At 58.1% G+C, this 455,292-nt stretch carries 450 protein-coding genes, 7 tRNA genes, 10 pseudogenes and 2 riboswitches (2 of these 469 running past the window's edge); of the genes and pseudogenes, 205 read left to right on the top strand and 262 right to left on the bottom strand.

All coding sequences use genetic code 11. The features are described from left to right. The 5 genes in view from GZH91_RS10115 to hpnC are tightly spaced (at most 9 nt apart) and all read right to left on the bottom strand, a layout consistent with a single transcriptional unit that may run on beyond the window. A protein-coding gene (locus GZH91_RS10115) for a serine/threonine-protein kinase (RefSeq protein WP_147072827.1) crosses the window boundary here: on the bottom strand, positions 1-651 show its 5' portion. It extends 681 nt beyond the left edge of the window; the window shows 651 of its 1,332 coding nt (coding positions 1-651); it begins with the start codon at positions 649-651; its stop codon lies beyond the left edge, outside the window. After that, entirely contained in the window at positions 644-1,393 is a 750-nt protein-coding gene (locus tag GZH91_RS10110) for a YciK family oxidoreductase (RefSeq protein ID WP_147072825.1), read from the bottom strand. Before GZH91_RS10110 ends, GZH91_RS10115 begins: the two co-directional genes overlap by 8 nt. Continuing rightward, a complete protein-coding gene (gene hpnE / locus GZH91_RS10105; protein WP_147072869.1) occupies positions 1,390-2,661 on the bottom strand; it encodes a hydroxysqualene dehydroxylase HpnE in 1,272 nt (423 codons plus the stop codon). The genes GZH91_RS10110 and hpnE overlap by 4 nt, the downstream gene beginning before the upstream one ends. A 2-nt stretch (positions 2,662-2,663) precedes the next feature. Further along, positions 2,664-3,497 (bottom strand): presqualene diphosphate synthase HpnD, encoded by an 834-nt coding sequence (hpnD, locus tag GZH91_RS10100; protein WP_147072823.1) that lies wholly within the window; start codon positions 3,495-3,497, stop codon positions 2,664-2,666. A 9-nt stretch (positions 3,498-3,506) separates the two neighbouring features. Further along, positions 3,507-4,319, bottom strand: coding sequence for a squalene synthase HpnC (gene hpnC / locus GZH91_RS10095; protein WP_147072822.1), 813 nt, complete (start codon positions 4,317-4,319; stop codon positions 3,507-3,509). 90 nt (positions 4,320-4,409) lie between these two features. On the opposite strand from hpnC, the gene GZH91_RS10090 reads away from it, so the two are divergent. From GZH91_RS10090 to GZH91_RS10020, 16 genes are all read left to right on the top strand, one after another. Beyond that, positions 4,410-4,494: transfer RNA gene (locus GZH91_RS10090), tRNA-Leu, on the top strand. Positions 4,495-4,530: 36 nt separating this feature from the next. Further along, the gene (gene tig / locus GZH91_RS10085) at positions 4,531-5,835 is read left to right on the top strand and encodes a trigger factor (RefSeq protein WP_147072820.1); all 1,305 of its coding nucleotides are present in this window, start codon (positions 4,531-4,533) and stop codon (positions 5,833-5,835) included. A gap of 4 nt (positions 5,836-5,839) precedes the next feature. Then, positions 5,840-6,469: an ATP-dependent Clp endopeptidase proteolytic subunit ClpP gene (clpP, locus tag GZH91_RS10080; protein ID WP_147072818.1), complete on the top strand. Its 630-nt coding sequence runs from the start codon at positions 5,840-5,842 to the stop codon at positions 6,467-6,469. Between the two features lie 30 nt (positions 6,470-6,499). Next, positions 6,500-7,759 (top strand): ATP-dependent Clp protease ATP-binding subunit ClpX, encoded by a 1,260-nt coding sequence (gene clpX / locus GZH91_RS10075; RefSeq protein WP_147072816.1) that lies wholly within the window; start codon positions 6,500-6,502, stop codon positions 7,757-7,759. Between the two features lie 159 nt (positions 7,760-7,918). Beyond that, positions 7,919-10,342, top strand: a complete 2,424-nt coding sequence (gene lon / locus GZH91_RS10070; RefSeq protein ID WP_147072814.1) for an endopeptidase La — start codon at positions 7,919-7,921, stop codon at positions 10,340-10,342. A 150-nt stretch (positions 10,343-10,492) separates the two neighbouring features. Then, positions 10,493-10,765: an HU family DNA-binding protein gene (locus GZH91_RS10065; RefSeq protein ID WP_147072812.1), complete on the top strand. Its 273-nt coding sequence runs from the start codon at positions 10,493-10,495 to the stop codon at positions 10,763-10,765. 9 nt (positions 10,766-10,774) lie between these two features. Then, positions 10,775-10,850, top strand: a tRNA-Val gene (locus tag GZH91_RS10060). 23 nt (positions 10,851-10,873) lie between these two features. Then, positions 10,874-10,950, top strand: a tRNA-Asp gene (locus GZH91_RS10055). A 61-nt stretch (positions 10,951-11,011) separates the two neighbouring features. Continuing rightward, positions 11,012-12,910 carry a SurA N-terminal domain-containing protein gene (locus GZH91_RS10050; protein ID WP_147072810.1) on the top strand — a complete coding sequence of 633 codons (1,899 nt, stop codon included), beginning with the start codon at positions 11,012-11,014 and terminating at the stop codon, positions 12,908-12,910. 244 nt (positions 12,911-13,154) lie between these two features. Next, entirely contained in the window at positions 13,155-14,303 is a 1,149-nt protein-coding gene (locus GZH91_RS10045; protein WP_223264544.1) for an NAD(P)H-dependent flavin oxidoreductase, read from the top strand. A 453-nt stretch (positions 14,304-14,756) separates the two neighbouring features. After that, positions 14,757-15,323 carry a TIGR01212 family radical SAM protein gene (locus tag GZH91_RS18075; RefSeq protein WP_307723879.1) on the top strand — a complete coding sequence of 189 codons (567 nt, stop codon included), beginning with the start codon at positions 14,757-14,759 and terminating at the stop codon, positions 15,321-15,323. Positions 15,324-15,346: 23 nt separating this feature from the next. Then, positions 15,347-15,523 (top strand): hypothetical protein, encoded by a 177-nt coding sequence (locus GZH91_RS18070; RefSeq protein ID WP_223264543.1) that lies wholly within the window; start codon positions 15,347-15,349, stop codon positions 15,521-15,523. Further along, positions 15,513-16,424, top strand: coding sequence for a ubiquinone anaerobic biosynthesis protein UbiU (ubiU, locus tag GZH91_RS10035; RefSeq protein ID WP_147072806.1), 912 nt, complete (start codon positions 15,513-15,515; stop codon positions 16,422-16,424). Before GZH91_RS18070 ends, ubiU begins: the two co-directional genes overlap by 11 nt. Before the next feature lie 20 nt (positions 16,425-16,444). After that, a complete protein-coding gene (locus GZH91_RS10030; RefSeq protein WP_147072804.1) occupies positions 16,445-17,047 on the top strand; it encodes a DUF116 domain-containing protein in 603 nt (200 codons plus the stop codon). A 21-nt stretch (positions 17,048-17,068) separates the two neighbouring features. Beyond that, entirely contained in the window at positions 17,069-17,539 is a 471-nt protein-coding gene (ubiT, locus tag GZH91_RS10025; RefSeq protein ID WP_147072802.1) for a ubiquinone anaerobic biosynthesis accessory factor UbiT, read from the top strand. After that, positions 17,536-18,243 carry a hemerythrin domain-containing protein gene (locus GZH91_RS10020; RefSeq protein ID WP_147072800.1) on the top strand — a complete coding sequence of 236 codons (708 nt, stop codon included), beginning with the start codon at positions 17,536-17,538 and terminating at the stop codon, positions 18,241-18,243. Before ubiT ends, GZH91_RS10020 begins: the two co-directional genes overlap by 4 nt. Before the next feature lie 106 nt (positions 18,244-18,349). Here GZH91_RS10020 and fabI read toward each other — a convergent pair whose 3' ends face one another. Further along, a complete protein-coding gene (gene fabI / locus GZH91_RS10015) occupies positions 18,350-19,135 on the bottom strand; it encodes an enoyl-ACP reductase FabI (RefSeq protein ID WP_147072798.1) in 786 nt (261 codons plus the stop codon). Positions 19,136-19,218: 83 nt separating this feature from the next. Here fabI and GZH91_RS10010 point away from each other — a divergent pair, with 83 nt between their 5' ends. The 4 genes from GZH91_RS10010 to GZH91_RS09995 are packed head-to-tail and all read left to right on the top strand — an operon-like array spanning position 19,219 to position 25,746. After that, the gene (locus tag GZH91_RS10010; protein ID WP_147072797.1) at positions 19,219-21,375 is read left to right on the top strand and encodes an ABC transporter substrate-binding protein; all 2,157 of its coding nucleotides are present in this window, start codon (positions 19,219-19,221) and stop codon (positions 21,373-21,375) included. Then, positions 21,372-22,349 carry an ABC transporter permease gene (locus tag GZH91_RS10005; RefSeq protein ID WP_147072795.1) on the top strand — a complete coding sequence of 326 codons (978 nt, stop codon included), beginning with the start codon at positions 21,372-21,374 and terminating at the stop codon, positions 22,347-22,349. The genes GZH91_RS10010 and GZH91_RS10005 overlap by 4 nt, the downstream gene beginning before the upstream one ends. Continuing rightward, complete coding sequence (locus GZH91_RS10000; protein WP_147072792.1) at positions 22,346-23,755, top strand: ABC transporter permease; 1,410 nt, start codon at positions 22,346-22,348, stop codon at positions 23,753-23,755. Before GZH91_RS10005 ends, GZH91_RS10000 begins: the two co-directional genes overlap by 4 nt. Further along, a complete protein-coding gene (locus GZH91_RS09995) occupies positions 23,752-25,746 on the top strand; it encodes an ABC transporter ATP-binding protein (RefSeq protein ID WP_147072790.1) in 1,995 nt (664 codons plus the stop codon). The genes GZH91_RS10000 and GZH91_RS09995 overlap by 4 nt, the downstream gene beginning before the upstream one ends. A gap of 23 nt (positions 25,747-25,769) precedes the next feature. On the opposite strand, the gene GZH91_RS09990 is transcribed toward GZH91_RS09995, so the two are convergent. Together GZH91_RS09990 and gloB are read right to left on the bottom strand one after the other, a co-directional pair. Further along, a complete protein-coding gene (locus tag GZH91_RS09990) occupies positions 25,770-27,380 on the bottom strand; it encodes a LysM peptidoglycan-binding domain-containing protein (protein WP_161984243.1) in 1,611 nt (536 codons plus the stop codon). Between the two features lie 133 nt (positions 27,381-27,513). After that, positions 27,514-28,293: a hydroxyacylglutathione hydrolase gene (gene gloB / locus GZH91_RS09985; protein WP_147072786.1), complete on the bottom strand. Its 780-nt coding sequence runs from the start codon at positions 28,291-28,293 to the stop codon at positions 27,514-27,516. Positions 28,294-28,316: 23 nt separating this feature from the next. Between gloB and GZH91_RS09980 the strand changes: the two genes are divergently transcribed. From GZH91_RS09980 to GZH91_RS09960, 5 genes are read left to right on the top strand one after another with little or no spacing between them, the layout of a single operon-like run. Continuing rightward, complete coding sequence (locus GZH91_RS09980; protein ID WP_147072784.1) at positions 28,317-29,063, top strand: class I SAM-dependent methyltransferase; 747 nt, start codon at positions 28,317-28,319, stop codon at positions 29,061-29,063. A 7-nt stretch (positions 29,064-29,070) separates the two neighbouring features. Next, positions 29,071-29,505, top strand: a complete 435-nt coding sequence (gene rnhA, locus GZH91_RS09975) for a ribonuclease HI (RefSeq protein ID WP_232522174.1) — start codon at positions 29,071-29,073, stop codon at positions 29,503-29,505. Between the two features lie 25 nt (positions 29,506-29,530). Next, complete coding sequence (gene dnaQ / locus GZH91_RS09970) at positions 29,531-30,232, top strand: DNA polymerase III subunit epsilon (protein WP_147072780.1); 702 nt, start codon at positions 29,531-29,533, stop codon at positions 30,230-30,232. A 30-nt stretch (positions 30,233-30,262) separates the two neighbouring features. Next, a complete protein-coding gene (locus tag GZH91_RS09965; RefSeq protein ID WP_147072778.1) occupies positions 30,263-30,994 on the top strand; it encodes a hypothetical protein in 732 nt (243 codons plus the stop codon). Beyond that, positions 30,991-33,102 carry an EAL domain-containing protein gene (locus tag GZH91_RS09960; RefSeq protein ID WP_147072776.1) on the top strand — a complete coding sequence of 704 codons (2,112 nt, stop codon included), beginning with the start codon at positions 30,991-30,993 and terminating at the stop codon, positions 33,100-33,102. The genes GZH91_RS09965 and GZH91_RS09960 overlap by 4 nt, the downstream gene beginning before the upstream one ends. A gap of 179 nt (positions 33,103-33,281) precedes the next feature. On the opposite strand, the gene serB is transcribed toward GZH91_RS09960, so the two are convergent. After that, entirely contained in the window at positions 33,282-34,142 is an 861-nt protein-coding gene (gene serB / locus GZH91_RS09955) for a phosphoserine phosphatase SerB (protein ID WP_147072774.1), read from the bottom strand. Positions 34,143-34,146: 4 nt separating this feature from the next. Next, positions 34,147-37,551 (bottom strand): transcription-repair coupling factor, encoded by a 3,405-nt coding sequence (mfd, locus tag GZH91_RS09950; protein ID WP_147072772.1) that lies wholly within the window; start codon positions 37,549-37,551, stop codon positions 34,147-34,149. Positions 37,552-37,651: 100 nt separating this feature from the next. Here mfd and GZH91_RS09945 point away from each other — a divergent pair, with 100 nt between their 5' ends. After that, positions 37,652-38,278, top strand: coding sequence for a phosphoribosyltransferase (locus tag GZH91_RS09945; RefSeq protein ID WP_147072770.1), 627 nt, complete (start codon positions 37,652-37,654; stop codon positions 38,276-38,278). Here GZH91_RS09945 and GZH91_RS09940 read toward each other — a convergent pair. The 4 genes from GZH91_RS09940 to amrB form a co-directional block, all read right to left on the bottom strand. Beyond that, a complete protein-coding gene (locus tag GZH91_RS09940) occupies positions 38,275-38,958 on the bottom strand; it encodes a dienelactone hydrolase family protein (RefSeq protein ID WP_147072768.1) in 684 nt (227 codons plus the stop codon). The two genes, GZH91_RS09945 and GZH91_RS09940, sit on opposite strands and share 4 nt — an antisense overlap. An 86-nt stretch (positions 38,959-39,044) precedes the next feature. Continuing rightward, positions 39,045-40,148, bottom strand: coding sequence for an AmmeMemoRadiSam system radical SAM enzyme (amrS, locus tag GZH91_RS09935; RefSeq protein WP_147072766.1), 1,104 nt, complete (start codon positions 40,146-40,148; stop codon positions 39,045-39,047). Beyond that, positions 40,145-40,696: an AmmeMemoRadiSam system protein A gene (gene amrA, locus GZH91_RS09930; RefSeq protein WP_147072764.1), complete on the bottom strand. Its 552-nt coding sequence runs from the start codon at positions 40,694-40,696 to the stop codon at positions 40,145-40,147. Before amrA ends, amrS begins: the two co-directional genes overlap by 4 nt. Next, entirely contained in the window at positions 40,686-41,498 is an 813-nt protein-coding gene (gene amrB / locus GZH91_RS09925) for an AmmeMemoRadiSam system protein B (protein WP_147072762.1), read from the bottom strand. Before amrB ends, amrA begins: the two co-directional genes overlap by 11 nt. Positions 41,499-41,651: 153 nt before the next feature. Between amrB and ispD the strand changes: the two genes are divergently transcribed. Genes ispD through thpR form a run of 3 tightly spaced genes read left to right on the top strand, consistent with a single transcriptional unit; the run spans position 41,652 to position 43,360 of the window. Beyond that, entirely contained in the window at positions 41,652-42,347 is a 696-nt protein-coding gene (gene ispD, locus GZH91_RS09920) for a 2-C-methyl-D-erythritol 4-phosphate cytidylyltransferase (protein ID WP_147072760.1), read from the top strand. Continuing rightward, positions 42,340-42,828 carry a 2-C-methyl-D-erythritol 2,4-cyclodiphosphate synthase gene (gene ispF / locus GZH91_RS09915; RefSeq protein WP_147072758.1) on the top strand — a complete coding sequence of 163 codons (489 nt, stop codon included), beginning with the start codon at positions 42,340-42,342 and terminating at the stop codon, positions 42,826-42,828. The genes ispD and ispF overlap by 8 nt, the downstream gene beginning before the upstream one ends. Then, positions 42,821-43,360: an RNA 2',3'-cyclic phosphodiesterase gene (thpR, locus tag GZH91_RS09910; RefSeq protein ID WP_147072756.1), complete on the top strand. Its 540-nt coding sequence runs from the start codon at positions 42,821-42,823 to the stop codon at positions 43,358-43,360. Before ispF ends, thpR begins: the two co-directional genes overlap by 8 nt. Before the next feature lie 33 nt (positions 43,361-43,393). Here the strand turns inward: thpR and GZH91_RS09905 are convergent, their stop codons facing one another. From GZH91_RS09905 to GZH91_RS09890, 4 genes are all read right to left on the bottom strand, one after another. Beyond that, positions 43,394-43,834: a host attachment protein gene (locus GZH91_RS09905; protein WP_147072754.1), complete on the bottom strand. Its 441-nt coding sequence runs from the start codon at positions 43,832-43,834 to the stop codon at positions 43,394-43,396. Positions 43,835-44,040: 206 nt separating this feature from the next. Further along, positions 44,041-45,090, bottom strand: a complete 1,050-nt coding sequence (gene mnmH / locus GZH91_RS09900) for a tRNA 2-selenouridine(34) synthase MnmH (protein ID WP_161984242.1) — start codon at positions 45,088-45,090, stop codon at positions 44,041-44,043. Between the two features lie 381 nt (positions 45,091-45,471). Further along, a complete protein-coding gene (locus GZH91_RS09895; protein WP_147072750.1) occupies positions 45,472-45,678 on the bottom strand; it encodes a hypothetical protein in 207 nt (68 codons plus the stop codon). Positions 45,679-45,774: 96 nt separating this feature from the next. Then, positions 45,775-46,398: an arylesterase gene (locus tag GZH91_RS09890; RefSeq protein WP_147072748.1), complete on the bottom strand. Its 624-nt coding sequence runs from the start codon at positions 46,396-46,398 to the stop codon at positions 45,775-45,777. Between GZH91_RS09890 and GZH91_RS09885 the strand changes: the two genes are divergently transcribed. Further along, the gene (locus GZH91_RS09885) at positions 46,397-47,086 is read left to right on the top strand and encodes an ABC transporter ATP-binding protein (RefSeq protein WP_147072746.1); all 690 of its coding nucleotides are present in this window, start codon (positions 46,397-46,399) and stop codon (positions 47,084-47,086) included. The genes GZH91_RS09890 and GZH91_RS09885 overlap by 2 nt on opposite strands. Further along, positions 47,083-49,572, top strand: a complete 2,490-nt coding sequence (locus GZH91_RS09880) for an ABC transporter permease (RefSeq protein WP_147072744.1) — start codon at positions 47,083-47,085, stop codon at positions 49,570-49,572. The genes GZH91_RS09885 and GZH91_RS09880 overlap by 4 nt, the downstream gene beginning before the upstream one ends. Here GZH91_RS09880 and smpB read toward each other — a convergent pair. After that, complete coding sequence (gene smpB, locus GZH91_RS09875) at positions 49,569-50,015, bottom strand: SsrA-binding protein SmpB (protein WP_147072742.1); 447 nt, start codon at positions 50,013-50,015, stop codon at positions 49,569-49,571. The genes GZH91_RS09880 and smpB overlap by 4 nt on opposite strands. Positions 50,016-50,070: 55 nt before the next feature. Here smpB and GZH91_RS09870 point away from each other — a divergent pair, with 55 nt between their 5' ends. Further along, on the top strand, positions 50,071-50,508 hold the full coding sequence (locus GZH91_RS09870) for a type II toxin-antitoxin system RatA family toxin (protein ID WP_147072740.1): 438 nt from the start codon (positions 50,071-50,073) through the stop codon (positions 50,506-50,508). Next, positions 50,505-50,834, top strand: a complete 330-nt coding sequence (locus tag GZH91_RS09865; RefSeq protein ID WP_147072739.1) for an RnfH family protein — start codon at positions 50,505-50,507, stop codon at positions 50,832-50,834. The genes GZH91_RS09870 and GZH91_RS09865 overlap by 4 nt, the downstream gene beginning before the upstream one ends. Before the next feature lie 64 nt (positions 50,835-50,898). Here GZH91_RS09865 and GZH91_RS09860 read toward each other — a convergent pair whose 3' ends face one another. Then, positions 50,899-51,243 (bottom strand): hypothetical protein, encoded by a 345-nt coding sequence (locus GZH91_RS09860; protein ID WP_147072737.1) that lies wholly within the window; start codon positions 51,241-51,243, stop codon positions 50,899-50,901. Positions 51,244-51,442: 199 nt separating this feature from the next. On the opposite strand from GZH91_RS09860, the gene guaB reads away from it, so the two are divergent. From guaB to GZH91_RS09845, 3 genes are all read left to right on the top strand, one after another. Further along, a complete protein-coding gene (gene guaB / locus GZH91_RS09855; RefSeq protein ID WP_147072735.1) occupies positions 51,443-52,909 on the top strand; it encodes an IMP dehydrogenase in 1,467 nt (488 codons plus the stop codon). Positions 52,910-52,993: 84 nt separating this feature from the next. Further along, positions 52,994-54,559, top strand: a complete 1,566-nt coding sequence (gene guaA, locus GZH91_RS09850; protein WP_147072733.1) for a glutamine-hydrolyzing GMP synthase — start codon at positions 52,994-52,996, stop codon at positions 54,557-54,559. Between the two features lie 296 nt (positions 54,560-54,855). Beyond that, the gene (locus tag GZH91_RS09845) at positions 54,856-56,112 is read left to right on the top strand and encodes a tyrosine-type recombinase/integrase (RefSeq protein ID WP_147072731.1); all 1,257 of its coding nucleotides are present in this window, start codon (positions 54,856-54,858) and stop codon (positions 56,110-56,112) included. On the opposite strand, the gene GZH91_RS09840 is transcribed toward GZH91_RS09845, so the two are convergent. From GZH91_RS09840 to GZH91_RS09775, 14 genes are all read right to left on the bottom strand, one after another. Then, entirely contained in the window at positions 56,090-56,497 is a 408-nt protein-coding gene (locus GZH91_RS09840) for a helix-turn-helix transcriptional regulator (RefSeq protein WP_223264542.1), read from the bottom strand. The genes GZH91_RS09845 and GZH91_RS09840 overlap by 23 nt on opposite strands. A 121-nt stretch (positions 56,498-56,618) precedes the next feature. Further along, on the bottom strand, positions 56,619-56,843 hold the full coding sequence (locus GZH91_RS09835; protein WP_147072729.1) for a DUF2274 domain-containing protein: 225 nt from the start codon (positions 56,841-56,843) through the stop codon (positions 56,619-56,621). Further along, the gene (locus GZH91_RS09830; protein ID WP_147072727.1) at positions 56,840-58,114 is read right to left on the bottom strand and encodes a TrbI/VirB10 family protein; all 1,275 of its coding nucleotides are present in this window, start codon (positions 58,112-58,114) and stop codon (positions 56,840-56,842) included. Before GZH91_RS09830 ends, GZH91_RS09835 begins: the two co-directional genes overlap by 4 nt. A 2-nt stretch (positions 58,115-58,116) precedes the next feature. Further along, positions 58,117-59,130 carry a P-type conjugative transfer protein TrbG gene (gene trbG, locus GZH91_RS09825; protein ID WP_147072725.1) on the bottom strand — a complete coding sequence of 338 codons (1,014 nt, stop codon included), beginning with the start codon at positions 59,128-59,130 and terminating at the stop codon, positions 58,117-58,119. After that, on the bottom strand, positions 59,127-59,834 hold the full coding sequence (gene trbF / locus GZH91_RS09820) for a conjugal transfer protein TrbF (RefSeq protein ID WP_147072723.1): 708 nt from the start codon (positions 59,832-59,834) through the stop codon (positions 59,127-59,129). Before trbF ends, trbG begins: the two co-directional genes overlap by 4 nt. A gap of 26 nt (positions 59,835-59,860) precedes the next feature. After that, positions 59,861-61,222 carry a P-type conjugative transfer protein TrbL gene (trbL, locus tag GZH91_RS09815; RefSeq protein ID WP_147072721.1) on the bottom strand — a complete coding sequence of 454 codons (1,362 nt, stop codon included), beginning with the start codon at positions 61,220-61,222 and terminating at the stop codon, positions 59,861-59,863. A 3-nt stretch (positions 61,223-61,225) separates the two neighbouring features. Continuing rightward, positions 61,226-61,486 (bottom strand): EexN family lipoprotein, encoded by a 261-nt coding sequence (locus tag GZH91_RS09810; protein ID WP_147072719.1) that lies wholly within the window; start codon positions 61,484-61,486, stop codon positions 61,226-61,228. Positions 61,487-61,498: 12 nt separating this feature from the next. Then, the gene (gene trbJ / locus GZH91_RS09805) at positions 61,499-62,227 is read right to left on the bottom strand and encodes a P-type conjugative transfer protein TrbJ (protein WP_147072717.1); all 729 of its coding nucleotides are present in this window, start codon (positions 62,225-62,227) and stop codon (positions 61,499-61,501) included. Further along, complete coding sequence (trbE, locus tag GZH91_RS09800; protein WP_147072715.1) at positions 62,224-64,653, bottom strand: conjugal transfer protein TrbE; 2,430 nt, start codon at positions 64,651-64,653, stop codon at positions 62,224-62,226. Before trbE ends, trbJ begins: the two co-directional genes overlap by 4 nt. 9 nt (positions 64,654-64,662) lie before the next feature. Then, a complete protein-coding gene (locus tag GZH91_RS09795) occupies positions 64,663-64,935 on the bottom strand; it encodes a VirB3 family type IV secretion system protein (RefSeq protein ID WP_147072713.1) in 273 nt (90 codons plus the stop codon). Then, positions 64,932-65,264 (bottom strand): TrbC/VirB2 family protein, encoded by a 333-nt coding sequence (locus tag GZH91_RS09790; protein WP_147072711.1) that lies wholly within the window; start codon positions 65,262-65,264, stop codon positions 64,932-64,934. The genes GZH91_RS09795 and GZH91_RS09790 overlap by 4 nt, the downstream gene beginning before the upstream one ends. Then, the gene (gene trbB, locus GZH91_RS09785; RefSeq protein ID WP_147072709.1) at positions 65,261-66,277 is read right to left on the bottom strand and encodes a P-type conjugative transfer ATPase TrbB; all 1,017 of its coding nucleotides are present in this window, start codon (positions 66,275-66,277) and stop codon (positions 65,261-65,263) included. The genes GZH91_RS09790 and trbB overlap by 4 nt, the downstream gene beginning before the upstream one ends. Beyond that, on the bottom strand, positions 66,274-66,756 hold the full coding sequence (locus GZH91_RS09780; RefSeq protein WP_147072707.1) for a CopG family transcriptional regulator: 483 nt from the start codon (positions 66,754-66,756) through the stop codon (positions 66,274-66,276). The genes trbB and GZH91_RS09780 overlap by 4 nt, the downstream gene beginning before the upstream one ends. Next, a complete protein-coding gene (locus tag GZH91_RS09775; RefSeq protein ID WP_147072705.1) occupies positions 66,753-68,744 on the bottom strand; it encodes a conjugal transfer protein TraG in 1,992 nt (663 codons plus the stop codon). Before GZH91_RS09775 ends, GZH91_RS09780 begins: the two co-directional genes overlap by 4 nt. Positions 68,745-68,821: 77 nt before the next feature. Between GZH91_RS09775 and GZH91_RS09770 the strand changes: the two genes are divergently transcribed. Then, on the top strand, positions 68,822-69,001 hold the full coding sequence (locus GZH91_RS09770; RefSeq protein ID WP_147072703.1) for a hypothetical protein: 180 nt from the start codon (positions 68,822-68,824) through the stop codon (positions 68,999-69,001). Positions 69,002-69,057: 56 nt separating this feature from the next. On the opposite strand, the gene GZH91_RS09765 is transcribed toward GZH91_RS09770, so the two are convergent. The 16 genes from GZH91_RS09765 to GZH91_RS09690 form a co-directional block, all read right to left on the bottom strand. Then, the gene (locus GZH91_RS09765) at positions 69,058-69,669 is read right to left on the bottom strand and encodes a DNA-3-methyladenine glycosylase I (protein ID WP_147072701.1); all 612 of its coding nucleotides are present in this window, start codon (positions 69,667-69,669) and stop codon (positions 69,058-69,060) included. Beyond that, positions 69,666-69,965: a YciI family protein gene (locus GZH91_RS09760; protein WP_147072699.1), complete on the bottom strand. Its 300-nt coding sequence runs from the start codon at positions 69,963-69,965 to the stop codon at positions 69,666-69,668. Before GZH91_RS09760 ends, GZH91_RS09765 begins: the two co-directional genes overlap by 4 nt. Positions 69,966-70,002: 37 nt before the next feature. Continuing rightward, entirely contained in the window at positions 70,003-70,629 is a 627-nt protein-coding gene (locus tag GZH91_RS09755; protein ID WP_147072865.1) for a TetR/AcrR family transcriptional regulator, read from the bottom strand. 10 nt (positions 70,630-70,639) lie between these two features. Further along, positions 70,640-71,728 (bottom strand): alkene reductase, encoded by a 1,089-nt coding sequence (locus GZH91_RS09750; protein ID WP_147072697.1) that lies wholly within the window; start codon positions 71,726-71,728, stop codon positions 70,640-70,642. Positions 71,729-72,017: 289 nt separating this feature from the next. Further along, entirely contained in the window at positions 72,018-72,266 is a 249-nt protein-coding gene (locus GZH91_RS09745) for an EexN family lipoprotein (RefSeq protein WP_147072695.1), read from the bottom strand. A 37-nt stretch (positions 72,267-72,303) separates the two neighbouring features. Next, on the bottom strand, positions 72,304-73,227 hold the full coding sequence (locus tag GZH91_RS09740; RefSeq protein ID WP_443098190.1) for a LysR family transcriptional regulator: 924 nt from the start codon (positions 73,225-73,227) through the stop codon (positions 72,304-72,306). A 404-nt stretch (positions 73,228-73,631) separates the two neighbouring features. Then, positions 73,632-75,971: a heavy metal translocating P-type ATPase gene (locus tag GZH91_RS09735; RefSeq protein WP_161984241.1), complete on the bottom strand. Its 2,340-nt coding sequence runs from the start codon at positions 75,969-75,971 to the stop codon at positions 73,632-73,634. 48 nt (positions 75,972-76,019) lie between these two features. Beyond that, positions 76,020-76,337, bottom strand: a complete 318-nt coding sequence (locus tag GZH91_RS09730; protein WP_174862143.1) for a double zinc ribbon domain-containing protein — start codon at positions 76,335-76,337, stop codon at positions 76,020-76,022. 63 nt (positions 76,338-76,400) lie between these two features. After that, entirely contained in the window at positions 76,401-76,841 is a 441-nt protein-coding gene (locus GZH91_RS09725; RefSeq protein WP_161984240.1) for an MgtC/SapB family protein, read from the bottom strand. Between the two features lie 23 nt (positions 76,842-76,864). Then, positions 76,865-77,569 carry a hypothetical protein gene (locus GZH91_RS09720; protein ID WP_161984239.1) on the bottom strand — a complete coding sequence of 235 codons (705 nt, stop codon included), beginning with the start codon at positions 77,567-77,569 and terminating at the stop codon, positions 76,865-76,867. Between the two features lie 62 nt (positions 77,570-77,631). Further along, positions 77,632-77,964: a zinc ribbon domain-containing protein gene (locus GZH91_RS09715; protein ID WP_161984144.1), complete on the bottom strand. Its 333-nt coding sequence runs from the start codon at positions 77,962-77,964 to the stop codon at positions 77,632-77,634. Positions 77,965-78,021: 57 nt separating this feature from the next. Beyond that, a complete protein-coding gene (locus tag GZH91_RS09710) occupies positions 78,022-78,366 on the bottom strand; it encodes a P-II family nitrogen regulator (RefSeq protein WP_161984145.1) in 345 nt (114 codons plus the stop codon). Between the two features lie 56 nt (positions 78,367-78,422). Next, a complete protein-coding gene (locus GZH91_RS09705) occupies positions 78,423-81,509 on the bottom strand; it encodes an efflux RND transporter permease subunit (RefSeq protein WP_147075115.1) in 3,087 nt (1,028 codons plus the stop codon). A 9-nt stretch (positions 81,510-81,518) separates the two neighbouring features. Next, positions 81,519-82,748: an efflux RND transporter periplasmic adaptor subunit gene (locus GZH91_RS09700; RefSeq protein ID WP_147075114.1), complete on the bottom strand. Its 1,230-nt coding sequence runs from the start codon at positions 82,746-82,748 to the stop codon at positions 81,519-81,521. Positions 82,749-82,777: 29 nt separating this feature from the next. After that, complete coding sequence (locus GZH91_RS09695) at positions 82,778-84,085, bottom strand: TolC family protein (RefSeq protein ID WP_223264663.1); 1,308 nt, start codon at positions 84,083-84,085, stop codon at positions 82,778-82,780. 85 nt (positions 84,086-84,170) lie between these two features. Continuing rightward, entirely contained in the window at positions 84,171-84,524 is a 354-nt protein-coding gene (locus GZH91_RS09690; protein ID WP_147075113.1) for a hypothetical protein, read from the bottom strand. A 107-nt stretch (positions 84,525-84,631) separates the two neighbouring features. Here GZH91_RS09690 and cadR point away from each other — a divergent pair, with 107 nt between their 5' ends. Together cadR and GZH91_RS09680 are read left to right on the top strand one after the other, a co-directional pair. Continuing rightward, entirely contained in the window at positions 84,632-85,096 is a 465-nt protein-coding gene (gene cadR / locus GZH91_RS09685) for a Cd(II)/Pb(II)-responsive transcriptional regulator (RefSeq protein ID WP_147075111.1), read from the top strand. Continuing rightward, the gene (locus GZH91_RS09680; RefSeq protein WP_456300570.1) at positions 85,093-85,434 is read left to right on the top strand and encodes a YnfA family protein; all 342 of its coding nucleotides are present in this window, start codon (positions 85,093-85,095) and stop codon (positions 85,432-85,434) included. The genes cadR and GZH91_RS09680 overlap by 4 nt, the downstream gene beginning before the upstream one ends. Before the next feature lie 198 nt (positions 85,435-85,632). On the opposite strand, the gene GZH91_RS09675 is transcribed toward GZH91_RS09680, so the two are convergent. The 5 genes and pseudogenes from GZH91_RS09675 to GZH91_RS09655 all read right to left on the bottom strand — a co-directional run bounded on the left by GZH91_RS09675 (position 85,633) and on the right by GZH91_RS09655 (position 89,745). After that, entirely contained in the window at positions 85,633-85,884 is a 252-nt protein-coding gene (locus GZH91_RS09675) for an SHOCT domain-containing protein (RefSeq protein ID WP_147074749.1), read from the bottom strand. Then, positions 85,868-86,290 (bottom strand): DUF302 domain-containing protein, encoded by a 423-nt coding sequence (locus tag GZH91_RS09670; RefSeq protein WP_147074748.1) that lies wholly within the window; start codon positions 86,288-86,290, stop codon positions 85,868-85,870. The genes GZH91_RS09675 and GZH91_RS09670 overlap by 17 nt, the downstream gene beginning before the upstream one ends. A gap of 34 nt (positions 86,291-86,324) precedes the next feature. After that, entirely contained in the window at positions 86,325-88,196 is a 1,872-nt protein-coding gene (locus tag GZH91_RS09665; protein WP_198415286.1) for a heavy metal translocating P-type ATPase, read from the bottom strand. Between the two features lie 38 nt (positions 88,197-88,234). Continuing rightward, positions 88,235-88,639: an ArsR/SmtB family transcription factor gene (locus GZH91_RS09660; protein WP_147074746.1), complete on the bottom strand. Its 405-nt coding sequence runs from the start codon at positions 88,637-88,639 to the stop codon at positions 88,235-88,237. A gap of 147 nt (positions 88,640-88,786) precedes the next feature. Beyond that, positions 88,787-89,745, bottom strand: a pseudogene (locus GZH91_RS09655) (IS630 family transposase). Between the two features lie 64 nt (positions 89,746-89,809). Here GZH91_RS09655 and GZH91_RS09650 point away from each other — a divergent pair. The 4 genes and pseudogenes from GZH91_RS09650 to GZH91_RS09640 all read left to right on the top strand — a co-directional run. After that, a pseudogene (locus tag GZH91_RS09650) lies at positions 89,810-90,093 on the top strand (transposase); the annotation flags it as partial. A 13-nt stretch (positions 90,094-90,106) separates the two neighbouring features. Then, positions 90,107-90,631 (top strand): annotated as a pseudogene (locus tag GZH91_RS18405) (hypothetical protein); the annotation flags it as partial. Between the two features lie 9 nt (positions 90,632-90,640). Beyond that, a complete protein-coding gene (locus GZH91_RS09645; protein ID WP_371860385.1) occupies positions 90,641-91,756 on the top strand; it encodes a hypothetical protein in 1,116 nt (371 codons plus the stop codon). Continuing rightward, positions 91,743-92,633, top strand: coding sequence for a nucleotidyltransferase domain-containing protein (locus GZH91_RS09640; RefSeq protein ID WP_147074744.1), 891 nt, complete (start codon positions 91,743-91,745; stop codon positions 92,631-92,633). The genes GZH91_RS09645 and GZH91_RS09640 overlap by 14 nt, the downstream gene beginning before the upstream one ends. 660 nt (positions 92,634-93,293) lie before the next feature. Here GZH91_RS09640 and GZH91_RS09635 read toward each other — a convergent pair. The 8 genes from GZH91_RS09635 to GZH91_RS09600 all read right to left on the bottom strand — a co-directional run bounded on the left by GZH91_RS09635 (position 93,294) and on the right by GZH91_RS09600 (position 100,630). Beyond that, the gene (locus GZH91_RS09635) at positions 93,294-94,208 is read right to left on the bottom strand and encodes a nucleotidyl transferase AbiEii/AbiGii toxin family protein (protein ID WP_147074743.1); all 915 of its coding nucleotides are present in this window, start codon (positions 94,206-94,208) and stop codon (positions 93,294-93,296) included. Continuing rightward, positions 94,205-94,942: a type IV toxin-antitoxin system AbiEi family antitoxin domain-containing protein gene (locus tag GZH91_RS09630; protein WP_147074742.1), complete on the bottom strand. Its 738-nt coding sequence runs from the start codon at positions 94,940-94,942 to the stop codon at positions 94,205-94,207. The genes GZH91_RS09635 and GZH91_RS09630 overlap by 4 nt, the downstream gene beginning before the upstream one ends. A gap of 341 nt (positions 94,943-95,283) precedes the next feature. Continuing rightward, on the bottom strand, positions 95,284-95,604 hold the full coding sequence (locus GZH91_RS09625) for a hypothetical protein (RefSeq protein WP_232522172.1): 321 nt from the start codon (positions 95,602-95,604) through the stop codon (positions 95,284-95,286). 55 nt (positions 95,605-95,659) lie between these two features. Continuing rightward, positions 95,660-96,073, bottom strand: a complete 414-nt coding sequence (locus GZH91_RS09620) for an ExbD/TolR family protein (protein WP_147074741.1) — start codon at positions 96,071-96,073, stop codon at positions 95,660-95,662. A gap of 1 nt (position 96,074) precedes the next feature. Continuing rightward, the gene (locus GZH91_RS09615) at positions 96,075-96,821 is read right to left on the bottom strand and encodes a MotA/TolQ/ExbB proton channel family protein (RefSeq protein WP_223264631.1); all 747 of its coding nucleotides are present in this window, start codon (positions 96,819-96,821) and stop codon (positions 96,075-96,077) included. Beyond that, positions 96,822-97,529, bottom strand: a complete 708-nt coding sequence (locus GZH91_RS09610; RefSeq protein ID WP_147074740.1) for an energy transducer TonB — start codon at positions 97,527-97,529, stop codon at positions 96,822-96,824. Between the two features lie 47 nt (positions 97,530-97,576). Beyond that, a complete protein-coding gene (locus tag GZH91_RS09605; RefSeq protein ID WP_147074739.1) occupies positions 97,577-99,673 on the bottom strand; it encodes a TonB-dependent receptor in 2,097 nt (698 codons plus the stop codon). 114 nt (positions 99,674-99,787) lie between these two features. Then, complete coding sequence (locus tag GZH91_RS09600) at positions 99,788-100,630, bottom strand: HoxN/HupN/NixA family nickel/cobalt transporter (RefSeq protein ID WP_223264630.1); 843 nt, start codon at positions 100,628-100,630, stop codon at positions 99,788-99,790. Positions 100,631-100,994: 364 nt separating this feature from the next. Here GZH91_RS09600 and GZH91_RS09595 point away from each other — a divergent pair, with 364 nt between their 5' ends. The 25 genes from GZH91_RS09595 (at position 100,995) to GZH91_RS09475 (ending at position 123,659) form a co-directional block, all read left to right on the top strand. Further along, positions 100,995-102,062: a hydrogenase small subunit gene (locus tag GZH91_RS09595; protein ID WP_147074738.1), complete on the top strand. Its 1,068-nt coding sequence runs from the start codon at positions 100,995-100,997 to the stop codon at positions 102,060-102,062. A 44-nt stretch (positions 102,063-102,106) separates the two neighbouring features. Continuing rightward, positions 102,107-103,963, top strand: coding sequence for a nickel-dependent hydrogenase large subunit (locus tag GZH91_RS09590; protein ID WP_147074737.1), 1,857 nt, complete (start codon positions 102,107-102,109; stop codon positions 103,961-103,963). Positions 103,964-103,983: 20 nt separating this feature from the next. Beyond that, the gene (gene cybH, locus GZH91_RS09585; RefSeq protein ID WP_147074736.1) at positions 103,984-104,685 is read left to right on the top strand and encodes a Ni/Fe-hydrogenase, b-type cytochrome subunit; all 702 of its coding nucleotides are present in this window, start codon (positions 103,984-103,986) and stop codon (positions 104,683-104,685) included. A gap of 60 nt (positions 104,686-104,745) precedes the next feature. After that, complete coding sequence (locus GZH91_RS09580) at positions 104,746-105,093, top strand: HigA family addiction module antitoxin (RefSeq protein ID WP_147074735.1); 348 nt, start codon at positions 104,746-104,748, stop codon at positions 105,091-105,093. A gap of 159 nt (positions 105,094-105,252) precedes the next feature. Next, complete coding sequence (locus tag GZH91_RS09575) at positions 105,253-105,876, top strand: HyaD/HybD family hydrogenase maturation endopeptidase (protein WP_147074734.1); 624 nt, start codon at positions 105,253-105,255, stop codon at positions 105,874-105,876. Continuing rightward, entirely contained in the window at positions 105,803-106,189 is a 387-nt protein-coding gene (locus GZH91_RS09570) for a HypC/HybG/HupF family hydrogenase formation chaperone (protein WP_307723896.1), read from the top strand. Before GZH91_RS09575 ends, GZH91_RS09570 begins: the two co-directional genes overlap by 74 nt. Then, entirely contained in the window at positions 106,186-106,677 is a 492-nt protein-coding gene (locus GZH91_RS09565; protein WP_147074732.1) for a thioredoxin domain-containing protein, read from the top strand. The genes GZH91_RS09570 and GZH91_RS09565 overlap by 4 nt, the downstream gene beginning before the upstream one ends. A 91-nt stretch (positions 106,678-106,768) precedes the next feature. After that, positions 106,769-107,545: a hydrogenase expression/formation protein gene (locus GZH91_RS09560; RefSeq protein WP_170227460.1), complete on the top strand. Its 777-nt coding sequence runs from the start codon at positions 106,769-106,771 to the stop codon at positions 107,543-107,545. A gap of 15 nt (positions 107,546-107,560) precedes the next feature. Next, positions 107,561-107,776, top strand: coding sequence for a rubredoxin (locus tag GZH91_RS18330; protein WP_147074730.1), 216 nt, complete (start codon positions 107,561-107,563; stop codon positions 107,774-107,776). A gap of 15 nt (positions 107,777-107,791) precedes the next feature. Further along, positions 107,792-108,322, top strand: a complete 531-nt coding sequence (gene hybE, locus GZH91_RS09550; RefSeq protein WP_223264634.1) for a [NiFe]-hydrogenase assembly chaperone HybE — start codon at positions 107,792-107,794, stop codon at positions 108,320-108,322. Beyond that, positions 108,322-109,425 (top strand): nickel-dependent hydrogenase large subunit, encoded by a 1,104-nt coding sequence (locus GZH91_RS09545; RefSeq protein ID WP_147074728.1) that lies wholly within the window; start codon positions 108,322-108,324, stop codon positions 109,423-109,425. Before hybE ends, GZH91_RS09545 begins: the two co-directional genes overlap by 1 nt. Continuing rightward, positions 109,418-109,759: a hydrogenase maturation nickel metallochaperone HypA gene (gene hypA, locus GZH91_RS09540; protein WP_147074727.1), complete on the top strand. Its 342-nt coding sequence runs from the start codon at positions 109,418-109,420 to the stop codon at positions 109,757-109,759. Before GZH91_RS09545 ends, hypA (GZH91_RS09540) begins: the two co-directional genes overlap by 8 nt. Before the next feature lie 60 nt (positions 109,760-109,819). After that, positions 109,820-110,854 carry a hydrogenase nickel incorporation protein HypB gene (hypB, locus tag GZH91_RS09535; protein WP_147074726.1) on the top strand — a complete coding sequence of 345 codons (1,035 nt, stop codon included), beginning with the start codon at positions 109,820-109,822 and terminating at the stop codon, positions 110,852-110,854. Positions 110,855-110,865: 11 nt separating this feature from the next. Beyond that, positions 110,866-111,801: an acylphosphatase gene (locus GZH91_RS09530; RefSeq protein ID WP_161984235.1), complete on the top strand. Its 936-nt coding sequence runs from the start codon at positions 110,866-110,868 to the stop codon at positions 111,799-111,801. A 5-nt stretch (positions 111,802-111,806) separates the two neighbouring features. Next, on the top strand, positions 111,807-113,252 hold the full coding sequence (locus GZH91_RS09525; protein ID WP_161984234.1) for a Kae1-like domain-containing protein: 1,446 nt from the start codon (positions 111,807-111,809) through the stop codon (positions 113,250-113,252). Positions 113,253-113,267: 15 nt separating this feature from the next. Continuing rightward, entirely contained in the window at positions 113,268-113,510 is a 243-nt protein-coding gene (locus tag GZH91_RS09520) for a HypC/HybG/HupF family hydrogenase formation chaperone (protein ID WP_147074724.1), read from the top strand. Further along, positions 113,507-114,646: a hydrogenase formation protein HypD gene (gene hypD / locus GZH91_RS09515; RefSeq protein ID WP_147074723.1), complete on the top strand. Its 1,140-nt coding sequence runs from the start codon at positions 113,507-113,509 to the stop codon at positions 114,644-114,646. The genes GZH91_RS09520 and hypD (GZH91_RS09515) overlap by 4 nt, the downstream gene beginning before the upstream one ends. Then, positions 114,643-115,698, top strand: a complete 1,056-nt coding sequence (hypE, locus tag GZH91_RS09510; RefSeq protein WP_147074722.1) for a hydrogenase expression/formation protein HypE — start codon at positions 114,643-114,645, stop codon at positions 115,696-115,698. Before hypD (GZH91_RS09515) ends, hypE (GZH91_RS09510) begins: the two co-directional genes overlap by 4 nt. Position 115,699: 1 nt before the next feature. Then, entirely contained in the window at positions 115,700-117,385 is a 1,686-nt protein-coding gene (locus GZH91_RS09505; RefSeq protein WP_147074721.1) for a hydrogenase maturation protein, read from the top strand. Between the two features lie 175 nt (positions 117,386-117,560). After that, entirely contained in the window at positions 117,561-117,734 is a 174-nt protein-coding gene (locus GZH91_RS09500; RefSeq protein ID WP_161984233.1) for a hypothetical protein, read from the top strand. 176 nt (positions 117,735-117,910) lie between these two features. Next, positions 117,911-119,353: a sigma-54-dependent transcriptional regulator gene (locus GZH91_RS18400; RefSeq protein WP_147074720.1), complete on the top strand. Its 1,443-nt coding sequence runs from the start codon at positions 117,911-117,913 to the stop codon at positions 119,351-119,353. Between the two features lie 22 nt (positions 119,354-119,375). After that, positions 119,376-120,374 carry an NADH-quinone oxidoreductase subunit B family protein gene (locus GZH91_RS09490; RefSeq protein ID WP_232522171.1) on the top strand — a complete coding sequence of 333 codons (999 nt, stop codon included), beginning with the start codon at positions 119,376-119,378 and terminating at the stop codon, positions 120,372-120,374. After that, positions 120,371-121,828, top strand: a complete 1,458-nt coding sequence (locus GZH91_RS09485; protein WP_147074719.1) for a nickel-dependent hydrogenase large subunit — start codon at positions 120,371-120,373, stop codon at positions 121,826-121,828. The genes GZH91_RS09490 and GZH91_RS09485 overlap by 4 nt, the downstream gene beginning before the upstream one ends. A 12-nt stretch (positions 121,829-121,840) precedes the next feature. Next, entirely contained in the window at positions 121,841-122,308 is a 468-nt protein-coding gene (gene nikR / locus GZH91_RS09480) for a nickel-responsive transcriptional regulator NikR (RefSeq protein WP_147074718.1), read from the top strand. A gap of 70 nt (positions 122,309-122,378) precedes the next feature. Then, positions 122,379-123,659, top strand: coding sequence for an ATP-binding protein (locus GZH91_RS09475; RefSeq protein WP_223264628.1), 1,281 nt, complete (start codon positions 122,379-122,381; stop codon positions 123,657-123,659). A gap of 79 nt (positions 123,660-123,738) precedes the next feature. On the opposite strand, the gene cysB is transcribed toward GZH91_RS09475, so the two are convergent. Then, the gene (cysB, locus tag GZH91_RS09470; RefSeq protein WP_147074716.1) at positions 123,739-124,695 is read right to left on the bottom strand and encodes an HTH-type transcriptional regulator CysB; all 957 of its coding nucleotides are present in this window, start codon (positions 124,693-124,695) and stop codon (positions 123,739-123,741) included. 101 nt (positions 124,696-124,796) lie between these two features. Between cysB and GZH91_RS09465 the strand changes: the two genes are divergently transcribed. The 8 genes from GZH91_RS09465 to GZH91_RS18395 all read left to right on the top strand — a co-directional run bounded on the left by GZH91_RS09465 (position 124,797) and on the right by GZH91_RS18395 (position 132,564). Next, positions 124,797-125,579: a sulfite exporter TauE/SafE family protein gene (locus GZH91_RS09465; RefSeq protein WP_147074715.1), complete on the top strand. Its 783-nt coding sequence runs from the start codon at positions 124,797-124,799 to the stop codon at positions 125,577-125,579. A gap of 23 nt (positions 125,580-125,602) precedes the next feature. Further along, the gene (locus tag GZH91_RS09460) at positions 125,603-127,900 is read left to right on the top strand and encodes a sulfurtransferase TusA family protein (protein WP_147074714.1); all 2,298 of its coding nucleotides are present in this window, start codon (positions 125,603-125,605) and stop codon (positions 127,898-127,900) included. A 25-nt stretch (positions 127,901-127,925) separates the two neighbouring features. Beyond that, positions 127,926-128,615: a phosphoadenylyl-sulfate reductase gene (locus tag GZH91_RS09455; RefSeq protein ID WP_147074713.1), complete on the top strand. Its 690-nt coding sequence runs from the start codon at positions 127,926-127,928 to the stop codon at positions 128,613-128,615. A gap of 32 nt (positions 128,616-128,647) precedes the next feature. Further along, positions 128,648-129,553 (top strand): sulfate adenylyltransferase subunit CysD, encoded by a 906-nt coding sequence (gene cysD / locus GZH91_RS09450; protein ID WP_147074712.1) that lies wholly within the window; start codon positions 128,648-128,650, stop codon positions 129,551-129,553. After that, positions 129,553-130,920: a sulfate adenylyltransferase subunit 1 gene (locus tag GZH91_RS09445; protein ID WP_147074711.1), complete on the top strand. Its 1,368-nt coding sequence runs from the start codon at positions 129,553-129,555 to the stop codon at positions 130,918-130,920. The genes cysD and GZH91_RS09445 overlap by 1 nt, the downstream gene beginning before the upstream one ends. After that, complete coding sequence (gene cobA, locus GZH91_RS09440; protein WP_147074710.1) at positions 130,917-131,690, top strand: uroporphyrinogen-III C-methyltransferase; 774 nt, start codon at positions 130,917-130,919, stop codon at positions 131,688-131,690. The genes GZH91_RS09445 and cobA overlap by 4 nt, the downstream gene beginning before the upstream one ends. A 27-nt stretch (positions 131,691-131,717) precedes the next feature. Next, positions 131,718-132,041, top strand: coding sequence for a ferredoxin FdxA (gene fdxA, locus GZH91_RS09435; RefSeq protein WP_147074709.1), 324 nt, complete (start codon positions 131,718-131,720; stop codon positions 132,039-132,041). Positions 132,042-132,327: 286 nt separating this feature from the next. After that, entirely contained in the window at positions 132,328-132,564 is a 237-nt protein-coding gene (locus GZH91_RS18395) for a sulfurtransferase TusA family protein (protein WP_147074708.1), read from the top strand. Positions 132,565-132,790: 226 nt separating this feature from the next. Here the strand turns inward: GZH91_RS18395 and GZH91_RS09425 are convergent, their stop codons facing one another. Next, a complete protein-coding gene (locus GZH91_RS09425) occupies positions 132,791-132,994 on the bottom strand; it encodes a hypothetical protein (protein WP_147074707.1) in 204 nt (67 codons plus the stop codon). A gap of 242 nt (positions 132,995-133,236) precedes the next feature. On the opposite strand from GZH91_RS09425, the gene GZH91_RS09420 reads away from it, so the two are divergent. The 7 genes and pseudogenes from GZH91_RS09420 (at position 133,237) to GZH91_RS09390 (ending at position 140,316) form a co-directional block, all read left to right on the top strand. Then, the gene (locus tag GZH91_RS09420; RefSeq protein ID WP_198415283.1) at positions 133,237-133,713 is read left to right on the top strand and encodes a MarR family winged helix-turn-helix transcriptional regulator; all 477 of its coding nucleotides are present in this window, start codon (positions 133,237-133,239) and stop codon (positions 133,711-133,713) included. Next, on the top strand, positions 133,710-135,203 hold the full coding sequence (locus GZH91_RS09415; RefSeq protein ID WP_147074706.1) for an efflux transporter outer membrane subunit: 1,494 nt from the start codon (positions 133,710-133,712) through the stop codon (positions 135,201-135,203). The genes GZH91_RS09420 and GZH91_RS09415 overlap by 4 nt, the downstream gene beginning before the upstream one ends. After that, a complete protein-coding gene (locus GZH91_RS09410; protein WP_147074705.1) occupies positions 135,200-136,447 on the top strand; it encodes an HlyD family secretion protein in 1,248 nt (415 codons plus the stop codon). The genes GZH91_RS09415 and GZH91_RS09410 overlap by 4 nt, the downstream gene beginning before the upstream one ends. A gap of 117 nt (positions 136,448-136,564) precedes the next feature. Next, entirely contained in the window at positions 136,565-138,076 is a 1,512-nt protein-coding gene (locus tag GZH91_RS09405) for a DHA2 family efflux MFS transporter permease subunit (RefSeq protein ID WP_223264627.1), read from the top strand. 120 nt (positions 138,077-138,196) lie between these two features. Continuing rightward, positions 138,197-138,735: pseudogene (locus GZH91_RS09400) on the top strand (IS5 family transposase); the annotation flags it as partial. 210 nt (positions 138,736-138,945) lie between these two features. Then, positions 138,946-139,191, top strand: a complete 246-nt coding sequence (locus GZH91_RS09395) for a hypothetical protein (RefSeq protein ID WP_147073486.1) — start codon at positions 138,946-138,948, stop codon at positions 139,189-139,191. A gap of 99 nt (positions 139,192-139,290) precedes the next feature. Continuing rightward, a complete protein-coding gene (locus GZH91_RS09390) occupies positions 139,291-140,316 on the top strand; it encodes a class I fructose-bisphosphate aldolase (protein WP_147073488.1) in 1,026 nt (341 codons plus the stop codon). A gap of 19 nt (positions 140,317-140,335) precedes the next feature. Here the strand turns inward: GZH91_RS09390 and GZH91_RS09385 are convergent, their stop codons facing one another. The 3 genes from GZH91_RS09385 to GZH91_RS09375 form a co-directional block, all read right to left on the bottom strand. Then, positions 140,336-140,782, bottom strand: coding sequence for a universal stress protein (locus GZH91_RS09385; protein ID WP_147073490.1), 447 nt, complete (start codon positions 140,780-140,782; stop codon positions 140,336-140,338). A 160-nt stretch (positions 140,783-140,942) separates the two neighbouring features. Further along, positions 140,943-141,713 (bottom strand): molybdopterin-binding protein, encoded by a 771-nt coding sequence (locus GZH91_RS09380; protein WP_147073492.1) that lies wholly within the window; start codon positions 141,711-141,713, stop codon positions 140,943-140,945. Beyond that, positions 141,700-142,554: a cytochrome b/b6 domain-containing protein gene (locus tag GZH91_RS09375; protein ID WP_147073494.1), complete on the bottom strand. Its 855-nt coding sequence runs from the start codon at positions 142,552-142,554 to the stop codon at positions 141,700-141,702. Before GZH91_RS09375 ends, GZH91_RS09380 begins: the two co-directional genes overlap by 14 nt. Positions 142,555-142,797: 243 nt before the next feature. On the opposite strand from GZH91_RS09375, the gene GZH91_RS09370 reads away from it, so the two are divergent. From GZH91_RS09370 to GZH91_RS09350, 5 genes are all read left to right on the top strand, one after another. Continuing rightward, the gene (locus GZH91_RS09370; RefSeq protein ID WP_147073496.1) at positions 142,798-144,114 is read left to right on the top strand and encodes a cation:proton antiporter; all 1,317 of its coding nucleotides are present in this window, start codon (positions 142,798-142,800) and stop codon (positions 144,112-144,114) included. A 6-nt stretch (positions 144,115-144,120) separates the two neighbouring features. Beyond that, positions 144,121-144,585 carry a tRNA adenosine(34) deaminase TadA gene (gene tadA / locus GZH91_RS09365; RefSeq protein ID WP_147073498.1) on the top strand — a complete coding sequence of 155 codons (465 nt, stop codon included), beginning with the start codon at positions 144,121-144,123 and terminating at the stop codon, positions 144,583-144,585. After that, entirely contained in the window at positions 144,582-145,079 is a 498-nt protein-coding gene (locus tag GZH91_RS09360) for a L,D-transpeptidase (RefSeq protein WP_147073500.1), read from the top strand. The genes tadA and GZH91_RS09360 overlap by 4 nt, the downstream gene beginning before the upstream one ends. 70 nt (positions 145,080-145,149) lie before the next feature. Beyond that, on the top strand, positions 145,150-149,130 hold the full coding sequence (locus GZH91_RS09355; RefSeq protein WP_147073502.1) for a Pls/PosA family non-ribosomal peptide synthetase: 3,981 nt from the start codon (positions 145,150-145,152) through the stop codon (positions 149,128-149,130). After that, entirely contained in the window at positions 149,127-149,768 is a 642-nt protein-coding gene (locus GZH91_RS09350; protein WP_147073504.1) for a 4'-phosphopantetheinyl transferase family protein, read from the top strand. The genes GZH91_RS09355 and GZH91_RS09350 overlap by 4 nt, the downstream gene beginning before the upstream one ends. A 73-nt stretch (positions 149,769-149,841) precedes the next feature. On the opposite strand, the gene GZH91_RS09345 is transcribed toward GZH91_RS09350, so the two are convergent. The 4 genes from GZH91_RS09345 to dapC all read right to left on the bottom strand — a co-directional run bounded on the left by GZH91_RS09345 (position 149,842) and on the right by dapC (position 153,089). After that, positions 149,842-150,129, bottom strand: a complete 288-nt coding sequence (locus tag GZH91_RS09345; RefSeq protein ID WP_147073506.1) for a helix-turn-helix domain-containing protein — start codon at positions 150,127-150,129, stop codon at positions 149,842-149,844. After that, positions 150,126-150,407, bottom strand: a complete 282-nt coding sequence (locus tag GZH91_RS09340; protein WP_223264572.1) for a type II toxin-antitoxin system RelE/ParE family toxin — start codon at positions 150,405-150,407, stop codon at positions 150,126-150,128. Before GZH91_RS09340 ends, GZH91_RS09345 begins: the two co-directional genes overlap by 4 nt. Positions 150,408-151,046: 639 nt before the next feature. Beyond that, positions 151,047-151,868 carry a 2,3,4,5-tetrahydropyridine-2,6-dicarboxylate N-succinyltransferase gene (gene dapD, locus GZH91_RS09335; protein ID WP_147073507.1) on the bottom strand — a complete coding sequence of 274 codons (822 nt, stop codon included), beginning with the start codon at positions 151,866-151,868 and terminating at the stop codon, positions 151,047-151,049. A 30-nt stretch (positions 151,869-151,898) separates the two neighbouring features. Then, the gene (gene dapC, locus GZH91_RS09330) at positions 151,899-153,089 is read right to left on the bottom strand and encodes a succinyldiaminopimelate transaminase (protein ID WP_147073509.1); all 1,191 of its coding nucleotides are present in this window, start codon (positions 153,087-153,089) and stop codon (positions 151,899-151,901) included. 31 nt (positions 153,090-153,120) lie between these two features. On the opposite strand from dapC, the gene GZH91_RS09325 reads away from it, so the two are divergent. The 9 genes from GZH91_RS09325 (at position 153,121) to GZH91_RS09290 (ending at position 158,252) form a co-directional block, all read left to right on the top strand. Beyond that, entirely contained in the window at positions 153,121-154,023 is a 903-nt protein-coding gene (locus GZH91_RS09325; RefSeq protein WP_147073511.1) for a DMT family transporter, read from the top strand. Beyond that, complete coding sequence (locus tag GZH91_RS09320) at positions 154,020-154,391, top strand: VOC family protein (RefSeq protein ID WP_147073513.1); 372 nt, start codon at positions 154,020-154,022, stop codon at positions 154,389-154,391. Before GZH91_RS09325 ends, GZH91_RS09320 begins: the two co-directional genes overlap by 4 nt. A gap of 157 nt (positions 154,392-154,548) precedes the next feature. Next, the gene (locus GZH91_RS09315) at positions 154,549-155,622 is read left to right on the top strand and encodes a transglutaminase-like domain-containing protein (RefSeq protein ID WP_147073515.1); all 1,074 of its coding nucleotides are present in this window, start codon (positions 154,549-154,551) and stop codon (positions 155,620-155,622) included. A gap of 136 nt (positions 155,623-155,758) precedes the next feature. Continuing rightward, positions 155,759-156,007 carry an Arm DNA-binding domain-containing protein gene (locus tag GZH91_RS17810; RefSeq protein ID WP_198415281.1) on the top strand — a complete coding sequence of 83 codons (249 nt, stop codon included), beginning with the start codon at positions 155,759-155,761 and terminating at the stop codon, positions 156,005-156,007. Between the two features lie 26 nt (positions 156,008-156,033). After that, positions 156,034-156,705, top strand: coding sequence for a tyrosine-type recombinase/integrase (locus GZH91_RS09310; protein ID WP_198415280.1), 672 nt, complete (start codon positions 156,034-156,036; stop codon positions 156,703-156,705). Between the two features lie 65 nt (positions 156,706-156,770). After that, positions 156,771-157,052 carry a type II toxin-antitoxin system RelE/ParE family toxin gene (locus tag GZH91_RS09305; protein ID WP_147073516.1) on the top strand — a complete coding sequence of 94 codons (282 nt, stop codon included), beginning with the start codon at positions 156,771-156,773 and terminating at the stop codon, positions 157,050-157,052. A 12-nt stretch (positions 157,053-157,064) separates the two neighbouring features. Continuing rightward, positions 157,065-157,412 (top strand): HigA family addiction module antitoxin, encoded by a 348-nt coding sequence (locus GZH91_RS09300; RefSeq protein WP_147073518.1) that lies wholly within the window; start codon positions 157,065-157,067, stop codon positions 157,410-157,412. Positions 157,413-157,509: 97 nt separating this feature from the next. Then, positions 157,510-157,908: a hypothetical protein gene (locus GZH91_RS09295; RefSeq protein ID WP_147073520.1), complete on the top strand. Its 399-nt coding sequence runs from the start codon at positions 157,510-157,512 to the stop codon at positions 157,906-157,908. 29 nt (positions 157,909-157,937) lie between these two features. After that, the gene (locus GZH91_RS09290) at positions 157,938-158,252 is read left to right on the top strand and encodes a hypothetical protein (RefSeq protein ID WP_147073522.1); all 315 of its coding nucleotides are present in this window, start codon (positions 157,938-157,940) and stop codon (positions 158,250-158,252) included. 65 nt (positions 158,253-158,317) lie between these two features. On the opposite strand, the gene GZH91_RS09285 is transcribed toward GZH91_RS09290, so the two are convergent. The 6 genes from GZH91_RS09285 to GZH91_RS09260 are packed head-to-tail and all read right to left on the bottom strand — an operon-like array spanning position 158,318 to position 165,385. Further along, positions 158,318-160,060 carry a BatD family protein gene (locus tag GZH91_RS09285; protein WP_147073524.1) on the bottom strand — a complete coding sequence of 581 codons (1,743 nt, stop codon included), beginning with the start codon at positions 160,058-160,060 and terminating at the stop codon, positions 158,318-158,320. Further along, positions 160,054-161,922, bottom strand: coding sequence for a VWA domain-containing protein (locus GZH91_RS09280; RefSeq protein WP_232522167.1), 1,869 nt, complete (start codon positions 161,920-161,922; stop codon positions 160,054-160,056). Before GZH91_RS09280 ends, GZH91_RS09285 begins: the two co-directional genes overlap by 7 nt. Positions 161,923-161,926: 4 nt before the next feature. Then, positions 161,927-162,913 (bottom strand): vWA domain-containing protein, encoded by a 987-nt coding sequence (locus GZH91_RS09275; protein WP_147073528.1) that lies wholly within the window; start codon positions 162,911-162,913, stop codon positions 161,927-161,929. Next, positions 162,910-163,401, bottom strand: coding sequence for a DUF4381 domain-containing protein (locus GZH91_RS09270; RefSeq protein ID WP_161984231.1), 492 nt, complete (start codon positions 163,399-163,401; stop codon positions 162,910-162,912). Before GZH91_RS09270 ends, GZH91_RS09275 begins: the two co-directional genes overlap by 4 nt. Next, the gene (locus tag GZH91_RS09265) at positions 163,401-164,393 is read right to left on the bottom strand and encodes a DUF58 domain-containing protein (protein WP_147073532.1); all 993 of its coding nucleotides are present in this window, start codon (positions 164,391-164,393) and stop codon (positions 163,401-163,403) included. Before GZH91_RS09265 ends, GZH91_RS09270 begins: the two co-directional genes overlap by 1 nt. Further along, positions 164,390-165,385 carry an AAA family ATPase gene (locus GZH91_RS09260; protein ID WP_198415279.1) on the bottom strand — a complete coding sequence of 332 codons (996 nt, stop codon included), beginning with the start codon at positions 165,383-165,385 and terminating at the stop codon, positions 164,390-164,392. The genes GZH91_RS09265 and GZH91_RS09260 overlap by 4 nt, the downstream gene beginning before the upstream one ends. 163 nt (positions 165,386-165,548) lie before the next feature. Between GZH91_RS09260 and GZH91_RS09255 the strand changes: the two genes are divergently transcribed. The 11 genes from GZH91_RS09255 (at position 165,549) to GZH91_RS09205 (ending at position 179,728) form a co-directional block, all read left to right on the top strand. After that, entirely contained in the window at positions 165,549-166,358 is an 810-nt protein-coding gene (locus GZH91_RS09255; protein WP_147073534.1) for a polyphosphate kinase 2 family protein, read from the top strand. 592 nt (positions 166,359-166,950) lie between these two features. After that, positions 166,951-169,041, top strand: coding sequence for a peptidase domain-containing ABC transporter (locus GZH91_RS09250; RefSeq protein ID WP_223264573.1), 2,091 nt, complete (start codon positions 166,951-166,953; stop codon positions 169,039-169,041). Beyond that, positions 169,038-169,529 carry a GNAT family N-acetyltransferase gene (locus tag GZH91_RS09245; RefSeq protein ID WP_147073540.1) on the top strand — a complete coding sequence of 164 codons (492 nt, stop codon included), beginning with the start codon at positions 169,038-169,040 and terminating at the stop codon, positions 169,527-169,529. Before GZH91_RS09250 ends, GZH91_RS09245 begins: the two co-directional genes overlap by 4 nt. A 351-nt stretch (positions 169,530-169,880) precedes the next feature. After that, the gene (locus GZH91_RS09240; RefSeq protein ID WP_147073542.1) at positions 169,881-170,423 is read left to right on the top strand and encodes a hypothetical protein; all 543 of its coding nucleotides are present in this window, start codon (positions 169,881-169,883) and stop codon (positions 170,421-170,423) included. Further along, entirely contained in the window at positions 170,420-171,448 is a 1,029-nt protein-coding gene (locus tag GZH91_RS09235) for a hypothetical protein (protein ID WP_147073544.1), read from the top strand. Before GZH91_RS09240 ends, GZH91_RS09235 begins: the two co-directional genes overlap by 4 nt. Positions 171,449-171,469: 21 nt before the next feature. Next, positions 171,470-175,285 (top strand): cadherin-like domain-containing protein, encoded by a 3,816-nt coding sequence (locus GZH91_RS09230; RefSeq protein WP_147073546.1) that lies wholly within the window; start codon positions 171,470-171,472, stop codon positions 175,283-175,285. Beyond that, positions 175,176-175,598 (top strand): hypothetical protein, encoded by a 423-nt coding sequence (locus tag GZH91_RS09225; RefSeq protein ID WP_147073548.1) that lies wholly within the window; start codon positions 175,176-175,178, stop codon positions 175,596-175,598. Before GZH91_RS09230 ends, GZH91_RS09225 begins: the two co-directional genes overlap by 110 nt. Before the next feature lie 52 nt (positions 175,599-175,650). After that, complete coding sequence (locus GZH91_RS09220) at positions 175,651-176,166, top strand: toxin-activating lysine-acyltransferase (protein WP_147073550.1); 516 nt, start codon at positions 175,651-175,653, stop codon at positions 176,164-176,166. 21 nt (positions 176,167-176,187) lie between these two features. Beyond that, positions 176,188-177,558, top strand: a complete 1,371-nt coding sequence (locus GZH91_RS09215) for an HlyD family type I secretion periplasmic adaptor subunit (protein WP_147073552.1) — start codon at positions 176,188-176,190, stop codon at positions 177,556-177,558. After that, positions 177,555-178,934, top strand: coding sequence for a TolC family outer membrane protein (locus GZH91_RS09210; protein ID WP_147073554.1), 1,380 nt, complete (start codon positions 177,555-177,557; stop codon positions 178,932-178,934). Before GZH91_RS09215 ends, GZH91_RS09210 begins: the two co-directional genes overlap by 4 nt. Before the next feature lie 221 nt (positions 178,935-179,155). Beyond that, entirely contained in the window at positions 179,156-179,728 is a 573-nt protein-coding gene (locus tag GZH91_RS09205) for a cytochrome b/b6 domain-containing protein (protein WP_147073556.1), read from the top strand. 18 nt (positions 179,729-179,746) lie between these two features. Here the strand turns inward: GZH91_RS09205 and GZH91_RS09200 are convergent, their stop codons facing one another. The 6 genes from GZH91_RS09200 to GZH91_RS09175 form a co-directional block, all read right to left on the bottom strand. Beyond that, on the bottom strand, positions 179,747-180,361 hold the full coding sequence (locus GZH91_RS09200; protein ID WP_198415278.1) for an SCO family protein: 615 nt from the start codon (positions 180,359-180,361) through the stop codon (positions 179,747-179,749). Next, positions 180,358-180,846, bottom strand: coding sequence for a copper chaperone PCu(A)C (locus GZH91_RS09195; protein ID WP_147073558.1), 489 nt, complete (start codon positions 180,844-180,846; stop codon positions 180,358-180,360). Before GZH91_RS09195 ends, GZH91_RS09200 begins: the two co-directional genes overlap by 4 nt. Further along, entirely contained in the window at positions 180,843-181,724 is an 882-nt protein-coding gene (locus GZH91_RS09190; RefSeq protein WP_147073560.1) for a cytochrome c oxidase assembly protein, read from the bottom strand. Before GZH91_RS09190 ends, GZH91_RS09195 begins: the two co-directional genes overlap by 4 nt. A gap of 113 nt (positions 181,725-181,837) precedes the next feature. Continuing rightward, complete coding sequence (locus GZH91_RS09185) at positions 181,838-184,294, bottom strand: DUF255 domain-containing protein (RefSeq protein ID WP_147073562.1); 2,457 nt, start codon at positions 184,292-184,294, stop codon at positions 181,838-181,840. A gap of 87 nt (positions 184,295-184,381) precedes the next feature. Next, entirely contained in the window at positions 184,382-184,807 is a 426-nt protein-coding gene (arfB, locus tag GZH91_RS09180; protein ID WP_147073564.1) for an alternative ribosome rescue aminoacyl-tRNA hydrolase ArfB, read from the bottom strand. Then, on the bottom strand, positions 184,804-186,027 hold the full coding sequence (locus GZH91_RS09175; protein WP_147073632.1) for an FGGY-family carbohydrate kinase: 1,224 nt from the start codon (positions 186,025-186,027) through the stop codon (positions 184,804-184,806). The genes arfB and GZH91_RS09175 overlap by 4 nt, the downstream gene beginning before the upstream one ends. A gap of 73 nt (positions 186,028-186,100) precedes the next feature. Between GZH91_RS09175 and smc the strand changes: the two genes are divergently transcribed. From smc to GZH91_RS09090, 17 genes are all read left to right on the top strand, one after another. Beyond that, complete coding sequence (smc, locus tag GZH91_RS09170; RefSeq protein ID WP_147073566.1) at positions 186,101-189,607, top strand: chromosome segregation protein SMC; 3,507 nt, start codon at positions 186,101-186,103, stop codon at positions 189,605-189,607. Positions 189,608-189,641: 34 nt separating this feature from the next. Further along, entirely contained in the window at positions 189,642-189,845 is a 204-nt protein-coding gene (locus GZH91_RS09165; RefSeq protein ID WP_147073568.1) for a hypothetical protein, read from the top strand. Positions 189,846-190,042: 197 nt separating this feature from the next. Further along, positions 190,043-190,333, top strand: a complete 291-nt coding sequence (locus GZH91_RS09160; protein ID WP_147073570.1) for a phosphopantetheine-binding protein — start codon at positions 190,043-190,045, stop codon at positions 190,331-190,333. Then, positions 190,333-190,971 (top strand): COG4648 family protein, encoded by a 639-nt coding sequence (locus GZH91_RS09155; RefSeq protein ID WP_147073571.1) that lies wholly within the window; start codon positions 190,333-190,335, stop codon positions 190,969-190,971. Before GZH91_RS09160 ends, GZH91_RS09155 begins: the two co-directional genes overlap by 1 nt. Before the next feature lie 18 nt (positions 190,972-190,989). Further along, positions 190,990-192,333, top strand: coding sequence for an AMP-binding protein (locus GZH91_RS09150; RefSeq protein WP_147073573.1), 1,344 nt, complete (start codon positions 190,990-190,992; stop codon positions 192,331-192,333). Beyond that, a complete protein-coding gene (locus tag GZH91_RS09145) occupies positions 192,330-192,635 on the top strand; it encodes a 3-hydroxyacyl-ACP dehydratase FabZ family protein (protein WP_147073575.1) in 306 nt (101 codons plus the stop codon). The genes GZH91_RS09150 and GZH91_RS09145 overlap by 4 nt, the downstream gene beginning before the upstream one ends. Continuing rightward, on the top strand, positions 192,632-193,570 hold the full coding sequence (locus GZH91_RS09140; RefSeq protein WP_147073577.1) for an LpxL/LpxP family acyltransferase: 939 nt from the start codon (positions 192,632-192,634) through the stop codon (positions 193,568-193,570). The genes GZH91_RS09145 and GZH91_RS09140 overlap by 4 nt, the downstream gene beginning before the upstream one ends. Beyond that, entirely contained in the window at positions 193,567-194,178 is a 612-nt protein-coding gene (locus GZH91_RS09135; RefSeq protein ID WP_147073580.1) for a LolA-related protein, read from the top strand. Before GZH91_RS09140 ends, GZH91_RS09135 begins: the two co-directional genes overlap by 4 nt. Continuing rightward, a complete protein-coding gene (locus GZH91_RS09130; RefSeq protein ID WP_170227449.1) occupies positions 194,175-196,568 on the top strand; it encodes an MMPL family transporter in 2,394 nt (797 codons plus the stop codon). Before GZH91_RS09135 ends, GZH91_RS09130 begins: the two co-directional genes overlap by 4 nt. After that, the gene (locus GZH91_RS09125; protein ID WP_147073581.1) at positions 196,561-197,364 is read left to right on the top strand and encodes a polysaccharide deacetylase family protein; all 804 of its coding nucleotides are present in this window, start codon (positions 196,561-196,563) and stop codon (positions 197,362-197,364) included. The genes GZH91_RS09130 and GZH91_RS09125 overlap by 8 nt, the downstream gene beginning before the upstream one ends. A gap of 39 nt (positions 197,365-197,403) precedes the next feature. Beyond that, positions 197,404-198,096, top strand: a complete 693-nt coding sequence (locus tag GZH91_RS09120; protein WP_147073583.1) for a phosphatase PAP2 family protein — start codon at positions 197,404-197,406, stop codon at positions 198,094-198,096. A gap of 61 nt (positions 198,097-198,157) precedes the next feature. Beyond that, positions 198,158-199,357, top strand: coding sequence for a beta-ketoacyl-[acyl-carrier-protein] synthase family protein (locus GZH91_RS09115; protein ID WP_147073585.1), 1,200 nt, complete (start codon positions 198,158-198,160; stop codon positions 199,355-199,357). Then, positions 199,354-200,148, top strand: coding sequence for a beta-ketoacyl synthase chain length factor (locus tag GZH91_RS09110; RefSeq protein WP_147073587.1), 795 nt, complete (start codon positions 199,354-199,356; stop codon positions 200,146-200,148). Before GZH91_RS09115 ends, GZH91_RS09110 begins: the two co-directional genes overlap by 4 nt. Further along, the gene (locus GZH91_RS09105) at positions 200,142-200,618 is read left to right on the top strand and encodes a hotdog family protein (RefSeq protein WP_147073589.1); all 477 of its coding nucleotides are present in this window, start codon (positions 200,142-200,144) and stop codon (positions 200,616-200,618) included. Before GZH91_RS09110 ends, GZH91_RS09105 begins: the two co-directional genes overlap by 7 nt. After that, a complete protein-coding gene (gene fabG / locus GZH91_RS09100) occupies positions 200,615-201,334 on the top strand; it encodes a 3-oxoacyl-ACP reductase FabG (RefSeq protein ID WP_147073591.1) in 720 nt (239 codons plus the stop codon). The genes GZH91_RS09105 and fabG overlap by 4 nt, the downstream gene beginning before the upstream one ends. A 14-nt stretch (positions 201,335-201,348) precedes the next feature. Further along, positions 201,349-202,122, top strand: a complete 774-nt coding sequence (locus GZH91_RS09095; protein WP_147073593.1) for a class I SAM-dependent methyltransferase — start codon at positions 201,349-201,351, stop codon at positions 202,120-202,122. A 15-nt stretch (positions 202,123-202,137) separates the two neighbouring features. Further along, positions 202,138-203,460 carry a cation:proton antiporter gene (locus GZH91_RS09090; RefSeq protein WP_147073595.1) on the top strand — a complete coding sequence of 441 codons (1,323 nt, stop codon included), beginning with the start codon at positions 202,138-202,140 and terminating at the stop codon, positions 203,458-203,460. Here the strand turns inward: GZH91_RS09090 and GZH91_RS09085 are convergent. From GZH91_RS09085 to GZH91_RS09040, 10 genes are all read right to left on the bottom strand, one after another. Continuing rightward, positions 203,419-204,183, bottom strand: coding sequence for a glycosyltransferase family 2 protein (locus GZH91_RS09085; RefSeq protein WP_147073597.1), 765 nt, complete (start codon positions 204,181-204,183; stop codon positions 203,419-203,421). The two genes, GZH91_RS09090 and GZH91_RS09085, sit on opposite strands and share 42 nt — an antisense overlap. Before the next feature lie 20 nt (positions 204,184-204,203). After that, positions 204,204-205,001: a lysophospholipid acyltransferase family protein gene (locus GZH91_RS09080; RefSeq protein WP_147073599.1), complete on the bottom strand. Its 798-nt coding sequence runs from the start codon at positions 204,999-205,001 to the stop codon at positions 204,204-204,206. A 2-nt stretch (positions 205,002-205,003) separates the two neighbouring features. After that, positions 205,004-206,065 carry a chorismate transformation enzyme, FkbO/Hyg5 family gene (locus GZH91_RS09075; protein ID WP_147073601.1) on the bottom strand — a complete coding sequence of 354 codons (1,062 nt, stop codon included), beginning with the start codon at positions 206,063-206,065 and terminating at the stop codon, positions 205,004-205,006. Continuing rightward, a complete protein-coding gene (locus GZH91_RS09070; RefSeq protein ID WP_147073603.1) occupies positions 206,065-207,408 on the bottom strand; it encodes an NAD(P)/FAD-dependent oxidoreductase in 1,344 nt (447 codons plus the stop codon). Before GZH91_RS09070 ends, GZH91_RS09075 begins: the two co-directional genes overlap by 1 nt. Before the next feature lie 127 nt (positions 207,409-207,535). Next, positions 207,536-208,330, bottom strand: a complete 795-nt coding sequence (locus GZH91_RS09065) for an autotransporter outer membrane beta-barrel domain-containing protein (protein ID WP_147073605.1) — start codon at positions 208,328-208,330, stop codon at positions 207,536-207,538. Positions 208,331-208,381: 51 nt separating this feature from the next. Then, complete coding sequence (locus GZH91_RS09060; RefSeq protein WP_147073607.1) at positions 208,382-208,606, bottom strand: hypothetical protein; 225 nt, start codon at positions 208,604-208,606, stop codon at positions 208,382-208,384. 87 nt (positions 208,607-208,693) lie between these two features. Next, positions 208,694-209,143 (bottom strand): cytochrome c biogenesis CcdA family protein, encoded by a 450-nt coding sequence (locus GZH91_RS09055; RefSeq protein ID WP_147073609.1) that lies wholly within the window; start codon positions 209,141-209,143, stop codon positions 208,694-208,696. Between the two features lie 3 nt (positions 209,144-209,146). Continuing rightward, positions 209,147-211,606 carry a heavy metal translocating P-type ATPase gene (locus tag GZH91_RS09050; protein ID WP_147073611.1) on the bottom strand — a complete coding sequence of 820 codons (2,460 nt, stop codon included), beginning with the start codon at positions 211,604-211,606 and terminating at the stop codon, positions 209,147-209,149. Positions 211,607-211,667: 61 nt separating this feature from the next. Next, positions 211,668-211,889: a heavy-metal-associated domain-containing protein gene (locus GZH91_RS09045; RefSeq protein ID WP_147073613.1), complete on the bottom strand. Its 222-nt coding sequence runs from the start codon at positions 211,887-211,889 to the stop codon at positions 211,668-211,670. A 13-nt stretch (positions 211,890-211,902) separates the two neighbouring features. Continuing rightward, on the bottom strand, positions 211,903-212,139 hold the full coding sequence (locus tag GZH91_RS09040) for a heavy-metal-associated domain-containing protein (protein ID WP_147073615.1): 237 nt from the start codon (positions 212,137-212,139) through the stop codon (positions 211,903-211,905). 614 nt (positions 212,140-212,753) lie between these two features. Here GZH91_RS09040 and GZH91_RS18270 point away from each other — a divergent pair. Next, positions 212,754-212,885, top strand: a complete 132-nt coding sequence (locus tag GZH91_RS18270) for a hypothetical protein (protein WP_262982465.1) — start codon at positions 212,754-212,756, stop codon at positions 212,883-212,885. A 147-nt stretch (positions 212,886-213,032) separates the two neighbouring features. On the opposite strand, the gene GZH91_RS09035 is transcribed toward GZH91_RS18270, so the two are convergent. The 13 genes and pseudogenes from GZH91_RS09035 to GZH91_RS08975 all read right to left on the bottom strand — a co-directional run bounded on the left by GZH91_RS09035 (position 213,033) and on the right by GZH91_RS08975 (position 228,215). Continuing rightward, on the bottom strand, positions 213,033-213,671 hold the full coding sequence (locus GZH91_RS09035) for a peroxiredoxin (RefSeq protein WP_147073620.1): 639 nt from the start codon (positions 213,669-213,671) through the stop codon (positions 213,033-213,035). 81 nt (positions 213,672-213,752) lie between these two features. Further along, positions 213,753-214,316: a hypothetical protein gene (locus GZH91_RS09030; RefSeq protein WP_147073622.1), complete on the bottom strand. Its 564-nt coding sequence runs from the start codon at positions 214,314-214,316 to the stop codon at positions 213,753-213,755. 457 nt (positions 214,317-214,773) lie between these two features. After that, a complete protein-coding gene (locus GZH91_RS09025) occupies positions 214,774-215,034 on the bottom strand; it encodes a copper-binding protein (protein ID WP_161984230.1) in 261 nt (86 codons plus the stop codon). Between the two features lie 289 nt (positions 215,035-215,323). Further along, positions 215,324-215,833: pseudogene (locus GZH91_RS09020) on the bottom strand (IS110 family RNA-guided transposase); the annotation flags it as partial. Further along, positions 215,802-215,954, bottom strand: a complete 153-nt coding sequence (locus tag GZH91_RS09015; protein WP_161984229.1) for a hypothetical protein — start codon at positions 215,952-215,954, stop codon at positions 215,802-215,804. The gene GZH91_RS09015 and the pseudogene GZH91_RS09020, both read right to left, overlap by 32 nt. 250 nt (positions 215,955-216,204) lie before the next feature. Beyond that, entirely contained in the window at positions 216,205-219,333 is a 3,129-nt protein-coding gene (locus GZH91_RS09010) for an efflux RND transporter permease subunit (RefSeq protein WP_147074698.1), read from the bottom strand. After that, positions 219,330-220,841, bottom strand: a complete 1,512-nt coding sequence (locus GZH91_RS09005; protein ID WP_223264624.1) for an efflux RND transporter periplasmic adaptor subunit — start codon at positions 220,839-220,841, stop codon at positions 219,330-219,332. The genes GZH91_RS09010 and GZH91_RS09005 overlap by 4 nt, the downstream gene beginning before the upstream one ends. Further along, complete coding sequence (locus GZH91_RS09000) at positions 220,838-222,091, bottom strand: TolC family protein (RefSeq protein WP_147074697.1); 1,254 nt, start codon at positions 222,089-222,091, stop codon at positions 220,838-220,840. Before GZH91_RS09000 ends, GZH91_RS09005 begins: the two co-directional genes overlap by 4 nt. A 78-nt stretch (positions 222,092-222,169) precedes the next feature. Beyond that, positions 222,170-222,517, bottom strand: coding sequence for a hypothetical protein (locus GZH91_RS08995; protein WP_147074696.1), 348 nt, complete (start codon positions 222,515-222,517; stop codon positions 222,170-222,172). A gap of 46 nt (positions 222,518-222,563) precedes the next feature. Next, positions 222,564-224,603: an amylo-alpha-1,6-glucosidase gene (locus GZH91_RS08990; protein ID WP_147074695.1), complete on the bottom strand. Its 2,040-nt coding sequence runs from the start codon at positions 224,601-224,603 to the stop codon at positions 222,564-222,566. 19 nt (positions 224,604-224,622) lie between these two features. Then, positions 224,623-225,018 carry a thioredoxin family protein gene (locus GZH91_RS08985; protein WP_147074694.1) on the bottom strand — a complete coding sequence of 132 codons (396 nt, stop codon included), beginning with the start codon at positions 225,016-225,018 and terminating at the stop codon, positions 224,623-224,625. An 84-nt stretch (positions 225,019-225,102) separates the two neighbouring features. Further along, complete coding sequence (locus GZH91_RS18325) at positions 225,103-226,422, bottom strand: aldose epimerase family protein (RefSeq protein WP_147074693.1); 1,320 nt, start codon at positions 226,420-226,422, stop codon at positions 225,103-225,105. Continuing rightward, positions 226,419-228,215: an ABCB family ABC transporter ATP-binding protein/permease gene (locus GZH91_RS08975; protein WP_147074692.1), complete on the bottom strand. Its 1,797-nt coding sequence runs from the start codon at positions 228,213-228,215 to the stop codon at positions 226,419-226,421. Before GZH91_RS08975 ends, GZH91_RS18325 begins: the two co-directional genes overlap by 4 nt. Positions 228,216-228,265: 50 nt before the next feature. Here GZH91_RS08975 and GZH91_RS08970 point away from each other — a divergent pair, with 50 nt between their 5' ends. The 4 genes from GZH91_RS08970 to prmB are packed head-to-tail and all read left to right on the top strand — an operon-like array spanning position 228,266 to position 231,120. After that, positions 228,266-228,613 (top strand): arsenate reductase, encoded by a 348-nt coding sequence (locus tag GZH91_RS08970; RefSeq protein ID WP_147074691.1) that lies wholly within the window; start codon positions 228,266-228,268, stop codon positions 228,611-228,613. 1 nt (position 228,614) lies between these two features. Continuing rightward, positions 228,615-229,079 (top strand): DUF302 domain-containing protein, encoded by a 465-nt coding sequence (locus GZH91_RS08965; protein ID WP_147074690.1) that lies wholly within the window; start codon positions 228,615-228,617, stop codon positions 229,077-229,079. 5 nt (positions 229,080-229,084) lie between these two features. Beyond that, on the top strand, positions 229,085-230,215 hold the full coding sequence (gene dapE / locus GZH91_RS08960; protein WP_147074689.1) for a succinyl-diaminopimelate desuccinylase: 1,131 nt from the start codon (positions 229,085-229,087) through the stop codon (positions 230,213-230,215). Then, a complete protein-coding gene (gene prmB / locus GZH91_RS08955; protein ID WP_147074688.1) occupies positions 230,212-231,120 on the top strand; it encodes a 50S ribosomal protein L3 N(5)-glutamine methyltransferase in 909 nt (302 codons plus the stop codon). The genes dapE and prmB overlap by 4 nt, the downstream gene beginning before the upstream one ends. Before the next feature lie 54 nt (positions 231,121-231,174). On the opposite strand, the gene GZH91_RS08950 is transcribed toward prmB, so the two are convergent. From GZH91_RS08950 to petA, 6 genes are all read right to left on the bottom strand, one after another. Next, positions 231,175-231,693 carry a DUF302 domain-containing protein gene (locus tag GZH91_RS08950; protein WP_147074687.1) on the bottom strand — a complete coding sequence of 173 codons (519 nt, stop codon included), beginning with the start codon at positions 231,691-231,693 and terminating at the stop codon, positions 231,175-231,177. Positions 231,694-231,824: 131 nt separating this feature from the next. Next, positions 231,825-232,211, bottom strand: coding sequence for a ClpXP protease specificity-enhancing factor (locus tag GZH91_RS08945; protein WP_147074686.1), 387 nt, complete (start codon positions 232,209-232,211; stop codon positions 231,825-231,827). After that, positions 232,211-232,810 carry a glutathione S-transferase N-terminal domain-containing protein gene (locus GZH91_RS08940; RefSeq protein ID WP_147074685.1) on the bottom strand — a complete coding sequence of 200 codons (600 nt, stop codon included), beginning with the start codon at positions 232,808-232,810 and terminating at the stop codon, positions 232,211-232,213. The genes GZH91_RS08945 and GZH91_RS08940 overlap by 1 nt, the downstream gene beginning before the upstream one ends. A 78-nt stretch (positions 232,811-232,888) precedes the next feature. After that, positions 232,889-233,611, bottom strand: coding sequence for a cytochrome c1 (locus tag GZH91_RS08935; RefSeq protein ID WP_147074684.1), 723 nt, complete (start codon positions 233,609-233,611; stop codon positions 232,889-232,891). Further along, positions 233,611-234,834 (bottom strand): cytochrome b, encoded by a 1,224-nt coding sequence (locus GZH91_RS08930; RefSeq protein ID WP_147074683.1) that lies wholly within the window; start codon positions 234,832-234,834, stop codon positions 233,611-233,613. Before GZH91_RS08930 ends, GZH91_RS08935 begins: the two co-directional genes overlap by 1 nt. 3 nt (positions 234,835-234,837) lie before the next feature. Beyond that, positions 234,838-235,431 carry a ubiquinol-cytochrome c reductase iron-sulfur subunit gene (gene petA / locus GZH91_RS08925; protein WP_147074682.1) on the bottom strand — a complete coding sequence of 198 codons (594 nt, stop codon included), beginning with the start codon at positions 235,429-235,431 and terminating at the stop codon, positions 234,838-234,840. A 182-nt stretch (positions 235,432-235,613) separates the two neighbouring features. On the opposite strand from petA, the gene GZH91_RS08920 reads away from it, so the two are divergent. Next, positions 235,614-236,780 (top strand): Do family serine endopeptidase, encoded by a 1,167-nt coding sequence (locus GZH91_RS08920; RefSeq protein ID WP_198415473.1) that lies wholly within the window; start codon positions 235,614-235,616, stop codon positions 236,778-236,780. 178 nt (positions 236,781-236,958) lie between these two features. Here GZH91_RS08920 and zwf read toward each other — a convergent pair whose 3' ends face one another. The 4 genes from zwf to GZH91_RS08900 all read right to left on the bottom strand — a co-directional run bounded on the left by zwf (position 236,959) and on the right by GZH91_RS08900 (position 240,743). Then, positions 236,959-238,440, bottom strand: a complete 1,482-nt coding sequence (gene zwf, locus GZH91_RS08915; protein WP_147074680.1) for a glucose-6-phosphate dehydrogenase — start codon at positions 238,438-238,440, stop codon at positions 236,959-236,961. After that, on the bottom strand, positions 238,437-239,357 hold the full coding sequence (gene gnd, locus GZH91_RS08910) for a phosphogluconate dehydrogenase (NAD(+)-dependent, decarboxylating) (protein WP_147074679.1): 921 nt from the start codon (positions 239,355-239,357) through the stop codon (positions 238,437-238,439). Before gnd ends, zwf begins: the two co-directional genes overlap by 4 nt. A 106-nt stretch (positions 239,358-239,463) precedes the next feature. Then, entirely contained in the window at positions 239,464-240,192 is a 729-nt protein-coding gene (locus tag GZH91_RS08905) for a hypothetical protein (protein ID WP_147074678.1), read from the bottom strand. Beyond that, positions 240,189-240,743 (bottom strand): RNA polymerase sigma factor, encoded by a 555-nt coding sequence (locus tag GZH91_RS08900; RefSeq protein ID WP_147074677.1) that lies wholly within the window; start codon positions 240,741-240,743, stop codon positions 240,189-240,191. The genes GZH91_RS08905 and GZH91_RS08900 overlap by 4 nt, the downstream gene beginning before the upstream one ends. A gap of 195 nt (positions 240,744-240,938) precedes the next feature. Between GZH91_RS08900 and GZH91_RS08895 the strand changes: the two genes are divergently transcribed. The 3 genes from GZH91_RS08895 (at position 240,939) to GZH91_RS08885 (ending at position 242,512) form a co-directional block, all read left to right on the top strand. Continuing rightward, on the top strand, positions 240,939-241,379 hold the full coding sequence (locus tag GZH91_RS08895; protein ID WP_147074676.1) for a DsrE family protein: 441 nt from the start codon (positions 240,939-240,941) through the stop codon (positions 241,377-241,379). Between the two features lie 95 nt (positions 241,380-241,474). Beyond that, entirely contained in the window at positions 241,475-241,885 is a 411-nt protein-coding gene (locus GZH91_RS08890) for a DsrE family protein (protein ID WP_161984228.1), read from the top strand. 141 nt (positions 241,886-242,026) lie between these two features. Beyond that, positions 242,027-242,512 (top strand): DsrE family protein, encoded by a 486-nt coding sequence (locus GZH91_RS08885; RefSeq protein ID WP_147074674.1) that lies wholly within the window; start codon positions 242,027-242,029, stop codon positions 242,510-242,512. Positions 242,513-242,606: 94 nt separating this feature from the next. Here the strand turns inward: GZH91_RS08885 and GZH91_RS08880 are convergent, their stop codons facing one another. After that, positions 242,607-243,215, bottom strand: a complete 609-nt coding sequence (locus GZH91_RS08880) for a glutathione S-transferase (protein ID WP_147074673.1) — start codon at positions 243,213-243,215, stop codon at positions 242,607-242,609. A 122-nt stretch (positions 243,216-243,337) separates the two neighbouring features. Between GZH91_RS08880 and GZH91_RS08875 the strand changes: the two genes are divergently transcribed. The 3 genes from GZH91_RS08875 (at position 243,338) to GZH91_RS08865 (ending at position 246,271) form a co-directional block, all read left to right on the top strand. Further along, positions 243,338-244,792 carry a PAS domain-containing sensor histidine kinase gene (locus GZH91_RS08875; RefSeq protein ID WP_232522234.1) on the top strand — a complete coding sequence of 485 codons (1,455 nt, stop codon included), beginning with the start codon at positions 243,338-243,340 and terminating at the stop codon, positions 244,790-244,792. Positions 244,793-244,862: 70 nt separating this feature from the next. Next, positions 244,863-245,510 (top strand): response regulator, encoded by a 648-nt coding sequence (locus GZH91_RS08870; RefSeq protein WP_147074672.1) that lies wholly within the window; start codon positions 244,863-244,865, stop codon positions 245,508-245,510. 92 nt (positions 245,511-245,602) lie between these two features. Continuing rightward, positions 245,603-246,271 carry a mechanosensitive ion channel family protein gene (locus GZH91_RS08865; RefSeq protein WP_147074671.1) on the top strand — a complete coding sequence of 223 codons (669 nt, stop codon included), beginning with the start codon at positions 245,603-245,605 and terminating at the stop codon, positions 246,269-246,271. Positions 246,272-246,284: 13 nt separating this feature from the next. Here GZH91_RS08865 and GZH91_RS08860 read toward each other — a convergent pair whose 3' ends face one another. From GZH91_RS08860 to fdnG, 11 genes are all read right to left on the bottom strand, one after another. Further along, positions 246,285-246,686: a hypothetical protein gene (locus tag GZH91_RS08860; RefSeq protein ID WP_147074670.1), complete on the bottom strand. Its 402-nt coding sequence runs from the start codon at positions 246,684-246,686 to the stop codon at positions 246,285-246,287. A gap of 4 nt (positions 246,687-246,690) precedes the next feature. Beyond that, a complete protein-coding gene (rluB, locus tag GZH91_RS08855) occupies positions 246,691-247,509 on the bottom strand; it encodes a 23S rRNA pseudouridine(2605) synthase RluB (RefSeq protein ID WP_332835336.1) in 819 nt (272 codons plus the stop codon). A gap of 158 nt (positions 247,510-247,667) precedes the next feature. Next, on the bottom strand, positions 247,668-248,273 hold the full coding sequence (scpB, locus tag GZH91_RS08850) for an SMC-Scp complex subunit ScpB (protein ID WP_147074668.1): 606 nt from the start codon (positions 248,271-248,273) through the stop codon (positions 247,668-247,670). Next, on the bottom strand, positions 248,260-249,057 hold the full coding sequence (locus GZH91_RS08845) for a segregation and condensation protein A (RefSeq protein ID WP_147074667.1): 798 nt from the start codon (positions 249,055-249,057) through the stop codon (positions 248,260-248,262). The genes scpB and GZH91_RS08845 overlap by 14 nt, the downstream gene beginning before the upstream one ends. Before the next feature lie 79 nt (positions 249,058-249,136). Then, positions 249,137-249,233, bottom strand: a tRNA-Sec gene (locus tag GZH91_RS08840). 43 nt (positions 249,234-249,276) lie between these two features. After that, the gene (gene selB / locus GZH91_RS08835) at positions 249,277-251,184 is read right to left on the bottom strand and encodes a selenocysteine-specific translation elongation factor (protein WP_147074666.1); all 1,908 of its coding nucleotides are present in this window, start codon (positions 251,182-251,184) and stop codon (positions 249,277-249,279) included. Further along, positions 251,181-252,623 (bottom strand): L-seryl-tRNA(Sec) selenium transferase, encoded by a 1,443-nt coding sequence (gene selA / locus GZH91_RS08830; protein ID WP_147074665.1) that lies wholly within the window; start codon positions 252,621-252,623, stop codon positions 251,181-251,183. The genes selB and selA overlap by 4 nt, the downstream gene beginning before the upstream one ends. Beyond that, positions 252,620-253,543: a formate dehydrogenase accessory protein FdhE gene (fdhE, locus tag GZH91_RS08825; RefSeq protein WP_147074664.1), complete on the bottom strand. Its 924-nt coding sequence runs from the start codon at positions 253,541-253,543 to the stop codon at positions 252,620-252,622. Before fdhE ends, selA begins: the two co-directional genes overlap by 4 nt. Further along, a complete protein-coding gene (locus GZH91_RS08820; RefSeq protein ID WP_147074663.1) occupies positions 253,524-254,174 on the bottom strand; it encodes a formate dehydrogenase subunit gamma in 651 nt (216 codons plus the stop codon). The genes fdhE and GZH91_RS08820 overlap by 20 nt, the downstream gene beginning before the upstream one ends. A 62-nt stretch (positions 254,175-254,236) precedes the next feature. Beyond that, positions 254,237-255,115 (bottom strand): formate dehydrogenase subunit beta, encoded by an 879-nt coding sequence (gene fdxH, locus GZH91_RS08815; RefSeq protein ID WP_147074662.1) that lies wholly within the window; start codon positions 255,113-255,115, stop codon positions 254,237-254,239. 11 nt (positions 255,116-255,126) lie between these two features. Then, positions 255,127-258,183: a formate dehydrogenase-N subunit alpha gene (fdnG, locus tag GZH91_RS08810; RefSeq protein ID WP_147074661.1), complete on the bottom strand. Its 3,057-nt coding sequence runs from the start codon at positions 258,181-258,183 to the stop codon at positions 255,127-255,129. 277 nt (positions 258,184-258,460) lie between these two features. Here fdnG and GZH91_RS08805 point away from each other — a divergent pair, with 277 nt between their 5' ends. The 3 genes from GZH91_RS08805 (at position 258,461) to GZH91_RS18050 (ending at position 262,378) form a co-directional block, all read left to right on the top strand. After that, positions 258,461-259,855, top strand: a complete 1,395-nt coding sequence (locus GZH91_RS08805; protein WP_198415443.1) for a sigma-54-dependent transcriptional regulator — start codon at positions 258,461-258,463, stop codon at positions 259,853-259,855. A 19-nt stretch (positions 259,856-259,874) separates the two neighbouring features. Further along, a complete protein-coding gene (locus GZH91_RS08800; protein ID WP_232522233.1) occupies positions 259,875-261,896 on the top strand; it encodes a sensor histidine kinase in 2,022 nt (673 codons plus the stop codon). Positions 261,897-262,081: 185 nt separating this feature from the next. Then, positions 262,082-262,378, top strand: coding sequence for a hypothetical protein (locus tag GZH91_RS18050; RefSeq protein ID WP_147074660.1), 297 nt, complete (start codon positions 262,082-262,084; stop codon positions 262,376-262,378). Between the two features lie 25 nt (positions 262,379-262,403). Here GZH91_RS18050 and GZH91_RS08795 read toward each other — a convergent pair whose 3' ends face one another. The 4 genes from GZH91_RS08795 to GZH91_RS08780 are packed head-to-tail and all read right to left on the bottom strand — an operon-like array spanning position 262,404 to position 265,791. Further along, positions 262,404-263,606 carry a tryptophan--tRNA ligase gene (locus GZH91_RS08795; RefSeq protein WP_147074659.1) on the bottom strand — a complete coding sequence of 401 codons (1,203 nt, stop codon included), beginning with the start codon at positions 263,604-263,606 and terminating at the stop codon, positions 262,404-262,406. An 8-nt stretch (positions 263,607-263,614) separates the two neighbouring features. Next, positions 263,615-264,316, bottom strand: coding sequence for a site-2 protease family protein (locus tag GZH91_RS08790; protein WP_147074658.1), 702 nt, complete (start codon positions 264,314-264,316; stop codon positions 263,615-263,617). Further along, complete coding sequence (locus GZH91_RS08785; RefSeq protein ID WP_147074657.1) at positions 264,316-264,942, bottom strand: L-threonylcarbamoyladenylate synthase; 627 nt, start codon at positions 264,940-264,942, stop codon at positions 264,316-264,318. The genes GZH91_RS08790 and GZH91_RS08785 overlap by 1 nt, the downstream gene beginning before the upstream one ends. A gap of 3 nt (positions 264,943-264,945) precedes the next feature. Then, positions 264,946-265,791, bottom strand: a complete 846-nt coding sequence (locus GZH91_RS08780; RefSeq protein WP_147074656.1) for a 3',5'-nucleoside bisphosphate phosphatase — start codon at positions 265,789-265,791, stop codon at positions 264,946-264,948. A 75-nt stretch (positions 265,792-265,866) separates the two neighbouring features. Between GZH91_RS08780 and GZH91_RS08775 the strand changes: the two genes are divergently transcribed. The 7 genes from GZH91_RS08775 (at position 265,867) to GZH91_RS18045 (ending at position 269,212) form a co-directional block, all read left to right on the top strand. Beyond that, the gene (locus GZH91_RS08775) at positions 265,867-266,586 is read left to right on the top strand and encodes a hypothetical protein (RefSeq protein WP_147074655.1); all 720 of its coding nucleotides are present in this window, start codon (positions 265,867-265,869) and stop codon (positions 266,584-266,586) included. 3 nt (positions 266,587-266,589) lie between these two features. Further along, on the top strand, positions 266,590-267,123 hold the full coding sequence (locus GZH91_RS08770; protein WP_147074654.1) for a septation protein A: 534 nt from the start codon (positions 266,590-266,592) through the stop codon (positions 267,121-267,123). A gap of 5 nt (positions 267,124-267,128) precedes the next feature. Beyond that, positions 267,129-267,431, top strand: coding sequence for a YciI family protein (locus GZH91_RS08765; RefSeq protein WP_147074653.1), 303 nt, complete (start codon positions 267,129-267,131; stop codon positions 267,429-267,431). Further along, the gene (locus GZH91_RS08760) at positions 267,428-267,691 is read left to right on the top strand and encodes a BolA family protein (RefSeq protein WP_147074652.1); all 264 of its coding nucleotides are present in this window, start codon (positions 267,428-267,430) and stop codon (positions 267,689-267,691) included. Before GZH91_RS08765 ends, GZH91_RS08760 begins: the two co-directional genes overlap by 4 nt. Positions 267,692-267,724: 33 nt before the next feature. Then, on the top strand, positions 267,725-268,582 hold the full coding sequence (locus GZH91_RS08755; protein WP_223264619.1) for a peptidylprolyl isomerase: 858 nt from the start codon (positions 267,725-267,727) through the stop codon (positions 268,580-268,582). Between the two features lie 164 nt (positions 268,583-268,746). Continuing rightward, entirely contained in the window at positions 268,747-268,995 is a 249-nt protein-coding gene (gene hfq, locus GZH91_RS08750; protein ID WP_147074651.1) for an RNA chaperone Hfq, read from the top strand. Between the two features lie 13 nt (positions 268,996-269,008). Continuing rightward, entirely contained in the window at positions 269,009-269,212 is a 204-nt protein-coding gene (locus tag GZH91_RS18045; RefSeq protein WP_147074650.1) for a hypothetical protein, read from the top strand. A 344-nt stretch (positions 269,213-269,556) separates the two neighbouring features. Here the strand turns inward: GZH91_RS18045 and GZH91_RS08745 are convergent, their stop codons facing one another. The 4 genes from GZH91_RS08745 to GZH91_RS08730 all read right to left on the bottom strand — a co-directional run bounded on the left by GZH91_RS08745 (position 269,557) and on the right by GZH91_RS08730 (position 272,577). Beyond that, a complete protein-coding gene (locus tag GZH91_RS08745) occupies positions 269,557-270,504 on the bottom strand; it encodes a molybdenum ABC transporter ATP-binding protein (RefSeq protein ID WP_232522232.1) in 948 nt (315 codons plus the stop codon). A gap of 23 nt (positions 270,505-270,527) precedes the next feature. Continuing rightward, positions 270,528-270,779, bottom strand: coding sequence for a hypothetical protein (locus GZH91_RS17800; protein ID WP_198415442.1), 252 nt, complete (start codon positions 270,777-270,779; stop codon positions 270,528-270,530). 211 nt (positions 270,780-270,990) lie between these two features. Further along, positions 270,991-271,755 (bottom strand): molybdate ABC transporter substrate-binding protein, encoded by a 765-nt coding sequence (modA, locus tag GZH91_RS08735; protein ID WP_147075181.1) that lies wholly within the window; start codon positions 271,753-271,755, stop codon positions 270,991-270,993. An 18-nt stretch (positions 271,756-271,773) separates the two neighbouring features. Beyond that, complete coding sequence (locus GZH91_RS08730) at positions 271,774-272,577, bottom strand: TOBE domain-containing protein (protein ID WP_161984227.1); 804 nt, start codon at positions 272,575-272,577, stop codon at positions 271,774-271,776. 154 nt (positions 272,578-272,731) lie between these two features. Here GZH91_RS08730 and GZH91_RS08725 point away from each other — a divergent pair, with 154 nt between their 5' ends. The 8 genes and pseudogenes from GZH91_RS08725 (at position 272,732) to GZH91_RS18320 (ending at position 282,123) form a co-directional block, all read left to right on the top strand. Further along, positions 272,732-272,899, top strand: coding sequence for a hypothetical protein (locus GZH91_RS08725; RefSeq protein ID WP_161984226.1), 168 nt, complete (start codon positions 272,732-272,734; stop codon positions 272,897-272,899). Between the two features lie 330 nt (positions 272,900-273,229). Further along, positions 273,230-274,669, top strand: coding sequence for a circularly permuted type 2 ATP-grasp protein (locus GZH91_RS08720; protein ID WP_174861854.1), 1,440 nt, complete (start codon positions 273,230-273,232; stop codon positions 274,667-274,669). Positions 274,670-274,672: 3 nt separating this feature from the next. After that, positions 274,673-275,662, top strand: a complete 990-nt coding sequence (locus GZH91_RS08715) for an alpha-E domain-containing protein (protein WP_147073345.1) — start codon at positions 274,673-274,675, stop codon at positions 275,660-275,662. A gap of 30 nt (positions 275,663-275,692) precedes the next feature. After that, on the top strand, positions 275,693-276,463 hold the full coding sequence (locus tag GZH91_RS08710; RefSeq protein ID WP_147073347.1) for a proteasome-type protease: 771 nt from the start codon (positions 275,693-275,695) through the stop codon (positions 276,461-276,463). Position 276,464: 1 nt separating this feature from the next. Beyond that, a complete protein-coding gene (locus GZH91_RS08705) occupies positions 276,465-279,746 on the top strand; it encodes a transglutaminase family protein (protein ID WP_147073349.1) in 3,282 nt (1,093 codons plus the stop codon). A gap of 14 nt (positions 279,747-279,760) precedes the next feature. Further along, positions 279,761-280,980: pseudogene (locus GZH91_RS08700) on the top strand (hypothetical protein). Next, the gene (locus tag GZH91_RS08695) at positions 280,980-281,915 is read left to right on the top strand and encodes a transglutaminase-like domain-containing protein (RefSeq protein ID WP_223264567.1); all 936 of its coding nucleotides are present in this window, start codon (positions 280,980-280,982) and stop codon (positions 281,913-281,915) included. Before GZH91_RS08700 ends, GZH91_RS08695 begins: the two are co-directional and overlap by 1 nt. Next, a complete protein-coding gene (locus GZH91_RS18320) occupies positions 281,890-282,123 on the top strand; it encodes a hypothetical protein (RefSeq protein WP_332835335.1) in 234 nt (77 codons plus the stop codon). The genes GZH91_RS08695 and GZH91_RS18320 overlap by 26 nt, the downstream gene beginning before the upstream one ends. 27 nt (positions 282,124-282,150) lie before the next feature. Here GZH91_RS18320 and GZH91_RS08685 read toward each other — a convergent pair whose 3' ends face one another. From GZH91_RS08685 to GZH91_RS08575, 23 genes are all read right to left on the bottom strand, one after another. After that, positions 282,151-283,335: a HoxN/HupN/NixA family nickel/cobalt transporter gene (locus GZH91_RS08685; RefSeq protein ID WP_147073351.1), complete on the bottom strand. Its 1,185-nt coding sequence runs from the start codon at positions 283,333-283,335 to the stop codon at positions 282,151-282,153. Beyond that, positions 283,332-284,213 carry a hydrogenase nickel incorporation protein HypB gene (hypB, locus tag GZH91_RS08680; protein ID WP_223264568.1) on the bottom strand — a complete coding sequence of 294 codons (882 nt, stop codon included), beginning with the start codon at positions 284,211-284,213 and terminating at the stop codon, positions 283,332-283,334. The genes GZH91_RS08685 and hypB (GZH91_RS08680) overlap by 4 nt, the downstream gene beginning before the upstream one ends. An 86-nt stretch (positions 284,214-284,299) precedes the next feature. Next, a complete protein-coding gene (gene hypA / locus GZH91_RS08675; RefSeq protein ID WP_147073355.1) occupies positions 284,300-284,653 on the bottom strand; it encodes a hydrogenase maturation nickel metallochaperone HypA in 354 nt (117 codons plus the stop codon). Next, positions 284,646-285,224 carry a hypothetical protein gene (locus GZH91_RS08670; RefSeq protein ID WP_147073357.1) on the bottom strand — a complete coding sequence of 193 codons (579 nt, stop codon included), beginning with the start codon at positions 285,222-285,224 and terminating at the stop codon, positions 284,646-284,648. Before GZH91_RS08670 ends, hypA (GZH91_RS08675) begins: the two co-directional genes overlap by 8 nt. After that, positions 285,224-286,279: a hydrogenase expression/formation protein HypE gene (gene hypE / locus GZH91_RS08665; protein WP_147073358.1), complete on the bottom strand. Its 1,056-nt coding sequence runs from the start codon at positions 286,277-286,279 to the stop codon at positions 285,224-285,226. The genes GZH91_RS08670 and hypE (GZH91_RS08665) overlap by 1 nt, the downstream gene beginning before the upstream one ends. Next, complete coding sequence (gene hypD, locus GZH91_RS08660; RefSeq protein WP_147073360.1) at positions 286,276-287,421, bottom strand: hydrogenase formation protein HypD; 1,146 nt, start codon at positions 287,419-287,421, stop codon at positions 286,276-286,278. The genes hypE (GZH91_RS08665) and hypD (GZH91_RS08660) overlap by 4 nt, the downstream gene beginning before the upstream one ends. Before the next feature lie 3 nt (positions 287,422-287,424). After that, on the bottom strand, positions 287,425-288,117 hold the full coding sequence (locus tag GZH91_RS08655; protein ID WP_147073362.1) for a D-sedoheptulose-7-phosphate isomerase: 693 nt from the start codon (positions 288,115-288,117) through the stop codon (positions 287,425-287,427). Next, positions 288,117-288,407: a HypC/HybG/HupF family hydrogenase formation chaperone gene (locus tag GZH91_RS08650; RefSeq protein ID WP_147073364.1), complete on the bottom strand. Its 291-nt coding sequence runs from the start codon at positions 288,405-288,407 to the stop codon at positions 288,117-288,119. Before GZH91_RS08650 ends, GZH91_RS08655 begins: the two co-directional genes overlap by 1 nt. Positions 288,408-288,423: 16 nt before the next feature. After that, the gene (hypF, locus tag GZH91_RS08645) at positions 288,424-290,838 is read right to left on the bottom strand and encodes a carbamoyltransferase HypF (protein ID WP_147073366.1); all 2,415 of its coding nucleotides are present in this window, start codon (positions 290,836-290,838) and stop codon (positions 288,424-288,426) included. Then, positions 290,835-292,046 (bottom strand): NHL repeat-containing protein, encoded by a 1,212-nt coding sequence (locus GZH91_RS08640; protein ID WP_147073368.1) that lies wholly within the window; start codon positions 292,044-292,046, stop codon positions 290,835-290,837. The genes hypF and GZH91_RS08640 overlap by 4 nt, the downstream gene beginning before the upstream one ends. Before the next feature lie 3 nt (positions 292,047-292,049). Further along, on the bottom strand, positions 292,050-292,961 hold the full coding sequence (locus tag GZH91_RS08635) for a NifU family protein (protein ID WP_147073370.1): 912 nt from the start codon (positions 292,959-292,961) through the stop codon (positions 292,050-292,052). A gap of 6 nt (positions 292,962-292,967) precedes the next feature. Further along, the gene (locus tag GZH91_RS08630) at positions 292,968-293,189 is read right to left on the bottom strand and encodes a hypothetical protein (RefSeq protein ID WP_147073372.1); all 222 of its coding nucleotides are present in this window, start codon (positions 293,187-293,189) and stop codon (positions 292,968-292,970) included. Between the two features lie 9 nt (positions 293,190-293,198). Continuing rightward, the gene (locus tag GZH91_RS08625; protein WP_147073374.1) at positions 293,199-293,396 is read right to left on the bottom strand and encodes a hypothetical protein; all 198 of its coding nucleotides are present in this window, start codon (positions 293,394-293,396) and stop codon (positions 293,199-293,201) included. Between the two features lie 27 nt (positions 293,397-293,423). Then, positions 293,424-294,407 carry a tetratricopeptide repeat protein gene (locus GZH91_RS08620; RefSeq protein ID WP_147073376.1) on the bottom strand — a complete coding sequence of 328 codons (984 nt, stop codon included), beginning with the start codon at positions 294,405-294,407 and terminating at the stop codon, positions 293,424-293,426. Between the two features lie 99 nt (positions 294,408-294,506). Further along, positions 294,507-294,905, bottom strand: coding sequence for a hypothetical protein (locus tag GZH91_RS08615; RefSeq protein ID WP_147073378.1), 399 nt, complete (start codon positions 294,903-294,905; stop codon positions 294,507-294,509). Beyond that, positions 294,883-295,365, bottom strand: coding sequence for a hydrogenase maturation protease (locus tag GZH91_RS08610; protein WP_147073381.1), 483 nt, complete (start codon positions 295,363-295,365; stop codon positions 294,883-294,885). Before GZH91_RS08610 ends, GZH91_RS08615 begins: the two co-directional genes overlap by 23 nt. Positions 295,366-295,396: 31 nt before the next feature. Continuing rightward, positions 295,397-295,723 (bottom strand): hypothetical protein, encoded by a 327-nt coding sequence (locus GZH91_RS08605; protein ID WP_147073383.1) that lies wholly within the window; start codon positions 295,721-295,723, stop codon positions 295,397-295,399. 79 nt (positions 295,724-295,802) lie between these two features. After that, positions 295,803-296,423 carry an OmpW/AlkL family protein gene (locus tag GZH91_RS08600; RefSeq protein ID WP_147073385.1) on the bottom strand — a complete coding sequence of 207 codons (621 nt, stop codon included), beginning with the start codon at positions 296,421-296,423 and terminating at the stop codon, positions 295,803-295,805. An 85-nt stretch (positions 296,424-296,508) separates the two neighbouring features. Next, positions 296,509-296,823 carry a hypothetical protein gene (locus GZH91_RS08595; RefSeq protein WP_147073387.1) on the bottom strand — a complete coding sequence of 105 codons (315 nt, stop codon included), beginning with the start codon at positions 296,821-296,823 and terminating at the stop codon, positions 296,509-296,511. 79 nt (positions 296,824-296,902) lie between these two features. Continuing rightward, positions 296,903-298,501 (bottom strand): nickel-dependent hydrogenase large subunit, encoded by a 1,599-nt coding sequence (locus tag GZH91_RS08590; RefSeq protein WP_147073389.1) that lies wholly within the window; start codon positions 298,499-298,501, stop codon positions 296,903-296,905. Between the two features lie 48 nt (positions 298,502-298,549). After that, complete coding sequence (locus GZH91_RS08585; protein WP_147073391.1) at positions 298,550-299,512, bottom strand: NADH-quinone oxidoreductase subunit B family protein; 963 nt, start codon at positions 299,510-299,512, stop codon at positions 298,550-298,552. A gap of 514 nt (positions 299,513-300,026) precedes the next feature. Beyond that, on the bottom strand, positions 300,027-301,682 hold the full coding sequence (locus tag GZH91_RS08580; protein ID WP_198415441.1) for a sigma-54 dependent transcriptional regulator: 1,656 nt from the start codon (positions 301,680-301,682) through the stop codon (positions 300,027-300,029). Further along, a complete protein-coding gene (locus tag GZH91_RS08575) occupies positions 301,670-302,860 on the bottom strand; it encodes an IS4 family transposase (RefSeq protein ID WP_161984224.1) in 1,191 nt (396 codons plus the stop codon). The genes GZH91_RS08580 and GZH91_RS08575 overlap by 13 nt, the downstream gene beginning before the upstream one ends. 271 nt (positions 302,861-303,131) lie before the next feature. On the opposite strand from GZH91_RS08575, the gene GZH91_RS08570 reads away from it, so the two are divergent. Further along, the gene (locus GZH91_RS08570; RefSeq protein ID WP_147073397.1) at positions 303,132-303,323 is read left to right on the top strand and encodes a hypothetical protein; all 192 of its coding nucleotides are present in this window, start codon (positions 303,132-303,134) and stop codon (positions 303,321-303,323) included. Between the two features lie 291 nt (positions 303,324-303,614). Next, entirely contained in the window at positions 303,615-304,793 is a 1,179-nt protein-coding gene (locus GZH91_RS08565; protein WP_198415440.1) for a TDT family transporter, read from the top strand. A gap of 246 nt (positions 304,794-305,039) precedes the next feature. Here the strand turns inward: GZH91_RS08565 and gorA are convergent, their stop codons facing one another. Both gorA and GZH91_RS08550 read right to left on the bottom strand, forming a co-directional pair. After that, positions 305,040-306,386, bottom strand: a complete 1,347-nt coding sequence (gorA, locus tag GZH91_RS08555; RefSeq protein ID WP_147073401.1) for a glutathione-disulfide reductase — start codon at positions 306,384-306,386, stop codon at positions 305,040-305,042. Positions 306,387-306,470: 84 nt separating this feature from the next. Continuing rightward, positions 306,471-307,223 (bottom strand): glutathione peroxidase, encoded by a 753-nt coding sequence (locus tag GZH91_RS08550; protein WP_147073403.1) that lies wholly within the window; start codon positions 307,221-307,223, stop codon positions 306,471-306,473. Positions 307,224-307,785: 562 nt separating this feature from the next. Here GZH91_RS08550 and GZH91_RS08545 point away from each other — a divergent pair. Next, positions 307,786-308,784 (top strand): tetratricopeptide repeat protein, encoded by a 999-nt coding sequence (locus GZH91_RS08545; RefSeq protein ID WP_198415439.1) that lies wholly within the window; start codon positions 307,786-307,788, stop codon positions 308,782-308,784. Between the two features lie 52 nt (positions 308,785-308,836). After that, the gene (gene egtD / locus GZH91_RS08540; protein ID WP_223264569.1) at positions 308,837-309,796 is read left to right on the top strand and encodes an L-histidine N(alpha)-methyltransferase; all 960 of its coding nucleotides are present in this window, start codon (positions 308,837-308,839) and stop codon (positions 309,794-309,796) included. Here the strand turns inward: egtD and selD are convergent. Beyond that, positions 309,793-310,851 carry a selenide, water dikinase SelD gene (gene selD / locus GZH91_RS08535; protein ID WP_147073407.1) on the bottom strand — a complete coding sequence of 353 codons (1,059 nt, stop codon included), beginning with the start codon at positions 310,849-310,851 and terminating at the stop codon, positions 309,793-309,795. The two genes, egtD and selD, sit on opposite strands and share 4 nt — an antisense overlap. Before the next feature lie 508 nt (positions 310,852-311,359). Between selD and senA the strand changes: the two genes are divergently transcribed. Further along, complete coding sequence (gene senA / locus GZH91_RS08530) at positions 311,360-312,565, top strand: selenoneine synthase SenA (protein ID WP_161984223.1); 1,206 nt, start codon at positions 311,360-311,362, stop codon at positions 312,563-312,565. A gap of 58 nt (positions 312,566-312,623) precedes the next feature. Here the strand turns inward: senA and GZH91_RS18390 are convergent, their stop codons facing one another. After that, positions 312,624-312,752: a DUF2252 family protein gene (locus tag GZH91_RS18390; protein WP_198415438.1), complete on the bottom strand. Its 129-nt coding sequence runs from the start codon at positions 312,750-312,752 to the stop codon at positions 312,624-312,626. 143 nt (positions 312,753-312,895) lie between these two features. Continuing rightward, complete coding sequence (locus GZH91_RS08520; protein WP_147073413.1) at positions 312,896-314,776, bottom strand: potassium transporter Kup; 1,881 nt, start codon at positions 314,774-314,776, stop codon at positions 312,896-312,898. Between the two features lie 430 nt (positions 314,777-315,206). Between GZH91_RS08520 and GZH91_RS08515 the strand changes: the two genes are divergently transcribed. The 6 genes from GZH91_RS08515 (at position 315,207) to GZH91_RS08490 (ending at position 321,834) form a co-directional block, all read left to right on the top strand. Then, positions 315,207-316,586 carry an APC family permease gene (locus tag GZH91_RS08515; protein WP_147073415.1) on the top strand — a complete coding sequence of 460 codons (1,380 nt, stop codon included), beginning with the start codon at positions 315,207-315,209 and terminating at the stop codon, positions 316,584-316,586. Positions 316,587-317,460: 874 nt separating this feature from the next. Beyond that, positions 317,461-317,862 carry a hypothetical protein gene (locus GZH91_RS08510; protein WP_147073417.1) on the top strand — a complete coding sequence of 134 codons (402 nt, stop codon included), beginning with the start codon at positions 317,461-317,463 and terminating at the stop codon, positions 317,860-317,862. Positions 317,863-317,882: 20 nt separating this feature from the next. After that, positions 317,883-319,208, top strand: a complete 1,326-nt coding sequence (locus tag GZH91_RS08505) for a carbohydrate porin (RefSeq protein WP_147073419.1) — start codon at positions 317,883-317,885, stop codon at positions 319,206-319,208. Positions 319,209-319,515: 307 nt separating this feature from the next. Continuing rightward, positions 319,516-320,382: an alpha/beta hydrolase gene (locus tag GZH91_RS08500; RefSeq protein WP_147073421.1), complete on the top strand. Its 867-nt coding sequence runs from the start codon at positions 319,516-319,518 to the stop codon at positions 320,380-320,382. Next, entirely contained in the window at positions 320,379-320,615 is a 237-nt protein-coding gene (locus GZH91_RS08495) for an acyl carrier protein (protein ID WP_147073423.1), read from the top strand. The genes GZH91_RS08500 and GZH91_RS08495 overlap by 4 nt, the downstream gene beginning before the upstream one ends. Continuing rightward, positions 320,608-321,834, top strand: a complete 1,227-nt coding sequence (locus tag GZH91_RS08490) for a beta-ketoacyl-[acyl-carrier-protein] synthase family protein (RefSeq protein WP_198415437.1) — start codon at positions 320,608-320,610, stop codon at positions 321,832-321,834. Before GZH91_RS08495 ends, GZH91_RS08490 begins: the two co-directional genes overlap by 8 nt. A gap of 69 nt (positions 321,835-321,903) precedes the next feature. On the opposite strand, the gene GZH91_RS08485 is transcribed toward GZH91_RS08490, so the two are convergent. From GZH91_RS08485 to GZH91_RS08465, 5 genes are all read right to left on the bottom strand, one after another. Then, a complete protein-coding gene (locus GZH91_RS08485; RefSeq protein WP_147073476.1) occupies positions 321,904-323,832 on the bottom strand; it encodes an ATP-dependent DNA helicase in 1,929 nt (642 codons plus the stop codon). Positions 323,833-323,996: 164 nt separating this feature from the next. Continuing rightward, a complete protein-coding gene (locus GZH91_RS08480; protein WP_147073425.1) occupies positions 323,997-324,728 on the bottom strand; it encodes an RNA polymerase sigma factor FliA in 732 nt (243 codons plus the stop codon). A 307-nt stretch (positions 324,729-325,035) separates the two neighbouring features. Then, positions 325,036-326,469 carry a threonine synthase gene (thrC, locus tag GZH91_RS08475; protein WP_147073478.1) on the bottom strand — a complete coding sequence of 478 codons (1,434 nt, stop codon included), beginning with the start codon at positions 326,467-326,469 and terminating at the stop codon, positions 325,036-325,038. Between the two features lie 46 nt (positions 326,470-326,515). Continuing rightward, positions 326,516-327,829, bottom strand: a complete 1,314-nt coding sequence (locus GZH91_RS08470) for a homoserine dehydrogenase (protein WP_147073427.1) — start codon at positions 327,827-327,829, stop codon at positions 326,516-326,518. A 20-nt stretch (positions 327,830-327,849) separates the two neighbouring features. Then, positions 327,850-329,085: a pyridoxal phosphate-dependent aminotransferase gene (locus tag GZH91_RS08465; RefSeq protein ID WP_147073480.1), complete on the bottom strand. Its 1,236-nt coding sequence runs from the start codon at positions 329,083-329,085 to the stop codon at positions 327,850-327,852. A gap of 143 nt (positions 329,086-329,228) precedes the next feature. Here GZH91_RS08465 and GZH91_RS08460 point away from each other — a divergent pair, with 143 nt between their 5' ends. Beyond that, the gene (locus GZH91_RS08460; protein WP_147073429.1) at positions 329,229-329,612 is read left to right on the top strand and encodes an Mth938-like domain-containing protein; all 384 of its coding nucleotides are present in this window, start codon (positions 329,229-329,231) and stop codon (positions 329,610-329,612) included. A 22-nt stretch (positions 329,613-329,634) separates the two neighbouring features. Here GZH91_RS08460 and yrfG read toward each other — a convergent pair whose 3' ends face one another. From yrfG to GZH91_RS08275, 37 genes are all read right to left on the bottom strand, one after another. Continuing rightward, on the bottom strand, positions 329,635-330,285 hold the full coding sequence (yrfG, locus tag GZH91_RS08455; protein WP_147073431.1) for a GMP/IMP nucleotidase: 651 nt from the start codon (positions 330,283-330,285) through the stop codon (positions 329,635-329,637). A gap of 6 nt (positions 330,286-330,291) precedes the next feature. Beyond that, on the bottom strand, positions 330,292-331,218 hold the full coding sequence (rpoS, locus tag GZH91_RS08450; RefSeq protein WP_147073433.1) for an RNA polymerase sigma factor RpoS: 927 nt from the start codon (positions 331,216-331,218) through the stop codon (positions 330,292-330,294). 2 nt (positions 331,219-331,220) lie between these two features. Continuing rightward, positions 331,221-332,231: a peptidoglycan DD-metalloendopeptidase family protein gene (locus GZH91_RS08445; protein WP_147073482.1), complete on the bottom strand. Its 1,011-nt coding sequence runs from the start codon at positions 332,229-332,231 to the stop codon at positions 331,221-331,223. A 4-nt stretch (positions 332,232-332,235) separates the two neighbouring features. After that, on the bottom strand, positions 332,236-332,898 hold the full coding sequence (locus tag GZH91_RS08440) for a protein-L-isoaspartate(D-aspartate) O-methyltransferase (protein WP_147073435.1): 663 nt from the start codon (positions 332,896-332,898) through the stop codon (positions 332,236-332,238). Further along, positions 332,895-333,638: a 5'/3'-nucleotidase SurE gene (surE, locus tag GZH91_RS08435; protein ID WP_147073437.1), complete on the bottom strand. Its 744-nt coding sequence runs from the start codon at positions 333,636-333,638 to the stop codon at positions 332,895-332,897. The genes GZH91_RS08440 and surE overlap by 4 nt, the downstream gene beginning before the upstream one ends. Positions 333,639-333,705: 67 nt before the next feature. After that, positions 333,706-333,782, bottom strand: a tRNA-Pro gene (locus GZH91_RS08430). A 56-nt stretch (positions 333,783-333,838) separates the two neighbouring features. Then, positions 333,839-334,213, bottom strand: coding sequence for a MerR family transcriptional regulator (locus tag GZH91_RS08425; RefSeq protein ID WP_147073439.1), 375 nt, complete (start codon positions 334,211-334,213; stop codon positions 333,839-333,841). After that, entirely contained in the window at positions 334,191-334,496 is a 306-nt protein-coding gene (locus tag GZH91_RS08420) for an integration host factor subunit alpha (RefSeq protein ID WP_147073441.1), read from the bottom strand. Before GZH91_RS08420 ends, GZH91_RS08425 begins: the two co-directional genes overlap by 23 nt. Positions 334,497-334,503: 7 nt before the next feature. Next, a complete protein-coding gene (gene pheT, locus GZH91_RS08415) occupies positions 334,504-336,861 on the bottom strand; it encodes a phenylalanine--tRNA ligase subunit beta (protein WP_147073443.1) in 2,358 nt (785 codons plus the stop codon). Positions 336,862-336,870: 9 nt separating this feature from the next. Further along, on the bottom strand, positions 336,871-337,890 hold the full coding sequence (gene pheS, locus GZH91_RS08410; RefSeq protein WP_147073445.1) for a phenylalanine--tRNA ligase subunit alpha: 1,020 nt from the start codon (positions 337,888-337,890) through the stop codon (positions 336,871-336,873). A gap of 129 nt (positions 337,891-338,019) precedes the next feature. Continuing rightward, positions 338,020-338,379, bottom strand: coding sequence for a 50S ribosomal protein L20 (gene rplT, locus GZH91_RS08405; protein ID WP_147073447.1), 360 nt, complete (start codon positions 338,377-338,379; stop codon positions 338,020-338,022). A 12-nt stretch (positions 338,380-338,391) separates the two neighbouring features. After that, positions 338,392-338,589: a 50S ribosomal protein L35 gene (gene rpmI / locus GZH91_RS08400; protein ID WP_087446232.1), complete on the bottom strand. Its 198-nt coding sequence runs from the start codon at positions 338,587-338,589 to the stop codon at positions 338,392-338,394. 171 nt (positions 338,590-338,760) lie between these two features. Next, positions 338,761-339,279: a translation initiation factor IF-3 gene (gene infC, locus GZH91_RS08395; RefSeq protein WP_147073449.1), complete on the bottom strand. Its 519-nt coding sequence runs from the start codon at positions 339,277-339,279 to the stop codon at positions 338,761-338,763. A 45-nt stretch (positions 339,280-339,324) separates the two neighbouring features. Beyond that, positions 339,325-341,244 (bottom strand): threonine--tRNA ligase, encoded by a 1,920-nt coding sequence (gene thrS / locus GZH91_RS08390; RefSeq protein WP_147073450.1) that lies wholly within the window; start codon positions 341,242-341,244, stop codon positions 339,325-339,327. A gap of 333 nt (positions 341,245-341,577) precedes the next feature. Then, positions 341,578-342,177, bottom strand: coding sequence for a hypothetical protein (locus tag GZH91_RS08385; RefSeq protein WP_161984118.1), 600 nt, complete (start codon positions 342,175-342,177; stop codon positions 341,578-341,580). Positions 342,178-342,205: 28 nt separating this feature from the next. Continuing rightward, positions 342,206-343,102 (bottom strand): lipoyl synthase, encoded by an 897-nt coding sequence (gene lipA / locus GZH91_RS08380; RefSeq protein ID WP_147073454.1) that lies wholly within the window; start codon positions 343,100-343,102, stop codon positions 342,206-342,208. A gap of 362 nt (positions 343,103-343,464) precedes the next feature. Beyond that, positions 343,465-344,049: a TlpA family protein disulfide reductase gene (locus GZH91_RS08375; protein ID WP_223264570.1), complete on the bottom strand. Its 585-nt coding sequence runs from the start codon at positions 344,047-344,049 to the stop codon at positions 343,465-343,467. After that, complete coding sequence (locus tag GZH91_RS08370) at positions 344,012-344,596, bottom strand: hypothetical protein (RefSeq protein ID WP_147073456.1); 585 nt, start codon at positions 344,594-344,596, stop codon at positions 344,012-344,014. Before GZH91_RS08370 ends, GZH91_RS08375 begins: the two co-directional genes overlap by 38 nt. Before the next feature lie 15 nt (positions 344,597-344,611). Next, on the bottom strand, positions 344,612-345,118 hold the full coding sequence (locus GZH91_RS08365) for a DsrE family protein (RefSeq protein WP_147073458.1): 507 nt from the start codon (positions 345,116-345,118) through the stop codon (positions 344,612-344,614). Between the two features lie 251 nt (positions 345,119-345,369). Then, the gene (gene lpdA / locus GZH91_RS08360; RefSeq protein ID WP_147073460.1) at positions 345,370-346,794 is read right to left on the bottom strand and encodes a dihydrolipoyl dehydrogenase; all 1,425 of its coding nucleotides are present in this window, start codon (positions 346,792-346,794) and stop codon (positions 345,370-345,372) included. Between the two features lie 7 nt (positions 346,795-346,801). Then, positions 346,802-348,658 (bottom strand): protein-disulfide reductase DsbD, encoded by a 1,857-nt coding sequence (dsbD, locus tag GZH91_RS08355; protein WP_161984329.1) that lies wholly within the window; start codon positions 348,656-348,658, stop codon positions 346,802-346,804. Between the two features lie 78 nt (positions 348,659-348,736). After that, positions 348,737-349,297: an OsmC family protein gene (locus GZH91_RS08350; RefSeq protein ID WP_161984222.1), complete on the bottom strand. Its 561-nt coding sequence runs from the start codon at positions 349,295-349,297 to the stop codon at positions 348,737-348,739. 172 nt (positions 349,298-349,469) lie between these two features. After that, positions 349,470-350,078: a response regulator transcription factor gene (locus tag GZH91_RS08345; RefSeq protein ID WP_161984221.1), complete on the bottom strand. Its 609-nt coding sequence runs from the start codon at positions 350,076-350,078 to the stop codon at positions 349,470-349,472. After that, positions 350,068-351,342 carry a PAS domain-containing sensor histidine kinase gene (locus GZH91_RS08340; protein WP_223264644.1) on the bottom strand — a complete coding sequence of 425 codons (1,275 nt, stop codon included), beginning with the start codon at positions 351,340-351,342 and terminating at the stop codon, positions 350,068-350,070. Before GZH91_RS08340 ends, GZH91_RS08345 begins: the two co-directional genes overlap by 11 nt. Positions 351,343-351,509: 167 nt before the next feature. Beyond that, positions 351,510-352,265 carry a hypothetical protein gene (locus GZH91_RS08335; RefSeq protein WP_147074989.1) on the bottom strand — a complete coding sequence of 252 codons (756 nt, stop codon included), beginning with the start codon at positions 352,263-352,265 and terminating at the stop codon, positions 351,510-351,512. 10 nt (positions 352,266-352,275) lie between these two features. Then, positions 352,276-353,412: an NAD(P)/FAD-dependent oxidoreductase gene (locus GZH91_RS08330; protein WP_147074990.1), complete on the bottom strand. Its 1,137-nt coding sequence runs from the start codon at positions 353,410-353,412 to the stop codon at positions 352,276-352,278. 54 nt (positions 353,413-353,466) lie between these two features. After that, positions 353,467-353,700 carry a sulfurtransferase TusA family protein gene (locus GZH91_RS08325; RefSeq protein WP_147074991.1) on the bottom strand — a complete coding sequence of 78 codons (234 nt, stop codon included), beginning with the start codon at positions 353,698-353,700 and terminating at the stop codon, positions 353,467-353,469. 30 nt (positions 353,701-353,730) lie between these two features. Next, positions 353,731-354,117 (bottom strand): DsrE/DsrF/DrsH-like family protein, encoded by a 387-nt coding sequence (locus tag GZH91_RS08320; RefSeq protein WP_147074992.1) that lies wholly within the window; start codon positions 354,115-354,117, stop codon positions 353,731-353,733. A gap of 59 nt (positions 354,118-354,176) precedes the next feature. Next, positions 354,177-354,749, bottom strand: a complete 573-nt coding sequence (locus GZH91_RS08315) for an SCO family protein (RefSeq protein ID WP_223264645.1) — start codon at positions 354,747-354,749, stop codon at positions 354,177-354,179. A 9-nt stretch (positions 354,750-354,758) separates the two neighbouring features. After that, positions 354,759-355,715 carry an ISL3 family transposase gene (locus GZH91_RS08310; RefSeq protein ID WP_147074993.1) on the bottom strand — a complete coding sequence of 319 codons (957 nt, stop codon included), beginning with the start codon at positions 355,713-355,715 and terminating at the stop codon, positions 354,759-354,761. Positions 355,716-355,907: 192 nt separating this feature from the next. Beyond that, a complete protein-coding gene (gene gcvH, locus GZH91_RS08305) occupies positions 355,908-356,291 on the bottom strand; it encodes a glycine cleavage system protein GcvH (protein WP_147074994.1) in 384 nt (127 codons plus the stop codon). Positions 356,292-356,331: 40 nt separating this feature from the next. Beyond that, entirely contained in the window at positions 356,332-356,739 is a 408-nt protein-coding gene (locus GZH91_RS08300) for an OsmC family protein (RefSeq protein ID WP_147074995.1), read from the bottom strand. A 67-nt stretch (positions 356,740-356,806) separates the two neighbouring features. Continuing rightward, on the bottom strand, positions 356,807-357,898 hold the full coding sequence (locus GZH91_RS08295) for an ABC transporter substrate-binding protein (RefSeq protein ID WP_147074996.1): 1,092 nt from the start codon (positions 357,896-357,898) through the stop codon (positions 356,807-356,809). Positions 357,899-357,967: 69 nt separating this feature from the next. After that, positions 357,968-358,774: an ABC transporter ATP-binding protein gene (locus GZH91_RS08290; RefSeq protein ID WP_147074997.1), complete on the bottom strand. Its 807-nt coding sequence runs from the start codon at positions 358,772-358,774 to the stop codon at positions 357,968-357,970. 14 nt (positions 358,775-358,788) lie between these two features. After that, the gene (locus GZH91_RS08285) at positions 358,789-359,613 is read right to left on the bottom strand and encodes an ABC transporter permease (RefSeq protein WP_223264646.1); all 825 of its coding nucleotides are present in this window, start codon (positions 359,611-359,613) and stop codon (positions 358,789-358,791) included. 9 nt (positions 359,614-359,622) lie between these two features. Continuing rightward, entirely contained in the window at positions 359,623-360,516 is an 894-nt protein-coding gene (locus GZH91_RS08280) for an ABC transporter ATP-binding protein (RefSeq protein ID WP_223264647.1), read from the bottom strand. Between the two features lie 2 nt (positions 360,517-360,518). Further along, entirely contained in the window at positions 360,519-361,328 is an 810-nt protein-coding gene (locus tag GZH91_RS08275) for an ABC transporter permease (protein ID WP_223264648.1), read from the bottom strand. A gap of 527 nt (positions 361,329-361,855) precedes the next feature. Between GZH91_RS08275 and GZH91_RS08270 the strand changes: the two genes are divergently transcribed. The 5 genes and pseudogenes from GZH91_RS08270 to GZH91_RS08255 form a co-directional block, all read left to right on the top strand. Continuing rightward, positions 361,856-363,055 (top strand): selenium-binding protein SBP56-related protein, encoded by a 1,200-nt coding sequence (locus GZH91_RS08270; protein WP_269778480.1) that lies wholly within the window; start codon positions 361,856-361,858, stop codon positions 363,053-363,055. A gap of 2 nt (positions 363,056-363,057) precedes the next feature. Then, positions 363,058-363,234 carry a hypothetical protein gene (locus tag GZH91_RS18315; RefSeq protein ID WP_332835334.1) on the top strand — a complete coding sequence of 59 codons (177 nt, stop codon included), beginning with the start codon at positions 363,058-363,060 and terminating at the stop codon, positions 363,232-363,234. A gap of 43 nt (positions 363,235-363,277) precedes the next feature. Then, a complete protein-coding gene (locus GZH91_RS08265) occupies positions 363,278-363,997 on the top strand; it encodes an SCO family protein (protein WP_232522230.1) in 720 nt (239 codons plus the stop codon). A gap of 50 nt (positions 363,998-364,047) precedes the next feature. Next, a complete protein-coding gene (locus GZH91_RS08260; RefSeq protein WP_147074999.1) occupies positions 364,048-365,220 on the top strand; it encodes a cytochrome-c peroxidase in 1,173 nt (390 codons plus the stop codon). Between the two features lie 94 nt (positions 365,221-365,314). Further along, positions 365,315-365,820, top strand: a pseudogene (locus GZH91_RS08255) (IS5 family transposase); the annotation flags it as partial. Here GZH91_RS08255 and istB (GZH91_RS18385) read toward each other — a convergent pair. From istB (GZH91_RS18385) to istA, 3 genes and pseudogenes are all read right to left on the bottom strand, one after another. Next, positions 365,798-366,659, bottom strand: a pseudogene (istB, locus tag GZH91_RS18385) (IS21-like element helper ATPase IstB). The pseudogenes GZH91_RS08255 and istB (GZH91_RS18385) sit on opposite strands and share 23 nt — an antisense overlap. Before the next feature lie 153 nt (positions 366,660-366,812). After that, positions 366,813-367,601 carry an IS21-like element helper ATPase IstB gene (gene istB / locus GZH91_RS08245; protein WP_147075000.1) on the bottom strand — a complete coding sequence of 263 codons (789 nt, stop codon included), beginning with the start codon at positions 367,599-367,601 and terminating at the stop codon, positions 366,813-366,815. Then, positions 367,598-368,665: an IS21 family transposase gene (gene istA / locus GZH91_RS08240; protein WP_147075001.1), complete on the bottom strand. Its 1,068-nt coding sequence runs from the start codon at positions 368,663-368,665 to the stop codon at positions 367,598-367,600. The genes istB (GZH91_RS08245) and istA overlap by 4 nt, the downstream gene beginning before the upstream one ends. A 294-nt stretch (positions 368,666-368,959) precedes the next feature. Between istA and GZH91_RS08235 the strand changes: the two are divergent. Then, positions 368,960-369,211: pseudogene (locus tag GZH91_RS08235) on the top strand (IS3 family transposase); the annotation flags it as partial. 218 nt (positions 369,212-369,429) lie between these two features. Here the strand turns inward: GZH91_RS08235 and GZH91_RS08230 are convergent. The 14 genes and pseudogenes from GZH91_RS08230 to GZH91_RS08165 form a co-directional block, all read right to left on the bottom strand. Then, positions 369,430-369,506, bottom strand: a tRNA-Val gene (locus GZH91_RS08230). Positions 369,507-369,691: 185 nt separating this feature from the next. Next, positions 369,692-370,111, bottom strand: a complete 420-nt coding sequence (locus tag GZH91_RS08225; protein ID WP_147075002.1) for a F0F1 ATP synthase subunit epsilon — start codon at positions 370,109-370,111, stop codon at positions 369,692-369,694. Positions 370,112-370,159: 48 nt separating this feature from the next. Then, positions 370,160-371,023 (bottom strand): F0F1 ATP synthase subunit gamma, encoded by an 864-nt coding sequence (atpG, locus tag GZH91_RS08220; RefSeq protein ID WP_147075003.1) that lies wholly within the window; start codon positions 371,021-371,023, stop codon positions 370,160-370,162. A gap of 185 nt (positions 371,024-371,208) precedes the next feature. Beyond that, a complete protein-coding gene (gene atpD, locus GZH91_RS08215; protein WP_147075182.1) occupies positions 371,209-372,588 on the bottom strand; it encodes a F0F1 ATP synthase subunit beta in 1,380 nt (459 codons plus the stop codon). A gap of 39 nt (positions 372,589-372,627) precedes the next feature. Next, a pseudogene (locus GZH91_RS08210) lies at positions 372,628-372,717 on the bottom strand (F0F1 ATP synthase subunit gamma); the annotation flags it as partial. Positions 372,718-372,730: 13 nt separating this feature from the next. Beyond that, entirely contained in the window at positions 372,731-374,272 is a 1,542-nt protein-coding gene (atpA, locus tag GZH91_RS08205) for a F0F1 ATP synthase subunit alpha (protein ID WP_147075170.1), read from the bottom strand. Between the two features lie 23 nt (positions 374,273-374,295). After that, entirely contained in the window at positions 374,296-374,832 is a 537-nt protein-coding gene (locus GZH91_RS08200; protein WP_147075169.1) for a F0F1 ATP synthase subunit delta, read from the bottom strand. A 2-nt stretch (positions 374,833-374,834) separates the two neighbouring features. Then, entirely contained in the window at positions 374,835-375,305 is a 471-nt protein-coding gene (locus GZH91_RS08195; RefSeq protein WP_161984328.1) for a F0F1 ATP synthase subunit B, read from the bottom strand. 42 nt (positions 375,306-375,347) lie between these two features. Next, the gene (gene atpE, locus GZH91_RS08190) at positions 375,348-375,641 is read right to left on the bottom strand and encodes a F0F1 ATP synthase subunit C (RefSeq protein WP_147074549.1); all 294 of its coding nucleotides are present in this window, start codon (positions 375,639-375,641) and stop codon (positions 375,348-375,350) included. A 318-nt stretch (positions 375,642-375,959) separates the two neighbouring features. Then, positions 375,960-376,802 (bottom strand): F0F1 ATP synthase subunit A, encoded by an 843-nt coding sequence (gene atpB, locus GZH91_RS08185; RefSeq protein WP_223264615.1) that lies wholly within the window; start codon positions 376,800-376,802, stop codon positions 375,960-375,962. An 18-nt stretch (positions 376,803-376,820) separates the two neighbouring features. Further along, entirely contained in the window at positions 376,821-377,183 is a 363-nt protein-coding gene (locus tag GZH91_RS08180) for an ATP synthase subunit I (protein ID WP_147074551.1), read from the bottom strand. Next, entirely contained in the window at positions 377,184-377,378 is a 195-nt protein-coding gene (locus GZH91_RS18380; RefSeq protein ID WP_161984219.1) for an AtpZ/AtpI family protein, read from the bottom strand. It abuts the gene before it with no gap. A gap of 260 nt (positions 377,379-377,638) precedes the next feature. Next, positions 377,639-380,023 carry a CehA/McbA family metallohydrolase domain-containing protein gene (locus GZH91_RS08170; RefSeq protein ID WP_147074553.1) on the bottom strand — a complete coding sequence of 795 codons (2,385 nt, stop codon included), beginning with the start codon at positions 380,021-380,023 and terminating at the stop codon, positions 377,639-377,641. A 75-nt stretch (positions 380,024-380,098) separates the two neighbouring features. Continuing rightward, positions 380,099-381,643, bottom strand: coding sequence for an SLC13 family permease (locus GZH91_RS08165; protein ID WP_147074554.1), 1,545 nt, complete (start codon positions 381,641-381,643; stop codon positions 380,099-380,101). A 215-nt stretch (positions 381,644-381,858) separates the two neighbouring features. Here GZH91_RS08165 and GZH91_RS08160 point away from each other — a divergent pair, with 215 nt between their 5' ends. The 4 genes from GZH91_RS08160 to GZH91_RS08145 all read left to right on the top strand — a co-directional run bounded on the left by GZH91_RS08160 (position 381,859) and on the right by GZH91_RS08145 (position 384,663). Then, positions 381,859-382,572 (top strand): Crp/Fnr family transcriptional regulator, encoded by a 714-nt coding sequence (locus tag GZH91_RS08160; RefSeq protein WP_147074555.1) that lies wholly within the window; start codon positions 381,859-381,861, stop codon positions 382,570-382,572. A 415-nt stretch (positions 382,573-382,987) separates the two neighbouring features. Next, positions 382,988-383,686 (top strand): pirin family protein, encoded by a 699-nt coding sequence (locus tag GZH91_RS08155; RefSeq protein ID WP_147074556.1) that lies wholly within the window; start codon positions 382,988-382,990, stop codon positions 383,684-383,686. A 22-nt stretch (positions 383,687-383,708) separates the two neighbouring features. Continuing rightward, entirely contained in the window at positions 383,709-384,134 is a 426-nt protein-coding gene (locus GZH91_RS08150) for a DoxX family protein (protein WP_147074557.1), read from the top strand. 148 nt (positions 384,135-384,282) lie between these two features. Next, the gene (locus GZH91_RS08145; RefSeq protein ID WP_147074558.1) at positions 384,283-384,663 is read left to right on the top strand and encodes a DsrE/DsrF/DrsH-like family protein; all 381 of its coding nucleotides are present in this window, start codon (positions 384,283-384,285) and stop codon (positions 384,661-384,663) included. 210 nt (positions 384,664-384,873) lie between these two features. Here GZH91_RS08145 and GZH91_RS08140 read toward each other — a convergent pair whose 3' ends face one another. The 7 genes from GZH91_RS08140 to GZH91_RS08110 form a co-directional block, all read right to left on the bottom strand. Further along, entirely contained in the window at positions 384,874-385,122 is a 249-nt protein-coding gene (locus GZH91_RS08140) for an RNA-binding S4 domain-containing protein (RefSeq protein ID WP_147074559.1), read from the bottom strand. A gap of 9 nt (positions 385,123-385,131) precedes the next feature. Next, positions 385,132-386,448, bottom strand: a complete 1,317-nt coding sequence (locus tag GZH91_RS08135; RefSeq protein WP_223264616.1) for an MFS transporter — start codon at positions 386,446-386,448, stop codon at positions 385,132-385,134. Beyond that, positions 386,420-388,606: a RelA/SpoT family protein gene (locus tag GZH91_RS08130; RefSeq protein ID WP_147074560.1), complete on the bottom strand. Its 2,187-nt coding sequence runs from the start codon at positions 388,604-388,606 to the stop codon at positions 386,420-386,422. Before GZH91_RS08130 ends, GZH91_RS08135 begins: the two co-directional genes overlap by 29 nt. Positions 388,607-388,614: 8 nt before the next feature. Next, positions 388,615-390,972, bottom strand: coding sequence for a DNA internalization-related competence protein ComEC/Rec2 (locus GZH91_RS08125; protein ID WP_147074561.1), 2,358 nt, complete (start codon positions 390,970-390,972; stop codon positions 388,615-388,617). Positions 390,973-391,516: 544 nt separating this feature from the next. Next, positions 391,517-392,014, bottom strand: coding sequence for a c-type cytochrome (locus tag GZH91_RS08120; RefSeq protein WP_198415435.1), 498 nt, complete (start codon positions 392,012-392,014; stop codon positions 391,517-391,519). A gap of 139 nt (positions 392,015-392,153) precedes the next feature. Beyond that, positions 392,154-392,834 (bottom strand): lipoprotein-releasing ABC transporter ATP-binding protein LolD, encoded by a 681-nt coding sequence (gene lolD / locus GZH91_RS08115; RefSeq protein WP_147074562.1) that lies wholly within the window; start codon positions 392,832-392,834, stop codon positions 392,154-392,156. Next, positions 392,827-394,071 carry a lipoprotein-releasing ABC transporter permease subunit gene (locus GZH91_RS08110; protein ID WP_147074563.1) on the bottom strand — a complete coding sequence of 415 codons (1,245 nt, stop codon included), beginning with the start codon at positions 394,069-394,071 and terminating at the stop codon, positions 392,827-392,829. Before GZH91_RS08110 ends, lolD begins: the two co-directional genes overlap by 8 nt. A 110-nt stretch (positions 394,072-394,181) precedes the next feature. On the opposite strand from GZH91_RS08110, the gene GZH91_RS08105 reads away from it, so the two are divergent. The 4 genes from GZH91_RS08105 to GZH91_RS08090 all read left to right on the top strand — a co-directional run bounded on the left by GZH91_RS08105 (position 394,182) and on the right by GZH91_RS08090 (position 396,881). Continuing rightward, on the top strand, positions 394,182-395,198 hold the full coding sequence (locus GZH91_RS08105; protein WP_147074564.1) for a hypothetical protein: 1,017 nt from the start codon (positions 394,182-394,184) through the stop codon (positions 395,196-395,198). A 51-nt stretch (positions 395,199-395,249) separates the two neighbouring features. Continuing rightward, complete coding sequence (locus GZH91_RS18375) at positions 395,250-395,501, top strand: DUF4160 domain-containing protein (protein ID WP_147074565.1); 252 nt, start codon at positions 395,250-395,252, stop codon at positions 395,499-395,501. Next, positions 395,485-395,910 (top strand): DUF2442 domain-containing protein, encoded by a 426-nt coding sequence (locus tag GZH91_RS08095; protein WP_147074566.1) that lies wholly within the window; start codon positions 395,485-395,487, stop codon positions 395,908-395,910. The genes GZH91_RS18375 and GZH91_RS08095 overlap by 17 nt, the downstream gene beginning before the upstream one ends. A gap of 122 nt (positions 395,911-396,032) precedes the next feature. Next, positions 396,033-396,881 carry a PA4780 family RIO1-like protein kinase gene (locus GZH91_RS08090; protein ID WP_147074567.1) on the top strand — a complete coding sequence of 283 codons (849 nt, stop codon included), beginning with the start codon at positions 396,033-396,035 and terminating at the stop codon, positions 396,879-396,881. A gap of 33 nt (positions 396,882-396,914) precedes the next feature. Here the strand turns inward: GZH91_RS08090 and GZH91_RS08085 are convergent, their stop codons facing one another. Further along, positions 396,915-399,887, bottom strand: coding sequence for an ankyrin repeat domain-containing protein (locus tag GZH91_RS08085; protein ID WP_147074568.1), 2,973 nt, complete (start codon positions 399,885-399,887; stop codon positions 396,915-396,917). A gap of 598 nt (positions 399,888-400,485) precedes the next feature. After that, positions 400,486-400,590, top strand: a riboswitch (guanidine-I (ykkC/yxkD leader). 53 nt (positions 400,591-400,643) lie between these two features. Here GZH91_RS08085 and GZH91_RS08080 point away from each other — a divergent pair. The 9 genes from GZH91_RS08080 (at position 400,644) to GZH91_RS08040 (ending at position 408,229) form a co-directional block, all read left to right on the top strand. Beyond that, positions 400,644-401,654, top strand: a complete 1,011-nt coding sequence (locus tag GZH91_RS08080) for an ABC transporter substrate-binding protein (RefSeq protein WP_147074569.1) — start codon at positions 400,644-400,646, stop codon at positions 401,652-401,654. Between the two features lie 72 nt (positions 401,655-401,726). Continuing rightward, the gene (locus tag GZH91_RS08075; protein ID WP_147074570.1) at positions 401,727-402,737 is read left to right on the top strand and encodes a fatty acid desaturase family protein; all 1,011 of its coding nucleotides are present in this window, start codon (positions 401,727-401,729) and stop codon (positions 402,735-402,737) included. Between the two features lies 1 nt (position 402,738). Beyond that, complete coding sequence (locus GZH91_RS08070) at positions 402,739-403,515, top strand: SDR family NAD(P)-dependent oxidoreductase (RefSeq protein WP_147074571.1); 777 nt, start codon at positions 402,739-402,741, stop codon at positions 403,513-403,515. Positions 403,516-403,531: 16 nt separating this feature from the next. Continuing rightward, on the top strand, positions 403,532-404,284 hold the full coding sequence (locus tag GZH91_RS08065) for an SDR family NAD(P)-dependent oxidoreductase (RefSeq protein WP_147074572.1): 753 nt from the start codon (positions 403,532-403,534) through the stop codon (positions 404,282-404,284). Between the two features lie 45 nt (positions 404,285-404,329). Next, positions 404,330-405,169: a DMT family transporter gene (locus GZH91_RS08060; RefSeq protein ID WP_198415434.1), complete on the top strand. Its 840-nt coding sequence runs from the start codon at positions 404,330-404,332 to the stop codon at positions 405,167-405,169. 16 nt (positions 405,170-405,185) lie between these two features. Further along, on the top strand, positions 405,186-405,953 hold the full coding sequence (locus GZH91_RS08055) for a creatininase (RefSeq protein WP_198415433.1): 768 nt from the start codon (positions 405,186-405,188) through the stop codon (positions 405,951-405,953). A 10-nt stretch (positions 405,954-405,963) separates the two neighbouring features. Then, the gene (locus GZH91_RS08050; RefSeq protein WP_198415432.1) at positions 405,964-406,653 is read left to right on the top strand and encodes a cysteine hydrolase family protein; all 690 of its coding nucleotides are present in this window, start codon (positions 405,964-405,966) and stop codon (positions 406,651-406,653) included. Then, positions 406,650-407,432 carry an N-acyl homoserine lactonase family protein gene (locus tag GZH91_RS08045; protein WP_147074575.1) on the top strand — a complete coding sequence of 261 codons (783 nt, stop codon included), beginning with the start codon at positions 406,650-406,652 and terminating at the stop codon, positions 407,430-407,432. Before GZH91_RS08050 ends, GZH91_RS08045 begins: the two co-directional genes overlap by 4 nt. After that, positions 407,429-408,229: a hypothetical protein gene (locus GZH91_RS08040; protein ID WP_147074576.1), complete on the top strand. Its 801-nt coding sequence runs from the start codon at positions 407,429-407,431 to the stop codon at positions 408,227-408,229. The genes GZH91_RS08045 and GZH91_RS08040 overlap by 4 nt, the downstream gene beginning before the upstream one ends. 71 nt (positions 408,230-408,300) lie before the next feature. Here the strand turns inward: GZH91_RS08040 and uca (GZH91_RS08035) are convergent, their stop codons facing one another. The 7 genes from uca (GZH91_RS08035) to GZH91_RS08005 form a co-directional block, all read right to left on the bottom strand. Beyond that, on the bottom strand, positions 408,301-411,912 hold the full coding sequence (gene uca / locus GZH91_RS08035) for an urea carboxylase (protein WP_147074577.1): 3,612 nt from the start codon (positions 411,910-411,912) through the stop codon (positions 408,301-408,303). 68 nt (positions 411,913-411,980) lie between these two features. Continuing rightward, positions 411,981-412,628 (bottom strand): urea amidolyase associated protein UAAP2, encoded by a 648-nt coding sequence (locus tag GZH91_RS08030; RefSeq protein ID WP_147074578.1) that lies wholly within the window; start codon positions 412,626-412,628, stop codon positions 411,981-411,983. Positions 412,629-412,639: 11 nt separating this feature from the next. Continuing rightward, positions 412,640-413,374: an urea amidolyase associated protein UAAP1 gene (locus GZH91_RS08025; RefSeq protein ID WP_147074579.1), complete on the bottom strand. Its 735-nt coding sequence runs from the start codon at positions 413,372-413,374 to the stop codon at positions 412,640-412,642. A gap of 64 nt (positions 413,375-413,438) precedes the next feature. After that, a complete protein-coding gene (locus GZH91_RS08020; protein ID WP_147074580.1) occupies positions 413,439-414,278 on the bottom strand; it encodes an ABC transporter ATP-binding protein in 840 nt (279 codons plus the stop codon). Between the two features lie 5 nt (positions 414,279-414,283). Beyond that, entirely contained in the window at positions 414,284-415,093 is an 810-nt protein-coding gene (locus tag GZH91_RS08015) for an ABC transporter permease (RefSeq protein ID WP_223264617.1), read from the bottom strand. A gap of 63 nt (positions 415,094-415,156) precedes the next feature. After that, a complete protein-coding gene (locus GZH91_RS08010) occupies positions 415,157-416,149 on the bottom strand; it encodes an ABC transporter substrate-binding protein (RefSeq protein ID WP_147074582.1) in 993 nt (330 codons plus the stop codon). A gap of 61 nt (positions 416,150-416,210) precedes the next feature. Further along, a riboswitch (guanidine-I (ykkC/yxkD leader) is annotated at positions 416,211-416,318 on the bottom strand. 253 nt (positions 416,319-416,571) lie between these two features. Next, positions 416,572-417,378: a TorF family putative porin gene (locus GZH91_RS08005; RefSeq protein ID WP_147074583.1), complete on the bottom strand. Its 807-nt coding sequence runs from the start codon at positions 417,376-417,378 to the stop codon at positions 416,572-416,574. Between the two features lie 545 nt (positions 417,379-417,923). Between GZH91_RS08005 and GZH91_RS08000 the strand changes: the two genes are divergently transcribed. Further along, positions 417,924-418,613 carry a GntR family transcriptional regulator gene (locus GZH91_RS08000; RefSeq protein ID WP_198415430.1) on the top strand — a complete coding sequence of 230 codons (690 nt, stop codon included), beginning with the start codon at positions 417,924-417,926 and terminating at the stop codon, positions 418,611-418,613. 155 nt (positions 418,614-418,768) lie between these two features. Here the strand turns inward: GZH91_RS08000 and uca (GZH91_RS07995) are convergent, their stop codons facing one another. From uca (GZH91_RS07995) to urtA, 7 genes are all read right to left on the bottom strand, one after another. Then, a complete protein-coding gene (uca, locus tag GZH91_RS07995) occupies positions 418,769-422,395 on the bottom strand; it encodes an urea carboxylase (RefSeq protein ID WP_147074585.1) in 3,627 nt (1,208 codons plus the stop codon). A 159-nt stretch (positions 422,396-422,554) separates the two neighbouring features. After that, positions 422,555-424,408, bottom strand: a complete 1,854-nt coding sequence (atzF, locus tag GZH91_RS07990; protein WP_223264618.1) for an allophanate hydrolase — start codon at positions 424,406-424,408, stop codon at positions 422,555-422,557. 41 nt (positions 424,409-424,449) lie between these two features. Next, positions 424,450-425,142, bottom strand: a complete 693-nt coding sequence (urtE, locus tag GZH91_RS07985) for an urea ABC transporter ATP-binding subunit UrtE (RefSeq protein WP_147074587.1) — start codon at positions 425,140-425,142, stop codon at positions 424,450-424,452. Further along, complete coding sequence (urtD, locus tag GZH91_RS07980) at positions 425,142-425,975, bottom strand: urea ABC transporter ATP-binding protein UrtD (protein WP_147074588.1); 834 nt, start codon at positions 425,973-425,975, stop codon at positions 425,142-425,144. Before urtD ends, urtE begins: the two co-directional genes overlap by 1 nt. Beyond that, positions 425,972-427,072, bottom strand: coding sequence for an urea ABC transporter permease subunit UrtC (gene urtC / locus GZH91_RS07975; RefSeq protein WP_147074589.1), 1,101 nt, complete (start codon positions 427,070-427,072; stop codon positions 425,972-425,974). The genes urtD and urtC overlap by 4 nt, the downstream gene beginning before the upstream one ends. Positions 427,073-427,076: 4 nt before the next feature. Beyond that, a complete protein-coding gene (urtB, locus tag GZH91_RS07970; protein WP_147074590.1) occupies positions 427,077-428,678 on the bottom strand; it encodes an urea ABC transporter permease subunit UrtB in 1,602 nt (533 codons plus the stop codon). A gap of 79 nt (positions 428,679-428,757) precedes the next feature. Continuing rightward, complete coding sequence (gene urtA / locus GZH91_RS07965; protein ID WP_174861868.1) at positions 428,758-430,014, bottom strand: urea ABC transporter substrate-binding protein; 1,257 nt, start codon at positions 430,012-430,014, stop codon at positions 428,758-428,760. A gap of 430 nt (positions 430,015-430,444) precedes the next feature. Here urtA and GZH91_RS07960 point away from each other — a divergent pair, with 430 nt between their 5' ends. From GZH91_RS07960 to GZH91_RS07945, 4 genes are all read left to right on the top strand, one after another. After that, on the top strand, positions 430,445-430,714 hold the full coding sequence (locus GZH91_RS07960; protein WP_147074591.1) for an AbrB/MazE/SpoVT family DNA-binding domain-containing protein: 270 nt from the start codon (positions 430,445-430,447) through the stop codon (positions 430,712-430,714). Then, a complete protein-coding gene (locus tag GZH91_RS07955; RefSeq protein ID WP_147074592.1) occupies positions 430,711-431,109 on the top strand; it encodes a type II toxin-antitoxin system VapC family toxin in 399 nt (132 codons plus the stop codon). Before GZH91_RS07960 ends, GZH91_RS07955 begins: the two co-directional genes overlap by 4 nt. Before the next feature lie 124 nt (positions 431,110-431,233). Continuing rightward, on the top strand, positions 431,234-432,193 hold the full coding sequence (locus tag GZH91_RS07950; protein ID WP_161984131.1) for an IS5 family transposase: 960 nt from the start codon (positions 431,234-431,236) through the stop codon (positions 432,191-432,193). A 113-nt stretch (positions 432,194-432,306) separates the two neighbouring features. Further along, positions 432,307-432,825, top strand: a complete 519-nt coding sequence (locus GZH91_RS07945) for a hypothetical protein (protein WP_161984218.1) — start codon at positions 432,307-432,309, stop codon at positions 432,823-432,825. A gap of 113 nt (positions 432,826-432,938) precedes the next feature. Here GZH91_RS07945 and sbcB read toward each other — a convergent pair whose 3' ends face one another. Together sbcB and rimO are read right to left on the bottom strand one after the other, a co-directional pair. Further along, a complete protein-coding gene (gene sbcB, locus GZH91_RS07940) occupies positions 432,939-434,366 on the bottom strand; it encodes an exodeoxyribonuclease I (RefSeq protein ID WP_147074890.1) in 1,428 nt (475 codons plus the stop codon). Positions 434,367-434,370: 4 nt separating this feature from the next. After that, positions 434,371-435,684 carry a 30S ribosomal protein S12 methylthiotransferase RimO gene (gene rimO, locus GZH91_RS07935; protein WP_147074891.1) on the bottom strand — a complete coding sequence of 438 codons (1,314 nt, stop codon included), beginning with the start codon at positions 435,682-435,684 and terminating at the stop codon, positions 434,371-434,373. A 37-nt stretch (positions 435,685-435,721) separates the two neighbouring features. Between rimO and GZH91_RS07930 the strand changes: the two genes are divergently transcribed. Continuing rightward, positions 435,722-435,895 (top strand): hypothetical protein, encoded by a 174-nt coding sequence (locus tag GZH91_RS07930; RefSeq protein ID WP_161984217.1) that lies wholly within the window; start codon positions 435,722-435,724, stop codon positions 435,893-435,895. Between the two features lie 32 nt (positions 435,896-435,927). On the opposite strand, the gene GZH91_RS07925 is transcribed toward GZH91_RS07930, so the two are convergent. Continuing rightward, positions 435,928-436,722: a ZIP family metal transporter gene (locus GZH91_RS07925; RefSeq protein WP_147074892.1), complete on the bottom strand. Its 795-nt coding sequence runs from the start codon at positions 436,720-436,722 to the stop codon at positions 435,928-435,930. Between the two features lie 221 nt (positions 436,723-436,943). Here GZH91_RS07925 and GZH91_RS07920 point away from each other — a divergent pair, with 221 nt between their 5' ends. After that, positions 436,944-438,902 carry an AsmA family protein gene (locus tag GZH91_RS07920; RefSeq protein ID WP_147074893.1) on the top strand — a complete coding sequence of 653 codons (1,959 nt, stop codon included), beginning with the start codon at positions 436,944-436,946 and terminating at the stop codon, positions 438,900-438,902. 153 nt (positions 438,903-439,055) lie between these two features. On the opposite strand, the gene GZH91_RS07915 is transcribed toward GZH91_RS07920, so the two are convergent. Next, a tRNA-Val gene (locus GZH91_RS07915) sits at positions 439,056-439,130 on the bottom strand. A 103-nt stretch (positions 439,131-439,233) separates the two neighbouring features. Here GZH91_RS07915 and GZH91_RS07910 point away from each other — a divergent pair. Beyond that, a complete protein-coding gene (locus GZH91_RS07910; protein ID WP_147074894.1) occupies positions 439,234-439,965 on the top strand; it encodes a pseudouridine synthase in 732 nt (243 codons plus the stop codon). Between the two features lie 31 nt (positions 439,966-439,996). Here GZH91_RS07910 and GZH91_RS07905 read toward each other — a convergent pair whose 3' ends face one another. Both GZH91_RS07905 and orn read right to left on the bottom strand, forming a co-directional pair. Further along, complete coding sequence (locus tag GZH91_RS07905) at positions 439,997-440,512, bottom strand: retropepsin-like aspartic protease family protein (protein ID WP_147074895.1); 516 nt, start codon at positions 440,510-440,512, stop codon at positions 439,997-439,999. A 3-nt stretch (positions 440,513-440,515) separates the two neighbouring features. Beyond that, entirely contained in the window at positions 440,516-441,064 is a 549-nt protein-coding gene (gene orn / locus GZH91_RS07900; RefSeq protein WP_147074916.1) for an oligoribonuclease, read from the bottom strand. Positions 441,065-441,110: 46 nt separating this feature from the next. Here orn and GZH91_RS07895 point away from each other — a divergent pair, with 46 nt between their 5' ends. The 5 genes from GZH91_RS07895 to GZH91_RS07875 all read left to right on the top strand — a co-directional run bounded on the left by GZH91_RS07895 (position 441,111) and on the right by GZH91_RS07875 (position 444,578). Further along, positions 441,111-442,358, top strand: coding sequence for a M48 family metallopeptidase (locus GZH91_RS07895; protein ID WP_147074896.1), 1,248 nt, complete (start codon positions 441,111-441,113; stop codon positions 442,356-442,358). A gap of 30 nt (positions 442,359-442,388) precedes the next feature. Continuing rightward, the gene (locus tag GZH91_RS07890; RefSeq protein ID WP_147074897.1) at positions 442,389-442,697 is read left to right on the top strand and encodes a cytochrome c; all 309 of its coding nucleotides are present in this window, start codon (positions 442,389-442,391) and stop codon (positions 442,695-442,697) included. A 6-nt stretch (positions 442,698-442,703) separates the two neighbouring features. Beyond that, on the top strand, positions 442,704-443,042 hold the full coding sequence (locus tag GZH91_RS07885) for a 4a-hydroxytetrahydrobiopterin dehydratase (protein ID WP_147074898.1): 339 nt from the start codon (positions 442,704-442,706) through the stop codon (positions 443,040-443,042). 105 nt (positions 443,043-443,147) lie between these two features. Further along, the gene (rsgA, locus tag GZH91_RS07880) at positions 443,148-444,026 is read left to right on the top strand and encodes a ribosome small subunit-dependent GTPase A (RefSeq protein ID WP_147074899.1); all 879 of its coding nucleotides are present in this window, start codon (positions 443,148-443,150) and stop codon (positions 444,024-444,026) included. 48 nt (positions 444,027-444,074) lie between these two features. Beyond that, positions 444,075-444,578 carry a DsrE family protein gene (locus GZH91_RS07875; protein WP_147074900.1) on the top strand — a complete coding sequence of 168 codons (504 nt, stop codon included), beginning with the start codon at positions 444,075-444,077 and terminating at the stop codon, positions 444,576-444,578. Between the two features lie 8 nt (positions 444,579-444,586). Here GZH91_RS07875 and GZH91_RS07870 read toward each other — a convergent pair whose 3' ends face one another. The 8 genes from GZH91_RS07870 to GZH91_RS07835 form a co-directional block, all read right to left on the bottom strand. Continuing rightward, a complete protein-coding gene (locus GZH91_RS07870; RefSeq protein ID WP_147074901.1) occupies positions 444,587-445,021 on the bottom strand; it encodes a CBS domain-containing protein in 435 nt (144 codons plus the stop codon). Between the two features lie 117 nt (positions 445,022-445,138). Then, positions 445,139-445,624, bottom strand: a complete 486-nt coding sequence (locus GZH91_RS07865) for a YajQ family cyclic di-GMP-binding protein (RefSeq protein WP_147074902.1) — start codon at positions 445,622-445,624, stop codon at positions 445,139-445,141. Between the two features lie 32 nt (positions 445,625-445,656). Next, the gene (gene ppnP / locus GZH91_RS07860) at positions 445,657-445,968 is read right to left on the bottom strand and encodes a pyrimidine/purine nucleoside phosphorylase (RefSeq protein ID WP_147074903.1); all 312 of its coding nucleotides are present in this window, start codon (positions 445,966-445,968) and stop codon (positions 445,657-445,659) included. 14 nt (positions 445,969-445,982) lie between these two features. Continuing rightward, positions 445,983-447,209 carry an argininosuccinate synthase gene (locus tag GZH91_RS07855; protein ID WP_147074904.1) on the bottom strand — a complete coding sequence of 409 codons (1,227 nt, stop codon included), beginning with the start codon at positions 447,207-447,209 and terminating at the stop codon, positions 445,983-445,985. After that, positions 447,202-448,125 (bottom strand): ornithine carbamoyltransferase, encoded by a 924-nt coding sequence (gene argF, locus GZH91_RS07850; RefSeq protein WP_147074905.1) that lies wholly within the window; start codon positions 448,123-448,125, stop codon positions 447,202-447,204. The genes GZH91_RS07855 and argF overlap by 8 nt, the downstream gene beginning before the upstream one ends. Next, entirely contained in the window at positions 448,125-449,303 is a 1,179-nt protein-coding gene (locus GZH91_RS07845; protein ID WP_147074917.1) for an aspartate aminotransferase family protein, read from the bottom strand. Before GZH91_RS07845 ends, argF begins: the two co-directional genes overlap by 1 nt. Positions 449,304-449,377: 74 nt before the next feature. Continuing rightward, on the bottom strand, positions 449,378-449,959 hold the full coding sequence (locus GZH91_RS07840; RefSeq protein ID WP_147074906.1) for a superoxide dismutase: 582 nt from the start codon (positions 449,957-449,959) through the stop codon (positions 449,378-449,380). 35 nt (positions 449,960-449,994) lie between these two features. Next, a complete protein-coding gene (locus GZH91_RS07835; RefSeq protein WP_147074918.1) occupies positions 449,995-450,483 on the bottom strand; it encodes a urate hydroxylase PuuD in 489 nt (162 codons plus the stop codon). 454 nt (positions 450,484-450,937) lie between these two features. On the opposite strand from GZH91_RS07835, the gene GZH91_RS07830 reads away from it, so the two are divergent. Continuing rightward, complete coding sequence (locus GZH91_RS07830; protein ID WP_147074907.1) at positions 450,938-451,234, top strand: DUF3579 domain-containing protein; 297 nt, start codon at positions 450,938-450,940, stop codon at positions 451,232-451,234. Positions 451,235-451,329: 95 nt separating this feature from the next. Here the strand turns inward: GZH91_RS07830 and rpsT are convergent, their stop codons facing one another. After that, on the bottom strand, positions 451,330-451,593 hold the full coding sequence (gene rpsT / locus GZH91_RS07825) for a 30S ribosomal protein S20 (RefSeq protein WP_147074908.1): 264 nt from the start codon (positions 451,591-451,593) through the stop codon (positions 451,330-451,332). A gap of 609 nt (positions 451,594-452,202) precedes the next feature. Here rpsT and GZH91_RS07820 point away from each other — a divergent pair. After that, a complete protein-coding gene (locus GZH91_RS07820; protein ID WP_147074909.1) occupies positions 452,203-454,062 on the top strand; it encodes a diguanylate cyclase domain-containing protein in 1,860 nt (619 codons plus the stop codon). A gap of 135 nt (positions 454,063-454,197) precedes the next feature. Here the strand turns inward: GZH91_RS07820 and aroC are convergent, their stop codons facing one another. After that, positions 454,198-455,292, bottom strand: the 3' portion of a protein-coding gene (aroC, locus tag GZH91_RS07815; protein WP_147074910.1) for a chorismate synthase. Its footprint extends 12 nt past the window's final position; the window shows 1,095 of its 1,107 coding nt (coding positions 13-1,107); its start codon lies off the right edge, out of view; it ends in the stop codon at positions 454,198-454,200.

Genomic DNA, 455,292 nt, shown 5'->3' with positions numbered 1-455,292 from the left:
GCGTCCGGTCAGCATCTCGTACAGCACCACACCCAGCGAGAACACGTCGCTGCGGCCGTCCACAATTCTGCCCTGCACCTGTTCGGGGGACATATAACGCGGCGACCCAAGCAATGCGCCGTCCCCGGTTTGCGCGCTGGTCGGGATCTGGGCAATGCCGAAATCGGTAATCTTGACTACCCTGCCACGGCGCATCAGGATGATGTTGGCGGGTTTGACGTCGCGATGAATGACGCCATGCTGGTGTGCGTAGGCCAGACCATTGGCAATCTGCAGCGTAATATGGGCAATGCGCTCAATGGGTAGGCGGATGTGGTTATCGAGCAGCGTATCGAGCGACTCCCCTTGCAGGTATTCCATGGCAATGTAAGCACTGCCGTCGGTTTCCCCTACGTCGTAGATAGTGACGATGTTGGGATGATTGAGGCGCCCAGCCGATTTGGCCTCGCGGTAGAAGCGTTCCTCGAATACCTGGTGTGCCTGATGAGACAGGTCGAGACGAATGGTCTTGAGCGCAACCGTACGTTCAATCAGAGGATCGTGTGCCTTGTAAACAGTGCCCATCGCGCCGCGTCCGATTTCGGCGGCGATTTCGTAGCGCCCCAGTTTGAGCTGCGGCATGTCGGCAAGTCTGGCACCGGTTTCAGGCATTATTCAGTTCGATGATCCGGCCCTTGACGGCTGCACTATCTGCGCCCATCAAATAGAGATAGGCTGGCATCAGGTCGGGCATCTGCGGCAGCGTGTCGGGGTCTTCGCCCGGGTGGGTCTTGCGGCGCTTGGGAGAGGCCACTGGTCCCGGGATCAGGGTATTGATGCGCATGTTGGGGTAGAGCATTTCCCATTCCTGCGTCCATATCTGCGTCAGTGGTTCCATGCCGGCTTTGGATACCGCATAGCCGCCCCAGTACGCTGCGGGGTGATGGCCGTGCGATTCGCCGGTCAGGATCACCGATGCACTGGGCGATTGTTTGAGCAGCGGCAGGCACGCGCGGGTCAGCGCAAATGGCGCAATCAGGTTGACGCGCATCAGCGTGAGCCATTGCTCCATGGTTTGCAGTTCGAGCGGGCACGCGCTGTAAAACGCGGCTGCATTGTGCAGGATGCCATCCAGGCGTTTGAGTTGCATGCCGATCGAGCCAGCCAGGCCTTCATAAGCCTGGTCATCGGCGACATTCAGATCCAGCGGAATAATGGCGGCTTGCGCGTAGCCCGCTGCTTCGATTTCGTCATAAACCTGTTCCAGCTTGGGCACGTCGCGTCCATGCAGGATTACGGTAGCGCCGTGTGCCGCGTAAGCCAGTGCGGCTTCGCGCCCCAGGCCTTGCCCGGCGCCGGTGACAAGGATGACACGGTCTTTCAATAAATCAGAGGGTGCCTGGTAGTTTTTCATGTTTGTTCCAATATCAGTTGTGCGCATTTTACGCCACTTTGTGTTGCAGCTTCGAGTGTGGCAGGGTAATCGCTGGCGGTGTAATCCCCCGCCAGGTAGAAATTTTTGAGCGCCGTGGCCTGAGCCGGGCGCTGCAACCCGGCATCGCACGAATAAGTGGCGCGTTTTTCGACAATGACTTTATGCCAGTGCGGCGCCGGCAAGGCCCCCAGCGCGCTGCGCAATTCTGCATCCACTTGCTGCGCCAGCACCGCCGCTGCAAGTTTGCGGTGATGGCCTTCGGCGCTGATGACCACGGCCAGCAGGCCGTGCTGATGGTGGGTGATTCCCCTGTCAAACACCCACTGAGCGAGTCCGCCAGCCAGGCCCAGCATGGGTTTCGCGAGCATCACCTGGGCAGGGTACTGCAAATACACCGTGGCTATCGGCTGGTAATGAAATGCATTGATAAGGGTGCGTACCTGATTGAGCTCGTCCAGTCCGGCCAGCAGGCGCGTTGCCTGATACGGTGCCACGGCACAGATCAGGTGGGTGTAGTTACCGCCATGCACAGAAAAACCCGCTGCGGTTTGGGTAATCGCTTCCACCGTTTTCCCTGTTGTCACGGCACCGCCGTGGGTGCGGACAAAATCCGCAGCGGGCTGCGGAAACAGCGCGGAGAGATCACGTACCGGAAAAACCAGGTCGCTGTCACTGCGGCGGCGCGCCAGACTGTCGCGCAGCACGTTGAGGAATACCTGCGCCGAGGCGGTGGCAATCGGCGTATTGAGCGCGGCGATACACAGCGGCGCCCACAGTTTATCCACCAATGCAGCCGTCTGGGCGTGGTGCGCCAGCAACTGCGCAACCGGCATATCCTGTCTTAATTTAAAATGCGCGCGGCGTTGCACCAGCATGAAACGAATGGCGCGAAAACGTTCGCCGGCGCTCATGCCGCGTGCGCCGAGCAGTGCCAGCAAGGTATTCAGCGGCGCGGGCAGGTATGGTGCAGAGAGCCGCAACCCGCCCAGGGTATGCAATTGTAGCGGACGCCGCAGCCATGCTGCATCAGCGGGCGCTACCAGTTTTACCAAACGCAAGGTCTCGCTATACGCTCCCAGCAGCAGGTGCTGACCGTTATCCAGGCAGATGTCGTTCAGTATCACCCGGCGCGCGCGCCCACCCAGCGTCTGGCTGGCTTCGAATAGCGCCGCTTTTATCCCGTGCTGTGCCAGGGTCACGGCAGCAGCCATGCCTGCGTAGCCGCCACCGATAATGGCGACGTGCATGGTCAAGCCTTCATCCAGGTGCGCCACGCGATCCACAGCTTGCGCAGCGGGGTGAGCGCGGTGCGCTGGGTGAGTACCTTGAATCCCTCGCTGCGGATTTCCTCCAGCAGGGTGCGGTAGATGCCCGCCATCACCAGCCCTGCGCGCTGCGCCTTGCGATCGGCACGGGGCAGGGCGGCGAAGGCTTGTTCGTAGAAGCGCTGGGCGCGCTGGTACTGGAATTCCATGAGCTGGCGGAAATTATCGGTTTCGCGTGCGTTGAGGATGTCGGCAGCACTGACGCTGAACTGTTCCAGCTCGTCCATCGGCAGATAAATACGGTTGCGGCGGGCGTCTTCGCCCACGTCGCGAATAATGTTGGTTAGCTGAAAGGCCAGGCCCAGATCCGCCGCATAACGCAAGGTGGCGCGCTCGGTGTGGCCGAAAATCACCGCCGACAGCTCGCCCACCACCCCCGCCACGCGGTGGCAATAGAGCCGCAGCGATTTGAAATCGGCATAACGGTGCTGGGTCAAATCCATTTCCATGCCGTCGATGATTTCCAGCAATTGCTCGGCGGGCAGGTCGAACTGCTTGATCACCGGTGCCAGGGCGTGGCTTACTGGATGATGCGGCTCGCCCCGGTACAGGTCGGCCACCTCGGCGCGCCACCAGGCCAGCTTGGTGCGCGCCACGTTGGTGTCGGTACACTCGTCGGCGATGTCGTCCACCTCGCGGCAGAAGGCATACAGCGCGACAATGGCACGGCGCCTGGGGGGGGGCAGGAACATGAAACTGTAGTAAAAACTGGAACCGCTGGCGGCGGCTTTGTCCTGACAGTACTGGTGGGGATCCAAGGCGGTGTCCTAGTTGGCGCGCACGGCGCGGTACAGCATGTTGAGCCAGTCGGCGCTATTCAGCAGCGGGCGCCGGGTGTAGATATCGCCGCGGGTCTTGTGCAGTTTTTCCAGAATGGTGGCGCCACCCATGATAATCATGCGTAACTCCAGCCCAATGCGTCCCTTGAGTACCTTGCCGAGCGGCGCCCCGGCCTGCAGTATTTTACGGGTACGCTCGATCTGCGCCAGCATGAATGGCTGCCACAGTCCACTGGCGTCATGGCGCGCAATCTGCGCTTCGTCCACGTGGTATTTCGCCATCTCGTCTTGCGGCAGATAAATGCGGCCTTTCTGGTAGTCGATCGCCACATCCTGCAAGAAATTGATGAGCTGCAGACTGGAACAGATGGCATCGGAATAAGCCACGCTGCGTGTATCGGTTTCGCCATACAGCGCGAGCATCAGTCGTCCCACCGGGTTGGCGGATTTTTTACAGTACGCCATCACCTCACCAAAATGAGCGTAGCGGGTTTTGACCACATCCTGCGAAAATGCATCGAGCAGATCACGGAACGGCTGCAACGGCAGTGCATGCCTGCGGATGATGGTTTCGAGCTGCACGAATAATGGTGTGAGGGGTGGCAGGCGCGCTTCGATGCGGCTTAATTCGGCGCGGTAAGCATCGAGCCCGGCCAGGCGTTGCCGTGGGGTCGCATCGCCCTCATCGGCGATATCGTCTGCGCTGCGCGCAAAACGGTAAATGACCGCGACCGGGTGGCGCAGGCGGCGCGGCAGCAGAATGGACGCAACCGGGAAATTTTCGTAATGACCAACGGACATGTAGGGTGGCGAGCAATAGTCTCGATAAACCGGCGCTATTGGGCACAGAAGCTGACAGCGAAGCAGCAATTATATTACACTTGGCGGTTTGCGAAAGTGGCGGAATTGGTAGACGCACTGGATTTAGGTTCCAGCGCCGCAAGGCGTGGGGGTTCGAGTCCCCCCTTTCGCACCAGAATTTATAACTTGTCCATCAGTAAGGATTTTCCTCATGCAAGTCAACCTCGAGCAAATCAGCACCCTGGAACGTCGTATCAACCTGGCCGTGCCGATGCAACAGATCGAAACCGAGGTCAACAATCGCCTCCGCGACATCGCCCGCAATACCAAACTGGATGGTTTCCGCCGTGGCAAGGTGCCGTTGAGCCTGGTCACCAAGCAATACGGCGGCCAGATTCATCAGGAGGTACTGGGCGATGCCGTGCAAAAGAGTTTCATGGATGCCATACAGGCACACCGGCTCAAAGTGGCAGGCTATCCGCGCATTGAACCCAGAACCGATGCGGCGGACAAGGAAGCCATCGAATTTTCCGCCACGTTCGAGGTCTACCCCGAAATTACCCTGGGGGATATCGGCTCCGCCAAAATCACGCGTCCGGTGGTCACGGTAGGCGATGCCGATGTGGACAAAACCCTGGATGTACTGCGCAAACAGCGCGTGCAGTTCAATACCGTTGACCGCGCTTCGCAGACCGGCGATCTGGTCACGCTGGATTATGTGGGGAAAATTGACGGTGCCGTATTTGCCGGCGGTGAAGCCAAGGGCTTCCGCGTGGTGCTGGGCGAAGGCCGCACGCTGGCGGAGTTTGAAACGGCGCTGGTTGACGTGAAAGCGGGCGACAACACGTCGTTTAACGTGACTTTTCCGGGCGATTATCACGCCAGGGAGCTGGCTGGCAAAACGGCTGCGTTCGAGGTATCGGTTGTGGATATAGCCGCGCCACAGCTGCCGGAAGTGGATGCCGAGTTCGCCAGGAGCCTGGGTATCACCGATGGCGACGTGCAAAAAATGCGCGCTGAAATCCAGGCCAATCTGGAACGCGAAGTTAAAAACCGCATTCATGCCAGGCTCAAAGAGCAAATCATGCAGGCGTTTTTGGACAGCACCAAAATTGATGTGCCCAGGTCGCTGCTGGAAATGGAAACCCAGCGTCTGATGCAGAATGCACGCAAAGACATGCAGGCGCGTGGCATGAATGTTAATGATGTGCCGTTACCTGCCGATATATTTGCTGAGCAGGCTATGCGCCGGGTCAGCCTGGGGCTGATTCTTGCCGAAGCGGTGCGCGTCAATGAACTGACTGCCAAACCGGAGCAGATCACTGCCCTGATTCAGGAATTTGCGCAAAGTTACGAAGATCCGCAGGAAGTGATAAAGTGGCATCATCAAACCCCCGAGCGCATGCAGGAAATCGAGTCTCTGGCGTTGGAAAACAATGTTGTGGAATGGGCGCTGGAGCGTGTTCAGGTCGAAGACCAGTCGGTCAGTTTCGACGAATTGATGGGAAAGGCGTAACAGGATGATGGATAGCCGTAGCTGGGAGCCGCAAGGCTTGGGTCTGGTACCCATGGTGGTCGAACAAAGCGGCCGGGGTGAGCGTGCCTACGATATTTATTCGCGGCTGCTCAAGGAACGTGTTGTATTTTTGGTAGGCCCCGTGAACGAAGTCACAGCCAATCTGGTGGTCGCGCAATTGCTGTTCCTGGAATCGGAAAACCCGGACAAGGATATTTATCTGTATATCAACTCCCCCGGAGGGTCGGTGTCTGCCGGGCTGTCGGTTTATGACACCATGCAGTTCATCAAGCCGGATGTGAGTACCCTGTGCATGGGGCAGGCGGCCAGCATGGGTGCATTCCTGCTTACCGCAGGCGCCAAGGGAAAACGTTTTTGCCTGCCCAATTCACGCATGATGATTCATCAACCCAGCGGTGGTTTCCAGGGTCAGGCTTCGGACATCGAAATCCACGCCAAGGAAATCATTTATCTGCGCGAGCGGCTCAATGGCATGATGGCGCATCACACCGGCCAATCCAAGGAAACCATTGAGAAAGACACGGATCGTGACAATTTCATGAGTGCGGACGAAGCCGTGAAATATGGCCTGGTAGACAAGGTGATTACCAGCCGCATGGACAACGTCGGCTAACGCCGGCCACCTCAGTCAACGGAGAGTTTTATGTCAGATAAAGGAAGCGGCGAAAAACTGCTCTATTGCTCATTCTGCGGCAAAAGTCAGCACGAAGTCCGCAAGCTGATCGCAGGGCCTTCTGTATTCATTTGCGATGAATGCGTGGAACTGTGCAACGACATCATCCGTGAAGAAGTGCAGCAGGGGCAGGGCGGCAAGTCCAGCAAATCCGACTTGCCTACTCCCCGCGAAATTCAGGAAATTCTGGGTGAATACGTGATCGGTCAGGAAACCGCCAAACGTATTCTCTCGGTCGCGGTATACAACCATTACAAGCGCTTGCGCCACCAGGGCGGCAAAGATGATGTGGAACTGTCCAAGAGCAATATCCTGCTGATCGGCCCCACCGGGTCGGGCAAGACCTTGCTGGCGCAAACCCTGGCGCGTCTATTGAACGTGCCCTTCGTCATCGCCGACGCCACAACGCTTACCGAAGCGGGCTATGTGGGCGAGGATGTGGAAAACATCATCCAGAAGCTGCTGCAAAAATGCGATTACGATGTCGAAAAAGCAAAAAACGGCATCGTCTATATTGATGAAATAGACAAGATTTCGCGCAAATCCGACAATCCCTCGATTACCCGTGACGTATCCGGCGAGGGTGTGCAGCAGGCGCTGTTGAAACTGATTGAAGGTACAATTGCCTCGATCCCCCCGCAAGGCGGGCGCAAACACCCGAACCAGGAATTTGTTCAGGTAGATACCAGCAATATTCTATTCATCTGCGGTGGCGCATTCTCCGGCCTGGAGAAAGTGGTGCAGAACCGCTCCACCAAAGGCGGGATCGGTTTTGGTGCAGAAGTGAAAAGCAAGGATAATAGCCGCAATATTTCGCAGTTGCTGCGCGATGTGGAACCGGAAGATTTGATCAAGTTCGGCCTGATTCCTGAATTCGTTGGGCGCCTGCCAGTCGTTGCCACGCTCGAAGAGCTGGACGAGGCGGCGTTGATGACCATCCTCACCGAACCTAAAAACGCACTGACCAAACAATACGCCAAGCTGTTCGAGATGGAGGGTGCAGAACTCGAGTTTCGTGACAGCGCATTGGCAGCGATCGCCAAACGCGCGCTGGAACGCAAAACCGGTGCGCGTGGACTGCGTTCCATTATTGAGCACGCGCTACTTGATACCATGTTCGAACTTCCTTCCATGGACAATGTCACTAAGGTAGTAGTGGATGAATCGGTCATCAGCGGTGACGGCAAGCCATTGCTCATTTATTCTGACCAGCCAAAAGTGGCTTCCTGAAACATCGCGGGCATATTGAAGTTCGCCCGCGAGTAAAAAAGTTTTCACCTGGATTCAATCGCTTGTGGCACATCGGTGCAGGTGCGACTTGAATTTGCATGAGCCGCCCCGCATTTGGTGTCCTGGTCTATTTTCACTGACATAAGGTTAAACACCACCATGGCCTTACTCCAAGATTCCGAAGAATTAACGCTCCCGCTTTTACCATTGCGAGATGTTGTTGTGTTCCCGCATATGGTTATTCCTTTATTTGTCGGACGGCCAAAGTCCATCAAGGCGCTGGAAACTGCGATGGAATCGGGCAAGAACATCCTGCTGGTGGCACAAAAATCTGCCGCCAAGGATGAGCCCTCGCCAGATGATTTGTACACCATCGGTACTGTTGCCACGATATTGCAGATGCTCAAATTGCCGGACGGCACGGTAAAAGTGCTGGTTGAGGGTAATCAGCGCGCCAGGGTGATCGAATATTCGGATGTGGATAGCCATTTTGTCGGGCACGCCGAACTGGTGCCTGCCGACGACACCAGTGCCGACAATGAGGCAGAGGCGATGCGCCGCGCGCTGGTTGCGCAGTTCGACCAGTATGTGAAGCTCAACAAAAAAATTCCACCCGAAATACTTACCTCGCTGGTTGGCATCGACGAAGCCGGGCGCCTCGCGGATACCATTGCAGCGCACTTGCCGCTGAAGCTGGAACAGAAACAGGAAATCCTGGAAATGTTTCCGGTGCGTGCCCGTCTCGAACATCTGATGAGCCTGATGGAAGGCGAAATTGACATTCTGCAAGTAGAAAAACGCATCCGTGGCCGCGTCAAGCGCCAGATGGAAAAAAGCCAGCGCGAGTATTACCTGAATGAGCAGGTCAAAGCGATCCAGAAAGAACTCGGCGATATGGAAGAGGGTGCCGACCTCGAAGACCTGGAGAAGCGCATCCAGGAAGCGCACATGTCCAAGGAAGGACTCGCCAAGGCCGAGGCTGAACTGAAAAAACTCAAACTGATGTCGCCCATGTCGGCGGAAGCGACGGTGGTACGCAGCTACATTGAAACCTTGGTGGGATTGCCCTGGAAGAAAAAAACCAAGATCAGCAAGGACTTGAAAAAAGCAGAGACGATACTTGATCTCGATCACTATGGTCTGGACAAGGTAAAGGAACGCATCGTCGAGTACCTTGCGGTGCAGCAGCGTGTGGACAAGCTCAAAGGCCCGATCTTGTGCCTGGTGGGCCCGCCTGGAGTGGGCAAGACCTCGCTCGGGCAGTCCATTGCCAAGGCCACTAACCGCAAGTTTATCCGCATGGCGCTGGGCGGCGTGCGCGACGAGTCCGAGATTCGCGGGCACCGGCGTACCTACATTGGTTCCATGCCAGGCAAAATCCTGCAGAGCATGAGCAAAGTCGGTGTCCGTAACCCACTGTTTCTGCTGGACGAAGTGGACAAGATGGGGCAGGATTTCCGCGGCGATCCCTCTTCAGCGCTGCTCGAAGTTCTGGATCCGGAGCAGAACCATACGTTTGCAGACCACTACGTGGAGGTGGAATTCGATCTCTCCGATGTGATGTTCGTGGCCACGGCGAACACCCTGAACATTCCTGCCGCGCTGCTGGACCGGATGGAAATCATCCGTCTGTCGGGCTATACCGAGGACGAAAAGGTTAATATCGCCGAACGTTATCTGGTGACCAAGCAGATGAAGGCGAATGGCCTCAAGCCCGAAGAATTCGTGATATCCGAGAGCGCGTTGCGCGACATCGTGCGTTACTACACGCGTGAAGCCGGGGTGCGCAACCTGGATCGCGATATCGCCAAAATCTGCCGCAAAGGCGTCAAGGCCTTGCTCATGAAACAGGGCAAAGCCAGCAAGATCAGCGTGACTGCCCGCAATCTGGACAAGTATCTGGGTGTGCGCCGCTTTAACTATGGCGTTGCCGAGAAGAACAACCAGATTGGCCAGGTGACCGGCCTGGCATGGACGGAAGTGGGCGGTGAACTGCTTACCATCGAGAGCGTACTGTTGCCTGGCAAGGGCAAAATGATCACCACCGGCCAGCTTGGCGAGGTGATGCAGGAATCCATCCAGGCCGCGATGTCGGTGGTGCGCAGTCGCTCTGCAGTATTGGGCATTCCGCAGGATTTTTACCAGAAGAATGATATCCACATCCACTTGCCCGAGGGTGCCACACCCAAAGACGGACCGAGTGCCGGTGTAGGCATCTGTACCGCGATGGTATCGGTGCTGACTGGCATTCCGGTACGCGCGGATGTGGCAATGACGGGTGAGATCACGCTGCGCGGCGAGGTGCTGCCCATTGGTGGCTTGAAAGAAAAACTGCTGGCCGCACATCGAGGCGGAATCAAGACTGTATTGATTCCTGAAGAAAACGTGCGTGACCTGGTGGAGATTCCGGAAAACATCAAGAACAGGCTCGATATCCAGCCCGTCAAGTGGATAGACCAGGTGCTGAAAATGGCGCTGGAGCGGATGCCTGAAGCATTGCCTGGGGAGCCAATTCCTGCCGTTGAGGGGACACCTGTGGCAGCAGCTGAAGCTGACGTCGCGGCTGTAGTCACCAAGCATTAGCAGTTTTTTTGCCTGATCAGGGAATTGCCGCCCGACGCGGCGGTTTTTTATGTGGAATTGCTGGAAGCCGCTTGACACAAGCTTTTCCGGCTTGCTATAAAGCGGATGCAGGGTATTCCTGTGGCTGACTCTACGAGAAAGGGGACACACGTGAACAAATCCGAATTGATAGATGCTATCGCCGAATCTGCCGATATTTCCAAGGCAGCAGCAGGCCGTGCATTGGATGCTGCTGTTGATGCAGTTAAAGTTGCCCTGAAAAAAGGTGATATGGTAACGCTGGTTGGTTTTGGTTCTTTCTATGTTGGTAAACGCGCTGCCCGCACCGGCCGCAATCCGCGTACTGGCGCAGCAATCAAGATCAAAGCGGCCAAAGTTCCCAAGTTCCGCGCTGGAAAAGCGCTGAAAGATGCAGTAAACTAGCGCCTTTCCGGGTGCTTAGCTCAGTTGGTAGAGCGTCGCCCTTACAAGGCGAATGTCGGGGGTTCGAACCCCTCAGCACCCACCACCAGTATGACAACACCGGTATCTGGAGTGGTAGTTCAGTTGGTTAGAATACCGGCCTGTCACGCCGGGGGTCGCGGGTTCGAGTCCCGTCCACTCCGCCAATACGGAAGGCGAACGCAAGTTCGCCTTTTTTCGTTTGCCTGAGCTCTATACATAACGACTATGCTTGATGCAATTCGCGAACGCGCACAAGGCTGGCTCGCCAAAGTCATTCTGGCGCTGATTACCATTCCTTTCATGCTGTGGGGAGTGGAATCTTATTTTAACAAGAGCGGCGATGGCGATGTCCTTGCCAGTGTGAATGGCGACAAGGTGACACGCCAGGAATTCGACCGTGCCATCAAGGCGCAGCAGCAGGAAATGCGCGCATCCATGGGGGCAGCATATGATCCGGCCATGTTTAATGATCCGAAAATTCGCAAATCGGTTCTGGATGGCGTCATCAACCAGCGCCTGATTATCAATGCGGCCAGCAAAGCGGGCATGGTGGTCAGCGACGCAGAAATGGCCAGGATTATTGCCAGCCTGCCCGCGTTTCAGGAAAACGGCCAGTTCTCGCAAACCCGTTATGATCAGGTGCTGCGCCAACAAGGCATGAGCATCAGCGAGTTTGAAAATCAGCTACGCCAGGAATTGTTGATTAACGATGTGCGTTCGGTTTTCCAGGCTTCAGCCATCGTGCCCTCCAATGTTGCCGCGCGTTTTTTGCAGGCGTATGAGCAGCAACGCGAAATCAGCACCATTAAGCTCACGCCCGAACAATTCCTGGGCCAGACCCGGGTGGGTGCTGCGGATGTGCAAAGCTGGTACAACGCACATAAGGCCGATTACACCTTGCCAGAACAGGCGCGCTTCCAGTATGTGGTGCTGGCGCAGGATGCGCTGGCCAGCCAGGTTAAGATCAGCGACGCCGAGGTCAAGCAGTATTACGATCAGAACAGTGCCAAATACAGCGAGCCCGAGCAGCGCCGTGCCAGCCATATCCTGATTGCGGTCAATCCCGGCGATGATGCCCAAAAACGCGCTGTGGCCAAAGCCCGTGCCGAGGCCATTTACCAGCAAGTCAAAGCTGACCCGGCCAGCTTTGCTGCAGTCGCCAAACATGAATCCAGTGATACGGGTTCAGCCTTGCAGGGCGGCGATTTGGGCTGGTTCCCGCGCAATGCAATGGTTAAACCTTTTGCAGATGCCGTGTTCGCAATGCGTAGCGGTGACATCAGCCAGCCCGTACAGAGTGAATTTGGTTACCACATCATCGAATTGACGGGCATCAGGCCTGCCCGCGCGCGCAGTCTGGATGAGGCGGATATCGTGCGCGATTTGCAGGCGCAGAAAGCCGGCAAACGCTTTGCCGATGCGGCGGAAACATTCAGTAATCAAGTTTACGAACAATCCGACAGTCTCAAGCCAGTGGCCGATGCGCTTAAATTGCAAGTGACAGACTCGGGTTGGCTAAACCGTAAGGGAGGCGACAGCAGCCTGCTGGCAAATCCAAAAATGCTGCAAGCGCTGTTTTCTGACGATGTACTGAAAAACAAACGCAATACCGAAGCCATCGAAGTTGCTCCCAACACATTGGTGTCGGCACGTCTGCTCGAATACAAACCCGCTGCGCTGCAACCTCTGGATGCGGTACGCTCTGCCATTGAGCAGCAGCTCAAACGCACCCAGGCGATAGCGCTGGCCGAAAAACAGGGCCAGCAGGATTTGGCGCAATTGCGTGCGGGCAAGGAACCCGGCGTGCAATGGAGCGCATTCCAGCTGATTACACGGCAGCAGGCCACTGCCTTACCGAGGGATTTGCTTGAGCCTGTATTTAGCGCTGATGCGCAGCATTTACCTGCGTATGTCGGTGCAGTTGGCGCAGATGGTAGCTACACCTTGGCACGCGTGACCCGGGTGATTCCTCCACCAGCAGCAGATGCCGCCAAGGTCAAGGCCGTGCAAGATCAACTTGCGCAATTGACAGCGCAAGTTGATTTTGCCGACTATCTCACCAGCCTGGAAAGCAAGGCCAAGATCGAGATCCGTCGCGCAAGCCTGGACAAACCCCCGCAATAAATCCTGTCGGGCGAAGCTCCGGCGCAGTGCCAGGTTTCGCCCGCTCGGCGCCGACTTGCCATGCTGCAAGGTGCGGAACTGGACGATCTGCAAAAGATTAAGCATGATCTGATACCCGGAGCCTTCGATGGGTATGTTGTGGTTCCGGCATAACGCGCTTTGCACAGATATGAAGATCGCCAATTCCCACCCTGTCCTGCATGGGAGGCGGTTGTCTTGAGGTGGCTATATGCTGGAGACGGATTTGCCCCCCTTATACCTTAAAGGCCGGCGTTTGCTGCCCATCGTGCAGGGCGGCATGGGCGTGGGCGTATCCGCGCACCGGCTGGCGGGCGCGGTGGCGCGGCTGGGCGCGGTCGGCACCATTGCCAGCATCGACCTGCGCCACCATCACCCCGATCTGGTGGCACAGGGAAAGCATTGCCGGGACAAGGCGGCGCTGGATAAACTCAATCTGGTGGCACTGGAACGGGAGATTAAAGCCGCTCTCGACACGGCGCGTGGCGAGGGGCTGGTGGCGGTCAACGTGATGAAGGCGGTGGCCGAGCATGCCGCACTGGTGCGCCAGGCGTGTGCGAGCGGGGCACAGGCCGTCGTGATGGGTGCCGGTCTGCCGCTGGATCTGCCCGAACTGGCCGAAGGTTTTCCCGAGGTGGCGTTGATCCCCATCCTGTCCGATGCGCGTGGAATCGGCATCGTGCTGAAGAAATGGATGCGCAAGAAGCGCCTGCCCGACGCCATCGTGATCGAGCACCCGCGCTATGCCGGTGGCCATCTTGGCGCCCCCAGGCCGGAGGACATCAACGATCCCCGTTTCGATTTCCCCGGGGTTCTGGAAAGTGTGTTCCAGTTGTTCAAGGATATGGGCATCGAACGCGAACAGATCCCGCTGATCCCGGCCGGCGGTATCAATACCTACGAAAAAATTCGCGACCTGCTCGCACTCGGCGCCGCCGCGGTGCAGCTCGGTACACCGTTCGCGGTTACCGAGGAGAGTGACGCCCATCCCAATTTCAAAAAAGTGCTGGCGGAGGCCAGGCCGGAAGACATCGTCACTTTCATGAGCGTTGCCGGCTTGCCTGCGCGCGCCGTACTGACGCCATGGCTGGCAAATTACCTGCGCCGGGAAAGCAAGCTGCAGGGGGATGCCAAAAGCCATCCGGAGCGTTGCGCGTCCGGGCTGCATTGTCTGACCCAGTGCGGACTGCGCGATGGCATCGCGAAGGCCGGACAATTCTGCATCGATTCACAGCTGGCCGCCGCCCTGCGCGGCGATATCGGCAAGGGCTTGTTCTTCAGGGGCTCGGAAAGCCTGCCGTTCGGCGCCGCCATCCGGCCAGTGCGGGAACTGCTGGAATATCTGCTTAACGGCAGCAAGCCTGCGCTTTCATAAGCGCACCAGCTGCAGCCGCGCAGCAGCATGTGTCTCGTCGGCCGGGCTTGCCATCGGCGCTTCGACTTGGAGAAATCGGGGTCGATTCTGGCCATTTTTACCATGCCAACGGACGCGGTATACGCTGGCCTTGATCCATGTCAAGGTGGCACTTCGGCGCGCTTGTCGCCACAATTTTATTGTGATAGCTTGCTCGCAGATTAACGTATCCTTATATATTAATTACCGATAGGAATGCGACGCCCAGCTTTGCAGGCTGACGATTATGGCGCTTTCGGACTACATCCACACCTTCGGACAGTTCATGCTGCGGCGCCATGGCCAGCGGGTGCACAAGATTGCTCTCGACGCCGGTTTTACCTGTCCCAACCGGGACGGCAGCAAAGGCATCGGCGGCTGCACTTTCTGCAATAATGCCTCGCGTTCAGCCCCAATGGCCGCGACGCGCCCTCCATTGCCAGCCAGCTTGCCTCCGGGCGGCGCGCAATTGCCAGGCGCACCCGCGCGCGATGCTTCATTGCCTACTTCCAGGCCTACACCAACACCTACGCCAGCGTGCAGCAGCTGGACGCACTCTATCGGGAAGCCCTGTCCGAGCCGGACGTGATCGGCCTGGCGGTGGGCACGCGCCCGGATTGCGTGCCGGATGCGGTGCTTGACCTGCTTGCCGGCTACCGCGAGGAAGGGCTGGAAGTGTGGCTGGAACTGGGGCTGCAATCCGCCTTTGACGAAACCCTCGCGCGCGTCAACCGCGGGCACGGCCTGGCGGAATGCCGGACCGCCGTGGTAGCCGCCAGACGACGCGGCATTCCGGTGTGCGCCCACCTTATCCTCGGCTTGCCCGGCGAGAGCGATGCGCACTACCACAGCAGCCTCGATACGGTACTGGCGCTGGGCGTGGACGGCCTGAAGCTGCATCCGCTGCACGTGGTGAAAGGCACGCAACTGGCGAACCAGTGGAGGCGCGGCGAATATTCGCCCCTCGGCATGGGCGACTACCTGCGATCGCCACCGATCTGATCGAGCGCACGCCGGAGTACATCGTGTTCCACCGGGTAACCGGCACGGCGGCGCAGGATATTCTGCTGGCGCCGGCCTGGTGCTCACAGAAATGGAATGTGCTGAACGGCATCGAAGCCGAACTGCGGCGGCGCAACCACCGCCAGGGCCAGTTCGCGCAGGATCAATACTATGCAAAGGAATGGGCTCATGTCGCCTGAAGCGAAGCTGGACCTGGTATGTCCGGCAGGCAGTTTGACGGCATTGAAAGCTGCGGTGGATAACGGCGCTGATTGCGTTTACATCGGCTTCCGAGACGGTACCAACGCGCGCAACTTCGCCGGTCTGAATTTCGACACCAGCGCCGCCCGCGAGGGCATACGTTTTGCCCATTCAGCCGGAGCAAAAGTCCTGGTGGCGCTGAACACTTACCCGCAAACCGGGAATTGGCAACGCTGGCAGGACGCGGTGGATCAGGCCGCCGGCCTGGGGGTGGATGCGATCATTGTGGCGGATCTGGGATTGATGCAATACGCCGCAGAGCATCATCCGCAGCTGCGCCGGCATTTGTCGGTGCAGGGTTCCGCGACCAACTACGAGGCGATCAATTTTTACCAGGAGCAGTTCGGTGTCAGCCGCGCCGTGCTGCCGCGCGTCCTTTCCATGGCGCAGGCTGAACACCTGCGCAAACATACTTCGGTGGAAATCGAGGTGTTCGGCTTCGGCAGCCTGTGCGTCATGGTGGAAGGGCGCTGCGCGCTGTCATCCTATGTCACCGGGGAATCGCCCAACACCTGCGGCGTGTGTTCTCCCGCCAAGGCGGTGCGCTGGAAACAAACCGCTCAGGGCCTGGAATCCCGGCTCAATGGCGTATTGATAGACCGTTATGCCGATACTGAAAATGCCGGTTACCCGACCTTGTGCAAGGGGCGTTTCAAGGTGGGCGGCGAAACCTATTACGCCATCGAGGAACCGGCCAGCCTCAACACGCTGGAGCTGTTGCCGGAACTGATGCGCATCGGCATTGCCGCCATCAAGATCGAGGGGCGGCAGCGCAGCCCGGCCTACATCCCGGCGATTTGTTGTGCAAATTACAACGTGCGCTGCAAGGTTTGCCGATAGCGCATACGCACCAGCGCAGCATGGATTTTTTTCGAGAGAACGGCGCGGATACGCTGGGATTTGGCGCGCAAGATGTGGCGCGGCTATTACACATCCTGCTGGACAAGCTATCCCTGCACAGTGACGTCCAGCTCAGCAGCAGGCAGCTTAACGCCCTGATGGTATACAGCCCGCAGGCAGCAAGCGCGCGGCAGATTTTGAGCCAGGCAAGTGTCATGCTGGTGCCGTACTGCGCAAAACCGGCCTGGTGCAAATGGCATTCGCGCGACGGCTGCACCGAATGCGGGCTGTGCGAGGTCGGGGAGGCTTATCGCCTGGCGCGGGAGCGTGGCATGCAGGTGACCACAGTTACCCACTATGAACATCTTGTGGAGACACTTGCCGATATGAAAGCACGCGATGTCCCGGCTTACATCGGCATGTGTTGCAGCAGCTTTTTCATCAAGCGCCACCGCGCCTTTCAACAGGCGGGCATGCCCGCGCTGCTGATGGATATCAGCGGTGCAAACTGCTACGAGTTAAAACAGGAGGAACTGGCCTATGCCGGCCAGTTTCAGGCACAGGCGCATCTGGATACGGAAGTATTGCAGCAGGTGATCAAATTCGTGCCCCGCACGGGGTGAAAGGGTGAGGCGACGGCCAACATGAAACAACAAAATTCTGTTTTACCCGCGGCGATCGCCGACGCGCTTGCGCTGCTGCCGCCTGCACCGCATTCGGTATTGCTGGCGGCGAGCCTGAATCGGATGCTGGGGCGCAGCATCCAGCCGGAGCGGCTGCTGCCGTTGCGGAACAAATCGGTGTGCATCCGGGTGACGGACGCCAGGCTGGCGTTTTTCCTCGGCACCGATCGTCGCGGCTTTGTCGCGCGGCGCTTCAGCCCGACGCCGGATTTGACCATCGGCGCGTGCGCGCGCGATTTTCTCAGGCTGGCCTTGCGTGAGGAAGACCCCGACACGCTTTTTTTCGGACGACGGCTGTACATGGAAGGCGACACCGAGCTTGGCCTGCTGATCAAAAATATCCTGGATTCGGTGGAGCCGTCGCAGCTATTTGTGATGCGTTGGTTGCCGGATAGTGTGCGGACAAGAATCAGGGCGGAACTGCTGTCATGAATACACGGGAAACCATGATCGATTTATGCACTGTGGCGGCGAGCCGGCTGCAAACCGCCGCGCTCCTTGCCGTCAAGGATCTGCAACGGGGTGAAACCATTCATTTGCTGACCCGCCAGGAACCGTTATTGATGCTGCGAAGCCTGAACCTGCAATTGCGCCATATTCTGAGCTGGCAGATCAGCGCAGAAGAAACCGGCGAGTGGCGGGTGCTGATTCGCCATCGCGAGGATGTCGCGCCCAGCGGTCTGATGGAGATACTCGCCCTTGACCACCAGCGCCTGGACGAATTGTTCGGTTTGGCGCTCCAGCTTGTGAATGCAGGCAGGATTGCCGAAGCGGCGCCGCTGATCACTGAATTCGCTTCCAGGCTGGAACGGCATATTCATGTCGAGAATGACATCCTGGCGCCCGGCTTCCAGATACCTAATACCGACCCCATTGCCACCATGCTGCACGAGCATGACGATATTCTTGCCCAGACAGCGAATATCGAATCCCTGTTTGCGGGCGAGGAACCGGTACAAGCCTGGGAAGTATCGCCATTCCTGGCGATTCTGTCCGGCGTGATGGCCAAACATGAACACCGCGAAGAGCAGAATCTGTTTCCACAATGGGACATCGCCTTGCGCATGGCGTCGCCCGGGGACAGGCAGGCGCTGCTGACACGCGTACAGCGAATGTTGTTAAACGTGCAGCAATAACCGCCATCAGTGCGTGGATACTTGCAAAAACTTTTCCGCCCGCCGCCCGCCTCGCCAGGTCACCCGGCAATTCCGGCGATTTTCCGTGCGCAGCGCTTAGCCGGGATTACCCCATATCGGCGCCGGCGGTGGTGTTGAAACCGGCGTCCACGTAGGTGATTTCACCGGTAATTCCGCTCGCCAGGTTACTCAGCAGGAAGGCGGCGGCATTGCCGACTTCCTCAATGCTCACGTTGCGCCGTAGCGGGGAATTTTTCTCGACGTGGCTGAATATTTTGCCGAAATCCGCGATGCCGCTGGCCGCCAGGGTCTTGATCGGGCCAGCCGAAATGGCATTGACGCGAATACCTTTCGGACCGAGGCTCTGGGCCATGTAATAGACGCTGGATTCCAGGCTGGCCTTGGCCAGGCCCATGACGTTGTAATGGGGCACCGAGCGAATGGCACCGAGATAGGACAAAGTAAGCAGAGCGGCGGGGCGTCCCTGCATCAGCGGCAGGCCGGCCTTGGCCAGCGCGGTAAAACTGTAGGTGCTGATGTCATGCGCGATGTGAAAATTTTCGCGCGTCACCGACTCCAGATAGTCCCCGGCCAGCGCGGCCTTGGGCACGAAGGCGACCGAGTGCACAATCCCATCCAGTCCGTCCCAATGTTGACCGAGATCGGCAAATAGCTGGGTGATTTCCTCATCGCTGGCCACATCGCACTGGAACACCAGTTCGCTGCCGAATTCCTGGGCAAATTCCGTCACCCGGTCCTTGACCTTGTCACCCTGATAGGTGAAGGCCAGCTCGGCACCTTCGCGTTTGCACGCCTGAGCCACACCGTAGGCGATGGAGCGGTTGCTGATGAGACCGGTGATCAAAATGCGTTTGTCGTTGAGAAATCCCATGGTTTTTCCTTTAGTGAAAAGCCCGAACATTATACCCGCTTGCGCCGTGACGCTTCACGCAGGCTGGGTTAAACTCACCCGATATGAATTTTTTTCGGCTATTTTCCCTGCTGATACTGCCTTTGCTATTGAGCGCGTGTGGCAATGGCACCTGGAACGACCCCTATCCGGCAGCCGAACGCGGCGGCAACATTCTCTATTCTTCATTCGAAGAGCGGCCCAAACATCTCGATCCGGCACGCTCCTATGCCAGCAATGAAGCGGAATTCACCGCGCAGATTTATGAACCACCGTTGCAGTACCACTACCTGAAACGGCCTTATACGCTCATCCCGCTGACAGCAGCGCAAATGCCTACGGTGACCTATTATGACGCCGCAGGCAGGCCCCTGCCCGCCACTGCGCCTGTTTCTGCAATTGCCGAGAGCGTATACGAAATCCATATTCGACCCGGTATTTACTACCAGCCCCATCCGGCCTTTGCGCGCGATGCCCAGGGCAGGCTGCGCTATCAGGACATGAGACCAGGCGACTGGCATGGCATCCAGACACTCAGCGATTTCCGTCACACCGGCACCCGCGAACTGGTGGCGGGAGATTATGTTTACGAGATCAAACGACTCGCCGCGCCGCAACTCAATTCCCCCATTCTGGGGGTGATGGCCGAATACATCATCGGCCTGAAAGACTATGCAGCGCGTCTGGAGAAGGCAGCGCGCAGCCTGCCGCGCGGGGCATATCCTGATCTGCGGCGTTATCCGCTGGCCGGTGCGGAGATAGTGGATCGTTACACCTACCGCATCAAACTGCGCGGCAAATACCCGCAATTCCTGTATTGGCTGGCGATGCCGTTTTTCGCGCCGGTGCCGCCCGAAGTGGAGCGCTTCTACGCGCAACCCGGCATGGCCGACCGCAACCTGAGTCTGGACTGGTACCCGGTGGGTACGGGCGCGTACATGCTGACCCGGAACAATCCCAATCGCCAGATGGTGCTGGAGAGAAACCCGAATTTCCACGCTGAGACCTATCCGCGCACGGGTGAGCCGGGAGACGCAGCCGCCGGCCTGTTAAGGGATGCCGGCAAGCCGCTGCCGTTTATTGACAAGGTGGTTTTCAGCCTGGAAAAGGAAACCATCCCCTACTGGAACAAGTTTTTGCAGGGCTACTATGATACGTCCGGCATCAGCTCGGATAGCTTTGACCAGGCCGTGCAGATCGACGCCCGGGGTGTGCCGCAGCCATCTGCAGCGATGCGCGCCAAGGGTATCCGGCTGACCACGGCGGTACGGCCATCGAGCAGCTACATGGGCTTTAACATGCTCGATTCGGTGGTGGGCGGATCCGGCGAGCGCGCCCGCAAATTACGCCAGGCGATTGCCATTGCGGTGGACTATGAGGAATACATCTCCATTTTTGCCAATGGGCGCGGTATCCCTGCGCAAGGGCCGATTCCACCGGGCATATTCGGCTACGTGGGCGGCGCGGCCGGGGTGAACCCGGTGGTGTACCGGCTGGTCAATGGTCAACCTGTGCGGCGCTCGATCGCGGAAGCGCGACGTTTGCTGGCCGAGGCCGGCTATCCGGACGGGCGCGATGCCAACAGCGGCGCCCCGCTGGTATTGTATTTCGATACTGCCGCCAGCGGCCCGGATGCCAAATCGCGCCTGGACTGGATGAGCAAACAGTTCGCCAGGCTGAATATCCAGCTGGTGGTGCGCAGTACCGACTACAACCGTTTTCAGGACAAGATGCGGCGTGGCACCGAGCAGCTCTTCGAATGGGGCTGGAATGCGGATTATCCCGATCCGGAAAACTTCCTGTTTCTGCTCTACGGACCCAACATGAAAGTGGGCAAAAACGGCGAGAACGCAGCGAATTACAGCAATCCGGAATATGACCGCCTGTTCGACCAGATGAAATACCTGGATAACGGCGCCGAGCGGCAGGCCATCATCGACCGCATGGTGAACATCGTGCGCGCGGACTCGCCCTGGCTGTTCGGGTTTTTTCCCAAGGCATTCAGCCTGAGCCATGCCTGGGTCGCACCCAGCAAGCCCAATGTGATGGCCAACAATACGCTGAAATACCGGCGCATTGACCCACAATTGCGCGAGAGATTGCGTGAGCGCTGGAATCAGCCGGTGCTGTGGCCATTGCTGCTGTTATTGCTGGCGCTGATCGCGGCGCTGGCGCCTGCGCTGTGGGCGTGGCGGCAGCGCGAACGGAGTGCGGCGCGATGATTGCCTATCTGCTGCGCCGCATTTTATACGCCATCCCGATACTGGTCGGGGTAAACCTGCTGACCTTCGCATTGTTTTTCGTTGTCAATACGCCAGATGATATGGCGCGTATGCATCTGGGCATGAAACGCGTCACACCGCAGGCAATCAGCAACTGGAAGGCGGAGCACGGCTACAATGCGCCGCTGTTCTATGACGCCAGCGCGCCGGGCATCAATAAAGTCACCCATAGCATTTTTTTCGAAAAATCCGCGCGCATGTTCGTGCTTGATTTCGGCACCTCCGACGACGGGCGCGATATTTGGCATGAGATCAAGACCCGCGCCGGCCCCAGCCTGGCGATTGCGGTGCCGGTGTTTGTCATCGGGCTGCTGGTGAACGTCACCTTTGCCTTGCTCATGGTGTTTTTCCGTGCCACCTATCTGGATTTCTGGGGGGTGGTGCTGTGCGTGGTGCTGATGTCCATTTCCGGGTTGTTCTACATCATCGCCGGTCAGTATCTCATCGCCAAATTGTGGCATCTGGTGCCGATTTCAGGCTTCAGCGGCGGGATGGACGGGCTGCGCTTCATCATTCTTCCGGTGCTGGTTTCCATCGTTGCGGGAATAGGCGGCGGCGCGCGCTGGTACCGCACTATTTTCCTCGAGGAAATCGCCAGGGACTACGTGCGTACGGCGCGTGCCAAGGGCCTGTCCGAGTGGCGCGTGCTGTTCCGCCATGTGTTGCAGAACGGCATGATCCCCATCCTCACCGGCGCGGTGGTGGTGTTGCCGCTGCTGTTCATGGGCAGCCTGATTACCGAGTCATTTTTCGGTATCCCGGGTCTGGGCAGCTACACCATTGACGCCATCCAGTCGCAGGATTTTGCCATTGTGCGCGCCATGGTGTTCATCGGTTCGGCGCTCTACATCATCGGGCTGTTGCTGACCGACATTTCCTACACCCTGGCTGACCCAAGGGTGCGCCTGCAATGATGTTCAAGCCGGTCATGCTGTGGACGGATGCGCTGATATTCCTGCTGCTGGCCGGGGCAGGCCTATTCACCTGGTATGTGCGCCGTCACGACCATCTGCGTGCGCCATGGCGGCGTGTACTGACCAACCCCACCGGCATGGCAGCGGCAGTGGTGCTGGCGGTGTTTGTGGTAATCGGGTTGCTGGATTCGCTGCATTACCGCCCCGCGTTGGCGATGAAAGCCGGGCAGCCGGTGCAATACGGGGTCGAGGTGCTCAGCGTACTCGATGCCATGCTTCCCGATCTGCGCACGCACAAGGAGAAAACCTACTCGGCACCGCTGGCGACGCATCTTTATGCCAGGGAAACCATCGCGCTGGCCAATGGCAGCACGCTGCGTATTTATCCGCGCCTGAAATATGGCGGCGCGCGGCTGGCTGATCCGTACACGCAGTGGACGCGCGACATTGTGCAGCGGATCGCATTGGGCCTGATCGAGGGGCTGGCATTGACGGCGCTTCTTGCTTTGCTGCTGGCCGCTTTGCTGGCACGCCACCAGGCTGGAGGCCTGACTGCGGCACTTGTTCGCCTGCTGCGTGGCGGCAATGCGGTTCCGTGGCGCACCCTGCTGATGACCTGCGCCATGCTGCTGGTGCTGGGTCTGGCCATTGCTCAACTGGCAGCCGGCTATCATGTATTTGGTACCGACAAAGTGGGCCAGGACGTGCTGTACAGTTCGCTGAAAAGCATACGTACCGGCCTGGTCATCGGTACGCTGACGACTTTGGTGATGCTGCCATTCGCGCTGTTATTGGGGATTGTGGCGGGCTATTTCCGCGGCTGGGCGGACGATCTGATCCAGTATCTCTACACCACGCTGAATTCCATTCCGGGTGTGCTGCTGATCGCGGCTGCGGTGCTCATTATGCAGGTATATATCGAAGCCCACCCGGACGTCTTCGACACCTCGGCTGCGCGCAGCGATGTTCGGCTGCTGTTTCTGTGCCTGATCCTCGGCGTGACCAGCTGGACCGGGCTGTGCCGTCTGCTGCGCGGGGAGACGCTGAAACTGCGCGAACAGGAATATATCCAGGCCGCCACCGCGTTTGGCGTGTCGCACTGGCGCATTATCACGCGTCATATTCTGCCCAATCTGCAGCATCTGGTGCTGATTACCGTGGTCATGGATTTTTCCGGTCTGGTACTGGCCGAGGCGGTGTTGTCTTACGTGGGAGTGGGGGTGGATCCGGCCATGTACAGCTGGGGCAACATGATCAACTCGGCGCGCCTGGAAATGGCGCGCGAACCGGTCGTGTGGTGGCAGCTCAGCGCGGCGTTTGTGTTCATGTTCGCGCTGGTGCTGGCCGCCAACCTGTTCGCCGACAGCGTGCGTGATGCGTTCGACCCGCGCGGGAGGACGCAATGAAGCCCACCCCGTTGTTGCAGATAACCGGCCTGCGCACCCGCATCGGTGCCGTGCGCGCTGTGGATGGCGTGAGTTTCAGCGTATCTGCCAATGAAACCTTTGCGCTGCTGGGCGAATCCGGGTGCGGTAAATCCATGACGGCATTGTCCATCATGCGTCTGTTGCCGGAGCATGGCAGCATTGATGCCGGGATGGTTTTTCTGGAAGGGCGCGACTTGCTGGCACTGCCCGAGGCGTCCATGCGTGCCGTGCGCGGTGGTGCGATCGGCATGATCTTCCAGGAACCGATGACCAGTCTCAACCCGGTGCTCAGCATCGGCGAGCAGGTCGGCGAATCGCTGCGCCGCCATCGCAATCTTGGCGGCGCAGCCTTGCGTGCCGAGTCCATCCACTTGCTCAATGCCGCTGGTCTGCCGGATGCCGCGCGGCGTATCAGCGAATATCCATTCCAGTTATCCGGCGGGATGAAACAGCGCGTAATGATCGCCATTGCACTGGCAGGCAATCCGCGCCTGCTCATTGCCGACGAACCCACCACCGCGCTGGATGTGACGATACAGGCGCAGGTGTTGCAATTGCTGCGCAGCATACAGCGGGAGCGCGGCATGGGCATGTTGCTCATCACCCACGATCTGGGGGTGGTGGCGGAAATGGCGGATCGCGTAGGCGTGATGTATGCCGGTGAACTGGTGGAAACCGCACCACGCGATGCGTTTTTTGCCGCGCCGTTTCACCCCTATAGCCGCAAGCTGTTTGCCGCGCTGCCGGGCAGGGGGCAGCGCGGCGGTGCGCTGGAAACCATACCGGGCATGGTACCCGCGCTCGACAGCGCGTTCGCCGGCTGCCGTTTTGCCCAGCGCTGTGATGCTGCTTTTGAGCGTTGCCAGCGCGAGGCACCGGCGTGGACGCAGCTTGCACAGGGACACGCAGTGCGCTGTCATCTGGCACCCGCCGGCAGCGGCACAGCCATGCCCATACCCGCGGCTTCAGTGACGCAAGCTGCGGTGAGCAAAGCAGCGACAGCGCTTTTGGCCGTGCGTAATTTGCAAGTGCATTTTCCGATTCGGAGCGGTCTGTTGCAACGCCAGGTCGGCGCAGTCAAGGCAGTGGATGGGTTGTCGCTGGATATCGGGGTAGGCGAAACGCTGGCGCTGGTGGGCGAATCCGGTTGCGGTAAAACCACCGTGGGCAAGGCCATTATTCAATTGGTCAAACCGACTGCGGGCAGTGTGCTGTTCAATGGCAGCGAGCTCACCCGGCTCGGTGCAGCCGGGTTGCGTGCACAGCGCAGCGGATTCCAGATGGTTTTTCAGGATCCGTACAGTTCGCTCAACCCGCGTATGCGCGTGGTGGAGATACTGGAAGAAGGCATGATGGCACTGGGCGTCGAGCCTGCCGCCGGGGCACGCAGAAAAGCGCTGGCGCGATTGCTCGACCAGGTTGGCTTGGCGCAGACTGCGCTGCACCGTTATCCGCATGAATTTTCCGGTGGCCAGCGCCAGCGCATCGCTATCGCCCGTGCGCTGGCGGTGCGTCCACGGCTGATCGTGTGCGACGAGCCCACCAGCGCGCTGGATGTGTCCGTGCAGGCGCAAATTCTCAACCTGCTGAAAGATTTGCAAAACGAGCTGGGGCTGAGTTACCTGTTCATTACCCACAATCTGCCGGTGGTGGACTATCTGGCGCAGCGCGTCGCGGTGATGTATCTGGGACGTATTGTGGAAATGGGCGACACCCAAACCGTACTGGAGCGTCCGCGCCACCCTTATACCCAGGCCTTACTCTCTGCCGCGCCGGTCATAACGGGGCCACGGCCACCGGTGATCCGGCTGCACGGGGATTTGCCGTCGCCTGCACAACCGCCGGCAGGCTGCCATTTTCATCCGCGCTGTGCGCATGCCATGGAGGTATGCGGAAGGCTATATCCGGGCCAGACCGAAATCAGTCCGCATCAGGTGGTGTGGTGCCATCTGGCGAATCAGATACCTTGAATGAATATTCCTGCTGAAAAAACCTAATTCAGTACCAGCCTGGTACCCGGTTTGATTACGGTGTGGTGCTTGATGCTATTCCAGTGCTGGATGTCTTCCACCGAAACATCGAATTTTTTCGCAATACCAGACAGAGAGTCGCCGTGTTTCACCGTGTAGTGCCTGGCTTTGGCGTGGTGCGCAGACACCTTGTGCGTAGTCTCGTTATGGTGTGCCACGCTATCCGCTTCGGCAACAATAAGCTGGCTGCCTGCCCGCAGATGCTCGCCACGCAAGCGATTCCAGCGTTTGATTTCGGCAATGCTGACACCATGATGCCTGGCCAGTGCAGCGAGCGTATCGCCACGTTTGACCTTGACTGTGCGTGTCGTATGGCGCACGGCTGCTGGCGATTTCGTGGGTGCGGCGGCCAGCGCGGTGTCCACCTTGTTCCCAAGCGGCAGCATCAGGGAATAATTGGCTGCCAACCTGCCTTTGCGGGTGAGTTTGAATTCATTATGTTGCTTGAGCCAAGCCACAGTCACGCCGAATTTTTTGGCGATGGCCACCGCGCGTTCACCCTTTTTGGCCGGGTAAAGCTGCCAGCTTACCAGCGGGCGATCGTAATTTTTAAGGTTGTCGGAGAAGGCTTCGGCCCTGTCTACAGGCAGCAGGATGGGTTGGGCTGAATCCGAGCGGACAACGGGTTTTGTGAATGCCGGGTTGAGCGATTTGAATTCCTTGACTGGCATGTCTGCCAGCTTGGCCGCCAGCTTCACGTCTATTGACTGATGCAGGCTGACTGAAACGAAGTAGGCCTGATTGGGAATGCTGTCGAGGCTGAGCCCGACCATGCCGGGATCGGAAATGATTTCTTTCACCGCCATCAACTTGGGGACATAGTGCCGGGTTTCGGCGGGCAGGCTCAGGCTGAGGTAATTGGTGGGCAAACCCTGCGCCTGGTTTTTGGCGATGGCGCGGGAAACGCAGCCCTCGCCGCAGTTATACGCGGCCAGTGCCAGGTTCCAGGTGCCAAACATGGTATGCAGCTTGTCCAGATAATCGAGTGCGGCATCCGTTGCTGCCACGATGTCGCGCCGTCCGTCGTACCAGCTGTTTTGCTTGAGACCGAAATCCTTGCCGGTGGAAGGAATGAATTGCCAGATACCCGACGCATGGCTGCGCGAATAGGCCATGGGGTTGAATGCGCTTTCCACAATCGGCAGCAATGCGATTTCTGCGGGCATGCCGCGTTTCTGTACCTCCTCCATAATGTGGAACAGATACAGCTTGCTGCGTGCTATCGTGCGGCGCAGATAATCCGGGCGCTGGGCATACCAGTCGACGTGGGTTGCAACCAGCGGACTATCCAGCTGTTTGAGCGCGAAGCCGTTGCGTATGCGTTGCCACAAGTCGCCCGTATCCAGGGAGCGGGCGTCAGTCGCATCCACTGTGTCCGGCGCGGCATAACTGGCCCGGATCAAGCCGCTGGCAGGGGCGGCATCCGGACCGTTCAGCGTGCTGTCAGTCACCGGCACCGGGCTTGGGTTTGTGGCGGCGGGTGGGGGTTGAGTATCTGGGGTGGCGGAAGTGGTTGCGATGTTCTGCGCCGTGTCTGAACCGACTGTGCCGTCGGCTTCAGCGAGTGCTGGCACGGCCAGGCTCAAAGCCAGTAAGCAAAGGTACAGTGGATGGCGAAAAATTTTCAGGCCCGGGGACTTATCCATAACTGGGACTGATGGTACCGGAGCGGGTAGAGGGGGTCAAGGCGCCCGGATTTGGTGCATGTTATGCGCGAAACCCGTTTTTCATTTCACGCAAGGCTGCGAATACGGCGAGGTCGTCCGGTAATGATTTGCCTGCCCAGGATTCAGCCGCTTCACGCAATGCAGTTGCGTGGCAGCGCAAAAAAGGGTTGGTCGCTTTTTCCAGGCCGATGCTGCTAGGCAAGGTAGGTAAACCCGCTGCACGCTTATCCTGTTCGATGCGGGCGCGCTCGATCAAGGCCGGGTTGTTGCCATCCACGCTTAATGCAAAAGCGATATTGGCGAGGGTGTATTCATGCGCACAGTAGACAGCCGTGTCGTCAGGCAGTTGTGCCAGCCGGGCAAGCGAGGCAGCCATCTGTGCGGGCGTGCCTTCAAACAGCCTGCCGCAACCCGCAGCAAATAGTGTATCGCCACACAGCAAGCTAGCTGTACCATAATAGGCGATGTGGCCGGCGGTGTGTCCAGGCACCTCGAGCACGCTCAAATCCAGCATCAGCTCCGGCAGCGACACCGTATCTCCATCGCGTAGCGGCCGGGTGATACCAGGAATATTCTCGCTGGCTGGACCGTAAACAGGCACAGGATAGTGTGCCAGCAGCGCCAGATTGCCGCCGGTGTGGTCGGCATGGTGGTGAGTGGTTAAAATGGCGACAAGCCGTAACTGCTTGTCGCGCAAAAACTGCATGACCGGACGCGCGTCGCCGGGATCAACCACGACAGCGCAGGCATCGCGATGGATTACCCATATATAGTTGTCGGCAAAGGCGCGAACCGGTGCCAGATAAATATCAGAATGCATTTGAACAGGATAGCATGGCGCAAATGTGTACTTCTCTGGATGAATGGCTGGCAACGCCACTCGGCCAGCATCTGCTGGCGCGGGAGAGTGCCTATTTTGACAGCGTGGTAGCCAATGTGTTCGGCTTTAATGCTGTGCAGATTGGTCACCCCGAGTTCGATTTGCTGCGCAACTGCCGTATTCCGCAGCGTTACCGGGTGGGGTATGACGGGACAGTGGCGCTACGCGCGGATGTGGAGTTGCTGCCGTTTGCCAGCCAGTCGATGGATCTGGTGGTGATTCCGCACACGCTGGAATTTGCGGCGCACCCACACCAGGTATTGCGCGAGGTGGAACGCATCCTGATGCCGGAAGGTCATTTGATCATCAGCGGTTTCAATCCGCGCAGCCTGTGGGGCGCCAGCCGCTGGCTGAAACAGCGTGAGGGCGGATTCCCGTGGTGTGGGCGTTTTATCACGCTACCGCGTCTCAAGGACTGGTTATCCCTGCTGGGTTTTGAAACGCAGGGCGGCAGAATGTGTTGCTACACGCCGCCCTTTAGCCAGACCAAATGGCTACAGCGGTTTGCATTTATGGAAGCGGCTGGGGATCGCTGGTGGGCAATGGGCGGTGGCGTCTATTTCATCGAGGCCGTCAAACGTGTGCAGGGAATGCGCCTGATCATGCCCAACTGGCGCGAGCCAGCCGTTAAATCTGCAGCGCTGACGCCGGCTGCGCGTAATGTGGTGAACCTGAATCAATATAGAAAGTTGAAACACCCCAATGAATGACCATGGTTTGCCCGTAATAAATATCTATTCGGATGGCGCGTGCAAGGGTAACCCCGGTGTAGGCGGATGGGGTGCATTGCTGGTCAGTGGAGAGCATCGCAAGGAACTGGTCGGCGGGGAGCGCCTGACTACCAACAACCGCATGGAATTAACCGCTGTTATCGAGGCATTACAAAGTTTGAAACGCAGCAGCCGGGTGTGCATCCATACCGATTCGCAATATGTATTAAAGGGGATCACTGAATGGCTGCCGAACTGGAAACGGCGCGGCTGGCGCACCAGCGCCAACACGCCAGTCAAAAACGTGGACTTGTGGCAGCGCCTGGATGAGCTGGTCAGCCAGCATCAGGTAGACTGGCTGTGGGTAAAAGGTCATAACGGGCATCCCGGCAACGAGCGCGCTGATGCGCTCGCCAATCAGGGTGTACTGTCAGTACAGTAACCATAAAAACAGGGGAGAACCGGCCTTGCGACAAATTTTTCTCGATACTGAAACTACCGGACTCGACCCCAGGCAAGGGCATCGTATTATCGAAGTGGCCGGAGTGGAGATGGTCAACCGGCGCCTGACTGGCAACCGTTTTCATCGGTATCTTAATCCGGAACGCGACATCGACGCGGGCGCGCAACAAGTGCACGGCCTGACCAGCGAATTCCTGCAGGACAAACCGCGCTTTGCCGATATCGTGGATGAGCTGATTGCATTTTTGCGCGGGGCCGAGTTGGTGATCCACAATGCGCCGTTCGATATGGGCTTCCTCAATGCTGAATTGCAGCGCCTCGATCGCCCGCCCCTGGTCGAATACTGCCCGGCCGTTACCGACACCCTCAAGCTGGCTAAAGACCTGCATCCTGGTCAAAAAAACAATCTTGACGCTCTGTGCAGGCGCTACGCCGTGGATAGTACCAGCCGTACCTTGCACGGCGCGTTGCTGGATGCCGAGTTGCTGGGCGCGGTATATCTCGGGATGACACGTGGCCAGGAGAGTCTGGTCATGGAAGTGGAGACCGCACCCGCCCAGTTCGGTCATCAGCACAGCAGTATGCATGCCCCGTTACGGGTTATCCTGGCCGATACCCAGGAATTGGCCGCGCACGACACCGAACTCACCCGGCTGGAACAGGAAAGCCGCAGAGCCAGCCTGTGGCGCACCACCCTGGCGGAGTAACTGCGCCAATTCAAGTAAAAGCAGAGACGCGTGCCACTTCTTTCGGCACTTGCCGGCTCCGGCGCAGCCATGCGCGTGAGCTGGCTGGTATTGTGCCGGCTCATATTATTGACGGCGCCAGGTTTGCTGCTCTGTGCACCTTCCTGGGCAACAGGCGTGCTGGTGTTGTTGAGTGATAAAAGCGCACCTTATCAGGAAGTGGCAGACAGTTTTCGCGCGCAACTGCAGCATGATCGTCCCACCGTCGACGTCGCGGCTGAAGCCTCGCTGGCGCGTGCCGAAGACGCCCTGTCTGCGGACACTCGCCTGCTGGTTAGCGTCGGGATGAAAGCCACCCAGGCAGCGCTTGCGCTGGATACACGCGTTCCCATCCTTGCTGTGCTGGTTCCCAAAGACGGCTTCGATGCGCTGGACTACCCGGTCAACGGAGAATATCGGCCGATTAGCGCCATTTATCTTGATCAGCCTTACTCACGCCAACTTGCCTTGATTCACCTGGTCCGTCCCGAGCAGGACCGGCAAGAACTGGGCGCGCTACTGGCGGCTGCCAGATTGCAGAAAATGCAGGTGATCAGCGAACTGATACCCAACAGGAGCGAAATCGTGCCAGCGCTGGAGCGCTTGCTGGCAGCCAGCGACCTGCTGCTGGTGCTGCCCGGCGCGCTGCTGTATAACAAAATTGATATTCAGGCGCTGGGTATCCGCGTGCCTGACGAGATCGGGTTGCAGGAAGCATTGCCGCGCTGGGAGCAGGAGCAATGATGAAATCAAGCATCCGTCACCGGGTTCTGTTGCTGGCACTGCTGCCTGCCACATTGCTGGCACTGTCTTTAGGCTATTTTTTCACCATGTCGCGCATCACCGACCTGGATCAGGCACTGCGCACACGCGGCATGGCAATTGCACGCCACCTGGCACCCACCTGCGCGTATGGCGTGTTTTCCGGTAATAGCCAGATACTGCAGGGGCTGGCCGATTCTGCGCTTGCCGATCCGGATGTAATCGCTGTGTACATCATGAATCGCACCGGCAAGGTGCTGGCCAGCAACGGCCTTAAACAGAGCAAATTGGCTGGCACCCAGTCCGGCGACATTCTCCTGTCCAGCCAGAAAGGGATGGCGACAGTCGCCACGCAATCCAGCTCGCTAATATTTCGCATGCCTATCAGCCAGACTGAAATTCAGGCGGATGATTACGGGTTTACTTCAACATCGCCGTCTTTAGTCAGGCAGCAAGACAATGCCCCTCCTCTGGGCTACGTCACCATAGAGCTATCCCGCGCGACCACCGTGGAGCGTCAGAATGCGGTACTGCGCAGCGCCGCCCTGCTGACTATCGCCGCGCTCATTGCTACTGCCCTGTTGGCGCTGCGCCTGGGGCGCGACATCACGGTACCGATCATGAAGCTGGCTGGTGCCGTGGAAAAAATCGGCAAGGGCAATCTGGAAGTGCGCGTGCAACTGGATGGCAATGACGATGAGTTCCGCATCCTGGAAAATGGTATCAACGACATGGTGAGCGAGCTGCATCAGGCGCATGACAACCTGCACGAGCAAGTTCTGCAGGCCACCGCCAAACTCAGCTATCAGGCCAGCCACGATATGCTCACCGGGCTGATTAACCGGCGCGAGTTCGAAGTGCGGCTGGAGCGTGCCTTGTCCAGCGCGCAGCACCAGGGTAGAGAGCATGCCCTGTGCTACATGGATCTGGACCAGTTCAAGATCGTCAATGACAGCTGCGGCCATGTGGCAGGCGATGAACTGCTGCGCCAGCTCACCTTGCATCTGCAGCAGGAAGTACGCGAGCGCGATACCCTGGCGCGCCTGGGTGGCGACGAATTCGGCCTGCTGCTGGAAAACTGTCCACAGGGCAAGGCGCTGATGCTTGCCGAAACCATGCGCAGCATGGTGCAGAATTTCCGTTTCGGCGTGGGCGAAAAAACCTTCATGGTGGGAGTCAGTATCGGTATTGTCATGATCAACCAGGAAAGCGACAGCGTTGTCAGTCTGCTCACCGCGGCGGACGCAGCCTGTTACGCCGCCAAGGATAATGGCCGCAATCGCATTCACCTGTATCAGATGCAAGACAGCGAACTGGCCAGGCGCCGCGGTGAAATGCAATGGTTCAACCGTATCCATCAGGCCATCGCAGAAAACCGGCTGCGACTGTATTTTCAGCAGATCAAACCCTTGCAGACCAATGAACCGGGATTGCACGTGGAGTTGCTGCTGCGCATGATTGACGAGACCGGTCAATGCATCCTGCCGATGGCGTTCATCCCGGCAGCCGAGCGCTACCACCTGATGCCCTTGCTGGATCGCTGGGTAATGGAAAACAGCTTCAAGCTGTGCGAAGCCTATGTCGCATCTGGCGGCAGCGGACTACAAACCTGGGCAGTAAACGTGTCGGGCGCTTCGCTGTGCGATATAGGCTTCGTGCAATATCTGAAGGCGCATCTCGCAACCCACCCGGCGCTGGCGCAAAGTTTGTGTATCGAGATTACCGAAACTGCCGCCATTACAAATCTCAGTGCAGCAAACGCGTTTATCAACGAACTCAAATTGCTCGGCTGTCGCTTTGCCCTGGATGATTTTGGCAGTGGCCTGTCATCGCTCAATTACCTGAAAAATCTGAATGTGGACTACCTGAAAATTGACGGTGCCTTCGTCAAGGAGATGGCAGACGATGCCATCGATCTGGCGATGGTCGAAGCCATTAACAAGATCGGCCACCAGATGGGCTTGTTGACTATCGCCGAATTTGTGGACAGTGAGCGCGTATTGCTGATACTGAAAGAAATCGGTGTGGATTTTGTGCAGGGTAACTGGATTCACATGCCCGAAAATGCGGAAACCTTGTGCAAAACCTGATCTGTGGCGGCACGTGTCTGATGGCTGTGATCCTGCGCGATCCGCGCTGGATTAACTCTGGAAAAGCAGTTAACCGCTGAGAACACGGAGAAATGAGAAGGCAAAAATCAAGACCGGCGAGGCGTCCTGGTTTTTGCCTTCTCATTTCTCCGTGCGCTCCGTGGTTAAATTGATCGTTTTTAGATTGAATTTTCCTGGATTCCGAGCAGGGGAATGACGGCATCCAGCCCAGTGAAATTCAATGCGTAGCTTGCCTGCGCCTGCACCACCGGCTTGGCGTGGTAAGCAATGGATACGCCTGCCTCAGCCATCATTTTCAGGTCGTTGGCGCCGTCGCCCACGGCCACGACTTGTTCGCGCTTCAGCCCCAGCCCGGTACGGATGCGATTGAGATGGTCGGCCTTGCCCTGGGCGTCAACGATCTGCCCCAGCACGCGTCCGCTAAGCTTGCCGCCGACAGCTTCCAGTGTATTGGACGCGGTGTAATCCAGCCCCAGCCGTACCTGCAGGCGCTCCGCGAAGAACGTGAAGCCGCCGGATACCAGCAGTGTCTTGATGTTGTGCTGTTGGAGCGTGCCGAGCATTTTTTCCGCGCCGGGTGAGAGTTGCAGGCGTTCGTCATACACGCGTTGCAGTGCGGCTTCGTCCAGCCCCGCCAGCAACGCCACGCGCCGGGTGAGGCTCTCGGAGAAGTCAATCTCACCGCGCATGGCGGCTTCGGTAATCTGTGCCACTTGCGGTTTGACGCCGATCATGTCGGCAATTTCATCAATGCATTCTATGGTGATGAGGGTGGAATCCATATCCATCACTACCAGGCCGAAATCACTGAGCCGCCGCGTGGCCGGAATAAACCCATAATCGAGTGCCGCAGCGCTGCACAACGCCGCCACCGCGGCCTGGCTGTCCGGATTCGCGCCCAGCAGCCGGAACGCCTGCTGCGAGATGGCCTGAATCCTGTGTGCACCGCTTAGCCTGGCGAGCTGTTTCAGGAACTCGGTGGCAATGAATTCAGCCTGAATAATTAAATTATAATTCATGATATTAAGATAGATCTTTAAACAATTTTCTAATATTGTCCACGCGGTTTGCCAAAGTCGGCGCGGCGACCGTCACGCGTAGCCTGTTCTGGCCGGCCAGCTTGAAATTGCGCCGGGTCTGGATCAGCTCAATAATCCGCGCCGGGTTGATCGGCGGGTTGGGCACGAACTGGATGCTGATCGCCTCGCTGGAGGCATCCAGCTTGGCAATCCCCAGCGGTTTGGCCAGCAGGCGCAGGCGGTGCGATTCCTGCAGTGCCTGCGCCGGTTCCGGCAGCAGGCCGAAGCGGTCCACCAGCTCGGCGTGCAGGTCGTCCAGCTCGTCGCTGCTGCTGCAGTTGGCAAAGCGTTTGTACAGCACCAGCCGCTCGTGGATGTCGCCGCAGTAGCTGTCAGGCAGCAGGGCAGGTGTGTGCAGATTGATTTCAGTGGTCACCCCGAGCGGCTGGTTCATGTCCGGTTCGATGCCTTTTTTCAGCGCTGCCACGGCGTGATTGAGCATGTCGTTGTACAGGCTGAAACCGATCTCCTGCATGCTGCCGCTTTGTGAATCGCCCAGCACCTCGCCGGCGCCGCGTATCTCCAGATCGTGCATGGCGAGATAAAAGCCCGCACCCAGGTCTTCCATCGTCTGCAAGGCTTCCAGGCGCTTTTTGGCAGCAGGGGTGAGTGCCTCTTCCTCCGGCGTGAGCAGATAGGCATAGGCCTGGTGGTGCGAGCGCCCGACGCGGCCGCGCAACTGGTGCAGCTGCGCCAGGCCGAACTTGTCGGCGCGGTTCATGATGATGGTGTTGGCGGTGGGAATATCAATCCCGGTTTCGATGATGGTGGTACACAGCAGCACATTGACGTGTTGCTGATGGAAGTCGCGCATCACGTGCTCCAGTTCGCGCTCCGGCATCTGGCCGTGGGCAACGCGGATGCGCGCTTCGGGCAGCAGTTTGGCGAGCTTGGCTTCCATGTTGAGGATGGTTTCCACCTCGTTGTGCAGGAAATACACCTGGCCGCCGCGTTTCAGCTCGCGCAGCACCGCTTCGCGGATCACGCCATCCGAGTAGCGCGACACGAAGGTCTTGATCGCCAGGCGCTTCTGCGGGGCGGTGGCGATCACCGAAAAATCGCGGATGCCTTCCAGTGACATTGCCAGCGTGCGCGGGATGGGAGTTGCGGTCAATGTCAGCACGTCCACTTCGGCGCGCAGTACCTTCATCTGCTCTTTTTGACGGACGCCGAAACGGTGTTCCTCGTCGATGATGACCAGGCCGAGGTTCTTGAACACCATATCCTTCTGCAGCAGCTTGTGAGTGCCGATGACGATGTCGATCCTGCCTTCTGCCAGCCCGGCCAGCGCCTGGCCGATTTCCTTGGCGGAGCGGAAACGTGACAGCTCGGCGATTTTTACCGGCCAGTCGGAAAAGCGGTCGGAAAAAGTCTGGAAATGTTGCTCGGCGAGCAGCGTGGTGGGTACCAGTACGGCGACCTGGCGGCCATCCATCAGCGCCACAAATGCAGCGCGCAACGCGACCTCGGTTTTGCCGAAACCCACATCACCGCACACCAGCCTATCCATCGGTTTGGCCGTGCACAAGTCAGCAATCACCGCCTGAATCGCGGCGGCCTGGTCGGGCGTTTCTTCAAAACCGAAGCCTTCGGCAAACGCCTCGTAATCATGCGGTCTGAGCGTAAACGCATGGCCCTCGCGCGCCGCGCGCCGCGCATACAGATTGAGCAGCTCGGCCGCAGTGTCGCGCGCCTGCTGCATGGCGCGGCGCTTGGCTTTTTCCCACTGGCCGCTGCCGAGCCTGGACAACGGCGCGGATTCGGGCGACGCGCCGCTGTAACGCCCGATCAGATGCAGTTGCGACACCGGCACGTAAAGCTTGTCGTTGCCTGCATATTCCAGCAACAGAAATTCGGTCTCGCCTTCACCCGGATCCATGCTGATGAGACCAAGATAACGCCCGATTCCGTGGTCGGCGTGCACCACCGGGTCGCCCACCTTGACTTCGGACAGGTCGCGCAACATGCCGTCCACCTGGCTGCGGCGTCCGTCGCGGCTGCGCGCACGCACCGTGGTGGCGTACAGTTCGGTCTCGGTGACGAAGGCGCTGGGTATATCTGCTTCAAGAATAAAGCCATGACCAAGCGGGGCAACGCCCAGCAAGAGGCGGGCAGCCTGTACCATGCAGCTCTGGTAATCCTCGCACAGCGTGGGTTTGAGTCCGTATTCGGCGAAATACTGCGCCATGGTTTCGCGCCGTCCCAGGCTCTCCGCCAGCAGCACAACCCGGCCTGAAAAGCGCCTGATGAAATCCTTGATGCGGTGCAAGGGATCGTCGGCGCGGCGTTCGACTTCCAGCTTGGGCAGCGGGCGCGTGCTACCGCCTTCGGTATCGCCCTGGCTGAGCTCAACGCGCGGATAGCCTTTCAGTCCGCCGAACAGTGCGTCTACTGAAAGAAACAGGTCGGCGGGCGGCAACAAAGGTCGCTGCGGATCGCCGCGCAGCAGCTTGTAGCGCGATTCGGTGTCGCGCCAGAAATCCTGCGCGGCGGCCTCCACATTGCCGTGCAGGCAGAGCAGGGCATTGTCCGGCAGGTAATCGAACAGGCTGGCGGTGGCCTCGAAAAACAGCGGCAGATAATACTCGATGCCCGCTGGCGCCAGACCGTTGCTCACGTCCTTGTAGAGCTGGCGCTTGGAGGCGTCGCCCTCGAAACGGTCGCGGAAATTTTCGCGGAAGCGTGCAATACCGGCCTCGTCCAGCGGAAATTCGCGCGCCGGCAACAGGCGAATTTCATTCACCGGGTAGATGCTGCGCTGGGTATCCACGTCAAAGGTGCGGATAGTCTCGATTTCATCGTCGAACAGGTCAATGCGATACGGCAGCGGGCTGCCCATCGGGAACAAATCCAGCAGGCCGCCGCGCACGCTGTATTCGCCGGGGGAAATGACCTGGCTCACGGCGGTGTAGCCGGCCAGTGTCATCTGCCCGCGCAGTGCGTTTAAATCCAGCTTCTGGCCTTGTTTGAGAAAAAACGTATAAGCACCCAGATAGGCGGGTGGCGCCAGACGGTACAGCGCCGTGGTCACCGGTACGATGGCCGCATCGCACTGGCTTTGAGAAATCTGGTAGAGCGTGGCCAGACGTTCGGAAACCAGATCCTGATGCGGTGAAAAATGGTCGTAAGGCAGGGTTTCCCAGTCCGGCAGCAGGTTTGTTTTCAGATTCGGCGCGAACCAGCGGATTTCCTCCAGCAGCCGCTGGGCGTCCAGGGCGTTGGCGGTGAGCACCACCAGCGGGCGCGCCAGCCCGGCCAGCTCGGCCAGCGCCAGTGCATCGGCAGAGCCGGTCAGCGGCGGCAGGCGGACGCGTTGTCCAGGGGAGGGGAGCGGCTGATTGAAAAGCATGTTGGATCGCAAATGAACGCATTATAACTTTTCGTGCTGGAAATAACCGCGGGCAAGGCTATCTTGAAAGCGGGACGTTTTATCTTTTAAGAGGTCTGCCATGTTATTTCGTGACCGTGACCACGCCGCACAGCAACTGGCAGCGGCGCTTTCGACCTACCAGGGCAAGCATCCGCTGGTACTGGCGGTTCCGCGCGGTGCCGTGCCAATGGGGCGCATCATCGCGGACGCACTGGGCGGCGAGCTGGATGTAGTCCTGGTGCGGAAACTGCCAGCGCCGTTCAATCCGGAATTCGCCATCGGCTCGGTGGACGAATCGGGAGATACCTATATTGCGGATTACGCGGCTTCCGCCGGTGGCACGCCGGAATATATCGAACAGGAAAAGCAGCGCCAGCTGGCAACCATCCGCCGCCGGCGTGCGGAATATACGCCGCTGCACCTGCCTATCGATCCGGCCGGGCGCATTGTCATAGTCGTGGACGACGGGCTGGCCACCGGCGCCACCATGATTTCCGCCCTGCATGGCTTGCGCTCGCGCAATCCGGCCAGACTCGTGTGCGCGGTGCCGGTGGCGCCGCAAGATACGCTGGAGCGGGTGGGACAATATGCCGATGAAGTGGTATGTCTGGAAACCCCGTACAACTTTCAGGCAGTGGGACAGTTTTACCGCGATTTCCCACAGGTGGAAGATGCGGAGGTAGTCAGGATTTTGCGTCGCGATTAATGTGGCGAGGGAATGCCGCCCTGCGGCTGATTGGATTTGAAGTAATATCCAAACCACGTTGCTGCCTGGTGAGCCACTTCCTCCAACGTGCCGGGTTCCTCGAACAGGTGGGTGGCGCCGGGAACGATGGTAAGCCGTTTTTCGCAGTTCATCCGCGCGTAAGCTTGCCTGTTGAGATCGATCACTACATCGTCGAAACCGCCCACCAGCAGCAGGGTGGGGGAAATCAGCCGACCCAGGGCGTCGGACCCGGCCAGGTCGGGGCGGCCGCCGCGCGATACCACGGCGGCAATTTTTTCGCCCAGTTCGGCGGCGCCCTGCAAGGCGGCAGCGGCGCCGGTGCTGGCACCGAAATAGCCAATCGGCAAGGTGCGGCAAGCGGCATGGTTGTTCACCCAGGCGGTGGCGGCCAGCAGGCGCCGGGTCAGCAAGGAGATGTCGAAGCGGGTTTGGTAAGCGCTGTCCTCCTCGCGCGTGAGCAAGTCCATCAGCAGCGTCCCTATCCCGGCTTCGCGCAGTACCCGCGCCACGTAGTTATTGCGCGGGCTGTGGCGGCTGCTGCCGCTGCCATGAGCGAACAGGACGACGCCCGCAGCGTCTTCCGGCAATTCCAGCATGCCCGCAATGTGGATGTCACCTTCTGGTATATGTGCGCGTTGCTCCAGTTCGGGCGTTGCCATTAGCTTTGTCTCCTTCCGAATCCCCGACGGCCTGCTCACGGGATTGCCTATTTTGGGCACTCCTGAGCTATGCTCGACGGTTTAAATCACCCCCCGCGCCGCATGTTGATGGCAATGGGAATACGCCGCCGCCCAAACTGGCTGTTAAATGTCTCGAACCGCCCGGCGAGCTGCGCACCGCAATCCGGGCAATGGCCTTGCGGGGTGAGCCGGTACTGGATGATCTGGTGCCAGTCACGCACGATCAGCGGCGCGTGGCAACTGGGACAAGAGGTGGTGCCCCCCACCAGGTCATATACGTTGCCAGTATAAACGTAGCGCAGACCGGCACGCAGGGCAATGTCGCGGGCACGGGTGAGCGTCGCAGGCGGGGTGGCGGGCAGATCTTCCATTTTGTAGTCGGGATGGAAGGCAGTGAAGTGGAGCGGTACGTCCGGCCCCAGTGCGCGCATGATCCACTGGCCCATGGCGGTGAGCTCCTCATCCGAGTCGTTTTTGCCGGGAATGAGCAGGGTGGTGATCTCGAACCACACGTCGGTGTGATGCCTGAGGTACACCAGCGTGTCCAGAACCGGCTGCAATTGCGAGCCGGTGAGTTTGAAGTAGAAATCCTCGGTGAAGGCTTTCAGGTCCACGTTGGCGGCATCCATTTTGGCGTAGAAGTCGCGCCGCGGCTGATCATGCATATATCCCGCCGTCACCGCAACGGTTTTGATCCCGCGCGCATGGCAGGCATCCGCCACGTCCATGGCGTATTCGGCAAAAACCACCGGATCGTTGTAGGTGAACGCCACGCTCTTGCAGCCGTGCTGCTCGGCCGCGTCGGCGATGGCTGCGGGCGATGCCTGATCCATCAGGCGGTCCATGTCCCTGGATTTGCTGATGTCCCAGTTCTGGCAGAACTTGCACGCCAGATTGCAGCCGGCTGTACCAAAGGACAGCACACTGCTGCCGGGATAGAAATGATTGAGCGGTTTCTTCTCGATGGGATCAATGCAAAATCCCGAGGAGCGGCCATAGGTGGTCAGGAACATCTGCGCGCCGACGCGCTGGCGTACAAAGCAGGCACCGCGCTGTCCCTCGTGCAGCTTGCAGTCGCGCGGGCACAGGTCGCACTGGATGCGGCCGTCCTCGATAAAATGCCAGTAGCGGGCAGGGTAGCCGGATGCGGCTGTCATTGGGGTGCTCATAGCGCACTCTCCCTCCATTTGCTCACGCTATAGCGCGACAGGCGTAAATCTTCAGCCCAGAAATTCTCCGGCAGACCGGCCTTGCGCTTCAAGTGGGCCATGAATAATCCCGGCTCCGGCAACTGCTCCCACACCTGGGGCAGGAAGGTGCTGCGGTAGTGGCGGTATTCGAGCACCACACCGTCCATGCCGGGGCGCAATGCCGCCAGGGCGTCCGTCTCGCCAGCGAAATCGATGGGCTGGATCGGCGAGAGCAGCGACACTTCCACCTCGGTAATACCCAGTTCACTGTGCTGCAATGGCTCGAAACGCGGGTCGCGGAATGCTGCCGCCAGTGCGTTGGATTTGATGTCTGACAGCAATGGGCGATGCGCCTCCAGCGTGCCGATGCAGCCGCGCAGCTCGCCCTGCTGGGTCAGCGTGACGAAGCTGGCGCCGGGAGCATGCAGGCACGGTGCGGATTCATCCGCCCGCGCCGGATTACCCAGGGCGTCGGCGATGGTCGCACGGGCTATGGCGAGCAGCGTTTTTCCCAGTTCAGTGGTCATGGGTTTCATCCTCGTAAAAGGCAAAAGCAGCGTAGCCTACTACCCGGCTTTTGTCGCCGGCGGTATCGCCGGAATTGCGCAAGTCGAGCAGTTCCGCTTGCAACCCGTGACCCCTGGCGGCCAGCAGCAGGCCGTTCACCGGCGTGGCGCCGCAAGCCTGGTCGTGGTTGATATCCGCATGCAGGTCGAGCACGGCCTGGGCAGTTACCGCATCCAGTTGTTGCGCGGTGGCGTAGGGCAGGTAGTGCGACAGGTCGGAACTCACCACAATCAGGGTTTCATCGTTGCCCCACAGACGCTCCAGCACTTCAGCGACTTCATTGGCGCTGGCGTCGCCTACCGCCAGCGGCACCAGTTTGAACTCGCCCAGCACGCTTTGCAAAAAAGGCAGGTGCACCTCCAGCGCGTGTTCCTGGGCGTGGCAACGATCGTTTATCACCACTTGCGGCAGATCAGCCAGTGCAGCCAAAGCTCCGGTATCCAGCAGTACTTCGCCCATGGGGCTGGCGAAAGCCTGCACGCTGGGCGCCGCCAGACCACGTACCGGCACCCGGTGTACCGGCCCCAGCAAGACTACGCGGTGTACCTTGCCGCGCAGCGGGCGCAGCCGGGCGTAGCCACTGGCGGCGATGGCGCCGGAATAGACGTAACCGGCGTGGGGCACGATCACGGCCTTGGGTGGACGCGCGGCTTCGGTGGCCTGGGCGTTCTCCAGCAAAGCCTGCACCTGGCCGGCCAGCAGGCCGGCCTCAGCCGGGTAGAACAGTCCGGCGACTGCGCACGGACGGGTGGTTGCAGACATATCAGCTTCCCCACTTAATCCCAATGGTCTCAATGATTCCAATGTGGAGGCGATTGCCGCCAAGACAATATAGTCTCTTCAGATTTTAGACCCACACCGCTTGCGCAGATTATTCATCCCGCCGGATAATCCGTATCTTTGCGCACCGCCAATATGGCTGACCATTACGCCCTGATTCCTGCAGCAGGCAACGGCTCCCGCATGGGAGGGAAGCGGCCCAAACAGTACCTCGACCTTGCCGGCAAGCCAATGATTTACCATGCCTTGCGGCGGCTTGCCGGCTCTCCGCGCATCCGCCGGGTGTATGTGGTGATCTCGCCCGCGGACGCTTACTGGGATGATTACGACTGGCGCGAATTCGCGTCCAAGTTAAGCGTATTGCGCTGCGGCGGCAGCATTCGTGCCGACAGCGTGCGCAATGGACTGGTGGCGATGGCAAGCGAGGTGGCGGAAAACGACTGGGTGCTGGTGCACGATGCCGCGCGCCCCTGCCTTTCCGCAGCCCAACTTGACCGCTTGCTGGATGAAGCGGGCAGCGACCCGGTGGGTGGATTGCTGGCGATGCCGGTAGCAGACACGCTCAAGCGCGCCGATACCAGCCGGCATGTGTGCACGACCGAGCCGCGCGAAGGGCTATGGCAGGCGCAAACTCCGCAGATGTTCCGTCATGTCATGCTGCTGCATGCCCTGCACCAGATGCGCGATACGGTGCCCACCGACGAGGCGCGCGCCATCGAGGCGCTGGGACACCGCCCCTTGCTGGTGGCGGCGGACAACAGCAATTTCAAAGTGACTTATCCGCGCGATCTCTATCTGGCGCGTCTGATCCTGGAGAATCCGGATGACTGATTTACGCATTGGGCATGGTTTTGACGTTCACGCCTTCGCAGCACAGCGCAAGCTCATCATGGGCGGCGTGGAGATTGCCCACCCGCTGGGTCTGGCCGGGCATTCCGACGCGGACGTGCTGGTGCACGCGATCTGCGATGCGCTGCTGGGCGCGGCGGGGCTGGGTGACATCGGCCGCCACTTCCCCGATACCGATGCCCGCTTCAAGGGCATAGACAGCCGCCACCTGCTGCGTGAAGTGGCGCGCCTGTTGACCGAGCGCGGTTACAGCGTGGTGAACGTGGATTCCACCATTATCGCCCAGGCCCCCAAAATGGCGCCACATATTGCGCGGATGCAGGCAAATATCGCCGGGGATTTGGGCGTGGCGCTGGATGCCGTCAACGTCAAGGCCACCACCACTGAAAAGCTCGGTTTCACCGGACGCGGCGAAGGCATCGCTGCGGAAGCGGTGTGTTTGTTGAGCCGGCACGGTGGCTGATAAGCAGCCGGCAACGCTGCGGGTATTTTTCGCGCTGTGGCCGGACCGTGCATTGCAAACCGCGCTGCATCGCCTGGGAAGCCGCCTCAGCGCAGATTGCGGCGGGCATGCCATGCGTCCGGAAACCCTCCACCTCACCCTGGCTTTCATCGGTGCGCTGCCCGTTTACCAGTTGCAACAACTGTATGCGGCTGCAGCGCAAATCAGTTCGCCAGCATTCGATTGGCAAATAGACCGGGTAGGCTACTGGTGCCGCAATCAGATACTCTGGGCAGGCACCAGCCAGCCGCCCGCGGCGCTCACCAGTCTGACCAGCCGCCTGCATGCCGCGCTCAATGATGCCGGGCTGGCTTTTGACGACAGCAAGCCGTTCGCTCCGCACATTACCCTGTTGCGAAAAGCCCGCTGCGAACAGCCTATACCGCCTCCCCGGGCATTGTATTGGCAGGTACGCGAGTTTGTCCTGGTGCAATCGGAAACCACGGCTGAGGGTACAAATTACCGCGTGATGCGGCGCTGGCCATTGATGTGAAACCCTCACCCGCAGCGGGCGAGGGAGGGCCGATCAAAGATAGATACAGTGCTCCAGATGCCCGGAGAGTTCCCTGGGCGTGGCGCGCGTGTAGTCCTTTTCGATGGTTTCACTCACCAGATTGCGTACATGGCCGGTTAGCCGCTGGTTGAGTACACCGATGAATGGCGAAGAGGCCACCATAATGAGACGTCCATAGTGGTTGGAAGCACGCCCATGCTCCAGTTCCTTCGATAATTCCTGGGCGAAACGTTCGGCTTCATGCTGTTTCGGATCAGTAGCGGGTACGAAAGACCCATGGCCGTTACCTGAACCGGGATTGTGGCCGGGGCGGTCGGAGACCAGATCCGAGGCTTTTTCGCGACTTTCTGGATGGCTGAGTTCCTTGAGGAGCTGGAGACCCTGTTTCGGGCCATTATTGATATAGAGGCGGGCTAGACTTGCGTTTGCTACAACGATCCAGGTAGTGGTCATGGTTCCTCTTTTCATCAGCAATTAAACCCGCAAAACATTGAACCGGCATGCGCCGCAACCGGTTACACCCCATTCCAGGCTGGAGCTGTCAGGAATGAGGCCGTTTCACCCAGTCGATTTCACGATTCACGCGGCCAGGACAAGTTCCTTGGGCAGGGGGTCTATGAAGGTGCTACGTTTTAAAGCTAGCATCTCAATCCAGCCCGTCAAGCTTGTTCTAGGATGCGTTGCGCTGCCGAGAGAAAACCGGTCGGGCTGATATTTTCCACCACAATCGGCGCCGTGTCGGTGTAATGAGGGTAATTTTTCAGCGTGGACTTGCCGTACGCCGGGTCGTAGTGCCTTTCCGGCAAAGCCAGCACCAGTTCGTCCCATGCGCCCTGTTCGGCCAGTGCGTTCCAGCGCGCAATGATCTCCTGGCCGTATAGGCCAAGCAGGCAATCGAGCTTTTCCTTGAGGGCGGCGGGGTTGGCTAGAAAGTGGGCGTATTCTTCCTTGAGCAGGGCCACCCGCAGCGGCGTCGCCACTTCCACGCGCACGCAGCCACCCTCACGCATGCGCGCCAGCAGCGCATCGGGCACACGCAGCAAGCCGATCTTTTTGCTTTCTGCTTCGACATACACCGGGCGGCCCGGGTTGAAGTGTTGCAGTGCCCACCACAACTGGCTGTCGAACATTTTTTGCGGCGGTTGCGACGCATCCGGCAGATTGCCCAGTACCGAGCCGCGATGCGCGGCGAGTCCCTCCAGGTCGAGCACCTGCGCGCCGGATGCCAGCAGCGCTTGCAGCAAACGGCTTTTGCCGGAACCGGTTGGTCCGCACACCACACGGAAATCAAAACGCCCAGGCAGGCTATCCAGTTCGGCTACCACCGCGCGGCGGTAGGTCTTGTAACCCCCATCCAGCTGGGCGGCGCCAAAACCAATCTGCTTCAACACATGCGCCAGCGAGCCGCTGCGGCCGCCCCCGCGCCAGCAATAGATAAGCGGTTTCCAGCCGCGCGGCTTGTCGGCGAAATAATCCTCGAGATGGCGGGCGATGTTGCGCGACACCAGCGCCGCCCCGATTTTTTTGGCATCGAAGGCGGAAACCTGCTTGTATATCGTGCCCACGCGCGCGCGTTCGGCATCATCCATGACCGGGAAATTCAGGGCGCCGGGAATATGGTCATCGGTATATTCACCGGGCGAGCGCACATCGATAATCTCGTCAAATTCGGCGAGCTGTGCTAGGTTTGCGAGCGGTACAGGTTTCATGATTGGTTGCGATCAAGCGAATCGCACAGTTTATACGAGAGCGTGACAACAATGCTCGACTCCCTGGCGCCAGCCTATCCGCCTGACCCGGTAGCTAACGGCGGCGGCTGCGGTTGCAAGATCGCGCCGGCAGTATAGACGCGCCTGAATCTATCTGCGGTCTGCTGATCCCGGCCATATGCCCAAATGCCTAACTGGGCAACACCAGCTGCTGGGCAACCCGCAAACCAGCGGCACCCTGTTGGTGGCGTGTGCGCCGGAGGCGCTAGATTGAAGTTGGGGGGTGGTTCGGAGTGAGGGTTTCGATCAGGCTTGCGTGATTGATGCCTTGCGCGCGGGGGCAGACCAAGGGACGGGTGCGCTGAGCCCCCGTCATTCAAATCAGGCGCTGCCTGGAAAATGCAGAAAATGTGCCTGGCAGGCGGCGCGATCTTCCGTGCGGCGGCCTGCGGCATCGCGGCGATCCACACCCAGATATGGCTCGCGCTGTAGCTGTGCCGTCGGACTGCGACGCTCGCACAGACGCCGCTCCAAGGGTATGAACTCCACCTCGTAACTCGCCAGTTTCATGGAAGTCTTTCGCATCATCAAGTGACCCGTTATTTGTTGCTGATATTTCAGTATCTGTCGAATCATAGCACTATCGGTCAGATAAGAAATACTATTTGACAAAGGTTCATCCATTCAGGGGTTGTGTCGTGCGACCAATAGCGTTTGCAATGGTTTCCACACATTCTCCAGAACCTGGTTTTGCGCGGATGCGATGGGATGAAAGCCGTCGGCCTGGAACAACTCGCGTTTTGCTTCGATGCCCTTGAGCAGCGACGGCAACAATGCAACATGCTGTTGCCGGGCAAGCGTTACATAAGCGTGCCGGAACTTTTCCGTATAGGCCATGCCGTAATTGGGCGGCAGACGTACGCCTACCAGCAGCACGCGTGCACCGGCCTGGTGGATGCGCTGGATCATCGCCCTGAGGTTACCCTGCATCGCCGCCAGGGGTAGCCCGCGCAGGCCGTCGTTTGCGCCCAGTTCAAGGATGACGATTGCGGGTTTGTGCTGCGCCAGCGCAATAGGCAGGCGTGCCAGGCCACCGGCACTGGTTTCGCCGCTAATGCTGGCATTGACAACGTGCCAGTGTTGTTTGTTATTGTCGAGGCGCTGCTGCAGCAGGCTGGGCCAGGCCTGACTGGTTTTGAGACCGTAGCCCGCCGACAGGCTGTCACCGAACACCAGAATGACTGGCGCAGCCTGTGCGGCGCCGGATGCGACAAGACATAACAACAGTAAAATTTTACTAAAATTCATGATCACTCCCATCCATACCCCCATTCTGCGTGCAGCCGGCGTTGCCAAGCAAGTCGCGTCGAACGGCGCGCAACTGACTATCCTGCATCCTGCCAGTTTCGACATCCGGCGCGGTGAATCAGTTGCCATTGTGGGTGCCTCCGGCTCGGGAAAATCCACCCTGCTCGGTTTATTGGCCGGGCTGGACCTGCCCAGCCAGGGTGAAGTGTGGCTGGACGGGCAAGCGCTGGGGCAGCTGGATGAGGATGGCCGCGCCCGGCTGCGCGGCGCATTGATTGGCTTTGTGTTCCAGTCGTTTCAGTTGCTGCCCATGCTTACCGCGCTGGAGAATGTGATGCTGCCGCTGGAGTTGAATGGCGCCGCCGATGCACAGGCGCGTGCCCAGCATTGGCTGGAACGGGTGGGGCTGGCCGAGCGCCAGCGCCACCGCGCCCGGCAGCTCTCCGGTGGCGAGCAACAGCGCGTGGCCATCGCCCGCGCATTTGCCGTCAGGCCGGCGCTGTTGCTGGCGGACGAGCCCACGGGCAATCTCGATGCCGAAACCGGCGCGCGCGTGATTGAATTGCTGTTCGAGTTCAACCGCGAGCAAGGCACCACGCTGGTACTGGTCACGCACGACGAAGCGCTTGCTGGGCGCTGCGCGCGCCGCCTGCAACTGCGTGCGGGCCATCTGGAAAGCGGCGCATGAATATTGCACGCCTGGCCTTGCGCATGCTGGTGCGTGAATGGCGCGCCGGCGAGTTGCGCGTACTGGCGCTGGCGGTACTGATTGCCGTGGCCGGGCTGGCCTCGGTGAATGCCTTCACGGCGCGCATGCAACTGGCTCTGAGTCAGGAAAGCAACCGCCTGCTGGGCGCGGATCTGGTGCTGGCATCAGATCACGCGCCTGCCGCCGGCTTGATTGCCGAGGCGCAACGGCGCGGGCTCGCAACGGCTCAGACCGCGCTGTTCCCGAGCATGGTGAGTACGCCGCAGGAGAGTCGCCTGGCCGAGATCAAGGCGGTGAGTAAAGGCTATCCGCTGCGCGGCTCCTTACGCATTGCCACTGCCGCATTCGGTGCGGACCATCGCGCCGATGGCATTCCCGGCCCGGGCAGCGTGTGGCTGGAAGCGCGCCTGGCGAATGAATTGCAGCTGGCGCCGGGCGCATCCATCCAGGTCGGCTACAGTCAGCTCAAAGTAGCAGCGATCCTCGCCAGTGAACCGGATCGTGGCGGTGATTTTTTCAATCTGGCGCCGCGCCTGTTGATGAATCAGGCTGATTTGCCTGCCACCGGATTAATCCAGCCAGGCAGCCGCGTGGGCTACCGGCTGCTGATTGCGGGCGAGAGCAGGGTGGTGGAAGCCTATCGAAACTGGTTGGCACCACACCTGGAACGTGGTCAGCGGGTGTTGGGTGTGCGCGACGCGCGCCCGGAAATCCGCAATGTGCTGGACAAGGCCGAACGCTATCTGGGCCTGGCGGTGCTGCTGGCAGCAATGCTGGCCGCCGTGGCGATCCTGCTGTCGGCACGGCATTTTTTGCGCCGTCATCTCGATGCCTGTGCGCTGTTGCGCTGCTTTGGCGCCAGCCAGCGCAATATCGCCGCACTCTACGCTTTGCAAATGGCCGTGCTGGGCGTGCTGGCGGCGCTGGCAGGGGTGGCGCTGGGATATGTCGGCCAGGCGGTACTGGCAGGATTGTTAGGCAAACTGGCCAAGCTGGTATTGCCGCCGGCCAACGGCTTACCCTTTTTACAGGCCGCGCTGGCGGGCCTGGTGCTGCTGGCCGGGTTCAGCCTGCCCACCTTGTTTGCACTGCGGCGCACCCCGGCGTTGCGTATTCTGCGCCGTGATGGCGTGGCACTCGATGTGCTCGGTGCGGCCAGCTATCTCGCCGGACTGGCAACACTGACGGCATTGCTGTTCTGGCAGGTACGCGATACCCGGCTCACATTGATGGCGCTGTCAGGCATGGGCGCAACCCTGCTGGTCACCATACTGCTGGCGTGGCTGCTGGTGCTCGGTGCAGGTTGGCTGGGTGCGCGCAGTCTGGGCAGTTGGCGCCAGGGCCTGCTCAACCTGCGCCGCCGTGCGGGCGGCAGTGTGATTCAGGTTTCCGCCTTCACCCTGGGAATGCTGGCATTGCTGCTGCTCACCGTGGTGCGCGGTGATTTGCTCAACAACTGGCGCGCCACCTTGCCCGCGGATGCACCCAACCACTTTGTCATCAACATCCAGCCGGACCAGGTCGTGCCATTGCAGGCGTTTTTCCGCAGTCACGGGCTGGCTGAGGTCAGCCTCTACCCGATGATACGCGGGCGACTGACGGCAATTAATGGGCACGCGGTGAACCCGGCGGCCTATGCCGATCGGCAAACCCGGCGCCTGCTGGAGCGTGAGTTCAACTTGTCTTATGCCGACCGGCTACCGCAAGACAATAACCTGGTCGCCGGCAACGGCTGGAACAGCGCCAGCGCCGCGCCGCAATTTTCAGTAGAGCAGGGTATCGCGCAAAAACTGCACCTCAAACCGGGTGGGGTCTTGCGTTTCGATGTGGGCGGCACGCCCGTATCCGCGCGCATTACCAGCCTGCGTAAAGTCAACTGGGACAGCTTTCGGGTGAATTTTTTTGTGATCGCCAACAGTGGCCTGCTGCAAAACATTCCCGCCAGCTACATCACCAGCTTTTATCTTCCCGCACAGCGGGGAGGCATGTTGAATGAAATGGTCAAGGCCTATCCCAATCTGACGGTGATCGACGTCTCCGCCATCATGAAGACGGTGCAGGACATGCTCGATCGCGTCACCGCAGCGGTGCAGTTTGTATTCATATTCAGCCTCGCATCCGGTCTGGTGGTGTTATACGCAGCGCTCGCCACGACCCGCGATGAGCGCGCGCTGGAAACCGCACTGTGGCGCGTACTCGGTGCGCGGCGCGGGCAATTGTGGGTGGCGCAGGTGACGGAGTTTGCCGCGATCGGCTTATTGGCCGGCCTGCTTGCTGCAGCCGGTGCGAGCGCGATTGGCTGGGCCTTGAGCAGTGAAGTATTCAACCTGCCGTACCACTTCAACCCGGTGCTATGGCTGGTGGCAATGGGTTCGGGCAGCGCGGGAGTGGCGCTGGCCGGGGTGGGCGGACTGTGGGGAATCAGTCGCGAGACACCGCTCGTGACCTTGCGCGCGGCGACCTAGACTTTATTGCGCATGGCACGCTGTACTTCGCGGTCGGTTTCACGCTCTTTTGCGCTCTGGCGTTTGTCGTGCTGTTTTTTGCCTTTGGCCAGGCCGATTTCCAGCTTGATGCGGCCACGCGTGTAGTGCATGTCCAGCGGCACCAGGGTATACCCGGCGCGCTCCACCTTGCCGATGAGCTTGCTGATTTCTTCGGCGTGCAGCAGCAGCTTGCGGCTGCGCGTGGCATCCGGGTGGACGTGGGTGGAAGCGGTGGCGAGCGGGCTGATATGCGCACCGATCAGGAATACTTCGCCATTTTTGATGACCACGTAGGCTTCCTTGAGCTGCACGCGTGAGGCACGGATAGCTTTCACCTCCCAGCCTGCCAACATCAGGCCGGCTTCGTATTTGTCCTCGATGAAATAATCGTGGAAGGCTTTTTTATTCTGCGCGATGCTCATTGGTTTTTCCGGCGTCAATCGTGTATTTTACCAGTTTTTGCGGGCAAGGCAGACGATGGCAGTTGTAAACAAGAGCGTGCTGGTCGGGCATTCCGCCCAGCAAATGTTTGAACTTGTGGATGGGGTGGAGCATTACCGTGAATTTTTACCCTGGTGCGGCGGTACCGAGGTGAAATTGCGTGACGGCCGCAGTACCGTGGCAACTATCCATATCGACTATATGCATATCAAGCAGCATTTCACCACCGAAAATCTCAATCAGCCGCCTCATTTCATCAAGATGAAACTGCTCGACGGGCCATTCAAAAAACTCGATGGGGAATGGCACTTTAAAGCACTGACCGAGGATGCCTGCAAGATTGAATTCATGCTGAGCTACGAGTTTTCCAACAAGTTGCTGGACACTGTGCTCGGCCCGGTTTTCAGCTATATCGCCAATAGCTTTGTCGAAGCTTTCATCCGGCGCGCAGAACAGGTATACGGAGCATCATGAGCGAACAAATAACGGTAGAAGTTGCCTATGCAAAGCCCGGCATGCAGGTGATCCTGCCCGTCAGGCTTGCCGCCGGCGCCACTGCGCTGCAGGCCGTTGAAGCCTCGGGCATTCTGGAAAAATTTCCGGAAATCGACCTCAAGCAGAACAAAATTGGGATTTTTGGCAAACTGACCAAGCCTGAAACAGCGGTGCGTGACAAGGACCGCGTGGAGATTTATCGCAAACTGATTGCCGATCCAAAGGAAGTCCGGCGCCAGCGCGCGGAAGAGGGCAAGGCGATGAAGAAAGGTAGCGCCGAAGCGGAAAAAAACGAAGCTTCTTAGGCAGCGACAGCCATAAAAAACGGGCGCTGATGCGCCGGTTTTTTATGGCTCGAACGGATATTGTTTAATTAAGCACATCGGTAGTAGGGTACTTCAACTGCCCAATACTCAGCTTGGCCAGCTCACTGGCAAACTTGGCGCTTTTCAGCACGGCATCGCTATCCCCTTTTTTGGCGGCTTCATGCGCATTTTTTAACGCAGCTGCAGCTGTTGTCCATTCATTCTTGTCTTTCTTGGAAGCAGCGACATCGTTTTCTGCCTGCTTTAGTGCAGCCTGAGCTGCAGCACTGATACCGGAGGTAGCGGACTGGGCCGAAGCCTGCGTACTGCCTGTGCCATTGGTCGTACCGGCGCAGCCGCCCAGCGTCAATAAGCCTGCACTCGCCAAAGCAATTAAAAATTTAGTCATCTTCAAATCTCCTCTGCTATCTGGTTTGTAATTAGCGAAACTAACCGAGCCCTGCGCCAGTTGATGCAAACATAGCCATTCGGGCGTCCGGCGTCAAATGCTTTTGCGGTGTTTAGTAGGTTTTTACCACTTACGCCGGGGCTTACCGCTAAATATCGAGTTGCCGTATAATAGCGCTTTGCACAGGAACAAAATAATTATGCGTGTCGCACAAAAAGCGCTTACCTTCGACGACGTTCTGCTCGTCCCCGCGCATTCCGATGTCCTGCCTCGCGATGTGAGCCTGCAAAGCCGCCTGACGCGCACCATTGCCCTGAATATTCCCCTCGTCTCTGCCGCCATGGACACCGTGACCGAGGCGCGTCTGGCGATTGCCTTGGCACAGGAGGGCGGTCTGGGTATCGTTCACAAAAACATGACTGCCGAAGCACAAGCGCTTGAAGTTTCGCGCGTCAAACGGTTTGAATCCGGGGTGGTCAAGGATCCGGTCACCATTTCGCCGAACATGAGCGTGCGCAATGTGCTGGAAATCACCCGCCGTCATCGTATTTCCGGCCTGCCGGTGGTGGATGCTGCGGGCAAGGTGGTGGGGATAGTCACCAATCGCGACTTGCGTTTCGAGACCAATCTCGACCAGACGATCAGCAACGTAATGACGCCGCGTGAGCGGCTGGTGACGGTCAAAGAAGGTGCCAGCCGTGAAGAAGCACTGGCGTTGCTGCACAAGTATCGCCTGGAACGCGTGCTGGTGGTCAACGACGCCTTCGAGCTGTGCGGCCTGATTACGGTAAAGGATATCCAGAAATCCTCCGAGCATCCCAATGCATGCAAGGACAGCCTGGGTCACCTGCGCGTGGGTGCTGCAGTCGGTGTAGGTGCAGGCACCGAAGAACGCGTTGCTGCGCTGTCCGAAGCCGGCGTGGATGTGATTGTGGTGGACACCGCCCATGGCCATTCCAAGGGCGTGCTGGATCGGGTCAAATGGGTCAAGACCCACTTTCCCCATGTGCAGGTCATCGGTGGCAATATCGCCACGGCTGCTGCCGCGCTGGCACTGGTGGATCATGGCGCGGATGCGGTCAAGGTCGGCATCGGTCCCGGCTCGATTTGTACCACACGCATCGTAGCTGGCGTGGGCGTGCCGCAGATCACCGCCATTCACAATGTGGCAGAAGCCCTGAAAGACAGCGGCGTGCCGTTGATCGCTGACGGCGGTATCCGCTATTCCGGCGATATCGCCAAGGCGCTTGCCGCCGGCGCACACACCGTGATGCTGGGCGGCTTGTTTGCCGGCACCGAAGAAGCACCGGGCGAGATCGAGCTGTTCCAGGGGCGTTCGTACAAATCCTACCGCGGCATGGGCTCGCTCGGTGCGATGCAAAAAGGCTCCAGCGACCGTTATTTCCAGGACAACGAAGCCAACGCCGACAAGTTCGTGCCGGAAGGTATCGAAGGCCGCGTGCCCTACAAAGGCAGCATGCTCGCGGTCATTCACCAGCTCATGGGCGGGGTGCGTTCCAGCATGGGCTACCTGGGCTGCGCCACCGTGGCCGATATGCACGCGCGCGCCGAATTCGTGGAAATCACTTCCGCCGGGGTGCGTGAATCGCACGTCCATGACGTGCAGATCACCAAAGAAGCGCCCAACTACCGCGTTGACTCATAATTATTTCCCCACGAAGCGCAGGGAAGAACGCGTTTCTTCTTTGAGTGTTTCTGGGACACTGTGCCTCTGTCGTAAAAATTCCATATGGCTCACCAGAAAATCCTGATTCTCGATTTCGGCTCCCAATACACCCAACTCATCGCGCGCCGGGTGCGGGAAACCAACGTTTACTGCGAACTCCACTCGTTTGACGTGGACGACGCCTTCATCCGCGCCTTCAACCCGGCGGGGATCATCCTCTCCGGCGGTCCGGCTTCGGTCACCGAAGAAGCAACCCCGCGCGCGCCGCAAGTGGTGTTCGAGCTGGGCGTGCCGGTGCTGGGCATTTGCTATGGCATGCAGACCATGGCCGCGCAACTGGGCGGGGCGGTGGAAAACGCCCTGCACCGCGAATTTGGTTACGCTGAGGTACGCGCACAAGGGCATTCGGCGCTGCTGCGCGACATCCAGGACCGCGTTAACGAAGCCCGCCACGGCCTCCTCGACGTGTGGATGAGCCATGGCGACAAGGTCACCGCGCTGCCGGAGGGCTTCAGGATCATTGCCAGCAACGCCGCTACCCCCATCGCCGGCATGGCTGACGAAACGCGCCATTTCTACGGTTTGCAGTTCCACCCGGAAGTCACCCACACCTTGCAAGGCAAGGCCATCATCGCCCGTTTCGTGCACGACATCTGCGGCGTTGGTTATGACTGGAACATGCCTGACTATGTGGAAGAAGCCATTGGCCGGGTGCGCTCAGAGGTCGGCAGCGACGAGGTGATTCTTGGCTTGTCCGGCGGCGTGGATTCCTCCGTGGTGGCGGCGCTGCTGCATCGCGCCATCGGCGGCCAGCTCACCTGCGTGTTCGTGGACAACGGCCTGCTGCGCCTGAACGAGGCCGAACAGGTGATGGAAACCTTTGCTAAAAACCTGGGGGTGAAAGTCATCCACGTGGATGCCAGCGCGGAATTCATGAAACACCTGAGCGGCGTTACCGAGCCCGAGCAGAAGCGCAAGATTATCGGCCGCGAATTCGTGGAAGTATTCCAGCGCGAATCCGCCAGGCTGCCCAATGCGAAATGGCTGGCGCAGGGCACCATCTACCCGGACGTGATTGAATCCGCCGGCGCCAAGACCAAAAAGGCCCATGCCATCAAATCCCATCACAATGTGGGCGGGCTGCCTGAAACCCTGCATCTGAAGCTGCTGGAACCCCTGCGCGAACTGTTCAAGGACGAGGTACGGGAACTTGGCCTCGCCCTCGGCCTGCCCCATGACATGGTCTATCGCCATCCCTTCCCGGGGCCCGGCCTTGGCGTGCGCATCCTTGGCGAAGTAAAGCAGGAATATACGGATTTGCTGCGCCGCGCCGATGCGATTTTTATCGAAGAACTGCGCGCCGCCGGCTGGTACGAAAAAACCTCGCAAGCCTTTGCGGTATTCCTGCCGGTCAAATCGGTGGGCGTGATGGGCGACGGACGTACCTACGATTACGTCGTCGCGCTGCGCGCGGTGCAAACGCAAGACTTCATGACCGCACACTGGGCGGAGTTGCCCTATACGCTACTCGGCAAAGTTTCAAACCGCATCATCAACGAAATTCGCGGTATCAACCGTGTGGTCTACGATATCTCCGGCAAACCGCCGGCCACGATCGAGTGGGAATAATTTTAGGTCTTTCGGCAGCTTTCGCGGACTATCGGAAATGTATATTAACTATATGAATTATATACGTTTATATGACTGCATCTATCGGCAGCTATCGACGACAAGCAAAGATTTTTGTCGGTAATCCTGTCGGTAATGAAAGCTAGAACAACCATCCAAAATTTTTTACCGTCTGACTAATTTCGGTAATGACGGTAAAAAATAGCGTGAAAAGCTAGTATTCATAGTGGTTTCAGAGCATCATGTGTTTTTCTGACCATTGACGGTAAAATTACCGTTCTCAGGAGGAAGCACCGATGTTGACCGACACCGCATTGAAGAACCTCAAGCCCAAGGAAGCGCCCTACAAGGTAACGGACAGGGACGGCATGTACGTCACGGTCTCGTCGGCGGGTACCGTCACGTTCCGCTATGACTACCGGATCAATGGCAGACGCGAGACGCTGACGATTGGCCGTTATGGACCGGGTGGTCTGTCGCTGGCTCGGGCGCGCGAAAAGTGCATCGACGCGAAGCGGGCCGTTTCGGAAGGCCAGTCCCCGGCGCAGGAAAAGCAGCGCGAGAAACGGCGCCTGTCTGAAGCCCAAACCTTCCAGGAATTTACCGACAAATGGTATGAGGAAGCCAGGATGGCCGACAGCACCCGGTCGATGCGCAAGAGCATCCTTGACCGGGACATCCTGCCGGTGTTTAAAAGCCGTCTGCTGAGCGAGATCAGCCCCGACGATCTGCGTGGCCTGTGCAATAAGGTCAAGGACAGGGGAGCGCCAGCAACGGCGATCCACGTCCGCGACATCATCAAACAAATCTACGGCTTCGCCATCCTGCACGGCGAGAAGGTGGCCAACCCTGCCGACGACGTGGGTCCATCGTCGATCGCCACCTTCGTGCCGCGCGATCGGGCGCTGTCGCCCACGGAGATACGCGTCTTGCACAAGGAGTTGGAGTACGTGGCTTCGTACCCGACCATCAAACTGGCGCTGCGGCTGATCCTGCTCACGCTGGTGCGCAAGGGCGAACTCATCCATGCGACTTGGGACGAGATCGACTTCGAAAACGCGCTGTGGACCATCCCGAAAGCGCGCATGAAAGCCGCCAAGGCCCACAACATCTACCTGTCGCAGCAGGCGCTCGACATCATGATCGCGCTGCGCACCTGCGCCGGCGGCTCGAAGTACCTGTTGCCATCGCGCTATGACGGCGACAAGTGCATGTCGAATGCCACGCTGAATCGCGTCGCGCAGATAGTCGTCGAGCGGTCGAAAGCGAAGGGCCTACCCATCGAAAGCTTTTCGGTGCACGACCTGCGCCGTACGGGTTCGACCATCCTCAACGAACTCGGTTTCAATAGCGACTGGATCGAGAAGTGCTTGGCGCACGAAGACGGCCGCTCATCACGCGGCGTCTACAACAAGGCCGAATACGCCGAGCAGCGCCGACACATGCTGCAAGAATGGGCCGACATGATTGATGCTTGGGTGGCTGGCAAGTCGCACACGCCGACGCTGCTGCCACCATCGATGAAGGTGCTCACGACGCAGGCTTTGCTTTAACTGGGCGTCGCTTGCGTTGGCGCACGTCAGGTGAGGGCGCTCGCTTCAACTGTGAACTGTCCGAGGCTTGCCGACGTGCGTCGAGCCAGGCTTCTACTTCCGTCAAGTCCCATACCACGCAGCGCGCGGTCAGATTGAACCGGCGCGGAAATTCTCCGCGGCGCTCCATGTCGTAGATCGTGGTATCGGCCAGCGGCACGATCTGTCGTAGCTCTGTACGGCGGATTGTGCGTCTGAACGGCAAAGTATTCGGTGCGACCAGTCGTGGTAGCTGCATGTCATGCAGTTCGTTTGCATCAGAGTCATCGTTTGGCCTCGCAGCCAGCGGACTTCGATCTGCTCTGTTCATGATCTGCTCCATCAGCAGGGCAGTTGCTGGTTGCATCGCAACGGCCGGTGTAAGTGCGACCCTGTGATGATGATCTTTCCGGCATCTATCGAAAACTCGCTCAGGCGTGCATGGGCGTATTCGTATTCCGATTGCGTTTGCGCGGTGTCGCTGTGAATCACATTCCCCTGGTCTTCCTGAAGCCGCGATCTCGCGCCATGAATGCTTCGAGCATGTGCGGGATCAGTTTCGCGGCATCAATCGGCTCGCCGTAGGTCTGAGCATGCAGCGCGGCGTAGCGCTCCAAATCGGCCTTCAACGCGGTGGTGAGAGCAATGGTCACTTTGACGGTCTCGGTCTTGGGCAGCGGCCCCAGCCGCAGTTTGCTGGTGGTTATGCTCATTGCGATGATCCCCTTTGGAAGAACAGCGGCTGGTATGGCCGCAGGATCAGATCCTTGTTCACCATGACTCGCATCGGGAAGCCGGGCCGGATAGTCAGCGTCGGCTGGATGCTCACGTTGCGTTTGGTGATCTCCTGACCGACCTGGTTCACCGTGTCCTGCGCGCTCTGGCGCGTGGCGATGATGACCTTGCCATCGTTGTTGCCGCGATCAGGCGCAGCCAGTTCAGCGCCCACGCCGAGCAGCGTGGACAACGCCGCACCGGCAAGGATGCGATCCCAGTGCCAATCGACGCCATCCTCCAGCCCGGCATAACCCGCCGGGTCGATACCGGGTAGTCGGTCGAGCGAAATCGACGAGGTATCAGGCAGGATCAGCCGCGTCCACACCAGCAGCACGCGCCGCTGACCGAATGACACCTGGCTGTCATAGCGCCCGATCAAGCGTGAACCTTGCGGGATCAACAGAAAGCGGCCAATAGCTGTGTCGTAGACCGCTTCCGTCACATTGGCGATGACCTGTCCAGGCAAGTCGGAGTTGATGCCCGTCACCAGCGCTGCCGGAATGATGGTGCCCGCCATCACCTGGTAGGGCGAGGCTGGCAGTTGCAGGCTGGCGGGATTGCGTGTGGCGGTGTCGCCACCATTGGTCACGAACGCTTGCTTCTGTTCCTGCCGGTTCTGCGCGGACGTTGGGTCGGCAGACTGTGCCGATACCGACGCCATCGGATTAAATGGCTGATTGCTGGATACCGGCTCCGGCATTGCAGTGTTTGATGTCGCAGTCGTTGCCACCTTAGCGGTACCGCTGCCGCGAAAGAACACTCCCGATCTCGCCGCTTCCTCGGTATCGCGAACGCTAGCCATCTGAGTCGGATTGCCATACGAACCCGTGCCGGTATTGGCATTGCGCTGCGCATGCACGATGGCCGGTCCCAGATCACCCGGCAGTGGTTCGCCCAGTGCGGGCACCACCGGTTTTGCCACTGTCGGCACTTTGGAATAGTCCTTCGGCAATTGATCCAGGTTCTCGGCCCGTGAGACGCGATCCACGTTGTACAGCTCGGTGGCCGGGTTGCGTTCGCGCTTGTGTGGCTGCAAGGACCAGAGCGTGGCGCCCAGGATGACGACGCCGAGCGCCCCTGCAAACACCGCCAGCATGCGCCGATTGAGTCGCGTGACTGGGCGCGGCGAAGCGCGCAGAGCCAAGGTGTCCGGGTCGGCCTTATCTGTCCCCGTCGGCGGCGTCTGCGGTGTGGCGGGCGTGCTCATGCTCAATACCTCCGCGCCGTGCTGCCCACGCCGTCGGTGCGCTCAATACGAACGACTGCGGCCTTGTCAGCGCCCAGCCGCAACTCGGCCGCACCGAACAACCGATCCACCACGTAATAGGGTGAGCGGAAGCGGTAGTTCACGAGCTGGCCATCACCCTGCGGCCCGATCACGAACAGCGGCGGCAGTTCGCCCTGCGCGATGCCCGCAGGGAACTGGATGTAGACCCGCTCGCCGTCATCGAACGCGCGCAGCGGTTTCCATGGTGGGCTGTCGCCGGAGATGGCGTAGCGGAACTTGATTCTCTCCAGTGACAAGCCGGAGTCCACCGGCGCTGCCGCCTGGGCCTGCTGTGCCTGCTTCTGTAGAGCGAGCATGCGGTCCTTCGGATAGTCCCACGATGCCGATGCCATCCACGCATGCGGTGTGGAAGACAGTTCGAGCAGGTAGGTGCGGCGGTTGGTGGTGATGACCAGGTTTGTCTTCAACCCGACGCGCGTGGGCTTCACGAGGATGTTCACGCGCAGACTGGCACCCGCGCCGCTGGTCGTGTCGCCCACGATCCAGCGCACGGTGTCGCCGGCGGAGACCGTCACCAGCTCCTCGCCCTGCTGCAAGGCGATGACGGTGACACGCCCCGGACTGGTGTAGAGCTGATACAGCGCGCCGTCCGTATAAGGCCAGACTTGGATCGCGTTGATATAGCCCTCGCGGCTCGGCGGCACGCGGGCTTCGGCATTGGCGCGAGTCACGCGAGCCTTCTCGTCGGGCGATTCGGCGAGTGGCTTGTCCTCTGGCGAGCTTGTCAGCGGCTTCAACTGTTCGGGCAGCGGCAGTGGTTTCGGCACTTCGACCACCTCGATGGGCTTGGGCAACTCCGGCAGCGCGTGCGCCGCGACGGGTTCGTCCAGCGTGATGTCCGGCGGCGGCTTGCCGTGTGTGGCACAACCACTGGCAGTCACCAAGGTGGCGCTCAGGATCAACGGCAAAGCGTAATTGCGGATTTGGGTTTTCATGGCTTCTTGGTTCCTTCGGTTGCGTCGAATTCACGGCTCCAGGAAAGGCCGTTGACATAAATGCCCAGCGGGTTCTTGCGCAGCCGCTCTTCGGTGCGGGGTGGCTGCAACACGATCGTGACGACGGCCGTCCAGCGCTCGGTGCCCGAGGGCGACCCGTTCACATAGTTGTGTTCGATCCAGCGCACCTGGAACGACGACGCGCTGGCGCGTACCACGCTGGTGATCTCAACCGAGGTCGAGGTCTGGCCGATGTGCGCGAACGGGTCGTGGGTGCGCGCGTAGTCGTTCAGCGTGGCCGCACCCTTGTCCGTGGTGTAGTCGTAGGCTTCGAGCCAGTTCTGCCGCACCACGATGGGATCGATCGACAGCGAGCGCACGTTGGTGAGGAAGCGCGCCAGGTGGTAGGCGATCTGCGCATCGTTGGGCTTGTACGGCGTGGCGGCCTCGCCCACCGCGCGTACCTGGCCGCCCGTGGCCACCTCGACCACATAAGGCGTGACGATGGACTGTGCCGAACGCCACACCAGACCACCCGCCATCAGCAAGGCGAGCGACAGACAGCCGAAGGCCATCAGCCGCCAGTTCTTCGCCTGCACGCGCGCACTGCCGATGCGCTGGTCCCAGACCTGCGCGGCGGCTTGGTAGGGGGTGACAGGTTCGGGCGTGTCCGAGTAACGTACCTGGGGTCGTTTAAAACGCATGAAGGGGTCTCCGGTAATGTAAATCTTTAGTGGTTTGACTCATCTTGCAGGCTCGGACTGGCACCGCTGCCGCCGTGATCGCCGGAGCGCAGGGTGTGAGCCGCCGTGGTGGCCGCATGGCTCACCTGCTGTTTGCGGCGCATTTGTTTGGCCCAGGCGGGCTCTGCCGTTGATGGCTTGGCTTCGGTCGAATCGGCCGATTCGGTGGAACTCGCGGCCGCCGCAGGCGCAGCAGCTTCCGCGACGAAGTTCGCTACGCGGTTCTTGACCGCTTTCGCACTGGCGGCGACGCGCTGGCCGACGGCCCCGGCACCGCTTTTGGTCACATTGGCAAGGCCTGCGCCAGCAGCACGAACTCCACCGCCACCCGATGCGGCGGCGCCAGCCTGGTAGGCGTTCTTCGCACCGCTTGCCATAGTGCTAGTCGCACGCCCGGCCGATGCCACTCCGCCGATGGCCGCGCGTGCAGCGCCCGGCACCATGCGCGCACCCGCCGCCACTGCTGCACCGCCGGTGGCGATAGCCGCGCCACCAGCCACCGCCAAACCAGCGGCACCCAGCGCCGTGCCGGCCGCCGCACCGGCGCCGAGCTGTGGTGCGCCTGACACCAGCCCGGTCGCAATCCCCGGCCCGAAGATCCCAAGTCCCAGCATTGCCAGTGAAGCGAGCATGATGGTCAGCGCCAGGTCGATGGAGGGCTCGGTGTTGGGCGGCACCTGGAACTGTGCAAACAATCCCGTGCCGATGCCGACGATCACCGCCAGCACCAGCACCTTGATGCCCGATGACACCACGTTGCCCAGTACACGTTCGGCCAGGAATGCGGTTTTGTTCCACAGCGCAAACGGCACCAGCACGAAGCCCGCGAGCGTGGTCAGCTTGAATTCGATCAGCGTGACGAAGAGCTGCACCGCGAGCACGAAGAAGCTGACGATCACCACCAGCCAGGCGAGAAACAGCACCGAGATGACATCGAGGTTCGCGAACACCTCGGGGAAGCCTGTCAGGTCGCTGATCTGCGCCATGATCGGTTGCGCCGCATCGACGCCGACCTTGGCAAGTTGGCCCGGCTGCAGAAACTGCGCCTGCGTCAGCGTGGAACCGGACGCCACCAGGCCGAGCCCGGCAAACGAGTGGAACAGGATGCCGGCCAGATTGTTGAAGTTGCCGATGATGAAAGCGAAGGCGCCGACATAGAGCGTCTTCTTGATCAGCCTGCCGATCACGTCCTCGCCGCCCATGGCCCAGAATAGACCCGCCAGGGTCATGTCGATCACCACCAGCGTCGCGGTGAGGAACGCCACCTCGCCATGCAGCAGCCCGAAACCCGAGTCGATGTAGTGCGAGAAGACATCGAGGAAGTGGTCGATGACCGACAGATCGTTCATGGCTCAGTCTTTCGGTGCAGAAGCGGATGCAGCCGGTGGCGCGGGCGTGTACGGCGTGCCGCTGCCCATGAAGCGCCGCCGCGTGGCTTCGGCGGCCCTGTTGCACAGGGCGTCCCCCGCCTCGGCATGGTCGGCCTTGCATTGAGCGCGGACTTCCTTCAGGCGCTCGGGATTCGCCAGCAGCGATTCAACGGTATCGGGATTGGGCTTGCTGCACGCGGCGAGCAGCACGGTGCAGGCGGCAGCGATGAGAAGGGTTTTCATGATCACGTTTTCTCAATTGCCGTAGAAGTTGACGCTGTATGGCGTATACGGTGTGCCGGTGCCATGGAAGCGGTTGCGCACCTCGGCGGCACGCGCATGCACCGCGACCTGCCGCGCCTGTTCGAGGGCGACGGCGCGGTCTTGCGTGATCTGCAGCTGCTGCGCCTGAATCGCCTGCCGGGCTTGCAAGGCGAGTAACTGGTTCGTCGCCTGCGTGGCTTGCAAAGCGCCGACCGCCGACTGGCTGCTGTTCACGAGGTCGCTCAAGGTTTGCTCGTCGGAAGTGAAGTTCTGCACGGACTGCGACTGCACCTCGGCTGCGGTGCGCAGTGCCTCCAGTGAGTTCTGCCAACGCTGGCTGGCGTCGAGCGCCATCTGGTTTGCCGGGGTCGAGGAGGTGTAGGCAGCGGGATAGAGCTGCGCGAACTGGGTCTCCATCTGCGTCAGATTCAATGATAGCCCCTGCGCCTGCTGCAGCAGCTGGTTCGTCGCGGACAGCGCAGATTGCAGTTGATTGAGCGCGCTGAAGGGGAGACTGGTCAGGTTCCTCGCCTGGTTGGTCAGCATCTGCGCTTCGTTCTGCAGTTGCTGGATCTGGTTGTTGATCTGCTGCAGAGTGCGCGCAGCGGTCAGGATGTTCTGAATCAAGTTGGCCGGATCGATGACCACCACCGTCGCCTGTACCGATGGCATTACGGTCATGAGTACGGCAGCGGCGACGGCAAGCAAGGTCTTTTTCATGGTTGCTTCTCCTTTGGAGTGAAGGGAAAGGACGGGATCAGGTCCGCGGCCCAGTCGAGACCGCGATGGCGCAGCCAGGCGGCTGCGAAGTCCGCAGGCGGCACCGACGCGGAAACGGCATCGATGGCGCGCTGGTCTTCGGGCTTGGCTGCGCCGGCGAACGCCAGCGTCACCGGCCCGAGCCCGAGGTCGAAGACGCGATTGCCGAGCCGCGACTGGTAGTAGTAATCGCGCTTGGGCTGTGCGGTTGCCACGATCTCGATCTGCCGCGCGTTGAGACCGAAGCCTTCATAGATGACGCGAATCTGTGGTTCGGTCGCCTGCGGGTTGGGCAGGAAGATGCGGCTCACGCAGCTCTCGACGATGGCCGGGGCGATGCTGGAATCTTTGATGTCCGCCAGTGACTGTGTGGCGAAGATGACAGAGACGTTCTTCTTGCGCAGCGTCTTCAGCCATTGCCGGATGCGCGCGGCGAATACCGGGTCGTCGAGGAACAGCCAGGCTTCATCGAGGATCAACAATGTTGGGGCACCGTCGAGGCGTTCCTCAAAGCGCGCGAAGAGGTAGCGCAGTACCGCGAGTGCGGCCGCCTTGCTGTGCATCAGTTCTTCCATCTCGAACGCCTGCACGTCGGCGAAACCGAGCCGGTCATGGTCGGCATCGAGCAGCTTGCCGTGCGCGCCGCCCAGCACATAAGGTTGCAGGGCCTGGCGCAGCGCGTTCGATTGCAGCAGTACCGACAAGCCGGTCAGGGTGCGCTGTTCGAGCGGCGCGCTGGCGAGACTGTTCAGCGCCGACCATACGGACTCCTTCTCGGCCGGCCCGACAACCATGCCTTCGTGAATCAACAGGCCTTGGACCCACTCGGCCGCCCAGGCGCGGTAGCCGTCCTGGTCGATGCGCGCCAGCGGCTGGAACGCGATGGCACCATCAATACCCAAGTCGTAATGCTCGCCACCGAGTCCGAGCACAGTGGCGCGAATGGAGCGTCCCATGTCGAATGCGAAGATGCGCGATCCGGCATAGCGGCGGAACTGCAATGCCAGCGTCGCGAGCAGCACCGATTTGCCCATGCCGATGGGGCCGACCACCAGCGTGTTGCCCACGTCGCCGATGTGCGTGACCAGCCGGAACGGTGTCGCGCCATCGGTGCGCGTCACGATCAGCGGTAGGCCGTCGAGATGCGCATTGCGCTCTTGTCCTGCCCACACGGCGGAGACCGGCATCATGTGGGCCAGATTCAAGGTCGAGACGATGGGCTGGCGCACGTTGGCGTAGGCGTGCCCCGGAATCGACGACAGCCACGCATCGACCGCGTTCAAAGTTTCGGGAATGGTGACGAAGCCCCGGCCCTGGATGGTTCGTTCGACTGCGCGCAGCTTCTCGTCGGCAGCGGTCGCATCGGCATCGATCACCGTCACGGTGGCCGTGACATAGCCGAATGAAACCTGATCGCTGCCCAATTCCTGGAGAGCCGCGTCGGCATCGGCCGCCTTGTTCGACGCATCGGAGTCCACCAGCGGACTCTCCTGCTGGAAGATGGTTTCGCGCAGCAGCGCGACGATGTTCTTGCGCTTGGCGAACCACTGGCGGCGCAGGCGCCCCAGCTCGCGCTCCGACTCGGCCTTGTCCAGGCACAGAAAGCGTGTGCTCCAGCGGTAGGCGAAGCCCAGGCGGTTGAGGTCGTCGAGCAAGCCGGGCCAGGTCGAAGTCGGGAAGCCGCGCACCGACACCACGCGCAGGTGCTGGCTCCCAAGCATGGGCGCAAGGCCACCGGTCAATGGCTCATCAGCCAATAACGCATCGAGGTGCATGGGAATTTCGGGCACGGCCACCGGATGCCGAAGGGTGGATACGCAGGCATGCAGGTAGCTCAGTGTCTGACCATCGTCGAGCCAGGTGATCTCCGGCATCACCCCTTCAAGCAAACCGAAGACGCGTTCAGTCTCCGACACGAAGCCCTCCAGCCGCTCGCGCCAGTCCACGCCTTCGACCTTGGTGTTCTCGTACAGCAGCTTGGCGGCGCGCGCCGTCGATTCCTCGGGCGGCAGGTACAGCAGCGTCAGGCGGTACGCGCTCTCGAAGTGACTATCGGCCTCCTCGAATGCGGCGCGGCGTTCTTCATCGACCAGCCAGGACAACGGTTCGGGAAACACCGATTCCGGATAGTCCGCTGCCTCGCGCCGTTCGGCCTCCACGAACAGCGCCCAACCCGATCCAAGCCGACGCAGCGCGTTGTTCAACCGCGCAGAGGTCGCGACCAGTTCGCCCTGTGTGGCGCTGTCCAGGTCTGGCCCGCGGAATCGCGCCGTGCGCTGGAACGAGCCGTCCTTGTTCAACACGACGCCGGGTGCGACCAACCCGGCCCAGGGCAGCCAGTCGGCCAACAGCGCGGGGCGTTTGCGGTATTCGGCGAGATGCATCATGGGTCGTCCTCACACGTCCAGAAGTTGTCGGTGCTTGATGTGCCGCGCGAAGACCGCCATGAACTGCGCATCCAGGCGCGCGCCCCACACCGCCAGCGAGTGCCCGACAATCCACAGCACCATGCCGGGCAGCCAGAGTTGCAGCCCGAGCCCCACGGCGGCGGCCAGCGTGCCGTTGGCAATTGCCACGGTGCGCGGTGCGCCACCCAGCAGAATGGGTTCGGTCAGCGAGCGGTGCAGCGGCACTTCAAAGCCAGGTGCGTCAGCAGGCAGCGCGCTCATGCCAGCACCGCTCCGCCGCTGAAACTGAAGAAGGTCAGGAAGAACGAGGACGCGGCGAACGCGATCGACAGGCCGAACACGATCTGCACCAGCTTGCGGAAGCCGCCGCTGGTGTCGCCGAACGCCAGCGTCAGGCCGGTGGTAATGATGATGATCACCGCGATGATGCGGGCCACCGGCCCCTGGATCGAATCCAGCACCGATTGCAGCGGCGCCTCCCACGGCATGTTCGACCCCGCCGCATGCGCGGGAATGGCGATGGCCAGCAGCAGCGCGGCGAGAGCCACGAATTGCAAGGCAGGTTTTACGGAAATGCGTGAAGTCGTCATGACGGTTCTCCGGGAGTCGATGAAAGTAAAGGGACGGAAGGCATCAGCTCGGCGCTGAGCCGGTAGCCGTGGCTGTCGAAGCCGGTGACGCGGGCGATTTCCTGCACGCGGCGCGCCCGGCCGCGACCGGCGATGTAGACGATGACGTTGACCGCTTCGGCGATCAGCGCGCGTGGTGGCGTCACCGCGACTTCGAGGATCAGTTGTTCCAGCCGCAGCAACGCGCCCGCCGCGGAACCGGTATGGACGGTGGCAATGCCACCCGGATGGCCCGTGCCCCAAGCCTTGAGCAGGTCGAGCGCTTCGGCGCCGCGCACCTCGCCGACGACGATGCGGTCCGGGCGTAGCCGCAGGGTCGAGCGCACCAGCTCGGCCATGGTCACGACACCGGCACGGGTGCGCAGCGGGACGTGGTCGAGCGCGGTGCATTGCAGCTCCACCGTGTCTTCGAGCACGATCACGCGATCGCCGGTGGCCGCGACCTCGTCGAGCAGGGCGTTCGCCAGCGTGGTCTTGCCGGTGCTGGTGCCGCCCGCGATCAGGATGTTCTGGCGTTCGCGCACCGCGTTACGTAGAAATTCCGCCTGGGCCTCGGTCAGGATGCCGTCGGCCACGTAGGCGTCGAGCCGGATCAAGCCGACCGCGCGCTTGCGCAGCGCGAAGACCGGCCCCGGCGTCACCGGTGGCAGCGCACCCTCGAAACGTTCGCCGGTCTCCGGCAGCTCGGCGGACAACAGCGGCTTGCCCGCATGCACCTCGGCGCGCACATGCGCCGCGACCAGACGGATGATGCGTTCGCCATCGGCTGGCGTGAGGCTGACACCCAGCGGTTCGCGCCCACTGCCCAGTCGATCCACCCAGAGCGAACCGTCGGGATTCAGCATGACTTCCACCACGTCGGGGTCGTTCAAGGCTTTCGCGATGTCCGGCCCCATCGCCGTGCGCAGCATGAGCACGCGACGCTCCAGCGCCAGCGAGGCCGACAAGCCTTGATCGTGCGGTGCGCTGCTCATGACGGTACTCCCGGTTCGTCTGTTGACGACACGGTATTGGCGTTTTCCTGCTGGCCGAAGAACTGGCTCCGATCGGGCTGGATTTCCTCGACCACATCCTTGACCAGGCTGCGCCCGCGCAGCAGATGCCGGCCGAGCTGTTCGACGAACTGCTCGAAGCGCGCGCGGCCCTGGGCGCGTGCCGCTTCCTGATGCGCTTCCGGCACCGGTGTGCTGACGGTGAGGAAGTAGCGCACGTAGAGCGCCAGCGTCTCGATGAGGATGTTCTGGTCGCGCTCCAGCTTGTCGAGCTGGCGAGACAAGCGATCCAAGCGCTTGGCGATAGCCGCTTCGCGCTGGTCGCCGGAATCGGGTGACAGGAACGAGGCCAGCGCAGCGGCGATGATCGAAGACTTGGACAAGCCCTTCATGGTCGCCAGCTCGTCGAGCCGTTTGGCGTGCTCGGGTTCGATGAATAGGTTCAGGCGGGTGCGGCTCATAGCGCGATTCCATCGTCAGGGTCGAGGGCCGCCAGCCGCGCTGTGCGTTGCAGGCGTGGATCGAGTTGGGCGGGCAAGGGTAGCGGCAGGTCGTCGTCATCGAGCAGCCCCAGATCGTCCACCGCGTGTTCGGGCTCCGGCGTGAACGCGACTTCGGCCAGTTCTGGCTGCTGCTGGCGACCGCCGTCGTCGATGGCCTCACCGTGTGCAGGCAACACCAAGCCGAGAATCGGCGCAGCGGGGATCGCCAGCGCCGTCCAGTCGTCGTGTCGCGCTGCCGGTACATCGGCGTAGTGCCCGAGCAGCAATTGCGGCGGAGCCTGCATGCGTGTCTTGAAATTCGCATCCAGGTAGTAGCGAATCTTCTGGGCCTTGATCGGTGGATGGCCGGACACCATCACCACCTCGTCGTCGGGCGGCAACTGCATGACTTCGCCGGGCGTGAGCAGCGGCCGTGCGGTTTCCTGGCGCGACACCATCAGGTGTCCGAGCCACGGCGCCAGCCGGTGGCCCGCGTAGTTGCGCTGTGCGCGTAATTCGGTGGCGGTGCCAAGGGCTTCCGAAATGCGCTTGGCGGTGCGTTCGTCATTGGTGGCGAACGTGATGCGCACGTGGCAGTTATCGAGGATGGAATGGTTCTGGCCGTAGGCCTTGTCGATCTGGTTCAGAGATTGGGCAATCAGGAAGGCGCGCAGACCGTAGCCGGCCATGAAGGCCAGCGCCGATTCGAAGAAGTCGAGCCGTCCCAGCGCCGGAAACTCGTCGAGCATCAGCAGCAATTTGTGGCGGCGAGCAATGCCGTCCGAACCATCGAGTGACTCGGTCAGGCGTCGGCCGATCTGGTTGAGAATCAGGCGGATCAACGGCTTGGTGCGACTGATATCCGAGGGCGGTACCACCAGGTACAGCGACACCGGGTGATCGGCATCAATCAAGTCGGCGATACGCCAGTCGCAGCGTGAGGTGACTTCGGCCACGGTGGGATCGCGGTATAGCCCCAAGAAACTCATCGCGGTGGACAGCACACCCGAGCGCTCGTTTTCGCTCTTGTTCAGAACCTCGCGCGCGGCGGAAGCGACCACCGGATGCGGTGTTTCTCCCAGGTGTCGCGTCGTCATCATCCGGTGCAGCGTCACCTCGAAGGGGCTGGCCGGATCGGACAGGAAGTTGGCGACGCCGCGCAGCGTCTTGTCATCTCCGGCGTAGAGCACGTGCAGGATCGCGCCGACCAGCAGGGCATGCGAGGTCTTCTCCCAGTGATTGCGCCGCTCCAGCGCGCCTTCGGGATCGACCAGGATGTCGGCGATGTTCTGCACGTCGCGTACTTCGTGCATGCCGCGCCGTACTTCGAGCAATGGGTTGTAGGCGGCTGATTTCGCATCGGTCGGGTTGAACAGCAGGCAATGCGAGAAGCGCGAGCGCCAACCGGCGGTCAGATTCCAGTTCTCGCCTTTGATGTCGTGGATCACGGCGGAGCCGGGCCACGAAAGCAGCGTTGGCACCACCAGGCCGACCCCCTTGCCGGATCGCGTCGGCGCGAAGGCCATCACATGCTCGGGACCTTCGTGGCGCAGGTAGTCGCCGTCCTTGCGGCCGAGGAAAACGCCGGCAGGGCCGGTCAGCCCGGAACGGCGGATTTCAGCGGGCAGCGCCCAGCGCGCCGAGCCGTAGGTGGTGACCAGCTTGGATTGCCGTGCGCGCCACACAGACATGGCGATGGCCACCATGGCGCCAGCGAAGCCGCTGCACGCTGCGATGGCACCGCCGCGCAGGAAAATGTCGGGCGCGTAGGCGTCGTAGAAGTACCACCACTCGAACAGCCGCCATGGGTGATAGACTGGCGTTCCCAGCAAGTCGAACCACGGCGCACCCAGGCGTAGCTGGTAGTCCAGTTGTGCCGCGGTCCATTGGGTGGCGCCCCACGTTCCCGCGATCACGATCCCGAACACCGCCAGAATCTGACCGAACAGCACACTGGTTCCCTGCATCACGACCCCCTGAATAGCACTCCCGCACAAAGTGCGGACAACGATGTGCCGCAGGCGTGAGAGTGGGGGGCGAACGAGTGCCGGTCAAAGACCGTTATCGGGATAGCGGAGACGTAGAAAACAAGATTTCTAGTTGGGGAAAAATGGAGCACGTCGCTGCAAACGACAGCGCGTTTCGGCGTGCATCGCGATTCGCCGAAAAATTATTGATGGATGCCTGCGCAACGTTTCGCATCACCGGCAGCAAAAAAGCATAGCGAGGAACGAGCGGCGCTTTTGCAGTCCGCGTGCATGCGATTTTGCGCGCCCGATGTCAGCGTCCGGGTCGTCTGAAACTCTTGCGTGCGCGCTCAACTTTGGCCCTGATCACGCAGTCCGCGACATGATCGTTGATAAGCCCCATGGCTTGCATGAAGGCATACACCGTGGTGGGGCCGATGAATTTCCAGCCTAGTTTTTTCAAATCCTTCGACAAAGCAAGCGATTCCACCGAGGTCGAGGCAGTCTGCGGTTCCGCAAGTTGCTTCGTGTCTGGTTCGTAACGCCAGACGAAGGCTGCCAGCGAGCCTTCCCGTTTGACGAGTTCCCGGGCCTGTCGCGCATTATTGACGACCGCCTCAATCTTACCTCGGTGGCGGACGATCCCTTCGTTCTTGAGCAGACGATCAATGTCGGGTTGGGTAAAGCGCGCTATCCTGTTGAAATCGAAATCATGGAAGGCGGCACGGAAATTTTCGCGCTTGACGAGGATAGTGCGCCAGCTCAGTCCGGATTGAAAACCCTCCAGACTCAATTTCTCGAATAAGCGATGATCATCGCTGACCGGAAAGCCCCATTCGCTGTCGTGGTAGGCTAGAAACTCCGGCGCGGCACCACACCAGCGACAACGTGATTTGCCGTCTGGACCGACAATCGTCGTGCTCATTTATCTATTCCGTCGAGCAAAAACTGTAGACGCTCATCTGTTTTTGATGGCGTGATTTCAAGAATTTCCGCGCTGACCACTTTTTCTGCCACAAACGGATCATCATTCACCCTGTTTTGAAGGTTCGGCAGCGATGTGTTATGCGCCAAAATTCCACCACCCATGTTGGGCTGGAGACTACCGGCCAACAGAAATACGCCATCATCAAACCCGCGTTTGATCCATTCTTTGTGGCCTTCCATGAATTGGCTGGCTTGGCCTTTGTTGCCAGAAAATTTAAGCAGTACGATAAACATCGGGTTTTTCTCCTATAAAACCTAGTGGGTCTGGTACTCAGCTTTTGCGTCTTACGCGCTCTCCCGCCCCATACTCGTCGTGTGCATTGCGCGCGGCGCTTTCAGTGCACGATCTCAGCCATTCGTCCATCTGCTTGACCTCCTGTTTGACGAATCTCTCATCGTGAAAGGCATTTGCCAGCGTGGCGACACCCTGGCTGCGGGCGAGAAGACGCATCGCCAGCTCATCAGCATCTGCCTTGCGGCCTAGCAGCGTGAATTGCCTGCGCAACCAGGTTCTAAATAGCGTAAATAACTTGTTTGCCTCGGCTTGTAAGGGATGATTTAACTTCGCGAGCTCACCGCACAGCGTGCCAACCGGGCAGCCGTAACATTTTATTTTGGCCCGGTTCATGATCAGAATATGGATAAAGCTGCGGATGCGATCCTCGGGTTTTTCCCCTTTGATCTCCCACTGCTCCAACATCTTCCGGGTATTCGCCAGACGCACATTGATCACGGCATCCAGAATTTCATCCTTGGATTTGAAGTGATGGTAAAAATTGCCGCGCGAGATCTGTACGGCATTCGCGATATCCGAGAACGAAGTGTGCTCGTAGCCTTGCTGATAAAACAACTGATCAGCCGCTTCAATAATATGATCACGGGTTGTCTTATCTCTCATGAAAACCACCTCACGCCCAAGTTTCCTCGCCACGATACAAAGGATAGTCGGTATACCCTGCCGCGCCTCCTCCGTAGAAAGTGGATGGATCGGTCGCGTTTAACGGCAGGTTCTCCCGATAACGGCGTACCAGGTCGGGATTGGCCAAGAACGGAATTCCGAAAGCAACTAGGTCTGCGGCGCCACTACGTACTGCGGTTTGGGCGCGCACCAAGTCGTACCCGTTGTTGGCGATATATGGACCTGCAAACCGCGAGCGCAAGGCACGATAATCCAGTGCGCCGGCCTTCGTCATCATGTCACCTTCGAGCACATGCATATAGGCCAGCCCACGCGGACTTAACTGCTCGGTGAAATAGCCGAAGTGCGCTTGCGGATCGGAATCCGACATCGAGTTAAAACTGTTCTCGGGGCTTAAGCGCACGCCCACACGTCGCGCCGGCCACACCGCGCACACCGCATCGAGGATTTCGTTCAATAGGCGCATGCGGTTCTGCACGCTGCCGCCATACGCGTCGGTGCGGCGGTTACTGCCGTCGCGCAGAAACTGGTCGATGATATAGCCGTTGGCGCCATGTACTTCCATGCCGTCGAAGCCTGCGCGCTTGGCCATCTCTGCGCCGCGCTGGAATTGCGCCACGATACCTGGAATTTCGCGGGTATCGAGTGCGCGCGGCGTCACGAAATCCTGCATGCCGGTGTAGGTGACTGCCTGCCCCGTCGGGCGCAACGCCGATGGACCTACGGGTGCGGCGTTGTTTGGCAGCAAGCTCGGGTGGGAAATCCGTCCGCAGTGCTGCAGCTGAACAAAGACATGGCCACCGGCCGAATGCACCGCATCGGTCACGCGGAGCCAGCTTGCCGCCTGGGCATCAGTGTAAATCCCCGGGGTGAAGGGATAGCCCACGCCCTCTGGTGAGACGGGGGCGGACTCGGTAACGATCAGACCGGCGCTGGCACGTTGTTGATAGTAGGTCACCATCATGGGAAGTACGACGCCGTTTTCATCGGCGCGATTACGCGTCATCGGCGCCATGACCATCCGGTTGGTGAGTGTCAGGTCACCCAACTGGAATGGCTCGAACAAGTCTGCGGACATGATGATTCCTTTTGCTCTGGTGCCGTCGGGGTAGGACGACCGTCCTACTGATGATGTAAAATAGGGCAGTCGTCCTATTTTGTCAAGGACCCGACAGAGTGCAGGAAAGATGCGTCATGGCAGACCATCGGAGAAACCAACGAACCTCGAGGTCCCACCATGCAACATGGACGCACTTATCTACGAGAACTACTAGTCATCGGTACGTCATGCCTTCCGATGAGCAGGCACGTATCACCACATACGACCGAGTCCACCCGATCGGTGTGTAGTGCTCCGGGTCGAGGCATCAGTTTTGCGGCGCGGGTTGCTGCGGTGTGTATTTGCCTTTGCCGTTCCCCATGAAGCGTCGGCGGCGTGCTTCGCTCGCCGCGTTGCAGAGGGTGTCACCCATCTTCGCGTGATCTGCCCTGCACAGGCGTTCCACTTCCTTGAGCCGTTCGGGATTGGCGACTAGCGATTCGACGGTGTCGGTCGGTGCAGGTTTTTCGCAGGCGGTCAGAACCAAGGCCAACAGCAGCAAACTGGTTTTCTTCATGTCGTTTCCTATTGATGTGGGCGTGCGAGCGGCTACCTCATGTCTCCGCGCTTGAATTCGAGTTCTCTGCGGCAACCACTCGGGCGGCGAAGCGGCTCAGTGGTTCGGAGGATTCCGTGTTGAGCCGCAGCAAGTAGGTGGTCAACATTAGGGGTCGCCCCGCCAGCGGGCGAGCCACGACCTCCGGGTGACGGCAGATCATCATGTGGGACTCGTTGGCAAAGCTGAGTCCGTAGCCAGCGGCAACCAGCGTCATCATCAGGTCGAAGGTCGCCGCATGTTCGGCCACGACAGGTTCTGCATCGACAGTGCGCAAGATGCGCTCGATCTGCCGGTAACAGCCTTCGCAAATTTCCGGGTGGCAAAGCACCAGCGGGTAGCGGATCAATTCCGCCAATGGAATACGTTTGTGCGCCAGCAGCGGATGACGCGCCGGAACGGCGATCACCAGCGGATCGTTCCACACGGGCTGAACGACGATGGCTTCGCCGGCCTCGGCCGCTTGGGCGAATCCAGCGTCATACAGACCGCCACGCAGGCCTTTCACCTGCTCCGCCAAGGGAACCTCGAACAGGCGGATTTCGACATCGGGTTCCTCCTCGCGACACTGTGCCAGTAGGGCAGCAAGCCGCAGTGGATCAATGCTGTCGGACAGCGCGATGCGCAGCGTGCCGCGATAGCCGGTGGCGGCCGCCTTAGTGCTGGCGATAGCCTGTTCCAGCGTGGACAGCACGCGGTGAGCTTCGTCCAGGAATACTTGTCCGGCCCAGGTCAAACGGGTGCTGCGAGTAGTGCGTTCGAACAGTTGCACGTCCAAATCGTACTCCAGATCCTTGATCGCCCGCGACAGTGGTGACTGTTCGATATGCAGCCGCTCGGCCGCGCGAGCGAAGTGCAGTTCCTCGGCCACGGCGATAAAGTAGCGAAAATGGCGCAGTTCCAATTCAGCGTCCCCCGGCATCTCTTTCACTCTGCCACACGCGTCCCCAACGTTCCGGTTCAAGCGGCAAGCGAAAAACGCAGCACAGCCATCGCTCGCTCCACCAACCTACGTGCAGCAGGACAACCGATCGCGTCATGATGTCTGTTGGTGTACCCATTGCAAAGTGGCCGCTCATCCTTTGGGGGTGGCCGACAGCATCGACCCATTAGAGACGGTCAGCACCTCCATCACTTAGATCCAACTGGCCTCAGATTGATCCGTCCGAGCAGCTCTCGATGATGCCCATCATTGGTCCACCTGATGGTCCCGTTGATGACCGCTTCGGCCAATTCGATCGAATACCGTTGCTCCTTGGCGTCCACCACATGAACTTCAGGTTTTCGGGTAAATCAACCTCACTGGTGATCCTGATAGGTTGCATTTCAGGCAGAAGCGCTTGCCTGATCCTCGTAGGCCAGCAGACGTAAGGCATTGATCACGACGACTAAGGTCGAACCCTCGTGTATCAATACTGCCACGCCGATCCCGGCCCAGCCAAACAGGGTGGCAGGAATCAACAATGCCACCACGCCCAGCGACACCCACAGGTTCTGGCGAATGATGCGCCTTGACGCACGGCTCAAGGCCACGGCAAAGGGCAGCTTGGAAAGATCGTCGGCCATCAGCGCCACGTCCGCGGTTTCCAGCGCCACATCGGTGCCGGCGCCGCCCATGGCGATCCCGACCGTGGCGCGCGCCATGGCCGGGGCGTCGTTGACCCCATCGCCGACCATGGCCACCTGCCTGTAGCGCTGCCCGAGTTCCTCCATGGCTTTGACCTTGTCTTCCGGCAACAGGCCCGCTTGCACTTCGTCTAGGCCCACCACATTTGCAATGGCACGGCCCACGCGTTCGCTGTCGCCGGTGAGCATGATGGTCTTGCGGATGCCGATCCGGCGCAGTCGTTCTAGTACCTGCTTCACGCCTTCGCGCGGGGTATCGGCCAGACCCAATACACCCAGGAATTGCCCGTCCGCCTGGACCAGCATGATGGTTTTTCCTTCCGTCTGGAGGCGTTCTGTGTGTTGCTGAACCGCTTCGGGGAGGGCTTCGCCGTCAAACAGCCTGGCGTTGCCGATGGCGACCTTTTTGCCGTCGAATTCGGCGCGCAGCCCCTTGCCGGTCACGGCTTCCACCGCCGCCGCTTCGCCCCAGGCTAAGCCGCGCCGCGTCGCCTCCGCCACCACCGCCTGCGCCAGCGGATGGGCGCTGCGGCTTTCCACGGCGGCGGCGATTTTCAGCAATTCGTCCTCGCTCCCGCTGAAGGCAACGACGTCGGTCACCTTGGGCTTGCCGACGGTCAGGGTGCCGGTCTTGTCGAAGGCGATGGCGGTGAGCACGCCGAGATTTTCCAGATGCGCGCCGCCCTTGATTAGCACGCCGCCGCGCGCGGCACGCGCAATGCCGGACAGCACCGCCGACGGGGTGGCGATGGCGAGCGCGCACGGGGAGGCCGCCACCAGCACCGCCATGGCGCGGTAAAAGGATTCGGCGAAGGGGAAGCCGAACAGCGGCGGCAGCACGATAAGCAATGTAACGCCCACCAGCACGACGGGCACGAAGATCCGCTCGAATCGGTCGGTGAAGCGTTGCGTGGGCGATTTCTGCGTCTGCGCCTCGGCCACCATCGTGACCATGCGCGCCAGCGTGCTTTCGCGCGCCAGCCGGGTGACTTCGACAATGAGCGCGCCCTCGCCGTTGACCGTGCCGGCGAATACCTTGTCGCCCGGCTGCTTGTCCACCGGCATGGATTCGCCGGTGACCGGCGACTGGTCCACCGCCGAGTTGCCGGTCGCCACCTGGCCGTCGGCGGGGATGCGGCTGCCGGGCTTGACGATCACCCGGTCGCCACGCAGCAATTCCTCCACCCGCACTTCGACTTCCGCGCCATCCCGCTGCACCAGTGCGATCTTGGGCGCCAGTTCTGCCAGCGATTCGATAGCCTTGCGCGCGCGGTCCATGGCCATGTGTTCCAGCGCATGACCCAGGCTGAACAGGAACAGCAGCAGCGCGCCTTCCTCCCAGGCGCCAAGCGCCGCCGCCCCGGCCGCCGCGACGATCATCAGGGTGTCGATGTCGAAGCTGCGGCTCTTCAAACTCTGCCAGGCGTCGCGCAGGGTATAGAAGCCACCCGCCGCGTAGGCGCCCAGCAACAGGCCGAGCGAGAGGGCGCGCGGCGTGCCGGCGAGACCCGCCAGCCAGCCCGCCAGCAACAGCAGGCCGGCCACGCCGCTGAAAATGAGCTCCCGATGCTCGGCGAACCATCCGGCCTCGCGGCCTTCCTCCAGCACGGCATAACCGAGCGCCCGGATGCGACGGACAATTGCTGGACGCTCAATTTTCTCGCTGTCGTACTCCAGGCGCAGCCGTTCTGCGGCGTAGCTCACGGAGGCTTCCAGCACGCCGTCCATGCGCGACAGCGCGTGCTCGATCACCGTGGCGCAGGTAGGGCAGTCCATGCCGTCGATACGCAGGCTCTCGTGACGATAGTGGTTGCCGAGCTTGGCCCCGGCCGCTTGCGCCAGCTCGCGCACCCGGCTCACGCTGAACTGCTGCGGGTCGTAGTGCAGGCAAAGGCGGGTGCCGCCGTCTTCGCTGACCAGGTGTACCTTTTCCAAGCCCTCGGCCTGCAGCAATCTAGTCAGCCGCCCCACGCAGGCGTCGCGCTCATCAGCGACATCCGGCAAGACCAGGGACAAGTCCAGTTTAAGTTTTTCGGCCATGATGCTGCTCCTCAAGAATCAAATGACTACAGCGGGGTATGCGCTGCGTTACTGCTGGGGTTTGCCGCACTGGCCGCAAAACTGGGTGCCCGCCGGCAGTTCCGCGCCGCAGCCGGAACATTTACCGGCCGACAGGGAAGTGCCGCATTGCTGGCAAAAGCGCGCATCGCCCGCATTGGCGCTGCCGCACTTGGGGCAGGGATTGCCGGGATTGCTACCACTTGGGTTAGTGCCCTGCGGATAGCCTGGATAAGCACCGTAGCCGCCATGTTTGGAGCCGCCGTGATGACCGCCTTGATAACCACCATGGCCGCCTCCGAATCTGCCGCCCATTAAATTGCCCAACATCCGTTCAAACAATCCCATGATTTACTCCTTTGCAATTGATTTAAAAATGACAAAAATTGTCCATGCTATTTGAGAACCTTCTTACTCGAGATGGTCCCGGTTGCCCTGTTTTTCGCTAAGCCGCTTCCAGCCGGGTAAGTGGTGAAGCGCGAGGGTTGTAAAAATCAGCCCGCCCGTGACGATCGCCAACACGTACATCCCGAAAGCGCTGGCCATGCCCACTGCGGCTGTCGCCCAAAGCGTTGCGGCGGTCGTTAGCCCTGCCACGCCCCCCTTATCCTGGAAAATGACGCCTGCCCCGATAAAGCCTATGCCGGTGACGACTTGTGCCGCGATACGGGTCGGATCATTGGCTACATGGGCGGATATCAGGCTGAATGCGCACGCTCCTATAGCGATCGCCATGTAAGTTCGAATGCCCGCGTCGCTCGCATGACGCTCTCTTTCCCAGCCGATCAAGCCGCCTATCAGCGCAGCGACCATCATGCGCGCGGCATAAAGAAGTTCAGTTTCGATATCCATTTTTTTCGTTCATCTCCTCTTGCTTATACAACGGCCACAAGGGCCAGCGCTGCGCCATACCCTGCCAAAAAACTTGCAGCCAAGGCACGCGGCTCACTGCCCTTGTCCAAACCGGCAAGCAACGGGTGGACAGCCATATATATGACCGCCCCGAATCCCGAAGCAAGGCTGGCGACAAGGCCTGTCCCGGTTAATCCTTCCGCAAGCGCCATGCCCACCATTAGGCCAAGCAACACGATAACGGCAAGCGCCAATCCCATCGTGGCGCGTGCAGCAAACTTCACGGCAGGGGTTGCAAGCGCGAAGGCGAGCCAAAAGAGCTGCACCGAGAGGCAGAGCATCACGGCCACGGACTCGGCCACCTTCGCGGAATACGCGACACCGATGCAAAAGGCGACGAGCAGCACGGCTAAAATGGTATTTGCGACGCGTTTTTCCTCGTCCCGCACCTCCCGACGACTGCCTCGCAGGTTCGCCAGATTCGGGGGCCATAAGAATTCCGTCAGCGCGTAAATGGCGATGCCTGCCACGCATCCCAAAGAAAGGCCCAGCAACAAGGCGAAAGCAGGCTTGGTCCCAGTCAGGGCAGGAAGCAGGCTCGCCGCGGTAGCAGCACAGACCGCGCCCGCGGCAAACCATCCCCCATACTGCCTGGTGCGCAGTTGCCCTACACCGATCCCTGCCAGGACAGCGCCGGCCAGGGGAACAAGCGCGAGAATCAACAACATCTTCCCCGAGGGAATCAAGGAGTATTCCTCACCCTAACACTGGGATGGCTGCGTCAAGGCTGCTAAGCTCCGGCATCGCGCGCCGGCGTTCCGCACTGGCCGCAAAACCTGGTGCCTGCCGGCAGCTCGGCGCCACAGCCGGAACATTTACCGGCCGACAGGGAAGTGCCGCATTGCTGGCAAAAGCGCGCATCGCCCGCATTGGCGCTGCCGCACTTGGGGCAGGGATTACCGGGATTGCCGCCGCCTGGGCCGCTGCCCTGCGGATAGCCTGGATAAGCACCGTAGCCGCCGTGTCTGGAACCGCTGCTATGGTGGCCGCCTTGGTAGCCGCCGTGGTGGCCGCCGAATTTGCCGCCCCTCAAATTGCCCAGCATCCGTTCAAACAATCCCATGATTTGCTCCTTTCCAAAAAACGTGGTCTCCCGCAAAAAATTGCACCTTGTTCATTCCTACAACCAGCGTATGGCTGCCGCGCTGACGATGTCGGTCACATAAATCCAGCCTGCCTCGGCTTGGCCGGTGCGGGCGGCGTGCCCGATGATGGTCACCAGCTCGTCCACCTGGTTATCCTCGCAAACCAGTTCCAGCTTCGATTCGTTGATGACTACCTCGGCCAATTCGATGGAATAGTGCTGTTCCTGGGTATCCATCGCCTTGAGCAGGATTTTTACCGGGATGACGGCAAGATTGCGGCAGCCAGGCGTTCCGTCCGTGTTGCACAGTCCTGACTCCTTCAGGGCGCGAATCACGTCGGCGATGCGGTGGTTGTGGATATAAGCCTTGATTTCTTTCATGCGGATTCTCCTGTTGGGTAATTGGGTGCGGCCCGGTCAGGCCGCACGCTGCTGGTTTATTTCGCTTGTTTGCGTTCGCGGCGGTTCTCCACCCACTCGTACATCAGCGGCAACAGCAGCAAGGTCAGCGCAGTGGAGGTGAACAATCCGCCCACCACCACGGTTGCCAACGGACGCTGGGTTTCCGCTCCTACCCCGCTGGACAGCAGCATCGGCACCAGGCCGAAGATGGCGATGGAGGCCGTCATCAGCACCGGCCGCAGGCGCAGCGCAGCGCCTTGCTTGACCGCTTCCCTGACCGACAGCCCTTGCCGTCGCTGATCATTGAGGAACGACACCAGCACGATGCCGTTCAGCATCGCCACCCCGAACACGGCGATGAAACCGATAGCCGACGGCACCGACAGGTACTGGCCGGTGACCGCGAGCCCGATTACCCCGCCGATGGTGGCGAACGGCACGTTGGCGATGATCAGCGTGGCGTAGGTGAGCGAGTTGAACGCGGTGTAGAGCAGGATGAAGATCAGCCCGATGGTCAGCGGCACGATCAGCGCCAGCTTGGCCATGGCGCGCTGCTGGTTCTCGAACGCGCCGCCCCATTCGATCCAGTAGCCGGCCGGCAGCTTCACCTGCTGCTTGATCCTTGCGCCGGCTTCCTTCACGAAGCTGTCCACGTCGCGCCCTTTCACGTCCATCTGGATCACGGCGTAACGTTGCAGCTGTTCGCGTCGGATGAAGGAATAACCTTCGTCCAGTTCCACCGTGGCGACTCTGGAAAGGGGAATCAGCGCGCCGCTCTGGGTACGGATCGGGATGTTGTTGATGGCTTCCACGCTGTTGCGGAAATCGGGTGCGAGCCAGACCTGGATGTCGAAGCGCTTGACGCCGTCGATCAGCGTACTCACCGCCTTGCCGCCGATGCCGGCCTGCACCACCTCGAGGATTTCGTCGGCGTTGATGCCGTAGCGCGCAGCCTCATCCCGGTTCACCTTGACCACCATCTGCGGCTTGCCTTTGTTCGCTTCCAGCGACAGGTCCGCGACGCCAGGCACTTTCTCCAGGGCGGACTTAAGCTCACCGGACAGGCGGTCAAGGGTGGTCAAGTCTTCGCCGTAGAGTTTTAGCGCGAGCGTGGCGCGCACCCCGGAAATCAACTCCTCGACGCGCATCTGGATCGGCTGGGTAGCCGAAATCACCGAGGTCGGCACGACCTGTTCCAGCTTATCCTGCATCGCCCTGGAGAGATCGGGGAAGGAAATGGCTTTGGGCCACTGGTCACGTGGTTTGAGATTCACCAGGATTTCCATGTAGTTCACGTCCGCGGTTTCGCCCTTTTCCGCGCGCCCGATCATGGCTATGGCCGAAGTGGTTTGCGGGAAGGTTTTCAGTGCGGTTTCGAGGCGCTCGGAGATACGGATGGATTCGTCGAGCGAGGTGGAAGGAATACTGGTCACTCGGAACATGATGCCGCCTTCCTGCAAAGTGGGCATGAATTCCTTACCAAGAAAGGGAATCACCGCGACGGACGCCACCAGCAGCACCAGCGCACCGGAAAACACTTTTTTCTTGTTCTCCAGCGCCCAGTCGAGCAAGGGCAAATAAAGTTTTTTCGCCCACTTGACGATGAAGGTGTCTTTCTCCTCCTTCGGCTTCAGGATGAGCGCCGACATGACCGGCACCAGCGTCATGGTCAGCAACAGGGAACCCACCATCGCGAAGGTGATGGTGAGCGCCATCGGCTTGAACAGCTTACCTTCCAACCCGGTGAGGGAAAATAGCGGCAGAAACACCACAATGATGATCAGGATCGCGAACGCGGTCGGATTGATCACCTCGCGCGCCGCTTCCAGGATAACGTGCGTCTTGTTCACCGCCTTGCCGGCCTGATGCGAGAGCAGGCGGAAGCCGTTCTCCACCATCACCACGGCGCCATCCACCATCATCCCGATCCCCACCGCCAGACCCGCCAGCGACATCAGGTTGGCCGACAACCCCCACTGCTGCATCAGGATGAAGCTGATCAGCATGGCGAGCGGCAGGGCGATGATGACCACCACTGCGGAACGGATCTCTCCCAGAAACAGGAACAAGATGATGACCACCAGGATGGAGCCCTCGACCAGGGCGTTTTCCGCGGTCTTGACCGCCTTCTCCACCAGTTCCGTACGGTCGTAGACCGTATTGATGGCAACGCCAGCCGGCAGCGCCTGCTGTACGGTCTTGAGCTTTGCCTTCACGGCGTCCACCACGTTCTTGGCGTTCTCGCCGATACGCTGCAACGCTATCCCCAGCACGACTTCCTTGCCGTCCTTGGTCACCGCGCCGGAGCGCAGGGACGGTGCCTCCTTGACTTCAGCCACATCGCGCACATAGACCGGCGTCCCCTCGCGGGTGGCCAACACCACATTGCCGATATCCCGCACGTTGCCGACCAAGCCAAGGCCGCGCACCAGATACTGCTCCTGCCCGATATCGAGATATTGCCCGCCGACCTGACGGTTGTTGGCGGTGAGGGTCTCCATCACGGTCTTGAAGCTCAGGCCATATTTGATCAGCTTTTGCGGATTGATCAGCACCTGATATTGCTTTTCCTGTCCGCCCCATGACATCACGTCGTCGACACCCGGTGCGGTTCTCAGCACCAGGCGAACGTTCCAGTCCTGCAGGGTGCGCAGGTCCATTTCAGATAATTTCTTGTCGGCGCTTTCGATGGTGTACCAGAACACCTGCCCCAACCCCGAACTATTGGCACCGAGCACAGGCTCCCCATAGCCTTCCGGAATGCGGCCCTTGACTTCCTGTAGCTTCTCACCCACCAGCCGGCGGGCGAAGTAGATGTCCACATTGTCCTTGAAGTACACGCTGACATAAGACAGTCCAAACAAGGAAACCGAGCGTATTTCCTCCACTCCAGGCAGGCCGGCCATGACACCTTCCACTGGAAAGGTCAGCAGCTTTTCCACATCCTCGGCCGCAAGCCCAGACGCCTCCGTATAAATGTTCACCTGTACAGGTGTCACGTCGGGGAAGGCATCCACCGGCACTTCGCGCCAGGCTTTCACGCCCAGCAACACCACCAGCAGGAACGCCACCAGCACCAGCACCTTGTAGCGCAAGGATAGATCAACAATATGATTTAACATGGCCGTCCCCTATTCCGCGCCGATTTGCGATTTGAGCAATCGGGCTTTGAGCGCGTAGGCACCGCTCACCACCACGCTCTCACCCGCTGCCACGCCGGATTTCAGCACGGCATATCCCTGTGCACGTTCGCCCACTTCCACGGCGCGCGGCTCGAATCCACCGCTTTCGGCGACAAATACCGTCGGTTGCCCCTGCAACAGCAACACGGCGTCTTCCGGCACGATCAGCGCTTTGGCGCTCGCCCCGGTGGTGTTGATCGCCGCACTAGCGAACATTTCCGGTTTCAGCCTGCCGTCGGGGTTCGGCACTTCCACCCGCGCCTTGGCCGTACGGGTTTCCTTGTTCATCGTGCTGCTGATGTAGGTGAGCCGCCCCTTGAACACCTCGCCCGGATAGGCGGATACAGTGACCGTGGCCTGGGCGCCGACGCGGACCTTGCCAAGGTCTTTCTCGAACAGATCGCTTTCGATCCACAGGGTGGACAGATCGGCCACGGTAAACAGGGATTGGTCCGGTTGGACGAGTTCCCCCAGTACCGCCTTTTTCTCGATGATGGTGCCGGCAAACGGGGCGGACAGCGGAAACACCGAGCTGGACGATTTCTCCGGGGCGACCCCCATCATGCGCAGCTTGTCACCGGCGGCACGCAGGGTGACCCGGGCCTTTTCGTGTTCGGCGCGGGCGCGCAGGTAGTCCTTCTCGGGAATGATATTGTCGGCATTCAGCCGCTGGGCACGCTCGAAATTGGCCTGGGCCAGCGCTGCTTCGCTCGCCGCTTGCAGATAAGCGGAACGTGCCTCGCCCAGATCAATGCTGTCCAACACCGCCAGCGCCTGCCCCGGTTTCACCCGGTCGCCCAGGCTGGCATTCACCTTGACGACACGCCCCGGCACACGCGGGCCTACGTGCGCCAATTTATCCTGGTTAGCCTGAATGGTCGCCGTGACCACGACCTGTTCGGCTTTTTGCTGCAATTCCAGTTTCTGCACCTTGATGCCGGCTGTTTGGGCTTCTTCGGCGCTCAGGGCGAGCAATTTCCCGGCGCCCTGTTTTTCCGGTGCGGGTGCTGTCCCGTCTTTGCCTGCCGGTTCCGTTTGCTTGGGCTGCGCTGCGTCATTTTCTGGTGTTTTGGGTTTGTCGCCGCACCCTGCCAGAAGACTTGCAGACAAACTGCCGGCCAGTAACCAAGCGGACCATCGCCCCAGGGCATTTTTTTGTTGGCTGCGTGAGTTTTTCATGTCATGAATTCCTTGATATTCGATTATGTTCAGCGTGCTTCGCGCGCAGACTGCCAGCCCGCTGCCGCTTCCAGAGTCACTTGGGTCAAGCGCAAATCGGTTCGGGCGTCGAGCAGGTCGCGCTGCCCGTCCAGTACCTGGCGGTTGACCAACAGCAATTGCAGCAGCCCGATCTCGCCGGCGCGAAAGGAAACGGAGGACAGGTGCTGGTTTTCCTGCAGGCTCGGCAGCACCGATTCGCTCAGCCGTTTGACGCGCGTTTTCAGATTCTCCCAGCGCTCCCACAGCGCCAGCACCTGAGCGCGCGCGTCGCGTTGCACGGCCTGTTGCTGCACCTGCGCCTGGGTCAACTCGGTGGTCGCGCGCCCGATTCCGGTGGCGTTACGGCGAAACAGCGGCAGCGGCAGGGTGATGCTCAAACCAGTGATCCTGTCCTGGGGATTGGCCGGACCTTCGCGCGCGCTGGAGAGGCCCAGTGTCACGTCCGGATAAACCGCCGCGCGCTCCAGATCGAGCCGGCTTCTGGCGGCTTTTTCCCGATAGTCGAACGCGCGTAGCAGCGGGCGGTTGGCGGCCGAAGCCAGCAGTTCCTGCAAGGTATACGAAGCCGATGAGGGATCGAGATATCCGCCGACTTCGGGCAAGTTATCGGCCGGCAGTTGCAGCAAGGTGGCCAGCTCGGCCCGTGCCTGGACCAGTTGCTCCCGCAACACAGACACCTGGTTTTGTGCGCGCTCCGCTTCCACTTTGGCGAGATTGCCATCGAGGCGGCTGTCTTCACCCGCCGCGACGCGTTTTCTGACCGCCGTCGCTGCCTCCTGGATGAGCTTGAGCGTCCGCTCTTCCATTTGAATGCGCAGTTGCAGGCTGAGCACTTGCACGAAGCGTTGCTCCACTTCCGCGCGCAACTGGCGCCGGGTTTCCGTGATCACCTCTTGCGTCGCGGCAAGAGACTGCTCCGCTGCGCTGCGGCGCTTGTCCTGTTGTCCGGCTATTTCGAAAGTCTGCGCCAGCCCCACTGTCCACTCGCGGTTGCTCCGGGCGGGATCTGTCGTTTGAGGAATAGTGCGCTTGCGCCACTCCGTAGCGAGTTGTGGATTGTTCCACAGCGGCGCACGGGCGTCGGTGAGCTCGCCCTGCGCCGCGGCAAGATTCGCCTGGCTTGCGCGCAGTGCGGGGTTGGCCTGTTCAGCCTGTTGCCAGGCTTGCTCCAGAGTAAGCGGAGCCGACAGGGCTGAAAGTGGATAAAGTGATGCGAGCAACAATGGCACGCCGATAAGGCGGCACATTAGCCGCATCCGGCTGCGCAGGCTGCGGTAAATAGGGACGAATTGCACGATAACTCCTTCTGATGCATGCACAGCAGCTCGCTTGAGGCGAGCGTGCACTCAAGACAAAATCACAACATGATTTGAATCAGATTTAGGAGAACAGACGCGGGGGCCGATAGCGGCCTTCGGGAAGAGCGGGAGGAACGATGCTATGCAAAAAGACGAAGTAATCCTCAGGCGTCGCCGCCTGGAGGATCGGATGCAGCGGAAAAATTCCAACAAAATGATCCACGGCGTGGCACCAGTGGTTGCACACCACGCCCTTGAGGCTGGGTTTTCCATCGCTGGACTGCTCAGTGGACGATTCATCATCGGCCAGTGCCGTTTGCGACGCCTCCATGAGGAACGCGTCGGCCACGGCTTCGCGATTGAACGTCCAGCCGCCCCCATTGATCACTAAGGTGATCAGCAGGAACTGAACAATTCGTCGGAACGCGGCAGACATAGTTGGGTATTTAACTTGATCTGTGAGTAAGATACAAGGACTTTAAACCCTGTAGCGACTTCATGGTCAAGTGATTAAAATGATCGGATTATTATGGGGAGGGATTTATGCGCATTGGTGAATTGGCAAAAATTACTGGCATCGAGGTTGAAACACTGCGCTACTACGAACGCGTGGGGCTGGTGCAGCTACCAGCCCGCCAAACCAATGGTTACAGGGCCTATGGCCAGGATGCAATTGAACGGGCAAATTTTATCCGGCATTGCCGCACGCTGGACATGGGGTTGGGAGACATCAAGCGCCTGCTCGATTTTACATCGAAACCCGACGCCGACTGCTTAGACGTAAATCACTTGCTCGATGAGCATCTTGCTCGCGTGCGCGCCAAGCTTCAATCTCTCCGAACGCTGGAAAAGCAACTCGCTCGGCTTCGTACCCAATGCGACACCGGCCACCGGGCGGCAGATTGTGGGATTTTGCAAGACTTGGTTGCAGCTGCCCATGGCGAGGCGTGCGCGTGCCACCCGTCCGACGCCAACACCGGCTTGTCTAAACGAAAGGCGCACGAGTGATCACGGAGCTAGCTAAAACGATGGCGTTGTTCATTGCCACCGCCGTCGCCGAAATCGTAGGCTGCTACTTGCCCTGGCTTTGGCTCAAGCAGGGCAAGCCCGTGTGGCTGCTATTACCGGCAGCGGTGAGCCTGGCACTGTTCGCCTGGCTGCTCACGTTGCATCCCAGCGCTGCTGGTCGCACCTATGCGGCCTACGGCGGGGTCTATACTGCCGTTGCGCTGATTTGGCTGTGGCAGGTAGAAGGCGTAACGCCTACGCGCTGGGATTTACTTGGCGCGGGGATCGCCTTGGCGGGGATGGCGATCATCGTGCTGCAACCTCCATTGCACCGCTAGCGACAAGGATTTCCCGGTTCATTTGCATGACGGGCACTAGCAGTCTGTTGAATTTCTCGTTGAAAGAGCACGCTGCAAAATGACCGCCTCTCAAAACGCTCTACAATCGATTTTCTCGATAGGGGGAGGGGTTTAAGCACCCCAAGAAATGCCAAAAATTGAGCGCATGAATCAAATTTCAACAAACTGCTAGAGCGCTTAACCTCGTTTCAGATCGTCGCGTTTCTGCAAGTACTCCTCTCGATCGATTTCTCCCCGGGCATATCGTTCCTCCAGGACGGTCCGCGCGTCGGGCTTTCTTTCACCGTCCGGGGCGCTCGAGCGGCGACCACCTATCAGGTACTTCACCGCTGCCAGCACCAGCAGTATCGGAATCAGCCAGAAAAACGCCATCCCTAGCCACCCCAACCAATGCCAGCCCATGCCGTAGCCTTCATAATTCATCCACATGCTGATCTCCTTCGTTGACAACCGCCTGCATCACCCGCTCCAGCCGTTGCCTGACCTCGCCCGCCAACGCAGTGATCTCGGGCTTGTTCACCAGTTCCAGCACGGCGTTCGGGTCCATGAATTCCACATGAACCGCGCCAGCGTCATTCTGCCGCACCACCACATTGCAGGGTAGGAGCAAACCGATGGACGGTTCGCTTTCCAGGGCGCGGTGCGCCAAGGGCGGATTGCATGCGCCAAGGATCCGGTAGGGCGGCATATCCTGGTTGAGTTTCTTCTTCATTGCGCCCGCAACGTCGATATCGGCGAGTATGCCGAAGCCCTCGTCCTGGAGTGCTTGAGTCACATGCACAATCGCATCGTCGAACGACATGTCGACGGTTTTTCCGAAGCCATACTTGGTCATTTTCGATTCCTTTCGTAAATTAAAATAAAGCGCGTCAGGTCCGCAACATGCGTAACCCACTTGCTATCACCACAAACTCGCTGATTTCGTGGGCCAGCACCGCGATGGGTAGCGTGAAATATCCGCCTACCGCGCCCACGACCAGGGTACCTATAACGATGGCGGAAAGCGCGAGATTTTGCTGGATGATGCCCCACGTGCGCTGGCTGAATCGAATGAGGTAGGGCAGGCGCGCCAGGTTGTCGCTCATGAGCGCCACATCCGCCGTCTCAAGGGCAACATCCGTCCCGGCCGCGCCCATGGCGACGCCTACGTGGGCGGCGGCAAGCGCTGGCGCGTCGTTGACACCGTCACCCACCATCATCACTTTCCCGTACTTGGCTTCCAATTCGACCACCTTGCGCGTTTTGTCCTCAGGAGACAGACCGGCATGGACTTCGTCTACTCCCACTTGCCCGGCGATGGCCTGGGCGGCCAGCAGGTTGTCGCCCGTCAGCATGACCACGCGCTTGATGCCGGCACGCTTCAACTCCGCTATGGCCTGGGCGGCATCGGGCCTCAAAGGATCCATGATGGCAATGAGTCCGTGAACTTCCACACGGCTACCCAACCCGACAACCGTTTTGCCCTCTCTCTGCAAAGCCTCGATGCGCGCCATGAGCGGGGAAAGCGAAAGGCCGAGGCCCGTGAAGAGTTTTGGACTTCCGATGAATAACTCGACGCCATCAACTACGCCCTTGGCGCCCGCCCCGGTCACGGATTGGAAATCCACTGCGGGGCTCACAGCGATACCGCCGTCGCTGGCACGTTCCAGGATGGCCTGCGCCAAGGGATGCTGGGAGCGCGACTCCAGGGCTGCGGCCAAAGCCAGCACTTCGCGTTCGGTGCGCCCAGTCAGGAGCACAATGTCCGTTACCTGAGGACGTCCCAGGGTCAGGGTGCCGGTTTTGTCGAGTGCCACAACCCGGACCTTGGCGAGGTTTTCCAAATGCACGCCGCCTTTGATGAGCAGGCCGTTGCGGCCAGCCGTGCCAAGGGCCGCGACCAAGGTGATGGGGATCGAGATTACCAACGCACAGGGCGCTGCAGAGACGATGAATACGGTGGCCCGGGTGACCCAGTCTTCCCAAGGCAGACCGAATAGCAGTGGTACCAGGCCGATAAGAAGACCTACGCCCAGAACTGCAGGGCTATAGATTTTCCCAAAGCGCTCAATGAAACGCTGGCTGCGTCCCTTGGACGCCTGTGCCTCTTCCACCAGATGAATGATGCGGGACAGCGTGTTATCGGCGAAAGTCTTGGTCGCGCGAACTACAAGTGCGCCTTCGCCATTGATTGTGGCAGCAAACACTTTTTCTCCCAATGTTTTCTCGACTGGGACGGATTCCCCGGTCACTGGAGCCTGATTCACGCTGGAGTGGCCTTCGATCACCTCCCCATCGGTGGCAACCGATTCCCCGGGCAGGACGATGAATACATCTCCTACCCGAAGCTGCTCGACCAGGATATTCGTTTCCTGGTTATCCCGGCGTACCAGTGCGATTTTCGGCGCCAGTTCCATGAGGGAACGGATCGCATGGCGGGCACGTTCCGCGGTATAACCCTCCGCAGCTTCGGAAATTGAATAGAGGAATACGAGCATCGCCGCTTCCGCCCATTGCCCCATGACTCCAGCAACGATCGCGGCGGTGAACATGAGTAACTCGATACCGATTTCCTGTTCCTTGATCAGCTCCTCGAGTGCCTCACGACCGAAGTAGTAGCCACCGACCAGTACGGCCACCATATAAATGGCGGTTTGAAGTGGGGGTGGCAAGCCTGCGTAGCCACCTACGAAACCGACGACGAGCAGCAATCCTGAAAAAACCGACGTAACGACCTTGGCATTCCGCCAGGGGCGCGGCATGGGAGCCGACGCATCGACAGTGCACGTAGAGCAGCCCATCAATCGCCCTCCGCCGCATTAAGCGAAGCAGTTTGGATGCCGACGCGGCAACGCCCATCTTCTCTCAAGCAGATTCTGTTGTGGAAGTTTTGAAGGTCGCGTGCAAATAGTCCTTCGCTGTCCGGCAAGGCACGCAACAGATCGTAGGCGATATCCAGGTAATCTACATCGCGCACGAGTCGGTGATAAACCCAACGTCCGTCTTTCTCAGCAGCCAACAACCCGGCCTGCCGCAGCACCTTAACGTGGCGCGACAGCTTGTACTGGGGTTCCAGCAGGCTGTCCACCAATTCGCAAAGACACGCTTCCTCGCCGGTCTCGGCCAAAAGTCGGATGATCCGAATCCTAGTAGGGTCGGCGAGTGCCTGAAATATTTCCTGGGGTTTTACATGAATTGTATGCATAGATGCATAATAGTGCATATATGCATACAATTCAAAACAAAATATGCCTCTGAACCATTTTCAGGCATAGGGCGAGAACATTTTCCCGCCGCCGTCGTAACAAGCGAAGCGGGTAATTGTCTATTGAGATTTACATAAATCATGACATCACCACAGTTCGGCTTGCTTCCAATATGCCATGATGATAGAGGGCACGATGCTGGGTACTCTTGAGTTTGTTGCGAGCAGTCATTTGCAACTCGTCGAGATTGTTCGGGCAGAAGTTTGCCAGCGCATGTCGCTTGAGCCACGCCCAGAGATATTCAACCGGGTTCAGGTCCGGCGCGTATAGTGGCAGGAAGGCGAGCTGAATGTGGGGCCCTTGGTACTGTCGAGATATTCGCGAACCGGTTTCAATTTGTGCGCCCTGAGGCCATCGAGCACTATCAGCAGAGGTTGCTTCAAATGCGCCTTGAGCGCCTTGAGAAACTCGACGATTTCTTCCTTCTTGATGCTGCGTTCGTGGAAGCGGAACAAATAGTTCGTTCGGGTCAGTCGAGCAATCACCGACAGATGTTTCCAGTTGAAGTGAAACTAAATAATCGGCGATTTCCCTCTCGGTGCCCGAGTGGGCACGCGCCTAGGCCGTTCACTGATTCCGGACTCATCGGTGAATACAATCAGGAGTTTCTCTCTCAAGGCTTTTTTTGAGCGCAGATCATGTCTTGCTTTTGAACTTTTGCACAGCATTTTTATTGCGCTCAATGGCTCGACGTTCCGGCTTCTGGCTGCTATATCCCAACCCCCCAAGAATCCGCCAGATGTGCACTTCGCTGAATGACACATCGAACATCCTCTCAGCAGACGCACCCGTTTATGCGTCCACAACTCGGTGCCGAACCCATGCTGGGTTGGACTATCGAGCAGGCAGCGCCGCAACTCATCCAACTGCCGCGCATCCAGTTGCGCAGGCCTGCTACGCCCACCCACAGCGCGCAATGCGTCAATGCCACTTTCATCGAGAAGAGCCTTCCATGTATACCGACCGCATGCGCCACCTCGGCACAACCTTTGCTAGCCAGCAGAAGCCGTCCCACTTTCACACGACGACGTGTTGCATCGTCCATCTGAATCGCGCCCAGTTTACTAGACACCTCTAAGCCTATAAATTTAGGTTAATTGGGAGGTGTTATGAAGAGTAAGCGGTACACGGAAGAATTCAAAATTGAAGCAGTAAAACAGATCACGGACCGTGGTCATTCAGTAGCCAGCGTGTCAGCGCGTCTTGGAGTGTCCACGCACAGCCTGTATCAATGGATCAAGACCTACAGTATGCCCGAGGGTGAGCGCAAAGCCGCCCAAGATCAGCAAGCGGAGCTTCGGCATCTAAAGGCGGAACTCAAGCGCGTAACCGAGGAGCGCGACATTTTAAAAAAGGCCGCCGCGTACTTTGCCAAGGAGTCCGGGTGAGGTACCGAACCTAAGGTACTCCTGGTTGGCGCCCGGATTCCAAAAAGCAATAATCCAAACCTCGTTTGTGTTGAACCGGAGGATGGAGAGTGGTCCCTATCGCTCTTCACCGGGCTGCTGGAGTCGATCGAGGTTCTTGTCAAAGGCCATCGTCTGCAAGGTATTTTCTATGGCGACGAAGCCAGCATGCACGATAAGCCCGAGGTCATCCGTCGAGACTCGGTAACCCAAGCGGTCCGTCAAGCGCTGTCACCATACGACGCTGAACACAAAGTGCTTTCATTTTGCGGCGGAGCTTACCCGGTAGACAACTACTACGTTGTGCCAGTTATACAGATTCCCCAGTCCGTTTTTGAGCAATTTCCACCACTGAAGGAAACCACCTCCGATGATCCTTGGACCTCGCACGGTTATCGTAGTTTTATCCACGCCTGCATAGGAACCTTGCTGACTGAGGCCACTGACGAACTCCGTCGCCCTGATCCTGGTCGATCTCACATGGGAAATATGCGGCGCGCGGACGAGATTGTCCGCAATGCCGCGACAAATTTCATGCATACACCAGGTCTCGCCATCACGAGGCGACACACCTACGCCGATCTATTCGAGCGTTTCAATGTAATTTCCTCCCTGCTATATGAAGGCGTGCAGGGAACTGGCCATTTAGTGCTTGTTGATCCGGACAATAAAGCCATCGACTATGCACTGCGTTTGAAGGAACCTGTCCCGTTTCGGCAGCCACGGTGGGCCCGCAAGATTTTGCAGATGGCGGCAGCCGACATTGCACTGATTGCAGATAGCGAACGCATCTACGGGCTGGGCCGGCTGCGAGCCGATCATGATCCTTCGGCTCAGGACGCATTCACCATTGATTTCCTGGATCACTATCACTGGGAAGTGCGTTGCGGAACTCAGGTGTTGCTGCGTAGCCGGTATGGCGAACCAAAATTGCCACAGGAACTCATCAGCCGAGAGCGCTTCATAGTCAACTACGCACGATTGTTTCCCGAGTCATCGTCCGATGATCACGAACGCTTGTGGGTTCTCTTCAACGTAGCTATCGAACAGGATCACGGCAGCATGATCGTCGTCGCGGCTGATGCTACAGACGAAGCGCTACGTTTGACCCAACAGGGAACCGGTATAGAGCCGGTACTAATGACCTCCGATCTTCTGCAGCGTGTCAGCGGCATTGATGGTACGATCCTTCTCGATCCGCATGGCGTCTGTCACGCGGTCGGCGTCATTCTGGACGGTGTGGCGACGGTCGACTGTACTCCGTCGAGAGGGTCACGCTTCAACTCGGGTTTGCGTTACATAAGTATCAACGATACCCGTCGGCTGGCTATCGTTGTCTCCGATGACCATACGGTCGATTTGATTCCGCTGTTGCCGCCACAAATTGCGCGGACAGATATGGAAACGAATGTCTCCGCTCCGGAAAGAGCGACGCTGGACAACTATCACAAGCCCAGAAACTGGCTTGAAAACCATCGTTTCTACTTGAACAGCGAGCAATGTGAAATAGTGAATTCGGCGCTTGATCGGATTGAGGCATTGCCACGGGATGTGGGCGAAATCGTAATTACAACTACCCGCTTCAAGCCCGATCCAAGGATGGATGATAGCTATCTCTTGCCGATGAGTGAGCGTGATGAGCATCCCTGAATCACAACTCGACACATGGTCCCACCAAGGATCAGTTGCCCAATCCAGCGCAACCTATGCGACCGTAAAAAATGCGCTCGAAGCCGCAGGGTCGGCGTACGCCGGCAAGAGCTACAAAGTGTTTCTGCAGGGTTCCTACGGGAATGACACAAACATCTACGCCGAAAGTGATGTCGATGTAGTCATTCAAATCGAGTCGGTCTTTTATCACGACCTCAACCGCCTTCCCCAAGAGCAGCAAGCGGCGTTCAAAGCGGTGCATTCCGATGCGACTTATACGTATGACGATTTCAAAAGAGATGTATTGGCTCAGCTGCGGGTAAAGTTTGGCGCAGATGTAAAGCCCGGCGACAAGGCAGTGAAGATTGCGGCAACCGGTGGTCGGCGCAGTACGGATGTACTGATCACTACTCAGTTCCGTCGCTATCACCGGTTTCTTGCACTTGATGATCAGCAATTCGATTCGGGTATCTGTTTCTATAACGCTTCTGGCACGCGCATCGAAAACTATCCGCGTCAGCATTCCGACAATTGCACGACCAAACACCAGATAACAAACTCCTGGTTCAAGCCTATGGTGCGCATCTTCAAGAATTTGCGCAGCAAACTGGTTGATGACGGCACTATTGTTAGTGGTGACGCACCTTCCTATTACCTTGAAGGTTTGCTCTACAACGTACCCAATGAGAAGTTCGGCGGCAGCTACACGGATTCCTTCGCCAACTGCATCAACTGGATCTGGGACGCGGACCGTTCGCAGTTCGTTTGTGCGAATGGCGAATACTATCTGTTGAGAGACGACCCAAACGTCACTTGGTCATCCGCTAAGTGCGACAAGTTTCTCAATGCGGCGGTTGATCTCTGGAAGCATTGGTAGTTCCATAGATACTAGGTACCTGTGTCCAAAATAGCACTACATTGTTCGGACAGATAAGGCGAGGAAAAAACCCGGTGAGACTCATGGTCCGGTGCCGCCGGGTGTCAACTGACGACAGTTGACGATCGGTGCTTTGGAGTAGCCGCTCGTCAAATCGAGTCCATCTCCCGTGCCAGCAGAAGAACCCAACTCATACGTAAATACCTCGGTTCTTTGTCGGTTTTTGCATACGATATGGGGATGGCAGACTGGCTCATTGATGGCAGTCGCATACACTGAAATCGCCGCAACTCATTTAGTCAACTCAGGGGGCTGCGCAGAACGCTTGCGTAGCGGTATTGCCTGCGAATGATACTTTTCGCTCAACCTGAGTCTCCACGGGAAACGGATTGCGCGAAAAATATAACAATCTGTGCCGAGTTTGCGCGATCACAACCGCAAAGTTGGCATGCGGGATTGGTTCATAAAGTGCCTAAAATATTGTGCATTATTTAAGTTTGTGCCTAACTAATTTAATGAGCAAGTTCGTGGTGCCGCTGCAAGCCCCACTGAGCAGGTCGCCGAATTGGCCCGCACGTCCGGCTTGCGCGGATTCGGCGCGTTGCTCAGTAAGGCACTCGACGCGTCTCGCCGCCCGACACCCGCCAGCAAGGCGCGAGCTTATCTCAGTCGTTGCGCAAGCGCTTCGGCCTGCTCAGCGAATTTCCCCGGACTCTTTCGTTCCAGTTGAGTCAGGTTGTGTAGTTTCCAGCGAATCCCCGGAAGATGTTCGAGGTGCGCGATTCCCAGCAGCGGCCACTTCGGGTGACCAGCGACCAGTGACAGCAAGAAGTCGCGCTCGTCCGCATCTAGACCATCTTGCAGTTCCCGTACCATCCGTTCGCGCGCAGCCAGCAAGGCAGAGAGTTCAACTGGCGCGATGGTCATTCCTTTGAAGTTGCGTTCGTATTCCTGGCCGATGTCGCGCATGGACGGGAACAGCACTTCATGCACCGGCCGGTTATGACTGGCCAGGTAGACCACGAATGCCCGCCGGATGCTGGCGGTGATGCCTTCGTGCGCGAATAACTGCATCACGTCGAACAGGTCGCGCGGATGCTGTCGATCCATGGCGGCGACGAGTTTGCCACCGTACACGTCTTCCAGCGACACCACCGGAATCTCTAGATCGGCCAGCAAGCTGTCGCGGGCGGTCGGCGTCAAGGCCGAAGTGCGCACGGGGTGGACGGTGCCGCGCATCACGAAATTGACTTCGACCTTCACCTCAATGCCCGCACGTCGCACCAGCAGCTTGGTTTCGCCGATGTCGGGCGCCGCGAGGGTGTGGGTTTGAAAACCGCGTGCTCGCAGGCGCTCCGCGGATTGCCGGATGGCCTCGTTGATGCGAGCCAGTGCCTCATCACGCGGCAGGCTGTAATCGGGGAACACCAGATCAAGATCGACAGAAAGGCGTGGCATGTCACGGATGAACAGATTGATCGCCGTGCCGCCTTTGAGGGCAAACGTGTCGTCCACAAGAACGAGCGGTGCGACTTGGGTCAGCAGGCGTGCGGTGTCAAGATACGATTGGTTCATGGCTTGAGCACCAGCAGCCCGTCGGCCGAGCGGGATACCCAAGCTCGGTCGCTGCCGGTTGGTAGTTGCGCGGCATCCAGCTTAGTGGCCCAAGGCAGGGCGAGCTCGCGCCCGAGCTGCAAGCACAGGCGCACCGTCTTTACGCTGGTGCAGCGTTGCAGCAAATCGCGCAGCACATCGGCACGCAGACTATAGGTACTCTCTGCGAGTTCGCGCGCCTCCTGCAGCGGCTGACGCACGCCCACTTCGCTGAGCATCTCCAGGAGCGCTCGCTCTGGTGTCGAGACCCGAGGCGCGCCGTCGCGCTTCTCGAATGATCCGGCATGGAGCGGATCGGCCGGCGGCTCGTCAAATAGGCGCTTGCGGTGGTACTCCGCCGGAAAGCGCTCAGTGAACCAGTCGGGGAGGCGGGCGGTTGTCCAGCCGTAAAGATGCAGAACGGAATGCTGCGACAGATACTGCCGCACACCGTACCAATCGAGGGCCGACTTGCCGCCGACATGCAGACCTTCGATGGAACGCTGCATCAGGATCAGACAGGGGTGGAGATCCAGTGTATCGTTGGGGCGGCGGTACACCCCGCGTGCCAAACGGGAAAGCCAGCCGGCGCGCGCGTAGTGGACGGCGAGGTCCGCGGAGACGCCCAATGCCGCCAGGTTCTCCGACGTCAAGGGGGTTCCCGGTGCCCACTGCCGGTAGAGATAATTTAGCTTGGTTCTTTCAGTCGTAGCCATGCTACGATATTTACCATCATTTTAAACTATTGCCAAGCTTTATTTGGATGTGATAGTCGTAGTTGTGCTACGATAACGCTAAATAATCCAAAGCTTCGGGCTGTCTGGCTCGCAGCGATAGTTGACAATAGATGAGCTAGAGTAGCTGCCGCGCAAACTGAGTCCATCTCCCGCACCAGCAAAAGCGCTCGTTTTTTGACGGTAAAAATGACGGTAAATCGTGATGATCGAGACCAATAAAGCTAGTATTTATGCGCGCTTCAAGGCCTCGGAAACAATTGAGTGGGAATGATTTTAGGTTTTTCGGCAGCTTTCGCTGACTATCGGAAAAGTAACTTAACTTATTTATATAAATTTATATTACGACATTTATCGGCATCTATCGACGACAAGCAAAGCTTTTTGTCGGTATCTCTGTCGGAAAGAGAGGCTGGCCCGGTCAGCCAAAAATCTTTACCGTCCTGTCGATTGCGGGCTTGGCGGTAAAAATTTTCCAGAAAAGCTTGGGTTGATAAGGATTTCAAGGCGAGATCACTGCTGCCAGCCGGGAGCAGGAAGCCGGCGTCGAGCAAATCAATCAGGCCATCACCGAGATGGACACCATGACGCAGCAGAATGCGGCATTGGTGGAGGAAGCCTCCGCTGCCACCGAATCGCTGCAAGACCAGGCCCAGCAGTCTGGTGCAAATCGCCACGTTTGCTGTGGCTATAGCTGATTCATATGGGTTCGGACACGAATCCGATCTTCCCGAGCCCTGCCTTCGCCGCTTCCGCCATGACTTCCGCCAGCACCTGATACCGGGTAATTCTGTCCACGCGCAGATGCAGTTCGGGCTGTGGACTGAGTCTTGCGGCTGCAATCATGCGGCGCTTCATTTCGGTCTTGTCGACAACCTCGCCGTTCCAATATACGATGCCTTGCGCATTGATGCCAAGCTGCACATTGTCCGGTTTGGTGATGTTTGGTTGACTGGTGGCCTTGGGGAGCTCGATCTTCACCGCGTGGGTAAGCAGGGGCGCGGTGATAATGAAGATGACGAGCAGCACCAGCATGACGTCGATGAGCGGGATCATGTTGATCTCCGCCATCGGCTTGGAGTTGCCGTTCTTGTCGAAGCCACCGAAGGCCATCTCAGGCCGCTCCCTGAGAGGTGGTGGGCGCTGGCTTGATCGGCACGATCGTGGTCAGATCGTTGACGTGCGAACCCGTCGTAAGGAAAGCAAACAGATCGTGCGCGAACGAGTCCAGCTTGGACAGGAGTATCCGATTGCTGCGCGTGAACGCGTTGTACGCGAGCACGGCGGGGATCGCCACAGCCAGTCCGAGCGCCGTCATGATGAGCGCCTCGCCGACCGGGCCGGCGACCTTGTCCAGGGTTCCCTGCCCGGTCATGCCAATATTGACCAGGGCGTGGTACACGCCCCAAACGGTGCCGAACAAGCCAACGAACGGAGCGGTGCTTCCCACCGACGCAAGTACGGTAAGCCCGGTTTCGATCCGTGCCGTCTCCTCGTCGAGGATACGGCGCATAGTGCGGGTCAGAAACTCCGCGGCGCTGCCCACTTCATTGAGACGGTCAGCGCCGTGCTGTGCATGGTGATGTGCCGCCACGACGGCATGGCAGGTCAGATGGGAAAACGGATCGTTCGGACGCTGTTTCCTCAGTTGCGTCGCCACGGCTTGCAGTGATGGCGCGTTCCAGAACATGTCGAGAAAGCGCTTCGATTGCTTGCGGACAGCCAGTGCCTGAATCGATTTGGTGATTATGAGATACCAGGTCGCCAGCGACATCACGAGCAGAATGAAAATGGCGCTTTTGCTAATGGCGTCGGTTTGCGCTAGAAAGTCGGCCAAACCAAATGATTGAGTATGATCCACTTAATTCTCCACAGTAAAATTGATTGGGACAATGACCCAGGCAGCCACGGCCTTGTTACCCTGCTTGGCGGGAACAAAACGCCAGGAGCGAACAGTTTCTAGCGCCACGTGATCAAGGCGCGGCCAACCGCTTGACGCATGAAGCTCGACTTTCTCGGCTGCCCCCGCCGCGTTCACATAAACCCGCAAAAGCACCTTGCCTTCCTCGTGGCGACGCTTGGACTGGGCAGGGTAAGCCGGTGGCGGATTGTCCAAATAGGCCGCGTTGAATTCCGGTAGGGTAACCGCGGGCGGAGCGGGTGGCAGCGGAACTGGTGGTGGCGGCGCCTCCACTGGCACAGCTTCCGGTTGCTTTGGCGCCGGCTCTGAGGCCCTCCGGGGTACAGACGCTTCAATCGCCTTTGTTGCCAATACAGGAGGAGCCTCTACTGTCTTCTTGATTGGCTGCGGCATCTTGGTAATGGGTTTCGATTTCGGCCTAAGTGGCTCAGCCGGCTTGGATGGCTTCGCAATCGGCGGTGGCGTGATGAAGTTCACCATGATAGGCGCCACCTCAATGAGTTGACGGCGGACCGCCCCAAATTGCAGCAGCCACCAGATGGCCACGACATGGAATGCCACCGCAATCGCCAAGCCGATGAAGCGCTGTTTCTCCTGTTGAGGAGAATGCGATCCAGCGTAGGCTTTTCTGAACCAATCGGTGCCCATTTGTCCTTCATCTACCGTGGATGGCTAACTCACCTCACGCCCATAATTTAAAAATTCGCGACCAGCGCAAGCCGGAACGATCGCGATTCGATGGGGTGAAAGTGGACGTCTGCGACACCTGCGACCGGTTCGCCAGGAAGCCGTGACGTATAATAATAATCGATTGCAGAAGCCCGCTTATTGAGCAAGTTGAAGCCTTCCAGCTCGACACGCATTTTAGGATTTATCTTGTATCCGAGGCGGCCATTCCACAGCGCCGTGCTGCTGGAGCGCACGCTGTTATCCTCGATGAGCGGGCGAGGCCCGAAATAACGATACTGCAGCGCGCCGAAACACGGCCCGAGATTGTCGACGGCAATCGCCAAGGATGCAACGCCTTCGACCGCGCCTGGGATGCGGTTGCCGATCGGATCGCTGTCGCGAAAGCGTGCCTTGGCAAACGCCAGATCGGCATCGAGCGTCAGCCAGTTGGTCGGCTTGTAGAAATTGGCGAATTCGAACCCGGTGCGACGGCTGGGCCGGCCCGCTTGCGTCGTGCCGGCATCGCCGGCAAACACGAGCTCCGAGTCAAAGTCCAGCTGGTATAGCGACAGCGAACTCTGCAGGCCTGGGATAATCGCTGTGCGCACGCCGACTTCGTAGCCTCTCGAACGCACCAGAGGCGTTACCCTGTCGGCCGGATTAGCGGTTTTGGGGTCCACGGCAATGGTGGTGCCGCGCGCATCGTTGCTGTGAAATCCGGAGCCCAGGTTCAGGTAATATTCGGTTTTCGCCCACGGGCCGAAGATCAGGCTCAGTTTAGGGCTTGCCATGCTGGCCGTCACCTTGCCGGAATTAGCGTCAATGTTGCTCTTCACATCAAAGCGGTAGATGTCTTCCCGCAACCCAGCCACTGTACGAAATTTATCCATCCACTGGGTAGAATTCTCGACATACACGGCTACACTGCTCTCGACGGTATGGTCCTGACGAGTCGTAGATAACCGTTCACGCGCCTTGGTGCTGAATAGCCCGTTGAAGATATTGTCGTTCTGAAACTGTATACCCACCGTATTTTCAGACTCTTTACCACCCCACGGTGCCTGCCACGTATGGCTCGCGTTCAGCGCCGTCGTGGTGCGCCGGTCCGGTTGATTGAATTGATCGCCATTGACCGGGTCATCCAGAAAATAAGTAAAGTTGGAAAACAGGTTCAGTCCCCACGCGATTACATAGGCATTGATTTTTGTCGAACTCGTTTCATTGGTGTTCTGCCATGCGCTAGAGAGGCTATAGCGGTGGGACTCGCCGCCGTCAGTTGGGTCAATGGCGTCGAAGCGGTTGGAAATCAGGCCCGTGTCTATAGCCCGTTGAGCAATCTGGTCGGTGGCGTTCCATTTGGCTTTGTAAGCCATCGCAGTGACGTTGAAACCATTGGCCGCATTGCCCTCGCTGTAGCGTAGCACCGCGTTGATCTTGCGGTAATCGTCGGGATGCACAAAGGGTCCATCGTTATGGTACAGCTCCAGCGCATAGAGCAGATTGCCGTTGCCTACCTTTGGCGAGTCCGCCAGGAGCGTACGCCGGAAACCATTTGTACCCAGTCCCAGTTCGGCGATGCCGTTGGGTAACTTGTTTGCATAGCCGATGCTCACGGCCCCAGCGGATGCAAAATCACCCTCTTCCGCGTAATACGGTCCCTTCTTGTACTGCAGGCCAGTCGCCAGTTCGGGGATGAGGAAGTTCAAGTCCGTCCAGCCTTGCCCGTGTGAGTGACTGCGCTGATTGACCAGCATTCCGTCAACGGTCGTGCGCAGGTCGGTCCCATGGTCAAGATTAAAGCCGCGCAGATAAAACTGGTTCGCCTTCCCCTCGCCGCTGTGCTGGCTCACGATCAGGCCTGGCGTTGCCTCCAGCAACTCGCCCGGACGATAGACCGTCCGGGCTTCAAGCTGCTGCCGGGTCACGGTGCCCACATTGGCGGAATCGGCTTCGCCGATCAGATCTAGGGCGCCTGCCTTGACCTCGACCGTGTCGAGCGTCGGAATCCCCCCTGCAAATGCTTGCTCAATTGCACTACTTATTAATATTAATACGACAGTAATCAATGTACGCCGGAAACGGGAAGGGTGTACCGGATGGCCAGAAATTTCAAGTGTTTTCATGCTAAACCTCCCGAGTGTTATGTGGTGATTTGTAAAAGTGTTAATAGATGTAAGAAATAAATATTAATCTTCATAATTTATCGCAATAGCGACGTTTTGTAAGTAAACGTCGAACTAATTGGCTTGCTGATTGACGCCTGTTTTAAGCGGATCCCCAGCTCTGCTAGTGAGCCAGAGGGAAAACAGGAAACTTGTGGTAATGATCAAGATAATGGCTAGGCTGATAACGCTCTCTCTCCCTTCGATCCAGGTGGAAGCTACTGGAATCGTTAGCTTGGCGATGCCCAAAAAAGCGACCAGCAAACTGACTCCAGCCACGGCCAGACTCATCACGCGAGATGCCACTAAAGCGATTTGATCAGTACTGTAGAGCAAACGCGATACCCAGTAACCATTGATGCCATCGGTCATCAGCATGCCCAGCATGAACCACAATCCCAGCAGCAAGGCATGTTCCCAACCCCCGAAATGACTTGCATTGAGTGCGAAAAGGGCTGCCTGGCTGATGGTGTCGAATGAAAGCGCAAATAAAGCACCGATCAGTGCTACCAGAACGGGTCTTCTCGTTTGTGTAAGCCGACCAAGAAAGCGACCTTTAAGCCCAACGGGCCTTACAACCTGGGTGGGATCGCTAACGAACACAGCCCTGAGATTTAGAAAACCCAGAAGAGCAAGAAAGATGATGGAAACCCATGCACCGAATGTTTCCAGCCATTCCTGGGTTTGCCAATGGTGAGCGAATAGCGTTACCGCCAGCGCGGTGGCGATCACAATCACACCATGGCCGAGAGAAAAATAGACCCCACAAAATCGTGCGACCTTTGGGCTGGTCTTGGAATTGAAACGGGTCAAGCCATCAATGACGGCAAGGTGGTCGGCATCAAAGCCATGCTTCATGCCGAGTAAAAATACAACCAGGCTCAGGGCCAGAAAATTTTGGGGCAGTAACGACATCATATCTACCAGAAATTAGGATGAATTATTAGCTTTTCTTAAATAATCACAGGCATTTTATATGCCAGCGTTACATATTCTTTATTTATCAATGTGTTGATGCTGCATGAATTGCAAAATATGAAAAGCTTCCAGCCAAAGTGGAAGAGTATTTGGAATGACATATTTCAATTATGTTTTTATTGTATGGCTTACCTTTGCTGCAAAGCTGATTACCATTTAATTGAATTATCTGGTAGATCGCTTGCAAGAAGGGGGGTGGCAAAGCCAATTAACACATTGATTCATATTGATAACAAATAACTGGCATGGATTTTGTTAGAAGAGGTCTGGTTTAAATAAAATTTAACAGGAGGAGTGAAGAGCCATGACCGAGACTTTTTATGACGTTCTACGTAGGCAAGGAATTACGCGCCGCAGTTTCCTGAAATTTTGCAGTCTGACTGCCACTTCATTGGGGCTGGGGTCGACATTCGCTCCGAAAATCGCGCACGCAATGGAAACCAAGCCGCGCACTCCGGTCCTGTGGCTCCATGGCCTCGAATGCACCTGCTGTTCCGAATCTTTTATCCGGTCGGCGCATCCCTTGGCGAAGGACGTAGTGCTGTCCATGATTTCGCTGGATTACGACGATACGCTCATGGCGGCTGCGGGACATCAAGCCGAGGCGATCCTCGAAGAGATCATGACCAAATATAAGGGGAATTACATTCTGGCGGTTGAAGGTAATCCGCCGCTCAACCAGGATGGGATGAGTTGCATTATTGGTGGCAAGCCTTTTGTGGATCAGCTTCGTCACGTTGCGAAAGATGCGAAGGCAATTATCTCCTGGGGCTCCTGTGCTTCATGGGGGTGTGTGCAGGCAGCCAAGCCTAACCCCACCCAGGCCACACCGATTCACAAGGTTATTACTGACAAGCCCATCATCAAGGTTCCGGGGTGTCCTCCAATCGCCGAGGTGATGACGGGCGTGATCACTTATATGCTGACGTTCGACCGGATTCCGGAACTGGATCGGCAAGGTCGTCCGAAAATGTTCTATTCCCAGCGTATTCACGATAAATGCTATCGCCGTCCGCATTTTGATGCGGGTCAGTTTGTCGAGTCCTGGGATGACGAAGGTGCGCGGCGCGGCTACTGCCTCTACAAAGTAGGCTGCAAGGGGCCAACCACCTATAACGCCTGTTCGACCACGCGCTGGAATGAGGGTACCTCGTTCCCGATTCAATCTGGCCACGGTTGCATCGGTTGTTCTGAAGATGGTTTCTGGGACAAGGGCTCATTCTATGACCGTCTGACCAATATTCATCAATTCGGGATCGAGGCGAATGCCGACCAGATAGGCGGAACAGTTGCCGGAGTGGTAGGTGCTGCCGCCACAGCCCACGCGGCTGTTTCAGCGATCGTACGTGCGCAATCCGGTGATAACAAGTAACCGTACGGATTTCAGAACAAGTGATAAATCAGGAAAGGTAGGACATGTCAGCATACGAAACTCAGGGCTATAAATTAGATAATTCGGGTAAACGGGTGGTGGTGGACCCGGTGACGCGGATCGAGGGGCACATGCGTGTAGAAGTCAACCTCGACAGCAATAATGTGATCACCAACGCTGTTTCCACGGGAACCATGTGGCGCGGGCTGGAAGTGATTCTCAAGGGACGCGACCCGCGTGACGCTTGGGCCTTCGTCGAGCGCATCTGTGGCGTGTGCACCGGCTGCCACGCGCTCGCATCCGTGCGTGCGGTGGAAGATGCATTAAGCATCCGGATACCGAAAAACGCGTATCTGATCCGCGAGATCATGGCCAAGACCCTGCAGGAACATGACCATGCGGTGCACTTCTATCACCTGCATGCGCTCGACTGGGTGGATATTGTCTCCGCGCTGAAGGCCGATCCCAAGAAAACCTCGGAACTGCAGCAGACGGTGTCCCCCTCCCACCCAATGTCGTCTCCCGGCTATTTCCGCGACATCCAGAACCGGTTGAAGAAGTTCGTCGAGAGTGGTCAACTCGGCCCCTTCATGAATGGCTACTGGGGCAACAAGGCCTATGTGCTGCCGCCCGAGGCCAATCTGATGGCGGTGACCCATTACCTCGAGGCGCTCGACCTGCAGAAGGAATGGGTGAAGGTGCATACTATTTTTGGCGGCAAAAACCCACACCCGAACTATCTGGTGGGCGGCGTGCCATGTGCCATCAATATAGATGGCAATGGTGCTGCCGGCGCACCAATTAACATGGAGCGTCTGAACTTTGTGAAAGCTCGCATTGACGAGATGATCGAATTCAACAATAACGTATATGTGCCCGACGTGCTCGCCATTGGCACGATCTACAAACAGGCCGGCTGGTTGTATGGTGGTGGCCTCTCGGCCACCAATGTCATGGACTATGGCACCTATTCCAAGGTCAACTACGACAGCAGCACCAACCAGTTGCCCGGTGGTGCCATCCTAAATGGCAACTGGAACGAGATTCACCCCGTCGATCCTCGTGATCCCGATCAGGTACAGGAATTCGTGGCGCACTCCTGGTATAAGTACGCCGACGAGTCCAAGGGCCTGCACCCCTGGGACGGCGTGACCGAGCCGAACTACGAGCTCGGTGCCAAGACCAAGGGCACCCGCACGAACATCGAGGAGCTGGACGAAAGTGCCAAGTACTCCTGGATCAAATCGCCACGCTGGCGCGGTCATGCGGTGGAGGTAGGACCACTCGCGCGCTATATCCTTGGCTACGCCCATGCGTTAAAAGGTAACAAGTACTGCCAGCGCGTAAAGGAACAGATCGAAAGCTCGGCTCAGGCTATAAACATCGACATCCCGAAGGCGCTGGGCATGCCCGGGACCGCCTATACCGCCAAACAACTGTTGCCTACTACCATTGGCCGCACGCTGGCGCGCGCACTCGAGGCGCAGTACTGCGCCGAGATGATGCGCGACGATTACAACGAGTTGATTGCCAATATCAAGGCTGGCGACACCAGTACGGCTAACGTTGAGAAATGGGATCCATCCACCTGGCCGAAGGAAGCCAAGGGTGTGGGTACCGTGGCCGCACCGCGTGGCGCGCTTGGTCACTGGATTCGTATCAAGGATGGACGTATTGAGAACTACCAATGCGTAGTGCCGACCACCTGGAATGGCAGTCCGCGTGATACCAAAGGCCAGATCGGTGCATTTGAAGCGTCTCTGATGAATACGCCCATGGCCAATGCGGATCAGCCCGTTGAGATTCTGCGAACTTTGCATTCCTTTGATCCTTGTCTGGCGTGTTCTACTCACATCATGAGTCCGGATGGGCAGGAACTAACCCAAGTGAAAGTCCGTTAATCAACCGGGAGGAGCGCAATATGGATATCGCAACTGCAGTTGAAAAACATGATCCGGAAAAAACAGTCAAGTCGGTGTATGTTTATGAGGCACCGGTCAGGTTGTGGCATTGGATAAACGCCTTTTCTATTACGGTGTTGGCAATTACCGGGTATTTTATCGGTAGCCCGCTACCGACACAGCCTGGTGAGGCGAGTGCCAATTTTCTGATGGGCTACATTCGTTTTGCCCACTTCGCGGCGGCATATGTTTTTGTCGTGGGCATGCTCGGGCGCATTTACTGGGCGGTCGTTGGGAATCACCACGCGCGTCAGTTGTTTATATTGCCGTTCTGGGATAAGCAATGGCGCAAAGGGGTATGGCACGAGATACGCTGGTATTTGTTCCTTGAGCGAACGCCTGAAAAATACGTGGGCCATAATCCCCTGGCGCAAACATTCATGTTTCTCATGTTTGTGTTGGGATCAGTGTTTATGATTTTTACCGGCTTTGCTATGTATGGAGAGGGTGAGCAAACGGGCTCATGGGCGGACCATCTGTTTGGTTGGGTTATTCCCCTGCTTGGTCAATCTCAGGATGTGCATACCTGGCATCACGTTGGCATGTGGTTCATTATCACCTTCGTTATCATGCATGTTTATGTGGCGATACGCGAAGACATTATGTCGCGTCAGAGCATGGTCAGCACCATGATCAGTGGCTGGCGGATGTTCAAGGACTGATGTTTTGTGCCGCGTGAGAAATTGGTAAATATTGCCCTAATGAGCTAAGAGCATCATTCTGTGGTGAAGACTTTCCTCCCTTCAGGATTGGGGTTTGGCGCGGGCGCTTTAGACCCGCGCTTTTTTTCATTCTCGTTACGCGCCCCGATAGCCCCGGGAAGGTTTCTGGAAAGTCGTTTTTTACACCCTTTGGGATTGTCTCAGGATCGCCTGGCCCGGGAGTTGGGAATTTCGCGTCGGCGTGTGAATGAGCTCATTCGTGGCAAGCGTGCCATAACACCAGACACGGCGATCCGTCTCGGGCTTTTTTTTGGAACCGGCCCCGTCTTGTGGCTGACCTTGCAGCAGGCCTGGGATATTCATCAGGAATGGCGCAATTTTCGCAGGCGTTCCAAAGCACATGGATAGTTTCCTTGCGCCGCCCCCGTCAATATGTATTCAATGTAACCATGGAATTGCGTTCTCATGGCTCAGATTGAGCCTAATACATTGATTATTTAAGCTGTATTAATACTGGTATTGTTTTTGCTTTGTAACGGTACGGGTTACATGGCTGGAGGAGAGGATATGGTCGAGGGTAGTCAATTTGACACGCTCATTCTTGGTATCGGGAATGTCTTGTGGGCGGATGAGGGGTTTGGGGTGCGATGCGTAGAAGCTATGAACGCCACTTATGCTTTTCCAGATAATGTGCGTGTCATGGATGGGGGAACCCAGGGGCTGTATTTGCTTCCCTACGTTGAGGCTGCGAGGCGCCTGGTTATTTTTGATGCGGTTGATTATGGTTTGGAGCCCGGGACATTAAAGCTGGTTGAAAACGCAGAGGTGCCTAAATTCATGGGTGCAAAAAAAATGAGCCTTCACCAGACCGGATTCCAGGAAGTGCTTGCTTGTGCTGACCTGGTCGATCACCTGCCTGAAGAGATGGTGTTGATTGGTGTGCAGCCTGAAGAGTTGGAGGATTACGGCGGTAGTCTGCGCCCCCGGATCAAGGCGCGCATTCCGGAAGTGCTGGAAATTGCTGTAGAACGGCTTGTGGGCTGGGGGATACCCGTGGTGGCCAGGGGGACAGGTGAAACCATGCGTACGGAATCCGGCATTCTCGATATTCAGCGCTATGAAATGGAAAGACCTACTGAGGAACAGGCGTGCCGCCTTGGGGATATCCGTTTCCTGGCTACAGGGGTTTGAGGGTATGTGTCTGGGTATCCCGATGCAGGTTATCGAAGCTGAGGAAAGTTACGCAGTATGTCGGGGGCGCGACGGAAATCTGGCCAGGATAGACACGATGCTGGTGGGCAGTGTTCAGTCCGGGCAGTGGCTTATGACTTTTTTGGGTGGGGCAAGGGAAATACTGAATGAGCAACAGGCCGAACAGGTCAATTCGGCATTGAATGCATTAGCGGCAGTGTCTCGGGGAGCTAGTGATGTCGATGTGCATTTTGCGGATTTGGTGGGACGCGAACCACAACTTCCTGATTTTTTGAGAAAGGGTGGGCAATGAGTGAAGGTGTGTTGGACTATGCATTGGTTGCGCAAGAAAAAGTGGCAACAGAACAGAATGCTTTGGGAATGCTGATTACCCGGCTCTGTGAACAACATCAGTTTGTTTTGGTTGACGAAGGAAATCTGGAAGCGCTTACCCAGGCATCGGGGGATATGGTGCTTTTGCTGACCGAAGATGTGGTTCGTTCGCCAGAGACCTGGGATGTGGCGATTGTGCTGCCTGAAATATTGAAACTGTTTGGCGGGCGCCTCAAGGCGGCGATAGCAGATACCGAAAACAGTAAAAAGCTACAGGCACGTTTTGGGACAACACGTTTTCCGGCAATGGTTTTTTTGCGCGATGGCGAATATGTCGATGTGATCCAACGCATGCTCGACTGGGACGAATTTGTCGCCGAGGTTACGGGAGTGCTGGAAAAGCCGATTGGCCGTGCGCCTACCATCGGTATCCCGGTGCGTAATGAAGTTGCTTCCAGCTGTCATTGAAAGGGCTTGTGAAATGAATGAATTTCCCATTCCGGTTGTCTCCTTTGGTCCTGGCTCGCAACCGGAAGATGAGACCCTGGATTATATGAACATGCCAAAAGGCATGGCCGTGTTCAACCCGCCGTCCGTGCCGGATGATGTGGCGCCTGAATTGCGTGACCAGGCTGCGAACCTGATCAGGCAGTTGTTGGCGCAAATGCGTGCGTATCGTTTTGGCGCGACCAGCTATCCAAAAATCGATCTGCTGAAATATGATCCTCGGGTGGTACCCCTCATCAACGATATTCTGGGTCAAGGTGAAGTGAGCATCATTGCGCATCAACCCACTGCACTGCGCGCCCAGGAGACCGTATTCGCAAGCGTCTGGCGTGTCTGTTACCCTGGAGCAGATGGCGTGCTGGAGCGGGATTACCTGGAGGTTTGCCCGATCCCGGCCGTGGTTGCCGAAATTGCGCTTGCGCCTACACTCAAACAGATTTCCCCGCCCCCGCCTCCTGCGGGTGCCATGAATTCTCCCGCCCTGCTGCACGAAATTCTGGATGTGGTGTCAACCTATCAGGCCGGAAACCCTGCGCACATCATTAACCTGACTCTGCTTCCACTTACCCCGGATGACCTGGCCTATCTTGTTCAGGCACTGGGGCCGGGTAGTGTGTCAATATTGTCCAGGGGCTATGGCAATTGTCGTATCACCAGCTCCGGGCTGGCCAACGTGTGGTGGGTGCAGTACTTCAATAGTAGCGATCAACTTATCCTGAACACCATCGAGGTTGTGGAAGTGCCAGAAGTGGCGCTGGCAGCCGAAGAGGATTTTAGTGACAGTATCGAACGCGTTGAAGAATGGCTCGGAACCATGTTGGCGGCATGAAAATCGGAGAACGGCGTGGATACTTTTGAAGGCTCTTATCTTGGCCATGACGATCGGATCGACGAGTCCGTGAGACTGGAATGTGGAATCTGCTGGTTGGTATATGACCCTGAGGTGGGTGATCCATACTGGCATATACCACCAGGCACGCCATTTTCCAGACTGCCGGAACATTGGACTTGCCCTAATTGTGACGCGCCTCGCCACAAGTTCATGGTTCTGAAAGATTAGGGTGAATTGAAATTGATGAATCCTCGTCCTTTGGAAAACCCAAGCCGAATGATTGAAAGTGTATTCGATGGCATTGCGCGCCATCGAATGGCTGGATTGCCTATCCTGAATCCGTCATTACACGTGGAGGCGGTTGGGTTCCGTTTGTGGGAAGGGCTTTGGCTGGGTATTTTGATTACGCCCTGGACCATCAATTTGATGCTTCTGCCGGCCGACAATCCGGATTATGCGGCACTTGGATTAGGTGAGACCCGGCGCTGGCGTTTTCCCTCGGGGCAGTATGATTTTATGGGGGGGGAGGAGCCAGGGCTGGGTTCCTACCAGGCATGTTCATTGTTTTCACCTGTGTTTGAGTTTGCCAGCCAGGAAGATGCCGTTGCAACAGCCAGGGCTGCGCTGGAGCAATTGCTTCTGGAAGACCTGGAAGCGGCGGTCAAGCGCGAAAAGGCGCAGTGGGATCAGGCCCGGTTTTCCGACGCCCCCCTGGCCGAGCAAGCATTGTCACGCCGCGGTTTCCTGAGAGGCGCATTCCTGCGCGATCCTTGATGAGCCTGGCTGGAAAATTGACATTCTCTGTTGGTTGGGATGGTTACCGCGTGACTTCTGTCGAGGTGCGCTCCAGCCGTCCTCAGGCCGCTTGCCTGCTGGAAGGTAAAACAGTAGAAGAGGCGATGCGTCTGGTGCCACTTTTGTTCGGAATATGTGGAAAAGCCCAGACCGTGGCAGCGCGCTCGGCTGCTCAAGCTGCACAGAATCTCTGCGGAGATAAGCAGCTGATGCTCAGGCAGCGCAGACTGGTTGCACTGGAAGCAGCTCAGGAGCACCTCTGGCGCCTGTTGGTGGACTGGCCGAACAGGCTGGGATTGCCGGCAAAACAGGGGCTGATGATGGAATGGGTCAAGCGGATCTCGATCAGTCGTGGAGATGACGATGTTCTGGCCTTGGGTGAAGCCATGCTGACCATGATTGAACAGGATGTCCTTGATGAATCGCTGGACTGCTGGGCGGCCACGTTGGAAAGGGCCGAAAGGACTCCCATGAGAGGTCTGGCCGGCGCCTCGCTGGAGATGCTCAGAGGTCTGGAGCCACTGCATTCCGGGCACCCTGTTTTCGGTCATTTTTTACCACGGCAAGCGGCTTGCCTGTGGGGCAATGAATTGCAACCCTATTTGGATGGTCACTTCGCTGTACGCCCGTTGTGGCGCAATGCACCAGCCGAGGCAGGGGCGCTTGCCTTACATCATCAAATCCCGCTGCTGGCTGAACTATTGCGAACCGGGCATGCGGCGTCGGCACGTTATTTGGCGCGGTTGGTTGATTGGGTGTCGTGTGTCCGGTTGCTGAGGGGGGAAGCATCCTCCACCGAGCTGCGTCTGGATGCGTGCAAGCTGGGTAAAAACGCTGGATTGGCCTGTGTCGATACCGCCAGGGGCTTACTACTACACTATATCGAAGTCGCCTTGGGACAGATTGTGCGTTATGTGATTGTTGCACCTACGGAATGGAACTTTCATCCTGCCGGCCCCTTTGTGCAGACGTTGCGGTCATTGCGTGCCGATGATGCAGCATCCCTGTACCAGCGCATCAACATACTGATCCTGGCTTTTGACCCCTGTGTTGAATACGAGGTGAATTTACATCATGCATGAGATGTCGCTCGCAGAAGGGGTGCTGCAAATCCTGGAAGACACGGCCACGCATCACGGGTTCCAGCAGATAAAACGTGTACGTTTGGAAATCGGCGAACTGGCCTGTGTCGAGGTTGAGTCGTTGCGATTTTGTCTGGACGTGGTTGTTCGCGGCAGTGTGGCGGAAAACACGATGCTGGATATCGTTCAAACGCCGGGGGGAGGATGGTGCATGAATTGTAGCGATACGGTGCCGATTTCTGCCCTGTTTTCAGCCTGCCCGCGCTGTGGAAGCTACCAGGTTCAGCCTACCCATGGCACTGAAATGCGGGTGCTTGAGCTGGAAGGCGTTTGATGGCTGCAACCCACGACGACATCCCGCAATCATGAATCAAGAGTAAACAGGAGAAACCATATGTGTACCACTTGTGGCTGCAGTGCAGGGGAAACCCGTATCGAGGGGCAGGCAATGGACGGGCATAGCCATGTTCATGCCGATGGTACGGTTCATGATCATCGCCATGAAGCGCCCGCCGCCGATGGCAAGATGCAATATCACGCCCACCATGACGAGAATGCCCATGGCCACCGGCACGCTGACGGGACTTGGCACAGCCACGACCATGGCCATGAAGGAGAGCATGTTCATGAACATGGGGAAGATGTCATTGACTATGGTCAGGGTCCCGCGCACGCGCATGCGCCGGGGCTGACGCAATCCCAGATGGTCAGGATCGAGCAGGATATCCTGGGCAAGAATAATGCTTATGCGGGCCGTAATCGCAACTACTTCGACGAGCACGGCATTTTTGCACTCAACCTGGTATCCAGCCCCGGATCAGGCAAGACCACCTTGCTGGTGCGCACCATAGAAACACTCAAGTCCAGAATCCAGGTTGCCGTCGTGGAGGGCGACCAGCAAACCAGCCAGGATGCGGAGCGTATCCGTTCCACCGGGGTGCGGGCCTTGCAAATCAACACCGGAAAAGGCTGCCATCTGGATGCCAATATGGTGGGACATGCGCTGGAGCGTTTGCATCCGGAGGATGATAGTGTCCTGATGATCGAAAATGTCGGCAATCTGGTCTGTCCGGCTGCATATGATCTGGGCGAGGCACACAAGGTAGTCATTCTGTCGGTGACGGAAGGGGAAGACAAACCGCTTAAATATCCGGACATGTTCCGCGCTGCCAGCCTGATGCTGCTCAATAAAACCGATTTGCTGCCATACGTGCCATTCAACGTTCAACTGGCAATTGAATATGCCAAACAGGTCAATCCGGGTTTGCACATCATTCAGACTTCTTCTACGAATGGAGATGGATACGAGGCATGGCTGGGCTGGATCGAGACCGGTCTCGCCAGACAGCGGAAAAAACGTGCGCAGACTGTGGCCGTCTTGCAGAAACGCATTCAGGAACTGGAAGCCCATCTGGCCGCCCGCGGATAATGGAGAACGTCGTGCGCCAGCGCATCCGGGTTGCCGGAATCGTTCAAGGCGTGGGATTTCGTCCCTACGTCTGGCGTCTGGCGCGAGAGTTGGACATCCGGGGCTGGGTGCGAAACGGGCCGGATGGTGTGGAAATCCAGGCGGAAGGCAGTTCCGGCCAGTTGGCGAATTTTCTGGAACGATTGCCAAAAGAGGCGCCCGAGCAGGCGCATGTGGAGAAGATGGTCTTGGCGGACTGCCCGGTAGAGGTGCCTGGCGAAAAGGAGGAGTTCGTCATACTCGACAGCGTAGCGGGAAAAATCCACACGCAAATCGGGCCGGACATGGCCGTTTGCAAAGATTGTCTGACGGAGCTTTTCGATTCCCGTGACCGCCGTTACCGCTATGCTTTCATCAATTGTACTCAATGCGGCCCTCGCTACACCCTGACCCGCAGCCTGCCCTACGACCGCTCCAATACCAGCATGGCGGCATTCCCACTGTGTCCGGATTGTCATCGTGAATATGGGGCTCCCGCAGATCGCCGCTTTCATGCCGAACCCACAGCCTGTTCAGCTTGCGGCCCCCGCCTGGAGATGCGGGATGCTGCGGGTGAACCGATTGCATGCCCAGACCCTGTCGCTGAGGCTGTAACCCGTTTGCGACGAGGGGAAATCCTCGCCGTCAAAGGATTGGGCGGCTTCCATTTGGTGTGTGATGCGCGCAATCCAGAAACGGTCATGCGTTTGCGCGTGCGCAAGGCGCGCGAGGAAAAACCTTTTGCCTTGATGCTGGCCAATGGGGCTTCACTAACTGGCTGTGCGAAATTGGACGAACAAGAGGCGGTGCTTCTGCACAGTCAGACACGTCCCATCGTCCTGTTGCGCAAGCACCCCGATTGCGATGCGCGTTTCCCCGGGGTCGCACCGGGACTGGCCTGGATAGGCGTGATGCTGCCAGCGCAATGATGAGGATGAGGTATCCAACGCAAGTCGCACCGGGACTGGCCTGGATAGGCGTGATGCTGCCTTATACGCCCATCCATTGGCTGTTGTTCCATGAAGCGGCGGGCAGACCGGAAGGGCTGGCCTGGATGAACCAATCCCAACCCTTCTCGTTGGTGATGACCAGTGCCAATCGGGGTGGTGAGCCGCTGGTGATCGGCAATGGCGAGGCTGTCGTTGAGCTGGCGGGCATCGCCGATGCTTTTCTGATGCATGATCGGGATATTCTGATCCGTTGCGACGACTCGGTGGTACGCATGAACGTTGCCGGGCCCCAGTTTATCCGTCGGGCACGGGGAGCGACCCCGCGCGCCATCCAGCTTGCCGATGCGGGGCCCAGCGTGCTGGCGCTCGGCGGCTGGTTCAAGAATAGCGTGTGTTTGACCCGCGGGGATCAGGCATTTGTTTCTCAACATATCGGCGACCTGGACAATGCGGGCACCTGCAATTTCCTGATGGAAACGGTGGCGCACCTGTGTAGCGTCCTGGAAATCGAGCCCGAACGGGTTGCCCATGACCTGCACCCCGATTTTTTCAGCTCGCAATTTGCACAGTCCTTTGCCGCAGCGCGTGGCTTGCCGATAGCAGGCGTGCAGCATCATCATGCCCATATTGCCGCCATTCTTGCCGAACACGGGGTGGCAGGGCCAGTGCTCGGTCTGGCACTGGATGGCGTGGGGCTGGGGGTGGATGGAACCGCCTGGGGCGGGGAATTGCTGCGTGTGGACGGCGCCCGCTTTGAGCGGATCGGCCGCCTGCGGCCACTATCCCTGCCCGGTGGCGACAAGGCAGCCCGTGAGCCTTGGCGCATGGCTGCAGCAGTGTTGCATGAATTGGGCAGAACCGCCGAAATTGCCAGCCGCTTTGCGTCCGAGCCTGCGGCAACCACGGTGGCGGAAATGCTAAGCCTATCCATTAATTGTCCTGCAACCTCCAGCATGGGGCGTGTATTTGACGCGGCGGCAGGCTTGCTGGGGGTGAGGGCAAAAAGCGCCTTCGAAGGCCAGGCCGCCATGCTGCTGGAAGGTCTGGCCGAGTCCCGCCCGGCTGTGCCACCGCTGCAGGCGGGTTGGCGGCTGGATAAAGACGGGAGTGAGCTCGATCTGCGCCCGCTCTGGTCCAGTCTTGTTTCAGTTCGAGCCCCGGCCTATGGCGCGCGCCTGTTCCATGACACCCTTGCCGCTGCCTTGATCGACTGGGTGGTACATGCCGCCAGAAAGCGGGGCTTGAACAATGTTGTACTGGGGGGTGGATGCTTCCTGAACCATATCCTGTCCGGGAGTTTGGCACTGGGTTTGACGGCGCATGGGTTTCAGGTCTGGATGGCTACACGGTTGCCGCCCAACGATGGCGGTATTGCCTTGGGGCAGGCGTGGGTTGCCCAGCGCACAGCGCCCACCGAGGTTGTTCTTTAATTTAAGGAGTGTGAAATGTGTTTGGCATTACCGGCACGTATTGTGGAAATGCGCAAGCAGGACATCGGCATTGTCGATCTCGGCGGCGTGCGCAAGGAGGTGTCCCTGGCGCTGGTCGATGATTTGCAAGTGGATGATTACGTCATCGTGCATGTGGGTTATGCCCTCAGCAAACTGGATCCCGAGGAGGCCGAACGCACCTTGCGGATCTTTGCGGAAATGGAATCGATGCCGGGCAATGTGGGGGTGGGGGCATGAAATATGTCGACGAGTTTCGGGATGGCGAATTAGCCAACGGCCTTGCCAGTACAATTGCACGAGCTGCGGATACCGGCCGAAATTACAGTTTCATGGAATTTTGCGGTGGTCATACCCATGCCATTTCCCGATATGGCGTTACTGATCTTTTACCAGCCAATATCCAGATGATTCATGGGCCGGGCTGCCCGGTGTGTGTGTTGCCGATTGGCCGCATAGATCTTGCCATCGGACTGGCGCTGGATCAGGGCGTGATTCTGTGCACGTACGGGGACACCTTGCGCGTACCGGCATCGGATGGGCTGTCGCTGATGAAGGCCAAGGCCAGGGGTGGCGATGTACGCATGATCTACTCCACCGCTGATGTGCTTGCCATTGCGCGCGACAATCCGGATCGTGACGTGGTGTTTCTCGCCATTGGTTTTGAAACCACAACCCCGCCCACGGCGCTGCTGATCGAGCAAGCCAAAAATGAAGGCATCGGGAATCTCAGTGTGTTGTGCAACCACGTCCTGACGCCTTCGGCGATTACCCATATTCTCGAGTCACCGGAAGTCAGGGAATATGGCACGCTCCCCCTGGATGGTTTTATCGGTCCTTCCCACGTGAGTACGGTCATTGGCACCCAGCCCTACGAACATTTTGCGCGGGAATATCGCAAGCCCGTGGTGATCTCGGGTTTTGAGCCATTGGATGTCATGCAGGGCATACTAATGCTGGTGCGACAGGTGAACGAGGGACGCGCCGAAGTGGAGAATGAATTCTTCCGGGCAGTAACGAGAGGGGGTAATCGCAAAGCCCAGACACTGGTGGCGAAGATTTTCGAATTGAGGCGCACCTTCGAATGGCGCGGGTTGGGAGAAGTACCCTATTCAGCGCTGCAAATACGGTCTGAATATGCGGCATTCGATGCCGAGCAACGCTATGGATTGCGCTATGCGCCGGTGGCTGACAACAAGGCCTGCGAGTGCGGCGCGATTCTGCGCGGGGTCAAGAAACCGACCGATTGCAAAATATTCGGCACGGTCTGCACGCCCGAGACTCCCATGGGATCCTGCATGGTTTCTTCCGAAGGTGCGTGCGCTGCGCACTATACCTATGGTCGCTTCAAAGACGTGGAGATTGTCGCAGCATGAGTACCGTTAAACCAGGGTATACACGCCCCCTTGATGTTCGCAATGGACGGATTGATCTCTCCCATGGAGGGGGAGGCCGCGCCATGGCGCAGTTGATTGAAGAGCTGTTTGCGGCCGCTTTCGACAATGAATATCTGGCCCAGGGCAATGATGGCGCGGTGCTGGCTATGCCGTCAGCGGGTGGGCGGCTGGTCATGGCTACCGATGCGCATGTGGTTTCGCCCTTGTTTTTCCCCGGCGGGGATATCGGCTGTCTTTCCGTGCATGGCACGGTGAATGACGTGGCGGTGATGGGTGCCCGCCCGCTCTGGCTTGCCGCCAGCTTTGTGCTGGAGGAGGGCTTCCCACTGAGCGATTTGAAGCGCATCGTCGAATCCATGGCCAATGCCGCGAAGTCGGCCGGGGTGAGCGTGGTGACTGGCGACACCAAAGTCGTGGAGCGGGGGAAGGGCGATGGGGTTTTCATTACCACCACCGGGGTTGGCGTGCTGCCAAAAGGTCTGGATCTGTCGGGCAACAAGGCAACGCCGGGTGATGTGATCCTGCTTTCTGGCACCATAGGGGACCACGGCATGGCCATCATGAGCAAGCGTGAAAACCTGGCATTTGATGCGCCGATTGAGTCGGATACTGCTGCGCTGCATGGCCTTGTTGCGGACATGCTGGCCAGTGGTTCCGGCATTCGTGTTCTGCGTGACCCAACCCGTGGTGGCCTGGCCACCACCTTGAACGAGATCGCCAAACAGTCGGGGGTAGGTATGCAACTGGATGAATCCAGTATTCCGGTTCGCCCTGTTGTTGATGCTGCCTGCGAATTTTTGGGGCTGGATCCGCTCTACATCGCGAACGAAGGTAAACTGGTCGCCATTTGTGCACCCGAGGATGCCGGGGGGTTGCTGGCAGTCATGCGCGCCCATCCACTCGGGCGTGAGTCGGCCATCATCGGGACAGTGCATGCGGATCCTCACCACTTCGTGCAAATGAAAACCCGTTTTGGCGGACGCCGCAATGTGGATTGGCTCTCTGGCGAACAATTGCCGCGAATTTGCTAGCATGCGCATCCTGTTCCTGACCCACAGCTTCAACAGTCTTACCCAGCGCCTGTATGTGGCGCTGACCGAACTGGGGCACGAGGTTTCCGTCGAATTCGATATCGCGGACTCGGTGACGGAAGAGGCGGTTGCGCTTTATCGGCCGGATATCATTCTGGCGCCTTTCCTCAAACGTGCCATTCCGGCAAGCGTTTGGCGTCATCATACATGTCTGGTGGTACACCCGGGCATCGTGGGCGACCGGGGGCCCTCCGCGCTGGACTGGGCTGTCCAGAATGCAGAAACCGAATGGGGAGTGACGGTTTTACAGGCCAACGCGGTTATGGACGGGGGCGATATCTGGGCAAACGAAATATTCCCCATGCGTCTGGCGAAGAAAAGCAGCCTCTACCGCAATGAAGTGACGGAAGCCGCGACACGTGCCGTCACGACAGCGATAGAACGATATGCACAGCGTGATTTTGTGCCCTGTCCGCTGGAAAAATGGTCGAACGTGGCAGGCCAGGAAAGACCCGTCATGTGGCAGGAAGACCGGCGCATAAATTGGCTACGGGACGATACGCAAACCATCTTGCGCAGGATTCACGCCGCGGATGGGTTTCCCGGTGTTCGGGATAGCCTGTTCGACCATGCATGCTTTCTTTTCGACGCCCATGCAGCACCAGATTATAGCGGCGCACCGGGCACCATCCTGGGGTGGCAAGGCACCTCGCTAGTGAGGGCAACGGTGGACGGAGCCATCCGTATCGGCCATGTGCGACGACCCGAAAGTGCGCATCCGTTCAAATTGCCGGCATTGGTGGCCTTTGCTGCAGAGCAGGCAAGTATTCCCGTGCTGTGCGAAGCTGATGGAGAGTCCATTCGTTATGAGGAGCAGGACGGGGTAGGCTATCTTTACTTTGACTTCTATAACGGCGCCATGTCCACCGCCCAATGCCGTGAGCTGTTGGCGGCTTACCGTCAGGCATGTTCACGCCCAACCCGGGTGATTGTACTAATGGGAGGCGATGACTTTTGGTCAAACGGCATCCATCTCAATTTGATCGAGGCTTCAGAACACCCGGCAGAGGAGTCCTGGGAAAATATCCAGGCCATGGACGATTTGGCGGAGGCGATCATTACTGCGACCAGTCACATCACGGTGTCGGCACTGGCGAATAATGCGGGTGCAGGCGGCGCTTTTCTGGCTTTAGCCGCGGATCATGTCTGGGCGAGACCAAGCGTCTTGCTCAATCTTCATTACAAAAACATGGGAAACCTTTATGGTTCGGAGTTCTGGACCTACACCCTGCCCAGACGGGTGGGGCTGGAAAAGACATCGCGCATCGTGGAAAACCGGCTTCCCATGTCCGCCCGGCAGGCAGCCAGACTGGGGATAGTCGATGCCTGTTTTGGTACGGACGCGGCCATGTTCCGCCGGGAAGTGAAGCAGCGGGCAACCGCCATCTCACGGAGCCCGGATTATGACGTGCTGCGCAAAACAAAAACCGAGGCACGCGATCGGGACGAATCTGAAAAACCGCTGCTTCGATACCGTGAGTCCGAACTGTCCGAAATGCATCGGAATTTTTTCGGCTTTGATCCCAGTTATCATTATGCACGCCGCTATTTTGTCCACAAGACGTTACCTGCCTGGACTCCCAGGCATTTATGTAAACATCGCGGAATGGTTCAAGGGAACCACTGATTTATTTCATGTCAGGCTTCCCTGGGATCGAGTGAAGCTGAGAGAATCCCTACTATGGGAAGCAGGTAAAGGAAGGTCATGCAGACGAGTATTTCTGAACTTGAATCTGCCGCGAAGAAGAGGACCTGGCGCCACCCCGTTGCCCAAATTCCGACGCCTGCCTGAAGGACACGAGTTGACTGCATCCATTCTCACCGCCATCAACACCCATTGGGCCGAGAAAGGCTTGCTGCTAAAGGAAGGCACGGTCGTTGACGCCCCAATCATCACTGCACCATCGTCCACCAGGAACCGGAATGGCACCCGCGATTCCGAGATGCACCAGACCAAGAAGGGTAACCAGTTATGATGGAATGGCAAAAATGACTGTCAAAACCTGCAAAATCAGTTCGAAATCCGGTCAGATGCAACCGCGGTTGCCTATAAAACAGGCAGCCCAAACCTTTAACCCACCTGCGTATGCCGTTGGGGACATTTGTACAGCGCTTCCCAAAATATACGTGATATCAGTCCAGGGCTTTAACCATGTCGCTCCCCACAGTTTTAATTGTTGATGATGAAATCCGTTCCCTGGAGGCGTTGCGGCGTACCCTGGAAGAGGATTTCACTGTGTTCACCGCGTCAAACGTTGATGCCGCGTTGGAAATATTGCGCCAGGAATTTATCCAGATAATCGTTTGTGATCAGCGCATGCCTGTCCAGTCGGGAGTAACGTTTCTCAAGCATGTACGCGCTGATTGGCCAGATGTAGTGCGGATTATGTTGTCGGGCTACACGGATACCGAAGACATCATCGCAGGTATTAACGAAGCCGGCATATTTCAATACCTGCTCAAGCCCTGGCAGCCAGAGCAGCTTATGCTGGTTCTGCGCTCCGCTGCAGATGTTTATCGATTGCAACTGGAAAACCAGCGCCTGTCCCTGGAGTTGCGTGATAGCCCGGCGCTTCTGGCAGAACGCGTAGCCAACAAACGCCAGCATGTGCGCGAGAAATTCAGTCTGGATCGGGTGGCGCGGGCACCCGATAGCCCACTCAATGCAACCTGCGAAATGATCGACCGCATCGCGCCTTATGATATTTCCGTGCTGATCACCGGGGAGTCGGGTACCGGCAAGGAGTTGCTGGCGCATGCCCTGCACTATCGCAGCGGTCGCGCAGCGCAGGCTTTTGTGACACAAAATTGCGGGGCACTGCCGGATGCATTGCTGGAAGCCGAATTATTTGGTTATAAACGCGGTGCCTTCACAGGTGCCTACTCCGATCGGGTTGGTTTATTCCAGCAGGCTGATGGCGGTACTATTTTTCTGGATGAAATTGGCGAAACCACACCGTCATTTCAGGTCAAACTGCTCCGTGTCCTGCAAGAGGGGGAAATTCGTCCTTTGGGAAGTCCCCGTTCAGTTCAAGTCAATGTAAGGGTCATTGCGGCCACTAACCGTGACCTCGAAGAGGAAGTTCGCGCCGGACGTTTAAGGCAGGATCTTTATTACCGGATTGCCAATCTGACCATGCATCTCCCGCCATTGCGGGAACGCCCCATGGACATCCCGTTGATTGCCGAGGGATTGTTGCAGCGCGCCATGCGACAATTGAACCGCAAAGTGCGCGGTTTTACACCGGAGACACTGGACTGTTTTAAGGCTTATCGCTGGCCTGGCAATGTCCGGGAACTGCAAAACGAGATCTTGCGCATATTGGCATTGACCGATAGCGAATGGCTGGAGGCACGGCTGCTTTCCCCGAAAGTGTTGCGGGCGGCGATGGAGGAATCAGAAGAGCAGCAGCTTGACCTGCTCGCCGGCTTGGACGGAAGTCTGAAAGATCGTATGGAGCAACTGGAGGCGCGCCTGATTCGAGAAACCCTGATACGTCACCGCTGGAACAAGACCCATGCCGCACAGGAACTCGGATTATCCCGGGTCGGGCTGCGTTCAAAGCTGGTACGTTATGGTATGGACAAGACATGATTGCCAGCCTGGAGGTATTTAAATGATGAATCTGATCTGGTTACAGTCTGGCGGGTGTGGTGGTTGCACCATGTCACTGCTGAGCGCTGACGTGCGTGATCTGTTCGGCATGTTGAAGGATGCTGGCATCAATATTGTTTGGCATCCCGGCTTGTCAGAGCAGACGGGTAGCGAGGCAATCGAAGTACTGGAGGCATGTGCTAGCGGCGATTTACCCCTTGATATACTTTGCGTGGAAGGCTCTTTGCTGCGCGGACCCAATGGGACTGGGAGATTTCATGTCCTGTCCGGTACCGGCAAGCCCATGATCGAATGGGTCAGGCAACTTGCAGAAAAGGCGCAATATACGATTGCGGTGGGTACCTGCGCGACTTATGGCGGCGTTACCGCAGGCGGATGCAATCCGACTGATGCTTGCGGCATGCAATACGATGGCGCATCCAGGGGCGGGCTGCTGGGTGTGGATTATTTGAGCCAATCCGGTTTGCCAGTCATCAACATCGCGGGTTGTCCGACCCACCCGGGGTGGGTGCTGGAAACACTGCTGGCGCTGGCCATGGACAGTTTTACCCAGGCGGATCTCGATGAACTCGGGCGCCCCCGTTTCTATGCTGATCATCTGGTACATCATGGCTGCGCCCGTAACGAGTATTATGAATTCAAGGCCAGTGCAGAAAAGCCTTCTGATCAGGGATGCATGATGGAAAACATGGGGTGCAAAGGCACCCAGGCTCATGCAGATTGCAATATCCGTCCCTGGAATGGTGGTGGGTCCTGCACCGATGGGGGGTACGCCTGTATCGGTTGTACCGAACCCGGTTTTGAAGAACCAGGGCACCCCTTCACCCAGACACCTAAAATAGCCGGGATACCCATAGGATTGCCAACTGACATGCCCAAGGCCTGGTTTGTGGCGCTGGCTACATTATCGAAATCGGCGACGCCAAAACGTGTCAAGGAAAACGCCACTTCGGATCATCTTGTGATTGTGCCGGGCATTCGCAAAACGGGGGTGAAATGAGCCGTTTGGTAGTTGGGCCATTCAATCGTGTTGAAGGCGATCTGGAGGTGACGCTGGACATCTCCGGGGGCCGGGTGGACAGGGCTTATGTTGATTCAACCCTGTACCGTGGATTTGAACAGATATTGCGGGGCAAAGACCCCATGGATGCGCTGGTCTTCGTCCCGCGTATTTGCGGCATATGCTCCGTCACCCAGTCGGTTGCGGCTGCGAACGCATTGCGCAATGCCATGGGAATCTCCATACCACGCAATGGCCAATTGGCAACCAACCTGATTCTGGCAAACGAAAACCTGACCGATCACTTTACCCATTTTTATCTGTTTTTCATGCCGGATTTTGCCCGCGATGGATATTCAGGCCGCCCCTGGCATGGCATGGCTGAACAGCGGTTCAAGGCTGTCACCGGCAGTGCGGCAGGGGATGCCTTGCCCGCCCGGGCAGCATTCTTGCACATGATGGGGGTGCTCGCAGGGAAATGGCCGCACACACTGACACTTCAGCCTGGCGGCTCTTCCCGGGCCGTGTCATCTACGGAAAAAATCCGACTTTATGCCATGTTGAGGGAATTCCGGGCGTATCTCGAAAAAATCATGTTCGGCGACAAGCTGGAGAACATCGTCAAGCTGGATTCCATGCGTGCGTTGGAGGCATGGCGTGACGCCAGACCCCCTGATGCAAGTGACTTCAGGTTATTCCTGGAAGTCGCCCGGGATCTGGAACTTCACCGGATAGGGAGAGCGACGGATATATTCCTGAGCTATGGCAGCTATGAAATGGCGGGGGAATATCTGTTTTCGCCTGGCGTTTGGGATGCGAGCAAAGGCACATTGTCAGCCATCGATCCATCCGATATAGTGGAAGATCTCAGTCATTCAAGGATGACAGGGGAGCGTGATGCTCGCCATCCTTACCAGGGCGAAACCCAGCCTGCTCCGGACAAACCCGATGCCTACACCTGGTGTAAGGCACCACGCTGGCGTGGTCAGGTGCTTGAATGTGGCGCGCTGGCCAGGCAGGTGGTGACTGGTCACCCGCTGATTCGGGACATGGTGGAAAAAACGGGTGGCAATGTCACCACCCGCGTGGTGGCCCGTCTGCTGGAAATTTCCCGGGTCATTCCAGCCATGGAATCCTGGATCAAATCCCTGTCGCCCGGTGAACCGTTCTGTGTTCAAGGGCGCATGCCCGATAACGCTAAGGGCGTCGGCATGGTCGAGGCAGCGAGGGGGGCGTTGGGTCACTGGCTGGTGGTGAAGGAAGGCAAAATCGCCAATTATCAGATCGTAGCCCCCACCACATGGAACTTTTCCCCACGGGATCGTGATGGCATACCGGGCGCACTGGAACAGGCACTGGTCGGTGTGCCGGTCGGGGAACACGAACGGGTTCCATTGGCGGTACAGCATGTCGTCCGTTCATTTGATCCCTGTATGGTATGTACCGTGCATTGACCTGGAGTGCGCATGGAACGCTTCACGATTTCACTGGACGAGGATTTGGCGCAGGAGTTCGATCGGTTGATTCTTGCGCGGGGCTACAGCAATCGCTCGGAGGCAGTAAGGGACATGCTCCGGGCAGAGCTCGAAAAGTCCCGCCAGGTGCGCTATGAAGGTACTCATTGCATTGCGGCACTGAGTTATGTCTATAACCACCATGAGCGCGAATTGGCTGAACGGCTCACTGCGTTGCAGCATGATCATCATGATCTGACCGTTTCCACCCTGCACGCGCACCTGGATCACGACAACTGCATCGAATGCGTCGTTCTGCGCGGGAAGACGGCCGAGGTAAGAGACTTCGCCGGCAAGCTTATAGCGGAACGCGGCGTACGCCATGGAAACCTGAGCGTGATTACAGTTTCCCAAGAGCAGCATAAACACCGCCATGGTCTTTTTGCCCGCAGCCATATTCATTACAAGCCTCATAACTGAAATGTTTTCGAAGACCGGCCTTCTTTCGCTACCGGATATGCCCATTGAAGGAGTAGGCGAGCAGTTCTGGATGGAAGTCATTCGCAAAATGGATGAGGTTTATTCAGATTTGCTCAAGTACCAGACAGCGCTCGAGGAACAGAACAACAAACTTGAAGAGTCTCAGCAGTTCATTTTTGGTGTGTTGGCCGCCATGAGCGACATTCTCGTAGTCTGCGACCAGACGGGAACCATCGAGGATGTGAATCAATCATTGATAGAACTGACCGGCAAGACCTCGGCTGAATGGAGGGGGCATCCACTCGTTGAATTATTTGCAGATGATATTTCACGTAAACAAGCAGAATTGAAATTCAATGGGTTGCAAGGTCAGGCGATACATGATTGCGAAATGCAGATACGCATGGCCAATGGCAGTTCAATGCCGGTCTCGGTGAATTGCACCGCGCGCTTCAACAAAAAGGGCAAGTCAGTCGGCATGGTGATTACAGGGCGCCCGGTCGGTGAATTACGGCGCGCCTATCATGCCCTGCAGGAAGCCCATGAAGCGCTCAAGCGAACCCAGCAGCAACTGGTGCATTCTGAAAAAATGGCGTCTTTAGGCCGCCTGGTTGCAGGTGTGGCGCATGAGCTCAACAACCCGATTAGTTTCGTCCTCGGAAACGTACATGTACTTGAGCGATACGCAGGGCGCCTGAAAGAATACCTTGATGCGGTTCATGCAGGCAGGAGCGGTATCGAGCTTGCGGAGTTGAGAGAGAAACTCAAGATCGACCGCATTCTGGGAGATATCCGACCCTTGATCGAAGGCACTATCGAAGGGGCGGAGCGTACGCGGGACATCGTTGACGGCTTAAAACGCTTCTCTGCAATCGATCGGGAGGAGGAGTGCGAATTCAACCTGGTAGAAATCATTCAACGTGCTGTTCATTGGGTTACCAATATCACATCCGAGAGTTTTCAGGTAGAGATGGATTTGCCCCATTTCATTCCGGTGCTGGGTTCCGCTGCCCAAATTCAACAAGTCATCATGAATCTGGTCCAAAATGCCGTGGATGCCACCGCTGAAGTGAAATCTCCCAGGCTTCGCATCCAGGCAAAAATAGAAAAAGACAAGGCAGTGGTCGAATTCCGTGACAATGGATCAGGCATACTCCCTGAAAACTTTCCCAAGATATTCGATCCGTTTTTCACCACCAAGCCGGTTGGGAAGGGTACCGGCCTTGGCCTCGCCATTAGCTATGGCATAGTGGAGCGGCACAATGGGGCACTGTTTGCCGCGAACGATGCGCATGACGGAGGCACTATCTTTGTTTTGAATTTGCCGCTTTATCAATCAGCCAAGAACTGAAACCCGGATAAGTCTGGGTTTGGTCCTGTACAGTTGCGCTTGACAAAGAGAGGCGCAAGTCCATCCCCCGTCCTGCAAATCAAATTTTAGGTGCCTCCTGGTGCGCAGAACGGCACGCTGCGCTTATTGCCATGTTTACTGCCTCATGGTTTAAATGTGGGGCAAACATTTGAATAAACTCAAAAGTGTAACCGCGCAAGTAAGTACCTTGGCGAATGCCTATCCTGGTGGTGCTGGGTTCGAATAGATGGCTCGCATCTATCGCCCGCAGGTTCTGATCGCGGCCAGGATCGAAAGCCATGCTGGCCATGATACCAATTCCCAGCCCGATCCCCACGTAAGTTTTTATCACGTCGGCATCGATTGCTGTAAGTACGACATTGGGGCTTAGGTTGCGCTCCATGAAGGCTTTGTTGATCTGCGAACGACCGGCGAACGCGAAGTCGTAGGTGATGATGGAGTAGTCGGCAATGCGTTCCAGTGTCAGTGTTGGTTCGCCAAGCAGCGGATGGTCCGGCTGGACAATGACGCACCGGTTCCATTGGTAGCATGGCAACGTCACCAATTCATCGTGTAGCGCGATCGCCTCGGTGGCGATGGCGATATCTGCCTCGCCGGAAAGCACCATTTCTACAATTTGAGCCGGATTGCCCTGGTGCAGCCGCAGCTGGACGCCAGGGTAACGCTCGGAGAACGTCTTGATCACTGACGGCAAGGCATAGCGGGCCTGGGTGTGGGTGGTGGCGATGGACAGGCTGCCATGGGTTTCATTGGTGAAATCCGCGCCGACCCGCTTCAGGTTTTCGGCCTCGCGAAGAATGCGTTCCGTGATCGCCAGTATTTTCTGGCCGGGTTCTGTTATCCCGGTCACCCGCTTGCCGTGACGGACAAGAATGTCCACCCCCAACTCCTCCTCCAACAGTTGTATCTGCTTGCTGACGCCTGGCTGCGACGTATGCAGCTTTTCCGCCGCCAAAGAGACGTTGAGCCCCTGCCTGGCAACTTCATGAAGGTAGCGTAATTGTTGAATTTTCATTGTATATAATAAAACATTATTAAATAATAATTATATATTCTTTCTAATTATAAAGAAACCTGATTAGGATAGTCTGCATCAACAAAAATCAGTTCAAATAAATGGAATGGCTTTATTCGTTGTCAGGATTCGGGGTGGGCTTCATCGTCGGCGTCACCGGTATGGGGGGTGGCGCCTTGATGACACCTCTGCTGGTGTTGATGTTCGGCGTGGCCCCGAGCATTGCCGTTGGAACCGACCTGCTCTATGCCTCGCTCACCAAAATGGCGGGTAGTGTTGCGCATGGGCGACGCGGCACGGTGGACTGGCGCATCGCAGGGCTCCTTGCCACGGGGAGTCTGCCTGCCGCGATCCTGTGCATTATCACGTTGCATCAACTGGCGCTGGATGAGAAGCAGTTGAAGGGGCTGATTACCGGCGTGATGAGCGTTGCGCTGCTGCTGACCGCCACTGCATTGTTGCTTAAGCCTTATGTGATGAAAATTGCCCGGCGCAAAGACGGCGCAATTTTCGAATTGCACGCGCATTACCTGAAAGGCGCGACCATTACCACAGGGGTGGTATTGGGGGTGCTGGTGACGATTTCATCTGTCGGTGCCGGGGTGTTAGGCATGGTAGTGCTGTTGTTCCTTTATCCACGCATTGCCCCGGCCAGGCTGGTGGGGACGGACATTGCCCATGCCGTGCCATTGACCCTGGTGGCCGGTCTGGGGCACGCCGCAATGGGTACAGTGAATTACGCGTTACTGGCCAGTTTGCTGGTAGGTTCGGTGCCCGGCATTTATCTCGGCAGTCACATCGGCACAAAAATTCCGGAGCGAGTGTTGCGCAACATTCTGGCGATCATGATGTTGATTCTTGGCGGCAAGTTGCTGCTGTCATGATGAATTGAACAAGGAGCATTGCAATGAACGTAAATACGACAAATTCAGTTGAAGCGGAAGAAGTCGACCGTTTTGAACAGGCGGTGCAGACTTTCTTGCAGGGTGGTATGGATGCCGACCGCTTCCAGGCAGTGCGCCTGCAACAAGGTGTCTATGGGCAGCGCCAGGACGGTGTGAACATGGTGCGCATCAAGGTGCCGGGTGGCAAGCTCACTCCGCTGCAATTGGTTGCGGTAGCGGCAGCCCTGGAGAACTACGTACCGGAAGGCAAGGCGCATATCACGACGCGCCAGGACATTCAGATTCATTATGTGCCGCTTAAGGATACCCCGACAGTGTTACGTCACCTGTCCCGGGCCGGCCTGACCACGCGGGAAGCCTGCGGCAACACAGTGCGCAACGTCACTGCCTGCCCCCTGGCCGGGGTATGCCAGCGTGAACATGTGGATGTGGCGCCATTTTTGCTGGGCGTGGTCGACCATTTCCTGCGCCATCCGCTGACCCAGAACCTGCCGCGCAAGTTCAAGATCAGCATCTCCGGCTGCGAGGCCGATTGCGCCCAGGGCATGCTGCACGACGTGGGCATAGTCGCGGCCAGATCTGACGATGGCCGCTTCGGATTCAAAGTGCTGGCGGGAGGAGGGCTGGGACACAAGCCCCACGAGGCCATCGTGGTGGAGCCATTCGTAGAGGAAAAGGATTTGCTGCCAGTGGTGGAAGCCATTGTGGTACTGCATAACCGCTATTCCGACCGCACCAAGCGCGCCAAATCACGCATCAAGTTTCTGGTCGATCGTTTTGGTGCCGCTGGTTTTGTGGCGAAGTACCGCGAAGAACTGGAGCGTACCCGGGTGGCCCTGGCTACACGCTCTTATCCAAACGGGCAATGGCACGGCGGCAAATCCGGCGATACTCCTGGCCCTGGGGCGCCGCGGCGTCTCTTTAAGCAAAAACAGCCGGGTCTGTATGTATTTCCCATGAGTGTTCCGTTGGGACAGCTCGACGCCGGGCAATTGCGGGGAATCGCCGCGCTGATGGAGGATTTGGGGCTGAGCGATGTGCGCACCACCCAGGACCAGAACCTGATGCTGGTGAACGTCCCCGAACCGCTCCTGTCGGCGGTGCATGCAAGGCTTGGCATCTTACGCCTGCATGCGCCACGGCCCGGCGATGACGTAGTGGCCTGCCCCGGTACTTCCACTTGCCGGTTGGGAATCACCTCTTCCATGACAGTTGCGCCCAAGCTCAACGGCGGCAGCCGGGATCTGCGCATTCGCGTATCCGGCTGCCATAACGGTTGCGCCCAGCCGGAAACCGGCGACATCGGCATTTTCGGCGAGGGCCGGCGCATGCATGGCAAGCTGATTCCCCATTACCAGATGTATTTCGGCGGCAACGGCTGCGGCGGTGGAGGATTTGCAATCAAAGGCCCTTCGGTACCGGCTGCCCGTATCGAGAAAGCAGTGGAAAGGGTGCGGGAGGGCTATACCGGCAGCGGCGAATCCTGGGAGTCATTCTTCGAGTGGGCGAGGAAGCGGGATGCGGGGTATTTCGAGCGGCTGCTTGCCGATCTGGTGCACGTTTCCGAGGCTGACCTTGCGCAGGTGACCAAGGACCACGGATACCGGGAGGATTTCAAGGTATTGCAGCTGGGGGGTGGCGAATGCGCTGGCGCAGTTCAGGATACGGTAGCCGCGAAATTTTCCGAGGCAGCCTATGAACGCGATTGTCGCAATGCCTTCGCCGCTCAGCGCAAGTATCAGGAGGCGCTGGAATGCACCGAGGCAATGGCGCGCCTGGTCAGTCAGGCGCTTGTGTTTCTGTCGGGACAGGACCACAAGGTGAGTGATCTGGCGGAGATCCTCAACAGGCTAAGGAGCGAGCATTCGGCATTCCAGCCACTGGCGGAAAAACTTGATGGCGTGGTCGAGCGCCTCACACAGTTGAGATCGGCGTTCGACGATAAGGCTTTTGCTGCTGTCGCGACAGAAATTGATGTCTGGATGAAAGAGGCTGAGCAAGCCTGCGCATTGGCTGATTCCCGGCTCAACCTGCCCGGCGTGTCTTCCCGGCACCAGTTGGAAGCGGGTGGGGTCGCTGCGAGTATCGACGTGACCGCACACCCATGTCCCATCAATTTTCTCAAGGCGAAGCTGGAATTGGACAAACTCGCAGGCGGCGAAGTGCTGGCCGTGAAAGTGAATTCAGGCCAAGCAGCCTGGCTGGTTCCAACGAGCCTTGAAAGCATTGGGCACAGCGTTTTATCCAAGCAAAAGAAGGGCGATATCACCCTGATACTGGTGCGCAAGGCCGGAGATTGAAATCTAACGAAAGAGGAAAAATAAAATGAGTCTGGAACAAAAAATTGAAGAAGCTGTTGTGCTTTTGCAGGGCATCGAACGCGATCACGCGCCCGCTGCCTTTGCCAACAGTCTGGGGGCGGAAGACATGGTGCTGACCGATCTTATCGTCAAGCACGCGCCCGGCATCGAGATTTTCAGTCTCGACACGGGGCGTTTGCCGGAAGAGACCCACCAGCTCATGCATGAACTCATCAGCCGCTATAAGGTACCACTGCATATTTACTTCCCGGAGGATCTGGCGGTCGAGCACTATGTCCGCCGATGCGGCTCCAACGGTTTTTACGAGAGCGTCGAGCTGCGCAAGGCCTGCTGCCAGATCCGCAAGGTGGAGCCCCTGCGGCGCGCCCTGCGGGGAAAGAAGGCCTGGCTCACCGGGTTGCGCAGGCAACAGGCCGCAACGCGCACGGAGTTGCTCCTTTCCGAATGGGATGCGGATCATCAGTTGCACAAATTCAATCCCTTGGCGGAGTGGAAGCATGCGGATGTGTGGGCCTATCTCTATCAATTTGATGTGCCCTACAACGAGTTGCACGACCAGGGGTTTCCGAGCATAGGCTGCGCCCCATGCACGCGCGCTGTCGCGATCGGGGAGGATGTTCGTGCGGGGCGCTGGTGGTGGGAAAACCCGCTGACCAAAGAGTGCGGCTTGCACTGCAAGAAAACCGCCGCTTGAAGCCAGTCAAAAATTCAGACTTAAGGAACACTATGTCGTACCACCAATTGAGTCACCTGGAATGGCTCGAAAGCGAATCGATTCACATCATGCGGGAGGTGGCGGCCGAATGCCAAAACCCGGTGCTGCTGTTTTCCGGAGGCAAGGACTCCATCGTTATGCTGCGCCTGGCAGAGAAAGCGTTCCGCCCCGGCAGATTTCCGTTCCCGCTGCTGCACATCGACACCGGGCACAATTTCCCCGAAGTGATCGAGTTTCGGGATCGTCGCGCCGCCGAACTCGGCGAGCGGCTGATGGTGCGCTCGGTGCAGGATTCCATCGACAGGGGGCAGATCAAGGTGAAAAGTATTGACCAGAGCCGCAACCCGATGCAGACCGTGACGCTGTTGGATGCCATTCGCGAGTTCGGTTTTAACGCGTGCTTCGGCGGCGCGCGCCGGGACGAGGAAAAAGCGCGCGCCAAAGAGCGTATTTTCTCGTTCCGGGACGAGTTTGGCCAGTGGGATCCAAAAAATCAGCGCCCCGAACTTTGGAGTCTCTACAACACCCGCGTCAATCCCGGCGAGCACATGCGCGTGTTTCCCATCAGCAATTGGACCGAGCTGGATGTCTGGCAATACATCGCCCGGGAGGCTCTGGAGGTCCCCAGCCTATATTTCGCCCACGAGCGCGAGGTCATCCGCCGCGGCGCCCAGTGGCTCCCCGTCTCATTCCTGGTGCAGCCGGCGCCGGGCGAAACCGTGGAGAGGCGCTCGGTGCGCTTCCGCACGGTGGGCGACATGAGTTGCACCTGCCCGGTGGAGTCGAAGGCGGTAAGCATCAAAGAGATCATTCGGGAAACTGCGGCGACCACTATCACCGAGCGCGGCGCCACCCGCCTGGATGACCGAACCTCGGAGGCTTCCATGGAATTACGTAAAAGAGAAGGGTACTTCTGATGGTAAATGAAAAGCACAGCTTGGCTCCTGCGACAGACCTGCTCCGATTCATCACCGCAGGCAGCGTGGACGATGGCAAGAGCACCCTGATCGGTCGTCTGCTGTATGACAGCAAGGCTATTTTTGCGGACCAGCTTGATGCCATCGAGCGCGTCACCCGCCGCCGAGGCATGGAAGGGGCGGACCTCGCGCTGTTGACCGATGGTCTGACGGCGGAACGCGAGCAGGGCATCACCATCGACGTGGCTTACCGTTATTTCGCCACACCCAAGCGCAAGTTCATCGTCGCCGACACGCCAGGTCATGAACAATACACCCGTAACATGGTGACGGGGGCCAGCACGGCAAGCCTGGTAGTGATCCTGATCGATGCGCGCAAAGGGGTTCGTACCCAGTCCCGCCGTCACGCCTACATTGCGAGCCTGCTGGGTATTCGTCATTTGGTCGTGGCGGTCAACAAGATGGATCTGGTGGGCTATTCCGAGGGGGTGTTTGAGCAGATCAAGAGCGAATTTATCGAGTTCTGCGCCAAGCTGGACGCGCACGATCTCCACTTCATCCCGATGTCGTCACTCCATGGCGATATGGTGGTTGAAAGGGGTGACAACATGCCCTGGTATCAGGGCAGCACCTTGCTGAATCTGCTGGAGAATATCGTGGTCGCCGATACCTTGAATCTGCGCGACTTCCGATTTCCGGTGCAGTTTGTCAGCCGGCCGCAAAGGCCGGACTTGCATGATTTCCGCGGCTACATGGGGCGCATCGAATCAGGCTGCGTCCAGGTCGGCGACGCTGTTACGGTGCTGCCCGGCGGGCATACATCGAAAGTGAAGGAGATTTACGCCTTCTCTGACCGCAAGCTCCCCGAAGCCTGCGCGCCGCAATCGGTGATGCTCACCCTCGAAGACGATATTGATGTCTGCCATGGCGACATGATCGTGCACCGGCTCGACCGGCTGTTCGAGGAAACGGCCGTATACCAGGGCCATCTCCCGCGGGTCGAGAAGGAGTTTGACGCAATTTTGTGCTGGCTGGACAACGAACCCATGGATTTGGGACGGAGCTACTTGATCAAGCACACTACTCACACCGTAAAAGCGACGATCCAGTCGATGCACTACAAAGTGGATGTCAACACCCTGGAACATTGCGCCAACATAAACGCTCTCCGGATGAACGAAATCGCCAGGGTGTCGATCAAGACGCAGCAGCCTTTGGTGTGGGATGCCTATGTGGACAACCGGGCAACCGGTGGATTTATTGTCATCGACCAGGAGACCAACGGCACGGTGGCGGCAGGTCTGATTAACAGAGACAAGGCCGGACTGGCGCGAAGCCATACAGGAAAAAAGAGGGTAAGCGCTTGACGGGCATCGTATACCTGGTCGGCGCTGGACCCGGCGCTCCGGACTTGATCACGATCCGGGGCGCTGAAGTATTGGCGCGTGCGGATATCGTTTTTTTCGACGCACTGGTTCATCCGCAAACTCTGGCGCTGGCAGGCCGCGCCAGAAAAGTGTCGGTAGGCAAGCGCTGTGGAGAAATTTCCACTGACCAGCGCTTCATCAACCGCAACCTCGTGGAGGCGAGCACACAATACTCAGTCGTAGTGCGCCTGAAAGGCGGAGACCCCATGCTATTTGGCCGCGCTCAAGAGGAAATCGCGGCGCTGGAACAGCATGGCATCCGCTATGAGATCGTTCCGGGTGTGACCGCGGCCTTGGCTGCCAGTGCGGAACTTGCCATTCCCTTGACTCAACGTGGCTTGAGCCGGAGTGTCACGTTCTCGACCGCGAGGGTAGGCGTCGGCCAGGCGGCGGCGGATTGGGCCCGGGCGGTGAGCGCTACGGATACTGCCGCGCTTTACATGTCGCGGGGTGATGCTGCGGAAATCTCCGCAACGCTTCAAGCTCATGGCATGCCTTCGTCAACGCCGGTAGCCATTGTCGCGAACGCAAGCCTGCAGCCATGCAAACATATCCGCACGACACTGGTCGACCTTTCTTCGGCAATCGACTGCGATATGAAAGGACCGGCGATATTGCTTCTGGGAGAGGTCTTCCGGGAAAGGGTCGTGTCTAAGGGTGATACGCTTCGCAAAACCCTGGAAGACTCTCCACCGGTTCGTCTTGTGTAATGGCGAGTTTTTTTATGGGAGATTCAAATGACTTATGTAGTGACCGAGGCCTGCATCCGATGCAAATACACCGATTGTGTGGACGTCTGTCCAGTGGACTGTTTTGTGGAAGGACCTGATTTTTTAGCCATAGACCCGGATGGGTGCATCGACTGCACGTTATGCGTGGCCGAATGCCCGGTGGAGGCGATATTTGCCGCAAGTGACGTGCCTGACGAGCAACAGGCGTTCATCGCCCTCAACGCCGAACTAGCCAGAAAATGGCAGCAGATCACCGAAAAGATACCCGCCTTGCCCGATGCGGACGACTGGGCAAAGATAAAAAATAAACGCCAGTTCCTTAATGTTTAAGGGTTTTTACAACATGTTAAATGTCCTGAACGGGGATCGGCTATCGAGATCAATACTGGCGTGTTTGGCATGATGTGGAATGCATCCATTTAGATCAATTTACTGCAAGGTCTGTTTCCAGTTAATTTGCGTTCTATGAAATATCATATTGATATAATTAAACAATTTCGTCCGGTATGAAACATGCATCAAGTTCATGGCTGAGATAGGGTTTTGCTTTGGTCGCAGGGGCGGCAAAAATATCGGCGATAATGGCTCACTTACTTAACTTCCAGGAGATTTTAAATTGAAATATCAACACACTCTGGATATCTGCAATACGACAGGTCCATGGACAATTCTCAATTGCAAGAAAGAATTAGAGGCAATGAATAGCGGGGAAATACTCAAGGTAATATTGCACACCGAAAGTAAAGACCTAACGGTCATTGAGACTTTTTGCAAGCAGGTAGGGCATGAAGTTATTGGACATGATGTTGAGGGTGACGGTCAAGTCTGTTATATAAAAAGGAAAAAATCCTAACAGGGCCTCAAGGACGCGATGGCAGTCACAGCCTGCAATGGAGTGTCAGTCGCTCGTGCTGCCGGATGGGCTGCTTCTGTGGGCTCTCAGCGGGGATTCGAAGCGACCCGGGGCCGGAATTCACGGGCAAGGCGCTCGACCAGTGGGCCACCGAAACGGAGTCGATCTCAAGTTCATCGTACCGGGCAAATTCTAAGGTCGGCTGGCAATCGTGGCGCCCAACAGCTTAGGCAGCGAGTTGATTTGCATAGTACTGCTGCCGGTAGGTGCGAATGAGTATCCCGATGCGACTCAGGTTGTAGCTCAGGTTCATCAGGCCCACCCCGGCTGCTGCACGCGCAGCGCCAATGCTGCGCAGGAAGATGCCCCCTTTTCTCGTCCAGCTGCGCCAATATCTTTGGGCGCGAGTCTGGACTTCGCTTGTCCCCATTCGATGGGGATTGCACCCGCCTTGGGTAGCCGGCTGCATGTGCCTAAGGTTTGGGCTCTTGTCTGGGTGAACCAAAATTACGGGGAATTTATAGAAGTGCCCTTAAGGTGAACAATCCTAGATAACATAAATAGATAGTTAATAAATTTACATAACCCAGCATGTCCAATAACATGCCTTGACAATAACTGCCTAGGCATTAATATGGATGGCATTCGAAGCCATTCAGCAAAGTGTATTCCGTGAATCAGACCGGGGAAAATTTTTATAACGAAGAAAATTACACGCCAGAGGAGTCGGTAGGTTACCTGATGCGGGGTGCCTGGCAGGCCTTGCTCAAAAATATTGACGCCGAGATGCAGATTCTTGATCTCACCGGCATGCAATGGGGGCCGCTATTGCTGGTTGCCAAGGGCTACTGTGATAGCGTGGCGACGTGCGCACGCGCGAGTTACACCGATAGTGGCGCGATGACGCGCATGCTGGATCGGCTGGAAACCAAAGGCTTGCTGCGTCGGGTGCGCAATCTGGAAGACCGCCGCGTGGTCAATCTTGAGTTGACTCAGGCAGGTCGAGAGATCACTCAGCAAATTCCGGCACGTCTGGTCAAGGTGCTCAATCAGCATCTGCATGGCTTTAATGAAGCCGAATTCCAGCAATTCAAACAGATGCTGCGTCGCTTTGCGGCGAATGGCAACGGTCCGGTCAGTGAATCATGAGCCTGGCCTATTTTTCTTGCCGTGTTGTGCCGGGAATGGGTATGGCCTTGGGGCTTGTCCTGGTGCTGTCCGGTTGCGCTGATTTTTCGGGAATCAGGACCCAGGCGCAAATGATTCAACTTCAGTCGCTGGCCGCAACAGGACGGCAGGCCAACCCAGGCACGTTTCCCCAGCAGCGTTGGTGGATAGCTTTTGGCGATGCCGGGCTGGATGCCCTGATTGCGCAGGCGATGGCCGCTAACCCCAGCCTGAAAATCGCTCAGAGCCGTGTGATCGAGGCACAGGCGTCTGCGGCCGCAACCGGCAGCCCACGCTATCCCCAGTTAAACGGCGAAGCAAAAATAACCCGGGAACGCCTGAGCGAAAACAGTATTTATCCGCCTCCGCTCGGGGGCAGCACGGTCACGATGAATTCCGCCAATTTGGCCGGGCAGTGGCAACTCGATCTGTTCGGCAAAAATCGCGCGGCTCTGGACGCTGCCATCGGACAGTCGCGTGCGGCCGAGGCAGATGCACAGGCGGCACGCATGCTGCTGGCAGCCAATGTGGCACAGCGTTACTTCAGCCTGGCGCGTTTGCTGGCGCAGCAGGATCTGGATCGTGCCTTGCTGCGGCAACGCGAGCAGATTCTGGAATTGGTCAGACAACGCGTTGCCGCCGGGCTGGATACCACGCTGGCGCAGCGCCAGGCGCAGGCGGAGGTACCGCAAATCCGCCGTGATCTGGCCGTACTGGATGAACAGGCCATGCTCGCCCGGCATGCTCTGGCGGCTTTGATCGGTGCCGGGCCCAGCGCCACGGACAAGCTGCTTGCACATTTGCCCTCTGTGGGGATACCCCAAGTACCCAGACAGATTCCTGCCGAGTTACTCGGACATCGCGCCGACGTGGTCGCGGCGCGCTGGCGTGTCGAGAGCGAACTGCAGGGTATCCGGGAGGCGCGCGCGGCGTTTTATCCCAACATCAATCTCAGCGCATTTATCGGCTTTGAATCCATCGGTCTGTCGAAGTGGTTGAGTGTGGGCAGCCGTACGTTCGGCGTCGGACCGGCGCTCAGCCTGCCGATTTTTGATGCAGGCCTGCTGCGCGCCCGGCTGCAGGGACACACTGCGCGTGCTGATGCGGCAATAGAAAGTTACAACGCTGCTGTGCTGAATGCAATTCGGGATGTGGCCGATCAGCTCTCATCGTGGCATGCGCTGCAGGCGCAATTACAGGAACAGATGGCGGCGCAGGCGGCGGTCAGCAGTGCATATGATCTGGCGTTGGCGCGTTATCAGGGCGGGCTGAGCAATTATTTGAATGTGCTCACTGCAGAAAATGCCGTATTGCAGCAGCGCCGCATCCTGATTGACCTGCAGGCACGCGTTTATGACCTCGATGTGGGGCTGGCGCGGGCCCTAGGCGGAGGATATGTTGCTGCAGGCAAAGCCGCTCCTCAATTATCGAATGGCAGTCAGACCAAGACCGTATCCGGGGAACCAGGATGAGTGAACAAATCCTGTCCGAACAGCCGCCAGCGCAAAATCCCGATGGCAAGCCGCAGCAGCGCAAAAAATGGATGCTGGTTCTGGCCGCTGTGTGTGTGCTGGCAGCGCTCGCCTACGGCGTGCACTGGTATATCCATGGGCGTCATTTTGAATATGCCGATGATGCTTATGTTGCCGCCAACATTGTGCAGATTACGCCGCAGGTTGCCGGCACCGTGGTGGCAATCGGCGCGAGCGAAACTGACTACGTCCATGCCGGGGAAACGCTGGTCAGACTGGATGGAACCAATGCCCGGCTGGCCCTGCACGAGGCAGAAGCCCAGCTCGCTCAAACCGTGCGTGAAGTACGCACGCTCTACACTGGCAACGGCAGCCTGGCGGCAGCGGTGAATCAGTACCGCGCTGAACTGGATCAGGCGCGAGCCGATCTGGTCAGCGCGCAGACCGATTTGGTGCGGCGGCAAAAGCTGGCGGGAACCGGAGCCGTATCGCAGGAGGAGCTGCAGCACGCACAAACGGCACTGGATAATGCCCGCAGCCGGGTGGCGGTAGCAAGCGCCCAGGTCAGCGCAGCGCAGGAACAGCTGCGTTCCAATCAAGTACTCACTGCCGGTACCACGGTGCGCGATCATCCCCGGGTTCAGGCAGCCGCTGCAAAAGTTCGGCAAACCTATCTTGACTTGAAACGCGATGCGATTCTGGCGCCGGTGGATGGCTATATGGGAAAACGTGGCGTGCAGCTCGGGCAGCGCGTGGCAGTTGGTGCACCGCTGATGACCCTCATTCCATTGAGCCAGGTATGGGTGGACGCGAATTTCAAGGAAACCCAGCTGCGTAAGATGCGTATCGGTCAGCCGGTGAAACTGACCGCTGATTTATACGGCAGCAGCGTGGTATATCACGGTCATGTGCTGGGCATGGGTGCCGGCACCGGCGCGGCTTTTGCGCTGTTGCCGGCACAGAATGCCACCGGCAACTGGATCAAGGTAGTGCAGCGCATCCCGGTGCGCGTTGCGCTCGACCCCAAAGAAGTGGAAGCGCACCCGCTGCGCGTCGGCTTGTCCATGGAAGCAACCGTGGATGTCTCGAACCAGGGCGGTGGCGTGCTGGCAACTACGCCATCCAGCCGGATGGTGGCGGAGACAGCGGTATATGGGGACTTTGATCACGCCGCTGATAGGCTCGTCAGCCAAATCATTTCAAGCAATCTGGGCGTAAAATCGGCACATGCGGATACGCATTGAGCCGCCCGCATCATCGAAATGACGACGTTGTCCAACTCCGGCAACCCATCCCGGACACCACCTGAGGCTGCGGCTGGGCAGGCGCCCAATGGATCTCCCGCGCCACTCAAAGGTGGCATGCTGGTTTTAGCCAGCACCGCGCTGGCGTTGGCTACCTTCATGAATGTGCTGGATACCTCGATTGCCAACGTGTCGATTCCGGCGATCTCCGGCGATTTGGCGGTGAGTTCCAGCCAAGGCACCTGGGTCATTACTTCATTTGCAGTGGCCAATGCGATCGCGGTGCCGCTGACCGGCTTTCTGACCCAGCGCTTCGGTGCGGTACGCCTTTTTATTGCCAGTATTCTGCTATTCGTTACCGCATCCTGGCTGTGTGGCATGGCCACCAGTCTGGGTATGCTGATCGTTTTCCGGGTGATTCAGGGCGCGGTGGCCGGGCCGATGATTCCGCTGTCGCAATCCCTACTGCTGGCGAGTTATCCGAAAGCAAAAGCCGGATCTGCGCTGGCAATCTGGTCCATGACGACGCTGATCGCGCCCGTTGTCGGACCGCTGCTGGGGGGCTGGATCACCGATAATATTTCCTGGCCGTGGATTTTTTATATCAACGTCCCGATCGGTCTGCTCGCCGCAAGCGTGACCTGGTGGCTTTACCGGCATCGGGAAACACCCACGCGCCAGGTGCCCATCGACTATGTTGGACTGGCTGCGCTGATAATATGGGTGGGTGCCCTGCAGATCATGCTGGACAAGGGCAATGAACTGGACTGGTTTGCATCCACCCAGATCGTGGTCCTGGCCATCGTGGCTGCACTGGGGTTCTGTTTCTTCCTGGTGTGGGAGCTGACCGAAGCTCACCCCATCGTCGATTTAAGCCTGTTGCGCCGCCGCAATTTCTGGTCTGGCACCCTGGCGCTGGCTGTGGGTTATGGCGTGTTTTTTGGCAATGTGGTGTTGATGCCGCTGTGGCTGCAGCAGGACATGGGGTATACCGCCACCATCGCCGGCGCGGTGCTGGCCCCTGTCGGCTTGCTGGCGATTCTGTTTTCGCCGTGGGTGGGCAAGAACGTCCACAAATATGACCCGCGCCTGTTCGCCACTGTCGCCTTTGGTGTTTTCTCACTGATATTGTGGATGCGCTCCCAGTTTACGGTGCAGACAGATTTTGTAACCATCATGTTCCCATCCTTGATCCAGGGCATCGCCATGGCGGCTTTTTTTATTCCGCTGATGACCCTGATTTTTTCCGGGCTTACACCGGATAAAATAGCTGCCGCTTCGGGCTTGTCGAATTTCGCGCGGATCACGGCAGGAGCCATTGGCGCATCCGTTTACACTAGCCTGTGGGAAAATCGGGCGGCCGAACACCATGCCACACTGGTCGAGCATATCAATTACGCCAGCCCAGCCAGTCAGGCCACAATCAAAACGCTGACCGACTCTGGCATGAATCAGCAGCAGGCGCTTGGCCAGATCAATAATCTCATCAACCAGCAGGCGTTTACGCTGGCGGCGGATGAACTGTTCTGGGTTTCCGCATTGCTGTTTATTGTCCTTATTGGACTCATCTGGCTGGCACGTCCAGCCAAGGCAATGCCACCATCCGCCGAAGCTGCGGCCGCGCATTAACCAGGATCGCTTCAGCAGCGGGCAATGCCGCGTTGAGTCTTGTGAAGCCGAACGCGCGCTTTAGATACTGTCGTCACAAGATGTGGCAAAATATGGTTTTCGTAAAAAACTCATAACCGAATGCCAGAAACGATCCATCGACACGACATTACGGACAAACATTGGGCCTTGCTCGAACCGCATTTACCTGGGCGCGCAGGTGTTTGGGGTGGAGTGGCACAAGATAACCGCCGATTTATCAATGCGGTGTTTTGGATTCTTCGCACGGGTGCGCCGTGGCGAGACCTGCCTGCCTCGTATGGAGGATGGAAAAACACCCATCGACGCTTTTGCCGTTGGCGCGATCAAGGCATTTGGGAGTCGTTGCTGGAAAAGCTCATTGTCGAGCCGGATTACGAATGGCTCATGATCGATGCCAGCCATTGCAAGGTTCCCCCCCATGCCGCTGGGGCACGCGGAGGCAATCAAGGCATGAGCCGTACAAAAGGGGGCTCAACACAAAGATACATCTGGCCGTGGATGCGCATGGTATGCCGCTCAGAGCAGTTATTACAGAAGGTACCCGAGCAGATTGCGCTGAGGCTGACCAATTGATTGAGGGATTTCAGATGGAGCACCTTCTTGCCGACAAAGGCTACGACAGCGATGCGATCGTGGCGCTGCCGTACAAATTCGCTGTCTTACCCTTTGGCTGACTATCTCGTGACGACAGTACCTAGTCCGCAGCGCCACCTGCAGGAACCCACCAGCTTTTGCGGATGGTTGTTTGGTTTTTCATGGCGGAAAAAGAACGGATGGTCTACATTGACTATTCGGCTAAGCGATCGCGTCCAGCCGTTCCCAATTGCCTTTACTGGAGGAATACGCAAATGGCTGCCAATCTATTTCCTGTATCCGACACCCAAATACCAGCATCACGCACCAAACACGCAGGCGAAGCATTGAAAATCATCACGGATTTCCTGAAATGGATCGAGCGGGAAAAGGGATTGGTGCTGTGCGAGCCCTATAAACCCCAATACGACTGGTTTATCCCTGTCCTGTACCGATCGAAAGACTTGGCAGCGGAGTTTTTGGGCATATCCGCAAAGGCAAGTCCGGATAATATGCAGTAAGGAAGGCGAAGCCGAATAGGACAACCCGGTACGGCCGGGAGGCTACTGACCATTGGCCCGGGATCGTCGATGTTCTGTCAGAATAATTCAGGAGACAGCGTGGACATTGAAGATGAACTGCAGGCGACCATCGCCGAAATGGTACAACCGGGAAAAGGTATTCTTGCCGCCGACGAGAGCTTGCCCACCATCACCAAACGTTTTAAGCCCATCGGCGCCGAATCCACAGAAGAGACCCGCCGTGCCTATCGTTCGCTTCTGTTCAGCACGCCCAAAATCGGCGAATTCATCAGCGGGGTAATCCTGTTCGAAGAGACGCTCGGGCAGCGTGCCGACGACGGTACGCTGCTATCCGAAGTCCTGTCGCGCCAACATATCGTGCCCGGTATCAAGGTCGACAAGGGCAAGATTCCCCTTGCTCGCGCGCCCGGGGACGAGATCACCCAGGGTCTCGACGGCCTGGCTGAACGTCTCAGAGTTTATAAAGGACAGGGGGCACGTTTCGCCAAGTGGCGCGAAGTGTATGCCATCAGCGCGCGCAATCCTTCCCGGCTTGGCATTGATGCCAACGCGGAGATGTTGGCGCGCTACGCCGCCGTTTGCCAGGAGGAAGGTTTCGTGCCCATCGTCGAGCCAGAGGTGCTCATCGACGGCGATCATAGCCTGGAGCGCTGCCTCGAGGTTACCGAAGCAGTGCTGCATGCGGTATTCCACGCCCTGTACCGGCATCGGGTGATCCTCGAATACATGGTTCTCAAGCCGAGCATGGTGCTGCCCGGCAAGCTGCACCCGTCCCAGGCGACTCCTGAGCAGGTAGCTGCGGCGACCGTCAAGGTGCTGCGGCGTACGGTCCCCGCGGCAGTCCCGAGCATAAACTTCCTGTCGGGCGGGCTGAGTCCAATGGAGGCGACAGCCAACCTGAACGCAATGAATGCCCTCTTTCCCAGGCTTCCGTGGGAGCTGTCTTTTTCCTATGGGCGCGCCCTGCAGCAGCCGGTTCTTCAAGCCTGGGCGGGCAGGGTGGAAAACAGGCCCGCCGCGCAGCAGGCGCTTTACCGGCGCGCCAGACTGAACGGTCTTGCGTGCCACGGAAAATACCGGCCGGAGATGGAAAAAGAAACATGATGCGGAAGAACTGACAGGGCTATTCGCCTCGTATCAACAGTACCGGCGTTGCCGCCATCCGCACCACATCCTCTGCCACGCTGCCTAGCAGCAGGTGCACGAAACCGCGCCGGCCGTGGGTGCCCAGCACGATCAAGTCCGCCGGCCATTCCTTCGCCGCCTCCACAATCTCCGTAGCGACCCGGGTAACGCCCAAAGTTTCCAGCAGAGCGGTTTCTACCGTGACATTAGCCTCCCGGACGCGTACTTCGGATTGCTTTAGCAGGCTTTCGCCACCTTCTCGCAACGCGGGCAAAACTTCATGCATCGACACCAGCCCGCCGTTATCCACATCCATCATGGCAGTATCCACCACGTGCACCAGCCGCAAAGTCGCCTTGTGTACCAGGGCCAGCTTGATCGCTTCTTCCAGCGCCTTGTCGGAAGTGCTGCTGTTGTCTATGGCCACCAGAATACGTTCGTACATCGTCCACCTCCTGAATTGGGACAGGATTTCAGTTTGGCGCCTGAAATGTTTTTAGCCTGAATCCATCTTCTGTGCACCAAACCGAGTGATGACAGATGTCAATGATCGGCGATAACACATTTGCGCCTTGCGTCCCAGGATAGCAGCCCTTCGAACCGTTTCAAATCCCGGCATACCATTCATAGCCCTGGTCTTCCCAGTAACCGCCTTTTCCGCCGCCAATGTTGGCGAAGCTGTCGACAAGTCGGATGCCCATAATGTATTTTGCCATTTTGTAACCGAGCTGACGCTCGATGCGTACGCGCACAGGCGCGCCGTTGGCAACCGGCAAGGGCTGATCGTTGAGCTCGTAGGCGAGTATGGTTTGCGGATGGTGGGCATCGTCCATGTCGATGCTTTCGTAATAGCGCGTACCTTGCCCGTCCATCGGGTCGGCACAGTAAAACACCACATAGCGTGCCTCCGGTTTGGGCTGAACCCGGGCGAGCACAACGCTCAACGGGGTGCCCTTCCATTTGCCTATGGCGCTCCAGCCTTCCACACAGTCGTGGCGGGTAATCTGGGTGCGGCTGGGCAGACTGCGTAATCCGGTTAACGAAAACGCGGTGGGGCGCGCCACCAGACCGCCAACTTGCAATCGATAATCGGCGAAGCTGTTTGCTGCCAGCGCCTGATACTGCGGATTTTCAGGATTCGAGGTGCCGTTGCTGCGGAACTGTGGCGACAGGTCGGCCTCGGTGAATTCCTGTGCCATGGCCTGGCGGGGTGCAATCAGGTGTTGTGTGGCCTGGGTGAGTTTTTCTGCACTATCGAGCACCTTGGGAAACCATTCGCTGCGCGACAGCCGCTCACATCCGGCCAGCAGCAATAGGCTGCCCGAGGTGAACGCGCGCAGCAGAAATGTCCGGCGGTTGAACTTATTCGTGGTCATGGCCTGGCCCCGCGGCGGTAACGCGGTAACGTCCGGTAATCATCGAACGCAGGTTGTTCCAGAACCCGGTAATGATGACTTCGATAACGTGGATGAATACAAATGCCACCAGCACCCAGGCGACTACGAAGTGGATGGTGCGTGCCGACTGTCGCCCCCCGAAAATGTCGACCCAGCCCGGGATCAGGGAGTCCAGCCACGGCGACATCGCCCAGCCCATCAAAATAATCAGCGGGAACAAGCCAAAAACCACGCCCAGATAAGTGAGTTTTTGCAGGATGTGGTAGTGCCGCGCGGTCTCGCCCTGCGGGTGGCGGAACAGCAAATGATCCTTGACGGATTGCCCGATTGAGCGCCAGTCGCGGCGGGTCGGCGCTAAATCGCGCGCCAGATGGTGACTAAACAGCGTATAGAGCAGATAAGCCGTGCCATTGATAACCAGCACCCAGGCTAAGAAGAAATGCCAGCGCCGCGCCATGGCCAGCCACTGGGTGGCCGGCAGCGTCATCCAGGCGGGAAATCCACGCCCGGTCAGCTGTCCATCTGCCCCTCTGGACCAACCCAGCACGCCGGTGGTGTTGAATTCATGGCCAAAAACCGTGGTGACGCCGATGATATTGCCTTGTGGGGTCTGCTTTGCACCCATTTCCAGTATCGGAGGATGCCCCGTATAGGAGGATTTCCCCCAGTTTAGCGCCGGATAAGCGTTAAAAATTTGCAAGCCGCTCATGAGCAGCAGGAAAAAAGCGATGACGCTGATCCAGTGCATGATGCGAACTGGTAACGTATGCCGGTAGTAAAGAACATTCGTAGCAGGAACGGTAGCATCATGCTGTGACATTATTTATCCCTCATGCGAAATAGGTTGCGCTGGATCAATACGTCCCGGCTGATTTGAAACGCCCTATGATTTAGTACCATAGGAGACAATGGAGAAAAATCAATCTTTGCCGGTTACCGGCCAGATTGAACATCTCGTGTTCCTGCTTGCCTCACCGCCAGCAACAGTAAATGTATGACAGAATCCGGGAGATTTTTCATACCACAATTATGACAGGCACCTTTGAATGCAACGATTACCACAATGACTAACGCACAATGGTTCATGCTCGTAGGCGGGCTGTTGCTCGTCATGGGCCTCACTTCTTCCATCCTCAAGCGCCTGCCGGTCACGGCCGCCATTATTTATCTGGCGGTGGGACTGCTGGTCGGGCCTACCGTCCTCAATTTGTTTCATTTCAATCCACTCAAGGAATCAGCGCTGCTGGAAGTGCTGACTGAGGTGGCTGTACTGATTTCCCTGTTTTCTGCCGGCGTCAAAATGCCGGTACCGTTCAGTTTTGTCCGCTGGCGCACGCCGATTCTGCTGGCGACGGTTTCCATGACCATTACTGTCGCGATGGTCGCTGCCTTCGCCTATTATGTGCTGGGTCTGCCGCTCGGAGCAGGCGTGCTGCTGGGCGCGATCGTTGCACCTACCGATCCGGTGCTGGCAACCGATGTGCAAATCCGCCATCCCGGAGACCGCGATCAGTTGCGCTTTACCTTAACCTGCGAGGCGGGCATGAACGATGGCAGCGCATTTCCGTTTGTGATGCTGGGGATGGGCTTGCTGGGCCTGCATGAACTCGGCGAGTTTGCCCTGAGCTGGGTACTGGTGGATGTGCTATGGGCCACACTGGGTGGCATTGCCATCGGCGTCGGCGCGGGTGTTGCGTTGGCTCGCCTGGGATGGAAACTGCGTCGTGAGCCACTCAAACATGAACTGATGGACGACTTCCTCGGCCTCGGGCTGATTGGTGTGGTATACGGTTTGACTGTGCTGGTTCACGCCTGGGGTTTCCTGGCGGTTTTTTTCGCCGCCGTCGCGCTACGCCAGACCGAGCTGAAGCTGGCCAAAGCTGCCCGGGATTCCATTGACGGGCGCACGCCCCGGAAAAACGTACGCACAGATACAAATGCATGCCCTGATCCCGAGCCACCGCCAACGGTCAGCGAAGGATCGCTGGTATTCAAGGAACATCTGGAGAGGCTTTCGGAAGTGGTCCTGATTCTCCTGATCGGTGGCACACTGTTTCTAGACTCGTGGAGCTGGGAAGCGGTGGAGCTGGCCCTGTTTTTGTTCGTGGTTGCGCGCCCGATAAGTGTCCTCGCCGGTCTGCTGGGCACGCGCACCCCGTGGCGGATACGCGGTATGACAGGCTGGTTCGGAGTGCGCGGGATCGGCTCTCTCTACTATCTGATGTACGCCATACAACACGGCTTGCCCCAAACGCTGGCGTTGGAATTGATCCAGCTGACGCTGATTGTAGTGGCGCTCTCCATTCTTCTCCACGGTATCAGCGTCAAACCGTTGATGGGTCATTTCTGGCGGCGCAGCAAGCAGATATCAACACCATAGATTGCTATGAATGATGAATTTTACATGCGCGAGGCTTTGCAACTGGCGCGTCAGGCCTGGAATGCCGGCGAGGTGCCGGTGGGTGCGGTCGTGGTGCTGGATGGCGTCATTGTCGGACATGGTTTTAACGCGCCGATTTCACGCCATGATCCCTCCGCCCATGCCGAGATGATGGCGTTGCGCGATGCGGCGCAGCGCCTTGGCAACTATCGTCTGCCAGGTGTGAGCTTGTATGTCACGCTGGAGCCCTGTGCGATGTGCGCCGGGGCGATCATGCACGCGCGCGTGGCACGCGTGGTATTCGGTGCGGCAGACCTCAAAACGGGTGCGGCTGGCAGCGTGCTGAATCTGTTTGCGGAAACCCGGCTCAATCACCACGCCGGCGTGACCGGTGGTGTGCTGGCTGCAGAATGCGGGATAATGTTGTCGGACTTTTTCGCCGAACGGCGACAGGCGGCAAAACAGGCATGAAAATCGACATATCCATCGCCGGACAAACACTCGATCTGCTGGACGACGCAGATCAACTGGTCAAGCGTTACAGGGTTTCCACAGCGGCCAAAGGGGCAGGGGAACAATCCGGCAGCTACCGGACCCCGCGCGGGCGGCACGTGGTGCGCGCCAAAATCGGCGCGCATCTGCCACCCGGCTCGGTATTCGTGGGGCGCCGCCCGACCGGAGAAGTGTGGACACCGGAACTGGCAGCGCAATTCCCCGGGCGCGACTGGATACTGACCCGGATACTCTGGCTATCCGGCAAGGAGCCGGGTTTTAACCGTCTGGGCAACGTGGACACCATGCGCCGTTATATCTACATCCATGGCACACCGGATGACCAGCCGATGGGTGTGCCGGGCTCGCATGGCTGTATCCGCATGAGCAATGCCGATGTGGCGGATTTGTTTGAACGCATACCAGTAGGGACGCCGGTATTGATACATGGCGACACACAGATCGTTATTTAACGCTGTTGTGTAAACCCCAGCGGTGCTGGCACGTTAATAGCTGTGCCAATCCAACCCCAGGTAGCGACAAATGAATTTGCAGGCTTTGCAGGCAACATCCGATGTTTCAGAAAAATTTTTTCATCCTCAAGAGCAACGCGCCGACTGCCTGCACCAGCTGTTTGAAAATACGGTCGATGCCACACCGGATCGGACAGCACTGGTATGCGAAGGGGTTGATTACACCTACCTTGAGCTGGACTGGCGCGCCAACCGCATGGCCTGGCGCCTGCACAGTGCGGGAGTAGCGGCGGGCGACAAGGTGGGCGTGCTGCTGGAGCGCTCGCTGGAAACCTATACCACAGTGATTGCCATCCTCAAGCTGGGTGCCGCTTACGTGCCGCTGGACGCAAGCTTCCCGGCCGAGCGTATTGCCTATATCGCGGAGGATGCCGCATTCAGCCTGCTGGTCAGCCACTCGCGTTACGCACAGTTATTGGCTGACCTGCCTTGCGCATATCTGCTGCTCGATAAGGAAACCGATCATCTGCGGGCGCTGCCTGCCACGCGCCCGCCCAGCAAGCTTCCGGACAATCCGGAGCGCATGCTGTGCTACATCATCTATACCTCAGGCTCCACCGGCAAACCCAAGGGGGTGGAGGTCGAGCATCGCAGCGCAGTGAATTTCATCCAGGTCGCCACCGGGATTTACGGCATCGTGCCGCAAGACCGCGTGTATCAGGGGCTGTCCATCTCCTTTGATTTTTCCATCGAGGAAATCTGGACAACTTTCAACGCCGGCGCCACGCTCATTGCCGGCCCGGCGGACAAGGAAGCGGCGCTGGGCGATCGTCTGGCGGATTTTCTCAACGCGCAGCAAGTGACGGTGCTGTGCACCGTGCCCACGCTGCTGTCCCTGATCGATAAAAATATTCCCACGCTGCGTTTCATCAACGTCGGCGGCGAGGCGTGCCCGCCGCATCTGGTCAAACGCTGGTCGCGCCCGGGCCTGCGCTTTATCAATACCTACGGCCCGACCGAGGCCACCGCGTCGGCCACCTGGGCGGAACTTTCCCCAAACAGGCCGGTGACCATCGGCCGCGCGCTGCCCACCTACACGATTTATTTGCTGGACGAAGCGATGCAGCCGGTGCCGGATGGCGCCATTGGCGAGATCTACATCGGCGGCGTGGGCGTGGCGCGCGGCTATACCAATCGCCCCCAGCTCACCGCTGAACGCTTTCTGTCCAACCCGTTAGCGCGGGAACCGGAGCGGCTCTACCGCAGCGGTGATCTGGGACGGCTCAACCAGGAAGGCGAAATCGAATACCTGGGGCGTGCCGATCTGCAGGTGAAGCTGCGCGGCTACCGTATCGAGCTGGGCGAGATCGAATCGGTGCTGCTGCGCGCATCCGACATCCAGGCCGCCGCCGTGACCGTCGCCAGGCAGGACGACGGCATCGAAGAACTGGTCGCCTACGTCGTGCCCAAAGCCAGCAGCGGGATCGACCACAAGGCCGTGGCGATGCTGTTGCGCCAGGATTTACCCGCCTACATGATCCCGGCGTATTTCGAGATCGTGGGCGATCTGCCGACGCTGCCCAGTGGCAAGATCAACCGCAGTGCGCTGCCCAGGCCCGGCTTTCACCGCCTGATTGCCAGCGGCCAGAAAGTCGCACCGCAAGGTGCGCTGGAAACCGCCATCGCCAGCGTCTGGGGCGCAGTGCTGGGTGTGGCGCAAGTGTCTGCTGTGGATGATTTCTTCCTCGACCTCGGCGGGCATTCGCTGTTTGCCGCGCTGGCCGTGTCGCAGCTGCGCAAGCAACCGGGCATGACGCATGTCAGCCTGTCCGATCTCTACGCCCATCCCACCGTGCAGCAATTGGCACACTATCTGGCCAAGGCACGTCCACAGGCCAGCGTGTTGCCGTCTGCGCACGCCGCCGCATCCAACTGGCTGCGCAATCTGCGTCATCTCCTGACCGGCACAGGGCAGGCGTTTGCGCTGTATTTGCTGTTCTTCCTGCCTGCGCTGATGCTGGCCACGGTGGGGGGCATCATCCTCACTGAAAACGGCCTGATGCAGGCGCTGGGCTTGCTGGGCACGGTGAGTCTCATCGCGCTGACTTATCCGGTACTCATCATCCTGCTGGCGGCGGCGGTGAAATGGCTGGTCATTGGCCGCTACCGCGCAGGCAGCTACCCGCTATGGGGCAGCTATTATTTCCGCTTCTGGCTGACGGGGCGGGTGGCGGCACTGGTACCCCTTCACCTCATCGCCGGTTCTCCGCTGATGCGTTTGTATCTGCGCCTGATGGGTGCCAAGGTCGGCAAACACAGCCACATCGGTACCCAGCAGATAGTTGCCTTTGACATGCTGGAAATCGGCGCGGAGGCGAGTGTCAACCACAACGCCCAGTTGCTGGGCTATGCCGTGCGCGACGGGCGCCTGGAGCTGGGGCCGATAGCCCTGGGTGCAGGCAGTCATGTCGGCAGCCAGGCCGTGGTCGGCATTCATACGCAGATCGGCGACAATGCAGCCCTGCTGGAAAAATCGCTGCTCCCCGGCGGGGTGATGATTCCCGCAAATGAGGCGTGGGAGGGCTCGCCTGCACGCCCGGTGGGCCTGTCCGCAACCTTGCTGAATGGCTCCCAGGCACGCCCAGCCAGACCCTTGCCAGGCTGGTCCATGCTTGCCGGTTACTGGATCGCCGCTTTCGCCGTGCTGCCGCTGGTGCCCGCGCTGGCGATCGTGCCGGGACTGGCACTGATCCTGTATCTGACGCATCAGGCGGGTGTTGCCGGCTATCTGGTGGCGCTACTGCCTGCAGGCCTGCTGTATGTAATCACCTTGTCTGCACTGGTGGTGGCACTAAAACGCCTGATCCTGCCCAAGCTGGAGGCGGGCGTGTACCCGGTCGAATCCGCCTTTTATTTGCGCAAATGGCTGGTGGACAAACTCGCCGAAACCAGCCTGCTGTTCAACCAGGCACTGTACGCCACGCTCTATCTGCCGCCGTTCCTGCGCATGCTGGGTGCCAAAATCGGTGCGCGCGCAGAAATTTCCACCGTCTCCAATATCACCCCCGACCTGCTCGAAATCGGTGAAGAAACCTTCCTCGCCGACCAGGTTTCGGTCGGCGCGGCACGCGTACATCATGGTCACGTCACGCTGCAACCGGTACAGGTGGGCGCGCGTGCCTTCATCGGCAATGCCGCCGCGCTGCCGGTGGGTGCGATGGTGCCGGACGGCTGCCTGATCGGCGTGCTGTCTACCCCACCGCGCCAGTCCATGCCGGCGGGCAGCGCCTGGGTCGGCTTGCCCAGTTTCTTCCTGCCGCGCCGGCAGATGGTGGAAGGCTTTAGCGAAACCGATACCTATCGCCCCAGCCGTCGCCAGGTCGCCATGCGCTATGGCTACGAACTGCTGCGGATTATCCTGCCTGCCGCGCTATCCTTTGGTGCCGTCGCCGTGGTGCTGCAGGCTCAGGCCTGGCTGGATGATGCTTACGATTTGCCGGTGGTACTGGCGCTGCTGCCGCTGGTATCCATCGCCGTCGTGGTCGCCGTCACCCTGTTTGCCGCCGCGGTCAAATGGCTCATGGTGGGAACCTACAGGCCACGCGTTGCGCCGCTGTGGAGCCACTTTGTACGCCGCTCCGAATTCGTCACCGGCCTGTATGAAAATACCGTCGCACCATTGTTGCTCGCGTCGCTGCTGGGCACCCCGTTTGCAGGCTGGATATTGAGGCTGTTCGGCGTCAAGGTCGGCAAGCGCGCCTTCATCGCCACCACTTTCTTCACCGAATTCGACCTGGTGCACATCGGCAACGACGCCGTCATTTCGCATGACGTGTCGCTGCAAACGCACCTGTTTGAAGACCGCATCATGAAAATGTCCCACGTCCGTGTGGGTGATGGCTGCGCTGTGGGAGAGAGCGGCGTCGTGCTCTACGATACCGTGATGGAGCCCGGCTCCAGCCTCGGCGCACTGTCCCTGATGATGAAAGGCGAAACCCTGCCGCAAGACACCCGCTGGGTCGGTGCCCCGGCGCAGAAAGAAGCCGCTTGACGACAGATAGTGCCGCGCTGCTCGCTCATTTCGGACTCACTCCGGAAACCCTGCCGAAGCTGACGGGCGGGGCGGAATACTGCGCAGTCCGGCTCCCGCAAGACATACCCAAAGACTGCCTTGACGCCGGTAAACGCCAGCGCGCAACGGCTTATGGCAACACCGTCGCCGCCCACCACTTCACTGCCTCGCACGTCCTGCTGCGCGCCGTGCTCAGTCACTACCTCGGCTGCGCTCCTGCCGCCATCGCCTATGCCCTGCAAGACCACGGCAAACCCATCCTCGCCCCACCTCACACCAGTCAGATGCATTTCAGCCTCGCGCGCCGCGACGGCTGGTGCGCCATCGCGCTGTGCCGCAACCGCCCGGTGGGGGTGGATATCGAGCAGGTGCGCGAATTGCCCGAGATGGACGATGTCGCCGCGCTGTATTTCAGCTCCCAAGACTGCAAGGCGCTGAAGCAATTGAGCGGATCGGCTAAACGGAAGCGGTTTTTCGAGCTATGGACGGCATTGGAAGCAATGGGTAAACGGCTTGGCCTGGGGCTGGCGGAAGCGGGGGAGGCGAGCGGAAATCGAAGTGCCCGCGTTTGGCATGATCGCCTGGAAACAGGATGGCTGGTTGCTGTGGCTGTTTAGAGTGTATTTGATTTTCGTAATTGGAGCGGATGATATTAATGGGTGGCTATAACGAGACTTTGGATGACATTGGTTAAGTCCCGCTCAGTTCGAAGCGCATCTGTTTACCCAAAGCCGCTGCCGCGCTCGCCAGTGTGGTGAGCGTGAGGCTGGTGTCCGTTTCATCCAATAAGCGATTCAGTGCAGCCCGGCTGGTGTGCATTTTTTTGGCCATCGCCGTTTTGGTCAGTTTCTGAGCGGCCATCTCCTGCTCGATTTGCCAGGCGATCACCCGCTTCACGGCGACTGCCGTCGCTTCATCAAGCATCGCCTCTTCGGCAAGGAAGTCATCAAAGGCGCTACCAACGTGTGCATTACTCATTTCTGTCTCCTTAACTGTTTCAATCGCTCTTGTGCGAGGTTCAACTCTGGCTTGGGTATTTTCTGCTGTTTTTTGATGAAGGCGTGCAGCAGGATCATCACCCCGCCTTCTGTCACGAACAGCGTTCTGGCAATTCTGCCATCCAGACGCGTTCGCACTTCCCAAATGCTACATCCACGTGGCTTACCAAAGGCATCCCCGGTGGCCAGCCAAACTGCACCGTCTTGATGTCCTCGCCAATCGCTTTTTTGTCCGTGGCTGATAGTGTCCGCAACCAATCCCGGACGGGCTCCGCACCAGCTTCAGTTCTGAAGAACCGGACGTCGAGGATAGGTTTTTGGCTCATGCGGAAAATGTACCATTTTTGATACAAAACCACAAGGGAGCGCGTAGGAGTAAAGCAACCAACCGACAGGCCGGTCGTCGGCCCGGTCAGCCCGAATGGCTACTGCGATTACTTCTCACAGAAATTCTGATTAGATTTGAACAGGCACAAAAAAATGGGCGTGAGGGCCGCAGGCGGGTGAGTATCGAAGAAAATATCCAGAGCAGTGTCCCCAGTGTCAAGCGATTGGCTTGGTATGGGCTGGGCAATAACCTCAATCATGCCTTGTCTGAAAGTAATCTTATTTTTCACGATGCCCCCCCAAACCGTTAGGTGGTGAGCGGCCGAGATAGTCGCGAGGATATTCTGAGCTTTCCGCGTTTCCCCGACCCATTGGGCTTGCGTCGAATTCACTAGACCTATTAGCAGTGGAATACCGAGTAACAGGGACCGTGCGAGGACGACCCATTTCACATTTTTTAACATATCCGATTTGTATATCCGCAATATCTGCCGTCAATGCAATGAATGGGGTCCGGCACGATCATCCCCAGCAAATATCGTCCGGGTACCCCGCCAAAATCTATCCGCCTTAAATCCCGCGCAGCAACTCATTAATCCCCACCTTGCTGCGCGTCTTTTCGTCCACCTTCTTCACAATCACCGCGCAGTAGAGACTGTAGCTGCCGTCCTTGGCGGGCAGGTTGCCGCTCACCACCACCGAGCCGGCGGGAACGCGGCCATAGATGACTTCGCCGGTTTCGCGGTCGTAGATCTTGGTGCTCTGGCCGATGTACACGCCCATGGAAATCACCACGTTGTCCTCGACGATCACGCCTTCGACCACTTCGGAGCGGGCGCCGATGAAGCAGTTGTCACCAATGATGGTGGGGCTGGCCTGCACCGGTTCGAGCACGCCGCCGATGCCGACGCCGCCGGACAGGTGGACGTTCTTGCCGATCTGGGCGCAGGAGCCGACGGTGGCCCAGGTGTCGACCATGGTGCCTTCGTCGACATACGCGCCGATGTTGACGTAGGAGGGCATCAGCACCACGTTTTTACCGATGAATGATCCACGCCGTGCGGCGGCAGGCGGCACCACGCGGAAGCCGCCGTCGCGGAAGTCGCGACTGTTGTAGTCGGCGAATTTGGACGGCACTTTGTCGAAATAGTTGGTGAAGCCGCCCTTGATGAAGTAGTTGTCTTCCAGGCGGAACGACAGCAGCACGGCTTTTTTCAGCCACTGGTGGGTGACCCATTCGCCGTTTTCCTTGCTGGCGACGCGCAGGCGGCCCTTGTCGAGTTCTTCAATCACGTGGGCGACGGCGTCCTTGAGTTTGGCATCGGCGTTGCGCGGGTTGATGTCGGCACGGCGTTCGAAGGCTGCTTCGATAAGTTGCTGTGTTTCTGTCATTTTTATTTCCTTTTAATTGGTTGAAGTGTGTTATTCAAGTAATTTATTAATTCTTTGCGCAGCGTCCACGCACTCGGCCAGCGCGGCGACCAGGGCAATGCGGATGAAACCCTTGCCCGGATTCACCCCGGCAAAATCGCGCGCCAGGTACGAGCCCGGCAGCACCGTGACATGGTAATCGCGGTACAGGTCGCGGGCGAAGGCGGTATCGTCGCCGCCCGGTACACGCGCCCACAGGTAGAATGCGGCATCGGGCATCGGGGCCTGCATCACTTGCGCCAGCAGCGGTTGCACGGCGGCGAATTTTCCCGCGTACAGGCGGCGGTTCTCGACCACGTGGGCCTCATCGTTCCACGCCGCCGCGCTGGCCATTTGTACAGTCGGCGACATCGCCGAGCCGTGGTAGGTGCGGTACAGTAGGAATTTGGCGAGCAGCGCCGCATCGCCCGCGACGAAACCGGAACGCATCCCCGGCACGTTGGAGCGCTTGGACAGGCTGGAGAACACCAGCAGATTCTTGTAGTCGCTGCGCCCCAGTTGCTGCGCGGCCTGGAGCGCGCCCAGCGGGGGCAGGGCTTCGTCAAAGTAGATTTCCGAATAGCACTCGTCGGCGGCGATGATGAAACCGTGGCGGTCGGACAATTCAAACAATGCGCGCCATTCGTCCCGGTCCATCACCCGGCCGGTGGGGTTGCCGGGCGAGCACACATAGACCAGCTGGGTGCGCGCCAGCACGGTTTCCGGCACGCTGGCAAAATCCATGCGGTAGCCGTTTTCCGGCAGCGTGGGCAGATAATGCGGCTGCGCGCCGGCCAGCAGTGCCGCGCCTTCGTAAATCTGGTAAAACGGGTTGGGCGAAATCACCACCGGGCTGGCGAAGCACGGGTTGATCACCGTCTGCGCAAACGCAAACAGCGCCTCGCGACTGCCGTTCACCGGCAATACCTGGGTGCCGGCATCGGGCGCGGGAATGCCGTAACGACGCGCAATCCAGGCGGAAATCGCATGGCGCAACGGTTCCACGCCGGCGGTCAGCGGATAATTCGCCAGTCCGTCCAGGTTGGCAATCAGCGCATCCTTGATAAACTGTGGCGTGGCATGCCTGGGCTCGCCGATGGAAAGATTGACTGGCGTATATTGCGGGTTCGGCGTGATGCCGCTAAACAGCTCGCGTAATTTCTGGAACGGATAAGGCTGGAGGCGGTCGAGGTATGGGTTCATGGCCGCAAACGATGGAAAAAGCGCAATTATAATGCAGCACACGCTACAGCACTCAAACAAAAACCCGGTTTTGCCGGTATTCGCCCTGCTTGCCAGCGCCACCCTGTGGGGGCTGATCTGGTATCCCTACCGCTTGCTGAGCGCGGCGGGGGTGTCCGGGCTGATGGCGTCGTTCATCACCTATGGGCTGGCGCTGCTGATCGGCGTGCCGTTTTATTTCAAGGCCTTGCGCACCCTGAGCGGCAGCGTGTGGCTGTGGCTGGCGATCGTGCTCAGTTCCGGCTGGACCAATATCGCCTACGTGCTGGCGGTGATCGACGGCGAGATCATGCGCGTGATGCTGCTGTTTTACCTCGCGCCATTGTGGACCATTGTGTTCTCGCGGCTGATTCTGGGCGAACGCCTGGGGCGCGTGGGTTACCTCATCATGCTGCTGTCGCTGTGCGGTGCCGTGGTCATGCTGTGGCAGCCGGACGGGCGTTTGCCGCTGCCGGCGAATTGGGCAGAATGGATGGGGCTCTCTGCCGGTTTTAGTTTTGCCCTGACCAACGTATTGTCGCGCCGCGCCCGGCACATCAGCATCGAGGCCAAATCACTCGGTGTATGGCTGGGCGCAACGCTGATTTCATTGCCGTTGCTGTTGCTCAGGCCGGGCTCTTTTGATGGCCTGGCCAGCCTTGGCCCGATGGTATGGGGCGGACTGGTTGTGGTGGCCCTGGCCATGCTGGGCGTCACCCTGTCCATTCAGTATGGGCTGATTCATGTGTCTGCCAACCGCGCCATTGTGATTCTGCTGTTTGAACTGGTGGTGGCGGCGCTGTCTGCCTATTATCTGGCTGGTGAATTGCTGCACGGCAAGGAATGGCTGGGCGCGGCGATGATTGTTGCCGCCAGCCTGTTTTCCGGCCAGATGGAACACCAGGAAGCCGTATGACGATCGTTACGCGCCTGTTGCACGCTTCTTTACTGGTTGAGGACCTTGCCCGTGCGCGGGCTTTTTACGAAGGCGTGCTGGGCCTGAGTGCCAGCCCCCAGCGTCCGGAGATGCGTTTTGCGGGAGTCTGGTATGACATCGGCGCGTGCCAGATACATTTGCTACGCCTGCCCAACCCGGAGGCCGGCCTGGCGCGTCCAGAGCATGGGGGACGCGACCGCCATATCGCGCTGGCCGTAACGGATATTGCCCAACTCAAAGCGCGCTTCGACCACGCGGGTGTGGCTTATACTTCCAGCCAGTCTGGCCGGCCCGCGCTGTTTTGCCGCGACCCGGATGGGAATGCGCTGGAGTTTGTGGAGATCTGACCGGTTGCGGCGCCGAATTTTGCCGGTGTCGGGACGATGGCATCCACTGTAAGATCAGTTTCTGCGGAGCGGCTAACAGGCAAGTAAAACTCAACGTTGAAGCTGGAACAATTATCCGCTGTATCACAGCTGCACCAACGTCCATCAGGAGAAGTTCATGAAACGCCGTGATTTCATTAAGCTGGCCACTGCCGGCTCCTCCCTAACCCTCATTTCCTCCCGCTTGAGCGTTGCTGAACCTGCCCGGAACTGGCGCACCTTCCGCCTTACCTACCAGATCAATCTGCCCACCGAGGGCACGCCTGCCAGCCTTTGGCTCCCCCTGCCAGAAACCGCGGTGGACGGATGGCAACAGGCAGGCAACGTCGAAAGCGTCGGCGAAGCTGATTCCAATCGGATCATTGTCGATACGCGTGCCGACGCCAGCTATAACCATACATTATGGCAAGACAGCAAGCCGCGACAACTCAGCGTCTCCTGCCTGGCGCGTACCGTGGATCGCAGCGTATCGGCCAAATTTTTGGCGACCGATTTCAAGGGCACCTTGCCGCCTGCTGTGCAAGCTTTCCTTAAACCCAGTCGACACATCCCGGTGGACGGCATCGTGCTCGACACTGCGCGCAAAGCCACCCAGGGTGCCTACACCCCTCTGGAAAAAGCGCGCGCCATTTACGAGTGGGTAGTGGACAACAGCTTTCGCGACCCAAAAACGCAAGGCTGTGGTCTCGGCGACCTCAAAACCATGCTGGAAACCGGCAATCTCGGCGGCAAGTGCGCTGACATCAGTTCACTGTTCGTCGGCCTGGCGCGGGCATCGGGTATTCCCGCACGGGATGTTTTCGGCATCCGTGTAGCTGAATCCAGGCAGTTCAAAAGCCTGGGTAAAACCGGCGATGTCACCCGTGCCCAGCACTGCCGGGCTGAGTTCTACCTGGCCGGGTACGGCTGGGTACCGGTAGACCCGGCAGATGTGAGAAAAGCCGTATTGGAGGAGAAACTGCCGCTTGACGATCCAAAAATCGCTGCACTGCGCGCAAAGCTGTTCGGTTACTGGGAAATGAACTGGGTAGCGTTCAATCATGCGCGAGATTTTTCCCTCCTACCCAAGGCGGCAGCCAATCCCATCAACTACCTGATGTACCCGTACGCGGAACTGGCCGGCATTCCGCGCGAGCAACTCATGCCAGACCAGTTCAGCTACCGCATCACGGCGGAGGAGTTAGCCGCTTAACCCACGTTCGCCACATTCCGCATAAATCCACAAGAAACCTTATAAACGGTAGCCTTCATAGATATTAAAAGCCGCACACGTTCGCCAAAGTTTGCTAACAATCCGGGTTAGCGGGTAAGAACAAGGGTAAGAACAAATGGCTTCAATCAAGCTTTTATCTGCGCGTCAGATTGATACCTTGGGCGACGGCAATCATGCGGACGGCGGCAATCTTTACTTGAGAGTGAAGGGCAACGCCAGATCGTGGGTGTTCAGATACAAGCAGGCAGGCAAGGTGCGCAAGATCGGCATGGCGCGACACATACCCGGACGCTGGCTGAGGCACGCGATAAGGCAGAGCAGATGCGCCGGTCAGTATCTGATGGCACCGACCCTGCTGACGTGATACGGGTTAAGCCTGACGCGACGGCGATGACGTTCAAGGACCGCCGCAACCCTGCGCGCTGGAAAGGCGTCATGGACAAGGTGCTGCCTGCACCGACAAAGGTCTATAAGCGCATCCACCACCCCGCCGCACCTTATACCGATGTACCGCGCATCATGTCCGCATTGCGTGGCAAGGCTTTCGTGTCGGCCTATGCGCTGCGCTTTACCATCCTGACGGCGGTTCGTTCGGGCGATGCACGCGGCGCAACATGGGCCGAGATAGACCTGGACGCGAAAGTCTGGACGATTCCGGCCAGCCGGATGAAGGCAGGAAAAGAACACCGTGTCCCTCTGTGTGCCGAGGCAGTTGAGATACTTACCACGATGCAACAATGGCGCATGGCAGGCACAGAGCTGGTATTTCCAGGTACGCGTGGCGGCTTATTGTCCGATGTCGCAGTCAACAAGACGCTGCGCACCGTTGCCGATGGCGTCACCGTTCACGGGTTCAGATCATCATTCCGCGACTGGGGCGCTGAGCAAACGTCTATCCCCCGCGCCGTTATGGAGGCCGCACTGGCACACAGCAATCAGGACAAGACCGAGGCCGCGTATATGCGCAGCGACCTGTTCGAGCGCCGCAGGGAGCTCATGGACACATGGGGGCGTTACTGTGCGGGCGCGGGTAACGTGGTGCGGCTGGTAAGCGCCGCATGATGCGGAAACAAAGATCAACCAATAATAACGCTTTACAATACTAACGCTGTTCAATATCATAAACCATGATTCAGACTTTCGCTGACAAGCAGACCGCCGCAATCTTCCATGGCTTTGAGGTGCGGAAGCTGCCCAAGACCATCCAGGCTACGGCCCGGAGAAAGTTGAAACTGATTGACTCGGCGGCAATGCTGGAAAGCCTGCGCGTGCCACCCGGCAACCGTCTGGAACAGCTTAAGGGCGACCGCGCAGGACAATGGAGCATTCGCATCAATGACCAGTGGCGTATCTGTTTCACATGGCGTGATGGTCATGCGTTCGAGGCGGAGATTGTTGATTATCACTGACGAGGTAACAAAATGAGTATTGATCGCAAAGATTTAGACAAAATGGACTTTCGCGCCGTGGCTACCGGAAAGCGGCTCGCGCCCGTACATCCCGGAGATGTGCTGATGAATGATTTTATTGAACCCATGGGCATTACCCGTTACAAGGTTGCAAAGCTGATCAATGTGCAGCAGCGGCGCGTCGATGAGATTTGCGCCGGCAACCGCGCAATCACGGCAGATACCGCCTTACGGTTGGCCAAACTGTTTGGCATGGATGCGCAAACCTGGATGAATCTCCAGGCTCAGTACGATCTGGAAACCGCAGAATTGGAACTCGGGGAGCGGATCGACAAGGAGGTGTCACCGCTGGCGGCATAAGAGTTTAACCGCCGCCTGACGATTTCAGGCAAAGCGGCTGGAGAGATGCGAACACATCAAACCAGCCTGGCCACAACGTAAACAGGAGCTTTACATCATGGCTGATACAGATTCTAACATTACCGCTAATCCTTATTTCACTAACATCGAACGTGCGCCTTATGAGCTTGGGCACTTGCTGCGCAAACTACCTGAACATTTTTCCGCTTTTTCAAAGCAAATACCAACAGCAGAGAGTCGGTTAATTGCAGCAGCAGCGACGCGACATGCCGGGAATGCAAACGAAACCTTGATGCGAGGATTAGACACTCTCGGCAGGATTATTTTTGCAGCCGCCGATAACGAAGCTTTGGGGGAGACCAGCTCCAGCGACATGCGGAGCCTGGGTAGCTTACTTTCGCACTTGGCAATTGAGGCTCAATTTCTACAGGAAACACAGAGCGGCCTTGAATTTACCTTGCAGGAGCTGGCTAAAAAGTCAGTGGCCGCAGCGTAACCATACCCACCACATTCGAGGAGCAAATCATGACTGCTGAGAATTTACATTCTGTCGAACAAATCAGAATTGAGAGCGCGCGGGCCTGTGTTGATGCGCTAAATAAAATGCATCTGATTTTGCACCCCGATGGTTACTGGCCGGATCAGGAGCAATACTGGAACTCATTGGATGATGCTATGGCGCTCATAAAAAAGGCCGCGGGCGATATGTCGCCAAAGGTGAAAGGGGTTTTGATGGTGCTGGCGGAATATATCCGAGACGATTTAACCTGCGGGTCTCCAAGAAGGTTTGCCGGTCGGGTACCCGAGGCCGCAATAACGCATGAGGAATTGGCCGCCTGAAGTGGCATCGCTACTGAATTGAACCTTGTTAACAGTTGGCTCAGGCCGAGGTTGGCACCCTTTTGTCATGAGCTCCTGTACAAGGGCTCCAGAGAGGAATCTTTTTCGGTTTTAATCCGGACATCCTTAGGTTTGTGATGCCTGAATAGCTGCCACAAGGGTTCTCCTTGCCAGTGCGCCTGCGTCTTCGCATAGAGGGCGCGATCCAGTTGCACCAGTGCGTCGCCCAGCGCAGGCTCGCACAGGCGTGCCAGGGCGGTGAGGCTGGCAGGGGAGGGCTGGCGCCATCGTTGTTTTGCCCATGCAAGCAGTTGCGTTTTTGCTTGGGACGCATCGTTTGCCAGGCAAGCTTTTTTGAATTGTTTTTCCAGCTGACTGAGGCTTTCTTCATGCGCGGTATTTACCCCGGTTTGCGAAGATTTTTTGCGTGCCTGCCACCACCAGGCGAGAACCGTAAGAAGCCAGCCCGTACCGAGTAAAAGCGATAGCCACGGCCACCAGCCGGGAGAAACGGTTGCGATGGCGGCGCCAGCAGCTTGGGAGGCGTGCGTGGCTAGGATTGCTGGCGCAGGCACTTCAGTTGTTGGGATGGTGGGTGGCGGTGTGGATATCTGATTCTGGCTGCCGGGGAGGATAGTGATGCTGCGGGCGGGCAAACGCGCCACTTCCCGTTTATCCGTATTGACGTTCCACCATTTGATCTCGATGGCCGGCAGGGTGACATTGCCGGGGCGTGTGGGGATGAAGGCAATCTTCTGCTCGCGGGTGCCGATGATGCCGTTGCCATCCTGGTTGTCTTTAAGCGTGGGTTGGTCCGGGTAGAGCTTGAGACCATCAATTTTGCTGCTATCGAGCGCTGGCAGTTGAGAGGCTGTCAGGCCGTTCGCCGTGATCGTCAGCGTGCGGGTGATCGGCTCGCCAACGGTGAATTTGGGCGGATTCTCCGACCATTGTTCCGCCAGTTGCAGTTTGCTGGCCGGAAGCCATTGGCTACTGTCGAAGCCAGGAGGGACCGGTTTAACCGAGAACGCGATGGTTTTGGAACGCAAACGCAGGTGACGCGTGCTCTGGTTGAAAGGGTTAAACATGAAGCCAGCGCCACCCTGACTTGCTTCCACGACACTACCGTCGAAGACGACCGGAGCACTGCTGAATTGCCCGCTCTGTTGCGGAAAAACAGCGTAGCGTCGTTCAATCACCGAATAGGCTTGCCCATTGCGGACGACCTGGAACGGATGATCGCTGCCCAGCCGTTCGACCACCGCATCCATATTCGGGAATTCGGGGTCGCTCAGACTGCTGCCGTCGCCCAGGCTGAGCGCACTATACAGACGTACGGTAAAGATGATCTGCTGCTGCACATGAACCGTCTGCGGTTCTGCGCTGACTTCGAGAAACAGATTCTTGCCCTGTTGCGCGGTGTCCGCCTGATTTGCAGCCGTCACGGTAAGACTGAGCGGTGGGCTGGACTGTCCCCCTACAGGGATTGCAGGAATCTGCAGTTGTCCGGCATGTTTCGGGGTGAGGCTGATCTGCCACTGGGTATTGTGGGTGACCTGACCATTAATGATCTGGAAACTGCTGCTTTTGCTCTGTCCGAGCACATCGAAGTCCCGCTTCAGCGCGCTCAGGTCCGGCTCCCCGCTGCTGCTGTCAGTGCTTTGCAGCGTGAGGTTGAACGATTCGTTCACGGCGACGGGGTTGCGGTCAACCTGGACCTGTAACGAGGCCGACGACTGGGTCGAGCACAGCACACCCAGCGCCGTGATCAGGAGAATCAGAAACTGATTAAAACGAGCTTTTACCATGGCTGTTTTTCACTCTTCTGGAATTGCGGCTGCTGTTTGTACTGATAGAGAAACTTGCGCCGCCACAAGCCGCCGGGATCGTCGGGAATACGCCGCAGCCATTGCTCGTCTGCCTGCTGCAATTGCTTGCGTTGCGCCTGCGCATCAACCGCCGCTTGCGTGCTGCCTGGCAGCGCTGAATGCTGATCTGCCGCTTGCGGTAGCGGCTGTGGGTGACCATGGTTTTGCTTTTGAGTTGCCTGGTCCTGAGGTTGAACCCCCGGCTGCTCAGCGGCATCGTTCTGTTGATGTCCGACATCTGGCTTCTGCTTGCCAGTATTGCCCTGGCTGTGCGTAGCTTGATCGGATTTCTGATTGGGCGGTTGATTGCCTTGCCGCGATTGCGGCGATGTCTGCTGCGATTGCCCGGCGGACTTTCCCTGTTGCCCGTTTTTTGAAGCTTGCTGCTGATTGCTGGCGTGTTGCTGCTTTTTTTGCTGCTGTTTTTTCAATAATTCTTCGACCAGAGTGCGGTTATAACGGGCATCGTCGAGCCCGGGGTCACGTTTCAATGCTTCATCATAGGCGCGCATTGCCTCGGGCAGGCGCCCCAGTTGTGCCAGCGCATTGCCGCGATTGTAATCAGTCTGGGCCGTGTCGATTCCCTTCAGGCTATCCAGCACTGCCTGGTAATTTCCAGCCCGATATTCGGCAGCAGCACGCCACTCGGGATCATGAAAAAGTCTGGCAGCCAGTTGCGGCTGTTTGGCATCCATGGCTTGCTGCCCACGCTGGTCGTCGCGCAGCCACAGGCTGCTCCATCCGGACGCATAGGCCGGATGCGTCTGCGGCAGGATGATCAGCAGCAACACAACAAGATAGCCGCGACGAAAGGCGAGGGCGCCGAGCAGCAGCAGCGGCAGCAGCAGCCAGGGTCCTTCGTCGCGCCACTGATCGCTCATCAGGCCATCGGCCTTTTCACCCTGTTGCGGGTCAAGCGTGCGCTTGAATGGCGCCAGCAGGGCGCGGAAATCGCTGTCATCGGTGCTCAGGCGCCGATAGACACCGTGACCCTGGCGTGCAAGCGCTTCGAGGCTGGCATCGTCCAGCCTGGGAATGACAATGGCACCGTCATCGCTCTCGAAAAATCCGCCATGGGGATCGGGAATGGGCGCGCCTTCAGTGGTGCCGACGCCCAATACCGATAACCGGTGCCCGGCCTTGACCAGATGGCTGATTGCAGCCTCAAGTGAGTTCGACTCACTGCCGTTGAGGCCATCTGTGATCAGCAGCACACCGCCGTGGGTGGCGCCGGCCTGGTCCAGCAGTTTCTGCGCCAGGCTGATCGCGCGATCGGGGCGTGAACCCTGCGCCGGCATCAGGCCGGTGGTAAGGCTATCGATCTGACTGACGATGGTCTTGGCATCAGTGGTCAGCGGGCTGACCACAAAGGGGGTGGCGGCGTAGACGATCAGCGCCGTTTCGCCTTCCTTTTGCTGGTTGAGGATATCGCGTAATTTCAGTTGTGCCCGTTGCAGGCGGCTGGGTTTGATATCGGTGGCATCCATCGAACGGGACAGGTCGAGCAGCACAACCAGTGCCGACTGCTGGCGAAATACCGGCTGCGCCAGTTTCTGCCATGCCGGGCCGGCCAGAGCGAGGATTGCCAGCAGGCCGCCGAGGCCGACGACGAACAGGACCCAAGGGCCTTGGCGGGCATTTTTTCCGATCAGGAGATGGGCCAGTAGCCGCGGCTCCACCACGCGCTGCCAGCTGCGACTGACCAGGCGCCGGCGCCACATCAGCCAGAGCAGTGCGGCCAGCGGGAGCAGGGCGAGCAGCCAGACGGGCCGCAAAAAGTGAAATGTCGCAATCATGCCCATGGCCTCATCTCCTTCCCGCATTCGGAAGCAGAAGCAGCCCTGCAAGAAGCAGGCTGATGGCCAACGGCCAGTAGAACAGCGTGGTGTGCGGGCGAAAGGTCTGTTTCTCCTGATCGACCGGCTGCAGTTTATCCAGGATGGTATATATCTGGTTCAACTGTTCGGTGTCACGGGCACGAAAATAGCGTCCACCGGTCGCCTTGGCGATGGCGCGCAGCGTATCTTCATCGAGGTCGCCGGAAGGGTTGACGCTTTGCATGCCGAACAGCGAAGGAATCTGCATCTCATCGGCGCCGATGCCGATGGTGTAGATGGTGACCCCCTCCTGGGCAGCCAGCTCTGCCGCCTTGAGCGGTGTCACCGCGCCGGCGTTGCTGACGCCATCGGTCAGCAATATCAGGACCTTGTTGCCATGCGGACGTTCCCGCAAGCGTTTTACCGCCAGGCCGATGGCGTCGCCGATAGCCGTTTGTTCACCGGCCAGACCGATGGCGGCCTCGTCAAGCAGCGTGTGTACGGTCTTGCGGTCGAAAGTCAGCGGGGTTTGCAAATAAGCCTGCGTGCCGAACAGGATCAATCCGATGCGATCGCCGACGCGCCGGTCTATGAAGTCGCCGGCAATCTCCTTGATGGCGTCGAGGCGGCTCACACGTTGTCCATGAATGGCAAAATCAGGGGTTTGCATACTGCCGGAGAGGTCCACCGCCAGCATCAGGTCGCGCCCGCTGACCGGCAAGTCGATGGGATCACCGAGCCAGACCGGGCGTGCCGCAGCCGTAACCAATAGCAACCATGCCAGGGCGCCGAGCCATGCCCGGCCGCGTCGCTGCGCCAGCCTGCCGGGTTTCGCAGCGCTTTCCATGGCAAAAGGATCAAGGCCGGGTACGCGCAACGCGGCCTCCCTGATTTCATCGGCACGTGGCAGCGAGAGACGCAGCAAAAGCGGCAGCGGCAAAATGAGAAAAAGCCACGGCCACTCGAAGTGGATCATTTTTTGCCTCGCGGCAGCTTCTTCAGCCAGCGTTCGCCCAGTGCCAATAAAGCACGCAGGGAACCCGGATCGATGGCCGCATCCGGACGATACGGAACGGTGGTCAACAGACGCCCGGCGTGCGACTGAAAAGCAGCGCCTTCACCCAGGCTGTGATCGAGAAAAGCAAGCCACGCGTCACCGTTGAGCGCCGCCACCTCCGCGCGGGGAAAGCGGCTGACCGCCACCCGGCGCAGCAGGATCGACAGTTCGCTGACCAGGGCGCAGGGTGCGGATTGCTGCGTCTCATGCAGTTCGCGCAGGCGGCTCAGTTCACTCAATGCAAAACGGCGCCAGTGGTTCCGGCGACGGTGGCGATGCAAGCCATACAGCGCAAGCGCTATCAGCAGGATGGCTGCAGCCAGCAGCCACCATCCCAGTGCCGGCGGCCACCAGGAGATGCGCGCAGGCAGGTGTATATCGCGCAACTGGCTCAACGCCGGATTCATCAGCGCAGCCCCAATCCCTGCTGAAGCGCAGCCAGCGGGTCTGCGGAGGTGGTCAGCGGCAGCAGGGTCATGCCATATCGGCGACATAGCTGCTGCAGCGCGGTCTGTCGCCTGATAAAACCCTGGCGATAGCGCTCGCGTAAATGCGGGTCTTCGGTCGCCAGGGTCAGGAACCGCTCGCCGTCGCTCACCCGATAATGTCCTGGCGGAGGCAGCTCGGCCTCCAGCGGGTCGTGGATGTCGGCGAGAATGAGATCGTTATGGCGGGCTAGCTGGCCCAGATGCGCGCTCCCCTGGCCATTGATGTAGGCAAAATCGCTCAGCAGGATGATCAGGCTGCCCGGCTGTGCCACCCGGCGCAGACGCACCAGCGTCTGGTTCAGCGCACTGGCTGCCGCCAGCGCATCGCTGCCGGCAGCCCGGTGCTGCCAGGCCGGGTGATCGGCGATGCGGCTCAGCACATGCAGCAAGGCCGCTTTGCCGCGCCTGGGGCGCAGCTCGATATGCGTCTCCTCGGAGAACAGCAGGGCGCCGAGCCGGTCACTCTGAGCCACGGCACGCCACCCCAGCAGGGCAGCCGCCTGGGCCGCACGCACCGCCTTGAACGCGCCCTTGGTGGCAAAAAACATGGCGTGGCGCAAGTCAACCCAGAGCAGCACGGCACGCTCGCGTTCCTCGCGAAACAGCTTGGTATGCGGACGGCCGGTACGCGCGGTCACGCGCCAATCGAGACTGCGCACATCGTCGCCCTGCATGTAGGGGCGCACCTCATCGAACTCCATGCCGCGCCCCTTGAAAGGGGAACGGTAGCCGCCGCTGACAGGCGAACGAATCCGCCCAGGTTTGAGCGGCAGCGATTCGGCGGCGTGATGCAGGGCGATCAGGGAGGACAAACTTATCCGTACCACGCCATCGTCCTGATTCGGCAGGTCTGCCGGCACGGAAGCCGGGCGGGTGTAGAAGGGCCTGCTGTGCCCGAATGGGGGAATCATGGCACCGGGATCAGGTCGACCAGTTTCTCGATAAAGTGGTCAGGGGTGTGACCTTCTGCCTCCGCCTCATAGCTCAGCAGCACGCGATGGCGCAGCACATCAAAAGCCAGGGCCTGAATATCTTCCGGTCCCACATAATTGCGCCCTGCCAGCCAGGCATGGGCGCGCGCGCAACGGTCGAGGGCAATCGTGGCGCGCGGACTGGCGCCCCATTGCACCCAGCTGCCCAGAGCGGGGTTGTAGGATGATGGGTCGCGGGTGGCAAGAATAATCTCGACCAGGTAACGCTCCAGGTTGTCGGCCATGTAGACCTCCAGCACCTCCTGGCGCGCGGCAAGCAGGATTTCCTGGCCAAGTCTGGCCACAGCCGGCGCCGTATTGCGAATCTGTTGCGACGCTTCGTCACGGGCCAGTTGCAGTATCTGCCGCTCGGCCTCGGCTTTGGGATAATCGACCTTTACGTGCAGCAGGAAACGGTCGAGCTGAGCTTCCGGAAGCGGGTAGGTTCCCTCCTGCTCAATGGGGTTCTGGGTGGCCATGACCAGAAACAGTTTCGGCAGTGGATACGTCGTGGTGCCAACGGTGATCTGTCGCTCCGCCATGGCCTCGAGCAGCGCCGACTGCACCTTGGCCGGCGCCCGGTTCACCTCGTCGGCCAGTACCAGGTTGTGGAACAGCGGGCCGCGCTGGAACTGGAAAGAACCATCCTGTGGACGAAAAATATCGGTGCCGGTAAGATCGGCGGGTAACAGATCCGGTGTGAACTGTACGCGGTGAAAATCGCCGTCGATGCCCTCGCTCAAAACCTTGATGGCGCGCGTCTTGGCAAGACCCGGCGCGCCTTCGACCAACAGGTGGCCATCGGCCAGAAGCGCTATCAGGAGCCGCTCGACAAGCACTTCCTGGCCAATGATGTGTTGCGAAATATGTTGTTTCAGCAACTGAAACGCTTGTTGCGCCGGCGAATTTCCCGTCATGGCGATGGTGTCCATTATTGATGATCGATTCCATGGATACGAGGACTCATGACGTTTTAGATAGTTCCGTAACCATCCGGTGGAATTCGATTGCCGCCAGAAATAGCGAATCATGCGCGCATTACGGCTACTATTCCTGTATTCAGGCGCGCCGTAAACTTTCAGAGGCACTCAATAAATGGACATCAAACCTTACAAAATCAAACCCGGCAGCCAGTTCAGGCTGAGCCAGTTCGAGGCCGGCGACAAATCGCTCATCAACGGCGACAAAGACAGCGCCAGGGCGAAACTGGACACGCTGCGTGCCAGACTCGAATCCCTGCAGGAATTGCTCTACGCCGAAGGCAGACACAAGCTGCTCATCGTGTTGCAGGCAATGGACACGGCAGGCAAGGATTCCACCATCCGTATGGTGTTCGATGGCGTGAATCCGCAAGGCGTCAAAGTCGCCGCTTTCAAGGCACCCACTGCGGAGGAACTGGCGCATGACTTTTTGTGGCGCGTACATGCCAAAACGCCCGCCAAGGGCGAAATCGTCATTTTCAATCGCAGCCATTATGAAGACGTGCTGATCACCCGCGTCAACGGCTGGATCGACACCGGTACCTGCAAGTCGCGCTATCGGCAGATCAATGAGTTCGAACAGTTTCTGGTGGAGAATGGCACCACGGTTCTGAAGTTCTATCTGCATATCTCCAAGGACGAGCAAAAGAAACGTCTCCTTGAACGCCGTGACACCCCCAGAAAACAGTGGAAATTCAATCCCGGCGACCTCGCCAGCCGAGCCCGGTGGGATGACTACATGGACGCCTATACCGATGCCATATCCGCCACCAGCACCAGGCAGGCACCGTGGTTTATCGTGCCTGCCAATTCAAAATTGCAGCGCAATCTGATTGTTTCCAGTGTGATTTGCGATACGCTGGAAGGTCTGAAAATGGATTACCCGAAAGCAGTGGAAGGGCTGGAGAAAATTGTAGTGGAATGAACCTTCTATTCAATCCGGCGTGCTGCGCTGGCCAGCCGGCCAAGAACCGCATCCGCCACCGTCGGATTGCCTGCGGCATTCAAGGGAGCCACCGCTGTCATATAACCGGAACCTGCGCCGCCCTGAATGAAGGAAGTGTTGGCAATATGCCAAAAGTGCCAAAATTAATGGCACAAAATCAGGTAATTACCCCTGGAAATTGTGGTGTTCAGACTATCACTTCAATGGTGAAAACCCTGGAAATGAATCCCTCTCCGGCTGTGCCATAGCTCACAGTGCACGGGACGACATAAAGGATCAATCGAAGAACTGGCATGTTGTTTGCAGAATAACCATATCATAAACATGGGTAATTCGCACCAAAACAACCAATGAGCTTAATCAACCGAAAATAAATAAATTGACAAATATTTGCAATGCGTGTAAGCAATCACCCAAATTTTGAGCTTTTGATCACTAGAAAACACATATCGGTTTCCTACTCAAGCCACCAATGCCGCGCAGACTTCTCCGCCTGGTCAGACCTGGTCGTGTCGATATCCGCCGCCACGCGCCCGGGTATTCTTTCTGTATTGAAGATGTCGTCTGGGCCATGGGCAGCTTCTGTGCCCTCAACCGCAAACCGTTTGATGCCGAACTGCTTGCCCGGCAATTTCCGCCCCCTTACAGCGCCGATTCACTGATACACGCCGCCCGGGCGCTGGGTTTCAAGATCAAGCGCCAGGAATGTGGGGCAGCAGATATTGGCAAGCTGAATCTGCCTTGCCTGGTGGTGTTACGTGAGGAAGAGTCCACCCACTGCCCGGCTATTGTTATCCAGACGGGTGAAGACAGTGTCGCCCTGTTCGATGCAGGCAGCAACACCCCCACGCATTTAACATTGCAGGAGTTTGCTGCACGCTTCACCGGAACAGTTTTTCAGCTTGCGCTGGCTGCCGCGGTGATTACCGACCCCGACCAAGCTGCCGCCGGGCGGCCAGAATTTGGCTTTCGCTGGTTTATTCCAGAACTGATGAGGCACAAGCGCGTCTGGCGCGATGTGATCATTGCCTCACTGGTGATTCAACTGCTGGCACTGGGGACGCCATTGTTTACTCAGGTGGTGATCGACAAGGTAGTCGTACATCACACCCAAAGCACACTTATCGTCATTGCCATTGGCCTGGCCGTATTCATGCTGTTCACCTCACTGCTCACCTGGGTGCGCCAGTATCTGGTGTTGCATACCGGCAACCGGGTCGATGCCGTGTTGGGTGCCGCCGTGTTCGACCACCTGTTCAAACTGCCGCCGCGTTATTTCGAGCACCGCCCTACCGGGGTGATTGCCGCCCGCCTGCACGGGGTAGAGAACATTCGCGAATTTGTCGCCAGCGCGGCGGTGACGCTGGTGCTGGATTTACCCTTCCTGCTCATCTTTGCCGGCATCATGCTGTATTACAGCGTGGCGCTTACCTTCATTGCCCTGGCCATCATTGGCCTTATCGTCGGCCTCAGTCTACTGGTTGCCCCGGTATTCCGTATCAAGTTGAACGAACAGTTTCTGCTCGGGGCCCGCAACCAGGCTTTTACTACTGAATACGTGGCCGGGCTGGAAACCGTTAAAAGCCTGCAGATGGAACCCCAACTCAGGGCGCGTTACAGTGACTATCTGGCTGATTATCTGCGCTCCGGCTTTGTCGTACGGCAACTGTCCAACACCTACAATGTTATCGCCAGCGGGCTGGAACAAACGCTCTCGCTGCTTATTCTGGTGGCCGGTGCCTACATGGTCATGACCGGCACCGACTTCACCATCGGCATGCTGGTGGCTTTTCAGATGTTTGCCAGCCGGCTGTCGCAGCCCATGTTGCGTCTGGTTGGCCTGTGGCAGCAGTTTCAGCAAGCCAATTTATCGGTGCAGCGCCTGGGCGACATCATGAATGCCCCTGCCGAGCCGTATTCCGTCCTCCCCACCCGCCTGCGCGAAGGCAAAGGACGGATGGATATTGATCATTTGAGTTTTCGCTATAACGATAACTTGCCGTTTCTCTATCAAGACTTCAGTCTTGTGGTAAAACCCGGTCAAATCGTCGCCGTTATGGGGCCGTCAGGTTCTGGTAAAAGCACCCTCACCAAATTGCTGCAGGGCTTCTACCAGCCCGCCGGGGGTAGCATCAAAATAGACGGACACGATATCCGTCACCTGGCAGCCAACGAACTGCGCCACTACTTCGGTGTGGTACCACAGGAAACCGTGCTCTTCTCCGGCAGCCTGTATGACAACCTGCTCATGGCCAACCCCCATGCCAGCTTCGAACAAGTCGTGCGCGCCTGCCGCATGGCGGAGATTCACGATGTGATCGAAGTCCTGCCGCAGGGTTACCAGACCGAAATCGGCGAACGCGGCTCAGGTCTGTCCGGCGGCCAAAAACAACGCCTGGCCATTGCCCGGGCACTGCTCAAACAGCCACGAATCCTTATTTTCGACGAAGCCACCAGCAGCCTCGATAGCGCCACGGCAGAACACTTTGCCACCACCATCAACCAGCTGCGCGGCAAGGTCAGCATGCTCTTCATCACCCATGCCCTGCCGAAGGGCTTGCAGGTGGATGAAGCAGTCAGGATTGGAGCACATGCCGTCACGGTGCCCAGCGCCCCCATCCACACCCATCAAGCCGATCAAACTCAGGAAACCCGTGCATGAAAATCCGTTTCGCCACTCCCGACGATGTAGCGGCCTTTGTCGATCTGGGTCAGCGCTTCCACGCCATGACCCGCTTTGCCTCCTATACCTACAACCCGGAGCGGGTCACCCAGCAACTGCATGCCGTCATTGGCATCGGGCAGAACAAGAATGGCACGCACTGCTTTTTCGTGGCAGAGGACAGTCAAGGCCAGCCCGTCGGCGGCATTATCGGTTGTGTGGAGCGGCATTTCTTCTCCGACCAGCTCGTCGCCAGCATCATCCATTACGACGTGCTGCCGGAAAAACGCATGGGCGGCGCGGGGCTCCGCCTGCTGGGCGCTTTCCGAAAATGGGCGGAGAACCGGGGGGCGGTAGAACTCAACGCAGGCGTAAACAGCGGCGTGGAGCTGGAAAAAATGAACCGGTTTCTACAACGGTTGGGGTTTCGGAAAACCGGCGGCAATTATTCGCTGCCGTTAGTCCCAACCACAGCATCAACACAGTGAACAAATTTTTTACCTGTTTTTTTTTACCTAAAAGGGGATTCATATGAAAAACAATCAACCCGCACTTGTCCTTATGGCCATCATCACAGGGTTTACCACATCCACCCAGGCCGCCGACACTGGTTTCTATGGTTACCTATCAGTGGGCCAAAGCCAGAGCGACCGCAAGGCCGAAAGCGACCGCGCGCTGACCGGCGCCGGAGCGACCGCGTTCACCTCCAGCTTCGATGACACCGGCACCGCTTACAAAATCCAGGCGGGCACCACTTCAACAAAAACCTTGCCATCGAAGGCGGCTACGCCAAACTCGGCGAGTTCGCCTACAGCGTCACCCAGACCTTCCGCCCGGTCATGCTCAATCTGGACAATGACGGCATCGAGACCGTGGGCAAGGATGCCTCGGGTGCTGCATTCGACGTGGACGATTCCGGCTTTCTCAAGAACACCGGCTGGATCAAAGGCGGCGATGCCTTCCTGACCCTGGACCGCGACTACAACGGCGCGACCAACAGCGGAAAAGAAATGTTCAGCAACGGCGTGGTGGACATTTCCCGCAGAGGATTGGCGGGCATGGCGTGGGTAGATGCCAACTACGACGGCAAGCTCACTGCCGCCGACCCGGTGTGGAATGAGCTGAAGGTATGGCAGGACGACGGCGACGGCGTGGACGAGGCCGGGGAAAAGCTGACCCTTGCGGCGCTGGGCATTACTGAACTCAACTACAGCATGGGCCGTTTCGTGCAGAATGGGGTGGTCAAGGAACTCGGCTCACCGGACCTGACAGCCGACACCGAAGGCACGCGCGTCGACTATCTGACCCGGATAGGGGCCAACCAGAACGGGACTGTGGCGGCGAATGAAGTACTGTACTTCTGCGAAAGGATGGCGGCATGAATTCGACGACAAAGCGGGGGCTGTCGCATGCTTGGCTTGTCTTCCTTGCGTTTTGCCTCACTGCACAAGCATGGGCGGCGCCGGAATATGTAACCGTCTGGCCCAAGCAGGTTCCTGTGGAAAAGCCTGACCCAGTTCTGGGTGATAAACCGTTCTGGGAGTTCTGGGTGTACAGCGAAGCGTTTGCCAAGCGGTTCAAGGGGTTTCCGGTGGACAAAGCTGATCCCGAACTCCGAGACGGATTGAAGGCATTGGCTCTACGAATTTACAAGATAAACCTCTGGGCAGGGGTCAACCCGAGTTACCCGGAACTATACGCATGTGAGATCGGTGCGTATTTCGATAGCTCGACGGTTTTACCTCTAGCCGAATCCGGCAAGCCGAGACACATTTTCCCGGTTTATCCGGCACGCGTCTCGGGGAGCTTTAAGCGGCTTGACCCTGTCGAGGAAAGGGACACGCAGGCGATACGTGCGTCTAAACCGGCTCCGTTCAATATGGAAGCCCAACCTCTCATCTTCGCAGACCCGTTGGATGGTCGTTTTGAGAAATTCGGGGTGCGGGAGTACCACCCTAACTTGGCGCCAGGCCTATCGTATATCGGTTTGCTCGCGTCTTTTGCCTGTGAAGTAACCGCACCTCTGAAAGACGGAGGGAGCCACTGGCTATCCCTTCAGGGAGAAAACCCATACAACAAAGAAAAACGTAGGAACGGACCGGCACATGGAACATATGAGCCAGGCATCAAGGACACGTTCGACCCTGGCCCCACCCCCAAATCCTATGGCTACTTCCGTGTGCCGGAGGCGTTCAACAAGGCGGCGTTACCGAAAGTGACGTTGGTTAAGGTAATGAACTGGTGTATCCAACAGAGGCATCGTCCATCCGATTGGCGGGTCAATGGGCAAACTATCGGTTGGCAACAGCTTATGTACCGATGTGAGGAGGCGGAGCAGCGTGGAAGGATTTTGCCTGACCCCCGCTACTACTCCGGCAAGGAAGGTCTACAGGATACCGGTTATTAAACATTTTCAAAGGGGGACAACATGGCAACGAACAATCCACTGGAAATTCTCACGTATGCAAATTTGAGCAATGCGGCCTACGGCAACGGCGCTGTACCTATGGGATGGACGCTTCTGGCGGCGACATCATCCACGAAGACTGGTTTTGCTGCGATGGCTGTCCGCAACGATACGACCGGCGAAATCGTCGTCGCGTATCGCGGTACCGACGGCATCAAGGACCTTACTGGCAGCGACCTGCAATTGGCGCTGCAAAACGATGTACCTGGGCAATATCCTGAAGCCGCAGCGTTCTACACGCAGATCAAGAACGAATATGGCTCGAACATCACCCTCACCGGACATAGCCTAGGCGGAGCACTTGTCCAGTTGGTGGCAGCTATCGAGAACAGGCCGGCTTTCACCTACAATGCTCCAGGGGTTGAAGTTCTCTACCCCGCCTTGCCTGGTGCAAATCCAAACGCGAGTGCTGCTGACTTTACCAACATCAACAACTTCAACATGGCCTTCGATGCCGTGAGTACGCGCGGCGTGCAACTGGGCAACATCGCTAACTACGATCCGAGCAGCCTCGAAGGGCTGACAATTTTCGCCAGCTTTGTGGCGACGGCCGTGAATCCCTCAATTGGCGTACTGGTCTTCGGTCACACCGTGCTCGGCCAGCACTATATCGACCGCTTGGAAGATGCTATTGCCACCCCCAAGCCAACCGACACGCTCAACGGTTACTCCTATGATGCGGCGTCTGGCACCTGGAGCATGCCAAGCCAAGATGGCACGTCCGTCACTCCCGCCGATGCCGAGACTGCGGCTGGCCTGAGTGCGCTACGGGATACGAACATCCAATACAACGAACAAGTAGGACAAGCACATACCTGGCTCACTGAGTACCGTAACTGGCAAGCAATCACCGCGCAACTTACCGCAAGATACGGTCAAGTGTGGACCGACTACGACCCGCAATATGACAGCATCGGCTGGATTCGGGACGCCAATGGCAATTTCGTGGCCCAGTTCCAGATGGTGGAAGAGAACAGCCAGAAGCTCATGAAGATGCTCGGTGAGGGCGGCCAAACCGTCAATCTCAGCGAGGGGACGATTTCCGGCATCGGGACCCTGTTCCACAGTATCGCTTCTGGTGCGACAACCCTCCTCAACAGCGTCGCCACCTACGGCCCCACCCTCATCGACTCGCTCTCCTTGATCAAAGCTATCCAGAGCGGCGAGCCGTTACCGCTGGTGGCTTCCGGCCTGCGGCTGGCGAACGATCTTTCCACGCTCAACGGCGCCTCCAATCTCAACCTCTCCGGTGTGGCCAACACCGCTTCGGGCATCCTGAGTCTGATGAGCCTGGATGCGGCATTGGAGCGAGGCGACATGCTGGGTACCGTGACAGCGGGTGCCCAAGCGATTGCATTCGGCGCGCAAGCCTTCTCTGATTCTGCCGCCTCGCAGGCCTTTGCCGCCATTAGCGAGGGCACCATAGATCTCGCCGCCGAAACCCTGGCGCTGCAAAGCCAGGCGGTCGCCAATACCGTGGGCAATGTTCTGCCTTTCCTGAGCATTGCGAACAGCCTTGCCCAAGGCGACATGACCGGCGCGGCCGTGGGGGTAGTTTCGTACTTTGTGCCGGTAGTGGGCTGGGCCTACGCCGTGTTCAGCATCATCGACAGCCTGTTCGGCGGTGACGATGAAATCCCCGACCCCTGGGGTACCGGGTCGTTCACCTGGAACGGCACCGGCATCAGCTACCAGTCCGCCGGCGAGACCGGCGGCAACGAGGCCGTTGCCAACGTCATGGGCAGTGTGCTCGCCACCCTGAACGCCCTGATCGAGCGCGAACGCAGCCAAAACCCCGGCAGCCAGCTGGGCATCATCCCCAACCGCATGCCTGGCGTCGGCTACGACATGAGCGGCTACCGCTACACCGACATCGACCCCTTAACTGGCGCCGAGAAACATCCTGCCCTCCGGTTCGATACCTCGGGTAATCCGTATAACGCCGATCCCGGCAGCCCCGAATCCTTCCAGTCCATTATCGAAGGCATGGTCTATTCAGCGCTTGGCCGCCAGGCCATCGCCCCGTTGTGGGAAGGGCTCACCGCCCGTGCGCAGACCGATGCAGGCGACCCGAAAGCGGGGCTCACCGAAGAGGAGCGCGCCGGGCGCGACGGCCAGCTCGCCGCGCCGCTCACCGGCAGCACCCAGACCTTCCGCCCGGTCATGCTGGATCTGGACGGCGACGGCATAGAAACGGTCAACAAAGCCGCCTCCAACGTGGCCTTCGACGTGGACGACTCGGGCTTCATGAAGCAGACCGGCTGGGCCGCGGGTGGCGACACCTTCCTGACCCTGGACCGCGATTACAACGGCCAGACCAATAGCGGAAAAGAAATGTTCAGCAACGGCGTGGTGGACATTTCCCGCAGAGGATTGGCGGGCATGGCGTGGGTGGACAGCAACTACGATGGCAAGCTCACTGCCGCCGACCCGGTGTGGAACGAGCTGAAGGTATGGCAGGACGACGGCGACGGCGTGGACGAGGCCGGAGAAAAGCTGACCCTGGCGGCGCTGGGCATTACCGAACTCAACTACAGCATGGGCACCTTCACCCGGAACGGCCAGGTCAGGCAACTGGCCAGCCCCGATCTGGAAGCGGACCGTGACGGCACCCGCATCAACGTGGTGCCCGAGGGCATCCTGGTGCAATCGAGCGGCAGCGACCGGATCTCGCTGCTGGTCACCCGCATCGATGACCTGACGGCGGTGGAAGCCAACCGCGACGGGGTGACCGGCTTCGAAGATGTGGAGACCATTATCAGCGCCGCCGACCTGCTGGCCAACGATACGCTGGGCGGCTTCACCGGGCGTGATCTGTCGATTACCGGTCTGACCAACTTGCGCCACGGCACGGGCTTCATCGATGCCAACGGGTTTGTGCATTTCAATCCCGAGGCCAATTATGCGGGTAGAGATGCCGGGTTTGATTACACGGTGCTGGCCTCCAATGGACAGACTGGCACAGGTGGCGTGGATATTGTGTTGCAGAATGTGAACGACGCGCCGACGCTCGATCGTGTCGACCATTCCACCCAGCCGGTGTATGGGTACACGCCGGTTCAGTATGACGAATGGGGCAGCTACCAGAGCGGCGGACAGCCGATTTATCAGCCCTATGCAATTCAGCAATCCTACGATTGGGAATCGGGCGCAGCGATCTCCACCTATATCTACAACCCGCTGCCTGGGCAACCCGGTCTGGACTATCACACCACGCCTGTGGCGAACGAAGACACCGGCGCGGGCCGGGTTGCGGGGGCGGATGTTGACGATCCGGCTTCTTCGCTCAGCTACGAGATTGTCAATCAGCCCCAGTACGGCGCGGTGAGCCTGAATGCCGACGGCACGTTCCAGTACACCAGTTGGAAAGAACCGGGTGTTCCCAGTGACCGTATGGTAGTGGATGGCCAGTACGCCGGCATCAAGGATGGCATGCTGTACACACAATTCAACCTGCCAGGTTCGGCGGTGTATCCGACATCGGATATCTTCCAGGTCAGGATCACCGACCCCGGCGGCGCCAGCACGATCCAGAATATTTCGGTAGCGCACTTCGGCCCGTATCTGCCGCCCACGCCGCCGGGAGGCGGCGGGGGCGCGCAATACCCTCTCGCTGGGGGACGTGGAGTACGACGACCTGAAGTTCAGGAAATCGGGAACCGATCTCGTGCTGGAGAACGATCCGGACAGCGGCATCACCTTCAAGGGCTGGTACGCCGATGCCGCGAACCGGAATTTCAAAACCCTGCAGGTGGTATCGGAACTGGACGACGATGACGACCACGAACAGCATGGACAGCATGATGACGATGACCAGCCGTTCGACGCCGCAGTGGAAACCTTCGACTTCCGGGCTTTGGTGACCAAATTCGACCAAGCGCGCGCGGCGAATACCAAGCTCAGCCGCTGGAGTTTGATGAACGGCTTGCTGGATGCGCACCTCGCTTCCAGCGACAGCATGGCGCTGGGCGGCGATCTGACCTTCCACTATGGTCAGGAGGGAGAGCTCAAGGGTATGGCGCTGCTCGCTGCGCAAAGCGTGCTGAAGCATCCGAACTTCGCTGTGCAGGCCCAGGCGATTCATCCCTAGTCGTCGCTGGAAGGCGGCGCCGTGAAAGTGGCTTAACGTAAGGAAGCAATACATGAGTTCAAGCAAGAAAAACAATCCGGGCGCGGACAGCGCGCAAGCCTTGGCCGGCGTGAACCTGGAGGAAGCGAAACAGGCGCTGGCCAAGCTGCCGGTGCTGGGGCCGGTGATCTGGCTGTACGCGCGCGATCCGGTGCGCAAGTTCATGTTCCTGGGCGATACGGACTGGGCGCTGATGCCGCCCATCGTGCTCGATCAGTGCCGCCTGTATACCAAGAACGGCATTCCTTTCGCCTTCGTCACCTGGGCCAAGGTCAGCGATGCGGTGGATGCGCGGCTGCGCTCCGGCCAGCCGAAAATCGCGCCGCACGAGTGGAACTCGGGCCCGCATCTTTGGCTGATCGATGTCGTGGCGCCGTTCGGGCAGATGGATGAAACCCTGAAGGAGATGCGCGAGACGCTGTTCCTCGGCGTGGCGGTCCACGCGCTGATGCCGCAAGCCGGCAAGCCCGGACAGGTTCGGCTACAGGAATGGCCGCCGGTAACCGATCCGGCCAAGATCACCCATTAAGCGGACTTGTGGGCGGCACCAATGAATAAATCGCGCGAGAAGGCCATTTCGCCTGAGGCCATCGAGTTTGCCCCCGGACTGCTGTCGATACAGGAATGCCCACCCGGTATACTGCCGCGCGGCGTGATGTACGCCGTGACGGCCTTGTTCCTTATACTGCTGATCTGGGCGATCTTCGGCAAACTGGACATCATTGCCAGTGCTGAAGGCCGCCTGGTGCCGCAGACTTACGTCAAGATCGTACAACCAGCCGATGCCGGCATTGTGCAACACATTCTGGTGAGGGAGGGCGATACCGTCAAGGCCGGGCAGGTGCTGTTGCGCATGGACGCCCAGCTGGCCGAGGCCGACCGACAAACCATTACAGCCGCCCTGGCGCTCAAATCCCTGCAATTGCGGCGTATCGATGCCGAACTCACCGGCATGCCCCTGGAGCGCACAAAGAGCGACCCGGACGATTTGTTCCGCCGGGTCGCTGCGCAATACCGCGACCACCGGCAAGCCTACACCGATGCTTTGGCCCAGGCACAGGCGGCCCTTGACAAAACCCGGCAGGAATACGCCTCTGGCAAAGAAGTGCTGACCAAGCTGAACCAGGTCACCCCCATTTTGCAACAACAGGCAAATGCTTATGCCGACATGGGTAAGGACGGCTACGTGCCGCAACTGATGGTGCGCGACAAACAGCGCGAGCTTCTGGAAAAATCCCAAGACCTGCGTGCCCAGCAATCCACTTTGGCCAGTCTTGCTGCAGCCGAAGCCGAAGCGCGCAAACACCTGGCGCAGATCACCTCCAATTACCGCAGCAATCTGCAAAACGAGCGCATCGATGCCGAAGGCGAATACCGCAAACTGCAACAGGACTGGATCAAGGTCGAACACAAAACCGGTTTGCTGGAACTCAGGGCTCCGCAAGCCGGTATTGTGAAAGACATCGCTACCCATACCATAGGCACGGTTGTTTCACCCGGAACCGTGCTTCTGTCGCTGGTACCCGAAAACGAACCGCTGATAGCTGAAATCATGGTCAGGAATGACGATGTCGGTTTCGTCTTCCCGCAGCAGACCGTCAAAGTCAAACTGGTCGCCTATCCTTTCCAGAAATACGGCATGCTCGAAGGCAAGGTGATCCATATCGGCCCCGATGCCAGCGATGCTCAAATGCCGCAAGCAGCAGGCAAAGAGCCATCCCCGGATGCGGCCACCCCCGGCCTGGCCTACAAGGCACGGGTCGCCCTGAAATCGCAAGCGTTGACTACCCAGGGAGAGCAACTCAAGCTGATGCCTGGCATGCAGGTCATCGCTGAAATCAATCAGGGCCGCCGCACCGTCATGGAGTACCTGCTCTCGCCCATACAAAAAACCCTGCACGACAGCGGGCGCGAACGATGAGTCCGAAACACATATCTTCCTCCCTCTCACGCAGAGGTGAGGCTCTGCTGGTTTTGTTCAGCCTTGCCTGGCACCCCGCGCACAGCGCCGACCTGCTCGACATCTACCGCCTGGCCTGGCACAACGACCCATCTTTCGAAGCCGCGCGCTATGTCCTGCAGGCCGCGCAGGAGAAAGTCCCGCAGGCGCGCGCCAGCCTGCTGCCTGCCGTATCGGCCAGCGGCAGCCGCAATTACACGCAATCATCCGCCGCCTACGGCGGTACACCACCGGTCGACCGCGATGTACGCGCCTGGACCTGGAATGTGCAACTCACCCAACCACTGATTCGCCTGCAAAATATTTTTGCCTATAGCGAATCGCAGGCTATTGTTAAGCAGGCCACTGCACAATTCGCCCAGGCCGAACAGGCGCTCATCCTGCGCGTAACGCAAGCCTACTTCGATGTTGTAGTGGCACAGGAAAGCATTGCCGTGGCACAGGCGCAAGTGCAAGCCATGCAGGCACAACTGGCGCAAGCCATACGTGGGTTCGAAACCGGCACCCACGCCGTCACCGATATGCATGAGGCCCGGGCACGCCACGCGCTGGCAATCGCCCAACAGGTGAGCGCGCGCAACGGGTTGTCCAACAAACAGGCTGAACTGGAAAAAATAATCGGACAAGACATCGGCGTACTGAACACCCTGCAGCCTGCCGTAGTCATACCCAAACCGCAACCCAATGACGCGCAGACCTGGATTGCGCTGGCGCGCGAACGCAATCCCGCCGTACTGGCACAGCAATCTGCTGTACAGGCGGCAGAAGCCAAAGTCAGTCGCAACCGGGCCGAACACCTGCCGACACTCGATCTGACCGCCTCGCATGGCAAGAACCACTCGTCCGGTACCACCCTTAACCCGACCAACTACGCTACCAGCGCCAGCCAGCAACAGCTTGGCGTACAGTTAACCCTACCCTTATTCTCCGGCGCGGCCACCAGTTCCCGCATCAGCGAAGCCATTGCCAGCCGCTGCAAATCCCAGGCCGAACTGGAAGCAGCAAGGCGCCAGGCTGCCACTGATGCCCGGCAAGCCTATGCCGGCATTGAAAACGGGCTGGCCCAGATTGAAGCCCTGCAATCCGCTGTCAAATCAAGTCAAAGCGCCGTCAAAGGCAATCAAGCCGGATTCGGTGTCGGTATTCGCATGAACATTGATGTGCTGAATGCTGAGCAGCAACTTTACTCCGCCCAGCGCGACCTCGCCAAGGCACGTTACGATACATTGTTGCAGGGGCTGAAACTCAAGGCTGCTGCCGGTGCATTGTCGGAAGATGATGTGTTGACTGTGAATGCATTGCTTGGGAGTGCCTTGCAGGAACAGTTGAAAAACTGACACCCGCCACACCCGATCCAATACTCCCGAAAGCACAAACCCAGCTCATTTCAAACTTACCTTAACCAGGATTGGACCCGGTGGCGGAACCCAGGTAGAACAGGCGGCAAACTTTGCATGATCTTGGGTGGCGGGTTTGAGTAGAATACGCATCCGACCTTGAATCCCGACTCAAACGATTGGGTGAGAACTGAAAATGCCGATCTATAAAAGGAGCTCCCATGGCTTATAGCCGCACAACCCGTATTCTGCATTCGCTGATTGCCCTGACCATTACCTTCCAGCTCATTGTCAGTTTGGTGATGGAACCTCCAAAGGTCGACCGGCCGATGAGCCAGGCGAGTGCATTCTGGTTCGAATGGCATGAATGGGTGGGACTGGCTGCAATGGCAGTCTTGCTGGTGAGCTGGATTTACCGGCTGGCGAATTTCAAACGCGAAGGGCAGGCCAAGTTATTTCCATGGGTGAATGCGGCTGGCCGAAAAGGACTGATGACGGAATTGCGCATGTTTCTGACACTGAAATGGAAAGCCCTCCCAGATACCGGGCCGCTGGCCGGAACGATACACGGTCTGGGTCTGTTGATTGCCACGGCAATGGCGGTCACCGGCAGCATTCTTTACATAGGGCTATGGCCCGATAATATCGTGACAGCCAATGTGAACAATATGATGGATGTGCATTCGACCCTGGCGACGGTCATGTGGGTTTATCTGTATGGCCACATCATCATAGCGTCATGGCATCAGTTCGTAGGTCATGGCAGCATTACCAAAATGTTCAGTTGGCGTTGAGTTATTTGAGGACTTTCCTTAGTCAGATGCGAGCAAGCGACGTAGATCCTGGGTAATTTCGGGTGCTTTGCTGGAACTGGAACCCAACAGCCGTGCCTTGCCGCTGTTGTCGAAGATGAAGACTGCGCTGCTGTGATTGACCGCATAGTTGCCCTGGGCATCGGGTTTGTCACGACTGTAGACCACGCGGTAGCGCCGGGTGAGGGCATCGAGCGCATCATCGTTGCCGCGTAATCCGATGAACTCCGGGCCGAACGCCGTCGCATAGCGCCTGAGCACTTGCGTGGTGTCGCGGACCGGGTCGACGGTCACGAACAGCACGCGCACCTTGTCGGCGTCAGCGCCCAGGCCGCGCACCGCCTGGGCCAGTGTGGCGAGCGTTGTCGGGCAGACATCCGGGCAATGTGTATACCCGAAGTAGAGCAGTACCAGCTTGCCGTGATAGGCGGCTGCGGTAACCGCTTGCCCGGTATCGTTGGTCAGACCAAACTCGAGCTTGGGCATCAAGCCGGTAATGTTGTCAAGTGCCCAGGGTTCCTGCTGCTGGCAGGCCGTCAGGCCGAACAGCGCGATGACTGAAGCCATCGCCATCCAGCGCCAATGTCGCCAGGCCGTCGAAATCGTCGGTATCATTCAGTCCCCGCGCTATTGACCACGAACATCACTTGCAGCGACTGGCCGCCGGTGAATTTCAGTACCACCGGCACTTTCTCGCCCACTTTCAGCGGTTTGATGGCATGCATCAGCATGAGGTGATAACCCCCGGGAGAAAAATGCAGCGCGGCACCCGGCTTGATTTCAAGGCGTTCGACCGACACCATGGTTGAGGTTCCACCGTGTTCCATGCTGCGGTGCATATGGGTCATATTGAACGCGGGGCTGGACGCGCCCAGCAAAATCAGAGCTTGGTCGCCGCGATTCATCAGGTCGAAATAGCCCGCCAGAGGAAGATCGACCGGCAACAGGCGAATGCGCGCATTGGTTACGATGGCCTGCGGCGCGGCGAGCGCCAGGGAGCAGGCGGACAAGGCGATGATTGCCGCCGTGAGCAGACCAAGGGAAGGCATGCGCCGGTTTCCCGCGAGCTTCGTGGTTAGCGTGAGTTTTGATTCTGTCATGGATACTGGCCTGCTTTCTGTGTCGTTGCGCCTGCCAGGGCGGGATGTGCCGGTGTCGTTGCCTCATCTTCGTGCAGAAGTCGGCGCAATATCACTAGCAAGGCAATGACGCACATCATGGACGGCGGGATCCAGGTGATCAATCCGCCGAGCTGCTGGTCGGTCATGGGGCTGATTGCCCAGGCGCGTCCGCAGATGCCGTAGACATCGTAGAGCACCGATTTGTGCAGAAATATATACGCACCCAGAAGCACCTGGCCAATCATCACGATAAACAAAATCAGGATGCGCTTCAGATAGCTGATATTGGCTTCGCCGTGGGTACTGCGCGGGGCCAGCATCAGCCACCAGAACAAAATTCCGTCTACCACCATACTCCAGTTCATTAAGCGGTAGCGGTCTTCGTCGAGCATCACGGTGAAATGGATCGCCGGAGATAGCCAGAAATAGATCAGACCCACGAAAAGCAGCGGTGCGATAACCGGGTTCTGCAGGAAGCTGTAGAGGCTTTGCACCCACCGATTGCGCCAGAATGGTCGCAGTACCCGCTCCCGCAGGCGCCTGGGTACACCGCGGGACATGATGCCGATGGGGGAGGCAAGGACCAGCAGAAACGGGCCGACATGATGCAGGATCAGGTGCTGCAGCCGGTGCACCCAGAACATGTGCTGCGACAGGAAATCGAAGTACGTCTGCAGCGCAATGTAGATCAGCCCAAGCCCCACAAAGAATGACAACGGCCGCCAGAATCCGGTGGCTTCGCCAGTACGTTTAGTCAGTACCAGACCGCGGGTATAGGCTGCGGCGGCCAGTGCGCAACAGACGAGTACGGTTGGTGAGAATTCCCATGGCCTGAGGTAGGAGAGGATGGGCTGCATCAATCAATGATTTGTCAATATTGTTGACATACGCAGGAATTATACAGATACCCAAGCATGGCGAAACTGGCAGCAGATCGTCGGCAACAATACAACAAATGCCTGCATGCGCATTAATTTCCCTTGACCGGCACCGCCACAGTCGCCGGGGCCAGGCAAACCTGGTCATTGCAGGCCTGTATACGCAGGCTCGCAGCGGATGGGAGTGGCATTGGCTTGTTCGGCAGATGCCCGCGTAGCGTGATACGCCCCTCGTACACTGCGATGCCTTGCGGCGCAAACGGCGCCTTGAAAATCCGCGCCGCCGGGTAGTCCACTTGCAGCTCGGCATGGCCGGAGAGCAAAAATTGCGTGGGAATCAGCTTGAGGTCGGAGGCCGGGTTGGCGTTGATGTGATAGCCAGGCTCGATCTCGATGGTGACGATCAGATCGGCGCCAGTCCTGGCAGAGACAAGATGCGCCTGGGCGCGCACGTGATCGGCGGAATTCGGCAAACCCGGCGACGTGGGCCTGGCGTCTTCTGCTGGGGGCGCTTGCTCCAGCGCTGCCAGCAGTTGCGGCCGGCTCAGCGCTGCCAGCAGGGCGCCCCAACGGGAAGGTGCGGCAGCAATCTGCGCCGACAGCGGCGTCAGTCCCCGGCGCGCGGCGGCGGCATAGCGACTCTCGCCGGTGGCAATGGACAGCTCCAGCACCAGCACGATGGCGGAAGACTGGCCTGATGGCTGCACCTGGTCGCCCTCCGCGGGTGGCGTGACCAGGAGGCCGGCCTGATCCCAGGTCTCGGCGAAACGGCCGTCGCTGCGAGAAAAGCGCTGCAGCATGACATCGGCAATCCGGCGTGCACGCGCCAGCCACACGGCGTCGCCGGTTTGCCGGTGCAGCGTCAGGAAGGCCTGGCCCAGCAGTGCATAGTCGTCAAGAAAGCCGGCGTCGCCGGGGCGGCCTGCGAAGAACTGATGCTTGAGTTCACCGGATGCCGGATCGAAGGCGTGCCGCCATACCCAATTGGCAGTGCGCAGCGCAGTCCTGGTCAGCGCCGGCTCGTGCAGCCAGTGGCCCGCCTGGGCGAAACCGGTGATCGCCAGCGCGTTGGTGGCGGTAACGATCTTTTCGTCGCGTGCCGGCTGCGGGCGTTTCTGGCGCGCGGCCAGCAGCCTGTCGCGCAAGGGCCGTAACGCCGCAATGGCAGGCGCCAGCAGGTTCCGGTTTGCCAGTTTGTTGGCGCGATCGCGATCGAGTCGCAGCACACCGCCATCCGGCTGCCGGTGCCCGGCCAGACCAGGCGGCATCGGAACCAACTGGTACAGCGCCAGGAAGCGCCGCGCATCAGCCGCCCCCAGCACCGCTTCGATCTGCTGGCGTGTCCATACGTAGCTGGCGCCTTCGCTCCCGTCCACTTCGGCATCCTGCGCGCTATAGAATCCGCCACCCGGCGCCTGCATTTCGGCTGTCAGGTAGTGTGCGGTACGCAGTGCAAGCTGCCGGAACAGCGGTTTTTTGGTGATCGCATAGGCGTGGGCGTAGAGATCGAGGAGCTGCGCGTTGTCGTAGAGCATCTTCTCGAAATGCGGAATGGACCAGCTCGGCTCGATGCTGTAGCGATGGAAGCCGCCGCCAAGCTGGTCCATGACGCCGCCTTCAGCCATGGCCTCCAGTGTCTGCGTGGCCATGCCTTGCGCCTTGGCATCGTGGCTGCGCGCGTAGGGGCTCAACAGCATCGCCAGCAGCGGCGCTTGCGGAAATTTGCTGGCACGGTCACCAAAGCCGCCGTCAAATACGTCAAAACCGCTTGCGGCTTCGGCAATCGCTTGGTCCAGCCATTGCTGCGGCGCCAGCGCTACCGGGCTGGCCGCACTGAACCCGCGCTCCGCCTGCTGCAGAGCCAGATACACTTGATCCGCGAGTGCCACAACCTTGGCGTTGTCGCCGGTCCAGGCCTGATGCATGCGTTCCAATACCGTCGGGAATCCGGGCCGATCGCCCTGATCCTGCGGCGGGAAATAGCTGCCGGCGTAGAAGGGCTTGAGATCGGGCGTGAGAAATACGTTATTGGGCCAGCCGCCGCCGCTGGTCATGATCTGCGTGGCCAGCATGTAGATGCGGTCGATGTCCGGGCGCTGCTCGCGGTCGACCTTGATGTTGATGAACCATTGATTCATCAGTTTGGCGATCGCCGGGTTGGAATATATCTCACGCTCGGCGACATGGCACCAGTAGCAGGTGGAATAGCCGATGGAGACGAAGATCGGCTTGTTCTCGCGCCTGGCCGTTTCCAGCGCCTCCGCCCCCCACGGATACCAGTCCACCGGATTGTGGGCGTGCAGCAGCAGATAGGGATCATGGCTGTGAATCAGGCGGTTGGTATAGGTCTTGCCGTCAGACCTTACAGCGGGGGTTGTGGGCAGTAACGGCGATGCAGCCAACGCATCGGGTGTGTGCATCATCCAGACGCCGCCTGCCAGAGCCAGCATACCCACCACTGCGGGCATGGCCAGCATCACGCTGCGCCGTTGCCGCGCCGGCATATTCTGGCTGTGCAACTGAACCGCATCGTGCCGGGTAAGCTTCATGTTATTGCGCCTTTTTCCTGTATCGATTCATTGGCGTCAGCTTAGCAGCGCCAATCCGGGTCATTAAATAAAATGGCAACGGGTGGGTCAGCCATCCGTTTCCGCCACTGTCCTGCGCTGTTTCTTGGTATCGCCGCGCCGCTGTTTGCTCTCCAGCCGGCGTCTTTGCGAAGCCCGCGTCGGCCTGGTTGCCCGGCGCAGCTCAGGCACTTCGGTGGCGTGGCGGATGAGTTCAACCAGGCGCACCCGTGCGTCGTCGCGGTTGCGGCCCTGGGTGCGGAAACGCTGAGCTTCGATGGTGAGTATGCCATCCTGGCTGATGCGCCGGCCGGCCAGCACGATCAGCCGGGCGCGCACTTCCTCGGGCAGGGAAGGGGAACGAACGACGTCAAAGCGCAACTGCACTGCCGAGGACACTTTGTTGACGTTCTGCCCGCCGGGGCCGGAGGCGCGGATAAATTGTTCCTGGATTTCGCTGTCTGCGATCGAGAGTGTGCGGGTAATGCGGATCATGGGAATAATTTTACGCCTGCTTGGGCCAGTCTGGCCGCGCCGAATGCGGCCTCACCCTGTTGCGCCGTTGCGACGGGCACCCCCAGCTGATTTTCGCGGATGCGGCGCCAGGCTTCATTTTTGCTGCCGCCCCCGGCGCTGATCACGCGCCGCAATGGCGTTGCACCCAGTTCGGCCAGTCTGGCATAGCCCTGGGCTTCGATGCGCGCCATGCCTTCCAGCAGCCCGTGCAGGAATCGCACGTCGTCTGTCGGGCGCGGCGCCAGGCGGGGCAACAGCGCCGGAGCGTGGATGGGAAAGCGCTCGCCGGGGCAGGGCAAGGGATAGTAGTCGAGTCCGCTCGGCTGGTCGGGATGGATTTTCATGCTCAGTCCGGCCAGGGCGGCATCGGTGAAAAATTGCCGCAACACCCCGCCGCCGCTATTGGATGCGCCGCCCGCCAGCCATAAATTGCCGAAGCGGTGGCTGTACACTCCATATTCTGCGGATTCGACCGGTGTTGTCGAGAGCAGCTTCAACACCAGGGTGGTACCCAGCGATGTCACGGCGTAGCCGGGCTGCTCAACGCCAGTGGCAACAAAGGCGGCAATGCTGTCGGTAGTGCCTGCGCGCACGCGGCAGGCAGGGTTGAGGTTGAAATGGCGTGCGGTATGGCGATTAATGCGACCTAGCTGCGTGCCGGGTGCAACCACCCGTGGCAACAGTTGCGCAATGGGTAGCGCCTGGATCCAGGCTGGCCAGCTCAGGGCGTGCGGGTCAAAGCCGGTTTTGAGCGCGTTATGGTAATCGGTCAGGCCGCCCACGCCGGTCAACAAGGCTGCCAGCCAGTCGGCCTGGTGAAGAAAATAGCGTGCATGCGCACTACCTGCCTGCCGCATCAGCCACACACCTTTGGCGAGACTGCCTGGCAATGGCACTGCGTCAGCGCCTGCACCGGCACGCATGTCGTTATAGAGCAAAGCCGGCGCAACCGGTTCCAGCCCGTCATCGGCAAGCAGCACGGTGCCGGAGGTGCCGTCCACGGCTATCGCAGCCAGTGCTGCGCGCAGCGCAGGCGGCATTTGCGCCAACAGGTCGAACAGGGCCGCGCGCCAGTCTGCTGTATCCTGTTGTTGCGGCATAACATATCCGGCGCGCGCCTCGAATACCACCTGCCCGGCCGCGTCGATGACACAGGCACGCGCACCTGATGTGCCAAAATCCAGTCCGAGGTAGAACATCAATCGTGCCCGATTCAGGTAAAATCAGAAATTATAAGAACTATTTCCTGTGTCTTGTGCCACTTGGTAAAAATTGCGTCTAACCGCCATCAAACTTGCCGGGTTCAAATCCTTTGTTGACCCCACCCACATCCCCATAGTCGGACAGATGGTCGGTGTGGTGGGGCCGAACGGCTGCGGCAAATCCAACGTGATTGATGCGGTGCGCTGGGTGCTGGGCGAATCGCAGGCCAAGCAACTGCGCGGCGCATCCATGCAGGACGTGATTTTTAACGGCTCCGCCACGCGCAAGCCGGTGTCGCGGGCATCCGTCGAGCTGGTGTTCGACAACAGCCTGGGACGCGCCGCCGGACAGTGGACGCAGTACGCCGAGATCTCGGTCAAGCGCGTGCTCAACCGCAACGGCGATTCCAGTTATTACGTCAACAACCAGCACGTGCGGCGCCGCGACCTGACCGATATTTTCCTCGGCACCGGCCTGGGTACCAAGACTTCCTACGCCATTATCGAGCAAGGCATGATTTCGCGCATCATCGAGGCCAGGCCGGATGAGTTGCGCGGCTTTCTGGAAGAAGCGGCGGGTATCTCCAAATACAAGGAACGCCGCCGCGAAACCGAATCCCGGCTGAAAGACACGCGTGAAAACCTGCTGCGCGTGGACGACATCCGCCGCGAACTCACCGAACAGATTGACCGCCTGCAAGCGCAGGCGCTGGTGGCACAGCAATACCACACGCTGCAAAGCGAGCTGAAAAATGCGCAGCAAATGCTGTGGCTGGTCAAAAAGCGTGACGCCCAGGCCGCACGCGAACGCTTTGCGCGCCAGATCGAGGACACCGGCCAGCAGATCGGAGCGCAAACCGCGCAATTGCGCCAGACCGAACTGCAAATCGAGGAAACCCGCGCCGCGCATTACGCCGCCACCGATGCACTGAACACTGCGCAGAGTGGTTTTTACACCGCGACTGCCGAAGTCTCGCGGCTGGAACAAAGCCTGCGCCATCTCGCCGACACGCGTGCGCGCCTGGCCGCGCAAATCCATAACCTCACCGAACAGCGCGACAGCCTGGAAAAACAGCACAACGACATGACTGCCAGCCTGGCGCAATGGCAGCAGCGCTTGCAGGAAACAGGCGCCGCGCTGGCAGACGCCGAAATCGTGTTTGCCGAAACCAGCGACACGCTGCCCGGGGTGGAAAGCCTGCTTGCCGATACCCAAAGGCGTGTCGCCGATTTGCAGCGTGAATTATCGCTATGCGAGCAATCGCGCCAGATCGACGAAACCCATTACCAGCATAGCGCGAAAACCCTGCAGCAACTGGAATCGCGCCAGACCCGGCTGACCCACGAGCAGCGCGGCCTGCCGCAGCCCGACCGGGCGGCACTGGGCGTGGTTGAAGCCGAACTCGAAACCCTCACCGAGACGCTGGAAACCTTGCGCGAGCAGACTGACACCGCCCAGCTCCACTTGCCCGCGCTGGAAGCGCAGCGCCAGCAACTGCGCGCGCAGCTGGAACAGGTCACGCGTCGCCTGCACCAGGCTGAAGGCCAGCTTGCCGGACTCAACAAGATCCAGGCGCATCTGGACGCCGATAAGCAACTGGATGGCTGGCTCAAGCAGCACGAGCTCGCATCGCTGCCGCGCCTGTGGCAGCAAATCGAGGTGGAAGCCGGCTGGGAAACCGCGCTGGAAGCTGTCCTGCGCGAACGCGTCAACGCCCTGGCAGAACCCGACGCGCAAATGGCGGGTGTCATCAGCCACATTCCCCCCAGCCGGGTGAGTTTTTATGATCCCAACGCCGCACGGATTGCACCAGCCAACACCACGCTGCCGCGTCTGCTGGACAAAATACGCTGGAAAACAGGGCAGGGCGGGGCGCTGGCGGACTGGATTGGCGAAGTTTACGTGGCCGATAACGCGACGGCAGCGCTGGCGTTGCGCGGGCAATTGCCCGCCAATGCTCATCTGGTATGCCCGGAAGGCCATGTATTCACGCGCCATACGCTTAGCTTCCATGCCGAACAGTCTGCCGTGCAGGGCGTGCTGACACGACAGAAAGAAATCGAACGGCTCACTGCGGAGGCCGAACAATGGGCGGTGCAAAAGGAAACGCTGGCACAGCAACTGGCCCATGGCGAAGATGCGCTGCGCCATGCTCAACAAAACCTGAGCGTGTTGCGCAACCAGCTCAACCAGATCCAGCAGCGCCAGCATCAATTGCAGATGGACATCATGCGCGCGCAACAGGCTGTGGAGCGCGTCACCCAGCGCAGCGCACAAATTACCGCCGAGCTGGCAGAAGTCGAAGCGCAGGTGGAACAGGAGCGCATTGAGCAGCAGGCCGCCAGCGAACGGCTGCGTGAACATCGCACCCAGGCGGACTTTGTGCGCGAGCATCTGGATGATGCCCGGCGCGCGCGCAGCGATGCGGAAAACCTGCTCAACCAGAAGCGCGAAGCCCAGCGTCTGAGCGAGCGGAAATTGCAGGAAATCCGCTTCACGCTGCAATCATGCGATAATAAAATCAATGATCTGAATAATGCAATTAAAGTCAATTCTGAAAACAAGGATCGGCTGAGCGAACAGCTTGCCCAGCTCAGCGCCGAGCAAGCCCGGATCGACGAATCTGACCAGCAGGCGGCCCTGCAACACGCCATTGCCGTGCGCCAGACGCAAGAACACGCACTTGCTTCACGCCGCAACGAACTGGAAGCAGCCAGCGCCCAGTTGCGCACCCTGGAAGAAGCGCGCATGCGTCTCGAGCAAGGTTTAACACCGTTGCGTAACCGTATGGAAGAACTGCGTTTAAGCGAACAGGAATCACGGCTACTTGAAGTGCAGTGTGAAGAGCAGCTGGGCGTTTTGCAGGCCGACGAAACCGCCCTGCTTGCCAGTCTGGAAAAGGGCGCCAAAGTCGGTGGGCTGGGTGCGGAAATTGCGCGGCTTGGCAGCCAGATCGAAGCCCTGGGAGCAGTCAACCTGGCGGCACTGGAAGAGCTGCAGCGTGCGCAGCAGCGTGAAACGTATCTGGAAGCGCAAGGCGGTGACCTGAATCAGGCCATTGCCACCCTGGAATCGGCCATCCAGAAAATCGATGGCGAGACCCGCGAGCTGCTCAAAACCACGTTCGATACCGTCAACCAGTCCATGTCCGAGTTGTTTACCACGCTGTTTGGCGGCGGCCAGGCGCAACTGATTTTGACGGGAGAAGAGTTGCTCGACGCCGGCGTGCAGGTATTCGCCCAGCCGCCCGGCAAGAAAAACAGCTCGATTCATCTTTTGTCGGGCGGGGAAAAAGCCCTGACCGCGCTGTCGCTGATATTCGCTCTGTTCAAGCTCACCCCGGCGCCGTTCTGCCTGCTGGATGAAGTGGACGCGCCGCTGGACGACAGCAACACCGAGCGCTATGCCCGCCTGGTCAAGCAGATGTCCGAACAGGTGCAGTTCCTGTTCATCACGCATAACCGCATCACCATGGAAGCCGCGCACCAGTTGATCGGCGTCACCATGCAGGAATCCGGCGTTTCACGGACAGTGACGGTGGATCTGGAACTGGCGGCCAGTCTGGCTGCTGTCTGACCCCTTATTAAAGTTAAAGAAATGGAACTGCAGCATGACCTATGAAGACTACCTCGACGAAGTCACCACGCTCATTACGGAAAAGTACGATCTGAGTGATACTGCCGCAATCAAGCTGGTCGTGCAGGCGCAAGCGGCAGATTTTTTTATTGCTCACGATGATGATCCATCCATGCGCACCCAAGCGCGCGCAGAGCAGGATGCACAGATCATCTATCAGCGCATGTGCAAATCCTGATCGGGAAACAGGCGACCGAAACAGGCTAAAAATCATGGCTATTGTCTGAAACGAAGCCTATATATAACTTCGCATAATGTATATTATGTTAAATAATCTAATTTATTGAAGCAATCCGGTTCCAGCGGGTAAAATGCGCCTTCGATAAACTGCTTGCCGTCCTACTGCTTCTGGCACAATACACTTCATTAAACACCATGCAAGATAATCAGAAACCTACCGTCTCAAGTGCTGCAGATCTGCAACGTGAAGTTGCCGAGCTGATGATCGAGTGTCTGAACCTCGAGATCACGGCAGATCAACTCACCCCCGATGCTCCGCTGTATGGTGATGGCCTGGGCCTGGACTCGATTGATGTGCTGGAAGTCGCGCTGATGGTATCCAAGCGTTATGGTCTGCAACTACGTGCTGACAGTGCCGACAATCAGCATATTTTCAGTTCGCTACGCAGTCTTGCAGACTATATCGCAACGCAGAGAACCCGCTAATGATGCTCCGCGTCCTGCGCTGGCTGGGTATTGCTGCGCTGGTGATCGGCTATCCGGTATTGGCTCATTACACCAATGAATCCGCAAGCAACTCTAATTTGGGCGCACTGGTAGCCATTGCTCCGCTAGTCTTGATTGCCCTGGTACTGGCCTGGCGTTCAGCTCGGCGTATCGTGATGCTGGGCATGCTGGTACTGGCGTGTGCGGCATTGTGGTTTGGCTGGTCGACGCTTGAGCACCATTTCGGCCTGGTTTACTGGCTGCAATATATGGCTATGCAGCTAATCCTGTTCATGACTTTTGCCCGCACTTTGGTCGCCGGACGTCAACCCCTGTGTACCCGCTTTGCAGAAGCCGTGCATGCGCCCTTGACGGCACGGCACGAAAATTACGCACGTCAGGTTACTGTAGCCTGGACCCTGTTTTTTGCCGCGATGGCATTGATTTCGACTTTGCTGTTTTTTCTGGCGCCGCTGGCCGTATGGTCGGTTTTTTCCAATTTTCTGACCTTCCCCCTGGTTGCGTTGATGTTCATTGCCGAATACTGGGTACGCAGGTGGCTATTACCCGACACCCAGAATATGCGCATCCTTGATGCGGTACGTGCATTCCGGAATCACTCGGCGCGCCCACGCTAGCTTGCCGTAGCCTTGATCATGTCTCAATTTCCGCTGGTATCCCACGCCCCCCCTGACAGCATCATCGCCTGGCGCGCCGAGGGTGCCGTCACGCTGCGTCAGTTCCTCGCCGAAGTCAGTCAGCTTGCTGCACAGTTTCCAGCAAGGGGGCACCTGCTTAATATGTGCAGCGACCGTTACCGCTTCAGCGTGGGTCTGGCGGCCGCTATTGTGACCGGCAAAGTCAGTCTGTTGCCGTCTACCCACACACCGGAAACCGTGCGCCAGATCAAGGTTTTTGCACCGGATGTGTTCTGTTTGACGGATAGCGACCTGTGCATGGTGGATTTGCCACAACTGCGCTATCCAACCATGACCGCGAGTCAGGCTGAAGCATTTGCCATTCCGCAAATTGACGCCAGCCAGCACATTGCGGTGGTATTCACTTCAGGCTCCACCGGTACCCCGCAACCGCATCCCAAAACCTGGGGTGCGCTGGTCAGCAGCGTGCAGGCGGAGGCATGGCGGCTGGGGCTGCTGCATGACACGCGCTGCACCCTGGTTGGCACCGTACCGCCGCAACACATGTACGGGTTTGAATCCACGGTGCTGATGGCATGGCACAGCGGCAACGCCCTCAGCCATGCGCAGCCGTTTTACCCGGCTGACATTTGCCAGGCGCTGGCGGCGGTGCCCACGCCGCGCGTGCTGGTTTCTTCGCCTGTGCATCTGCGTGCCCTGCTGGATGCGGGACTGGTATTGCCGGAGCTGGCATTGGTGGTATCCGCCACTGCCCCGCTGTCTGCCCAGCTTGCCTGTGACATCGAGGCACGTTGCAATACCTCACTCATGGAAATCTATGGCAGTACCGAAACCGGCCTGATTGCTACCCGCCGCCCCACGCAAAGCGCAGAATGGCAACTGCTTCCCGGGATAAAACTGGTCGCTGAGGGTGACGGGGTGCGCGCTTGCGGCGGCCACATCGAAACCCTGACTGCCATGAGCGACATGATTGAACCGATTACAGACGAGCATTTTTTACTGCACGGGCGCATGGCCGATCTGGTCAATATCGCAGGCAAACGGCATTCGCTGGCGAGTCTCGACCACCTCCTCAACAGCATACCCGGCGTGGTGGATGGCGCCTTTTACATGCCGGACGAAACCGGCCAGGATCACATTACACGGCTTGCCGCGTGTGTGGTGGCTCCGGGTATGGATGCGCCACATCTGCTGGCGGCGCTCCGTGAACATATTGATCCGGTTTTCCTGCCGCGCCCCCTGCTGTTTGTTGATGCGCTGCCACGCAACTGCACAGGAAAACTGCCGCGCGCAGCACTGCAAGCCCTGTTTCAGACCCGCAGCGCACGGGAATCCGCATGAATAACGCCACATACTGGAGCGTTCCGGTAGATCATCCCGCCTTTGCCGGACATTTCCCCGGCACGCCCATTCTCCCCGGGGTGGTGTTGCTGGACACAGCGCTTCAAGCAATTGCCAGCGCCAGCGGAATCGCGCTTGAGGGTTGCGAGATCAGTTCGGTCAAATTCCTGAGCCCGGCAAATCCGGGCGACGAACTGGTGATCCGGCACGTGATCTCGGCCAGCGGAACGATACGTTTCGACATCGTGGCCGGCATGCGCAAAATTGCCAGCGGCAGTATTGCGGTGCGATTGCCTGAATGACATCGCGTCCGACAGCCAGCCACGCCGCCTGGGTGCATACCCCGGAGCGCAGCAACATGCTCATGTTGCGCGTCATGACATGGATTTCACTGCATCTGGGACGGCGCACAGCGCGTGGTGTGCTGCACCTGATCGCCAGTTATTTCCTGTTGTTTGCACCAGCCAGTCGCCGCGCTTCAGGCAATTATCTCAGGCGTGCGTTAGGTCGGCCTGCCCGCTGGCGCGATCTGTACCAGCATTTTTTCACTTTTGCCGCCACCATCCATGACCGTGTCTATCTGGTCAACCGCCGCTTCGATATGTTCGATTTTGAAGTGCACGGCGAGGACATGCTGCGTCGCCTGCTTGCCGAAGGCAATGGTCTGTTCCTGATGGGTGCGCACCTGGGCAGCTTTGAAGTGATCCGCGCGCTTGGCCGGAAAGACACGGATCTGCGCGTCACCATGGTCATGCATGAGGATAATGCACAAAAAATCAACGCCATGCTGGCTGCCATTAATCCGGAGGCGGTGCAGGATATCATTGGCCTGGGGCACATTGACTCCATGCTCAAGGTGCGCGAACGCCTGGACGGCGGCTGTGTCGTCGGCATGCTGGCCGACCGTAGCCCCGGTAACGACACCCTCTATCCTGTGCAAATCCTCGGCGCTGACGCGAACTTGCCCGGTGGACCGTTACGCATGGCCGCATTGCTGCGGCGGCCGGTGGTATTCATGACCGGGCTGTATCTGGGCGGCAACCGTTACGCCATCCATTTCGATACCCTGGCGGATTTTTCTGCCGTTGCGCGCGGGCAGCGCGATGCCGCTGTGCAAGCGGCCATCACCCGTTATGCCGCGCTGCTGGATCAATACTGCCGCAAGGCGCCGTATAACTGGTTTAATTTTTTCGATTTCTGGCAGCCCGCAACTACTACAATGCCTCCCAAATCATGAAGACACCGCCCTTCTCTCCTGTTTTTTCACTGCGCGCCATACGGCGCATGCTCGCGGTGCTAGCGCTGATGCTGTTGCCTGCCGTCAGTCACGCCGCCGACTGGGATATCGATCAGCTCATGCGCGGCCTGGCGCAGACCCGTTCCGGCCACGCCAGCTTTGTCGAAAAGAAATCCATCGCCATGCTCGACAAGCCGGTGGAATCCTCCGGAGAACTGTTCTACAGCGCACCCGACCACCTGGAAAAGCGCACCCTCAAACCCAAAACCGAATCCATGACGATGGATGGGGGCACCCTGGTAATCGAGCGCGGCCGCCAGAAATATCGCCTGCAATTGCAGGATTACCCGCAACTGGCTGCCTTCATTGACAGCATCCGCGGCACCCTGGCGGGTGACCGCAAGGCACTGGAGCGCAATTACCGGTTGAGCCTGGACGGCACAGCCGAACACTGGACACTGCAACTACTGCCGGTGGATGAAAAAATGCAGGCAGTGGTGCGGCGCATCCGTATTACCGGGGTGCGCGACGCAGTGCGCAGCATCGAAATCACCCAGGCCGACGGCGACAGCTCGCTGATGCTCATCGCAAAGCTGGCCACACCGTGAGGCAAGCCCCAGGGCGGCGCGGCCGGACAGCGATAGCCCTGTGGCTGGCGTTTATCCTGACCTGCGCCATCATCATCAGCCGCAGCCAGTTCACCACAGATTTATCGGCATTTTTGCCGCGCAGCCCCACCCCCGAGCAGCAACTGCTGCTGGAGCAGATACGTGACGGCCTGGCCTCGCGCCTTATTCTGGTGGGCATCGAGGGCGCCGATGCGCCCACCCGTGCCAGGCTGTCCAAACAAATCGCCCAGCGTCTGCGCGCCGATCCTGCCTTTGTCAGCGTCAATAACGGCGAGCCCGTCAGCGCCGAGCGCGACCGTGCTTTTCTGTTCAACCACCGCTACCTGCTAAGCCCGGCAGTGACGCCTGCACGCTTCAGCGTGGATGGCCTGCATGCAGCCCTGAGCGACAGCATCGACCTGCTCGCCTCGCCAGCCGGGCTGCTGGTCAAGTCGCTGCTGCCACGCGACCCGACCGGTGAAATGGTGCAACTACTCGACCAGCTCAACAGCGGCACTCACCCGCAGCTGGTTGAGGGTGCCTGGGCATCACGCGACGGCGCGCGCGCCTTGATGCTGATGCAAACGCGCGCTTCGGGTTCCGATACCGATGCCCAGCAACGCGCCATGGCCGCCATCCGGCGCGCGTTTGACACGGCATCCAGCGCAAGCCCTGCCGCCACACTGGTGATGACCGGCCCCGGCGTGTTTTCGGTAACGTCGCGCGACACCATCAAAAGTCAGGTCAGCCGCCTGTCCATTATCAGCGTGGTGCTCATCGCGACGCTGTTATTACTGGTTTACCGCTCCTTCACCGCACTGGCATTGGGTTTTTTGCCCGTTATCAGCGGCGCGCTGGCAGGCATCGCCGCAGTCAGTCTGGGCTTTGGGGTGGTGCACGGCATCACCCTGGGGTTTGGCACCGCGCTGATCGGCGAGGCGGTGGATTATTCAATCTACCTGTTTGTGCAATCCGAACAGGGTGGTTCCGACCAGCAGGACTGGATCCGGCGCTTCTGGCCCACTATCCGCCTCGGTGTACTGACTTCGATATTCGGCTTTGCTGCGCTGCTGCTGTCCGGCTTTCCGGGTCTGGCGCAACTCGGCCTGTATGCGATTGCCGGTCTGATCGCTGCCGCAGCGGTAACCCGCTTCGTCTTGCCTCATCTGCTGCCGGTGAACTTTCGCATCCATGATGTATCGGCTATCGGCGTCGGCTTATCCCGTCTGGTACAGCGTGCTGCGGCACTGCGCGGGCCAGCCGCGATACTGCTGCTGGTGGCCTGTGCCGTTCTCTTTGCGCATCGCAACAGTTTATGGGATGACAAAATATCCTCGTTAAGCCCGGTATCGCAAGCCGATGTGGCGCTGGATGCCAGCCTGCGCGCCGACATGGGCGCACCCGATGTGCGTTATCTGGTGGTGGTGTCCGGCGCGAGCCGGGAAGCCGTATTGCGCTCCGCCGAACAGGTTTCCACAGTACTGCAAACGCAGGTCGATCAAGGCGCACTCGCCGGGTTTGAAAGCCCCAGCCGTTATCTTCCCAGCGCAGCGACGCAGCGCGCGCGCCAGGCCAGCCTGCCCTCCTCCGCCGTGCTGGAAACGCGCCTTGCCCAGGCCATTCAGGGCTTGCCGGTGCGCGCGCAACTGTTCACGCCGTTTCTTGCCGATGTCGCAGCCGCGCGCAGCCAGCCCCTGCTGCAAGCGTCCGATCTTGAACCGACCTCGATGGCCATGGCAGTAGATGCCTTGCTCATCCGCCAGGACCACCACTGGAGTGCCTTATTGCCCCTTACCGCAGCCAAAGATGTCGGCATCAACGCAGACCGGATTCGCGCTGCGCTGGGCGCCACGGGTTTGCCCAATGTGCTGTTTGTGGACATGAAAGCCGAATCCGATCGCCTGTATTCCGGTTACTTGCATGAAGCCATCCTGCTGTCGCTCGGCGGGCTGGTTGCCATTATCGGATTGCTGCTACTGGTTTTCCGCTCGCCCATGCGCGTGCTACGCATCATCGCGCCGCTGGCGGCCGCGGTCATCACCGTCACGGCGGGATTGGCCCTGTTTGGCCAGCAGCTGATTATTCTGCATCTGGTTGGCCTGCTGCTGGTGGTCGCGGTAGGCTCCAACTACGCCCTGTTTTTTGACCGGCCCGATCACCCGCTCCCAGCGGAAGAGGGTGCCTTGGCTGAATCCAAACCGATAGCCCACACCATCTCGCCGCGCACCCTGGCCTCGATGCTGTTTGCCAACCTCACTACCGTCGCAGGTTTTGGCCTGCTGGCGTTTTCCAATGTGTCGATATTGCAGGCAATGGGTGTCACCGTGGCACCGGGCGTCATTCTGGCACTGATATATGCTGCGATTTTCGCCAGAAAAGCCCATGCGTAATACACGCTGGCAACCGACGCTGTTGATCCGCGCAACCATCGTGCTGCATGTGCTGGCCTTGCTGGCAGTGATCGCCAAACCCGGGCAGTGGCGCTGGGCACTGGGCGCCGTGCTTGCCAATCACGTTCTGCTCACGCTGGTCGGGCTGTGGCCGCGCAGCCGCTGGCTGGGACCGAACTGGACACAACTGCCCGCCGCTGCCAGCGCCAGAAATGAAACCGCCCTGACCATCGACGACGGTCCCGATCCCGTCGTCACCCCGCAGGTACTGGATATACTGGATCGCTACGCGGCCCAGGCCACCTTTTTCTGCGTCGGTGAAAAAGCCGCGCGTTACCCGGACTTGTGCCGGGAAATCGTGCGCCGTGGCCATGCCGTGGAAAACCACAGCCAGCATCACCGCCATCATTTTGCGCTGCTGGGACGTTCCGGCTTCCTGCGTGAATTGCAGGCCGCCCAGGATACGCTCACCACGATTACCGGCCAGCGCCCTTTGTTTTTCCGCGCACCAGCAGGCCTGCGCAATCCTTTTCTCGACCCGGTGCTCGCTCGATTGGGGTTACAGCTTGCCAGCTGGTCAGCGCGCGGTTTCGACACCCGGATCGGCGATGTTGAACGCGTTAAAAACAAGTTGTTACGCGGCCTGCGAGCGGGCGCCATTTTGCTGGTGCACGATGGCAACGCTGCACGCACGACCGACGGCATCCCTGTTATTCTCGAAGTGCTCCCCACTGTTCTGGCCTCCGCTGCAGCAGCTAATCTGCGTTTTGTCACCCTGCGTCACGCCCTTTTGTGACTTGTGCCAATATTGCAGCACCCCCATGGAGAACAAGCCTTGAACGAAAATAGTCAGCAGACGCCATGGTACCGTCAGGCTGCAGCGGTAATACCCAGGCATGGGTATCTCAAAAGTATCGGAACGACGCTTTTCATCAGCCTGTTTTTCGGTGCTTACCTCTATTTGCTCAAAGACCCGGCATACCCGACAACGGTGATGCCCATCACCCTGCTGGACCGCCTGATCGGCTTCCAGCCTCAGGCCTTGCCCCTGTATATATCACTGTGGGTCTATGTTTCCCTGCCCCCGGCATTACTTTCGACGCGGCGCGAGCTGTATGGCTATGGCATGGCCATGGCCGGGACATGCCTCGCAGGGCTGCTCATCTTCTACTTCTGGCCTACGGCAGTACCCGCAGCCAATATCGACTGGGCCCGCTATCCCGGTGTGGATTTCCTTAAAAACATGGATGCCTCGGGCAATGCCTGCCCTTCGCTTCATGTCACCACCGCCGTTTTTTCGGGTATCTGGTTACATCACTTGCTGCGCCGTTTTGGCGCGCCGCTGTGGATACTCATCTCCAATTGGATGTGGTGTATCGGCATCATCTATTCCACACTGGCCACCCGCCAGCATGTGGCGGTGGATGTGTTGGCCGGTCTGGTGCTGGGGGTTCTGGCTGCCTATCTGTCATTGCGATTTCGCATGGACGCGGACGTAATCGGTAAACTCCAGCACCCGTCCATTTGATCCAGACCAACCACTGGAATTTGCTAGAATCCTCCTTTACTTACGATTGGCTTGCTTTGCTTTGAACCCGCTCTGGCTCTCCCATTTCACCGCGACCAGCAACATCGGTCGCGGCCTCGACCAGACCCAGGCCGCGCTGCGCCAGCGTCGCGCCGGGCTGGTGCCGTGCGCGTTTGATACGGTGGATCTGGTGACGTTCATTGGCGAGGTGGCAGGGGTGGATGCGGTGCAGCTTCCCGCGCGCCTGGCCGATTTTGATTGCCGCAACAACCGGCTCGCGTTGCTGGGATTGATGCAGGACGGCTTTGCCGAAGCGGTGCGCGCTGCCATCGCAAAATACGGTGCGCAGCGCATTGGCGTGTTTCTCGGCACCAGCACTTCCGGCATTCTGCAAACCGAGCTGGCCTACCGGCAACGCGACCCGGTGAGCGGCGCATTCCCAGCCGGTTTTATTTATGGCACCACGCACAATACTTTTTCCGTCGCGGATTTCACGCGCCATTATTTTGGCCTGAGCGGTCCGGCGGTCGTGGTGTCATCGGCGTGTTCGTCCAGCGCCAAGGTATTTGCTTCGGCGCGACGCATGATGGCGGCGGGACTGATAGACGCGGCCGTGGTGGGAGGCGTGGATTCGCTGTGTCTGACGACGCTGTATGGCTTCAACTCGCTCGGCCTGATTTCTGAACAGGCATGCCGCCCATTCGATGCACAACGCAACGGCATCTCGATTGGTGAAGCGGCTGCCTTCGCGCTGCTGGAGCGCACCCCGGAACACCTGGATGCCGATGCTGTGCTGCTGCTCGGGATAGGCGAGTCCAGCGATGCCTATCACATGTCATCGCCGCATCCGGATGGCCTGGGTGCGCGCATGGCGATGCAGGATGCGCTGAAAATGGCAGGTTTGAAGTCAGCTGAAATTGACTATATCAACCTGCACGGCACCGCTACCCAAAGCAACGATGCAGCGGAGGGAAAGGCAGTTGCTGCCGTATTCGGCTCGGGCACGCCATGCAGCTCCACCAAAGGTGCGACCGGCCACACCCTGGGTGCAGCCGGTGGCGTGGAGGCGGTGATTTGCGCGCTGGTGCTGCAACACGGCTTGCTGCCCGCCGGGCTGAACACCCGGCAACTCGACCCGGCGCTGGCTCTCGATTATCTGCTGGATAATCGAGAGCAGCCGGTGATGCGCGTGCTCAGCAACTCGTTTGGATTCGGCGGCACCAATTGCAGCCTGATTTTTGGACGGGCGGACAATTCATGATACTCACCGCTTACATCGAAGGCATCGGCTTGCTCGGCCCCGGTTTGACCGACTGGCCAAGCAGTCAGGCCGTGCTTAGCGGCCAGCAGCCCTATCAGCCGCACCAGACCATCCTGCCCCCCCCCGCTTTGCTGCCAGCGGCAGAACGCCGGCGCAGCGGCGCAATAGTCAAACTCACCCTGGCGGCAGGGCTGCAAGCCATTGCTGCAGCCGGCCTCGATGCGGCCAGCCTGCCCAGCGTGTTTTCTTCGTCTGGCGGCGATGGGGAAAACTGCCATACCATCTGCGAAATGCTTGCCTCGGATGACCGGCAAATCTCCCCGACCCGTTTCCATAATTCAGTGCATAACGCTGCTGCCGGGTATTGGAGCATCGCCACCGGTGCGATGACCACCTCATCGGTATTGAGTGCGTTTGACGCCAGCTTCGGCGCGGGACTGCTGGAAGCGCTCACCCAGGTCGCGGTGGATAACACCCGCAGCGTTTTGCTGGCGTGCGACACCGCTTACCCGGAGCCGCTATACAGCGCCCGCCCCATTCCTGATGCGTTTGGCATTGCACTGGTGCTGGCCCCGCAACGCAGCGCACATGCATTGGCGCAAATCAGCGTCAGCCTGACTGACGCCAGCGCAGACCGGCTCGACGACGCCGCACTCGAAAGCCTGCGCATCGCCATTCCCGCCGCGCGTGGGCTGCCGCTGTTACGCAGTCTCGCGCTGCGGCAAGACCAGCACGTGGTGCTGGATTACCTCGATGGCACGCGCCTCGCCGTGGCAATCGCGCTGTGCTGAATCAAACCGGACTGGACCACGCCTGGATTGCCCGTCACATCCCGCATCAGGGCAGCATGTGTCTGCTGGATTACGTTGAAGTATGGGATCAGCAGCGCATCCGGTGTCGCGCCAGCAGCCACCGCGCTGCCGACAACCCGTTGCGCGCTCACGGCCGGCTTGGTGCCGCCTGCGGTATCGAATACGCGGCACAGGCCATGGCCGTGCACGGTGCCTTGCTGGCACCGCCAGACAGCACCGGCGCACGGGTCGGCTATCTGGTCAGCGTGCGCGGTACACAGCTATACGTGCCACGACTGGACGACATCGCCGTCGATCTGCTGGTGGAAGCCAGCTGCATCACGCGCAGCGAAAACAATATTCTTTATCAGTTCAGCATCAGCGCAGCGGATCGCCTGCTGCTGGATGGCCGCGCCGCAGTCGTGCTCAATGCTGACGCACTCACACCCACTTCAGGAGACGCACCATGAAAAATGCCCTGGTTACCGGCGGCAGCGGCGCCATAGGCGCGGCCATCTGTCACCGTCTCGCTGCCGATGGCTGCCATGTCTACATTCATGCCAATCATGGACTACAAGCCGCGCAGACGCTGGCCGATGCCATTTGTGCAGGCGGTGGCAGTGCACAGGTGCTGGCATTTGATGTGACTGACAGCACCACGGTCACCGATGTGTTGACCCCCCTCGTCGAACACCAGCCGATCCAGATTCTGGTCAACAATGCCGGCATCCATGACGACGCCGTGTTCCCCGGCATGCATGCCGAGCAGTGGCACCGGGTGATCGACGTCTCCGTCAACGGTTTTTTCAACGTCACCCAGCCGCTGCTGATGCCGATGATCCGCAGCCGCTGGGGGCGCATCATCAATGTGTCTTCCATTGCCGCGCTGACCGGCAATGCAGGCCAGGTCAATTATTCCGCCGCCAAGGGGGCGCTGAATTCGGCGACCAAATCGCTGGCACGGGAAGTCGCCAGCCGCGGCATCACCGTCAACGCGGTGGCGCCCGGCATTATCGACACCCCGATGAGCGAATCCGCGTTCGACGCCCAGGACATCGCGCGCATGGTGCCGATGAAGCGCGCCGGTACCCCCGGCGAAGTTGCCGACCTGATCGGGTTTCTCGCCTCCACCCAGGCGGCCTATATCACCGCGCAGATTATCTCCATCAACGGCGGCATGATTTAACGGTGAGTGGCGACATGAATACCCCCCGACCCGCCCCGGTGCATGCACCGCACATCCCGCTGACCGATTACTACCAGACCGAGCAGGACCGGCAAGCCTATTTACGCCAGATTTTTGACAATACCGCAGCGGATTACGACCGTATCGAGTCGATGCTGGCGTGGGGTTCCGGTTCCCGCTACCGGCGCCAGGCGCTGATTCGCGGTGGTTTGAAAACGGGCATGAAGGTACTGGACATCGGCGTGGGCACCGGTCTGGTCGCAGCGCAGGCCAGCATCCTGACCGGCGACCCGGCCCTGGTCACTGGCGTCGATCCCAGCCCAGGCATGCTGGCTGCCAGCAAGCTGCCCAAGACCATGGCGTTGATGGAAGGCCGGGCCGAATCCCTGCCTTTTCCCGACAATCATTTTGATTTTCTGAGCATGGGCTATGCACTGCGCCATATCAGCGATCTGGGCATAGCATTTGCGGAGTTTGAACGGGTACTGAAGCCCGGTGGCCGTCTATGCATACTCGAAATCACTCAGGCGCAAAGCCGTTTCGGGCAATGGCTGCTCAAAAGCTACATGCGCGGCGTGATTCCGCTGCTGGCGCGATTCGTTTCCAGGCAAAAGGATACCGCGACGATCTGGCGCTATTACTGGGATAGCATCGAAGCCTGCGTCCCCCCCGAACAAGTTGTGGCCACACTAAGCGCGGCAGGGCTGACCCAGGTTAGGCGCCATCTGGAAGTCGGCGTGTTTTCCGAATATCAAGCGATCAAGGCCGATCGCGTCCAGCCTGGCTGATTGCTCACAAAACCCATGACTACAGCCGTTCACATCGCCGCCCATAAAACCGAAGCACTATTGTTCTTTACCCTGCTGCAACTGACCGTGATCGTGCTCGCCGCACGCATCGGCGGCGGGATAGCATTGAGTATCGGGCAATCAGCAGTGGTCGGTGAAATTGTGATCGGCATTCTGCTCGGACCTTCGCTGTTCGGGCTGCTTGCACCCGACGTATTTCAGTATGTATTCCACTCCGGCGCCCCCGAGCCGATGCAGATGCTGTCGCAAATCGGTCTGGTGCTGCTGATGTTTCAGATCGGCCTGGAATTCGACTTCGCGCATCTGGACGAGCGCCGCAACCGCACTGCAGTGATGTGGGTCGCGGGGGCCAGCCTGGTTGTGCCGTTTGCGCTGGGTTTTGCTGTCGGCCAGATCAGCGCGCCAGTACTGTCCCCCGGCGCACATGCGTTGGGGTCTGCGCTATTTGTAGCGACCGCTTTCTCGATCACGGCACTGCCGATACTCGGTCGCATCATGATGGAATTCGACATGACGCGCACGCCGATTGGCGTTATCGCCATCAGCGCGGCGGCGATCAACGACGTCATCGGCTGGCTGCTGCTGGCGCTCATCACCACACTCACGCTGTCCGATTTCGATGCCGCCAGCTTTGCCCTCAAAGTGGTACTGGTACTGGGATTTTTCCTGCTCAGCTGGTTTGGCGTGCGCCCGGTAATGAAGCGCATCCTGCATCACTGCGATGCGCGCTCGGGCGCGCTCTCGCACAACCTGCTCGGCATCGTGCTGGCGGCCATTTTCCTGTCCGCAATGACCACTTACCAGCTCGGCATTTTCGCCATCTTCGGCGGTTTCATGATGGGCGTGTTGCTGCATGACGAGCACGCTTTTGTGCGCACCTGGAAAGCGCGCATCAGCCCGTTTGTAATGGTATTTTTCCTGCCGATCTTTTTTACCTATACCGGCCTGCGTACCAATATCGGCAGCCTCGACAGTGCAGCGGCCTGGGGCTGGTGCGTGCTCATTGTCTTCCTCGCCACACTGGGCAAGTACGGCGGCGCCTACGTGGCGGCACGTGTAGCGGGGATGAATCACCAGGAAGGCAAAGTCATGGGCATCATGATGAACACCCGCGCGCTGATGGAATTGATCGTGATTAACGTCGGCTACGACCTCAGGGTAATCTCGCAGCAGATGTTCACCATACTGGTGATCATGGCGATTTTCAGTACCGTGATTACCAGCCCATTGTTGCGCGTGTGGCTTCCGCGCATCGGCATCCCGGTGCCATCGCGTTCAAATGCGGCCGAGCGCACGGCGCATGAGCAACACGGGTAAGCGCAGCACGAAGCCTAGAAACAGGCGCGTGTGCATCCAGGCCAACAATGCGTTGTCGCGCAGGTAGCGGAAATGTGACACGCCGCCCTCCTCCGCGCGGTAGTAGCGCACCGGGGCGGGCAGATTGACCGGCCTAACCCCGCGCCAGCACAGGCGCACCACCGCCTCGGGATCGAAGTCGAAGTGGCGCATCCACGGCTGATGGCGCATCACCTGCCGCAATGGTTCAACCGGATACACGCGAAATCCGAACAGCGAATCGCCAATGCCTGACCACAGCGTTTCCAGATTGGCCCACAAGTTCGATACGCGCCGCCCTTGCACGCGCAGGCCTGGCGCACTGGCATCGAATACCGGCATCCCCAATATCATTGCCGCCGGCTGGCGCATGGATGCCGCCATGAATGCCGGAATACGCTCGGCCGGATGCTGGCCGTCCGAGTCCATGGTCAATACGTGGCTGAAACCCGCCGCTGCCGCCTGCTCCAGGCCGTGCAGCACCGCCGCGCCCTTGCCCTGGTTGCGCGGCAAGATCATCACGCGCAGGCCATCATCTTCTGCCGCCATCGCCTGCAAACCCTCGGCGCTGCCGTCGTTGCTGCCATCCACCACCACCCACACCGGACTCCAGTATTGGCGTGCCGCGCGCACGGTTTCATAGACTTTGGCGCCAGGGTTATAACTGGGAATGAGGACGAGATGCGTGGTCGAGGCAGCAATCATGACGGCGAGTAAATAGTGAGTTAGAGCTTACGGTCAGCCTGCGTGCGCAGGGAACTGGTCGGGTAAAACGCCGAGCCTTGTACCAGCTCATGCGCAAAGTAATGTTCCAGTTCAGCCATGAAGCGCTGGCTATGCTGCGGTGGATCAAAGCGCCGTCCCAGGCGCACCCGGTAGTGGATCGGCATGGGCGGTTTGCGGAACAGCGGCCAGCCCTTGCTCAGATACTTTGAATCGGTTTCTATCAGTACCGTCTGCACCGGCACCTGTGCATGATGCGCGATCAGGCCGATACTGCCCTTGAACGGATTGACCGGACACGAGGTGGTGCGGGTACCTTCCGGGAACAGCAACAGATGGCTGCCGCAGTCAAAATCCCGCATTGCCAGCTGCACCATGCGCCGCACCGGTTCATTGCGGATGTAGCGCGCCAGCCGTGCGCCTGCACCGAGAAAAAGATTGTTCATCAGATCGGCTTTAAGCACGCAGGCGACATTCGGCAAGCGTGAAATCACCATCACCGCGTCCAGCAGGCACGGATGATTGGGCGCAATAATCAGCGACGGTTCATCGCGCAGGGCATCCAGCGCCTCCAGGTCAAAGCTGCACCGGCGCGACATGCCAAGACTGGCAAGATACAAGCGAAACCCCGCCATGATGACGTAACGCCCCAGCGCCTGCCCGCAGCGCGCAGGCAGTAACGGGTAGACAATGATCGCTAGCGGCGTCCATGCCAGGCACAGCACCCCCAGCCAGACCAGGCCGAGATACAGCACCAGGGAATCGTAGCCATTCAGCAACACACGCATTGCGGCGCGCATGATCAGTCCCGGTTGCCGGACATGAACACAAACGTATGCCCGGCAGTGGCCTCAATTTCCAGCAGCAGATCCTGGCGACATACATCAGCCTGCAGGTAGATTGCATTGGGTACGCTACCCACGATGCGCTCAAGCTCGGTACGAATCTGCGCCAGATCGGCGCAGTGGCGCACATATACCTTGTAATACAGGCTGGCCAGAGCGAACCTGGACTGGCTCGCCCGACGGTTTGCCTGCGCCAGCACGGCCTCGATATTGGCCATGGTTTCGCGGGTTTGTGCGACGACATCGGCGGGGTGCAGGGTTGCATGGCCGACAATGCTGGCGGTGCCGGATACAAACAACACCTCGGCCTGCCCCAGGCGCACCAGGCTGGCACGCGAGAATGTCGGGCTGCGCGGACCATATTGCTGAGGATATTGGTAAGCGCTGATCTGGCGTGGATTTTCAATGCTCAGCGGCGCCACGCGTCCGGCCAGAAAGGCAATGGTCAACGGCCCCTGAGCCGAACCCAGCGCACACGCGGCTGGGACATTCCCCATCACTTCGCGTCCGTGAGCCAGGAAGGCATCCTGCCGTCCCAGGTTGAACTGGCGATAGCGTTCCAGCCCGAAGCTGTGGGTGTTGATGTCAGCGATGTAATTCCAGAAGCGGAACAGATACGGGTAGCGCAGCGTGTCGAGCAGCGCAAACACCTGGCGATAGGCCGATTCGGTGGCCTGTTGCAACGGCGTTTTGCCAGCGCCGGCGGCAAACATTGTTTCAGGCAATACAATCACGCCGAACAGCACATCATCGTCATGGCGATAATGGATCGCGCCACACCGACCCTGCGTCAGCTGAGCGCTGCCGCGCCAGACTTCGCAGATGGAAGCGCCGGCATCCAGTCGCTGCATGGGCACATGCATGCAGGGCACCTCCATGTCAGCTTGCATCCGGCTCTCGACAGCATCCGCGGAAAAACAGAGCGCGCCCAGCACGCTGTTTTTCCACTGCGCCGGTTGTTTCAAAAACGCTGCAATGGACAGGTTTGCGCCATGCAGGGGTGATACCGTGTCGCGCATCAGTTCACCGCTGCGCCAGTTTCATCCAGCGCCCGGATATTGTGTTTGCGTATCCGCCATGCCTGCAATGTGCGCCTGAAATTGAGCAAGGACGCCGCGTAATACAGTCCCTTGAAGAGCAGCAGCGGGCCCTGAATCGGGGTTTTGCCAAACACGTCGCCGGCCAGCACCGATAGCAGCGCCTCTTTTACGCGAAAAATGTTGCGCGGCTCCATGAACATATTGCGCATGGTGGGATTGGTCACCCGATAAATAAACCAGGAAAACGCCTGCGGGCCAATCCGCATCGTGCGGTCGAATTTTTTCAATGCAGCGGCCGCCTGCTGCGGATGACGCAGGCAGGTATCCACAGTATCGGCCCCAGCAAAGGCGCTGTGCATGGCCAGCATCACGCCGGAAGAAAACACCGGGTCAATAAAGGTGTAGGCATCGCCCAGCAGCAGATAATTGCTGCCGTGGGTATGGTCACACACATAGGAAAAATTGCCAGTGGCTTCAACCGGCGAAGTCAGTTGCGCGTGCTGCAGCCGCTCGCTCAGCGGCGCGCACAGCGCGATGGTTTCCTGCAAAAACTGCTCGAGCGATTTTTTGTTGCGGGTTTTCAGGTAATACGGCCAGGTCACCGCACCGACGCTGGTCGTGCCGTCGACCAATGGAATCAGCCAGAACCAGCCATGATCAAACCAGAAAATGGTAATGTTGCCTTCAGCCTTGCCCGGGTTGCGCTCGGCACCTGAAAAGTGAGCGTAGATCGCGGTACTGTTGTGTTTCCTGTTGCGCTGCTTGGCTTTGAGGCGGTTGCCGAGAAAGGTATCGCGGCCCGAGGCGTCCAGCACAAACCGCGCATGCACCGTTTCGACGCTGCCGTCCTGGTGGCGTGCCTGCACCCGCGCGCCGCCATTGCCGGGCAGGAAATTGACGTCCTGTACCTGGCAGCCCTCCACCACACGGGCATTTTTGCGGCTGGCGTTGCGAATCAGGATTTCGTCAAACTCGGCGCGGCGCACCTGGTAGGCCATGGGCATGGATTTGTCCATGGCATCGGCAAATTCGAACGCCTGTTTGTGATCATGCCAGGGCGAGACAAATTCCGCGCCCCATTTTTCCATGCCGATGGCCTTCACCGCGTCAGCCACGCCCAGCTTTTCCAGCAGCGGCAAATTGGCGGGGAGCAATGATTCGCCGATGTGAAAACGCGGATGGTGGGCTTTTTCAAGCAGGGTCACGCGATGGCCGCGCTCGGCCAGCAGCGCAGCGGCTGTAGAACCTGCCGGGCCACCGCCGATTACCAGCACATCGCAGTCCGACGTACAGGCGGCGGATGCTGCGGGGGGAGTGTTCATGGTTTAACCTGGCTTGTTATTCATCTCCCCGGATTGTATCGCATCGCCATCACTGCAAAATGATTTTATACCCGGTATGTCTTGCTGACCGGCAGCAATCGTTCCCGCATCACCGATGTTTTCCTGCCTAGAACGCGTAACCCATTCCTGCCTTGATCGTTGTGCCTTTGGTGCGGCTATCCGGTTCATAATACCCGGAAGGCTGCACTGCGCTCGCGCCATATTCCCAGCTGGTATAATCAATACCCGCGTTGGCGTGGACGTTTTTTGTAAACGCATAATCAAGCGAGATTCCCGCCCTATACATGACAGAGTTTCCCAGCCCGGCCGAGAATCCAAATGGCGCCACCACGTTAATTTTGGATGCATAGGTATGTCCGATCATGGCATTTGCAGACACCACCAGTTTGCCTGCTGGCGAGTATTGCCCCAACGCGCCAATACCATAGTATCTGTGGGTGTAATGCTCCGTGTACCCCACATCGCGATCCCATCTGTGGTATCCAAATTCGGCATAGGGCGTAACCATGAACTGGTCATGGATGGCGAACCCCTTTCCGTAACGCAGGCTGAAATCGGCGATCTCCGCACCCGATTTACCGGTTAAGGAACCATATTTACCGCCGCCAAAAGGGGCACCGATATAGTCCGTCTGACCACTGAATCTGCTGTACTGCGCATCGAGGTAGTCATGCCCAAGCCATAGGTCTTTCATTACCGACGCGGACAGGCCATACCCGGTAACGTGGCCGCTTTCCGTGTCTAAAATCGACCCGTTTGCTGTTTCGGTGTAATCGACATGCCGGGACTGAATCTGTGCACCTATCTGGTTGTTGGCAGCATTGATATCCAGTATGTCTGCACAAGCTGTTGTCGAAATCAGACAGGCCAGGATGGGCAGCGCTGTTTTTTTAAAGCTCATGAAATTCTCCGTGGATTAAGAGCGCCTCGCTCATGGGCCCAGAACGAACAATCAGGATTTCCCGATATCGCCGCTTGAATACGCGGATAAGCTGCCCAGCGCAAAAGCCGTCTGCAATGCAGAGGCAAATTCCTGTTGCGGAATTTGCATGACAGCATAGTCAAGACAGTACCCTTGCGCAAATAGTTGCAGCAGACGAAAAGCGGCATCACCAGGCACGCTGAGATGGATTACATGATCTTGCCGACGCGCCTGCAATTCACGCAACGGCAGCATGGTCGAGCATGGTATCTAAACATCGCTGTGCCTTGGCTGCTTCAGCCAGCTGCCCATCAGGAATCCTCATGCGTCCGCGGCCGTGCGCTATGCCGCCAGCGCCGGAATGACATAAAAATAGGCATTGAGCATGTACAGGCCCGACAAAATAAGCAGCAGCGCCCCGATGATTTCAAATATCCGTTGTGAATGCCTGAGGGATTTCAGGCTTTCCAGCCAGCCGATCGCCCAGGCGCCGAGGATGATGGGCACGGCGCGCCCCAGCGCAAAAGCCAGCAGCAAGGTGGCGCCAAACAGCGGGGAACCGATGCCGGTCGCCACGCCCAGCAGGATGACGAGCGCGGGCGTGCAAAACGGACAGATCGCCACCGAAAACGGAATCCCCAGCGCGAACGCTCCCCAGCCGCTGGTGGCGCGTTTGGCGCGGAAGATGATGGTGATTGCGCTTCGCGTGTGCAGGAGAGGCTTCGGCCATGCTCTTGGTCCTCGGAATTTTGAAATCCTTTGCGGAGTGCATCGGATAAATCCGGCGGTCACCCTTCACGGTGAGGCAGATTCCGCCGCCCGGCCGACCGGCCGCCCCACACTCAAAATAGCGTCGATGAATAGCGTCGGCCGACCCCACAGCGAATTGAAGAAAATCACGGTGACGCTGACCGCCATCGCAGCCATCGCCCATACTGGATAAAGCAGGCCTGTCACAGCGACCGGAATGCCGACACCGTTGAAGAGAAACGCCAGTGTGATGTTCTGCAGCATCTTGCGATAGCTGCGGCGGCTGATATCGCGCGCAATGTTCAGAGTGTCGAGGCGATTCGACAGGATGATGATATCGGCCGACTCGATGGCGATATCGGTGCCACCGCCCATCGCGATCCCCACGTCGGCCTGCATGAGCGCGGGCGCGTCGTTGATGCCATCGCCCACCATTGCAACCCGACGCCCGTTCGTCTGCAGTTTTCGTACAATATCGGCCTTGCCATCCGGCAGCACACCGGCATGAACCTCATCGAGGCCGACCTCCTGAGCGACGCGGCGCGCGGCGCGCTCGTTGTCGCCGGTGAGGAGCACAGTTTTGAGTCCACTCTTCCGTAGCGTTGCAATAGCGTGGACGGCGTCAGCGCGGAGCGTATCACCGAGCGCGAGAATGCCGAGCGCGCGTCCGTCCCGGCCGACCGCGATCACCGTGCGCCCCGCATTTTCCAGGCGGCGGATACGCTCCTCAGCGTGAGAAATGTCGGTGCCCCGGCCCGCCAGAAACGCGGGGCTGCCCACGAGGACTTCACCCTTGTCGGTGCGAGCCACAACACCTTTTCCGGGTATGGCTTCGAAAGACTGCACATCCGGCGGAACAGCGCCGCGCTGGAAAGCTGCATCGACCACCGCTTGCGCGAGCGGGTGCTCGGACGACGCTTCGGCCGCAGCGGCAAGCGCGAGGAGTTCCTCTTCGGTTCCGTCGAAGACATCGATCTCGCGAACCTTCGGGCGCCCTTCTGTCAAGGTGCCCGTCTTGTCCAGAACGATGGTGCTGACCAGGCGATAAGCTTGAAACGCTTCGCCGGTGCGCATCAGAATGCCCTGCTCAGCCGCCTCGCCGGCTCCGCGCACGATCGAAAGTGGCGCCGAGATGCCGACAGCGCATGGGTAGCCCATGACAAGAACGCTTAAACCTGCAAAGATCGCACGCGCGATATTCATTTCACCCGTCACAAGCCACGATCCGATCAGCCAACCCCCGAAAGCGAGGGCCGAAATGATCAGCACGGCCGGCGTGTAGACACGCAGTACGCGGTCGACTAGGTGCAAAAGCCCGGGCTTCAATGCACGCGCGTCTTCGACCTCTCGAATGACCTTGTTCAGGAAGCTGCCTTCGCCGATTGCAGTGACCTTCACGAGCAATGTTCCGGTGCCGTTGATCGAGCCGCCGACGACGGCATCTCCTTCCGACTTTTCGACGGGAATGGCCTCGCCGGTCACAAAGGACTGATCCACCGCGGAATGGCCGCTCACGACCTGGCCGTCAACAGGCACACGCTCGCCCGGGCGGATGCGAACGAGGTCACCTACCCGTACGTCCTCAATCGGCAGCTCAAGCTCCTGATTGCCGCGCACGACACGAGCGGTCTCCGGCTGGAGGTCCAGGAGGCGCTTCACCGCCTGGGAACTCCGCGTCTTGACGATCAGCGATAACCACTCGGAGAAGATGTGATACGTGGTTACCATCACCGTAACAGCGAAAAACGGTGCAGTCGGGTAGCCGGGCAAGTCGAGGACGAAACCCATCAGCCCGCCGACGATGCCGGCGAAGGCACCGATCTCGAGCAGCACGTGCTGGTTCAGGATACCGCGACGCAAGGCCTGGAAAGCCATCCTCAAAATGTGATTCCCGACACCGAACACGAGAATGAGAGCCATCACCCCGGCTATCCACGGCGTCGCTGCTTCGAACCATGCTTGTTCTTTGAGCGGCACCAGGGCAAGCGCGATCGCCGCCAGGGCAATGGTGCCGCCGACCGCAGTTCCGAGCCCACGCGCACGCAGCACGAGGAAGACGAATGCGAGCAGACTCGCCACAACGACCGTGGGCAGCGCAATTGCTGCGATCCCTGTCGGATGAGCGATCAGAGCGATCGCGATCAGGCTGAAGGCCGTCGCGGCCAGGAAGCGCCGGCCTTCGCGCACGAGATCGCGCTCTTCCTCCTCGAAGGGCCGCACCTTGCGCGGATCCGAAACGGTGTAGCCGATGTCGCGCAGTGTCCGGAACAGCTCCTCGGGCCGCGCCACCTTCGGATCGTACTCGATGAGCGCCTGCTCGTGTGTCAGACTCACGGCGACTTTATCGACGCCGGGCTGACGGCCCAACGCCTTCTCGATCGTGCCGGTGCAGAGCGAGCAATGCAGACCGCCGATGCGGGCGCGAATGCGGACCCGATCAGGCCGGTTCGAAGGTTCTTCGTTCCAGTAGCGTGGCGTCGATTCAATCGTCGTTGCGGTACTCATGATGAGTTCCTCTTAACGCGAGCGGTTGCAATGTCAGCTCATGCGCATCGTGCCAGCAGGCTCACACAGAGCTGCGTTGCACGACGCGATAGCCGGCTTTTTCGATGACGGCCGCGAGCTCATCTTCGGTAATGCTTTTAGCCTCATACAGCACCCGGGCTTGGCCTTCCCTGAAAGACACGGCCGCTTTTTGCACTCCGGCGCTTTTTCCCAATAGCGCCTGGATGTTCGACGCGCACCCATCGCAGTGCATGCCTTCGATCTTGAATGTGGCGGTATTCATGCGGCATCTCCTGTCATCTTCTCTTCATAGCCGAGTTCTCTTCATAGCCGAGCTTTTCCCGTTTTTCACCGATCTCTCCTGCGCCGATCGTCCCCGCACCACCCAACGATACGAGGGCGTGCCGGGTCTCGGCGCTGGCGCGAACATCGAGAACGCCCGGCAGCTGCTGCAGCCCGGCAGCAATCCAGGTCTCACAACCGCTGCAGTGAATTCTCTGGTCGGCAACCAAAAATTCGATCATGCGGTCCATGCTCGGCTCCCTGGGTTATATAAACCAGTAACTATGTCCGTGACAGCGTAAGCTGAACCCGCGCCAGCCATCGCTGCTTTACCGAATCGTGACCGGCGCGTACCGCAAACAAGGTATGCGTGGCAATGGTGCAAAGCCTGATCAATCGTGTTCATACCCGCCGCTTGCCAGGTTCAGTCCACAATTTATCCGGGCTGGGCAGCGACGAAAACGCCAGCTTGCCGTCTATCGCGATCGCGGGTGACGACATCACCCCCAGCTCCAACCGCGAGGATCGGGCATTCCACCAGCGGCCTGGTCTCGTCATCGCAAACCGTGATGAGCTCGCTGAGCGCCTGCGACAGGATGTTCTCCAGGTCATTGCAATCACTATAAACCCTGGAGTTAACCCCAATGTCAAGCCGTGGCTAAAAAATTCCGGTCCGGGCAATCTGGATGCGCGCGCCACAGAAGATTTCGGCCATCGTCCGGTTATATCGGGATCGTGCCGATTCGGAAACGGCTTAGATGCCTGCAGGGCCCGTGGGGCCGGGATGGTTTCCCCACCCAGGACATCAAGCGTTGCGGGCTTGCGGCCGGTGCGGTGGCGCTGATTTACAACGGGTGGAGTTGGCGTGGCTTGCCCACCGGCGCGACCGGACGCCATCACCCGTCGTCCGCTCCTCCTCGCGGCAGTCGGGCGTGCGGTGAAACATGCCAGTCAATGCCGGGTATACCGCACCCCGATACGCGCCGCAGTGGAATGACCGCCCCTTTGCTTCCTGCCAGCCCACTTTTACCCACGCACGCTACAGGTCAGCTGCCGGATTTAGATTTAGGTTAATAGCTTGGTTTGCTAAAGCGGGTTTTCGAAGCAAAGCTGTGGGCACAAACAACATGTCCATCCCCCAGGTTTATTTGTTTGGCTGCGGCGTCATGCGTAAATACGGCTTAACTTCGCGGTAGCCTTTGGGAAATTTTTCTTTTAAAACTGCCGGGTCTTTTAAAGAAGGAACGATAACGCATTCATCACCTTGTTGCCAATTAGCCGGAGTAGCCACGCTGTAATTGTCGGTGAGTTGCAGAGAATCGATAACTCGTAATATTTCAGTGAAGTTGCGACCGGTACTTGCCGGATAAGTCAGGGTCGTGCGAATTTTTTTCTGGGGATCAATTATAAAAACCGAACGCACTGTTAAAGCATTATTTGCATTGGGATGAATCATGTCGTAGAGCATTGAAACCTTGCGATCCGGGTCCGCAAGTATCGGGAAGTTTACCCGCGTGTTTTGAGTTTCATTGATATCATCTATCCACACGCGATGCGATTCGACCGTGTCTACACTGATTGCCAATACTTTAACGTTACGTTTCTCAAATTCGTCTTTTAATTTTGCGGTCATGCCCAGTTCGGTTGTGCATACCGGTGTGAAATCGGCAGGATGAGAATACAAGACCCCCCAACTATCGCCTAGCCAATCGTAAAAATTTATCGTGCCTTCGCTGGATTCCTGCGTAAAATCAGGGGCAGTATCGCCCAATCGTAGTGCCATGGTTATCTCCTAGGACTTAGTGTAAAAAGAAATTTTTACTCAACCAGGTATTTCGTCTGTCTTCCGGCATATCAACTTTCCCTAGTTGAGCTTCTGCATCATTCCCCGCATCATCGCCGGCATGCCCTCTTTTGCGAACCGGTTGAGTTCCTGGGCGTGCGCGCGAATCACGGCAACCATCTCCGGGTCAGAAGATGTCTCTGTCACAGCTATCCCGTGCGGCAGCATTTCAAACTTGCGCTGATAGCGTGTAGGGTTGGCGAACATTTCCGGGACGCTATTGCTCATGGGGTAAGGGAATGGGCGGTTCTGGTCTAATCTTTCGTACATTTCCACCACATGCTTCTGGATGAGTGCCGCTGTGGTGGGGTCGGTGGAGGTGGTTACGTCGTACACCCCATTGGGCAGTTCGGTGACTGTGCGGTGAATGAGTTTATGCCGCTCGAAAAGCGCCATCCCGGTACGCATCGGCCCGCGCATGTTTTCCGGCGACATCATTTCTCCCATGCCCCCACCCCCCATCATACCTCCTCCCATCATCTCATTATCCTGGGCCAGAGCCGGGGTGGCACCACGCCAGAACCGATAACCTGCAATAGTTGCAAAGAAACCAAACAGTGCAGCAAAAAATGAGCGACGGCGCATAATAATCTCCCGAAATTGTCAGGTTAATAAAGCACACCAGGTGAACAAAATGATGAACTCCGGCCCAATGATGGTGGTCATGTGGCTGATCGGCTTACTGGTTTCAATCCTGGTTGTTCCCGGCACTGGCGCCATAATCAAATACCTGTCCAATGACCGGCACCCTTGAGTCCACAGGGCTGTCCAGGATCCGGAATAATCTTATTAAGACTGACGCCTTCTCTCCGAAGTTCCGGATCCGCTGGGAAAGGGGGCAGCATGTTGCTGTCGTTTGTCATCAAGCCTGCTGCGCCAGGCTTGCACCCGATCCCCACCCCAGCTTTTGCCATCAGGCAAATGCGACAGAACCGGATTGGCCATCCTGGCGCGCGAAATCTCCCTGAAACAGAGCAACTTTTGTTGGATAACGGCACGAGAAAAGCCACCATTCCCTGCAGCTTCCTCGCGTCATAGCCAGTTATTTGGCAGGCGCGATCTTCGTAACAAGATACTGCCCTTTGGCCTTCTCGGACAGCTCGAAATCGACATGCTGTCCGGGTTTTAGCATCGCCAGGTCCACGCTGTTGACAATGCCTTTGCCTTTATGCCCTTTGCCAACTGCGGTTGTAGGTGTTTCCATCTTCATGCCAGCCATGTTTGGCATATCGGCGCCACTAGCTGGCACAGTGAAAAATGCGGCCAATACAACGGGAACGAGTATGAAATGCAGCTTTTTCATGATGATCTATATGGACGCTTCCCGATTGCCAAGGGTTTTTGCTGTGTTTTGGTAAACAAGACAAGGCTGCAGTTCTATATCCGGCCTTGTTGCAGGCTATTTCCCTGCGGGCCCCGATGGAATTCGCTGACTTGCCCCTCATTCTCCTGGCGGACTATTGATGTCCAGCTCATCATTCAGGTTTAGCAAGCCACGGTCTGACCTGTTTGCCATCACACACAATTACCTATCGCAACCTTTCAGCATTCACTCCTGTGTTCGTTATTCTTTGACTGCCCAGTGCATGGCCCTATGCTGGCCTGATGCTGACCCAGTCGCCCTGGTACGCCCGGTCATGGGCCAGCATCGCCCAGATCATTCGCGCCATCTTGTTGGCCAGCGCGACCACCACCACATTGGATGGCCTGCGCTTGCCTAATTCGTCAACCCACGCCCCAGGTTGCTTGGCGTGTACCAATACCGAGCGGGCGCCGTGGATGAGCAGGGTTCGCAAATAGGTGTCACCACGCTTGCTGATGCCCAGTAGCCTCGTCTTCCCGCCCGTGCCGGTTTGCCCAGGCACCAAGCCCACCCAAGCCGCAAACTCACGGCCTGACTTGAAGGCTTTGGCATCGCCCATCGTGGCCACCGCAGCGGTGGCGGTCAACAGGCCCACACCGGGAATGTCAGCAATGGCGCGGGCCGCCTTGTCCACCTTTAACCAGCTTTTAAGCTTGAGCTCAATTCCCGCGATTTGCATATCCAGCTCCGTAATGCGCTGCCACTGATCACGCAGGGCTTCGATCACGATGCCTGGCAAAATGCTCCAGAAACTTCTCGCGTTTGAGCTGCAAACTCACGATCTCTCCCGTCTCAATATCAACCCAATGCAGTTGAAATACCCGTTTTGCAATATCAATGCCGACTACGCCATGCTTCATGATGGATCCTCGGGTTTGCCTGTGAAGAACTTCATGTTCCTCCCGATTTGGCACTTAGATGCCGTCGGCCCATGAGGATCCACCTTCGCCCCACCCCACGCCACCTCAGTAGCCCGTCGCCGGGGGCAAGCGTCCATACCATTCTCCTTTTGAGTTAATGACACAGATAAAACCTAATACCCTAATTTCCTTCTTTCCACTGGAGGTGCACCACCGGTGCGACAAACATGGACGAGCATCCCCGTCTGGATCAAGGCTTGCCGCGGCGACGGCGCATAAGGCTGTACGCCGCAGGGATGACGAACAGCGACAACAGCGGCGCGGTCACCATTCCGCCCAGCATGGGCGCGGCGATACGCCTCATCACTTCGCTACCCGTACCGCTCCCCAGAAGAATGGGCAACAGACCGGCAATGATGACGGCCACCGTCATGGCCTTGGGACGTATCCGTAATACCGCGCCTTCGCGAATAGCATCAAGCAGCCCGGCATCGTCTCCTTGTGCTGATTCGCGGCGCGCATCCCAAGCGTTCTTCAGGTAGAGCAGCATAATCACGCCGAATTCGGCGGATACGCCGGCCAGCGCAATGAAGCCCACCCCGGTTGCCACCGACAGGTTGTAACCCATCAGGTAGAGAAACCACAGACCACCAGTGAGTGCAAACGGCAAAGTGACCATGATGAGACTGGCTTCATCAAAACGCTTGAAGATGAAGTAGAGCAGCACAAAGATAATCAGCAGCGTGGCCGGCACCACCAGCTTGAGGCGCGCGTTGGCGCGTTCCAGGTACTCGAACTGGCCGCTATATGCCACACTCATGCCGGGTTCCAGCTTGACCTGGCGCGCCACCGCCTGGCGCAGATCGGCCACTGTCGAAGCCAGGTCGCGGCCATTCACGTCAATATATACCCAACCGGTCGGACGAGAATTTTCGCTCTTGAGCATGGGCGGACCGTCGCTGATGCTGACTTTGGCTACTGTGCCAAGCGTGATTTGCTCGCCGCTGGGCGTGAGTATGGGTAGCCGCGTCAGCGCCTCGGGTGAACTGCGCCAGGCGCGATCGTAACGTACGTTGATGGGGAAGCGTGCCAGCCCCTCCACTGTCTCGCCCACATTTTCGCCGCCGATCAGACTCGCCACCACCGACTGCACGTCATTCACATTTAGCCCATAGCGGGCAGCGGCGCTGCGGTCAATGTCGACATTGATATAGCGGCCGCCGGTGAGGCGTTCCGCCAACGCAGAACTGACCCCCGGCACGGTTTTGGCGACCTGTTCAATCGCCCGGGTAACCCGGTCGATCTGGTCCAGGTCGCTGCCCGCGACTTTCACCCCGATCGGACTTTTGATGCCGGTGGCGAGCATGTCGATGCGATTGCGGATGGGTTGCACCCATAAATTGGTCAGACCCGGTACCTTGACCGCCTTATCAAGCTCCTTGAGCAGCAATGCAGGTGTCATGCCGGGACGCCATTGATCGCGTGGCTTGAACTGGATGGTCGTTTCGAACATTTCCAGCGGCGCCGGGTCAGTCGCGGTTTCGGCTCGCCCCGCCTTGCCGAAGACGCTCGCGACTTCAGGTACGGTCTTGATCATGCGGTCGGTCTGCTGCAATAGTTGCGTTGCTTTTTGCACGGACAAACCGGGTAGCGCAGAAGGCATATACAGCAGGTCGCCTTCGTCCATGGCCGGCAAAAATTCGCCGCCCAGCCGGCTCACCGGCCAGGCGCTGGTGAAGAAAATCAGCAGTGCAATCAGCAAGGTGGTTTTAGGGCGGCGCAACACGGCATCCAGCAATGGCTGATAGAAGCCGATGAGGAGGCGGTTGAGCGGGTTGCTGCGCTCGTCGGGAATACGGCCGCGAATCCAGTAACCCATCAACACGGGTACCAGCGTGACCGACAGGCCGGCCGCAGCCGCCATGGCGTAGCTCTTGGTGAAGGCCAGCGGGCCGAACAGCCGCCCCTCCTGTGCCTCCAGCGTGAACACCGGAATGAACGAGAGGGTAATGACCAGCAGGCTGAAAAACAGTGCCGGGCCGACTTCGACAGCCGCCGCCGTAATCACCTGCCAGTGTGCTTCGCCCTGTAGCGTCTCACCCTGATGCGCATGCTGCCAGGCCTCGATCTTCTTGTGCGCGTTCTCGATCATCACCACGGCAGCGTCCACCATGGCCCCGATGGCGATGGCAATCCCGCCCAGCGACATGATGTTGGCATTAATCCCCTGATGGCGCATGACGATAAAGGCGATCAATACCCCCAGCGGCAGCGACACGATTGCCACCAGCGAGGAGCGCAGATGCCAGAGGAACACCACGCACACCAGCGCGACGACGATGAATTCCTCGATCAGCTTGTGGCTGAGATTCTCCACTGCGCGGTCAATGAGCTGGCTGCGGTCATAGGTGGGAACAATCTCCACACCCGGCGGCAGGCTTTTTTTCAGTTCTGCCAGCTTGGCCTTGACTGCCGCGATCGTGGTGCGCGCGTTTTTACCGGAGCGCAAGATCACCACCCCGCCGACGACTTCGCCCTGCCCGTCGAGTTCGGCGACGCCGCGCCGCATTTCCGGTCCGATCTGGACATGCGCTACTTCGCCCAAGGTGACCGGCACGCCGCCCTGCCCCACTTTCAGCGGGATTGCGCGGAAGTCATCCAGCGTTTTCAGATAACCGGAAGCCCGCACCATGAATTCGGTTTCTGACATATCCAGCACCCCACCGCCGGTTTCCTGATTCGCGTTACGGATCGCTTCGATGACCTGCTGGTGGGTCACGCCAAAGCTGGCCAGTTTTACCGGATCGAGCACCACCTGATACTGTTTGACCATGCCGCCAATGGTGGCGACTTCGGCGACGTTGGGCAGACTTTTCAGCTCGTATTTGAGAAACCAATCCTGCAGGCTGCGCAGTTGAGCGAGATCATGCCGGCCGGTACGATCCACCAGCGCATATTCGTAGATCCAGCCCACCCCGGTCGCGTCCGGACCGAGCGCCGGCCTGGCGCCAGCCGGCAGCTTGCCCTGTAACTGACTGAGATATTCGAGTACCCGCGAGCGCGCCCAGTAAAGATCGGTACCGTCCTTGAATATTACATATACGTACGAGTCGCCGAAAAAAGAGTAGCCACGTACTGTTTTTGCGCCGGGTACCGACATCATGGTGGTCGTCAGCGGATACGTCACCTGATCTTCCACGATCTGCGGCGCCTGTCCCGGGTAAGGCGTGCGGACGATCACCTGCACATCGGACAGATCCGGCAGTGCGTCGATGGGCGTGGTCGACACCGACCATATCCCCCACGCCGTGACAAACAGGGTCGCCAGCAGCACCAGGAAGCGGTTGTTGACTGACCATTCGATGATGCGCCGGATCATTTTGCGCCTCCATTTTTCTCGAGACGTTCGACCATCAGGCCACTATCGGTTTCGCGCACCCCAACGCGCACCTTGTCGCCCACCTTGAGGCCCTGGACAAGTTGTGCACGCGCCAATGGAAAGCGCATGGTCATGCCGGGCATGCCCAGCGTCCTGAACGGACCGTGGGCGATGGTGACTTCGCCTTTGCCGATGCCGACGATACGGCCTTCTGCCTCATGCAGCGCTTCCGGTGCCTTTGCCGGTGCTGGCTTGGTACCTGGGTCGGCGCTGGTGTTAGGGGCGTCGGCAGCGGCAAAAATGCCTTGCAGGCTGGCATCCGAATCGATCAGGAACTGGCCGGAGGTGACTACCTTCTGGCCTTCACTCAGGCCACTCAGCAGCGCTGTTTTATCGCCCGCCTCGGCACCGGTTTGCACTTCTACCGGCCGGTAATGGCCGCCACTCTCGGCTACCATGACCATGGCCCCCTTGCCGGTACGGATGACCGCCTCGGTGGGTACCAGCAGCACACTTTGGCCATTACTCTCCGCCAGCCGCACCTGGGCAGTGAGTCCCGGACGCAGGCGACCATGCCGGTTGGGCAGCTCTACGCGGACTTTCAGGGTGCGGGTATCGAGGTTGGCTTCCGGCAGAATATCCGTCACGCGTCCCTGGATGACTTCACCCGGCAGCGCAGGCAGGCGCGCCTGCGCGCTTTGTCCGATGCGGATCTGCTGGGCCAGCGCCTCGGGCACGGCCACGTCGAGCCAGACCGTACCCAGGCCATTCACCTTGGCCAGGGTCTGGCCGCTCGTCACGGTCATGCCGGCGCGCACATCGAGTTCGCGGATAACGCCCCCCATGGGGAAGCTCACGGTCACCACGGGATGCGGCACGCCGCTGCGCTCCACCTGCCGGATCAGTCGGGACGGCATACCCAGCAGTTGCATACGTTGCCGTGCAGCGTCTATCAGTGCCGTCTCACCACTTTTTTTCAGCGCCAGGAACTCCTGCTGCGCACCACTCCATTCCGGCACCAGCAAGTCGACCAGCGGGCTTCCCGCCGTTACCCTATCGCCAGGCGCTCGCGCGAATACCCGCTCCACAAAACCCGCCGCGCGCGCCTGCACGATGGACACGTCGCGCTCGTTGAAAGCGAGCACACCTGTCGCTTCCAGGGTGGGTGTCAAGCTACCTCGGGTCACGCTGGCGGTGCGCATGCCCAGATTTTGCATGACCCTCGGATCGATTTTGACCGACGCAGCATCACCGCCTTCATCGGCATATTTCGGCACCAGCGCCATGTCCATGAAGGGCGATTTACCCGGTTTGTCGAAATGCTGCTGGGGCACCATCGGGTCGTACCAGTACAACACCTTACGCCCGGCCGGGGCTTGCGGAACAGCGGTCGTGGCCGTGCCTGGACCCGTCTGCGCGTGGTTTGCCCACCAGTAGCCAGCCGCCGTACCTGCGGCCAAGAATGCCAGCATCAGCGCGGCCAGTTTCAAGTGTTTTGCATTCATCATTTATTCTCCCCGTAGGCATAGTGGAGCCGCGCGGCGGTCAGAGCACGCTGGCCTTCAAGGTCGATGGCCTTGAGGCGGGCATCGATCCATTCGCTGCGCGCGGCAATCACCGTCGCCAGATCGGCCTGGCCGGCACGGTAAGCGGCCAACGCCAGTTCGACCTTCTCCTGTGCCAACGGCAACAGGCTGGCGTGCTGGCGCTGCACGGCACGGTCGAGCTGCCGGTATGCAGCCAGGTCGGTCGCCAGTATCTGGGCTTGTTCGCGCAGGGTTGTCTCGCGCTCGGCGTCAATGCGTACCAGTTCTGCACGTTTGGCGGCGATTTGCGGATCCTGGCGGCGCGCGGCAAACACCGGCAAGTCAAAGCTGAACTGGATGGAGGCCATGTCGCTGAAGTCCGGGCCACGCCGCTGGTAGGCGAGTTCCACACCCCAGTCGGGTTTTTTCGTGGACTCGGCTTCGCGCACTTCGGCTTCGGCCTGACGCGTCATCGAGTTAAAAACAGTGAGTTCAGGGTGCTGATACAGCTGGTGTTCGAGCGTTTCCGGCGTAATCGGCCAGAGCGGCGCCTCACCTGCCAGCGGCTCGCCGCCGGCTGCGCCAACCCAGCGCTTGAGGGCGGCCTCGGCATCGCTGCGTTCGCGCGCCAGCTGGTCGTGGCGATCCGCCAGTGCGGCTGCTTCCTGGCGTGGCAGTATGGTGTCCATTGCCAGACCCCGTCCCGCTGTAATACGGGTACGCACCGCCTCCGCCAGCAGCCGGTTTTCACGATACAGCGCATCGAATAACGCCAGCTTGCGTTCCACCGTGTAGCGGGCGATCCAGGCCAGTGCGGTTTCGCGCCGCACCTTGAGCCGTTCGATGCGGCGCTCGGCCGCGACCCGGGCTATGGTGCTCTGCGCCACATCTACACGTGCCTGGCGCTTGTCGGCATTGGGCACTTCCTGCTTCACCCCGATGCGCTGCATAGTCATGAAATCACGGGTGAGACTGAAGCGATCCGTTCCCGAAATGGGTAAGTTGTCGATGCCAAGCACCAGCTTGGGGTCGGGTAATTCTCCGGCGGGAATGGCTGCCTGGCGGGCAGCTTCGAGCCGCGCGTTCTCCATGGCCAGCGAAGGTGCATTACGCTCGGCCAGTTGCAAGGCTTCTTCAAAACTCAGGGGTGCGGCTACGGCGGGCGCAGCAAATGCCACCACGACGATAGCCAGTACATTCTGCCGCCATGTCGGTAACGGGAATGAAATCATGCTCCAAAACTCCTAGGATGAGCGCGCCATGGGCGCACATGCCCCTCACGCTGGGTGGGGGCAAACCAGATCAGAGAATCAGAGCAGGCGCGGCGGACGCCAGACGCCGGATGCGTCGCAGGAAATGACGCGGATGGTGGATTGCAGCAAGGGCTGCCCTTGCTGCAAAGGGAAGAAAACGGATTTTGCGGCCACTGCCTGGAACGGATTGACAGTTTTGCACATCGGGTCGCATTTGCACGGTTTGCCGTGTGGGTCCCCACTGCCGCCGTGCTGACAACAACATGCCTGAGCGACCGGCATCGAAGTCATATCCTGGTCTTGCTGCATGGGGCAATAGGGGGATACGGTCGCCAGCGCCGCGTAGCCATTTACCGGCAGCGCGAGGCTAAAAAGCAGAATCAGCAGCAGACGTATCACATCCATGGCCGGATCATATAACTTTCATTGCAGTTAGTGCAAATACCTGGCATCAAGCGTGCTGTGACTCATGCCGGTTGCGCCGTTTCACCTGTTCCAGGCGATACCAGGCATCCAGCACGCACGCCACTGACCAGGCCTGCGCCGGCGCGCCGCGCGGAGTATGCGGCGCATCGCCATCGAAAATTTCACTGATGCTGCCCAGCCCAGCCTCGCACAGGTGTCCGCGTATGGCATCAAGCCGCGACTGGGCCAGCTCCGCATCCAGGCTCACGCGGTATTCCGCCAGCGCATAATGCCCCAGCAGCCATGCCCATACCGTGCCTTGGTGATAAGCCGTGTCACATGCGCTCACTCCGCCTCGGTAGTGTCCGTGATAATTCGGGTGGCCGGGAGCCAGTGTGCGCAGGCCGAACGGGGTAAGGAGCTGGCGCTGCACGACGCCCACCACCTCAGCCTGGATGGATGGCGGCAACGCAGTGTGCGCCAGGCTTACCGCAATGATCTGGTTGGGGCGCAGCGTGGCATCGTTACCGTCAATGCCATCAATCACGTCGTACAAACCTGTTCCATCGCCTTTTATAAAACGCCTGAACCCCTGCCGTGCGTGCGCCAGGCGGGCGCGGTAGAAGCGGTCGCTGCATCCGGCCAGATCACAAAAATCGGCCATTACGGCCAGTGCGTTGATCCACAATGCGTTGATCTCGACAGGCTTGCCGGCACGCGGCGTTACTGGCACACCGGCACTGCATGCATCCATCCAGGTCAATTGCACACCCGCCTCACCCGCATGCAGCAGGCCATCGTGACGATCCACGGCAATGCCATGACGCGTGCCACGCAGGTACCAGCCCAGCAGCTCGCGCAGCAGGGGCAGGTTGCGCTTGAGCGCGGAGCGGTCGTCGGTCTCTTCGATGTAAGCGCGCCAGGCTTCGAAGTACCACAGCGTGGTATCCACTGTATTGTATTCAAGCGTTTCCCCTGCATCGGGAAAAAAACTGGGCAGCAAGCCTTGTGCCGCGTATCTGGCAAACCCCTCCAGAATGCGGCGCGCGGTATCGTAGCGCCCGGTAGCCAGGCACAGTCCGGGCAAGGCAATCATGGTGTCGCGTCCCCATTCGCCGAACCACGGGTAACCAGCGATGACCGCGTCAGTATGGGTATCATCGGCAAACCGGCGTTTGATCAAAAAACTGTCTGCAGCCAGCAGCAACTGGTCAATCCAGTCCGGTGCAGCGCCGTATTCACCCAACTGCACCTTGACCCGCTGCAGCAGTTGCGTAGCGCGTATTTGCTCAGCATGCATGGCTTCAGTCAGATAAGGCGACGCATCAGCTTCCAGCGAGGCGACGAATCCCGTCCACTCGCCAACCAGCAGCGGCAATGTGACCTGCCCTACACATAAATGCCCGTCGTGATCCGGCAAGCCGCGCTCAGTTTCCTGCGTCAACGCAAAATTCTCGATCCAGCTGTATTGCGGCTTGATAATTCCGCTGCGGGTACGAAAATGCAGCGTGTGATGGCTGTCGAGCAGAACTTTCAGATCCCCTCCGCTGACGTCAAGCGCCGGATTGAATACGCTGTGCCGGGTCAGGCCATGATGGTCGCGGGCATTCACCATCAGTCGCACACACAGACGCAGCTGGTCGCACTGAGCGTGCGCAGACAATAGCCGCCAGGCCAGGCAGGTGGTGTTTTCACCCGCCACCATCCAGATTCTGGCCTCGATTTGCAGGTCGGCGATGGCGTAGCGCCATACCGGCATACGCCCGTCGAGATAAAACGAAGTGAGTTGCAGATATCCTTGCGGCTCCAGCACATTCCCCAGCCAGCGGTTGCTGAACAATGGCCAGGACTGCTTGCCCAGCATCACCGTGGCATCGGCCTTGGCAAATACCAGCGTGCGCCCTGAGGGCGGGTGGAGGGGTGCCACCAGCAGACCATGGTAACGCCGGGTGAGGGTGCCCGCGATGGTGCCGGCCGCATAGCCGCCCAGCCCGTTGCTCAGCCACCACTCGCGCCGCTCTGCCTGGGCAAGATCACGGCAGGATTGCGCGTCAAAACGGATAAAATCGGGCAGCACGCAGTGCATGATGAACCTGGAGTTGGGGTCAGATCGCCTCGCGCATGCGCCCGAGACGTTTTTCGCTCATGCCACCCGGGCGCACCTGACGAATCGTGTTGGCTTTCACCAAGACGAAACTGGGCGTCGCAGCCACACCGGACGCCCGTGCCAGCGCCAGTGATTGCACCACATCCACCCTGATCAGATGGTGATGTGCCGGCTGCAATTGCGCGACCAGCGGTGCCATCGCCCGGCACCGGCCGCAATGTTCGGCGAAAAAGTAATAAACCCGGCGGCGTTCGCCGGCTGCGCTCTTATCCACGCTGCTGGTATCCGCAGCGGCTCGCCCCAGTACGCGTCGGGCGCGCCAGCAGGCTGCCAACTGCAGCGCCAGCAAGAATCCTGCACACACCCCCAGAGCCACGACCACCCACGTTTGCATACATCGTCTCCGTTAAATTGCACCGGAATCTGTAAAGGATAGGCCAAACCGGCATTCGGTTCCTTACATTTTTGCATACGCCGATTACACGCCCGCCTCCAGACTGACCAATGCCACCAGCGTATGTGCGGCCCCTGCGGCGACAGTCACGCGCGCATCGCCCGCGTTCACCGTTTCTACACACAGCATCTCCCGGTATTCATCAGCGGCCATGTCGGCAAAGCTTTTTTCTTTTTCTATCCATGGGTTCCACACCACAGTTGAAGTGCTACCTGATTTGGCAACACGGATCTTGCGGTTCAACTCCGCGTCATCAATCACACAATCGGTTGTAGTGTCGACATAAACCCGGTCGGTTTCGCCACTGAACCTGACCGCCCCGATCTGGGTGTCACGGACAAAACCCAACACTTTGTCCAGGTACTCGGTGTTTTCCAGCCCCAATACCCGGGTGTGCCTGATATTGCCCACACGGAAATAAGTATGCAGCCCCTCGCTGATCTCAAATGCCGTGGTACCGGCATTCCGCGTCACCAGTTCCATCTTGAGTGCCGCACCCACGGTGACAATCAGCTCCAGGTCGAAAGCATAATCCCACAGCGCACGGGTGGATTCGTCGTCTTTCATGCCGAACCGAATAAATACGCTATCGGCCATGCCCTGCCCGGTTTCGCGCACTTCCCACATGCGCGTGCGCACAAAACCATGGGCCGGTTTACCTGCCTCACCCGCCCCGAACCACGGCCAGCACACTGGTACGCCACCGCGCACCCCTTTACCTGGCTGATACAGCGCAGCACGGCTCACCCACAACACCGGCTGTTGCCCGTTTGGCTGCCATTCCAGCAGCTGCGCACCCTGTACTGCAATACGTGCGCTTGCGTGCGGTGTGGTAATTTCGACCACCGGCACACCCGCTGCGGCATCCATAAATTCAAGCCGGCCGGCGATGGCAAACTGCTGGTTGAGGATATCAGTGTGGTGTTCCATAACAAGCTCCATACGTAGGTGGGGAATATCGGCGTCGGGGAATTCCGCGCCAACGGGTTGAAAACCGGAGCGGGCATAAAATCCCGCTGCGTGGGCCTGGGCATTCAGATACAGCCAGCCCAGATGCCGCTGACGCGCGGCATGCAATACCGCATTCAGCAATGCGCGCCCGGCGCCTTTGCCGCGACAGCCTGGCAGTACCGCCATGCGGCCAATATGGCCATCGGCAAGCAGTCGAGCGCAGCCGATCGCGTTGCCATCGTCCAGTGCAATGAAATGGATCGCAGCCGCGTCCAGCCCATCCCATTCCAGCGCCTCCGGCACGCCTTGTTCCTCGATAAACACGGTGCGGCGCAGGTTAGTCAGCGTGGCAAAGTGCCGTTCCCAGCTTGCAATTTCGATCTGCAGGCTCATGCGGCCTCAACCCTTTCGGCGGCTTCTTCCTGCTGCATCGCCCACAGCCGCGCATACACGCCGTTTTGCGCCAGCAACTCACGATGGCTGCCGCGCTCCACGATTCTGCCCTGCTCCATCACCAATATCTGCTCGGCGTCGACGATGGTGGAAAGACGGTGCGCAATGGTCAGCGTGGTGCGCGATTTGGCGACTTCCTTGAGCTCGGCCTGGATGATTTTTTCGGTCGTCGTGTCGAGCGCGGAGGTGGCTTCGTCCAGGATCAGGATGGCCGGATTTTTGAGCAGCGTGCGCGCAATCGCCACGCGCTGCTTTTCGCCGCCGGATAATTTCAAGCCACGCTCACCCACGGGGGTATCCCAGCCCTTGGGCAGCGTTTCGATAAAGTGCAGGATGTGTGCAGCGCGCGCGGCCTCGACGATTTCTTCTCGACTGGCCTCGGGGCGGCCGTAGGCGATATTGTAATAAATGCTGTCATTGAACAGCACGGTATCTTGCGGCACGATGCCAATCGCGGCGCGCAGGCTGTGCTGGGTGACGCTGCGGATATCCTGGCCGTCTATGCTGATGCGCCCGCCAGTCACGTCATAAAAGCGGAACAGCAGTCGCGCCAGGGTAGACTTGCCGGCCCCGCTGGTGCCGACCACCGCCACGTTGTGCCCGGCAGGGATGGAAAAACTCACGCCATGCAGTATCTTGCGATCCGTGTCGTAACCGAAACGCACCTCCTCGAAACGCACCACACTGCCCCGGAGCTGCAACGGCATTGCCTCCGCTGCGTCCTGGATTTCGCGGTTGACGTGGAGCAGCCTGAACAGCCGCTCGATATCGGTGAGGGACTGTTTGATCTCGCGGTACATCACGCCCAGGAAATTCAGCGGGATGAACATCTGGATCAGGAAGGCATTGATCATCACCAGATCGCCGATGGTGAGCCTGCCCGCGACCACACCGCTGGAAGCGCGCAGCAGCATGATCGTCACGCCGGCGGCAATAATCGTCGCCTGCGCCGCATTGAGAAAACCCAGCGAGGTCTGGCTCTTGATCGCGACTTTTTCCCAGCGTTGCAGGCTGGCGTCATAGCGCCCGGCTTCGAAATCCTCATTGCCGAAGTATTTCACCGTCTCATAGTTGAGCAGGCTGTCGATGGCCTTGGTATTGGCCTGCGAGTCGAGTTCGTTCATTTCACGGCGGATATGAGTACGCCATTCGGTGATGGTAATGGTGAGCGCGATATACACCCCCAGCACCGCCAGGGTGATGGCCGCGAATACCCAGTCGAATCTGGCAAACAATATCCCCGCCACCAGGCTGATTTCGATCAGCGTGGGCAGGATGGAAAACAGGGTGAAGTTGATCAGCGAGGAAATGCCGCGCGCGCCACGCTCAATGTCGCGTGACATCCCACCGGTCTGGCGCTCCAGGTGAAAGCGCAGCGAGAGATTGTGCAGGTGGCGAAATACCTCCAGCCCCACGCGGCGGATGGCGTGCTGGGTAACCTTGGCGAACACGATGTCGCGCAAATCGGAAAATACCGTACTGGCCAGCCGCAATGCGCCGTAGCCCAACAGCAGCGCCACCGGTACGGCCAGCATCGCCTTGGGCTGGTTGAGCGAGTCCACCACCTGCTTCAATATCAGCGGTACGCCCACCACGGCGAGCTTGGCACCGATCAAGAAACCCAGCGCAAGGGTGACGCGCCATTTGTGTTCCCACAGATAGGGCAACAGCAGGCGGATAGTGCGCCAGTCGGCGGTGCCGGGCTGGCCGCCGTCAGAAGCAAAGCGACGCATGAGCAGTTCTCGATTAAAATGGGCGAAATTATCACTATTCTATCGGCACCATGCGCATTTACGGCATTTCCAATTGCACTACGGTCAAAAAAGCCCTGGCCTGGCTGGATGAACACGGCCAGGCTTACGAATTTCATGATTTCAAGAAAACCGGTGTAAACGTCGCGCTGCTGACCCCCTGGGCGCAGCAGGTGGGCTGGGAAAAACTGCTTAACCGCCAGGGCATGACCTGGCGTCAGTTGCCAGACACGGTGAAAGCCGGCGTCACCTCCCAGGAAGCCGCGTTTGCACTGATGATGGAAAAAACCAGCGTGATTAAACGTCCGGTGCTGGAACATGCCGGACGGATACTGGTGGGATTTAGCCCGGCGGATTACGCTGCATTAACAGGAGACTGAAATGAAAAAAATCATCCTGGCCGCTGCCATGCTGTTGACCACCCTGCCAGGGTGGGCGGGTAGCCCGGGCATTTACGAAAAAACCATTCCTGGAGAACTTGAAACAACATACAATTCAATTCATAACAATCTGGAAAATAATGGTTTTTACGTTATATTTGAACCGAATATCGGCAAAAATCTGGATGGTATGGCAACAAGATTCGGCAAGGATTACAACCTGAACAAACTCGAAGATATCCGTAGCATGGTGTTCTGCAATGCCGCGTTTGCCAATCGACTGTCCAATCTGGACCCCGCCGCGCTAGCGTTATGTCCCTTGCATATCACCCTGATTCAGAAGGCCGGGCAAACCACGGTGCTGTTCGTCAAACCCAGCATGGTGGCACAAGGCAGCCCGGCACAAGCGGTAGCACGCGAAATCGAAACCGAAGTTGTCAAATCCATTGAAGCAGCAAGCAAATAAACCCTATGACTGATACCCTTTCCCTCACCCAGCAGCTCATTTCGCGCCGCTCCAGCACCCCAGACGACGCCGGTTGTCAGGCCCTGATGCAAGAACGCCTGGCACCGCTGGGCTTTCGCTTTGAAACCATCACCTCAAACGGCGTCATCAATTTGTGGGCGCGCCGAGGCGAGGCCAGCCCGGTGGTGTGCTTTGCCGGGCATACCGACGTGGTGCCAAGCGGACCGCTGGATCAATGGCATTCCGACCCGTTCACGCCAACCATACGCGACGGCATCTTGTACGGACGCGGCGCGTCGGACATGAAAGCCTCGCTGGCGGCCTTTGTGACTTCGATAGAAGATTTCGTCGCCCGGCATCCCGGCCACACAGGCTCGATTGCCTTGCTGATCACCTCGGATGAGGAAGGTAGCGCCACCGATGGCACGGTAAAAGTGGTGGAAATGCTGGCTGCGCGTGGCGAAAAAATTGATTGCTGCATCGTCGGCGAGCCTACCTGTGTGGCGCAACTGGGCGACACCATCAAGAATGGCCGGCGCGGTTCATTGTCCGGGCGCCTTACCGTCAAGGGTATCCAGGGTCATATCGCCTACCCGCACCTGGTCCGCAATCCAATTCATCAGGCCGCACCCGCCATCGCCGAGCTGGCCGCGATTGAATGGGACAGGGGCAACGCATATTTTCCGCCTACCAGCTGGCAGATTTCCAATATTCACGGCGGCACCGGGGCAACCAACGTGGTGCCGGGTACGGTGGAGATCCGCTTCAATTTCCGCCACTCTACCGCCAGCAGCAAAGACAGTTTGAAAACGCGTGTTCATGAAGTGCTGGAACGTCACGGCCTGGAATACGATCTGGAGTGGGAAGAGTCGGGCAAGCCCTACCTCACGCCGCGTGGCAGCCTGGTGGAAGCCATCAGCGCCGCGATCAAGGAAGTCACCGGGCTGGATCCCGAGCTCTCCACCACGGGCGGCACTTCGGACGGGCGTTTTATTGCCGACATCTGCGCACAGGTGGTGGAATTCGGCCCGATGAACGCCAGCATCCACAAGCTCAACGAAAATGTGCCGGTCGCTGCACTGGAACCACTGCGCGCCATCTATCTGAAAACCCTGGAAAAACTGCTGAGCCAATGAGTCACGATTATTTTCACGATACCGATGCGCTGATCACGGTGCGCGACTGGTTGCGCTTCGGGGTGAGCCGCATGAACGCAGCCGGTTTGTTTTTTGGCCACGGCACTACCAATGCCTTCGATGAAGCCGCCTACCTTATCCTGCACAGCCTGCACCTGCCGCTGGACAGGCTGGATCCGTTTCTCGATGCCTGCCTCACCGAAGTGGAACGCGTAGAGTTGAAACAGGTATTTGAGAAACGCGTGAAACAGCGTATCCCTGCGGCGTATATCACGCATCAGGCATGGCTGGGAGAGTTCGCTTTTTATGTAGATGAGCGGGTGATTATTCCGCGCTCGTTCATTGCCGAATTATTGCGTGACCAGCTGATGCCGTGGATGGGAAACCCCGAAGCTGTGCAAACCGGGCTGGACATGTGTACAGGCTCTGGCTGTCTGGCCATCCTGATGGCACATGCCTTCCCCAATGCAGCGATCGATGCAGCGGATATATCCGCTGACGCGCTGGCAGTAGCCGAGCGCAATATCGCCACCTACCAGCTGCAGGCGCAGGTGCAAGCGATTCGGTCTGACTTGTTCGACCAGCTTTCCGGTCGCACTTATGACGTAATTGTAAGCAATCCACCCTACGTCAACACGCCCAGCATGGCGGCGCTACCTGCCGAATATCGGGCAGAGCCGGAACTGGCTCTCGCCAGCGGGGCTGATGGTCTGGAACATATCCGCGCCATCCTCACAGCCGCCCCAGCCCACCTCAACCCGGACGGTATCCTGATCGCCGAGATCGGCCATAACCGCGACGCGCTGGAGGCGGCCTTCCCGGATCTGCCACTGACCTGGCTGGACACCGGCGGTAGCGATGATTATGTATTTCTGGCGACACGAGAACAATTACTTGGCCAATAAGAAACGGCGTGGCTGAATCTGCCACGCCGCTTTTCTTTTGTTAACATGATCCAGCTACAAATCGCCCTTGGCACCGGCGTTGATAATCTCGATCAAGTCATTGCGCACCTTTGAAATTTTTTGCTTCAGCGCCTTGCTCATTTTGCCTTCCCTGGCAAGCTGATCCACATTCATGTCCATCATAATCAGCCAAACCTGTCCATTTTTGTCTTCGATCAATGCAACCCGACACGGCAGGAAAATAGCGTAATCCAGATTGAGGTCGACCAGTTCTTTGGCCGTGACCGCGTCGCAGAACTGGAAAATGGTCATGCGCCGCTGTGGTTTTCCCGTCACCGCCTCGACCTGTTTGGACAGCGGCAGTTCGGATACCAGTTTAATGTTGAGCGCATTGGCACGCAGCTTCATGGAATCCGCGGCGTCGTCTGCGCTCACCCCTTTTGCCAGCTGAACCTTGTAGACCTTCGGGAGTTGCAGGTCTGAAGCCGGGGTGGAGGGTTTTGCCTGGGCTAATGGCGCTGCCAGCATGAGACTCATGCCGACTATCCCGAAAAAACGTTTGAGTGATTTCATCTGGCTACCTCGCAAGTTAAATCTCAGAAACTCCGAATGCTACGCTCATTAAGATTAAACCGAATATCGTAAAATACTACCAGACAGGATGAGCCAATCAAAAATAGCCGGCAGGCTGCTGCAAGAATCGCTTATTTGACGATTTTCAGACGTGGCTTGGTTGGCTGGGGGGGATCGGGCTCTGGCGAATGTGCTGTATCGGTCGGCGTTTCCGGTGCAAAGCCCATACCCTCGCCATTTTCGCGGGCAAAAATGCCGACCACTGCCGCAATGGGAATTTGCAGCTCGCGTGAAATCCCGCCAAAACGGGCAGAAAACTGTATCCAGTCATTGTCCATGGTGAGATTGCGGGTGGCGCTGGCAGACAGGTTAAGCACGATCTGTCCTTCCTTGACGAACTCCATGGGCACCCTCGTATTCTGGTCAACTGCAACCGAGAGATGCGGGGTAAGGCCATTGTCCACACACCATTCGTAAATGGCGCGGATCAAGTAGGGTTTGGTCGAGATCGGGGGCATTACTTGCGCATGGCTTTTTCGTTGGGAGTAAGCGCCTCGATAAATGCAGGCCGGCTGAAAATGCGCTCGGCATATTTCAGCAGGTTGGCAGCTTGTCGTGGTAACTGAATGTCATAATGATCCAGGCGCCACAGCAAGGGGGCGATTGCTACGTCAAGCATGGAAAAATCATCATTCAGCATGTATTTCTGCTTGGCGAAAATCGGGGCAATCTGGGTCAGGCTGTCGCGCACCAGCGCGCGTCCTTTTTCCGCTGCTTTCTGGCTGCCGTGCTCAATAGCATGAACATGACTGAAAAGATCCTGTTCAAAATTGAACAGGAACAAGCGCGCGCGCGCGCGCATTACCGGATCAGCCGGCATCAGTTGCGGATGCGGGAAACGTTCATCTATGTATTCGTTAATGATATTGGCTTCATACAGAATAAGATCGCGTTCGACCAATACCGGTACGCGGTTGTAGGGATTCATCAGCGCCAGATCCTCGGGCTTGTTGTGCAAGTCCACGTCGATGATTTCAAAATCCATGCCCTTTTCATACAGGACGATACGGCAGCGCTGGCTATAGGGACAGGTATTGCCGGAATACAAAGTCATCATGATGCTTTACCCTGAAAATGACATGGCCGGCGGAATACCGCCGGCCGGGACGAACAATGACGGAAAGTGTGCTGGCGCCTAGTGAATATCCTTCCAGAACTCTTTCTTCAGGTAGTAAGCCAAAACAAAGAATACGCCAAGGAACAGCAGTACAACGATCCCCAGCTCCTGACGCGTGGCCTTGGCGGGTTCGGCCATCCAGGTCAGATAGTTGACCAGGTCGCCTACCATGGCATTGTACTCAGCCGGACTCAGCTTGCCTGGCTTGACCAGTTCAAACTCTGGTCTGGCCTGTTCATCATGCGCGCCGGCTGCGCTCTTTTTGAGCACTTGCTCGCCCTGCAAAGTGTACAGAACATGCGGCATCCCCACTTTTTCGAATACCGTGTTGTTCCAGCCTGTGGGACGGGAATCATCAAGGTAGAAGCTGCGCAGGTAAGTGTACAGCCAGTCCGGGGTACGTGCCCGCGCCTCAACTGAAAGATCGGGAGGCGCCGCACCGAACCAGGCCTTGGCATTGTCAGGGCTCATGCTGATGGTCATGGTATCGCCTACATTGTCGCTCGCGAACATCAGGTTATCCTTGATCTGATCTTTGCTCAGACCAATGTCTTCCAGACGCGAATAGCGCATGGCAGCAGCACTGTGACAGCTCAGGCAATAGTTGGTGAAGATACGCGCGCCGCGTTGCAGCGACGCGTAATCTTCGAGATTGACCGGAGCCTTGTCCAAATGGACATTCCCTTCAGAGCCAAAGGCAATCAGAGGCGCAAACAGGAGCGCTAACAGAAACTTCTTCATTATCCAGTCACCCTTTCCGGTTCAGGTTTTGTCTTGTCAATCTTGGTGTACCAGGGCATCAGCAGGAAGAAGCCAAAGTAAATCACACTCAGCACCCGTGCGATGTCTGTAGTCAGTCCTGTGGGGGCTTGTGTGCCCAAATATCCAAGACCAATAAAGCTGATTACAAACAAGGTCAAAATGGTCTTGTACAAAGTGCCACGATAGCGGATTGATTTGACCTTGGAGCGGTCCAGCCAGGGCAGGAAGAACATGATCACCACAGCCGAACCCATTGCCACAACCCCCAGGAATTTGTCTGGCACGGCACGCAGAATCGCGTAGAACGGGGTGAAATACCACAGCGGCACAATATGCTCGGGCGTTTTCAGGGAGTTGGCAGGAATGAAGTTGTTTGCCTCGAGGAACCAGCCACCCATTTCCGGCGCGAAGAAAATAATCGCCGAGAACACCATCAGGAACACGACCACGCCCATGATGTCTTTCACCGTGTAATAAGGGTGGAAAGGAATGCCATCAAGCGGGATGTGAGTGACAGGATCTTTGTGTTTCTTGATTTCGATACCGTCCGGATTGTTCGAACCCACTTCGTGCAGGGCAATGATGTGCGCTGCAACCAGACCCACCAGTACGAACGGCAAGGCAATCACATGGAACGCAAAAAAGCGGTTGAGGGTTGCGTCGGAGACCACGTAGTCGCCACGAATCCACAACGTCAGATCATTGCCGATGACCGGAATTGCACCGAACAGGGAAATAATCACTTGCGCACCCCAGTACGACATCTGACCCCACGGCAGCAGATAGCCCATGAATGCTTCGGCCATCAGCGCGAGATAGAGGAACATGCCGAACACCCAGATCAGTTCACGCGGTTTGCGGTATGAGCCATACATCAGGCCACGGAACATATGCAGGTACACCACCACGAAGAACATCGAGGCGCCGGTGGAGTGCATGTAGCGGATCAGCCAGCCCCACTCCACATCGCGCATGATGTATTCGACGGACAGAAACGCCAGCGTGGCATCCGGCTTGTAGTTCATGGTAAGGAAAATGCCGGTAACAATCTGCATCACCAGCACCAACAGTGCCAGCGAGCCAAAAAAGTACCAGAAGTTGAAATTCTTCGGCGCATAGTATTCGGACAAATGCGTTTTCCAGCTGGAGGTCAACGGAAAACGTTCGTCTATCCAGCCAACAAATTTTTGCATGGTACTCATTAATTACGCTCCTTTACCATCATCGCCAACCAGAATGCGGCCGTCATTGATGTATTTGTATGGTGGGATGACCATATTCAGAGGGGCCGGCACATCTTTGAACACCCGCGCTGCAAGGTCGTATTTGGAGCCGTGGCAAGGACAGAACCAGCCGCCCGGCCAGTCTGCACCGAGGTCGGCGGCGCCCACATCCTTGCGGAAGGTAGGTGAACAACCGAGGTGGGTACAGATACCGACCACTACCAGAAATTCCGGCTTGATGGAGCGCCCCTCGTTTTTGCAGTAGACCGGCTGTTGCGGCTGGTCCGACTTGGGATCCAGCAAATGGGGGTCATTTTTCGGCAACATGGCCAGCATTTCCTTGGTGCGGTTAACCACCCACACCGGTTTGCCTTGCCATGCGATTGCCAATAACATGCCCGGCTCGATCTTGCTGATATCCACCTCGACCGGTGCTCCGGCTGCCTTGGCACGCTCGCTAGGCAGCATGCTCATGACAAAAGGCACCATCACGGCGACACCCGCCACCCCACCGACGGCAGTAGTGGCAGCGATGAGGAAGCGCCGCTTGCTACGATCCACTTGCTGATTGCTCATAAACGATCCCTGTTTAGGTGACTACAGACTTACAAAAACGGCTATTTTACCCAAAACTGACTTGAAACATAAAGCCCCTGTCCGCATTTAACGCACAATTTTAATTGCCAGCCTGAAATATTGGCATTGTCTGTCCTGTATAATTTTCGAAAATTTGTTTTATTCCATAGGCGTATTTGATGATGCGGAAGTTTTGGCTGATTTTTGCACAGAGCACGACCATCGCGCTGGGCATGCTGTTTGTAGTGGTCATTTTCAGACCGGACTGGCTAACCTGGCGCAACGTGCATACCGGTCCAGGCGTCACCATCCGGGAAGTCGTGGCGCCCGGCGGCGGCGCGCAGATCGGTTCGTTAAGCGCCGCAGCGAAAAAAGCCATTCCTTCCGTAGTGAATGTTTTCACCAGCAAGGAAGTCCGCTTACCACGCAATCCGCTCGCCGACGATCCGATCTTCAAACGTTTTTTCGGCGACCACCCCGATTCACGCTCGCAGCGGGTCAACAATCTCGGCTCGGGCGTGATTGTCAGCGCGGATGGCTACATCCTTACCAATCACCACGTAGTCGAGGCCGCTGACGAAATTCAGGTTGCATTACATGATGGGCGTACGGTGCCGGCCAGGGTGGTGGGATCCGATCCAGAAACCGATCTGGCGGTGCTCAAAGTCAACCTCACCGGTCTGCCTGCCATCAGTTTCGCCCAGCCCGACAAAGGCAATGTGGGCGATATCGTACTGGCCATTGGCGATCCGTTCGGCGTCGGGCAGACGGTCACGATGGGCATTATCAGTGCACTCGGGCGTTCCCATCTCGGCATCAATACTTTTGAAAATTTCATCCAGACTGACGCCGCCATTAATCCCGGCAATTCGGGAGGTGCGCTGGTGGATGCCAACGGCAACCTGATCGGCATCAACAGCGCCATTTATACGCGTACAGGTGGCTCGCAGGGCATCGGCTTTGCCATTCCGGTGAGTCTGGTTATCCAGGTCATGGACCAGATCATCAAGCATGGATCAGTCACGCGCGGCTGGGTCGGGGTCGAAGTGCAGGACTTGACACCAGAACTGGCTGAATCATTCAAATTGCCGAACACCAATGGTGCGCTGATTGCCGGAATTCTCAAAGGCGGGCCGGCGGACCTGGCAGGTATCCGCCCGGGAGATGTGCTGATTGATGTCAACGACAAACCCGTGAAGGATTCCACTTCCCTGCTGCAATTGATTGCCATGCAGACGCCTGGCCAGACTGTGCAATTGAAGCTGCTGCGCAAGGCAAAAGAAATGGTTGCCGTGGTCAAGATCGGCAAGCGTCCCAGGATCGAGCAGCCCGTTGATGACGAGCAATAAAATCCCGGTCCGGATTGACCGCTGATTTACGCGGACGGCACGATAATCGCCCCGCAAAATGGCGGGGGTTTATCAGGCTGAGCGCATTGCATCGGCAAAACCGCGCTTCAGTCAGACGCGTTTCCCGGCGTCCGGGCCGACTGAGCGAGGAGCAGCGCGAGCACGCAGCATGCGCAAATTAGAGCGCGTTGCGCCATTCCTGATCTTCCGAATCGAACAGCCGGTTGGCCTCCTGCGGCCCCCAGCTACCTGCACGATAGGTGTGAATGAAATCACGTTCCTGTTCCCAGTATTTGAGGATGGGGTCGACCACGCGCCATGCCCACTCCACCTCGTCAAAACGGATGAACAGGGTGCGGTCGCCTTCGATCACGTCGAGCAGCAGGGTTTCGTAGGCATCCAGTGGCGTCTCATGGGTTTGCCGATAGCTGGCATTGAGCTGCAGCATGCGCGTGTCCATATCCAGACCGGGCTGCTTGACGTGGATTTCCATGCGCATGCTTTCTTCCGGTTGGATGGAGAGCACGATCCAGTTCGGGTCAATGGTCTCCAGCGGGGTTTCGCGGAACAGTTGCTGGGGCGGATGCCGAAAACGCAGTGCGATCATGGAGGTTTGATCTGCCAGGCGTTTGCCGGTACGCAGGTAGAACGGCACACCACGCCAGCGCCAGTTATCAATGTAAAATTTGGCGGCGACAAATGTTTCGGTAATGGAATTGGGCTCCACCCCGGGCTCCTGCTGATAGCCCTGTACCACAGCCCCTCCCACGGCACCGGGCGCATATTGCGCGCGGAAAGCATGGGCGTGCACGGAACGCTTGGCGATGGGACGGATCGAGCGCAGCACCTTGACCTTTTCATCGCGTAATGCATCCGCTTCCAGTGCAGGCGGCGGCTCCATCGCCACTACGGTGAGCAGCTGCATCAGGTGGTTTTGCAGCATGTCACGCAAGGCGCCAGCCTTGTCATAATAATCGGCGCGGTTTTCGATGCCCACCGACTCCGCCACCGTGATTTGCACATGGTCGATGAAGTTGCGGTTCCATAATGGCTCGATAAGCGTGTTGGCAAAGCGGAATACCAGCAGGTTCTGTACTGTTTCCTTACCCAGATAGTGGTCAATGCGGAAAATCTGCTGTTCGTCAAAATGGCGGTGCAACAATTCGTTGAGGTACTGGGCGGATTCAATATCCTCGCCAAAAGGTTTTTCCACTACGATGCGATGCATTCCGCGCGGTTTGCTCAGGCCGGATTTATCCAGATTTTTGATGACCGAGGAAAAATCGGTGGGTTTGATGGCAAGGTAAAATATTACATTGGAACACACACCTGCCCTGGGCTTGCCCAGATCTTCTTTGAGGCGCTGGTAGGATTCCGCATCACCCAACTCGCCTTGCAAATAACTGAAACGCGCCACAAAGCGCGCGCAAACGTCCTCGGCTCCCCGATCTTTGAGCTTGTCATGCAATAAGGTCATGACATGCTCGCGCCACATCTTGTCGTTCCATTCGCGTCGCCCAAAAGCGATAAAGGTGAGGCTCGCAGGCAAGCGGTTTGCCTGTTCCAGCCGATACAGGGCGGGAATCAGCTTGTTCGACGCGAGGTTGCCGGTTGCACCAAAAATGACAAAATTACACGGATACATCATGGCATCGCTCATGCCTCACCCTCCTTTACGGCATGACCGCCAAATCCACTGCGCATCATCGCCAGCAACTTGTTGGCATAGTCGCCCTGCCCCTGGGATGCAAAGCGCATCATCAACGCCAGCGACGTCACCGGCGCGGGCGTGCCCTGCTCAACCGATTCGAGCACGGTCCAGCGCCCCTCACCCGAGTCGGCGACATAGGGTTGAATGTCATCCAGAGCTTGATCGCGTTGCAGAAACTCGGCGGCCAGATCCAGCAGCCACGAGCGCACTACACTGCCATGCCGCCACATCTCCGTAACGGCGGCAAGATCAATATCGAATTCGCGTTTGCCATTCATCAGCGCCAGCCCTTCGGCCAGCGCCTGCATCATTCCGTATTCGATACCGTTATGCACCATTTTGACGAAATGGCCGCTGCCGGCCACACCGCAATGGAGCCAGCCAGTGTCAGGTGCCGGTGCAAGGATCTTGATGAAGGGCTCAGCAGCGGCAAGCGCTCTCGCGCTGCCACCCACCATCAACGCGTACCCGTTCTGTAGCCCCCAGATGCCGCCGGACACGCCTGCATCCATGAAATGCAGACCGGCCTGCGCCAGCTGTGCCGCGCGGCGCTGGGAATCCTTGTAATAAGCGTTGGCGCCATCCAACACGGTGTCGCCGGGCGACAGCAGTGGCAACAGCGTGTGCAGGGCCTCATCGGTTGCCCGCCCAGCCGGGAGCATCAGCCAGACCAGGCGCGGCGTTGCGAGCCCGGCCACCAGTTCGGCCAGCGAGCCCCGCGCCAGCACATTGGCATGTTCTTGCGCCAGGCTCAGCGCCACGTCCGGACTGCGATTCCAGGCATGCACAACCGCCCCGCCACGCGCCAGGCGCCGCGCCATGTTGGCCCCCATTTTGCCCAACCCAAGCATCCCAATTTGCTTCATCAACTTCCCTCCGGTTCATGTCGCCACCCTACGTGCAACAAACGCATCTGGCTTCATGCTAGATGGGTGAAAGCGACAATACAACCGGGTGAAGCAAATAAGTGAGTTAAACCTTGATATACGTCCAGCCCTGTTGCAGGCGGTTGATGATTTCTCCAATGGCAGTAGGTGCGACACGTGCCTGGGGAAGCAATTCGACCTTAACACCCTCCTTGGTCAGACGGCGCACAGTCTGTCCGCAGGCTACAAAGCTGATGTTGGTATGCTGGCGCGCAAGCTCATCGATGCGCGCCGCATAAGGTGTGACGTCAGCGCGCAAGAGATCGAGGCCGTAATTATTGGCAATGACTTCAATCTGAACAGGCCGACCGGCCGTCGTTTGATGCTGAAGCAGGTAATCCACATCATCGAACAAGGTTTTTAATTTGACGGGCTGATCGGAATCCACATGCAAAACAATTTTTCGGGTGTCCGGTTTTACTCCTGCCAGGCTGATCGGGCGCAACATGGCAGCATGGTTTTGTGTGAGTTGCGCCGGTCGTGGCGGGCTGCTCCAATCGCGTCCCAGCCAGCCTATGGCCAGCCCCAATACCAGTACCATGGCGGTCGCCAAGTAGTGCGACATAGCAAATTGGCGCGGCCGGTTGTTTCGATGCGCAGGCGGGGGGTCAGCATAGCCGTGGCTGACCATTTCCTTGACGGCACGTAATGTGCACAACTGGTGCGCCAGCTCCGGATTGCCCTCAAGCGCAACAAACAGCCGGTCTTTTTCAATCAGATCCAGCTCGCCGTCAATAAATGCATTTAACTGCTCCTGGGAGATTTCCGGTTTCATTTCACGCTCCTCAGCGCCGCCGCCTTTGCCTGCGGTGCCAACTCAATCAGCCTTACTTTCAGTGACTGGCGTCCCCGGCACAAGCGGCTCATCACCGTACCCACCGGGATTTCAAGAATCTCGGCTACCTGGTTGTAACTGAACTCTTCCAGATCAATCAGCGTCAGTACCTGGCGCTGTCCCATCGGCAATAGCGCAACCGCAGTGCGTACCCGATCAACCACCTGGCTGCGCGAATGGATGTGCTCGGGAGTATCGTCATGGGCATACTGATAGTCTTCCAGTTCGTCAACATCCTGAAAGCCCTTTTGACACCGGAAGCAATCGCGCCAGCAGTTATGCAAAATCTTGAACAGCCAGCTGTCAAGCTGTGCCGGATCACGCAGTTGATGCAGCCGTGCTAATCCGCGAGCGAGAGCCTCCTGCGCCAAATCGTCGGCCAGAGCGCGGTCATGGCACCAGGAATAGGCGACACGATACAAACGCGCGCGCCGCTCCTTGAGCTGACCTCGCATATCCGCATCACCGCCCAGCAAAGATAAAAGATTCATAGCCCGGGTTGTTTGTGTATGAAGTACTGCGTGTGTGGATAGACGCTTGGATACAATTATTTATTCCATCCGCTAAATTATTTCATTTGTCATGGCATATTCTCATGATTTGATTTGTCCATAACTCGGCAAGCCTGAAATTTTGCCAGCTTGTCATTCAGGACTTTACCGCACTACATAACAGGAGATGACATCATGTTTAATAAAATTCTAAAATGCCTGGCGGCCGGATTTGCGTTAACGCGTATAGCGGTAGCCCCGGCCGCGCAGGCTGCGGAAGGCGATCAAGAAAAAGTGGTCTACCATATCAACGACAGCACCAATGCCAAAGCACTCCTTGGCAATGTGAAAAATCATTTGGTGGCTGCGCCGGGAACCAAAATCGCCGTCGTGGGGCATGGCAAGGGCATCGACTTCATGCTGGAAGGTGCCCAGGACGCCAATGGCAATCCTTATGCCGTTGCCATGGCAACCCTCGCGGCCGAAGGCGTCGACTTCAAGGTCTGCAACAACACACTCAAAAGCCGTAACCTCACCGCCGACGCGGTCGCCTATCCAGCCAGGGTGGTACCTTCAGGCGTGGCGGAAATCGGCCGGCTACAGGCCAAAGAAGCTTACGTCTATATCAAGCCATGAAATTGGCATACCATGAATTTGGCTATACAGCGAGGCACACCAGCGGTAATATCTCCGCAATCCCGGATTGTAAGGAAACGACAAGGACACTGGCGATGAAAAAAACCATTCTTGCGCTGCTGCTGATTTTTGGCTTTGCTACTACGGTATTTGCGGACGAGCACGCCGTTTCCGAAGGCGTGGTGGTTCAGGCAAACGGCAAGGATGCCGCCGATTTCAAACGCGCCCTGATACTCGCCTCCAACATGCACGAAGTTCTGACCAAGGCAAAATTCGAGGTTGTGGTCTATGGCCCCAGCGTGAAGCTACTCACCGCGTTTAGCAACGAGGTGCCGCTGATCCAGAAGGTGCAGGGCGAAGGCATCAAAATCATCGCCTGCGGACGATCGCTCAAGTCTGAACACTTGAATGACAGCAATCTGGCGCCCGACATCACCGTTGTACCGTTCGGTGCCGTCCATATCGTAAACCGGCAAAAACAGGGGTGGCAGTACATCAAGCCCTGACAGCAGGCGTGCATCTTGTTTGTTGGTCGAGACCAGCAAGATGCTGAGGAGGCTTGCATTAAGTGAAGCAGGATAGGCAAGTGATGCACGGGGATATCCCCCATTCGACAATCTTAACCAAATACAACGAAAGGTACGGCAATGATCCTGAATAAAGTAAAAATCGCCCTGTTCGCAACCACCCTGCTGTTTTCATTGGGCGCCAGCGCTAGCCAGTCACTGCTTGAGGGTTATTCCTATGATCAACTGAAACTCGTGCACGAACTGCCCTTCGCCAAACATCACGCCGTCCTGCAGGTGAGCCAGGATGATCCTGCGTTGTGGAATCTGACGCTGAACAACGCCTCGAACATGCTCCAGTACTTCGGCCAGGACAAGATACAGGTGGTGGTGGTGGCCTACGGTCCCGGACTTAAAATGCTCTTGAAGGACTCCCCGGTAGCGAAACGCCTGCAGGCCCTGGATGCGCAAGGTGTGGAGTTTGACGCCTGCAACGTCACCCTGACGGGCATGGCCAAACAGCTGGGCCATACTCCGGAACTGGCGCCGGAAGCCATGCTCGTCCCAGGCGGGATAGTACGTATCATGCAACTCGAGCAGCATGGCTACAACTATATCAAACCCTGAGATCGCCCAATAACCATCTCGACACAGCCTGAGTGCGCTGATGCCGTCGTCATTTCAAACGGCGATTTACCCTCCCCGAGCGGGGAGGGTTTCATCAAGTCTGCGGCGCTGTACTGCTAAACGAGACACGGCTGCCCAGCTTTGCTGAGAGCCGGGCCAGATTGGGATGTGCCTCACGCCATTTTATCTCGGCAAAGCGCAGATCCAGATAGCCTAAAGCACAGCCAGTGGCAATATCCGCGAGGGTAAATCCCGCTTCCATGCACCAGGGTTTCTCGCCCAAATCTTTCGCCAGAGTTTCCAGCCCACGAAAAATCTTGCGCTCCTGGCGTATTATCCATTCGGAATTTTGTTGTGTCTGCGCGCGCTTTTTTTCAATAAAAATCGCCGCAGCAGCATCGCAAATGCCATCCGCTAGCGCTTCCCAACGCTTCACCAGTATGCGGCTATGCGATTCCTTGGGGAGCATGCGCCCCACAGGTGAAGCATGATCCAGATATTCCACAATCACCCTTGAATCATAGAGTGCCGTGCCATCGTCCAGAAGCAACACGGGGATTTTGCCTAACGGATTGTAGTCCGGGACATGGCTGTCCTCGTTCCAGGGAATATCCACCTCCAGTTCGCAATCAATATGCTTTTCAGCAAGCACCACGCGAACTTTGCGGGCATAGGGGCTGGTCAGGGATGCAATCAGTTTCATGGATACCTTCTAGATAGGAATGGTTAATCGGAAAATCATGGATGGTAAGCGTTTATGCTAAAGTTTGGGCTAAGCGACGCGTAACTTTATGCCTTATGTCCCCCAAAAAAAATCCCCACAGCATGAACAAAACATCAACCGACATACTCGATCCTCGCTGGCTGCCTATTCTCATGAACGGTTCGTTCAGCGAGATTTATGTGATGGATTGTGACACGCTGTATTTGGTTCACGCAAATGAGGCCGCGTATAATAATCTTCAATACTGTGCCGCCGAATTAGCCGGCATGACATTGCTTAATGTGACACACGGCCTGTCTGCAAAAACGCTTGACCAGGCATTGCGTCCCCTGCGTACTGATGGTGCCGGGTACATTACCCTGGAATCAACACTGGTACGCCGTGACGGTACCACCTACCCAATCAGTTTTCGCCTGTTCCTCGCGCATTCGTTGATCATTGCGATTGGCAACGACCAGACCGCCTCTCTCGCCTCGGCCCGGGCGCTGGGACTGAGCGAATCGCGTTTCCATGCAATTGTGTCAAACATGCCGGGGCTGGTTTACCAGTTTCTGCGCAAACACGATGGCGATATTTCCTTTCCCTATCTCAGCGATGGCTGTCACGCGTTACTTGGCGTCACCCCGAAACAGTTGCGCGCCAATCCAGCGCTGTTTACCGAATTGATTTTGCCGGAAGACCAACCATCCTATATCGATTCAATGACAGTCTCGGCACGCACCCTCTCGGCGTGGAACTGGGAGGGCAGAATCTGGATCGAAAAATGGAAAGACACCAAATGGATCAACCTGCGTGCCACCCCTCGCGTCATTGACCAGTCAGGTGAAAGCCAAAGCATTGCATGGGATGGCGTAATGACCAATATCACCCAGAGCAGGCTGGAAAAACATGAAATCCGAAGCTCCAGGGCACAGCTCGCCGAATTGTCTGCACATATCGAACAGGTCAAGGAACAGGAGCGTGCCCGCATCGCCCGCGAAATCCATGATGATCTGGGCGGTAACCTGACCGCCATCAAGATGGCAATGGCTTTGCTCATCCGGCGCCTGCCTGATGCGCCTGAATTACTGGAAAAGGCCCATTATGTGGAGGCGCTGGCGGATCGCAGTATTGAATCGGCGCATCGTATTGCAGCAGACTTACGTCCAAGCGTGCTGGACTTCGGCATAGTAGCTGCGCTAGAGTGGCACGCCAGGGAGTTCGAGAAACAAGCAGGAATACCTTGCAAATTTTCTTCGAATCGCGAAGAAATCCAGCTCGACTCTGATCACGCTACCGCGTTGTTCCGCATTTTTCAGGAGGCCTTGACCAATGTCGCCAAGCACGCGCACGCCAGCCGCGTTACCGTCAAACTTGCCTTGAGCAAACGCTGCGTGCACCTGGAAATCGCCGATAATGGCAGAGGCATAGGCGCAGCCGACTGCATGAAACCAAAATCCTTTGGCATACGCAGCATGGTGGAGCGCGCCAATGCGCTGGGCGGCAAACTCAACATAAGCCCGATAACTGCAGGCGGCAGTCTGGTGAGCATCAAAATCCCGTTATCCACATCATGAGAGAATGCGGGATAATCGCAAAGTGAATGAATCAATACGGTTTGACTTAAAGTACTAACCGGGTAGCCTTATGACAGCAACGAGAGCAATCAGGGTGTTTATTGCAGACGACCACGCAATCGTGCGCGAGGGTTTGAAACAGATACTCGCCGACACCAAAGACATCATCGTGGCGGGCGAGGCAGAGAATGGTCTGGAGGCCATCAAATCCACCCGTAATAGCGGCTGTCATGTGCTGTTGCTGGATATCTCGATGCCGGACCGCAGCGGCATCGAAGTGTTAAAACAGATCAAAAAGGAATCGCCCAGTATCGCGGTGCTCATGCTATCCATGCACCGCGAGGATCAATACGCCATCCGCTCACTCAAAGCTGGCGCGGCGGGCTATCTCAATAAACAAAGCGCCCCTGCGGAACTGGTCAATGCCATCCGCCAGGTTGCCGCCGGAAAAAAATATATTACTGCCGAACTCGCCCAGGCCTTGGCGAATCATTTCGACGATGCCCAGGAAATAGCGCCACATGAATTACTCTCCGATCGCGAATATCAGACCCTAACGATGATCGCCTCAGGCAAGACGGTCAGTGACATTGCCAATGAGCTGATGCTATCGGTCAAAACTATCAGCATGTATCGTTCGCGTTTGTTATTAAAAATGAAACTGCACAACAATGCCGAGCTGACCCATTACGCGATCAAGAACCAGTTGGTAGAGTAAGCAGGGCACCTCTGACAATTCAAGATTTGAGTATTACAAATCGCATAAAAAACAATTTGTAATGTGCTCGATCAATTTTAAAAGGAGATTCCATGCAACAGTTTGACATTTTCCTCGCCTCCATCACTTCATTCTGGACACAGCTGGCCGGCTTCGTACCGCAGTTGATGGCGGCCCTGGTATTGTTGTTCGTCGGCTGGCTGGTGGCCAAGCTGGTGCGCGCCGGCATGGTCAAGCTGCTACGCGTACTCCAGTTTGACAAGCTGTCCGAACGCTCCGGCATTGAGGCTTTTCTCAAGCAGGGTCAGCTCGAAGTGTCGCTAGGGGGACTACTGGCGGGGTTAATGTATTGGCTGATTATCCTGATTGTCATCGTTACGGTATCCAATAGCCTGGGCCTGCACATAGTAGCGGAGTTGTTCAACCGCATCGTTCTGTATATACCCAATATTATCGTTGCCATACTGGTACTGGTGCTTGGGGCGATTCTGGCGCGTTTCATTAATCGCCTGATTTTCGCTTACCTCAGCAACATTGGCGTGCAAGGTGCGTTAACCATCAGCACCATTTCAGAATATGCCACACTGATTTTTGTGTTTTTTGTTGCCCTGGAACAACTCAATATTGGCCGTGAATTACTCACGGCTGCATTTATTATTGGCTTTGGCGCAGTGGGACTGGCATTTGCACTGGCGTTTGGTCTGGGCGGGCGGGACTGGGCGGCAGGCGTGATTGCGCGCATGACACAAAGGCGCAAATAAGCCTGGCGCACTTTCATCCCTGGCACAGAGAACTGCCGTGCGGATTCAGCGCCTGCTTTGCCACAGTTGCGAATAGCGCCTGGATTTCTTCCAGACTGAAACTGTCAAGCAGACGCGTGGCGACATCCGCTTGCAGCACAACCATGCAGGATTGCCCATCCGGCAACTCCAGCCGGAATCCGGCCTGGTGTTTTTTCAAGCCTCGCGCGGATTGATCCGCCAGGCTGGCCTGTTCCTCCTGCAGTTCCTCATAGCGGGCTTCGAGCGCGGCTGCGGTTGCATCCGGCAAGTCTTCCGGTACGGCCACGATCAGCCCCATGTTGTCGGCCTGCAGGGTACAGGCAATCCCCAATTCCTGTGCATGCTGAACAAATTTGTCGCGCAGGCAGGAATCGAAAAACATGTATTCCAGCATGGTATTAGCGCTTCTTGTCTTGGGGGCGCTTTTGCGGCAGCATTTCCGGAACGGGTAAACCTGCCCATTCCAGGATTGCAGCCACTTGTGACGATTCCAGTTCCAGCATCTGGCCGCGTTTTACCCGTGGCGGCAGATTGACCATGCCAAAGCGTACGCGGATCAGGCGGCTCACCATCATGCCCATGGCTTCAAACATGCGCCGCACTTCGCGATTGCGGCCTTCCTTGATGATCACCTGATACCAGCGGTTGGAGCCTTCTCCACCCTGTTCGGCGATACGCTCGAAATGCGCAGTACCATCGTCGAGCTGGATGCCAGCAGTCATGCTGCGCATCTGCTCCTGGCTGAGCTCACCCATGATGCGCACCGAATATTCGCGTTCCACTTCGAAACTGGGGTGCATCAGGCGGTTGGCCAGATCACCGCTGGTGGTGAAGATGAGCAGGCCTTCGGTATTGAAGTCCAGTCGGCCTATGGCTATCCATTTGCCATTACGCACGCGCGGCAACTCATCGAATACCGTGGTGCGGGCTTGCGGGTCGTCGCGGCTGACAATTTCGCCTTCGCGCTTGTGGTAAATCAGCACACGCGGCAGTTCCGCCGCGAAATTGAGCGGGATCGGCCGGTTATCTGCCAATACGCGGTCGCCCGGTGACACCCGGCGGCCTAGCGTGGCCGTGACACCGTTGACCGAAACCCGCCCAGCTTCAATCCATGTCTCCATATCCCGGCGTGACCCCAGCCCGGCACCCGCCAGCACTTTTTGCAGTTTTTGCGAGGCTGGGGCATCGTTTTCAGGTTGTGCGCTGATTTCCGGCACCGGGATTGACTTACGCGCTGGCTGTTTGGCCGGTTCTGGCGCTCGGGCGCGACGGATTGGCGAGGCGGGCGCCGCACGGGGTTTCCTGGGTGGACGAATCGGGGATGAGGGCATGAGTGTAGTCCGGAAAGGCAGTAAGAATGCAGTTAGGTGTTTAATTATACCGGCGAATCGTCGCTTGGCCGCCCTATTAGCTCAGCCAGATTGAGTTCACCGCTGTGCGGGTTCGGTTCCACCAGCGAGCCCAGTTCGACCAGCGGTGGCAATTCATCCAGCGCGCGCAGGTTGAGGTCACTCAGAAATTGCCTGGTGGTGGCATACAGTGATGGCCGTCCCGGCACGTCGCGGTGACCGACGACCCTGATCCAGTCGCGTTCTTCCAGCGTTTTGATAATCTGGGTATTCACCGTCACGCCACGGATTTCTTCGATATCGCCGCGCGTCACGGGCTGTTTGTAGGCAATGATGGCGAGCGTTTCCATCACGGCACGCGAGTATTTGGGCGGCTTTTCCGGGTTGAGACGGTTGAGAAAGCGTTGATATTCGGGACGCGTCTGAAAACGCCAGCCGGATGCCACCAGCGCCAGCTCCACGCCCCTGTCCTGCCAGTCCTCGCGCAATTCATCGAGTGCGCGGCGCAGCAATTCAATACTCAACTCCTCTTCAAAAAGACGCTGCATGTCGCTGATTAACAATGGCTCACGCGTGGCAAGCAGCGCGGTTTCCAGTACGATTTTCAGTTCGGCAATATTATTGATCGGCATGCGCTAGACGAATATAAATGGGTGAAAAGGCTGTGCTCTGGGTAATTTCGACCATGCGCTCGCGCGCCAGCTCCAGGATGGCCAGAAACGTCACCACCAGATGCGGGATGCCTTTGCCAGCATCAAACAGACACGCAAACTCGAGAAAGTCGCCAGTCTGCAATGCATCCAGTATCCGTCCCATCGCCTCACGCACCGAGAGCTCCTGGCGGCCCACTGTATGGTGGCGGTGTGCACCGGCGCGTGCCACGAGGCCGAGCCAGGCCGCGCGCAAATCGCCCGGTTCGACATGCGGCAACAGTTTGCCTGCTTCTTCATTCCATATTGCTATCACTTCGAAATCCCGGCCTTCACGTGGCTTATTTTCGACCGCTTGCGCGGCGATTTTAATCTGTTCGTATTCGAGCAAGCGACGTACCAGTTCGGCGCGCGGGTCTTCCACTTCTCCGGTTTCATCCGCGTGCAGCTGACGCGGCAGCAGCATGCGCGACTTGATCTCGATCAGCAGGGCCGCCATCAGCAGGTATTCCGCCGCCAGATCCAGCCGGTTGCTGCGCATCAGTTCCACATAATCCATGTACTGGCGCGTGATGTCGGCCATGGGGATATCCAGCACATCCAGATTGTGACGGCGGATGAGGTATAGCAGCAGATCGAGCGGGCCTTCAAACGCACTGAGATACACCGCCAGCGCATCCGGCGGGATGTACAAATCCTGCGGCAAGTCGGTGAATGGCTCGCCATTCACCCGGGCCAGTGGCCGGGTATCAAGTATTTCAGACATCTGCACATTCTGCCTTAGTCAGAGCGGTTTGGGCTACAGTCTGCTGCTGAACAAAACGCCGGGCATGTCCGATGCAAAATGGCGGAAGAGAGTGGGAGTCGAACCCACCAAGGATCGTCTGACGACCCTTACCGGATTTGAAGTCCGGCCGCCCCACCGGGGAACGAATCTCTTCCGTAAAAAGAGCCAGCTTGCGCAGCCGCAAGGGTACAGCAGCAGCTAGCTTGCAAACAAATCTGCGTGGCGCAGTTTGTGGCTATCGCGCGCACGCCGGGTAAAACCTACCCGGTCAAAGAATTCCAGAATCTGGATCGCCAGCTTGCGCCCGACACCGATACGGTCGCGGAAAGCGGCGGCTTCGAGTGCGTCGTCTTCTGCCAGTTTGCGGGCGATAGTGGCCAATGCCGCGACTGCCTCGCGGGTAAAAAAATGGTCATGCGCCACCTGGAATACCTCTCCCTGCCGCGCCAGGCGTTGCATCACCAGGCGCATGGCGCGTTCGTCCACATCCAGGGCCTTCGCTATATCCCGCACTCTGGGCGGCTGGTAGGGTACAGTATCGAGCAGCGGGCGCACTTTCGCCCAGAGTTTTTCCTCGTGCGCCAACAGGGTCACGCTATGGCCGGGCAAGTGCAGCCACAAGCCGCTGGCTCTGACGCTGTCAGTGGCCAGCAATTCATCGGTTAGCGCCAGAAAGGCTGTGCGCGACAGCGTCGGCGCAGTCATGCGGCGCAAACGTTCGCGATCTACGCCAAGCATGTCCGGCACGCGTGCATGCTCAGCCGTCAACGTATCCAGCAGGCGCTGCTTGAGCACCGCCCACACGGCCGGGGAAAATCCAATGGCTGTCTCCCCCTCCTCCACCATACGCATGGGCAGGCTGGACCACAGGGCACGCGCTTCATTTTCACGCAGATTCCAGTTCAGGGCGAAGCGGCGCAAGTCCACACCGCTGGCACTCGCTTGCAGCATGGCTTGCAGGGCACCGGCTGGCGCGCCGCTTTCCAGCGCGCGCAGCAGTTCGATTCTGGCGGAAGTACGTCGTCCACGCGCAGGCGGGAAGCTGTCCAGCACACGACCACCGCCCAGGGTGCGGCTGGCCGACTGGTCGCGCACGATGAAACGGTCGCCGTGCAGTGCGCCGATAGGTTTGTCCAGCACCAGCTGCACCAGGGCGTCCATGCCCGGTGCCACAACCTCGCCTTCCAGCACCGACACCCGCCCGGTGACATCCGTCGCACCCAGGTGGACGTGCACCGGCGTCCAGTGGCGCAGCGGCTTGTCCTCGCTTGCCAGCACACGCAACCGCACATCCAGCCGTGTTACCGGCGCGTGCAGGGGCCCGGCCAGCACCCAGTCACCACGCGCCACGGCCGCCTTGTCGAAGCCCGAGCCGACCAGGTTGAGCGCGCAACGCTGTCCGGCCACACCGGTTTGCGCCGCGCGGTCCTGGGCGTGGATGCTGCGCACCCGCACCGGGATGCCGGATGGCGACAGTACCAGCTTGTCCCCCACTGCCACCGTCCCGGAGAATACCGTGCCGGTGACCACCGTGCCAATGCCGGACAGGGTGAAGCAGCGGTCTGCCGCCAGGCGAAAATGGCCGCTGGCCGAGCGCTGGTGCAGCGTCTGCGCTTCTGCATCCAGGCGCTCACGCAATGCGGGAATGCCGGTGCCAGTCAAGGCCGAAACGGGATAAATGTCGCTGCCTTCCAGACTACTGCCCCCCAGCAGGGCCGCGATTTCGGCGCGCGCCTCCGCCAGACGCTGGGCGGATACCCGGTCTGCCTTGGTCAGCGCCACCACGCCCCGTTCCAGCCCAAGCAGATCGAGGATATGCAGATGCTCGCGCGTCTGCGGCATGGGGCCGTCGTCCGCCGCCACCACCAGCAGCACAAAATCGATGCCGGTGGCGCCTGCCAGCATGTTATGGATGAATTTTTCGTGGCCCGGTACGTCCACGAAGCCGAGCACGTCACCATTGGGCAGGGGCGTGTAGGCATAGCCCAGGTCAATGGTGATGCCGCGCGCCTTCTCTTCCTTGAGGCGGTCCGCGTCTATGCCGGTCAGGGCTTTGACCAGCGCGGTTTTGCCGTGGTCGATGTGACCTGCGCTGCCGATAATCAAGAACGCAAGGATCCGAGTTGGGATTGCAGCATGTCCGCCTGCTCCAGGCAGCGCAAATCCAGACAGAATGCGCCTTCGCTCACCCGGCCAATGACCGGGACCGGCAGGTTGCGGAAGGCTTGCTCGATTTTTTTCAGCGCGGAGCCCTCACCCTTGCCACGCAGCACGGGCGTCACCGCCAGGCAGAAGCTGGACAGGCGGTCGATGGGCAGCGAACCGCTGCCGATCTGGCTGTAGCAGGGCCGCACCGCAACCTGTGCCACGCCAGCCAGCGCTGCGCACATGGCGGGCAACAGGGTATGGGCGGTGCGTTCGATGTCGGCCACAGCGCGGGTAAGCAGACGCAGCGTGGGCAATCGCGCAGCCAGCCGATCCGGGTCGCGGTAGAGCTGCAGCACCGCTTCAAGCGCGGCCAGCGTCATCTTGTCCACGCGCAACGCCCGTTTCAGCGGATTCTTCTTGATTCTGGCGATCAGATCGCGGCGCCCGACCAGGATGCCCGCCTGCGGGCCGCCCAGCAGCTTGTCGCCGCTGAAGGTGACGAGATCGGCACCGGCGGCAAGCGAGTCCATCGGGGTGGGTTCCTGGGGCAGTCCGAAGTCGCGCAGATTGACCAGGGTGCCGCTGCCCAGATCCACCATGAAAGACAGCTTGTGGCTATGAGCAAGCTCCGCCAGCGCTCCTTCCTCGACTGCGGCGGTGAAGCCCTGAATGGCATAGTTGCTGGTGTGCACCTTCAGCAACAAGGCTGTTCTGGCGTCGATGGCCTCGGCAAAATCCTTGACATGGGTACGGTTGGTGGTGCCGACTTCCTTCAACCGGCAGCCCGCCCGTGCCATAATGTCCGGCACACGAAAGGCGCCGCCAATTTCCACCAGCTCGCCGCGCGAAACGATCACCTGCTTGCGCAGCCCCAGGCTGTTGAGGGCTAGAAACACCGCAGCGGCGTTGTTGTTGACCACGGTGGCCGCTTCCGCGCCGGTAATTTCGCGCAATAGCGGTTCGACCAGATCATCGCGGTCGCCGCGCGCACCACCTGCAAGGTCGTATTCCAGGTTGCAGGCCTGCGATGCCGCCATGACTACCGCCGCCACCGCTTCGTCAGGCAGGCGGGCGCGCCCCAGGTTGGTATGCAGCACGGTGCCGGTCAGATTGAGCACCGGGCGCAGACGCGGTTGGCGTACCGCGCACAGGCGCTGTTCCAGCACGCCAGCCAGCTGGATTTCAGCAAAGGCGTCGGCGGGCAAATCCAGGTTGCCGGCAAGTCGCTCGCGCAGTTCCGCGAGCAATTGGCGCACCGCAGCCGTAGTGGGTGCGCGGCCATAGCTTTCCGTCAAGGCTCGTACCGAGGGCAGGTTGAGTACCCGGTCCACCGATGGAATAGCGGGCAGCGGCGTGGCGTGCGCGTCTCCATCGCGGTGCGGGGAAGACAAACTCATGCGTCTTGCGCAGTGGGAAACAGCAGCAGGCTGGGACCGCTGCGCTGGTAACCCGCCTCGTCCATGAGAATGTCCAGCGCCAGGCTCGCCAGATCGTCGGCGATGGGATCGACTGCCATGTTTTTTTCCATATAAAGGATTTTCAGGTAGCTGTTGCACTCGTCACAGACTTCCGCCTTTACCGCGTCGTCGCCGCCTTCAATACTAAAATAGGCGATGCCCTTGGTGGACTCGCAATGACTGCACTTGATCCGCACCATGTTCCATTCGCTTTCGCACAGGGAACAGTGCAGATAGCGCAGCCCCTGTTCCGCACCTCCGATACGCACCACGCTGGCGGTAGGCAGAGAGCCGCATGCGGGACACAGGGTATGCACGTCGGGACGGGGGAATTCGCCCTGTTCCAGCGCCGTGGCCAGACGCACCCAATAGACCTGCAGCGCAGCACCGATCAACGGAGCTGCGGCCAGATCCAGGTCGGCATAATCGCCGCTCAGCAGGCGGTCGGCGAAGGCTTCCAGATGCGTCTCAGACAACGCCTGGATACGTGCTATTGCAGCATGCGTAGCAGCGTTTGCCTGCCCCGCTACTTGCTCCAGGATGGTGTTCAGACCTTCACGCCAACTCGAGTCGCGCTGCAGGGTCTGGGTGCCCAGGGGCGGCATGCCGTGTGCTTTGCACAGCCTGATTTGCTCGGCATCCGGCAGCACGGGCGTGGTCTGGCTATCCAGGGTGCGCTGCTGTGCCTCGGCCAGATGTCCCATAAAGCGCAGGAAGTCGGCCATGGTGTGTCCCTGAGCGAGTGCCATCAAGCGCTGTGAACGCTCACCGAATAATACTCTGCCGTTTGGCTGCCGCAGGAATGGCGGTTCAATTGAGGGTGGCTGGATGAACCCCGGTTCAATAATGGTCGTGGCCATGGCTGCCCTTATTTTTGATTTCACGATACCAGGCCAGGTGATGCTGGCGTGCCCAGGCGTCGGTCACGGTGCCGCGCGTCATGGCGCGAACCGAGCCCTTGACCCAGATGGCGGCGTAGATGTGGACCATGATCCCGGCGATGATAATAAAGGCGGCGAGAGCATGCACCAGCACTGCCAGCCGCACCGCAACAATCGGCACGTAGGGCGCGAAATACGGCTGCCAGATCAGCACACCGGTAATCAACAGCAGGCTGATGCATGCCACCATGGTCCAGAACAGGTACTTCTGGCCCGCGTTGTAACGCCCAACCGGGGGCAGATTTTCCTCGCGGTTGTTGATCACATCGCCTACCTGACTGATCCATTTGCGGTCATTTTCGGTAATCTGGTTGTCGTTCCAGAAGCGCACCATCATACCGACAAAGCCTGCGAACATGGCGATGCCGATGAAAGGATGCAGAATGCGCGTCCACGGGCCACCGCCAAGCAGACCGGTCAGAAAGAAAAACGCCGGGTGAAACAGCGCAAGGCCGCTCAGCGCCAGCAGGATGAAGGTGATCGCCACAAACCAGTGATTTAACCGGTCAGAGGCGTTGTAACGCTGTATCAGGTCAAGCCGCTTGGACATGTTGACTCCCATTCGAATAGTTGCTCAAGAGAACGCCGGAACGTGCCGGCTCCGGCCCAAGATTAAACATCCTCTTTCTCCTCTTCTTCCTCCTTGACCTCATTCGGCCCCACCGTAACGTAATGGAAGAAACCGGCCAGCGCCACCAGCCCCAGACCGAAAGACATCAGCGGTTTGGTAATGCCCTTCCACAATGACACCATGGGACTGATCTGCGGATCCTTGGGTAAACCGTGGTAGAGCTCAGGCTTGTCGGCGTGTTGCAAAACGTACATGACATGGGTGCCGCCCACGCCTTGCGGATCATAAAGGCCGGCGTTCTGATAGCCCCGCTCCTTGAGGTCGGTGATCCGTTCCTCGGCATGGTGAATCATGTCGTCCTTGCTGCCGAATACCAGCGCTCCGGTCGGACACGACTTGATGCACGCGGGCTCCATGCCTACCGCGACACGGTCGGAACAGAGTGTGCACTTGTAGGCCTTGTTGTCCTTCTTGGAAATGCGCGGGACATCGAAGGGACAACCGGTGATGCAGTAACCGCAGCCGATACAGTTCTCCTCATGAAAATCCACGATGCCGTTGGCGTACTGAATGATGGCACCGGGCGAAGGGCAAGCCTTGAGGCAACCGGGATCCGCACAGTGCATGCAGCCATCCTTGCGAATCAGCCACTCCAGCTTGCCCTGTTCCACCTCCACTTCCGAAAAACGCATTACGGTCCAGGAGTCCGCCGATAAATTGGGGGGGTTGTCATACACCCCCTCGCAAGTGCCGATCTCGTCACGTACGTCGTTCCACTCCATGCACGCCGCCTGGCAGGCCTTGCAGCCTATGCACTTCGAAATATCGATGAGCTTGGCTACTTTCATGCTCTGCCGGACATCCGGTGAAGGCGTCGTGGTGGCGGAGCGGCGTTGAATATCTAGGGATTGCAATGCCATGACTCGTCTCCTCAAGCTTTCTCGATGTCCACCAGGAACGATTTGTACTCAGGTGTCTGAGTATTCGCATCGCCCACGTAGGGCGTAAGGGTGTTCGCAAGATAGCCGTTCTTCGCCACACCCTTGAAGCCCCAGTGGATCGGGATGCCGATGGTGTGCACCGTCTTGCCGTTCACCGTGAGCGGCCTGATGCGCTTGGTGACGACCGCCACCGCCTTGATGTGACCGCGGTTGGAACGCACCGTCACCATGCTGCCATTCGCGATACCTTTCTCCTTCGCCAGCGCTTCGCCCAGTTCGACGAATTGCTGAGGCTGAAGAACGGAATTGATCACCGCATGCTTGGTCCAGAAATGGAAGTGCTCGGTGAGCCGGTAGGTGGTGCCCGCATAGGGAAAATCCTTGGCGGTACCGAACTGTTCCAGGTCGCCCTTGAACACCCGCGCCGCCGGATTGCTCACCACTTTGGGGTGCAGCGGATTGGTTCCGATGGGCGTTTCGAAGGGTTCGTAGTGTTCGGGGAACGGCCCTTCCGCCATCTTGTCGAGGGCAAACAGCCGCGCCACGCCCTCCGGCTGCATGATGAAAGGTTCCATGCCCTGGTCTGGCGCAGAATCGGGTTTGAAGTCGGGGACGTCGAACCCGACCCACTTGTTGCCGTTCCAGTGGATGAGGCTGCGCTTGGGGTCCCAGGGTTTGCCCGCAGCATCGCAGGAGGCGCGGTTATAGAGAATGCGCCGGTTGGCGGGCCAGGCAAAGGCCCAGTTCAGGGTCTCCCCCAGTCCGCTCGGATCGGCGTTGTCCCGGCGCGCCATCATGTTGCCCTTTTCGGTCCAGGCACCGGCGAAGATCCAGCAACCGCAGGCAGTCGAGCCATTGTCCTGCAACTGGGCGAAACCATCCAGCTGCTGTCCCGCCCTGACCAGCGCTTTGGTCGGATCCTTCGGGTCCGCAATGTCGGCCAGCGCCTTGCCGTTATATTCCCTGGCCAGCTCTTCCGGGTTGGGCTGATCGGGAATGGCATAATCCCAGGTCAGATTGAGGATGGGATCAGGGAAGGCGCCGCTTTCTTTCTTATACAGGTCCCGCAGGCGCATGAAGATGCCAGCCATGATCTCGGGGTCGCCTTTGGCATCCCCGGGAGGTTCGGCGCCTTTCCAGTGCCATTGCAGCCAGCGGGTGCTATTCACCAGGGCGCCGTCCTCTTCCGCGAAGCAGGTGGAGGGGAGGCGGAATACCTCAGTCTGTATGTGGCTGGAATCGACGTTGTTGTATTCTCCGAAATTCTTCCAGAATTCAGAGGTTTCCGTCGCCAGCGGGTCGATGATCACCAGGTACTTGAGCTTGGCCAGCGCCCCGCCGATTTTTGCCTTGTTGGGGAAAGAGGCCAGCGGATTGAAGCCCTGGCAGAAATACCCGTTCATTTTGCCCTGGTGCATATCCTCGAATACCTGCAGGACATCGTGCACCTTGTCCAGCTTGGGCAGGTAATCGTAGGCCCAGTTGTTTTCCTGGGTGGCGGCATCACCAAACCAGGCTTTCATCAGACTTACGTGAAACTTGGGATAATTTTGCCAGTAGTTGAGTTGGCCGGGACGCAAGGCTTTCGGGGTGCGCGTTTCGAGAAATTTCTGGTAGTCCGTTTCCTTTTCTCCAGGCAGTGTCAGATAGCCCGGCAGCAAGTTGGAAAGCAGGCCCAAATCGGTGAGACCCTGGATGTTGGAATGGCCGCGTAACGCGTTTACCCCGCCGCCAGCCATACCCACATTGCCGAGCAAGAGCTGCACCATGGCGGCGGTGCGGATCATCTGCGATCCGACGCTATGCTGGGTCCAGCCCAGGGCATACATGATGGTCATGGTTTTGTTGGGTACGCTGGTTTCCGCGATCATCTCGCATACCTTGAGGAACTGCTCCTTGGGCGTGCCGCAGATGTTGCTCACCACCTCGGGCGTATAGCGCGCATAGTGCTGCTTCATTAGGTTGAACGCGCAGCGGGGATTGGTGAGCGTTTCGTCGACCTCGGCATAGCCATCCGGCCCGATCACATAAGACCATGTGCTCTTGTCGTAGCTGCGTTTGGCGGCATCATAGCCTGAGAACAGTCCCTCATCGAACTGATAGTCGCCATTGATCAGGAAAGTGGCATTGGTATATTTCTTGACGTACTCGTGCTGGATCTTGTCGTGGGCCAGCAGATAGTTGATCAGGCCGCCCAGGAAAGCGATATCCGTGCCGGTGCGGATCGGCGCGTAATAGTCGGCCACCGCCGCGGAGCGGTTGAACCGGGGATCCACCACCACCAGCTTGGCCTTGTTGTGGGCCTTCGCTTCCGTCACCCATTTGAAACCGCAGGGGTGCGCCTCGGCGGCATTGCCGCCCATGATCAACACCAGATTTGCGTTCTTGATGTCGACCCAGTGATTGGTCATCGCGCCGCGACCGAACGTAGGGGCAAGACTTGCCACCGTAGGTCCGTGTCAGACACGCGCCTGATTATCGAATCCGAGTATGCCCAGGCTGCGCACGATCTTGTGGGTCAAGTAGCCGCTCTCGTTGGAGGAGGCAGACGCTGCGAGAAAACCCGTCGTGAGCCAGCGGTTCACGGTCGCGCCTTCGGCATTCCTGGCGATGAAGTTTCTGTCCCGGTCGTCCTTCACCAGCCGGGCGATGCGGCTGAACGCATCATCCCAGGAAATGCGCTTCCACTCGGTGGAACCCGCGGCGCGATATTCGGGAAACTGCAGCCGGTTCGGGCTGTGAACGAAGTCCAGCAGACCCGCGCCCTTTGGGCATAATGTTCCGCGATTCACCGGGTGATCGGGATCGCCCTCGATATGAATGATTTCCAATTTTGCGTTCTTGGCCTTGTCGCCCATGCTGTACATGAGCAGACCGCAGCTTACCGAGCAGTAGGGGCAGGTATTTCGGGTTTCCGTGGTACGCAATAGCTTGAATTCGCGCACCTCCGCCAGTGCGGCAGTGGGTGAAAAACCCATTACGGCAAGGCTGGAACCGCCCATGCCTGCAGCACAGATTTTAAAAAACTGTCTCCGGTTGACTTGCATCGCTTCCTCCAGTGGATGAAATGATTATTGGGATCTCAACAACAGCAAAAATTGAAAGCAAATATTATGCCGATCAAATAATTTCTTTATAAACAAAAAACTGACTATTTATTCCATTCGTGAGACAGACAAAAAGACCCATCTTCCGGACAAAATATACCAAACCGAATAAATGATTTACCTCTGCAGGCAATGCCGCGCTTGCGGCGCAAGCTCGGAAGCGCGACACTAAATAGGAATATTAGACCATAAACGAAATAATACGCCGGAGTCCGCAATGAGCACGTCGCCTTACCCCAGCCAAGCGAATGCACCCGGCATGCCGACTGCGTCGTCCGAATTCGGCTCATGGCAGCAGTACGCCGTACTGGTGATAGACGACGAAGGCGGCATGCGTAATTTCCTTGGCCGGGCGCTGGATAGCCGCTGCGGGGCGGTCAAGACAGCCGCCAGCGCAGAAGAAGGCGCGCGCCTGGTAGAAGAACAACACTTCGATCTCATCATTCTCGACGTTTCCCTGCCCGGCAAATCCGGCATCGAGTGGCTGCACGAATTGCGCCATACCGGCTTCTACGGCGACGTCATCCTGATTACTGCCTTCGCCGACATGGAAACCGCCATTGGTGCGCTGCGCGCAGGCGCCACCGATTTCATCCTGAAGCCGTTTCGTATCGACCAGCTGCTTTCCTCCATTGGCCGCTGTTTCGACCGCGCTCATCTGGCGCGGGAAAATTTTGTGCTGCGCCGCGCCATGGCAGATCTGTCCGAGGTAGTGGAACTGGTGGGAGAGTCCTCCGCCATGGCTGAAATGCGCACCATGATCAACCGCCTGGCACCACTCCCCAGCACGGTACTGATCAGTGGCGAATCCGGAACCGGCAAGGAGGTTGTGGCACGCGCTTTGCACAACCACAGCCCGCGGGCCAGTCAGCCTTTTGTGCCGGTCAACTGCGGCGCCATTGCACCGGAACTGATCGAAAGTGAGCTGTTCGGTCATGTCAAGGGTGCCTTCACCGGCTCCAGTGGCGAACGCAAAGGGCTGTTTTTCTACGCTCAGGGCGGCACTCTGTTCCTCGATGAGGTGGGTGAACTGCCACTTGCCATGCAGACCAAGCTGCTACGCGCACTGGAAGAAAAAAGGATACGGCCAGTGGGCTCAGAGCGCGAAATCCCGGTGGATGTACGCATCATCGCTGCCACCAACCGCAACCTCGGCAGTGCCGTCCACAACGGCCATTTTCGGGCGGATCTGTACTACCGGCTGGATGTGATGAGTATTATTATTCCGCCTCTCCGCGAACGGCGTGATGATGTCCTGCCACTAGCCCGGCATTTCATGGGGCAACTGTCCGCTCAGCTCGGCGTACCGCCCATCACCATCTGCGACGATATCATGCAGGCCATGCGCGTTTATGCGTGGCCCGGCAATGCGCGTGAGCTCAGAAACCTGATCGAGCGTTCGCTCATCCTGGGAAAATTTCCCCTCGGCTGCGTGAGCCCTGCCAGCGAACCCACCCCTCTCAGCCAAGCGGCTGTCACCTTGGAGGAAGTGGAAAAGCAACATATCCTGCGCGTGCTCGATAGCGTGTCCGGCAACAAGTCGGAAGCCGCACGCCTACTCGGTATTTCGCGCAAGACTCTGGAACGCAAGTGCAGCGCCTGGCAATTCTGATCCCGATAATGCCGATATCGTGCTGTTGGAGCCGCTGAAATCCCGGTTGCAGCTTTCTGTCCGCGCCAAGCTGCTGTTTCTGGTGCTGCTGCCTCTGTTGGTGGTGCTCCCTATCCTGACCGGGCTCACCCTGTACTGGGCCAATACCTATTACGACCGCCTGCTGATTTACAAGGTCAACAGCGACCTGGCCGTCGCACACCAATATTTTGGCAATGTAGCCGATCATCTCGGGCAGAATGTCGACGGTCTGGCGCGCTCCTACAGCCTGGTTAGCCTGCTCGGACAGCATACTCAGGCAAGCGAGGCCAGCTGGCTGATGTGGGCACGTGATGAACACAAGCTGGATTTTTTATATCTGCTTGACACCCACGGCCGCATCATCGCACCAAGCAGCCGCTTCGATGCTGCCACATGGCCGATCGTGAAGCAGGCGCTACAGGGCGAATCATCCACTGCCATCGACATTTTTACGTCAGCACAACTGTCTGCCATTGACCCGGCATTGGCCCGGCGCGCCCTGATCGAGATCGTCCCCACGCGCAATGCAGCAACATCATCGCAACGGATGGAAACCCGCGGCATGATGATTCACACCGCGACACCCGTATATGATGCGCACGGGCAGCTCGCGGGTGTGCTGGAAGGCGGCGTGCTGCTCAACCAGAATCTGGATTTCGTCGACACCATCAATCGGCTGGTTTACAAGGAGGGTTCGCTGCCGTTTGGTTCGAAAGGCACCGCTACGCTGTTTCTGGATGACGTACGCATTGCCACCAACGTGCACCTGTTCGAGGGAAAACGCGCACTCGGTACCCGCGTCTCGCGTGTGGTGCGTGACACAGTGCTGGGACGTGGCGCCACCTGGCTGCAACGCGCCTTTGTGGTCAGCGACTGGTATGTGTCTGGCTATGAACCCATTCAGGACAGCTTCGGCCAGCGCGTAGGCATGCTCTATGTGGGCTTTCTTGAAGCGCCTTTCAATACCGCCAAGACCGTGGCGCTGGCGGGGGTAATCCTGGTGATTGTGCTGGTGAGTGCGGCAGGTGGCTTTATCTCGCTGAAATGGGCGCGCGCCATTTTCCTGCCGCTGGAGAAAATGAATCAGACCATGAGCGCGGTGGAGGCTGGCGACCTGTCGGCGCGTACCGGCAAACTGGCAAGCCAGGATGAAATCGGCCTGTTGGCCCGACATTTCGACCAGCTGCTGGAAAAACTCCAGGCGCAAAATCACGAGCTCAAGAAATGGGCAGATGAGCTGGACAGAAAAGTCGTTGAGCGCACCGCCGAACTGGAATCTGCCAATCAACGCCTGATAGACACCCAAAAACAATTGGTGATGTCTGAAAAACTGGCAGCCATCGGCGAACTCACCGCCGGTGTGGCGCACGAGATCAACAATCCAGCCGCAGTCATTCAAGGCAACCTCGATTTGCTGGTTGAATTGATCGGTGCGCACGCCGACCCGGTACGCGAGGAAATTCGCCTCATCAACCAGCAGATACAGCGCATCCGCCTGATTGTCACCAACCTGCTGCAATTCGCGCGCCCTGCAGAATTCGCCGGTTATGTCGAGCCTCTGGATGTGAACCCGCTGCTGTCGGATTGCCTGGTGCTGGTCAGGCATCAGCTGGGCAAAACGCGTATCGTCGTCATTCAGGACTATCGCGCAACACGTCACATCACGATGAACCGCAACGAGCTGCAGCAAGTCATCGTCAATTTAATGGTCAATGCCATTCACGCCATGCCTCGGGGAGGGGTCTTAACGCTGGAAACGTGTGACTGGGAAAACATCGGCGTCAGCATTAGCGTGACAGATACTGGAGCAGGCATTGCGCCCGAGGTATTACCGCGTATTTTTGACCCTTTTTTTACTACCCGCAAACAGCACGGCAGCGGGCTGGGATTGTCCATCAGCTATGGACTGTTGGAGCGTTATGGCAATCACATCTCTGTAGTCAGTGAACCGGGCAAGGGAGCAACATTTACTGTCTGGATACGCACCGAGCCAATATATGCTGAAAGCAGCGTCAATTAGGTTCACCCTGCCCCCGGTTCCGGATTTGCCAGGGCAGCGTTACAAATCGTTACAAACTGATACCCCTGCTCGAGACTTCCGCGTTTATTCTGGAATCGTACTTGGACAGGCACGCCAACCTGGTTGTTCGGCGCTACTTTTTTAGTGAATCGCTTGTTCCAAGCCATCCAACAAGGAGTCACATCATGAACAGATCGCATCGATTGATTACAGCTTTACTGGTGAGTACAGGCCTGCTTGCTGGCATCCCAGGCCTGGCTCAGGCGCACGACAATGATGATTGGGGGCACGTTGGCATCAATTTCTCGCTGGGCGCCCCTGTTTATTATGGACCGCCGGCTTACATATATGCCCCACCGCCTCAAGTTTATTATGGGCCACCACCCCCTGTTTATTATGATCGTGGATACGGCGAATGGCATGATCAGGGACACTGGCGCGGCCGTGGGCATTGGCGCCATCACGAACACGACGACGATTAAGCCTTGATCAGGGCTGGAATCCCTGTCAGTCGTAGCCCAACCCCATCACCTCGCGCACATCACGCATCGTCTCGCGCGCGAGGTCACGGGCTTTTTCACAGCCGTCGGCGATGAGATTACGTACCAGCGACGGGCTTTCCTGATACATTTTGGCGCGTTCACGTATCGGTTCCTGCTCTTTCAGCACTGCCTCAATGACGGGCTGTTTGCATTCCAGGCAACCAATGCCCGCGCTGGTACAACCGGCACGTACCCAGGTTTGAATGTCCTCGCCGGAATACACCAAATGCAGTTGCCACACCGGGCATTTCTCCGGTGAGCCGGGATCGGTGCGCCGTACGCGTGCCGGGTCGGTGGGCATGGTACGGATTTTTTTGGTCACGCTTTGCGCGTCTTCGCGCAAAGAGAGGGTGTTGTTGTAGGACTTGGACATTTTTTGTCCGTCCAGGCCGGGCATTCTGGAGGCGACCGTGAGCAGCGCCTGCGGTTCGGCCAGGATCATTTTGCCGCCGCCCTCGAGGTAGCCGAACAGGCGCTCACGGTCGCCCAGCGACAGGTTTTGCTGTTCGTTGAGCAAAGCCTTGGCGGATTCCAGCGCTTCGTCGTCACCCTGTTCCTGATAGCGGGTGCGCAATTCTTCATATAACCGGGCTTTCTTGCTGCCCATTTTCTTGACTGCGGCTGCGGCCTTTTGCTCGAAACCAGGCTCACGTCCATACAGGTGATTGAAACGGCGTGCCATTTCACGGGTGAATTCGATGTGCGGCACCTGGTCTTCGCCCACCGGCACCTGATTAGCGCGGTAGATCAGGATGTCTGCACTTTGCAGCAGCGGGTAGCCAAGAAAGCCATAGGTGGACAGATCTTTTTCGCTCAGTTTTTCCTGCTGGTCTTTGTAAGTGGGCACACGTTCCAGCCAGCCAAGTGGCGTAATCATGGACAACAGCAGGTGCAGCTCGGCATGCTCCGGCACCTGCGACTGGATAAACAACGTGGCCTGGGACGGATCAACACCTGCAGCGAGCCAGTCAATGACCATTTCCCATACGCTGTCCTGGATGACCTCGGGTGTGTCGTAATGGGTGGTGAGGGCATGCCAGTCAGCAACGAAAAACAGGCATTCGTACTCGTGCTGGAGTTTGATCCAGTTTTTCAATACGCCGTGATAGTGGCCAAGATGCAGGCTGCCTGTAGGGCGCATGCCGGATAAAACGCGGTTTGCGTACATGATTGTGATTAGTTGGTGATGATCTGGATAAGGGTGGCGATCTCGGCATGACCCAGGCCGGAGAAAGCGCCCGTGATGACAATAATCAGTATTAATAACGGGCTGAGTATCAGCCCCAGCCAGCCAATAAACATCAGTGCAAGCAGGATGTAAAATCCGTAGGGCTCGATCTGCGCGAAGCGGTAGGCATAGCGGCCTGGCAGCAAGCTCACGGCGATGCGGCCTCCGTCCAGCGGCGGCAATGGCAGCAGATTCAGTGCCATCAGCACTGCGTTGATGAAAATGCCGGCCGCGCCCATCAGCGCCATGGGCTGGGTATAGCTATCGCCCAGGGTTACCCCAAGCTTGATGATCAGCGCCCATAATATTGCCATTAACAAATTGGCCGCCGGCCCGGCCGCCGCCACCCACAACATGTCGCGCTTGGGATGGCGCAATGCGCCAAAATTGACAGGCACCGGCTTGGCCCAGCCAAACAGAATGAAACCGCCACCCAGCACCTTGCTCAGCAACAGGATGGTCAGCGGCACCAGAATTGTGCCTACCGGATCGATATGCTTGAATGGATTGAGCGTGACGCGTCCCAGCATCCACGCAGTCGTGTCACCAAAAAGTTTGGCAATGTAACCGTGCGCGGCTTCATGCAGGGTAATGGCAAAAATGACCGGAATGATCCAGACGCTAATTTTTTGTATCAGGTTGAGTTCCATCAATTCAATCCAAAAGGTTGCAGGGCACCGCGTCCGGCGCGCACCAGCACTGGCGCAGCGCCAGTAAGGTCAATTACCGTGGTGGATTCCACATCACAGGCACCGGCATCCACAATCAGATCCAGGCGTTTTTCCAGGCGTTCGCGGATTTCTTCGGCTTCGTGCATGGGCAGTTCGTCACCGGGCAGGATCAGCGTCATGCTGATGATGGGTTCGCCCAGCTCTTCCAGCAGCGCCAGTGTAACCAAATGCTCCGGTACTCGCAGGCCAATAGTGTTGCGTTTGGGATGTTGCAGGCGTTTTGGCACTTCGCGCGTGGCCTCAAGTATAAATGTGTAACTGCCGGGAGTATTGGCCTTGAGCAGGCGAAACTGACGGTTATCCACCTGCGCATAGCGCGCAATCTCGGACAAATCACGGCACATCAGGGTGAAATGGTGTTTGTCATCCACTTCGCGAATGACACGGATGCGATCCTGCGCTGCCTTGTCACCCAGGTGGCAGCCGAGCGCATAGCTGGAGTCGGTAGGGAAAGCAATCACCCCCCCATCGCGCAAAATCGCCACGGCCTGTTTGATGAGACGCGGCTGCGGTGTATCCGGGTGCAACGTGAAATATTGCGACATCGCTTAACAGCCTACCCAGTCATGCCAGATAGGCTTGCACTGCTCGGGCAATGCGGGCAGGCGCCCGATGTCACGATAGCCTTCACCCGGTGCGTGGAAGTCCGAACCACGCGAGGACAATAGCCCGAATTTTTGCGCCAGACTGGCAAAATGCGGATATTGCTCGGGAGTATGGCTGCCGGTTACCACCTCAATACCCACACCACCCAATTTTTTGAATTCTTCAAGGAGTTCGTGCATTTTACCACTGCCCATCTGATAGCGGCCCGGGTGGGCGATGACCGCCTGACCGCCACTTGTCACAATCCAGCTCACTGCCTCCGCCAGCGTTGCCCACTGGTGGCTGACATAGCCCGGTTTGCCCTTGACCAGATATTTCTTGAACACGGTACGCACATCCTTGACGATGCCTTGTGCCACCAAATAGCGCGCAAAATGCATGCGGCCAATCAAATTCTTGTTGCCCGCGTGTTGATAAGCACCGTGCAGGCTGTCTTTGATGCCTGCTCTGTCGAGCTGCTCAGCCATTTTTTCGGCACGTTCACAGCGCCCGTGACGTATGCCTTCCAGTCCCATACGCAGTACCGGATGCGCCGGATCAATCTGCAAACCCACAATGTGCAGGGTATGACTGCTCCAGGTGACGGAAATTTCCACGCCATTCACCAGCTGGATGTTGTGCGCAAGCGCCGCCGTGCGCGCGGCTTCGAGCCCGGCGACGTCATCATGGTCGGTGAGCGACAACACCGTCACCCCCTGGGCTGCCGCGCGTGCTACCAACTCAGCCGGCGGCAACATGCCATCGGAGACGCTGGAGTGACAATGTAAATCGAAATTGTGGTCAGGCATGGCAGGTGACTTGTGAAATACAGACAAATCATAGCAAAATACGCACTCTCCCACTATCCTGATACCTCCTTATCCATGCCTATCCCTGCGGAAATCCGCACCAGTTTTGCTGAAGCCAACCATCTCGTGCAGCAATCTTTTGCCGAATCCGGCATTCAGGCCGGCAGTCAAGTGACACCCGACCAGCTGGGTGAAGCGATCGAGCAATTCCTATATGTGTTCGACAAACTGGATAACGAATATGGTGAAACCGGCCCGCTACCCTATGATGACGTCAGCCAGCTGGGCGACCACGCCATTGGGTTTTTGATGGACCTGGCCTACTGGGCGGAGCGCCTGCGCCTGCCAAAATCGAAAATGGATCTGGAAAAAACCGCGCTGGCAGTGGCACATTGGGTAATCCGCCACGATGGCGAATTACGCACCCTGGAGCCACTGGTCAACAGCCTTGCTGCCAGCGCCAACCTGACCCAGGATGTGCCCACGCTCAAAGCCATGTGTCAGGTAATCGGCGATGTAATCGAGCATGCCGCTCCAGGCATCAAGAGCGACCTGGAAAAACACGATGCGACCCGTCCCTGGCGCATCCTCAACCTCAATCACGCGATTGTCGCCACGCGTACCCAGGACAGGGCGCTGATGGAAAAAGCCTTTGATACGCTGGGACGCAATTTGCCGGAGGATTGCCCGGCTTTTTTCGAGCAGGGATTGCAACAGGCCCAAAAAGAAGTGTACGGCACCGAAGTGCGCGAACTGATGCAGGATTACTTTAAACGCTGGGCAACTAGGCATTGAACCATGAAATTCCTGTTTGATTTTTTCCCTATACTGCTTTTTTTCATCGCCTACAAATTTGGCGGTATCTATGTGGCTACGGGCGTCGCCATTGCCGCAAGTTTTGTGCAAATCGGCTGGGTTATGGCACGCGGCAAGAAAGTCGAAACCATGATGTGGGTCAGCCTTGCGATTATCGTGGTATTCGGCGGCGCAACGCTGCTGCTGCATAACGAGACCTTCATTAAATGGAAGCCAACAGTGCTCTACTGGCTGTTCGCGACGATCTTGCTGGGCGGCTCGTGGCTATTCAACAAAAACATCATCCGCTCGATGATGGCCAAGCAGGTCAGCCTGCCTGAACCGGTATGGAACAAACTTAACCTGAGCTGGGCGGGCTTTTTCATAGTCATGGGTGCCACCAATTTGTATGTGGCATACAATTTTTCCACCGATGTCTGGGTGGATTTCAAGCTGTTTGGCAGTACCGCCATGATGCTGGTGTTTGTCATTGCGCAAAGCCTGATACTAGCCAAACATATGAATAACGAGGAATAGATACCATGTGGTACGCAATCATGGGCGAAGACGTCGGCGACAGCCTGACACATCGCATGGCTGCCAGACCTGCGCATCTGGAACGTTTAAAATCACTGCACGATCAGGGGCGTTTGCTATTGGCCGGGCCCTTTCCTGCGATTGACAGCCTGGACCCGGGTTCTGCGGGTTTTTCCGGTAGCCTGATTGTGGCGGAATTTGGTTCACTTGAAGCGGCAAAAGCCTGGGCTGATGCCGATCCCTACGTGACCGCGGGGGTGTATGCCCGCGTTGTTGTCAAACCATTCAAGAAAGTGCTGCCGGTATGAATGTAATTGAACTTATGCGCGACCGGTTGGCCCTACTGCAAGTTGAACATCTTGATATTGAGGATGAAAGTGCGCAACATGCCGGGCACGCAGGGGCCAGAAGCGGGGGTGGCCATTACCGGTTGCACATTGTATCTGCAGCGTTTAAAGGAAAAACAACCCTTGCACGCCATCGCATGGTATACGATGCATTGGGTGAGTTGATGCATCATCAGATACATGCCCTGAGCATTACTGCGCACACACCGGAAGAGTTATAGTCACACTGATTAATTTAACTAAAGGAACACCAGATGCTATTGAAAAAAATCGCTGCCGCTACTGTTTGCGCTTTGGGTCTTACCGCACTGACCGGCTGCAATGCAGCTGAAACCTCCAACAAACCGGCCACACCGGCAGCTGCCTATGCAAAAGCTTCGACTGCTGCGGATGCCTCCAGACCGGTTGCAGTGGTGAACGGTGTTGCCATCCCGCAAAGCCAGTACAACCTGCTCAAACAGGATCGCATTCAGCAAGGCCAGCCAGACAACGAACAGACAGCAGCCGCGCTACGCGACAGCCTGATCAACGCCGAGATACTTGCTCAGCAAGCCACCAAGATGGGGCTGGACAAAGACCCCACCATGCAGACACGCCTGGCCCTGGTCAAAACTGAAATGCTGGCCAAGGCCTATCTGGCTGACTATGTCAAAACCCATCCCATCAGCGAGGCAGACCTGAAGGCAGAATACGACAAGGTCAAGGCGCAGATGGGTAGCAAGGAATATGAGGTCAGCCACATCCTGGTGGGTAGCGAGGCGGAAGCCAAGCAAATCATCGCTGAACTCAACAGCAAAAAGGCCAAATTTGAGGATTTGGCCAAGAAAAAATCCAAGGATTCCTCTGCAGCCAAAGGTGGTCTGGTTGGCTGGGCAGCTCCGGGCAATCTGGTGAAGGAATTTTCCGACGCCATGGTGCAGCTGAAAAAGGGTGAATACACCAAAACACCGGTGCATACAAAATTTGGCTGGCACGTTATCCGTGTAGACAACATTCGCGACCTGAAGCTGCCACCGTTTAATGAAGTAAAAGATCAGCTGCGCGGGCAAATGGAACAGGAGATGGTCAAAAAGGTGATTACAGATATGCGTGCAAGCGCCAAAATAGAATAATTTTTACACTTTGGATGAAAAAAGCGCGGCCTGTGCCGCGCTTTTTTGTTCCACGATTTGCATCGCGAAATACAGATGCAAAAACCGTTTAAACAACTATGCTGAATACACGTTGATTCAACGTGCAGAGCAGTGTCATTTGGGTAAATGATTGTGAGGCGCACATGAGTGACAAAGACCGACTAAATCTTCAGGACCAGTTCCTGAACGCACTACGCAAGGAACACATGCCGGTGTCGGTGTTTCTGGTGAACGGCATCAAGTTGGTAGGCAAGATCGAATCATTCGATCAGTACATGGTAATGCTCAAGGGGCATGACAACGTCAGCCAGGCAATCTTCAAACATGCCATTTCGACTGTATCGCCGTCCAGACAGGTCTCCATTGAAGAAAAGACCGACAAGCCAGAGTAAGCATGTCAACGCCATGGATTTTTCTGTTCATCGCTACCGCAAAGCTGAGCCCGTAACCTACGATGCCAGCATGCTCATCCTTGGCGTCCTTTTTGGTCTTGTCGATCCACACATGCGGCACATGCGGCAGCACTTCCCGTTCGAAATATTCCTCGACCGGTTCGCTCAGCGGCACATTCTCATTGTCACGCCGGGCAGGGTCCAGACACATGGGTAACATTTTAGTCCAGGGACATAGGTAACCGCTGCGTCACACTTATGGGCACGAAGGAGGTGCCCCATGACCTGGAGTGAGACATTGCTGCGCCCCAATCTCCCGTCCTCCAGCAAGCAACGCCCGTGCGCCTTCAGCGCTACTCACTGTGACCAGCGCATTCACCATACCTGTCACTTTCTCTCCGTCGGCCAACATGAAGAAGCGGCCAAGCCAGGGATTTCCGGGAATCAGGCGCAAACCGGCGAACTGCCTTTGCCGATCCGGACGGAAATCGTTCTCCAGGGCAAACAGGCCAGCAAGCCGGCGGCACTGGCAAAGCCGATCGATGGAGTCTCCAGCGTGTTTCATCCGATCAGGGCCACAGCCTTGATCTGCGCCCATACGGCCTGGCCGGGATGCAGGTCAAGGACGGCGGCTGAGCGCCGGGTGAAACGGGCAAGCAGCGGAGCGCCGCCCGCATCCAGCCGCACCAGCGTCAGGGCCGGATGGATGTCGTCGCCAAGCTGCGTCACAACGGCAGGTAGCACATTGAGAATGCTGGTGCCAGTGTGCGGCTCCAGAGCCAGACCGACATCCCGCGCCAGAATGCGGATGCACAAGCGGTGGTTCAGTGGCACACCACTGTCGCGCACCCACAGCTTGCCGCCGGCAAAGCTGACACGGACTAGGTGCCAGCCCGCATCGAACCCGCTAACCGAGCCTTCCAGCACGACACCGGCGTCCTCGTCCAGGCGGATGGGCAGGTCGAGTCGGACCAGGGTTTCAGTGAGCGGCCCGCTGGCACGTACCTGACCATTTTCCATAAGCACCAGATGCCGGCCAAGCGGGCGACTTCGTCCGGGGAGTAGCTGACATAGAGCACCGGGATATCCAGCGCGTCGTGCAGCCGCTCCAGGTAAGGCAATATCTCGCCCTTGCGCTTGGGGTCGAGCGCCGCCAGGGGTTCGTCCATGAGCAGAGAATTCGTGGACTGGTGACCAGCGCCCGGGCAATGGCCACCCGCTGCCGAGCAACGCCACCGCCTGGTCGAGCGATACCCGGCGCTGGGCCGCCGCCACCCGCTTCTGACCGTATTCCAGGTTGCGCTGGATGGAGAGATGAGGAAACAGGCCCGCTTCCTGGAACACATAGCCCAGGGGGCGTTCGTGGGTGAGCAGAAAGATCCCCTGGGCGTCGTCTCGCCAGACCTCGCCCAGGATCGACAGGAAACTGTCGGGTGCCCGCTCCAGGCCGGCCACGCAACGCAGCAGGGTGGTCTTGCCGGAGCCGGAATGGCCGAACAGGGCGGTCACCCCGCGCGCCGGCAGTTCCAGGTTTATCTCCAGCCTGAAGCCGGGTTAGGCGTGACAAAACCAGGCGACGATGCCGTCGGGACTATGCGTGTGGATAGCGTGACGGCCACCTCCAGCAGGTGATCGCCGATGGCCTCGAATGCGTTCTGTACCGGTTGCACCACGAAGGGCATGGAATAAAACACTGAACCTGCCACCAATCCCCAAAAGGTGAACGGCAGCACCCCCAGTCCCAGGGACTGCGTAAGGCTCCCCAGCGGGTCGTTGGGTCCCATGGTCACCAGCAGATAGCACCCGTGGTGGCAGCACCAGTGACAGTGCCACCACCGCTCTCACCAGGCCCTTGGGCCGGCATCGGGTGCGCGCCAGCCACCAGGCAATGGGGGTGCCGATGACGAGCAGCAGGATAGTGGTGAGCGTCGCCAGCCTGAGGGTCAGCCAGATGGCCGAGAGATCGCCATCCGTCGGCAACGTAGCGCCCTGCACCTAGAAGTCGTAGCCGTAGGATTTGATCACCGCCTTCGCCTTGCCACTCTTGAGGTACTTCATCAGGGCGGCAGCAGCGGTCTTGTCCTTGCCGTTGGTGAGGATCACCGCGTCCTGGCGGATGGGCGAATACAGATTATTTGGCAGCACCCAGGCCGAACCGCTGGCCAGCTTGCCTTCCTTGTTGAGCACCTGGGACAGGGCGACGAAGCCCAGTCCGGCATTGCCGGTGGAGATAAACTGATAAGTCTGTGCGATGTTTTCGCCCTGCACGAACTTGGCCTGCATGGCAGACAGCAGGCCGAGTCTGGTCAGCGCCTCCACGGCAGCGGCGCCATAGGGGGCGAGTTTCGGGTTGGCGATGGACACGTGCCGAAAGTCGCCCTTCTTCAGCACATCGCCCTTGTCGTCCACGAATCCAGGCCTGGCACTCCATAGCACCAGCTTGCCGATGGCGTAGGTGAAGCGGCTGCCGGACACGCCCAGCCCTTCTTTCTCCAGCCTGGCCGGGGTTTCGTCGTCGGCGGCAAGCAGAATATCGAAGGGGGCGCCGTTCCTGATCTGGGCGTAGAAGCTGCCGGTGGCGCCGAAAGACAGCACTGTCTTGTGGCCGGTGTCCTTCTCGAAATCAGCGCCGATCTTTTGCATCGGCGCAGTGAAATTGGCGGCCACCGCCACCTGCACCTCGTCCGCGCCTGCCGGGCCGGCGGCCAGGCCAAAAACAAGGAGAGGGAGCGCGAGCCGGCGAGAGAACTTGCGATTCATGATGGTTCCTTTCCGTGATCAGGTGGTTACCGCCAGGATGATATGGGAGGCCTTGATCAGGGCGCAGGCGCGCACGCCCTCCTTGAGACCGAGGCTCTGGATGCTCTCGTTGGTGATGATGGCCGCCACGTGCTTGCCGCCGTCCAGTTCGATCACCACCTCGCCGTTCACCGCGCCCTCCTGACAGCGGGTCACCACGCCGCATAACTTGTTGCGGGCGCTGGTTCTGAGCTGGCAGTCCGCCGCAGTCACGATCACCCAGGGGGCCTTGATCAGGGCATAGGCCTCCACGCCGACCTCCAGGCCGAGATTGTCCACACTCTCATTGGTGATGATGGCCACCAGCCCGGCGCCACTACCGATGTCCAGCACCACCTCGGCATTCACCGCGCCTTTCTTCACGGCCCTGACCCGGCCCAGAAACTCGTTACGCGCACTCGTCTTCATCTCGAACCTCCGCATCAATTGATAAAAACGTTCAAAATCCCCTGTCGCCCGCAGGGCGGCGAGGAACTCCCGGTACTGTCCTTCCAGCCTTCGAAACATCGACAACACCTGCAAGCCGAGGGCAGTGAGCGCCGTGCCGCCACCGTGCCTGCCCCCCGCCACCCGCTCCACCAGCGGCGCCTCGGACAGGTTGTTCATGGCTTCCACCGCTTCCCAGGCTGCCTTGTAACTCAGGCCCAGGGCTTTGGCCGCCGCTGAGATCGAGCCCAGCTCGCCGATCTTCTCCAGCAGTTCGATACGCCCCTTGCCGCGCCGGCCGTCCTGCTCCGCCACCAGGCGCAACACCGGCCGCAACTCTGTTGCCCCTGCCTTCATGCTTCACCCCCATAGGCAAAATATCGTTATTACTTTTTACTACATAACGATAGTAAAAGTAAAATGCCAATGATTGTTTCGACATGGCTCATCTCCTTGCTCCGGAAAATCAATCTTTCCCGTATAGCTTCTCCCGCATACCGCGAGGCAGCGCTTGCGTAATCGCCGCCAGCGGCAGGTCGGCCAGCCGGTACCGGCCGCTGCCAACACGCAGGTGAAATCACTCGATGACTTCACCGGACTGGACATGGCCGCCAATCGGGAATGTCCGGCCCTGTTGCGCAAGCAGCCTGATGCGGGTTCGCAATCGAAGTTTGCGTAGCGCACCGGGCGGGTGCTCGGCCCTCCGCCTGCGCACCGGGAGCGTGCACCTCGCCTCCATCCTCCACAAGCACAACACACAAACCCATTCAAAAATAGCGCATTAAAATAATTCATGTGCTGGCATGCTGCTTGCGTTGCTTAGAAAGCAAGGTAAGGGCACTTCTCTAAATTTGCAAATCCTGAGCGAGGCCAAGCGCAAAAACAGTTTAGTGCGCAGACGATGTTTGATAGGCAAGCGATGAGATTTCTTGGGCAAGGCAGTACCGCAACGAAGTTGGAATGTATACAGGTGCCCGCAGGCACCCACCGGCCTAAGCAGAGCGCGACCATGCATGAATCCACAGACATATTGTTCAAGCCGGCCATATTCGACGAAATGCACAGCCCGGAAGGGTTGGTGCGCAATCAATACCGGGATGTAGCTGCCCAGCTATTTTCCTTACCTCTGGAAGCCCTTTCCCAGAAGCAGCGTGAAGCCGAGGTGCTGTTTCGCCGCCTGGGAATTACCTTTGCCGTTTATGGGGAAGGCGCGGGCGCAGAACGCCTGATCCCGTTCGATGTTATTCCACGCATATTTGGTGCCAGCGAATGGGCGCTCCTGGGGCGCGGTCTGAAGCAGCGGGTGCAGGCGCTTAACGCTTTTTTACACGATATCTACCACGCCCGGGAGATCATCAAGGCCGGCTTGATTCCTGCCCATCAGGTGCTGGGAAACAGCCTGTACCGGCCAGAAATGCGCGGTATCGATTTGCCCAATCAAGTGTATGCCCACATTGCCGGGATTGACCTGGTGCGTGTGGCAGAAAACGACTTCTATGTGCTGGAAGACAATCTGCGCACACCATCTGGCGTGTCATACATGCTGGAAAACCGCAATACCATGATGCGGCTGTTTCCCGACCTATTTGCCAGCCATGCCGTCGCCCCGATAGACCACTACCCGCAGATGCTGCTCGACACCCTGCTCGAAGCAGCACCCCCCAATGTGGATGAACCGGTGATTGTGGTGATGACGCCAGGTGCCTACAACAGCGCCTATTTCGAACACGCCTTCCTCGCCAGCCAGATGGGCGTGGAACTGGTGGAAGGCCAGGATTTGTTTGTCCACGCCGGCAAGGTATACATGCACACCACCGAAGGCCCGCAGCAGGTACACGTCATTTATCGGCGTGTGGATGACGATTTTCTCGATCCGCTGGCTTTCCGTCCGGATTCGACACTGGGCGTCCCCGGCCTGATGAACGCCTACTGCAGCGGGGGCGTAGTGCTGGCCAACGGTATCGGCACCGGCGTGGCGGACGACAAGTCCACCTACCCGTATGTGCCGGCCATGATTGAATTTTATCTGGGCGAAAAGCCCATCCTGTCCAATGTGCCCACCTGGCGTCTGGGCAAGACAGAAGATCTCAAATACGCGCTCGCCCACCTGCCTGAACTGGTGGTGAAGGAAGTACAGGGCTCGGGTGGCTACGGCATGCTGGTGGGGCCTGCCAGCACACCCGAGGAGATCGCCGCGTACCGCGAACGGATTCTGGCCGCGCCGGCCGGCTTTATCGCCCAGCCGACCCTGGCGCTGTCCACCTGCCCAACCTTGGTGGAAGCCGGTATCGCCCCACGTCATGTGGACTTGCGCCCATTCGTATTATCCGGCAAGGAAATCCGCCTGGTGCCGGGCGGGCTCACCCGCGTGGCGTTGACCGAGGGCTCTCTGGTGGTCAATTCATCCCAGGGTGGGGGGACCAAAGACACCTGGGTATTGGAGGATTAAAGCATGTTGTCACGAACCGCGGATCACCTGTTCTGGATGGCGCGCTACATCGAGCGTGCCGAAAATACTGCACGCGTGCTGGATGTCACGCACAGCACGTCGCTGCTGCCGGATGACTCCGTTGGCGCAGAAGCCCACTTGTGGTATGCGCCACTCAACATTTCGGGCTGTGCTGCCGGCTACACTGCCAAATACGGAGCAGCAGAATCTGCGGCAGTAACGCGCTTTATCGCACTGGACCCGGATAACCCGGCCAGCATCTATACCAGCCTGATGCTGGCGCGGGAAAACGCGCGTGCCGTGCGCGGTGCAATCACCGGAGAAATGTGGGAGAGCATTAACGCCACCTGGCTGGAACTCAATCGCATGTCACCTGCCCTCAGCGGCAATCGTCTGACACCTTTTTTTGACTGGGTGAAAGAACGCTCGCACCTGTTTCGCGGGGTGACCCTGGGCACCATTCTCAAGGACGATGCACTCAACTTCATCCGCCTCGGCACATTTCTGGAGCGCGCTGACAACACCGCGCGTATTCTCGACGTCAAGTACCACATCCTGCTGCCTAGCGTGAAGGATGTCGGCGGCGCGGCAGATTATTACCAGTGGGGCGCGCTGCTGCGCTCGGTCAGCGCATTCGAGGCATATCGGAAGATATACCGCGACGTGATCTCGCCACAGCGCGTGGCGGAGCTGTTGGTGCTGCGTGCCGACATGCCGCGTTCGCTGCACGCCTGCCTGAACGAGGTGGATTCCACACTGGAAATCATCAACGGCTCGACCGGACGTGAGGCGCGCCGCTGCGCGGGTGAAATTCATGCAGCACTGCATTTCAATCTCATTGAAAATATTTTCGCCAATGGGCTGCATGAGTATCTGACCGATTTTCTCGGACGGACTGACAGCCTGGGGAAGGAAATTCGCAGCGCTTATCTGGCACGCCGTGATGAATTTGTCGCACCGTCACCCGTGCGCCAGATGGCACAAGTACAATAAAAGATGCTAAACAACTGCAGTAGACCTCTCATGACTTATTGCGTCGCGCTCAAGCTCAAGGCCGGACTGGTGTTTGCTTCGGATTCCCGTACCAACGCCGGGGTGGATCAAATCGCCTGTTTCAAAAAAATGCGCAGTTTCGTCAACAACGGCGACCGCGTCATCGTCATCCTCAGCTCGGGTAATTTGTCCATCACCCAGAGCGCGATCAATTTGCTCGAGCAACGGGGACGGCGCAATGAATTATTCAATCTGTGGAATGCCGAATCCATGTCCGACGTGGCGATGTTACTGGGAGACTGCCTGCGCGAGGTACGTGACCGCGACGGTCCATTTCTACTCGAGGGAAATGTCAGGGTAGGTACTAATTTTATCGTCGGTGGCCAAGTAAGCGGTGAGCCGCCGCGCCTGTTCCTGATGTACGACGAGGGCAATTTTATCGAGGCCACCGAAGAAACCCCCTTCTTCCAGATCGGCGAAACCAAATACGGAAAACCCATCATTGATCGCGTCATTCATGCCGAAACGCCGCTCATGGACGCCATAAAGTGCGTACTGGTATCGTTTGACTCGACCATGCGCAGCAATATCGCGGTCGGGCTGCCGATTGACCTGGCATGCTACACGCGCGACAGCTTTAGGCTGGATCGCCTGTACCATATCACCGCCAGCGACAGCTATTTTTCCCAGATCAGCCAGCGCTGGAGTGAAGGCCTGCGCGGCGTATTCGCCTCGCTACCCGACCCCGACTGGGAAACCCCGCCAGCCACCCGTGACTGCCTGCCCATCCCCCCTCCCTGATATGACCATACGCGTTGCTCTGCATCATCACAGCCGTTACCGCTTCGATCGTCCGGTCATGGTATTTCCCCATGAAATCCGGCTCAGACCCGCCGCCCACAACCGTACTCCCATTTCGGCCTATTCGCTGAAGGTGCAGCCAGCCAAACACTTCATTCACTGGCAACAGGACGCCTACGGCAATTTCGTCGCCCGCCTCACCTTCCCCGAGCCGACACGCGAACTCGAAGTGACGGTGGACCTGGTGGCGGACATGACCGTCATCAACCCGTTCGATTTTTTTGTCGAGCCGTGGGCAGAGCATTACCCATTTCAGTATCCAGCCGAGCTCAAGGCTGAACTCACGCCTTTCCTGCAGACTGACACTGCGGGCACAGCACTTGCCAAATGGCTGGTCGATTTCCGGCGTGCTTTGCCTGCCGACATCGGCATCACCAATTTTCTGGTACGCACGAATCAGCGCATACATCGCAGCGTCTCCTATCTCATCCGCATGGAGCCAGGCGTACAAAACTGCGAGGAAACGCTCACCAAAGGCTCCGGTTCATGTCGCGACAGCGCGTGGCTGCTGGTACAGGCATTACGCCACCTGGGCATTGCTGCCCGCTTTGTATCGGGTTATCTGATCCAGCTCGCCGCCGATGCAAAACCGCTCGACGGTCCCGCCGGGCCGAGCGCCGATTTCACCGACCTGCACGCCTGGTGCGAAGCCTATATCCCCGGTGCCGGCTGGGTCGGGCTGGACGCCACCTCGGGCTTGCTCGCCGGAGAAGGCCATATTCCACTGGCCGCCACCGCACAACCCGCCTCCGCCGCGCCCATCAATGGCCTCACCGGCATCTGCGAGGCGCAGCTCGACGTGACCATGACGGTCACCCGTATTCACGAAGACCCGCGCGTTACCAAACCCTACACCGACGCACAGTGGCAGGCGGCGCACACGCTCGGGCTGCAGATTGACGCCGAATTGAAACATGGCGATGTGCGCCTCACCCAGGGTGGCGAACCGACCTTTGTCTCGATCGACAACATGGACGGCGCGGAATGGAACATCGCCGCGCTGGGCGAAGAAAAATGGACACTGGCCAATGCCCTGATACGACGCCTGCAAGCGCGCTTTGCTTCCGGCAGCGTGCTGCACTTCGGCCAGGGTAAATGGTATCCCGGCGAAGCGCTGCCACGCTGGGCATTGACGGCCTACTGGCGCGCGGATGGCACCCCGCTATGGCACAACCCGGCACTGGTCGCCGAAGCCAGCGAAACCATCAGCCCCGAGGTGCTCAAGCGCTTCGCCACTCACCTTGCCCAGCAGCTTGGGCTCAACCCCGGTTATCTCATCCCGGCGTATGAAGACCCGTGGCAGGCGCTGGATAGGGAAAGCCGCCTGCCCGCCAACCTCGACCCGCACGCGGCTGACCTCACCCGGCCCGATGCGCGTCACCGTCTCGCCCAACAGTTACGCGCCGGACTGGCCGAGGTGGTCGGCTATGTGCTGCCGCTCAAAGCGGGCACCGCAGCCGCACCGCAATGGCGTTCCAGCCGCTGGCCGCTGCGCCAGGACCGACTGTATCTGGTGGCGGGCGATTCCGCGCTGGGTTACCGGCTGCCGTTGGACAGCCTGCCGTGGCTGGCGCCGGAGGATTTTGAACTCGAGTTACCGCCCGATCCGTTTGCCGAACGTGCGCCGCTGCCGGAATCTCCACCCGTCCCCAAGCCAGCTACCGCCGCTGCCATCGACGAAACCCCGAGTGCACGCGAAGTCATCCACACCGCGCTGGCGCTGCAAGTGCGCGACGGCATATTGCACGTCTGCATGCCGCCCACCACCACGCTGGAAGCCTGGCTGGCCCTGGTCAGCGCGCTGGAACATTGCGCCGCTGCGCTGGCCCGGCCGATCCGCATGGAAGGCTACGCGCCGCCGCGTGACCCGCGTCTGGTGTCGCTGTCGGTCACGCCCGACCCCGGTGTCATCGAGGTCAACATCCACCCCGCTGCCGACTGGCCGACATTGGTGGAACGTACCCGCACACTGTATGAGGACGCACGCCAGACCCGGCTGGGTAGTGAAAAATTCATGCTCGATGGTCGCCACACCGGCACCGGCGGCGGCAACCACGTCACGCTGGGGGGAGCGACCGCGGCGGACAGCCCGTTCCTGCGCCGGCCGGACCTGCTGAAAAGCCTGATTGCCTACTGGCAGCAACATCCGGCCATGTCCTACCTGTTTTCCGGGCAGTTCATCGGCCCCACCAGTCAGGCGCCGCGCGTCGACGAAGCGCGCGATGACAACCTGTACGAACTGGAAATTGCGTTCCAGCAAATGGACGCCAAGCTCACCCCCGGCAAAGAAAGCGGACAGCCCTGGCTGGTGGACAGGCTGCTGCGCAATTTATTGATTGACCTGACCGGCAACACGCACCGCGCCGAATTCTGCATAGACAAGCTGTACGCCCCGGATTCCGCGACCGGGCGGCTGGGACTGGTGGAGTTGCGCGCGTTCGAGATGCCGCCGCATTACCGCATGAGTCTGGTGCAATCGCTATTACTGCGGGCGCTGCTGGCCCGGTTCTGGAAAACGCCCTATCAAGGCAAGCTGGTGTACTGGGATACCGCGCTGCACGACCGCTTCATGCTGCCGCATTTCATCGAGCAGGACATGCGCGACATCAGCCGCGACCTGCGCGTGGCAGGCTATGCCTTCGACGATGCCTGGTTCTCGCCGTTCATCGAGTTCCGCTTTCCGCGCTATGGCAGCGTGGCCTATCAGGGCATACAGCTGGAGCTGCGCCAGGCCATCGAGCCGTGGCATGTGCTGGGCGAAGAAATGGCAACCGGCGGCATGGCGCGCTATGTGGACTCGTCGGTGGAACGGATGCAGGTCAAGGTGAGTGGCATGATCGACAGCCGCCACCAGGTGGCGTGCAATGGTCGTCCGCTGCCTCTGCATCCGACCGGCGTGCCCGGTGAATTCGTTGCTGCGGTGCGCTTCAAGGCGTGGGCGCCGCCGTCTGCATTGCACCCCGCCATTGGTATCCATGCGCCCCTGGTATTCGATGTGGTGGACAGCTGGAATGGCCGCGCCATCGGCGGCTGCACCTACCACGTCAGCCACCCCGGGGGGCGCAACTACGACACTTTTCCCGTCAACGCCAATGAGGCAGAGGCGCGCCGCCGTGCACGTTTCTGGGATCATGGCCACAGCGCGGGGACGATGGCAGTCGAACCCGAAGCACTTAATCCGCGCTTTCCCATGACCCTGGATTTGCGCTGGCAACCCAAGTAGCCGCAGGAATACGCATGCTCAACTCAAGCCACCACCCGCGCTTTGGCGACAAGCAAAACTCCCCATTCTTTGAAGCATACCTGCCGCGTCTGCTGGAAGCGCGCGACCGCAGTGGCCTGACCCCGAAATGATCGGCGGCATCGAGGCACTGATGATGACCGTGGAGCCGGGCAATGCGCTTGAATACATCGCCGAGCTGGCGTTGATGACGCCGTATCATTATCTGGTCACGCTGGACAGTCCCAGACATCTCACCCACGTGCTACGCATTGATATGGATGCGCCCGACATCCTGCTGCGCGAGGTAAAAGATCCGGGCTACAGTGATATTTTCCGCAGCCTGAACGACTTGTATCCGGTGGGGGCACGGCGTCCGCACAGCCGTTATCTGGGCGAAATCCTGCTCACGTCAAACCGCCACGAAGTCGTAGCCCAGCAACAGCAGCGCGAGTTTCGCTTCTTCCCCATCGGCCAGCTCGCCGAACTGGATTTGCCGCTCAATGTGAGTCTGTCCAAGCCCTCACCCTACACCCAGAACATGGTGGGCTACATGGAGCGTGCGGCGGACGGCATTCGTCTCTATCAGCACGGTGAATGCGTCATCCTCGGCAGCGCGCAGGCAGCCTACGAACGTGGCAAGGAGATGCAGGAACGGATCGGCATCATGGACCTGATCCTGCCCATCGACCACCTTGCCACCCGCGTGTACAGCCAGAACCGCGAGGCTGCCTTGCTCGAATACCTGGCGCTGTCGAGCTATTACTACTGGGGCAGCTACGACATCACGGATCAGAACTCCTCCACCAACGTCACCAAAAACGTGCGTGGTGTGCCTGAATCCGCAAGCCCGGCCAAGGTATTCACCGCCAACAACCATCCCTACTGCGTCAACCACCTGGACCAACTGCCCAGCCCCACCGAGACTTTCGTGCGCAACTATGGCCCGCGCCTGCACCACATGGCGCTTGCGGTTAGAGATGGCCAGCATGACGGCAAGGAATATATCGATATTGTCGTGGATGCCATCACTGCCCAGGGCAAAGGCTTTCTGCTCGACACCGTCGGCTCACGCGAAGTGGGTCTCAAGCAAATCTTCTCCTCGGCGTCGGATTTTTCCGCGCTGATTATCGAATACGTACAGCGTTTTGGCGACTTTCAAGGGTTCTTCGCACGCGACAACGTCGCGTTATTAACGGTTGCAGCGGGGCTGGAGGAAGGCGTGCAGGAGGTTTGATGCAATGGAACACAATCCGGCCATTCACTGTTTTAAATGAAAACGAGGCCAGCATGATCAGATTAGAATTTGATATAGCACTCAACTATGAAGTCACTGGCGCCCAGAGCGATTTCATATTTAACATTCATGCGGCGCAAACAGGCCATCAATCAGTCGTCAACGAGCAGCTTTATCTGAGCCAGCCGATCACGCCAGTGATCTATACTGATTCGACCTATGGCACGCGCTACATGCGATTGCAAGCCGTCCCCGGTCCGTTGACCATACGCTACGACGCGACAGTTGATATCTCCCATTATGTCGAGTCGCCTGAAAACCTCGTGGAAGTGCCGATTTCGCAACTGCCGTCGGAAGTACTGCCCTATATTTACCCGAGTCGCTACTGCCAGTCTGACCGGCTTGGAAAGCTCGTGACCTGGGAATTCGCTCATGCCCAAGCCGGCTATCGGCGGGTGCAGGCGATACAGGACTGGGTGCGCCAACGCACGTCGTTTTTGCCAGGGAGCTCGAACAGCACCACGTCGGCAACCGATACCATCATCGATCAGGCGGGGGTATGCCGTGACTTCGCCCATTTGATGATAGCGTTGTGCCGGGCGATGAACATCCCCGCGCGCTTCGTCACGGGAATCGATTATGGCGCAGACCCGAAATTAGGGCCGACCGATTTTCATGCCTATGTCGAAGTTTTTCTCAGTAACCGTTGGTATTCCTTCGATCCCAGCGGCATTTCACCACCGATGGGTCTGGTCAGACTCGGTACTGGGCGAGACGCTGCCGATGCTTCATTCGCCACGGTGTTCGGCTCGGTCAAATCATTTGTGCCGGTGATCAATATTGAGGCGATAGACGACCCGGCCAATGGCTTTACACTGCCACGGCATTGCACGGAGGCCATGTCTACGCATGCCGCACTTGTACAGTATCAGTAATTTCAGCCCGCGCAATACGATGGCGCCGGATGTGTTCCAAAAATGCTGCCGCCTCAAACAAAACCCAGCAATTCCCGTGACATTTTCGCTGCCGATGGTCGCCTGGCAGGCCAGGCGCGAACTGGAACTCACCCCGACGATGCTATCCAGCTTTTCATTTTCCGCGCGCCGGGTTTTTGACAGACTTTTGCGACCTTCTTTTACGTAAATATGGCAGGAGCCGCATTCGGGACACTTAGTCAAAGTGTTCGTGTATATGGGTGATACCGCCAGAGTGCGTATGGGGCGCGTTCGGCCGGCCATGATGCGCTTCAATCCGCTTGAATTTCCACAACGCGGCTGAGATACCCCACACCAGCAGGAAAATACCCACGATCACGTAGCCGAGCACGCCAAAATCCAGCCCACCGACATAATCGGCGAACGGGCCTTTGAGGTGCAGGAGGTTGATGAAGACCTGCAGCAGCTCAATACTACCAATGACCAGCGCCACCACAATCGACAAACACGTCGTGGTGAGGTTGTAAAAAATCTTGCGTAGCGGGTTCACAAACGCCCAGTTGTAAGCCTTGACCATCAGTACGCCGTCGGTGGTGTCCATCAGCGACATGCCGGCCGCGAACAAAATCGGCAACGACAGCACGGCGCCTATCGGCAGATTGCCGCTGGCTGCACCGGCAGTCATCGCCAGCAGGCCGATTTCAGAAGCGGTGTCAAAACCCAGGCCAAACAGCAAACCCAGTGGATACATCTGCCAGCTGCGCTGGATGATTTTTTGCAGGCGACCGCCAAACACGCGATTGAGCAGGCCACGTTTTGAGAGCAGTTCATCCAGGTGTGCGTGGCTGTGCTGGCCGGTTTTGGCCTGCCGCCAGATTTTGAGCATGTCCAGCAGCAGCAACAGATTGAGGATGCCGATCAGCCACAGAAATATCCCCGATATGCCGGCGCCTATCAGTCCCCCGAGGTGCTGCAGTTCGGGCAAACCCTGTTTCACCGTGGTGGCGGCGAATACGATGGCCAGCGCAAGCACAAACACCACGGTCGAGTGCCCTAGCGAAAAGAAGAAGCCAATACCCAGCGGCTTTTGACCTTTTTGCAGCAGGTAGCGCACGGTATCGTCAACAGCGGCAATGTGATCGGCATCAAAGGCATGGCGCAGACCGAACATATAAGCGGCAAAGCCCAGGCCAATCAGCGCCGGATAGCGCGCTGAGTAGTAAAAAAACAGACCGCAACCAAGCAAGTGCAGCAGCCCGATCACGCCGTAAAAGCCACCGAGTCGCTGCCACTCGGCAACGCTGAAATTGAGACGGCGACGCACATTGCTGGTGCGGATGCTGGCTGTGCCGGGTGCGGCAACCAGACGATAGCCGCCGCTCGCGGATCCGGCTTCAGGCGCATGCTGTGTGCATCTCATGGCATCGCGTGCATTGCATTGACGGATGCGCATGCGGAAAGTCCGGTACGCAGCCAGTCATACCAGGCATCCAGCCCTTCGCCTGTATACGCCGACACCGGGAAGATTTTGAGCTTTGGATTGACCGTGTGCGCATTGTTAATCGCCAAATCGAGCCTGAAGCGCAGGTGGGGCATCAGATCAATCTTGCTCAGCAGCATGACCTCAGCCGCGCCGAACATGTGCGGATATTTGAGCGGCTTGTCCTCGCCCTCGGTGACCGAGAAGATCACCACCTTGGCGCGCTCGCCAAGATCGAACAGCGCCGGACACACCAGGTTGCCAACGTTCTCAATCAGCAGCAGCGAGCGCGGCTCAGGTTTGAGCAGGGTCATGGCGCGTTCAAGCATGTCGGCTTCCAGGTGGCAGCCGGTGCCCGTATTCACCTGCACCGCACGCGCGCCGGTAGCCCGGATGCGCTTGGCATCATTGGCGGTTTCCTGATCGCCCTCGACCACCGCGATGGACATGGTTGCCTGCAGATCCTTGAGGGTACGTTCGAGCAGGGTGGTCTTACCCGCACCGGGGCTGCTCATCAGATTCAATGCGAGTATGCCGCGCCCGGCCAGCCAGCCGCGATTGCGTTCGGCGATGCGCTGGTTCCTGCCGAGAATTTGTGCCTCCAGTTGCAGCGTGTGCGTGTCACGACCCGGAACCTGCAAGGTGTCGTGGTGATGATGCTCGTGGGGGTGAGCGTGGTCGTGCGTGTGTACAGGCTGGTACTGCATGCCGCCACCCGGCATTTGAGCTTGCATCTGGCTCGGCTGATCCGCGTGGGCAGGGCTGCGCGCGCGCACCTGGGCAGGAGCCAACTGGTGATGGTGATGTAAATGTCTCATGCCGTCTGCGTGTACATGCTCATGCGCTTCCGCGCTTCCATCGTGCAGCGACAGTGTCGCCCCTTCGCTCTGCCCACATCCACAGGTTACGCACATGATGCTTCCTCCGTATTCATTTCGATCTCCCTGATCAGCATTTCCTCGCCGGCAGTGATCCGTAATATTCCTGTACCACAGGCCGGGCAGCGCCCCACCAGTGCGGTCAACGCCACTTCTTCACCACAGGCATCACACCGGGCACGACCAGGGGTCTCATCAATCTCCAGCTTTGCACCTTCTGCGAGTGTTCCCGCAGCACACAGATCGAAGCAAAAGCGGATGGCCTCGGGCATGATTGCCGACAGTTGCCCGATCTGCAGGCGCACCCGCGTCACCCGCTGGCCCGCAGCATGTTCACTGACGATGGCCACGATATTGCGGGTAATCGACAGTTCATGCATGGGCTTGCTCCTGCAGGCTGATCTCGAACAAGCGATCTGCTGGCAACGCCATTACCGAATCGGCAACGACGGCTTTCAGGTGAATCAGTTCGGCTTCCTGTTGCAGACTACGCGAAGGGGTCCGCGCCAGCTCGAAAAAGGCGGGCGTGACCGCGTGTTCACGCAACGCCACCCGTGCGACATGTCTGCCATCGGCAACTTCGAAACGGAATGCGTCCGCCGCCCCGCAGTTTTGCACGGCGCCGGATTCGCGCCATGTGAACCGTCCACGGGTAATGGCGCGGGTAACAAATTCGATGGCATCGCGTACTCCGGGACCGTTGTGCCAGCTGACCACGGACAGGTCTCGGCGGTCCCATGGATGTTCGGCAGAAAGGGCCGCACCGGCGGCGGCCATCGCCCTAAAACCGATTGCCGCACCTGCCAGCGCGCCCCCACCGTGATAGGCGAGCAGCGCCGGGTATTCAAGACGCAATGGCCAAGAGTGATCGAGGATAGTAATTGTCCCGTCCACTATTTGCGGTTCCATCAGAGATGCGACAGGGTCTGTGCGCAGCATCGTTACGGGCATCAGCAGATCCTCGGCAATTGTTCACCAACCAGCATATCCACCACACGATACCCGCCGAACGCAGTCGACAGGATCACGTTACCTGCGGATTCAGCTGTGATTTCGCCGACGATCGCGGCTTCAAGGCCGGCCGGATGCGCGCGCATCGCCGCCAGCACTGCGTCCGCGTGCGTGGCCGGCACCACCGCCACCAGCTTGCCCTCGTTGGCCAGGTACAGAGGATCGAGCCCCAGGATTTCGCAGGCGCCACGTACCGTCTCGTTGACCGGTAGCGCCGCCTCGCGCAGACGGATGCCGACCCGGGAACTCGTAGCAAACTCGTTGAGCACCGTGGCCACACCGCCGCGAGTGGCGTCGCGCAAGCAGTGGATGTCCTGACATGCTCCCAGCATCACCGCTACCAGACCGTGCAGCGGCTGGCAGTCGCTCATTACCGCTGCATCGAGCGCCAGCTCGTTGCGCGCCAGCAGAATGGCTATTCCATGGTCACCCAGGCTGCCGCTGACAATGACGGCGTCCCCCGGCTGTGCGCGGCTGGCACTGATCTGGATTCCTGCTGGAATGACCCCTATACCGGCAGTATTGATAAACAGTTTGTCGGCTGCGCCGCGTTCCACCACCTTGGTGTCACCGGTGACGACACTCACCCCAGCCAATCGCGCGGCATGTGCAATGCTCTCGACGATCATGGCCAGGTGGGCCATTTCCAGACCTTCTTCGATGACCAGCCCACAGCTTAAATACAGCGGGCGTGCTCCTGAAACGGCAAGGTCATTGACGGTACCGCATACCGCCAGTTTTCCAATGTCGCCTCCTGGAAAACTCATCGGTGTCACGACATAGGAGTCGGTGGTAAACGCCAGCCGGTCGCCATGTACGAGCAGCTCGGCAAGGGGTACCGTCGCCTGATCTTCGAGTGCCGCCAGCAGCGGATTGTTGAATGCGGGTAGAAGTACATTTTCGATCAGCTTGCGCATCGCACTTCCGCCGCCACCGTGCGCCAGCGTCACCACGCCGCCAGGCATGCGCTTGCCGTGAGGATCATCCATTTTCATGATGCCACCGTCTCCGTTTCAACCGGTTTGATCGCGATGCGGCCAAACCGGTAATACGCGGCACACGCACCCTCGGACGACACCATCAGCGCGCCAAGCGGTCGTTCTGGCGTGCACGAGGTGCCAAATACTTTGCATTGATGCGGTTTGATCACACCTTTCAGCACCTCGCCGCACTGACAGGATTTGGGGTCGGCGATGGATAAGCCTGGCACCCCAAATTTGCGTTCGGCATCGTAGTCAGCAAAGGCCGCGCGCATCCTGACGCCGGAGTGGTCGATAGAACCCAGTCCGCGCCACTCAAAAAACTCGCGCAGCTCGAATACTTCAGCAACCGCGGCCAGCGCCTGCGCGTTGCCGGCTTCAGGCACGATACGCTTGTACTGGTTTTCGACTTCGCAGCGGCCCTCTTTCATCTGTTTCAACAGCATCCACAGCGATTGCAGAATATCCAGTGGCTCAAAACCGGCGACAACGATCGGCCGGTGGTAGCGCTCGGCGATGAAGTCATACGGTCGGTTGCCGATCACCATGCTGACGTGGCCAGGACCAAGGAAGCCGTCCAGCGTCAGTTCCGGCGAATCAAGAATGGCCTTGATGGTGGGAATGATGGTGATGTGATTGCAGAACAGCGAAAAATTGCGGATGCCCTCGCGCCTGGCCTGCAACACCGTGAGCGCGGTGCTGGGCATGGTGGTCTCGAAGCCCAGCGCGAAGAACACCACCTCGCGCGTCGGGTTTTCGCGTGCCAGTTTCAATGCATCGAGCGGCGAATACACCATGCGTACATCGGCGCCTTCGGCCTTGGCTTGCAGCAGACTGCCCTTCGAACCCGGTACACGCATGGCGTCGCCAAAGGTGGTGAAGATGATTTTCGGATTGCACGCCAGCGCCACACAGTCATCCACCCGCCCCATGGGCAACACACACACCGGGCAGCCGGGACCGTGCACAAACTCCAGCGCCTCTGGCAGCATCGCCTTCAGGCCATAACGGAAGATGGTGTGAGTATGGCCGCCGCACACCTCCATCACCTGCAGCGGGCGGCCACGTGCCTTGGCCAGCAGTGCAGCCAGCTTGCTGATTTCTTCCACCAGGGTACGGGCCTTGGCAGGGTCACGGAATTCGTCGGCATATTGCATGGTTCAGGACTCCTTCGCGGCACTGCCGCGATCATCGGCCAGCAGGGTGTGGGTCAGATCCCACAGGATGTGATAAAGCGCGACATGACTTTCCTGCACGCGGTGGATACTGTCACTGGGGACTACCAGGCAGTGATCGAGGTCGGTAAAGCCACGCATGCGACCGCCGTCGCCGCCGGCCAGACCGATGGTGACTGCGCCACGCGCCTTGGCCGCAGTGAAAGCAGTCAGCACATTCTCGGAATTGCCGGAGGTGGAAACCCCGATCAAGGCATCGCCCGGGCGCAGTTGTGCAATCACCTGGCGCACAAACACATGCTTGAAGCCGACGTCGTTGCCCACGGCGGTGAGCATCGCCACATCATCGCCCAGGTTGCGCGCCGGCAGTGCGGGCCGTCCGGCGGTGACCGGGTGCTGGAACTCGACAGCAATGTGCGCAGCATCGCAACTGGAGCCGCCATTGCCCATCGTGTACAGGCGCCCACCATTGCAGTAGACATCGGCCAGCGCCTGAGCCGCAGCGACAATCGCCGCAGCGTTTTCATTGAAAAAACGCTGTTTGACCGCGATGCTCTCGGCGGCTTTCTGGCGTACCGACTCCAGCAGCGCAGCGTGCAACTGACCGGCATCCTGACGCTTGCCAGCGAGGAAAGGGTACAGCCCGGCGAGCGTGGGATCGTTGAGTTTTGATTCCATCAGGCAGCCCCAGTGCTCTCGGCCATGCGCATGGCCTCGATCTCGGCCTGTGCTTCACCGAGCTCGGTGAGCAGATTCAGCGTCAGCCGCGCCTCGTTTTCGTTGATGCGGCTCATGGCAAAACCGACGTGGACCAGCACCCAGTCGCCGACGCAGCTGTCCACAGGATGCTGCTCGTCGACGACGCAGGCGAGGTTGATCTGGCGGCGCACGCCGACGACGTCGACCATTCCCAGCTTATTGGCTGCGTCGGTGATTTCTACGATACGTCCGGGAATTCCAAGACACATGATGACTCTCCTTGTTCTAACTGTGCTGCAGTTGCCGCACCGCAGCAATCACTGCCTGTCCCAGCGCCAGGCCACCGTCATTGCATGGCACCTGCCGGTGGGTCAATACCGTAAACCCTTTGGATTCGAGACCGTGCAGCACGCGCTCGAACAGGATGCGGTTCTGCAACACGCCGCCGGTGAGTGCTACCTGGGGTAGCGGTGCGCCGTCTTTGCTGATGCGGCTGGCGAGCTTTTCCACCATCTTCACGACCACCTTCGCCAGCCCGCGATGGAAACGCGCCGCCATCACGCCGACCGGGGTATCCAGGATGAGATCGCCGAACAGTGCCTGCCACATCGCCAGCGGCTCGATGTAAGGCAATTTGCTGCCTGGCAGCAGGGGGATGGCAAAGGGATAGTCGAGCGTCGCGTCCTCGTTCTCGAGGCAGTCGCGATCCACCGCGGCCTCCAGCTCCACCGCGCCCTGGCCTTCGTAGTGGGCGTGATCGCGCACCAGGCCGACAGCCGCCCCCACCGCATCGAACAGGCGACCGCAGGAACTGGCCAATGGCGCATTGACCCGCTGCTTGAGCATGCCGTCGAGCAGCGCGCGCGGTTGCCGGTCGAGGAAGCGGAACAGTTCCAGCCCGGCGTAATTCATTGCAAACGCCGGCCATCCCATCTCTGCCATGAGGTGCGCATAGGTGTTGCGCCAGGGTTCGCGCGCAGCGGCATCGCCGCCGAGCAGGGCCACCGGCTTGAACGTGCCGAGGCGCTCAAAGCCATGGTAGTCGGCAAGCAGAAATTCACCGCCCCAGAGTGTGCCATCTTCCCCATAGCCGATGCCGTCCAGCGCCACCCCCAGCACCGGCGCAGTATCCAGCGCTACCCTGTTGTCCGCCAGGCAAGCGGCGATGTGCGCGTGATGGTGCTGGCTGGCATGCAGCGGCAGACCCGTTTCCTCTGACTGCGCCCTTGCCAGTCGTGTAGCCGCATAGTCCGGGTGCAGGTCGCAGGCCAGCACCTGCGGCTCGAATTCAAAGAAACGACGAAAGTCGGCGAGCGCCTGGTGATAATCGGCGCGCGTGAGCGCGTCTTCCAGGTCGCCGATGTGGGGTGAGAGCACGGCCGTTCCATCGCGTACCAGGCAAAAGGTGTTTTTCAACTCGCTGCCGTACGCCAGTATGTTGGGCGCGCGCTCGAAGCCCGGCGGCAGGCTTAACGGAGCAGGGGCATAGCCGCGTGCGCGCCGCAACACACGCGTCTGTCCAGCCACCACGCGTACTACCGAGTCATCGACTCGGCGGGCGATAGGCCGATTGTGCTCAAGGAAATAGTCGGCAATCTGCCCCAGTCGCGCACGCGCATCCGCGGCGGTAATGGCCTGCGGTTCGTCAGAGTGGTTGCCGCTAGTCATCACGATCGGACGATTCATGCGGCGCAGCATCAGGTGATGCAAGGGCGTATTGGGCAACATGAACCCCAGCGTATTCATGCCCGGCGCAACAGCCGCATCTATCGCAGGCGTGGAGGTGCCTGTCAGGCGTTGCAACAAGACAATGGGTGCTGCCGGGCTGCTCAGCAGCGCGGCCTCCGCTTCCCCAAGTTGCGCGTAGCGGTGGATGACCTCGATGTCGCGCGCCATCAGTGCAAAGGGTTTACGCTCGCGCTGTTTCCCCGCGCGCAGCCGTGCCACGGCGCTATCGCTGCTTGCGTCACAGGCCAGCTGATAGCCGCCCAGACCTTGTATCGCGAGGATATGGCCGCGTTGTAACAGACTGCATGCCGCGTCCGCATCATCCAGAAAGGTCAGCGAGTCCAGAGCGATGGCACGCCCGTCGCTGCGGCTCAAACTCAAACGTGGCCCGCACACGTGGCATGCGACCGGCTGGGCATGGAAGCGCCGGTCAGCCGGGCTGGCATATTCTGCGGCACACGCGTGGCACATCGCGAACGCCGCCATCGTGGTGTTGCTGCGGTCGTACGGGATCTGCTGAATGATGCTGAGGCGCGGCCCGCAGTGGGTACAGTTGGTAAACGGGTAGCGGAAGCGCCGTCCGAACGGGTCAAAAATTTCTGCGACGCAGGCTGGACACGTTGCCGCATCGGGCGCGACGTGGGTGAGCGCCGTGCTCGTTCTGCTGGCGACGATGCGGAAATCGGCTGGAGGCAGTCCCATGGCTTCACAGCGTTCGATACTCTCGATGCGGGCCAGCGGCGGAGCCTCCGTGTGGATGCGTTCAAGCAGGGTTTGCAGCAGCGCGGCATCGCCCCAAGCCTCGATCAGCACGCCTTCGCCGTCATTGGCAACGCTTCCGCACACACCCAAGTCTTGTGCGATGCGCCAGACGCCGGGGCGAAAACCGACCCCTTGCACAATGCCGCGCACACGGATGCGCTCGCCGATTTGAGCAGGAACTGCTGACGCGCCCTGTAGCGGCGCGTTCATGCTTCCATCTCCCGACTCCAGCGCCACAACATGACGCGGTTATTGCCCGCATCGGCGATAATGGCGTATTCGCTGCTGCTGCACAGACCGAACGGCCAGCACAGACTGTCGCGCATGGCCGCCATCCAGCGATTGTCGCCTTTGGCTTCCCAGTCGGGTTGCGCGGCGAGCAGGCGAGGCTGTGCCCCGTATCCGTTGATGTCCTGATCGTGCCATGCCAGGAGACGCGAACTGGCGGTATCCGCCACGACCAGCCAGTCACCCAGCGTGGTGACCGCATAGGGCATATTGAGCGCGGATGCAGTCGGCCAGTAGTCGCCCCGATTGTGATCGACGCCGGAAGCCGTTTGCTGGCCGAGTAAGGCGTCGCAAGCCTGGCCGTTGGCCGTGGGGAGCGTACGCCAGACCATGACGCGGTTGTTGCCGGCGTCGGCGACGCACACGCCTGTGCCCAGAAATGCCAGCCCATGTGGCCAGCGCATGCTGCTTGCATCGGGGGTGCCGCCGCCGTTCTCGTCGCGACTGTCGAAGCTGCGTTGCCCGAGCACCAGATCGGCGGGCTGGCCGTTGCGCGTGGGCAAACCGTTCCACATCAGCACACGGCGGTTGCCGGTATCGGCGACCCACAGACGTGTGCCATCCCAGGCTACGCCGAACGGCCAGAACAATGTGTCTGCGCTGGGTCTGTCGCTGCCGCGGTTGCACTCAACCGCGCCAAAGTCTGTCTGCCCCAGCACCAGGTCGGCGGGCTGGTTGTGAGTGCGCGGCGGCTCGTGCCAGATCAGCACACGATGATTCCAGCCATCAGCCACAGCAATGCCTGCGCCGCACGCCGCAATTCCGGTGGGGACGTTAAGCGTGGCACCATAGGGCGCGCCCTTGGCGTTGCGCCCTTCATGTGCAAAGTCAGGCTGGCCGATGAGTATCTGAGCGGCCGCATTGTCTTCGCCGGGCAAGCTGCGCCAGCCGAGCATACGATGATGCCCGGTATCAGCCACCCACAGGCTGCCGTTCGCGGCGAGGCATACGCCGCGCGGACCGAACAGGCTGTGCGCGCTGGGCGCAAGCGAAGTGTTGAGATCCTGCCCTGCGTTGGCGGCACCCAGGATCACTGTTGCGCCAGCGTCGGCAAGCAATGGGAGTACAGGCGCAGCAAGGGCATGGCGCTTTTGACCCGGCGAGAGCGAGACACGCAATGTTGTGTTCATGGCCTAGCGCGCGAGGCGTACTGAAATAACATCATTGGCCACCTTGACTGCGTGCATGGTGAGCTGTACTTCCGGCACGGTGAGGCATTCACCGGTTTCGAGCAGATAGGTGAAACCGTGGTAGGGGCAACGCAAGGTGCCCTCGATCAACTCGCCGCCATCCAGCGGCATACCCATATGGGCGCAGGCGTTGTTCATGCAGCTGACCACGGCACTACGGCGATAAAACAGCAACTCGTGACCCTGATGACTATGTGTAAATATGCCGCCGTCCGGAATGTCTGCCAGCGTGCAGACTGGCTCCCAGCCTTCATCCCTGCCCTTGGCAAACGGGCTGATGAAATGCACTACATGATGCGTTGTGTCGGAATGTGCCTGCTGCTGAGGCGGGCGGCTCACCTGGTGGATGTGTTGTACTTCCGGGCAGTGCTGGCGGATCGCCCGCTCCACGCCTTCGGTCAGCGTCTGGCCCGAGGCCGGGCAACCGTGACAGGCGCCGACCAGGCGTACCTCTACCGTGTCCGGTGCCCTGATTGCCACCAGTTCAACATCGCCACCGTGCTCGTGCAGATAAGGCCGCACTTCTTCCAGTGCGGCTTCGACACGATGTTCCAGCGGATCTTTGACCAGACCATGAAAGCGCAACACACCAAAGACGAAAGGATCACGCACCGCTTCACGCAAACGCACGGCACAGGCCGGGTCTTCGCGCAGAAAGCGGATCAGCCGTCGGAATGCCTCGCAGTTAAGCGCCTCGATGGTGGACTTGATCGCAGACAGTGTGCCAGCGTGATGCTCATCCCAAGTTTGGGCTATCTCATCAAGCTTCGTAATCTGGCTGGCAATGCGAGCAAGCTCCGCAGCAGAATCAGTTGCCACGCTATCGGGATCGGCATGAGGCATCGGTGCGTTCATCTGCGCTCAGTCATACTTGAGGTCTTTAAACAGATAAGGCTGGAGTGCGCCGCCAACCACGCTGGCGACGATTACACCCACCAGCGGGTTAACCAGGAAGCCAATAGCCAGCAACAGCACCAGCACAATCACGAAGCCTTTAAACCACTGCATGAATACCGCTCTGTTGTCGCGGAACAGCTTGCCCTTGAAGAACAGCTTCACCGAGTTCTTGAACATCTCCAGCATGGGTAGCTCCTATTTCAACCAAGCAAGCACGATGATGCCGAGCACCACCGCAGGTAGAACCGAGGAAGGCCCAAAAAATGCACCCATCATCGCCGCGAGCTCTTTGCCCAGGAATTCACCACCGATCTTTAAGCCCGTCACTGCCCCTCCAGCAGCGGCGAGTACAGCGGAAAGTATGAGTAATTCAATTGCAGTCAGCAGATCCATATCCATTCCTTGATGATGAGGGTTTACTTAGTGAATGACTTTGCCTTCTCCAGAATGTTCGTGTTCTTGTTCGATTTCTGCGATGCTTGCAGAGAGCAATTCACTCCGATCGTGCAGGCCAAATTGTTCGAACAGCGCGATCGCTTCGCGGTACAGTTCGACTGCCTGTTCACGGACACTCTGCCCAACACCGGTCTTGGTATCGGCGGGCAGGTTGCGCAGCACATTGGCCTTGTTGGCGATCGTGTTGGCATATTCCACCGGCGTATCGCGTGGATTGCGCACTTTCAGCGCTTCATCGTAGGCTTCGAGTGCACGCAGATTGTTTTCCAGTGCGTGGCTGCTGGAGGCATATTGCAGCGCGTTGCCAAGGTTGTTCTGGATCATCGCGTACTCGCTCGGATGATCGATCAGGTTGATGACTTTCAGCACTTCCTCGAATGATTGCACTGCCATGGCCTCACGCATTTTCCCGCGCTCATCCGTGACAGGAATCGACAGATAGGCGATCGCCAGGTTGTTATGCAACACGGCGAATTCCTGCGGATAGGCCTCTTTTGTGAAGACGCGCAAGGCGCGGTGATGGCACTGTATGGCATCCTGAATCCGTGCTGCGCCCTGGCTTGCCAGTCCCTGTGTCGCCAGGCCGAGATTCAATTCGACTTCAGCGGCCTCTTCGGGTTTGCCCTGCTGATACAGAATCGGTAACACGCTCTCGTAGCATTCACAGGCTTGTCGCAAAGCATCAGTCCCTCCGTCGGGTATGGTCTGAAGTGCTGTTCCCATACGCGCACGGATACGTGCTTTCAACAAAATCGCAGACTCGGGCAACTCAGCAAGCGCCCGTTGGTAGAGTGTGACAGCATCGCGCAACTGGGCAGGAGATTTTGGCTTGATCTGCAAACCCATGGCGATTTCCATGAGCATTTCTGCGCGTTCTTCGGGACTGGTGGCGGGATCTTCAACCGCCCGAATGGCCTCTGCGAATTGAATTTCGGCAGCCGTTTGCATCACCTTGTTTCCTCCATTAATCACTGCTGCGGGTGAGTTAATTTTTTTAATAGTGATAGAACTATAGGTGTCAGGATTTTTAAGTCAACAATATTTTCATTATGCAAACTTAGTATGCATTTTTTCCGATACAGGCTGCACTGACTGCCCGGCGGCATTCAGTCCTTCCAATAGCAAACCGGCGATATCGGGTACCCAGCGCACCCTGTAGCTGTGTTCAGGAGTGTCTGCATCAATGCCAAGCGTGCGCAGGAATTCGAGTGCATGAGCGACGCGGTCGCCATGCGCATTACGCATCTTGAGCAGCAAGCCACCTGCGGTGGCGCCATGCAGTGGCAACAAAAAGACACACCCGTCCCGATTCAGCAGGGCGATCGCGCTTATGCCAGGCAGGTACAGGTCGCAAAGCTCGCGGCTCAGATAGAGGCTGGCGCAGGCGATGCGCAGGCTGTGATGCGCCGATGTTTCTGCCGCCTCAGACAATGGCGCGGACTGCATGGCGTTCGATAATGGCTTTGATATCGTCAACGACCTGATCTGCCGCGCGCTGCACCGGCTCGCTCAATTCCAGACCCAGGCCAAGTTCGGCGGCCTCAATCAGGAATACGGTCACGTCTGTGGGAAAGTCCGCGCCAAAAATGCGTCGTCCCGCATAGAGCGCATGATCCCAGCGAAAGTCATGCAGACTGTAGCCTGGGTCATGGCCCTGTGCCAATTCGGCACCGGGCACCTGGAACACCGCACCCGCTTCCGAGCCGCTGCGGCATGCATCGATCAGGATCAACTTTTTGGCACCGCGCGCCCGGAACATGACGTCCATACCCGCGGTTCCTGCGTCAAATACGGGTACATCGCTGATGCCACGCGCGTTGATCCAATCCATCAAGCGCCGGGCCACGATCACGCCGACGCCGTCGTCGCTGCGATTGAGGTTGCCGCAACCAATGATGGTCAGCATGGCTGTCCATTGGAGCGGATGAAGATCGGAATTAAATCCGCCATAGCCGGCACGACCATTCAGGCCTGACCGGAAGCTGCAATTCCGGCAGGTCGCAGAACTGGCGATGCTTCACGTAGTACATGCAAGTCTCGCAGGCTTGCGAGATTTCTTCTTCGGTGCAATCGTAAGGCTGTAGCCTGAACCCCGCAACCCGGAGTTTGCCCTCCACATCGTCGGGACGCAGCGACTGCAACCGGGCGACGACGGCATTCACCGCCTCGCTGGTGTATGCGCGCTCCCGCCACTCGGTTTCCAAGCCGTCTTCCATCAGCCTGGCGAGGCTATCTCTGAGAAGATCGAGATCGGTCTCTTCCATTTTGGTCTCTTCATTTTGTCCATCGCAACGCTGCCATTGAATCGAATCGCTGGCATCCCGAGGCCACAACCTTCCACCATCAGAAGCGATAACCCAGCCCCACACCAAAGATGGTCGCCCTCAGGTTCAACTTGTCGTTACCCAAAGTGGTTTTAACATCCGGTCTGACATCCAGATATTTCAGATCGGCGTTCAGTGAAAGCGTCTTGCTCAGCATGTAGTCCAGGCCCAACTGCGCGACAAATCCGACCTTGTCATCGATTTTGGCGTTGACCGACTTCAACGTACCGCTGTAGTGGTAGAAATGGTTGTAGTTGAAGCCCAGGCCCGCGTAAGGCCTGATTTGGCCCTCCGGTGCAAAATGATATTGCACCGTGAAGATGGGGGGCAGCAGGTCAACCGAGCCAAGCGAGCCGAGACTTTTTGCCTTGACTTCGGTATTGAGAAATGTGGCCAGCACATTGATCCCGATATTCGGCGTGACGAAATAGGTCCCGTCCACCGCAACCGATGTGGCGTTGCCAACGTCCAATCCCAGGGTCTTGGAACTGGCGTGAGTCGATGCGGTGATCACCGTGGTTCGTATCACTATATCGCCCGTCTGGGCGAATGATGATGAAATCATCGAAAACGTCAGGGCGATTGTAGCGAGCCAAGACGCAAGGCTGGTCAATTTGTTCATGTTGTTCATGTTGTTCATGTTGGTGACCTCATTATTATTGAAGGGTTGGGAATGGGACTAAAGTTCTTTTGCGACAGCGGCAATGCCCGCGCAAACTGGATAACTAGATGCGCCACAGACGGCACCACCAGTCAGGCTCCACTGGAACAGCCAGCTCCGGCAAGTCGCACCACTTGCGATGCACCAAGTAGTACATGCACTCCTGGCAACGCATCTGATCCGGACCGTAAGGCTTGTCGACGAAACCGGATACCACCAGCCTGGCTTTCAAATCTTCCGCAGGCAAATCGCGCAATTCGGCAAGCAACTGGCCGAACTCGCGATCGGTCTCGGGAAATGGCTCGGTTTGCGTTTGCAGGCCATCGGCCATCATTTTCGCGATGCGATTCCGCAACGCGTTTTCCTGGTCGTTCTGCATGTACCCGTCTCCTCTACGCAGGCGAGGGGCGCCCCCACGCGTGCAGTGCTTGTTGGATTACATGATAGATGGGCACTGATCAGGCAGTGCGGAAGCGCGCCAACTCCTTGCCGGTCTTGCCGTCGTGCGCATGAACCGTGCACACCAGGCACGAGTCGAAAGAACGCGCCACATGGCCGACTTCCACCGGGTCGGTCGGATCGGCAATCGGCGTACCAACCAGCGCCTCCTCGATCGGCCCGCGGATATTCTGGCCATCACGCGGACCCACGTTCCAGGTGGTCGGGGCGATGATCTGGTAGTTCTTGATCTTGCCGTCCTTCACCTCGATCCAGTGGCACAGCGCGCCGCGGATCGCTTCGGTAGCACCCCAGCCACGGCCATCACGTTCCTTGGGCTTGATGTACCACGGGTCGTTCAGCCGGAACTCAGCCAGGCAGCGTTCGGCCTGACGATACAGCTTGATGGTTTCATGCATGCGTGCAATCTGGCGCAGATGCAGACTGGGGCCGCCCATCTTCTTGTACATATCGAGAATCAGGCCGTCATAATGCTGCCAGGCTTCGCCATGCTGGCCGCCAGCGACCATTTGTCGTGCGAACGGACCCGCCTCCAGACGCCCCGAATCGACATGGCTCACTGCAGTGGACCAGGAATACTTGCCGTTGAAGTCCGGGGTATTCTTGCTGACGGCCCTGGTGGTGCGATCGAACGGATGGGTGTCGTTGTCGCCTTCGTCGTACCAGGCGTGCATCACATTCTCGCGGGCGTATTTCTGGTCCATCAGCACGTGGGTATCGGTCTTGCCGTCGTAGACGCCGCCCTTCATGATGAGCGCCGCGTTGCGGCCGTCGATGGTGGGCTTCTGGTACTTGTCTTCGTGCGGCAGATAGCCCCAGGAGATATATTTGCCGACACCGCCGCCGTACTTGTCCAGACCGATGTCCAGGCCCATGCGCCAGTAGAAGCCGAGGTCAGAATTGGCGTGCGCCGGACTCTCGTCGAGCCAGGCCATGAAGTCATCGTAGGTCTTGATCTGCTCGTAGCGCTCCAGCGAGCAACCCAGCCACGCCGGTTCCAGCCAGGTGGTCTTGAAATACTCCAGGATGGACCGGGAGCGCGTGATGTCTGTCAGGGTCGGTGCGCACATCACGCCGCCGGGCACCATGTAGCTCGAATGCGGCCACTGCCCGCCGAGCAGGGCGTAGATCTCCACCGGTTTGCCAGAGATGGTGACACCCAGCTCGTACGAGGTGCCGGTGAAGGGCGCGAAGCGCTTGCAGGCTTCCTCGTAGAATTTGCTGTTGCGGTACTTCTTGTTGGTCATGTCAATGGCGTAAAGTCCATAGAAATAGCGCGGCTGGCTCTGCAGACTCTCGGCGATCTGCCCGAGGTTGCGCGCCAGGATCGCGTTGCGCGGCACCTCGGTAGCCCAGGCCGTATCAAGCGCCCAGGCTGCGCAGGTCAGGTGCGAGGCGCCGCAGATGCCGCAGGCGCGCGGTGTCACCACCAGGCCCGCTTGCGGGTCCTTGTCGCGCAGGATGATTTCGAAGCCGCGGAACAGCTCGGCCGAAGTCCATGCATTGGTGACGACGCCGTCGGTGATGTCGACGCGCACATCCAGGTCGCCTTCAACTCGACCCACCGGGGAAATATCCAGGGTTTGTACAGCACTCATTTGTAACTCCTTTTCAGCGTCTCGCGATAGGTTGATTCAAGCCAGCACTCAAACCACGAAGAGGTCTTGTTCCGCCCAGGCGGGAGCCGCATTTTTGGCTGCGCCAGTGAGGGCGATGTAACCTTTCTTGTCCACGCCCAGCGGCAGATCCTTGGGTACGCCCATCACCGTTTGCGTCTTGAATACGGTACCCGGCGCGAGATCGAAGAACGGGAATTCGGGTTCGGTACAACCCAGGCAGGGCATGCCGGCGCGCGTCTTGGATGACTGCCGGTTCCACAGGATGCGGTTGCAGGGCGAATGCGTCATCGGACCGCGACATCCGAGGTCATAGAACAGGCAGCCCTTGCGCTGGCCAAACTCGGTGGCCGACACCTTGTAGGCGAAGTGCATGTTGCGCGTGCAGCCGGTCTGGGTGAAGCTCTGGAAGAAGGTCTTGGGACGGTGGAACTCGTCCACCGCGATGTCGGCGCCGCGCCCGGTGGCAATCGCGACCACGATTTGCGTGATCCAGTCCGGGTGCGCCGGGCAACCGGGAATGTTGACCACCGGCAAACCGGATTTGGATTTGAATCCATCGCCAAGAAAACCGCCCTTCTCCCGCTTGAGGAACTGCATGCCCCTGGATTCGCTGGGATTCGGCGCGGTGGCGGGAATACCGCCCCAGGTGGCGCAGTCGCCGACGGCGACAACATAGGTGGCCGCCTTGGACAGTTCACGCACCCAATCCTGCATCGCGCGACCGGCGAAGCGGTTCCATTCCCCTGTGCCATTGGGTGCGGTGACCACCGTGCCCTCGAACACGAAGATATCGAGCGCAATCTTGCCGGATATGCAATCGAGCAGGATTTTCTTCACGTTGTCACCGAGCTCCACGCCGAGCGATGGGTGCCAGAGCACGTTGATACCGAAGTCCGTGACGAGATCACAGGCGCTCGGTTCCTCGGCGTTAAGAAAGGACATGGTGTTGCCGGAGCAAGCACCGCCTTGTAACCACAAGAGATTTGCCATGTTCTAGCCTCCTTAGTGTTTGAGTATTAGGCGGGAGTGGTAATCCAGTTGAAACACCGGCCTGTGAACACTATAAGCAATAGAGGTGCCAGATACTCTTGGAGGGAAATTTCTTAACAAGTGACTGTTTTTGCTATTGGTAATTGGATACCAAGAATTAGCTTATCAGCATGGACTGTGTATATTTAGTTTGTGCCAAAACCCAAGATGCAAACCTGCTTTACAGTTTCATGTCTTAAAAAATCGATACGCCTGACTTTGCGAATATCGCAAACTTAAATGAGCGTGCTAACCATGTCGGTTGCCGCAGCAGGGACATTCCGTTTCCAGTGTATAGCCGTACCAGATTCCCTGGCAGCGGCTGCACCAGTGGCCATTGAGTTGCCATTCTTCCAATCCCAGTTGTTGCGCCAGTGGGGTGGTGCCTAATTCACGGAAACCGCCTGGTGTGTGTTGGGGTGACACCCTTGAAAACGGAAAGGGTATCAACTCTGATACCGGTGGTTTATTGTCATCAGCCATTTTGGGTCACTCCATCCGTGGCGCGTTCGATGCCATAGCGCCTGATCTTGTTGTCCAGACCCACACGCGACAAACCCAGTTCGCGTGCGGCGCGCGAGTGGTTCCAATGATGACGATGCAAGGCCTGGCGTACGAGTTGAGCTTCGATAAATTCGACCGTTCTCTTGAGCGTAAAACCCTCGCCCTGGGGTAATTCTATCCCGCGTAAATTCTGTAACCCGGGTCGACTTTGGGCTATTTCAGGGGATAGTTGATCTACGGTAATGATGGCACCGCTTTCTGTCATCGCAACCATGCGCCGCACTTCGTTTTCAAGCTCGCGCACATTACCTGGAAAGTCATAGCACTTGAGCCTTTGCATCGCTTCGGCAGAGATACCCACCACCCTCCGGCTACTTTTCTCGGCGTATTTCTTGATCAAATAATCAGTCAGCACCTGAATATCTTCAGGCCGCTCCCGCAAGGGTGGAATTTTCAGCTCCAGGCCGCGCAGGCGGTAATAGAGATCGCGGCGGAACCGGCCTTCCTCAACCAACTGGCTTAATGGGCGATTGCTTGCGGCAATGATGCGGACATTACTGTGGTGGGTCTGGTCAGCCCCCACCGGCTTGAACTCCCCTTCTTGCAAAAAGCGCAGCAGACTGACTTGCATGACGGGAGAAATATCCGATATTTCATCCAGGAAAACGGTACCGCCATCAGCCGCCGGAAACAGACCGAGACGATTACCCACCGCGCCGGTAAACGCGCCGCGCTTGTGGCCGAACAACTCGGACTGCAACAAGCTGTCTGACAACTCACCGCAATTTTGCGCCAGAAATATCTGCTTGCTGCGCGCGCTAAACAGGTGCAACGCCCGTGCCATGAGTTCTTTGCCGGTTCCGGTTTCGCCTTCGATCAACACGGGTAGATCGGTTGCAGCGGCCTTTTTTGCCTGGTTGCAGAGTTTGGCCATGGAATTGCTGCAAAACACCAACTTGTCGAATTCGTAGGTTTCTTGCAGCGCGCGCGTCATGCTGTCATTCTGACGGTGTAGCACAGCGTCGGCGAATTTCAGCTCGTGGCTGAGATAGCGGTGCCTGCGCGCCAATTCACGACTTTCCAGGGCGCGCTTGAGCATCAGGCTGATCTGTTCGGGCTCCCACGGTGCTCCGACCACCTGATAGATCGCCGCGTCGTTGATCAGTTTGACGATCTCGTCACGCCGTACAGTTTCCATTACCAGAATACGAATGGTGTTCGGGTGGACGACCCGCATTTGCTTGAGAAAATCAACCCCACGCCCATCAGGATAATGCTGCTCCGACACCACCGCGTCGATATCACCCGCTTCCATTGCTTTAATGGCTCGAGCCAGGGTATTCGCAGAAGACAGCGCATAATCAACGGACAGCCTTTTACGCAAAGCTTTATCCGCAGCCAACGTTGGCCCCACCAACAATATTTCCCACTCACCATTCCGTCGCATGCCAACTTTCTTTGCAGAATTGTATATCCTCATGTCAGGATAGCAGATGAATGATGGAATGAATTCCCCCGCCTTTTGCGCGGTATCATCGTGCCAGCTGGCCTCATTGAGTGGGTGTCTGCACCTATTAATAAAGAGGGGTTGGGCCCTGACCCTTCCCCTCATATTTACATTTTCCAAGTCATATTTCCAAGCGCCTCCAGCGCAGTGATTACTTCCCGTTTTCGAAAATGAATCGTGCGATGTACTGGCTCTTCCAACCACCAGCGTGCCAGCGAAATGATCGACAGCGTTGCCGCCGCTCGGGCGCGTGAGCTGAAGTTCACCCGATACCCACGTGCCTGCGCTACCAGACCAATCAGCCATAACGCAAATATCGCCAGCGCCCCGATTAATAGCAGGATCGCCAAACGATCCGGGCGTGTAGTTTGACTGAGCGACAAGCCCAAGCCCCAGCGCGGATTCTTTACATCGCGGAACGACTGTTCAATCTGCATCCGCCCGCTGTATAAATCCACCACTGTACGTGCATCAAGTTCAGCCAGACTGGGTGATACAGCCAATAGCCACGGTTCGGTTTGCGTCTTCGCCTGCTTCAGGCTGTGGCCACAGCGCGCGCGTTTACCCAAGGCGGTTTTTGCCTGCCGGTGACAGTTCGGTTTCTTGTAGAGCACCAGGCGACACGCCACCGGGTTACTGCGCACGTACTCGAACTCACCCTCGTCCTGCGGCGTGGCGGCGGCCTTGGGATACAAGCTCTTGCAACCCAGCCAATCTGTCGTGCCCAGCGGGTGCACCATGTCGCGGTTGCGGATGCGCCCCATCCAGTCAAACTTCAACCGCTCGCACAACTTGAACCAGGACGCCCTGAATCCTGCATCGGTAACGAGAACTGGGCGGCAGGACTGCGGTAGCAATGCCCGCAGGCGTCGCAGAAAGCGTTCATGCACCTTGGGGGAGCCGTACTGCTTCATCGGATGCACTTCTTCGTACAACACGACGGCACGGCCTTTGACGATCAACGCAGCGCGTAATAAATGCTGGCTGCGGTCAGCCGATAGATCAGACCAGTCGATGATGATGGCAGGCCGGGTGTTGCCGATGAGAATGCGCCGCGCCATGGCGCGATACACGTCGAGTTTCTCGTGGCTGAGATGAAGATTGCCGAGCAGCCGGTCACCGCGTTTGATGCGGTGGCGCAACGCAGTGCTGCTATTGAGTCGGCGGCTGATGCCTATAAGGCTGAGATGCCCAATGCAGCTGGCCTGCACCATGAGCGCGAGCGTAATTCGGCGCTTGGCATGGATAGTGTCGCATTCAGTTTGCAACAGGTCTTGTATGATTCGCTGTGCATGCATGGTCGCACTCCTTCGCAGTTTGGTCGCTACGAATGAAGTGCTTAACCGGCCATGCATGCGCCGTTTTTACGGCTGTATACTCTGCAACCGTTTGTTTTACAAGCGATGATTGAGGGGAAGGGTCAGGGTTGGGCCCGAATTACCCAATTACCGTGATGAGCCGGGTCTACGGTGTTTCGGCCAGCGGCTACCATGCCTGAGACGGACATTCATCCTTGGCACGAGTCAGGGAAGAGGCTGGGCTGGCAGGGGGAATTCAGGGAATGAACGCATGACCCAAAACCTGGAGAACCCGTCTCTGTTCCGGGCGGTCGCACCAGAAGTGCCACCCCCAGAGGCCGGAACCCACCATCCGGACCGGCGCGATCAGTACTGCGCCAAGCGCTTCCGCAACAAGACCGGGGGTTCTTTCCCCGGTCCGCTTTTGAACGCCAGATTCTTATGCAAAAAACTGGCCGCATGAATCCGTTCATGTCCACTATTGGCGACCGCCCTCAATAATATACCCAGCAAAATATTTGATGATAACCATTGAAATGCATATGTTATTCTTTGCAGCCAGGTTTCTTGATTTCCGCAAATTATTGTGCGCTTACCGCAGTCTTCTGCCGGAATATCGGTTTGCATACTGCTGAAAAGGCATTCTGGTTCCGATTCCAGATATCGCTTGAATGCTCCCAATCGCTCAAGAGTAGTCAAATATTATGGTTTATGCAGCTTTCGTCCTTTCCGATTAGTCCAAGGACAATGATCCGTGAACACCAATTCGCACATTCCGCAACCGCTTGCAAAACTTTCGCATCCCCGAGAAGCGATTCGCCAGTTCACGCCCAACTGGTTTACCGCCACCATGGGTACCGGCGTGCTGGCGCTTGCGTTAAACCAGTTTCCCTATGGCCACTCGACGTTATATCCGATTGCGGACTTTTTCTGGCGTTTCAATATCTTTCTTTTCGTCTTGTTCAGCGTGCTGTATCTGCTGCGCTGGATGTTCTTTCCTAATGAAGCAAAAGCCATCTTTCAGCATCCGGTCGTGTCGATGTTTTTTGGCGCCATCCCGATGGGGCTGGCTACCATTTTAAACGGCTTCCTGGCCTTCGGAATCAACCGCTGGGGTCAGACCGCAGTCTCCATTGCGTATGGCCTGTGGTGGATAGACGCGCTGCTGGCCCTGCTGTGCGCGGTCGTGCTGCCTTATCTGATGTTTACCCGCCAGACGCACAGCATCGAAAACATGACGGCGGTGTGGCTATTGCCCATTGTGGCAGCCGAGGTGACGGCCGCGAGCGGTGGATTGCTGGCGCCGCATCTGACGGACGCGTCCTCGGCGGTGCTGATTTTCTTTATGAGCTATATCCTGTGGGCCATATCCGTGCCGCTGGCCATGGGTGTGCTCGTGATCCTGTTCATGCGGCTGGTACTACACAAACTGCCGCCGCGCGATATGGCCGTATCAAGCTGGCTGAGTCTGGGCCCGATTGGTACCGGCGCCTTGGGTCTGCTGCTTCTGGGTGGTGATGCCCCGACCATACTCGCACCGCAGGGTATGGCCAGCATGGGTGTGGTAGCCCAGGGATTCGGAGTGATTGCGGGAACCATCCTTTGGGGATACGGACTTTGGTGGCTGGTGATGGCGGTGCTGATAACGCTGCGCTATATCAAGGAGGGTTTGCCTTTCAATATGGGCTGGTGGGGTTTCACCTTCCCGATCGGGGTGTACTCCCTGGCCACCCTGGCGCTGGCGAGAAGCACGCATCTGCAGTTCTTTGAATGGGCGGGCGCCTTCCTGGTCGTCATGCTGACCGGTTTCTGGGTGCTGGTGTCTATTCGAACGGTGATCGGCGCGTATCAGGGCACGCTCTTTTTCTCCCCCTGTCTGTCAGTTGAAACCGGACTGGCGGACCCTGTCTGTGGTGCACCCAATGGCGAGTAATCCGTACTGGTGATGATGCAATCGTGGTGGTGCTCTGGAGGAACGGCTGCATCTTCGCCCTTCCAAAAGCGACCTGAGCATCCAGGCATGCTTTTCAGGCACCTGCATGCGCTGGCCTAGCAAACCCGCCGTTGGCGCATCGTGCGCCGTGTCGACTCCCGGGAAGATGGAGCGCATGGTCCGGAGCACGGTCCTGCCCCTCCACCATCAGGTTTAGCGCATCGCCCTGGCGTAGGGTCAGTCTATCTACCGCATGGTGACGAATTCCTCCGCACTGGTCGGATGGATAGCCACCGTGTCGTCGAAGTCTTTCTTCGTGGCCCCCATTTTGATTGCTACTGCAAAACCCTGCAGCATTTCGTCGGCGCCGTCGCCAATGACATGCAGCCCGACAATTTTCTCGTGTTCGCCGACAGTTATCAGTTTCATGGCGGTTTTGGTCGGACGCGGGGAGAAAGCATGTACCATGGGTGTAAAGCGGGTCTGATACACCTTGACCCCATCCCCATGAATTTCACGTGCCTGGGCTTCGGTCAAGCCAACCGTGCCGATCGGCGGGTGGCTGAAGACTACCGTCGGGATAGTGCTGTAATCCAGATGGCGATCTGAGATGCCGCCAAAGAGGCGGTCGCCGAGCCGGCGTCCGGCGGCAATCGCCACTGGAGTTAATGCCGGGCGCGGAGTGATATCGCCAATGGCATAGATATTCGCCACGTTTGTATTCTGGAATGCATCCGTATGGATATATCCACGCGCATCCGTTTCAACACCTGCGGTCCCCAGGTTCAATGCCCGGGTGTTCGGCTCCCGTCCAATCGCCCAGATCACGCTATCGATTCCAGACAGCTGTTCGCCATGTTCAAAAATCAGCGTCAAGGCGCCCCCTTCTCGGCGCATCTCAGCCACGCTGCGATGCGTCAGGATATTGACCCCCGCCTCGACCATATCTTCCATCAGCGTTTCCCGCAGCATGGCATCAAAGCTATCGAGGAAATGGGCGCGGCGCAATAACAGGGATACTTCGCTACCCAGCATATTGAGTACGCCTGCCAGTTCCACGGCAATGTAGCCGGCTCCCACCACAGCCACGCGTTGCGGCTGTGTTTCCAGCTCGAAAAAACCGTCGGAAGTAATTCCCCATTCAGCGCCAGGTATCTGCGGCACGACTGGGCGGCCACCCGTGGCAATCACGACATGATCCGCCGTGAATTGCGCACCATTGACTTCAACCGTATGGGCGTCCACAAAACGCGCATAGCCACGGATAAGTTCAACATTGTTATCGGCCAGCCCGACTCCATAGCGTTGATTGAGCCGCTCAATATAGGCATCGCGGGCCTGTTTCAAGACAGGCCAATGAAATTCATGCTTGCCCAGGCTAAAACCGTACTCTGCTGCCCTTTCCAGGGCATGGTTTACGGCAGCGGTATTCCACATGATTTTCTTCGGGACGCAGCCAACGTTCACACAGGTTCCCCCCAGTCTGCCACCCTCAATGACTGCGCACTTTGCGCCATAACGCGCAGCGCGATTGACCGTTGCAATGCCGCCACTGCCACCGCCGATGGCCAGCAAATCGTAATGTTTTGTCATGCTGTTTTCCCTGAGAAAAGTCAACCGGATGTCGCTCAATGTTGGCATCCGGTTGGTGTTTACATTGGCTTGGCTTACGCCCTTTTATGATAACTGGGTAATGCCGAAATGACGTTCCAGGTCTTCTCTCCCGCCAATGTGTTTGCCACCGATAAATACCTGCGGCACCGTGGAGCGGCCCGTAGTGGCACGCAGCGTGCGGGAAGAAACGCCCGTTCCCTGCCCAGTCCTGATTTCTTCGTACTTGATGCCACGCTCATTCAGGAGCTCCTTGGCCCGCATGCAATGCGGGCAGCCTTCGCGCGTGAACAGGGCAACGAAATCCGGTTCCTTGGCATTGGGGTTGATATAATGCAGCATGGTATCGGCATCGGACACTTCAAACGGATCGCCCGGCTTGTCCGGCTCGATGAACTCCTTCTGGATTACACCGTCCTTGACCAGCATGGAATAACGCCATGAGCGCTGCCCAAAACCAATGTCAGATTTGTCGACCAGAAAACCCATTTGCCCGGTAAATTCACCGTTACCGTCCGGAATGAAACGGATGTTCTCGGCATTCTGATCCTTGCCCCAGGCTTCCATCACGAATGCATCATTCACGGAAATGCAGACGATTTCGTCAACGCCGTTTTCTTTGAAGACGGGCGCCAGTTCGTTGTAGCGCGGTACATGACTGGATGAGCAGGTAGGCGTATAAGCGCCCGGCAGTGAGAATACCACGACAGTCTTGCCCTTAAAGATGTCATCCGTGGTGGCATCTTTCCACTGGCTGCCTTCACGGGTCCTGAATGTTACATTGGGTACGCGTTGACCTTCACGATTCTCGAATTGCATCTTCAACTCCTTTAGCGGTGAAATGATTCGGTGTTACAACCGATTGGATGCGACGCTGCGACATCCATGCAGCAATGATAGGGAAAAGAAATTAATAGGAATAATTGAATAATATTATTATACTGATAGTTATAAACTATCATAAGTAGCCGGTTTAATTGGGTCATGCAGGTCGCAGAGCCAATATCAAAGCAAGTGACGGCGACGGCGTCCATGATGGCGCACCAGCTTATCAGACGCTGAAGAGCCGCGGCCAGAATATCCTGGCAGTCCCTCCGCCCTGTGTGACAGCAGTGACAGGCGATTCCGCTGAACATGTCTTAACGCAGCGGGATGGTCATGTTGCTTTTCTTGCAGCCAGCGGCTGATTAGTGTGGCAGAAGCAGACCGGTTATGGCCGCGGCCGCTCGCCGAACACGCGATGGGGAGAAATGGGCTCCCATGCGGGCGACTTCAGGCGTGCGGATCCGTTGCTGCGACTTCGGGGTGCGGGTTTCGCCCGGTTATGCTCTGTCTCTGGAAACAAACCGTCCTGTATGGCAAACCAGGCTTGCGATAAACGGTGGCCGAAGGTAGAGTTCATGCCGGCGTTCCATTATGTTTCGATAACCCGATGGTGCCTGTGTACGCAGGCGGCGCCCACCCTTTTTTAACCTTCAAATCGAAGCATGATTCAGCTTCGATGAGGGGTTTGCAAGAGGCTCATACGCATGGAGTTCCAACAGGAGGCATTTCGATGTTAAGAAAAGCAATTCCCGCATTTGTATTGTTGGCCTGCGTGGCTGCTTTTGGCGGCTCTGCATGCGCCGCAGATGCGCCTACGCTCCACCAGGTCTACCAGGCGGCACAGGCCGGAAAGCTGGACGAGGCGCAAGGGATGATGGAAAAAGTCATTCAGGAGCATCCTAATAGCGGCAAAGCGCACTTTGTGGAAGCCGAGATATTGGCAAGGCAAGGGCGATTGGGCAAGGCAGAAGCGGAACTCAACACCGCAGAACGGCTGGAACCGGGACTGCCGTTTGCCAAACCCCAGGCCGTACAGGAACTCAAGGCCCGGATCGCCGCCAGCCATCGGAGTCAGTCAACGATGAATGGTGGTCCCGCGGAAACAGCTGCTGGATTCCCCTGGGGCCTGCTGCTGCTGGGCATTGGTTCCATCGTGCTGATCACCCTGCTGGTCCGGGCAATGACGGCGCGCAATAACGTGCCGATGGCTGGCACCAACCCAGCGGGAACGCCCGGCCCAACTGGACAGCCTTATATGGGGGGCGGCGTAACGCCCATGGCACCTGCAGGCGGCGGAATTGGCTCCAGTATCGTTTCCGGTCTCGCTACAGGCGCGGCCGTCGGCGCCGGCATGGTTGCTGGCGAAGCGCTTGTCCATCATTTCATGGATGGGAATAAAAGTGGAACCAACTCTGCCGTGACTGCTTCAGACTCCCCGGATTCCTCTTCTGACAATATGGGAGGCGCAGACTTTGGCATCGCCGATAACTCGTCCTGGGACGATAACTCAAACGTAGCTGACAACATGGACGGCGGCGGGGACGATTGGAGCTAGACGATCCAATGCGGACCACCCTCATGCCGTCTAATCTTGCAAACCGATAATCGTGGCTCCTCGATTTTTTCAACTATACGAAGAAAACGCGGCCGCCGTTATCGCCGAGCTGAAGCTTGGCCTGCTCGCAGGTGATGCCTGGATTGCGCCCAAGTTTTTTTATGACCTGCTCGGATCGCGTCTGTTTGCGGCGATCACGGCTTTGCCGGAGTATTATCCGCCGCGCGTCGAGGCGGAAATTTTTTCAACCTACCTCGATGAAATTGCGCACGCCCTCGGCACGCATGCAACCCTGATTGATTTGGGTGCGGGCAATTGCGAGAAAGTCGCACGGCTGTTTCCGGTACTCCAGCCGGCACAATATGTCGCCGTCGATATCTCGGTGGAATTTCTGCGCGATGCATTGGAACATCTGGGCCGGCAATACCCTGATACCGACATGCTGGGCGTGGGAGCGGATTTTTCCGCTCAACTGGATTTGCCCGCAGAAGTGGCGGATGGCCGGCGTGTGTTGTTTTATCTTGGCTCTTCCATCGGCAACTTTTCCAATGCCGAGGCTGCGATGCTGCTTGAGCGTCTGCGTCACAACATGGCTGCGGAAGATGGCCTGTTGATCGGGATGGACCTGGTCAAAAACAGCGCTACGCTGGTCACGGCCTACGATGATGCGCTGGGCGTCACTGCCGCATTCAGCCGGAATGTGCTGCTGCATGTGAACCGTATTTTGGGCAGTGATTTCAGGGTTGAGGATTGGCGGCATGTCGCGCTGTTCAATACCCAGGCGTCGCGGATTGAAATGCATCTTGAGGCGGTGCGTGACGTGCGCGTTGCCTGGCCGGGTGGTAGCCGTAGGTTTGCCGCGCACGAGCGCATCCATACCGAAAATTCCTATAAATACACGCCGGAATCGGCGTGCGCCTTACTGCAACGAGCGGGACTGGCGGTGCGGCAATTCTGGACCGATCCGATGAACTATTTTGCGCTCATCTACGCCACGCCGGTTCACGCCTAGCGCACCAGCAATTGGGCCGCCCCAGCCTGGACTTCGCCGATGACGGCGGCGCTGGCAAAACCACCGGCAGCGAAAATCGCCAACACTTCGTCTACCGCCTCCGGCGCGCACGCGACCAGCAGCCCGCCCGAGGTTTGCGGGTCCGTGAGCAGGTCCTGCTGCACTTGCCCCAGCGTCGGGGATAACCGAATTTCATGTCCATAACTGAGCCAGTTTCGCCCGGACGCCCCAGTCACGGTGCCTGCGCCAATCATCGCTTCCACGTTCGGCAGCAGCGGCACCCTGGTCCAATCAATCACCACCGTCGCTTTGCCGGCACGCGCCAGTTCCAGCGCATGTCCGCCCAGACCAAAGCCCGTGACGTCGGTCAACGCATGCACGCCGGCGAGTTCGGCCAATGCAATACCCGGCTTGTTGAGCTGGGTGGTCAGGGCCACAAATTGCGCGTAGCCCTGCGCATCCAGCTGACCTTTTTTCAACGCCGCGGAATACACGCCGACGCCCAAAGGTTTGCCCAGAATGAGTTGGTCACCCGGTTTGGCGCCTGTATTTTTCTTGACCCGGTCGGGATGCACCAAGCCCATGACCACCAGCCCGTAAATCGGTTCAACGGAGTCAATGGTGTGCCCTCCCGCAATCGGGATTCCGGCTTCGCGACAAGCGGCTTCGCCGCCTTGAATGATTTTTCCGATGATCTCGGTAGGGAGTTTATTCACGGGCATGGCCACCAGCGCCAAGGCCATGATGGGCTTGCCACCCATGGCATAAATATCGGAGATAGCGTTGGTGGCTGCAATCCGCCCAAAATCAAAAGGGTCATCCACGATCGGCATAAAGAAATCCGTGGTGGCAATCAGCGCCTGCGTGTCATTGAGCTGATAGACCGCAGCGTCGTCGGAGGTCTCAATGCCAACCAGCAACTGTTCCGGAATGAGCGTACCCTGGCTGTTCCTGAGTATTTCAGCGAGCACGGCGGGCGCGATTTTGCAGCCGCAGCCGCCCCCATGCGAAAACGCGGTGAGTTTGATTGCGGGAATTTCGACTGGGGTATTCATGGGTGGCTCACTTATCCGGCATAATTTTGATTGCCTGAGTCTAGCATCGTTGAACAATCGTCGCACTAACTGCCGTTCACGTCTCGGCTCAAACAGCGCCGAGCGTGCCGCGCATTGGGTAAACAGATGCGCGGCAAACGCCTGCTCCGATGCAAAGCGCAACATCAGCCTAGCCAGCGAAAGCGGGGGCGGCCTGGATGATGACGCGCGCCTGTTCGCACAGGCTGAGCACAAGCTCCGGCAACGCCTGATCCTGCAACACGACCAAGTGGGTTGCCGCCTCCAGAGAATGCGATGCACAGTGTATTTTTTTATCGCGGTAAAGGTTCAGTCCCGGTCAGCACGACGGTCTCGTCACCCCATGCCAGCGTTACCGAGACATCGGCATCCGCGCCAGGCAACGCTTGCCAGCGCGATGCGGTGTGCCAGCTGCCATTATTGGCGTTTGCCAATGCCGGGCTGACAATGGCACAGGTGGATTGGTTATCTGACAATGTATAGAGTGGATATGTTACAGACAAAACAGCAAGGCCTGCTTGCCAGGCACTATAACAAGGGGCAATTGGCTACGGCAATGCGCGACGCGCGCAGCAACTTGTTGGCGCGGGTGGATGATTTGTCCGATGAAGAATGGCGCGTGCCGTACCACGCCAGCTATAACCCGGTGGCGTGGGAAATCGCTCATGTCGCCTGGTTTGCGGAATGGTGGACCTTGCGCGGCCCGCATTGGATGGACGGTGATGGCCGGCTGCAGGCCCGGCTGCCTGCACGCCATGCCGGGCCTGACCAAACCTTCAATTCGAGCATCATTCCGCACGTGGAGCGCTGGAAAGTTAGCCTGCCGGAACGTCGTGCGCTGTATGACATGCTGGCGGCACAACTTGACGCCACCCTGGTGAGCCTGACGCACAGCGGCGATTCTGATGCGGATTTGTATTTTTATCGGCTAGCCCTGTTTCACGAAGACATGCACGTGGAAGCGCTCACCTATTTGCGCGACCATTTGCGTTTTCCTCCTCCTTCGGGAATGTTATTGCCCAGCGTGCCAATAGAGGCCGCGCAAGTGACAATAGCGGCCGGTCAGGCACGTGTCGGACAGGAGCCGGACGGTAACGGGTTCTACTTCGACAATGAGAAATGGGCGCATGAGGTCGCGATCCCCGCACTGCAAATGGATGCCACGCCCATCTCATGCGGCGCATTTTTGGATTTTGTGGAAGCCGGTGGTTACGATGCACCGGATTTCTGGCCCGGGCTCGCAGGACGCTGGCGCAGCAGCGTAGCGCGATCGCACCCAGAACGCTGGCGCAAGACGGCAGACGGGTGGCAATGCCGCTGGTTCGATCAATGGCTGCCCTTGCCGGCGGATATGCCGATCATGCATGTCAACGCCTATGAGGCACAGGCTTACTGCCGGTGGGCAGAACGCAGTTTGCCTACGGATGCGCTATGGGAAGCTGCTGCGCGGCAGGACGCCATTCAATGGGGCGGTCTGGTATGGGAATGGATGAACAACGCCTTCATGCCTTACCATGGATTTAGCCCAGACCCTTACCGAGATTATTCTGTTCCGTGGTTTGAGAGCCACTACTGCCTGCGGGGAGGTAGTTTCGCAACCCACCCGCGCATGCATCATCCGCAGTATCGAAATTTCTGCCTGCCCGAGCGCAGCGACATCTTTGCTGGATTCCGGAGTTGCCTTAAAACTTGCTGAGCAAAAATCCGGACTTTGCTCACCCGGCGGACTGACTGATCGGAAAATGAGCCCCGGATCACTCAGTGATGTGCAGGTCGCCGCAGATCCAGGTGACCGGCGCCCGGTCCAGAACCCGGGCACGCGGCAAGCGGTCGTAGAACGGGTGGCAGGTAGCGCGCAGGAAGACGAAATGGCCCGACCGCATGGTGCGGTACTTGAGGACAAGGCGTTCAGGTTCACGCCCTGCATTGAAATGCTGGATGTTACGAACTAAAGAGAGTCGGTGTCTGGGTCAGACTGGCACGGACGGCAAGATTCATTTCCCGGCCAGCCGGGACCGGTCATCGCCTACAGGATCACCTGCGTGCCCAGTTCCACAACACTGTTCGGCGGGATTTTAAAGAAACCGACTACGCTGCCTGCATTGCGATACATGGCGATGAAAAGTTTTTCTCTCCATACCGGCATGTCCGAGCCCATCTTCGGAATCAGTGTTTCACGCCCAATGAAAAATGAGGTTTCCATCGGGTCCAAAGGCAGACCTTGCCGTGCAGCCAGCTCAAGCGCCTTCGGAATATCAGGCTCATCCTTGAAGCCAAACCGAACGATAAGACGATGAAAATTGTTTGGCAGCGCCTGATGTTCGATCCGCTCCTCATCCAGAACATGCGGGATATCCAGCATTCGAACGCAGAGCACGACTACATGCTCATGCAGCACTTTGTTGTGCTTCATGTTATGCAGCAGTGCATGCGGCACACCATCCGGGTGTGCTGTCAAAAACACCGCCGTTCCTGCAACACGTGTGACCGAAGCAGGACCCATGGTTCCGGCAAACGGCACCAGATCCAGCGCATCGCGCTGCAGCCTTTCACGCAGCAGCTGGCGTCCGCGCTTCCAGGTAGTCATCAGCAGAAATACGCCTAACCCGAATACCAGGGGAAGCCAGCCGCCTTCCTCTATTTTGATGGCGTTGGCACTAAAAAAGGCGAGGTCGATGGTCAGCAGAAAGGTGATCAGCAACCCGCCTCTTATCCACCCCCATCCCCACAGTTTGCGCACCACGATAAAAGCAAGAATGGAGGTGATCGCCATCGTGCCCGTGACAGCGATGCCATAAGCCGCAGCCAGACTGGTTGAGGTGCGAAAGCCCAGGATCAGCACCATCACGGCAAGCATCAGCGTCCAGTTAATGCCGGGCAGATAAATCTGCCCAATTTCCTGTTCCGAGGTCTGCTGCATCTCCATGCGCGGGGAGTAGCCGAGTTGCATGGCCTGACGCGTCATCGAGAACGCACCGGAAATCACCGCTTGTGAGGCGATCACCGTGGCCACAGTCGACAATATGACCAATGGGTACAGCGCCCAACCCGGGGCCAGCAGATAAAAGGGATTGGCGATGGCTTTGGGGTTATGCATGAGCAACGCGCCCTGCCCGAAGTAGTTGAGCACCAGGGCGGGTAGCACCAGGCCAAACCAGGCAAGCTGGATCGGGTGCCGCCCAAAATGGCCCATGTCGGCATATAAGGCTTCCGCACCGGTCAAGGCCAATACCACCCCGCCCAGTGCCAGAAAGCCCATCCACGGGGAAGCCATCAGAAAAACGATACCGTGGAGCGGATTCAGGGCACCCAGAACATGCGGTTCGGCCACAATGCTCAATACACCAAGCACTGCCAATATCCCAAACCACGCGCACATGATCGGCCCAAACAGCGCCCCCACGCGGGCAGAGCCTTTGCGCTGGAAAATGAACAGCGCCCACAGAACCGCAACCGTAATAGGGATGACAAAGGTTTTGAAGGCCGGGCTGGCGATTTGCAGTCCTTCTACGGCGGACAACACGGAAATGGCCGGAGTGATAATGCCATCGCCGTAAAACAGTGCTGCACCAAAAATCCCCAGCAGCATGACGATGGCATGCGTCTTTCCATTGTCTTCAAGCTTGCGCAGGGCCAGGACCATTAATGCCATGATACCGCCTTCGCCCCGGTTATCCGCACGCATGATAAAAGCGACGTATTTGAAAGAAACGACAATCATCAAGGACCAGAAAATCAGCGACAGAATGCCCAGGATATTCTCCGGATTCAAAGGAACCGGGTGTAGCCCCCCCGTGAAAATCGTATTCAAGGTATAAAGGGGACTGGTGCCGATATCCCCGTAGACAACACCGATGGCGGCGAGAGATAGCCCAGCCAGGCGTGATTTATCGGATTTATTGTTCATACGTTTGGATAGGTGGATTGCCTGGCAGTGGAGCCCACTTAAGTTGGCAGCGAATTTCGGATTCCCGAGGTTGGACGTGCATAAAGGGCATCCGGTTTTTCAGGACGGATACGGCAAGTAAATATGCCACATATTTGAGTTTGTTGTAGGAGCTTTGTAAATGTATGCGAGAGAAATTTTCCACGGCACCGCACAAACTTCCGGTCTGTTGATGGGCAGGCCCGGGATTCGATGCGCCGCCATTTACCTGGTGCAGCCAACCCACTCCATTCGGGCCTGAATCAACAGACTCCGGATAAGGGCCTATGCTGCGATGTTGCCGACAGTTAAACTGGCAGCCTGAAATCAGCGGGATTCCACTTACTTGAATCCCGCGGTCATGTTCAAATTACTGAAACCAGTCCTAATAACAGAATGACCACACACCCGCATGCGTGAAACCACCCAACTCAAAGCCGATGCCCTCGGGGTAGGCGAGTCCGTCGTCATGGGGGTGGCCGGCACCGCGCCCGCCTTCAGCATCGCCGCCACCACCGCCACCCTGATCGCCGCAGTCGGTGCGCTGGCGCCTGCGAGTCTGCTCTACTGCGGGCTGATCATGTTCGGTGTCTCATTTGCCTATCTGCACCTCAATCGCAGCAACCCGAATGCGGGTGCGTCCTACGCCTGGGTAGGCGCGGCGTTCAATCCGGTGCTCGGTTTTTTCGCCGGCTGGGCCTTGCTGGTTGCTTCGGCGGTATTCATGGTGTCCGGCACTATCCCTGCCGCCACCGCCACACTGATCCTGATCAAACCCGCACTGGCCAACGATTCGGCCATGGTGACCTTTGTCGCCGCCGGCTGGCTGCTGGCGGTGAGCGCCGTGATCGTCAAAGGCATCAAGCCGACCAGCTATACCCAGATCATCATGACCGGCATAGAAATCGGGGTGCTGATCGCCATCATCATCGCGGCGATCATCCAGTTTGCCGCACAACCGGCGCATGCTTTCTCGCTGGCCTGGTTCTCCTTCGCACAATTCACCCCCCAGCTATTCGCAACCGGCGCGCTCACCGCGCTGTTCTTTTTCTGGGGCTGGGATGTCACCGTCAACCTCAACGAGGAAACGCGTGATGCCGCTCATGCACCCGGGCGCGGCGCGGTGATGGCAATGGTGATCGTGCTGCTGCTGTTCATGGCTTTTGCGGCCATCACGCTGCTGGTGCTGACCGATCAGGAGATTGCACAATCAAGCACCAATGTCGTATTCGCCGTTGCCGAAAAACTGTTTCCCAAACCCTGGAGCTACCTGGCCATCGTTGCCGTGATGCTGAGTTCCATCGGCACGCTGGAAACCTCGATCCTGCAATTTACCCGCACCATGTATGCCAAGGGCCGCGACGGTGTGCTCCACCCGCGTTACGCCATTCTGCACAAATCCTGGCAAACGCCGTGGGTGGCGACGGCGGTCATCACCCTGTTCGGCCTGGTGTTACTGTTCCTCTCGTCCAATTTCTCGAGCGTAAACCTGATCATCAAGGATTCAGTCAACGCCATCGGTTTCCAGGTCGCTTTCTATTACGGCCTTGCCGGTTTCGCCTGTGCCTGGCATTACCGCAGGCAGGCTCTCGACTCCGTTCACAATCTGATTTTTCTTACCCTCTGGCCGGCGGGCAGCGCTGCCTTCCTGTTCTTCATCGCCGCCTACAGCATCCCGACCTTCGATCTCACCACCAACATTGTCGGCTTGGGGGGTATTGCCATCGGCGTTGTACCCCTGTTGCTCAATCGCAAGCGCTGGCGCAGATCCAGCGCGAGGCGCAATACATGAACGGCGCCTGGCTAATCCGGATTGAGCGCCTAGCAGGTTAAAAAATTCACGAGCGACTGCTCGAAATTTCCTCGGGTTGAATGTTTGGACAAAGCGCTCTGTATCACCATGCTTGCGGCCTTGACATCGTCATTCCAACCACCCATAATGCGCCCCATCTAAACAACGGGGCTCCCCCATGAATGCTGACTCTGGTAGATCCTTGAACGCAAAACAATAGCGAGATCGTCGGTTGAGTCCATTCTCAAACCACCGTCTCGCCCAAAAGCGGGACGGTGCGCCATTAGGTAATTTCAAGTTTTATCGCCTCCTTAGAGGCGACCTATAAAGCACCTCCCTTTCGCTGGCCGGATCCGGCGCAGATCGGTTCGTTCTGGACTGAGAGCGCACGCCATTTCATTTCGATTCCCTGTCAGGTCTTTGGGCCGTAGGAAGATCGAGATGTCGGGGGCGTTCGGCCTTTCTGTCTCAACTGCTGCGGCTGATCGCCTGGCAGTTGTGGAAATGAAGAGGTATAAAAATGGCTTTGAAAATTCGCATTTCCTCCGCATTCGTCTCCCGTTTTAGCGCGCGGCATTTGAACCGGTGGCTACCCGGCCGTACCACGTCCCGGGCGGCGCAGACGACTGATCAGCATGAAACCAACGACTCCAGTGCAAACCATGTCCGCCAAGGCGTGTATGGGCTCCTCGTCGCTCCTCCGGAGCGTTATTGAAGATAGACGCAGCATGACGATGCGAATGAGCACTACTGCCCGGCAAGCGCGCCCATCCCGCCTGCAAACATCACTCCATGACGGCGGATCTGCTAGTGCGAGCCGCTAACAGATCACGCGCGTGTAACCCGTGCGAATGAAAGAAACAGGAGAACAAGCTTGAAATCAAATCGCCTGATCAAAGAGCAGTACGAGATACCGCCTAGTGCAGATATGCGTGGGAGTGGAGTTCTCGGTAGTGCATGCCTTGGTGATATCCGCGGCGCGCTTTTTCCTGACATCCAGGGCTGGCAAGTTCTAGGCGTACCCATCGGCGGGATCCGCGCCGGCCTCGCGACAACCACCGGTGCGAAGACGCGGGAAAAAGTGCGCGGCATTAAGATCGACAGTGTCGAGCGGATGGATCCCGCGCTGAAAGAAACTTGGCGGATGCCGCCACTCGATCAACCCGCGCCAGCCAACCTGACGCTCTTGAACAGGATCTGGATGATCGTTCTGCGCGCATATCTCGTCCTCGCAGCTGGACTATTGCGCTTTAAATTAGTCGAGCTGGCGTTTTAAACTGCCCCTGGTGTAGCGTTATGGCCATTCATCGCATTATCACTCCTTTGCTGCTGGTCTGTGTTGCGGCCAGCATCGGATTCCCTCTCGCCCGTGGGGCAGATGAAGAAAGCTGGAACGCCAAATTCCAGACCACCTACATCTGGCAGGGCAAGGCGCCATTCAATGCCGCCTACAGCGGACCCGACAGCCTCTCTCCGGAGCGGGCAAAAAGCTATTCCTTCACCGGGACCGCTTTCCTCGGTATGCGGCCATGGGCGGGGGGCGAACTGTATTTCAACCCGGAAGTGGCGCAAGGCGTCCCGCTCTCCAACCTCACTGGCCTGGGCGGTTTCACCAACGGAGAAATCGCCCGCACCGCCGGGCCTACGCCGACATTTTACGTGGCCAGGATCTTTCTGCGCCAAACCTGGGGACTGGGCGGTACACAAAATGCGGTTGATTCGGCAGCCAACCAACTCGCAGGAACAATAGATAGCCGCCGGATAGCGCTCACCATTGGCAAGCTTTCCGTAACGGACATATTCGACAATAACGCCTACAGCCACGATCCGCGTACCCAGTTTCTCAACTGGTCTCTCATGACGGCGGGCGCTTACGACTACGCCGCTGATTCGCGTGGCTATTCCTGGGGCGCAGCGCTGGAGTACTATCACGACGACTGGGCCTTGCGCGCCGGCCGCTTCATCCAGCCCAAGGTGCCCAACCAGCTTGCTCTCGATCAGAATATCTTCAGTCACTACGGCGACCAGATCGAAGTGGAACACGACCATACGCTAGCCGGTCAACCGGGCAAGGTGCACCTGCTGGCTTTCCGCAACCGCACTGTGATGTCCCGCTTCCAGGATGCGCTGGATTATGCCGCGCTCCACGGCGGCGTGCCGGACATCAACAATGTGCGTTACGGCAATCAGATCAAATACGGCTTTGACCTCAACCTGGAACAACAGCTCACTCCCGATGTGGGCGTGTTCGGCCGCGCCAGTTGGGCTGACGGCAAAACCGAAACCTACGCCTTCACCGAAATAGACAACTCACTGTCTGCAGGAGCAGTCGTCCAGGGCAGTGCCTGGGGTCGCACTCAGGACAGCATGGGCGTCGCGCTCGTGCAAAACGGACTGTCGCGTCAGCGGCGCGGCTATTTGGCCGCCGGCGGCATCAGTTTCTTCATCGGCGACGGCGCACTCAACTACCGTCCGGAAAGAATCCTGGAAACCTACTATAGCCTTGGGGCTGTAAAAGGCACCTGGCTTACCCTGGACTACCAATACATCCGCAATCCCGCGTATAACGCCGAGCGTGGGCCGGTTTCCATCGGTGCCGTGCGGCTGCACGGGACGTTTTAAAGGTCGAGTGATGGGCGGCTGGATGAATGCTGCGTGCACTATCCGCCAAACCACTTGACCAGGCATCTCTATACCGTCGTTTATCTTAAATTTCATCTTCGAGAGGTTATCTCAGGCAGCGGTTTGCTGGACACTGGGCATTTAAGTGAATCGTAAGGTTCAAAAGCTACAATGGCAGGGCAGGCATGCCTCAAAGCATGCTCCACGCACCTACCTCATGATGAAGCAATGCCAGGCGTGAATAGGGTCTCGACAGTTTTTTTGGGCTTTGTTGACGTTCGCAAAAACATTACAAGAAATCAATCCCATGACGAATGATATCAATCGCGCCCAGTTTCTGGCCGGTGGTGATTATGCCGTGCTCGCACTCCACGGCCTGCGCAGCACTCCGCTTGAACTGCAGCCGCTGCTCAAGGCGCTTCATCGCACCGGTTTCACGGTCGATGCGCCGCACCTGACAGGCTATGGTTTTTCCGCCAAGGCCAGCACAGGCAGTTGGCGCGATTGGCTGGATGAGGCGGTGGCTCGCTTCGACACGCTCGCCACCCGGTACAGCCAAGTCGCAATATGCGGTTTAAGCATGGGTGCCACGCTGGCGCTGGCGGTTGCCGTCGCGCGCAGCGGAGCCGTTGCGGCAGTCGGTGCACTATCCACCACCCTGTACTACGACGGCTGGAATACCCCCTGGTACCGTTTTCTGAGCCCGCTAGGCTATTTCACACCATTACGGCATCGCATGCTGATCCGCGAAACCTCACCCTTCGGCATCAAGAATGAACGTTTGCGCGAATGGATCGAACGCCAGGTAGCGGCGGGACCGATTTCCGCGGTCGGCGCTTCCGCCCTCTCACTGCCGGCACTGCACGAAGCGGAAAAACTGATGCGATACACGCGCCGCCACTTGCCGCAGGTCGTCGCACCCACGCTTATATTGCATTCCAGTGAAGACGACATCGCCAGTCTGAAAAGCGCCTATCTGGTACAACGCCGGGTACAGGCGCGCGATGTACGCCTGGTGCAGTTGCATGACAGCTACCACATGATCACACTCGACAACGAGCGCGAGCGTGTTGCAGCGCTCACCGTCGATTTTTTTCAGGCCAGCGCTGACGCCATGCAGCCCTTTGCTCCTCCGATCCACGCCCCGCTTATGCCCCAAAGAAAGAAACAGTGAACGATACCGAAAACCGCCTGTGCGACATGCTGGCTCAGCAACTTGAGATTCCCCGCGCGGGGCTTTCGCGCGAAACGACACTGGAACAAATCGGGCTCGACTCGCTGGCCACCATCGAATTCATGTTCCAGATCGAGGACAGTTTCAATATTCGTTTTGACCAAACCGGCGAGCCGCCGGTAACCGTCGGTGATGTGCTGGATCAGGTCACCGCAAAGCTCCAGCATGAGTGAACTGCGTCGCGTTGTCGTCACCGGGATGGGCATCGTCTCACCCGTCGGCAACTGGCCCGGTCCCCTGTTTGACAATGTAGCAGAAGGCCGCTCTGGGATACGGTTGCTGCCTGCGGGGGAACGCGCCTCGCCGGTACAGCTTGCCGCCTGGATCGACACACCCATCGACGATGCCAGCAAGGGGGCGCCGCCCGACCGGGTCACGCAACTGGCGCTGGCCGCGGGCCGCTATGCGCTGACCGAAGCCGGCCTGCTTGAACGTCCCGAGCTGCTGGCTGACATGGGCGTCCATCTTGGCACCGGCTCCGGCGCCAGCACCACCACCGACGAGGCGTTCTACCGTCTGTATGGGGAAAACCGCAACCGTCTCGCGCCGATGACGCTGCCACGCGGCATAAACAACGCGGCGGCTTCAGAGCTGGCTATCCGCTTCGGCCTGAGCGGCGTCAATAACACCTATTCAATTGCCTGCGCTTCCTCCAGCAGCGCCATCGGTGAAGCGCTGCGCGCCATTCGCCATGGCTATAGCGAACGCATACTGGCCGGTGGCAGCGAAGCATTGTTGACTTATGGCATCTTGCATGCCTGGCATGCGCTACGCGCCCTGGCCACTCCCGATGCCCAAGTGGAAGCATCCTGCCGCCCCTTTTCGGCTGATCGCAATGGCCTGGTATTGGGTGAGGGTGCCGCCTTTCTGGTGCTGGAAAGCCTGGCTTCGGCCCAGGCTCGCGGCGCGACCATCCTGGCTGAACTGGCCGGCTATGGGGCTTCTTGCGATGCTGCCCATATTACTCACCCTTCATCAAGCGGACAGGTCAAAGCCATTCGCCACGCGCTAACCGACGCTGGACTCGATCCAGGCGCAATCGACTATGTCAATGCGCATGGCACCGGAACGCCGGCTGGCGATGCCGTCGAAGCGGAATCATTACGTACGGTGTTTAGCGAACATCTGCACACCCTGCCGGTTAGCTCGAGCAAAGCGGTGCACGGTCACCTGATGGGTGCAGGCGGGGCAGTGGAACTGGCCATTGCCATTATCGCCATGCAAAAAAACGTGATTCCACCGACCGCCCACTGCCGGGTAACCGACCCCGGCCTCGGCATCGACGTGGTGGCGGAAGGCATGCGCCAGAAAACGCTGAGCGCAGTGCTCTCCAACTCCTTCGCATTCGGCGGCAGCAATGCCGTGCTCATTGCACGTCGGTGTGAGGAATGAACCCGTTGATTTTAGATTGTGATTTGAACAGCGTCCAACCGTCTCCGACCGCAGCCTTCCCTGGCCAGCTTATTGCGGCCGGGCAAAAAAGCTCTGCACATCTGCGAGCTCGCGGCTGCGCCGCATCGGCGGCAGGCTTTGCCAGATGCGCCGTCCGTAGGGTTTGGAAAGCAGACGCGGATCGCAGATCATCAGCACGCCGCGGTCGGCTTCGTCGCGAATCAATCGACCAGCGCCCTGCTTGAGGGTAATCACCGCATGCGGCAGTTGATATTCCATGAAAGCATTGCCGCCCGACTGATTGATATGACTGATACGCGCTGCCAGCACCGGATCGTCCGGCGGTGCAAACGGCAGTTTATCAATTACCACCAGGGACAGCGCTTCACCCTTGACGTCCACGCCCTCCCAGAAGCTCTGACTGCCAAGCAATACGGCGTTTCCGAGCTGACGAAAACGTTCGAGGAGTTCGGTGCGGGATTGCTCGCCCTGCATGAGAATGGGGTAATCAAGCGCGCTCTGCTCGAAGGCCTGTTGCAGCAGGCCATGCGCTTCTTTCATCGCACGCAGCGAGGTAAACAGCAGAAACGCCCTGCCCTGGCTGGCGGCAATCACTGGCAGCGCAGCCTCCAGCACGGCGCGAGTGTAGTTCGGCGTGTTGGGCTCGGGCATGCCAGGCGGCGCGTAGAGCATGGCCTGCCGGTCATAGTCGAATGGGCTCTCCCATGATGCGCTGGTTGCCTCCATAAGTCCGAGCTGCTTGCGGTAATGGGCAAAATCGCCTTTCACCGACAGGGTCGCCGAAGTAAAAATCCAGGCGCGGGCGCTACCCTCGATCTGCTTTGTGAATATCTCTGCGACCGACAGCGGCGTGGTGTTGAACCCCAATGCGTGGCTGAATGCTTCTACCCAGCGCACACTCTCGGCAGGTGCGGGCTCCTGCCATTTTGCATGCATGTTTGCCAGCTCGCGCCCGCGCTGCCAGCAGTTCTCCAGACCCGGTGCACGCTGCGCCTGCGTTTCCAGGTGTGCCACCAGTTCATCCAGTGCAGCACCCGCATCGACAAAAGCCGCTTCAAACCCGCTGCGGTCGCACACTTTTTCCAGCGGCCAGCGCCCGCTGTCCTCACTGAATACCAAACGCAAATCACGCGCTGCCTTATCCAGCTTTTGCGCCGCCTCGGGTAGTGCCGCGTAATCCTTGCACGACTGTATCGCCTCCAGCCGCGCGTCCCGTGCCAGTTCGACTAACTGACCGGTGGTCAGGGTTTCGCCAAAGAATAACCCGGCTGTTTCGGGCAGTTGGTGGGCTTCATCAAATATCACCGTATTGCATGCCGGCAGCAGCTCCGCCACACCTTCATCGCGCAGCCAGACATCGGCAAAAAACAGATGATGGTTGACCACCACGATATCCGCCTCCAGCGCTTTTTTGCGCGCTTCCAGCACAAAACATTTTTTATGATGCGGGCAATCGCTGCCCAGACAATTTTCCCGGCTGGAAGTGACGTAACGCCAGATATTGGCGTCTTCGGCCACGCCATGCAGTTCCGCCCTGTCGCCGCTGCGGCTGGATTCGGCAAAGCGGCTCACCTGTTCCAGGTGCGCCACATCTTCGCGCGACATGAAACGGCCTTCTTCGCGCGCACGTTCCAGATGGTAGTGGCAGACATAATTGGCACGCCCCTTGAGCAGCGCCACAATAGCGGGCACTTTAAGGGCAGCGCGCACCGTGGGCAGATCGCGCCGGTAGAGCTGGTCTTGCAAGTTTTTTGTGCCGGTAGAGATGATTACCTTGCCGCCATGCAGCAGCGCCGGGGCAAGGTAGGCGAGCGTTTTTCCGGTACCGGTGCCCGCTTCGGCGATGAGTACGCTGCGGGACTCGATGGTCTGTCCAATGGCATTGGCAAGTTCCAATTGTTGCGCGCGTACCCGGTAACCTGGAATGGCTGCTGCAAATACGCCGTCGGCGCTGAATACGGTTGCCAGGTCGTTCATCATGTATGGCTATTCGGGTGAGCGTGAATGGTAGCACGCCATGTACCCGACTTCACCTGCCAACGCACTTCTGCCGGATGCGCAAGCTCTGCCTGCATTCCGGGAACCTCTACAAATTCGAGCAAGGCCCTGCCGCGACGGAGATTGTGTTTCCGGAGTACCCTTTAAACATTCACAACCCAGGTCTGGGTACGCAGCATGGCACGGATGCGTGCTACTGCCTGGCCATGCAACTGGCATACGCGTGATTCGGAAACGCCCATCACCACACCGATTTCCTTGAGGTTCATTTCCTGCTCATAATATAGCCCCATCATCTGTTTTTCACGCTTGGGAAGACGGCCAATTGCGTCGATTACCGCGCCGCGGAAACCGTTGTCAATGAGGCTTTGCAACGGGTCGCTGGAAGTATCCATGTAGTGCCGGTCGAGGAAATTGCCATGCCCCCCTCCCTCATGAAAATCTTCGTAATACAGCAGTTGGTGCCCGCTTCCCTCGCACAGCATTAGCTGGTATTCGGCCAGGGTCAGTTTGAGATGTTTGGCAATTTCGGTCTGGCGAGGAGCGCGTCCCAGCAATTGTTGCAGGGTACTGATAGCCACTTCGATTTTGCGCATGTTCTGACGCGCGCTGCGTGGCATCCAGTCGTTGCTGCGCAGTTCATCCAGCATGGCACCGCGTATGCGCTGCACCGCGTAGGTTTCAAATTGTGCACCGTTGGTTTCTTCGTAGCGGTTAACCGCATCGAGGAGACCAATCATCCCGGCCTGCACCAGATCATCCATCTCGACACTGGGCGGCAATTTCGCTTTCAGGTGATAGGCCAGGCGTTTGACCAGCAGGGCATGTTGCACGATGTAGCTATTTTTGCTGGCGGCGTGACTGATGGCTGGCATGATTAAACCCTCCCACGTGGATTGACCGGGACGCAGGCCAGGGTGGGGGTAGCGTGGCTGGATGTCATGAGCATGCAGCAATTGACTGCTGCACGAAGCGCGTGGCGCAACGCATTGCGTATCGCGTTCAGGATCATTTTCGTCTCCCTTGTCCGTCTCGATTCGGTTTGCCAGTGGCATCACTGGTGGTACGAATATTGGCGTTTGTTCAGGGAACTGCAAATCGGCGCAGCACGGTATTTTTCGTAGGTAATGGCAGCCGCTTTCCTGTAAGCGTTTGTCTTACAAGATGAATATTTCGATCGTCTCAGCTCGTCGCGTGCAGCGCCACGAACCGTTTTACCATTTCAACATCTGCTGCCATTACATCAAACCGCTGCGGCAGGCGCTCCAGGCCTTCCATACTTGCCGGGCGCAGGGGGGCACGTCCCAGCGCCTCGTGGATGGCGTCTTCAAATTTGGCCGGCAGCGCAGTTTCCAGACACAACATGGGCGTGCCCGGTTCATGGTATTCCAGCGCAACCTTGAGGCCGTCGGCGGTGTGGGTATCAATCATCACGCCGTATTTTTCCCAGGTATCGCGGATCGTCTCCATGCGGTGGGCGTGATTGCTGGCGCCAGATAGCAGTCCGAAATCTGCCACTTTTTCAAATAAGCCTTCCTGGTTGACATCAAGCCCGCCACCCTGATCCACCGCGCTCCACCAGTTGCGCAGTTTTTTCCCGTCGCGTCCGCTCAGGTCGGCGACAAAACGCTCGAAGTTGGAAGCTTTGGAGATATCCATTGACGGGCTGCTGGTATGGTAGGTATCTGCTGCCCCGCGGGGACGATAGACGCCGGTCTTGAAGAACTCGTCGAGCACATCGTTTTCGTTGGTGGCGACAATCAGGTGTTTGATCGGCAGCCCCATCATGCGTGCAATATGCCCTGCGCAGACATTGCCAAAATTGCCCGACGGCACCGAGAAATTCACCTGCTGGTCGTTGCTGTGGGTGGCGGCAAAATAACCTTTGAAGTAGTACACAATCTGTGCGGCCACGCGTCCCCAGTTGATGGAATTGACCGCGCCGATTTTGTATTGCGCCTTGTAGGCATGGTCGTTGGATACGGCCTTGACGATGTCCTGACAATCATCGAACACGCCGTCGATGGCAATGTTGAAAATATTGGGGTCTTGCAGCGAGAACATCTGCGCGGTCTGAAAACGGCTCATCTTGCCGTGTGGCGACAACATGAACACGCGGATGCCGCGTTTGCCGCGCATCGCGTATTCGGCAGAGGAACCGGTATCGCCCGAGGTGGCGCCGAGGATATTGATGTCCTGTCCAGCCCTGTTCAGCGCGTACTCGAACAGGTTGCCCAGCAACTGCATCGCCATGTCCTTGAATGCCAGCGTGGGACCATTGGACAGGCATAGCAGGTGCAAACCCGGCTCCAGGGTATGCAGCGGCGTGATGTCTGCGGCGTTTTCGTCCGGGCGCGTGTTGCAGTACACCCCGGGGGTATAGGTTTTGTCGATAATGGCACGCAGGTCACCGGCAGGAATGTCGTCGGCATAGCGCGACAATATCTCGAACGCCAGCTCGCGGTAATTCATCCCGCGCATGCGTGCCAAATCATTGGCGGAAAACTGCGGATAGGTTTCCGGTAAATACAGTCCGCCGTCTGGCGCGAGACCGCCCAGCAAAATCTCGGTGAAAGTTTGTGCAGGCGCGTTGCCGCGCGTGCTGATATAACGCATGACCATGGTATTTACCTCAGGGGCATGTTTGCCGGCCCCGTAAAGATCACTTGCCCAGTTGTTCCAGGCGAATGCGCGCAATCTTGCCGCAAATCGCCGGCAGCGACTCGATTTTGGTCATCGCCGCGTTGATGTTCTTCTCCACGCTCTGATGCGTGAGCATGATGATGTCCACCTGTTCCTCACCCTCATGTGGCTCTTTTTGCATCATCGCGTCAATTGAAATATCCAGGTCAGCCAGGATGCGCGTCACATCGGCCAGCACCCCTGGCTTGTCTAGCGCGCGCAGGCGCAAATAGTAGGCTGTGCGGACTTCATCCATCGGCAGGATGGGTTCATCGGACAGCGCATCCGGCTGGAACGCCAGATGCGGCACGCGGTTGTGCGGATCGGCGGTGTGCATGCGCGTGATGTCCACCAGATCGGCAACCACCGAGGAAGCGGTAGGCTCGGCACCGGCTCCGGCACCGTAGTACAGGGTCGGGCCAACCGCATCGCCTTTGACCAGAATGGCATTCATTGCGCCATCCACATTGGCAATCAGGCGCCGCGCCGGGATCAGCGCGGGATGGACGCGCAACTCGATGCCCTTGGCGGTGCGTCTGGTAATGCCCAGCAGCTTGATGCGATAGCCCAGTTGTTCGGCGTACTTCACGTCAGCGCCGGTGATCTGGGTGATGCCCTCAATGTAGGCGCGCTCGAATTGCATGGGAATGCCGAACGCAATTGCCGACATGATGGTGAGCTTGTGTGCGGCGTCCACGCCTTCCACGTCAAACGTGGGATCGGCCTCGGCGTAGCCCAGACGTTGCGCTTCTTTCAGCATTTCGTCGAAACCCGCACCCTTGTCGCGCATTTCGGTCAGGATGAAATTGGTGGTGCCGTTGATAATCCCGGCAATCCATTCGATACGATTGGCGGTGAGGCCTTCGCGGATTGCCTTGATGATGGGAATGCCGCCGCCGACAGCGGCCTCGAACGCGACCATCACACCCTTCTTCTGCGCCGCCGCGAAGATTTCGGTGCCGTGGTTGGCAATCAGCGCCTTGTTGGCGGTGACTACATGTTTGCCGTTTTCAATCGCCATCAGGATCAGGTCTTTGGCGGGGCTGATCCCTCCCATCATTTCGACCACGATGTCGATATCAGGGTTGTCCACCACGGCAAACGGATTATTGGTGAGCGCCAGGCCAGCCGATGCGTATGGCCTGGCCTTGTCGAGATCGCGTACTGCCGCCATGGTCACGCGAATCTCGCGCCCGGCGCGACGGGTGATTTCTGTCGCATTGCGGCGCAACACGGTGAGTGTACCGCCCCCGACCGTGCCCAGACCCAGCAGGCCTACATTGATTGGTTTCATTACGGTTTTTTCCATTATTGTCAGTTGGCGGAGCCGTGCAGTTTGCGGTAGCGTTCGAGGTAGCGCGCAATGCGCTCGATGGCCTCGCGCAGATGATCCTCGTGCGGCAGGAATACGACGCGGAAATGGTCCGGCTGATGCCAGTTAAAACCGGTGCCCTGCACTACCAGCACACGCTCCTCCTCCAGCAGGTCCAGGATGAATTTCTGGTCATCCTGAATCGGATATACCCTGGGATCAAGGCGCGGGAACAGGTACAGCGCGGCCTGCGGCTTCACACAGCTCACCCCGGGTATGGCTGTGAGCAGCGTCCATGCCAGGTCACGCTGGCGCGTGAGGCGGCCTTCGGGTGCCACCAGGTCGTTGATGCTCTGATAGCCGCCCAGTGCGGTCTGAATCGCATATTGGCCCGGCACGTTGGAGCACAGGCGCATCGAGGCCAGCATGCCCAGCCCTTCGATGTAATCCTGGGCGTGGCGCTTGTCGCCAGAAATCACCATCCAGCCGGCACGATAACCGCAGGCGCGGTAATTTTTGGACAAGCCATTGAGCGTGACGCACAGCACATCCTCCGCCAGCGCGGCGATGGATGCATGGCTGCGGCCATCGTAGAGCACCTTGTCGTAAATTTCGTCGGCATAGATGATGAGCTGATGCTGGCGGGCGACTTCCACAATTTCCTTGAGCAACTCGGCAGGATACAGCGCTCCGGTGGGATTGTTCGGATTGATTACCACAATGGCGCGGGTGTTGGGTGTGATTTTGGCGCGAATATCCGCCAGATCCGGCATCCAGCCGGTGTCTTCGTCGCACACATAGTGGCGCGGCGTACCGCCTGCGAGGCTCACTGCCGCCGTCCACAGCGGATAATCCGGTGCCGGCACCAGCACCTCATCACCGGTGTTGAGCAGTGCCTGCATGGCCAGCACAATCAGCTCGGATGCGCCATTGCCGATGATGATGTCATCAATCTGTACTCCGGCGATATTTTTGCCCTGGGTGTAGTGCATGATCGCCTTGCGGGCCGCGAACAAGCCTTTGGAATCGCTATACCCCGAGGCATTGGGCAAGTTGACGATGACGTCCTGGATGATCTCTTCAGGCGCCTCAAAGCCGAACGGCGCCGGATTGCCGATATTCAGCTTGATGATGCGCTGCCCCTCCTCCTCCATCTGCTTGGAACGGGCGAGCACAGGCCCGCGTATGTCATAACAGACGTTTTCCAGTTTGGAAGATTTGCGTACCGGTCGCAACATGGGCGCCTCTATAATTTTCAACTTGATAATCCGTAGCAGTCTTTTTTCGGTTTGGTTCCGAAAAAAGCGGCGCATTGCTGCGCCGGCTCCAAAATGTATAATATTACCCGAGCGCAAGCCCCCGCCGCAATTGGAGAACCAGCTTGAAGTTCCATCTCGCCCAGCCCCAAGGACTAAACCTGTTCACTGGCTATGGCAACGATTACGTCATCATCAACGGTCAGCGCTATGATGCCCGCAGCCTGATCGTCACGCCCGACGAAATTATTGAAGACTGGCGTGTGGGCAATTTTTCCCAGCTCAACGAAAACCACTTCCAGGCCCTGCTCGCGCTCAAGCCGGAAATCGCGTTGCTCGGCACCGGCACGACATTATGCTTTCCCCACCCGCGTCTGTCTGCCTGCCTCACCAACGCAGGCATCGGTCTCGAAGTCATGGACACCGGCGCAGCCTGCCGCACCTACAATATCCTGGTGGCAGAAGGGCGGCATGTGGTGATGGGGTTGCTGATCGGCGTGAGTACCTGATTACGCACTGATCAGTTAATGCTCACGGCATGATGTCATTAAAGCCTTCAATCGCACGAAACCCTTCCACATCCTTGCGCCCTTCCTTGCTGTCCGGGCGGTATACCGAAAGCAAATGCGCAATGCCGTAACTTTGCGCGGCGCGCAGTACCGGCAGGCTGTCGTCCACCAGCAAGGTTCTGGCCGGGTCATAGCGTTCGGTGCTTTGCAGCTTGTGCCAGAAATCCGGATGTTCCTTGGGCAGGCCGATCTGGTGGGAAGTGATCAGCGCATCAAAATGGATGTCGAGCCGGGTGCACTGCATTTTCAAGGCGAGGCTTTTATGGTGGGCGTTGGTGACCAGGGTGACGCGCTTGCCGGCGGCACGTGCGGCTTGCAAAAATTCGGGCACCTGCGGATATACGGCAATGAGGTGTTGCACCTCGATTTTCAGCTGGGCGATGTCAAGCTGGAGTTCGCGGCTCCAGAAATCCACACAGTACCAGTTGAGCGTGCCGAGATGGCGCTGATAACGCCCGGCCAGTTCATCGTGCGCATCCGCCAGCGATATGTCGTGCAACTCGGCGTAGCGCCGGGGGACATGCTGGCGCCAGAAGAAATTGTCGAAATGGAGATCCAGTAAGGTCCCGTCCATATCGAGCAGAACGCTATCTATCGCCTGCCAGTCAAGCATGCCGCGTCACAACAGAGCGTCCTTGTTGACGCCGGTGCGTTTCAGCATGCGCCGCAAATGGTGCAGGGCTTCCATCTGGATCTGGCGCACGCGTTCACGGGTGACGTCGAGGCTTTCGGCCAGCTGTTCCAGGGTGTGCACATCCTGCCCGCCCAGCCCGAAACGCCGCTCAATTACCCAGCGCTGCTTGTCGTTGAGGTCACTCAGCCACAGGCGCACAAAGGCTTCAGTCTCGGCGTGCTCAAGCATGTCTTCAGGCAACGCGCTGTTGCCATCTGCAATGGCCTCCCCGATGGACAGACTGGGATCAATATCGAGCGGTGCGTCGAGCGATGCCACCCGGTCATTCAGGCGCAACATGCGTCGTACATCTTCTACCGGCAGCCCGACCAGATGGGCGATGTCCTCGTCACTCGGGTCGGAGGCGCCGTGATTTTCCAGATGACGGCGGGCGCGCAAAATGACGTTGAGTTCCTTGATGACGTGCACCGGCAGGCGGATGGTGCGCGACTGGTTCATGATGGCGCGCTCGATATTCTGGCGTATCCACCATGTGGCATAAGTGGAAAAACGAAATCCGCGTTCGGGCTCGAACTTTTCCAGCGCATGAATCAGTCCCAGGTTGCCCTCCTCGATCAGGTCCAGCAGTGCCAGCCCGCGATTGGCGTAATGCTTGGCGATATTCACCACCAGCCGCAGATTGTGTTCGATCATTTTTTGCCGGGCGTCAAAATCGCCCGCACGGGTGAGTTCGGCCAGGCGGCGTTCCTCAGTGGGGCTGAGCAATGCGTTGTGGCCAATTTCGTTGAGGTACATCTGCGTCACATCGGTATGCGCATCCTCGGTAAATCCCAGTTCGACCTCGGGCACTTCGGTCTGGGATTTGTCGTCCGGGATACCGGCGTAGTCTTCCTGCTCGTTGTCGTCATGCATCGCTATTTTTGTGCTCCGGGAAGATATTTCATCGGGTCCACCGGTTGGCCCATTTTCCTGATTTCGAAATGCAGCGCGACCTGATCGGCATCACTGTCACCCATTTCGGCGATTTTCTGCCCGCGCGCAACCGTCTGACCTTCTTTCACCAGCACCCGCTGATTGTGTGCGTAGGCACTCAAATAAATGGCGTTGTGCTTGATAATAACCAGCTTGCCATAGCCGCGCAAACCAGCGCCGCTATACACCACCTTGCCCGGCGCGGCTGCGAATATGGCTTGTCCGGCTTTGCCTGCTATATCCAGCCCCTTGCTGTTTTTGGCTTCGTCAAATCCGGCAATGACCCGGCCTTGCGTAGGCCAGATCCAATCAATACCCGTATCATCGGTTTCCTTGGCAGTCGCGGCCGGTCGGGATTGTTCTGCAGAGGATGCGGGCTCGGGCGCCACCCCGGACGCTGCCTCCGGTGTTGCGGGAGGCCGCGCGGCCGGCTGCGGCGTCCCGCCTTGTTCAAGCTGCGCCAATGCGGCGGCAGAGTAGGGCAATTTGACCGCCTTGGGCTGGGTTATCAACACCGCGCCGGTCGCTATCTGGGCCTGCGGTAACGGTTCGATCTTGAGGGGGATGGTCTGAACTGCTGATTCAGATGTCGTGACTTGCGCAATGCCGCTGCCTGGCTGCGGCGCACTCAGTTTCAACACCTGCCCGACACGGATCAGGTTATTGTCAGATAGTGCATTCCAGCTCGCCAGATCACGGTAGTCCAGGCCATATTCAAGCGCGATGCTGTAGAGCGTGTCGCCTTTTTGCACGGTATGGCTGTCCGGTCGCCAGTCATGCAGCTTTGCTGCGCCGGCGCGGGTAGTGGCGGACTTGATTGCCGGCTTGACAATATTGCTTGTGCCAGGCTGGGTGCCATCCACAACCGGCGCAGAATTCTGCGTGGCGCATCCTCCCAGGGCAAGGATCACAGCAACCAGATAAACCGGGCATGCAATCTTGTCGAATACCATCACGTCAGCGCACTCCGGGCAACAGTGGAACAAAATGTACCATTTCCAGCACCGTCTCCTGAAAACCTTCTGCGGTGCGCTCGATCAGCACCATTTGCTGCGTTTCACCAATACCTCGCGGCAATACCATGCGGCCGCCCTGCGCCAGTTGTTCCAGCAACGCCTGGGGGGGAGTGGGTATGGCGGCGGCAAGGATGATGCCATCGAAAGGTGCCACATCCTTTAACCCAATGCTACCATCGCCATGTTTAAGTTTGATATTGCCGATGCGTAGTTCGCGTATGGTACGACGCGCGCGCCCGAGCAGCGTGGCAATGCGCTCAACCGAGTACACTTCGCGTGCCAGCTTGGCCAGTACAGCGGCCTGGTAGCCGCAACCTGTGCCGACTTCCAGCACGCACTGCAGGTCGGCGCCGCCACGCAGCACCTCGATCATGCGCGCCACGCTATAGGGGCTGGAAATGGTCTGGCCGAAACCTATCGGCAGCGCGCTGTCCTCATAAGCCCGGATGGACAGTGCCTCATCCACAAAAATATGCCGGGGCACCATGCCCATCGCGGTGAGTACGTTGTTGTCCTTGATCCCCTGCGCACGCAGGCGCTCGACCATGCGCGCGCGGGTACGCTCGGAAGTCATGCCGATACCGCTGTGACGCGTCACGCTCATGCCTGCAACCACGCCCGCAGCGGCGCCAGTTGACTGAACTGGGTGAGATCCATCTGCAACGGCGTCACCGACACACGCCCATTCGCCACCGCATGGAAATCCGTGCCTTCGCCTGCATCCTGCGCCGCACCCGCAGCCCCCACCCAATACACCGTCTGACCGCGCGGATTGGTGGATTTGACCACCGGTTCGGCTTTGTGGCGGCGTCCGAGGCGGGTGATTGCGGTGCCTTGCAAGTCCTGATAGGGAATATCCGGCACGTTCACGTTGAGCAGTAGCGGTGCCGCAAAAGGCCGTGCCATGACACGTTGCGCGAGCTCGCTGGCAACACGCGCGGCTGTGGCATAGTTGCCCGCTGCATGGCTCGCCAGGGATATCGCCAGCGACGGCACCCCCAGTAAAAACCCTTCGGTGGCTGCCGCTATGGTGCCCGAATAAATAGTGTCGTCGCCCATGTTGGCACCGTGATTGATACCGGAGATAACCATGTCCGGCAGGTGATCGAGCATACCCGTAACCGCGAGGTGAACGCAGTCCGTGGGCGTACCATTGACGTAATAAAACCCGGAGTGCGCCTGGCGCAGCATCAGCGGACGATCGAGTGTGAGGGAATTGCTGGCGCCGCTGCGGTCGCGCTCGGGGGCAACCACCGTGATATCTGCGATGTGTGAGAGTGTATCCGCCAGGATGGCGAGACCGGGTGCAAAGTAACCGTCGTCGTTGCTCAGCAAAATGCGCATAGTGGACGGCTACTCTGAAATTCCCGTGAATTGCTTTCTAGAAAGGCATGACACCTGGGCATTGTTCTGGTCGGGGCGAGAGGATTTGAACCTCCGACCACTTGCACCCCATGCAAGTACGCTACCAGGCTGCGCTACGCCCCGAAGGCCGCGATTATAGCAGAGTCTGTAGCGCCTGGACAAAGACTGGAGCTAAAAAATCACAGGCGCAGCAACTCGACAATTTCCATCATTTCGCGACGCAGTGCTGCATAATCCGTTACCGATTCAGTCACCGTGGGTGCGGCCTCGGCGGCGTCGGATGTGGCCAGCACATCCAGACGATGGCGTGCGCCATTGATCGTGAATCCCTGCTCATAAAGCAGTTCCCGGATGCGGCGAATCAGCAGCACTTCATGATGCTGATAGTAACGACGGTTACCACGTCGCTTGACTGGTTTGAGCTGGCCGAATTCCTGTTCCCAGTAGCGCAGTACGTGCGGCTTCACCCCGCACAGTTCGCTGACCTCGCCGATAGTGAAGTAGCGCTTGGCAGGAATCGGCGGCAGTTGACTAGTTGGCTGATGTTCCGCCATGCGCGTCTTCTACCTGCGATTTGAGTTTCTGGCTGGCGTGAAAGGTCACCACGCGGCGTGCCGTGATTGGCATTTCTTCGCCGGTTTTGGGATTGCGGCCAGGACGCTGCGGTTTGTCACGCAGCTGAAAATTGCCAAAGCCGGAAAGCTTCACGGTATCGCCCGCTTCCAGTGCAATGCGTATTTCTTCGAAAAACGACTCCACCATGTCTTTGGCTTCGCGTTTATTCAGGCCAACTTTTTCGAACAGCATGTCTGCCAGTTCTGCCTTGGTCAGGGTCATGACTACCTCAGGAACGTAATTGCGCGTTGAATTGTTGTTTTAACAGATCGGTGAAGTACGCCATGGCGGTATCCACTTCAGTGTCGGTAAAGGTCTTTTGAGTATCTTGCAACAGCACCCGGAATGCAAGACTTTTTTTATCAGAATCAATGCCTTTGCCGCGATACACGTCAAACAATGTAATCTCGGCAACACCCTCTATGCGTGCTGCGTACATCGCATCAATCAAAGCCTGTACCGGCGCCGATTCATCGACTATCACGGCCAGATCACGGCGCACGCTCTGGAAACGCGAAATCTCGCCATGCCTGGGCAGCTTCCGCGTTAACAATGCCGGCAGGGCGAGTTCAAACACAACCGGCGCTGTCGCCAAATCATATTGCTGCGTCAGCCGTGGGTGTAATGTACCCAGCCAGCCGGCATGGACACCATTCAACCACATTTCAGCGCACTGGCCTGGATGCAGCGCAGGATGAGCGGATTTTTCAAAGCGTGCAGGCTGTGGCCAGCACAGCGCTTCGAGATCGGCTTTGACGTCAAAAAAGTCCACGTTGCGCGCCGCACTCCCCCACTGCTCCGGCATAGCGCTGCCGTAAGCCAGTCCAGCCAGGCGTTGCGGCTGATCGAAGCCCTCGGCCGCCGGCAGATAACAGCGTCCGCTCTCAAAAATACGCACACGCTCCTGGCGCCGGTTCAGATTGTTGCGCAGCACATCCATCAGGCCGCCCAACAAGGTGGAGCGCATCACGCCCATCTGACTGGCGATGGGATTTTTCAGCACGACGGGCTGAGCGCCGGGTGCGAAATCCGCTTCCCATGCGGCATCTACAAAGCTGTAGGTAATGACTTCCTGATAATCACGCGCGGTGAGCAGGGTGCGCAACGCATCCACCCCACGCTGTTGCTCCGGCTGCGGCAACATGGTCAGGCGGGCGACCGGGGCCTGCGCAACAATGTTGTCATAACCATGGAGCCGCGCCAGTTCTTCGATCAGGTCTTCCTCGATATTCAGGTCAAAGCGGTAGCTGGGCGGCGTCACCTGATAGGCCGCGCCATCGCGCTGAAAGTCAAAGCACAGGCGGCCCAGCAACACTTCCACCTGCGCGTCACTCAGCGCCACGCCCAACACTTTGCTGGCACGCGCGGTGCGCAGCATGACAGGCGCACGTTGTGGCAGATCGCCTGTTATTTCGGTGATTGCACTTGCCGCGCCAGCGCAAATTTCAAGTATCAATGCCGTGGCGCGTTCCAGCGCATCGCGCGTGGCTGCGTAGTCCACCCCGCGCTCAAAACGGTGCGATGAATCGGTGGACAAGCCCAGCCGGCGCGCCCGTCCGGCAATCGCGCCGGGGCTGAAATACGCTGCCTCAAGAAAAATTTCCGAGGTATTTTCATCCACTGCGGTGGCCGCCCCCCCCATGATGCCAGCGAGCGCCTGCGCGCCGTTGTCATCGGCGATCACCAGCATGTCCGCTTCCAGCGTCGCACGCTGATCATTCAGCAGCGTCAGCGTTTCACCCGGCGTGGCCATGCGCACCTGGATATCGCCAGCAAGCTTGTCCAGATCAAAGGCATGCAAGGGTTGTCCCAACTCCAGCAATACATAGTTGGTAATGTCCACTACCGGACTGATACTGCGCAGGCCACTGCGGGAAAGGCGTTCAATCATCCAGCCCGGTGTTTGAGCCGCGCGATTGAGCTGGCTGATGACGCGCCCGCAATAGCGCGGGCAGGCTTGTCCTGCAGTCACCTGCACCATGCGGGTGAGCCTGCCGGTGACCGCTGCGGGTTCAATCCGGGGCAAGTTCAATGGACTGCCGGTAAGCGCGGCCACTTCACGCGCCACGCCGGCCACGCTCAGGCAATCGCTGCGATTGGGGGTAAGTTTGAGCGTATAAAGCCTGTCATCCAGATGCAGATAATCGCGGATATTGCTACCCACCGGTGCGTCGTTCGGCAACAACAGCAGGCCATCGGCTTGTTCTGCCAGTCCCAGCTCGCGCGCGGAGCACAACATACCCTGCGATTCCACACCCCGCAACTTGGCTTTCTTGATTTCAAAGCCCGGCAAGCGGGCGCCTGCCAGGGCGCAAGGCACGCGCGCGCCTTCACTTACATTGGGTGCGCCACATACGATCTGCAACGGGCTGCCAGTGCCGGCATCTACCAGGCACACGCGCAGGCGATCGGCATCCGGATGCGGCGCTACGGACAGCACCTGCCCCACCACCACGCCGGAAAAATCCGCCGCGACCGGGTCCAGCGCTTCGACCTCCAGTCCGGCCATGGTAAGAAGATGGGACAGCGCCGCGCTGTCCAGCGCAGGATTAACAAGGGTACGCAACCAGAGCTCGGAGAATTTCATCTTGATGGTTCAGTTGAACTGTTTCAGGAAACGCAAATCATTAGCGAAAAACAGGCGCAGGTCATCCACACCGTAGCGCAGCATGGCCAGCCGTTCCACCCCCATGCCAAACGCGAAACCGAGGTATTTTTCGCTATCCACATGCACATGTCCCAGCACATTGGGATGCACCATGCCGCAGCCCAGCACTTCCAGCCAGCCGGTATGGCTGCATACGCGGCAACCGCCGCCACCGCACATCACGCAAGCGATATCCATTTCCGCCGACGGTTCGGTGAACGGGAAAAACGATGGGCGGAAGCGCACCTTCAGGTCATCGCGTTCAAAAAAACGCTGCATGAAATCCGCCAGCACGCCTTTCAATGCCGCGAAACTCACCTCTTCGTCCACCCACAATCCCTCGACTTGATGAAACATGGGTGTGTGGGTCACGTCGGAATCGCAGCGATATACCCGGCCTGGCGCGATGATCTTGAGCGGCGGCTGATTGTTCTGCAAATAATGTATCTGCACCGGCGACGTGTGGGTGCGCAGCAGGTGTTTGTCATCCACGTAGAAAGTGTCGTGCATGGCGCGCGCCGGGTGGTTTTCCGGAATATTCAGTGCGGTGAAATTGTAGAAATCGGTTTCAATCTCCGGGCCTTCCGCCACCTCGAAACCGATCGAGGCGAACAGCGCCTGGATGCGTGCCAGCGTGCGCGTCACCGGGTGCAGGCCGCCTGTGCCCAGGCCGCGTCCGGGCAGCGTCACATCCAGGGTTTCCGCCGCCAGCCTGTTATCCAGCTCAGCCCGGGACAAGGCTGCGCGGCGCGCTTCCAGCGCCTGCTGAATCCGTTCCTTGGCCTGATTGATCACGTTGCCCGCTGCCGGGCGTTCTGCGGCGGGAAGCTTGCCCAGTTGTTTCAATTGCCCGGTGAGCAAACCGGCTTTGCCGAGATAGCGGGCTTTTGCCTGCTCCAGTTCAACGGCCTGGTTGACTGCGGCGAATTCGGCTAGCGCTGCGGCAACAATAGTGTCGAGATTTTGCATGATGGTTTGTCTCAAGAGAGCGTCTCAAGAAATTCAACCGGCATCTGATACATTTGCGCCAGATTGAATTTCTGGAAGCGCCCACAAAAAAGGAGGCCGACGGCCTCCTTTTTGAAGGTATAGTCAGCTTCAGGCCGCCAATTTGGCTTTGGCCTGCTCGGCAAGCTGCGCAAACGCAGGTTTGTCGAATACTGCCAGATCGGCCAGTACCTTGCGATCCAGCACGATTTCGGCTTTTTTCAGACCGTTCATGAATACGCTGTAACGCATACCACACTCACGCGCAGCCGCGTTGATACGCGCAATCCACAGGGAGCGGAACTGACGCTTGCGCTGGCGACGGTCACGGTAGGCATACTGCCCCGCCTTCATCACCGCCTGCTTGGCGACACGGTAGACGTTCTTGCGGCGACCACGATAGCCCTTGGCCAGGTCGAGGACTTTCTTGTGACGCGCGCGCGCCGTTACACCACGCTTTACTCTTGGCATGTCATCTCTCCTTTATGCGTAGGGCAACATGGCGCGAACGGAACGCATGTTGGTCGCATCGACCATCAGCGTGCCGCGCAACTGGCGCTTGTTCTTGGTGGTTTTCTTGGTGAGAATGTGGCGCTTGAAAGCCTGACCGCGCTTTACGCCACCATTCGCCAGCGCCTTGAAGCGCTTGGCCGCACCCGATTTGGTTTTCATCTTCGGCATTGCATTAACTCCTGTTGGGCAAGACGCCGGGCAGTCTCACAACGAGACATTTAGGAACCCGGACATCCGCGATACATCCGGCGGCTGCTAGCGCCAGATGGTTTTCGCCGGATTTCAGCGAAAATACCTTAAGCAGGCAAGCCGTACCGCGACTTGCCCGCAAAATTCTGTTTACTTCTTCTTGGGCCCCAGCATCATTACCATCTGCCGGCCTTCCATCTTGGGAAACTGCTCGACCACTGCCTGTTCGGCCAGGTCCGCTTCCACACGCCTTAACTGCGCCAGACCGATTTCCTGATGCGCCATTTCACGACCCCGGAAACGCAGGGTAACTTTCGCCTTGTCACCTTCTTCCAGGAAGCGGATCAGGTTGCGCAGCTTGATCTGGTAGTCGCCTTCGTCAGTATTGGGTCGGAACTTCACTTCCTTGACCTGGATCTGCTTCTGCTTGACCTTGGCCTCGTGCTGGCGCTTGCTCTGCTGGTACTTGAACTTGCCGTAGTCCATCAGGCGACACACCGGCGGCTTGGCCTGCGGGGCGATTTCCACCAGATCCACTTCGGCTTCCTCGGCCAGTTTCAGCGCCTCGGCGGCGCTAACGATACCAAGGGGTTCCCCTTCCAGTCCCACCAAACGAATCTCCGGCCAGGTAATTTCACCGTTGACCCGTGTTTCTTTATCCTGAGCGATAGCTGCAACTCCTGTAAATCAAAAGACAAGAGGAGTGAGAAAACCTCACTCCCCGCCCGGCTTGCGCAGCGCCACGGCTTCCTTGAGTCGTGCCATAAACACTTCCAAAGGCATCTGGCCGAGATCCTGGCCGCTGCGGCTGCGCACTGCAACCACACCTGCGGCCATTTCCTTGTCGCCAACGATCAGCTGGTAAGGCAGCTTTTGCAAACTATGTTCCCGAATTTTATAGGTTATTTTCTCATTTCTCAAGTCCGCCGTGACGCGCAAACCTTCCTGACGCATCACATCGCAGACTTTTTGCGCGTATTCCGCCTGATGGTCGGTGATATTCATCACGACTGCTTGCAGCGGCGCCAGCCACAGCGGGAAGTTGCCGGCATGATGCTCGATCAGGATACCGATGAAGCGTTCCATCGAGCCGAGAATGGCGCGGTGCAGCATCACCGGCGCTTTGCGTGTATTGTCCTCGTCCACGAACTCGGCATCCAGACGCACCGGCAGATTGAAGTCGAGCTGGATGGTGCCGCATTGCCACAGGCGCCCGAGGCTGTCTTTCAGCGTGAATTCGATCTTGGGGCCGTAGAAGGCACCTTCACCCGGCTGCAGGTCGTACGCCAGGCCGTTCTGCTGCAATGCCGCCGCCAAGCCGGCTTCGGCCTTGTCCCAGGTTTCGTCCGAGCCCACCCGTTTTTCCGGGCGTGTGGAGAGCCTGACCAGCATGTCGTTGAAGCCGAAGTCTGCATAGACTTTTTGCAGCATGACAATAAAGTCCGCCACTTCGGATTCAATCTGCGCTTCGGTACAGAAAATGTGTGCGTCGTCCTGAGTAAAGCCACGTACCCGCATCAGGCCATGCAGCGCGCCGGAAGGCTCATTGCGGTGGCATGAACCGAATTCCGCCAGGCGCAGCGGCAGGTCGCGGTAGCTGTGCAGACCACGATTGAATATTTGCACATGGCCCGGGCAATTCATCGGCTTGACCGCGTATTCGCGGTTCTCCGACGCAGTGGTAAACATGTTGTCGCGATAGTTTTCCCAGTGGCCGGATTTTTCCCACATCTGCCGGTCCATTACCGTCGGCGTGCGCACTTCCTGATAACCGTATTCGCGGAATTTTTCGCGCATGTACTGCTCGATCTGCTGCCAGATCACCCAGCCGTTAGGGTGCCAGAACACCATGCCCGGCGCTTCATCCTGCATATGGAACAGGCTGAGCTGCTTGGCCAGCTTGCGGTGATCGCGCTTCTCGGCTTCTTCCAGGCGATACAGGTAAGCGTCGAGGTCTTCCTTTTTCGCCCACGCGGTGCCGTATACGCGCTGCAGCATTTCGTTGCGGTGATCGCCGCGCCAGTACGCGCCAGCCAGCTTCATCAACTTGAAATGCCTGAGCTTTCCGGTGGAGGGAACATGCGGGCCGCGGCACAGGTCGGTGAAATCGCCCTCGGTGTACAGCGACACCTCCTCATTCGCCGGGATGGAGGCAATGATTTCCGCCTTGTAGTGCTCGCCCAGCCCCTTGAAATATGCCACCGCCTCGTCGCGCGGCAGAACTTTCCGGCTGACCGGGATATCGCGCCTGGCCAGCTCGGCCATCTTTTTCTCGATAGCCTGCAAATCGTCCGGCGTGAACGGGCGCTTGTAGGAAAAATCGTAGTAGAAGCCATCCTCGATCACCGGACCGATGGTCACTTGCGCATCCGGATAGAGTTCTTTCACCGCGTAGGCCAGCAGGTGCGCGGTGGAGTGGCGGATCATGTCCAGGCCATCGGCATCACGATCGGTCACGATGGACAGTTTCGCGTCTTGCCCGATGACGAAACTGGTATCCACCAGGGTGCCGTCAACGCGTCCGGCGAGCGCGGCCTTGGCCAGCCCTGCGCCAATCGATGCGGCAACTTCAGCCACCGTGACCGGCTGGGGGAAACTGCGGACAGAACCGTCTGGCAAAGTGACATTCAACATTGATTTCTCCGGCACAAAACAAAAAAGCGCGGATAAGCCGCGCTTTTTTGACAGATACAAACCTACTCAGGGATTAACGCGACGATAGTTGTCATGTGCGGCAGCACGAGTTCGCGGTGTCATAACGCTGCCTTTCCGTGCCACATCCATCTCTCTGTATTGAATCCGTTGGTAGGCGCGATTGGACTCGAACCAACGACCCCCACCATGTCAAGGGGTTGCGAACCCATGCGCCACGTTTAACTATTTGATTTAACTATGCGCTCTGCGCTCGCCAAATCCCAAACTGGCACCCAAAAGCGCCGCAGCAACCATTTATGTGACGCCAGTGCGTCACAGTTCTGGCACAGGCACGCATTCTGCCACAAGTGGCTGCGGTGAACAACAAGACCCACTGCATGGCAGTGACCTCCTCCGCCTGAACGCCGGGGCTTCTGGGCTCTCCATCTCGGGCCGGAAATCCAGGGCACCGAAGCGATTGGGGCCGGCATTCAGCAGATAGACGGACTCCGGCACCGAGTCGGGCGGCACCTTGAGTTTGGTTTCGAGCACGCGCCGCCCCCAGAAATCCAGGGCGGCATCCCGCACCGCGCCGAACAGGGGCGGATTGACCGGCTCGTAGGTCGCCTGGTCGCCCGGAAGGCAGGTGAACGGCAGGCTCAGGGGGGCGACCGGCACGGCATTGGGCCGGGCAAGGTAACGCCGGCCGTAGCCAAAGCGGCTCGCGGTCGATTCCGGCTCCGCTTCTTCGAGGACCAGATTGCCGGCCGGCACAGCCGCAGTTTTCCCCGGGGCAGGTAGGCGTGTACGCCGAAATATCTGACGCAGGCGGTCAAAACCTAGCGAATTCCACAATTCGGTCAGTGCCCAGACATCGCCATAATCGCGCGCGGACTCGAACGTCAGCACTGGACTGGAGGGTGCTTCGAGCAACGATTTTCCTGTCACGCCCGGAAATAAATTACGACTGCTCTTCGGCGTAATACGAACTTCTCATTAATGGTCCTGCCTTCACCCACGTAAAACCCAATCTGCGCGCAACTAGCTCATAGTCTGCGAACTCGTCCGGAGGCAAATATCGCAGGACCGGCAAGTGATGCAGCGTGGGCTGCAAGTATTGCCCGAGCGAAACGCGCCTCACACCGCGCGCGCGCAGGTCAGCAAGCACTTCCACGACCTCATCTCGCGTCTCCCCCAGACCGAGCATTAACGCGGACTTGGTTTCCACAGCATCCAGGCGTGCAACCGCCTCCAACAGCGCGAGGGAGCGCTCGTATTTCGACCCTTTTCTTACTTGCCGGTAGAGTCTGGGTACGGTTTCGACGTTGTGGCCCCATACAAGGGTCCGATTCGCTCCTTCGGGCAAGCCCGCAAGCGCATCATGCACGCCCTGAATTGCCTTCTCCTGGCAGTTACGAAAGTCGGGGGTCAAAAATTCGACTCCAATCCCCGGCCAGCGTCGCCTCAGTTCACGCAACGTGTCCGCAAACACGCCAACCCCGCCGTCTGGTAGATCGTCACGGTTAACAGACGTGAGGACAACGTACTTGAGGTTCATTGCCGCCACTGCGTCAGCGACTTGGCGCGGCTCATCGGTTTCATGAAAGGTCGGACGTCCACTTTTTATCGCACAAAACCCGCATGCGCGCGTGCATATATCTCCCAACAACATAAAGGTCGCCGTGCCGCGACTCCAGCATTCACTGCGGTTGGGGCACTTCGCCTCCTCGCAAACAGTATGGAGCAGACCCCCATGTACAGCAAGGTCCGTCCGTCCGTACAGCCCTTCCCCGGCGAGTTTCGTTGTTATCCAGATCGGCTTGCGTAAAAGTATTGGCCGAGCAGTTTGGTTACCCAACGGACTTGCCTCCTAATCGACAGTTAATATGAGGAAATGGAACTGCGCACGCTGGCGGAGCCCGAACTGGTCACCTTTTCTTCTTGAATTTGCGCATAAACTGAATGATTGTTGATCATTCTAATCTCCGTATTCCTTGATCCAGCCATACAGGCGCTTAGTGGTAACGCCGAGCTATCCTCCACATCAGATTCGGAACAATCCCGATCCACCCATTACCCGGCTACTTCAATCTTGAACCCTTCGACATATTGCTTCCCACTCAAACGCACATCCATCACAGTTATCTTAATAACGCTCGGGTGCCTACAAAATTGGAGGACAGTTGCTAATGCCCATTTTTATTTTCAAAATACGGGGTATTATTTGCTCCCAATTTTACTGGCCGATAGCTCAGTTATAAAGCGAATATTCTCCGGACTATCGAAATCTCGACCACCGATTGCTCGATAAGCAATATGGCCTTTTCTGTCGATCAGGAAAGTCGTAGGCAAGCCCTTGACAGGCCAGGCGCGCAAGACAGCGCTGTCTTTGTCGAAGACGATCGGAAAAGTCGGTGAAACGTCAAGCATTCCCATAAAGCTGAGAACCGTATCCGCATCCTCTCCTACATTTACCGCCACGATTTGTAGCTTTGATTTCCCGAGTTTTAGCCAAAGCCGTTGCAGGGAAGGCATTTCACGTCGACACGGAGGACACCAGGTCGCCCAGAAGTTGACGAGCACCACTTGGCCTTTCAGTTTTTCAAGGTCTACCTGCTTACCATCCATGTTAAGCAGCTTGAGCTTCGGTGCAGCTGGGTGACCGGGAAACGGGCTGAAAACTTCTTCACCAGCGGCGCAACTGGCTTCCATGTTAAGCAGCAATCCGGATGCGATGGCAAGCGTAAACAAAAGCACTCGAAGCCGCTTAATCTGCACAGCGAATCCCTCTGATTGTGTCCACATAATTCTTGTTTCCTTTTTTCCATTTTACGGTCAAATCGAACTGACTTCCATGCGGCACTTGATAAGTGGTCATGCCCTGATTCCAGTCTTTGGGCTCCAGCGTCTGGTTAGTGGGATGTTGAGACCACTCGAATGCAATCTGCGCACTTTTCGAAACACCACGTTGCTGCCATTCACGCAACCAGTCATCCTTAAGTTTAAGTTTTCGTGTCACACTATCTGCTGTCGCGTATCGCCAATCGGCCAGGTGGTACGAAATAGTCATTGGCGATTGATTCCTTACCACAGTTGCAAAAACGCAGCTTGCCGCATAGTAATCTACATCCCCCCGATTAAAGCCACGGGCGAGGAAAAAACCGCGGGCTTGGTCAGGGCTAATCTGTATCAGCTCAACTTCGACGCCATCGTCCTGCAGCACCCATGATTCAATACTTGTTTTTGGATCGACAGCATGTTGAATTTTCACCCGGCTGTTATCAGCAACAGCCGGAACCGAGACAAAAGCCATTGCGGCAATTGTTAGCGCTAATAATTTATTCAATGCCATGTTTATATTCTCGTCTTAGTCGATTGGTATATAAGCGTATCCTCTGTTCTCGTACCCCGCCATTGAAATGAAACTGTTCCCGATCACTTTAAGTTCTGGAATAGTGTCTTCGTTCTTGATCTTTAAATAACGGTTGGCTACTGCGCACTGTTCCAGGTTGTAACTTTTATCCTTACTCATTTCCTTAAGCTTTTGTTGAATTTTTTCCATCACCTCAATATCCTCCAACTTAACCCGACTTTGATCCTTCTGTACGAGGAGGCTGGCTGGTCCTCGAAAAGCGAGAATAAAATGCGGTTTGACCCTTTGCTTGACCATTCCATCACGAGTCTCTTCAATTAATCCTAAACGCGACAAAAGTTTTTTTGCATCGCCCGTGGTTATGTCAAAAATCACTTTAACATCGGTTAATCCCATCAATGCCTCTTTGTCATCAGGAGGTTGCGCGGCATAAACGGAAAAACTGGCACTTAATACCCACAAAAACAATGACAACACCATGAAAAACGGTTTGGTTTTCATCTCGCTCTCCTTTTCGTTTGAAATAAGAAAAACTACGCATTTACAACCCGTGCAAACTCATAAAATCCATGCACCGGTCACAAACTTACGTTCAGTGAGTGATTATAATTCCCCAAGGGCTATAAAAATTCCTCCAATAAATTAACTCCACAAAAAGAGGCGAATCCAAATACGCATGGTTTCATGGGATATGTGATTATCGCCATACCGTGCCGGCCTCGCTCCCCACTCCATCAAGTGCGTTTGGTGTGCTACAAACAATTATCCAAAGGTGATACCCGGATTTTTTCTTTTTTCTGCAATATTTTATGAATCGCGTGACCGAAGACGTCTTCGGCTGCTTCCTGTATTCCTTCAGCGAGCGTGGGATGCGCGTGTATGGTGTGCTCAAGGTCTTCCACGGTTCCAGCCTGACGCAGTATGATGGCTCCCTCATGGACCAAATCCGAAGCATGGGCTCCAACTATATGAAGACCGAGCAAGCGTCCTGTTTGCACTTCTGCAACTACCTTAACCATCCCCGATAATTCACCCATGGCTTGGGCCTTGCCGAGCCCACGCAGGTTGAACGTTCCGCAGCGAACATCGATTCCCATATTCTTCGCCTCATTCTCCGTCAGACCGACGCAACCTACCTCTGGGGAAGTGAATACGGCAAGCGGGATATCCCTAGCATTGATCTTCCGCGGCGCAAGCCCGAGCATGTGATCGACTGCCACGCGCGCCTGAGCTGAAGCAGCGTGGGCAAGCAAAACGCGGCCGTTGACGTCTCCAGCAGCATAGATACTGGGAAATTGCGATCGCATGTACTCATCTACCGGGATATCACCCAATGCCCCCGTTTTTAATCCGATCGCTTCCAATCCGAGAGCAGATGTATTTGGGCGTCTTCCCACCGCAACCAGCGCGCGCTCAGCCTCCACAGTGATGTCGCCATCGCACTCTGCAGTTACGGATCCGGCATGCAAATTCAATGCGCGGACCGCACTATTACCCACGAAACGGATCTTCTTCTTGCGCATCTCGTAACCGATAAGCGCAGATATTTCATGATCGAGCGTCGAGAGCGGGCTCTTGCCCATTCCGATCACAGTGACCTCGACACCCAGGGTATTCATGATGAAGGCAAATTCGCACGCGATGACGCCGTCGCCCACAATGACGAGAGACCGAGGCAGCGTCTCCCAGCGCAGCAATTCGTCACTCGTCACGACACGTTCGTCATCGAATGGAAAAGTCGATGGGCGTATAGCATGCGATCCCGTGCAAAGCAGAATAAAATCCCCGCATATCTCTCCGTGGCCCTCGACCATCACCGACTGTGGGCCGCTCATATGCGCAAGCCCCGAGATCGAGATCACTCCGCGATCGGCGAGCAATGCCCGCACGCCGCCCGTCAAAGTATTGACGGTTTTGTTCATGCTGCTTTTCATCGCATCCCAGCGCGGAATTGCATTGCCATCGAGTTGTATCCCGACGCTTGCAGCGTGGCGTATCTTTTCCAACAAAGCGCAGGTGGCTACCAAGGTCTTGGTCGGAATGCAACCCTGGTTAAGGCAGGTACCGCCGATTTCCGCGGCTTCCACCAACGTGACCTTCGCGCCGTGCGTCGCTGCATGGATAGCGCCGACGTAGCCAGCAGGTCCTCCACCGATTATCACGATGTGTTTAATCATGGGTTACCTAGCGAAGAGCCATGTTAAGGTTATCCAAAAACTTGTCTGGGGGCAGATAACCGATAGTGCGCGCCGACTTGACTTCGTTGCCATTTTTATCAAAAAAGATAATCCCGGGTGGGCCGAACAGACTGAATTTCTTGAGCAGCGCCTTGTCCTCGGCATTGTTGGCAGTAACATCTGCCTGAAGCAGTACAACATCCTTGAGTTTGTCTCGCACCCGAGCGTCGCTGAAGGTAAAGCGCTCGAACTCCTTGCAGGAAACACACCAGTCCGCATAAAAATCCAGCATGACAAATTTGCCGCTGGCCTGCTTGATGCGCGTCTCCAAATCAGCAACACTTTTGACTCGCTCGAATTTAAGGGTAGGTTCAATTTGTGCACCGGCGCTTGTCGCCGTATTTCCATGCAAACCTGCCAAAGGCTGCAGAATGTCGCGACTGCCGCTCAAAGCGCCGATTAGCAGGGAAATACCGGTGACCAATGCAATCATGCCTACACCCTTCCAAAATTTGGAAAAGCCCCGCGCGGTCAACGGTAAAGGATCAACCGCACTAAGATAGATTGCGGAAACAATCAACAACGCAGCCCATAAAAGCATCTGCACGAGATCGGGAATCACAGGGGAAATCAGCCAGATTGCCACGCCCAGCAACAGCACGCCAAAGAAGCTCTTGACTGCGTTCATCCAGCCGCCCGCTTTAGGTAAAAGCGCACCGGCAGATACGCCCACCAGAATCAGCGGCACACCCATGCCCAATGCCATGGCAAATAACGCGGAGCCGCCGAGCCAGACGTTGTGGGTCTGTCCGATATACAACAGGGCACCCGCCAGGGGTGCTGCTACGCACGGCCCGACAATCACTGCGGACAACACGCCCATGACGAATACGCCGACCGTACTGCCGCCTTTCATTTTGTTGCTGGCATTCGAAAACTTGCTTTGAATGGCATTCGGCAGTTGCAGTTCATAGAAGCCAAACATGGAAAAAGCCAACACGACAAAGATCAGTGCAAATGCACCTAGCACCCAAGGGTTCTGCAACGCAGCCGAGAGCATGCTGCCAGACAGTCCAGCCGCAATACCGACAAGCGCATAGGTCATCGCCATGCCCAAGACGTAGGAAAGCGAAAGTGCAAAAGCACGCCTTTTGGTCAGGTGCTGGCCTTGCCCCGCGATAATGCCGGACAAGATGGGGATCATCGGGAATACACAAGGGGTCAGTGCCAGCAGCAGTCCGGCACCGAAGAAAAAGCTCACAATCAGCCAGAAACTGCCGCCTTTGAACAAATTTTCGATCCGGGAGGATTCGGATTGCGGCGCTTCGGTGGCTGCAAGAGCGGGACTCGTTGCTTCCTTGGTGCTTGGTTGGAGCGAGGGTGCAGCGGTTTGCGATTGTGCGAGTCCGGCCAAGCCACCTCCCGCCTCCAGCGTAGGCTGAGCAGCCAATTGAAGCACTGCTTCCTGTGCCTGAGGGGGGTAACATACGCCCGCATCGGCGCATCCCTGAGAGACGGCTTTTAAAGTGATGGTTTGGAGATTTGGGTTGCCACGTTTTAGAGGCAACCTGATTTTGACATCGTGGCGATAGACTACCATGTGGCCGAAAATCGCGTCCTGCTCCACTTTGCCGGGGGGGAGTTGCGGGGTTACCAGCGTGACATCGGTGGGCGATACTTCGAACTTTAATTTGTCGCGGTAGAGGTGATAGCCTTCCGCTATCTGATAGCGGACTTCGATGGTATCAGCATCCAGCACCCTTGCCGAAAACTTGAACGCTTGCTGGGGTTCCAGCAAATCCCCTTCTGCAATTGCCTGAGCGTAAATCGGGAACAGCATGAACAACATGAGCAGAAAACGCATAATCAAACTTCGGCTAGTGCGAAAAGATTCGTATTTGTTAGTCATCGTTAAGTTTCCGAAATTTGTGATTTTCATTGATCAGGTCGCGACTGCGGCTTCTTGGTGTGACTGGAGTGATTTCATGGGCCCGCCGTTGATCGATACCTTCCCCGTGACCTCGATAGCACGCACCAGCGTGTCCAGTACCGGGCAATGGCTTTCCACGGTTTCGATCAGCTTCTTGATGGTCGCTTCGTCCGCCGCGCTGTCGATGGTGGTTTCGAAAGTCACCTTCTGGAAGCCTGGCGGCACAGCGTCATCCATGGCGAAGAGGCCCCGCAAATCGAGATTACCCTTCACTCCCACCTTGACCTTGGACAACGGGACCCCCATCACGGAGGCGTATGCGCCATACATAATCTCCTGACAGGTTCCGAGCGCGACCAGCACGAGCTCAACGGGACTCATAGCCTCATCTTTACCTCCCAGCGCCGGAGGTTCGGTTACGGTGATTGACGCAAAATCCCGCACCTTCGCGCTACAACGAACGTCCTCGACCAACTCGGTGTCGGCACGGAAGACAAGGCGCGCTGCGCCAGGGTTGGCTTTGATCGATTCGATCGTGTTGAGCAGAGCTGCTTTAACTGATGCTTGAGACATGATTTCTCCTCCATTTTAAAGTGATTTGGATCGCGGCCCCGCGATGGTGGCCATTCAAGACCGCGCAGCAGCAGGAGAATGAAGCAAATGCCTGCCACGTGCTTCCATTACAGCGCCGGACAGCACCACCTGTAAATTGGGACGAACATGTAGAGTGGATTAGGGAATTCACTTAGGCGGCGCGCAGGTGGAGTACCATTCCGACCAATTCGGAGAGCGAATTGGCCTGCATTTTGCGCATTGCATTGGCACGATGCACTTCGATGGTTTTCCAACTCACACCCAGTTCAGCGGCAATAACCTTGTTTGATTTTCCAGCGACGCCCCCCTCCACCACTTGGCATTCTCGAGAAGTCAGCAAGCGGTAGTTGGCGACGATGTTGAATTGTGCCTCACGCGTCTTGCGCATGCGTTTGCAAAGCTCGATGGCGTAATATATCCGGTCCAACAGCACCTGGTCGTTAAACGGCTTTTCGATGAAATCAATGGCGCCGGCTTTCATTGCATTCACCGCCATCGGGATATCCCCGTGCCCGGATATGAAGATGATAGGCAGGCATATGCTTTTTTCCCGCAGTTTTCCCTGCAAGTCCAGCCCCCCCATACCCGGCATGCGCACGTCCAGGATGAGGCATCCAGGCATCCCCTCAAACGCATCCAAAAACTCGGCACTGGAAGCGTAGGTTTCAACCGGCAGCTTCACGGACTCGATCAACCAGCGTAGCGAATTTCGCATCGCCTCATCGTCATCGACAACGAAAACGGTCGATTCAGGCAGCATAATCGTGTACCTCCCTCGTCATTGGTAGCTTGAACCGGAACGTAAGTCCCCGGCCCGGGTTTGGCGTAGCCCATAGCCGTCCGCCGTGCGCTTCAATGATAGATCGGCTGATCGTCAGCCCCATCCCCATGCCAGTCGGCTTGGTCGAAACAAAGGGATCGAATACCTCCTCAAATTTCACACTCGACATGCCGGGACCGGTGTCTGTCACACGCACTTCGAGAGCATCGCATTCGCCAAGCGCCGTCTCGATGACGATTTCTCGCTTGCCGAATTTCATGCTGTCCATGGCTTCAATTGCATTTCGAACAATGTTCAGGATCACCTGCTCGATCTGTATCGCGTCTGCGAGCACGGGCGGCAACTGCTCGGCGAGCTGCAAGCGGATACCGACGCCATGCTGGCGCGCTTCCGGATCGGCAAAGCGCACCGCGTCTCTCACAATGGCGTTGATTTGCGAAGGCATTCGGGACGACTCCCCTTTCTTCACAAAGGCCCGGATGCTTCGAATTATTTCCCCTGCCCGCTCTGCCTGGACACAGACAAGCTCCATCGCGGCAAGAATTTCTTCTCTGGTGCTGCTGGCGGAGCGTATTCTGCGCATGCATCCGCGCGTGTAGTTGGAAATGGCCGACAAGGGCTGATTGAGTTCGTGCGCAAGCGTAGATGCCATTTCGCACATCATCGTGAGGCGCGAAACATGGGCGAGTTCTGTATTGTGCCTTCGCATTTCCTCTTCCGCACGCTTCCTGCCTGTAATGTCCCGGGTGATGCCAAGCAGTGCCACAGTCTCCCCACTGGAACCGAGTAATGGAACCGCGTGCGTCTCGAGCCAGCGGTGATGGCCTTTCAAACTGATGATCTGAAATTCCATGACCCCGGATTCTCCTTGGAACACGCGCTTTGTCAGAGCCTCATAGGCCGACCGGTATGCAGGTGCGATGAAGCGATAAACTGAGGAACCCACAATTTCCTCCGGCCTCTCCGCGTCGACCAAGGCCAGCCCGGCAGGGTTCATTTCCAGTAGCTTGCCATCGATCGTCTGCAACTTTACGCACTCAGGTTCGGATTCGATGATCAGCCGCAGGCGGTTCTCCTTTTCCGCTAACCGTTCTTCGGCTCGTCGCCTCTCGGCAATTTCCTTTTCGAGCTCGTGTTTTGATTGCTGGAGACGTCGGTTCAACGCCAGGACATAGACGACCACGGCCACCATCGCGAGTAGCGATGCTGCTCCTGCTAGAAACCACTGCGAATACGGAACCAAGATATGCGCTCCTCGTTTAAAACTTAAACCTACCGTCTAAGTGCAACGCGCAACGCGATGTTAAAAATCTTTCGCCACCCATCATGGGCAGGAAGGCCGATTCCCGAGGGCGCTAAGCGGGTAAGGCATCGCGAGTGAAACAAGAGGGGCTGCGATGCCGAACTCGGTCAGCCTCCATCCTGAGCCAGCCGACAATCCCGGAAATGCTTACCGAAGGCCACAAAATAACGTATCGCATCTTGTGTGCCGGGATCCTTGGCGATATCCCAGAGGCCGCCGATCCCGCCGCGCGATTTCCCGGCTGCTTTCGCATCCTTCGCAGCCCGGTTTAGACAACCAAAGAAATCGGCTACAAGATTTTCCCTCTCGAGGGCTTCCAGTAATCGATCAAGCCCGCTCCGATTGGCTTTTTCAAGCAACGACAGCCCGTCACTCATCGCTGCTGCCAAACGGGACACAATGTCGTCGGAGAGTGCATCCTGGGCTGAGCCCACAACCCGTGCAAGCCCGATCAGCCGGTCAAGATCGCCGTTTTGAACCAGTTGGGTAATGGCAGGCAGGGCCGTGGCAACTCCACTTCGATTGACACGATCAAGCAGATCAATGCCATCCGCTGCTACGGTTGCCACACGACCGACGATATCGTCGCTCACTGCGTCCTGAGCAGAACCCACCAACCGGGCCAGGTGTACAAGCCGTTCCAAATCTCCGTTCGACACCAACGCCGAAATAGTGGGGAACGCTTGCGCTACACCACTTCGATTAAGGCGGTCGAGTAAGTCAACCGCCTCCCCGAGCGTGCCGGCTAGCCGCGCCACAATGTCATCAGAAAGTGCATCTCGGGCACTTTCGGCCAGCCGCGTCACATCTGCGGAAACGGCGCCAGCGCCCGGTATTTCAACCTGCTCAGCTTGCTTATTCATAGTGGGCCTCTTAAAGGATACCGCGCACGCTGGACCAGTACAGCTTATTGTATGCCATCTTGAACCAATGCACGGCTTGAGTCGGTTCCTTGGGGTCGGGTGGGTTATTGTAGGTAAACATGGCGTAGGTAGCCTTGTCTTTCCCGGCCTCGATAAAACAGAAAACCTTTCCGTCATATTCGCGCACGGGCACCCCCATTTTTACTATAGATGCCACGTTCTCCGCCACTACCTCCGCCTCATAGTGTGCTGTCGAGCCGGCTTTACTTATTGGAATATTGGTAGTATCCCCCAATACATATACATTCTTGAACTCCCCATCCATGTTTAGGGTATTCCGATTGGTCGGTATCCAGCCACTCTGTCCAATGCTATTTTTCTCGATAACCTCCATCCCTTTATGTGGAGGTATTCCGATCAGCAGGTCATATTTGACTTCGGTGCCTTCTTCACTCTTCAAGATACTATTCGTGGCATCAACCTCCTTCATATTGAACAGAGTTTCGTAGGTAATTCCTAGCCGATCGAATTCTGGTTTCGCCCATTTGGCAACATTTTCCAGACTGTGGACGCGGCCTATCGGGTAGGTGTAATGAATCTGCACTTTATCCAGCAGCCCACGCTCCTTGAAGTAATCGTGGAGCATGAAGGTGATTTCCAGAGGTGCCATCGGACACTTGTGCGGGACGCCAACGGTGATAACAACCTTTCCACCCTGGAACTCACGCAGGCGTTTGAACATCTTGATCGCTGACTCTTCGGTGTAAAAAGTCTCTGCGCTTTCCGCCAATCCCGGTATCGATTCTGGCATCATTCGCGAACCCGTGGAGATGATCAGGATGTCATACTGATGGGTGCGGCCGCTCTTGGTGATCACTTTGTTTTCTTTAAAATCGAAGGTTTCTACGGGGTCAACGTGAAACTCGATACTTGGCTCGAGCAGCCCTTTCTGGTCCCGGTACAATTCATCGGGTGCCATGCGACCAACCGCCACATAAAGCAGGCCTGGCTGATACATGTGTCGCTCGGATGCCGACAACATGGTAATCCGCGCCTTGCCCGCCTTCATTTCATGGTGCAATCTGCGCGCCATATTGTTGGCAACAATGGTACCGCCCGTACCTCCACCCACCACAAGTATCTTCATCTCACTACTCCTTGTATAAAATGTTAATTTGCTATCGGTGACTAGCTACGCGAACTATTTTTTCTTGCGAACCAGGACTCGCCACACGCCCTCCACTTCTATGCTGGATATGTATTCGTGGCCGACCTTATTAATCCATTCAGGAATGTCTGCGGCTGACCCCGCGTCTGTGGACCACACTTCGATTAAGTCACCTATCTGTGATTGCTTCATCTGTGCGATTAATTCCATCAAGGGGCCAGGACAAAACGTTCCACGTGCGTCCACCACTTTACTTTGTTCACTCATTTCGGATTTATTCTCCAAATGTTTTAGGTACTAAAACACCAGGACTTGTTGACCCCTGGTGTCTGCCAAAAATTTAGTGAGGCCAAGCGGCTTCTCCATAAAGGGCAATAATTCCGGCTGGCCTGCACCCAACAAATCCATGGCCATCGAGCAGGGATAAAATTTTGCACCTCCCAACTCAACTGCCTGCTCCACTATCTGCATAAATGGAGGTGCATTTTTGCTCTCCAAGAGTTCTCCGAGTTTTCCTTCTGAAGGCGCACATTTTCCAGCACCATCAACCATGAAATACTCAATGGCATTCATTGAAACAAAAACGTTTACTTCCTCTTCGCTGACAGCAGATACAGCGGCGATCATCGCTGCCATTTGCAGTTTTTCGCGGGTACCGGTCACGAGAACAATGTTCAATGCCATTTATAAACCTCCTGTTTATCGATTTTTACGATGTGAGATCCGGTGGCGATTTCCCCAGCTCATCTTGAGTGCTGCAATAGTGCTTCGACATAACGTTCAATTTCCTCAAGCGGTGTACCAAACGGATAAATCGCGCTGAGTTTGCCCTGCGCGTCAATTACATAGGTGTTGCCAGAATGATCGACGCTGTATCCCAAGGATCCGCCGGTATTAACATAGCGGAAATACGTACCATATTGTTTCGCAACCTTCATCAGTTCGGCCCGCGTACCCGTGAGCGGAAGAATTTTCCTATTGAAGGCACCTACATAGTTGGTCAGTACCTCCGGCGTGTCGCGTGCTGGATCGACCGAAATAAAAATGGCTTGTACGCGATCACTGTTGGAACCGAGGGCTGACGAGAGTTGTGCGAATTGGAGCAAGGTAGTTGGACAGATATCTGGGCAATGGGTAAAACCAAATGCGAGCAATACCACTTTGCCGTGAAACATGCTTAACCTTACAGAGTGCCCAGCAGTATCTTCGAGTTCAAAATCGCCCCCAAGTGAACGCGCAGAGGCACTCGACACCACGAGAAGACCTAGAATCATCACCAAGCATTTGTACAAAATGCGACGCACATTTGTTTTCATGCTGAGACATCACCCAATGCGTTTTAAGGAAGCTTTATCGAATTTCAACGCCCAGACGCGAGCCGTCTTGAGTTCCAGCGCCTTCAATTCATCGAAACGAACGCGAGCCTTGTCTGTCATGTTCTCCGGGTTGGTCAGCCACAGATATTTGCTCTTGGTCAGGGTGTCGTCACCTACCTGCATCAGCGCCTTGTGCTCCTGTTTCCGGACCTTGTCCACCGCCGCCATGACGTGGGGCATGAGGTGGAAGCGGTCGAACACCATTTTCCTATCGGCACCGGGCACCTGGGCCCGGCAGGCGTTGATAAAAACCGGCCACATATCCAGGCTAATGGCCCCGATTCTCTCTCGGGCTACCGCAGGGAAAGCTTCGAAGTATGGGGCAAGGCTCGTCTCCTTGCGGCCTTCCCCGATGTATTCCACCGTCGATTCTTCCAGATCGCACACCAGAATCATGTAACGGTGCTCCTGGGCAATCGCCTTCTCGTCCACGCCGATCAATTCCGGTATCGTGTTTGCCTTGGCCGCACGGCCCCGGTTGACGGCCCGTTCCATCAGGTGCAAGGCTTCGTCCCAGGTGATGCGCAGGATCAAAGCTGCCCTCTGCACGTTCGCCGCCAGCAGGACATCAATGGCCAGTGCTTCGAACAGCTTCGTGAAGCGGCTGCCGGCTTGCGCCCAGGGCAACGCCATTTGCCGCACGCCATGCTCTGGACACGATACCCGCGGCGGGCGCGCATAGGGGTAGGTGCGGAACTGGCAGCTGTCCAGATGGCACCAGCCGCGCGCGGCCATGTGGTCATACACACCCAGCTCCCGTCTGCATTCCGGACAGGCAAACCGCTGCCCCGCCGGGTGGCCCACATGAACTTCCACATTCTGTTGCGCCATATCCAATTCGACTCGCTCCACCGTCCAAGGCTCACTCAGCCCATGCAGTTGCCGGTACAACGCCACGCTGTCCATCGCATATCCTCCTTGAATAACATGCGCAGCGGCGTACTACTTACCCACAGAAATGTCTGAAGAACCGAAATATATAATGTCCGTCACTGTCTGTTCTTTGCCAGGAAAAGTTTCAGCGGCGATGTTTCTTCACAAAACTTTCGGCATCAAAACCATGCGCGAATACCACACGAATTTAGAAAAACATTCAGGCTAGGAACCTTTTACGTGACGTTCGTAGTTTTCGGCGGTCATCAATCCGCTCAGCTCGCTGATATCCGCGATCTTTACTTTCAAAAGCCACCCTTCCATATAGGGGTCGCGGTTGATGCAACAGGGATCAGCCGATACCATGTCATTCACGGAGAGAACCGTCCCCGAAACCGGGGAGATAAGATCGGACATGACTTTTACCGATTCGATGATTCCGAAAGAGATTCCTTGTCTGATCTCGGTACCCACTTCGGCACACTCGATGTACACCACCTCACCGAGGCTATCCTGGGCGTGATGTGTCACGCCGATCCACGCCTCGTTTTCTCCTTCCTGCCTCACCCATAGGTGGTCCTTATGATACAAACGATCTGTCGGGGTCATTCTCATTTTCCTTTTCGCGAACCTAGTTTGCGAACTAATGCTACTGATGAGCCGGCGCTGTGGATAGCGGTTCGACAGTGACATGCAATTGCGGTTGATGCTTAAATGTGTTCATTACTTTGCACGCGCGTTCGCACATGCTTACCATTTTTTTCACTTCTTTATCACTCAATTCGCCGTCGATTTTGATCTTGGTACTGATCGCGGACACCCGTTCCGGATGCTGGCTGATCTCGCCTTCGCAAGTCACATGGAGCAGCGTTACGGGGAGCTTTCGCTCACGGACGTATTCGACCAGATAAAAATCCAGGCAGGCGGCGGCGGCAAGCAGCATCAATTCGACCGCGCGATGCCCCCCCTCATCGAACATCTTAATCTCGCCATAGGGCGTTTGCGCCTGATACCCCGATGCGGGCGCCCAGGAACAGCTGGCGGTATGCGTTTCCATCGTTTCTCCTTTTGATAGCAACTTCGGTAACGCCGGAGACCCATGTCTCCGGCAATCACGCTTACTATCAATATGCGGTTTTCGGCATGCCGTGAATTACCGCGATGGGAGGTGTTAGCGACATTTCCTTTAATGCCTGTTTAAGCGGTGCATCGTCAATGGGATGCGCGGGCATATTCGGCGTATCCGTCACTTTGAGCTTGTACAGGAAGGCATACCCCTTATTCATCAATTTAAGAACGTCCTGATCGAAAACCATCTTGCCGATGTAATTCACCGGATCGCCGCCGATTTCAGGTGGGTTCCGCTCATACAGCGCCGCCCATGCGGTTTTCGCGGGATAGCCCGTCAACTCTTTCTCGATGATCTGCGCCGTCTCCTTGGGGTGTTTACCCATGAATTGGATTGCTTCAATCTCTGCTTTAAGCCACCCAACCGCCGCTTGCGGATGCTGTTGGATGAAGTCTTCACGCATGAGAGTGAAGTCCGCATCGGTCTCGCCCCAAGGCGCGCCTGTCGCCACGTAACGGGCATTACCCAGGTCTACCTGTCTACGGGCATGGGGCTCCCACATCGCCGCCGCATCGAGTTTCCCTGCCTCGAAATTGCTGGCGATCACCTCGATCGGCATGCTCAATACTTCGGAAGGCTTGAATACACCTTGATCTATCAGTGACTCCACGAAACGATTCGTACAAGTGCCCTTGTGCACGGCAAAGGGACGGCCCGACAGCCATTTCATCGCTTCCTTGTAGTCCTTGAACTGCGGTGCATCCTTGCGCACCAGTATTTTGTTACAAATTTGCCCGTTGCTATACATCGGCACTGAAACCAAGCGGATGTCGGCAATTTTGAATTTGGTCGTCGCCACCAAGGAAGGCATGTCGCCCATGGTCCCGATTTGCATTTTGTTTGCCAAGAGTGCCGCTACCATGGGAGGCCCGGTAAGCTGCGGCTCGAAACGAACGGTGCTGCCTGGCGGCAAGTACTTCTTCCACAGATCCTTGGCCTTGATGATCACGCCGCTCCACCCCCCCGTCCAGTAAGGGTGGTAACCATAGGTAATGTGTACTGCTTCTTCCGCGCTTGCTACTGTCGCCCCCCCGGCAAGTATGCCCGCGAGTAAGCTGCCAACGATCCATTTATATCCCCATTTCATGGTGATTTCCTCCTGGTAGTGAAGCGAACTAAACCGCGCGCTCCGTTTCGCGGTCAAGCTGGCAAAGTCTTAACAGGCCATGGCCTGCTGTTCCATGCTCTCGCCATAAAGTACCTCTAGTGCTTCCTTCTTGATCTCGAGATAACGCGCGGTCGCCAGCACATCGAAAGTTCTCGGGCGCGGCAGGTCGACCTCCAGGCTGCGGACGATTCTGCTGGGCGTGCCGCCCATGATCAGAATCCGGTCGGCTAGAAAAATCGCTTCTTCAAGCTCGGAAGTAATGAACACGGTTGTCAGCCGCGTTTCTTCGAACAGCTTGATATAGTATTCCTGCATCAATTCCCGGGTCATGACGTCCAGTCCCCGGAAAGGCTCATCCAGCACCATGAGCTTCGGGCTATTGATCAAGGCTTGCGCCAATTCCGCGCGGCGTTTCATGCCGCCCGAAAGCTGCCCGGGATATTTGTCCTTGAATTCGGATAAGCCAAATTTCCGGAGCAACTCCAGCGCCTTGCGCGTCGCTTCATCGCGGCCGGTGCGCGATTTAGCCAGCGGCCCGAAAACTACATTTTCCATCACCGTCATCCACGGCCATAAAGCCGTTTCCTGGAATACCATAATGCGATCGGATCCCGGTTCTTTAACCGGTTGGCCGTCCATCAAGACCTGGCCTTCGTCCGGGCTGATGTAGCCACACAAGATGTAAGCCAATGTGGATTTACCGCAGCCCGAAGTGCCCATCACGACGGTCAGTTTCCCCGGCTCGATTCGGAACGAACAATCCTCGAGCACATGCACCGGTGCTTGATCTCTGCGGTGATACCATTTCCGCAAACCTGTTACTGTCAATTCGCCTTTTAGCGCCGTCGTATTCATCCCCACCGTCTCCTTTAACGCGTGCTGCGCCATGGCATCATTTTCTTTTCCAGATAATCCACACCAATGGTCGACAAGTACCCAGCAAGTCCGATACTGATCATACCGATGATCACGACAGTCACCGTATGGCTTACATAACCTTCCCACGTAAGACGCCCGAGTCCGTTGTCGCCCGCGATCATTTCGGCCGCGATCACGACGTTCCAGGTAACGGCCATGCCGAGCGTCATCCCCACGGCGATGGACGGGATCACCGATGGGATCATGATGCGGCGAAACACCTGGCTGCCATTTGCTCCTAGCGATAGCGCGAGCCAGTAATGTTCTTTTTTAATATTGCGTACCGCGTCATGCACGTTGATCACGATAATGAAAAATGCACCAATGAAAGTAATGAAGATAATGCTCAGCTCTGTCGTCGGCCAAAACAGAATGGAAATCGGTACCCATGCCAGCGGCGGAATCAGCCGCAATATCTCGATCACCGGGTAAACCAGGTTGTGGAAAGTCTCCCGGGTGCCAAGCAACAGCCCCAAGGGAATACCCAGCACCTGCGCCAGCACAAAACCGTAGATAACGCGTTTAAAGCTTGCCACCCACGAATTCCAGTACTTCGGGTTACCCATATACTGCGTGAGGAAGGTGTGCAGCACTTCGACAGGAGAGGCAACCTCCCGAAAACCCGGTGCTTTCAGCAGCACCAGAAGATGCCAGGCCAAAAAGAAAGCAGCCACGGCGAGCGCGCCGCGCCAATTCATTTTAGGCAGCCGCCTGCTGCGCTTGACAGGCCGATCCGCGATGGAAGCTTTCATACTTTCTTCAGCCGCTTTCATCATCCTCTCCCCTTAAGCATGTTCCCGCTCCCCACGCTCGAAAGCCTTCTTGGCCTCTTCATGCACGCTCGCGATCGCCTGCGCCTTGAGCGCCAGATACTCCGCGCCCAGCATCATCTCCGGCGTGCGCGGACGAGGCAGATTCACGGCGATCGTCGATTTGATCGTGCCGGGACGCGAGGTCATGACAATCACCTTATCGGCCAGATAAATGGCTTCTTCGAGATCGTGCGTGATGAATAGGATCGTCTTGCGGCACACGCGATACATCTCGAGCAAGTGCTGGTGCATGGTGTTTTTCGATACCGTATCCATCGCGCGAAAAGGTTCGTCGAGCAGCAGGATTTTGGGTTCGTTTATCAATGCGCGCACGATTTCGACACGGCGCTGCATTCCCGATGAGAGCTGAGGAGGATAGGATGCCGCGACCTTGTCCAAGCCGCCGCATTTGGTCAAGAGATCCATTGCCCTTTCCTCCGCCGCATCGAGCGCCATCTTGTGCTGGACAAGAGGACCGTACATGACGTTTTCCAAGACAGTCTTCCAAGGAAACAGGGCGCCGTTCTGAAACACCACGACACGATCCGGGCCGGGTTTCGGCGGGGACGACGGTGTAGCTAACAATTGCCCATCCAGCAGTACCCGTCCTTCCGTCACATTGTCAAAACCCGCGATGATGTTCATGAGCGTGCTCTTGCCACAACCCGACGGCCCCACGATCGCCAGAAAATCACCGGGTGCGATATCGACGCTGCAATCGTGCAGCGCAACCACGCGCGCACCCTCTGGGTCGTATGTCTTGCTGACACTCTCGATTGAAAGGCTTCCCACATCTGGCCTGGGTGCCATGGCCGTTAATGACTTCTCCATCGCTGCGTCGATCGCATGGCTTGCTTGTGCCGTCATACTTACCCCTTCATCCCGAAACTTTGTACGCGCCAGCGCATGAGCCGATTTCCCACCACGCGAATCAACGTGCTGCTGATGAAACCGGCAATACCCAGAGTCGCCATTCCGATTACAATCGTCGGGAATTGGATCAAATTGTAGGACTCGAAAATCATGAACCCGAGCCCATACTGGGCGGCAATCATTTCTCCGGCCGCGAGCGAAAACCAAGCCGCGCCCATCGCGATCTGCAATCCGGTAAAAATATTCGGTAGCGCGCCGGGAATAATCACATGGCGCAGCACGTCGCGCGGTTTGGAGCCCAGCGACGCGGCGGCGCGAAAATAATCGGGGTCGATCGATTTCACGCCCACATAGGTATTCATCGTAGTCGCGAAGAAAGCCACGAGGAAGGTTACATAGATAACGGCGATTTCTATGCCGGGGAATATCAGAATCGCGAGCGGTATCCAGGCAAGCGGCGGAATCGGCCGCAGGAGTCCAACCAATGCGGACGCGTACATATCGAAAGTACGGCTCCACCCCATGAGAATACCCAGGGGAACACCGAGCAGAACCGCGAGAAAAAATGCCGCCGTTGCACGGTAGACGCTATAGAAAATATGGACATAGTAGATCGGCGTAAAAACGGAGACCCCGAAAGCAGGATGCGGGCTGAACCACTCGCGCGCGACCGCCCACGGATCCGGCAGACGATTGAACGAATCAATCGGCAGCCATTTCACGCTCGCATACCAAATCGCGATCGCGCCCGCGTACCCCGCCCACATGAGCCAAAACTTACGACTTTTCCACCAGAGCGCTTTCATTTATCCCCCCCTTTAGGGAAGTGCTGATTTAATCGCCCGCAATTTGGCCGAAACTGAGAAAATATCGCCATCTAATTGCACTGTTACTGAGGAACTGATGTCACGCCAAGCGAGCTTTGCTGAACTGGAATACCGCAACAAGAAACGCAGAAATAACCAGCAATTCTCATGCCAATGACTTCCCTGCCTACGGAGATTAATAAAAATGTAAATAAATCAGCCTTTTAAATAACCATTTCGTACGAGTTATCATAGCTATCCAATATCAGAGAAGTGACAAAATGTCACAGCGTGATGGGTATCATGACTTGATCATATGACAAATTGTCACTATTAATTGACTCAGACTGTCACGACATTAGCGCAGAAGACAGATGGGATATTGGTAACTAATTGATAAGGAACAAAACTACCCACCCATGGTATGGTTATTGCTTAATATAGTCCGATTGTCGCCTTGGCATTCTTGGAAGAGGGTGTCTGTGCGATAAGTTCCATGATAATTATTGAGGATTGAGGAGACTGACATGACCCTATGCAAACCCCGTTTTTCCGTAAAAAGTTTGGCAGTTGCCGTGTCCGCAGCCGTGGCGCTGGGTGTGACTGCACTACCCACAACAAGTATTGCCGACGAAACCAGTTGCTCCCCATTCACCCCCTTGATCAAGGGTCAGGAAGACTTTGTCTACGTCTGGACCTTGGGTGTAAAGGGCTTGGGTGATGGCTCAGACAAGCTGGTGACGGTGAGTGTGAACCCCAAATCCAAGACCTACGGCAAGGTGATCAACAGCGTATCCGTGGGCGGTCGCAACGAGGCTCACCATATGGGGTTTACTGACGATCGCCGTGAACTCTGGGCTGGTGGCCTGGATGACAGTCACATTTTCATCTTCGACGTCGCAACTAACCCGGCCAAACCCAGGCTGGTCAAAGTTATCAAGGATTTCGTCGCGAAGTCCGGCGGCACTGTCGGCCCCCACACTTTCTATGCCATCCCCGGTCGCATGATCATCACCGGTCTTTCCAACAACAAGGATCATGGTGGCGTCACTAACAACGTCATTTACAATAATAAGGGTGAGTACGTGGAGACCGTACCTGTTCCTACTACCATCATCGATGGCGTCAAGGGTGACGGCTATGACTACGATGTGGCGATCAACCCGAACGAAAACGTTATGTTCTCCACATCCTTCACGGGCTGGAACAATTACATGATGGATCTGGGTAAACTGGTAAAAGACCCTGAAGCGATGAAGAACTTCGGCAATACCTCGATCATGTGGAACTTCAAGACGATGCAGCCGATTAAGATATTTAACACGCCAGGCGCGCCACTGGAAGCTCGCTGGTCATTGAAGAAGGGTGACAACTGGGCAGTAACCACCACTGCGCTGACTTCCCAGATATGGGTCTACAAGCAGGACAGCAAAGGCGAATGGCAGGCTCACGACGTAGCTACCATCGGCGACCCAGCCAAAATTCCGCTACCGGTTGACATTTCCCTTAACAAGGACGGCAAAGGTATGTGGATCAATACCTTTATGGACGGTATGACACGCTTCTGGGATTTCCATGACCCGATGCATCCGAAGGAAGTCTACAAAAAAAGATCGGCTCCCAGGTCAATATGGTCTCCGAGAGCTGGGATGGCAAACGCATTTATTTTACCAGCTCCCTGTTGTCTAACTGGGACAAGAAAGGTAAGGATGACGAACAGTTCCTGAAAATGTACAACTGGAACGGCAAACGGTTAAAGCTGGCCTTCGCGATCGATTTCTACAAGCAAAAACTCGGGCGTGCCCATCACATGAAATTCCAGGCGCTTGACCTGAACACACTTCGACCGTTGCGGGCTGAGGCAGATGGGCTGGATAACATCAAACAAGCCCTGAACAAGCCCTGATTAGAGCGGAAAAATGTGTGTTCCAGATGTGACTCAGCGTAGCGTGTTCCGTCCCTCCCTTTGGAGGGGCGGTTTTTTTGTCTGGCTATTCTTTTGCTTACTGATTCCGCCTGTTCTTACTGCACAGGCGGCCAACCTCAAACCGGTCAATAATGCGGTAGGAGAAGTGAGCGGCTTCGAAATGCCCACACCGGGCACCTATAAACTAATGCACATCATGCCTGCTGGAGACGGTCTGGTGTTGGATACTGATGGTAAACGCAAGCACCTATCGGAATTCACCAAGGGTAAAGTGACAGTGTTATCTTTTATCTACTCATCCTGTTCAGATCCTGCCGGTTGTCCTTATGCCTATTTGGTATTCCATCAGTTAAAAAATCGTCTGGAACAGAATTCCCATCTACATGGAAAAGTTAGACTGGTTAGCCTATCGTTTGATCCTAAGCGAGACACGCCCGAGGTCATGAAATTGTATGGTAGTGGCGAGACCGACAAAAAAAAATGGGTGGAGTGGAAATTTTTAACCACGGGCTCTGTCACGGAATTACTGCCCATTCTGGATTATTACGGTCAGGACGTATTCAGAGTAAGAAATCCTGTTACCAAGCAGGCTGTGAGCGGATTTAGCCATAACCTTAAAGTGTTTCTTATCGACCAAAATGGAGAAGTCCGCGAGATATATAGCTCGGCCTATCTGAAACCGGACATGGTCTACAACGACATTATTACGTTGCTGATGGAAGAGAAGGTCAAACTGCAGTGAACCGAAGGGAGGATGCCGGCTTACGTTGGGTGAATCTTTATCGCCACATAGTGTTAGCCTTAGGTCTTGCCTTCGAAGTCACTGCTTTCGCCCTCGGCACCCCGGTCACCCTGAATCCGCCCCTGGGCCTGCCACCGATGCCCATTCCCATTGATAATCCGTTGACCCAGGAAAAAATCGACCTGGGTCGCAAGCTGTTTGTGGATCGTCGTCTGTCCCACAATAACACCTTTTCCTGTGCCATGTGCCACGTACCGGAACAGGGTTTTACCTCCCACGATCTGGGTACAGCCATCGGCACGGAAGGCCGTAGCCTGCGCCGCAATACGCCTACAACTTTTAACGTAGGCTATCAGCGTTCCATGTTCGACGATGGACGCGAATTTACACTGGAAAACCAGGTTTGGGGTCCCTTGCTCAACAAAGCTGAGATGGACATGCCCTCTATGGGCTATGTGGTAGAAAAAGTGCGTCAATTGCCCGAATACAAGGGCTTGTTCAAAGCCGCCTTCGGTGGGCCGGTCACGGCAGAACGCATCGGACAGGCATTGGCAAGTTTCGAGCGTACCATTGTCTCCGGTAACTCCCGTTTTGATCGCTGGTACTATGGTGGCGACAAAAACGCCATTAATCCCCAAGAACAACGGGGTTTTCAGGTGTTCATGGGAAAAGGGCGTTGTTTCGTCTGCCACTTGGTGGGAAAAAAGCACGCCCTGTTCACTGACCACCAGTTCCACAATACCGGCATAGGATGGGAGCGCACCATGTTTCCGGAACGCCGCTTCTACAAGGTGCAGCTCGCTCCTGGCAACTACGTGCAAGTAATGGGAAAACTACTCCAATCCTTCGAACCACTCCAAGCGGATGTGGGTCGCTACGAGGTGACTCACAATCCAAAGGATCGCTGGGCCTACAAGACCCCTATCCTGCGTAATGTGGCGCTTACCGCTCCCTACATGCATGACGGATCGTTAGCAACACTGGAAGACGTGGTGGAGTTCTACGACAAGGGAGGTATCAACAATGAGAACAAATCGCCATTGTTGGTGCCACTCAAGCTCGACGCCGAGGAAAAATCCGCCTTGGTGGCCTTCCTGAAGACCCTAACGGGAGACAACGTGGAGGCGTTGGTCAAGAATACCCGCAGCGCGCCGGTGACCTTGCCCGTGCTGCTCAAGGACCCGGCCGACGTGTACATGGAGTCCGTGTTGGGCAAGCCCTGAATTTCGTCCTATAGGTATGTCATGTGCAGACCCTAGACAGTGTCGTCACGAGATATGTTAAAGTAATTTTTTACATAAACTGCGGGGGACGCGAATGGCTGAGGCCTATCAAAAACATGACATCTCCGATGCGGCGTGGACGCTACTTGAGCCGCGATTGCCGGAGCGTAAAAGGCGTGTGGGCGGCATCGCACACGACAACCGACGATTTATCAATGCGGTATGCTGGATTTTGAGAACGGGCGCACCGTGGCGGGATTTGCCGCCCTCGTATGGGGACTGGAAGAACACGCACCGAAGGTTCTGCCGATAGCGTGACAACGGCGCCTGGGAGGCATTGCTGGAGCAATTGATCGACGATCCTGATTACGAATGGCTGATGATTGATGCCAGCCATATCAAGGTTCATCCGCATGCCGCAGGCGCCCGTGGCGGCAATCAAGCCATGAGTCTTACAAAAGGGGGCTCAACACCAAGCTACATCTGGCCGTGGATGCGTTTGGTATGCCGATCCGAATTATTGTTACGCACGGTACCACAGCAGATTGCACGCAGGCTGCGCAATTGATTGAAGGACTCAGTGCCGTGTGCGCGGCGGCGTGAATTTTGTTTGAACTTGGCGGTTTGAAACTCGTGATCGAAGATCGCCTGCGAAGCGAGGCGAATCAGGCCTCGATCTGGTTTTCATGCGATAGCTTTTGCCCTCGATGAGGACGGCTTCGGCGTGATGGAGTAGCCGATCCAGGAGTGCCGAGGTGAGCGTACTGTCGTTATTGAAGATCTCTGGCCAGTGCTTGTAGGGGCGGTTGGAGGTGATGATGAGGAGCCGCGCTCATACCTTTCGCTGATGACCTGGAAGAGCAGATCGGCGCCATGCTTGTCGATGGGCAGATACCCGAGCTCATCGACTACGAGCAGGCGCGGCTGGAGATACTTGTGCAGTTCGCGCTTGAGGTTGCCATGCGTCTGCGCCGCAGAGAGTGAGTGATGATATCGACCGCGGTGGTAAAGAGCACCGGGTAGCCGCGCAGACAGGCGGTGTGCCCGAGGGTGGTACTGAGATGGCTTTTACCTAGGCCAACGTTGGCGATGAAGATCACATTGGCCTTGTCCTCGATGAAGCGCAGGCGGAAGAGGTTCTGGATCTGGGGCTGGTTGATCTTCTTCGGCCAGCCCCAGTCGAACTGGTCGAGGGTCTTGAGTACCGGAAAGCGGGCGAGCCCCACCCGTCGCTGGATGCTGCGGTCTTCGCGCCGATGGGCCGCGCCTTCGATCAGCCGCGCCAGATATTCGACGTGAGGCCACTGTTCGGCGCCGGCTGGTTGGGCCAGCGATTCAAAGTGCTCGAACACATATGACAGTTTGAGGCGCGCCAACGGTGTGCGCAGCGGATCGGTTGCGGCTGGGATGCCGGAAGTGATCAGTCGGTCAGTGGTCATCCCCATGCCCCTCATAAAGCGAGAGATCCGATTCCGCGATCTCGATCTCCAGGATATCCTGGCTGCATATGTCAACGCCGATTTAAAACTGACACACTTTTGCAGCGAACGCCGATTTAAATCTGATACACCCCCATTACATCTGCCTACCGCTTATGCAGCCGGAGCGGTTTCCCGCTTACTCTTTACCATGCCCGCCGCACGCTGATTTTTGAGGCGGTAGCTCTCCCCGGCAATCGGCACGATGCGTGCGTGGTGCAGCAAGCGATCAAGCAGCGCAGCGGTCAGCGTGGCATCCTGAGCGAAAGTCGCATCCCATTGGCCGAAGGGCAGGTTGCTGGTGACGATCAAGCTGCCTTTTTCATAGCGCGCCGCGATCACCTGGAAGAACAGGTTGGCCTGCTCTCGGTTCATCGGCAGATACCCGATTTCGTCAATGATCAGCAGGCGATAACTGTTGATGGCCCGATGCATGACGCTCTTCAGTTGATTCTGGGTGTGCGCGGTGGTCAGGGTCAGCAACAGATCGGCGGCAGTGGTAAAACGCGTCTTGATACCAGCCTGCGCCGCCCGATACCCCAAGGCAATCGCCAAGTGCGTCTTGCCTACACCGGAGGGGCCAACCAGCACCACATTCTCATTGCGCTCCACAAACCCCAGTCCGGCCAGCTCCTCGATCTGGCTGCGCTTCACCCCTTGGGCAAATTCGTAATCAAAGTCGTCCAGCGTCTTGATTGCCGGAAACCCTGCCAGACGCGTGAGCATGGTCTGTTTTCTCACGTTGCGTCCCGCCGCCTCGGCCTTGAGGAGCCCCTCCAGGAAGTCGCTATAGGCCGTTTCGGCGAGCGCCGCATCCTGTGCGGCCAAGGGATACGCTTGCGCCACGAATGGCAGGTTGAGCGATTCACACAGGGTCAGTATTCTTTCGTGTTGGAGGTTCATGCGGCCACCGCCTGTTCAAGCAGGCGCTCGTATACCGCCAAGGGGTGTTGCGGCGGTGTTGTCTGTGCGATTTGTTCGATGACAGTGACAGGGCGGGACATCGGTGCGGGTGCGTCTGTCCGTTGAGGACGCGCCGCCCGGATGTCGCCCCGCCAGGGGCTAGGTATGGGTTGCAGGCATTCTTCTGGCAAGCGTTGGGCGGGGCGCATTTGCGTCGTGCCATGGATGCGTTCATTGGCGATGTCTTTGAGCCAGCGCCGTACTTCAATATTGGCGGTGACCGCATCCAGGCTTAGCCCGGCCTGTTTCAACTGTGCCACCAGCGGCACGTAAAACGAGCGGCGCAAATAGCCGTTGAAGCGCTCGACCTTGCCTTTGGTCTTGGCGCGATACGGGCGGCACAGCTTGATCACGAAGCCACAGTGGCGGGCGTAATCGAGAAATCCGGCGTGGAAGCGATGCGCGCCGTCACCCATGGCATCACGCTCGATCACCACGGTCTTCATGTTGTCGTACAGAATGCGCCGGGTGAGGCCGCCAAACGCGTCGAAGGCGTGCTGGTGACAGGCGATCAGCGTCTCCACTTTCATGTCGGTGACGAACTCGACAAAGCTCACGCGGCTGTAGCCCAACGTCGCGCAGAAGGCGTAGAGCGGGTTTTTACCTTTGCGGAACTCGACGAGGGCCCCGACTTGCATCTGCTCGCCCGGCGCGGTCTCAAAGCGCACCACCGGGTCTACCGGCACAGCCGGCTTGAGTCCGCGCATAAAGGCGCGTAGCTGGCTATGGCTGCCAAGGTAGCCCTGTGCTTTGATCTCGCGCAATAATACCGTTGCCGGTATCCACGCCGGGTGGGCGGCTTTCTGGCGTTCGCGCAGGTGGTCCTCAAACGCTGACAGCTTGGTGACACGCAGTTTGTGGCGCTGGTACCCAGGCCATGTTTCCGATTTCAAGTGACTTCTGACGGTGTTCACAGCACACCCCACTTCTTCGGCAATCAAGCGCTTGCTCATGCCGTGCTTCCTTAATAATTCGATTTCCACATATACCTCGTCTGTGATCACGGCCGCTTTCAAAATCCGGCCATCTTCTCAAATCGGTGTATCAGTTTTCAATCGGCGGTGTGTGTCAATTTACATCCGGTGGTGACAGCATATTCTGGAGCAACGTGAACACCCATTCTGTGCGAACGTGAACAGTAATTCTGAAGGAACGTGAACACGGATTCTGCTCGAACGTGAACGCATTTTGCCACCCACCAGAATGGGGGTTCACGATGCCAGAACCTGGCGTGATTATGCTGGAACTTAACCAGCAATTGCTGGAGCATCCCCGAGTTTGGAGGGGCTATGCCGGCAGTAAGGAGTTCCTGCTACCGCTATCGCGCCCGGCTGTCGCCGGAAAATGAAGCGATTGCCGACTGGTTGATCCGGCTGACCACGCCCCAGCGCAACTGGGGCTTCGGCCTGGGCTTCCTGTACCTGCGCAACGTGAAGCAGTTCGGCTGGAACCACAAACGCGTCTGCCGCATCTACCGGGAGCTGGAACTGAACCTGCGCATCAAGCCAAGACAGCGCCTGGTGCGTGAGAAACCGCTGGCACTGGCGGTGGTCGTCCATCAAGATGGTGCAGCGGTATACCCATTTGAGCGGCAAGCACCTGCGGGTAGGGGTGGAGCGCCCGCCGCTGCAGCTGGTTGGTGGGCAACAGCCAAGCCCACACCGGAACGGATGGGGAGTGTGACGTCACCGTTTCGGCACGGCAAAAGAGAAAGCCGCGCTCGGCGGCTTTCTCGGATGCTGCAACTACCTGAATTTCTGTGGAAATCTGGTAGGCGCGATTGGACTCGAACCAACGACCCCCACCATGTCAAGGTGGTGCTCTAACCAGCTGAGCTACGCGCCTGAGGAGGCCGCATTGTAACGGAGTTAAGCCCGGCTTTCAATGCGAATTTGTATCCGGTCCAGGCATCCACGCCCGACCCGTTCGATCCATGGCAGATGGGGGTCGCAGACGTGCGGCGGGAGGCTCATTTTGTTGCGGCACTTACGTCGTTTAAGCCTTTTCTTGATTGCTCCGCAGCTCTTTTTCTATTTCTTATGAAGAATTTCAAAGACATGAATCTGGGCCAAGGCCCTGGCAAGCTCTGCCTGCAACTTCGTAAAATCCGTTTCTGAGGCACAGTGTTTCATTGCCTCTTCGACCTCGCGTTTAGCTTCAATTGCCTTTTTCTCATCAATGTCCTTGGCGCGGATTGCCGTATCGGAAAGTATCGTCACCACCTGCGCCTGGATTTCCAGTATGCCACCGGAGACATAAACCAGTTCTTCCTGCTTTTGATCAGGAACTTTCAACCGTATTGCCCCGGGTTTTATTGTGGTGATCAGCGGAGCATGGCTCGGGAAAATGCCAATCTCACCCATTTCGGCCGGGACTACCAGGAACTCCGCCATGCCGGAAAAAATAGACTCCTCGGTACTCACTATATCCACATGTACGGTCATTGCCATTGCTACGTACCTCTTCACAGATGTTTTGGACTAAAATGATCCACACCGTCAGATAGCTGCTGCACCGGCTACAATTTCGGCAATCTCCTTCGTAATTGCCGCTTGGCGAGTCTTGTTATACAACAATTTCAGGTCGTTGATCATATGGTCAGCATTGTCCGTCGCGGCCTTCATAGCGACCATACGGGCACTTTGCTCGGATGCCATGCTCTCTGCCACCGCCTGGTAGATTAAGGTTTCCACATATCGGGCCAGAAGCAAGTCGAGGACCATTCCTGCGTCAGGTTCATAGATGTAATCCCATTCGCCGGGAGGGCTCCCGAATCTATCTCCACTAAGCGGCAGGAGTTGTTCGATTACCGGTTCTTGCTTCATGGTATTGAGGAACCGCGTATAGCAGATGTAGAGCGCGCCGATTTTTCCTTCCGTGTAGGCATCCAGCATAACCTTGATGGCCCCGGTCATCCGATCCATCCGTGGCGCTTCGCCGAGACCGACTATGCGCGACAAAATGTGCATGTCTGTCCGTCTCACGAAATTGAATCCCTTGCCGCCAATAGCACAGATGTCTACACCTATTTTGTCGCTGTCCCATTTCCTGCTTTGATTCATCGCCATGCGCAGCGCACTCGCGTTCATGCCACCACATAGCCCCTTATCCGAGGTCACGATAATTATTCCGACGCGCTTAACCGTTTCACGTTCGATCAAGAACGGGTGTTTGTATTCCGAATGAGCATGGCTCAGGTGTGATACAACGTTGCGAATTTTTTCACAATACGGGCGGGCAGCGCGCATGCGGTTCTGAGCCCTGCGCATTCTCGATGTCGCCACCATTTCCATGGTATGCGTGATCCGGCGAATACTCTGTACGCTCTTAATTTTTACACGTATCTCTTTTACGCTAGCCATTGTTGCCATCCTTAGGTAAATCGCCGAGAAATCACTTCCTGGCAGACTGAAAAACGCAATACAGGGCACGGATTTCTGCTTTCCACGTGCCACTTGTAGTGAGGCACACGCACCTCCATACCCGCCCCCCTGTATCGCGTGAGTCTTTACGGCAAATTGCGTGTCTTTGACGGGAAGTTCAGGCCTTACTGGATGGTCTTGGCTTTCTCGACGGCTTCTTCAATGGTGCCGACCATGTAGAACGCCTGTTCGGGCAGGTGGTCGTATTCACCGTTGACGATGGCCTTGAAACCGCTGATGGTGTCTTTCAGCGACACGTACTTGCCGGGCGCGCCGGTAAACACTTCGGCCACGAAGAACGGCTGCGACAGGAAACGCTGGATCTTGCGCGCACGCGCCACCGCCAGCTTGTCTTCGGGCGCCAGTTCATCCATGCCCAGAATGGCGATGATGTCGCGCAACTCTTTGTAACGCTGCAGCACCGACTGCACGCCGCGCGCCACGCTGTAATGCTCTTCACCCACCACCAGCGGATCCAGCTGGCGCGAGGTGGAGTCGAGCGGGTCCACGGCCGGGTAGATCCCCAGTTCGGCCACCTGGCGCGACAGCACCACGGTGGCATCAAGGTGCGCAAAGGTGGTCGCCGGCGACGGGTCGGTCAAGTCGTCGGCAGGCACGTACACGGCCTGGATCGAAGTGATGGAGCCCTTCTTGGTGGAGGTGATGCGCTCCTGCAGGCGCCCCATCTCTTCCGCCAGGGTAGGCTGGTAGCCCACCGCAGACGGCATCCGGCCCAGCAGCGCGGATACTTCGGTGCCGGCCAGGGTATAGCGGTAGATGTTGTCCACGAACAGCAGCACGTCGCGGCCTTCGTCACGAAAGTACTCGGCCATGGTCAGTCCGGTCAGCGCCACGCGCAGACGGTTGCCCGGCGGCTCGTTCATCTGGCCGTAGACCAGGGCCACCTTGTCCAGCACGCCGCCGTCTTTCATCTCGTGGTAGAAGTCGTTACCCTCACGGGTACGCTCGCCCACACCGGCAAACACCGAGTAACCGCTGTGCTCCACCGCAATGTTGCGAATCAGTTCCATCATGTTCACGGTCTTGCCCACGCCAGCACCCCCGAACAGGCCGACCTTGCCGCCCTTGGCGAACGGGCAGATCAGGTCGATCACCTTGATGCCGGTTTCCAGCAGTTCGTTGGACGCCGCCAGTTCGTCAAAGGCCGGCGCCTTGCGGTGGATGCCCCAGCTGGTTTCGTTGCCGATCGGGCCCATGTCGTCGATCGGCTTGCCCAGCACGTCCATGATGCGGCCCAGGGTTTTAATCCCCACCGGCACGGAAATCGCCGCGCCGCTACCGCTCACCAGCATGCCGCGGCGCAGGCCGTCGGTGGTGCCCATGGCAATGGCACGCACGATGCCGTCACCCAGCTGTTGCTGAACTTCCAGGGTCAGCTCGGGGGTGTCCATTTTCAGTGCGTCATAGACCTTGGGCAAGCTGTCGCGCGGAAATTCCACGTCAACCACCGGGCCAATGATTTGTACGATTTTGCCTTGACTCATCGTCGTTCCTTGAAATAACAAAATTGCTTAAACGGCCGCGGCACCAGCCACCATTTCCATGGCGCGGGTGATCTTGCGCGTATTTTCCACGCTCTTGATCTTGGTGCGTATCTCTTTTCCGGCAGCCATGATTGCTTTCCGATCAGTAGACGGCGGAGGACTTGAAGGCCTCGATGGCCTGGGCCAATGCCGCCTCCGTGTCCGCCGCCATGTCGCCGCTGCTCTGGATTTTGTCCAGCAGGTCGCCATGCTTGTCTTTCACGTAGGAGGCCAGCGCCGCTTCAAACGCCAGCGTCTTCTTCACCTCCACGTCGTCCATGTAGCCCTTGTTCACCGCAAACAGGGTGAGCGCCATTTCCGCGACGTTCATCGGCGCATACTGGTTCTGCTTCATCAGCTCGGTGACCAGCTTGCCGCGTTCCAGCTGCTTGCGCGTCGCTTCGTCCAGGTCGGAGGCGAACTGGGCAAATGCCGCGAGTTCGCGGTACTGCGCCAGCGCCAGGCGGGTACCGCCGCCCAGCTTCTTGATCACCTTGGTCTGCGCGGCGCCGCCGACGCGGGACACCGACAGGCCGGCGTTGATCGCGGGACGGATACCGGCGTTGAACAGGTCGGTTTCCAGGAAGATCTGGCCGTCAGTGATCGAGATCACGTTGGTCGGAACGAACGCAGAGACATCGCCCGCCTGGGTCTCGATCACCGGCAATGCGGTGAGCGAACCGGTTTTGCCTTTGACCGCGCCACCGGTGGCTTTTTCCACATAGTCGGCGTTGACGCGCGCGGCGCGCTCCAGCAGACGCGAGTGCAGGTAGAACACGTCGCCGGGATACGCTTCACGGCCGGGCGGACGGCGCAGCAGCAGGGAAATCTGGCGGTACGCCCAGGCTTGTTTGGTCAGATCGTCATAGACGATCAGCGCGTCTTCGCCGCGGTCGCGGAAGTATTCGCCCATGGTGCAGCCGGCGTAGGGGGCAATGTATTGCATCGCGGCCGAGTCGGACGCGGTCGCCGCCACCACGATGGTGTGACCCATCGCGCCGTGCTCTTCGAGCTTGCGCACCACGTTGGCAACCGACGAGGCTTTCTGGCCCACGGCGACGTAAATGCAGATCACGCCGGTGCCTTTCTGGTTGATGATCGCGTCCACGGCAACGGCGGTCTTGCCGGTCTGGCGGTCGCCGATGATCAGCTCGCGCTGGCCACGCCCGATGGGCACCATGGCGTCCACCGACTTCAGGCCGGTTTGCAGCGGCTGGGTCACGGATTGACGCGCAATCACGCCAGGCGCGATTTTTTCAATGGGGGAGGTCAGCCGGGTGTTGACCGGGCCCTTGCCGTCAATCGGCTGGCCCAGCGAGTTCACCACGCGCCCGATCAGCTCGGGGCCGATGGGCACTTCCAGAATGCGGCCGGTGCACTTGACCGTGTCGCCTTCGGTGATGTGTTCGTATTCGCCCAGCACCACGGCTCCGACGGAGTCGCGCTCCAGGTTCAGCGCCATGCCGAAGGTGTTGCCGGGAAATTCCAGCATCTCGCCCTGCATCACGTCGGACAAGCCGTGGATGCGCACGATACCGTCAGTCACCGAAACGACGGTGCCCTGGGTGCGCAGCTCGGAGGCCGCGGCCAGGTTCTGGATTTTGCTCTTGATGAGATCACTGATCTCGGTGGGATTGAGTTGCATTGATGGCTCCTAGACGGAATCTCTTAACGGGTTAGCGCGTACGCCATGCCTTGCAGCTTGCCGCGCACCGAGGCGTCATACACTTCGTCACCCACGGCAACAATGACGCCGCCAATGAGCGCGGGGTCAACGGTGACGCTGGCGTTGATTTTGCGCTTGAAGCGGCTCTCCAGGCGGGCAGACAGTTCGGCCAACTGGGTGGCGCTGAGGGCAAACGCGCTGGTGACCGCCGCATCCAGCACGCCGCCTTCGCTGGCCCTGAGCGCTTCAAACTGGGCGACGATTTCAGGCAGCACGCCGAGGCGGCCATTTTCGATCAGCAGCTTGATGAAGTTGCCCGCTTCTGCCCCGAGCTTGTTTCCGCACACCGCGAGAAACAGGCTGCCAAGCTGCTCGGCGCTGACCCGGGGGTCGGCCGCCAGGCGCTTCATCTCGGGATCGGCGGCCACGGCGCTGGCCAGCGCCAGCTGCCCGGACCAGGCATCCAGCGCGCCCGCCTGTTTGGCCAGGCTGAACACGGCTTGTGCGTATGGTCGGGCGATGGTTGCAATTTCTGCCATGGTCACAGCTCGTTCTTGATGGCGTCGAGCAACTCGGCATGGGCTTTGGCATCGATTTCGCGGCGCAGGATTTTTTCTGCGCCGGCAACCGCCAGCCCGGCCACCTGGCCGCGCAGCGCTTCCCGCGCTCGCACGGTCTCTTGCGCAATGCTGGCCTGCGCGCCCGCAATCATGCGCTCGGCTTCAAGCTTGGCCGCAGCCTTGGCTTCTTCTACCAGCTGCGCCGCACGCTTGTCTGCCTGGGCAATAATTTCAGCCGCTTTCTGCTTGGCTTCATGCAGGTTTTCAACAGCCCGACGGGAGGCCAGCTCCAGTTCGTGCTTGCCGCGCTCACCAGCGGCCAGACCGTCGGCAATCCGCTTCTGGCGCTGCGACAGCATTGCCACCAATGGATTCATCAAAACTCGATGGATAAACCACACAAGCATGGCAAAAGCAGCCATCTGGGCGATGAGGGTAACGTTAATGTCCATCATGCCTCCTCCACACGTAAGAATCGGGATGCGGTGCTGCTTTTAACCGCCTATGGCCTTGATGGCAACGCCCATGGCACCCACAAACGGATTGGCGAACAAGAACCACATTGCAAATGCGAGAATGATGAAAGGGAACGACTCCATGAGGCCTGCGAAGACAAACATGTTGGTCATCAGGACGGGCTTCATTTCCGGCTGTCGCGCTATCCCTTCGATGGTTTTGGAGCAGATCAGCCCCCAACCAATGGCGGAACCCAGGCCGGCTGCGCCGATAATGATGCATACTCCTGCCGCTGTGTAGGCATAAATCATGCTGATCATGTTTGCTGTCATTTTTGTCTCCTTGCATTGAGTCGGACTGTCGAGAAACACCCGAAGGTGCGGCTTAATCCCCCTTGCTAAAAATCGCGCCTTCGCAGGGGATCATGATTAGATAGCATTGAATGTACGAAGCACGCTTCGCCTCCAGCCGCGCCGCACGCAGGCTGGAAGATGAGGCGTGAACCCCGTAGCCTAATACCCTGTGTGATCAAGGGGGCAGCACGTGCATTGATCGGAGACCGGCCGGGGCAGCGCTATTGTGCTGTCCCGTTAACGCCACATCGATCTGCCGCCGGTGATAGGGTTGGCAGGCCACATTCAAAGTAGTTTTCATTGGTCCGTGTGCGCCATAGCCAAATAGACGATAGTCAGAACCATGAAAATGTAGGCCTGGAGCGTGATTACCAATAAGTGGAAAACCAGCCAGCCGAAATCCAGCACGATCTGAAGCGGTAGCCAGATGAGCAAACCCAGGCCCAGTGTTGCTGCGCCTCCGATCAGCGCAATTAACATGAACACCAGCTCACCGGCAAACATATTACCGAAAAGACGTAACGCCAGGCTGAGCGGTTTGGCGAGCTCTTCAATAATGCTCATCACGATATTTACGGGAATCAAAAATTTTCCGAAAGGGTGAAACAAAAATTGCCTCAAGTACCCGATTGGCCCTTTTATCTTGATGTTGTAATAAAGGATGAGGCAGAACACAGTAAGGGAGAGCGCGAAAGTCGTATTGATATCGGTTGTCGGGACAGGCTTGAGATAATGGATTCCAATCAGGTGCCCGAGCAGGGGAAGCAGATCCACGGGAATCATATCCATGAAATTCATGAGCCATACCCATACCAGAATGGTCAGCGCCAGCGGAGCAATAACCGGATTCAGCCCAGGCAAGGTGTCCCTTATCTGCTTCAGCACAAAATCCACAATGCTTTCAACCAAGTTCTGCAAGGTACCGGGGCAGTCCGGATTGAGCGTCCGCCTTACTCGCCAGCTGACAAGCGCAATCACTCCTGCAAGTAGCAGACTGAAAAAAAGCGTATCCACGTGCAATGCCCAGAAGCCTGCCCCTTGGTGGGTCACAGGGTTGCATTCACCGACACAGAAATTGGTCAAGTGATGCTGCATATATTCCGTTACACCGCTTCCGGCGGCGTTTGATGTTTCACTCACTGAGCGGGCTCCTTCCATCTATTCCCTCATCAAGCAGGCCAGGTAGCTCAGTTGAGCCGCTCCAAATCCAATCAGGCTTGCCAGCGGCTCAAGCTTGAATACCGCAAAACCCACACCGAATACTCCCAGCACGATGATGCAGCGCTGCACAGCCCCCAAGTACAGAATCAATACGCTTTTCCCGGGCGTATCCAGCGTGATTTTCCCGGCTTTGATCACGCTTCGCTTCAGCAATACAGCCAGGGCTACGCTTGCCAATCCGCCGTAAAGGGCGGATTGCGCTTGCGGAAAATATCCTGTAATCCAGAATGTTGCCGCTACCCCCATACTCACAACCATCTGCAAGACCATAAGGCCACGAGGCTGCAACACCGAATGCATTCACCTGGGCTCCGATTTCGGATTTGCGCCGGCTAGCAGCTGGCAAGACTTCAGCATCCCTCCGGCAAACCCCAGGCATCCAAACGAGAGAGTGAAGATCGGCTGCGTATCAAGCCATGTATCGACACCATATCCCAGGATAAATCCTGTTATCGCCATTGAAGTCAATATGGTCCCCGCACTCACCAGCAACATGCTCGTCTTCCGTGGCATCCTCTTACACTCAGTGAAACAACTGTCGCCAGTTCCTGCTGCTTTACTAGCATTTCAGAACGCCTCTTTATCCGGGAGCAGGCCGCAGCAAGACCCCACCAGGTCGTCGGTTCTTGCTCTTGCGATGACCACTCTGATTGATCTCCAGGCAGAGCTGGCCCCGGAAACCTGAACACGATTTTTTGATCGGCATCGCTCCCAAGCGAACGGAACATAAGACGATCATATTCAATCCGCGGCACTTACTTGAATTCGATGAACATGGCGGATGTCCACACCTTCGCATCATCCACCTGTCGCCCGAGCAGATACACCGGCCTGAACCCATGGGGTCCGTTCTTCGGCTCCAGCTCGATTTTGCCTGAAACATCCCGCGGTGCAGGCTGCTCGCTCATGCGTTCCAACCCCAGAAACATTTCGATACCGGGTAAATCTTTTTTCAGCCGCGCCGCTTCCAGCAGCTCTTTGCCACTGATCTCCCAGCTAAAGGTCGGGCAATGCACGAACGGATTGCCCTTGAGCGGATCGCCTACCTTCACGTAGCCGTCGATAGTGCCTTCGACGCGGATCGTCGCCGTCGCCAGGTGTGACACATCGATTTCGATCGCATCCACGTCGCCATACGTATCACTCTTGAAGCCGATGGTCGTCGCACTCTCGCGCCAGCAGGTTTCCTCGCGATGCTCGAAGCCCAGCCCCTGGAAGTCGTTGATCACGGCGTTGGTGATGGTGACCGTACCTTTCCAGATGGCCCAGCGGTAGCGATCCTTCACGCGCGCACCACCCCAGCGGAAGCGAATTTTGCGCTCGGAATAGCCGAGTTCCTGTTGCAAATCGCGGCGCCAGATTTCGCCGGTGTGGTCGAACGCGACAATTTCGTCCCAGCCCGCTTCGCCCAGGAAACGGTAGGTTATGGTCGCCGGGCCCTGGTGTTCGAACTCATCGCCCATGATGTGATCGCCACAATGGATGATGCCGTAAGTCCGCTCGCCGGTGGACGCGAAAGTGTGACGCGCGCGCAACGATTGCGCGATGTCCTTGCGCGTGAGCGCGGGAGAAATCACCCCAGCCATACCCCCTTTGGTGCCGAACACCGCCGTACCCGGCACGCCGCCGCCGCAACGGCCACGATGCTCGTCGCCGGCCATCGAAGCACCGATCTTGTAGCCGCGTTCCATTGCCTCCTGGTACAACCAGCCGAAGTGGCCCCAGCTCGATCCAATTTCAATCAAGCGCTCAAGTTTAGGATAGTGCCAATCGAGAATGCAGCGCCGCCCGCCCACATGCGGAATCAACAGATGCCCTTCGGGGTCTTTCGCATACGCCGCCCACAGTTCTTCCAGGGGCCAGGCGCCGGGCTCAACTCCCCCCCCCTTGGTATCCTCGTTCCAGTCCACCGAGCGCACATGCTCGCCGGTCTTGAGGAAGGGGAATTCGGGGTCGTGGTCATGCAGGAACACCACATTGTGATCGCCGCCCGCGCACGAACTGCCGCACCACTCGGTGCCGGGGTAGGCGACGAAGCTGCCGTCGTGCGTAATCTGGCGGATCAACTCGACGGTTTTGTTCCAGCGCTCGGTGGTGATATTGAAATCGTTGTGTGCGAAAGCCAGCACGTCAAGGCCGCTCACGTCGCGGCCATAAGTCAGATTATAACTAGTCGAGTTAGTACCGATGGTGTCCTCCGAATGCACATGCAAGTCGCAGTAGTAAATGCGCGGTGACATCAAGTTCTTGTCTATGGTCACGTAGAAAGTCTGTGGCTTGATAGTGAGATGGCCCGGCAAACGCGCAGTCACGGCAAGTTCTCCCGTCTTTTTGGTCGGCAGGTCTTCCAGCAGCAGCACGGCCCATCCCTGCTCAGCAAGAAGCGCCTCCTTTTGGTAGACAGGCTTGCCATCCAGGGTCGCGCTGATGATGACTTTCTCCGGATGATTCCTGCACGTGTTGCCCCACTCATCTTCGGCGCGCAGCCGCAGCGGGAATTTTTCGCCAGCGCGCACGATACGCGAACCTGCCCACAACAACTGCGCCGGCACCCCCGGCACGACCTGGATGACGAGATCGTCGCCGATGGCGGCGAAGCGCGAGGTGCCAAGCGGGTCAACGTAGCAGCGGATCTTGAAATTCTCTTCGACGAAGGTTTGCACGCGCGTCCCCGCGCCGCCGAAACGACGGTCGCCGAGACGGATGATGATGTGATCGCCGGCCTTGAGATAGCCATCGTAAGTATCGACGATCACTGCCTTCTGAAACGGCCGCTCATGGCCCTTCTGGTCGAAGCGCACGCTGAGCTTCTGCACCGTCGCGGTGCTCTGGCCCGGCAGTGTCGGGCTGGCATGATATTCGGCCGAGATATAGTTGGCGCCCGCAGGGTCGGTATTTTGGAACAGGGCCCAATCGGAATAGAAGCGAAAAGTCGCCTTGAAAACAGATCCGTCGGCCATGCCGGAAGCACCGAGCTCGTAGTCGATCACAATTTCATGCCAGGAACCGGCAACAATGCTTTCCACATTGCAACTGACCTTGCCCAGGAAAGACATGTCCTTGGTTTTTTGATACAGCCCCTCGGGCGCAAAATAATCGCCAAGTTTGCTTTTCAGTTCTTGATTCGTCATTTTCTTCATGGAACGATTCCTTTCATAATTACGTAAACACGGTGTAGAACTTGCCTCTGCCGGGTGCGACGCCGCAAAGACGGGTTAGTGAAACGGCCAGGGAACGCTGGGATCCCATACCGGCATGCCGAGGAACGCATACCAGGGCGCCATCACCAGGATGCCGTAGGCGATGGCGAGCAGGATGCACAACCAGCCGACCTTGGCATAATCCGCAGTACTGAAAGCGCCGGAACCATAGGCAATCACTGCCGCAGTGATCTGAGTCGGCAACAGGTACGCGTAGGTATCGGTATCCGACACCAGCAGGGTAAAGGCCACCGGATGCAGACCGAGCTTCGGCGCCATGGCGAAGAGCACCGGCGCCAGCATGGCGATCGCCGCGACGTTCGATAGCATGCCGATGCGGATGAGATGGGTACCGGCCATCAGGATCAGCAGAATCAGCCACCACGGTTTGCCCACCACGCTGCCATGGATGAGATCCGCCAGCCAGCCGGCCAAGCCCGACTGGGCCATGGCGGCCGTCATGGTGAGGGCGCCACCGAGCAGCAGGAAGGTACCCCACATGGTGCGCTCCTGCACCTCCTTCCACTTGAACGGGAACAGCCCCGGTGTAAAGAGCAGCACCATGCCGATGAGACCGATGATACCGAGCTGGAAGTGATGCAGCGTATAGATCGGGCTGCCCTTGCCCATGGCGAAGGCCAGGGCGATGGCGGTGAACAGAATCAGCAATGTCCATTCGCCGCGCGACATCGGCCCCAGCTCCTTGTGCATGCTGTGGATATTGCTGTAACCGCCGGCGATCTCAATGCCCTTGGTCTTGAAGTGATACCTCACCCACCACTGGGTCAGGACGAACATCCCCAGATAGGGAAACTGCAGCAGCGCCCAGTCCAGGTAACCGATACTGTAGCCGGCCTTGCCGAATATGCCGACCATGATCAGGTTGGGCAGGTGCGCGGTCATGATGAACACGCCGCTGATCATGGTGCCGTATACCAGCGACTGAATGACGATCGCCTTCTTCGCCTCCTGTTCCCTATGGGTGTTACCCAGCAGGCCGATGACGCCTTCCACCACCGGCAGCAGGGTCGCCGCGCGGGCATTTGCCGCAGGAATGAAAAATGCCAGCAGGACATTGACGCCGAAGAAGCCCCAGATCACCCGGCCCACGCTGGATGCCTTGATCTTGTCGAGGATGCCCAGCGCGATGCGACGATCGAGCTTGAGCAGTTGCATGACCGATCCTATCAGGAAGGCGAACAGGCACAGCCACACGACATGATTGGTGAAGCCGTTGAACACTGTACCCATCGGCGGTTTGCCGTCTTTCCAGGGCAGGGCGTGAGTGAGGATAAGCAGCAGCGGAATCGCGAGGCCGGTGATGCCGACCGGCATGGCCTCGGAGACCCACATGATGCTGGCCCAGACCACAATCGCGAGGACCGCCATGCCTCCCGGCGACAACCCGTCTGGCCGCGGCAGCACCCACATGATGAGGGCGAACATTACCCAGGCCAGCACGAAGCCCGTCAATACGCGGGTGGGATTTCTACCGCTTTTTCTTATGTTGCTGATGATGAAATTCTCGTTACCGATTGAATCCTTGGCCACTTGGTTCATAAGAGCTCTCCTTGAGAGTAGCATTTACTTTTTGCGGGCTGATCGCTGGTTGGAGAAATTCCGGCGCCACCTCAACAGATTTACACCCGCATTGGACTGCACTTTGATTTAACATCAGGAAGTTTCCTTGTGTATGTCAGCCAGCCGACATTCTTAAAAACAAAAAAATCGGTTTACTTAAAATCGTTAATTAATGGTTTACAGGAGCAGACGAAGTGGACATCCAGCCCGATTATTCTCCTCAAAATAACCCCATGACTGGTTCAGAATCCGCTTGTTTTGGGCAGTTAGACAAACAGGAGTTCGACATGCTGCTTTCCCTCGGCACCACCTCTCGTTACTCCAAGGGGACATTCATTTTCCGCCCGGGTGAAACAGGGCAACACGTTTTCTTTCTGCACCAAGGCAGAATCAAAATTTCCAACCTCTCGCCTGCCGGGCATGAAGTCATACTATGGTTTTGCTTCAGTGGTGAAATGTTCGGATTGTCCGAGATTACCCGCGGTAACGACCGCGCCGTAACTGCACAGGTCTGCGAAGATTCCGAAGTAACGTCGATCCCCCTGAATCAGTTCAACACCTTTCTGATACACCACCCCAAGGTGGCATTCCTCATCATGCAGATATTGTCATGCCGCATGAGGGTACTGGGTGACATGCTGGTCAATCTGGTGAGCGACAATGTCGACACGCGCCTGGCAAAACTGATTCTTCGTCTCGGCGCCCAATACGGCACCCGGGAAGGAAAGGTAATCCATCTCGACATCCATTTGACCCACCAGGAAATCGCCGACATGATCGGTACCACACGGCAAACTGCTACCACCTTGCTTGGCCAATTTAAACGCCAGGGTATCTTGAGCATAGATAACCGCCGCATCCTGATTAACAGCGAAGAGCTATTGCACGGGTTACTAAAAATGTCGTAAATAAAGCTGTTGCCATCCACCCGAAACCGCCCCAAGTAAACCGGATACCCTGCCTGAATTTTAGGCAGCAGAAACCGGAAGTGCTGACCGTGCGCTGGTGCATGCCAAATAGGAATATCCGCTTTACCCTTCGCCAGCCTTGCTACGTGGCAGGGCACCGCCCATCGTGGGCGAACTTGCCGATGAGAGTGTTTCGCCAAGGATGATTCGGTGAGTGCATTCCGTGTGCCGTGATAGGCATATGAGCATCCCGTGAGAGCCGGGGATCGGCGTCGGGTCCGCTTCTTTGGCATTGATAGTGCAGCGCCTCAGCTTGATAGTTCAAAATTTCAGAACATGAGTGTTCAATATTTCCGCTTTATTTGATCTGAAACCAGTTCTAGACTGGCTGCACAATCTGAATGAAAGGACAAAAATGATCCAGGTTCGTAAAGCCGATACCCGCGGCCACGCGCAACACGGCTGGCTGGACAGCTGGCATACCTTCTCGTTTGCAAACTACTACGACCCGGCACATATGGGCTATAGCGTGCTGCGCGTCATCAACGACGACATCATCGCGCCCGCTGCCGGGTTTCCCATGCATGCCCATCAGGACATGGAAATCGTTACCTACGTGCTCGAAGGCGCACTGGAACATCGCGACAGCCTGGGCAATGGCGGCGTCATCCGGCCTGGCGATGTCCAGCGCATGAGCGCCGGCACCGGCATCCGCCACAGCGAATTCAACCCCTCGCAAACCGAGCCTGCGCGTTTGCTGCAGATCTGGCTGTTGCCGCAAAAAACCGGCGTGCCCCCCAGCTATGAACAGGCCCGATTTGACCCGGCGCAACTGCAGGGCCGCTTCCGCATGGTGGCATCCCCCGACGGCCGCGACGGCTCGGTGCACATCAACCAGGACACCCTGCTCTATGCCGCCAGACTCGACCATGGTGAAACTGCGCGTCTGGAGCTGGCACCTGGCCGGCGTGCCTATTTACAGGTGGCGCACGGTGATGTTGAACTGAAAGGCTATCCGTTGCAGCATGGTGATGGCGCAGAGATCAGCCAGGAAACGGAAATTGTTGTGACCGGAATCCATGCCGCAGAAGTGCTGGTGTTTGATCTTCAATAATCCAATCATAAGGAGACGCAACATGATGACCCTCCAAAAATACGGCCCGCTGTTCGGACGCGTGCTGATCGCACAAATATTCCTGCTGGCCGGTTTTAGCAAGATTGGCAGCTTCGCCCAGACTGCAGGCTACATGGGCAGTTTGGGGCTGCCCATGGCGGATTTGCTGCTGACACTCACCATCGTGCTGGAAATCGGCGGCGGCCTGATGATTCTGCTCGGCTTCTACACACGCTATGCAGCCATCGCGTTTTTCTTCTGGCTGATTCCGGTGACCCTGACTTTTCATGCGTTCTGGCACGCTGACGCCGCCGGCATGCAAAACCAGATGAATCACTTTATGAAAAACATCGCTATCATGGGTGCGATGGTGTACCTGGCCGTGCATGGCAGCGGGCCGTTCAGCCTGCGCCGTGAATGCCGCAAGGGTCAGGCCGAACACACATGACCGTAGAAAAACAGTTAACCACGGGGATCACGGAGCGCACGGAGAAAACAATGAAGCAGAAGATATTGCCTTTTGTCATCTTGTTTTTCTCATATTCTCCGTGCTCTCCGTGGTGAATGCCGTTTAAGAACAATTTGAGGAGTGCAGCATGAGTGACCAAATACCCGCTATAGATTTCGGCATCGTCATGACCAGTGGCCCGGATACACCCAAGCGCCTGGCCTCGCCATTCTTTCTGGCTGCCACGGCGGCAGCGGAAGAACGCAGCGTGGTGGTCTATTTCACCGGGCTGGGTACGCTGCTGCTGCAAAAAGGTGTGGCGGAAACCGTGTTTCCCAAAGAAGGCGGCAAATCCCTTGCCGGATTTATGGACCTGGCCCGGCAAAATGGTGCGCAGTTTGTACTGTGTGCCACCTCCATGGATTTGCATGGCCTCAAGCCTGAAGACATGGTGCCCGGCATCCCGGCGATGAGCGTGGCGGCGGCCCTGCCTTACCTGGAAGCAGCAAAAAAACTGCTGAGCTTTTAACCTGGAAACCGTAGTTGGACGCGCCCGATGGTGCGTTTGGGCGTGTGGCTGCCGCGAAGCAACGAGGCGCGACAAAGGCAGGCGCGCGACCGGACGTACCGGCGGGTGCGTAGCGATGTCACCCAGAAGGTGAATGCGAACGAAGGCGGAACACTCAGTATTCATGCGGCTCTCATGAGGGAAATGAGCGGTCTACTACGGTTTTTAGGTTTAAGCCTGAGCGGCATCAGGCGGCACGGTAGCCGGGGCCGCCACGTTGATGCGCACCTCCCCCAGGCTCACCACCTGCCCGGCGCGGATCTTGCAGGTTTTGCGCAACTCCGCCTGGCCGTCTACCGAAACCACGCCGGATGCGACCAGCATTTTTCCGGCACCGCCGCTGGCGCACACGCCAACCAGTTTCAGCAGCTGGTTGAGTTCTACATATTCGCCTTCAAGCGTGAATTCAAGTGTTTGCATGTATGCCTTTCAGGCGGGTTCTAGACGGTCTGCGCGCAGCACCACGCGGCGCCCGCGGCGCACATTGACGCCCATCAAAATGACCAGGCCGATCACAAAATAGCTGCCGGTCAGCAGCATGGCGAGACGGTGGTCGCCGCTCGACACCCAGCTCACCACGCCATACGTCACTGGGCCCAGAATCGAAGAAAATTTGACCGCGAAGCCCCACAAACCGAAGAATTCAGCCAGCCGCGCGCGCGGGCTGAGATAGCCGACCAGCGCGCGTCCCGCCGACTGGCTGGCACCCATGCAGAGCCCGGCCAGATTGGCGGCAAGCCAGAATGCGTCGCGCCTTTCCGCGCTGGCGGCAATCAGCACCATCGCGATCCAGCCCAGCAAAGTCAGCGCAATGGTGCGGATATGGCCGATGCGATCCTGCACATAACCAAACACGAACGCGCCGATGGCGGCAGTGATGTTGACCACCAGGATCAGTTTGAGCGTGTCCTGAATCTGGAAATGCATGGCCTGCTGCGCATAAATGGCGGCCAGCACAATCACCGCCTGCACCCCGGCCTGATAAAACACGATGCACACAAAAAACCGCGTCAGATCGCGATACTGGCGCAGATGGACCAGTGTGTGCGCCAGCCGTGAAAAGGTATCGCGCCACAGGTGCGTATGGCGCCCCGGTTGCGGCACGGCGCGCTCGTGCAACCACACAAAGGTCGGCAGGCTGGACAAGGCAAACAGCCCTGCGGTAATCAGCATGGTCACCGGCACATAGTGCGCCGCATCCTGTCCGCGGCCCTGCGCCCAGCTGATGTAGGCCAGCGCGCAACCCAGGCTGAGCAGCCCGCCCATGTAGCCCAGGCTCCAGCCCCAGCCTGACACCTTGCCCAGATCGCGCCCCGCTGCCAGTTCGGGCAAAAATGCGGCAATCAGGTTTTCACCGCTGCCGTAAAAGAAATTGCTCAACACGATCAGCAGCAGCCCCAGCCCGACTGCGCCGGGGCCAGCCAGCGCCAGCGCGGCGGTAAACAGCACGCAGCCCACGGTGGTGACAGCCAGCAGTTTTTTCTTGGCAGCATGGAGATCGGCATAAGCACCCAGCGCCGGCCCGGTCAGCATGATCAGCAGATACGACAGCGCCAGCCCGGCGGTCCAGGCAAACGTTGCCCACTCCGCGTTGCCAGCTATGGTGGCGACGAAATATGCGCTGAAAACGGCGGTGATGACCACCGTGGTGTAACCGGAATTGGCGAAATCGTACATCGCCCATGCCCAGTATTCGCGCCGCTGTACCGGCGCAACCTCAGCCCTTGCGGACAGCTTCGATGACATTGGCCAGACCTTGGATGCGCGCCAGCGCGCGGTTGATCGGTTGCAGGCTGACGCTGTTGACATAAAAGTGCATCACCGCCATGTCGGTTTTTGATTCGGTGTTGACGCGCACCACAGCCAGCCGTTCTTTTGCCAGCACGTCGGAAATGTCGCGCAGCAGACCGTGACGGTCGAATGCCGTGACGCAGATTTCGCTCTCGAAAGCGCTGTCCTCGCCCCACGCCGCCGCCAGCAGCCGTGCCTGGCGCTCGCCCGATATGCGCTGAATGTTGGCGCAGTCACGGCGGTGGATAGTGACGCCACGTCCCTGTGTGGCATACCCGGCAATCGCATCGGGGGGTGCCGGTTTGCAGCAGCGTGCCAGCGTTACCGGCAGATTGCTGACCCCTTCAATCAGGATGCCGTCAGCGGGTTTGTCGGTTGGCGCCCTGACCGCACGTCGCTTGATGGGTGCCTCCACGAGCGGGGAAATTTGCTCTTGCGCAGCGCTCGCCAGCTGGTGCGGGGTGATGTCGCCGCGCCCCAGCGCCGCGAGGAATTCATCGGCACGGGATTCGCCGAATTTCTGCGCCAGCCTGTCCAGATTGACATCCGCAGCCCCCAGGCGATGCAACTCCTTGTCCAGGATAGCGCGTCCCTGGGCGATGTTTTCTTCAAAGTGCAGATATTTGAACCAGTGCCGGACCTTGGCGCGGGCGCGCTGGGTGACCAGATAACCCAGCGCCGGATTGAGCCAGTCACGGCTCGGCGCGCCCTCTTTGACAGTGAGGATTTCCACGCGCTGGCCGTTTTTCAGCGGCGTGTTGAGCGGCACCATCACTCCATCCACCTTGGCACCCCGGCAGCGATGGCCCAGATTGGAATGCACGTGGTAGGCAAAATCCACCGGACTGGCACCCGCGGGCAGGTCGATCACCCGTCCCTGTGGCGTGAGCACATAAACCCGATCCTGAAACAGTTCGTTCCTGAACAGCTCGGCCAGTTCGGCACTGTCCGCCACTTCGTCCTTCCATTGCAGAATCTGGCGCAGCCAGGCGATTTTGTCTTCGGCACCCGCAGCGGTGCGGCTGCCCTCCTTGTAACGCCAGTGCGCGGCCACGCCCAACTCGGCGTGTTTATGCATGTCGAAGGTGCGTATCTGCACCTCCAGCGCCTTGCCTTCAGGGCCGATCACACCGGTGTGCAGCGAGCGATAGTCGTTGCTCTTGGGCTGGGCGATGTAGTCGTCGAACTCGCCGGTAACCGGTTGCCACAGGTTATGCACGATGCCCAGTGCGGTGTAGCAGTCGCGCAGTTCCGGCACCAGAATACGCACCGCACGGATGTCGTAGAGCTGGTCGAATTGCAGATGCTTGCGCGTCATCTTGTTGATGATGCTGACGATGTGCTTGGGACGGCCCGTCACTTCCGCCTGGATATGGGCAGCGCGCAGTTCAGCTTGTAGCTTGGCCACCACGTCATGGATATAACGCTCGCGGTCGAGGCGTTTTTCGTCCAGCAGGCGCGCGATGCGCTGGTAGTTTTCCGGCTCCAGAAAACGGTAGGACAAATCCTCCATTTCCCATTTCAACTGCCACACTCCGAGCCGGTTGGCGAGCGGCGCAAACAGCTCACGCACCTCGTGTGCCACCTGGCGCCGCGCGTTATCGTCGCTGCTCTGCACCAGACAGCGCAGCGCATGGGCGCGCTCCGCCAGCTTGATCAGCACCACGCGGATGTCCTCCACCATCGCCAGCAGCATCTGGCGCAGCCCCTCCACCTGGCTCTGCCCATCACGCCGCGCCGACTCGCCGCCACCTACCAGCTGGCCGATTTCGTCCATGCGCGCCACACCGCGTGCAAGCTTGACCACCTGCGGGTTAAGTCGCGCACTCAGCACATCGTCCTGCCAGTGGTCAGCCAGGCCGGTGAGCAGCGCCGCCGCCACACTGTCGGCATCCAGGTGCAGATCGGCCACCTGCACGGCGCTGCCGATGGCGTGACTGATACGCGCTGCGCCGAACGCGGTGAGCGTGTCCGGCTCGGTCACAATCAACGCGCCAGCGGCACGAATCAGCGCCGCACCGCTGGCGTCAAACTGTTCGGCAAGATGCCTGAGCGCCGCATCGAAATCGAGGTTGTCGCCACAACTGGCGCTGGGGGTATGCGTGGTAACCATGGGCTGAATTATCGCACGCCAGCCTGCCAATAACGCTGTCGGGTTTGCCGCCAGGCAGCAACGCTGGGCGCATGGTCCGGGACAAAGTGCGCCTCCACCGCCCCATGGCTGTCGGAGCGCAGCAACTGGCTGCCCAGCCGTGCGTAGCGCGCCACGATATCGCCACGCGGGTGGCCGAAGCGGTTGCGATAGCCCACCGTGAATACGGTGACGTCAGGATGCACGGCAGCGATAAAATCCGGCGTGGACGAGGTGCGGCTGCCATGATGCGGAGCGACCAGCAAGGTGGCGGGCAATTTGTCAGGCACGCTGGCCAGCAGCTCGGCCTCATCACGCGCTTCGATGTCAGCGGACAACAATACGCTGCCGCCCGCGCCATCCATTTTCAGCACGCAGCCGCGATTGTTGTCTTTCAGGCGGACATCGTCATAGCTGGCCTGCGTGGGGTGCAGCACGGCGAAGTTCACCCCGTCCCATTGCCAGTGCTGCCCGGCCACGCAACGCAGGCTGCGCACCCCGGCGGCCAGCACCGGGTGCGTGGCTGGCAGTGAGCTGGCGAGCCAGCCTGCCGGCACTTCGCGCAGCACCGACAGCGCGCCGCCGCTGTGGTCGTTATCGTCGTGCGAGACAATCAGGCCGTCAAGCCGCGCCACCCCTTCGCCGCGCAGATATGGCACGATGACCCGGCTGCCGCTGTCGGATTCGGCCGTGTAGCGCGGCCCGGTGTCGAACAGCAGGGCATGATGCGCAGTGCGCACCAGCACTGCCAGTCCTTGCCCCACATCCAGCACGGTCACCCAAAGCGCACCTGGCTGCGGCTGCGGGGGTGGCGTCAACAGGGCAGGCAAGATCAGCAGCGCCCCCACCCAGCGCGCCGGAAAGCCGCGCGGCAGCAGCAGCCACAGCGCACCCAGCAGCGCCAGCACCACAGCGGCGCCACCCGGTTCAGGCTGTTGCCACAGCGCCAGCGGCAGGTGTGCCAGCCAGTCCAGCACCCATACGCACCCGGCCATCAGCCAGTGCGCGGCATACAGCAGCCAGTCCATGCCCGGCACGCTGCCTGCGAGTGCCAGCGGCGTCACGCCGAAACTCACCAGCGGTATGGCAAACGCATTGGCCAGCGGCGACACCAGCGACAGCTGGCCAAACAGCAGCAACAGTACCGGTGCCAATGCCAGCGTCACCGCCCATTGCGTTGCCAGCCAGGCGCGCAGCCAGTGCAGCTTGCCGACCCGTGCGGTGGTGGCGAACAGCATCGCTGCCACCGCACCGAACGACAGCCAGAATCCCGCCGACAGCACCGCCCACGGGTCAAGCAGCACGACTATCAGCAATGCCCACAGCAGTACGCGGGTCGGCGCAATCACCCGCCCCGACCACAGTGCCACGGCCACCACCAGCAGCATGTAAAGCGTACGCTGCGCCGGCACCGCAAATCCCGCCAGCAGCACATACAGCAGTGCCGTCAGCGCCCCTGCCAGCACCGCTGCGCGCCGTGCCGGCAACCGCAGAGTCAGCCGCACGCTGCGCCGCCACAGCCAGTACACCAGCGCGAACGCCAGCCCGGAGAGCATGGTCACGTGCAAGCCTGATATGGAAATCAAATGCGTAATTCCGGTGCGCTGATACAGCGCCCATTGCGCGGGCGGGATGGCGGACTGGTCGCCAATCACCAGCGCCTTCAGCACCCCGGCGTAGGGCTCACCTGCCAGCACGCAGTCAAGGCGCAGGGCAATGGCTTCGCGCACTGCCTCCACCGCATAGCCGGGACGCGCCACAAAGACACGCAAACGCTGGTTATCTGGGCTGTCACGCACGCTGCCGAGCGCGCCCAGATTGCGTTCCAGAAACCAGGCCTCCAGGTCGAACACATGGGGATTGGCGTTGGCGTGGGGGCGGCGCAGGCGCACCGTGAAGCGCCAGCGCTCGCCCGCATGCACACGCGGGGCATCGGGCAGCGGCTTGCCGTTGAAGGCCGTGGTGTAAGTGTTGAGTTGGATATGGCGCGGCACTTGTGCGCCGGGAGTGATGACTTGCTCGACATCGAATTCAAAGCGCTGGCCGTGTTCGGTCTTAACCGGCAGGCTGGCCACCACGCCGCTGAGAACGATGTCCACGCCTTCCCACGCCAGCGGCAGCACGTCCTGCATACGCTGCCCGGCGGCGGCAGCGGCAAACAGGAATCCGGCGCCAAACAGCATGCCCAATAACAACCCATGACGCACAACGCCAGGCAGCCTGTGGCGCGGCAACCAGTAAGCCGTAGCCAATAACGGCAAGCCCCACCCCCAGGCCGGATCAGGCAGCACCGCCTGCTGTTGCAGCAGCCACACGCCCGCGACGAAGGCAAGTATGCTGCTGCGCATCGGCTAGACAGCTCGCCCAAAATGCTTGAACGCCTTGAACCAGGCGACGCTTGCCACTCCTGCCGCTATGGCGATGACCCAGAGCCACTCACGTTGGGCAAATCCGGAGAGGACAGGCTCGACATTATCTGGGTCAGGGTGCATGGCATCGTACGGCGCAGGGCAGGATGCAGTCAGGATAGGCAAGAAAGGCCGCTATGCAAAGCACCATCGGCATTGCCACCATCACGGCAAGCGGTGGAATACTGATTCTTTGAATATGCGTAATGCGCAGCTGATTTTGGTTTTCGTAATCGGCTGGCCACGGGAAATTCTGAGTGCCGGTAATGTGGCTATCCTGATTTTCCGTGGCTTCGCGCCCCGCCCGCATTGAGGCTGGCGGGCAGCGTGTGGATTGAGCGGCGCGCCGCTTGCGGCGTGTTCACTGTCAAGGACCCAGCCCGAATGTTCATAAACTGACGCCGCGACTTCATCAAACTTGTCATCCGGGCCGGAACGGGCAGCCCGCTCGCCATACTGGCGCTTGATCCCGGGGCCGCCGACCTCACTTTGCGCCGGTGTAACGCGTCATCTCGGCTCTTGCCTTGAGAATCTCTTCTGACCAGTGGCTCCGGATATACGCCAGCACCGACCCTATTTCCTCGTCGCTCAGTACCGAACCGAACGCCGGCATGTCGCTGAGATAGCCTGCGGGTGCATAGGGTGGCACTACACCGGATTTGACGATTCCAAACAACACTTCGTCGGGATGATGCCAGGTGTGGCCGGAATCGTCGTGCGGCGGGGCGGGCATGCGTCCGCCGGGCAGACGCTGGCGCCAGTTGGGTGCCCCTTCCAGCTTGGCGCCGTGGCAACTTGCGCAATGCTGTTCATATACGATTTTGCCGCGCGAGATACGTTGAACGGATGTATCGGTCCTGCCCGTTTCGGACGAGTCCGGGCGCATGAGCACAATCCCGGTCGCCATCGCTGCTGCCAGGAGCGTGGCGGCGAGCCATCGGACGCGCCTGGTTTGGGCGGCAGGGGAATTCGGTTTCTTCACACTTTTCTCCAACTCGCTAAGGCGTAATGTGCCAACAAGCAAAGCGCCTTGCAGCGGATGTTTCATGCGGCGCACTAACATTGGGCCCGCAGGCTACGCGGGCTATCCTTAATCATGTCAGCATACGCGCAGGAACACCTCAACCCTGCACCAACACCCCATCTGCCAGTTGCAACACGCGCTGCATGCGTCCGGCCAGATCCGGGTCGTGGGTGACCACCAGAAAGCTGGTGCCGTGCTGTTGGTTCAGCGCCAGCATCAGTTCCTGGATGCCTTCGGCGGTATGGCGGTCGAGGTTGCCGGTCGGTTCATCGGCCAGCACGCAGGCAGGCTGGGTGACCAGCGCACGGGCAATCGCGGCACGCTGGCGTTCGCCCCCGGAAAGCTCGCCGGGAGTGTGATGGAGGCGATGCGCGAGGCCGACTTCCTTGAGCACCCTGGCGGCCCGCTCGTGCGCTTCTGCGGTGGGCATGCGCCGGATCAGCAGCGGCATGGCAACATTGTTCAGTGCGCTGAATTCGGGCAGCAGGTGGTGAAACTGGTAGACGAAGCCGAGCGATTCGTTGCGCAGTTTGCCGCGCTCGGTTTCGCCCAGATGTTGAATGTCGCGCCCCATGATTTCCACGCTGCCGCTGCTGGCGTCATCCAGCCCGCCCAGCAGGTGCAACAGGGTGGATTTGCCCGAGCCAGAGGCGCCCATGATGGCGATGCGCTCGCCCGCTTCCACCACCAGATTGACCCCGGTCAGCACACGCACATCCAGCCTGCCCTGGCGGTAGGTTTTTTTCAGGTCGCGGCAGGCAATAACGGGGTTACTCATAGCGCAATGCCTCCGCCGGATTGGTGCGCGATGCGCGCCAGCTGGGGTAGATGGTCGCCAGCCAGGACAGCACCAGCGCCACCGCGCCGATCACCCACACGTCGTGCCACTCCAGCTTGGAGGGCAACTCGCTGATCTGATACACGTCGGACGACAGGAAATGGACACCAAAAGTGCGTTCGATGAACGGTACCACCGTGCCGATATTGAGTGCCAGCAATACGCCCGAGAGCAACCCCGTCGCGGTGCCGATCAGACCGATAATCGCACCCTGCACCATGAAGATTTTCATGATGCTGCCCGGCGATGCCCCCAGCGTGCGCAGGATGGCGATGTCCGGCTGCTTGTCGGTGACCACCATCACCAGCGTGGAAACAATATTGAACGCGGCTACCGCCACAATCAGCAGCAGGATGATGAACATCACGCGTTTTTCCATCTGTACCGCGCTGAAAAAACTGGTGTGCGATTGCGTCCAGTCACGGATGGAATAGTCGCCGCTCAGTATGCTGGCGAGCTTCCTGGACACTTCCGGCGCCCGGTACAGATCATCAATTTTCAGGCGCAGGCCGGATACATGGTCGCCGGTGCGGAACAGCTTCTGCGCGTCCTGCAGATTAATCAACGCCAGGCCGGAGTCATACTCGTACATGCCGATCCGGAAAATCCCCACCACCTTGAACTGCTTCAGACGCGGCACCATGCCCGCCGGGGTGATCTGCCCCTGCGGCGTAATCACCGTCACTTTATCGCCCAGCTGCACCGCCAGTATGCGCGCCAGGTCGGCACCCAGTACGATCCCCCACTCGCCGGGACGCAGCGCCGCGAGACTGCCCACGCGCATCTTGTGGCCGATGTCGGTCACGCTGTCTTCCTGTTCAGGCAATATGCCGCGCACCACACTCCCCTGCACCGCCTGATCGTAGGCCAGCAAACCCTGCCCCATCACATAGGGCGCAGCGGCCTGCACCTCCGGCTCCTTGCGGCTTTCGGCGGCAACTTTTTGCCAGTCGGCCAGGGTATTGTCAAAGCCGGTGATTTCGATATGTGCCGCCACCCCCAGAATGCGGCTGCGCAGTTCATCCTGGAAGCCGTTCATGACCGACAGCACCACAATCAGCGCCGCCACGCCCAGCGCAATGCCGAGCATGGAAATCAGCGAAATGAAGGAGATGAAATGATTGCGACGCTTGGCGCGGGTGTAGCGCAAGCCGATGTAGAGTTCGTAAGGGCGCACGGGGAATTTGAGTTGAATTTGCTGGCAGCAGTGTGCCACAGGCGCACGCCTGCCGCCAGAAAATCGCGCACCGGGTAAATTGCGCCGGGATGGAGTGATAAACTGCGGCGATGCTGATCACCCTGCTCATCCCCGATTTGATTCCCCCGCCTGAGATGCGCGACGCTGCGCTGGGTGGGCTTGCGCCGCCCGCCCTGCAAACCCTGCTGGCACGTGCGGACAGAACCACCGCGCCTGCGGAGGGCGGCCTGGATGGCTGGCTGTGCCGCGCCTTCGGCGTGGACAAGCAACAGGACTGGCCGATCGCACCCGTCACCCTGCTGGCCGACGGCGGCGAACCCGGTAAGGATTACTGGCTGCGTGCCGACCCGGTGCACCTGCGCGCCACCCGCGACAAACTCATGCTGGTGGACAGCGGCGCGTTCCAGCTCACCCAGAGCGAAGCGGAAACCTACGCCCAGGCCTTCAATGCGCACTTCAGCGCAGAGGGTTTCACACTCTATCCGCTGCGCCCGGATCGCTGGTATCTGAAGCTCGATCAGCCCCCTGCCCTCACTACCCAGCCGGTCACCGCGGTAACCGGCAAGCACCTCGATCCCTACCTGCCGCAAGGCGCTGACGGGCTCAAATGGCACCGCCTGTACAACGAAATCCAGATGCTGTTTTTCAGCCTGCCGCTGAACGACGCCCGCGAGGCGCGCGGCGAGTTGACGGTGAACAGCATCTGGCTGTGGGGTGGCGGCACCCCGCCTCGGATCACGCCGGCAGGCACAACCAGACTGTGGGCGAACGACCCTACCGCGTGCGCCATCGCACTCTTCGCCGCCTGCCCCAACGCCCCACTGCCGCACCACGCCACCGCGCTGGCGGACAGCACAGACGATGCGCTGGTGCTGGCCGGACACCTGCGCGGCGCGGCGCAATACGGCGACATCATCGGCTGGCGCGAGGGCTTGCAACAGCTGGAGACCGACTGGTTCGCGCCATTGCTGGCGATGCTCAAAGCAGGCAAGGTACCGGCGCTACGAATCATTGTGCCGGGCGCAGCGGAGATCGTGGAATGGCGGGTAACGCGGGGAATGTTGCTGAAATTCTGGCGGCGCGGAAGCCTGGCTGGGCTGCTTTGATGGTTTGCCCAACCCGAATAATAAACCCAAGCAGTTTGGGTTTATGATATAATGTCAACCGCACTCACTATCTTTGGGCTGCGTGCAGTCCTCTATCCGAACGGGCATCGGCCAGCTCATGTGCACGTCATCGGAAACGGCTGCGAAGCAGTGTTTAATTTGCATTGCCCAAATGGGCCTCCCGAATTGCGTGAGAACTACGCTTTTTCGCGCAAGGACGTGGTGAAGCTCGCGGACGAACTGGCCGCCAATCTGGCGACACTCTGTGACAAATGGAGGCAGATACATGGACATCACGAATGAGGCATTTGATGCAGCCAGCCGGAGAGCAGCCGCAAAAAAGACGGCTTTCCCCACTATCGTAGCCGTGCGCTATGACCAGCGCATTGCCCGCGTGGTCATTTCGCTGGTCTCCGGCCTGGAACTGGCTTTCGCGCCCAAGGATGTGCAGGGTCTGGAACAAGCACACCCGGCTGATCTGATAGGCGCAGAAATCAGCCCGTCCGGCTTGGGCATTCACTTTCCGCGTCTCGATGCTGACCTCTACATCCCGGCACTGTTGGAAGGCTTCCTCGGCTCAAAGCGCTGGATGGCAGCCGAAAACGGGAAGATTGGCGGCAAGGCGGCCAGCGCGGCCAAGGCGTCGGCAGCGCGCCAGAACGGCAAGCTGGGCGGCAGGCCGAAAAAGCCGAAAGACCTGATCGCCGCCTGACAAAAAAACACGAAGGCAGGCGGGATAAACGCATCAATCGTATCAGGCACAAAATTCACCATCGTGTCTGCCCATTACCTTTCATTAGTCCGTTACTGAACCTGTCTGCACACAATAGCCCCATGAAAATCCCAAAAAGACTCGAACCGCTGATCGAAGATGGCCTGGTAGATGCGGTTATCCGCCAGCTTATGAGCGGCAAGGAGGCCATGGTCTTCGTCGTCCGCTGCGGCGAAGAGATACGCTGCGCCAAGGTATACAAGGAAGCCAACAAGCGCAGCTTTCGCCAGGCCGTTGATTACACCGAAAACCGCAAAACCAAAAACAGCCGCCAGGCGCGCGCCATGGCAAAAGGCACGCGCTATGGGCGCAAAGCGCAGGAAGAAGCCTGGCAAAACGCCGAAGTCGATGCCTTGTATCGCCTTGCCGCCGCAGGCGTGCGGGTTCCCAAACCCTATAACTTCCACGAAGGCGTATTGCTGATGGAACTGGTGACCGACGCGCATGGCGACGCAGCTCCCCGGCTCAACGATGTGGAATTCACTGCAGCGCAGGCACGCACACACCATCACACATTAATGATGCAAGTGGTGCGCATGCTGTGCGCCGGGATCGTCCATGGCGATTTATCCGAATACAACATCCTGGTCGGCGCTGACGGCCCGGTCATCATCGACCTGCCCCAAGCCGTGGATGCCGCAGGCAACAACCACGCCAGCAGCATGCTGGAACGGGATGTCGGCAACCTGACCGCCTATTTTGGCCGCTTCGCCCCGGAGCTGCTCAGCACCGACTACGGCAAGGAAATCTGGTCGCTGTTCGAGCACGGCGAATTACACCCGGAGGTCACCCTCACCGGTCATTTCGAGCACAGCACGCAGGCAGTTGATCTGGACAGCATAGTCCGGGAAATCGATGACGCACGCGCCGAAGATGCTGCACGGCGGCTGCGGCTGCAGGCAGCGGGATGATTCATGGGCTGTACTCGAGGGCATAAGGGCACCTCAAGTTGTTTTCTGCCGTTTATGGGCGCGGGGCTTTATCGTGAGCTCCTGACTCATCAGCCTCTGGTGTTGCGCCGCCTCATGCCGTGCAATGGCGCGTTCGGCGGCCAGCGGAATGGTGCGCTCCGGCAGGCCTGCCATGGACAGGTAATCGTCGATGCGAGGCCCGAAGAAATCCCAGACAGGCCCGTTGAGGAGCGGCAGATCGAGCTCTTCATAAGTACTATCCCAGGCAAATTCATTGATGAGCGGCAGATTGAGCGCCGTGTAGACCGGCACCCAAAGCGCTTCTTCGCCGCGCCGCCGGCGTACTGAGAGTTTCGGATTGAACTGGTACCAGCCTTGCGCAACGCGTATGAACAGCGCCCGGTTGTAGGCATAGTCGCGCTCGATTTCGTTGCGTGCGAGCACGCTGGAAAGATGCTGGCGCTTGTTGCGCTCCGGCCGCACCACATTTGTCGGCAGGTGCGGCCAGGCATCCAGAATTGCCTGCGTCTCGAAAGCGCCGTAGCGCCGACACTGCCCGTGGGTGAAACGCGACTTGAACAGCACCCACAGCGTCTGGAACAGGAAATACTCGGAGAGATGCCGGTCGATGCGCACCAACCGCTCACCCGTGTTCACGTCGATGCTTGCCGGGGCGACCAGATCGTAGAGTGCCGCGAACGGACCGCGCGCGAACTTCGGATCGCGGAAGGCTTCGCGCATAGCCCAGTGCAGGGCGTTCCAGCCATAGTGGTCAACCGCCTCACGGTCGGCGCCGCGAGCGAGCAACGCTTCCACCAGCGGCACATTGCCCGCCGCCGCTGCCGTCATCAGTGGCGTCTGATTCATCGGCAGGCGGTGCTCGATGCCATGCTGGTCGCACTGGCGCAGGATATCCTTGAAGTGGCTGGCAAAATATTGGACGTAGGTCTTGCGGCCCAGCGTGGCGCGTTGCTGCTGGAAGCTTCTCGCCGTGTCGAACTTTGCTTCCTGAACGAGCCACGCCGCCAGCACCGGCTCATCAAAGCAGGTGGCGTATTCGTAGAGATGCTGCTTGTGCTTGCCGCCCGGCGCCTGTTCGCGAAACACCTTCTCCAGCAGCTCCCTGATCTTCGTCTCGTCGAACACCGGCCAGGGCACCGCTGTCTGCTTGAGGATGGTGCGGCGGATGGCATCGGCCTGCTCCTGCTTGCCCTGCAGTTCAAGCTTGCGCGCTTCCTTCTGCCAATCTTCCACACTGGACTGCTTTGCCTCGACTTTCACCTGTCCGGCGACGGCGAGATCAAGCAGGCCAAACAGCGGATGTCCGGTGTCCGACTCGATGACATACAGGTTCTTGATGGCGCGCGTCAGCGCGACGTAGAGGGCGTTGACGAAGAATTTGTAGACCTCCAGCGACTTGTCGCTTTTGTCCTTCGCCCGCCGGTAATCCAGCGTGTCGGCGGCAAGATCAGCCCTGTCCACGCCTTCGACGATGTCGGCGAACTCTGCCCGATGGTCGGAGACGAAACGGTAAAGCACGATGTTTTCGTATTCGAGGCCCTTGGCTTCGTGAATCGAAAACAATAGCGGCGTGGCGAAGTGGCGTCTCGCCTCGACCTTGTCCTCGTCGCGCATCACCAGCACGGCGAACTGGGTGGACTGGCGAATCTTCTGGTCGAGCTCGCGCTTGGTGCCGTCCTTGTCCGGCAGCAGCGCCACCTGCCCGGCTTCGCCCCCGACCGCCTGCACGAGAAAGTTGCTCTCCCTGTCGATGGAGCCGAAGCGCCGCTGCTTGATCTTGAGCAGCCGATTGGCGACGCGGGTCGCTTCCAGACCGTTGCGAAAGTTGGCGGTGAGCACCCGCAGCTCCTGCCGCTCGGCCAGTTGCGCATCGCGCCAGAACAGGCTTTTCACCTGCCCCCAGGAGAAGAAGTTGGGATGGACGATCTGATTGGAATCGCCGCACAGCAGGAAGTAGCCAGGCTTTTTCAGGGTCTGCAGCACCAGCGCAAGCTGGACGGTGGTAATATCCTGCACTTCGTCGATGACGACGAAGTCGTAACGCGGCGCAGCCAGCGCCTGCCATTCCTGGGCGACGAGGTTGAGGTCATAGAGCTTTGCCTCCAACAGCCAGATGCGGTATTTCTCGAACAGATCGTAGAGCTTGTCGCGCTGGCCTGCGGGAAAGATGGACTGGCGCACGCCCAGAACCCGATAATCATCCCGCGACAGAACCCCACCGGCGCCGGCGGCAATCACGCCACGGATTTCCTCGAAGGCCTGGTGGCCGTCGAACTCCTTGAACATCTGCCGCATCCGCGCGAACCAGCCGGCGAAGTCGCGCCAGTTCGCTTCCCGCCCTGTCGGCACGCGAATCGATTCGACAAACTCGCGGTAGGAAAGAAACACTGCCTCCTGCCCGGCATGCTCGAAGCCATTGGCGTAATAGAGATCGCGGGCGTTCTGGGCAAGGTAGGCGGAGTGCGTGACGTAGAGCACTTCTCCCTCGGCGTGCTTGAGCTTCTCCAGCGTCAGCGCCGTCTTGCCGCTGCCGGCACTGCCCACCACGATCAGCGGTGGCGGCTGGCAATAGATGGCCTCCTGGGTGTCGTCGAAGGAGATCGGCTTGTCGAGCAGGTGAATGGCGGTGCGCTCCGGGTGCAGGTAACGCACCGGCTGCGCTTCCTTGATGGCTTCTGCCGCATCGATGTCGGGAATCTTCGCCTCGTCAATGGTGGCGCCGCGCAGGAAGCGCGACTTGTCGTAGTCGTGATTGGCGATCACCTCCAGCATCAGCGCGCAAACTTCATCACCGTGGCGCACCAGCGAAAACAGCAGCCGGTCCGCGTCGTCGAGCTTCGCCCGGTAGAACTTGCCGTGGCCAAGATTGGCGAGCTTCTTCACCTGTGCGGCGCGGAAGTCGTCGCGGGCAATGGCATCCGCCACCTTGCGGTAAGCTGCCTTGACACGGGAGGTGTCGAGGCCGGTGTACTCGAGAATTTTCATCGCAGACCACTACTGTCCGGTAAATTTCAAAGTCATTTCACTGTAACCCAACACCTCACCAATCCTCTCCAATGGCCAACCCAATTCAGACGCCCTGATTTCGCGCCGGCGCAATCGCTTTGGCGTAATCATACAGCGCAGCTAAAATCTTTTCGCCACGCTGTCCGCGGTTCCAGGTAGCGAAATGGTTCGTAGGCTGTACCCTGTGAAAATATGTAAAGGCTGACGAGCAATCCAATATTTGGAATGAAGCCATCGATTTTAGTTGTTTCGAGTGTGACAGTCTCCCACCCGCAAAATTTCCAGGAGGCGGCCATCGACATGGCCGGCATAATATTGTTCTCGTTCAAATCAACCCGGCATCAATGGTGCATCATTTTGCCTGCCGCACGAAATGAGTGCAGAAAAACGATCAGCCTGTTTGTTTAAGTTAAGATCATCAAATATTCCACAGAACCCATGCGGGATTAGCCCAAGATATATTTCCCAGAGACATTTTTTACACTCTGCGTCGTGAAATCCAAGCCAGGCATATAGCTTGCTTACAATTCTGGACAAATGGGACGGCAGTTGCGATAGCACTGCGTAGGATTCTGTTTGTTAGGGGCGCTAGGGTTCCGGTCTTTGATTTATTAAAGACGTCTGGTCCGAGAGCGATCCGGCCTCGTTGGAGGCTCCACGGAGGGATAAAAGCCCGGGAGAGAAGCGTTACTGCTTTCCCGTTGCGTAGCTTTTAAACCCATCCAAGGAGCCATCATGTCGTTAGCATTCTCCCTTCAGTCGCTCAAACAACTCTGCCTGGCAGCATTGGTCGCTACTGCTGTGTTCAACCCGCTTGCCGCACAGGCATCCGCTCCCATCAAAATTGGCACCGTGGTCTGGATCGGCTATGGGCCATTTTTTGTGGCCGAAGGCAAGGATCTGTACAAAAAATACGATGTCAATGTCAAGCTACAGATGTTCAGTGACCCGGCCTTGATTCCTACCGCCATTGCAAGCGGGGCTGTGGACGGTGGCATGCTGACCTACGACCAGGTGATCGGCTCAGTGGCGAAAGGACTGGAACAGAAAGTAGTCATGCCAATCGATTACTCCAACGGCGGAGACGCCATTGTCGCGACCACGAACATTACCAAGGTCAGCCAGTTCAAGGGTAAAAAGATCGGTTTCAACCCACTGTCGCCATCGGACTTCCTGCTGTCCTACGCCCTGCAAAAAAACGGGCTTTCCAATAAGGACGTACACGACGTTTCAATGACTCCGGAATCCGTGCCCGCAGCCATGGTTTCCGGTGGAATAGAAATCGGTGTTACCTACGAGCCCAGCCTGTCGCAAATCGTGGGCATGGAGGGAGGGAAAAAATTCCATGTCGTGTTTTCTTCCAAGAATGCGCCGGGCTTGATTACCGACGTGCTGGTATTTGATCAGAAATACATCCAGGCCCACCCTAAAGAAATCAAAGCGATCATCCAAGGCTATCTAGATGGTTTGGCCTACATGAAAGCGCATCCAGACGAGTCGGCGCAGATCATTGGCAAAGCAATGGGTGTCTCGCCCGCTGAAGTAAAGGAACAATGGAAAGGGGTTTACAACATCCCGCTGAACGAGATGAGCAAGAATTTTTCCAAGAGCAAGGACACCACTTCATTCTATGCGAGCGGGGAAATCATCAGCAAAATCCTCAAAAACAAGGGTCAGATCAGCACCATTCCTCTGACCGAAAAAACCTTTGACGATCAGTTCGTCAAATCCCTCACCAAAAAATAAGTGCCACCTGCGGGCGTCTGACGCCCGCAGCCTGACACTGCGTAATAAAACCGACCCAAGGAACGCCGCAAAATGTTGCGTAAACACTTTCGCTATCCGGATGGCGTATTGCCCAATGTGCTGGCGCTCGCCTATACCCTCGCGGGCTACCCGATCGGCATCATGTTGTTGCTCAACCCCTCGGGGTGGGTCAATGGTATTGGCACACTACTGCTTGCCCATGTGCTGGTTTATTCCGCCTACTTCATTCATGAGTTTGCCCACAACACAATTTTCAAAACGCCCATCGCAAACACCCACTGGGGCACTTTGATGAGCTGGCTCAACGGCAGTTGCTATGCGCCATTTGCGGATTTGCGTCGCAAGCACATGCGTCATCACGTGGATCGTGCCGATGTGATCACGTTTGACTCCAAACAATTTCTGCATGCGAGTCCTGCATGGTTCAGAAAGCTGATCCTGGCCCTGGAGTGGGCTTACATCCCGGCCGTGGAAATAATCATGCATGTCTACGTCATGGCGATTCCTTTTCTTGTTCCTGAACGCAAGCAGGCACGCCTGCGCATCATCGCCATCTTCCTGCTGCGCGCCGCTGTATTCCTGGCTTTGGGAGTAATCTCACCCAAAGCACTGGCGCTGTATTTCATCGCCTATGTGCTGTTTCTCACGGTATTGCGCTTTGCCGACGCCTATCAGCACACCTATGACGCATTCGCCATGCTCGGCGCCGACAGGATTCCCAACGACAAGCTGCGCGACCATGCCTATGAACAGTCCAATACTTACTCCAACCTGGTGTCGCTGAAATATCCGTGGCTCAACCTGCTGTTACTGAATTTCCCCTACCACAATGCTCACCACGAGAAGCCCGCCGTACCCTGGCATCGCCTTCCCACGCTACATCGAGAATTATTCGGCGAGGGCTACGAGCAAATCATCCCCATGCGCCTATTGCTGGCCGGGTTCCACACCTACAGGGTCAAGCGCGTGCTGAGCGACGACTATGGTGTAGTTACTACAGGGACAAACAAGGCAGCGGCCTTTTACGGCGCTGTCGGGGTTTCCTTCCTGACTGCCGTCTAACGTGAGTAGCCTTGATTTTTCCGGGCTTTCGGTGGTTGTCACCGGTGCAGCCAGCGGCATCGGCCTGGCTGTTGCACGCGCTTTTATCGAGCATGGCGCCTGTGTGGAAATGGTGGACAAGGATGCTGCTGCACTCAAGGAAGCCAGTGGCCAACTCGCTCGCATCACGTCCCATGTCGTGGACCTGTCGCAGCCGGATCAAGTTGCCAGCTTTGCCCACTGCCTCCAGGAACGCGGCATCAGGATACACGCGCTCATTAACAACGCGGGTATCGAATATCCAACACCGCTGGATGACGACTCGCTCGGGGCCGCACAGCGCTGGGCCGCGTTGCTGCACAACAATGTCACCAGCATGTATCTGCTCACGCGAGCGCTGTTCCCCCTGTTCCGCCAGGACGCCAGCATCATCAACCAATCCTCCATCTGGGGGAAAACCGGGGTGGCCGATTTTTCCGCGTACGTCGCCAGCAAGCACGCGGTCATCGGTCTGACGCGTTCACTGGCCTGGGAGCTTGGAAAGCGAAGAATCCGTGTCAACGCCGTGTGCCCGGGCTGGGTCAGGACTGACACGGCCATGCGCTCCCTGAAAAACATATCCGATTACATGGGCCGGTCAGAAGTCGAGGTGCTGAATGAAATCCTGGCGCGGCAGGCGATCCCCGAACTGCTGGAACCGGCAGATATCGCGGGGACTTTCCTGTTCCTGGCCTCCCCTCTCGCACGTGCCATCACCGGCCAGACCATCGTCGTGAGCAACGGCGAAGTAATGAGCTGAAGGATCCCATACCGATATGAATATCTCTCTACAAGGCAAAACCGTCCTGGTAACCGGCGCCGCCAGCGGTATCGGCCGCGCCATCGCCGTGGAAATGGGACGTGCCGGAGCGACGCTGGTCATCAATCACCTTAACCGCCCGCAGCAAGCACTGGCCGTTGCAGCGGAAATCACGGCCATCGGCGGTACGGCCATCATTGTCGAAGCAGATGTCACTCAGATTGTCCAGGTCAACCGCATGGTGGAGCAATGCCTGGTGCAGTTCGGTTCCATCGACATCCTGGTCAACAATGCTGGCGTCATTCTGGAAAAACCTTTCCTCGATACCAGCGAGGCCGAATGGGATCACGTACTGAACAGTGACCTGAAGTCGGTCTTCCTGTGTTGTCGTGCGGTGCTGCCGCAGATGGTCGAGCGCGACGCAGGCTGCATCATCAATATCGCCTCGGAACTGGGTTATCTCGGACGCGCAGGGTACGCACCCTACACCGCAGCCAAGGCTGGGGTAATCACGCTCACTCGCTCACTGGCACGTGAGTTCGCGCCTCATATCAGGGTAAATGCCATCGCCCCCGGTCCGGTAAACACCGACATGCTTTCCCTGGAAAAGATGAGTCAGGAGTGGGTGGAAAAGGAAACCGCAATTCCTATGGGGCGTGTCGGACAACCCGCAGAAATCGCCCATACCGCGGTGTTCCTGGCTTCCGATTATGCGAGCTTCTACTGCGGCCAGACCCTCGGTCCCAATGGCGGCGCCTTCATGGCCTAGAAAGTAAATACCTGCATGCCTACCCAGTCGATACGGTCGCAGCCCATGACGGTCAGCATACTGCTGTTCGGAGCAGTGCTATGGGGCATATCCTGGTGGCCGCTCAAGTATTTTGGCGCCCATGGACTCAGCGGCGCCTTGATGGTCGTCGCCAGCTATGGTGTGGTGGGGATATTCGCATTGCCCACCCTATGGCTGCAACGGCAGCGCTGGCGCAGCCAGACTGGCTTGCTTGTTCTGATAGCGCTGCTGGGCGGATGGTCGAATATCGCTTTTGTTACCGCCTTGATCAGCGGTAACGTCGTCCGGGTCATGCTGCTGTTTTATCTGGCCCCAGTGTGGGGCGTACTCGGCGGACGCATTTTTCTGCGCGAGCACATTACGCCGAAACGCTGGTTCGCCGTAGGCTTGTCCATGGCGGGCGCTTTTGTACTGCTGGGCGGCGTCTCTGCATTTAGCACCCCGCTCGATCTGGTGGATGTGCTGGCGCTTTCTGCCGGACTCACCTTTGCTCTCAACAACGTCACCACCCGTGCTGCTCAACGCATTCCAATGACCAGCAAGGTGTTTGTGGTTTTTCTGGGCTGTGCGATTTTGGCGAGCAGCGTCGCGCTATTGCAGGGTGCCCGTTTTCCCAGCCTCGCGGGAGGGACATGGGGGCTGATACTTGTGTTCGCGTTTACCTGGCTGCTACTCGCCACGCTCGCCATACAATACGGCGTCACCCACATGGAGGCGGGCAAGGCTTCCATTCTGCTGATTTTCGAACTCATTGCGGCCTTGGTGTCGGCGGTCCTGATTGGCGGCGAGGCAATCTCCCAACACGAATGGCTGGGAGGTGCCCTGATCGCTTCTGCCGCGCTGATCGAGGCACGCAGTCAATAGTTTTATACCGGAGAAAATGATGGGCACAGTGATGATGGAACAGATGAGTTGGAGCGTCTACCGGGACAAGATCATCCGTGACAACCCGGCGCTATTCCTGCCCTGCGGCGCGCTGGAGCAGCATGGGCCGCACTTACCGCTCGGTACCGATGCGCTGCTGGCGTCGGCGGTGGCCGCCAGCGCCGCCAGTCGAGTGGATGGCATCGTGGCACCCGCGTTGAGCTACGGCTACAAATCCCAGCCCAAATGCGGCGGCGGCCAGCATTTCTGCGGCACAACCAGTCTGGACGCGCACACGCTGATCAGCCAGGCACGCGATGCCGTGCGCGAATTCGCGCGCCACGGCGTGAAGAAACTGGTAGTGCTCAACGGCCATTACGAAAACCAGTGGTTCCTGATCGAGGGCATTGACCTGGCGCTGCGTGAACTCGGCCCGAATCATCCGCTTCGCGTGATGCGGCTGGAATACTGGGATTTCATGACCGAGGCCACACTCGCCGCAGTATTTCCTGCAGGTTTTCCGGGTTTCGCGCTGGAACATGCTGCGGTCATTGAAACTTCCATCATGCTGCACTACCACCCTGACTTGGTGCGCCTGGACCTGATTCCGGACAATGGCCCGGCAGACTTTCCGCCTTATGAAATCCATCCGCTCAACCCCGCCTGGGTGCCTGCTTCGGGTGTACTGTCCTCGGCGCGGGGAGCGGATGCGGAGAAGGGACGCCAAATGGCCGGGGAAGTCGCACAGCGCATCGCTGATGCAGTGCGCGCCGAGTTCGCCTGAGGAACTGAATGTGAATAGCCCATCCACACCGACGCTTGTTAATATCAACCCCGCCCGTACCGCCTTGCTGGTGATCGACATGCAGCGCGATTTTTGCGCACCTGGGGGATACGCAGAAAAGGCCGGGCTCAAGGTTTCACTGCTGCGCGAACCCATCCCCGCGATCAGCAGTTTACTGAACACGGCACGTGGCTGCGGCATGCTAGTTGTGTATACGCGCGAAGGGCATCGGCGTGATTTATCCGACTGCGCTCCCACCAAGATGGCGCGCAGCCGCCAGGCACGCGCACCGATCGGTTCCGAAGGGCCCATCGGCAAGCTGCTGATCCGGGGAGAATACGGCCACGGTATCGTCGATGAACTGGCTCCAAAACCCGGCGAACCCATCATCGACAAGCCGGGTTACGGGGCGTTTTACCAGACCGATCTGGAAATTGTGTTACGCAGCCGCGCTATTCACCGGCTTATTCTCACCGGCGTCACCACCGAGATATGTATCCAGTCCACCCTTCGCGAAGCAGTCGACCGTGGCTTCGAATGCATCACCGTGGCGGATGGATGCGCTTCGGCCTATCCTGAACTGCATGCCACATCGCTGGCAATGATTCAGGTAGAAGGCGGCATCCTGGGCAGGGTTCAAACCACCGCAGAATTGCTGTATAGCCTCGAATATCCCCCAGCAAGCGAGGCGTGCCAATGAGTCATGTCAAACGCCTGTGGCCGCTGCTCACCGCCACCCATCGCTACGACAAATCCCTTTCCACCCGCAACCGGGGAGCTGGGCAGATCATCGAGGCACCCATCCTCGCCTATCTGATCGAAACCAGCAACGGGCGCATCCTCTACGACACGGGATGCGATTACAACAAGATCGCCGACCCGGTGCAGCGCGCACGCCACTATGATCCGCAAAAGTTTGCCTTCAGCGCTCCCGGGATGCAGGAGGAACAGCGCCTGCCTCACCATCTCGCCCGCCTTGGCCTCACCCCTGCCGACGTGGATGTGGTGTTCATCGGCCATCTGCATTTCGACCATGCCGGCGGGCTGTGCGACGTGTGCGGCTCGGAAGTGCATGTGCAGCAGGATGAGTTGAAAGCCGCACAAGCGGGCACCGATGCGGCCTATTTCCCGGACGATTTCAGTGGGCAATATCCATGGAAAGTCATGCAGGGAGAATACGATCTGGTGCCCGGTGTGCGCGCTGTCGCCACCCCCGGCCACACTGCCGGGCACATGTCGTTGTGGATCGAACTACCCAAGGGAGCGCCGGTGATTCTGGCGGGCGACGCCGCCGACTTGAGTGAAAATATCGAACAGGAAATCGCGCCCGGCCTGTGCTGGCAAGAGCAGGAAGACCTGGCGCTGGCGAGCATCCGCAAACTGAAAAACCTGGCCCTTGAAGAACAGGCGCGAATCTGGCCCAACCACGACATCCAGTTTTTCCGCACGCTCAGGCAATTTCCGGAATTCCACGAATGACACCATACGACCCCGTACCGGATCATTACCTCGGCGTGTGGCAGCGGCTGTCTTTGGAAAACGCTGCCGGCGTCGACACCGCCACCCGCGTCTATTGGCTGCAAACGCCACTGTTGCACGCAGACATCCGGGTACCCGCCAACCGGCCGGATTTCAGGGGAAAGCATGGGCTGCAAGACCTTACCGTCGATGAACTGAGGCTGCTTGCCCGCCAGCAGGGCTTTGCCGGCGTCACTCAGGCGGCAGGTGACATTTGCGAGTGGTCTCGCCATATCGACTACCAACCGCCTAACGGTGGCCGGGATATCGGGCGCATGATGTTCAACGCCAACCGCATCGTGGAAGATGGCCTGGAAAGCAGCTATCGTGAAGTGTGGCAACGGCTGCCCGATGGCATGGGCGAAACCATCGCCCTGCATTTTCTGGAAGAGCATGCATCGGGTGGCCTCGCTGTGCCACGCAAAGGTTATCTGGTTGCAAGCGGAGACTACTTCATCTTCGCCCGCGACCGGGCTGCAATACTGCCCAAAGCCTCTTCCCTCGCCACTTTGCTTGCGGAATCCAGCTTGAGCCGGGATCAGATCATCGACATACTGGACTTCGAAATTTCCTTCGGCCGGCGCTTGGGCGGACGTGCGCCTTGGGAGATTCTACTTTCCACCCTGCCGTTCCGGGAGGGACAAGCACTATTCTCGGAAGCCGAGTGGGCTGGGATTGTCCAGCGGGGTGGCAATATGGTGCAGCAGTTTGCTACCCCGCATGGGATCGTCACTCGGCGCTGGTCCGCTGACAACTGAAAATTTGTCAAATAAGCACACCAGCTGCCGAAGCGGCTGATGTCCAAGCTTAAGTTTTCCGTCATTGTTTTTTATTCCGCCTGAATGACCAACAAATCCTGCCCCGCCGCCACCTGGCTGCCTTCCCGGCAGAACAGGCGTAACACCTTGCCTGCCACCGGGGCGGTCACACTGATCTCCATCTTCATGGATTCAACGATCACCAAGGTATCACCTGCCTGCACCGTGTCGCCTTCGGCCACTGCAATCTGCCAGATATTCCCCGCCACATGGCTGGCCACGGCGCGACTGTTGGGTGGCAGATCCAGCTCGCTGTCTGTCGCGGCTTCCGCCACGGCGGCATCGGTTGCGTAATCGGCCTGGCCGCTTGCCTGCCAGCGCTCGCGCTCGGCGTCGAATGCGGCCTGTTGCGCGGCTTTGAAAGCGGCGATGTCGGCACCATTGGTTTGTAAAAATGCGTTGTACTCGCGCAGGCTGAAGGTCTGTTCTTCCACTTTCAGATGAAAACTGCCGGTAATGAAGTCCTCGCGCAGCTTGAGCAGCTCGGTTTCCGACACCGGATAGAAGCGTATCTGGTCGAAGAAGCGCAGCAGCCAGGGCTTGCCGTCCCTGAAATCTGCGGTCTGCTTGTAGCGGTTCCACATCTGTATGGTGCGGCCCACGAACTGATAGCCGCCGGGACCTTCCATGCCGTATACACACATGTAGGCGCCGCCGATACCGACGGCATTTTCCGGGGTCCAGGTGCGCGCCGGGTTGTACTTGGTGGTGACCAGCCGGTGGCGCGGATCCAGGGGGGTCGCCACCGGCGCGCCCAGGTACACGTCGCCCAGACCCATCACCAGATAGCTGGCGTTGAACACGATGTCCTTCACCTGGGCGATGCTGTCCAGTCCATTGATACGACGAATGAATTCGATGTTGCTCGGGCACCACGGCGCGTCCATGCGCACCGACTGCATGTATTTCTCGATCGCCAATCTGGTCGATGGATCGTCCCAGGACAGGGGCAGATGCACGATGCGGGTCGGCACCACCATGTCTTCAATCGCAGGCAGTTCGGTCTCGGCGGCCGTCAGCGCTTCCATCAAGGCCTGTAGCGGCAGCACGCGGTTATCGTAATGCACTTGCAGCGAACGGATGCCTGGCGTCAGGTCGATGATGCCAGGCAGGTGCTGCTGCTGGAACCATTGCATCAATGCATGCACACGGAAACGAAGATTCAGATCCAGCACCAGCGGGCCATATTCGACCAACAGGTATTTGTCGCCCGCTGGCCGGTAGGTAACCGCAACCTGGCCCGGTTGTTCTTCCTTGCGTTGCAGTACCGGACTGACGGCCATGACATCGCCCATGGCGATGGCGGCCGATTTTTCAGGAATTTGCAGTGTGTTGATCACAGCATCCTGTTCTGCCTCAAGTTTTATCGCCTGATCCAGTGTGATGCGGCGGAAGCGAACCGTATTGCCGGGACGCAACTGGCCCATCTTCCATAGTTCAGCCTGAACGATGGTAGCCGGACACACAAAACCGCCCAGGCTAGGACCGTCCGGGCCGAGGATCACCGGCATGTCACCGGTAAAATCCACCGCGCCGATGGCGTAAGCGTTGTCGTGGATATTGGACGGATGCAGCCCTGCCTCGCCTCCATCCGTGCGCGCCCACTGTGGCTTGGGTCCGATCAGGCGCACGCCGGTGCGGCTGGAGTTGTAGTGCACCTCCCAATGGGTGGCGAAGAACATTTCGATGTCGGCATCGGTGAAGAAATCCGGTGCCCCATGAGGGCCATACAACACACCGATGTCCCAGTGACTTTCATAATGCGGAATCAGCGCCGGCTCCAGCACCGCATCGCCGTTCACGCCCGTCAGGGCGCTGCCGAGATGGAGTACATCGCCTACTCTCAATGTCCGCCCGGCGTGGCCGCCGAACTGGCCGAGGGTGAAAGTGGCTTTGCTGCCGAGGTAATCCGGCACGTCGAATCCGCCCGCCACCGTCAGATAGGCGCGGCAGCCATTTTCGGGCACGCTGCCCAGGCGCAACACGCTGCCGGCTTTGACGGCTTGTGTGCGCCAGAAAGCAATGGGCTCGCCGTCCAGCTCCGCCGTCATGGTGGCACCGGTTAGTGCGATCACTACATCGCAATTGAAACGCAAGCTCGGCCCGGCGACAGTCAGCTCCAGGCCGGCGGCCTGGTCCGGGTTGCCCAGCAGGCGGTTGCCAAGGCGGAATGCCAGGGCATCCATCGGACCCGAAGGCGGCACGCCCACATTCCAGTAACCGACACGCCCTGGATAATCCTGGATACTGCTCTGCACGCCGGGCTCCAGCACGTCCACAGTGGTAGGCTGGTAGTGAAAAGCGTTGAGATAACGCGTGGTTTGATGACCCTCGACAAATATCCGGTCGCGCAGCACCTGGCACAAATACGCCAGATTGGTTTCGATACCGGCGATATGCGTCGCGTCCAGTGCTGCCTGCATTTTGGCAAGTGCCGCGTCGCGGTTATCAGCAGTAGTAATAATCTTGGCTACCATCGGGTCGTAAAACGACGGGATGGCACTGCCGCGTTCAACCCAGGTGTCCACCCGCGCCTGTTCGGGAAACACCGCGTCGGTAAGCACGCCGCTGCAAGGCTGGAAATTCTTGGCCGGATCTTCCGCATACAGGCGCACCTGAATCGAGGCGCCACGCGGCTCGATGCGGAAGCTCTCCAGTGGCGCCAGATCGCCTGCCGCCTGGCACACCATCCATTCCACCAGGTCAACGCCGGTGACCTGCTCGGTCACGCCGTGCTCCACCTGCAACCGGGTATTCACTTCCAGGAAATAGAACTCACCACTGTGGACGTCATAGACGAATTCCACCGTGCCGGCAGATTGGTAATCGACCGCTTTGCCCAGCTTTACCGCCGTTTCCCGCAAACACGCACGCTGCACACCGGTCAGCCCCGGCGCGGGGGTTTCCTCAATCACTTTCTGGTTGCGGCGCTGTACCGAACAATCCCGTTCGCCCAGCGCCACTACCTGGCCTTTGCCGTCGCCGAAAATCTGCACCTCGATATGGCGCGCCTGCTCTACATATTTTTCCAGATAGATGCCGGCATCCTTGAAATTCGCCCGGGCCAGACGTTCTACCGAAGCAAACGCCTCGACCAGTCCGTCGCTACTCCAGATCAAACGCATGCCGATGCCGCCGCCACCGGCAGTGCTCTTCAGCATGAGCGGAAATCCTATGCGCGCGGCCTCTGCCTGGGCATGCCCCACGTCCGCCAGAAGACCGCTGCCTGGCAGCAGAGGAACCTGATTTTGCTGCGCCAGCTCGCGCGCCGTATGCTTGAGGCCAAAGGCGCGCATTTGCGCCGGGCTGGGTCCGATAAATACAATACCGGCATGGGCGCAGGCTGCGGCGAAATCGGCATTCTCGGAGAGAAAACCATATCCGGGATGAATGGCCTGTGCCCCGGTCTGCTGGGCAACTTCGAGAATTTTCTCGGCGCGCAGATAGCTTTCCGCTGCGGGTGCCGCGCCGATACACACCGCTTCGTCCGCCTGGGACACGTGCAGCGAGTGGGCATCGGCCTCGGAATACACCGCCACAGAGCGGATGCCAAGCCGCTTCAGGGTGCGGATGATGCGGCAGGCGATGGCACCGCGGTTGGCGATCAGGACTTTATCAAACATGCTGTATTTCCATTGCAGGGCAGGTCGTCCCACCACTTTTTCAGCCTTGCAGGTCGTCCTGCGAGGGTTCAGGCCGCCGGATTCCAGATCAGTAGCCGCACTGGCGTCGGATTGTAGGCATTGCACGGGTTGTTGAGTTGAGGGCAGTTGGAGATCAGCACTGTCACATCCATTTCAGCACGCATTTCCACATATTTTCCGGGTGCAGAAATGCCGTCGGCAAAAGTCAGCTCACCCTCTGGCGTCACCGGCACATTCATAAAAAAATTGACGTTACTGGTGAGATCGCGCTTGTCCATGCCACAGTCGCAGTGGCCAAGCGCGTGCAGAAAACTGTCGCGGCAGCTGTGCATGAATTTCTTGTCAATAGCGTAGCGCACGCTGTTGCTCTCCGCCGCGCAGGCGCCACCCAGTGTGTCGTGGCGACCACAAGTGTCCGCTACGATACTTACCAGCACATTGCCCTCGCTCGAGAGCAGGCGCGAACCGGCACCGAGGTACAAATTGCCCTGGGCGCGTATGGTATCCACCGCGCTGTATCGCTCACTGGGCTCGCGGGCATTGTAGAACAGCGTGTCCACCGCCTGGTTACCTTCCAGGTCAAGGATGCGCAACACCTGACCCTGTTGCACTTCATGCAGCCAGGGTTCGCCGGCGGGCAAAGTTAAGTCATAAACTGCGTCACTGAGGTTAAGTTTGCTTTCAACAATCGCCATGTTCATTCCCTTCAGCAAAACAGAAGTTCGGTGTTGTAGAAGCCGCGCTGGTTTTCCGGGCGAAAATTGCGGCAGTAGTCGTCATTGCCCGGTGTGCCGGAGTGCCACGCAGTAAGCTGCACCGGTTTCGGCACGTATTGCGGATTGGGATCGAGCGGATGCTGACAGGCGGACAAGACCACCAGCGTGTTCATCTCGAAGCGCAGATCAACGTAATCTCCGGCGCTGGAATTGCCCGGCTGGAACAGCAGATTACCTTGCGCGTCCGCACTCACCTTGCTGAAAAAATTGACGTTGGCAACGATGTCACGTTTGCCCAGCCCCCACTTTCCCAGCTCGATGAGAAAGCCATCGCGGGCGCTGCGGTGCATGGCGTTGCGGTGTTCCTGATAGCGTGCTTCGCCGTATTTCTGTTTGACTTGCGCGGCATCGCTCATGCCGCAGATGGTATCGTGCCAGCCGCAGGTGTCTTCCACCAGCGAACACAATACCCGTCCCATGTCGGAATAGCACACAAAGCCTTTGGTCAGATGGGCGGTGTGCTGGGCCTTGAGAGTGTCCGCCATGTTGTAGCGTTCCAGCTTCTCCTGCGCGTTATAGAACAACGCCGAGACGTTGGCGCCGCCTTGCATATCGATCAGGCGCAGGGTCATGCCACGCCTGATGACGAAGGACCAGTGCGCACCACCAGGGATTTCCTCCTCCCATACGGGGTGCGGAGTCAGCGTATTGAGTTGATTGTTCATCGAAGATCCTTGCTTGTGGTATGCGTAAATTATGTTGCTGTGTTGCCGTAGTTTTCCTGTTCAATTACCCCGGTTCGGTCTGCCGGGTCAGCCGATCCAGCATGTCTTTGTCTGTACGCATGCCGGAAGTCTCGCGAATGCGCTGCAGGATTTCCTTCTTGAGACGGATGAATTCCGGCGACAACTTCATGTCCTGGTCCCGTTCCGCAGGCAACGGCACTTCGTAGATGGTATCGATACGCCCTGGGCGCGGCGCCATCAGTACTACACGCTGTCCCAGGTAGATCGCCTCTTCGACATCGTGGGTGACAAACACATTGGTGGTTTTTTCCAGGTTGAAAATATGCAGGATCAGGTCGTGCATCACCTCGCGGGTTTGCGCGTCAAGTGCGCCGAACGGCTCGTCCAGCAACAGGATGTCGGGTTTGGGCAACAGCGCACGGGCGATTGCTACGCGTTGCTGCATGCCGCCGGAGAGCTGGTCAGGATAGGCAAGTGCCGCATGATTCAATCCCATCAGCGACAGCAGGGCATCTGCGCGCCCCGAGGCCGTTTCCACGTCGGATGAAGTGATCCCCTCACGATGGACCTTCAAGCGGCGGCTGAACTTGATGTTTTCCATTACCGTAAGCCACGGATACAGGCTGTAGTGCTGGAATACCATGGCGCGATTTACACCGGGTCCGCTGACCGGACGGCCATCCACCCGGATTTCACCCAAACTCAGTTCCTCCAGTCCGCCAATGCAGCGCAGCAGGGTGGATTTGCCGCAGCCGGAGGCCCCGACCAAGGTGACAAATTCGTTGGCAGCGATGTCGAGGTTGACAGCTCGCAGCGCTTCGACATTGTGCTTGCCATCCGTGTAGATCTTGCCTGCTGCCTCAATCTGAATTTTGGTTTGCATAATATTCACTTGCGATAAAGCCAGGGGAAGGATTTGCGATGAACAAGCCGGAACAGCTGGTCGGTAACCAAGCCGATCAGGCCAATTAAAATAATTCCAGCGAATATCTTGTCGGTTTGCAGGAAACGCTGCGCCTTGAGAATGGCGTAACCCAGACCCGAGTTGGCAGCTACCAGCTCAGCTACCACCAGGTAAGTCCAAGCCCATCCCATGGTGATGCGCAGGGTGTCCAGAAGCGCAGGCTTGGCCGATTGCAGGATCACCAGCGAAACGATTTCTCCGCGCCTGGCGCCCATGGTTTGCGCTGCCTCGATTTGCGCCAGAGGCACCCGACGAACATCTTCCGCCACCATCAACACCATCTGAAAAAACGTGCCAATAAAAATGATCGCAATCTTGGAGCCTTCATCGATGCCGACCCAGATCATGACCAGCGGAATGAATGCGACCGCCGGCATATAGCGAATGAAATCGAGCAGTGGTTCCAGCATGGCCTGAACCGGGCGGTAGGTGCCGATCATCAGTCCCAGCGGCAAGGCAAACATCGCCGAGAGTATAAAACCGGCCGTCACCCGGTAGATACTGATCGAGGCATCGCCCATCAGGTTGTCTTCCATGAACCAGCGGTGTATGCGCGTGATCACGTCCAGCGGGCTGGGCATGAACACTTTGTCCATCAACCCGCTGCTGGCCAGCCACCACCAGCCGACAAAGGGCAGCACCATACCCAGAGCAGCCAGGACCAGGTACTCCTTACGGCTGAGGCGGCCCCGGATGGTCCAGAACCTGCGTTTGCGCTGTACAGCTACAGGCATCACGGCTGCGCTGGGCATTGTAGATTTTGAAAGGCTGCGTTCGGTGGTTGGCATGTTGATTCCCTAGCGCCTGGCGACTTCTTTCACCAACGAGCCATCCAGCCCTTTGGCGTAATCCACCTTCCCTTCCATCAGTTTATTTTCCAGAAGGAATTTTGCTATGGTGGGTGCTACTCCCAGTAAAGAAGTAGGATCGGAAGCGGGGCCGAAGGCTTGCAGATTGCCATTCTGATCAAAAAATTTAGTCCCGGACAGGAACACCCTATACTCTTCAGGCGGCATGCTCACCACCTTGGCCATGATTTTGGCCGCTACGCCAGGCTGTTCGCGGATGAATTTCTCGGTGTCGTACCAGGCTTTGATCATGCCGATGAAATCCTTGCGGTGCGCCACCAGGGATTTTTCCTGCGCCACCAGCAGATCGGGAATCAGACCGGGGATTTCCTTGGAGGTGAATAATGCATGCCCCTTGCCGCTAATTTGAATTTTGTTCACCCACGGATTCCACACCACTGCAGCATCGACGCGGCCACTGAGGAAAGCTGCGGCGGCATCACCAGCGGCAAGATTCACCACCTTCACGTCCTTGAGCGACATGCCGTTCTTGTGCAGTGCAGTCACCAGCAGAAAGTGCGAAACACTGAATTCCTCCAGCGCAATGGTCTTACCCTTGAGATCGGCGAAGCGCTTGATGTTGGGGCCGACCATGAGCGCATCGTTGCCGGCGGAGTTGTCGTTGACCAGTACGACCTTGAGTGGAATCCCCTTGGCAAGGGGCGCCAAGGTATCGCTCCAGGTCTGGGAGTTGGCATCAAGTTGCCCTGCGGAAAGGGCGGAAATGGAATCGGTATAGTTAGCAAACCAGACCAGCTTGACGTCGGCGCCATATTTCTTGAAGTAACCCTGCTGCTCGGCGACGTACCAGGCCACCCAGCCAGGCCAGTCGCTTAAGCCGACCTTGATTTCTGCATGTGCGGCAGGCAAACCCGTCAGCAGCAATCCAAGGGAGAGAAACAGCGCGGCAAGGGTGCGTCCAAGAAAGCGTTTAAAGCACATAACAGATACTCCTTAAGGAAGAGTTAAAAACTTGCGAGAGGTGAAGCGACGACTGGTCGCGACCTCCCGGGCTTTTATCCCTCCGTGGAGCCTCTATCATGCTGAGGCCGGACAACTCTCGGACCAGACATCCCACAATTGTGGAACCGGAACCCTAGTTGCCCTGAAAATCAAAGGATACAGTGACGACTGCACCTCTCTGCAAAACCATTAGCACATCTTATGCCATAAAATATTTTGTTTTTATTTCATAGCCATATGAAATTCACTACACAATACTCATTGGGTTTCATCCAAAATCAAGCTGCATTGTGGTGCAGTACAAACACTCACACATCAAATTAGGGCGCGCATATCGAAGTTGCCCAGCAAGGCACTTAATGATCCGGCAATTGGGTAGTTCAAGCCCGCCCCTGAAAGAACTAAAAGGTGTAACTCAAACTTCCAACAAATTTGTTGTCCTGGCTAACGTCATAGCGGTTTTTACCTCCAATAATGTAACTCACACCTCCTGTCAGATTCTTCACGAAGGGATAAGTAACACCGACGGTGACATGACGAAAAGCGGAACTGGCTACGCTATCGCCAGGGGTGGTCCCATAAATATTGCCTGGATTGACGAATTTACCCGTCTTTGCATAGGTGTAATAACCAAGGGTCGCATTGAAGCCGATATCCATGGGAAGCGTCGTGGCATAGGTGGCAGTCCAATAGGTATCCCCCTTATTACCGAATGTCACATCATTAAGCAGAGTCTGTGCATTGAGACCAAAACCTTTATAGCTCACACCTACCAACGTCTCCCAACCGGTGGAATTTTTACCGGGGACATATTGATAACGCGTAAATCCAAGTTTGTATCCAATATCGCCGACCTTGCTGGCATATCCCGCATACAAGTCATGCTCCATCGACACACCCTGGTCAGTGAAGGTCTTGTATGAATAGCTCAAAGTCGAGAACCACCAACCCGCATAAAAGCCACTGCTATGAGCGTAATCCAAACCACCCTGAAATGCAGGACCATCGTTTTCCGGTGCATCCCCCTGGGCATTGCCCAGCGCTCCCACAGATGCGGGATTATAGGTTGTGGTGATGCCACGCAAATAATATTTAGAAGCCAAATCAAGGTGGCCGGTAAAATCAGCGCTTGCCGGAGATGAAATTACTCCCGATGCAAGCACCAGTGAAATTGCCGTCAACATTTTTTTCGAGCTACTGACCCACATTGCTTTCTCCCTTAACCTTGAAAATTGAATTTAGCGAAACCTCTTATAAATAATCTCGCTTTACTTGCTCTAGCATAAAACGCGCCATCTTTGTGAACACATTAAAACAACTCGTTGTACTCAAAACAATTAACGTTCTTAAAGCCCATGCCTACTTAATATCTCCGTAAAATTAATGAATACTTGTGCGCTCTGGATTGGTGCGGAACATCACAAAAACGCACTGAAAGCTTCTCCAGCGTATATGCTTCATCTCCGCCATCGGATAGGTGGAGCATGTTGTTCTTGCCCATTTTTGGCTTTGTTATTTTCCAGCCAGGTTGGGAAGTTGCGGGCAATGCAGTGGGGAGACTGTGTGAAGCTGCCAGTCGTACAGGCAATTTGAAGCTGCCTGCATAGTTTGCAGCACCTTGAAATGAGGCGATTCGCCCGATAAATGGGTAACCTGCGCCCCCCAAGAAATATATTGCATGAAGCAGTTGTGGAGACTTCCAGCATCAGCCTACAATCAAAACCAGGCAGTAAAGTCCATTCCAGAGGTACCTGTGTCGGAAGCCAAACTCAGTGCAAAAGACGTATACAACCAGTTGCGTGAAAGCATCCTCAATTTCGAACTCTATCCGGGAACGCGGATTACCGAGTCTGAACTGGCGGTTCAATATGGTGTCAGCCGCACTCCGATCCGGAGTGCGTTGCAGCGCCTTGAAACCGAGGGGTATCTGCGTATTCTGCCGAAGCAGGGATGCTTTATCCGCAACCTCGATATCGCGGAACTCGCGCATTACTACCAGGTTCGCATCACGCTGGAAATGTTGTCCCTGCAACTGGCCGCCGCCTTCATGCCGACCACCGATCTGGAAAAACTGGCGCAGTCCTGGGATCCTGCCCGGCAGGAAGAACGCAGCAACGACTCGGAAGAAATGGAAGCGCGTGACGAGTCATTTCACATGACCCTGGCGGAAGGCGGTGGAAACATCGCCTTGAGGCATTATCTGGAAGACATTAACGGCCGTATCCGGGCGGTCCGCCGCCTCGACTTTACCGACGCTACGCGCATCGACCGCACCTACGAAGAGCATCACCAGATTTGCCAGCAGCTGCTCCAGCGCGACCTGGCCGAAGCGCAAAGACTAATGAAAGCGCATATCAGCTACAGCGAGAATTTCGTCAAAAACCTCACCCTGACCCAACTCGAACGCGCGCGCCGCGGGGGCAATCGCACCCGTTCAACCTAGAAAAAGTAATTAACCACGGAGTTCACGGAGTAAACACAACAGATTGCAGGTCGTCTGGCCTTCACCCGTTGGGGGTGGCCATAAAAAACTCAGGATTGCCTTCCTCCGTGAACTCCGTGGCTAGAACTAAGTTTTTTAGGTTCAACGTAACAGCGCTACACGGGTTCAATCACCACCAGCGCATCCCCAGCTGCAACCTGCTTGCCAGCGCGGCAATGCAGTGCACACACCGTTCCGTCAATGGGCGCGCAGATGGAAAACTCCATTTTCATCGCCTCGACGATCAGCAATGGGTCGCCTGCTTTCACCACGGCGCCCGCCTCGATCAGCAATTTCCAGATACTGCCGCTGATATCCGAGGCGACGATATGACCGGCGCTATCCGCGCCGGGTGGTGCCACGTCCGGCTCGTCATCATGCGCTGCGATTTCCGTTGCATATGTTTGCCAGTGCGCAACTTCTGCGTTGAAAGCTGCCTGCTGCCGTGCCCGGAAACTGGCGATGCTGTCGGCATTGTCGTGCAGGAATGCATCGTATTGTGCGAGGTCAAACACGGCGTCTTCAATGCGGATGCTGGTCAGCCCTTCGCGGAAATTCTCACGTAGCTGATTCAGCTCCGTTTCGCTCACCGGGTAATAGCGCACCTGGTCGAAGAAACGCAACAGCCACGGCGCACCTTGTCTGAATTGCGGGTTTTTCAGAAACTTGTTCCAGATCGGCAGGGTGCGGCCGATGAGCTGGTAACCGCCGGGCGAATCCATGCCGTAGATGCACATATAGACACCGCCGATACCGACCGTGCCCTCCGCCGTGTAAGTACGCGCCGGATTGTATTTGGAAGTCAGCAGGCGATGGCGCGGATCGACCGGGACCGCACACGGCGCGCCCAGATACACATCACCCAGCCCCAGCACCATGTAACTGGCATTGAACACAATATCGCGCACCTCATCCTGACTGGCGAGGCCGTTGATGCGGCGGATGAACTCGACATTACTGGGCAGCCACGGCGCGCTGTCCCTGACCGACTGCCGATAGCGCGCCACGGCATCCAGCGTGGCCGTATCCTCGAACGCCAGCGGCAGATGCACGATGCGGCTGGGTACGCGCATGCTCCTGGCGGGCGGCAATTGCGCCTCCAGCGCGCACAGCGCATCGAGCAGCGCGGTTTGATGCAGGATGCGGCTGTCGTAATGGATCTGCAGCGAGCGCACGCCCGGGGACAGCTCCAGGATACCATTGACAGGGCTGGCCCTGAGCGCCTCCATCAGCGCATGAATGCGCAGCCGCAGGTGCAAATCGAGCACATTGGCGCCATACTCCAGCAGGATGTATTTATCGCCGGCCTGACGATAGGCCACGGCAGGCCGTTCGTCCTGCGCCGGCAATTCGCGCAGCACGCAGGCCGATACGGTAGCGGCCGGCTGCAAACTGGGCAGCTGGGCACGCGGCAGCGCCGGCATGGGGCTGAGCGTTTCGATCGCCTTGTCCTGGGCACGCTCCAGTGCCAGCGCAGCATCGAAACTGAGTGGGCGGAAGCGGATGCGGTCACCCGGCTTCACCTGGCCGACTTTCCACAACTCGGCGCGGGCAATCGTGGCCGGGCACACAAAGCCGCCCAGGCTGGGGCCGTCACGCGTCAGAATCACCGGCATGTCGCCGGTAAAATTAATGCTGCCGATCGCATACTCGCAATCGTGAATATTGGACGGATGCAAACCGGCCTCGCCGCCGTCGCTGCGCGCCCAGGTGGGTTTGGGTCCATTCAGGCGTATGCCCAGGCGATTGGAGTTGTAATGTACTTTCCAGGCAGTGGAGAAAAACATCGCGATCGCGTCTTCGGTAAAAAAATCCGGCGCGCCGTGCGGACCATACAGCACGCCAATTTCCCAATCCTGGCGGTATTCCGGAATCAGTGCTGCGGGTGCCGCCGACTCGGCATAGCGTGGCGCGGGCGTGGTACAGGCAGGCAATTCCGGGCGGCTGACCGCCAGCATGTCCCCGGCCCTGAGCGGCCGTCCGCCATGCCCGCCAAACTGCCCCAGCGCAAAAGTCGAGCGGCTGCCCAGATACACCGGCACATCCAGCCCGCCACGCACAGCAAAATAGGTGCGGCAGCCGCTCAATACCTTGCCGATCACCAATTTCTGGCCGCTTTTCACCCTGATCGCCTGCCAGAATGCGACCGGTTTGCCGTCCAGGGTTGCGGCCGTCGGCGCGCCGCTCAGAGCGATGGTTGCCGCGCAATGGAATTTGAGCGTCGCCCCCAGTATCGTGCATTCCAGCGCGGCGGCACCAGGATGATTACCGACGATGCGGTTAGCCAGACGGAACGCGTAATCGTCCATCGGGCCGGACGGCGGCACCCCGATATCCCAGTAGCCGATTCGTCCCGGGTAATCCTGTACCGTGGAATAGGTGCCCGCCTCGACCACCTCGATCACCGACGGCTGGAAACGGAACCCTTCCAGTGCAGCGGTCGAGACATTGCCGCTGATAAACACCGCTGACGCCACCACCTGGCGCAAATAATCCAGGTTGGTGGCTATCCCTGCAATGCGCGTGGCGTCGAGGGCTTCAATCAGTTTCGCCAATGCCGCCTCGCGGTTGGCGCCATAAGCAATCAGCTTGGCCAGCATCGGATCATAATGCGCAGAGACTTCCACCCCGGCGGCCACCCAGGTATCCACACGTACGTCATCCGGGAACACCACCTCGGTCAGCACGCCCGGGGAAGGCTGAAAATTTTTCACCGGGTCTTCCGCATAAATGCGCACTTCGATGGCCGCGCCCTGCGGCACGATAGGCGCATCCAGCGCAGGCGGTTCGCCTGCTGCGGTGCTGACCATCCACGCTATCAGATCAATGCCGGTGACCGCTTCGGTAATCGGGTGTTCAACCTGCAAACGCGTGTTGACCTCCAGAAAATAGAACGCGTCGCGCGCTGCGTCGTAGATGAATTCTATTGTTCCGGCAGAACGATAGTTGACCGCCTTGCCCAGCCTGACTGCGGCCTCGAGTAATCGAGTGCGCGTGGCCGGCGGCAATCCAGGGGCCGGCGTTTCTTCCACCACCTTCTGGTTGCGGCGCTGCAGCGAACAGTCGCGCTCGCCCAGTGCGGCCACCTTGCCCTGGCCATCCCCGAAAATCTGCACTTCGACGTGGCGCGCATTCTTCACAAAGCGTTCCAGAAACACGCTGCCATCGCTGAAGAAACTTTTCCCGAGGCGCTGCACCGATTCAAACGCGGCCACCAGTTCGGCTTCATTGTTACACCGGCTCAGGCCGATCCCGCCGCCACCCGCCGTGCTCTTGAGCATCACCGGGTAGCCCAGCTGCGCAGCAGCCTGGGTGGCCTCGGCCAGATCGGCGAGCAGTCCGGTACCCGGAGTGAGCGGCACACCCGCCGCACCGGCAATTTCACGCGCGCTGTGCTTGAGGCCGAACTGACGCATCTGCTCTGGCGCAGGCCCGATAAACACCAGCCCGGCAGCCTCGCACGCCTCGGCGAAATCGGCATTCTCGGATAAAAAACCGTAGCCGGGAATAATCGCTTGCGCCCCGGCTGATTGGGCTGCTTCAATAATCTTGTCGGCACGCAGATAGCTCTCCGCCGGGCTGTTACCGCCCAGCGCAATCGCCGCATCGGCATCGACCACGTGGCGCGCATTGCGGTCGGCATCGGAATGGATCGCGACGCTGCGTATCCCCATTTTCTTCAAGGTGCGGATGGTGCGAACGGCAATTTCGCCCCGGTTGGCAACCAGTACGGTATGGAACATGACAACCTCGTTTTAGTGATCCTGAAAAACTTAAGTTCTAAACCACGGAGGGCATGGAGGAAGGCTATCCTGGGGCTTTTATGGCCTCACCCAACGGGTGAATATCAGGCGACCTGCAATCCATTGTTTTTTGCTCCGTGTTCCCCGTGAACTCCGTGGTTAAATGCTTTTTCCAGGGTTATTCAACTGCGCCAGGAACGCACGCCAGCCACCCAGCGCCGTGATTTCTGTCGCGCCCTGTAACGCACACGGTTCACAGATAAATCCCTTGACTACGCTACCTTCACGCAACTCTACGCTGCCAATGCCGAGGGGCGCTGGAACTTCTGCGACAAAGGATCCAAACCCGGCTAGCGGCACATCCCAAACCTCCACCTCGATTGCGCTGCCGTTTTGCGCATCGCGCACCAGCCCGGGCTTGGGCGGTGCGGTATTGGGCAAGGCATACAGGCGATAGCAATCCGCAGTCCGGGTACGTTCGACAAACTGGGCATGGCGGGTAGTGAGCTGATGATTCAGCGGCATGCCGGTCAAATGCGCGCCGACCACGGCAAGGCGAATATACCCCGGTGCGGGAGCAGGCACCGCCGGAGCGGCACGCTCGGCTGGCAAATCGAGCCCAGTCGCGCCCAGCTTCCACGGGGCGTGACGCTGCCAGCGCCGGGCGAAATCGAGCAGGGCGTGATCGCGCCAGGCCGGGGCAATCAGCGTCACGCCAAACGGCAGACCGTCGCTACGCCAGCCGGCGGGTAACGCCAACGCAGCACAATCTCCCAGATTGACGAAATTGGTATAAATCCCCAACTGGCTGTTGGCTGCGATCGGCTCCGCAGCAACCGCCGCCAGCGTCGGCAGCGTGGGGGCGCTGGGCACCAGTAAGGCATCAAAATCTGCCAGCAAACTATCCAGTGCGCGCTTGAGCTCGGCGCGCCGGTACTCTGCCTTGAAGGCGTCGATTGCGCTGTAGCGGCCTGCCCGTTCGATGATGTCGCGCACTACCGGGTGCATGTCCGCCGCGTGGTCTGCCATGAATTCAGCAATGGCTGCATAGCGCTCGGCCACCCATGGGCCATCGTAGAGCAACGCCGCCAGCGCCTGCATCGGGCCGAAATCAACCGGCTCCAGCACGACACCGAGCGCGCGCATTTGTGCCAGGGCAACGCTATATGCCGCAGCTTGAACCACATCCCCGCAAAAATCCGGCTGTTGCGGTATGGCGAAACGTGGCGTCTGCCCGATGCGCACGGCGGCCTGGTCTGGCGGACACGGGCGCGAGTACGGATCCGCTGCATCGAAGCCGGCGATCACATCAAGCACGCTGCCTGCATCCTCCGCGCTCAACGCAAACACGGATACGCAATCCAGCGTGCGGCACGCCGGTACGACGCCAACGCTGCTGACTAGACCGCGCGTGGGTTTGAGCCCGACCAGGTTGTTGAACGCGGCAGGCACGCGTCCCGACCCGGCGGTATCCGTTCCCAACGCGAACGGCACAATGCCGCGCGCCACCACCGAGGCCGAACCCGAACTGGAGCCGCCGCCGATATACGCCGGGTTGAAGGGGTTGGTCACCACGCCATAGGGCGAACGCACGCCCACCAGCCCGGTGGCGAACTGATCCAGATTGGTCTTGCCGACGATGACGGCCCCCGCTGCGCGCAAGCGCGCCACGACAGCAGCATCCTGTTCAGCCACATGGGAAAAAGCCGGACACGCTGCCGTGGTCGCCAGTCCGGCCACATCCATGTTGTCCTTGACCGCAAACGGGATGCCATACAACGGCAGGCGGCTGCGCTCGCCATTCACCCGTTCCAGGGCATCGGCCAGGGCATCCAGCTGCTGCTTGAGCGCGGCGCTATCCACAATCATGATCCAGGCCGGATCGTCGCGCTGCAAACCTGCCAGCAGCGCCTGCAGCAAGGTGCCGGGATCCGCTTGTGTGTCCATGTAGGCAGCACGCCACTGGCCGATGGTCCACCCCATGGTCGGCATCCCGGGTGCGGTTATTTTCATGTTTTGTCCAGGCATTATTGATTTTTGATGCTGTGTTGATTTTAAATTGACAGGTAGCCACGCACGTTGTCTGCATCCATGCTGCGTCCCTCGCCACGCTTGATGATCTCACCGCGCACCATCACCAGGTACTGGTCCGCCAGATCGCGGGCAAAATCGTAGTACTGCTCGACCAGCAGAATAGCCATCTCTCCCTCCCCGGCCAGGCGCCGGATGGCACGCTCGATATCCTTGATGATGGAAGGCTGGATACCCTCGGTGGGCTCATCCAGAATCAGCAGTTTGGGGCGCATGGCAAGGGCGCGGCCAATCGAGAGCTGTTGCTGCTGTCCGCCGGACAAATCGCCGCCGCGCCGGTGCAGCATGTCTTTCAAGACCGGGAATAATTCAAAAACAAGCGGCGGTAATTTCTCCCTGGCCGGCAGACCGGCCAGTCCCATTTGCAGATTTTCGGCTACCGTCAGGCGCGGAAATATTTCGCGCCCCTGTGGCACATAACCGATACCCAGTTGCGCACGCGCGTGCGGCGGCAGGCGGGTAATGTCGCGCCCGGCAAACTGGATCTGGCCGGAACGCGCGGGCAGCAAACCCATCAGGCATTTCAGCAGCGTGGTTTTGCCGACGCCGTTGCGCCCCAGCAGGCAGGTGACGCGCCCTGAATCCAGCGTAAACCCGACATCGCGCAGAATATGCGAGCCGCCGTAGTATTGATTGAGCTGTTCGACTTTAAACATCAGCGTCCCAGATAGACCTCGATCACGCGTTCGTTGTTTTGCACCTGATCCAGGCTTCCCTCAGCCAGCACGCTGCCCTCATGCAGCACGGTCACCTTTTTGGCGATCTGTGCGACAAACGCCATGTCATGCTCCACCACCATCAGCGAGTGTTTACCTGCCAGGGACAGGAACAGTTCAGCGGTACGATCGGTTTCTTCATCGGTCATGCCCGCCACCGGTTCGTCCAGCAGCAGCAATTTGGGACGCTGCATCAGCAACATGCCGATTTCCAGCCATTGCTTCTGCCCGTGCGAGAGCAGCCCGGCAGGGCGGTCGGCGCTGTCCTGCAGGCGAATCAGCTGGAGCGTGTCGGCGATGCGATCGCGTGCTTCGCTATCGAGCCTGGCGAATAGCGTCGCCCACACGCCACGATCCGCCTGCATCGCCAGCTCCAGATTTTCGAACACGCTGTGATGCTCGAATACGGTGGGTTTCTGGAACTTGCGGCCAATGCCGCTCTGGACGATTTCCGCCTCGTTCATTCTGGTCAGATCCATGGTCTGACCAAAAAATGCCGTGCCGCTGTCCGCGCGGGTCTTGCCGGTGATCACGTCCATCAGGGTGGTCTTGCCGGCGCCATTGGGGCCGATGATGCAGCGTAACTCGCCGTTATCGATGGTCAGGCTGAGCTGGTTGAGGGCGCGGAAACCATCAAAGCTGACAGTGATATCCTCCAGATACAACACCGTACCGTGACTGGTATCCAGCTCGCCCGGCCGCACAAAGTGGGCGAGCCCGGTGGGCGTGCCGCTCTCCTGCGTCTCGTTGTTTTCAATGGCCGGGATATTCATTTCCAGCCGCCCGATAATTTGCGCCGCAATGCGCTCAGCAGCCCCATCAGCCCGTGCGGCAGATAGAGCGTAACAACAATGAAAATCGCGCCCAGAAAAAACAGCCAGTAATTTGGAAAACTTACCGTGAAATAGCTTTTTGCGGCATTCACCAGCACCGCGCCGAGGATCGGGCCGATCAGCGTGGCGCGCCCGCCCACCGCGGTCCAGATGGCAATTTCGATCGAGTTGGCCGGCGCCATTTCGCTTGGATTGATAATGCCTACCTGGGGGACATACAGCGCCCCGGCGATGCCGCACAGAATGGCCGACAGCGTCCAGATGAAGAGCTTGTAGCTGACCGGGTTATAGCCGCAAAACATGACCCGCGATTCGGCATCGCGAATGGCCGCAAGCACCCGCCCATATTTGGAGGTGACGATATAACGCCCGAGCAGCAACGCAGCCAGCAACACCAGCCCGGTCAGCACATAAATGACGACCCGGGTTTCCGGCGCGGTAATGGAGTAGCCCAGTACGCGCTTGAAATCGGTAAAGCCGTTATTGCCGCCAAAACCGGTTTCATTGCGGAAGAACAGCAGCATCGCCGCAAAAGTCAGTGCCTGGGTGATGATGGACAGATAGACGCCCTTGATACGCGAACGGAACGCGAAGAAACCGAACATCAATGCCAGCAATCCCGGCACCAGGATCACCAGCAGCAGGCTATAGGCGAAATGCTCGGTTCCCTGCCAGAACCAGGGCAGCGTCTTCCAGTCGAGAAACACCATGAAGTCCGGTACGTTGGCATGGTAAACGCCGTCCTGCCCGATGCCGCGCATCAGATACATGCCAAACGCATAACCGCCCAGCGCGAAAAACACCCCTTGGCCGAGCGAAAGTATGCCTGCGTAGCCCCACACCAGATCCATCGCCAGCGCCACGATGGCATAGCACATGATCTTGCCGATCAGCGTGATGGCATAACTGGATACATACAGCGGGCTGTGTTTGTCCACGCCCAGATGCAGTATTGGCAAAACGATCAATAAACCGACGGCCAGCACGCCCATCGCCAGCCAGACCGGTTTTGAAAAGTAACGAAAGGTAGTTGTCATGGCCTTAATCCACCGACCTGCCCTTGAGAGCGAACAGGCCCTGCGGACGTTTTTGTATGAACAGGATGATGAACACCAGCACGACGATTTTCGCGATCACCGCGCCCGACCAGGATTCCAGCAGCTTGTTGACGATGCCCAGTCCCAGCGCAGCGTAAACCGTACCGGCGATCTGTCCGACACCGCCGAGCACGACCACCATGAACGAATCCACAATATAGCCCTGCCCCATGTCCGGCCCCACGTTGCTGATTTGCGATAGCGCCACGCCGCCCAGTCCGGCAATGCCTGCACCCAGTCCAAACGCCAGCATATCCACCCTCCCGGTGGGCACGCCCAGCGCCCCGGCCATGGCACGGTTTTGCGTCACGGCGCGCATGAACAGACCCAGCCGGGTACGCGACAGCAGAAAACTCATGAATACCAATACCGCAATGGAAAAGCCCAGAATGATGATGCGGTTCCACGGCAACACTACATCCTGGATGATTTCGATCCCGCCGGATAACCAGCCCGGATTGGCCACATCAACGTTTTGTGCACCGAAGCTGACGCGCGCCAGCTGAATCAGGATCAGGCTGATACCCCAGGTCGCCAGCAAGGTTTCAAGCGGCCGCCCATATAGCCGGCGGATCACCAGCCGCTCCATCACCATCCCCACCCCAGCCGCAGCCAGAAATGCGACGGGCAGTGCAGCCAGTACATACCAGTCGAAATGCTGGGGGAAGTGCGTTTTGAACCAGCCCTGCACGAAATAGGTGGCATAGGCCCCCACCATCAGCAGCTCGCCGTGCGCCATATTGATGACGCCCATCACGCCATAGGTGATCGCCAGCCCGAGTGCCGCCAGCAATAGCACGCTGCCCAGGCTTAGACCGGAAAACAGGCTGGCAGCAGCGCGTGCCAGGCTGACGCGCAGATCGATACTTTTCAATGCCTGCTGCGCCGCAGCACGTACCACCGGGCTGGGCTCTTTGTATTGGCCATTGCTCTGGGTGAGCATGTCAGCCAGTTTGGTACGCACTTCCGGATTATTGGTCGCACCGAGTATCTTGACTGCGGCCAGACGCTCCGCTTCATTCGTACTGGCTATCTGGATGCTGGCCTGTGCCAGCAGCAAATCCTGACGAACTTCAGGATTGGTTTCCTTCGCCAAGGCTTGTTGTATCAGCGGCAACTGCTCGGAACGCGGATCCTGCTTCACATCGCGGGCTGCCTCGAGCCGCGTCGCAAGGTTGGAAGAAAGAAGTTTGAAAGCAGACAGGGCACCCTGAACCGCTCCTCTTAGCCGGTTATTCACAATGATGGATTCGGCGCTATCCGGTACTGGACCCAAAGGTTGCAGCGTGGCGGCGTCAATCGCCTGATCACCACGCACGATCAGCAGACGTCCCTGATTTTGATACAGCGCGTCATTATTCATGGCATTGAGCACGGCTTGCGCTTCGGGGCTGGGGTGACTGGCCAGATATTTCACCACCGCCACTTTGGCATCATTGTCATCGGCCGCCAGCTTGCTCAACTGACTTGCATCAAGTGCAGCGCGTGCCGGCAAGCTCAACAGGGCGAGCACAAGGCAACACAGGTAGATTGCACTACGTGTCATACGCGGGCTTTCCGAATGGGTGCCGCGAGAACCGGGTTCCCGCGGGGAGAGTCTCCGGGGGCATTACCCCGGTATGGATTTACAGCTTTTGCTTACCCTCGTTGCCCGCGATGTACGGACTCCATGGCTGCGCGCGGATGGTTTTCGGCGTTTTCCACACCACGTTGAATTGCCCGTCGGCGCGGATTTCTCCGATCATGACCGGCTTATGCAGATGGTGATTGGTCTTGTCCATTTCCAGGGTAAACCCGGACGGCGCCTTGAAAGTCTGCCCCGCCATGGCGATGCGGACTTTGTCGACCGCGTCCGAATGCGCTTTTTCGACCGCCTGTTTCCACATATGGATGCCCACATACGTGGCTTCCATCGGGTCGTCGGTAACCGGAAAATCCTTCAGGCCTTTCTTCTTGACGTAATCCTTCCACATCTTGACGAAGGCGATATTGACTGGCGATTTGACCGACTCAAAGTAATTCCAGGCGGCCAGGTGTCCCACCAGCGGTTTGGCATCCATGCCCGCCAGCTCCTGTTCTGCTACCGAGAAAGCCATGACCGGCACATCCGTGGCCTTCAGTCCCTGGTTGCCGAGTTCCTTGTAGAACGGCACGTTGGAATCGCCATTGATGGTGGAGATCACCGTCGTCTTGCCGCCGCCGGCAAATTTCTTGATGTTGGCCACAATGGTCTGGTAATCGCTGTGACCGAACGGAGTGTACACCTCCGCAATATCGGCTTCCTTCACGCCTTTGGATTTGAGGAACGCGCGCAGGATTTTATTGGTGGTACGCGGATAGACATAATCCGTGCCGAGCAGGAAGAAACGCTTGGCGCCGCCGCCATCCTTGCTCATCAGGTATTCCACCGCCGGGATGGCCTGCTGGTTAGGTGCGGCACCGGTGTAGAACACATTCTGGGACAATTCTTCGCCTTCGTACTGCACCGGATAAAACAGCAATCCGTTGAGCTCCTCGAATACCGGCAGCACCGATTTGCGCGACACGGAAGTCCAGCAGCCGAACACCACGGCGACCTTATCCTTGGTCAGCAGCTGACGCGCCTTTTCCGCGAACAACGGCCAGTTGGAGGCCGGGTCAACCACCACCGGCTCAATCATGCGCCCCATCACGCCGCCGCTGGCATTGATCTGCTCGAAGGTCATCAGCGCCACATCCTTGAGCGCGCTCTCCGAGATTGCCATGGTGCCGGAAAGCGAATGCAGCACCCCTACCTTGATGGGGGATTTGTCTGCGGCAAATGCGAAACGATTACCTGCTAGCATGGCACCGGCAGTGATCGCACCCATGGTGCCCAAAAACTTGCGACGTTGATTGTCCATCCTGTTATCTCCTTGAGTTGGCAACTTGATTTTTACTGCACCCCATACGCAGCGAGGTTGGGGTTTTATGCCCTCGCTTTTATGGTCCCTGAGCTGTTCTGCTCAACCAAAAAGCAAGTAAGGTGCCAGCTCCAATTAAATCCAAATATTCAATTCAATGCATTGAATATAAAGTTATATTTTAAAAACCCTCATTCCGCTGGCATACGCCCCAGCCAAGCTAAGCGCCCATGAATGAGGCATCCAGGGACGATGCCGCACCAATATAGTGCTACGTTGTATACAACAAAAAAGACATGCTTGAATTACCCCGGACATCTTCAAGCATGAAATCTTCCAGTCACGCTTTACGTGCCTGAGACATATTTACCGCAGTCTTTAATCCGTTTAACATTGTCTTACTTCCCGCCTTACCGTTCTGGAAATATCCATGGAAACCGTCAAACTCTCGACCAAAGGGCAGATCGTCATCCCGAGAGACATCCGGGAAAGCCACCATTTGGCGGCGGGAACGGAATTCGTGATTGCCGTCATAGGGAATGAAATCCGGCTAAAACCCATACCCGTTTTTCCGACCACTCACGTGGAAGAAGGCATGGGGATCCTCGCCAGAAAAGAGCGAAGGCCGCTGAGCGATGAGGAAACCGGGTTCGCCATCGGCGAAATGCTCAAAGAGGCGGACAAAGCGACCAAACCATGATCGCGCTGGACACCAACATTCTGGCCCGCTTTCTTCTTAACAACGATGCCGGGCAAGCCAGGGCCGCCGCCCATCTCCTGGCCCAAAAACAAACCTTCACCGCACCACTCTCTGTCATGCTCGAATTGGTGTGGGTGCTCAAGGTGAACGGTTGCGCAAGAGAAGAAATCGCCAAGGGACTGCGACTGTTATTCGGGCTTTCCAACTTCAAGCCCAGGCAATTCGAGGCGCTTTGCTATGCGCTTCAATGGTTCGAGCAAGGCATGGATTTCGGCGATGCGCTCCACCTTGCCCAGAGCACCGACGAAGAGAGGTTCTGCACCTTCGACAAGCCCTTGGGCAAGCTGGCGAAAAGCCTGGGAGCTATGCCAAAAGTAGACGTGTTGAGAGCGTAAAATCCTTGGAGCCGGGTTTCACCCGGCAGATTATGGCTGACTTGTCTTAATGGGTTAAGGAAACTCTGCAAAACTCCCCCACCCAGAGCGCATTGTTCAAGGCAAGTATGGCAATATTGAGCCTATGAAACAAACCACACTGGATATCAACCTGAGCCTCAAGAAGACCCGCAAGCGCGAGTTTCTGGAGCAGATGGAACAAGTCGTGCCCTGGGCAGCGCTGGTCGGGCTGATTGCCCCGTACTATCCCAAAGGCACCAATGGCCGCCCACCGTTTTCTCTGGAAACCATGTTGCGCATCCACTTCATGCAGCAATGGTTCACCTTGTCCGACCCGGGCATGGAAGAAGCCTTCTTCGACATCCCTCTATACCGCGAATTTGCCCGGCTTGAAGACTACGCCCGCCTGCCCGACGAGAGCACCATCCTGCGTTTCCGCCATCGGCTGGAAAAGCACCAGCTCGCAGACCGCATTCTATCCACCATCAACGAACTGCTGATCCAGCGTGGCCTGCTGCTCAAAGCGGGCACTGTGGTAGACGCCACCCTGATTGCAGCGCCCACCTCCACCAAGAACGCCGACAAGGCACGCGACCCCGAAATGCACTCCACCCAGAAGGGCCGGCAGTGGTACTTCGGCATGAAAGCCCACATTGGCGCCGATGCCGAGTCCGGGCTGGTGCACACCGTGCGCGGCACTGCCGCGCATGTGAACGACGTGACCGAAGGCAACGACCTGTTGCAGGGCCTGGAGACGGATGTCTTTGCCGACGCAGGCTACCAGGGCGCAGACAAACGCCCGAATGCCCAAGCCCGCGTCACCTGGCACGTGGCCATGCGCCCGGGCAAGCGCCGTGCGCTGGACAAGGACAAACCCACAGACGCGCTGATTGACCAGGTCGAGAAACTCAAGGCCGGCATTCGAGCCAAGGTAGAGCACCCGTTCCGGGTGATCAAGCGCCAGTTTGGCTACGTGAAGGTGCGCTACCGCGGCCTCAAGAAGAACACAGCGCAGCTTGTCACGCTGTTTGCGCTGTCCAACTTGTGGATGGTACGAAGCAAGTTGATCGAGACTCAGGGATGAGTGCGCCTGAAAACCGGGCAAAAACCCTAAACGGGGCGAAAAACGTCCAAAACAGCGTCGGAAACAGTATTGTTTGTGCGTTTCACGGCACCCATTCTACGATTTGAAACAGGATGGCCTGCCGCTGTACTTCGGGCGGGGTTGTTCAGAGCATCCCTAAGCAAAAAACCGACCCAAACCGCTCACTGTTCCAACCACGTTATGAGCCGAGTTGGCTCTATGAAGGCGGTTTTCAATTCCAGAAACATTACTTCGGCGTAAGACCCGGCGAACTCGTCGAGTTCAAAAAGAACCGGGAGCTTACCGAGGAATTTCAATGCGCGCAGTTTCTCGATGGGTTGCCGGAAGTTAAATTCTGGGTGCGCAACCTCTCTCAAAAATCCACTTCATTCCGACTGCAAACTTCCAGCGACTGGTTCTATCCCGATTTTGTTTGCCAATTGACGGATGGCCGCATGTTGGTGGTTGAGTACAAAGGCAAGGATCGTTACAGCAAGGTGGATTCGGAAGAGAAGCGCGCGATTGGCACGGTGTGGGCATCGCGGAGCGGGGGACGTTGCCTGTTCGAGATGCCGACGGATGTTGATTTCTCCGGTATCACTAAGGTGGTGAGGCAAACAGTGCATGCCTGAAAGCAGATTTCACTGCCTATTTTGTTTGAGCCTTGGAGTCTGCAACGGGTCGATCTGAGCCATTCAATCACAAACTCGATTTAGCCCTGCGTTAACAGCGGCTACGATATCTATCATGCAGTTTCCGGCGCGATCGCCTCGGCATAGTCATACAGCGCCGCCAGAATCGTTTCGCCGCGCTCGTCCGCGGCTTCGGCCAGCGTATCAATTTCGTTGAACAACTGCTCCAGCGTGCGTGCGCCGCCTGCGCCCTCAAACAGGCGCGCGGCGCGGTGCTCGTGCCAGCGCTGCGCTTCGCTATCGCTTAGCGTAGCGGGGAAATTGCGGGCGCGGTAACGGAACAGCAGTTCTTCCAGACGCGGGTCGTCGAAGCCGGGCTGGGCTTGCGCCAGCTGTTCGGGCGGCAGAATGCGCAGCCGGTTCAGCACGCGGCGGTCGTTGTTGCCGACGAAGCCGCCATACAAATCCGCGTCCACATCCGATGCGCCTGCTGCCGGACGCTGGAATACTTCGCGCCAGATGGCCAGCATATCCGGCGCATCGGCAAAGCGGCTGGCGTGTTGCAGGCCGGCCGCGATATCCATGCCCCAGCGCTCGGCCATGGCAGGCGTCAGGGTATTGAGGTTGTTGATGACGACGGGCGATTTGTTGAGATGGATGGTCTTGACCGGCAGGCGGCTCACACCTTCCGGCAGTGCAGAGGCCGCAGTGAACAGGCGGGTACGGACGCCGGCGGCGTCGAGCTCAAACAGTTCGGCGGGATCGAACGCCAGATCCCAGACGATGACCTCATTTTTGTTGGTGGGATGCAGCGCCAGCGGCCACGCCAGCATCAGGCAGCCGCGCTCGGCCGGCACCCTGCCGGACACATGCAGGAATGGGCGCGGCGCGTGCAGGCTGATCTGCTCGGCCACCGCGTCTTTTTTGTGCAGGGTGAAGCAGAAGTCAAACAGGCGCGGCTGGCGCTGGCGGAGCAGCTGCGCCAGCGCGATGGTGGCACGCACGTCGGACAGCGCATCGTGCGCGGCGGCGTGGGCAAGGCCATTGGCGGCACAGAGGTGTTCGAGCTTGAAACTCGGGCGGCCATCCTCTTTGGTCGGCCACACGATGCCTTCCGGACGCAGGGCGTAGGCTGTGCGCACCACGTCGAGCAGGTCCCAGCGCCCGCAGTTGTTTTGCCACTCGCGCGCGTAGGGATCGATGAGGTTGCGCCACAGCAAAAAACGCGTGAATTCGTCGTCGAAACGGATGGTGTTGTAACCTGCGCCGATGGTGCCGGGCTGGCTGAATGCCTGCTCGATCTCGCTGGCGAACTGGTATTCTGGCAGGCCGCGTTCCAGGCACAGCTGCGGCGTGATGCCGGTAATCAGGCAGGATTGCGGATCGGGCAGGTAATCCGGCGCGGGCTGGCAGTACGACATCAGCGCCGTGCCGATTTCGTTTAACGCCGCATCGGTACGGATGGCGGCAAACTGGGCGGGACGATCGCTGCGCGGGTCGATGCCAAAGGTTTCATAGTCGTGCCAGAGGAAGGTATGCATGCGCTCAAACCACCTCACCCCACAAGTCGTGCTCGCCGCTGTCGGTGATGCGCACCTTGGCAAATTCACCCGGCACCAGCCCGGCCGGATTTTCGATCACCACCACGCCGTCGATCTCCGGCGCATCGGCGTAGGAGCGTGCCACTGCACCCTCCTCCGCAATTTCATCCACCAGCACGGTCATGCTCTGCCCCACGCGCGCCGCGAGGCGATCGGCGCTGATGTCGGCCTGCAATTCCATCAGACGGGCGCGGCGTTCTTCCTTGAGCTGTTCGGGGACGTGATCCGCCAGCGCGTTGGCGCTAGCGCCTTCCACCGCGGAATAGGTGAAGCAACCGACGCGGTCGAGCTGGGCTGCTTCAATGAAATCCAGCAGCATCCGGAAATCGGCCTCGGTCTCGCCCGGGAAACCGGCGATGAAGGTGCTGCGGATCACCAGTTCCGGGCAGATTTCGCGCCAGGCCATGATGCGCGCCAGGGTGTTTTCGGCGGCAGCAGGGCGTTTCATGGCCTTGAGCACTTTCGGGCTGGCATGCTGAAACGGAATATCCAGGTAGGGCAGGATTTTGCCCGCCGCCATCATCGGGATGACCTCATCCACGTGCGGGTAAGGATAAACGTAGTGCAGGCGCACCCACACCCCCAATTGTGACAATGCTGCGGCCAGTTCGGTCATGCGCGTCCTGAGTGGGCGGCCATTCCAGAATCCGGTACGGTACTTCACGTCCACGCCGTAGGCGCTGGTATCCTGGGAAATGACCAGCAGTTCTTTCACGCCGGCATTGACCAGATTTTCCGCTTCCTGCATCACGTCGCCGATGGGGCGGCTGACCAGATCGCCGCGCATGGAGGGGATGATGCAGAAGGTGCAGCGGTGGTTGCAGCCTTCGGAAATCTTCAGGTAGGCGAAGTGGTCGGGCGTCAGGCGTATGCCCTGCGCGGGAACCAGATCGAGGTAAGGGTCGTGCGGCTTGGGCAGATGCGCGTGGACGGCTTCCATCACCGCCTCGGTGGCGTGCGGGCCCGTCACCGCCAGTACCCGCGGATGCGCCTGGCGCACCACATCGCCCTTGGCGCCGAGGCAGCCGGTGACAATGACTTTGCCGTTTTCCGCCAGCGCCTCGCCGATGGCATCGAGCGATTCTTCCACGGCGGCGTCAATAAAGCCGCAGGTGTTGACCACCACCAGATCGGCATCGCTGTAATTCGGCGCAATGAGGTACCCTTCGGCACGCAACTCGGTCAGAATACGTTCGGAGTCGGACGTGGCCTTGGGGCAGCCCAGAGAAACGAAACCAACTTTGGGAATTTTAGTCATCTGTTCGCTTTATCCGTGTTCGGGAACCAGGCTCACCATGTACATCGTATTGTTTGCCTTCGCCTATATCTGGATCATGATGCTGGTCACCGCCACGTCGTTGTTCAAGGCAATTGCCGTGTTCGTCATTGGCGGCAGCCTGATCGCACTGGTCTATTACATCCTCGACACGCCGGGACGCAAACGCCGCAAACCGGCTGAAGAAGATTAAGCGCTGGTCGGTGAGTAATTTATGGGCAAGCGCTACGCGTATTTGCCCACCAGCATTTCCGTCACGGCAATGGTAGCGATGCCGGCGCCGATCAGCAGCACTTGCTCCACGGTCACCACCAGCCCAACCCGTTTGTGCAGCCCGGGAATGAGGTCCGCAACCGCAACGTAGATCATGCTCGCCGCCGCCAGTCCAAGGAATACCGGGATCAGGCTCTGCATTGATTGCAGTGCATAATACGCCAGCAAACCACCCAACAGCGTTGCGGCGCTGGAGAGCAGGTTATACGCCAGCGCCCGCGCCTTGCTGTAACCGGAATGCAGCAGAATCAGGAAATCGCCGACCTCCTGCGGAATCTCATGCGTGATGATCGCCAGCGCAGTGATGATGCCCAACTGCACATCCGCGAGAAACGCTGCGGCAATCAGAATACCATCGACGAAATTGTGGAAGGTATCCCCGACCAGGATCATCATGCCGCTGCGGCCATGATCGTGGCCGTCGTGGCGATGGTTATGGGTCTGCTCCAGACCATGAGTCTCGCAGGTTTCGTGGTGGCAGTGGCGCCACAACACCAGTTTTTCCAGCACGAAAAAACCCATGATGCCGGCCAGCACCGTGGCTGCGGTGGTGTGAGGGTTACCCGATGCCTCAAACGCATGCGGCAGTATCTCCAGAAAAACCGCACCCAGCAAAGCACCAATGGCATAACTCACCAACCTGCCCACCCAACTGGGCTTGGCCGCATAAGCAAACACCGACGCGGCCAATACGCTCAGCGCGCCGCCGAGAAAGCTGGCAGCAATAATCCAGGTGAGGATGGTCATGATGGTGAGAGGATGGTTTGCCGGGAAGGGTGGCTTGCAACACGACCAGCAGCGTTCGCGCCCGGCGCATTCACTTTTTGCGACGTGATTCTCTCACAGCCCGCAACGTCCGGCAACCACATTGCACATTGAAAAATCGCGTCGTATGTACGGTAGCGTACGGATTTTCAGCTATCCCCATGCAAGACTTCCCAGACATGAACTCGCCGGAAATTTAAAAAATGTTGCGCCGCATCCTGGGATGGCTGGGCTACATCGTGGCTGCGATAGCCGTGGTCATTGTTGTATTCATCATTTTTTTCGACTGGAATTGGCTGCGTCATCCCATCGAGCGTGCCGTGACCGAAAAAACCGGGCGCGCTCTGATTATCAACGGAAACCTCAACGTCAAACTGGGCTGGCCGCTCACCCGGATTCAGGTTGCCGATGTCACCTTTGCCAATCCGGCCTGGGCCAGGCAGCCGCTGATGTTTACGGTAAAGCGCATGGATGGCGATATCAGTTTGCCGCAGCTGCTCAGGCGCCATTACGGGGTATCTACGGTCAGACTGGAACAGCCACAAGTATTTCTCGAACAAAGCCTGGATGGTCGCAGGAATTGGCTGCTGGATCGCAATCAGAAAGATGAAAACGCCCAGGTCAAAATTGATCGTATCGTGCTGGATAACGGCCATATCAGTTACATCGATCGCGCGCACAATACGCACATTCAGGCGGCCCTTTCCACGCGTCAAACCATGTCGCATGGCGTTGCGTCAGCTGACATTGTATTTGCCGCGCAAGGCGACTACAAAGGCTTGCCATTAACGGCCAGCGGCAGTGGCGGCTCAGTTCTCGCACTGAGTGATGAAACCACGCCCTATCCGCTCAATATCAAGGCGACTCTCGGGCATACACACCTGCATGCGGTAGGCACCGTTACCAGCCTGACCCGCTTTCGCGCTGTTGACTTGAACATGACGCTGAGCGGCGCCAGCCTCGATCAGCTGTATCCCCTGATAGGCATTGCCATGCCACGCACACCTGTCTATTTGACCAAGGGACACCTGCTGCACAACGCACAGCAATGGCGCTATGAAAAATTCACGGGACGCGTTGGCAAAAGCGACGTCGCTGGCAACATGCAAGTCGATAGCGGCGGGAAACGCCCGTTTTTACAGGGCAATCTAACATTTCAGATGCTGGATCTGGCCGACCTGGGATCACCGATAGGTATGAGCAATCAAAATAAGGGCAAGGCCCCTGTTCCTAATCCGGTTAACCCAGCGCGACAGACTGCACACACCGTGCCTGTCTCCGCCTCGAATAAACGCGACGTACTGCCTGAATTGCCTTTCCGCACCGAACGCTGGAACAGTGTAGATGCCGATGTAAAAATCCGGGCGAAACGCATCCAGCGGGCACGCGCCCTGCCTATCCAAAACCTGGTGACGCGCGTGCAAATGAACAATTCGGTATTGACCCTCGACCCGCTGGATTTTGGTGTCGCGGGCGGCACGCTTGCAGGTGCCATTACGCTCAATGGCCAGCACGACCCGATTCAGGCCAAATTAAAAATTCGTGCACGAAAAATTTTGCTCAACCAGCTGTTCCCAACCATCAAGCTGAACAAAACCAGTATTGGTCAGGTTAACGGTGACTTTGATCTCAGTGGCACGGGTAACGCTGTCAGCCAAATGCTCGCCAGCGCCAATGGCAAGGTAGTGCTGGTTATAGACGGCGGCGAAATCAGCAAACTGATGCTGGAGACAATTGGTTTGCACCTGTGGGAGATATTGCAGCTAAAAATGACCGGCGACAAAGTCATCAAATTGAACTGCGCTGTGGCTGATTTCGATGTCAAGCAAGGCGTCATGCAAACCAAGACCATGGTGCTGGATACCCAGATCACCACCATCATCGGTAGCGGTGATATTAATATGGCACAAGAAACCCTGAGTCTCGATTTGCAACCCCATACCAAAGTTTTCAGCCCGCTGGCGTTGCGCAGTCCGATCTACATTCGTGGCAAATTCGCCAGGCCAGAGGTATCGCTGGATAAAACCAGGCTGGTATTGCGCAGCGCGGGTGCGCTTGCCCTGGCTGCCATCAATCCTTTCCTGGCAATCATTCCGTTAGTTGACACCGGCCCTGGAAAAAACAGCGAATGTGGGCGCCTGATCCATGAGGCGAAGCATTGAACCTTCCCTCCCGGAATTTCGTCTCGCAAGCTTAAGCGGATAGGATAAAGCGAACGAAGAAAAAAGATTTTCAAGATAGCGAAGCATCAAGGAAGATACGATATCTTCTGCACAACGCGGACTTCGAAACCAGTGCCGTTACAAGCATTGATTTGGTGGGCGGTGCAAGGTTTGAACTTGCGACCCCTGCCGTGTGAAGGCAGTGCTCTACCGCTGAGCTAACCGCCCAACAAGGCGCGCATTTAATCACAGCGGGCTTTTGCCGTCAAACAAATTGCGCGTTTCGCGCCCGGTATCGCGTAAAATCCTGGCTTTTGAACTGGCCTGCCCTGTGGAAACAATTCGACTCTCCAAACTCATGTCTGAACGTGGTCTGTGCTCCCGGCGCGAGGCGGATGTCTATATTGAGCGCGGCTGGGTGAAGGTGGACGGCATACTGGTCAACGAACTGGGCAGCAAGGTGCTGCCCAGTTGTACCATCGAGCTCGCCAGGCAAGCGCAGCGCGAGCAAGGCGGTCGGGTTACGATCTTGCTGAACAAGCCGGTGGGATTTGTATCTGCCCAGGCGGAGGACGGTTACAGGCCCGCTGCCACGCTGGTGACGGCGGCGAATCATTATGCTGACGACCGCTCGGGGATACGTTTTTCCAACGAGCACGCGCGCGGGCTGGCGCCCGCCGGGCGGCTGGATATTGATTCCACGGGCCTGCTGGTGCTGACGCAGGATGGGCGGATTGCCAAGCAGCTGATTGCTGATGATTCGAGTGTGGACAAGGAATACCTGGTGCGGGTACAGGGAAAACTCGCCGCAGAAGGGCTCAAATTGCTCAACCACGGTTTGAAACTGGACGATGTGGCGCTACGCCCGGCGCGGGTGTCGTGGCAGAACCAGGATCAGCTGAGCTTTATCCTGCGCGAGGGCAAAAAGCGCCAGATTCGCCGCATGTGCGAATTGGTCGGACTCAAGGTGGCGGGCTTGAAGCGCGTGCGCATCGGCGGGGTGAAACTGGGGGAGTTGCCGGTTGGACAGTGGCGCTATCTTGCTGCGGATGAGAAATTCTGAGTTTGACCCGGAATAACGATGGTATACGGGGTCAAGACTGGCTCAGCGGCTTGAGCGTGAGTTCGGAACCGCGCTGGGTGAATTCCAGCTGTTTGAGGAAGCTCATCCCCAGCAATACCGTGTCGTCATCCAGACCTGCGGTAATCAATGCCGCCACATCACGCACCTCGATTGCCCCCAGGCGCACGGTTCGCAGGCGGGTCTGGTAGGCGCGCGTGGCACCATTGGCGGTTTGTACGTTGACCGCCGGGCCGTGTGCCAAAGCCAGTTTTTCCGCAAGGCCGGGAGACATGGCAACGCGTGTCGCGCCGGTGTCCACCAGAAATGTGACCGGATGGCCGTTGATCTCCCCCTGTGCCAGGTAATGCCCATCCTGATTGCGTTGCAGACGCACTTCACCGTGCTGCAGTGCCAGCACTTCGGCACGATTGGGATTGGCGTTGTGCGCCAGGCGCAGTTCAAACAACCAGTAAGCCCCGGCAAACAATAGCGCCCAGGCGATCAGCAGCATAATGATGCCGCCGCGGCGATGCGGATTATTGGCCATGCTTCACGCCAGGTTAATGAAGTTGTCGCGGTAAAATTTGAGTTCGACAATGGAATCGTAAATGTCGGCCAGCGCTTCGTGCTTGCTTTCCTTGACAAAACCTTTGGCGACCGCGGGCTTCCAGCGTTTGACCAGCTCTTTGAGGGTGCTCACATCCAGGTTGCGGTAGTGGAAGTAGGCCTCCAGTTTGGGCATGTAGCGCGCCAGAAAACGGCGATCCTGGCAGATTGAATTGCCGCACATGGGCGAGATGCCTTTTCCCACATGTTGCGCCAAAAATTCAAGCATCTGGTTCTCCACTGCCGCCTCATCCAGGGCGGATGACTTGACCTTGTCAATCAGCCCGGAGCGGCCATGGGTGCCCCTGTTCCAGCTGTCCATAGCGTCAAGCACTGCGTCGGACTGATGCACTACCAGCACCGGCGCTTCAGCCACGGTGTTGAGCTGGGCATCGGTCACCACCAGCGCCACTTCGAGAATGCGGTCGCTCTCGGGGAGCAAACCGGACATTTCCATGTCTATCCAGACCAGGTTGTTGTTATCTTGAGCCATCATGTTCATTCAAAGTTAAAAAAGGCGATTGTGTCATAATCGCACCATGAATACATTCACACTCATCTTCATCACCGCCTTGACGATCAGCGTATCGGTACGGATCTGGCTGGCGCTGCGCCATCTGCGTTATGTCGCTGCCCACCGTAGCGCGGTACCCAGCGCGTTTGCCGACACCATTTCCCTCACTCAGCACCATAAAGCAGCAGACTACACGATTATCAAAACCCGCCTTTCGCTTCTGCAAATTGCGCTGGAAGCCGCATTATTGCTGACGTTTACCCTGGGCGGCGGGCTGCAATGGCTGGATGACACGCTCGGCGGCATACTCGCCTCGGATATGGCGCGCAATATCCTGCTCATCGGCGGCGTGATGCTGATTGGCGCTGCCGTGGAACTGCCGCTGGATCTATACCGCAAGTTCGTCATCGAAAACCGCTTCGGCTTTAACACCATGACGCCTAAACGTTTTTTGGTGGATCTGTTGATGCAGACCACGCTTGGACTGCTGCTGGGGCTGCCGTTGCTGTTTGCCGTGCTGTGGCTGATGCATGCGTCGGGTGCGCTGTGGTGGCTATATGCATGGCTGGTATGGGTGGGCTTTAATCTCACCCTGCTCGCTATCTATCCGACTTTCATTGCGCCGCTGTTCAACCGTTTTGAGCCGCTGCCGGGCGGCACGCTGAAATCACGCATCGAACAGCTGTTGCATAAATGCGGCTTCACCGCGCAGGGTTTATTCGTGATGGATGGCTCCAAACGCAGCAGCCATGGCAATGCCTATTTCACCGGCTTTGGCAAAACCAAACGCATTGTGCTGTTTGATACCCTGCTGAAACACCTGGAGGCGGACGAGGTGGAAGCCGTGCTCGCCCACGAACTGGGCCATTTCAAGCGCCGTCACGTGGTCAAGCGCATGGCGTGGGTGTTTGCAGCCAGCCTGGTGTTTTTGTGGGTGCTCAACTGGCTCATGACGCAAACCTGGTTTTTTAGCGGCCTGAATGTGACAAGCCAGGACACAGGCATGGCGCTGGTGCTGTTTTTTCTGGTGTTGCCGGTATTCACTTTTCTGCTGCAGCCACTGTCCAGTTTGTATTCACGCAAGCATGAGTTCGAGGCAGACCAATACGCCGCCGTGCAAACGCGCGCGCAAAGCCTGGTCAGTGCGTTGACCAAGCTGTATCGGGACAATGCCTCCACACTCACCCCCGACCCGTTGTATGCCATGTTTTATAACTCTCACCCGGATGCACAACAGCGCATAGCGCGTTTGCAGACTGCGGTGCATAATTAGCCTGAATCCAATCTGTACAAGGAGTTCTAAATGAAATCTTTGCCTGCTGCTGTCGCATTGCTGCTTGCCACTGCTCCGCTCTACGCCGCTCCGTTCGACAAGGGCGACCCGAAAATCGGTAAAATGCTGGTGGATAAATCCTGCGTGAGTTGCCATGCCTCGATGGTCGGCGGCGACGGCTCCAAAATCTATACCCGTGCCGATCACAAGGTCAAAAATGCCCAGCAACTCGCCGCGCGCGTAGCCGCATGCAATGCCAATACCGGCGCCAACTGGTTTCCGCAGGATGAGATGCATGTGGATGCCTACCTGAACCAGCAATATTACAAGTTCAAGTAATCCATCATGACTGGCGTATGCGATCTCACCGCTAAATCCTGCAAGCCCTGCGAGGGGGGCGCAGCTGCGCTGAGCCAGGCTGAAATCACCGCGCTGTTGGCGCAACTGGACGGCTGGGAACAGAACGGCGTCCTAATCGCAAAAACCTACCGTTTCAAGGACCACTACCAAACCATGGCATTCGTGAATGCGGTGGCCTGGATATCCCACCGTGAAAACCATCATCCCGATATCAATCTCGGCTATAACCAGTGCCGTGTGCAATACACTACCCATGCACTGGCCGGCCTGTCTGAAAACGACTTCATCTGCGCTGCCAAGATAGATGCCCTGTTCCACCTGTAGCATTCCACTCCGTACGAAAATTTCCGAGGTTTTAAGGCACCCTGTTCCGCAACCGTACGGCCAAGTGAAAGAGAGCATGATCCGCCATGCCTGTCCCCCGCCCCTATGACTACTTCAACGCCCATGCAGGGACTGGTTACCGCCACCTTCGGCAGGCACTACCAGGTTGAAGCTGGGAACACACTGATCGCATGCGTGTCGCGTGGCAAGCGCAGCGGTATCGCCTGTGGAGATCGCGTTGTTTTTCTGCCCACGTGCGCCGCACAGGGCGTCATCGAATCCATTCTGCCACGCGAAAATCTGCTGCATCGCTCGGTCGCGCATCGCAGCAAGCTGATTGCCGCCAATGTGTCACGCATCGTCATCGTCGTAGCCCCGGTTCCCAGCTTTTATGATTTGCTGGTCAACCGCTGCCTGGTTGCTGCTGAAGCAGCCGCCATCCCGGCGCTCATCTGTCTGAATAAATACGACCTGGGAGAACCCGCGCATGCGGCACAGCGCCGTCTTGAACCCTACATAAAGCTGGGCTATCCGGTACTTGCGCTCTCTGCCCACCACGACATAAGCCCGTTACGCCCTTATCTGTCAGGGCAAACCAGTGTCTTCGTAGGTCAATCCGGCATGGGTAAATCCAGCCTGATCAACGCACTGGTACCTGAAGCACACACCCCTGTCGGGGAGATATCCGAGGCGCTGGATTCAGGCCGCCACACCACCACCGGCGCACGCATGTATAAACTGGGCGCGTCGGGCAGGTTGATTGATTCGCCAGGAATGCAGGAGTTCGGACTAAATCACATTCAGCCGGAACAGCTCGACCAGTACTTTGTCGAGTTCCGTCCGCATATTGGCCATTGCCGCTTCAGCAATTGCCGCCATCAGCACGAACCCGGCTGTGCCGTGGCAGAAGCTGCCGCTGCCGGCAGCATAACGCCGGCACGCTTAACGGCTTATCGACAAATTTTAAGCAGCTTGAATCCTTAAACAGGATAGGGTCTATAAACAGACTATCCTCAGATCGGGAGAGTAGTCATGAAAAGGCGCCTGTTTATTGCTTCGCTGCTGGCGTTGGCAACGCCCGCCCTGGCCAACGCGAAGATCGTCAAAACCCCCTACAAACCGGCCAAGGTCGTATTTGATTTTTATCTGGATGATCCGCAAAAAATCGGCAGCGCCTTGTACTGGATTCGCTCCCTGATGAACCCGCTGCTGGACGAACCCTACAGCTACTCACCTGAGCAGCTGGATATCAAGGTGGTCATTCATGGTACGGAAATTGTCACGGTGGCCAGGAAGAACGCGGCAAAATACAAAGACGCCGTGGACAGGATGCGCTATTACGCCGACCTTGGAGTGAGCTTCAAGGTATGCGGCTATGCCGCTGAAGATTACGGCTATAACGCGAAGGATTTTCAGGATTTCATTGAGATCGTACCCAGCGCCATACCCGAGCTGGTTCACTGGCAAATGCAGGGCTACGCGTTGATCACACCGAATATACAGGACAAGAAGTTTCTGATTGAAGCAATCCGTTGAGTCTTTGATTATTCCGGCCAGTGCTTGATATAGCGCTTGAGCAGGCGGTTTTCAAAGTCTGCTGCGTTGAGGCAGGCACGCGCCACGTCATGGAAAGAAATCACTCCAAGCAGCGTTTCGCCTTCCATCACCGGCAGATGGCTGATGCGGTTTTCTGTCATCACGCCGCGCACGTAGTCCACTGTGTCGTCCGGGTTGCCGATGATGGGTTCAGTGACCATCATCTCGCTGACTTTTACCGCAATCAGTGCGCAGCCGCGCACGTTCAATCCGCGCAGAACATCGCGCTCGGTAAGTAGCCCGACCATGGTGCCATCCTGACGCACGATTAACGAACCGACATCGTGTTCCACCATAACCGCAACCGCTTCTGAAACCAGTTGATCAGGCTTGATGGCGAATATGTCGCCACCCTTGATAGTCAGAATTTCACGAATAATCATTTGATCGTTGCTCCCGGCAAGCCTGCTTAAACACCCGGACAGAATAGCAGATGCCTGTCACGCGGGAAAGCTGAAAGCGTCTTTAACAACGCTCAACCCGTGCGCTTTCAAAGCCGGTCAATCCCTGAAATTCTGGAATTGCAGCGGAAAATCGCTTACGCTCTTGCGCACCAGCGCGATGCTTTCCTGCAGCAGATCACGCTTGGCCCCGGTCACGCGCACCGCTTCGCCCTGAATGCTGGCTTGCACCTTGAGCTTGCTGTCCTTGATAATCTTGACGATCTTTTTGGCGAGTTCACTTTCCACGCCGGTTTTCACCGTGGCGCTACGCTTGACCTTGTTGCCGGTGACTTTCTCCGGCTTACCCATCTCCAGGCACTTGATATCTATACCTCGTTTGATGAGTTTGCCATTGAGGATTTCCTGCACCTGGTCGAGCTTGAAATCATCGTCGGCGTAAACGGTGAGCACGTATTCCGCCTGCTCCACGCGCGCGTCGGACCCCTTGAAATCGAAGCGCGTCGAGACTTCCTTGTTGGTCTGCTCGACGGCGTTCTTGACTTCCTGCTTGTCCACTTCCGAGACGATATCAAATGAGGGCATGTCGGGCTCCAGATCAGTATTTGCCGAGTGTATCAGCCGAAATGGCAGACATAATCCAGCGTTTCCAGGGTTTCAATTTCAAAGCTGCTATTGCCGGGCACCGAGAATTGCTCGCCCGCTTGGTATGTTTTCCAGCCGGATTCGCCGGCGCGCCTGACTTTGCATACACCGCCGTTGATTTCCATGATTTCGGGTGCGCGGGTGTTGAACACCAGCTGGCTGGGGAAAATCACCCCCACGCTTTTTTTGCTGCCATCGGCAAACACCACGGTATGCGACACGCACTTGCCATCGAAATACACATTGGCCTGTTTGACCACACTGACGTTATCGAATTGAGACATGACCTGTTCCTGTGTTAGTTGCTGCTGCGGTTTCTGAGCCTGGCGGCAATCCGCAAACGCAGTGCGTTGAGCTTGATGAAACCGCCGGCATCGGCCTGGTTATAAGCACCGGCGTCGTCTTCAAAAGTGGCGATGGTGGAATCGAACAGCGAATCGGTCCTGGAGTCGCGCCCCACCACAATCACATTGCCCTTGTATAGCTTGACCCGCACCCAGCCATTCACGCTGGCCTGCGATGCGTCAATCATGGTTTGCAGCATGGTCCGCTCCGGGCTCCACCAGTAACCGTTGTAAATCAGGCTGGCGTAACGCGGCATGAGATCGTCCTTGAGATGCGCTACCTCACGATCCAGCGTGATGGATTCGATGGCGCGATGTGCCTTGAGCATGATGGTGCCGCCGGGGGTTTCATAACAGCCGCGCGACTTCATCCCCACATAGCGGTTTTCCACCAGGTCCTGGCGACCAATGCCGTGCTTGCCGCCCAAACGATTGAGTTCCGCCAATACCTTGGCGGCACTCATTGCCTGGTCGTTGATGCCAACGATATCACCATGCCTGAATTCCAGATCGACATATTCGGCGGCGTCCGGCGCCTTTTCCGGCGCTACCGTCCAGCGCCACATGTCTTCTTCAGGCTCGTCCGCCGGGTTTTCCAGCGCGCGGCCCTCATAGGAAATGTGCAGCAGGTTGGCGTCCATACTGTAAGGACTGCCGCCCGCCTTGTGCTTCATCTCCACCGGGATACCGTGTGTTTCGGCGTAGGCCAGCAGCTTTTCGCGCGACAGCAAGTCCCACTCGCGCCACGGAGCAATGATTTTGATGTCCGGCTTGAGCGCATAGGCACCCAGCTCGAAGCGCACCTGGTCGTTACCCTTGCCGGTGGCACCGTGCGAGATGGCGTCGGCACCGGTCAGGTTGGCAATCTCGATCAGCCGCTTGGCAATCAGCGGGCGGGCGATCGAGGTCCCCAGCAGGTATTCGCCCTCGTACACGGTATTGGCGCGGAACATGGGGAACACGAAATCGCGCACGAACTCTTCGCGCAAATCGTCGATGAAGACTTCCTTTACACCGAATTTTCCGGCTTTTTCGCGTGCCGGTTCCAGCTCTTCGCCCTGGCCAATATCCGCAGTAAACGTCACTACTTCGCATTGGTAGCTGTCCTGCAGCCACTTCAAAATCACCGAGGTATCCAGCCCGCCCGAGTAGGCAAGCACGACTTTTTTTACGTCACTCATTTACTTTTCCCAACAATAAATATTCCATCAAGGCTTTCTGCGTGTGCAGCCGGTTCTCGGCTTCATCCCACACCACACTTTGCGGGCCGTCGATGACCTCGGCCGCCACTTCCTCGCCCCGGTGGGCAGGCAGGCAGTGCATGAACAGCGCATCCCTGGCCGCCACGCGCATCATGTCGGCGTCGACCTGCCAGTCCTGGAAATCGCGCACACGCTCCTCGTTTTCCGCCTCGAAACCCATGCTGGTCCACACGTCCGTGGTCACCAGATCAGCACCGCGACAGGCTTCCATGGGGTCGGCAAAACTCTCGTAGTGACTGGTGTCGTACAGTCCGGCGCGTTCCGGCTCGACCTCATAGCCTTGCGGGGTCGACACATGCACGTTGAAATCCAGTACCACAGCAGCTTGCAGCCAGGTATTGCACATATTGTTGGAGTCCCCAATCCAGGCCACTGTCTTGCCCCTGATGCAACCGTGATGTTCGATAAAGGTGAAGATGTCGGCCATGATCTGGCACGGATGGTATTCGTTGGTCAGCCCGTTGATCACCGGCACGCGCGAATGGGCAGCGAAGCGTTCGATGATGTGCTGTTCAAAGGTGCGGATCATCACGATATCCACCATGCGCGAAATCACCTGCGCCGCATCTTCCACCGGCTCGCCGCGCCCCAGCTGTGTGTCACGGGTATTGAGGTAAATAGCCGAGCCGCCCAGCTGGTGCATGCCCGCTTCAAATGACAGGCGTGTGCGGGTGGATTGCTTCTCGAAAATCATCGCCAGCGTGCGATCCACCAGCGGATGATAGGTTTCGTAGCCCTTAAAGCGCGCCTTGATGATTTTCGCGCGTTTAAAAATATATTCGAGTTCGTCGCGCGTTAAATCCTGGAACTGGAGGAAGTGTTTGATGGCCTGCATCACGCTGCCCTGCCGAGAAAGTCGCGGATAAGCGGCGCGAGCCCAGCCACCAGCAGTGCCGCCTCGGCTGGATTCATCACCAGCGGCGGTACCAGACGCACCACGTTATCGGCGGTCACGTTGATCAACAGGTGCTGCGCCAGCGCCAGCCTGACCAGTTCGCCACACGGGCGATCCAGCTCGATGCCGATCATCATGCCCAGGCCGCGTATTTGCCTGATACCCGCTACACCCTCAAGTTCACGCTTGAGACCCGACACGATTTCACCGCCAATGCGGGTCGCGTTGGCCAGCAAGCCTTCATCTTCCAGCGTCTGCAAGGTAATCAGCCCAGCCGTGCAGGCCAGCGGATTGCCACCAAAGGTTGAGCCGTGATTGCCCGGCCGGAATACCTCCGCCGCCGCACCGCGCGCGAGGCAGGCGCCAATCGGCATACCCGAGCCCAGCCCTTTGGCCAGCGCCATCACGTCCGGCAATATGCCGGTGTGCTGAAAGCCAAACCAGGTGCCGGTGCGGCCGATACCCGATTGCACCTCATCCAGCATCAGCAGCCAGCCCTTGTCGTCGCAAATCTTGCGCAAGGCGAGCAGATAACCGGCATCGGGAATCTTGATGCCACCCTCGCCCTGTATCGGCTCGACCAGTATGGCGACAACATCGTGGTTATGCTCAGCCACCTGGCGTACCGCTTCCACATCGTTATACGGCACCCGTGCAAACCCCGTCAGCAGGGGCTCGAAACCCGCCTGCACCTTGCGACTGCCGGTCGCGGTCAGCGTCGCCATGGTGCGCCCGTGAAAGGCTTTTTCCATGACGATGATGGTGGGCCTGGTGATGCCCTGGTGATGGCCATACAGACGTGCGAGCTTGATGGCAGCTTCGTTCGCCTCGCACCCGGAGTTGCAGAAAAATGCCTTGTCCATGCCGGATATCCGGCACAGGCGTTCGGCGAGTTGTTCCTGACGCCGGATTTCGTAGATATTCGAGGTGTGGATCAGCGTGCGCGCCTGCTCACAGAGCGCCGCAGAGAGCTTGGGGTGCGCGTGCCCCAGGCCGTTGACGGCCACGCCAGCCAGCGCATCCAGATATTTGTTACCGGCTTCGTCCCACAGCCACACGCCTTCGCCACGGACAAACGTCACGGGCTGACGCGCATAAGTATTCATCAAATAAGACATAGCCATTGACTTAAGAGAGGGTTAAAAAGCACACGGCGGCTTGCGCCGCCGTGGTGCATTACAAACTGCTACGTTCAGGCCGCGTAATTTTGCGACACGAAGTTCCAGTTTACCAGATTCCAGAACACCTCCACATACTTGGGACGGGCGTTGCGGTAGTCAATGTAATAGGCATGCTCCCACACATCGCAGGTCATCAGCGCCTTCTGCCCACTGGTCATCGGAGTGGCTGCGTTGCTGGTGGAGACGATGTCGAGCTGGCCATTGGCAGTTTTTACCAGCCATGCCCAGCCTGACCCGAATGTGCCCACGGCAGCCTTGCTGAAAGCATCCTTGAACGCGTCAAACGAACCCCACTTGGCCTTGATGGCATCGGCCAGCGCACCGCTCGGCTCACCCCCGCCGTTAGGGCTGAGACAGTGCCAGTAAAAGGTATGGTTCCACACCTGGGCAGCATTGTTGAACACGCCGCCGGAAGATTTCATGATGATTTCTTCCAGGCTCATGTTTTCAAATTCATTGCCCTTGATCAGGTTATTCAGATTGGTCACATAGGCCTGATGGTGCTTGCCGTAGTGATACTCGAGCGTTTCGGCAGAAATATGCGGTTGCAGGGCATCCCTGGCATAGGGTAAGGCGGGCAATTCATGAATCATCGTTTTCTCCTTTAGCAGATCACAGGTAATCGAACTTAAAAGCCATATACGCCGCTATGCGCACCCGCCGCCATGAAAAACAGCATGGGGATGGACAGCATGGTATTGGTACGGGACGCCAGGAAAGCCACCCTGCGCGCAGTATTTTTCTGGGTATCGGTGGCTCTTGCCAGGCCCAGGATTTTTTTCTGGTTGGGCCAGATTAACACCCAGACATTAAACAGCATGATGGTACCGAGCCAGGCACCTATACCAATCACGGCATGGGAAGGCTGCAGACTGAATGCGGCCTTGAAGTAGGGGCCCAACAATGCAGCCCCGGCCAGCCAGGTGACCAGCGCAGCCCAGCGGAAAAACAGCAAGGCACGGGGGGCAACGTGCTTGCTGATGCCGCCTGCGCTGCCATCAGCGGTTGCCGCTTTCATGGCGTCAACCTGCACAAAGTTGAAGTAATACAACAGACCGATCCACATTACGCCTGCCATCAAGTGTAGCCATCTGGCCATTGCCGGAACAAATTCCATCATACCCCCTTTATAATAAAAAGTTTTTGATGAAAACATACAACACCAGCGTCAGTATCAGACCGGAAATGACCGTTCCCCACAGCGAATCCAATGGATTTTTCACGGCTCTAATATTTCCTCAGGAAATTTGTTGGTTGCGGCAGGAAAAAATTTACACCAGCCGTATATTTAGCTGAAACCATGCCTGCCAGCAAGAGCTAAATTTTTAAGCGCTTGAACCGGTCAGGTGTTTGTTGGTGATGTTTCAAGACTTATTGGAATAGCATCGCGGATTTGATGGCCTGCTGCATGGCACGCAACTAAACCGAAAAATTTCAGTCTTGCCTATATTGCACCCAATTCAAGACCGCCCAAATTTAACCAAATTTAATGTACATAAGCGTAACAGCACATTAACCGATGCGCCATACTCTGGTAAAATACCAAACAGGCATCCAGTAAAACCACCATAATGTCCGAGCCTTCCAATAACGAACTCATCATCCAGGGTTTAACCACATCCGGACGCGCATTCCGTCCCAGCGACTGGGCAGAGCGCCTGTCCAGTGTCCTGTCTACTTTTGGCGAAGACCACCGCATGACTTATTCACCCTACGTGCGCCCCATGACGCTGGACGGCGTGAAATGCGTCGTGGTAGACAAACAGCTACAGCACGAGCAACCGGCGGCGTTTTCTTTCCTGATGAGCTTTGCGCGCGAAAACGACCTGAAAGTGCTGGATCCGGCACAGACTGACAGCCAGCCGTAAGTATTGCGCAGTTTTTGCCGCAAACAATCAAACCAAAAATATTGGGGCAATACAGGAACGCGCCCGGAAGACATACCCCCAGGCGGTTGGAGCTATCAGGCCATTGCCTTGACAGCAGAGGACAGGCGGCTCTTGTGACGAGACGCTTTGTTCTTGTGGATGATGCGTTTGTCAGCGATGCTGTCAATGGCTTTCATCGACTCGCCGAATACGGATTGGGCAGCAGCTTTATCGCCCGCCAGAACGGCTTTTTGCACTTTCTTGATGGCGGTACGCAAGGTGGAACGCAGAGCGGCATTGTGGGCGCGCTGTTTGTCATTCTGTCTGGCGCGCTTTCTGGCCTGTGCGCTGTTTGCCATGGATGAAACTCCTGTTCTGATTTTGCTAAACGCAGGATTATAAAGACCACCCGCATTTCTGGCAAGTCAAATTGCGAACGTGCTTGTGCCCAATGTGCAGGCCTTCCTGTCCAAGCAGATCACGCAGCATGCGGAAAGGGATGACCCAATTGCAGGTCTTATCGCCTGTGATGACCACCATGGCCACTTGCGCTTCAAGGTCAGCGAGTGGCTTTGCCACTGCTGGCTTGTCATGCGCTTGCCCCATCCTCAATGGCTGGCCCCCATGTGCGACAACGTACCGACCTGGGTTGGCTCCCGCCGCGGGTTCCCGGCTGAGCCGGTTCAGCGGCGGGACTCAAGAACGCAGGGCCAGCAGGCCAATATCGTGAGGAATCAAGGTGCGCACGCAGCCATTTTGAATCTTCCAAATTAAAATTGCAGGTGCAAGCCTGCGGCTTGTGCCTTGTAACGTTTCTGGATATATGGAAGCTGGTAGTTTAGGAATTTCTGGCTCCACGCAGTGGACTTAGCATTTTTGCTGTATTGATGTAACCTGCTTCTTCTTAACCGTGACAAGACCTGAATAATAAAAGCAATAATTAACGGCTGGAGTGGAGCGCGACCAACATGCGTACGGCAGGCAATCTGGCAGGGGCAATTCCGGTTCCCATTGCCGAGGAGCTGGATTTGTACAAACGATATCTCAAAGCGCTCGGCAGCGTCGCCGAGCTTTTGCTGGAAGAGACCAGCGAACAGAACCTGACCGAGGTGTTACAGCTGTTGGTCGCAACCACAGGAATCAGTTGTTGCGCCCTATTCCTGAACAAACCCGAAAAAAACGCCCATGGTGCCAACCTGTACTGCACCTGGTCTTCTTCCGAAGCGGTCAGCCGCCTATCGGATTTCATGCAGTTCCGGGAAATTGATTACCAAAAATACCCGCTGCTTTTCGATACCCTGCATGCGGGCATGGTGTTTTCCAAAAATATCGCGGAATTACCGCAAGCGGAAGCGATGCTTTTTGCCACGCAAAAAATTCATACTGTGCTGTGCATACCGCTCCTGATGCAGGGCGAAATGGAAGGTTTTCTCGGTCTGTTCAGCCGGGATGAAACCCGCAGCTGGCAACCGGTAGAGGTTAACGTGCTGTGCGCCATCACCAACAGTCTGGCACTCGCGCTGGTACGCAAACGTGCCGAACAAAACCTTGAAGCGAGCACCCAGCGGCTTAAGGCGCTGGTCGGCGCAACCGAAGACATGATCATCGAATATGACCTCGGCGGCCACATCCTCAATGCCTGGACCGACAACCACACCTTTTCCATCGGTCTCGATTCCAACATTACCGGGCTGGCATTGGAACAGGTTCTGCCCAACGACATGGCCCAGGCAATTCAGCTAGCCACACCAAAGCTACTTGCCGGCAGCAATCGCGAAACGTTTGAATTCACTCTGAATATCGGCGACACAGACCGTTTTTTTCTGGGCAGACTGCAAATGCTGCCTTCCGAAACAGGCCAGGCCAGGAACATGGTGGCGTTGATACGCGACGTCACCGAACTGATGCAGGAAGAAGCACAACGCCTGTCCATGCTGGAAACGCTCAATCTGCTTGAAGAAGCCATTATCGATCTTTCCCTGGATGGCTTGCTGCTCAATTTTAGCGCCGCCTGGAGCAAATTGCTGGATTTGCCCTGCGAGCATACCAACGGGCATCCCGGAAAACCCTTGACCGATTTCGTTTACCCGGACGACCGCCCTGCGCTTATTTCAGTTATTCAGCAACTGGCCTCCGGCACGATGCATTCCGATGTGGTTCGCTTCCGTCTGCTGCACGGCAAGGGATCTATCTGGATCGAAGCGCACCTGCTTGCGCACCGCTCTCTTCAAGGACAAGTCACCACACTGCGCGGCGTTCTGCGCGACATTACCTCCAGCTATTTACAGGAGCGACGCATTACCCAGATGGCATTGCACGACGCATTGACCCAACTGCCCAACCGCATTCTGCTGGAAGAACACCTGCACCAGTCCATCGCCCGTGCGCAGCGGCGAAAGGGCAAAGTCGCATTGGGCTTTATCGACGTGGATCATTTCAAACACATCAACGATACCCTGGGACACAAAGCGGGCGATACAGTACTCGTCACATTAAGCAAGCGCCTGCAATCCGTGCTCAGGGAAATGGACACGCTCTCGCGCTGGGGAGGCGACGAATTTGTGGTGTTGTTGCCCGACGCCAACTGTGAAGAAGACATCCGCAGAATTGCCGAACGCCTGCGCGATGCAGCGCGGGAAAGTATCGACCTGGGCGGCATTGAAACCAAGCTCACGCTCAGCATCGGTCTGGCGATTTATCCGGATGACGCAGACAGCCCGGAAACACTCATGAGCATGGCGGATCACACCATGTTTCACGCCAAAAGCGCCGGGCGCAACAATGTGCAGTTTTTTCAGGATATCCGCGACAAAATCCTGGACCGATAAAACATCCAGCCGTAAACCACGCATCAACCGCGTAGCGCAGGGGCCTTGCCCATCTGTAGCCGATGTCAGCACCGGGTTTGAAGGCTGTACAAGCATCGCTGCCACAATGCCGTATAAGCCTTCCCTCCGCGTGTCTTACTCCTGCTCAACATTCCCCGCAATCTGCGGCGTCTCCATCACCACATCCGCGCATTGCGCGCGGTGCCTTAACGCATGATCCATCAGCACAATCGCCATCAGCGCTTCGGCAATCGGGGTGGCGCGGATGCCGACACAAGGGTCGTGGCGGCCATGGGTGACGACTTCGATGGGATTCCCCTGTTTGTCGATGGAGCGTCCGGGTAGCCGTATTGAGGAGGTGGGCTTGATGGCGATGTGGGCGACAATGTTCTGGCCGCTGGAGATGCCGCCCAGCACGCCGCCGGCGTGATTGGACAAGAAGCCTTGCGGAGTGAGCTCGTCGCGGTGTTCGGTGCCTTTCTGGCGGGCGGATGCAAAGCCGTCGCCGATTTCCACGCCTTTGACGGCGTTGAGCCCCATCAGGGCATGGGCGAGGTCGGCGTCGATGCGGTCGTAGAGCGGCTCGCCCCAGCCTGCCGGTACATTCTCGGCCACCACGGTGATTTTTGCGCCGGCTGAGTCGCCGGATTTGCGCAGTTCGTCCATGTAGGCTTCCAGCGCCGCCACGCTGTCGGGATCGGGGCTGAAGAAAGCGTTTTCACTGACGGCCTCCCAGCTTTTGAAAGCCAAATCAATCGGCCCCAGCGCCGACATGTGGCCGCGCACCCGGATACCGTATTTTTGCGCTAGCCATTTTTTGGCGATGGCGCCGGCGCCGACCAGCGGCGCAGTGAGCCGTGCGGAGGAGCGCCCGCCGCCACGGTAATCGCGGATGCCGTATTTGTGCCAGTAGGTGTAGTCGGCGTGGCCGGGGCGGAAGGTATCGGCGATGTTGCCGTAATCCTTGCTGCGCTGGTCTTCGTTGCGGATCAGCAGCGCAATGGGTGCGCCGGTGGTGTGTCCCTCAAAGAGGCCGGAGAGGATTTCCACCGTGTCCGATTCGCGCCGCTGGGTGACGTGGCGCGAGGTGCCGGGCTTGCGCCGATCCAGTTGCGCCTGGATATCCTCGGCGCACAATGCCATACCCGGCGGGCAACCATCCACCACGCAGCCGATGGCCGGACCATGGGATTCACCGAAGGTGGTGACACAAAATAATTTGCCTATGCT

Origin of the sequence: Sulfuriferula plumbiphila (assembly GCF_009938015.1) — a bacterium.
GTDB classification, from domain to species: domain Bacteria; phylum Pseudomonadota; class Gammaproteobacteria; order Burkholderiales; family Sulfuriferulaceae; genus Sulfuriferula; species Sulfuriferula plumbiphila.
This window is presented reverse-complemented; position numbering and strand designations above follow the sequence as displayed.

Excerpts from the sequence above, each read along its gene's own strand:
- GZH91_RS10110 (WP_147072825.1), bottom strand. The coding sequence starts at position 1,393 with ATGAAAAACTACCAGGCACCCTCTGATTTATTGAAAGACCGTGTCATC.
- hpnE (WP_147072869.1), bottom strand. The coding sequence starts at position 2,661 with ATGCACGTCGCCATTATCGGTGGCGGCTACGCAGGCATGGCTGCTGCC.
- hpnC (WP_147072822.1), bottom strand. The coding sequence starts at position 4,319 with ATGTCCGTTGGTCATTACGAAAATTTCCCGGTTGCGTCCATTCTGCTG.
- tig (WP_147072820.1), top strand. The coding sequence starts at position 4,531 with ATGCAAGTCAACCTCGAGCAAATCAGCACCCTGGAACGTCGTATCAAC.
- clpP (WP_147072818.1), top strand. The coding sequence starts at position 5,840 with ATGATGGATAGCCGTAGCTGGGAGCCGCAAGGCTTGGGTCTGGTACCC.
- clpX (WP_147072816.1), top strand. The coding sequence starts at position 6,500 with ATGTCAGATAAAGGAAGCGGCGAAAAACTGCTCTATTGCTCATTCTGC.
- lon (WP_147072814.1), top strand. The coding sequence starts at position 7,919 with ATGGCCTTACTCCAAGATTCCGAAGAATTAACGCTCCCGCTTTTACCA.
- GZH91_RS10050 (WP_147072810.1), top strand. The coding sequence starts at position 11,012 with ATGCTTGATGCAATTCGCGAACGCGCACAAGGCTGGCTCGCCAAAGTC.
- ubiU (WP_147072806.1), top strand. The coding sequence starts at position 15,513 with ATGTCGCCTGAAGCGAAGCTGGACCTGGTATGTCCGGCAGGCAGTTTG.
- GZH91_RS10030 (WP_147072804.1), top strand. The coding sequence starts at position 16,445 with ATGGATTTTTTTCGAGAGAACGGCGCGGATACGCTGGGATTTGGCGCG.
- ubiT (WP_147072802.1), top strand. The coding sequence starts at position 17,069 with ATGAAACAACAAAATTCTGTTTTACCCGCGGCGATCGCCGACGCGCTT.
- GZH91_RS10020 (WP_147072800.1), top strand. The coding sequence starts at position 17,536 with ATGAATACACGGGAAACCATGATCGATTTATGCACTGTGGCGGCGAGC.
- fabI (WP_147072798.1), bottom strand. The coding sequence starts at position 19,135 with ATGGGATTTCTCAACGACAAACGCATTTTGATCACCGGTCTCATCAGC.
- GZH91_RS10010 (WP_147072797.1), top strand. The coding sequence starts at position 19,219 with ATGAATTTTTTTCGGCTATTTTCCCTGCTGATACTGCCTTTGCTATTG.
- GZH91_RS10005 (WP_147072795.1), top strand. The coding sequence starts at position 21,372 with ATGATTGCCTATCTGCTGCGCCGCATTTTATACGCCATCCCGATACTG.
- GZH91_RS10000 (WP_147072792.1), top strand. The coding sequence starts at position 22,346 with ATGATGTTCAAGCCGGTCATGCTGTGGACGGATGCGCTGATATTCCTG.
- GZH91_RS09995 (WP_147072790.1), top strand. The coding sequence starts at position 23,752 with ATGAAGCCCACCCCGTTGTTGCAGATAACCGGCCTGCGCACCCGCATC.
- gloB (WP_147072786.1), bottom strand. The coding sequence starts at position 28,293 with ATGCATTCTGATATTTATCTGGCACCGGTTCGCGCCTTTGCCGACAAC.
- GZH91_RS09980 (WP_147072784.1), top strand. The coding sequence starts at position 28,317 with ATGTGTACTTCTCTGGATGAATGGCTGGCAACGCCACTCGGCCAGCAT.
- GZH91_RS09960 (WP_147072776.1), top strand. The coding sequence starts at position 30,991 with ATGATGAAATCAAGCATCCGTCACCGGGTTCTGTTGCTGGCACTGCTG.
- serB (WP_147072774.1), bottom strand. The coding sequence starts at position 34,142 with ATGAATTATAATTTAATTATTCAGGCTGAATTCATTGCCACCGAGTTC.
- mfd (WP_147072772.1), bottom strand. The coding sequence starts at position 37,551 with ATGCTTTTCAATCAGCCGCTCCCCTCCCCTGGACAACGCGTCCGCCTG.
- GZH91_RS09945 (WP_147072770.1), top strand. The coding sequence starts at position 37,652 with ATGTTATTTCGTGACCGTGACCACGCCGCACAGCAACTGGCAGCGGCG.
- GZH91_RS09940 (WP_147072768.1), bottom strand. The coding sequence starts at position 38,958 with ATGGCAACGCCCGAACTGGAGCAACGCGCACATATACCAGAAGGTGAC.
- amrS (WP_147072766.1), bottom strand. The coding sequence starts at position 40,148 with ATGAGCACCCCAATGACAGCCGCATCCGGCTACCCTGCCCGCTACTGG.
- amrA (WP_147072764.1), bottom strand. The coding sequence starts at position 40,696 with ATGACCACTGAACTGGGAAAAACGCTGCTCGCCATAGCCCGTGCGACC.
- amrB (WP_147072762.1), bottom strand. The coding sequence starts at position 41,498 with ATGTCTGCAACCACCCGTCCGTGCGCAGTCGCCGGACTGTTCTACCCG.
- ispD (WP_147072760.1), top strand. The coding sequence starts at position 41,652 with ATGGCTGACCATTACGCCCTGATTCCTGCAGCAGGCAACGGCTCCCGC.
- ispF (WP_147072758.1), top strand. The coding sequence starts at position 42,340 with ATGACTGATTTACGCATTGGGCATGGTTTTGACGTTCACGCCTTCGCA.
- GZH91_RS09905 (WP_147072754.1), bottom strand. The coding sequence starts at position 43,834 with ATGACCACTACCTGGATCGTTGTAGCAAACGCAAGTCTAGCCCGCCTC.
- mnmH (WP_161984242.1), bottom strand. The coding sequence starts at position 45,090 with ATGAAACCTGTACCGCTCGCAAACCTAGCACAGCTCGCCGAATTTGAC.
- GZH91_RS09895 (WP_147072750.1), bottom strand. The coding sequence starts at position 45,678 with ATGATGCGAAAGACTTCCATGAAACTGGCGAGTTACGAGGTGGAGTTC.
- GZH91_RS09885 (WP_147072746.1), top strand. The coding sequence starts at position 46,397 with ATGATCACTCCCATCCATACCCCCATTCTGCGTGCAGCCGGCGTTGCC.
- GZH91_RS09890 (WP_147072748.1), bottom strand. The coding sequence starts at position 46,398 with ATGAATTTTAGTAAAATTTTACTGTTGTTATGTCTTGTCGCATCCGGC.
- GZH91_RS09880 (WP_147072744.1), top strand. The coding sequence starts at position 47,083 with ATGAATATTGCACGCCTGGCCTTGCGCATGCTGGTGCGTGAATGGCGC.
- smpB (WP_147072742.1), bottom strand. The coding sequence starts at position 50,015 with ATGAGCATCGCGCAGAATAAAAAAGCCTTCCACGATTATTTCATCGAG.
- GZH91_RS09870 (WP_147072740.1), top strand. The coding sequence starts at position 50,071 with ATGGCAGTTGTAAACAAGAGCGTGCTGGTCGGGCATTCCGCCCAGCAA.
- GZH91_RS09865 (WP_147072739.1), top strand. The coding sequence starts at position 50,505 with ATGAGCGAACAAATAACGGTAGAAGTTGCCTATGCAAAGCCCGGCATG.
- GZH91_RS09860 (WP_147072737.1), bottom strand. The coding sequence starts at position 51,243 with ATGACTAAATTTTTAATTGCTTTGGCGAGTGCAGGCTTATTGACGCTG.
- guaB (WP_147072735.1), top strand. The coding sequence starts at position 51,443 with ATGCGTGTCGCACAAAAAGCGCTTACCTTCGACGACGTTCTGCTCGTC.
- guaA (WP_147072733.1), top strand. The coding sequence starts at position 52,994 with ATGGCTCACCAGAAAATCCTGATTCTCGATTTCGGCTCCCAATACACC.
- GZH91_RS09845 (WP_147072731.1), top strand. The coding sequence starts at position 54,856 with ATGTTGACCGACACCGCATTGAAGAACCTCAAGCCCAAGGAAGCGCCC.
- GZH91_RS09840 (WP_223264542.1), bottom strand. The coding sequence starts at position 56,497 with ATGCAACCAGCAACTGCCCTGCTGATGGAGCAGATCATGAACAGAGCA.
- GZH91_RS09835 (WP_147072729.1), bottom strand. The coding sequence starts at position 56,843 with ATGAGCATAACCACCAGCAAACTGCGGCTGGGGCCGCTGCCCAAGACC.
- GZH91_RS09830 (WP_147072727.1), bottom strand. The coding sequence starts at position 58,114 with ATGAGCACGCCCGCCACACCGCAGACGCCGCCGACGGGGACAGATAAG.
- trbG (WP_147072725.1), bottom strand. The coding sequence starts at position 59,130 with ATGAAAACCCAAATCCGCAATTACGCTTTGCCGTTGATCCTGAGCGCC.
- trbF (WP_147072723.1), bottom strand. The coding sequence starts at position 59,834 with ATGCGTTTTAAACGACCCCAGGTACGTTACTCGGACACGCCCGAACCT.
- trbL (WP_147072721.1), bottom strand. The coding sequence starts at position 61,222 with ATGAACGATCTGTCGGTCATCGACCACTTCCTCGATGTCTTCTCGCAC.
- GZH91_RS09810 (WP_147072719.1), bottom strand. The coding sequence starts at position 61,486 with ATGAAAACCCTTCTCATCGCTGCCGCCTGCACCGTGCTGCTCGCCGCG.
- trbJ (WP_147072717.1), bottom strand. The coding sequence starts at position 62,227 with ATGAAAAAGACCTTGCTTGCCGTCGCCGCTGCCGTACTCATGACCGTA.
- trbE (WP_147072715.1), bottom strand. The coding sequence starts at position 64,653 with ATGATGCATCTCGCCGAATACCGCAAACGCCCCGCGCTGTTGGCCGAC.
- GZH91_RS09795 (WP_147072713.1), bottom strand. The coding sequence starts at position 64,935 with ATGAGCGCGCTGCCTGCTGACGCACCTGGCTTTGAAGTGCCGCTGCAC.
- GZH91_RS09790 (WP_147072711.1), bottom strand. The coding sequence starts at position 65,264 with ATGACGACTTCACGCATTTCCGTAAAACCTGCCTTGCAATTCGTGGCT.
- trbB (WP_147072709.1), bottom strand. The coding sequence starts at position 66,277 with ATGAGCAGCGCACCGCACGATCAAGGCTTGTCGGCCTCGCTGGCGCTG.
- GZH91_RS09780 (WP_147072707.1), bottom strand. The coding sequence starts at position 66,756 with ATGAGCCGCACCCGCCTGAACCTATTCATCGAACCCGAGCACGCCAAA.
- GZH91_RS09775 (WP_147072705.1), bottom strand. The coding sequence starts at position 68,744 with ATGCAGGGAACCAGTGTGCTGTTCGGTCAGATTCTGGCGGTGTTCGGG.
- GZH91_RS09765 (WP_147072701.1), bottom strand. The coding sequence starts at position 69,669 with ATGAGCACGACGATTGTCGGTCCAGACGGCAAATCACGTTGTCGCTGG.
- GZH91_RS09760 (WP_147072699.1), bottom strand. The coding sequence starts at position 69,965 with ATGTTTATCGTACTGCTTAAATTTTCTGGCAACAAAGGCCAAGCCAGC.
- GZH91_RS09755 (WP_147072865.1), bottom strand. The coding sequence starts at position 70,629 with ATGAGAGATAAGACAACCCGTGATCATATTATTGAAGCGGCTGATCAG.
- GZH91_RS09750 (WP_147072697.1), bottom strand. The coding sequence starts at position 71,728 with ATGTCCGCAGACTTGTTCGAGCCATTCCAGTTGGGTGACCTGACACTC.
- GZH91_RS09745 (WP_147072695.1), bottom strand. The coding sequence starts at position 72,266 with ATGAAGAAAACCAGTTTGCTGCTGTTGGCCTTGGTTCTGACCGCCTGC.
- GZH91_RS09740 (WP_443098190.1), bottom strand. The coding sequence starts at position 73,227 with ATGCCGGGGGACGCTGAATTGGAACTGCGCCATTTTCGCTACTTTATC.
- GZH91_RS09735 (WP_161984241.1), bottom strand. The coding sequence starts at position 75,971 with ATGGCCGAAAAACTTAAACTGGACTTGTCCCTGGTCTTGCCGGATGTC.
- GZH91_RS09730 (WP_174862143.1), bottom strand. The coding sequence starts at position 76,337 with ATGGGATTGTTTGAACGGATGTTGGGCAATTTAATGGGCGGCAGATTC.
- GZH91_RS09725 (WP_161984240.1), bottom strand. The coding sequence starts at position 76,841 with ATGGATATCGAAACTGAACTTCTTTATGCCGCGCGCATGATGGTCGCT.
- GZH91_RS09720 (WP_161984239.1), bottom strand. The coding sequence starts at position 77,569 with ATGTTGTTGATTCTCGCGCTTGTTCCCCTGGCCGGCGCTGTCCTGGCA.
- GZH91_RS09715 (WP_161984144.1), bottom strand. The coding sequence starts at position 77,964 with ATGGGATTGTTTGAACGGATGCTGGGCAATTTGAGGGGCGGCAAATTC.
- GZH91_RS09710 (WP_161984145.1), bottom strand. The coding sequence starts at position 78,366 with ATGAAAGAAATCAAGGCTTATATCCACAACCACCGCATCGCCGACGTG.
- GZH91_RS09705 (WP_147075115.1), bottom strand. The coding sequence starts at position 81,509 with ATGTTAAATCATATTGTTGATCTATCCTTGCGCTACAAGGTGCTGGTG.
- GZH91_RS09700 (WP_147075114.1), bottom strand. The coding sequence starts at position 82,748 with ATGAAAAACTCACGCAGCCAACAAAAAAATGCCCTGGGGCGATGGTCC.
- GZH91_RS09690 (WP_147075113.1), bottom strand. The coding sequence starts at position 84,524 with ATGTCTGCCGCGTTCCGACGAATTGTTCAGTTCCTGCTGATCACCTTA.
- cadR (WP_147075111.1), top strand. The coding sequence starts at position 84,632 with ATGCGCATTGGTGAATTGGCAAAAATTACTGGCATCGAGGTTGAAACA.
- GZH91_RS09675 (WP_147074749.1), bottom strand. The coding sequence starts at position 85,884 with ATGTGGATGAATTATGAAGGCTACGGCATGGGCTGGCATTGGTTGGGG.
- GZH91_RS09670 (WP_147074748.1), bottom strand. The coding sequence starts at position 86,290 with ATGACCAAGTATGGCTTCGGAAAAACCGTCGACATGTCGTTCGACGAT.
- GZH91_RS09665 (WP_198415286.1), bottom strand. The coding sequence starts at position 88,196 with ATGCCGCGCCCCTGGCGGAATGCCAAGGTCGTTACGTCGGTTTTTTCA.
- GZH91_RS09660 (WP_147074746.1), bottom strand. The coding sequence starts at position 88,639 with ATGCATACAATTCATGTAAAACCCCAGGAAATATTTCAGGCACTCGCC.
- GZH91_RS09645 (WP_371860385.1), top strand. The coding sequence starts at position 90,641 with ATGCATACACCAGGTCTCGCCATCACGAGGCGACACACCTACGCCGAT.
- GZH91_RS09640 (WP_147074744.1), top strand. The coding sequence starts at position 91,743 with ATGAGCATCCCTGAATCACAACTCGACACATGGTCCCACCAAGGATCA.
- GZH91_RS09635 (WP_147074743.1), bottom strand. The coding sequence starts at position 94,208 with ATGAACCAATCGTATCTTGACACCGCACGCCTGCTGACCCAAGTCGCA.
- GZH91_RS09630 (WP_147074742.1), bottom strand. The coding sequence starts at position 94,942 with ATGGCTACGACTGAAAGAACCAAGCTAAATTATCTCTACCGGCAGTGG.
- GZH91_RS09620 (WP_147074741.1), bottom strand. The coding sequence starts at position 96,073 with ATGGCCTTCGGTGGCTTCGACAAGAACGGCAACTCCAAGCCGATGGCG.
- GZH91_RS09610 (WP_147074740.1), bottom strand. The coding sequence starts at position 97,529 with ATGGGCACCGATTGGTTCAGAAAAGCCTACGCTGGATCGCATTCTCCT.
- GZH91_RS09605 (WP_147074739.1), bottom strand. The coding sequence starts at position 99,673 with ATGAAAACACTTGAAATTTCTGGCCATCCGGTACACCCTTCCCGTTTC.
- GZH91_RS09600 (WP_223264630.1), bottom strand. The coding sequence starts at position 100,630 with ATGATGTCGTTACTGCCCCAAAATTTTCTGGCCCTGAGCCTGGTTGTA.
- GZH91_RS09595 (WP_147074738.1), top strand. The coding sequence starts at position 100,995 with ATGACCGAGACTTTTTATGACGTTCTACGTAGGCAAGGAATTACGCGC.
- GZH91_RS09590 (WP_147074737.1), top strand. The coding sequence starts at position 102,107 with ATGTCAGCATACGAAACTCAGGGCTATAAATTAGATAATTCGGGTAAA.
- cybH (WP_147074736.1), top strand. The coding sequence starts at position 103,984 with ATGGATATCGCAACTGCAGTTGAAAAACATGATCCGGAAAAAACAGTC.
- GZH91_RS09575 (WP_147074734.1), top strand. The coding sequence starts at position 105,253 with ATGGTCGAGGGTAGTCAATTTGACACGCTCATTCTTGGTATCGGGAAT.
- GZH91_RS09570 (WP_307723896.1), top strand. The coding sequence starts at position 105,803 with ATGAAATGGAAAGACCTACTGAGGAACAGGCGTGCCGCCTTGGGGATA.
- GZH91_RS09565 (WP_147074732.1), top strand. The coding sequence starts at position 106,186 with ATGAGTGAAGGTGTGTTGGACTATGCATTGGTTGCGCAAGAAAAAGTG.
- GZH91_RS09560 (WP_170227460.1), top strand. The coding sequence starts at position 106,769 with ATGCCAAAAGGCATGGCCGTGTTCAACCCGCCGTCCGTGCCGGATGAT.
- hybE (WP_223264634.1), top strand. The coding sequence starts at position 107,792 with ATGAATCCTCGTCCTTTGGAAAACCCAAGCCGAATGATTGAAAGTGTA.
- GZH91_RS09545 (WP_147074728.1), top strand. The coding sequence starts at position 108,322 with ATGAGCCTGGCTGGAAAATTGACATTCTCTGTTGGTTGGGATGGTTAC.
- hypA (WP_147074727.1), top strand. The coding sequence starts at position 109,418 with ATGCATGAGATGTCGCTCGCAGAAGGGGTGCTGCAAATCCTGGAAGAC.
- hypB (WP_147074726.1), top strand. The coding sequence starts at position 109,820 with ATGTGTACCACTTGTGGCTGCAGTGCAGGGGAAACCCGTATCGAGGGG.
- GZH91_RS09525 (WP_161984234.1), top strand. The coding sequence starts at position 111,807 with ATGAGGTATCCAACGCAAGTCGCACCGGGACTGGCCTGGATAGGCGTG.
- GZH91_RS09520 (WP_147074724.1), top strand. The coding sequence starts at position 113,268 with ATGTGTTTGGCATTACCGGCACGTATTGTGGAAATGCGCAAGCAGGAC.
- hypD (WP_147074723.1), top strand. The coding sequence starts at position 113,507 with ATGAAATATGTCGACGAGTTTCGGGATGGCGAATTAGCCAACGGCCTT.
- hypE (WP_147074722.1), top strand. The coding sequence starts at position 114,643 with ATGAGTACCGTTAAACCAGGGTATACACGCCCCCTTGATGTTCGCAAT.
- GZH91_RS09505 (WP_147074721.1), top strand. The coding sequence starts at position 115,700 with ATGCGCATCCTGTTCCTGACCCACAGCTTCAACAGTCTTACCCAGCGC.
- GZH91_RS18400 (WP_147074720.1), top strand. The coding sequence starts at position 117,911 with ATGTCGCTCCCCACAGTTTTAATTGTTGATGATGAAATCCGTTCCCTG.
- GZH91_RS09490 (WP_232522171.1), top strand. The coding sequence starts at position 119,376 with ATGATGAATCTGATCTGGTTACAGTCTGGCGGGTGTGGTGGTTGCACC.
- GZH91_RS09485 (WP_147074719.1), top strand. The coding sequence starts at position 120,371 with ATGAGCCGTTTGGTAGTTGGGCCATTCAATCGTGTTGAAGGCGATCTG.
- nikR (WP_147074718.1), top strand. The coding sequence starts at position 121,841 with ATGGAACGCTTCACGATTTCACTGGACGAGGATTTGGCGCAGGAGTTC.
- GZH91_RS09475 (WP_223264628.1), top strand. The coding sequence starts at position 122,379 with ATGGAAGTCATTCGCAAAATGGATGAGGTTTATTCAGATTTGCTCAAG.
- cysB (WP_147074716.1), bottom strand. The coding sequence starts at position 124,695 with ATGAAAATTCAACAATTACGCTACCTTCATGAAGTTGCCAGGCAGGGG.
- GZH91_RS09465 (WP_147074715.1), top strand. The coding sequence starts at position 124,797 with ATGGAATGGCTTTATTCGTTGTCAGGATTCGGGGTGGGCTTCATCGTC.
- GZH91_RS09460 (WP_147074714.1), top strand. The coding sequence starts at position 125,603 with ATGAACGTAAATACGACAAATTCAGTTGAAGCGGAAGAAGTCGACCGT.
- GZH91_RS09455 (WP_147074713.1), top strand. The coding sequence starts at position 127,926 with ATGAGTCTGGAACAAAAAATTGAAGAAGCTGTTGTGCTTTTGCAGGGC.
- cysD (WP_147074712.1), top strand. The coding sequence starts at position 128,648 with ATGTCGTACCACCAATTGAGTCACCTGGAATGGCTCGAAAGCGAATCG.
- GZH91_RS09445 (WP_147074711.1), top strand. The coding sequence starts at position 129,553 with ATGGTAAATGAAAAGCACAGCTTGGCTCCTGCGACAGACCTGCTCCGA.
- fdxA (WP_147074709.1), top strand. The coding sequence starts at position 131,718 with ATGACTTATGTAGTGACCGAGGCCTGCATCCGATGCAAATACACCGAT.
- GZH91_RS09425 (WP_147074707.1), bottom strand. The coding sequence starts at position 132,994 with ATGGGGACAAGCGAAGTCCAGACTCGCGCCCAAAGATATTGGCGCAGC.
- GZH91_RS09415 (WP_147074706.1), top strand. The coding sequence starts at position 133,710 with ATGAGCCTGGCCTATTTTTCTTGCCGTGTTGTGCCGGGAATGGGTATG.
- GZH91_RS09410 (WP_147074705.1), top strand. The coding sequence starts at position 135,200 with ATGAGTGAACAAATCCTGTCCGAACAGCCGCCAGCGCAAAATCCCGAT.
- GZH91_RS09405 (WP_223264627.1), top strand. The coding sequence starts at position 136,565 with ATGCTGGTTTTAGCCAGCACCGCGCTGGCGTTGGCTACCTTCATGAAT.
- GZH91_RS09395 (WP_147073486.1), top strand. The coding sequence starts at position 138,946 with ATGGCTGCCAATCTATTTCCTGTATCCGACACCCAAATACCAGCATCA.
- GZH91_RS09385 (WP_147073490.1), bottom strand. The coding sequence starts at position 140,782 with ATGTACGAACGTATTCTGGTGGCCATAGACAACAGCAGCACTTCCGAC.
- GZH91_RS09380 (WP_147073492.1), bottom strand. The coding sequence starts at position 141,713 with ATGACCACGAATAAGTTCAACCGCCGGACATTTCTGCTGCGCGCGTTC.
- GZH91_RS09375 (WP_147073494.1), bottom strand. The coding sequence starts at position 142,554 with ATGTCACAGCATGATGCTACCGTTCCTGCTACGAATGTTCTTTACTAC.
- GZH91_RS09370 (WP_147073496.1), top strand. The coding sequence starts at position 142,798 with ATGACTAACGCACAATGGTTCATGCTCGTAGGCGGGCTGTTGCTCGTC.
- tadA (WP_147073498.1), top strand. The coding sequence starts at position 144,121 with ATGAATGATGAATTTTACATGCGCGAGGCTTTGCAACTGGCGCGTCAG.
- GZH91_RS09360 (WP_147073500.1), top strand. The coding sequence starts at position 144,582 with ATGAAAATCGACATATCCATCGCCGGACAAACACTCGATCTGCTGGAC.
- GZH91_RS09355 (WP_147073502.1), top strand. The coding sequence starts at position 145,150 with ATGAATTTGCAGGCTTTGCAGGCAACATCCGATGTTTCAGAAAAATTT.
- GZH91_RS09345 (WP_147073506.1), bottom strand. The coding sequence starts at position 150,129 with ATGAGTAATGCACACGTTGGTAGCGCCTTTGATGACTTCCTTGCCGAA.
- dapD (WP_147073507.1), bottom strand. The coding sequence starts at position 151,868 with ATGACAGAAACACAGCAACTTATCGAAGCAGCCTTCGAACGCCGTGCC.
- dapC (WP_147073509.1), bottom strand. The coding sequence starts at position 153,089 with ATGAACCCATACCTCGACCGCCTCCAGCCTTATCCGTTCCAGAAATTA.
- GZH91_RS09325 (WP_147073511.1), top strand. The coding sequence starts at position 153,121 with ATGCAGCACACGCTACAGCACTCAAACAAAAACCCGGTTTTGCCGGTA.
- GZH91_RS09320 (WP_147073513.1), top strand. The coding sequence starts at position 154,020 with ATGACGATCGTTACGCGCCTGTTGCACGCTTCTTTACTGGTTGAGGAC.
- GZH91_RS09315 (WP_147073515.1), top strand. The coding sequence starts at position 154,549 with ATGAAACGCCGTGATTTCATTAAGCTGGCCACTGCCGGCTCCTCCCTA.
- GZH91_RS17810 (WP_198415281.1), top strand. The coding sequence starts at position 155,759 with ATGGCTTCAATCAAGCTTTTATCTGCGCGTCAGATTGATACCTTGGGC.
- GZH91_RS09310 (WP_198415280.1), top strand. The coding sequence starts at position 156,034 with ATGACGTTCAAGGACCGCCGCAACCCTGCGCGCTGGAAAGGCGTCATG.
- GZH91_RS09305 (WP_147073516.1), top strand. The coding sequence starts at position 156,771 with ATGATTCAGACTTTCGCTGACAAGCAGACCGCCGCAATCTTCCATGGC.
- GZH91_RS09300 (WP_147073518.1), top strand. The coding sequence starts at position 157,065 with ATGAGTATTGATCGCAAAGATTTAGACAAAATGGACTTTCGCGCCGTG.
- GZH91_RS09295 (WP_147073520.1), top strand. The coding sequence starts at position 157,510 with ATGGCTGATACAGATTCTAACATTACCGCTAATCCTTATTTCACTAAC.
- GZH91_RS09290 (WP_147073522.1), top strand. The coding sequence starts at position 157,938 with ATGACTGCTGAGAATTTACATTCTGTCGAACAAATCAGAATTGAGAGC.
- GZH91_RS09285 (WP_147073524.1), bottom strand. The coding sequence starts at position 160,060 with ATGGTAAAAGCTCGTTTTAATCAGTTTCTGATTCTCCTGATCACGGCG.
- GZH91_RS09280 (WP_232522167.1), bottom strand. The coding sequence starts at position 161,922 with ATGGGCATGATTGCGACATTTCACTTTTTGCGGCCCGTCTGGCTGCTC.
- GZH91_RS09275 (WP_147073528.1), bottom strand. The coding sequence starts at position 162,913 with ATGATCCACTTCGAGTGGCCGTGGCTTTTTCTCATTTTGCCGCTGCCG.
- GZH91_RS09270 (WP_161984231.1), bottom strand. The coding sequence starts at position 163,401 with ATGAATCCGGCGTTGAGCCAGTTGCGCGATATACACCTGCCTGCGCGC.
- GZH91_RS09265 (WP_147073532.1), bottom strand. The coding sequence starts at position 164,393 with ATGATTCCCCCATTCGGGCACAGCAGGCCCTTCTACACCCGCCCGGCT.
- GZH91_RS09260 (WP_198415279.1), bottom strand. The coding sequence starts at position 165,385 with ATGGACACCATCGCCATGACGGGAAATTCGCCGGCGCAACAAGCGTTT.
- GZH91_RS09255 (WP_147073534.1), top strand. The coding sequence starts at position 165,549 with ATGGACATCAAACCTTACAAAATCAAACCCGGCAGCCAGTTCAGGCTG.
- GZH91_RS09250 (WP_223264573.1), top strand. The coding sequence starts at position 166,951 with ATGGGCAGCTTCTGTGCCCTCAACCGCAAACCGTTTGATGCCGAACTG.
- GZH91_RS09245 (WP_147073540.1), top strand. The coding sequence starts at position 169,038 with ATGAAAATCCGTTTCGCCACTCCCGACGATGTAGCGGCCTTTGTCGAT.
- GZH91_RS09240 (WP_147073542.1), top strand. The coding sequence starts at position 169,881 with ATGCTCAATCTGGACAATGACGGCATCGAGACCGTGGGCAAGGATGCC.
- GZH91_RS09235 (WP_147073544.1), top strand. The coding sequence starts at position 170,420 with ATGAATTCGACGACAAAGCGGGGGCTGTCGCATGCTTGGCTTGTCTTC.
- GZH91_RS09230 (WP_147073546.1), top strand. The coding sequence starts at position 171,470 with ATGGCAACGAACAATCCACTGGAAATTCTCACGTATGCAAATTTGAGC.
- GZH91_RS09220 (WP_147073550.1), top strand. The coding sequence starts at position 175,651 with ATGAGTTCAAGCAAGAAAAACAATCCGGGCGCGGACAGCGCGCAAGCC.
- GZH91_RS09215 (WP_147073552.1), top strand. The coding sequence starts at position 176,188 with ATGAATAAATCGCGCGAGAAGGCCATTTCGCCTGAGGCCATCGAGTTT.
- GZH91_RS09210 (WP_147073554.1), top strand. The coding sequence starts at position 177,555 with ATGAGTCCGAAACACATATCTTCCTCCCTCTCACGCAGAGGTGAGGCT.
- GZH91_RS09205 (WP_147073556.1), top strand. The coding sequence starts at position 179,156 with ATGGCTTATAGCCGCACAACCCGTATTCTGCATTCGCTGATTGCCCTG.
- GZH91_RS09200 (WP_198415278.1), bottom strand. The coding sequence starts at position 180,361 with ATGATACCGACGATTTCGACGGCCTGGCGACATTGGCGCTGGATGGCG.
- GZH91_RS09195 (WP_147073558.1), bottom strand. The coding sequence starts at position 180,846 with ATGACAGAATCAAAACTCACGCTAACCACGAAGCTCGCGGGAAACCGG.
- GZH91_RS09190 (WP_147073560.1), bottom strand. The coding sequence starts at position 181,724 with ATGCAGCCCATCCTCTCCTACCTCAGGCCATGGGAATTCTCACCAACC.
- GZH91_RS09185 (WP_147073562.1), bottom strand. The coding sequence starts at position 184,294 with ATGAAGCTTACCCGGCACGATGCGGTTCAGTTGCACAGCCAGAATATG.
- arfB (WP_147073564.1), bottom strand. The coding sequence starts at position 184,807 with ATGATCCGCATTACCCGCACACTCTCGATCGCAGACAGCGAAATCCAG.
- GZH91_RS09175 (WP_147073632.1), bottom strand. The coding sequence starts at position 186,027 with ATGTTCTACCTCGGACTGGATTTTGGCACATCAGGTGCGCGTGCCTGT.
- GZH91_RS09165 (WP_147073568.1), top strand. The coding sequence starts at position 189,642 with ATGACCTATGAAGACTACCTCGACGAAGTCACCACGCTCATTACGGAA.
- GZH91_RS09160 (WP_147073570.1), top strand. The coding sequence starts at position 190,043 with ATGCAAGATAATCAGAAACCTACCGTCTCAAGTGCTGCAGATCTGCAA.
- GZH91_RS09155 (WP_147073571.1), top strand. The coding sequence starts at position 190,333 with ATGATGCTCCGCGTCCTGCGCTGGCTGGGTATTGCTGCGCTGGTGATC.
- GZH91_RS09150 (WP_147073573.1), top strand. The coding sequence starts at position 190,990 with ATGTCTCAATTTCCGCTGGTATCCCACGCCCCCCCTGACAGCATCATC.
- GZH91_RS09145 (WP_147073575.1), top strand. The coding sequence starts at position 192,330 with ATGAATAACGCCACATACTGGAGCGTTCCGGTAGATCATCCCGCCTTT.
- GZH91_RS09140 (WP_147073577.1), top strand. The coding sequence starts at position 192,632 with ATGACATCGCGTCCGACAGCCAGCCACGCCGCCTGGGTGCATACCCCG.
- GZH91_RS09135 (WP_147073580.1), top strand. The coding sequence starts at position 193,567 with ATGAAGACACCGCCCTTCTCTCCTGTTTTTTCACTGCGCGCCATACGG.
- GZH91_RS09125 (WP_147073581.1), top strand. The coding sequence starts at position 196,561 with ATGCGTAATACACGCTGGCAACCGACGCTGTTGATCCGCGCAACCATC.
- GZH91_RS09110 (WP_147073587.1), top strand. The coding sequence starts at position 199,354 with ATGATACTCACCGCTTACATCGAAGGCATCGGCTTGCTCGGCCCCGGT.
- fabG (WP_147073591.1), top strand. The coding sequence starts at position 200,615 with ATGAAAAATGCCCTGGTTACCGGCGGCAGCGGCGCCATAGGCGCGGCC.
- GZH91_RS09095 (WP_147073593.1), top strand. The coding sequence starts at position 201,349 with ATGAATACCCCCCGACCCGCCCCGGTGCATGCACCGCACATCCCGCTG.
- GZH91_RS09090 (WP_147073595.1), top strand. The coding sequence starts at position 202,138 with ATGACTACAGCCGTTCACATCGCCGCCCATAAAACCGAAGCACTATTG.
- GZH91_RS09085 (WP_147073597.1), bottom strand. The coding sequence starts at position 204,183 with ATGATTGCTGCCTCGACCACGCATCTCGTCCTCATTCCCAGTTATAAC.
- GZH91_RS09080 (WP_147073599.1), bottom strand. The coding sequence starts at position 205,001 with ATGCGCGCCGCAATGCGTGTGTTGCTGAATGGCTACGATTCCCTGGTG.
- GZH91_RS09075 (WP_147073601.1), bottom strand. The coding sequence starts at position 206,065 with ATGCGCGACACGGTATCACCCCTGCATGGCGCAAACCTGTCCATTGCA.
- GZH91_RS09070 (WP_147073603.1), bottom strand. The coding sequence starts at position 207,408 with ATGAACACTCCCCCCGCAGCATCCGCCGCCTGTACGTCGGACTGCGAT.
- GZH91_RS09065 (WP_147073605.1), bottom strand. The coding sequence starts at position 208,330 with ATGAGCTTTAAAAAAACAGCGCTGCCCATCCTGGCCTGTCTGATTTCG.
- GZH91_RS09060 (WP_147073607.1), bottom strand. The coding sequence starts at position 208,606 with ATGCTGCCGTTGCGTGAATTGCAGGCGCGTCGGCAAGATCATGTAATC.
- GZH91_RS09050 (WP_147073611.1), bottom strand. The coding sequence starts at position 211,606 with ATGAGTACCGCAACGACGATTGAATCGACGCCACGCTACTGGAACGAA.
- GZH91_RS09045 (WP_147073613.1), bottom strand. The coding sequence starts at position 211,889 with ATGAATACCGCCACATTCAAGATCGAAGGCATGCACTGCGATGGGTGC.
- GZH91_RS09040 (WP_147073615.1), bottom strand. The coding sequence starts at position 212,139 with ATGGACCGCATGATCGAATTTTTGGTTGCCGACCAGAGAATTCACTGC.
- GZH91_RS09035 (WP_147073620.1), bottom strand. The coding sequence starts at position 213,671 with ATGGCACTACGATTGGGCGATACTGCCCCTGATTTTACGCAGGAATCC.
- GZH91_RS09030 (WP_147073622.1), bottom strand. The coding sequence starts at position 214,316 with ATGCGCCGTCGCTCATTTTTTGCTGCACTGTTTGGTTTCTTTGCAACT.
- GZH91_RS09025 (WP_161984230.1), bottom strand. The coding sequence starts at position 215,034 with ATGAAAAAGCTGCATTTCATACTCGTTCCCGTTGTATTGGCCGCATTT.
- GZH91_RS09015 (WP_161984229.1), bottom strand. The coding sequence starts at position 215,954 with ATGAAGCATGGCGTAGTCGGCATTGATATTGCAAAACGGGTATTTCAA.
- GZH91_RS09010 (WP_147074698.1), bottom strand. The coding sequence starts at position 219,333 with ATGATCCGGCGCATCATCGAATGGTCAGTCAACAACCGCTTCCTGGTG.
- GZH91_RS09005 (WP_223264624.1), bottom strand. The coding sequence starts at position 220,841 with ATGATGAATGCAAAACACTTGAAACTGGCCGCGCTGATGCTGGCATTC.
- GZH91_RS09000 (WP_147074697.1), bottom strand. The coding sequence starts at position 222,091 with ATGATTTCATTCCCGTTACCGACATGGCGGCAGAATGTACTGGCTATC.
- GZH91_RS08995 (WP_147074696.1), bottom strand. The coding sequence starts at position 222,517 with ATGGATGTGATACGTCTGCTGCTGATTCTGCTTTTTAGCCTCGCGCTG.
- GZH91_RS08990 (WP_147074695.1), bottom strand. The coding sequence starts at position 224,603 with ATGCACTGCGTGCTGCCCGATTTTATCCGTTTTGACGCGCAATCCTGC.
- GZH91_RS08985 (WP_147074694.1), bottom strand. The coding sequence starts at position 225,018 with ATGCAAACGTGGGTGGTCGTGGCTCTGGGGGTGTGTGCAGGATTCTTG.
- GZH91_RS18325 (WP_147074693.1), bottom strand. The coding sequence starts at position 226,422 with ATGAGCCTGCAGATCGAAATTGCAAGCTGGGAACGGCACTTTGCCACG.
- GZH91_RS08975 (WP_147074692.1), bottom strand. The coding sequence starts at position 228,215 with ATGCGTCGCTTTGCTTCTGACGGCGGCCAGCCCGGCACCGCCGACTGG.
- GZH91_RS08970 (WP_147074691.1), top strand. The coding sequence starts at position 228,266 with ATGCGCATTTACGGCATTTCCAATTGCACTACGGTCAAAAAAGCCCTG.
- GZH91_RS08965 (WP_147074690.1), top strand. The coding sequence starts at position 228,615 with ATGAAAAAAATCATCCTGGCCGCTGCCATGCTGTTGACCACCCTGCCA.
- dapE (WP_147074689.1), top strand. The coding sequence starts at position 229,085 with ATGACTGATACCCTTTCCCTCACCCAGCAGCTCATTTCGCGCCGCTCC.
- prmB (WP_147074688.1), top strand. The coding sequence starts at position 230,212 with ATGAGTCACGATTATTTTCACGATACCGATGCGCTGATCACGGTGCGC.
- GZH91_RS08950 (WP_147074687.1), bottom strand. The coding sequence starts at position 231,693 with ATGAAATCACTCAAACGTTTTTTCGGGATAGTCGGCATGAGTCTCATG.
- GZH91_RS08945 (WP_147074686.1), bottom strand. The coding sequence starts at position 232,211 with ATGCCCCCGATCTCGACCAAACCCTACTTGATCCGCGCCATTTACGAA.
- GZH91_RS08940 (WP_147074685.1), bottom strand. The coding sequence starts at position 232,810 with ATGATGACTTTGTATTCCGGCAATACCTGTCCCTATAGCCAGCGCTGC.
- GZH91_RS08935 (WP_147074684.1), bottom strand. The coding sequence starts at position 233,611 with ATGAAGAAGTTTCTGTTAGCGCTCCTGTTTGCGCCTCTGATTGCCTTT.
- GZH91_RS08930 (WP_147074683.1), bottom strand. The coding sequence starts at position 234,834 with ATGAGTACCATGCAAAAATTTGTTGGCTGGATAGACGAACGTTTTCCG.
- petA (WP_147074682.1), bottom strand. The coding sequence starts at position 235,431 with ATGAGCAATCAGCAAGTGGATCGTAGCAAGCGGCGCTTCCTCATCGCT.
- GZH91_RS08920 (WP_198415473.1), top strand. The coding sequence starts at position 235,614 with ATGCGGAAGTTTTGGCTGATTTTTGCACAGAGCACGACCATCGCGCTG.
- zwf (WP_147074680.1), bottom strand. The coding sequence starts at position 238,440 with ATGAGCGATGCCATGATGTATCCGTGTAATTTTGTCATTTTTGGTGCA.
- gnd (WP_147074679.1), bottom strand. The coding sequence starts at position 239,357 with ATGAAGCAAATTGGGATGCTTGGGTTGGGCAAAATGGGGGCCAACATG.
- GZH91_RS08905 (WP_147074678.1), bottom strand. The coding sequence starts at position 240,192 with ATGAAACCGGAAATCTCCCAGGAGCAGTTAAATGCATTTATTGACGGC.
- GZH91_RS08900 (WP_147074677.1), bottom strand. The coding sequence starts at position 240,743 with ATGAATCTTTTATCTTTGCTGGGCGGTGATGCGGATATGCGAGGTCAG.
- GZH91_RS08895 (WP_147074676.1), top strand. The coding sequence starts at position 240,939 with ATGTTTAATAAAATTCTAAAATGCCTGGCGGCCGGATTTGCGTTAACG.
- GZH91_RS08890 (WP_161984228.1), top strand. The coding sequence starts at position 241,475 with ATGAAAAAAACCATTCTTGCGCTGCTGCTGATTTTTGGCTTTGCTACT.
- GZH91_RS08885 (WP_147074674.1), top strand. The coding sequence starts at position 242,027 with ATGATCCTGAATAAAGTAAAAATCGCCCTGTTCGCAACCACCCTGCTG.
- GZH91_RS08880 (WP_147074673.1), bottom strand. The coding sequence starts at position 243,215 with ATGAAACTGATTGCATCCCTGACCAGCCCCTATGCCCGCAAAGTTCGC.
- GZH91_RS08875 (WP_232522234.1), top strand. The coding sequence starts at position 243,338 with ATGAACAAAACATCAACCGACATACTCGATCCTCGCTGGCTGCCTATT.
- GZH91_RS08870 (WP_147074672.1), top strand. The coding sequence starts at position 244,863 with ATGACAGCAACGAGAGCAATCAGGGTGTTTATTGCAGACGACCACGCA.
- GZH91_RS08865 (WP_147074671.1), top strand. The coding sequence starts at position 245,603 with ATGCAACAGTTTGACATTTTCCTCGCCTCCATCACTTCATTCTGGACA.
- GZH91_RS08860 (WP_147074670.1), bottom strand. The coding sequence starts at position 246,686 with ATGCTGGAATACATGTTTTTCGATTCCTGCCTGCGCGACAAATTTGTT.
- scpB (WP_147074668.1), bottom strand. The coding sequence starts at position 248,273 with ATGCCGATCAATAATATTGCCGAACTGAAAATCGTACTGGAAACCGCG.
- GZH91_RS08845 (WP_147074667.1), bottom strand. The coding sequence starts at position 249,057 with ATGTCTGAAATACTTGATACCCGGCCACTGGCCCGGGTGAATGGCGAG.
- selA (WP_147074665.1), bottom strand. The coding sequence starts at position 252,623 with ATGAGTTTGTCTTCCCCGCACCGCGATGGAGACGCGCACGCCACGCCG.
- fdhE (WP_147074664.1), bottom strand. The coding sequence starts at position 253,543 with ATGGCCACGACCATTATTGAACCGGGGTTCATCCAGCCACCCTCAATT.
- GZH91_RS08820 (WP_147074663.1), bottom strand. The coding sequence starts at position 254,174 with ATGTCCAAGCGGCTTGACCTGATACAGCGTTACAACGCCTCTGACCGG.
- fdxH (WP_147074662.1), bottom strand. The coding sequence starts at position 255,115 with ATGGCATTGCAATCCCTAGATATTCAACGCCGCTCCGCCACCACGACG.
- GZH91_RS08805 (WP_198415443.1), top strand. The coding sequence starts at position 258,461 with ATGAGCACGTCGCCTTACCCCAGCCAAGCGAATGCACCCGGCATGCCG.
- GZH91_RS18050 (WP_147074660.1), top strand. The coding sequence starts at position 262,082 with ATGAACAGATCGCATCGATTGATTACAGCTTTACTGGTGAGTACAGGC.
- GZH91_RS08795 (WP_147074659.1), bottom strand. The coding sequence starts at position 263,606 with ATGTACGCAAACCGCGTTTTATCCGGCATGCGCCCTACAGGCAGCCTG.
- GZH91_RS08790 (WP_147074658.1), bottom strand. The coding sequence starts at position 264,316 with ATGGAACTCAACCTGATACAAAAAATTAGCGTCTGGATCATTCCGGTC.
- GZH91_RS08785 (WP_147074657.1), bottom strand. The coding sequence starts at position 264,942 with ATGTCGCAATATTTCACGTTGCACCCGGATACACCGCAGCCGCGTCTC.
- GZH91_RS08780 (WP_147074656.1), bottom strand. The coding sequence starts at position 265,791 with ATGCCTGACCACAATTTCGATTTACATTGTCACTCCAGCGTCTCCGAT.
- GZH91_RS08775 (WP_147074655.1), top strand. The coding sequence starts at position 265,867 with ATGCCTATCCCTGCGGAAATCCGCACCAGTTTTGCTGAAGCCAACCAT.
- GZH91_RS08770 (WP_147074654.1), top strand. The coding sequence starts at position 266,590 with ATGAAATTCCTGTTTGATTTTTTCCCTATACTGCTTTTTTTCATCGCC.
- GZH91_RS08765 (WP_147074653.1), top strand. The coding sequence starts at position 267,129 with ATGTGGTACGCAATCATGGGCGAAGACGTCGGCGACAGCCTGACACAT.
- GZH91_RS08760 (WP_147074652.1), top strand. The coding sequence starts at position 267,428 with ATGAATGTAATTGAACTTATGCGCGACCGGTTGGCCCTACTGCAAGTT.
- GZH91_RS08755 (WP_223264619.1), top strand. The coding sequence starts at position 267,725 with ATGCTATTGAAAAAAATCGCTGCCGCTACTGTTTGCGCTTTGGGTCTT.
- hfq (WP_147074651.1), top strand. The coding sequence starts at position 268,747 with ATGAGTGACAAAGACCGACTAAATCTTCAGGACCAGTTCCTGAACGCA.
- GZH91_RS18045 (WP_147074650.1), top strand. The coding sequence starts at position 269,009 with ATGGATTTTTCTGTTCATCGCTACCGCAAAGCTGAGCCCGTAACCTAC.
- GZH91_RS17800 (WP_198415442.1), bottom strand. The coding sequence starts at position 270,779 with ATGGGACCCAACGACCCGCTGGGGAGCCTTACGCAGTCCCTGGGACTG.
- modA (WP_147075181.1), bottom strand. The coding sequence starts at position 271,755 with ATGAATCGCAAGTTCTCTCGCCGGCTCGCGCTCCCTCTCCTTGTTTTT.
- GZH91_RS08730 (WP_161984227.1), bottom strand. The coding sequence starts at position 272,577 with ATGAAGGCAGGGGCAACAGAGTTGCGGCCGGTGTTGCGCCTGGTGGCG.
- GZH91_RS08720 (WP_174861854.1), top strand. The coding sequence starts at position 273,230 with ATGCATGAATCCACAGACATATTGTTCAAGCCGGCCATATTCGACGAA.
- GZH91_RS08715 (WP_147073345.1), top strand. The coding sequence starts at position 274,673 with ATGTTGTCACGAACCGCGGATCACCTGTTCTGGATGGCGCGCTACATC.
- GZH91_RS08710 (WP_147073347.1), top strand. The coding sequence starts at position 275,693 with ATGACTTATTGCGTCGCGCTCAAGCTCAAGGCCGGACTGGTGTTTGCT.
- GZH91_RS08705 (WP_147073349.1), top strand. The coding sequence starts at position 276,465 with ATGACCATACGCGTTGCTCTGCATCATCACAGCCGTTACCGCTTCGAT.
- GZH91_RS08695 (WP_223264567.1), top strand. The coding sequence starts at position 280,980 with ATGCAATGGAACACAATCCGGCCATTCACTGTTTTAAATGAAAACGAG.
- GZH91_RS18320 (WP_332835335.1), top strand. The coding sequence starts at position 281,890 with ATGCCGCACTTGTACAGTATCAGTAATTTCAGCCCGCGCAATACGATG.
- GZH91_RS08685 (WP_147073351.1), bottom strand. The coding sequence starts at position 283,335 with ATGAGATGCACACAGCATGCGCCTGAAGCCGGATCCGCGAGCGGCGGC.
- hypB (WP_223264568.1), bottom strand. The coding sequence starts at position 284,213 with ATGAGACATTTACATCACCATCACCAGTTGGCTCCTGCCCAGGTGCGC.
- hypA (WP_147073355.1), bottom strand. The coding sequence starts at position 284,653 with ATGCATGAACTGTCGATTACCCGCAATATCGTGGCCATCGTCAGTGAA.
- GZH91_RS08670 (WP_147073357.1), bottom strand. The coding sequence starts at position 285,224 with ATGCCCGTAACGATGCTGCGCACAGACCCTGTCGCATCTCTGATGGAA.
- hypE (WP_147073358.1), bottom strand. The coding sequence starts at position 286,279 with ATGAAAATGGATGATCCTCACGGCAAGCGCATGCCTGGCGGCGTGGTG.
- hypD (WP_147073360.1), bottom strand. The coding sequence starts at position 287,421 with ATGCAATATGCCGACGAATTCCGTGACCCTGCCAAGGCCCGTACCCTG.
- GZH91_RS08655 (WP_147073362.1), bottom strand. The coding sequence starts at position 288,117 with ATGGAATCAAAACTCAACGATCCCACGCTCGCCGGGCTGTACCCTTTC.
- GZH91_RS08650 (WP_147073364.1), bottom strand. The coding sequence starts at position 288,407 with ATGTGTCTTGGAATTCCCGGACGTATCGTAGAAATCACCGACGCAGCC.
- hypF (WP_147073366.1), bottom strand. The coding sequence starts at position 290,838 with ATGAACGCGCCGCTACAGGGCGCGTCAGCAGTTCCTGCTCAAATCGGC.
- GZH91_RS08640 (WP_147073368.1), bottom strand. The coding sequence starts at position 292,046 with ATGAACACAACATTGCGTGTCTCGCTCTCGCCGGGTCAAAAGCGCCAT.
- GZH91_RS08635 (WP_147073370.1), bottom strand. The coding sequence starts at position 292,961 with ATGAACGCACCGATGCCTCATGCCGATCCCGATAGCGTGGCAACTGAT.
- GZH91_RS08630 (WP_147073372.1), bottom strand. The coding sequence starts at position 293,189 with ATGCTGGAGATGTTCAAGAACTCGGTGAAGCTGTTCTTCAAGGGCAAG.
- GZH91_RS08625 (WP_147073374.1), bottom strand. The coding sequence starts at position 293,396 with ATGGATCTGCTGACTGCAATTGAATTACTCATACTTTCCGCTGTACTC.
- GZH91_RS08620 (WP_147073376.1), bottom strand. The coding sequence starts at position 294,407 with ATGCAAACGGCTGCCGAAATTCAATTCGCAGAGGCCATTCGGGCGGTT.
- GZH91_RS08615 (WP_147073378.1), bottom strand. The coding sequence starts at position 294,905 with ATGCAGTCCGCGCCATTGTCTGAGGCGGCAGAAACATCGGCGCATCAC.
- GZH91_RS08610 (WP_147073381.1), bottom strand. The coding sequence starts at position 295,365 with ATGCTGACCATCATTGGTTGCGGCAACCTCAATCGCAGCGACGACGGC.
- GZH91_RS08605 (WP_147073383.1), bottom strand. The coding sequence starts at position 295,723 with ATGGAAGAGACCGATCTCGATCTTCTCAGAGATAGCCTCGCCAGGCTG.
- GZH91_RS08600 (WP_147073385.1), bottom strand. The coding sequence starts at position 296,423 with ATGAACAACATGAACAACATGAACAAATTGACCAGCCTTGCGTCTTGG.
- GZH91_RS08595 (WP_147073387.1), bottom strand. The coding sequence starts at position 296,823 with ATGCAGAACGACCAGGAAAACGCGTTGCGGAATCGCATCGCGAAAATG.
- GZH91_RS08590 (WP_147073389.1), bottom strand. The coding sequence starts at position 298,501 with ATGAGTGCTGTACAAACCCTGGATATTTCCCCGGTGGGTCGAGTTGAA.
- GZH91_RS08585 (WP_147073391.1), bottom strand. The coding sequence starts at position 299,512 with ATGGCAAATCTCTTGTGGTTACAAGGCGGTGCTTGCTCCGGCAACACC.
- GZH91_RS08575 (WP_161984224.1), bottom strand. The coding sequence starts at position 302,860 with ATGCATGCACAGCGAATCATACAAGACCTGTTGCAAACTGAATGCGAC.
- GZH91_RS08570 (WP_147073397.1), top strand. The coding sequence starts at position 303,132 with ATGACCCAAAACCTGGAGAACCCGTCTCTGTTCCGGGCGGTCGCACCA.
- gorA (WP_147073401.1), bottom strand. The coding sequence starts at position 306,386 with ATGACAAAACATTACGATTTGCTGGCCATCGGCGGTGGCAGTGGCGGC.
- GZH91_RS08550 (WP_147073403.1), bottom strand. The coding sequence starts at position 307,223 with ATGCAATTCGAGAATCGTGAAGGTCAACGCGTACCCAATGTAACATTC.
- selD (WP_147073407.1), bottom strand. The coding sequence starts at position 310,851 with ATGAATACCCCAGTCGAAATTCCCGCAATCAAACTCACCGCGTTTTCG.
- senA (WP_161984223.1), top strand. The coding sequence starts at position 311,360 with ATGTTACAGACAAAACAGCAAGGCCTGCTTGCCAGGCACTATAACAAG.
- GZH91_RS18390 (WP_198415438.1), bottom strand. The coding sequence starts at position 312,752 with ATGCGGTCGGGCCATTTCGTCTTCCTGCGCGCTACCTGCCACCCGTTC.
- GZH91_RS08520 (WP_147073413.1), bottom strand. The coding sequence starts at position 314,776 with ATGAACAATAAATCCGATAAATCACGCCTGGCTGGGCTATCTCTCGCC.
- GZH91_RS08515 (WP_147073415.1), top strand. The coding sequence starts at position 315,207 with ATGCGTGAAACCACCCAACTCAAAGCCGATGCCCTCGGGGTAGGCGAG.
- GZH91_RS08505 (WP_147073419.1), top strand. The coding sequence starts at position 317,883 with ATGGCCATTCATCGCATTATCACTCCTTTGCTGCTGGTCTGTGTTGCG.
- GZH91_RS08500 (WP_147073421.1), top strand. The coding sequence starts at position 319,516 with ATGACGAATGATATCAATCGCGCCCAGTTTCTGGCCGGTGGTGATTAT.
- GZH91_RS08490 (WP_198415437.1), top strand. The coding sequence starts at position 320,608 with ATGAGTGAACTGCGTCGCGTTGTCGTCACCGGGATGGGCATCGTCTCA.
- GZH91_RS08485 (WP_147073476.1), bottom strand. The coding sequence starts at position 323,832 with ATGAACGACCTGGCAACCGTATTCAGCGCCGACGGCGTATTTGCAGCA.
- GZH91_RS08480 (WP_147073425.1), bottom strand. The coding sequence starts at position 324,728 with ATGCCAGCCATCAGTCACGCCGCCAGCAAAAATAGCTACATCGTGCAA.
- thrC (WP_147073478.1), bottom strand. The coding sequence starts at position 326,469 with ATGCGTTATATCAGCACGCGCGGCAACGCGCCTGCACAAACTTTCACC.
- GZH91_RS08470 (WP_147073427.1), bottom strand. The coding sequence starts at position 327,829 with ATGAAACCAATCAATGTAGGCCTGCTGGGTCTGGGCACGGTCGGGGGC.
- GZH91_RS08465 (WP_147073480.1), bottom strand. The coding sequence starts at position 329,085 with ATGTTGCGACCGGTACGCAAATCTTCCAAACTGGAAAACGTCTGTTAT.
- yrfG (WP_147073431.1), bottom strand. The coding sequence starts at position 330,285 with ATGCTTGACTGGCAGGCGATAGATAGCGTTCTGCTCGATATGGACGGG.
- rpoS (WP_147073433.1), bottom strand. The coding sequence starts at position 331,218 with ATGCATGACGACAACGAGCAGGAAGACTACGCCGGTATCCCGGACGAC.
- GZH91_RS08445 (WP_147073482.1), bottom strand. The coding sequence starts at position 332,231 with ATGGTATTCGACAAGATTGCATGCCCGGTTTATCTGGTTGCTGTGATC.
- GZH91_RS08440 (WP_147073435.1), bottom strand. The coding sequence starts at position 332,898 with ATGAGCGTGACGCGTCACAGCGGTATCGGCATGACTTCCGAGCGTACC.
- surE (WP_147073437.1), bottom strand. The coding sequence starts at position 333,638 with ATGCGCATTTTGCTGAGCAACGACGACGGTTACTTTGCACCCGGTCTC.
- GZH91_RS08425 (WP_147073439.1), bottom strand. The coding sequence starts at position 334,213 with ATGGCGGAACATCAGCCAACTAGTCAACTGCCGCCGATTCCTGCCAAG.
- GZH91_RS08420 (WP_147073441.1), bottom strand. The coding sequence starts at position 334,496 with ATGACCCTGACCAAGGCAGAACTGGCAGACATGCTGTTCGAAAAAGTT.
- pheT (WP_147073443.1), bottom strand. The coding sequence starts at position 336,861 with ATGAAATTCTCCGAGCTCTGGTTGCGTACCCTTGTTAATCCTGCGCTG.
- pheS (WP_147073445.1), bottom strand. The coding sequence starts at position 337,890 with ATGCAAAATCTCGACACTATTGTTGCCGCAGCGCTAGCCGAATTCGCC.
- rplT (WP_147073447.1), bottom strand. The coding sequence starts at position 338,379 with ATGCCAAGAGTAAAGCGTGGTGTAACGGCGCGCGCGCGTCACAAGAAA.
- rpmI (WP_087446232.1), bottom strand. The coding sequence starts at position 338,589 with ATGCCGAAGATGAAAACCAAATCGGGTGCGGCCAAGCGCTTCAAGGCG.
- thrS (WP_147073450.1), bottom strand. The coding sequence starts at position 341,244 with ATGTTGAATGTCACTTTGCCAGACGGTTCTGTCCGCAGTTTCCCCCAG.
- GZH91_RS08375 (WP_223264570.1), bottom strand. The coding sequence starts at position 344,049 with ATGTGGACACAATCAGAGGGATTCGCTGTGCAGATTAAGCGGCTTCGA.
- GZH91_RS08370 (WP_147073456.1), bottom strand. The coding sequence starts at position 344,596 with ATGGCATTGAATAAATTATTAGCGCTAACAATTGCCGCAATGGCTTTT.
- GZH91_RS08365 (WP_147073458.1), bottom strand. The coding sequence starts at position 345,118 with ATGAAAACCAAACCGTTTTTCATGGTGTTGTCATTGTTTTTGTGGGTA.
- lpdA (WP_147073460.1), bottom strand. The coding sequence starts at position 346,794 with ATGATTAAACACATCGTGATAATCGGTGGAGGACCTGCTGGCTACGTC.
- dsbD (WP_161984329.1), bottom strand. The coding sequence starts at position 348,658 with ATGCGTTTTCTGCTCATGTTGTTCATGCTGTTCCCGATTTACGCTCAG.
- GZH91_RS08350 (WP_161984222.1), bottom strand. The coding sequence starts at position 349,297 with ATGTCTCAAGCATCAGTTAAAGCAGCTCTGCTCAACACGATCGAATCG.
- GZH91_RS08345 (WP_161984221.1), bottom strand. The coding sequence starts at position 350,078 with ATGCTGCCTGAATCGACCGTTTTCGTTGTCGATGACGATGAGGCGATG.
- GZH91_RS08335 (WP_147074989.1), bottom strand. The coding sequence starts at position 352,265 with ATGAATAAGCAAGCTGAGCAGGTTGAAATACCGGGCGCTGGCGCCGTT.
- GZH91_RS08330 (WP_147074990.1), bottom strand. The coding sequence starts at position 353,412 with ATGAAGATACTTGTGGTGGGTGGAGGTACGGGCGGTACCATTGTTGCC.
- GZH91_RS08325 (WP_147074991.1), bottom strand. The coding sequence starts at position 353,700 with ATGAGTGAACAAAGTAAAGTGGTGGACGCACGTGGAACGTTTTGTCCT.
- GZH91_RS08320 (WP_147074992.1), bottom strand. The coding sequence starts at position 354,117 with ATGGCATTGAACATTGTTCTCGTGACCGGTACCCGCGAAAAACTGCAA.
- GZH91_RS08315 (WP_223264645.1), bottom strand. The coding sequence starts at position 354,749 with ATGAAAACAAATGTGCGTCGCATTTTGTACAAATGCTTGGTGATGATT.
- GZH91_RS08310 (WP_147074993.1), bottom strand. The coding sequence starts at position 355,715 with ATGGACAGCGTGGCGTTGTACCGGCAACTGCATGGGCTGAGTGAGCCT.
- gcvH (WP_147074994.1), bottom strand. The coding sequence starts at position 356,291 with ATGACCCCGACAGATCGTTTGTATCATAAGGACCACCTATGGGTGAGG.
- GZH91_RS08300 (WP_147074995.1), bottom strand. The coding sequence starts at position 356,739 with ATGGAAACGCATACCGCCAGCTGTTCCTGGGCGCCCGCATCGGGGTAT.
- GZH91_RS08295 (WP_147074996.1), bottom strand. The coding sequence starts at position 357,898 with ATGAAATGGGGATATAAATGGATCGTTGGCAGCTTACTCGCGGGCATA.
- GZH91_RS08290 (WP_147074997.1), bottom strand. The coding sequence starts at position 358,774 with ATGAATACGACGGCGCTAAAAGGCGAATTGACAGTAACAGGTTTGCGG.
- GZH91_RS08285 (WP_223264646.1), bottom strand. The coding sequence starts at position 359,613 with ATGATGAAAGCGGCTGAAGAAAGTATGAAAGCTTCCATCGCGGATCGG.
- GZH91_RS08280 (WP_223264647.1), bottom strand. The coding sequence starts at position 360,516 with ATGACGGCACAAGCAAGCCATGCGATCGACGCAGCGATGGAGAAGTCA.
- GZH91_RS08275 (WP_223264648.1), bottom strand. The coding sequence starts at position 361,328 with ATGAAAGCGCTCTGGTGGAAAAGTCGTAAGTTTTGGCTCATGTGGGCG.
- GZH91_RS08270 (WP_269778480.1), top strand. The coding sequence starts at position 361,856 with ATGACCCTATGCAAACCCCGTTTTTCCGTAAAAAGTTTGGCAGTTGCC.
- GZH91_RS18315 (WP_332835334.1), top strand. The coding sequence starts at position 363,058 with ATGTACAACTGGAACGGCAAACGGTTAAAGCTGGCCTTCGCGATCGAT.
- istB (WP_147075000.1), bottom strand. The coding sequence starts at position 367,601 with ATGAACCTCCAACACGAAAGAATACTGACCCTGTGTGAATCGCTCAAC.
- GZH91_RS08225 (WP_147075002.1), bottom strand. The coding sequence starts at position 370,111 with ATGGCAATGACCGTACATGTGGATATAGTGAGTACCGAGGAGTCTATT.
- atpG (WP_147075003.1), bottom strand. The coding sequence starts at position 371,023 with ATGGCTAGCGTAAAAGAGATACGTGTAAAAATTAAGAGCGTACAGAGT.
- atpD (WP_147075182.1), bottom strand. The coding sequence starts at position 372,588 with ATGAGTCAAGGCAAAATCGTACAAATCATTGGCCCGGTGGTTGACGTG.
- atpA (WP_147075170.1), bottom strand. The coding sequence starts at position 374,272 with ATGCAACTCAATCCCACCGAGATCAGTGATCTCATCAAGAGCAAAATC.
- GZH91_RS08200 (WP_147075169.1), bottom strand. The coding sequence starts at position 374,832 with ATGGCAGAAATTGCAACCATCGCCCGACCATACGCACAAGCCGTGTTC.
- GZH91_RS08195 (WP_161984328.1), bottom strand. The coding sequence starts at position 375,305 with ATGGACATTAACGTTACCCTCATCGCCCAGATGGCTGCTTTTGCCATG.
- atpE (WP_147074549.1), bottom strand. The coding sequence starts at position 375,641 with ATGACAGCAAACATGATCAGCATGATTTATGCCTACACAGCGGCAGGA.
- GZH91_RS08180 (WP_147074551.1), bottom strand. The coding sequence starts at position 377,183 with ATGCATTCGGTGTTGCAGCCTCGTGGCCTTATGGTCTTGCAGATGGTT.
- GZH91_RS18380 (WP_161984219.1), bottom strand. The coding sequence starts at position 377,378 with ATGTTGCTGGTGAGTGCGGGGACCATATTGACTTCAATGGCGATAACA.
- GZH91_RS08170 (WP_147074553.1), bottom strand. The coding sequence starts at position 380,023 with ATGAAGAAAATGACGAATCAAGAACTGAAAAGCAAACTTGGCGATTAT.
- GZH91_RS08165 (WP_147074554.1), bottom strand. The coding sequence starts at position 381,643 with ATGAACCAAGTGGCCAAGGATTCAATCGGTAACGAGAATTTCATCATC.
- GZH91_RS08155 (WP_147074556.1), top strand. The coding sequence starts at position 382,988 with ATGATCCAGGTTCGTAAAGCCGATACCCGCGGCCACGCGCAACACGGC.
- GZH91_RS08150 (WP_147074557.1), top strand. The coding sequence starts at position 383,709 with ATGATGACCCTCCAAAAATACGGCCCGCTGTTCGGACGCGTGCTGATC.
- GZH91_RS08145 (WP_147074558.1), top strand. The coding sequence starts at position 384,283 with ATGAGTGACCAAATACCCGCTATAGATTTCGGCATCGTCATGACCAGT.
- GZH91_RS08140 (WP_147074559.1), bottom strand. The coding sequence starts at position 385,122 with ATGCAAACACTTGAATTCACGCTTGAAGGCGAATATGTAGAACTCAAC.
- GZH91_RS08135 (WP_223264616.1), bottom strand. The coding sequence starts at position 386,448 with ATGTCATCGAAGCTGTCCGCAAGGGCTGAGGTTGCGCCGGTACAGCGG.
- GZH91_RS08130 (WP_147074560.1), bottom strand. The coding sequence starts at position 388,606 with ATGGTTACCACGCATACCCCCAGCGCCAGTTGTGGCGACAACCTCGAT.
- GZH91_RS08125 (WP_147074561.1), bottom strand. The coding sequence starts at position 390,972 with ATGCGCAGCAGCATACTTGCCTTCGTCGCGGGCGTGTGGCTGCTGCAA.
- lolD (WP_147074562.1), bottom strand. The coding sequence starts at position 392,834 with ATGAGTAACCCCGTTATTGCCTGCCGCGACCTGAAAAAAACCTACCGC.
- GZH91_RS08105 (WP_147074564.1), top strand. The coding sequence starts at position 394,182 with ATGCTGATCACCCTGCTCATCCCCGATTTGATTCCCCCGCCTGAGATG.
- GZH91_RS18375 (WP_147074565.1), top strand. The coding sequence starts at position 395,250 with ATGTCAACCGCACTCACTATCTTTGGGCTGCGTGCAGTCCTCTATCCG.
- GZH91_RS08095 (WP_147074566.1), top strand. The coding sequence starts at position 395,485 with ATGGACATCACGAATGAGGCATTTGATGCAGCCAGCCGGAGAGCAGCC.
- GZH91_RS08090 (WP_147074567.1), top strand. The coding sequence starts at position 396,033 with ATGAAAATCCCAAAAAGACTCGAACCGCTGATCGAAGATGGCCTGGTA.
- GZH91_RS08085 (WP_147074568.1), bottom strand. The coding sequence starts at position 399,887 with ATGAAAATTCTCGAGTACACCGGCCTCGACACCTCCCGTGTCAAGGCA.
- GZH91_RS08080 (WP_147074569.1), top strand. The coding sequence starts at position 400,644 with ATGTCGTTAGCATTCTCCCTTCAGTCGCTCAAACAACTCTGCCTGGCA.
- GZH91_RS08075 (WP_147074570.1), top strand. The coding sequence starts at position 401,727 with ATGTTGCGTAAACACTTTCGCTATCCGGATGGCGTATTGCCCAATGTG.
- GZH91_RS08065 (WP_147074572.1), top strand. The coding sequence starts at position 403,532 with ATGAATATCTCTCTACAAGGCAAAACCGTCCTGGTAACCGGCGCCGCC.
- GZH91_RS08060 (WP_198415434.1), top strand. The coding sequence starts at position 404,330 with ATGACGGTCAGCATACTGCTGTTCGGAGCAGTGCTATGGGGCATATCC.
- GZH91_RS08055 (WP_198415433.1), top strand. The coding sequence starts at position 405,186 with ATGATGGGCACAGTGATGATGGAACAGATGAGTTGGAGCGTCTACCGG.
- GZH91_RS08045 (WP_147074575.1), top strand. The coding sequence starts at position 406,650 with ATGAGTCATGTCAAACGCCTGTGGCCGCTGCTCACCGCCACCCATCGC.
- GZH91_RS08040 (WP_147074576.1), top strand. The coding sequence starts at position 407,429 with ATGACACCATACGACCCCGTACCGGATCATTACCTCGGCGTGTGGCAG.
- uca (WP_147074577.1), bottom strand. The coding sequence starts at position 411,912 with ATGTTTGATAAAGTCCTGATCGCCAACCGCGGTGCCATCGCCTGCCGC.
- GZH91_RS08030 (WP_147074578.1), bottom strand. The coding sequence starts at position 412,628 with ATGGCGATTGTTGAAAGCAAACTTAACCTCAGTGACGCAGTTTATGAC.
- GZH91_RS08025 (WP_147074579.1), bottom strand. The coding sequence starts at position 413,374 with ATGAACAATCAACTCAATACGCTGACTCCGCACCCCGTATGGGAGGAG.
- GZH91_RS08020 (WP_147074580.1), bottom strand. The coding sequence starts at position 414,278 with ATGCAAACCAAAATTCAGATTGAGGCAGCAGGCAAGATCTACACGGAT.
- GZH91_RS08015 (WP_223264617.1), bottom strand. The coding sequence starts at position 415,093 with ATGCCTGTAGCTGTACAGCGCAAACGCAGGTTCTGGACCATCCGGGGC.
- GZH91_RS08010 (WP_147074582.1), bottom strand. The coding sequence starts at position 416,149 with ATGTGCTTTAAACGCTTTCTTGGACGCACCCTTGCCGCGCTGTTTCTC.
- GZH91_RS08005 (WP_147074583.1), bottom strand. The coding sequence starts at position 417,378 with ATGTGGGTCAGTAGCTCGAAAAAAATGTTGACGGCAATTTCACTGGTG.
- uca (WP_147074585.1), bottom strand. The coding sequence starts at position 422,395 with ATGTTCCATACCGTACTGGTTGCCAACCGGGGCGAAATTGCCGTTCGC.
- atzF (WP_223264618.1), bottom strand. The coding sequence starts at position 424,408 with ATGAAAATAACCGCACCCGGGATGCCGACCATGGGGTGGACCATCGGC.
- urtE (WP_147074587.1), bottom strand. The coding sequence starts at position 425,142 with ATGTTTAAAGTCGAACAGCTCAATCAATACTACGGCGGCTCGCATATT.
- urtD (WP_147074588.1), bottom strand. The coding sequence starts at position 425,975 with ATGAATATCCCGGCCATTGAAAACAACGAGACGCAGGAGAGCGGCACG.
- urtC (WP_147074589.1), bottom strand. The coding sequence starts at position 427,072 with ATGACAACTACCTTTCGTTACTTTTCAAAACCGGTCTGGCTGGCGATG.
- urtB (WP_147074590.1), bottom strand. The coding sequence starts at position 428,678 with ATGACACGTAGTGCAATCTACCTGTGTTGCCTTGTGCTCGCCCTGTTG.
- urtA (WP_174861868.1), bottom strand. The coding sequence starts at position 430,014 with ATGGACAATCAACGTCGCAAGTTTTTGGGCACCATGGGTGCGATCACT.
- GZH91_RS07960 (WP_147074591.1), top strand. The coding sequence starts at position 430,445 with ATGGAAACCGTCAAACTCTCGACCAAAGGGCAGATCGTCATCCCGAGA.
- GZH91_RS07955 (WP_147074592.1), top strand. The coding sequence starts at position 430,711 with ATGATCGCGCTGGACACCAACATTCTGGCCCGCTTTCTTCTTAACAAC.
- GZH91_RS07950 (WP_161984131.1), top strand. The coding sequence starts at position 431,234 with ATGAAACAAACCACACTGGATATCAACCTGAGCCTCAAGAAGACCCGC.
- GZH91_RS07945 (WP_161984218.1), top strand. The coding sequence starts at position 432,307 with ATGGCCTGCCGCTGTACTTCGGGCGGGGTTGTTCAGAGCATCCCTAAG.
- sbcB (WP_147074890.1), bottom strand. The coding sequence starts at position 434,366 with ATGCATACCTTCCTCTGGCACGACTATGAAACCTTTGGCATCGACCCG.
- rimO (WP_147074891.1), bottom strand. The coding sequence starts at position 435,684 with ATGACTAAAATTCCCAAAGTTGGTTTCGTTTCTCTGGGCTGCCCCAAG.
- GZH91_RS07930 (WP_161984217.1), top strand. The coding sequence starts at position 435,722 with ATGTACATCGTATTGTTTGCCTTCGCCTATATCTGGATCATGATGCTG.
- GZH91_RS07925 (WP_147074892.1), bottom strand. The coding sequence starts at position 436,722 with ATGACCATCCTCACCTGGATTATTGCTGCCAGCTTTCTCGGCGGCGCG.
- GZH91_RS07920 (WP_147074893.1), top strand. The coding sequence starts at position 436,944 with ATGTTGCGCCGCATCCTGGGATGGCTGGGCTACATCGTGGCTGCGATA.
- GZH91_RS07905 (WP_147074895.1), bottom strand. The coding sequence starts at position 440,512 with ATGGCCAATAATCCGCATCGCCGCGGCGGCATCATTATGCTGCTGATC.
- orn (WP_147074916.1), bottom strand. The coding sequence starts at position 441,064 with ATGGCTCAAGATAACAACAACCTGGTCTGGATAGACATGGAAATGTCC.
- GZH91_RS07895 (WP_147074896.1), top strand. The coding sequence starts at position 441,111 with ATGAATACATTCACACTCATCTTCATCACCGCCTTGACGATCAGCGTA.
- GZH91_RS07890 (WP_147074897.1), top strand. The coding sequence starts at position 442,389 with ATGAAATCTTTGCCTGCTGCTGTCGCATTGCTGCTTGCCACTGCTCCG.
- GZH91_RS07885 (WP_147074898.1), top strand. The coding sequence starts at position 442,704 with ATGACTGGCGTATGCGATCTCACCGCTAAATCCTGCAAGCCCTGCGAG.
- rsgA (WP_147074899.1), top strand. The coding sequence starts at position 443,148 with ATGACTACTTCAACGCCCATGCAGGGACTGGTTACCGCCACCTTCGGC.
- GZH91_RS07875 (WP_147074900.1), top strand. The coding sequence starts at position 444,075 with ATGAAAAGGCGCCTGTTTATTGCTTCGCTGCTGGCGTTGGCAACGCCC.
- GZH91_RS07870 (WP_147074901.1), bottom strand. The coding sequence starts at position 445,021 with ATGATTATTCGTGAAATTCTGACTATCAAGGGTGGCGACATATTCGCC.
- GZH91_RS07865 (WP_147074902.1), bottom strand. The coding sequence starts at position 445,624 with ATGCCCTCATTTGATATCGTCTCGGAAGTGGACAAGCAGGAAGTCAAG.
- ppnP (WP_147074903.1), bottom strand. The coding sequence starts at position 445,968 with ATGTCTCAATTCGATAACGTCAGTGTGGTCAAACAGGCCAATGTGTAT.
- GZH91_RS07855 (WP_147074904.1), bottom strand. The coding sequence starts at position 447,209 with ATGAGTGACGTAAAAAAAGTCGTGCTTGCCTACTCGGGCGGGCTGGAT.
- argF (WP_147074905.1), bottom strand. The coding sequence starts at position 448,125 with ATGCAGGCCATCAAACACTTCCTCCAGTTCCAGGATTTAACGCGCGAC.
- GZH91_RS07845 (WP_147074917.1), bottom strand. The coding sequence starts at position 449,303 with ATGTCTTATTTGATGAATACTTATGCGCGTCAGCCCGTGACGTTTGTC.
- GZH91_RS07840 (WP_147074906.1), bottom strand. The coding sequence starts at position 449,959 with ATGATTCATGAATTGCCCGCCTTACCCTATGCCAGGGATGCCCTGCAA.
- GZH91_RS07835 (WP_147074918.1), bottom strand. The coding sequence starts at position 450,483 with ATGGAATTTGTTCCGGCAATGGCCAGATGGCTACACTTGATGGCAGGC.
- GZH91_RS07830 (WP_147074907.1), top strand. The coding sequence starts at position 450,938 with ATGTCCGAGCCTTCCAATAACGAACTCATCATCCAGGGTTTAACCACA.
- rpsT (WP_147074908.1), bottom strand. The coding sequence starts at position 451,593 with ATGGCAAACAGCGCACAGGCCAGAAAGCGCGCCAGACAGAATGACAAA.
- GZH91_RS07820 (WP_147074909.1), top strand. The coding sequence starts at position 452,203 with ATGCGTACGGCAGGCAATCTGGCAGGGGCAATTCCGGTTCCCATTGCC.